Below are 461,373 nucleotides of genomic sequence, written 5' to 3'. Positions count from 1 at the left end.
CCATGGCGAAGCCGGCCGCGACGGCGAAGCAGAGGGCGGCCACCGGGTTCAGCGCCTCGGAGTCGTCGACGAACAGGCGGCCGCCGAGTTGTACCAGGCCCCCGGCGGTGATCCAGGCCATGGTGCGGGTGATGCGCCGCCAGAAGGCACGGACCACCGGCTGCCCGGTGGTAGCGGCGACCCGGCACGCCAGGGTGGCCGTGCCGGTCGCGCCGATGGCGGCGGGCCACAGCAGCCACGCCGGCAGTGGCATGAGTACACCGGCGGCGCCGAGCGCGACGGCGACCAACAGCCAGACCACGGCCAGGGCGAGCACCGCGGTGGCCGGGCGAAGGGATGGTCTCGTCACGTGGTGCCCGATCGGCAGTCACCGGCCACCGGTTGAGTCATTCCGTGCGGAGCAAACCCTTTTGCACCTTGCCCATCGCGTTCCGGGGCAGGCTGCCGACCAGGTGCACCATCCGGGGGCGCTTGTGCGCGGCCAGCCGGACGGCCACGAAGTCGATCAGTTCGGCCGGGTCGACCGGGTCGGCGACCACGAACGCGGTGATCTGCTCGCCGAGGTCATGGTGCGGGACGCCGACCACGGCGGCCTCCCGCACGGCCGGGTGCAGCAGCAGGGCGTCCTCGACCTCACCGGCCCCGACCCGGTAGCCACCCGACTTGATCAGGTCGGTGGAGGCGCGGCCGACGATGCGGTGCCAGCCGTCGGGGCCGATCGTGGCCACGTCACCGGTCGGGTACCAGCCGCCGATGAGTTCGGGTGGGCGTACCGCGCCGTCCTGGAGATAGCCGTCGAGCAGGGTGGGGCCCTGCACCTGCAGGTGACCGATGGTCTCGCCGTCGTGCGGCAGCGGCGTGCCGGTCTCGTCGACGAGCCGGGTGCCGACTCCGGGCAGCGGCAGGCCGACGTGCCCGGGGCGGCGCTCCCCGTCGGAACGCGCGCTGACCGTGATCAGGGTCTCGGTCATGCCGTACCGCTCGACCGGGGACTGCCCGGTGAGTGCGGCCAGACCGTCGAAGACCGGGACCGGGAGCGGGGCACTGCCGGAGACGAGCAGCCGGGCCGAGGCCAGGGCGCGGGCGGCGGGCGGGTCGGCGGCGATCCGCGACCAGACGGTGGGTACGCCGAAGTACATGGTGCCGGGGTTCGCGGCGTACGCCTGCGGGGTCGGCCGCCCGGTGTGGATCAGCCGGGAGCCGATGCGCAGCGGCCCGAGGACGCCCAGGACCAGGCCGTGCACGTGATAGAGCGGAAGGCCGTGCACCAGGGTGTCGTCGCCGGTCCACTGCCAGGCACCGGCCAGGGCGTCCAGGTCGGCGGCGATCGCGGCGCGTGAGATGACCACGCCCTTGGGCGCGCCGGTGGTGCCGCTGGTGTACAGGACCAGGGCGGCGCCGCTGTCCTCCGGCTCGGCCGGGACGTCGCCCCGTGCCGGCGGAAGGTCCGGCAGCAGCGTCGCTCCGGAGTCGCGCAGGATGTGCTCCCGTTCGAGGACTCCGGCGTCCGGCGGGATCGGCACGATCGGCACCCCGGCCAGCAGCGCCCCGGTGACCGTGACGATCGTCGACAGTGCCGGCGCGGCGTCCACCGCCACGATCGGCAGCCCCCGCAGACGGGCCGCCACACCGCCGGCTCTGGCCAGCAGTTCATGACGGGACAGCGACCCGTCCGGCGCGACCACCGCAGCGGACCGGTCGTCGGACGAGTGCAGCGAGGTAAGCAGGCGCATCACCGGATCCTACGAAAGGACGACGGCTCACCCTCTTGCCGCGCTGGCGTCCCTCCCGGCTCATTGCTGCCGCTCGAAATGCCTGCCTAACGTCGATCCCCTGGTGAGAGGGGGCGTCATGGCCGATCTGGCCCGGTGGCGGGACCTGAACCGGCTGGCCCGCGGTTACCGCCGGTCGATCCTCGGAGCCGCGGCGCTCAGCCTCCTCGGTTACCTGCTCGCCCTGACCCAGCCCCTGCTGGCGCGCGTGGCGGTCGACGGCGCCTCGGCCGGTTCGCTGCCGTGGACCGTGATCGGCGCGCTGGCCGGCCTGTTCGCCGCACAGGCGTCGGCGCTGGCGCTGGCCCGTTACGTCCAGGCGCACACCGGCGAGACGATGACCCGTGACCTGCGCCACACCATTGCCGACCATCTGCTGCGGGTACGCCTGTCGGCCCTCGACGACGGCCGGATCGGCGACCTGATCGCGCGCGCCTGCGGGGACACGGCCGCGGTGAAGACCCTGATCGCGCAGAGCCTCGGCACCGGGCTGGCCGGGGCGATCGGACTGGCCGCCGCGATCGGCCTGCTCGCCTGGCTGGACCCCTGGCTGCTGGCTGCCGTGGTGGTGCTGTTCGGCGGTTCGTTCGGTGCGCTGCTCGCGGTGGTGCGGCGGGTGCGTCTCGCGTCACGGACCGCCAGCGCGGCCGAGGGCGTGCTGGTCGCCGATCTGGAACGGGCTCTCGGCGGCATCCGGGTGGTGCGGGCCTGCCGTACCGAACGGCTGGAGACGCAACGGCTGGACACCTCGGCCGGGCGGGCGTACCTGGCGAACCTGCGGATGGCGGGAATGGTGGCGCTCAGCGGCCCGGCCAACGACCTGGCGGTCAGCGGTGCCTTCCTGACCGTGCTGGTGACCGGTGCGACCAGGGTGGCGTCCGGCGCCATGACGCTCGGCGAACTGGTCGCGTTCATCCTGGCCATGACGTATCTCGCGGCGCCGGTGTACGAGATCTTCCAGGCGGTCAGTTCTGTTCAGCAGGGCTCCGGGGCACTGCACCGGATCAACGAGGTGCTGGCCCTGCCGGTGGAGCGGGATCGGCCGGTCGCCGTTGCCCCGGTGCGCGGCACGGCCCGCCGGGCGGCGCCGGTGCTCGAGTTCCGGGACGTCTGGTTCGGGTACCGGCCGGGTCGTCCGGTGCTGCGCGGGGTCCGGTTCACGGTGCCGCCGCGGGGACAGGTCGCGCTGGTCGGCCCGTCCGGTGCCGGCAAGTCGACGATCTTCGCGCTGGCGGAACGGTTCTACGAGCCGGACCGCGGGTCGGTGCTGCTGCACGGCCGGGACGCGCGGTTCACCCCGTACGCCCGATATCGCGCCTCGATCGGATTGGTCGAGCAGGACTGTCCGCTGCTCGCCGGCACACTGCGCGACAACCTGCTCTACGGCGCCGGGCCGGTCACCGACCGGGAGCTGCGCCGGGTGCTGGCCATGACCGGTCTCGGCAGCGTCGTCGCGGCGATGCCGGCCGGCCTCGACACCCCGGTCGGCGAGCACGGGCGGCGTCTGTCCGGCGGCCAGCGCCAGCGCGTCGCCATCGCCCGCTGCCTGCTGGCCCGGCCCGGCCTGATCCTGCTCGACGAGCCGACCGCCCACCTCGACCCGGACAGCGAGCAGGCCCTCGCCGCCACGTTGCACGAGGTCTCGGCGGTCTGCGCGCTGATGGTCATCGCGCATCGCTTCTCCACGGTGCGGTCCGCGGAGCGGGTGCTGGTGGTCGACGGCGGCGTCGTCACGGGCGCCGGCACGCACGACGAGCTGTTGCGATCGAGTCCCTATTACCAACGCCTCGCGGCGCAACCCGGGACGCTTCAGCGGTACGTGTGACGCGAGCCGTCCGGAGCCAGGGTCATGCGGGTCAGTCTCTCGCCCGCCGAGATCGCCGTGTCGAGGAGTCGCCTCCCGCCCACCGCGACGAAGTCCGGTGCCCGATGGCGGACCACGATCTCGCCGTCGGTGGCGGTCTCCGGCACCCGGTGGACACGTCGCGGATCGAGGTGGCACACCGGCCGGTCGCCGGCCGGTGCGCCGAGCATGTCGACGATCCGCGTCACCACCTCGGCGGGTGCCGCCCGGGTGGTGTCACAGACCAGGTCGTAGTTGCGCAGGCGGGTCTTGTCCACGCCGTACCGGGAGAGGAATCTTCGTCGTTCGCTCTCGCTGCGGTCGGCCAGGCGGCGGCGTGACTCGTCGAGGTCGCGGTAGTTCTCCACCGCGTCGCCGGGCCGGCCGAGCACCCGCCGGGCGGCCACGACCGGGTCGGTGACCAGGTGCACCTTCAGTGCGCCGGTGAAGAAGTGCCAGGCCAGGCGGCTGTCGACGACCAGCTCCTCGCCGGCGGACGCCATGTCGTGCTGGAGCGTGTCGATGTAGTGGTCGACCTTGTCGTCCAGCTCGGCATGCAGGTTGAGCTGCAGGGCGGTCATGTCGTGGTCGGCCGCCATCTGCCGGTAGAGGTCACCGATGCTGACCCGGCGCAGTCCCAGCCGCTGTGCCAGCAGAACCGAGACGGTGCTCTTGCCACTGCCGAGATCGCCGTTGAGAACGACCGTGCGGGGTCGTGTCATCGGCCAACCATAATCGCTTCCACCGGTCCCGCGCAGTGCCAGCGTGCCTCGGTCGGGTCCCACCGGCAGCGGTCGCACGGTGGATGACCGGCCGGGACAGCCTTCACGAACGCCTCGCCGGCGACCCAGGCGGAATAGTCGGCGGTGCGGCGCGCGGCGAGCCGGTCGGGCGGCCGGAGCGCCGGGTCGCCGGTGCCGTGCTCACCGCGGGTCGCGGTCACGCAGACCATGCGCGAGCCGGCGTCCCGGGCCAGTGCCATCAGGCCGCCGGGCAGGTAGGCCTCGTCGTCGGGATGTGCCCATGCCCCGAGAACGGTCCCGAGCGCGGCGATGTCGTGTTCTCTCATGCGCCGAGGATGCGCGGGGCCGCTTGCCGCACGCTTGCAGGTTGCTGTCACCCCCTGCCGCGAGCCGTACGGCGTGAGCTCGTCAGGCGGGGAAGGTGGCGAGCTCCTTGACGGCGGCGGCGAGGCGCAGGTCGAGTCCGGAGTGGATGAGCTCGCGGCAGTCGTGGTCACCGTCGGTGGCCAGGCGGCGGATGTCGTGGATGGCGGCGCTGATCCGGTCGCGGACCTCGCGGATCATGCCGGTGGCGGTGCCGCGCCAGCCGTACGCGTCGAGCAGCATCCGCAGGCGGCGGGGCCGGCCGGTGAGGTCGGTCCAGCCCTCCGCGGTGGCGTCGGTGCAGGCGGTGAGCGGCACCCAGGCGAAGGCGGTGAACGCGAGGTCGGCGTCGCGGCTGACCGGGCCGGCGAAGTCCCAGCCGACGAATCCGGTGAGGCGGCGGCCGGCGCGGGTCGCGTTGTACGGCGCCGCGTCGTTGTGCCCGATGATGAGGCCGGGTTCCCAGACGCCGCCCTTGCGCCAGACCGCGCCGGCGGGCGGCACGAAGTCGGCGACGGCCTCGTGGTACTCGCGCAGCCACTGGGCGACCTGCCAGAGGGTGTCGTCCTCGCGGGCCCACGCGGGCCAGGGGTGTGCCGCGGCGGCCGGGTCGCCGTCGACCGGCGGCGCGCCGTCGAAGCCCGACCTCTCCAGATGTCGCAGTAATGCGCGTACCGCGGGTGCCCACGGCTCCTCCACCGGGACGCCGGGTAACTCCGCGTCGATATTCATGATCAACCTCCGGGATGGACGGTAGCCCGGAGATCATCTGTCATGCATCGGCCGGGTGTCCGACCGGGAGTTGCCGGATGAAGGAATCGGTGCAGGTCACGCCTCGTCCACCCCCGGCTGTGCGCTATCGCTGTCTCCCGCGCCGGGAGACAGCGGTGTCCGACAGCCGGGGGTGAGGCGGCTGGGCGGCACCGCTGTCTCAGCGCAGCTGGGACAGCGGTAGCGCCCAGCTGGGGGTTCAGGCGAACTGCTCGCCGGCATCCGCTTTGGCGAGCAGCAGCGGCGGCGGGGTGAACCGGTCACCGTAGCGCTCGGCCAGCTGGCGGGCCCGCGCCACGAAGCCGGGCAGGCCGCCTTCGTACTGGTTGATGTACTGCAGCACGCCACCGGTCCAGCCGGGGTAGCCGATGCCGAGGATGGAGCCGATGTTGGCCTCGGCGACCGACGTCAGCACGCCCTCGTCGAGGCACTTCACGGACTCGATCGCCTCGATGAAGAGCAGCCGCTCCTTGAGGTCCTCGAACGGGATCGACACGTCCGGCCTGGCGAACGCGGACAGACCCGGCCAGAGCCCGGTGCGCTTGCCGTCGGCGTACTCGTAGAAGCCGGCTCCGCCGGAGCGGCCCGGACGCCCGAACTCGTCGACCATCCGGTCGATGATCTGGTCGGCCGGGTGCGCCTCCCAGGTCCGGCCGGCGGCCTCGGCTGCGGCGCGGTACTCGTTGCGGATCTTGCGGGGCAGGGTGAGGGTCAGCTCGTCCATCAGCTGCAGCACCGGCGCCGGGTAACCGGCCTGGCTGCTGGCCTGCTCGATGCTGGCCGGCGGGACACCCTCGGCGAGCATCGAGATGCCCTCGTTGGTGAAGGTGCCGATCACCCGGCTGGTGAAGAATCCACGGCTGTCGTTGACCACGATCGGTGTCTTGCGGAGCCGCCGCACCACGTCGAGCGCACGCCGTACCGCAGGGTCGCCGGTCTTCTCGCCCTTGATCACCTCGACCAGCGGCATCTTGTCGACCGGGGAGAAGAAGTGCAGGCCCACGAAGTCGGCCTGGCGGCTGACGCCCTCGGCGAGCAGCGTGATCGGCAGCGTGGAGGTGTTGGAGCAGAGCAGTGCGTGCGGCGCGACGACGCCCTCGATCTCGGCGAACACCTTGTGCTTGAGCGCCGGGTCCTCGAAGACGGCCTCGATCACCAGATCGGCGCCGGCCAGATCGGCGACCTGGTCGGTCGCGGTGATCAGGTCGAGCAGGGCCTGACCCTTCTCCGGTGCGATACGGCCGCGCGCGACGTCCTTGGCGACCAGCTTCTCCGAGTAGCCCTTGCCGCGCTGCGCGCCCTCGAGCGAAACGTCGCGAAGCACTGTGGGCAGGCCCGAGCGGGCACAGACGTACGCGATGGCGGCGCCCATCATGCCGGCGCCGAGCACCGCGACCTTGGTGATCGGCGGCACCTCGCCGATGTCGCGCTGGCTGACCTCGTTCAGGTCGAAGAAGAACGCTTTGATCATGTTCTTGGCGACCGGACCGGTGACCAGCTCGACGAAGTAGCGCGTCTCGATCACGAACGCGGTGTCCACATCGACCTGGGCGCCCTCGACCGCGGCCGACAGGATGTTGCGCGGGGCCGGGTAGGACGCGCCCTTGAGCTGCTTGCGCAGGTTGGCCGGGAAGGCCGGCAGCATCGCGGCAAGCGAGGGTGTGGACGGCGTGCCACCGGGGATCCGATAACCCTTGGTGTCCCACGGCTGGGCCGCCTCCGGGTTGGCGGCGATCCATTCGCGGGCCGCGGCGAGCATCTGCTCCGGGGTGTCCACGATCTCGTCGACCAGGCCGAGCTGCTTCGCCTTCGGCAGGCGGTGCCGGGTGCCCTTGAGCAGCACCTCCATCAGTGCGGTGGCCAGGCCGAGCAGCCGGACCGTACGGACCACGCCACCGCCGGCGGGAAGCAAGCCGAGGGTGACCTCGGGCAGGCCGATCTCGGTCTTCGGGTTGTTCAGCGCGATCCGCCGGTGGGTGGCCAGTGCCAGTTCCAGGCCGCCGCCGAGGGCCGAGCCGTTGATCGCGGCGACGACCGGCTTACCGAGCGTCTCCAGCCGGCGCAGCTGGCCCTTGACCTTGGTGGACAGGTCGAACACGTCCTGCCCGCGGTCGGCCGGCACCGAGCCGAGCTGGTCCAGGTCGCCGCCGGCGAACCAGGAGTTCTTCGCCGACGTGATGATCACGCCGGTGATCTCGTCGCGTTCGGCCTCCAACCGGGAGACGGTCGCCTCCATGCTCGCCACGTAGGCGTCGTTCATGGTGTTGGCACCGCGGCCCGGGTCGTCGAGGGTGAGCACGACGATGCCGTCGTCGCCGCGGTCGTAGCGGATGGTGTCGGTCATGGAAGTTTCTCCCTCAGAGCCGTTCGACGATGGTGGCGATGCCCATGCCGCCGCCGATGCAGAGCGTGGCCAGGCCGTACCGGCCGCCGCGCCGCTCGAGCTCGTCGACGAGGGTGCCCAGGATCATGGCGCCGGTCGCGCCCAGCGGGTGGCCCATGGCGATCGCGCCGCCGTTGACGTTGACCTTCTCCGGATCGAGCTTCATGTCCTCGATGAAGTGCAGGACGACGGCCGCGAACGCCTCGTTGATCTCGACGAGGTCGAGGTCGTCGACGGTGAGGCCGGCCTTGTCGAGAGCCTTGCGGGCGGCCGGCGCCGGGCCGGTCAGCATGATGGTCGGGTCGGCGCCGCTGAGCGCGGCCGCCACGATCCGGGCGCGCGGGGTGAGGCCGGCCCGCTGCCCGGCCCGCTCCGAGCCGATCATGACCAGCGCCGCGCCGTCCACGATCCCGGACGAGTTGCCCGCGCTGTGCACGTGGTTGATCTTCTCGACCCAGTGGTACTTCTGCAGCGCCACCGCGTCGAACCCGCCCTGGTCGCCGATCACCGCGAAGGAGGCGGGCAGCTTGCCCAGGCTCTCCACGGTGCTGTCCGCGCGGATGTGCTCGTCGCGGTCGAGGATCAGCAGGCCGTTGCGGTCACGGACCGGCACCACCGAGCGGTCGAACCAGCCGTTCTTCCAGGCGTTGGCGGCCTTCTGCTGGGAACCGACGGCGAACGCGTCGACGTCCTCGCGGCGGTAGCCGTCGAGCGTGGCGATCAGGTCGGCGCTGATCCCCTGCGGTACGAAGTCGGTGTTGAGCGCGGTGTCCGGGTCCATCGCCCAGGCGCCGCCGTCGGAACCCATCGGCACCCGTGACATCGACTCGACGCCGCCGGCGAGGACCAGGTCCTCCCAGCCGGAGCGGATCTTCTGGGCCGCGATGTTGACCGCCTCGAGCCCGGAGCCGCAGAAGCGGTTGAGCTGGACACCGGCCGTCTCGTAGGGCAGGCCGGCGGCGAGCGCCGCGGTCTTGGCGAGGTCGGCGCCCTGGTCGCCGATCGGGGACACGACGCCGAGAACCACGTCCTCGATGTCGGCCGGGTCGACGCCCGGGTAGCGCCGGCGCAGCTCGTCGATCAGTCCCACCACGAGTGAGACGGGTTTCACCTGGTGCAGGGATCCGGTCTTCTTCCCCCGGCCGCGCGGGGTGCGCACGGCGTCGTACAGATAGGCCTCGGTCGTCATCGACTGCTCCCCTGGATGCGAATTGCGGCTAACTTTTGCCGATGTTTCCGCTAGGTGTCAAGGATACGGAGACGAAGGTCGGGCGAACCACAGATCACCGTTACGCTGTTCGTCATGAGCATCGCCGCGGCCGGTGAGCCGGCCCCAGCCGGGGCCCGCAAGCGGCCGAAGAACCGGAAGTCGCAGCTCGCCCTGGCCGCCGCGGAGATGTTCTGCGAGCGCGGTTACCACGGTGTCAGCCTGGACGAGATCGCCACCGCGGTCGGTATCAGCGGCCCGGCGATCTATCGGCACTTCCCCAACAAGTACGCGATGCTCGTGCACGCCAACCGTCAACTCGTCGAGGCGGTACGCGCCGCCACCGACCTGTCCGGCCGTGACGACCCGCGGGCGCGGCTGGACGAACTGCTCGCCGTGCTGGCCCGGTTGGCCGTCGAGCACCGCCGGGTGGCCGGGCTCTACCAGTGGGAGTGGCGCTACCTGGAGCCGGAGCACCGGGAGGAGTTCCTGGCCGAGCTGGGCACGCTGGCGGCACGCCTGACCGCCCCGCTGCGCGAGTTGCGTCCCGAGTTGTCCGGCCGGGACGCGCATGCCCTGGTGCGTGCGGCGCTCAGCGTCTTCGGCAGTCTGGGCACGCACCGGGCGGCGATCGCGCGTGGGCGGGCCGAGGTGATCCTGCGGCGGGTCGCCTGGGCGATGCTGAGCGAGGAGCCGGCCACTCCGGTGCTGCCCGCCACCGGGCACTCCGAACCCGAGCCGGTGAGGGGGATGACGGCCCGCCGGGAGATCCTTCTGGCCGAGTCGATCAAGCTGTTCCACCGGCACGGTTACCACGCGGTGGGGGTGGAGGACATCGGCCGGGCCGCCGGGATCAACGCATCAAGTGTCTATCGTTACTTTCCCGGCAAGGCCGACATCCTGGCGGCCGCCTTCTACCGGGCCACCGAGCGGGTCGCCGAGACGACCGCCGCCGCCCTGGCCGGTGCCGACGGCGATGCGGACGCGCTGGAGCGGATGGTGCGGTCCTACGTGGAGCTGACCTTCGAACGCAGTGCCCTGGTCTCGGTCTACCTCGCCGAGAATAACAACCTGCCCGAGGCTGACCGGCATGAGCTGCGCAAGGTGCAGCGTCTGCACGTTGAGGAGTGGGTACGTCTGCTCGTCCGCCTGCGTTCCGGGCTGGCCGTTCCGGAGGCGCGGGTGCTGGTGCACGCCGCCCTGAACCTGGCCACCGACCTGAGCCGGCTGGTTCGCTCCGATCGCCGATCCGGTATGGACCAGCACCTGACGCGATTGATGCTGACGGTCCTCCGGGCCTGACAATCGGTACGGAAGTCAGTCCGGATCCACCTCGTACCTTCCCGGGAAGTTAACGCGCGTTTACCGTCGCACCATACCCGCCCGTCCGCGGCTCCCCAGGAGGCAGCTCATGGAATCCGCCCTCGAGCAGCGATGCGCGGACACAGCTCGCGAACTGACGACTCCCGCTCTGCTGCACCGCAACGCCACCGAGTTCCCCGACCTGCCCGCCCTCAGCCTGCTCGGATCGGCGGACACGCTGACCTGGCGACAGGTGCGCGACGAGGTGGCCGTCCTCTCCCGCGGTCTGGCCGATCTCGGGCTCGGCACCGGCGACCGCCTGCTGATCATGATGTCCGGCCGTCCCGAGCACTGGCTGGTCGATCTGGCCGCCGCCTGCCTCGGTGCGATCCCGTCCACCGTCTACGCCACCCTCTCCGCCGACCAGCTGCGATACCTGGCCCGGCACAGCAACGCCGGGATCGTCGTGCTGGAGAACGAGGAGGCGCTGCGGAAATGGTCACCGATCATCGCCGGCCTGCCCGGCTTGCGGCACGTCGTGGTCGTCGACCGGGACGGCGGCGACGACGGCCGGGTGGTCTCCCTGCGGCACGTCGCCGCCCGCGGCACGGCCGCACACCGGGCCGACCCGGAAGCCTTCGAGAAGACCTGGCGTGAGGTACGACCGGAGCAGCCGGTCACCCTGCTGTACACCTCCGGCACCACCGGCGACCCCAAAGGTGTCGTACTCACCCACCACAATGTGCTCTACCAGTGCGTCGTCATGGAGAACACGATCGTCACCCCGGATCACGCCGGCACCCTGGCGTACCTGCCGCTCGCGCACATCGCCGAACGGATGCTCGGGATCTACAACCCGCTGTACCGGGCCGGGCACGTCACCATCTGCCCCGACCCGGCCCAGCTGCTCGCCGGACTGGTCCGGGTGCGTCCGGTGTCGTTCTTCGGCGTACCCCGGATCTGGGAGAAGATGGCCGCCGGCGTGCAAGCCCGGCTCGCCGCGGCCGAACCGCCGGTGCGGGCCGCCGTCGACGCGGCCCGGGCCGTGGCCACCGAGGTCCACCGGCTGCGGGAGAGCGGTCAGGAGATCCCGGCGGAGCTCGCCGCCCGGCACGCCGCCATGGACGCGCGGATCCTCAAGCCGCTGCGCGCCCAGCTCGGCATGGACAACCTGCTCTGGGCCGGCAGCGGTGCCGCGCCGATCCCCGTCGAGGTGCTGCTCGACCTGGCCGGTATCGGCATCGACGTGCTCGAGGTGTGGGGCATGACCGAGACCACCGGCACGGCCACGATCAACACGCCGGAGCACTTCCGTATCGGATCGGTCGGCCGGCCCAACGGCGGCATGGAGGTCAAGGTCGACGCCGACGGCGAGATCCTCGTGCGCGGGCCCCTGGTCTGCGCCGGCTACCTGCGCGCCGACGGCGGGATCGACCCGGTCACCGACGCCGACGGCTGGCTGGCCACCGGTGACGTCGGCGTGCTCGACGCCGGCGGTTTCCTGACCATCACCGACCGCAAGAAGGAACTCATCATCAACTCGAGCGGGAAGAACATCTCGCCCGCCCAGATCGAGAACCTGCTGCGGGCGCACCCGCTGATCGCCCAGGCCGTGGCGGTGGGTGACCGGCGGCCGTACGTCACCGCCCTGATCGTCCTGGACGAGGAGACCACCGCACTGTGGGCCCGGACCCGGGGCCTGACCGCGACGACCGTCGCCGAACTGGCCGGGGAGCCGGTGCTGCGGGCCGAGATCGAGGGTGCGGTGGCCGCCGCCAACGCGAAGCTGTCCCGCCCCGAGCAGGTCAAGACGTTCCGGATCCTGCCCCACGGCTGGTCGCCGGAGTCCGGTGAGCTGACCCCGACGCTGAAGCTGCGGCGCCGCATCATCCAGGACCGATACGCCGACGAGATCAGCGCGCTCTACGGCGGCTGAGGCGACGTACCGGCCGGCCCAGTGGACCGGCCGGTACGTCTGCCGTACTCAGTAGCAGAATTCCTCGTAGCCCTCGGCGTAGCCGCGTTTCCAGCCTTCCCCGTACCCGCGCATGTAGGCGGTCTCCGGGTTCTCGTACAGGTTCTTCAGCCTCATCTGTGCCCTGTTCGGGTTCAGGCACTCGCTGCGGGCCTCGCGCCAGCCGTCCTTGCGGCCGTCCCGGAAGCCCTGCCGGAATGGCTTGCCCGGCTTCGGCGGCCACGGATCGGCCGAGGCAACGGTCTGCCCGGCGGGCGTCGGTGTTGCGATTGCCGGCGTCGTCGTGACGGCGATTCCGGCGGTGGCCAGGAACAGGGTTCCGGCGGCCATGGCGCAGCTCTTACGAAGGTTCATGACACTTTCCTCCCCGTGATTCCCGGGGCGCCGGCATGGCGTCCCGGCGATGAAAAACCTACGCGCGAGCGGTACGCCGGGCAGGAGAACCGGCGGCGGTGGTCCTTTCGGCCCAACCGAATCGCACCGTTCAGCCGAACAGCGCCGCAGCTCATGACCCGTTCGGTGGAGACGGGACGGCTGCCCTCGGGGGCATGATCGCCTGCGGTCACCACCGTCGGACGGCAGGAGAAGCCCGTGAAGCGCCGTCAGCTGCTGTCCCTGGCCGGGCTCACCGGCCTGGCCGCCTGCGGCACCGAGGCGGAACCGCCCGCTCCGGTACCGGCGGCCGCCCCGCCGTCACCCTCACCGGCGGCCACGAGCCCGTCTCCGGGACCCACTGCCGCGTCACCCGCTCCACCGGCTTCACCCGCTCTACCGGCCCCGGCCGGTGACGCCCGCGGCGGTGCCGTCCCGGCTCCCGGCGGCACGGTGATGCTCGGGTCGTACCTGGCCCTCGGCCGGCGCACCCTGCGGCAGAGCCTGGCCCTGCGCCGCGGGCAGCTCGGCCGGGAACAGCGCATCGTCCACCGGTTCTACCCGTGGGACGAATACGTGCCCGCGTCCGAGCCGGACATCGCCGGCGACAGCGTCCTGATGGTCTCCTGGCACGGCGCACCCTGGGCCGGGATCCTCGACGGCGGCTCGGACGCGAACATCCGCTCGGTCGCGGCGGCGCTCAAGGGCATGCGCCGCCCCATCCTGCTGCGCTGGGGCTGGGAGATGAACGGCGACTGGTTCGCATGGTCGGGTGCCCGCAACGGCCGCGACGCCGGCGACTACGTCAAGGTCTGGCGCCGGCTGCACCGCGTCTTCGCCGGTGAGGGCGTCACCAACGTGTCCTGGGTCTGGAGTCCCAACTGGAACTCGTCTCCGGCGGAGAGCTGGAACCGGGTGCAGCGCTACTACCCCGGCGACGACTACGTCGACTGGGTCGGCATCTCCGGCTACAACTTCTACGACGAGTCGCCGGCCACCCTGTTCCACCCGGTCACCGCGATGTACGGCAGCCGCAAGCCGATCATCCTGAGCGAGACCGCCGCGGTGCGCGACAGGACGCGGTACATCAAGCGGCTGCGGTCATGGGTGGAGGACACCCCGCAGGTCGGTGCGGTCGTATGGTTCGACACCGACATCCAGGAGGGTACCGACCACAACTTCCGCTTCGACACCGACGACGCGTCCCTGGCCGCCTACCGCGCGATGGCCCGCAGCCCCCGCTTCGCGGGCTGAGCGGCGGCCGTAAATGACAGGCGCGGGACGCGGCGCGGCGGCAGACTCTGCGGACATGTCGATCCGCAGCGTCGCCGACCTCGCCACCGCCGTGGCGGCGGGGGAGCGGCTCAAATACCTGTACTTCTGGAAACACGACCGGGAACGCGACGGCAGTGTCGGCCGTGGTTGCCTGAGCCAGTGGTGGCCGGGGACGTTCGAAGCCGACGGCCGCACGTTCGCATCGGCCGAGCACTACATGATGTGGCGCAAGGCGGTCCTCTTCGGGGACGAGACGATGGCCGGTCGTGTCCTCGCCGCCCGGCATCCGCACGAGGCCAAGAAGCTCGGTGGCCGCGTGGCCGGTTTCGATCAGGAAATTTGGGACGAGCACCGCACCGCGATCGTGGTCGCCGGCAACCTGGCCAAGTTCCGCGCCGACCCGGAGCTGCACGACTACCTGCTGACCACGGGGAGCCGGGTACTGGTCGAGGCGAGCCCGCTGGACCGCATCTGGGGCATCGGACTGGCCGACGATGATCCGCGCGCGGCTGACCCGTACCGCTGGCGTGGTCTCAATCTCCTGGGTTTCGCCCTCATGCGGGTCCGCGAGGAACTCAGGGTTTGAGGATCTGTCGCGGGGCGTATCCCTCGCGGCGCAGCCAGTGCTCGGTGTAGACGATGCGGTCCGGGGTGATGACGCCGATCGTGCCGAGTGGTGGCTCGTCCAGTGACCGGGAGCGTTCCACGTGGTCGGACTGCCAGCGCACGGCCGGCCAGTAGTCGTCGAAGCCCGGGTCGCCGGGTTCGAGGATGCGGGCGGTGCCGAAGAACTGGGCGCCGCGGCTGCTGGCCTGGCCGACGAGCGGGGCGAAGACGCCGGCCGAGACGCGCGGGTCGGCGCGCAGGTTGCGCATCTTCGGTGAGCTGCCGAGCGCCGTGAAGACGATCTCGAGGCCGAGGTGGAAGTAGCGGACCGGGGTGGCGGCCGGGCTGCCGTCCGGCGCCGTGGTGGCCAGCACGCACATGTTCTGCGAGGAGAGCAGGTTGAGGATGCGTTCCTCGAGCCGGTCCCGGTCGAGTCGGCGGGTCGGGGACGGGCCGGCGAGCCACGGGTTCGTCGTCATCGTCCCCATGATCCACCGGGCGCCCGCAGAGACAGCGGGCGCCCGGTGGTGATCAGAGGACGGTTCAGCCGCCGAGGCTGGTGGCGGCGGAGCGGATCGCGGAGGAGTAGTAGCTGACCTGGGTGTAGACACCCGGCTTGTTCGGGCGGGCGCAACCGTCGCCCCAGCTGACGATGCCGACCTGGACCCAGCCGGATGCGCCCTGGCGGAACATCGGGCCACCGGAGTCGCCCTGGCAGGTGTCGACGCCGCCGGAGGTCAGACCGGCGCAGATCTCCTCGGCGGCGATCACCTGGCCGCCGTACATGGCACTGGAGTTGCAGGTGGCGTCACTGACGAACGGTACGGTCGCCTTGAGAAGGTAGCGCTGCTGTGCGCCGCCTTCACGGTTGGCGCCCCAGCCGGCGATGGTGAAGGTCCCGGAGTCGTACGCCGTGGAGGTCGTGATCGGCAGGGTGGCGATGTTGGCGCCGCTGACCGGGCTGGCCAGGCGGATGAGCGCCCAGTCGTCGCCGTTGCCGTTGTAGCCGGGCGCCCGGTAGACGTAGTTGGAGCGCCGGGTCACGCGAGCCGACGACTGCAGGTCGACGACGCCGAAGGTGGCGGTGATCGACGAGTTGGCGCCGGTCCGGCCGACACAGTGGGCCGCGGTCAGGACGAGGGTGGGGCTGTAGAGAGCGCCGCCGCAGCCCATCGAGAGCCGCACCATGAACGGGAACTCGCCCAGGGCGGCGCGGCTGCCACCGACCACGTACGGGGTGACGACCGGGTCGTCGGCTCCGGCCGCCGACGCGGGGGCCGGTGACATCGTGGCGGCGGTGACGACCGCGGCCAGCATCGCCAGAAGGGTTCGCCATCTGCGCATCTCGGTTCTCCTCTGATCTGGGGTGCACCGAGCATGGCATCGAAATTCATACATATAAACATCTCGCTTCGCTTATATCGCGGAGCCGGAGAAGCGCTTCCGTGACGGGAAGCCGGAGAAGCGTTTTCGTGACGCGGAGCCGGAGAAGCACTTCGGCCTGCCGGCCACCGACGATCGCCGGTGGCCGGCAGGCCGGGGAGTGTCAGCAGTACGTGGACTGCTTGTTGATCACCTTGTACGGGCAGTCCGCCGCCTCGGCCAGCATCAGTGCCGCCGTCCGGTTGCGGGCCGTCTCGGTCGGGATCACGCTGGCCGGCGGGTAGAAGCCGCCGCCGCCCGAGCTCCCCGGGTACAGCTCGAAGGTGTACGCGAAGATCTTGTGCTGGCCCCAGAGCCAGTCGAGCGAGTCACCGTCGGTGATGTAGAGGTCGCTGGACTGCTGCGGGGTGTACCCGTTGGTGGCGGCCATCTGCCGGCCCAGGGTGGCGAACGTGTTGGCCTGGTCGGCGTTCATGCCGGTGGCGGTGTTGGCGGTGGTGTGCCCGTACGGCCACAGCACCAGCTTCGAGTACGAGTGGAAGTCGATCGCCGCCTTGATCTGCTGGACGCCGCCGACCACCCGGCTGTTCACGAAGTCGCGGATCGCACGGACCTCGGGCGTCGAGAACGCCGACGGGCCGCGGTAGGTGGCCGACGACGTGCTGCCCGACGACCCGCCGCAGCAGCCCCACCGGTAACCGTAGTTGCGGTTCGGGTCGGTGCCGACATAGCTGGAACCACTGTTCGGCTGCCGGTTCTTGCGCCACGAGCGGTAGCTGCCGGAGGCGATGTCGTACTCGACACCGTCCGGGTTCACCATCGGGATGATCCAGAGCTCCCGGGTGTCGACAATGTTCCTCACCCGGGTGTCGGTGGCGTACGTCCGGGTGAACTGCCCGAGCAGGTAGAGCGCCTGCTCGACGGTCAGGTGCTCGCGGGCGTGGTGGTTGGCGTCGTAGAGGACCTCGGGCTCGGCCTCGTCGGTGCCGACGTTGTCGGAGATCTTCACGGCCACGATGTCGCGGCCCTCGTACGACTTGCCGATGACCCGCTTGCTGGCGATCGCCGGGTAGGCGGCCACCACCGAGTTGATCTCCGCGACGGTCTCGGCGTAGTTGTGGTACGCCGCGTCGGCGGGCGGGAAGTCGAGGGTCCGCATCACCGGTTCGACGGTGAACCCGAGCCGCTTGAGCCGGGCGACCTCACTGCCGGTGGCGGTGACCGTCGCGACGCCGTGCTCGACGTCCTCGAGGGACACGCCGGTGCCGGCGATGGCGTTGCGCTGCTTGAGCGTACGAACATCGTAGATCTCGTATTCAGCGGTAGCCGAGGCCTCGACGACCGGTTCCGCACCGACGGGGGAGGAGGCGGACACTGCCGTGGTCGCGCAGAGCGCAACCGCGGCGAGAGCCGCGAAGGACCGTCGTCTCATGAACGACCTCCGGGATCTGGGGGATCAGTGCTCACAGCAAACCCTCAGACATCGAATCGCAGCAATGCATCAGGTCATGCCAATATGACCCTGATCCTGACGTGATGACCGCAGGAACTCGGCCGGCAGATCCGAGGGCGGAGGCGGTGCGCCCAGGTCGGAGGGCCGGCGGCCGGCCGGATAGCCGGGATAGGTGCGGTTGTGCTCGGACCGGCCGAGGACCGATTCCCTGCGGGGCGGGAAAAATCGCAGAGCGAACGCACGCACCCGGAGCCCGGCCGTGGCCGAAACGCCCACCCAGCGCGGCGCCGGACCGAACCCGAAAGCGGTGAGCATCCGCTCGTCGAGCATGCCGCGCACCCCGAGCCGGACCGCCGGCCGCAGGAATCGCGGGAACCAGGCCGCGAACAGTTCCACGGTGTACCTGCCTATCTCGGCGTTCGTGTCGCTGTAGACGAAGTGTTCCCGCTCGTAGGCGTTCTTGAAGGCCAGGAAGTCGTCGTACGACTCCGGGATGTCCCTGATGCCCATCCGTCTGCCGACCGCGCGGTAGTAGTGGAACGCCGCCAGCCGCTCGTTGTCGTGCAACGGCCGCCAGCCGTGACGGTCCAGCCAGTCGATCGGGTCGTAGACGAACGTCGACAGCACGTACCGCATGTCGTCGTTGGTGATGGCGTAGCGGCCGTGCGCCCGGTTGACCACCTTGAGTGCCTCACGGCCGCGTTCCGAGTCGTACCCGTGTGCCGCCATCTCGGCCATCAGCAGCGCCGTGTCGTCGTAGCGCCGCTGCGGCCGGTCCCGGAACTCCCCGGTGGCCGCGAGCAGCTTCGAGATGCTCGGCACGCAGTACGTCCGGAACAGCGCGAACTCCAGTGCCCGGGTGTAGTCCCAGGGGAACTCGCGCCCCGACGAGATCTGGTAGATCTCCAGGTGGTCACGCTCCGGATCGAGGCTCGCGATCCGGTCCCGCAGGTCGTAGCGGCCCATCGGTCCCCTTCCTTCTTTCTGACATTCGACACGGCGGCTGCCGGCAAAGCGAGAGGTGAAGGGTTTCGCGGCGCTGAACCGCTGCGAACGCCGCCGGGCTACTTGCGGGCCAGGCCGCCGTACATGAACACGGCGGCGTCGTCGATGCTGCTGTCCTCCGGGCCGGGATGCCAGTGGTGGACCGGGACCACACCCGGCTCCACCAGGTCGAAGCCGGCGAACAGAGCCTCGACGCCGGCGCGGGTACGCGCCACGACCGGGACACCGTTCTGGTTGTAGGTGTTCACGGTGCCCTGGCCGGCCTGATCGTTGTCGATCGTGACGACGGACAGGGCCAGCGCGCTTCCGGACGGGAACGGAGCGAGCAGCTGCTCGACGATGTCGCGGGCCTGATCGTCGTCGGTCACGTGCTGCAGGACGGCGATCAGGGTGACGGCCACCGGGCGGGTCCGGTCGAAGCCTTCGGTGACGTTCTCGGAGGACAGGATCGTGGCGGGCTGCCGCAGGTCCGCGTCGAGATAGGACACGGCTCCGGTACCGACCGGGGTCAGCAGCGCCCGCGCATGGGTGAGGACCAGCGGGTCGTTGTCGACATAGAGGACGGTGGCCTCCGGCCGTACGCCCTGAACGACCTCGTGCAGGTTGGGCGAGGTGGGCAGCCCGGTGCCGACGTCCAGGAACTGGTCGATGCCCTGCTCGGCGAGGCGCCGGACGACCCGGGCCATGAACCGGCGGTTGGCACGCATCGAGATCGGCAGGGTGGGAGTGTGCTCGAGTGCCTGTTCGGCCGCGCGCCGGTCCGCCTCGAAGTTGTCCTTGCCACCCAGCAGGTAGTCGTAGATGCGGGCCGAGTGCGGACGATCGGTCTGCAGGTCACCGGGTGACATGGAGCTCCTCTAGAACGGTCAGCGGGGCTTCAACTTGACACGTCGGACATCCGCCGCGCTACCCCGTTCGCGAGGACCGGGGTGCGGGATACTTGCGTGGTAGCTGGCGGAACCGGCCGAAATCTGCGGGGGCGGCGTGGTCCGTACCGAATGGTTAGGGTGTGGCCGTGCCTGAAGCGATCCTGCTCGATGACAAGGACCGGTGGATCGCCGGTGCGGCCGGCATCGCCGTTTTCGCGGACCGGTTGATCCTCGACGCGCAGCCACCGATCGACGACGAGACACTGCAGACGGTTGCCGCGCGGTGTTCCGGTCCGTTGCCGGAGGCGCTGATCGCGTTGTGGCGGACCAGTTTCGGTGGGCAGCTGGACTACCAGCTGGACGGGCAGATCTCGTTCACCGAACTCTTCTACCCCGAGTCGGACGGCTATGACGACCTGTGGGGCTGGATCGAGCACGAGACCGGATCGGAGCCGTGCCGGTTCCTGCCGTTCGGCGGGTTCGAGTATCTGGACCGGCTCTACGTGGACACCGCGGACGGGCCGGGCAACGGCTCGGTCGTCTACTGGCAGCAGGGTCTTCCGCCGGGCTGGGAGTTGCGCCAGGGTGACCGGGCGGATGGGCTGGCGCCGGACGTGCGGGCGCTCTTCGGTCAGCTCGCGCTCGAGGACGACCCGTGGGAGTCCGGTGACGCCGACGCGGGCACCGAGATGCGCGACGCCATCGAGGAACTGTCCGGGCCGGAGCCCAGGGTCGCCGGGAAACTACGCGATCTGGTACGCGCGGCCGTCCTCGACTGGCGGTCGGCGCTGGCGGCCGGCACTATCGCCGGACGGCCGCGGCTGCGCCGGCTGGCGTTGGACCGGGCAGCCGCCGCCGGTGACCCCGGGCTGCTCGACCGGCTCGCGACTGCCGGCTGCGACCTCGCCGAACCGGTCGGCGGCGGTCTCACCCCGATCGACATCGCCCTGATCAACCGGCGTCTCGACGCGGCCGCGTGGTTGCTGGACCGGCGGGTCCCGGTGATCAACACGCTGCGCACCGCCGCGCACGCGGTCAGCGCGGACCTGGCCCGGAAACTGCTGGACCGGGGCGCGGTGGTCACCGCGGACGCGGTCCAGCGCGCGGCCGACAACGACGACCCGGAGGTGTTGCGGCTGCTCGCGGCCCGGCTGCCGTCGTGGGCGGAGATGAGCGACTACCTGATGCGACTGAGAATGCTGACCGCGCAAGCGAGGCACGCCGCCGACCGCTCCGGCGACGACCGGTCGCGTGACCGGGCCGCCGTCCTGACGGAGATCGTGGCTAGAATCACGGCCGGTGCGGGCTCGTAGCGCAGAGGTCGTCGCGTCGGTCTCCAGAACCGAAGGACGCCGGTTCGAATCCGGCCGGCCCACCCAGCGAAAGGCCCTGACCAGCATTCCTTCTGGTCAGAGCCTTTCGAGTGCAACCTAGGTGCGGGCGTGGGCGGTAACCTACGGGTTCCGGCCCAAGCGGCGGGCCCAGGACGCGATTGCCGACATCCACCAGTACGGCACCAACGGGTACCGGTGGGTGCTCGACGCGGACATCGAAGCGTGCTTCGACTCCCATCGACCACGCCGCGTTGATGGACCGCGTCCGAGCACGGTGAAGGACAAACGCGTGCTGGCGCTGGTGAAGGCGTTCCTCAAAGCCGGAATCCTCGTGGAGAGCCCGTTGCGCGGAGACGCGCACGGCGGGTTCGGCGAGCGGCCTGGAGAAACGGACCAGCGGCAACGCGGGCACCGCGCTCCAGGCCGACTCAACCAGACAGCGCCCCCATCAGTAGAGCCCGGCGTCCGGGGCGAATCCACCGCCAGGTCGTTGTCGGCGGGCATCACCTCGGCCGGCTCCTGGCCGTCAGCAGCGGTGGGGGACGGCGGGTGTCCGGGACTGTCAGGGCGTCGCTGTTGACGGTGAAGGTTGGAGGTTGCGCGCCCGTCTCTGTGGCCCCTGTCCCTACGGACGCCCCGTGAGTCGTACGAACAGTCAGCCTTCCTCTGAACGCCAGATTGGGCTTCCCTGCCGTGGTGAGCTGTGCAAGTCATGGCGATTTGCCTGAAAGGTTGTGACATGAAGAATGCAAAGCGTGTGCTGGCCATGGCCAGCATGACCCTGGCGGCCGGTGCGATGCTCGGCATCAGCCCGGTTCAGGCGGCTCCTGCCGCCGTTCAGTCGCCCGGCACGCCTGCCGCGAACAACGCCGGTCCCTACTGGGACTGGGACGACGAGTATGCGGTCGGCTACTTCGACGAACAATGGGAGTGCAGCAAGGCCGGTTGGTGGGGTGAGAAGCATGGCGCCTGGGGCGACTACTACTGCTTCCCGGCATGGGTACCCGGCTGGGGTCACGTCTGGGTGCTCCAGGTCGAGGAGGACGACTGGTACTGGAACTCCTGGACCGGCGGATGGCCCGGTGACTGGCCCTACAAGCCGGATTACCTGGTCGGTAAGTCCTTCAAGGTCGGCGGCCCCTACACGCACCCGTTCAAGTTCAAAAAAGGCATCAAGTACGGGAAGCTGAATGGTGTTCCGTTCAACCCATACAACGATTATGACGGGCCGAAGAAGCCGTACCAGGACGGCGGCCCGTACCAGGACGGCGGCCCGTACCAGGACGGCGGCCCGTACCAGGACGGCGGCCCGTACCAGGACGGCGGCCCGTACCAGAACGGCGGCCCGTACCAGAACGGCAAGCCGTACCAGGCCAAGAACCACAACCCACACCACCAGCAGAACCGGAACGACATCAATAACCCGAACAACACCACTGGCCAGAACCATCACACCAAGGAGCCTTTTCCAACCTGATCTTGCAGGTCAGCGCCGATAGGCGGGGGCCGGTGGCCGATGAGGGCGAGGCTCCAGGTAGGACAGCAAGTCGACCGAAACCCGATGCCCCGACCCGACTGGGAGCCTCGCCATGCTGTCTTACCCGTCCACGATCTCGTTGTCCAGCCGGACCCTGAACCACCTCGCCGACCGCACCCGCGGCCACCGCCAGCAGCCCAGATCCCGGTGGAGGAGACTGAACCCCGCCGCCAGGCCCTGCTCGCCTTGGCCCACCTGCGCAGCGGCGACACCTACACCCGCCTCGCCGCCGGCTTCGAGATCGGCGTCGCCACGGCCTGGCGCTATGGTGAAGAAGCGATCGCCCTGCTCAGGGTCACCGCCGAGGACCTGGGCGCCGCCATACGGCGCATCCGGCTCCTGGCGTACGCGATGGACGGCACTCTGATCCCGATCCACCGGGTGGCCGACCAGAAGCCCCACTACTTGGAAGTGCCGGCACGGAAGCCGCTCCTCCCGGGGCTGCCGGACCTGCCGATCAAGATCCCCGGCCTGGGGGGCTGACCGATAGACGCGGTACCAGCTGATCTTTCAGGAACGGGAAGGGACGCCTCTCGCCGAGGGGCGGCCCTTTCGTAGGGCACCTACCAGGATCTACTCGGGCGGCACCGCACGGCCGTCCTCGGGCCAGGAGTCCTGGTGCGGTGTCGGTTCGAGGAGGAGCCGGCGCCGCGAGCGACGGATGCACCGTGAATATCTGGTGTGAAGCACGGCCGGAAGCGGGCCGAAAAGCCCCGGTACACCCCTCACCGGTAATCCTTTTGATGACTGGGCCGTGTCACATACTGCGCCGGGCCTACACGATTAGGACTGTAGTCGCAAATCCGGTTTTATGAGAAGACGCGCCAAAAGAACATAGTTTGATGATCTACGGCAGCTTGGTTTACAAAGAAGGATTGCCATGACTGACATGAAACGTCGCGATGTCCTGCGTTACAGCGCAGCCGGTGCCGTTACCGCCGCGTCCACCCTGTTCGGTGTGCAGGCACTGGCCGGCCCGAATTCCGCCCAAGGGCCGGAGAAGGCTGCCCCCAACGACCCGCGCGACTTCGACGAGACCTACAAAGGCAAGAAGATCAAGGGCAAGCACAACAGCGGAGGCAAGGACGAGCTGCATATCAATAACCGGAAGCTGGCACTCACCGTCATCAGCACTCTATTCGTTCCGGAAGACGGATCGGAACCGTACGTGGCGATGGCCTACATCAGCGCCATCAACCATTACGACCCAGTGGAGATCGACAACGGCAAGAACAAGGGGGGTCTCAAGAAGCTGGCCCGGAAGGTCGTCGACATGCTGGGGGATCTGGAGCTCAGTGACGAGGCCGCGCGAGCCCACTCCCACTGACGCGCGGCAATTTGCCGAGGAAAATCGTTCCCCAACCGAAAGGCGACTGACCAATGGCCGTCGTACGCAAGAACATCGCCGCCATGACGAGCGCGGAGAAGACCGCCTTCATCAACGCCCTTTGGGGGCTCAAGACCGGCTCCGCCAACGGGCGCAACTACAACTGGTACATCGACCAGCACATCACCTACTTCGCCCGCACCAACGACAACATCAGTCACGCCCACCAGTCGCCGTCGTTCTTTCCCTGGCACCGCGAATACCTGCGGCTGCTGGAACTGGACCTGCAGACGGTCAGCGGTAACCCGGCCGTCTTCATTCCCTATTGGGACTGGACCGGCTCGGCCTCGCCGTTCACCGCCGACTTCCTCGGCGCGATCACCAACGGCAGTGTCTCCAGCGGCAACTTCAGCCCCTCTTGGAGCTGGACGATGTACCGGAGCAGCATCGCCACCAACTTCCTGCAGCGCCGGGTCGGCCAGAACGCCAGCCGCCCGACCGCCACCACGGTCAACACCGTGCAGAGCTACACGGTGTACGACCAGTCGCCGTGGAACGGGTCCGTGTCGAACAGCTACCGCAACCGCAACGAGATCGAGCTGCACAACCGCGTGCACAACTACGTCGGCGGTCACATGGCCACCCGTGAGGCCCCGAACGACCCGGTGTTCTGGCTGCACCACTCCAACATCGACCGCCTCTGGTGGCAGTGGCAAAACAACCGCGGCATCGACACCTACCAGCCGCGCACTGGATTCACCGCCGGCGTGATCGACAACACCGAGGCCATGCGCCCGTTCGGCGCGGGCCGCACCCCCTCGGCGGTACGCGACATCAACACCCTGGGCTACAGCTACGCCTGACGACCGCAACCAGGTCCATGACACCGCAACGTCCGGGCCGTCCCCGCTTCGTGAAAGTCGTCGATCGACCGCTGGCCGGCCGGCGCGTACTCCTGGCCGCCATCGGTGGCAGCAGCGGCCCGACGGCTTCCGATAGCCGGCCTGTACCACGCCACAAGTGCGGTCATTGACCGTAAGCCCGGCTTGAGGACCGCGTCAGGCTGCTCGACGGACGGGCAGGCCGACCATGCTGGCGAACCACATCGCCTGTCGCGGGCCGGGAACCGGCGCATCAACCGGGTCCCGCACATCATGGCCGTCGTCCAGCTGCGCAACGACACCGAAGGCCGGCGCCACTACCGGCGCAAACTCGCCGAGGGCAAGACCACCACAGGAGCGATGCGCGCCATGAGGCGACGGCTGTCCGACGTCGTCTACCGGCAGATGGTCGCCGACGCCAAACGGCTCAGGACGGGCCGGGAGGACAAGCGGGGGCGACTCTGCAATCCAGCGCGGCCGACCCAAACCCCAAGATCGACACTTCGGAGAAGTCACTTCCCGGACCCGCCGAGGGCCACCATAGAACACCGCCGTTCCTCGCCGCCTCTTGATGGCATGAAGGAGCGGGGCCTCGCTCGGACATGCCGACACCTCGATGTACCGCATGAAGACGATGTCACGGTAATCACGGTCGACATCATTGCCGGAGCAATTACTCGCGAGAAAGGTCGGACTGGTCAGTCACTGCAGTGCCGTGGACCGCAGTTCGGTCTACGGCTTTCGGGTGACCCGTCCGTTCGAACCTTCGAGTCGCTGGCTAGTGGCTTCCACCGCCACGGTAGCGGCACCCATCCGCGCGCGATCAATCACGGTATTCGTGCCAGCACCTGCCGTCCGCGACCGTAGCCAGCCGTTCGTACATGGGGTGGCGGCGGACCGGCTGGATCCGTTGGGTGCATGGGCCAGTGGGTTCTCGAACGTACCGTGAGCTACAAACCTGCCCCTGGGCGCCAGCGGACAGCCAGCGCCCCCCTTTTACCCCCGAAAACCTCTGCCAGGCGTTGGCCATCAGTGACGACTATTGACCAAATGCGGGGCCATGTTTACGCAGTTCAGCGCCAAGTTGTGTTAACTAATGACAACCTCGGAACCGTGTGTTTCGGTAACCGAAGGACGCCGGTTTCGAATTCGGCCGGCCCGCACCCCTGGTCAGCCCGGCGCGGCCGCTAGGCTCCGGGCCGGGTGCGGGCTCGTAGCGCAGAGGTCGTCGCGCGGCTTTGCCAAAGCTGAGGACGCCGGTTCGAATCCGGCCGGTCCGCATTCTCCCGATGCCCCACCCAGCCGGTCGTGAGCAGGGCGAGCGCCGCGGCGTACGTCGTCATGACGAGTACGTCGTGGGCCGGTTGCCGCAGACCGGCGGCGCCGAGGCCGATGAGCAGGTCGGAGACGAGGAACAGCGCGCCACCGGCGGCCACCCGGCGGGAGACGCCGGCCGCTGCCGCCGCCATCGTGGTCAGCGCGAGGCTGTAGACGAGGACGGGTACGGCCAGAGCGCCCAGCCGTTCCCACAGCAGCACGTTCGCCACCGCCCAGAGCAGACCGTAACCGGCCGCGAACCGCACCCGGATGGGCCGGAACGCCACGATGAAACAGATCTGCGCGCCGAGGAAGAACGCCATCCCGGTCAGGAAGGCGGGCTGCCCCGGTACGAGCAGCGCGACGTCCCCGGCCGTGGCGAAGCCGAGCGCCACGGTGACCAGGTCCCGGTGTCCACGCCGGAGCATCCAGGCGATCAGCAGCGGTCCTAGCAGCGGCTTGGCCACCCACTGGACGGCTGTCCAGTCGGCCGCGACCGCGACGATCTCGACCGCGGCGACGACGAGGAACACCGGGAGGATCATGACGTGGGCTGCCAGCCGGGACGCCCGAACAGGTACCCGGCCCGGTGCCGCCACGTCTTCGCGCCGCGCAGGTCACGCCAGATCGCGGCGTACTCGTGGGTGGCGACCTTGAGCGGGTTGTACGTCTGGATGTTGGTGGTCAGCCCATACCGTACGCGCTCGCCCTCGGGTTCGAAGCTGCCGAACAGCCGGTCCCAGATGATCAGGATGCCGCCGTAGTTGCGGTCGAGGTACGGATCGTTGGCGCCGTGGTGGACGCGGTGGTGCGACGGGGTGTTGAAGAACCACTCGACGGGCCGGGGCAGTCGGTCGATCCGCTCGGTGTGCAGGAAGAACTGGTACGCCAGACTGATCGACTGCTGCAGGAAGATCATCCACGGGGGGAAGCCGAGCGCCGCGAGTCCGAGCCAGAACGGCAGCGCGGTCATCGGGGTCCAGCTCTGCCGCAGCGCGGTCGACAGGTTGAAGAACTGGCTGGAGTGGTGCACGACGTGCCCGGCCCACAGCACACGCACCTCGTGGTGAAGCCGGTGGAACCAGTAGTAGGCGAGGTCGTCGGCGAAGAACAGCAGCACCCACACCCACCAGTCGTGCGGGTCGAGCTTGAACGGGCTGAGCACGTACAGTCCGGCGAACACGACCGCGGTGAACAGCTTCCACGGCACGCCGACGACCTGACTGCCGAAGCCCATGGACAGGCTGGTGGCGGTGTCACGAGCCTCGTAACCGCGTTCCTCGTCGTCCGGCAGGAACCGGAACGACAGCACTTCCATCACGATGAGCAGCAGGAACGCCGGGACCGCGTACAGCACGGCGGGGATCATCGGTGTCCCGCCTTCCGAACGGAAGCGACCGGCGGGGCGAGCAGTGTCCGGGCCGCGGCCTCCGCGCCGGTGGCGTCGCCGTCGGCGATCAGCGCGGCGAGACGGCGGTGGGCGGCGACGTCGAGCAGTTCGGCGGCCCGCAGATGCGGTGGCACGTGGCCGACGGCGAGGTCGCCCGCGGTGAGGCTGTTGTACGCCAGCAGGTAGGCGATGTTGCCGGAGCCCTCGATGATGCGCCGCCACACCGTCAGGTCGGCCGCGCCCATCGCCGCAAGATCGGGGACCGCGGCGGCGTACGCCTCGACGGCCTCGGTCACCGCCGTGCGGGCTGAGGGCGTCGCGCGGAGTGCGCAGAGCCGCGCCGCGTCGGCACCGATGCCGGCCCGCATCTCCATCATGTCGCGGGCCAGTGTCGGAACCGGCAGTACGTCGCCGGCCTGGGTGAGTGCCATGGCCAGGTCGAGACCGGCCGTGGCCCGCCAGTCCTGCACTCGGGTGGCTCCGCCCTGACTGACCCGTACCAGGCCGAGCTGCTGCAGGCGGCGCAGCGCCTCGCGGATCGCGTGCCGGTTCACCCCGAACGAGGTGGCCAGCTCGCGTTCGCTGGGCAGGGCCTCGCCGGCCGCGTAACGCCCACCGAGGACGGCGTCCCGCAGCCGGCCGAATACCTGATCGGAGACGGACTGCCTGTCGAGGGGTGCGAACGTCATGCCGGGCAGTGTGCCCGCCCCACATCAACCCGTCAACTGGTTGGACCAGTTACCTCGGCGGTCGGTCAGCGTTGCAGCGCTCTCAGCAGTTCGGCCTTCGTCATGGTCGACCGGCCGGTGATCCTCCGGTTCCTCGCCTCGGTGTAGAGGTCGGCCTTGCTCGCGCTGTCACGCGGCTTGTCCGACGACTTCATCGACTTCGTCGGTTTGCCCAGCTGCTGCCACCGCGTCTCGGTCATCTCCACGCCGAACTTGCGCGCGGCCTTCCTGATCCGTTCGAAGGCCTCGTCGCGTTCGGCGTCACTGACGTCCCGTACCTGGTCGAAGCGGGCGATCGCGTTGCGGACGTGACTCGCGTCGTTGAGCGGCTCCTTGCGCACCCGCGGGAACGCGAACACGCTGTCCGGCATCGCGTTGCGGTCGGCCGCGTCCAGTTCGTGCTTCTTCGTTCGTCGAGTAGCCATGGCGAACGGGATACCCGCCGGAAGCCGGCCCATGCTGCACGGATCCGCGTCACGGGGTGTGAGCGTTAACAAATTCTTGTTCGGCAAGCGGTTGCGTCTGTCAACGAGGGTCAATGCCTCGTCAGGAAACCGTTGCCCTTCGCTCTCGTGTCAATCTCGAACGGCCGTCACACACCGTTTGTCCCGGCGGTGCCGAGGTGGTGCGGTGCGCGGCGGGGTCTCACACCGCCGTCGAGGCCCGGGGGACCAGGCGGCAGGGACGGGCGTGCCGGCCCTGTGCCGGGGAGCCGTCGATCGCCGCGAGAAGTTGCTCCGCGGCCGTTCGCCCGATGCCTTCCAGATCCATGTCGACGCTTGTCAGAGCCGGCTGACAGCCGTCGACCATGACGTCCCAGTTGTCGAAGCCGACCAGGGCCACGTCGCGGGGGATTGCCTTGCCGGCCTTGGTCAGCGCCTCGGTCAGGCCACGCGCGATCTGGTCACTGCCGCAGAACACCGCGTCCACGTCCGCGCCGGTGGAGAGCAGGATTCCGGCGGCCTGCCGGCCCCATGCCTCGCTCCACTCGCCGTACAGGGTGGGGACCGCCAGCCGTAGTCCCTCCGCGGCCAGGGCGTCCACCGCGCCTTGCGCCCGGATCGTGGCCGAGTGGTGGTGCTCGGGCCCGGTGACGTGCGCGATCCGGCGGCGGCCGATGGCGAGCAGGTGCGCGACGGCACGGCGGGAGCCGTCCGCCTCGTCCGGCACGACCGAGGAGTCGCCCGGGTCCGACGAGCTGATGAAGGCGTAGACCACCGGAACCGGCAGCCCGACGCCGATCGGTGCGCGGGCCCGGGTCCGCCGCCCGGTCACGATGATCCCGTCCACCTTGCGGCTGAGCAGCTTGCGCAGGTAGTACTGCTCGCGGATCGGGTCGTCCCGGGCGTCACACAGGAAGATCGACATCTGGCCGGCCCCGAGTGCGTCCTCGGCACCGAGCAGAACCGGGATGCTGAACCGGCCGATGCTGTCCGTGGTGATCATGCCGACCGTGTAGGTGCGGCCGGTCTGCAGCGACCGGGCCGCCGCGTTGGCGACGAATCCGAGCCGCTCGGCCGCCTGCTGAACCCGTAACCGGGTCTCCGGCCGCAGAGCACCCCGGCCGTTGAGCGCTTTGGAGGCCGTCCCGGTCGAGACCCCCGCGAGCGCGGCCACCTGACTGATGGTCACCGCGCGATCCATGGTGTTCAGTGGTTCCTCCCCAGTTTCATAGCGTGTTCCTTCATCCCGCTTCCCGCGACCGTCAATCGGCGCTCCGGTGTACAGGCGATCTCTTCTCAGCGTGTCCGGTGACACTCTTCTCAGCGTGTCCGGTGACACCGGATCGTCAACCCTCCTCCGGCGCGGATGCTTGCGCGCCGCAGCGGCTCTGCACCATCGCGGCCCGCCTCCAGCCGGCTGCTTCCGCCGCTCCGAAACCGATTCCGGCGAGGGTACGGATGTCGGTGGCGACCACACGCTCGGGGATCCCTGTCCACAGGTGACACCCGCTCGACCGTCGACGGCTGCCGGGCCGTCGAGAGCGCGTCCGGCATCCGCCCGCGACTGATACCGATCATCGAGTACGCGTCATCGTCGCACTGGACATTTTGAGCGCCGGGGCGTGCGCTACACGGCGGTCCTCGAGTGGGACGGGATCCGATCGGCGGAACGTGCCGCGGTCGTCAACGCGAACCGGATCCCGGCCAGTCGGCGCCCGATGCCGGTCGGGCCGGCGGCTCCGTAATCCACCCGCGGGCGGCAACCCGGGGATCTTCGGCTCGACGGAGGGCATCGTGGTCACCCCGCGGCCGGCGGTTCTTGCCGGTGGCACCGGCGTCGGCCGGGCCCGACATGCCATGAGGGGTGCCGTCCGAGGACGGCACCCCTCACCAAATCCGGTACGGGTCAGTACCCGTAGCTGCGGTTACGTGATCTGCGGCGACGCCGCGGGTCCTGCATCAGCTTGCGGGACAGCAGCAGTGCCCCGCCCACACCGACGGCCACCAGGATGCCGACCACCGGCAGGCTCAGCGACGGCGTACCACCACCGGCGGCGTCGGCGGCCTTCAGTACCGGGTTCGCCGAGTTCGCGGCGGCGGGCGCGGCGTTCGGCGGCGGCGCGGTCGGCAGCGACTCGAAGTCGACGATGCCGCTGCTCTCCAGCAGGGTCAGGTGGGTCATCACGAACTGGTTGGTCCGCTGTGCGAGCTTGCGGACGGTGTCGTTGCGGGTGCTCGTACGGATCGTGGCGATCGCCGGGAAGATCTTGCCGTGGGCGGCACGGAGCCGGTCGACGTAGATCTGGTCGAACTCCTCGCCCTCGGCGGCCTCCATCTCGTCCAGCCAGCCCTGCTGATCCTTGTTCGGCTTGTTCGGCAGTTCGATGTCCAGCTTCTTCGCCGCGGCCAGCACCAGGCTGTCCAGCGAGCCGTGCTGATCGGCGATGTCCCTGCCGATCGACTTGATGCGGTTGCTCTTCGACCGCTTCTGCGCCATCTCGCCGGCCGGAATCTCCCACAGCCCGGCAAGCCGCACCTTGATCACGAAGTCGATGTCGGCCTCGGCGACGTTGCCCTCGCCGGTGTCGGTCAGCAGGTTGTTCGGCGGGTTCGGCACACCGGGTTCGGCGAACGCTGCCCGGGGTTCGAAAAGAGCGAGAGCCAGGGCGGCGATCATGAGCCCGGCCACGCGGCGGGGCCCGGCGGACCAGCGGACGACTGCGAGCACGTTGTGCCTCCATGACCTGTGTGTGACCTGTGCGGTTGTCCCGGTTGGTGATGACCACGGATAGCCGGGCTGGTCGGATCAATGCCAAGTCATGTGACTTTGAAATCGTTGTGCTGTCCGGAAGGAGTCAGCGCTCCGAAGTCCTGTGTGGAATCGTCGGGCACATGGTGAAACTCGGCGTCAGCCTGCCCCAGTTCAGTCAGTTCTCGCCCGGCCCGGACGTGATCGCCGCCGCCCGGGCGATCGAGGAGATCGGCTACGACAGCCTGTGGGTGTTCGAGCGGGTGCTCGTGCCCGAGGACCAGAGCGGCCCGCACGGCCTCTACGGCGTTCCCGGGCTGCCCTGGCCGGACCTCTACCGTGGGGTGTCCGACGCACTGATCACCCTGGCCACCGCCGCGGCCGTCACCGAACGCATCGAGCTGGCCACCGGTGTGCTCGTGGTGCCGCTGCACCTGCCGATGCGGCTGGCCCGGGAACTCGCGACCCTGGACGCGGCCTCCGGCGGCCGCCTGACCGCCGGGCTCGGCACCGGCTGGTCGCCCGACGAGTTCGCCGCCACCGCGTCGGTGCCGCTCACCGAACGCGGCCGGTCCCTCGACGACTTCCTCGACATCGCGGCCGCCGTGTGGGGCCCCAACCCGGTCAGCTTCGCGACGAAACGCTACGAGGTGTCCGCCGCCGACATCGGGCCGAAGCCGGCCCACCGCATCCCCATCCTGCTCGGCGCCGGCCCCGGCTCGCACCGTGCGCTGAAGCGGGTGGTCGACCGGGCCGACGGTTGGGTGGCAAGCGGTGTCACCCCGGAGCAGGTGGTCGCCACCCTCGGCCGCCTCCGGGAACTCGCCGAACAGGCCGGCCGCGAGACCCCGATCGGCTGCACCGTGCAGATCGCCGTGCTGAGCGTCACCCCGCAGCCACTCGAGCCGCGCCAGCCGCTCGCGGCCAGCATCTCGCAGCTCGTCGACGACGTGGCGGCCTTCGCCGAGGCGGGCGCCGACCACATCTACCTGACGCTGCCGGCCGGAGCCCGCGACGTGAAGGAACTCACCGACAATGCCGCACAGCTGCACCAGGGCGTACGCGCGGCCGGCATCTGAGGCCGGCGGCGGGGGCGCATCCCGTGCCTCCGCCGTGTCGCAGCGCCTAGATGTCACTGTCTCACCTGTCGCTTGACCACTGGTCGCCCATCAAGGAGACTGTGGTTGCGCCCGCCAGCGGGTGCGGGAGGAGCAATCGTGACCGACGGCGTTCCCGCCCAGCCGCCACCGGCCCGTGACTTCGACGGCCTGTACAAGACACTTCTGGAGCGTCACCCGCGCGACGCGTTGCGGTTGTTGTGCGGCGCCCGGCTCGGTGGCCGGGAGGTGGTTCTCGACGGGCCCACCGAACTGCCACGGCAGCGCAGCCTTCAGCGCGACAAGGTGTTCCTGGTCCGCCACCACGACACCCGGCCGGCCGACGTCTACCACGTCGAGGTCCAGGTCCAGCGCACCGACGACTTCCAGGAACGAATGGTCGCGTACTGGGCGGGCCTTGCCCTGAAGTATCGCCGGACCGACCACCGCATCCACCAGGTGGTGATCTGGCCGCTCGGTGGCGGATTGCCGGGCAGCTTCCACCGCGACCGGGTGCGGCTCGACTATCCGGCGGTCAACGTGCCCGACGACCTGGACGCTGACGCTCTCCTCGGCGGTCCGCTGGCACCGCTGGCACTCTGGTCGCGGAAACCACCACCCGACCTGGTCGACCGCGTAGCCGACCGGATCGCCGCGACCGCCGACGTCGAGGAGAAGATCGTCCAGATCGAGGTGGGTATGCTGGTGGGAGGCTCACTGGCGGCCGAGATCCTCGATGCACTGCAGAGGAGAGGTATGAGCGACATCCTCGAACAGACCGAGTCCGGCCGCGAGATCGCCCGCCGCAACCGCGAGCGGGGCATCACCGAAGGGCACGTCGATTCAATGCGAGTCCTTCTGCGAGCCAGATTCGGTGACTTCGATGATCTGGACGACCTCGCCCGTCAACTGGCCGGTGGTGACCATGCCGACAGCATCGCCCGGATCGTCGCCGGTGCCACGCTTGACGACCTGCGGCTGATCGGCTGAAGCTTCCGAGGTGATCGTTGGTGGCCGGCTTGCATCCGGTGAGCCCTCACCAATGAGCCGGTGGTGACGGTGAGTGCCACTGCAGCCGGGAAGGCGCCGCGAGCCGGTGGTGACGGTGAGTGCCGCCGCAGCCAGGGAGGCGCCGTGTCGGGCCGGTGTGCCACCCGCGTCGCGTTCGATGGCCCCGGTGCCTCCTCGTAGCCGTACCAAAGGTGGTCTTTCTAAGGTCTTGCCCGCCGGTGCCGAACCTCTGGCCTGGATGGTTCGCGGAGGCGGACCGCAACCGAGGGAGCGGACATGGGCGCGTCGGGGCAGCGGTGGTTCGGGGTCGGACGCAGCCTGGCGGCTGACCCTGCCAAAGCCGGAGCGGAGGCCTGCCGTGAGGCGCTCGGCGGACGCCGCGCCGGACTGCTGGTCGTTTTCGCCTCGCTGACCCACGCCACCCGTGAGATGGCCGAAGCCGTGCACGCCGAAGCCGGCGGTGACGTGCTGATGATCGGCTGCTCCACGTCCGGGGAATTCACGCCCGACGGCCGCGGCGCCGGTGTCGTCGTCAACGCGCTCGGCGGCTACGACGTGTCGGTGCGCGCAGTCCCGCACGACAGCGTCGACCTGTACGAGGCCGGCATCCGCGCCGCGAGCTGCCTCGACGACATCGACGCCGAGCACCGGGTCGTGCTGCTGCTCGGCGACGGCCGCAGCGGTGACCAGCAGGAGATGGTTCGTGGCGCCTACACCGTCGCCGGTGCGCTGGTGCCTCTCGTCGGCGGCTGCGCCGGGGACAACGTCACCCAGACCGGCACGTTCCACTTCTTCAGCGACGGCACCGAGGTGCAGGTGCTGCCGAACGCCGTCCTCGGTGCGACCCTGGGCTCGCCCGTCCCGTTCGGCATCGGCGCCGCCCACGGCTGGCGCCGCGTCGGTGAGCCGATGGTCGTCTCCCGCAGCGAGAACGGCATCATCCACGAACTCGACGGCGAGCCGGCCCTCGACGTCTACCTGCGGCGCACCGGCGGCGCCCCCGAACTGGCCGCCGACCCGGAGGCGTTCCTGCAGTTCGCGACCGTACGGCCGCTCGGCCTGGCCCGCCGCACCGGCGAGGACATCCGGGTCATCTTCCAGGCCGACCCGCAGACACGATCGATCTTCGGCCTCGCCGACACCCCCGAAGGCGCCATGGTCTGGTTCATGGAGGCCGACACCGACAGCCTCGTCGATGCGGCACCGGCCGCCGCCTCCGCGGCCACCGCGGCCCTCGAGTCCGAGCCGCTCGGCCTGCTGGTCTTCGACTGCTGCGTACGATCCCTCGCGCTCGGCGGCGACGGCACCGACCTGGCCGCGGCCCGCCTGCACGACGCGATCAAACCGACCCCGTACAGCGGCTTCTACTCCAACGGGGAAATCGTCCGCAAGACGCAGGCCAAGGGCATGCACCACCTCACCGTCGTCGCGCTCGCCTTCGGTTGAGCTCATGTCCGGCTGGTCGACTCTGCAGCTCACCGAGTTCTTCAGCGCCATCACCCGCGCCGGGACGATCGTCACCGCGGCCCGCCTCGCCGTGCAGCGCGCCACCGAGTCCACCGACGCCGAAGTGGCCGCGGTGGTGTGCGGCGACGACGTCCCGGCGTCGGTCGGGCTCGGCCGCACCCCCTCGAAATCTCTGTTCACCAGCCTGGACCCGGGTACCGACACCGCGACGTTCCCCAGCGTCGGCCCGATGCACGTCTCCGTGCACACCCTCGACCGCGACACCACGGACCGGCTGATCGTGGCCCGGGCCGACGAGCCGTTCGCGGCCGAGGAACGACAGATGCTGCAGGGCATGGCCCGCGTTCTGGGGCTGGCCCTGCGTGGTCTGCGCACCCTCGAGGCCGAACGAGAGTTGCGCCTGGAACGCGAACGGGAGGCGGTCGCACGGCTGGAACTCCTGCAGGCGCTGGAACGACGGGAACGACTGCTGGAGACCCTGCTGCGGGTGCAGCGTTCGGCGAACCAGCGGACCCCGCTCGCCGAGGTCCTCGACATGATCACCGCAGCCGCGTCCGGGCTGCTCGACGGGGTGCCGGTCGCTCTCGTGCTGAGGGACGCGGTCGCCTCGGTCAGTTCCGGATGCTGCGACACCGACGCGCTGATCGACGCTGCCCGCCGGGCAATCGCCGGTGGCGGCCCGGTGGATTGCGGCCGGCTGACCGCCGCACCGGTCCACATCGACGGCGACGTGGCCGGTGCCCTGGTCATCACCGCACCGTCAGCGGCGGCCGGGGTCCGCGAGTCGGAGGGACGCGACGTGCTGGCCGCCTTCGCCGAACAGGCCAGCCTGGCACTCACCGGCGCACACACCCTGGCGGCCGTGCACGAGGCCCGCCACGACCCGCTCACCGGACTGCCGAACCGGGCCCTGTTCCTGCAGCGCGTCGAGGAGGGGCTGGACGCCGCTCCGGCCCCCGGTACAGCTGGCCTGCTGTACCTCGACCTGGACCTGTTCAAGCAGGTCAACGACACTCTCGGCCACGCCGCCGGCGACGAGTTGCTCCGCGCGGTGGCCGGGCGGCTGCGTGCCGCCGTCCGCGACACCGACATGGCCTCCCGCCTCGGCGGCGACGAGTTCGCGGTCCTGCTCGAACCGTTGCACCACCGTGGGCAGGCCCGCGAGATCGCGCAGCGGGTCATCGACTCGATCGCGCTGCCGTACGACATCGCCGGCCGCACCATCCACACCAGAGCAAGCGTCGGCATCGCGTACAGCGGGGGCCGCTCCGCGGAACGCCTGCTCGAGGAAGCCGACCTGGCGATGTACCGAGCCAAGAGGACGAGCAAAGGCACCTTCCGGGAGTTCGAGCCCGACATGCGCCCCGAACTCCCGCAGGCCGTCTGAGCCACCCCGCACTTCCGGCGTCTGCCGTCCGCAGAATGGCGTGCTCCCGGTCGCCTGCCGGTGGAAGGCTCGGGCGGTGACCTCGTTCGCGTTGCAGGCGCAACCTGCTGATGCCGCCTCCTGGCTGGAACTGGCCGCCCGCGCCGAAGCCGCCGGTTTCGACACCCTGCAGGCCGCCGACCATCCCGGCTCCTGCGCCGCCCCCTACGTCGCGCTGGCCGCCGCGGCAGCAGTCACCAGCCGGATCCAGCTCGGTGCCTACGTGGCCAACGCCGGCGTGCGCGAGCCGATCCTGCTCGCCACCGATGTCGCCACCCTCGACGTGGTCTCCGGTGGCCGCGCCACCCTGGGCCTCGGCGCCGGGCACACCCCCGCCGAATGGCTCGCCGTCGGCCGGGAACGTCCGGGCGTCGGTGGTCGTGTCGACCGATGCGTGGCCGTCGCCGAGGCCACCATGGCGTTGCTGGCCGGCGACACCGTCACCGTGCACACGCCGCACCTCGACATGACCGAGGCGCGCCTCGACAAGCCGCGGCCGGTCCAGGACCGCGTCCCGCTGCTGCTCGGCACCGCCAACTCCCGGCTGCTGCGCTGGGCCGGCACACACGCCGACATCGTGGGACTCTCCGGGTTCGGGCGCACGCTGCCGGACGGCCACAGCCACGAGGCCCGATGGCGTTCCGAGCAGATCGACGCCCAGGTGGAGCAGGTCGGGCTGGGCTCGGCCGGCCGGACGGACCCGCCCGCGCTCGAGGCTCTGGTGCAGGTCATGCAGATCACCGACGACGCCGAGGCGGTGGTGGCCCCGCACGCCGAGGAGCTGGGCATGAGCGTTTCCGAAGCACTCGACGCACCCTTCCTCCTCATCGGCACTGTCAGCGAGATCCGCGCGGCGATCGAACGCCACGAGAAGCGCTGGGGCATCACACGCTACGCCGTACGCATGCCCGCCTTCGATGCCGTGACCGCCCTCGGCCTACTCTGATCGCTACTACGGTCATCACCAGGTCTTATCCGCCCTGGCCACAATCCGAAAAGGCAACGCCAGGTCCGTTTTTCGCTAGCGTCCGGCCGCGCGACGCGCTTGGCTCTCCCTATGAACACCCCCGATCTCGTACGCCCCTCGCGTGCCGCCGTCGCCGCGGCGACCGTCACGGTCGTCCTGTGGGCGTCGGCCTTCGTCGGCATCCGGGCCGCGGCCCCGCACTTCTCGCCGGGTTCGCTGGCCCTGGGCCGGCTGCTGGCCGGCGCCGCCACGCTGCTGATCTTCCTGCTGATCAGCCGGCAGGGCCTGCCGCCGCGTGCCGCCTGGCCGGGGATCGTGGTGTCCGGGGTGATCTGGTTCGGCGTCTACATGGTCGCCCTGAACTGGGGCGAGCAACTGGTCGACGCGGGTACCGCCGCGATGCTGGTCAACGTGGGCCCGGCCGTGATGGCCCTGCTCGCCGGCTGGCTGCTCAAGGAGGGTTTCCCGCCCAGACTGCTCGCCGGCATCGGGGTCTCCTTCGCCGGGACGATCGTCGTCGGCTTCTCGATGTCACGTGGTGGTCACGCGTCGGCGCTCGGTGTCGCCCTGTGCCTGGTGGCGGCCGTCACCTATGCCGCCGGTGTGGTCGCCCAGAAACCGGCCCTGAAACACGCGACCGCCCTGCAGGCCACCACGTTCGGGTGCGTGATCGGCGCCGTCGCCTGCCTGCCGTTCGCCGGGCAGCTGGTCGCCGACATCTCCGAGGCGCCGCTGCGGATCACCCTGAGCGTCGTGTACCTGGGCGTCTTCCCGACCGCGATCGCATTCACCACCTGGGCGTACGCGCTGGCGCGCACCACGGCCGGCAAGATGGGCGCCACCACGTACGCGGTGCCGGCCGTCGTGGTCGTGATGTCCTGGCTGATCCTCAGTGAGGTCCCGGGCTGGCTCACCCTGGCCGGCGGCGCCCTCTGCCTGGCCGGTGTGGCCGTTTCCCGCAGCCGCCCGAAGGAAGCCGCCACCGTCCCCGCCGAGCCGGCGGTGACACGCTAGGCCCCACCTCTGCGACCCTGGCCGGTTGCGGGTGTGAGTCTGCCCGCCGGGCGCGGCTGTCTCCCTGATATCCGCCCGGCGGGCGGGGCAGAAAATGTCATACCCGCCCGGCAGTATCTGCCGCATGACGGTTCTGGTCGACGCCCGCTGTCTGCGTCTCATCGAGGGCATCGTGCCTGATCATGCCGAGTTCTGCCCGCTGCCGGTGACACGCTGCGAACCTGCCCTGACCGGCCGTCGCCGACCAGGGGCCCCGTCACGGGCGGCCGCACGGGCTGGCCAGTCGTGGCGGGGGTGCTCCCGGCCCTGAGGCCGGAAGACTTCAGTGGCCGCCGCTTTCGGTCGGGGATGCTTCGGCCGTACGGCTGGATCTGGGTTGTCGGGTTTGTCTCAGCGCGCCGGCCGTACGGCTAGATCTTGGGTGAGCGGAGGGCCTGGAGGACGCCGGGGTACAGGCGTGTCTTGATCGTGCCGAGGGTGGGCCCGGCCTTGCTCGCCAGCGACTGGGCGAGGGCGATCGCGGCCGGCAGCACCTCGTCGGCGGGGAGCGCCTTGTCGACGATGTGGCGTTCGGCGGCCTCCGTGCCGCCGAACCGGCGGGCCGTGACCATCGCCTCGTGCGCGGTCTGCGGGGTGAGGCGTGCCTGGATGAGCGCGCTCATGCCGGGGGTGAAGGGCAGGTCGATGTCCGCCTCGGGCAGGCACCAGAAACCGCGGTCGGCGCGCATGATGCGCAGATCGTGGGCGAGCGAGAGCATGGCGCCGCCGGCGAAGACGTGGCCGGGCATGGCCGCGACGGTGACCATCGGAAGGGTGAGCAGGCGGGCGAAGAGCTCCTGGACGGACGTCCCGTACGCGACGCGCTGGTCCGGGTGGGCGAGCAGCCACTCGAGATCCAGGCCGAGGCTGTAGTGCTTGCCGGTCGCGGTGGTGACGAGCGCGGCCGGGCCGGTGGCTTTCCCGGCCTCGTCGAGCAGGCCGTTGACGGCGGCGATCGTGTCGGGGTGCAGGCGGTTCTCGGTGTCGCCGAGGTCGAGTACGAAGACGTCCTCGTGGCGGTCCATGGTCGGCATGGCAGGCCTCCTTAGTTACCCATGGGTAACATAGCGGACCGGCCCCGGTTCGTCGATGCCCGCGCTCACCGGCACAATGGGAGGGTTGGTTCGGCGGTGGCGACCCTCGAGGAGGAACGGTGGCACTTCAAGAACGGCCGGAGAAGTGCGTGGTGGCCGTCGACGGCCCCTCCGGGTCGGGTAAGTCCACCGTCTCCCGGCGCCTCGCCACCGCGGTCGACGGTGTCTACCTCGACACCGGCGCCATGTACCGCGCCGTCACCTGGGCCGTGCTCCAGGGCGGCGCCGACCTCGCCGACCCCGACGCCATCGCCAAGATCGCGCTGGAGACCGAGCTGTCGATCGGCACCGACCCGCGGGCCCCGCACTTCGCCGCCAACGGCACCAACGTCGACGCCCCGATCCGCGGCCCGGAGGTCACCGCCGCCGTCTCCGCGGTCGCTGCCGTCCCCGCCGTCCGCAAACACCTGGTCGCCCTGCAGCAGGCGATCATCGCCGGCCAGCCGCGCATCATCGTCGAGGGCCGAGACATCGCCTCCGTCGTCGCCCCCGACGCCGACCTGAAGGTCTACCTGACCGCGTCCGCCGCCGCCCGCGCCGCCCGGCGCAGCGCCGAGGACGCCACCGATGTTGCCGCTACCGAGGCCGACCTGGCCCGCCGCGACAAACTTGACTCCAGCCGCGCCGTCGACCCGCTCAAGCAGGCGTCCGACGCCGTCGAGGTCGACACCACCGGCATGGGCATCGACGACGTCGTCGCCCACCTCCTTGATCTGCTGAACAGCAAGGTAAGTAAGTGACTGAACTTCCCGCCGACCTCGATCTCAACGACTTCGAGGGCGGATTCGACCTCTCCGGACCCGACTCCTCCGCCGACCCGTCGTCCGAGGACTACGTCGGCCCCGTCCCGGTCGTAGCCGTGGTCGGACGACCCAACGTCGGCAAGTCGACGCTGGTGAACCGCATCATCGGCCGTCGTCAGGCCGTCGTCGAGGACAAGCCGGGCGTCACCCGCGACCGTGTCCCGTACGACGCCCAGTGGAGCGGCCGCCGGTTCACCGTCGTCGACACCGGCGGCTGGGAACCCGACGCCCGCGACCGTGCCGCGGCCATCGCGGCGCAGGCCGAGATCGCCGTACAGACCGCCGATGTCGTCGTCTTCGTGGTCGACGTCTCCGTCGGCGCCACCGACGTCGACGAAGCCGCGGTCAAGATGCTGCGCCGCAGCCACAAGCCGGTCATCCTGGTCGCCAACAAGGCCGACAACCAGAACCTCGAACTCGAGGCCGTCTCGCTGTGGTCCCTGGGCCTCGGCGAGCCGCACCCGATCTCCGCCCTGCACGGCCGCGGCTCCGGCGACCTGCTCGACGACATTCTCAACGCCCTGCCGCCCACCCCGCCGGTGGTCGAAGGCGGAGTCCGCGGCCCGCGCCGCGTCGCCCTCGTCGGCCGCCCCAACGTGGGCAAGTCCAGCCTCCTCAACCGGCTCGCGAAAGAGGAACGCGCGGTGGTCGACTCGGTCGCCGGCACCACGGTCGACCCGGTCGACAGCCTGGTCGAGATGGACGGCCAGGTCTGGCAGTTCGTCGACACGGCCGGCCTCCGCAAGCGCGTCAACCAGGCCTCCGGCACCGAGTACTACGCCTCCCTCCGCACCGCCGGCGCCGTCGAGGCAGCCGAGGTCGCGGTGGTCCTGCTCGACTCCGGCGAGGTCATCAGCGAACAGGACCAGCGGGTCATCACCCAGGTCATCGAAGCCGGCCGAGCCCTGGTCATCGCCTTCAACAAGTGGGACCTGGTCGACCCCGACCGCCGGTTCTACCTGGACAAGGAGATCGACCGCGATCTCAAACGGGTCACCTGGGCCGTACGGGTCAACATCTCCGCCAAGACCGGCCGGGCCGTCGACAAGCTGGCCCCCGCCATCCGGCGCGCCCTGACATCGTGGGAGACCCGCATCCCCACCGGCGCCCTCAACCAGTGGCTGACCGCCCTGACACAGGCGACGCCACACCCGGTCCGCGGCGGCCGGGCCCCCAGGGTCCTCTTCGCCACCCAGGCAGGTGTGGCCCCGCCCCGGTTCGTCCTGTTCACGACGGGCCCGTTCGACGCCGGCTACCTGCGCTTCATCGAACGCAAGCTGCGAGAAGAGTTCGGCTTCGAGGGCTCGCCCATCGAGGTTTCCGTCAAGCCCCGAAAGAAGACAGGCCCGGGGGGTCGCGGAAAAGCGCATGGGTGAGGTTGCTAGTCTGTAGGAGATGTCGCGCGGTGCTTCAGGCGCCGGGCGGGATCGGGCTGTAGCGCAGCTTGGTAGCGCACTTGACTGGGGGTCAAGGGGTCGCAGGTTCAAATCCTGTCAGCCCGACATTTTAAAGCCCTGACCAGCACGAATGCTGGTCAGGGCTTTCGTTTTTGCCTATTGAGTTTTGAACCGTCCCCCGAAAACCCCTGATTTACCCGCATCGGCGGGCAGGATCGTCAGCATCGATCAGGGGTTGTCGGCCGCCGATCATTCGGCCCGCCGGTCGCGATTCTGGACCGAACCTTCAGCGGTCGTTCTGTCTGCCCAGCCGTTCGAGGATCGCGGAGTTGTCCGGGGCGATCGCGGGCTTGGCAATGTAGTAGGTGGTGGTGACCTCTTCGCTGCCATGACCCAGTTGGGCTGCTGCGCTCTTGGTGTTGGCCTCCTCGTCGATGAGCGTCGCGACGGTTTTGCGGAAGGTGTGGGGGACCACCCAAGTGAGGTCGGTGTCCGCTCGGGCCTGGCGCCACTGACGACGGACGTTGTTAAGCTGTAGCCAGGTGCCGTTCCTGGAGGCGAAGACGGCGTCGTGGTCGTTCTCCGCTGCGGTGAGCTTGCGGGCCAGGAGCATCCCCACCGCGAATCCAGGCAGGACGATCGTGCGATAGCCGGCCTCGCTCTTGTTCCAGTCCTGGCGGAAGACGCCCTTGCCTTTGACGTACACCAGTGTGCCGCTGATGGTTAGAACGGGACGGTCTGCACCCAGGTTGAGGTCTGACCACCGAATGGCGAGGATCCCGCCGATGCGGGCACCGGTCGCGAGCATGAGATCGACGATGTCGGCAAGATCGCCGGTGTGCCGAGGTCCGGGTTTGCCAGGGACGGGCTGTTGCCATTCCCGAATCGCCGTTCGGACGGCCTCGAGCTGTTCGGTTCCAAGAGCGGTCACTTCGCGGCGAGGCTTGCGGAGCCGTCCGGTGTCACGGACGGGGTTGGTAGGCATCGCGCCGTGACGGACCGCGAGCGCGAACATCTGGCTGAGGGCAACCTTCGCCCCCTTGGCCTTGGACGGGTGGTTTTTGGCTATCTCCCGGAGGAACCTGTCGAGCCGCCCTACCGTCACTTCTCGGATCCGGAGTTCACCGAGGGCCGGCAGGATGGCGGTGCGCAGCGTGCCTCGGTACCGGTCGATGGTTTGTGGGGCGATCCGTTCCTCGTCGGTGATCTCTTCGACCCACTTCTCGCTTAGCGTGGTGACGCGGGTGGCTCCTCTTAAGCCATACCGGCCGGTCCTTCAGGTCCGGCGGGCCGCAGCATGCACATAAGCCACGAAGGCATCGAGCAGGTGGAGCGAACCCGCCGGGACGCATCGAAGCGTGACACTGACAGGAGCGGTGTTTCCGGCCCGACACGCCGGGCTGAGGTCTGGCGGGATGGGCACTGTGAGTGATGACATCGAAGGTTGTGAGTCCAGGGAAGAAGATCGAGGGTGACGGGCGGCAGCTGTCGCCGGAGCAGGCCGCTGCGGCGGCGATGGTGGCCGAGGCGAAGGCCCGCGGGCTGGAACTGACGGGTCCGAACGGGTTGCTGAAGTTGTTCACCAAGAACGTGCTCGAGACCGCGTTGAACGAGGAGATGACCGAGCACCTCGGTCATGAGAAGAATCAGGCCGACCCGGGCCGTGAGTCGACGAATGTGCGCAATGGGAGCCGGGGTAAGACGGTGATCTCGGATGTGGCCGGGGAAGTGCAGATCGAGGTTCCCCGGGATCGGGAAGCAACGTTCGAGCCGCAGATCGTCAAGAAGCGGCAGCGGCGGTTGACCGAGGTCGACGAGATTGTGTTGTCGTTGTATGCCAAGGGAATGACGACCGGGGAGATCTCCGCACATTTTGCCGAGATCTATGGGGCGTCGGTGTCGAAAGAGACCGTCTCGCGGATCACTGACAAAGTCGTGGCGGAGATGACGGAATGGTCGTCACGGCCACTGGACCGCGTGTACGCCGCCGTGTTCATCGACGCCATCGTGATCAAGGTCAGGGACGGGCAGGTCGCGAACCGGCCCGTCTACGCGGCCATCGGCGTCACCGTGGACGGCCGCAAGGACGTCCTGGGGCTGTGGGCCGGCACCGGCGGTGAGGGCGCCGAGTTCTGGCTGAGTGTCCTGGTCGATCTGAAGAACCGCGGCGTGGCCGATGTGTTCTTCGTCGTCTGCGACGGGCTGAAAGGATTACCGGACAGCATCGAAGCCGCGTGGCCGCAGGCCATCGTACAAACCTGCATCATTCATCTGATCAGGAATACGTTCCGGTTGACCTCGCGAGCCGATTCGGACGCGATCAAGCGGGATATCAAGACGATTTACACCGCTGTCAACGCGGACGCGGCGGCGGCCGCCTTGGATGACCTGGAAGAGAAATGGGGTACGCAATACCGGGCGATGATCCGGCTGTGGCGTAACGCCTGGAACGAGTTCATCCCGTTCCTCGACTATGACGTCGAGATCCGGAAGGTGATCTGTTCCACGAACGCGATCGAGTCGTTGAACGCCCGCTATCGGCGGGCAGTGCGAGCCCGGGGCCATTTCCCGAGCGAGCAGGCCGCGCTGAAGTGCCTGTACCTTGTGACCCGCAGCCTGGACCCGACAGGGACTGGCCGGGCGCGATGGACGATGAGCTGGAAGCCGGTGCTGAACGCCTTCGCCATCACCTTCGGTGACCGCTGGCCGGCCGCCGAGACCTACTAACCGAAGAGCCGGAAACACCGATCTTGGTACGGACCCTTCCACCTTCCTTGAAACCGGAACGTTCCAGTTTGGGGAAGTGGAACGAGCGGAACGCCGCGTTCTAAAAGAAGAGCAGGCGGCGTCAGGGCTGTCAGGGTGGTGATGCGGGTCACTCCTTGGTGCATTTGGGTGGCGAGACGGTCTTTTTAGCCGAAGGACGGCTACGTCGTTTCTCGTCTGGTGTTCGGCAGGGGTGCCCGACCCCGACGCGGAGGCGATGTGACCCCCTGATCCCTGATCTGGAAGGTACGTCGATGGCTTCCTCCGATTCTCCTGCTTCTTCTGCTGTCACGGTGGGTGCTACGGCCTCCGGCGGCGTGGTGGGCTGGTTCGCCGACCGTAAGGTCGGCACAAAAGTCTTCACCGCGGTCACCGCGGTGGCACTGTCGGGGATAGGTGCGGGCGCAGTCGCCGTCAATGCTCTGGCCGACGTGGACGCGGCGAGCAAGAACATCGTGCAGAACAACCTGATCCCCTCCGGGCACCTGGCCGAGGCCCGGGTGCAGGCCACCACCGGGCGGGTGGCGCTGCGCGACCTCGCCCTCAGCGCCGACAAAGCCGGCATGAACGCCGCGCAGGAGCGGATGCGCGCCGCGGACGCCGCCCTGGAGGCCAGCCTCGCCGCCTACACCTCCACCGCCTCGAATCCGCAGGCTGTGCAACGGTTCACCGACGTGTGGCAGCAGTTCCGTTCGGTGCGCGACACCGAACAGGTCCCCGCCGCTCTGGCCCACCGGTTCGACGAGTTCGTACAGATCAACACCGAGCAGGCCGCGCCGCTGGCGGACAAGGCCATGGCCGAACTGGAGACCGCCACCAAGGCCGAACAAGCGCAAGGAGCCGCGAACGCCGACGCCGCCCACCACATCTACGAGCAGGGCCGCACCCTGCTGTTCACCGTCCTGGGCACCGGTGTGCTGCTGGCCTTGGCGCTGGCGTGGTGGGTCACCCGCCTGATCGTCAGGCCGCTGCGCCGTGTCGACGCGGTCCTGACCGCCGTGGTCGGTGGGGACCTCACCCAGCAGACCGGAATCCACACCGCCGACGAGATCGGTCACATGGCCGTCGCCCTGGACGCGGCCAACGCCCGCACCCGGGAGACCATCACCGCGGTCGCGCAGACCGCGCAGAACGTCGCCGCGTCCTCCGAAGAGCTGTCGGCGACCAGTGAGCAGATCGCCGCGATGGCGGAACAAACCAGCGCGCAGACCGCGGTGGTTGCCACGTCGGTGGAACAGGTCTCCGGCAACGTGCACACCGTGGTGGCCGGCGCCGAAGAGATGTCGGCCTCCATCAGCGAGATCTCCCGCAGCGCCACCGAAGCCGCCGCAGTCGCCTCCCAGGCCGTCGCCGACGCCCGGGCCGCGACCGACACCGTCGGCAAGCTGAGCACCTCATCGGCCGAGATTGGGAACGTGCTGAACCTGATCACCGTCATCGCGCAGCAGACCAACCTGCTCGCCCTCAACGCCACCATCGAAGCCGCCCGCGCCGGCGACGCCGGCAAGGGCTTCGCCGTCGTCGCCGCCGAGGTCAAGGACCTCGCCCAAGCCACCGCGAAAGCCACCGAGGACATCGCTGCGCGCATTACCGCCATCCAGGACGACGCGCACGCCGCGACCGGATCCATCACCGCGATCAGCGACGTCATCGAGAAGATCAACGAATATCAGGCCACCATCGCCGCCGCCGTCGAGGAACAGTCCGCGACCACCGCCGAGATGACCCGCAGCGTCAGCGAAGCCGCCACCGGCACCAGCCAGATCACCGGCAGCATCACCACCGTCGCCGAAGCCTCACAGACCGCCGCCGCCGGCATCACCCAATCCCAGGCCGCCAGCCGCGAACTCGCCCAGATGGCCGGCCAGCTGCAAACCCTCGTGGGACAGTTCCGCTACTGACCCCACCCCGAACCGGTGCGGGCTGTCCGAATCCACCGCACCCGAGGACCGCGACACACCCCAGTCGACCGCTCGTGGCCGGCACCCCATCACCACACGGCCACCAGCAGAAGCCGACTGGCAACGTCAACGCCGCACCATCGACCGGCGTGGTCCCCGGCACCGCAGTCGCCTCGGACAGCCCGCACCACTGGCAAATTCGCCAGCCAGCGCTCGATTTGATCCGTTCCACTTCCATGACGGTGGAACGGGCCGGTGGGCGCCGGCCGAGACCGGCAGCAGGGCGGGCGGCAGGCCCGGTCCTGGAGGAGTCGGCGCTACGGCTGGTGTTGCTCTACCTCGTACGTACGTGAGCCAGCATCACTGACCGCTGTGACGCATTGTCACCGGCGCCCAACATCCGGATCTAGCCGATGTGAGTGCGTGGCCGACTTCGAAGTCATGCCGACAAAGTAATACCCATCATCGCGATGCGATGGGTACCGGATTTGCAGCGAAGGCGCGGAATACTTGTCGCCAACCTCATCCAGGCCTTCGTGGGCGAGTCGGTTTCCCAATCGCCGATCGCCGTGCCGACCCCGCGCAGATGCGCCCCGGATCGGCGGCCCGGGAGGCCTCGGCCGCCCTCAGTCGCCAGCCAGCTGAGCAAGACGCTTTCTGGAGTAGGTTCAGCGAGTCGGGGCATACGCCGCCCTGCGGAGCTGTTCTACGCGGGGTGTCGAAGTGCCCGCTCCCGCCGCGCTGTGACGGTGGAACCGGACTCGCGCCGGGCCATCCTGCGCAGCACGATCGGCGCCACGATCAGTCCGGTCACCGCCCAGGCGCCGAGCACTCCGACCGTCTCCAGATGTTGCCAGGATCCAGCGCTCTCCACGGCGGCCATCTCGTGCGGCAGCAGGGCCGATCTCATCCCGAGGCCCAGCCAGTAGATCGGGAAGGCGTACGCCACGGTCTGGAGCCAGTCGGGGAATCCGGTGGCCGGATAGAAGATCCCGGAGATCGCCACCAGGCCCAGCAGCGGCAGCATGACCACACCGGAATTGCGTGGATTGTTCAGCATCGCACCCAGGAGCGCACCCGCCGGCAGAGTCGCGATCATGCCGAGCACCAGGATCCCGAGCAGCGTCGCCCATGCGGTGAGGCTGCCGACCGAGAGCCCGTCGAGAAACAGCAGACTCGGTAGCAGGATGATGGCGACGTTGGCCAGCGTCATCGTGGCCACCAGCACCATCTTGCCGACCAGGTAGCCGACCATGCCGCCGGGAACGGCCTTGGCCCGCAGCAGAGTGCCGTCCTCGCGCTCGACGGAGAGCGCCATCATCATCGTGGTGACGCCGCTGAACACCACCACCATGCCGAGCAGGCTGGGCAGGGTCCGGGCGCCGAGCGAGAAGTCCGTGCCCGGAACCGTCGTCCCGCGGGTGAAGAACATGACCACCAGGTAGATCAGGCTGGGGAACACGTTGTTCCACAGGTCCTGTGGCGTGGTAACCATCTGACGGAACTCGATGCGGCCCCGGAGCAGCCCCGCCCGGATCGCGTTGATCGTGGTGCTCACCGGGCGCCCCCCTCGAACTCGCGGACCGCCGCGTCGCGACGGCCGCCTTCGAACTTCCTGACCATCGACATGTACGTATCCTCCAGGCTGACCCGGCGCACCTCGAGATCGGTGACGGCATCGTCATGCCGGCGGAACAGGTCGCGGACGAACGTCGTCGCATCTGCCGGCGAATGCACGTGACGCGTCCCGCCGACGGTCCAGCGAACCTCGGCCCGGGTGGAGATCCGCCGGGACAGCTCGTCAGCGGTGCCGTCCGCGATGATCGTGCCACCGGCCAGGATCAGGATCCGGTCCGCGAGCTTCTCGGCCTCGTCCAGGTCGTGCGTGGTCAGCAAAATCGTGGTGTCGTCTCCGGCGAGCTCGTGCACCAGATCGTGGAACTCGTGTCGCGCTTCGGGATCGAACCTTACCGTCGGCTCGTCGAGGAACAGCAGCTCGGGACGGCCGACGATGCCGATCGCGACGTCGAGCCGCCGCCGCTGACCACCGGAGAGCCGGGCGACCCGCTCGTCGGCGCGGTCGGTCAAGCCGACGGAGGTGATCAGCTCGTTGACGTCCCACGGCCGGCGCGGCCCGGTGAGGTGCGCCCGGTAGTAGAGGGCCAGATGGTCGAGCAGCTCGCGTACCCGCCACCTGCTGTGGTCGCGCCAGGACTGCAGCACCACCCCGACCCGGGCACGCCACTGCTCGCCCGCTCGCGCGGGGTCCGCACCGAGCACCTTCACCTGTCCGGAGGATCGCATCCGGAAACCCTCGAGGATTTCGATGGTGCTCGTCTTGCCGGCGCCGTTCGGGCCCAGTAGCGCCACGACCTCACCCGGCCGGGCGCTGAAGGTGACCCCGGTGAGCACGTCGGTCCTGCCGTACCGCATTCGGAGGTCACGAACCTCGATCGTGTGGTCGCCGGGTGGGCGCCTACTCGTCGCATCGCTGGCCATGGTCACCCTCTCGTTGTGTACCGTTGTTATGTATCGTCGTTATATATCGATGGTACGCTAATCCTGTGAGTCCGAGAAACGCTGATCCGCATTTGCGGACGAGGCTGGTCGAAGTGGCCGCCCGCCTCCTGGCCGAAGAGGGTCCGGCCGCGCTGACCAGCCGCCGCCTGGCCGCCGAGGTCGGTTCCTCGACCATGGCGGTCTACTCCCGGTTCCCGACCATGGCCGACCTTCGCCGGGCGGTCCGCGAAGAGGCCTTCGCCCACCTCGACAGCCGGCTCGACGTGGTGCCGCCCTCAGGCGACCCGGTCGCTGACCTCGTCGCGGCCGGCACGGTCTTCTTCGCCAGCGGCGTGGCCAGCCCTCACCTGTACCGGGCGATGTTCCTCGACCGGCCACCGGAGGACGATGATCTCGGCGTCGGCACCTACCAGCGGATCGTCGACCTCATCGGCCGATGCGTGGATGCAGGCCGGTTCCCCGCGGCACAGGACTCGTCGATCCCGGTCTGGGCGGCTCAGATGTGGAGCATGCGACACGGCATGGTGACCATGACGGTCGCCGGGTTCCTGCCGGCGGAGCAGGCACGTTTCGTCCTCGACGACATGACCCTGCGCCTACTGATCGGTTATGGCGACGACCCGGACCGCGCCCGGGAATCCATTGACAACGGCAACCACGCCGCACACCCGCCGGCGGCTCGCCGCCGAGGGCCGCACCGTTTTGCTCTCCAGCCACCTGACCGGTGAGATGGCGGCGACCGCCGACGACATCGTCGTGGTCGGTCAGGGCCGGCTGCTCGCGGCAGGCTCGGTCGGCGAGCTGACCGGTTCCGGCGGCTCGCTGGAGGCCGTGTTCCTGCACTTGGGGTGAGGCCAATACCCGCCACAGGTTGATCTTGCCGTCTGGCCTCTGCAGCGGTCAGCTGTTGTGGGGCGCGGGGGTGGCCGTCAGCCGTTGTTGGCCGGCCGCCAGGATGCCTCGCGTGCGGGGTTGCTGGTGGAGCCGCTCGGACAATGTCGCGAGCGCGACGTGTACTGGCTCCGGCGGCCAGTGGTGGGCAGTGCGTAGTTGGCGGAGCCAGTCGATGAAGTCCGTGAAGATGGTGTGGTCGTCGAGGTAGACCGCGGCGGCAAGGAAGTCGAGGAGGTAGTTCAGCTCGGCGATCGTCTCGTCCATTCGCGTGGCCCAGTGCCGGCGCAGCAGTGTCAGCTCCAGCCGGAAGCTGTCCAGTATGCTGTCGATGAGTTGCCAGCGGCCCTGGTCGAGAACGGCGTACTCGCCGTCCTCGGTGAGGTTGGTGGTGCGCGGGGCCGTGGATGGCCTCGGCGGCCATTGGCTCAGTACCGTTGCGGCGGACAGTGCATCGGCTGCCCAGGCATCGGCGGCCATCTGACTTGCGTACCGGCCGTTCGCGCCGATGCCGCGGCCACCGATAAGGCTGGGCACGCCCGCTTTGCGGGCCGCCTGCAGGCACCGGTGAGCCTGGGGCAGGTTTCCGGGCAGGGTCACGCTGAGCAGCAATGCGTCAGGTTTGCGCAGGCCCAGGTAGTGGCTCAGTTCGCTCGGCGGCACGTTGGCGCCGAGGAACTCGATGCGCCAGCCGTGTAACTGCAGCACCTCTGCGACCAGCCGTGCGGGCAGTGCGTGCCATTCCCCTGTTGGGCAGGCCACCACGATCGACCCGTGGTGTCGCGCGGGTGGGGTGCCTGCCCCGGAAACCGTGGTCACCAGCCGGTCGGTGATGTAGGCGGCCACATGTTCCTGTGCCACGGAGATCTGGTGGTGCTGCCAGAGTTCGCCGATCTCTGCCTGAACCGCAGCGATGAGGTCGACCAGGACCCGTTGTGGCTCCTGGCCTGCGTCGAGCAGGGTGCCCGCGAAGCGGAGCGCAGCTACCTCGTCGGCATCCAGGAGGTGGCGAAGGAGCTGCTGTCGTTCACCGCTGCTAATGGCCGGCACTGTTTCCTCGCCTCCGCTGTGCTTCGCCCGTAAGCAACCAGCAAAACACAACGAAGCGGGATAAAACTCGCTCACCTCTAACGCTGGCTGCTGTACTGATCCTTCTCAGCCCGAGCGGGTCCAGCCTTGGATGATCTTCCCCGGGTTCCGTGGAGCCGTGACAGCTGGTTCTATGCGACCGACAGGGTGGTGTGGAGCCTTTCATATTCGTTGGGTGTGAGCATGCCCAGCGAGCTGTGGCGGCGTTGCCGGTTGTGGAAGATTTCGAGGTAGTCGAAGATCGCGTTGGCGAGTTCGATGCGGGTCTTCCACTTCTTGCGGTTCAGCAGTTCGGTCTGCATGCGGCCCCAGAACGACTCCATCATGCCGTTGTCGTAGCAGTCGCCGATCGTGCCCATCGAGGGCACCAGGCCGGACGCGCGGGCGCGTTCGGTGAAGGCCCAAGAGGTGAATTGCACGCCGTGGTCGGAGTGGATCACGGTGGCGTCGGGGCGGCGGTTGCTGATGGCCATACTCAGTGCGTTCGTGACCAAAGCCGAGGTTTGAGAGGCGTCGATGGACCAGCCGACGACACGGCGGGAGAACGAGTCGAGTACCACCGCGCAGTAGACCTTGCCCTCGCGAGTGGGATGCTCGGTGATGTCGGTGACCCACAACAGATCCCGGGCCGCACGGGTGAACTGGCGATTGACCAGGTCGCTGGCGGTGGGAGTCTCACGCAGCGGCCGACGGTAGCGGTGCGTGGGCAGGCCTTTGATCCCGGCGCGGCGCATCAGCATTTCGACCGCGTTGTGTCCGACGATGATGCCATGGCCGAGGCGGAGTTCAGCATGAACCCGCCCTGCGCCGTAGGTGCCGCGGGAAGCCGCATGGACCGCGCGAATTCTTTCGGTCAGCCACGCATGGCGCAGCGAGCGAGCTGATGGCGGCCGGCTGCGCCAGGCGTAGTAGCCGGACACTGACACGTCCAGCACCCGGCAGCACAGGTCGACGGAGAACCCTTCAGCGGCCAGGGTTTGATGGCCGCGTAGCGGGCTTTTGGGGGCACCGCCTCCTTCAGCAGCTCCGCGGCGCGGCGATGGATCGCCAGTTCGGCGTCGAGTTCGGCGATACGCCGGCGGGCTTTGCTCAGCTCGGCCAGGTCGGTGGACGTCACGCCGGGCAGTTCGCCGTTGTCGATCGCTTCCTGCCGGCGCCAGACATAGATGGTCTGACCGCTGATCTGCAGGTCGTTGGCAAGCTGGGTGACGGTCCTGCCGGCTTTCAGTAGGTCGAGGACTTTACGACGGAACTCGGGTGGATAGCTTCTCGGCACGAATCTCCTCCAGGAGCGACCGGGCATAGAAGATCACGCATGTCGACTCCACGGAACCCGGGGAAGATCAGCAGAAGAAGCGTTGGCACTGCAACTACCAATCCGGCCGTTCTGGGTGGTGATGAATACGCCGTCCCAGGGGTCGTGCAGATCGCCACCCCTGTTGTAGGGGTTCGGCGCTGCGGCGTAGCTGGGCCGCGCGGACGTGGGCGCGACGATGCTGGCGGCTGCACGCCCCGGGCGTCACGTTAAAGAAGCTTTAAGGAATGCTTGCTCAGCGTCATGAACTGCTGCCACATCATTGCTCGTATATCTCGGCACAAGCAGTACCGAGACGAACAGGAGCCGTGCATGTATCGACGCGGAGTCAGCAGCCGGACGCGCAAGCTGGTGATTGGCGGTGCCGCCGCAGCGCTGCTCGGCTCGGCGCTCGCGGTCGGCACGGGGATGAGCCAGGCCGCTGAACAGGGCAACGCCGGAGCCGGCTCTGGTGACATCAACGCTTTGGTGCCGGCGCTGGGGTTCAGCCCGGGCAATCCGAACGCGACGGCCGACCGTGTGGGGCCTACCGGGGTAAAAGTTCCCGGTCGCTGCCCACCCACTCAAGCCCAGGTGAACGCGCAGGTAGCGCTCAAGAATGCGAACCTTCCGAGTGGAACGGATCTCGAAAGCCGCATCCAACGCTTTGAAAAGACCTTGTCGGCGATTCAAGACTTGAAATGCCCCGCATCGTCCACGACTTTGCTGGGCCGCTTGAATTCCTTGACCGCGCTGCGCGCAAACGCGAACCGCGATAACATCCTGCGTGGTTTGGGTTTGAACGAAACGCCCGCGGATAAAGCCGCCACAGGATCCGGTGACGCGGCCGCGAGTGGAGCGACGGGGGACGCCGGAGCCAGCTCTGGTGACATTAACGCTTTGGTGCCGGCGCTGGGGTTCAGCCCGGGCAATCCGAACGCGACGGCCGACCGCGTGGGCCCTACCGGGGTAAAAGTTCCCGGTCGCTGCCCACCCACTCAAGCTCAAGTGAACGCGCAGGTAGCGCTCAGGAATGTGAACCTTCCGAGTGGAACGGATCTCGAAAGCCGCATCCAACGCTTTGAAAAAACCTTGTCGGCGATTCAAGACTTGAAATGCCCCGCATCGTCCACGACTTTGCTGGGCCGCTTGAATTCCTTGACCGCGCTGCGCGCAAACGCGAACCGCGATAACATCCTGCGTGGTTTGGGTTTGAACGAAACGCCAGCCGGATAAAGCCGCGAGGAATGCGGCGCCGCAAAACGCGCCAGCGAAACAAGCGGCTCGCAGAGCTGCGCCGCGGACAACGGCAACCTGATCCTTCGCGGATCCTGATCCACCGCACGGAACCGCCTCGCCGGAGGCCCTCGCACCACGGGGGTCTCCGGCGCGTCCGTGTGTGGGTCCTGCGCGCGGTGATCTTCGGCACGCTGGCCGTGCGGATGCCGATAATGCCATCCGTGCTGTTCAGGCAGCATGCTCATATTCGTGGAGGAGTCCGCCGAGCCGATCATGTCGGTGGATGCGGAGCCGCCCGAGGGTCGCCGGGCCGGTGGTTGGCTCGGGTAGCGGTGCGCGTGGTCGGGCGTTGGCGATGCCCCGGTGCGGCCGGTGGTCGTTGTAGTGGCGTTCGTACTCGCGCAGGGCGTACAGCAGATGCGCCTGGTTGAAGATCAGGGTCCGGTCGAGTAGCTCATGGCGGCAGGACTGGATCCACCGCTCCATGATCGAGTTCATCCGGGGCATCCGGACCCCGGTGAGCACGACCTCGATACCGGCGTCGGACAGGATCGCGTCGAGCAGGGCCGGGTATTTGCCGTCTCGATCACGGGATCAGAGACTGCACCTGGCAGCCGGTGTCCTCCATGTCCATGACCGGGTTCCGGGCAGCCTGCGCGACCCAGGCGGCGGTCGGATGGGGCGTGACACCGAGAACCCGAACCCGGCGGCTGGCGTGCTCGATCACGGCCAGCACGTACAGGCGGGCGCCGGTCAGCGTCACGGTCTCGAAGAAGTCCGCCGCGATGATGGCCTGGGCTGGGGAGCGCTGGAACGTCGCCCAGGTGCTGTTCGTGCGGTCCGGTGCCGGGCGAGGTCAACCGGGCGTAGCGGGGAGCGTTCGAGAGCCGAGGTGCGCCTCATCGCGAATGGGATGACGCCCGGGTCAGGTCGCTTTCTTGAGGCATTCGAGGATCTCGGGCCCGGCGCTTTCGGGTGGGGCTTCTCCGGCCAGGAACGCCTCGCGGGCCTTGTCGGATGCGTCGGTCGTGTACCAGTCCGCGATGCAGTCGACCACCGCTTCTGGGGCGTCCGCCATGTCGGGATCGGCCCGGATCTTTGCGACCACGGCGGCTCGGTCGGGCCTGTCTGAAGAGCAGGCGGCGGCCGACAGCAGCAGAGGCGACAGGCAGGACGAGATCAGCAACGCGGCGATCCGGCGGTGTGCGGGCACGGCCGCAGCGTAGCCCGGCGCGTTCCCGGCCGGTGCCCGTACCCGCCAAATTTCATCGTCATGTGTCAATTTTTAAACCTTGGTTACTGATGTTTGAGGGTTTTAGCAGCTGGGTCGGCAGCCGTACGCCGGTGGCGGAGAAAAGGGGGGCGGCGGTGGGCGGATCGTTTCGGTTACGTTGACGGCGATCGATGGGAAGGTCCATTGGTCTGATCTTTCGGGGGGATCAATGCGGTTCCGTCTGCCTGCTCATCTGATCCACGTCGCGGTCGCCGTGACCGTTGCGGTCGCCGGCCTTCCGGCCGCGGCGGCCGCTCAAACCGCTCCGCCAGGGCAGCATCCGCCAGCGGCGAACGCGGCCGCGGCGGCGGCGAACGCGGCGGCGGCGCCCGGGCCTCGGGAGTTCTTCTACGACGCCGGCGGACAGCTGGCCGGAGTCACCGATCCCGCTACCGGGTCGGCGGCCTACCGCTACGACGATGCCGGCAATCTGCTGCGCACCGAGCGGATCGAACCCGGCGCGGTAGCTGTGTTCGCGCTGGTGCCCGCGCGGGGCCCGGTGGGGTCGTCGATCGAGATCGGCGGTGCCGGGTTCAGCGCGACGACCAGCGCCAACGAGGTGACCGTCGACGGCATCGCCGCCGCGGTCAGCCGCGCGACCACCGGCCGGCTGCGCATCCAGATCCCGAGCGGCGCCACGGACGGCGTGGTGAAGGTGAGCGTCGGCGGCCACTCCGCCACGAGTCCCCGGCCGTTCCGGGTCGAGGACGGCGCGCCGGTGCCGGGCATCACCACCCTGTCGACCGACCGGGGCAACAAGAACGACCTGGTGACCATCACCGGCACCGGCTTCGACACCGACCCGGCGCGCAACGTGGTGATGTTTCACCGGACCACCGCCCGGGTGCAGGAGGCGAGCGCCACGACGCTCAAGGTGCGGGTCCCGGCGGCGGCGCAGTCCGGGAAAGTGTCGGTGCGTACGGCCGGCGGCACCGCGGAGAGCGCGGGTGACTTCTACGTTGCTCCGCGTGGCTTCGTGATGAGCGACCTGGTGCCCAGCGGCCGGATCAAGGCAGGCAGCCCGGCGCTGACGGTGACCGTGCCGGCCGGCAAGGCGGCGCTGGTGCTGATCGACGGCGTCGCGGGCGAGAACCTCAACCTCAAGTTCGACGGCAACACCGTCCCCAAGCGCTCGGCGTTGTGGCTGTACCAGCCCTACGGCGGCAACTTCGCCCGCGGGGTGCTCGGTGACCCCCTCGACCTGTGGTCCGGCGGCCCGCTCAGCCAGGACCTGCCGAAGCTGACTGCGACCGGCACCTATGCCATGGTCATCAAGCCCAACGACGGCGCGTCGGGCAGCATGCGCATCACCGCGTCCAACACGCTGAGCGGAACGGCACTGACCGCCGACGGCTCCGGGGTCCCGTTCCAGATCACCGTGCCCCAACAGCCGTTTCAGACCACGTTCGCGGCCACCGCCAACCAGTGGATGAGCTTCGGCCTCACCGAGCTCAGCGAGCCGGCCAACACGTACGTGGTCAAGGTGACCGCGCCCGACAATTCGGTGTTCACGTGGCAGGCGTCGCTGACCCGCTACACGCCCACGATGGTGTTCAAGCCCAAGCAGACCGGCACCTACAAGCTTTCCATCACCTTCGGTGCGAACGAGCTCGGGTTCGGCCGGGTCTGGCTGTCCACCGTCATCAACGGCGCGACGATGACCGTCAACGGCTCATCCGTGCCGGTCGCCATCCAGCGTCCCGGGCAGTCCGTACGACTGCCCTTCGCCGGCACGACCGGTCAAGTGCTGCAACTCGGCTACACCGACAACACGCTGCAGCAGAACGACCGGCCCGCATACCCGGCGGCGATCATGGTGGAGCCCGACGAGGTCCAGGTGACCCTCGAGACCGGGTGGGCCGAGTCGCGGGACATACCCACGCTGCGCAAGACCGGGCAGCACAGCATCTTCGTCACGGGCTGGCACGCCGTCGGCGGCCTCAACGCCTGGCTGTCCACCCGGGCCGAGGGCGGCGAGCTGCCGGTCAACGCCATGAAGACCGTGACCGTCGACCGGCCCGGCCGCGACGTGTGGCTCGACTTCAACGGGGTGCAGGGCCGGCCGCTCCACCTCGGCACGACGGACCGGTCCCTGCCCGGTGAGGTGAACCTGCGCCTCTACAAGCCGGACGGTTTCCTGGTTTCGCTCGGCAGCGGCCGCTCCATCGACATCGCGGCGCTGCCGGTCACCGGCAAGTACCGGCTACAGGTCGATCCGGAGTCCGCCGGCAAGGGCACGCTCGCCGTGGTTGCGGCCGAGCCGCGCAACGTGGGCGCGCTGACTCCGGACGCGCCCGCCACCAAGGCGGATGTCGCCCTGCCGGGTCAGCGCATCGTGGCCACGTTCACCGGCACCGCCGGCCAGCGGCTGTCCTTCGGCGCCACCGGCGACATCGACTTCGTGCTGACCCGCATCTACAAGCCGGACAACGCCCAGCTCGACTTCTGGGGAACCATCGATCTGCGCTACGGCATCGACCTGCCCGCGCTGCCGGCCGCCGGGACCTACCGCATCGAGCTGACCCCGAACAACGCGGGCACGGGCGCGTACAACCTCCTGCTGTCCTCGGAACTCAACCTCGGCAAGGCCGAGGTCGGCGGCGCGGCCAAGAGCTTCACGATCGCCCGGCCCGGCCAGAACGGCCTGATGACCTTCGACGGTACGGCCGGAGTCGCCACCCAGATCACGTTGTCCAATCTCAACCTGGGCGGCAACACGATCTACTTCACGGTCCTGGACCCGGCCGGCGCGGTGCTGGCGCGGCGCTGGCGCATGTACTACTTCACCGAGCTGCTGCCCAGCCTGCCGACGACCGGCACGTACACCCTGATCTTCGACCCGGGCAACGGCGCGACCGGATCGTTCGACATGGCCGTGCACCGCAAGGCGGCCGCGGCGGCTGCCAAGGCGCCCTTCAAGGAGGAGCCGGGCACGGCCGGGGCGGTTCTGCCCAGCTGCGTCACCGGCGCCGAGCAGAAACCGGCGCTGAGCGCTCCTGTCCTGCAGCAGCCCGGTGAGCCCGCTGCGGCTCCCGCGCCGCCACCGGCGACCGCGCCGGCGTGCGAGGACACCGGCTGGACGCCCGACGCGAAGAACCTGGCCGGCGTGGACTGGTCCACCCGCCGTGCGCCGGCGCCCACCCGGGAACGGGCGCTGCAGTTCCCCGCCGGCGTGACCGGTGTGGTGGGCCGGGTGCTCGCCACCGGAGGCAACCCTCTGGGCGGTGTCACCGTCAGCGCCCGCGGCAAGACTACGACGACAGGTGCGGACGGCCGGTTCGCCCTCGCCGGTCTCCCGTCCGGGCATCTCGCGCTGCGCGTCGACGGGCGGAGCACCACGGGTACCGCCCGCGGGACGTACGGGGTCTTCGACATCGGCGTGGACGTCACCCACGGTGAGGTACTCGTCCTGCCGTACACGGTCTTCCTGCCGAAGATCGACGTCCGGGCCACGGTGTCCGTGCCGAGCCCGACCACCCGCGAGGTCGTGCTGACCACGAAGGCCATTCCCGGCCTCGAGGTGCACATCCCGAAGGGCACCGTGATCCGCGATGCCGACGGCAACGTTGCCCACGAGCTGAGCCTGACGCCGATCCCGATCGACCGGCCGCCGTTCCCCCTGCCGCCCACCCGCGTCCCGGTGTACTTCTCCGTCCAACCCGGTGGCGGGGTCCTCTTCCCGGAGGGCGCGCGGATCGTCTATCCGAACTACACCAGGGAAGCGCCGGGCACCCGGACGCAGTTCTGGAACTACGACCCCGACGTCAAGGGCTGGCACCTGTACGGCCTGGGCACGGTCACCCCGGACGGCAAGCAGATCGTCCCCGACCCGGACGTCAAGTTCTACCGGCTCACCGGCGCGATGACCGCGGTGCCGGGCATGAACCCCGCCCAGAACGCGCCCCGGCCCAACGGCGCCCGGGTCGGTGACCCGGTGGACCCGTCCACCGGACTGCTCGTGGACGAGACCGTCGACCTGACCGTCGACGACATCGTGCCGATCGAGATCAAGCGCACCTATCAGCAGGGCGACGTGGACACCCGGGCGTTCGGCGTCGGCACCAACTTCGACTACGGGCTGTTCCCCTGGTCGCCGGGGCAGATCGGCAACTTCGACTTCCAGCAGTTCGATCTCGTCCAACCGGACGGCAGCAAGATCCACTACTTCCGGACGTCCCCCGGCAACGACTACGCCGGCGCGATCTTCAAGGCCGACCCCACACCGACCCGGTATGACGGCTCGACCGTGGCCTGGAACGGTGACGGCTGGGACGTCAAGCTGCGCGACGGCACCGTGTACGTGCTCGGCGACGAGTCGCCGGTGCAGGAGATCCGTGACAAGTTCGGCAACACCACCACCATCACCCGGGCCACCGCCGCGCCCGGCACCGACGGCAAGGTCCGCCTCAACGGCGCGGTCACCCAGATCACCTCGCCGAACGGCCGATGGGTGAAGTTCAGCTACGACCAGGCCAATCCGCCGAAGATCACGTCCATCGAGGACAACATCGGCCGCAAGGTCGGCTACACCTACGACACCGGCAACCGGCTGTCCACCGTCACCGACACCCGCGGCGGCGTCACCCGCTACACGTGGGAGAACGGCCTGCTCAAGAGCATCACCGACCCCCGCGGCACCGAGTACCTGGTCAACACCTACGACGCGAACAAGCGGGTGAAGACCCAGAAGGGTCCGGACGGCGGTCTGATCACCTTCGACTACGTCACCTCCGGCACCTCGGTCACCGAGACGACGATGACCGACCCGGAGGGCAACAAGCGGCGCTTCACCTTCAACGCGCAGGGCCAGGTCCTCACCGACACCAAGGCGTACGGCACCAGCCTCGCCCAGACCACGACCACGACCTACGACACGTCCGGCGTCCGCCGCGCCGCCACGGTCGACGCGCTGAACCGGCGCACCGCCTACACGTACAACGCCGCCGGGCAGGTCAACAAGATCACCGTGCTGGACGGCACCGCTCAGGCCCGGAGCGAGACGTTCGACTGGACGGGGCCCTACGCCGAGCTGACCAAGCACACCGACGGCTACGGCAAGGCGACCGTCTACGAGATCGACGGCAAGGGATACCTCAAGAGCGTCACCGACCGGCAGAATCGCAAGTCGCTGGTCACGACGGACGCGGCCGGCCAGGTCACCCGGCTCACCGACCCGGCCGGCAAGGCGGTCACCACGGTGTACGCCGGCTCCGACGCGGTGCAGACGACCGACGAGGCCGGCAACATCAGCCGCACCGCGTACGACGGGATCGGCCGTCCGGTCCGGGCCACCGACGGGCTCGGCGTGCGCACCGACACCACCGTCGACGCGGCCGGCCTGGTCCGCGCCGTCACCGACGGCCTCGGCCGTACCACCCGCTTCGACTACGACGCCAACGGCAACCGCACCGAGGTGACCGACGCCCGCGGCGGCACCACCCACTTCGGCTACAACAACCGCGACCAGGTCGAGACGGTGACCGATCCGGCCGGGCAGTCCGAGGCCTACGAGTACGACCTCAACGGCAACGCGGACAAGCACACCAGCCGCCGCGGCGTGGTCACCGAGAACGCGTACGACGAGCTCGACCGGCTCCAACAGCGCACGGTGGCCGGCGGCGGCACGATCGCCTACGGCTACGACGCGGGGAACCGGCTGCGCCGCACCGAGGACAGCGTGTCCGGCGTGGTCACCACCGACTACGACGATCTGGACCGGATCACCGGCGAGGGCACACCGCAGGGCAGCGTGGCCTACAGCTACACCGCCGCGGTTCGTGATCGGACCCTCACCGTCGCCGGGCGTACCGCGACCCGGCACCTGTACGACGCCAACGGTGCCCTGCAGGAGATCCAGCAGGGCGGCACCGCGGTGACGACCGTCGGCCGCGACGTCACCGGCCGCGCCGAGCGGGTCGGCGCCCCGAGCACCGGCATCAGCCAGACCTATGCGTACACCGACGCCGGCCAGGTCAAGACCATCACCTACCGCAACGGCACCACCGTGCTGGGCGACCTGGGCTACGAGTACGACGCCGCCGGCCGGCCGATCCGCGTCACCGGCACGTACTCGCGGACCGCCCTGCCGCCGGAGTTCGGCCCGGCCACCTACGACGCCGCGAACCGGATCGAGAAGGTCGCCGACACGGCGGTCACCCACGACGCCGACGGCAACATCACCTCCGACGGCGTCACCACCTACACCTGGAACGCGCGCGGCGAACTCGCCGCCCTGTCCGGCGCCGACCGGAGCGCATCCTTCACGTACGCCACCGACGGGCGCCGCACCGGGCGGACCGTCAACGGTGCCACCACCACCTATCTCTACGACGGCACGAACCCGTTGCAGGAGAGCGTGAACGGTGCCGTCACCGCCACCATGACCAGCGCGGGCACCGACGGCTTCCAGCTCCGCGAGAGCGGCGGCACCACCCGGCGCTACCTCACGGACGCGCTGGGCAGCACGGTGGGCCTGGTCGACACGACCGGGGCCGGGGCGGCGTACTCCTACGAGCCATTCGGCGCCACCACCGTCACCGGCACCGACAACGGCAACCCGTACCGCTACACCGGCCGCGAGGACGACGGCACAGGACTCTACTTCTACCGCGAGCGGTACTACAGCCCGGTTCTGCAACGGTTCCTCAGCGAGGACCCGATCGGTTTCGCCGGCGGCCTCAACCTGTACGCCTACGTCAGCAACCAGCCGACCCTGCTGACCGACCCCACCGGCGAGAAGCCGGCCAACCCGGGCGGTGGCTCCGGGGGCACCGGCGACGACGGCTACATCCCCGGCTACTACCTGCTGGACAAGGGCTTCAAGGCGCCGAAACAGACGACGCCGGGCACCCGGGTCATCGAGGGCACCTACAACAACAACCGTGGCCCCGGCGGTGAACGGCAGGAACCGTGGACCGCTCATTACGATCAGTACGGCCGGCTCATCGGGCGCACCGACTACAACGCCGGACTGCCGGGCCAGGGCATCCCGGACACCCATTACCACCGGTTCGTGTACGGCCCCGGAAAGAACGGCCACGAGATCGAGAAACACGTACCGGGAGAGTTCACGCCATGACCATCGATCCACTGGCGGCCTACGACGCCCTGCTCGCCCGCGCCGCGTGGGTGATCGGGCGGGTCGAGATCGACAACGCCGCCGACGGCCTGCGCCTGTCCATCCAGGCGCGGGCCACCGCCCCCGGGGCAGTAGAGGCACCGGTGCTCCGCTTCACCGGAGTCACCGGGCTCGAGTTCCACCAGGAGGCCGGCGACCTGCCGCTCGGGCTCCAGATCGTCGACATGGCCGCGGACGGCTGGGAGGACCTGCGCTGGCGGGTCACCGACCCCGAGTACGGGATCGCCTCCTTCTGGTGCGCCGGCTTCACCGTCGGCGAGCGCTGACCACGAGTACGCACATGGGGGAGGACACGATGGGAAGACGTACCCGGCGACTCGCCGGAACGGTGCTCGCTGCCGCGGTCGCCGTCACGCTGACCGGTGCTGCCGGCAGCGCGCCGGCGGCGCCCTTGACCGGCCCGGTGTACATGCCGGCCGGAGGGGCCGTCAAGGACCGCTACATCGTCACGCTCAAGGACGATGCGGGACCCGCGGCCCTCGCGTCGGACTCGGTCACCGACCGGTACGGCGGGGAGGTCGTCCACTCGTACGGCACGGCTCTGCACGGCTTCGCGCTGCGAGCGACCGAGACACAGGCCCGCCGGCTCGCGGCCGACCCCCGGGTGGCCCGGGTCGAGGCCGACGCCGTCGCGTACGGGACGACGTCGCGGCCGTACCCGTTGTGGAACCTCGACCTGGTCGACCAGCGCTCGTCCGTGCTGGACGACATGTACAGCTCTCCGGACTCGGCGGGCAGCGGTGTGACCGCCTACGTCATGGACACCGGCATCCGCACCACGCACAGCCAGTTCGGCGGGCGCGCAACCATCGGCGCCGACACCGTGCAGGACGGCTGGAACGGCCAGGACTGCAACGTCGACGGGCACGGCACCCACGTGGCCGGCACGGTGGGCGGAGCCACGTTCGGCATCGCCTCGCGGGTGTCCATGGTCTCGGTGCGGGTGCTCGGCTGCGACAACACGGGCCTCAACAGCGAGATCATCGCCGGCGTGGACTGGATCACGCAGAACGGCGTCCACCCCGCGGTGGTCAACATGAGCCTGGGCGGCTCGCGTTCCACCGCACTGGACACCGCTGTCACCAACTCGATCAACGCCGGCTTCACCTATGTCGTGGCGGCCGGCAACTGGAACGCCAACGCCTGCGACTACAGCCCGGCGGCGGTGCCCGGCGCGATCACCGTCGGGGCGAGCAACTCGATCGGGGAGCGCGCGACCGGCTGGGGTGGCACCCAGTCCGGCTCGGACTACGGCACGTGCGTCGACCTGTTCGCCCCCGGCCAGGAGATCCGGTCGGCCCACAACGCCACCGACAACGCCACGCGCGTCCTCAAAGGCACTTCCATGGCGGCACCGCACGTCGCCGGGGCTGCTGCACTGCTGCTCGCCGACCAGCCGACACTGACGCCGGCCCAGGTGGCCGCCGCGCTGACCGCCAGCGCCACTCCCGGTGCGCTGCGCGCGGACACGCTTCTCGGCTCACCGAACCGGCTGCTCTACGTCGAGCATCCACCGGTCGAGAGCCTCCGCCGCCGATGACCGGCCCCCGTCGCCGGACAGTGCTGGCCGCCGGGCTCACGAGCGCGGCGGCCGGCCTGACCGGCTGCTCCGATCCCGCTCCTCCACCCGTGCAGACCGCCCCCAGCGTGCTCACCGGTAACCCCGTCGTGGTCGCGCCCGTCCGCCGGGCCGCGGTCCTGACCGCGTACGACGTCACCGCCGCCGAACTGGCGGCGCCACTGTCCGCCCTCGAGGAACACCTGCGCGGCACGGCCGCCACGATCGCGGTAGGGGCGTCGCTGTTCGACGGCCGGTTCACGATCGACAGGCCCCGGCTGCTCAGCGAGATGCCGGCCTTCCGGGCCGACGTGCCCGACCCACAGTGGTGCCACGGCGATCTGCTCGTCCAGGCTGTCGCCGACGACCTCGAGCAGCTGCGCGCGCTGACCCGCCCCTCCGTGCCGGGCCTGCGACGGCGATGGAGCATCGAGGGCTCCCACCCGAGCGCGCCCGGACCCGGCACCCGTAACGCGTTCGGTTTCCAGGAAGGCCTCGGCAACCCGGATGCCGCCGACCGGCAGCTGATGGGAGAGCTGATCTGGGTGCAGCCCGGCGACGGCGAACCCGCCTGGTGCACCGGCGGCACCTATCAAGTGGTCCGGCTCATCCAGATGGCGATGCCGACCTGGGACTCCGATCCGGTCGTCGAGCAGGAGCGCGTGATCGGCCGGCACAAGGACACCGGAGCTCCCCTGAGCGGGCAACGACAGACCGACGAACCCGACCTCGACGGCGAGGCGATCGCCGTCGACGCCCACATCCGCCTGGCAAACCCGAGAACGCCGGACAGCATGGCCCACCGCATCCTGCGGCACGGCTACACCTACCGGTTGTCCGCGGAGAACACCGGCCAGATCTTCATCTGCTACCAGCGGGACGTGGAGAAGGGCTTCGCCACGATCCAGCGCCGCCTCGCCGGCGAGGCGCTGGAGCGGTATCTGCTGCCGTTCGGCGGCGGCTATTTCTTCGTCCTGCCACCGGCCGGCGTCCGGGCACTCATCGGCTGACAGGCCGCCGGCTCCGGTGAGTTCACCCGGTCACCAGCGCGCGGCTCGCCGAGCGGCGGCGGGGCCGGCGTCGGCGGTAGCTGTTCACCGGCCGGACCCTGAGCCGATGCGGCCGGACGACCTCACCGACAGATTCGACGGCGGTGCCCTCAGGGTGTTTGGCGACGACCGACAAAAACGTATTCGTGCGGGATGCCGCCTTGGCGGTCACGGCGACGGGTGTCGAGGCGGGTGAGCCGGTCCGGGGCGGTGATGGGAGCGGGTAGGGGTGCGAGTGGTGCGTCGTCCGGACGACTGAACTGTATGAGCAGTGGAGAGATGGCCGTACCGCTCCGGGAGGTCCCGCCAGGGTGAGGCGCTCGTAGTGGAGTCCTGATAGTGGTGTAACGCGGTTGGCGTGATCGTCTCCATCGGACAGCCGGACGAGCTCAACGGGGAACTGTGTGACCTCACTGCGCCAGGAGCGGGCCGCGGTGGACCATCCGTAGTCGTCGAGAAGATCGCACCGTACTTCGGCCTGAGGATGCCGGCTGGTTCCGGGTCGTCCCGTCGAATTCGTTCTGGCCACGGACAGCCAGATCTGTCGATGTGTTCGGGTGTGAAGTGCGACCCTCGGCGCATGTCTGCTCCTGTCACCGATACCCTCCGTGCGCCGGTGGATTCCGAGCCCCGCCCGATCCGTACCGGCCGGGCGATCACTGTCAGTGTCGTGGCCGGCATCGCGCTGGCCGTGCTCTGGTCCTACGAGTTCGTCGACTCCGTCATCGGCGACAACGTCGCCAACTCGCTGCTCGGCGGCGACGCCAAGGCCGATGCCATCGCGGGCACCACGGCCGGCCTGGTGTTCGCGTTCGTCTCCGGCCTCGCCGGCACGTTCACCGCCTGCAACATCGCCATGGCGGCCTCGATCGGCCCGATGGCCCAGGTTGGCGAGCGGTCCGAGAACCCGATGCGGGCCCTCGGCTGGGCGGTCGGTCTGCTGACCGCCGGGATGTGTGTGGTCGCCGCCGTGTACGGCTTCGCCGGGGTGCTGCTCGGCGACCGGCTGCCGCAGTTGTCGACGGCGACGGCCGGTGGCGTCCCGGTCCGGATCATCCAGTCGTCCGTGGTGTTCGGCCTGATCGGGCTGGCGCTCATCGGTCTCGGCCTGGCGGTGCTCGGGGTGCTGCCCGACCCGTTCCGCCGGCGGCCGCAGTTGCGGGTCTTCGTGCTCGGCGCGCTGATCGGCGGTTTCCTGATCGGCCGGCCGTACCCGCTGTTCAACAAGCTGTTCCACTGGGCCGCCGACAGCGGGCAGCCGCTGCTGGGATCGGCCGCGTTCGTGCTGCAGTCGCTGGGCAACGTGCTGCTGGTGACCGTCGTGTTCGCGGCGCTGGTGGCGGTGACCCGCGGCGGGTTCCTGCGGCTGCTGACCCGTGACCCCCGCCGCACCGCGCTGGTGGCCGGGACGCTGCTGCTCGGACTCGGTGTCTTCACCGTCGTGTACTGGGACGTCCGGGTGCCGGCCATATTCGGCTTCGGCTGGTTCCCGACGATGTTCTACAACCACTGACGGAGGCCGGCGGGAATGCGCGACAGCCGACTCGGGGCCGTTGAGACGTTCGGCCTGGTGAAGGTCTTCGACGGTAACCGGGTGCTCGACGGCGTCGACCTGAGGGTCCCGGCGGGCTCGGTCTACGGCCTGTTGGGCCCGAACGGCGCGGGCAAGACCACCCTGGTGCGGATCCTGGCCACCCTGCTGCGGCCGGATGGCGGGACGGCCCGGGTGTTCGGTCACGACACGGTCACCGAGCCCGGTACGGTGCGGCGCCTGGTCGGGCTGACCGGGCAGTACGCGTCGCTCGACGACGAGCTCACCGGCCGGGAGAACCTGGTGTTCCTGGCGCGGCTGCTCGGGTACCGGACAGCGGCGGCGCGGGAGCGGGCCGCGCTGCTGCTGGACGCCTTCGAGCTGACCGCTGCCGCGGACCGGCAGGTGAAACGGTACTCGGGCGGGATGAGGCGCCGGCTCGACATCGCCGCGAGTGTCCTGCGCACGCCGGACCTGCTCGTGCTGGACGAGCCGACCACCGGTCTGGACCCGCGCAGCCGCAACCAGGTCCACGACGTCGTCCGGACGATCGTCGAGGCCGGGACCACCGTGCTGATGACCACCCAGGACCTCGGCGAGGCGGACCGGCTGGCCGGCCGGATCGCCGTGGTCGACCACGGCCGGGTCATCGCCGAGGACACCCCGGCGGGGCTGAAGGCGTCCTTCGGCGGTGGCACCTGCCGGGTCCGGCTGGGCGATCCCGGGCAGCGGCCGGTCGCCGCGCGGGTGCTGGCCGGGGTGCTCGGCTCCGCGGTCGAGGTGGACACCGACCCGGCGGCGCTGACCGGGCGGGTCGGCGCCGGCCGTCCCGCCGCGGAACAGGCCGCGCGGGCGCTCGCCGCACTGGCCGAGGCGGGTGTGGTGCTGGACGACTTCGCGTTCGGCCGGCCCAGCCTCGATCAGGTGTTCCTGGCGCTGACCAGCCGGGACCGCCCGGTCGCCGAGGAGGTGCCGGCATGACGGCTCCGCTGCGGGCACTGCTCGACCGCGAGGACCGTCCGGCGCCGCCGAGCGCGTGGTCGGCGTCGCGGACGCTGGCCTGGCGAGCTGTTCTGAGGATCAAGCACGTGCCGGAGCAGATTTTCGACGCCACCGTCCTGCCGGTGATCATGGCGCTGATGTTCACCTTCCTGTTCGGCGGGGCGATCGCCGGCTCCACCGGAACCTACGTGCAGTACCTGGTGCCCGGCATCCTCGTCACCAGCGTCACCATGGTCACCATCTACACCGGGATGGGGATCAACAACGACATCGAGAAAGGCGTGTTCGACCGGATCCGGTCCCTGCCGATCTGGCGGCCCGCGCCGCTGGTCGGCGCCATTCTGGGCGACGTCCTGCGCTACGTGCTGACCGTCGTCACCATCATGGTTGTGGGCCTGCTGCTCGGGTTCCGGCCCGGCGGCGGCGCGAGCGGCGTACTGGCCGCGGTGGCGCTGCTGCTGGTCTTCGCGTTCGCCTTCTCCTGGGTGTGGACGATGTTCGGGCTGCTGCTGAGGTCGGAGAAGTCGATGATGGGGGTCAGCATGCTGGTGCTGTTCCCGCTGACCTTCCTCAGCAACGTGTTCGTCGACCCGCAGACCATGCCCGGGTGGTTGCGATCCTTCGTGACGCTCAACCCGATCACCCACCTCGTCACGGCCGTGCGGTCGCTGTGCGCCGGCCGGCCCGACCCGGCCGCGATCGGCTGGGTGATGCTGTTCGCCGTCCTGTTCATCGCGGTCTTCGGAACCGTGACGATGCGTCTTTATCAGAGACGATGACCGGCGATCTGCTGCGGGCGATGCCCAAGGTGGAGCTGCATGTGCACTTGGAGGGCGCGGTCCGGCCCGAGACCTTCCTGCGGCTGGCCCGGCGCGACCCGGCCGCAGGCATCTCCAGCGCCGCCGATGTCGCCGCGCTGTTCGCCTTCCGCGATCTGGACCACTTCCTGAGCCTGTTCAGCGGATGTGCGGCCGTGCTGCGCCGGCCTGAGGACTTCCAGCTGGTGACCACCGAGCTGGGCTTGCGCTCGGCGGCTGAGGGGGTGCGCTACCTCGAGGTCACCTTCTCGCCGCACACCCACCTGCGCCGCAACGGCATCGGCTTCGACGAGCAGATCGACGCCGTGGCGGCCGGCGCGGCGGCGGTCCGTGCCCGGACCGGCACCGAGATGCGGTTCATCCTCGACCACGTACGCGACTATCCGCTGGACGAGGCGTTCCAGACCGCGCAGTGGTGCGTCGAGGGCCGCGGCCGTGGCGTCGTCGGGCTGGGCCTGGGCGGTGGCGAGCGCGGCCGGCCGGCATCGCTGTTCGCGCCGGCGATCCGGTGGGCCCGCGAGCAGGGGGTGCCGTTCGTGCCGCACGCCGGGGAAGCCGCCGGACCCGAGGGGGTGTGGGATGCCCTGGCGTTCGACCCGCCCCGCATCGGCCACGGCATCCGGGCGATCGAGGACCCCAGGTTGCTCGGCGAGCTGTGCGAGCGCGGAACCGTGCTGGAGATCTGCCCGACCAGCAATGTGCGGCTCGGCACCGCCACCAGCTATGCCGGGCACCCGCTGCGGGCCCTGCTCGACGCCGGGGTGCGCGTGGTGATCGGCACCGACGACCCGGCGATGTTCGGCATCGGGCTGCTGGACGAGTACCGGACCGTCGTACGGAGGATGAAGCTGACACCGGCCGACCTGGCCGCGGCCAACCTGGCCGGCGTCGCGGCAGCTCTGCTGCCGGAGCCGGACCGTGACCGGTTGGCCGCGGCCTTCCGCGCCGAGTACGCCCGTCTCGGCCTGGCCGCCCGCGCGGGATGATCCGGAGCGTGTGACGCGGACGCTCAGACGATCTCCATCTGGGCCATCATCCCGAACGCGGAGTGTTCGAGCATGTGGCAGTGGTAGACGTAGCGGCCGGTGTACTCACCGAACGTGGCCTGCAACCGGACCCATCGGCCCGGCGGGATCGCCACAGTGTCCTTCAGCCCTTCCTCGCCGGGGCGCAGCGGCTCACCCTCGCGCTCGATCACCCGGAACTGCACCAGGTGCAGGTGCAGGTTGTGCTCCAGCCCGCCGAACGCCGTGTCGGTGTTGGTCACCTTCCAGACCTCGGTGGTGCCGCGCGGGATGGTGATGTCCACCCGGGCCGGATCGAACGCGCGCCCGTCGATGGCGAACTCCAGCGTCTCGTGGTTGACCCCCAGTGACATCGTCCGCTCGGACGTGGCGGCCGGCAGCGGCGGCAGCGCGCGCAGGCGGTCCGGGACCCGGCTCGTGTCGGGCTCGCGGCGCACTACGTCGAAGCGCATGACCGGCCCGCCGTCCGCGTCGGCGAGCACCAGGCGCCGGCCCGGCCGGTGATGCCCGAAGTCGACGACGACGTCACTGCGCTCACCGGGCGTGAGCACCAGCTCGGTGCACGGCACCGGCGCTGGGAGCAGCCCGCCGTCGGAGCCGATCATCAGCATCTCGGCGCCGTCCAGTGACAGTGTGAAAGTGCGGTGCGTGGCGGCGTTGGCGATCCGTAGCCGGTAGCGCCGTGCGGCGACCGGGAAGTACGGCTGTGCGACGCCGTTGGCGATCATCGTGGTCCGGAACGGCGGCCCGTCGGGCGCCCACACCAGCGCGCCGGTCTCGTCGAGATGGGCGTCGCGCAGCATGATCGGGACGTCGTACTCACCGTCCGGCAGGCGCAGCGACCGTTCCTGCGGGTCGTCGATCAGGTAGAAGCCGTGCAGGCCGCGGTAGACGTGCTCGGCCTCCATGTGGTGAGCGTGGTCGTGGTACCAGAGTGTCGCGCCGCGCTGGCGGTTCGGATAGCGGTAGACCCTGGTGGCGCCGGGAAGCACCAGGTCGGTCGGGTGGCCGTCGCTGCCGGCCGGCACGTGCGCGCCGTGCACATGTACCGAGGTGCCCATGTCGAGCAGGTTCTGCTGGGCGACGACGACCTGGCGGCCGGCGCGGGCCCGGATCGTGGGACCGACGAACCGGCCGTCGTAGCCCAGCACCGGGGTCTGCAGATCGGGCAGGATCCGGGCCCGGCCCGGCCGCATCGTCATGCGGTAGAAGTCGGTGTCGGCGGTGGAGCGAATCGGCCGCAGCACCGGGGGCACGGGCATCGGGACGGTGAACGGGGCGCCGGCCGGGGCCGGGCGCACTTCGCCGGGGTGGGTGGTGACACCGTGACCGGGGTGCGGGGTGACGGCGGCCCGGGCCGGCCCGGTGGGGTTGCGGGTCAGTGACACGGCAGCCGAGGTCCCGGCGGCGACGCCGAGAGCCAGCAGGCTACGTCTGGAAAACATTGTTCTCTCCTCGTGAAACGGGTCAGGCGGCGGTGGCGAGGGCGTCGGCCTGGACGGTGGCGGCCAGCATGGCCGCGGCCACGACGCCGGTCACGCCGTGCAGCCAGACGGCCCGCGGCCCGGCTCCGGGGCGGCACAGCATCGACCAGGACGCCGCCAGCAGGGCCAGGATCAGGCCGGTGTGCAGGGCTGCGGTCGGGCCACCGGGCATCCACGCCCGGGCGAACATGAAGACCGCGGCGGTGCCGCAGACGGCCAGTACGGCGGGCGCGGCCCGTCGTAGGGCTTGCCGGAACGCCGGCGCCGCGCGATCGCGCCCGGCGGTGACGACCACCGGCAGCGCGACCGCAACCAGCATCAGCGGCACGAGTTGCTGCGCCACCGCGAGCGCGTCGGCGAGCAGCAGGTAGGCCGGCACGGCGGTGGCCGCGGCGACGGTTGCGGCCACCTCTGTCCGGGAGCCCGTGGCCCGGCGGAACGGCCGGCTCAGCACGGCCACCGCGACCAGCAGGCCGGCCGCCACCACCAGGATCTGCAGCCCCAGTGCGCCGGTGGTGGCGCCGAGGTCGAGGTGTCCGTGCTGATGTCCCATCAGGCGACCTGCGGCTGCCGGACCCGGACACAGTTGCAGGCCGCCTGCAGGCGCTCGCCGGCGGTGGGCCGCAGGTGCAGGACCATCGCCACGACCATCGGGAGGAAGACGACTGCGTTGTAGAACAGGTGCAGCTCCAGCCGGGGCACGACCAGCTGGGCGATGCTCGTCGGCTTCGCGGCGCCCAGCAGGTAGGAGCCGGTCAGCGCCTGCACGAGCAGCAGCAGATGCTCCAGGTGGTGCCACGCCTGGATCCACAGGGAGGCGGTCCACCAGGTGCGGGCCCGGCCGGTGAATCCGGTGCGGAGCAGGATCAGTCCGGCGAGCATCACGACCGCGTACCCGTAGTGCATCCACTCGGACGTGACCAGCCACGGTACGGCCATGCCGAGCGCGCCGTTGGCCCGCGGTGCCGGCCAGCCCAGCGCGTACACCTGGACTGCCTGGGTGATGTGTTCGGCCCAGTGCGCGACGACCACGAACAGGAACAGTCCGAGGAACAGCCGGTGCCGGTCGGTGTTCATCGAGGTGCGGATGCTCTGCAGCATGGAACCCTCCTCAGTGGGTCAGCAGGTATGCGCGCTTGACGGTCTGGTCGACCCGGTTGCCGTCGCTGTCGACCACGGTGGCCCGCAGCGACACGTGCCGGGCCGTGTGCGGGTGGTTCAGCACTGCGGTGCGCTGCTCGCCGCTGCCGCGCAGGGTGGCGTTCTGCCAGGTGCGGCCGTCGTCGTAGGACGCCTGGACGCTCAGCGACCGCACCGTGCCGTGCGCCGCCTCGTGCTGCCACTGCACCTGCAGCGGCACTTCGAACCGGCAACCGCCGGGCGCCCGGTTGTCGGCGTCCAGCCGCGGGGTGAACCGGACCGCGGCCAGCGGCAGCCGGGACGCCGCGGTGGCCGCCGCGGACCGGAACCGCCACCGCACGTCGACCTCCGGTGACACGGCCGACTGCCGGGTCGCCCGGGCGGCGAGCTGGTAGCGGCCGGCTGCGGCAGGAACGGTGAAGGAACCCTTCCCTGCTTCGGCGCTGCTGCCCACGAGGATCCCGTCGCGGTGCAGCGTGGTCGACGCCGACGTGGTCGCCGAGCGGCCCTCCCGGCGCAGGCCCTGGTCGGTGAAGAGCGGCAGCTCGACGTCGATGGTGTTGCCGGTGCGGACCGCCCGGGTCCATGACCACGGCCACGGGCTCGGGAAGGAGGGGCCGAACACCGCGCTGTTCCAGCGTTCGGCGCCGGTCGTGTTCGCCTCGAAGTACCGTTCGCCGCTGTACACCGTCGAGACCGGGGTGCCGGTGACCGGGCCGTCGAACTCCTCGACCGCACTGAGCCACGGCGTCGCCGGGATGTAGAGCTCACGGATGGTGAACGGCAGCTTCCCGGAGACGAGGTAGTCCTTACGGCCGATCCGGCCCGGGGTTGTGGCGGACAGCTCGGCGCGCACCTCCGCGAGCCCGGCGTCGGGCACGTGCCGGATCGGCTCGGCCGGGATCCGGCCCGGTTCGACCCACTGCAGGTGGTAGAGGTACGGGCTGCCGGCGAACCCGCCCGTGCCGTCGGGCCGGGCCAGCCGGCCGGCGACCGCGTAACTGAAGGCGGCGGAGCTGGTCGTGGACGGACGTACGAGCAGGCCCTCGAAGTTGGGACCGTGCCCGCTGTAGCCGAGGGTGCGGCCGTCGTTCGTGGTCCGCTCGAAGATCACCGCGACCTCGCCGGGCACCGCTGTCGGCTCGTCGACCGTGATCCCGGTCGGCTTGCCGTCGCGGGCGTCCAGAGTAACGGTGGCCGGGCCGTCCACGACGTAGGCCGGTTCGCTGATATGGGTGCTCAGCGTCCGGCCGTCCCGGACCGTGTCGATCTTGGCGTTGAGGAAGTACGTGCCACGCGGAACCTGCACCACGGCGGTGCCGGAGGCGTCGAACGGCGCGAACGAGGCGGGCCGGTCCACGTCGTCGAGGGTGGACGTCCAGGTGGTGGCGGGCCGGCCGTCGTGGTCGAGGACCCGGATGGTGAGCGGGACGGTGTCAGCCGCCGACCGGACGGCCGCTGACCGCTCCTGGCCGAGTGCCGAGGTGACGTCGAACGCCGCGGCGTCGGCCGCGCCGGACCACACCGCGACGGCGCGGTCGGCAGGCAGCACGAGCACCCGGCCGTCGCGGTGCACCCGCTGGAATCGGACCTTCTCGCGGCCGGCGGCGGGCCGGACCACCACGTCCTGGCCCGGGCGCGCCCCGGGCCGCAGCAGGACCCGGTCGCCGGTGGGCAGGGTGACCGAGCCGCCCGGCGCAGGTGGCGGTACGGCCGAGGCCGGCGCCGGTGGAGCGCCGATGGTGGCGACGGCCACGGCCGCCGCCACCGCCGTGGGAAACGATCTGCTATGCCGTCGAGACACGACGGACCTCCCGGAGAAAGAAACGTCGGGGAACCCGCAGATGGCGGGACATGCTGAGCGCCCTCACGATAGGCAGCGCCGGCGGCGCGGTCAGCAACCCTTTCCACGGATCGCAATACCTGGCCACGGCAGGTCCCCGGGATGTCAGGTTGGGAAGGATCCGGACGACTGCGGGAGGTAGGAGATGAGCGGCAACAGCACGACGGACCAGTCCACGGTGGATTTCGAGGCGTTCTACCAGGGCGAGTCACCGGTGGAGGGGATGACCTTCGCGGCGGTGCCGTGGGACACCGGCCGGGTGCAGCCGGCTGTCGTGGAGGCGGAGCGTGCCGGCCGGTTCCGGGGCGCCGTGCTCGACGCCGGCTGCGGGCTGGGGGACAACGCCGTACATCTGGCGGGCCTCGGCTATCGGGTGACCGGGGTGGACGTCGCCCCGACCGCGATCGCGTGGGCGCGGCGGCGGGCCGGGGACCGGCCCGGTGTGACCTTCGAGGTCGCCGACGCGACCGCCTTGACCGGATACGAGAACCGATTCGACGCCGTGGTGGACAGCGCCCTGTTCGACGTGCTCGACGCGCCGCAACGCGCCGGCTACGCCCGCGCGTTGCGGCAGGCCACGCGCGCCGGCGCGCTGCTGACCATCGTGTGCTTCTCCGACCGGATGCCGGTCGAGCTGCCCGGCGTCTTCACCATCACCGAGGACGACGCGCGCGCCACACTGAGTGCCGCCGGATGGCAGGTGACCGATGTGCGCCGCGACCGCTACCAGGTCAACGAGTACGCCGGGCACTTCTTCCGCACCCACGACATCCCGGTCGAACTCGGCGACGACGGCCTCCCGCTGCTGCCCGCGTGGGTGATCGAGGCGCGCCGCTCCTGACCGGTGCCCCGGGCGGGCCGGCGGGCCCGCCCGGGTCGAGCGGATCAGCCGTGGACGGCCGCCTCGATCTCTGCGGGGAACGCGCCGAAGATGCCCTCCGGTGTGGTGTTGGTCAGCGCCACCACGCTCCAGCCGCTGACCGGGTCGGCGAAGCACGTGGTGCCGTAGAAGCCGCCCCAGCCGAAGCTGCCGGCCGGTCGCGGCGTTCCGTAGGCCTGCGGGTCGCGGACCACCGCGAAGCCCAGCCCGAACCCGAGCCCGGGGCCCACCGGCAGGTCCCGGCCGGGCACGGCATCCTGGATCATCAGCGAGGCCGCCGCGCGGGTCAGCACCGGCGCTCCGCCCCGCCGCACCGCCTCCAGGAAGGCGAGCTGGTCACGGGCGGTGCCGACCAGGCCGAAGCCGCCGGACGGGAAGGCCCGCGGGTCGAGGGCGCGCCCGGGCGACAGCCGGATCGGCCCGCCGCCCGGGAACGTGATGCCGTCGTCGGCGGCCATCACCCGGGCCGGATGCTGGGGGCCGGCATACGCGGTGACCAGCCGGGCCGGGTCGGCGGTGAAGCCGGTGCCCGTCATGTCGAGCGGCCGGGTGATCAGGTCGGCGACCACCTCGCCGAGGGTGGCGCCGGTGGCCGACTCGATCACCGCGCCCGCCACGTCGACACCCAGCGAGTACGTCCAGTCCCGGCCGGGCTCGAACAGCAGCGGCACCGAGGCCAGCCGTTCCAGGTTCTCCCGCAGGGTCAGGGTGGTGGCGTCCCCGCCGTCGGAGACCCCGGCCCGGCGGTACGGGTCGTCTCGGTCGGCACTGAGGAAGCCGTACCCGAGCCCGGCGGTGTGGGCCAGCGACTGCCGCAGGGTCAGGTCCGGCCGGGTGCCGTCGGGCAGCGCCGGCCGGAACCACGGCAGCCAGGACCGCACCGGCTCGTCGAGCCGCAGCACGCCACGGTCGGCCAGCGCGAGAGCGGTGGCTGCCACCACCGGTTTGGTCATGCTGGCCAGGCGGAACTGGTGCCCGGCGGTGACGGGCGTCCCGGTCTCCCGGTCGGCGTGGCCCGCGTACCGCTCGTGGACGATCTCGCCGTGGCGGGCCACCACGACGGCGCAGCCCACCACCCGGTCCGTGGCGATCGCGGTGTCGATCACCTGGTCGATCCGGCCGGCGACGTCGGCGGCCGGGCCGGCCAGGCGGCTGTCCAGGATTTCAGCCATGCGTGTGCACCCCATTTCGGATCGCAATTCTGTCAATGCGCGGAAAGGTTTCTGGGCCTTATTTCGAGAAACGACTTGGCTAATAGATACATAACCATTGTTGGCGCATCGAGTCCAACGACCGGAGGCAGCGATGACCATTTCCGTCGCGGGCAGTCCCGTTCCGGAGACCGGCCTGGACCCGCTGGATCCCGACTTCCAGCGCGATCCGTACCCCTTCTACGACTGGCTGTTGCGGCACGACCCGGTGCACCGGGGTCAGGAGGGCACCTGGTACGTCACCCGTTTCCCGGACGTCAGGACGGTGATGAGCGACGAGCGGTTCGGCTGTGCCAGCGTGCGTGACTTCTGGGCGGAGATGGTCGGGCCCGGCGCGCTGCAGGACGTCATGAGCGACACCATGTTCTTCGAGGACAACCCGCACCATGCGCGGCTGCGCAAACTGATCATGCCGGTGTTCTCGCCGAAGCGGATGCGCGCGATGGAGCCGAAGATCGCGCACATCGTCGACGAGCTGCTGGAGCCGCTGGCCCGCCGCGGGCACATGGACGTGGTCAGCGAGTTCGGCGCACCGCTCGCGCTGCACTTCGTGTGCAATCTGATCGGCGTGCCGCCGGAGGGCTACGACGGGGTCCGGCGCTGGTCACTGGACATCGCGCCGACCCTGGACCTGGTGCCCAGCCGCGAGGAGATCATCCGCGGCAACCAGGCGATGGGCGAGTTCACCGAGTACCTGACCTGGCTGATCGGGCAGCGCCGGGCGGACCGCCGCGACGACATGATCAGCGTGATGCTCGACGAGATGGACAAGGACCAGAGCGGGTACGACCGCCCGCTCACCACCAGCATGATCGTCAGCACCGTCATCTCGGTAGTGTTCGCCGGCCATGACACGGTGACCAACCAGGTCAGCAACACGATGCTGGCCCTGATCGACCACCCCGACCAGCACGAGCTGCTGCGCCGCCGGCCCGAACTGATCGAGAGCGCCGTCGAGGAGTCGCTGCGCTACGACTCCTCGGTGCAGTCCAACAGCCGCCGGGTGGACGAGGACACGGTGATCGGCGGCGTCCAGCTGCGTAAGGGCGACTTCGTGGTGGCGCTGATGGGTGCGGCGAACCGGGACCCGGATGTGTACCCCGACCCGGGCCGGTTCGACGTCACCCGCGCCGGCGCTCACCCGATGTCGTTCGGCGCCGGCATGCGGTTCTGCCTCGGCGCGGTGCTGGCCCGGCTGGAACTGCGGGCCGCGCTGACCCGTCTCGTGCCGCTGGCCGACCTGCGACTGGACTGCGCCCGATCGGACCTGTCGTACCAGCGCAGCTCGATGTTTCGCAGCCTGGTCGACCTGCCGGTCCGGTTCACCCCGGCGACGCATTACCCGCCGGCGTGATGGGGCAGAGGTCACTTAACTATTAGACTGTGTTCGGTCGTCACCGAGGACGGAGAGAGGCGGATGGGGCTGCGCGAGGAAACACGCCATCGGGCCGGTGGACGGGAATGGGCGGGACTGGCGGTGCTGGCGCTGCCCAGCCTGCTGGTCTCGATGGACCTGACCGTGCTCAACCTGGCGGTGCCGGCCCTCAGCGCCGATCTGGCACCGACCGCGGACCAGCTGCTGTGGATCGTCGACGTCTACGGTTTCCTACTGGCCGGACTGCTGATCACGATGGGCGCGATCGGTGACCGGATCGGCCGGCGCCGGCTGCTGATGATCGGAGCGGCGGCGTTCGCCGTGGCCTCGGTGGCCGCCGCCACGGCCGGCAGCGCGACCACGCTGATCGTCGCCCGGGCGCTGCTGGGCGTGGCGGGGGCGACGCTGATGCCGTCCACCCTGTCGCTGATCCGCAACATGTTCACCGACGACCGGCAGCGGACCGTCGCGATCGGCGTGTGGACGGCGGCGTTCTCCGCCGGGGGTGTCGCCGGTCCGCTCTTCGGCGGGCTGCTGCTGACGAACTTCTGGTGGGGTGCGGTGTTCCTGGCCGGCGTCCCGGTGATGGCGCTGGTGCTGCTCGCCGCGCCGGTCCTGGTCCCCGAGCACCGCGACCCGCACGCCGGCGGCTTCGACCTGGCCGGCGCCGTGCTGTCGCTGGCCGCCGTGCTGGCCGTCATCTACGGCGTGAAGACGTGGGCGTCGGGTGGCCCGGCCGGTGTCGCGGCGGCGGCCGTCGCCGCCGGGCTGGCCGCGGCCGCGACGTTCCTGCGGCACCTACGGCGCAGCCCCCGGCCGCTGATCGACCCGGCGCTGTTCCGGGTGCCCGGGCTCGCGGTGGCGCTGGTCGCCAGCCTGGTCGCCTTCTTCACCGCGTTCGGGATGATGCTGCTGTTCGCGCAGTACCTGCAGTCGGTGCTCGGCCTGACACCGCTGTGGGCCGGGGTGTGGACGGTGCCGTCGGCGGTCGGCTTCGTGCTCGGCTGCGGCCTCGGCCCGGCGCTGGCCGGTCGCCTGCGCCCGGCGTCCGTGATGGCCGGCGGTCTGCTCTTCGCCGCCGCCGGGTTCGTGCTGCTGGCCCTGGCCGGCCCGCAGCAGGGGCTCGCACCCGCGGTGGCCGGCTCGGTCGTGATCTTCCTGGGCCTCGCCCCGGTCTACATCCTCGCCACCGACCAGGTTGTCTCCAGCAGCCCGGTGGAGCAGTCCGGCGCGGCGTCGGCGGTGTCCGAGACGGCGACCGAGCTGGGATCCGCGCTGGGCATCGCGCTGCTGGGCAGCGTGGCGGCGGCGGTCTACGGGTCCCGGATGGCCGGCGCGGACGTGCCGGCCGGTGCCGGTGACACCGTCGGCGGCGCCGTCGACGCGGCCGCGGCCCTGCCGGCGGGACCGGGCGCACAACTGCTGGCGAGTGCCCGCGCGGCGTTCACCGACGGGATGCAGGCGGCCGCGTACGCCAGCGCCGCTCTGCTCGTCGTGATCGCCGCGGTGACCGTGCTGTCGTTGCGCCGGGCCGGCGCCGGCCGCCGGGGCTGAGACCCGGCACCGGCCGGTCCGGGTCCCCGCTGTTGGAGTGCTGACCGCCCGGGAGGTGAATCCCGTTGGAGCCGACGACCGACCCGCGCTTCGTCTGCGCGGCCGACTACGAGCCGCAGGCACGGGCCGCGGTGCCACCCGACGTCTGGGATTACATCAGCGGCGGCAGCGGCGCCGAGCGCGCCCTCGCGGCCAACCGCGCGGCGTTCGACCGGTTCGCCCTGCGCCCGCGCGTGCTGGTGGACGTCTCCGCCCGGGACACCGCCGTCACGCTGCTGGGCTCCCGGTTGCGCGGCCCGGTCGGGATCGCGCCGACGGCGTACCACGCGATGATGCATCCGGACGGGGAGGTCGCCACGGCACAGGGTGCGGCACGGGCCGGGGCGCTCTACGTCACCAGCTTCTTCAGCGGCCGCTCGCTGCGCGACATCGCCGCCGCGGCCGGGCCGGCGCCGCGCTGGCTGCAGATCTACTGGATGCGGGACCGGGAGGCGCTCGGCGGCGTGCTGGACCTGGCCGCCGAGGCCGGCTACACCGCCGTGGTGCTGACCGTCGACTCCCCGGTGATCGGCCACCGGCTGCGCGATCTACGCAACGGCTTCGCCTTCGCACCCGAGCTGCGGCCGGTCAACGTGGAACGCGCGGCGCAGAGCCTGCTGCATCGGCGGGTCGCCGGCCGGTCCGCGGTCGCCGACCACGCCGTACGCGTCTTCGACCCGGCCCTCAATTGGAGCGACCTGGCGTGGCTGCGTGAGCGCACCGATCTGCCGATCGTCCTCAAGGGCGTGCAGACCGGCGAGGACGGCGAGCTGGCGGCCGCGCACGGGGTGGACGCGGTGATCGTGTCCAACCACGGTGGCCGCCAGCTCGACACCCCGCTGGCGACCCTGGACGTGCTGCCCGAGGTGGTGGCGGCGGTCGGCGGCCGCTGCCCGGTGCTGGTCGACGGCGGGATCCGCAGCGGCGTGGAGGCGCTGACCGCGATCGCGCTCGGCGCCACCGCGGTGCTGATCGGGCGTCCGGTCCTGTGGGCGCTGGCGGTCCGTGGCGCGGACGGGGTGGCGCACCTGCTCGACATGCTCAACGACGAGGTGTCCGACGCGATGGCGCTCACCGGCCTCACCGACCTGCGCGATGCCGGCCCGGCCCATGTCCGCGTCACCGCACGGCGATGAGGCACACCGACTCGACCGGCGCGGTGTCCGCGAACAGGGTGTCCTGAACCTTCCAGCCGCCTTCCGTCAGCAACGCCGTCGCCGCGTCCACGACCTGCTGGTTCTTCTCCGGGAACGGGGGCTGGTGGAAGACGAGCATGCGCCCGCCCGGCGCCAGCGCCTCGGCGAGCTGGTTCAGCTCCCGCGCCGGCGGGGTCCAGAACAGGCTCACGTTGAACGAGAAGATCAGGTCGTACGCGCGCGACGGCAGCTCCGCCTTCGCCAGCGTCGTGGTCCGGAACTCGGCGATCCCGGCCGCCACGTCGGCCTGATTGCGCCGGGTGGCGGCTTCGATCATCTTCGCCGAGCGGTCGATGCCCAGCAGGTGCCCGCCGTCGAGCCGTTCGCACACCAGGGCGGCTGCCACCCCGTGGCCGCAGCCCACCTCGAGCACCCGGTCGGCGGGCGCGACCCGCATCACGTCCAGCGCCCAGACGAAGCGCTCCGGGGTTTTCTCCGGCATGTTCTCTCCGTTCCTGTCAGCGGGACGCCGGCACGGTCGTGCGGCGGACCTGGCCGATGGCGCGCGCGAACGCGGCCGGGTCGTCCTCGTTCATGGCGTGCCCGGCGCCGGGCACCGTGAGCGTCGCGATGCCGTGCTCGCCGAATCCCGGATGCCGTTGCGCGTACCCGGAGGCGCCGCCGATCAGGACCGCACGCGGGATCTGCAGCGCGTTCAGCACGGCGCGCAGGCCGGGCTCGCGCAGGCGGGCCAGCGAACAGGCCGTGCGGTGAAGCGCGAGCGGGTCGCAGACCCGGACCAGCGCGGCGAAGTTGGCCGCGGTCACGTCCTGCTCGCCCACCTCGGCCAGGCGGCTGACCAGGGCGGCGTGCCCGGCGTGGACGAACTCGTCCTCGCTCAGGTCCACGATGAGCGGGCTGAGCATGCCGCGTACCGGCCCCAGGTTGGGCTCGGCCAGGATCAGTTCGGCGACCAGGTCGGGACGGCGCGCGGCGAGCAGCACCCCGATCGAGCCGCCCATGCTGTGCCCCACGACCACCACGCCGGTGACGCCGAGCATGTCCAGCAACGCCGCAACCGTGTCCGCGTGGCCCTCCAGCGTGTACGAGAAATTGGCCGGCCGGTCGCTGAAACCGGCGCCCAGCGGGTCCACCAGAATCGAGCGGAAACCGGCCACGCCGGGATGCCGGGTGGTCTCCGGGAAATCTGCCGACGAAGCGCACGCCAGGCCGGGAAGAAAGACGTGCACGGGGGCGTCGCCGGGCAGGTCGTGAAAGCGCATCCGGGCGTTCGAACCGGGAATCGCATAACTCTGCATAGCGTCTCGACCATACCGGTGCAATGGCCGCCGCGGTTGCCGCCCCCGCCGAATCTTTCACCCTCCGGCCAGCAGTTGCGAAAGGTCTTTCCTCGCGGTGACGGATCCCGTGCCGACGACCCTTTGCTGCTCATACCGTACCGGCACAGACGGTGGAGTCCGCCTGAGAACCTATGCCACACGGTGAGGGAGCGATGTCATGACCACCTTCGAAGGAGCCACGGTGGACGGTACGCGGACCGCGCGCACCTCGTCCTATCCGTGGGCGCAGTCCGGTCTGCTGATCGTCCGGCTGATCATCGGTTTTACATTCCTGGCACACGGCATCCAGAACATGGTCGGCATGTTCGGATGGGACGTCACACGATTCGCCGGATATCTCGGTGAGAAAGGCTACCAGTCGACCTCGCTGCTCTCCGGGAGCGTGATGGTCATCGAACTGGTCGTCGGTGTGACCCTGCTGCTCGGCCTTTACACGCCGATCGCCGCGTCCTTGGCCGCCGGCGTCATGCTCAACGCCACGTTCATCAAGCTGGGCGCCGGGTTCTTCATGCCCACCGGCTTCGAGTGGGAGCTGGCCGTGCTCTCCGGCGCGCTGGTGCTGATGCTGGCCGGCCCCGGCAGCTTCGCCCTCGACCACAAGCTGTTGTCCGCCCCGGCCACGGTCCGGCTGACCCGCATCGGGCTGGGTGTGGCCGCGGTGATGCTGCTGTTCGTCGTGCTGGCGTTCCGTTAGGCCGTCGCCGGCGCCGTATCTGTGGGGGAGGTGCCATGCCGGGCGACATCGACGTTCTGGCCGCGGCCCGTGACCACCTGGTCGCACGGCCCCATCTGGGACCGGCTGACGACTTCGAGCGGGCCGTGGCAGCGCGTATCGCGCTCGACGAGCACTACTGCCGGGAGGTGGCCGACGACTTCGAGCGGCAGCCGATGTCCACCGCCGATGCGGTGGTGGCCCGCCGGTACGAGCAGTTCACCCGCGAGTGCCGTGAGCAGTACGAGACGGTGCGCCGCACCGGCCTCGACGTGCTACCCAGCAGGGACCACCGCCAGCCGTACCGGAACTCGGGTGAGCTGTTCAGCCGGGTGGCCGCCGAGGGCGTGCTCTACGTCCAGCTCACCGAGACCGGGCACGGGCCGCCGGGACAGACCGGGCCGCACCCGCTGCGCGAGCCGTCCGGGGTGGTGATCGACGGGGTCCCGTTGCGGCACAACGATCTGTTCCGCGTGGTGCATGACGTGTTCGGTCACCTGGCCGGCCGCAACAGCTTCGGTCCGGTCGGCGAGCTGCGGGCGGCGTACTGTCATCTGCCGCTCTTCTCGGCCGAGGTGCAGCCGGTCCTGTTCACCGAACATGTCGCACAGACCTGCTGGTTCTATTTCGGACCGCACCTGCGCGACGGCGCCGGCCGCATCCCGGTGGCCGGCGAGCCCGGCCACCGCCCGCCCTCGACCCGGCCGTACCCGCCGCAGAAGGTGTACGCCTTCCCCGACGCGCACATGGCCCGGTTCCGCCGCATGTTCACCATTAGGGAGCTGGTATGACCACGACGTCAGACGCCCGGCCGGACACCGGCGGCGCCCAGAAGGGTGTCCGCGGCGACTTCCCGATCCTGTCCACCGGCTTCGACGGTGTCCCGCTGGTGTACTTCGACAACGCCGCGACCGCACACAAGCCGCGCGCGGTGCTGGACGCCGTCACCGACTACTACAGCACCACCAACAGCAATGTCGGCCGCGGCTACCACCGGCTCGGGCTGGCCTCCACCGAGCGCCTGGAGCAGGCCCGCGAGACGGTCCGGGCCTTCATCGGCGCCGGCTCGGCCGAGGAGGTGGTGTTCACCAGCGGCACCACGGCCGCGATCAACCTGGTCGCCGAGACGTTCGGCCGCGACCGCGTCGGTCCCGGTGACGAGGTGGTGGTCACCGAGATGGAGCACAACAGCAACCTGCTGCCATGGCGGCGGCTGTGCGAGAGCTCCGGCGCGACGCTGCGGGTGGTCCCGGTCGGTCCGGCCGGGCATGTCGAGCTCACCGACTTCGTCGCGGCGCTCGGCCCGCGTACCCGGATCACCGCGTTCGCGCACGTGTCCAACGTGCTCGGTACGGTGAACCCGGTCCGCGAGATGGCCGCCGCCGCCCACCAGCGGCAGGCGGTGGTGGTCGTGGACGGAGCGCAGGCAGTCCCGCACCGCCCGGTCGACGTCACCGATCTCGGCGCCGACTTCTACTGTTTCTCCGCCCACAAGCTGTACGGCCCGATGGGCGTGGGTGTGCTGTACGGCCGCCGGGAACTGCTCGCCGGCATGCGGCCGTACCAGGTCGGCGGTGGCACGGTGAAGGGCGTGAGCCTGACCGAGCCGGTGTCCTACCTGCCGGCGCCGGCCCGGTTCGAGGCCGGTACCCCCGACGTCGCCGGGGTGATCGGCCTGGCCGCCGCCGTCGGCTACCTCGGCGGCATCGGCTGGGATGCCGTGCGCGCCCACGACGCCCGGCTGGTGCACGCCGCGACCGAGATGCTCGCTGCCGTGGATCGGGTGCGAGTCGTCGGGGACCCGGCCCGGGACCCCGCGGGCATCGTGTCGGTGGTGGTCGACGGCATCCACCCGTACGACGTCGGTGGTCACCTGGACCGCAACGGCATCGCGGTCCGCTGCGGCGTGCACTGCGCGAGCGCGTTCCTGGACAGCATGGGCCTGCTGGGCACGGTCCGGATCTCGTTCGGCGTCTACAACACCCTCGCCGAGGTGGAGCGGCTGTGCGCCGAGCTGAAGGCGGTCGAGCCGGGGGTCTGGACCGAGCAACACCCGACCACCCGTTTCCTGTGAGCCCGTATCGAGGAGGAGCCGTGTCATCCACCGTGACCGATGCCACCGCCGTCCGCGCCGAGCAGCGCGCCGTGTGGGACGCCGTCGCGCCGGGCTGGCTGCGCTGGCAGCCGGCCTTCGAGCGCGGCGCCGCGGTGGTCACCGAGATGCTGCTCGACCTGGGCGGGGTCCGGCCCGGCCACGCGGTCCTCGACCTGGGCAGCGGGGCGGGTGAGCCGGCGTCGGGCGCGGCCCGGCGGGTCGGGCCGCACGGACGCGTCGTCGGCGTCGACCTGTCCGAGCAGATGACCGTGATCGCCCGCCGGCGTGTCCCGGACGAGTACGTCACGTTCCACACCGGCGACCTCGCGGACGTGGAGCTGCCGGCCGGTTCCTTCGACGTGTGCCTGAGCCGGTGGGGCCTGATGTTCCTGCCGGACCGGCGCTCCGCCCTGGCCCGGCTGGCCGGGCTGCTGCGGCCGGGCGGGACGCTGGCCGCAGCGGTGTGGGGGCCGCCGCCGGAGGTGCCGATGATCAGCCTGGCGTTCCGTGTGATCGCGGCCGAGCTGGCCCTGCCGGCGCCGCCGCCGGGCGGTCCCGGGCCGTTCGCGGTGACGGACCCCGAGGTGCTGCGCGCCGACGTGGCCGCCGGCGGGTTCCGTGACGTGTCGGTGCACGACTGCACGGTGCCGTTCCGGCTGGACTCGCCGGCGCAGTTCGCCGCGTACTCGCGCGACGTGCTGCCGCCGCGGATGCGCCAGGCGGTCCGGGACCGCTGCGGCACGCTGGACGACCCGCGGCTGTGGGCCGCCGTCGAGCGGGCGGCCGAGCCGTACATGCAGGACGACGGCACGGTGCTGCTGCCGTCCCGGGCGATCTGCGTACGCGCCGAGACGGACCGGCCATGAGGTTCGACACCCGGCTGGTGCACGCGGGGCAGCCGCCCACCCCAGGCTCGGCGGACCTGGTGCCGCCGATTCACGTCGCCACCGTGTACGACCGGTTCGGTCAGCCGGACCGGCGGTACTTCTACGGCCGGGGCGAGAACCCGACGCGGGAGGCCTTGGAGGAGTGCCTGGCAGCTCTGGAGGAGGTGCCGTACGCCACCACCTTCGCCTCCGGCCAGGCGGCTGCCGCCGCGGTGTTGTCACTGCTGACGCCGGGACAGACGCTGGTGTGCTCAGACGACGTGTACGGCGGCACCCACGCGTTGTTCGACGCAGCGGCGCGCTCCGGCGTCCGCGTCACACCTTGGGACCTGAGCCTGCCGGACGCCGGGGAACGCCTCGGTGACGCGGCCATGGTCTGGGTCGAATCGCCGACCAATCCGCTGCTCAAGGTGACCGATCTGGCCGCGGCCGCGCGGGCGGCGCACGACCGCGGCGCGCTGCTGGTCGTCGACAACACCCTGGCGGGCCCGGCCCTGCAGCAGCCCGCCACGCTGGGCGCGGACATCGTCCTGCACAGCACCAGCAAGTCCCTGGCCGGGCACCTGGACGTGATCGGCGGCGCGCTGGCGTACCACGACCCGGACCTGCACGCCCGGCTGCGCGACTACCGCACCACCTTCGGCAACGTGCCGTCCCCTTTCGACTGCCACCAGATCCACCGCGGTCTCAAGACGCTGGCGCTGCGGGTGGCCCGGCAGTGTGACAGCGCCCGGCTGCTGGCCGAGGCGTTGCAGGACGAACCGTCGGTGAGCGCGCTGCGCTACCCGGGCCTCGCGTCGCATCCGCAGCACCGGGTCGCCGAACGGCAGATGCGCCGGCCCGGTTCGCTGCTGTCGTTCGTCTACGCGGGCGACCCGGAGGCGCTGATGCGCCGGGTGCGCCTGTTCGCACCCGCGGTGAGCTTGGGCGGAGTGCGTTCGCTGATCGAGTGCCCGGCGCTGATGACGCACCGCCCGGTACCTCGTCCCACCCGGCTGCGGCTGGGCATCGACGACCACCTGATCCGTGTCTCCGCCGGCATCGAGGACCCGGACGACCTGGTCGGCGACCTGCTCGCCGCGGTGCGGGCGGGTGGATCGGCGGCGCGATGACCGCAAGCTTCGCGATCCCGCGGGCGGGCCTGCTGCTGGACGGAGGGCTGGCCACCGAGCTGCAGCGCGCCGGGTGGCCGGTGGCCCCACCGTGGTGGACCAACGGGGTGCTGCGCAGCCCGGCCGGCCGCCGTGCACTGCTGCAGGCGCACCGGCGGTACGCCGAGGCGGGCGCCGACGTGCTCACCGCCGGTACGTTCCGGTGCAATCCGAGCAGCACCGCGCGGGCCGGTCTGGGCCCGGACGCCACCCGCCGCCTCATCCGGACCGCCGTGAGCCTGGCCCGGGCGGCCGCCGGGGCCCGGATGCTCGTCGCCGGCTCGCAGGCGCCGGTGGCCGACTGCTACCGCCCCGATCAGGTGCCGGACGACGACCGGCTGCGCCGCGAGCACAGCTGGACGGCCGCGCAACTGGCCGCGGCCGGGGTCGACCTGATCCTGGTGGAAACCATGAACACGGTCCGCGAGGCGGTGATCGCGGTGGAGGCGGTCCGGGCGGCCGGCCGCCCCGCCTGGGTGAGCCTGGTCTGCGCCGGCGGCCCGCGCCTGCTGTCCGGTGAGCCGCTCGCCGGAGCCGCCCGCACCCTGCACGAGCACGGCGCCGAAGCCGTGCTGGTCAACTGCACGAACCTCGCCGACACCGATAGATGCATCGAAGTCCTTGGTGGTGGCCCGTGTTTGACATTTGGTGCGTACCCTAATGTCGAAGACCGTTCCGCTATACCTAGGTGGACCCATGTCGACCGGTTCGTACCTTCCGGCGTGGGACCCGAAACATTCGCCTGTCACGTCGCGCAGTGGTGCACGAGATTCGGGGCCGGCCTGGTCGGCGGCTGTTGTGGCACATCGCCCTCGCATGTCGCCGCGCTGCGGCGCCGACTCGGACGCCCGGCTCCTCTGCCGCCGGACAGGTGAGGAACCGTCCCGACGGGCCACGGAGAGGACCATGCCGATGACCACGACACCGAACAGCAGCCATCCGGGATTCGCCGCTCCTGGCTGGTCGGACGACCTGACGCCGGGCCCACTGCACGACCCGGCCCGCTGGCACGTGGTCCGCGGCCTGTTCCCGTTACGGTCCAACGTGATCCACTTCGATACGGCGACGCTGGGCTCGGTGCCGCGCCCGGCGCTGGACCAGCTGGGCCGGGCCGATCTCGAGCACGCGGAGCAGCCCCGCGACCCGTACGCGGAGACCGCGCTGACGCAGGTCCGCGCCGAGCTCGCGGCGAGCTATCGGTGCGAGCCCGACGAGATCGCGGTGACCGGTAGCGGCAGCGACGCGATGAGCCGGATCCTGGGCGGGCTGGCGCTGGAGCCGGGCGACGAGATCGTCACCACCACGCACGAGTGCTACACCGTCCGCGCCCCGCTCAACATCCTGGCGAACCGGCGCGGGATCCGGGTGCGGCGGCTCACCCCGCGCAGTGAGGCGGGGCTGGACGCCGAGGAGATCGTGTCGCTGTTCGAGCGGGCGATCACGCCGCGTACCCGGGTGCTGCAGTGGGCAGCCGTCTCGCTGACCACCGGCGTCACCTTCCCCACCCGCCAGCTCGCCGAACTCGCCCAGCGCCGCGGCTTGATCTCCGTGGTGGACGGCTCGCTGCTGCCCGGTCAGGTGGACCTGGACCTGCACGAGCTGGGTGTGGACTTCCTCGGCGGGTCACTGGCCAAGTATCAGTGCGCGCCGATGGGTACCGGGCTGATCTACGCCCGCAACCGGGTGCTGCCGGATTTCAACCCGGCGCCGCTGCCCGAGTTCTGGCCGGTGGTGTCGCTGGCGTACCCGGCCGAGGGAACGCTGCCGCAGCGCACCGGCGACCAGGAACCGGCGTACGACCTCGGCGCCGTGCTGCAGCACAGCGACACCGCCGATCTGTCCCGGGCCGTCGCGCTGCGGGAGTGTCTGCGGATCTGGGAACGGCTCGGCCAGGAGAACGTGCAGTGGTATGTCTTCGGGCTCGGCGGGTATCTGAAGGAACGCATCATCAGCATATGGGGGCGAGACGCTTTGTGCACCCCGGCCGACGATGACCGTTTGCATTCGGGAATTGTTGCTTTCCGCCCGTTCAAGCGGGGCAGCGCGGAGCAGTATCAGGCATTTCGTGATCGGCTGGCGGCGGATCAGGGGATGCACGTCCAGATCGTCCGGATCCCGGTGCCGACCGCGGAGGAGCCGATGTTCGCCGTGCGGATGTCGGTGCATCTCTACAACACCGAGGCGGAGATCGACAAGGCGCTCGACGTGATGGTGCTGCTCCGCGAAGGTCTCGAGGCCGGAAAAAACCGACGATAACGCGGACCGACGCGCCGATATCGTAAAGCCGTCGGCGCACTGAAAGACTCTTTCAGAATCCGATGGCATTCTTGACCCTCCGCAATCGCGCTTGATACCAATGGCTTGCCGAAGCGCGCATTGACGGAGGTGAACACGTGTCAGCGGATCCCATCAGTTTTCGGCGGAGCACGAAGGGTGGGGAAACGTTACGCGCAACGTTCCCCGGGCTCCCGCTGCCAATGCGGATGGCCGATTTTGAACGCCGCGGATTCAATCTTCGCCGACCCGCGGCCCGAGCGGTTCTGGAGGGGCACGCCCGATCGTTCCTGATCGGTTACAACCTGGCCGCACGACACTGGCGCGACCGGCACGACGTGCTGGCCGAGGTGCCCGCCGACGAGCGTGGCTTCGCCTACGAGGGCGCCGGCATGTACGCCGCTCAGCGTGACCTGCTCACCGGGGGTGCCGCCGGCGCGTTGCGCGGCCTGCTGGACGGCCCTGGCGCGCAGTACGTGCACCTCGTCCACGTCGGCGCGGGCTGGACCGTCGCCCCGTTACGGCTGCCGCTGCCCCGGATCCCGGACACGCCGCTGATGCGGTGGCTCGCCCTGGACGGCGACGGATTCGGCCGCACCTTCTTCGGCGGCCTGACGTTCGTGTCCCGGCAGTGCGCGCGGACCACCGGCGCGGGCGCCGGCCGCTGGGCCGCGACCGTCGCCGGGGTGGGACGGGCGCTGTGGTTCGTGCACTCCGCCGACGTCCAGGCCGCCGCCGGGACGATCCGGCAGCAACCGGAGGCGGCGCGCCCGCACCTGTGGAGCGGGATCGGGCTGGCCGCCGGGTACGCCGGGGCGACCTCGGTCATGGAGCTGCGCCGGCTGCTGGCCGCGGCCGCCGAACACCGAGCCCACCTGCGCCAGGGTGTGACGTTCGCCGCCGGCGCCCGGGTTCGCGCGGGCATCGTGCCCGGACACACCGAAGTGGCCTGCCGCGAGCTGCTCGGGGTCGACGCGGCCACCGCTGCCGAGTGGACCGACATCGCCGCGCGGGGCCTCACCGGAGCCCCGGATCTGAGCTCCTATCTGGAGTGGCGCGCCCGGCTGCGCCGCCGGTTCGAGAACTGACGTCGCGACTTTCATCGGAGAGAGGTCTGAGAGAGATGGCCAAGACATTCCGGTCCGCCGTCAGCATCGGCGTCGGGCTGACGCTGTGCCTGATCCTCGGGGTGCTGACCACGCGTCCGGAGCCGTCGCGAGGTGATGTCGGCCGCGCCCTGGAACGATTCGCGTTCACCGTCCGCGACGTGAACATCCCGCCGCCGGGTGCACGGACCGTCCGGGAGGTCGCCGGCTCGTACGGCGGCATCCGCAGCTGGATCTCGGCGGTCGGCGCCGCGGTCGGGCTCGTCGACCTGCGCGGCCTGGGCCATGCGGGGGACATGTGCCTGGTCGACCCGCGCGACGACTCGGTGCGGTTGCTGCCGGCCGCGGGCGACGGCGCGTACCCGGGCGTCGTCCTGCACCCGTCCGGTCTGCGCTACGACCGGACGATGGCTCCCATGGGCTGCGTGCCCGCCGACATCGACGCCGACGGCGACCAGGACATCCTGGTCTACTACTGGGGCCGCTCGGCTGTCGTGTTCCTGAACACCGGCGGGCCCGCCCGCACGCCGCAGGCCGCCGGCTTCCGGGCCACCGAGCTGGTACAGCCGATGCAGGTGTGGAACTCCACCGGCCTCAACGTGGCCGACATGGACGGCGACGGCAACCTGGACATCTTCGTCGCCAACTACTTCCCGGACGACGCGCCGGTGCTCGACCCGCAGGCCGGCGCCGACGCGCGCCTGCAGATGCAGCACTCGATGGCGCTGGCCGCCAACGGCGGGCACAACCGGGTGTTCCTCACCCGGCCCGGCGGATCCGACCGGCTGCCCGCGCTCACCGACTTCAGCCACGCGCTGCCGGCCCGGGCCGCGGCATCCTGGTCGCTGGCCATCGGGATGCAGGACCTCACCGGCGACCTGTTGCCGGAGATCTACCTGGCCAACGACTTCGGGCCGGACCACCTGCTGGTCAACCACTCGACGCCGGGCACCGTACGCCTCAAGGCGGTACGCGGTGAACGCTCGATGACCATGCCGAAGTCCAAGGTGCTGGGGCACGACTCGTTCAAGGGCATGGGCGTCACCTTCACGTACGGCCGGAACCAGCAGCTGCCGATGATGGTGGTCAGCAACATCACCACCGACTACGCGCTGCACGAGAGCAACTTCGCGTTCGTGCCCGACGGCCGCGGCACCGACCTGCTCGAGGGCCGGGTGCCGTTCACCGACCGCAGCGAGCAACTGGGCCTGTCCCGCTCCGGCTGGAGCTGGGACGTCAAGTCCGGCGACTTCGACAACGACGGCACCGACGAATTGTTGCAGGCCACCGGCTTCCTCAAGGGCGAGCGCGACGCCTGGCCGCGGCTGCAGGAACTCGCCATGGGCAACGACGACCTGCTGCGCCACCCGTGGGCCTGGCCGAACTTCCAGCCCGGCGACGACCTGTCCGGCCATGAGCCCAACCCGTTCTGGGTACGCGGCGACGACGGCGTCTACCACGACATGTCGGGCCCGCTGGGCATCGACGCACCGGACGTCTCGCGCGGCCTGGCCTTCGGTGACGTCGACGCGGACGGCCGGCTCGACGCGCTGGTCGCCAACCAGTGGGAGAACTCCCGGCTGCTGCACAACAGATCCGGCAACGCCTCCTCGCTCGGCCTGCGGCTGGAGACCCCGGCGGGCGACGGCACCCGGCCGGTGATCGGCGCGCACGTGGAGCTGCGCGATCCGGCCGGCACCCGGCGCGCCCAGCTCTACCCGGCCAACGGGCACGCCGGCGTCTCCGCGGCCGAGGTACACCTGGCGCACCCTGGCGGCGAGGTCCCGGTGACCGTCATCTGGCGTACCGCCACCGGCGTGGCCCGCGCCGAGCTGGTCCTCCCGGCCGGCCGGCACACCATCCAGCTCAACGACGACGGAACGGCGGTCCAGCGATGACGGCGACGGTCACCCCCACCATCCCCACCCTCGCGGCCCGGCCCGGCCCGGCCGTCGCGACCGCGGCCACGGCGCCGGTCCCGGTCCGGATCAAGGCGCTGCGCCGGTTCGCGATCTCGATCACCGTCTTCAACGTGGTCGGGCATCTGGTCCTCGGCTTCGAGCAGTCCCCGATCACCCCGATCGCCACGGTCCTGGTGAGCTACGCCGCCGCGCTGCTGATGGAACGGCTCGACAGCTGGGCACGGCAACGCGCCCCCGAGTATGCCGGCGGGTTCGGCAACCTGGTGACGTTCCTGCTGCCCGCGCACATCGCCGGACTGGCCTGCGCGATGCTGTTGTGGGGCAACATCTCGCTCTGGCCGTACCTGTTCGCCGTCGTCGTCGCCAACGTGAGCAAGTACCTCGTCCGGGTCCGGATCGGCGGGCGGGCGCGGCACGTGCTCAACCCGTCCAATGCCGGCATCGCCCTGACCCTGGTGCTGTTCCCGTGGGTGGGCATCGCGCCGCCGTACCACTTCACCAACAATGTCAGCGGCGGCGTCGACTGGCTGCTCCCGCTGGGCGTGCTGATGCTGGGCTCGATGCTCAACGCCAAGCTGACCGGCCGGATCCCGCTGATCCTGGCCTGGCTCGCCGGATTCGCCGCGCAGGCGGTGATCCGCTGGCTGGTGTTCGATCACTCGCTGGTGGGCGCGCTGCTGCCGATGACCGGGCTGGCGTTCATCCTGTTCACCAACTACATGATCACCGACCCGGGTACGACACCGTCGCGCCGGCGCAACCAGATCGTCTTCGGCCTGACCGCCGCCGCCGTCTACAGCATGCTGGTCCTGTCCGGCATCGTCTTCGGCCTGTTCTTCGCCGTGGTCATCACCTGCGGGCTCCGGGGCCTGGTCCTGCTGTGGACCAGCCGGCGCCCGGCCCGCACGGACGAGTCGCCGGCCGGCGCGATCACCCCAGCGACGGTGCTGTCGTGACCGCGATCGCCATCGTCGGGATGGCCTGCCGCTACCCCGACGCGACGAGCCCCGCGGAGCTGTGGCAGACGGTGCTGGGCCGCCGCCTCGGGTTCCGGCTGCTGCCGGCCGGCCGGCTCGGCGCCGGGTACCGCGGCGGGCGCGACGACATCGACACCACCTACGTGAAACGGGCCGGCCTGCTGCGGGACTGGCACTTCGACCGGGAACGCTTCGGCATCCCCGGCAAGCTGTTCCGGTCGGCCGACCTGAGCCACTGGCTGGCGCTGGAGACCGCGGCCGACGCGCTGGCCGACGCCGGGCTCGACGACGGCGGCCTGCAGGCGTACGGCATCGACCGCGACCAGGTCGGCGTGGTGCTGGGCAACTCGCTGACCGGCGAGTTCAGCCGGGCCTGGACGGTACGCGCCCGGTTGCCCTTCCTGCGCCAGGCGTGCTCCACAGCGCTCGGCCGCGCCGGCGCCGCCGCCGACCTGTCCCGTACCGTGCTGGCCGAGCTGGACAGCCTGGTCCGCGGCGCGTTCCCGGACGCCAACGACGAGACGCTGGCCGGGTCACTGTCCAACACCATCGCCGGGCGCATCTGCAACCACTTCGACTTCCACGGCACCGGGTACACCGTGGACGGCGCGTGCTCGTCAAGCCTGCTGGCGATCATGACGGCCTGCCGGGCGCTGACCGAGGGCGAGCTGGACGTCGCGCTGGCCGGAGGCGTCGACCTGAGCCTCGACCCGCTGGAGCTCGTCGGGTTCGCCCGGCTGGGCGCGCTGGCCGCCGAGGACATGCGCGTGTACGACGCCCACCCCACGGGCTTCCTGCCCGGCGAGGGCTGCGGCGTGGTCGTGCTGATGCGCGCCGACCGCGCCCGGCAGGCGGGCCTGCGAGTGTACGCCGAGATCCGTGGCTGGGGCACCTCCTCGGACGGCTCCGGCGGGCTGACCCGGCCGGCCGTGGCCGGACAGGTGCTCGCCATGCGCCGGGCGTACCGGATGGCCGGGGTGACCCCCGCCGACATCGACCTGGTCGAGGGGCACGGCACCGGGACTGCCGTCGGCGACCAGGTGGAGCTGGCCGCGCTGACCGAGGCCCGCGGCTCCGCGCCGGCGGCCGCGCTCGGCACGGTCAAGGCGAACATCGGGCACACCAAGGCGGCCGCCGGGGTGGCCGGTCTGATCAAGGCGGCGATGGCCGTCCACCACGGGATGCTGCCGCCCACCACCGGCTGCGAGCAGCCGCACGAGCTGCTGCGCGGCGCGCCGCTGCGGGTGCTGGGCGCGCCCGAGCAGTGGCGGCGCGACAGGCGTACGGCGGTGGTGTCGTCGATGGGCTTCGGTGGCATCAACACTCACGTCGTGCTCACCGGCGGGCAGTCGCACCCGGCGGTGGTCGCGCCGCGCTGGTCGGCGCCGTCGCCGGCGTACGACATCGTGCTGCTGGCCGGCCGCGACCGCGCCGACCTGGACAGCCGGCTGGCCGCCCTGACCGAGCAGGCCCCGGCGCTGAGCACCGCGGAAGTGCACGACGTGGCCTGCACCGAGTTCCACCGCGGCCGCACCGGTACATTCCGCGCCGCGCTGGTCGCCGCCACCCCGGGCGAACTGGCCGTCGCGGCGGCGCGGGCCCGAAAACTGCTCGACGAGCCCGGCCCGATCGCCCTGGACGAGAAGGCGGGCGCGGCCGTCGGCTCCGGCCCGCCGGCCCGCGTCGGGTTGCTGTTCCCGGGCCAGGCCGCCCCGGTCCGCCGCGACCTGCCGGCCTGGGCCACCGGCCTGGGCGTCCCACCGCTGCCGGACGGCGCGACCGTGACCGACGGCGACGTCGCCACCCGCAGCGCGCAGCCGGCCGTCGTCCGGCAGAGCCTGGCCGCGCTGGCCTGGCTGGACGCCCTCGGGTGCCGGCCGTCCGGCGCGGTCGGCCACAGCCTCGGCGAGGTCTCGGCGCTGGTCTGGTCCGGCGCGCTCACCCGCGAGCAGGGTCTCGCGCTGGCCGCCGACCGCGGCCGGGTGATGGCCGAGCACGGCACGGCCGGGACGACTATGGCCGGGCTGAGCGTCGGCCCGGACGGCGCCGCGGAACTCGTCCGCGGCACCGCCGCGGTGGTGTCCGGGCAGAACGCGCCCCGCCAGACCACCGTCTCCGGCCCGACGCCCGACGTGCGGACGGTGCTCGACCGCGCTGCCCGCGCCGGGATCCACGGCGTCGAGCTGCCGGTCTCGCACGGGTTCCACAGCCCGGCGATGGCGCCCGCCACCGAGCCCTTCCGTGCTGTCCTGGCCGGGACGGACTTCCGGCCACCCACCGGCGGGGTGATCTCCACCGTCCTGGGCCGGGAGCTGACCGCCAGTGACCACCTGCCCACCCTGCTGGCTGAGCAGCTCACCGCCCCGGTGCGGTTCCGGCAGGCGGCGGCGGTGCTGGCCGGGCGCTGCGACCTGCTGGTCGAGGCGGGACCGGGCGGCATCCTGTGCGGCCTGGTCCGCGCCGGCGCCGCGGACGTGCCGGCGGTGACCCTGGACAGCGGCGGCGACCCGCGACGGCATGCGTTCGCCACCGCCGCGCTGGCCGCCGCGGCCGCCGCCGACCCGGCGCCCTACTTCGCCGGCCGCGGCCACCGGACGCTGGACGCCGGCCGGCCGATCACTCTGCTGCACAACCCGTGCGAGACGCTGCCCGCACTCGGCGAGCCGGTGCCGGTACCGGCGCCGGCCGCGGAACCGGCCGGCCCGGCGCCCGTGGCGGTCGCCGACACCGGCGCGGACCCACTGCAGGTGTTGCGCTCGCACCTGGCCGCACTGCTGGAGCTGCCGTCGGTGCGCCCGGACGCCCGGCTGCTGGCCGACCTGCACCTGAGCTCGCTGCAGGTGGTGCAGGTGGTGGCCGACACGGCGCGCCTGCTCGGCCGCACCCCGCGGATCGGCAACGCCGACCTGGCCGCCGCAACCGTCGCCGAGGTCGCTGAGGTGGTGGCCGCGCTGCCGGTCGCGGACGCGGCCGGCCCGGCGCCCGAGCACGGCGTCCGGGCCGAGGTCCGCGCCTTCACGCACACCTGGGCACCGCTCACCGCCGGACCGGCGCCGGCCGCGGCGGACTGGGCGGTGGCCGCCCCGGACGGTCACTGGCTGCATGAACTCTGCCGGTCCGACCACGATGCCGGGTCGTCCTGGCTGGCCGTAGCGGTTCCGGACGACGCCGGTGACGCGGCGATCGCCGCGCTGCTCCAGCGGATCGGCGCCGACCGGCCCGACCGGCTGCTGGTCGTGCACCACGGCCACCCGGCGGCTGCGGCGATCACCCGCAGCGCCGTGGCCGAGCTGCCCGGCTGCGCCGCCACCGTGGTGCGGCTGCCGGCCGGGGGCCGGCTGACCGATCTCGGGCTCTGCGGCGGTACCGGGTACCGCGAGGTGCGGGTGCACCCCGACGGCAGCGCGCAGCGGGCCGTCATGCGGGTCCGTAACCTGGCCGGCGGCGGGCAGCTGCCGCTGACGTCCGGCGACGTCCTGCTGGTCACCGGCGGACTGCGCGGGATCACCGCGTACTCGGCGGCGGCCGTGGCCGAGCGCCGCGGCTGCACCCTGGTGGTGCTGGGCCGCACCGCCGCCGACGACCCGGACGTGCTCGAGGCCCTGGCCGGGCTGCGCGAACGGGTGCCGGCGCACTACCTCAGCTGCGACGTGACCGATCCGGACGCGGTCGCCGCCGCGGTCGCCGCCGCCGGCGAGTGGGGCACCGTCGCCGGCGTGGTGCACGGCGCCGGCCGCAACGAGCCGCGCCGGCTGGAGAACACCGACGCGACCGGGCTGCGAAGCACCCTGGCACCCAAGGTCGACGGCCTGCGGACCGTACTCGCCGTGGCCGGTGACGAGCTCAAACTGGTCGTCGCGTACGGCTCGATCATCGGGCGGACCGGGTTGAGCGGGCAGTCCGAGTACTGCGTCGCCAACGACTGGATGCGCGCCGAACTGGAGCAGTGGGCCGCCCGGCACCCACGCTGCCGCACCCACCTGCTCGAGTGGTCGGTCTGGGAGGAACACGGTATGGGGGTGCGCCTGGGCACGCTGGACTCGCTGCGGCAGTCCGGCGTCACCCCGATCGAACCGGCCGCCGGCTGCGCCGCGCTGCTGGACGTGCTGGGCGACCCGGACGCGCCGGTGACGGTGCTGTTGACCAGCCGGTTCCCCCGGCTGCCCACGTTCGCCGTCGACGACGCGCCGGCGGCTCTCGGGCTGCGCTTCACCGAGTCACGGCGTGACCTGCTGCCGGCGGTGGAGACCACCGTCGAGAGTGCCCTGTCGCTGGGCGCCGACCCCTACCTGGACGACCACCGGATCGACGGCGCCCCGGTGTTCCCCGCGGTCCTCGGGCTGGAGGCGATGGCCCAGGCGGTGACCGTGCTCGAGGGCCCGCGTCAGCGGTGGTCCCTGCGCGATCTGGCGTTCGACGCCCCGATCACCGTGCCGGAGCGGGGTGCCCGCACGATCCGGGCCGCGGCGCTGGCCGGCGGCGACGGCGTCGAGGTCTGCCTGCGCGACGACACGGACGGGTTCGCCACGGTTCGGTTCCGGGGAGTGGCCGGCACGCCGGAGCCCGAACCGCCGGTGGTGGCCGTGCCGGAGCTCGCGGCGGCGGATCCCAGCGAGGGCGCGCACCCGTTCTACGGCTCGGTCCTGTTCCACCGAGGCCGGTTCCGGCGGCTGCTGGACTACCGCCGGCTGTCGGCGTTCGAGGTGAGCGCCGTCGTGGACGCGCGGCCGGAGCACCGGTGGTTCTCCGACTTCCACGGCGACACCCTGCTGCTCGGCGACCCGGGGGCGCACGACGCCACCATCCATGCACTGCTGGCCTGCGTCCCGCACCGCCGGGCGCTGCCGGTGCGGGTCGAACGGTTCACGGTGTGGCGGCCGGCCGAGGGCCTGGTCCTGGTGGAGGCGGTGGAGCGGGAGCACACGGCCGACGAGTACGTCTACGACGTGCTCGTGCGCGACCTCGCCGGCCGGCCGTTGTCGCGGTGGACCGGGCTGGGTCTGCGCGCGATCGGGCCGTCCGGCGTTGCGGCGTACCCGGCCGCGCTGGTCGGCCCGTTGCTGACCCGCAAGCTGATCGAGTGCGGGATGGCCGACGACGTCGATCTGACGTCCGGGCCGCCCGGCCGGGAACCGGTGGGCGGCCGGGCCGGCGTACGCGAGGTGACGGTCCGGCACCACGGTTGCGCCACGCTGTCGCTCACCGCCCTGGCGCCGGCCCCGGTCGGGCTGGCGTGCAGCGACGACGACGGGCTGCCGGCGTCACCGGACGCGGACGCGGACCGGGTCGCCGCGGAGATCGCCGACAAGACGGGAGAGCCGGTGGAGCACGCATGGCAACGGGTCCGGACGGCGGCGGACGCGCTGCCCGGTGACCTGCCGCTGCGGGTGGAGCAGGTGGGCGGGCACGGCGTGGTGGTGCTGCGGCGCAACGGCGCGCAGGTGCTCACCGCCCGGGTACCGGTCGCGGAGACGGGCAGGCCGCTCACGGTGGCGGTCGCGGTCGGACACGGGGTGCACTGATGTCGGCGTACCGGTACCGGCACGTGGTGCCCTTCGACGAGACCAATCTGGTGGGCAACGTCTACTTCGCCCACTACCTGCACTGGCAGGGACACTGCCGTGAGCGGTTCCTCGCCGATCACGCCCCGGGCGTGCTCAAGAGCGTGGCCGCCGGCGAGCTGGCCCTGGTGACGGTGTCCTGCTCGATGGAGTACTTCGCGGAGTGCTACGCGTTGGACGCCATCGAGGTCGAGATGACGTTGGGCGGTCAGGCCGGCAACCGTGTCGACATGGGCTTCCGGTTCCGCCGCGGCGACGTCGTGGTGGCGGCGGGACGGCAAACCGTGGCGTGCATGCAGCGGACCGGCGACCGGATGCGGCCGGTCCCGGTGCCGGACGAGCTCGTCGCAGCCCTCGCCGCATTCGCCGGATGACGGTCGGGGCGATCGAGGTCACTGGCGTAAACCTAACTCACAGTGGCATGGTGGAGGGACCTGCTCGACTCAGACCCACCATCGAGGTTCCGCCATGACCGACAGGCGACAGTACGGACAGCTCTGCGGGCTAGCGGCCGCCCTCGACGTGATCGGCGAGCGCTGGACCCTGCTGGTCGTCCGCGAGTTGCTGACCAGCCCGGCACGGTTCAACGAGATCCTGGAGAACCTGCCGGGCATGGGTCCCAACCTGCTGTCCGAGCGCCTGCGGACGCTGGCCGCGCTCGGCGTGATCGAGCAGTGCCCGGTGCCGGGCGACGGCCGCGGCAAGATGTACCGGCTGACCCCGGCCGGGGAGATGCTGCGCGGTCCGGTGCTGGACCTGGCCCGATGGGGATTGCAATTCCTTACCGCCACCGACGTGCAGACCGGCGTCAGCCGCGCCTCGTGGGGGTTCCTGGCGGTGCAGGCGATGATCGCCGGCCGGCAGGTGCCCGATGTCGAGGAGAGTTACGAGTTCCAGGTCGACGCCGAGGTCTTCCACATCGAGGTCGGTGGGGGCAAGTCGATCGCCTCCCGGGGCCCCGCCACCGACGCGGCGATCGTGGTGACCACTGACGCCACCACGTTCGTCCAGATCGGAAGCCGGATGCTCTCACCGTTCCAGGCGGTGGTCACCGGCCGGCTCAAGATCGATGGTGACCCGGACGCGATCGTCCGCTGCACCGACCTCATGGGACTGGCGGTCTGACCCGCCGTCCATGATCACTCAGCGCCCGGAGAACCTTCCGTTGGGTGACAGCTGAGCTTCACGGGTCCTCATGGCTTGTGGTTCACTGTCTATACGTTTCTAAACCCATCGTGGCCCCGGCGCGTCCCCCGCCATCCGCATTCGGGTGCGTTGATGCATGCCGCCGGGCGCTGCACGACACCTCCTGGAGGGGATGCGTGGACAACTCCTTGGCCGGCAAGGTCGCCGTCGTCGCGGGAGCGACTCGAGGAGCCGGCCGCGGCATATCCGTCGAGCTGGGGGCGCGAGGCGCGACCGTGTACGCCTGCGGGCGGACCACCCGCGAGACGGGTTCGCCGATGAAACGGCCGGAGACCATCGAGGAGACCGCTGAGCTGGTCGACACTGCCGGCGGCCGGGGAATCGCGGTGCGATGCGACTTCACCTCCCGCGCCGATGTGGACGCGTTGCGCGCCCGCCTCGAGTCCGAGCACGACGGCCGGTTGGACGTCCTGGTCAACGACGTCTGGGGCGGCGACCCCTTCGTGGAGTGGGGCAAGCCGTTCTGGGAGCACGACCTGGACCGGTCGCTGACCGCCTGGGACAACGGGATGCGCAGCCACCTGACCGCCCTGCACCGCCTGACCCCCCTGGTGGTGGCGGCGCGCGGGCTGATCGTGGAGATCACCGACGGAGACCGCGACGACTACTACGGATCGCTGTTCTACGACGTGGTGAAGGCCGGGATCCGCCGGCTGGGCCGGGTGCTCGGTGAGGATCTCGGCAAGCACGGCGTGACCGCGCTCGCGCTGACCCCCGGTTTCCTGCGCTCCGAGGCCATGCTGGCGGGATTCGGCGTCACCGAGGCGAACTGGCGTGACGCCGCCGCGAAGGACCCGCACTTCGGCATCTCCGAGACACCGCACTACGTGGGCCGTGCCGTCGCCGCCCTGGCCGCCGACCCGGAGGTACGGCGCTGGAACAGCAAGTCCCTGTCCTCGTGGGAGCTGGCCCACGAGTACGGCTTCACCGACATCGACGGATCGCGCCCGGACTGGGGCGCATTCCGCTCCAAGGTCCTGGCCAACGACGCCACCGATTTCGATCCGGAGGACTACCGATGACGACCGACGCAGCCAAAGCACCGGCCGACCCGCCGCAGGCCGGAGCCGCAAACCCCACCCCGCGCGGCGGCCCGATGCTACTCGCCGTCCTGTGCCTGGCCCAGTTCATGCTGATGCTCGACGTCGCGGTGGTCGCGGTCGCGCTGCCGACCGTGCAGCAGGAGCTGGAAATCTCCGCGGCCTACCTGCTGTGGATCGGCACGGCGTACTCGATCGGCTTCGGCGGCTTCCTGGTCGTCGCCGGCCGCCTGGCCGATCTGCTCGGCGCCCGCCGGGTGCTGCTCGCCGGTGTCGTCGTCTTCGCCATCGGCTCACTGGCCTGCGGACTGGCCGACTCCGGCGCGGTGTTGTTCGTGGCCCGCGGCGTGCAGGGCCTCGGTGCGGCGATGGTCTCACCGGCCGCGCTGGCCATCCTGATGGTGACCTTCTCTGAAGGGCCGCTGAAGGCACGGGCCCTCGGTGTCTGGGGCGCCGTCTCCGCCGGTGGCGGAGTGGTCGGCCAGTTGCTCGGCGGCCTGTTCACCGGACTCGGCAGCTGGCGGCTGATCTTCCTGATCAACGTGCCGTTCGCGATCCTGATCATCGTGGCGGTGCTGCGCAAGGTGTCGAACCGCCCGCAGCAGGCGCAGGGCCGGGCCGATCTGGTCGGCGCCGGCCTGCTCACCGGCGGCATGATCCTGCTGGTGCTCGGCGCCTCGCAGGCCGCCGCGGTCGGCTTCACCTCGCAGGTGATGCTGCTCGGTGCGGGCGGGCTCGTGCTGCTGGCCCTCTTCGGGCTGGCCGAGCGGCGGGTCGCGGACCCGATCGTGCCGCTCGGACTGTTCCGCAACCGCAACGTCAGCCTGGGCAACGTGATCTGCTTCGCCGCCTCCGGCGTCACGATGGCGACGATCTTCTTCGCCGCGCTGCTGATGCAGCAGGTGATGGGCGCCAGCTCGCTGGCCGCCGGCCTCACCTTCGCACCGGTGTCCGCGCTGATCACGGTGGCGGCGCTCAAGTCCGGCGCGCTGGTGACCAAATTCGGGGTGCGCGCCGTCCTGCTGATCTCGGCCGCGTTGAACGCGGTGGGCCTGATCATGCTGGCGGCGGCCCCGGCGGACGGGAACTTCCTGCTGCACATCGCGCCCGCCCTGGTGGTCTTCGGCGTGGGTGGCGGCCTGGGCTTCGCGCCCGCCATGTTCGTGGCCACCACCGGGGTCGACGCCTCCCAGCAGGGCCTCGCCTCGGGCCTGCTGTCCACCGCGCAGCAGATCGGCGGGGTCGTCGCCCTGGCCGTGATCAATGTGATCGCGGTGCGGGTGACCGCGGGCGCCGGTGGCCCGCAGTCCGCCGAGGCGCTCACCGAGGGCTTCCGCGCCGGATTCCTGGCGGCGCTGGTCCTGCCCGCGGTTGTCGCGGCCGCCGTGCTCGCCCTGCCGCGCACCCCCGTCGCGGCGCCGGCCACGCCCTCGCCGGCCGGGTAGGCGGACACGGCAGGAGGGGCGGTCCGCCGATCGGCGGACCGCCCCTCGTCGTGTCTGACCATCGATGGTTCTGGTGGTGTCGGAGAGGGCTGCTGGGTGCCTGCCGGCGGGAGTTTCGCAGGAGTAGGCGGCCTGGTCGCCTCCGCCTACGCCCCAGCCGCCACGCCGGACCACCCTGCCCAGAAAACGGTCAGAACACGAGGAGGAGCGGTCCGCAGATCGGCGGACCGCTCCTCCTCTGTCGCGTTCATTCGAAGACGTGCGGTGCGGGCTCCTCCTCCGCGGTGACCTCCGGGCTGAGCCGGCCGTAGCAACGCGACAGCCGCAGGACCGGATCGAGCAGGCGGCTGTCCACCCGCCCGTCGCGCCACACCTCCCGGTCGACGTGGACGTGCACCACCCGCCCGACCACGATGTTGCCGTTGCCGACCGGGTGGACGTCGACGAGCTCGCACTCCAGGTGGGCGCGGGCCTGCTGGACGCGGTCCGGGAGTACGAGCCGCGAGGGGGCCGGGGTGACCCCGGCCATCTGGAACTCGTCGACGTCCGGCCCGTAGTGCCCGGCCGAGTTGTCCATCCGCTCCAGGAGCCGCTGGTCGGCCACGTTGATGACGAACTGGCCCACCGCGCGGATGTTGCGCAGGGTGTCCTTCTCTCCGATGGAGCTGAACGCCACGTGCGGCGGGTGATCGGCGACGAGCGTGAAGTAGGAGTAGGGCGCCAGGTTGCGCCGGCCGTCCGGATCCACGGTCGACACCCAGGCGATCGGGCGGGGCACCACCAGCGAGGTGACGAGCTGGTAGACGGCGGGCTTGGGCCAGGCAGCCGGGTCGATCTCCAGTCCGGCGCCGATCGTGGTGTCCGCCGGCGTGGTGATGGTCGTCATGTTCGGCTCCGTTCGTCGGGAGAACAGGGGAGTCCGGTGCGACGGGCGGGGATCAGCCCAGCCACCGCTCGCCGGACTGCAGCAGGTCGCGGTAGGCGACGGCGCGCAGGTGCCGCATCTCGCGCAGGGTGCTCACCGCGCTGCCGGCCGCGGCCTTCTGCACCAGCGAGCGCCCACTGCCGACCAGCACGGCCGCGACGGTGATGTGCCGCTCGATGTCGAGCAGGTCGGCGTTGAGCACGTCGTCGCGCGCGGCGGCCAGCGCCGGTTCGGCGCCGGCCAGCTCGGCGTACGGCGCGTCCAGCACGGCAAGCAGGCGCTTGAGCGCGGCCCGGTAGATGCGATGCTCCGGCTGCATCACCCCCGTCAGGTTGATCGGCACCCGGGGCGGTGACATGGTCGGCCGGATGGTCTCCTCGTAGTAGGCCGCCGGCATCGCCCCGGAGTGCAGCATCGACGCGGTGAACGCGCTGATCAGCACGGCCGCCCGGCTCAGCGCCGCGGCGGCGCCCGCCGGATCGGTGGTGGCGAGGTCCGCGGCCCGATGCAGTTCGGCGGCGGCGTGCAGGTTGAGCAGGAAATAGCAGTGATGGACCAGCAACCACCGGTCCATCCAGTCGCCGTCGGGCTCGAACCATTCCGGTTCCGGACCGGCGTCGTCGCTGCGGGCACCCGCGGCCGGGCGCAGCGTCCGCAGCACGAGCCGGGCACCGGTGAGCTCGGCGATCACGTCGTTGACCTCGAGCATGCCGTAGCGCAGGTCGGCGACGGTCCGGTGCAGGACCGTCACCGCCTGCGCGGCGTGCTGCTCCGGGCTCAGTTCGGCGTGCCGGATCCGGAAGTAGTCCGAGTGCACCCGCACCGGCGGGGGCAGGGTGCCGGTGGCCGGCACCGCGACCGTGGCGGCCAGGCGCCGGCCGAGCAGGCCGAGCCGTTCGGTGGCGTGCAGGAAGGCCTTGTCCACGCCGGCCCGGTCGGTGCCACCCAGCACGCGTACCAGCTCGTCGACAGCGTCCTCGGCGTCGGTCCACAGGCGTACCGTCTCGGCGGCGAACACGGGCGTGTCGCCGGAGATCGGCCACGCGAGCACCACGTAGGGAACGGATGACACGGTGTGCCTCCCCGGCGGGTCAGTGCACCGCGGCCAGCACCCCGGCCGGCCGTACCCGGATGCTGGAATGACCGTGCAGCGTGGCGTTGGCGAACCGCTCCGTGCCGACGACCGACAGCCCGGGGTAGCGGTCGTGCAGCGCGCGTAGCGCCACCCGGGCCTCGATCCGGGCGACCACGTTGCCGAGGCAGGAGTGGGTGCCACGACCGAAACCGAGGTGCGGATTCGGGTCCCGGCGCATGTCGAGCCGCTCCGGGTCGGTGAAACGCTGCGGGTCGCGGTTGGCCGCGGCCAGCACGGCCACCACCATGTCGCCGCAGCGGACGGCGCGCCCGCCGATCGTGGTGTCGGCGACCGCGGCACGGCTGACCACGTGGACCGGTCCGCTGAACCGGACCAGCTCCTCGACGGCGGTGTCGATGTCATCCCAGATCCCGGCGGCGGCGTCGGGATGTTGCTGCAGGGTGACCAGCGCGTTGCCGAGGAAGCGGGCCGGCACCTCGAAACCGGCGTGCCAGAACGCGCGCAGCGAGTTGAACAGGACCTCGTCGGGGTAGTCGACGCGGTGCCGGTTGGCGGCCACGAAGCCGCTGATGCCGGTCTCCGGCTTACCGGCCAGCCAGCGGGCGACGTAGTCGCTGAAGTGCTGCCGCGCGGCGAGCCCGGCCTCCTCGCTGTCCGGGTCCAGGCCCGAGTCCATGCTGCGATGCAGCCGCTCGTTGTGGCGGCGCCATTCCTCGTCGGCCTCCGGCGGCGGCATGCCGACCAGCTGGGAGATCGTTCCCAGGGTGAAGGGGGTGGCGAAATCTGCGACGAAGTCGAAGGTTTCGCGGCCGGCCAGGCCGTCGAGCAGGGCCGCGGCGCGCGTCTCGGCGTCGCGCTCCAGCTGCTTGAGGTCCTGGCTGCGCAGCGCCTCGACCGCGAAGTGCCGCAGCGGCGTCTGGTCCGGCGGGTCCAGGGTCTGAAGGCTCAGCAGCGGACCCGGCGTCGGTACGCCCACCTTGCGGAAGTCCGCGGTGAACAGGTCGGGGTTCTTCAGCACCGACGTGCAGTCCGCATGCCGGGTGAGGATCCACGCCTGAAGCTCCTCGTGCCAGTGCACCGGGTCCGACTCGCGTAGCGTGCGGTACACCGGATAGGGATCCCGGATCGTCTCCGGGTCGAGCGGATTGAAGATCTCGTGGCTCACCGCGACCTGCCTATCATGCGTGGGCGGGATAAGGGCGTGTGGTTACGGGCATGCGGGCCGTGCCAGACGCCTCGGCGTATCGGCACGGCCCGCTTCCTCAGCGATTTCAGTGCAGGTAGCGCATGACCGTCCCCCCTCTCATCACGGCGTTGTCGAGGTCTGGAATTCCGGAGCCGGCTGGCTGACCATCGTGTTTGGGCAGGCCAGTGGACTCGAGCATTCCGGATCTCCCTACCCGTTGCATCGAGTATCGCCATTCGGTCAATTAACGGGCAAGCGCCGATGAAAGATCTTTCAGTCGCATAAAAGAAACCGTACCCGAAGCGTCGCCGGCGAATTATTGAAGCGGGTGACCGGAGCTTGACCCTGCCAGAATTCCGTCAATTTTCATTGATTCTCGGCGGCGGTCGCTACGGTGAGCCATATCGATCGATCCATTGTCAATCTAAGCCGGCGGGGCGGGAAGGTGGGAAAGCGGTGTCAATAGCCCGCGAACAGGTAGGCCAGCTCTCGGACGAGGAGAAGCGTGCCCTTCTGACGCAGCTGCTCGGCCGCGACGGTGACCGGGAGGGCGAGCGGCTTCTGCAGTCGCAGCGCCGCTTCTGGGTTCTGCACCAGGTGTCGACCCAGGTGCCCACACACGTGGTCCGGATCGTCGACGTGGACGGTCCCCTTGACCTGGGTCGCCTGCGTGCGGCGGCCACCGCGCTGGTCGACGCGCACGAGGAACTACGCACGAGCTGGGTTCCGGTCGAGGGCCGGCCCGTCGGCGCCGTCCGTGAGCCGGGCGCCGTGCACCCGGAGGTGCTGCTGGTGGAGACCGCCGGCGGCGAGGTGCTCGAGGACGCCGTGGCCCGGCTCCGGGTCCGCGAGGCGGGGCGCCCGTTCGACCTGTCGGAGGCGCCGCTGCTGCGGATCGCCGTCATCCCCCGCGGGGCGGGCCGGCACGAGGTCATCCTGACCGTGCACCAGATGGTCGGCGACGAGGTGGTGGCGGACCGGCTGCTCGGCCAGCTCGTCGACGCGTACGAGACCCTGACCGGCGGCGGCACGCCGCGGTTCGACCGGGCTTCGACCACCCTCGGTGAGGTCGTCGACCGGCGTCGCTCCTGGCTCAGGTCGCCGGCCGCCCGCCGCGAGATCGAGTTCTGGGAGAAGCGGCTGGCCGGCGTCCCGGCCCTGGATCTGCCGTCCGACCACGCCCGTGCGGCCGACCGGATGCCGTCGCTGCGCGGCTCGCGCAGCACCCGGCCGCTGCCGGCGGAGTTGGTGACCAAGCTGCAGGACCTCGCCGGTGCCGAGGACGTCACCGCGTCCGCCGTGGTGCTGACCGGCCTGGTCGTCCTGCTCAGCCGGTACACCCGGGAGAACGACATCGCGGTCGGCCTGCCGGTGGACGGCCGGTACGAGGAGCGCCTCGCCGGCGTGCTGGCACCGCTGGAGAACGCCGTGGTGCTGCGGACCCTGTTGGATCCCGACGAGAGTTTCCGGGAACTGCTGCGCCGGGTCGCGAGCGGCCGCAAGCAGGCGCACGAGCGTCAGCAGTTGCCGTTCGAGGAGGTGGTGGCCAAGCTCGCGCCGGAGGCCGACTTCAGCCGCTCGCCGCTGTTCCAGGTGCGCTACGACGACCGCGAGCCGCAGTTCGGCGCGCGCGAGGCCGGCGGCGTGACCTGGCGGCTTGCCGACCTCGACGACGGGCTGTCCGCCTTCGACCTGAGCGTGCACCTGCGCACCGGCGAGGACGGCGGGCTGCGGCTGCACGGCGTGCACAACGCCGACCTGTTCGATGCCGACACCATCGACCTGCTGCTGGATCACCTGATCGCGCTGCTCGGTGACGCGGCCGACGAACCGGACCAGCGCCACGCGGCCCTCGGCATGCTCACCGACCACGAGCTCGCCCGGGCGCTCGGCGAGTGGAACAGCACGGACGCCGACTACCCCCGCGACGCCACCCTGCACGGCCTCTTCGCCGAGCAGGTGGCCCGTACCCCGGACAAGCTGGCGATCGTGGCCGGCACCGACCGGCTCACCTACGCCGAGCTCGACCGGTGGGCCAACCAGCTGGCGCACCGGCTGATCCGCAGCGGGGTCGGCCCGGAGTCGCTGGTCGGTGTCATCGCGAACCGCCGGATCGGCGCCGTGGTGGCGTTCCTGGCCACGATGAAGGCCGGCGGCGGCTACGTGCCCATCGACCCGGAGCAGCCCGCCGAGCGGATGCGCACGATCCTGTCCGACGCGGGGATCACCGTGGTGGTCGCCGCCGGCGAGGCCGAGATGGTGCTGCAGCCGGTGCCGTGCGACCCGTGGATCCGCGCCGACTCCGACGAGGTGCGCGCCGAGCCGGACACCGATCCGGCGGTGGCCGTGGACCCGGCCAACGTCGCGTACGTCATCTACACCTCCGGCTCCACCGGTTCACCCAAGGGCGTCGTCGTCCCGCACCGCCAGATCGTCAACTCGACGCTGGCGCGCAGCGCGTTCGGGCGTGAGGCGCCGGAGTCGTACGCGATCCCGGTGGCGTTGTCGTTCGACGCGTCGGCCGCGGGCCTGTACTGGACGCTGCTGACCGGTGGCCGGATCGTGCTGCCCAGCGACGACCAGGTCGCCAACCCGGCGCTGCTGGCCCGGCTGGTGCAGACCGAGCGGATCACCCACATCACGCACATGCCGTCGTACTACCAGCTGCTGCTCGCCGCCGGCGGCCGGCAGATGATCTCGCTGAAGGACGTGTCGGCCGGCGGCGACGTGTTCCCCGCGCAGCTTGCGGTCGACCACTACAAGGCCCTGCCGTGGACGAAGCTGTACAACGACTACGGCCCGACCGAGGTGACCGTCTGGGCGACCGCGCAGCTGGCCACGCCGGACGAGGACGGCGCCAGCGTGCCGATTGGGCGTCCGATCCAGAACACCCGGGTCTACCTGCTCGACGACGACCTCAACCCGGTGCCGATCGGGGTGCCCGGTGAGATCCACGTCGCCGGCGACGGCCTGGCACGCGGCTACCTGGGCCAGCCGGCGCTGACCGCCGACCGGTTCGTGCCGGACCCGTTCTCGGCCGAGCCGGGCGGCCGGCTCTACCGCACCGGCGACCTGGCCCGCCACCGTGCCGACGGGACCCTGGAGTTCCTCGGCCGGGTGGACACCCAGGTCAAGGTCCGCGGCTTCCGGATCGAGCTCGGCGAGATCGAGAACGCGCTGCAGCGCCACCCCGGCGTCACCAGCGCCGTGGCCGGCACCCGCCGGCACCCCGGCGGCACCGAGGACCACCTGGTCGCCTGGTTCATCCCGGCTGACCCGGCGAACCCCCCGTCGGGTGACGAGCTGACCGCGCACCTGAACCGGCTGCTGCCGCACTTCATGGTCCCGGTGGCGTTCCTGGCCCGCGACGAGTTCCCGGTCAACCCCAACGGCAAGGTGATGCGCTCCGCGCTGCCGGACCCGGTGGCCGCGCCGGCCACCCTGCCCAGCGGGGCGGTGCCGCGCCGCCGGGTCGAGAAGGAGATCGCCGAGGTCTTCGCCGAGGCGCTGGGCGTGGCCCGGGTCGGACTGCACGACGACTTCTTCTCGTACGGCGGCAGCTCGTTGCAGCTGTCCCGGGTCGGCGCGCGGCTGTCCAAGGCGTACGGCCTGGAACTGCCCCTGCACGCGTTGTTCAGCACGCCCACGGTGGCCGGGGTGGCGTCCCGGGTCGAGCTGTACGAGCGGGAGGGCTTCGAAGGCCTGCGCGCCACCCGTGACGCCGCCGACGACCTGGACCGGGAGGCGCTGCTCGACCCGATCATCACCGCGGCGAACCTGCCGCAGGCCGACTTCTTCAACGCGAAGGCGATCCTGCTGACCGGCGGCACCGGCTACTTCGGGGTGTTCCTGCTGGACCAGCTGGTCGCCCAGACCACCGCCGACATCTACTGCCTGGTACGGGCCCGCGACCCCGCAGCCGGCAAGAAGCGCCTGCGGGACGCCTGCGAGCACTACGAGGTGCCGTGGGACGACCGGTTCGAGCGGCGCGTGCACGCGGTCTGCGGCGACCTGGGCAAGCCGCTGCTGGGGCTGTCACCGTCGGACTTCGACCACATGTCCCGGATCATCGACACGATCTACCACAACGGCGCGCTGGTGAACTTCTCCATGCCGTACTCGGCCCTCAAGGCACCGAACGTGGACGGCACCGTGGAGATGCTGCGGCTGGCCTCAAGGTACAAGGTCAAGCAGGTGCACTTCGTGTCGACGATCGACGTCTTCATCGCGGCGCACATGCAGCGGCCCTTCCTCGAGGTGCCCCTGCCGAGCCGGCCGCCGCAGGTGCCGTTCAGCTACCCGCAGAGCAAGTGGGTCAGCGAGAAACTGATCACTCACGCGAAGGACCGCGGGCTGCCGGTCACCATCTACCGGCCGTCGATCATGATGGGCCACCCGCGGACCGGCGCCTGCCACGCGCAGAACTACGTGCTCACCGCGCTGCGCGGCTTCCTGGAGTTCGGCATTCTGCCGGATTACCCGGAGTCGATGAACGCCATCACGCTCGACTACGCCAGCGCGGCCATGGTGCACGTGTCGCGGCAGGAGAAGTCGCTGGGCAACATCTACCACCTCTGGAACACCGAGGCGATCCCGCACAACGCGCTGTTCCCCTGGATCAAGTCGTACGGCTACCCGTTCGAGGTCGTGGACTTCGACGAGGCCGTGCAACTGGCCATCAACGCGGGCCCCGACCACCCGGTGTACCCGATGGTGCCGGTCCTGCTGCTCTACACCTCCGGTGACGCCGGTGTGGAGATGTCGATGGAGACCGAGGACGCCATCGACAACCGCAGCGAGTGCATCAACCTGCTCGACGGCATCGAGGGCACCGGTTACCGGCCGGCGCCCCTGGACGAGAAGTACATGCACGACTGCCTGGACTTCCTGGTCCGGCACGGCCAGCTCGACCCGCCGGAGCGGTACCCGCGCCGGCGCTGAGCCCCCCACCGGGCATCCGTCCCCGCGCCGTGCGCCCAGGCCGGCGCGGGGACGGACTCCACACTCCGACCCCGCACCACGCTCTCCGGAAGGACACCTCATGGACACCCAGCAGACCGGTTACGCCGTCGTGGTCAACGACGAGGAGCAGTACTCCGTCTGGCGGGCCGACCGCACCCCGCCGGCCGGCTGGCGGGCCACCGGGTTCCAGGGCCCGCGAGCGGACTGCCTGGCCCACATCGACGAGATCTGGACCGACCTGCGCCCGCGGTCGCTGCGCGAGCGCATGACGGCCTGACCCGCCCGTACGCACGACCCCACGGAGGAACCCATGGACCAGCGGGCCGACCTGTCCGAGGCGAAGGCCGAGCTTCTGCGAAGATGGCGTACCGGATCCCGGATCGCCCCGGTGCTCGCGGGCACACCGGCGATCCCACCGGCCCGTCCGGGACCGGTTCCGCTGTCTGCCGCGCAGCAGCGCCTGTGGTTCGCCGAACAGCTGCTGCCCGGCACTGCCGCGAACAACCTGGCCCACTGCGTCGTGGTGGCCGGCCGGTTGGACACGGCGGCCTTGCGGGCCGCACTGGCCGCCCTGGTGACGCGGCACGACATCCTGCGCACGGTCGTCGAGTCCGACGGCGGCGTGCCGATCCAGGTGGTGCGGGACGAGGCCGCGCCGGTTCTGGAGGTCGTCGAGCTGCCCGACCAGGACCCGGACTGCGCGATCGCCGGCGCCGTCGAGCGGGCCCGGGCGCTCGCCGCGCTGACGATGGACCTGTCGAGCGGCCCGCTGGCGCGGCTGGTCTGCTACCGGACGCCGCAGCGGGACGTGCTGGCCCTGGTCGTGCATCATCTGATCGCGGACGGCTGGGCGCTGGCGGTCGCGCTGCGTGAGCTGTCCGCCCTCTACACCGCCCACCTCGAAGGCGTGCCGGCCGAGCTGCCGCCGCTGCCGATCCGGTACGCCGACGTGGCCGCCGCCGAACAGGGTCAGGACCACGCCGCCGAGCTGGAGTGGTGGCGGTCCCGGCTGGCCGGGATGCGCCTGCTGGACCTGCCGACCGACCGGCCGCGGCCGGCGGCCCTGTCGGCGGAGGGCGACTGGTGCGAGATCGCCCTCACCGAGGCCGACGACGAGGCGGTACGGGCCTTCGCGCGCGCCACCGGCACGACCGTCTACATGGTCCTGCAGGCTGCCTACGCCGCCGTCCTGCACGCCCTCACCGGCCAGCCGGACATCGTGATCGGCGGCGCGGTGGCCGGCCGGGAACATCCCGACGTCGGCGGGCTGATCGGCAACTTCACCAACACCGTCGCGCTGCGTACCCCGATCCCGGACGGCACCACCTTCCGCAGCCTGCTCGCCGCGGTCCGCGACAGCACCCTCGGCGCGCTGTCACACCAGCGAGTCCCCTTCGACCGGGTCGTGGAAGAGCTGCGCCTGCCCCGGTCGGCCGCCTCGGCCGGCGTGCTGTCCGCCCTGTTCGTGCTCCAGCCCCCGGTGCCCGCGGTCACCTTCGCCGGGCTCGCCGCCGAACCGGTCACGCTGGGCTGGCGCACCGCTCGCGCCGACCTCGAGCTGCACCTGTCCGAGCGCCCCGCCCTGCACGGCGGCCTCGTGTACCGGTCCGACCTGTTCGACCGCGCCACCGCCGGGCGCCTCGCCGACCGGTTCGTGGCCACGGTCCGCGCCCTGATCGCGCAGCCGGACACGGCGCTGGCCGACATCGATGCGGCCGGTTCCGCCGAACGTGCCGACCGGGTCCGCTGGTCGGCCGGGCCGCGGCGCGCCACGCCCCCGGTCAGCCTGCCCGAGCTCGTGGTGAGCCGGGCCGCCGAGCGGCCGGACGCGCCGGCCGTCACCGACGGCCGCACCACCCTGACGTACGCCGCCCTCACCGGGCAGTCGCTCCGGCTGGCCCACCGGCTGCGCCGGCTCGGTGTGGCCGCGGAGGAACCGGTCGTGTCGGCGTTGCCGCGCTGCCCCGACCTGGTGGTCACCGCGGCTGCCACGATGCGCGCCGGCGGCTGCTACACCCCGGTCGACCCGGCGCACGGCCTGGACCGGATAGCCGGGGTGCTGCGGCAGACCGGCGCCCGGGTGCTCGTCTGCGAACCCGGCGACGACCTGCCCGAGCGGCTGGCGTCGGCCGGGGTACGGGTCGAGCACGTGCTGCGTACCGACGAGGACGCGACCGGCGACGGGGTGGACCCGGAGCTGCCGCCGGTGCACCCGGACGCGGCCGCCTATCTGGTGTTCACCTCCGGATCCACCGGCGAGCCCAAGGGTGTCGTGGTCAGCCACCGCGCGGCGGTGAACCATGCCTTCTCGCTCGCGGACGAGCACGGCTTCGACACCGGCACCGTGCTGGGCGCGATCGCCTCACCGGCCTTCGACGCGTCGGTGGCGGAGTTGTTCGGCACGCTCGCCGCCGGCGGCACGGTACACCTCATCCCGGCCGCCGCGGCCGCCGACGGCGTCACCCTGGCAGCGGCGATCCGGCGCGGCGGCGTCACCACACTGTCCGGCACCGCGACCGTCTGGCAGTTGCTGCGCCGTTCGCCCGACCAGGTCCGGATCCGGGCGATGGTCGGCGGCGAACCGGTCACCGAGACCCTGGCCGACTACCTGGCCACCACGCAGGAGGCGGCGTTCACCCAGTACGGACCGACCGAAGCGGCGATCTGGTCGCTGGTCGCGCCGCTGACCACCGGGGCGCCGGTGCCGCTCGGCCGTCCGATCCGCAACACCACCTGCCATCTGCTGGACGAGGACCTGCGGCCGGTGCCGGTGGGCGCGGTCGGTGAGATCTGTCTCGGCGGGGTCGCGGTGAGCCGCGGCTATCTGAACCGGCCGGGCACGACCGCGGACCGGTTCGTGCCGGACCCGTTCGCCACCGAGCCCGGCGCTCGCCTCTACCGCACCGGCGACTTCGCCCGCTACCGCGGCGACGGCAGCCTGCAGTTCGTCGGCCGCCGCGACGGGCAGGTCAAGGTGCGCGGTCACCGGGTGGAGCTGGGCGCGATCGAGTCGGCGGCCGAACGGCACCCGGCGATCGCCGAGTGTGCCGCCGCGGTGCACCGCGACCCGGCCGACCCGGACGGGCAGCTGCTCGTCGGCTACCTGGTCCGGACCGGGCGGCCCGGCGACCCGGACACCGACCTGGTCCCGACGATCCGGCGCCACCTGCGCGAGCGGCTGCCGTCGTACTGCGTACCGGACCGGTTCGTGGTCCTCGACGAGCTGCCGCGCACCGGCACCGGCAAGGTCGACCGGGACGCGCTGCCGGCGCCGCGGGACAACGTGCGTCCGGCCGACCGGCCGTACGTGGCGCCCCGCACCGAGCTGGAGGAAGAGATCGCCGCCGAGGTCGGTGCGCTGCTCGGCCTGCCGCGCGTCGGCGTCACCGACGACTTCTTCGAGCTCGGCGGCCACTCGATCCGCGCGGCGCAGCTGGTGGTCCGGCTGGAGCAGCGGTACGGCGTCGAACTGGTCCTGCAGAAGCTGTTCGACTCGCCGACCGTCGAGCACCTGGCCTGGCTGGTGGCGTCCGACCGGGACCGCAGGGCTCAGCTCACCGACCGCGGGGTCGCGCTGCGCCGCCTGGTGGACGACCTGTCCACGGAGAAGGTCGACGACCTGTTGTCCCACCTGATCGCGCAGCGGGAACAGAACCCGCAGGCGCCCGCACGCTGAGGAGCCGACTATGCAGTTCGGGATGTTCTTCGAGCTCCAGCTGCCGCGGCCGTGGCGGCCGGACAGTGAGCAGGAGCTGATCAGCAACGCGCTCACCTGGGCGGAGCTCGGGGAGCGCGCCGGGATCGACTACGCCTGGGCGCAGGAGCACCACTTCCTCGAGGAGTACTCGCACTCCACCGCGCCTGAGGTGTTCCTGGCCGCGGTCAGCCAGCGCACCACCCGGATGAGGCTCGGGCACGGAATCAGCCTGATGGCGCCGGCCTACAACCACCCGGCCCGGGTGGCCGAGCGGATCGCCATGCTCGACCTGGTCAGCCAGGGCCGGGTCGAGTGGGGTACCGGCGAGTCCAGCTCCCGGCTGGAGCTGGAGGGCTTCCGGGCCAACTACATCGAGAAGCGGGCGATGTGGGCGGAGGGGGTGCGCGAGGCCGCGAAGATGATGGCCTCCGTGCCGTACCCGGGATATCAGGGCCGGTACTTCTCGATGCCGTCGCGCAACGTGGTTCCGAAGCCGGTGCAGACCCCGCACCCGCCGCTGTGGGTGGCGTGCACCAACCGGGAGACCCTGAAGATGGCCGCCCGGCTCGGGCTCGGCGCGCTCACCTTCTCCTTTATGGACGCCGGCGAGGCCCGGTTCTGGGTGAACGAGTACTACGAGACGTTCGAGCGGGAGTGCCGGCCGATCGGGCAGGCGGTCAACCCCAACGTCGCCATGCTCGCCGGGCTGATGCTGCATCCCGACGCCGACGTGGCCCGCGCCCGTGGCCTGGAGGGGCAGCGGTTCTTCAAGTGGGCGCTGGCGCACTACTACCGGTTCGGCGCGCACACCCCGGGGCGCACCTCGCTGTGGGAGGAGTTCCAGCGGGCCGAGCCCGAGCCGATGGCCGGGCTCGGCGCGGTCAACGACCCGGCCGGGGCGCGCGAGCACTTCCGCGAGCTCGAAGAGGCCGGCGTCGACCAGGTGATCCTGCTGCAGCAGGGCGGGCGGTACGAGCACGAGCACATCTGCGAGTCGCTGGAGCTGTTCGGCCGCGAGGTGGCACCCGACTTCGCCGAGCGTCATGCCGAGCTGGCCGCCAAGAAGCAGGCCCGGATCGCCCCCTACGTGGAGGCCGCCCTGGCCAACGTGGAGCCGCCGGAGGCGGTCGAGCCGCCGGTGGTGGAGGCGTACCCGCGGCTGTGGGAGCGCGAGGGCGTCACCGGCAAGCAGGTCGGCGCGCAGCGGGCGCTGGACGCGGCGTCGCTGTGGCGGCTGCACGTGGGCGGCACGGGTGGGGGAGCCGGCCGTGGCTGACACCCTCGTGGCACTGCTGCGCGAGGCCGCGCAGCGCGAGCCGGACGCGCTCGGGTACGGCTTCCTGGCCGACGGCGAGTCGGATCTGCGCAGCTTGACCTGGGCCGGGCTGGAGCAGGCGGCAGGCCGGGTGGCCGCGCTGATCGCGCGCACCGTCTCACCCGGCGGCCGGGTGGTGCTGTGCCTGGACGCCGGCCTCGACTTCGTGACCGCGTTCTTCGGCTGCCAGCTCGCCGGGGTGGCGGCGGTGCCGGTGTATCCGCCGTCGCCCGGCCGGCCCGGGCCGGGGCTGGCCAACCTGGAGCGGGTCGCGTCGGACTGCGGCGCCGAGCTCGTCCTGGCCTCCGACGGGTACGCCGGCCTGGCCCCGCCCGGCCCGGTGCCGTGGGTTTCGATCGCGGCGGCGGCGCTCGAGGAGCCGCGCACGGCGATCCGGGTACGTCCCCGCGACCTGGCGCTGCTGCAGTACACCTCCGGCTCCACGGGCACCCCGAAAGGCGTGATGCTGCGGCACGAGCACCTGCTGGCGAACCTGGAGTCGATGCACTGGTTCGTGCGGCGGCCCAGTACCGGGACGGTGGTGTCGTGGCTGCCGATGTACCACGACATGGGCCTGATCGGCACCCTGCTGTACCCGCTGTACCGGCGGATGCCGGCGTACCTGATGTCGCCGCTGCACTTCATGCACCGCCCGCTGCGCTGGCTCGAGCTGATCAGCCGGGTGCGCGCCACGATCAGCGGTGGACCCAGTTTCGCGTACCAGCTCTGCACCCGCCGGGCAGCGGCGGCGACCGGGCTGGACCTGAGCAGCTGGGACGTCGCGTTCAACGGTGCCGAGCCGATCAGCGCGGCGGTGCTGCGCGACTTCGAGCGGACCTTCGCCCCCCACGGACTGCGACCCGGCACGGTGCGCGGCTGCTACGGGATGGCGGAGGCGGCCCTGCTGATCTCCGGTGACCGCGCGGACCGGACCGCGGCGCACGAGCGGACCGAGGGCGACCGGGTCACCTCGGGAGGCCTGCCACCCGGCCACGACGTGCGTGTGGTCGGCACGGACGGCCGGCCCGTGGCGGACGGCACGCCGGGGGAGATCTGGTTCCGTGGGCCCAGCCTCAGCGACGGCTACTGGGGCAAGCCGGAGGCGACCGCCGCCGCGTTCGGCGCGAGCCTGCCCGGTGACGGCGGCGGCTTCCTGCGTACCGGCGACGAGGGTGTGCTGGCGGGCGGCCGGATCTACGTCACCGGACGGCTCACCGACCTGCTGATCGTGCGCGGCCGGAACATCCACCCGCACGACGTCGAACGGACCGCGCAGGGCGTCGACCGCCGGCTGCGTGCCGGCGGCGGGGCGGCTGTCGCCCTCACCGGACCGGACGGCGAACGTGTCGCACTGATCCAGGAGGCCGGCGCCCGCGACCCGGCCGAGCTGCGCCGGCTGGCCTTGGCCGCGCACGGCGCCCTGCTCAGCCACCACCAGCTGGACGCCGAAATCGTGCTCGTCGCTCCGCGCAGCATCCGCAAGACCTCCAGCGGCAAGATACGCCGGTCCGCGACCCGCGACGCGTTGATCGCGGGGCAGCTGGAGGTCCTCTACCGCACCGAGCTCAGCGACCGGGAGGTGGCCGATGTCCCCATCGTCATTCGTTGACGACGCCGATTACCTGCTCAGCTGGATAGTCGAACGCATCGCCGTGCTGTCCGGCCGCGCTGCCGGCGAGGTCGACCCGGATGAGACCTTCGCCGGCAACGGCCTGGACTCGGTCCGGGTCGCCGAGTTGGCCGAACGGCTCGGCTCGGCGCTGGGCCGCCGGGTGGACGCCGCCGAGATGTTCGAGTGCCCCACGCCGCGGGCGCTGGCGCGAAGCCTGACCGCCTCCCGGGTGGCCGAACCCGCAGCCCCGGGCCCGGCGGACGCGGGCGCCCCGATCGCCGTGGTCGGGCTGGCCTGCCGGATGCCGGGCGCGCCGGACGCCCGGGCCTTCTGGCGGATGCTGCTCGACGGCGTGGACGCGGTCGGCGACGCCCCGCCCGGCCGCGGCCCGTGGCCCACCCGGGGCGGCTTCCTGCCGGAGGTCGCCGACTTCGACGCGTCGTTCTTCCGGATCTCCACCGAGGAGGCCGAGCAGATGGACCCCCAGCAGCGGATGCTGCTGGAGACCACGGTCGAGGCGCTGGAGGATGCGGCCGAGCTGCCGGCCCGCCTGCGCGGTTCGGCGACCGGCGTGTTCGTCGGCATCTCGAGCGTGGACCACGCTCACCGGGTGCTCGGCCCGCACCCGGGCCGGTTCACGCCGACCGGCAACTCGTCGGCGATCGCGGCCAACCGCCTGTCGTACGCCTTCGACTGGCGCGGCCCCAGTCTCGCCGTCGACACCGCCTGCTCGTCGTCGCTGGTGGCAGTGCATCTGGCGGTGCGGGCCCTGCGCGCCGGCGACTGTGAGCGGGCGGTGGCCGGCGGCGTCAACGTCCTGCTCGACCCCAGGGTGTCGGCGGGTCTGTCGGAGGCCGGGATGCTGGCTCCGGACGGGCGGTGCAAGGCGTTCGGGGCGGCGGCCGACGGCTACGGCCGCGGCGAGGGCTGCGGTGTGGTGGTCCTGAAACGGCTCAGCGACGCGCTGGCCGCCGGAGACCGCGTCTACGCCGTCATCCGCGGCACCGCCGTCACCTCCGACGGGGCCTCCAACGGCCTGACCGCCCCCAACCCGGCGGCCCAGCGCGCGGTGCTGGCCGCCGCCTACGCCGACGCCGGGCTCACCCCGGCCGCGGCCGGGTACATCGAGTGCCACGGCACCGGCACGCCGCTGGGCGACCCGATCGAGGCCCGGTCGATCGCCGAGGCCCGCGGCACCGGCGACGTCTGTGTGATCGGCTCGGTGAAGTCGAACATCGGTCACCTGGAGGCGGCCGCCGGCATCGCCGGGTTGATCAAGACGGTGCTCGCCGTGCACCACGCGACGATCCCGCCGAGCCTGCACGCCGCCGAGCCCAGCACCGCCATCCCCTTCGGCGAGCTGCGCCTCCGGGTGGCGACCGGCACCGAGCCGTGGCCCGGCGATCAGCGGTACGCCGGGGTCAGCGGGTTCGGCTTCGGCGGCACCAACGCGCACGTCGTGCTCGGCGCCGCCCCACCGGCCGCGCAGCCCGCCGCGCTCACCGGCCCGGTGGTGGTGCCGCTGAGCGCACGCAGCCGCGACGGCCTCGACCGGCTCGCCGGTGCGCTGGCCGAGCATCTGCGCCACGCCGGCCCTGACCAGGCAGGCGCAGTGGCCGCGACGATGGCGCTGGGCCGTACCGCGCACCGCCCGTACCGCGCCACCCTGGTGGCCGCCGACCCGCGCGACCTGCCCGCCCGGGCCGCGGAGCTGGCGCGTGACCTGCCCGCCGCGACGGTCCCGGCCACCCCACCGGCACCCCCGGCGGTCGGGTTCGTGTTCAGCGGCCAGGGCAGCCAGTTCGCCGGGATGGGCCGGGAGCTGTACCGGGCCGACCCGCTGTTCCGCTCCACCGTGCGCCGCTGCGACGAGGCGGTGGCCGGCCGGATCGGCTTCCGGATCGAGGACGTCCTCTCCGGCGCCTCGGAGGTGGACGTCGACGACACCGCGGTGGCCCAGGTGCTGATCGTGGCGGTGCAGCTCGGCCTGGCCCGGCTGTGGGAGTCGCTGGGCGTACGCCCAGCGGCGGTGGCCGGCCACAGCGTCGGCGAGCTGGCCGCCGCGGCGGTCGCCGGCATCCTCGACCCGGCCGAGGCGATCAGCCTGGCGGCGGTGCGCGGCCGGACCATGGCGGCCGCCCCCGCCGGTGCGATGGCCGCGACCGGTCTGACCGAGAGCGAGGCCGCCCGCCGCTATCCGCATCTCGACGTGGCTGCCGTGAACGCGCCCGGCACCACCGTGCTGGCCGGGCCCGCCGCGGACATCGACCGCCTGGCCGACGAGCTCAGCGCCGCGTTCGTGCCGGTCAGCCGCCTGCCGGTCCGGTACGCCTTCCACAGCCGCCTGATGGACGCGGCCGCCGCCGAACTCGCCGAAGCGGCCGGCCCGCTGCGGCCGGGACCCGGTGACATCCCGTTCTACTCGACCGTCACCGGCGCCCGCGGCATCGGCGAGAAACTCGACGGCGGTTACTGGAGCCGCGGCGTGCGCCAGCCGGTGCGGTTCGCCGACGCGGTGTCCGCGATGGTCGCCGACGGTGTGACGGTGCTGCTGGAGATCGGGCCGCGAGCCGCGCTGCAGGGTTCGCTGGGCCGGATCGCCGAGGGCGCCGGCGTGAGCGTGCTCAGCACCGTGGCCGGTCCGGAGGAGCAGGTGCTCTCGGCGATGCGCACGGCCGGCGAGCTGTACCGGCTGGGCGTGCCCGTGGACTGGCGGCACCTGTATCCCGGCCCGCGCCGGGTGACCTCCGCACCGTCGCACGCCTGGGACCGTCGCCGGCACTGGAGCCCGCTGCCGGACACCGCGCCGGCGCCGGCGCCGGCCGATCTGCTGGGCCGTCGCGTCGACCTGGCCGACACGGACCGGCTGGTCTGGCAGAGCGAGCTGCGGCCCGGGTCTCCGCCGTGGCTGCGCGAGCACCGGGTGTCCGGCGCGGCGATCCTGCCGGCGGCCGGCTTCCTCGACGTGTTCACCGCCGCCGCACGGGCGCTGCCCGGCTCCGTCGCCGTGGCGGACGTGACCATCGAGAGCCCGTTGCCCGTCGACGGTGCCGGCGTCCGGTTGCAGTGCACGGTCACCGGCTCCGGCGACGAACGCGAAGCAGTCGTGCACGCGCGCGACGGCGACGGGCCGTGGCGCCGGCACGCCCGGGCCCGGCTGGTCGCGGCGGCGGCGCCACCCGGGCGCACCGACACGGGAGCGGTGGCCCGGCGCTGCCCCGACACGGTGCCCGGCCCGCCGCTCTACGCGGCGCTGTCGGCCCGCGGCCTGGAGTACGGTCCGCTGTTCCGGGCCGTCACCGCGGTCCGGGCCGGCGACCGTGAAGCCCTCGCCGAGCTGGCCGTGCCGGACACCGACGAGCCCTCGTACCGGGTCCGGCTGCTCGACGCGGCCCTGCACGCGCTGGCCGCCACCGGCGCGGCCGGGGGTGCCGGCGCTGGTGCCATCGTCCCGATCGGTGCGCAGAGCCTGACGTGGTGGCGTCCGGAGCGGACCGCCCGCCGGGCACATCTGCTGGTCCGCGACACCGGCCGGGACGTGCTGATCGCCGATCTGACCCTGCTCGACGGCGAGGGCGAGGCGGTCGCCGGGTTGCGCGGGCTGCGGTTGCGGCGGCTCGGCCGTGAGCATGCCGGTGACCGGCTGCACTGCTACGACCTGCGCTGGCGCGAACAGCCGGCGCATCCGGCCGGACCGGAACCGGCAGGGCGGATGCTGGTCCTGGCCCCGGTCACCGGGCCCGGCGCCGAGCTGGCCGACCGGCTGGCCGCAGCCGGGGCGACGGTCTGCCGGACCGGCCCCGGCCCGGCCCGACTCGACGAGCGCCCGCACATCGACCCGCTCGACGGCGAGCAGCACCGGCAGCTGCTGCGGCATTTCGGCGCGAGCCTCGGCGCGGTGGTGCACCTGCCCGGCGCCGGTGGTGAGGACGCGGCCGACGCGGTGGAGTCCGCGCTGCACCTGGTGCGCGCCGCCACCTTCGCCGCCATCCAGCCGCGCCTGCTGTTTGTCACGGCCGGTGCCCAGCCGGTCGCGGGTCACCCGGTCACCGACCCCCTCGGCGCCGCGGTGTGGGGGCTGATCAAGACGGTCCCGGTCGAGCATCCGCGCCTGGCCGTCGGCTGCCTCGACCTCGACCCGGCCGATGATGACCCGGTCGCGGCGATCCACGCCGAACTGCGCACCGCCGGTCGCGACGCGGAGGCCGGGTACCGCGGCGGCGTCCGGTTCGTGCGGCGGGCGTCCCGGACCGCCATCGCACCGCCCGCGGCGGTCCCGGTACGCCCCGACAGCGCCTACGTCATCACCGGTGGCTCGGGCGCGCTGGGCCGGCAGGTCGCCGAGCGGCTCGCCGAACGCGGCGCCGGCCGCATCGTCCTGATCGCTCGCCGGGCGCCCCGCGAACCGCTTCCGCCCGGCCTGCTGCGGCACTGTCCCGACGTCGAGGTGATCGAGGCGGACGTGGCCGATCCCGCCCAGCTGCGCCGCGCGCTCACCCTGGCCCGCGCCGGCGACAGCCCCCTGCGGGGTGTCGTGCACGCCGCCGGTGTGCTGGACAACGCCGCGCTGCTGGAGATGGTTCCGGACGCGGTCCGGGCCGTGCTGGCGCCCAAGGTCCGCGGTGGATGGCTGCTGCACGAGCTGACCGCCGACGACCCGCTGGACTGGTTCGTGCTGTTCAGCAGCGCGGCCGGGGTGCTCGGCTCGCCCGGGCAGGCCAACTACGCGGCCGCGAACGCCTGTCTGGACGCGCTCGCGCACCACCGGCGCGGTATGAGCCGGCCCGCTGTGTCGATCGACTGGGGCCCTTGGGGACAGGCCGGGATGGGCGCCGATTGGGGCAGCGGTCTGGACCACGAGCTGCGCACCGCCGCCCGGGTGATCGCGCCGCCGGACGGGCTCGACGCGTTCGAGGCGTTCGCGGCGGGCACCGCCGTGCAGCCGCTGGTGCTGCCGTTCGACATCGCCGACCTGACCGCCTTCTACCCGTCCGACGTGGGCCGCGACTTCTTCGCCGAGGTGGCGACCGCGCAGGGCGAGGCGTTGCGCACTGTCGGCACACCCCGGTCGGCCCGGCCCGATCTGGCGGTGCCGTACACCGCGCCGCGCACCGACGTGGAGGAGCGCATCGCCGCGATCGTGCAGAAGTCCACCGGTATCGCCGAGATCGGCGTGCATGACCCGTTCTTCGAGGTCGGCGGCGACTCGGTGATGGCCAACCAGATCCTTGTCGAGGTGAACCGGGTGCTGGGTGTGCGGCTGCGCCCGGAGGATGCCTTCGCCGAGCTCACGGTGGCGAACCTGGCCGCGCTCGCCGAGGCCGACATGCTGGCGCGCCTGGACGACCTCACCGAGGAGGAGGCGGCGCTGCTTCTGGCACAGCCCGAGGAGGAAAAACCATGACATCAGAGGTACGTCCCCGCCTGTCCGACCCGGTCACCACCACCGACCCGCCCGGGCTGCGGCCGGACTCGGTCAGCGCCAAGCATCTGGTCTTCTTCGTGGTGTCCGCGGCCGCGCCGCTGACCGGCATGGCCGGGTTCGTGGCCCTGGCGTTCCTGTTCGCCGGGCCCATCGTCCCGGCCGGCTATCTGGTCGCCGGCGCGGTGTACGCGCTGTTCGCGGTCGGATTCACCGCGATGAGCCGGCACATCCGCAACAGCGGCGCCTTCTACGCCTACGTGGAGGCCGGGCTGGGCCGGGCAGCCGGTGGCGGTGCGGCGTTCCTGGCGTACACCGCCTATGCGCTCGGGCAGGTCGGCTTTCTGGCCGCGTCCGGGGTGTTCAGCTCGCTGATGCTGCAGGAGATCGCCGGCGTGCGGGTGGCCTGGCAGGTGTGCGCGCTGGCCGTCGGCGTCCTGGTGGCGGTGCTGGCTTTCCTGAAGGTGACGGTCGGTGCGCGGGTGCTCGGCGCGTTGCTGTTGCTGGAGCTGGGCATCCTGTTCGCGCTGGCGGTGGCGGTCATCGCCCGCGGCGGCCACGAGGGCTTCACGTTCGGCAGTCTCAACCCGCTCAACCTGCTGACCCCGGCGGCCGGCGTGCTGTTCGTGTTCACGTTCGTGATGTACACCGGGTTCGAGCAGACGGCGGTCTACGGCGAAGAGGCCCGCGATCCGCGCCGGACGGTGCCCCGGGCCACGTACGCGGCGCTGGCCGTGCTCACTGTGGTGTTCGCGTTCATCTCGTGGATCATCCTGATCGCGGCCGGGCCGTCACGGCTGGCCGCGCTGCTGGCCGGGGACCCCGCCGAGCTGATGTTCGGGCTGTCCACCGACTACCTCGGCGAGGCGCTGACCGCCATGATGCGGGTCCTGGTGGTGACCAGCTTCATCGCCGGAGTGCTGGCCCCGCACAATGTCGGCACCCGTTACCTGTACTCGCTGGGCCGCGACCGGCTGCTGCCCGCCGCGTTCGCCCGGGTACATCCGCGGACGCGTACGCCCAGCGTGGCCGGCGTGGCGCACACCGCGCTGGTGCTGGGCACGCTGGCCGTCTTCGGGGTGACCACGCTGGACCCGTACACCCAGATCATCGTCTGGACGAACACGCCGACGCTCGTCGGGGTGATCGCCCTGGAGGTACTCACCAGCATCGCGGTGATCCGCTTCCTGGGCCGCTCCGGCACCGGGGAGACCCGCTGGCAGCGGTCGTTCGCTCCGGCCGCTGCGGGGGTGCTGCTCAGCGCGGCGCTGATGCTGATCGTCGTCAAGATGGACGTGCTGACCGGTCTCGGCCCGGTCGGCAACAGCCTGGTGCTGGCACCGCTGGCCGTCGCCTTCATCGCCGGGGCCGTGCGGGCGGGCGCGGTGTCCGAGGCTGCCGCGGCAGGCGCCGGGCCCGAGCGTGCGGGTGCCCGCGGGCGCGGCGCCTGAGTTCGTCACGGCAGGAGCCGGGCCCGGGCAGATCCGCCCGGGCCCGGCCTTTCTCCGGTGCCACCGCCGGCACGGGGGAGACCCCGGCGTCACCAGAGGCTGGGGGAGAGCAGCGCCACGATCCAGCCGAGCACCGCGGCTTGGGCCAGGGCCGGCACCCGGGGGTCGGCGCGCCGCGCGAACATGCCGGCGCACAGCAGTTCGAGCCCGATCAGGATCGGTGCCAGGGCCAGCAGGTGCATGCCGAGCATGCCGGGCAGCACGCCGATGACCACCCCGGCCATCACCACGACGATCAGCAGCAGGCGCGCGGCCAGCGAACGCGCCGACGCGGCCACCGGCGAGCCGTGCCGCAGCAGCCGCTCCACCGCGAGCAGGAACGGCGTCAGCAGCGCCGCCGCGACGACCGCGGCGAGCAGCCGCTGCGGTGTAGGGACCAGGGTGTGCGTGACCGGGCCGACCGGGGCGAGCAGCAGCAGCATCCCGCCCGCGGCCACCGGTGCCGCGACGGCGACCTGCCGCCACCCACCGACGGCCGGATCGCCCGGCTGCGGCAGTCGGGCCCACCGCCGGACAGCCGGGGTGCGCGTCGCCGCGCTCAGCAGCAGCCCGGCCGCGGCCAGGAGCATCACCAGCGCGCCGCCGGCCTCCAGACCCAGCAACTGCCCCGGATCACCCCAGGTCAGCAGCGGAATCGGCGCCAGCAGCGCGCCGGTGACCAGCAGGAAGGCGCGCCGCCCGGCCGGGCGCGGACAGTCCACCGGGCCGGCCAGCGCACCGGCCCAGCGCCCGAGCAGCACCAGCAGCACGGCCACGCACAGCAGGTAGCCGCCGGCGAGCGGGAGCCGGTGGTCCGCGGGCGTGGGTACGGCCACACCCGGACCCACCGACGCGGTGAGCCAGTCGACGATCCGGCCGGCCGTGTCGTCGGCGTACAGCATGGTCAGGTGGTCGGCACCTTCGACCTGCAGCAATCCCACCGCCGATCCGTCGGCGTGATCGCCGTAGCGGCCACCGAACGCGACCGGGCGGCCCAGGAACTGCGCGGCGGTCGCCGCGGCCTCGTCGCGGACCACGTCCCCGTCGAGTGCGGCCACCAGGAACAGCGGGTTGCGCGGACGGACCGGGCCGACGACGGTGGCCACCGAGCCGCCCATCGCCACGGTCGCGGCCGGCCGGGCGTCGTGAGTCGCGAGGTCGACCACGGCCGCCGCGCCCATCGAGTGCCCGGCCACGACGATGCGCTCCGGGTCGGCGTACGGCAGCCCGGCGGTCCAGTCGTAGACAGCCCGCAGGTCTGCCCGGCGCCCGTCGAAACCGTGCGGTTCGTGCGGCGTCCGGTTGCCGCCGTGTCCGCGGAAGTCGAAGGCGACCACGACGTAGCCGGCCCGGGCGATGCGCCGCGCCAGCCAGCTCATCGTGGACCGGTCCGCGGAGTGGCCGTGCGCCAGCACGACGGCCGGCGGCCGGGCGCCCGGGACGGGGGGTGGCAGGTCGACCGCGCTGGTGGTCAGGCCGGGCACCCGCCCCGGCACGTACAGGGTGGCCGGGATCCGGCCGTCCACGACGACCTCGCGGTGCGGCACGCCGCCGCGTTGCTGCGCGCCGAGCTCGGCGGCGGTCACCGCCGCGCCGGCCGCGGCGAGCACCGTCACCAGCGCGGCCACGACGCGGAGACGGTGCCGGACGGTGGCCGGCGCCACGGCCGGCGCCGCCGATTCCTCACTGGTCAGGGTCTGCACGCGGGCACCTCCGATGAACGGCGGCGCGGCGCGCCGGGAGAGCCCGTCACGCCGCGCCGGGGGTTTCGCCGATCTACAGGGTCCGGCCCCAGAGGCCGATGGTCACTCCCGCCGGGTCGACCAGGTCCGCGAACGCGCCGGTCTCCTCGTCGACGAAGACGGGTTCGACGGTCACTTTCGCGCCCAGCTCGCGGGCCCGGTCGACGGTGCCGGTCAGATCCTCGACGTATACGTAGAGCACGGTGGCCGGTGATCCGGCCGGGCCCTGCGCGCGGGTCATCAGCCCGATCTCCTGGTCACCGAGCCAGATCGTCGACGCGCCGCCGTCACCGAGTTCGAAGTCGCGGAACGACCAGCCGAACAGGGCCGCGCCGAAGGCCTGCGAGGCGTCGGGGTCGGGGGTGCGGATGTCGAACCAGTTGACGGTTCCGTGCCCCGGCATGGCGGTCACCGGTTCGCCCCGGCGTGATGCCGGTACGCCGCGTCGAGGTAGCGCACGATCCGGTGCGAGGCCAGGTCCTCACTGAAGACCGTGCCGAGCAGCACCTCGGGGCTGAGCCCGACCGGGTGCTCGACGATGTCGTAGAAGCGTTGCGCCGCCTGCCGGTAGAAGACGTCCAGCACCGAGGTGTCGGTGTGCGACGGCAGGCGCAGACCGGCCTCGATGGAGGCCGAGACGCCGTGGAAGGCGAACTCGGCGACCGCCTGCTCCGCGCTCATCGACTCGATCGGCGCGCGCTCCGGGGTGAAGTGCGGCAGCGCCTCGGCCAGCGAACCCGCGCCGAGCAGGTCGTCGACGACCAGCTTCGCCACGATCGGCGAGCAGTGGAACCCGTCACGGTACGTCCCGGTGGTGACCAGCAACCCGTCGACCGAGGTACGCCCGATCAGCGGGAAACCGTCGAGCGCGACCGGCCGGTTGCCGACGAGCCACTGTTTCACGTCCGAGAAGAAGATCTTGTGGTCGAGCTGCTCGCGGGCCACCTGGACGAGGAACTCGCTCATCCCGATGTCCGGGACCGTCGCCGGGTCGTCGAACAGCAGGTTGGTCGCGCCCAGGTACTCGACGCCGTCGCCGAGCGGGATCAGGTGCAGGCCGCACGAACCGGAGCGGTTCGGGGTGCGCACCACGTGCTGGAAGCCCGGGCCGGCACGCCGCACGGTCTGCACCGCGATGCCCTTGCCGGCGAACATCGCGGGCACGCTGCCGGGCGGGAGGCAGTCGAGCAGCCGGCCGGTGTACGCGCCGGCGGCCAGCAGCACGGTACCGCCGGCCACGGCGGTGCCGTCGGCCAGGCGTACCCCGGTGACCTGCCCGTCGCCGGTCTCCACCCGCTGCACCTCGGCGTCGATCAGCCGCACGCCGAAGCGTTGCGCGGCCGCGGCCAGTGCCGCCACCACGGGCCGCGAGTCGATCGCGCCCTCGCGCGGCAGGTGCGTCGCCCGCAGCGGGCGGGCCTCGGCCAGCGGGTCCAGGCCGGGCACGTCCTCGGCGCTGATCTGCTCGTGCGGTTCACCGAACTTGTCCAGGGCAGCCAGCAGCGCGGCGTAGTTCTCGTCGTCGAGGTGCCCGGACTTGGCGTTCAGCAGCACCGTGGTGCCTGAGCTGAGCGAGGCGTCGACCCGCTCGTGGCCGGAGTCCTCCTTGACCTCGGCCAGCCACTGCGGCCAGGCGTCCAGGGCGTCGCGGCACAGCTGGAACTTGGCCTGGCCGGCCGGCGACAGCAGCGTGTACTTGGTGATCTCGCCGAACGTGTTCAGCATCGCGCCCGCGGCCATCGACGCCGCGCCCTCGCGGGCCTGCGGGCCGACGACCACGATGCTCTGGTCGGGCGCCCGCTTCGCGAGCTGGTAGGCGATCGACAGGCCTATGACGCCATTGCCGACGACGACGACATCGAATTTCTGCGGAAGGCTCATGTGATTCTCCCCGGCTGGAAAATGCGGCCGACGGCGTATCGGATAAGGGAGAAGTTACGGCCTTGGGCGCGATTTCGGATGGTTTCTGTCAGCCATCTTTCGACCCATGACGGCGCATCTCACGATGTGCCGACAGGTCAACCGCCGGAGCCACGCCGGCCTGGCCGGACGCGTCCCGAAGAGGTGTGAAGGGGCATCGGGCGGGACCCTGCGCCGGGAGAAATTGCGGGCCTTCGACGGTGGTCTCGTAATAGCGGTGGAAGACCGGCGTCAATGCACCGGACATCGGCGGAACGATCCAGCTCCAGTCGGCCGGGCAACTGCGCCCGGCCCCTTCCTCACGGGCCAGGTGCATGAGGAAGCGCCGCGATTCGGTGTGGTGGTCGGTGATGGTCACGCCGGCGGACTTGAACGAGTGCAGCACCGCCCGGTTCAGCTCCACCAGCGCCCGGTCGCGCCACAGCGTCGACTCGTCGGCGGTGTCCAGGCCGAGCAGCCGGCCCACCGTCGGCAGCATGTCGTAGCGGTCACGGTCGGCCAGGTTGCGGGCGCCGATCTCGGTGCCCATGTACCAGCCGTTGAACGGGGCGGCCGGGTACTCGACACCGCCGATCCGAAGCCGCATGTTGCTGATCACCGGGAGCGCGTGCCAGCGCAGGCCCAGTCCGGCGAGCGCGGGCAGTTCCGGATGGCGCAACGCGACCTCCAGCACGGCGTCAGCCGGCAGTTCGGTGACGCTGTCCCCGCCGCGCCCGTGGACCAGCAGCGGGAGCACGTCGAACGGGCCGCGCCGCGCCGGCGGGCGCCACCCGGCGGCGACGGCGGCCTCGGTGAGCGTCACGTTCTGCGGGTCGCCGAGCACACTGCCGTCGTCGAGCCGGTGACCGGCGTACCGGATCAGCTGGTCGTTGCGGATGCGCGGACCGGGCCGGCCCGGCCGGTCCGGAGCGAAGACGGTGATCATCGGCCGGATCCGGCCGCGGTTGGTGGCGGCTCGCAGATGCTGCACGCAGCGCTCGGCCACCTCCTGCGGGTCCTCCACCTCCCGGGCGTCGACCACCTTCAGCCCGGCCCAGTACAGACGGCCGATGCAGGCGGCGCTGTTGCGCCACGCGACCCGCGCCCCGAACGCCAGCTCCGCCGGTGTGTGCCGGTAGGTCCCGGTGGCGCGGATCTCGGCCCGGATCTCCAGCAGCCGTTGTTGCAGCGGTTGGGCGGGGGACTGCTCGGTGTGGAACTGGCGCAGGAACTGCTCGGCCTCGGTGATGTCGGTGAACGGTTCGGCCGGTGCGGGATGGCGTGCCTGGCGCGCGGGCGAGGGCACGACCCACATCGACTGTCGGGACGCGGTCATGGCGGTGTCCTCTTTCGGATCAGTGGCAGCAGTCGCCTCCGGCCGCCGGACGGTTGGCCGGGAACCAGTCACGGCGCCCCTGCGGCAGCAGGTCGAGCAGCTGCCAGACCGGGCTGAGCAGATCCATGCCGCGGCCGGAGCCGTCCGGGAAGATCGCGTGTCCGGTCCAGAAGTGGCGTACGGCCGGTCCGTTGCGGGTCAGCACCGACATGGCCGGGACCGTGCCCTCCGGCCCGTCGATGTTCATGGCCGCGGTGAACGCCGTCCCGGCGCAGGACAGCAGCCGCAGCCGGTGCCAGCCGCGTTCGCCCGCCCACCGGGTGATCTCGTCGATCGGTGCCGGGCAGACGACGGCCAGCCCGGCGTTCTCCTCGACGTGTGCCGCGACGCCGTTCAGGCCGTCCAGCCACATCGAGCACATGGGGCAGAAACCCTCGTCCGGAGTGTGCATCAGGTGGTACACGATCAGACTGTCGTGCGCGCCGAACAGCGCGGACAGAGGCGTCCCCCGAACCGTGCCGGCCACCACCTCGGTGAGTACGACATCGTCGAGATCAGCGCCCTCGGGCAGAGCCCGGCGCAACGCCGCGACCCGTTCGATCGCGTCACGCAGCTCCTGCTCGGCTCGCAGCAGCTCACGCCGCGCCGTGACGTAGTCCTGCTTTGCGCCGTCCGGCCACATCACGATCTGTTCAGTCATCGCCGTCCATGTCCTTGCCGTCGTCGGATCCGCCACGGTGCCGCACGTCCACCGGCTCGCCGCGGTCCGGCGCGGTGGCCGCACCCTGGAAAACGAACCGGGCCGCGGTCCGGCTGTCCGGTCCCGGCGCCACGTCGACGACGACCTCCTCGCCGGGCGCGATCACGCCGAACAGGATCTGCTCGGACAGCGGGTCCTCGATCTCGCGTTGCACGGTCCGGCGCAGCGGCCGGGCGCCGAGGATCGGGTCGAAGCCGCGCTCGGCCAGCAGCCGCTGGGCCGCGGCGGTCAGCCGCAGCGACATCCCGCGCTCGGCCATCCGGCGGCGGACCCCCTCGATCATCAGGTCGGTGATGTGCAGCGTCTCGGCGCTGGTGAGCTGGTGGAAGACGATGGTGTCGTCGATGCGGTTGAGGAACTCCGGCCGGAAGTGCTGCCGCAGCTCGTCGCCGACCTTCCGCTTCATCCGCTCGTAGGACGACTCGTCGTCCTCGACGGCCTGGAACCCGAGCGACACGGCCTTGGCGATGTCGCGGGTGCCGAGGTTGGTGGTGAGGATGATGACGGTGTTCTTGAAGTCGACGATGCGGCCCTGGCCGTCGGTGAGGCGGCCGTCCTCGAGGATCTGCAGGAGCGTGTTGAAGACGTCCGGGTGGGCCTTCTCGATCTCGTCGAACAGAACCACGCTGAACGGCTTGCGGCGCACCTTCTCGGTCAGCTGGCCGCCCTCGTCGTAACCCACGTAGCCGGGAGGCGCACCGACCAGGCGGGACACCGTGTACCGGTCGTGGAACTCGGACATGTCCAGCTGGATCAGCGCGTCCTCGGAGCCGAACAGGAACTCCGCGAGCGCCTTGGACAACTCGGTCTTACCGACACCGGACGGGCCGGCGAAGATGAACGAGCCGGACGGGCGCTTCGGGTCCTTCAAACCGGCCCGGGTACGCCGGATCGCCTTGGCGACCGCCTGGATCGCGTCGTGCTGGCCGATGATCCGTTTGTGCAGCTCATCCTCCATGCGCAGCAGGCGGGTCGTCTCCTCCTCGGTCAGCTTGTACACCGGGATCCCGGACTGCTCGGCCAGGATCTCGGCGACCTCCTCCTCGTCGATGCGGTCACCGCCGGTGGCCGGCTCGGCGGCCCAGCCCTGGCTGGCCAGCCGGCGTTCCCGGTCGCGCAGCCGGGCGGCCTGCTCGAAGTCCTGGGCCGCGACGGCGGCCTCCTTCTCCCGGCGGATCCGTTCGATCTTCTCGTCCAGACCCGCGCGGGCCGGTCCGCGCGACATGCGTGCCAGGTTCAGCTCCGCGGCCGCCTCGTCGATCAGGTCGATGGCCTTGTCCGGCAGGAACCGGTCGGAGATGTAGCGGTCGGACAGTGTCGCGGCGGCGACCAGGGCAGCGTCGGTGATGCTGATCCGGTGGTGGAGTTCGTACCGGTCGCGCAGGCCCTTGAGGATCTCGATGGTGTTCTCGAGCGACGGCTCGCCGACCTGGATGGGCTGGAAACGCCGTTCCAGTGCGGCGTCCTTGCGCTCCAGGTGCAGGCGGTACTCCTCCAGCGTGGTCGCGCCGATGGTTTGCAGCTCGCCGCGCGCCAGCATGGGCTTGAGCAGGTTCGCCGCGTCCATCGCGCCCTCGCCGGCGCCCGCACCCACGAGCATGTGAATCTCGTCGATGAATACGATCACGTCGCCGCGGGTGCGGATCTCCTTGAGCACCTTCTTGAGACGTTCCTCGAAGTCACCCCGGTACCGGGAGCCGGCCACCAGGGCGCCGAGGTCCAGCGCGTACAGGGCCTTGCCCTTGAGCCGGGCCGGGACCTGGCCGGACGCGAGACGCTGTGCCAGCCCTTCGACGACCGCGGTCTTGCCGACGCCCGGCTCGCCGATCAGGACCGGGTTGTTCTTGGTACGCCGGCACAGCACCCGCATGGTCCGGTGGATCTCCTGATCACGGCCGATGACCGGGTCCAGCTGCCTGGCCCGGGCGGCCTGGGTCAGGTCCCGGCCGAACTGTTCGAGCAGGATGGACTTGTTGTACGCCGGTTCCTCGGTGATCCGGGACGGCGGCGCGACCTCCACCACCGGCTGGTCGGCGCGGCGCACCACCTCGGTGCGCACCCGCTCGAGGGTGGCGCCCGCGTCGACGAGCAGCCTGGCGGCCTCGCCGGATCCCTCACGGACCAGACCGAGCAGGATGTGCTCGGTGCCGATGTACGTGTGGTTCATCGCGAGCGCCTCACTCAGCGCCAGCTCCAGGACCTCCTTGGTGCGGGGAGTGAACGGGATGTGCCCGTCGCCGCTCTGCGCTTCCCGTCGCAGTTGTGTCTCGACGCGTTGCCGGACGTCGTCCAGCGGGACGTCGAGGTGGCGCAGAACCTGCGCGGCCAGGCAGTCTTCGTCGTGCAGGAGGCCCAGGGTCACGTGACCGGTACCGACGAAGTCGTTGCTGCACAGCCGGGCCTGTGATTGCGCGTGGACGAACGCCTTCCTGGCCCGGTCGGTGAACCGCTCGAACATCTTCCCTCCTTGCTCGTCGGCGCCGGCACGATGGCTACCGGAATCCATGCAAGCAGAAAGGTCGATTTCGTTATAGCTTTCTGTCGGTGTGCAGAACGATTTCGCCGGTACCGTGCGTCAGCGGGAGATCTCCAGCAGGTACCCCTGGCCCCAGACGGTGCGGATGACCAGTCCGATGGCGCCGATGCGCCGCCTGATCCGCATGATGTGCAGGTCCAGTGCGTTGCGCTGGCAGCGGGCGGGCCGCTCCGGCAGGCATTCCAGCAGCCTGGACCGGGGGACGACCTCGCCGAAATCGCGGACCAGGCAGTGCAGCAGATCGGCCTCGGTCGGCGAGACGGCGCAGGAGCGGCCGTTGTAGCGGATCACGCCGACCGGGTCGATCTCCGGAAGGCGGCCGGCCCAGGCCTTCGCCCGCAGGGTGGCCATCCGGGCGTTCAGGTCGGCGTGGCTCACTGGCGCCCGGATCCAGTCCTCTCGCGCGTCCGCGCAGATCGGGGGCTGGCATCCCGCTTCGACGACGAGGAGTACCGGTATCCCCAGTTTTTTGTAGTGTTCGCGGCGGTGCTCGTCGGCCGGCCAGCGGACTAGTTTCACGTCAGTCTCAGAGACGATCCGGTTGTCGTTCTGGCGCTGGGTCAAAATCACGCTTCACCTTCCACGGCTGAACCCCTCCTGCGGCTGGTGTGGCTACCGTCGATGTCTCGGCGCTCCGAGAGTTACATCGGTAGCGGAGAGTGTCAATCCGGGTGCGCAAGGCGGTCCGACTCGGTCCTGTATCAGTCACCGTTAACGCGCCGACCCCCGCTGACGGCTTTCCGTCGGCAGGCTGACGGAACGGGCGAAAAGGCGTTGTCCGAGCACCGAGCCGGGATCGTCGGCCGACGAAGCGGCCGCGCACGCCCTTCTCCGGCTCCTCGCGTGCCTGGTGCCGGGCCCTCCGCGGGCCTTTCCTGAGAGATTCCTGAGAATGCATTCGAGCGCGTGATGATGCATAGCCTCGCAGTTCAGGCGGATGCTCGGTTACCTGCCCACTCCGGCGAATTCGGCGCCAAGCAGGTGAGTCCGACACGTCCAGGTCATCACTTTGGGATTGACAGATTTCGTTGACTGCGGCACGGGTCGCTATACGATGCTGAAGTAGTTATCGCTACGGACGTCCGTAAGGAGGACGAAGTGACCGTCAACTACTTCCCGCCCGGAGGCACCGACTACCTGCGGCTGTGGACCGACGCCGTCATCGAGATCGCCGGCGGAACGGAAACCATCGAGGCCGACGGCTGGTTCGTGGTCAACCGCAGCTTCCCCGCCGTGCAGGACCCGACCAAGATCGTGGTCGAGATCCTGCAGATGAACCTGCGGGGCCGCAGTGAGCAGCTCGGTGAGTTCCTGTTCACTCTCAACCCGCGGATGCAGAGCATGGGTGAGGAGGCCCTGATCGCGCCGGACAGCTTCGAGAGCCGGTTCAAGGGCTACTTCGACGTGTTCTTCCAGCTGGAGCTGCTCGACCAGGGGAAGACCCTGGTCAACCGGGACCCGGTCAACATCTCCGGCGTCTTCGGCGCGCTGCCGCCGATCGGCGCGATCGGTGAGATGGCGCCGGGCGACCGCGTCGCCATGTACGACGTGGACGCGCTGGACGGCGAGCCGGTCATGCACATGCTCGCCACCCGCAAGATCGTCGGCCAGTACGTGACCGGCGACTACGCCTCGCGCCGCGAGGAGCTCAGCACCGTTCAGGCCCAGGCGGCCGAGTTCGCGCGCACCGCGAGCACGGTCAAGGCCTGATACATCCCTGTCATGTCCGCCCGGGACGGCCGCCCGGGCGGGCATGCCCATGCCTACGGAAGGACGACACCGTGCCGGACAGTCACTCCGTCGAGAACTTCAACCGCATCGCGGACCGTTACGACCGGCACTGGGGACAGATCTCGTGCCGGCGGGCCGACGCCGACGTGCTCGCCGCCGCCGACCGCCGCCCCGTCCGGGTCCTCGACGTCGGCTGCGGCACCGGGCGCCTGCTCGCCGCCGCGGCGCGCCGCTGGCCCGACGCCGAGCTGATCGGTGTGGATCCGGCCGCCGCAATGCTGCGGGTGGCCCGTGCGAAGCTGCCCCGGGCCTCTTTCGCCGTGGCCGCCGCCGAGCAGCTGCCGTGCCCGTCCGGCAGCGTCGACCTGGTGCTGAGCACCACCGCGTTCGGACACTGGCGCGACCAGGCCGCCGGACTCGCCGAGATCGCCCGGGTGCTGACCCCCGGCGGGTTGCTGGTGCTCGCCGAGCACACCCCGCCGCCGCGATGGCTGCGCCGGGCGGCCGCGGTCCTCGGTGACCTGCCGCAGCACCGCGACGAACCCGAGATGCGCGCCATGCTGACCCGGGCGGCGCTGCGGGTCCGCTCGGCCGCCCGGGTCTCCGGCGGCCTGCTGATGCTGACCGCCACCCCGGCCTGACCCACTCAGCCCGCCCGCGCCTCCCGCGGCTTTGCCGCCTCCCGGGGCACCCCGGTCAGTAGCGCCTTGATCAGCATCGGCTTTGCCTCGGCCTGGAAGTCGACGTCCGCGTCGTACTCGTTGATCATGCCTTCCAGTACGAGCAGAGACAGCAGCGGGAAGACGAACTCCGGCGCCGCCGACACCCCGTGCCGGCGCTGCAGGTCGAACAGGCTGGCCGCGAACGGGCCCAGTTCGAATTCCCCGGCGGTGCGCTCGGTGCTACCGGCGATCAGCTCGACGATATCGGCGCGGAAAGCGTCCAGATCGGCGCCGGCCGTGTCCTCCGCGCTGCGCACGATGATGTCGGCGCAGTACTCGCCGTTGCCGCGGGCCATGTTGAGGAAGAACTCGGCGAACAGCCGCCGGACCTTCGGGCTCAGCACCACCACGAATCCCATGTCCAGCAGGACGATGCCACCGTCGGCGCTCAGATACAGGTTGCCCGGGTGCATGTCGCAGTGCACCAGGCCGTCGAGGAACAACATCTGGTACGCACAGCGCAGGATCCGGCGTACCGCCAGCACCGCGGTCTCCGGCGGCAGGTCCTCACGCCGCATCCGCCGCAGCCCGGGCAGGAACTCCATGACCAGCACCCCGTCGGCCGAGGCGTCCTCCAGCGGCTCGGGCAGCCGCAGATGCCCCTGCCCGGCGAAGTTGCGCCGCATCAGCGCCAGCGCCCCCGCCTCGGCCACGAAGTCGAGCTGGCCGAGCACCGCGTCGGCGAGCTGATCGACGATGCGGGTGGCGGGCAACCGGCGGAAGCCGGGCAGCCGCTGCATCAGCGCGGCGCCCATGCGCAGCAGCCGGAAGTCGGTGGCCATCAGCCCGCCGATGCCCGGCCGGCGGACCTTCACCGCGACCTCACGCCCGTCCAGTAGCGTCGCCCGATACACGCACGCGATGCTTCCGCTGGCCACGGCCGTCTCGTCGATCGCGGCGAACGGCCAGGGGCGGCCCCGGTAGGCCGAATCGACGGCGGCCCGCGCCGCGGCGGCCGGCATCGGCGGCACCCGGTCGGTCAGCTCGCCGAGCGCCTCGCAGACCGGCCCGGGCAGCACGTCGCGCCGGGTGCTCAGCAACTGGGCGGCCTTGATGAAGCTCGGCCCGAGGGCGATGGTCAGATCCTGGAGCCCGGCGACCGCCGCGGCGCGGACCGCGGCCGGTCCGCGTACGGCGGCGACGCCGAGCGCCGGCGCTGAGCGCACGACGTGGCCGGCGGTCACGGCGGTGATCCGGGCGGCGCGGGCGGCGGTCGTGAACCGGCCCGCGCGCGGTGCGGGAATCATAGACACCGCCCCATCGTCTCATGTGTACGAACGCCTTCCGGGGGTCGCCGGACAGATGTGTTCAGGCGTTGAAAGATTGCCGGTGCCGGCGATTGCCCGTGACTTTGAATGACAGCATGGGAAATAGAATTCCGATCACGATCCCAGGCGTCGAGGAATACGTGGCCGCACACACCACTCCCGATGCGGACCACCTGCTGGACCTGGCCGCGGAGACACGTGAGGCGTGCGAGCGCCCGGTCATGATGGTGGGCCCGGTCGAAGCCCGCTTCCTGCAGTTCTTCCTGCTCTCCCACAAGCCCCGGCGAGTGCTGGAGATCGGTACGTTCACCGGCTACTCAGCGCTCTCGATGGCCGCCGCACTACCCGCGGACGGGCACATCGACACATGCGAGAAGGACCCGAAGCACGTCGAGATCGCGCGCCGGCACATTGCCGCAAGCAAATTCAGTGAGCGCATCACCGTGCACGAGGGATCCGCGCTCGACACGATTTCGCGTCTGTCCGGGCCGTACGAGTTCATTCTGCTGGACGCCGATCAGGCGAACTTCCCCGCCTATCTCGACCCGTTGCTGGAGCTGCTCGCCGACGGGGGCGTGCTGGCGGTCGACAACGTCCTGTGGGACGGCGCCGTGCTCGACCCGGCCGACGAGCGCGACAGCACCCGCGGCGTACGCGAACTCAACGACCTCGTGGTGTCGCGGCCCGACCTGAGCTGCGTGATGCTCTCCGTGCGGGACGGGATTCTGCTGATCCGCCGGGAGGCCGGCCGATGACCGGCACGGGGGCGCAGGTCCGAGGTATAGCCCACGTCGAACTCGCCACCGCCGACCCCGACGCGGCGATCGACTACTTCGCCGACGGCATGGGCTTCACCACGGAGCCGATGATCGGCTCGGCGCCGGACCGGCGCTGCGTGCTGCTGCGCCAGGGCGGGATACGCCTCGTGGTCAGCAGCCCCACGACAGTCACCGGAGAGATCGCCGAGTACGTCGATCGGCACGGCGACGGCGTCGCTGACATCGCGTTCAGCGTCGACGACGCCGGCCGGGCGTACGCGGCCGCGCTCGCCCGTGGTGCGTCACCGGTGCGGGAGCCGGCCCGCCGGCCGGCGACCGGCGGCGGCGTCACCACGACGGCGACGGTCCGTGGCACCGGGGACCTGCTGCACACGTTCGTCTCGGGCGGTGCGGCCCCGACGAACTCCGGCGCCTTGCTCCAGCTGGTTGACCACGCCGCGATCTGCCTGCCGGCCGGGACGTTGAAACAGACGGTGGACTTCTACCGTACGGTGTTCGGCCTGCACTCGATCTTCACCGAGCGCATCGAGGTCGGCGAGCAGGCGATGAACTCCGAGGTCGTGCAGAACGACACCGGGGAGGTCACCTTCACCCTCATCGAGCCGGACACCAGCGCGAAGCCGGGCCAGATCGACGCGTTCCTCGCCGGGCACGGCGGAGCGGGCGTGCAGCACCTGGCGTTCCTCACCGACGACATCGGCGACGCCGTACGGGCGCTGCGCGAGCGATCGGTACGGTTCCTCGACGCGCCCCGGCACTACTACGCGGCGCTGTCCGGGCGGCTGCCCGAGTTCGCCGCCGAGGTGCACCGGCTGCAGGAGCTCGACGTGCTGGTCGACCGCGACCACTGGGGGCACCTGCTGCAGATCTTCACCAAGTCCGTGCACCCGGCCGGGACCCTGTTCTTCGAGCTGATCGAGCGGCGGGCCGCCCGCACGTTCGGCAGCGGCAACATCCGGGCCCTGTACGAGGCCGTCGAGCAGGAGTTGCTCACTTCGGCCGCCGACCGCAGATGACGGTGGAGACCGACGTCGACCTGGGGCCGGACCGGCTGTTCGCCGCCCTGGCCGATCCGGTGCTCAGTTCGGCCGCGCTGCTCAACGAGATCGCCTCGCGCCATCCGGAGGCGATCTCGCTGGCCGCCGGTCGCCCGTACGACGGCTTCTTCGAACCAGCCGAGCTGGGTGGACTGATCGACGAGTACCGGCGGTACCTGAGCGTCGAACAGGGGCTTCCCGAGGCGGAGATCACCAGGCGGCTGTTCCAGTACGGCCGCACCGCCGGGCACATCAACGAGCTGGTCGCCCGCAATCTGGAGCTCGACCACGACATCCGGGTGGACCCGGCGTCGGTGGTGGTGCTCGCCGGTGCGCAGGAGGGCATGGTCGCGGTCACCCGGGCGCTGTGCACCGGCCCCGGCGACGTCCTCCTCGTCACCTCGCCGTGCTACATCGGGATGCTCGGCGCTGCCAAGCTCCTCGGCGTCGAGGTGGCCGCTGTGCCCGAACGCCCCGACGGTCTCGCCGCCGCCGACGTCGCCGCGGTCGCCGATCGGGTGGCCGCCACCGGCCGGCGCCCGGTCGCCCTCTACCTGGTGCCGACCTTCTCCAACCCGTCCGGCCACACGCTGACGCTGGCCCAGCGGCACGAGTTGCTCGCCGTCGCGGCGTCGCGGCGCCTGCTGCTGATCGAGGACGATCCGTACGGCTTCCTCGCCGGCCCGCAGGAGCGGGTGCCGGCCCTCAAGGCGCTCGACCCCGGACGGCACGTGGTGCACTTGGGCACGTACGCCAAAACCTGCTTTCCCGGCGCCCGGGTCGGCTATGTGGTCGCCGACCAGCGCGTCCGCACCGCCGACGGGCGCCGCGGCTTGCTCGCCGACGAGATCGCGCTGATCCGCAGCATGATCACCGTCAACACCTCCGCGGTGTCACAGGCCGTCGTCGGCGGCCTGCTGCTGCGCGGCGGCGGCCGGCTTCGCGAGGCGAACCGGGAGCGGATCGCCCACTACCGCCGCAACCTCGAGGTCCTGCTCGACGCGCTGAACAGGTCTTTCCCGCCCGGCAGCGGGGTGTCCTGGACGCGTCCGGCCGCCGGGTTCTTCGTCGTGCTGCGCGTGCCGTTCGTCGCCGACGACGCGAAGCTCGCCGAATCGGCCACCCGCTACGGCGTGCTGTGGACCCCGATGAGCTACTTCTACCCGGACGGCGGCCCGCGCCACGAGCTGCGCCTGTCGTGCAGCGCCCTGGACCCCGGGCAGATCGAGGAGGGGGTGCGCCGGCTGGCCGCCCTGGTACGTGACTCGCGGAAGGAATCGGAGCAGCCATGACCACGCAGTTGTCCCAGCGCACGCCGTTCACCGGCGCTGAGTACCTGGAGAGCATCCGGGACGGCCGCGAGATCTGGATCTACGGCGAGCGGGTTCGCGACGTCACCACCCATCTCGCGTTCCGCAACAACGCCCGGATGATCGCCAGGCTGTACGACGCGCTGTGGGACCCGGCCGAGCGCGACGTGCTCACCACCGCCACCGACACCGGCTCGGGCGGCTTCACCCACCGGTTCTTCCGCGCCCCGCTCTCCCGCGACGACCTGCGCGGCTGCCGCGACGCGATCGCCGCGTGGCAGCGGCACTGCTACGGGTGGCTGGGCCGGTCACCGGACTACAAGGCCTCGTTCCTGGCCACGCTCGGTGCCGACCCGGACTTCTACGCGCCGTTCGACGGCAACGCCCGCGCCTGGTACCGCCGCGCCCAGGAGCAGGTCCTGCACGTCAACCACGCGATGGTGCACCCGCCGGTGGACCGCAACCGGCCGCCGGACGAGGTCGCCGACGTTTATGTGCACGTCGAGCGGGAGACCGACGCGGGTCTGGTGGTCAGCGGCGCCAAGGTGGTGGCGACGGGGTCGGCGCTGACCCACTACAACTTCATCGCCCACCACGGCATGCCGGTCCGGGACCGCCGGTTCGGGGTGGTCTTCTTCGCCCCGATGGACGTACCCGGCGTGAAACTGTTCTGCCGGACCTCCTACGAGCAGACCGCAGCCCGGACCGGCAGCCCGTTCGACTATCCGTTGTCGAGCCGGATGGACGAGAACGACGCCGTCATCGTCTTCGACCGGGCGCTCATCCCGTGGGACCACGTCCTGGTCTACGGCGATGTGGAGCGAGCCAACACGTTCTTCCACCGTTCCGGCTTCCTACCCCGCTTCACTCTGCACGCGATGACCCGGCTCGCGGTGAAGCTCGACTTCATCTGCGGCCTGATGATGCGGGCTGTCGAGATCAACGGCACCGGCGACTTCCGGTCGGTGCAGGCCAACATCGGCGAGGTGATGACCTGGCGGCACCTGCTGTGGGCGCTGTCCGACGCGATGATCGAATCCAGCGGCCCGTGGGGCGACGGGTTCGTGCAACCCGCCGAGGAGTACGCGCTCACGTACCGGGTGCTGGCGCCTATCGCGTACGGCAAGGTCAAGGAGCTGGTCCAGCACACCGTCGGCAGTGGCCTGATCTACCTCAACTCCGGCGTCGAAGACCTGCGCAACCCGGAGATCCGGCCGTACCTGGACCGCTACCTGCGCGGCTCCAACGGATACTCCGCCGCCGACCGGTCCAAGGTGATGAAACTGCTGTGGGACGCCGTCGGCAGCGAGTTCGCCGGCCGGCACGAGCTGTACGAACGCAGCCACGCCGGCAACCCGGAGGAGAACCGCATCCAGGTGCTGCGCAAGGGCGCGGCGGGCACCATCGGCCGCGGCATGCTGGACCTGGTCGACGCCTGCTTGTCGGATTACGACCTGGACGGCTGGACCCGGCCGGACCTCTTGAACCCGCCGGGCGACGGGGTACCCGGATAGGTCGTTAGGCGCACCGGCGGAAACGGATTATCCTTCGCTTCGAAGTGCGCTTTGTCGAATTGAGTGCGCCTACGCGACTTTGATGGAACTGCACCAATATTCCCGCGATGGCGCTCATCAAGAGATAAACGGAATAAGTACCGACCAGATCTCCTCAAGGATGTTCCAGAGCCCCGTTACGACGGCGGTGACAAATGCGGCGACATCGACACCCAGCTCCCGGATGTCATCGGGCAGGTCGTGGATCGCACCTGGTCCTTGGATGAGCGAGATTGCCAGCGCGGCGGCGCTCAGTAGATTACCGATCTTTGACCGCGGTGATTCATCGCTGCTGGCAGCCAAGGCGCGGGCGGCCCTCTGACTGATGTCCGCTTGCCAGTTCGCGAGGAAGGTCGCGCTCTGCTCCTCCACCTTGAGCATCCTCTCGAGGAGGAGGTGCGGCGCTGGGCGCTCGGCGTTGGAGGCCCAATCGGACGCGCACCGGTAGAGGAAAAGAAGGTCAGGAATTACGGATGGCGGCGCGCCATCATGTGGTGGCGGCCAGGACAACCCTTGTGAGCGCACTGCCGCGTCGATAACTTCGCCGACTGCCGTCAAGCGCTCTTCCGATTCTCGATGGAAGGAATCAGTGAGTGCAGCGCTCAGCAGCGGTCGTGTCGACAGAAGGCCGCGGATCCCGATCCGCAGTGCGTCGAAAACGTCCCGCGTGGCGTCAGCGTGGTTCGCGGATTGGGAGTCGTCCGACAAGACCTTGATTCGTTCCTGGATGACGCCCAATTCCGGGAGGATCCATCGCAGCGGTGCCTGGGTGTCCCAGCTCGGCGGCGGCAGGGGCTCTGAGACCACTCGGCGCTCGCTTTCGTTGATGACCGCCGCTTCGCGTACTTCGGTCGGTCCTGCGGGAATTTCCGGGCCCAAGTCGATACGGCCGGCTGTCGGTGCCTCGTGCGGCGGCGATCCCACCTGTGAGGTGGAATCCCGCCATTGATTGAGTCGCGGACCCTTGTCGCCCAGCCCGAGCCGCTGCAGGTACTGATCGACAACCTGATGGGCGTGGGTTAGCTGGCTGAGCAGACCGGTGGCGGGTTCCATGGCGAAACGCGCTGACCGCAGCCCGTCGACAAGTTCCGAAGAGCTCGTCCCCTGCGTTGCGACGGTGATCTCGTCGAGCGCGGCACCCAGCCGCTCGAGAGAGTCGTACAAAAAGGCTGTCTCTTCCGCGATCTGCAGGTTGGCGTGGCCGATCCGGGCGCGGAGCCTTTCCACGCTGGAATCAGCGTCACCATGATCTTGCTCCATCTAGGGACCTCGATCCGGAGTGGGGAGGATGTCGTGGCCGAAGTTGCCCTGGAGGGTCGAGTCGTCGTGCCACTCACTCTTGTACACCGGGCGGCTCTCCGAGTCCTCGAACCGCCTCGAGGTGTCGTGCTCGAACCCGTCTATCACGACGTGTATTTTCGTCGGCGATGGTAAGGCGCACCAGGCGAATTGGATGCCATTTTGCTTTCCGCGCCGCCGGATGAATGACGGCGAGGATGTTGTGGGCTGGCGTCGTACCCCGCAGGATGGGCGGGCATTCCGTGCTCCGGGGGCAGGACTGCGAAGTGGGGTCGACATCGGTGGCCTGGTCGGCCCGCGTTGACGACCGCGATATGGCTGCACCGACGTCGGAGCTATCACCCCGATCCTATGCGGATCGCCACGCACCACAGCGACCCGGACCTCGCCTCACTACCGCCAGCCACGCATGCCATCGTCAGCGCGCAAGCGAGCCAGCCAAAGCCTGCTGACGCTGAAATGCCCGAGCACCTCCCTTCGGGCGTACTCCGGCTATACGGCCCTGGAGCGGAAGCCGCAGCATGCGGCCTCGCCCTGACCACCGCACTCGGGCACACCGCCGCACCGACCACAGCAGGCCTGGCAATCCAGCGCCGTAAGTCCATCCTGCCCGGCGTTGACGATGCGAATCTCGCCGACATCGGCATCATCCTCTTGCCGGCCACCTCGGACAGCGATCTCGACGCCGACACGCCGAGCCACACCGCACCGCCAGGGGCCACCGTGCTCGTCATCGACGACACAGGAACGGAGGCACGTCACGACGGACGGCTCCGTTACCGGTACGGGCATCACCGCGCCTCGGCGGCTGTGTGCTCGATAGTCGAACTGCCGCGGACCTACTCCGCCTCGCTCTGCTGCATCGCCGGAAAGCTCCCCCAGCACCTTCCCCGAGGACTCATGTCACGGCAATGTCCCACCACCGTGGAGGCCCATCCCGGCCCGGCCGTCTCGACTTGCTCGGTGACTGCCAAATCACCGTGTACGGCGAACCCGTGCGGCTTCGTCGTACCGAAAGTTGCTCAGCCTCTATCGCCCGGGACCTCGCTGCAGGTCAGTCCTGGCCATGGATCGCACCGAGCCGCGAGAAGCATCGCCGCGATGCCTTCGACGCCTGCGGTTATCCAGCAGATCAGACTGAACCGGCCGAAGCCATCAGCTGGCTCCGGCGGGCACTCGCTGTAGACCCGTACAACGCAGCCGTGCAAGAAGAATTCGCCCGACGGCTCGCCGAACGCCCCTGCCGGCGCTCAACCATCCAGGTGACAATCGTTCCGATACTGCGCCGGGGGTGGCGGGCGTATCCGTCCGCCACCCCCGACCTCGCGACCCACGTCGTCAGTGCCGACTTCGTGCGCAACATGAGCGAGCGCTGAACCTGCGGCCCGTCATCGGCGTGTACCACTTCGAGGATCCACAGCAGCGCCGCTGGGGAGTGCGTCTTCCGCATCGGCTTGTTCAGCTCGTCGTGGTCGGACGCCCTGGCCTTCTCGTGCTCCGGAGGTGGTCAGGTGCCAAGGACATCGGTCAAGCCGCAGCGCTACGTAGGACTCGTGGCTTTGACGGTTCAACCCTCGTAGTCGAACCGTCTGCGCTGATACTGCGACCCTAGGAGATCGACATGTCGGGCGGCATCATTTACGACACGAACTTCTACGCCGCGCTCGAAGCCGAAGTGAACGCATTCCGTAAGGCCCTGACGAAACGCTGGCGCGAAGAGGTGGCAACCGCCGTCCGGCAGAGCGGTTCGTTCAAGACCGCGTTCCACCGTTACCAGCATCCATATGATGGGGCAGACCTCTGGGACCACTGGGATCCGATCAGCCAGGTTCACCTCTTCTGGGGCTCGTGCGAGGTCATCAAGTGGGTGCAGGGTGGCCAGCAGGGCGGCGTCCCCTCCTGCCCAGGCCGCACCTTCAGCCCGGAGATGGGCTACCCACCGATGACGGTCACCGATCGCAACGGCGTTGAAGTGGCCACTCCGAGCGAGATCACCTGCGGCATGAATTCGATCATGCAGCACGTCGAGTACTGGGCGTACGCCGAAGGCACCGCGGTTCTCGGCAAGCTGCCGCACTTCGACAGGCATGACCAGCGCGCGATCGAGGGAGCACAGCACGCTCTCCTTGCGATCGGCAGCACCCTGGGCCTGAAGTCCGCTCTCGACTCTGACGCCGGTTTCACACTCGCGAGCAACATCGACCTGATCCAGAAGGTTGCCAAGCTAGTCGGCGAGAACGGCGAGAATGCGGGCTGGTACACGGGCTGGACCGGGCTGGCCGCCACCAAATTCAAGGACGGGTTCTTCGCCTCGATCGCTCCAACCGTGTACAACCAGGCCAGGATCGCAGCGGCCATTCACAACCTTTACAGCGCCAGAGGCACCGTCATCCAGGAGATGCGGGCCGGCTCGCTGAAAATCCTCAGCGACGCCGGCAAGGCGCTCGATGCGACCAAGGAGATCACCACCGACCTCAACCCGGTGTGGCAGACCTGCCAGGGGATGGGCACGGCGCTCAGCATCGGCGGCGCATGGAACCCGCCGGTGGCGGCCATCGGCGCGAGTGTCCAACTCATCGGCATCATGGGGCAGAACTTCGCACCGAAGATCAAGCAAACCGTGTACGCCCACGATGTCGAGGCGGTGATAACGGCGCTCTGGGGCCATCTCGATGAGCAGGCCGATGACCTGTTCTCTCGGGAGAACGACTACAACAACGGCATTCACAGCCTCCGTGACACCATCTTCGGATTCCACAGCTTCAACCTGGAGCTGTACGACCTGACCGAAAACACCGCCACGGGCATCCCCGGCAGTAGGGACTTCCACATCCGTATCGATGACGTCCTGGAACTCGCCGACACCTGCTTCGAATGCGCGGCGATCTACGAGAAACAGCTCATCCCGAAGATTGCCGCAGTCCAGGCGGCCGATGCCTCACTGGCCACTGCGGACGGATCTGAAGGCATGGCCGACCCGAAGGTCAAGGCTATGGTCGTGGAGTACGGCGAGTATCTGAGGACCGCCTGCGGACGCCTCTATCTCGCCGGCGAGCAGATCAAGGCGGCGGTGCAGTTCTACGCGGCGACCGACGCGGAGGCTGGAGCCGCGCTCGACTCCGCAATGACGGACTGGGACGAGCCCTCCGCTCCGAGCCAGGCTCCTTACTGGGCGGGGGACACCGACCGCAGCGGTTGGAAGGTGCCCATTCCGGGTGCACCCTGGTTCGTCAACGACACGATCCCGGGCGACAACGACACCAGCGGGCAGGGCTACGAGACGGAGGCAACTCGATGATGAGACGAGTGGTGACAGGTGCCGTGGCCATGGTTCTGCTGGCGGGCTGTGACTCGTCACCCGGGCCTGGAGCTGTCAAGTCGCAGCCGCCATCCGAGCCGCCGCCCTCGGCATCTCCGGCGGCAGCCAGTGTCCAGCGAGCCACGGAGGCCGAACTCGCCGCGGTTTGTGAAGCGCTGGACAGGACGGTAACGCTGCCTGGCAACGGGGCTGTCCAGTACAGTCCCGCGTTCCATTACTCAGCAGGGGCGACCAATGTGCCGTTGTGCGGTATCGAGCCGGACGGCGAGTACTACGACCTTGCCACCAAGGTACCTGTCTTCGGTCGTGCCAGATTCGACTACGGCAGATACACAGACGCAGAGATGCAGACGATCCCCTCCCCGAAGTACACGCCTGAGACGGCGGAGGAACTGCTCACCCTCGATCAAGCAGATCCAGTGACCGACGAGTTGCCGTGCGCGGCCAAGCCCTGCAAGAACGGCATCCATGGGTACCAGTACAACTTCCGCTTCCAGGCCGTCATGGGCGACAACATTTCGGTGATCGTGAAGTTCGACTACATCACCACGGACGTGAAGGGCGACAAGAAGCCGCAATACCGGACGCAGGCGATCGAGGCGTTCAAGGCTTCGATGGAAACCATCAACGCCGGGCTCACGTAAGTCTCGGCCCGCACGTCGTCGGGCTCCGGCGGGTGCGCCAGCTGCCACCCGGCGTCGAAGTGCGGGTGCACTCAGACCGGCTGCACCCCGCTGATGATCAACGCGGCGACGACGGACTTATGGGCGTTGCGCGACACAGCAGCTTCTCACCGGGGCCGGCGACGGAAATCATCGCCGTCTTCACCGACGGCAAGCCTCCGCATGTCGAGAAAGAGGCGTGGTCAGCGCCGACCGCGTCGGCTATCAGCTCCTGAGCCTGTTCCAGTACGTCCTGGGACTGACGACGGTCGTCGAGGCCGTTGAGCGACAGCACGTCGGAGGCAAACACGCCGGTGCCGACGATGTCGGTCAACCGTGGGTCGGCGCCGCGGCCCTGCTTGTGCCCGGGTGCTCCGAACACCGTTTCACACGACGCCGGAACTCCTGCAACGACTCCAGCACCGGCACGCGCGAATGGTCGACCATGGGGCCACCTCACTGTTCGGTGGTGCGGGCGATCAGCGCACGGCTACCCCGCGATCGCTCGCCATGCGACCCGTTTCACGGTTATTGCGACGGGTACGCGCGCCGGGCACCTACAGGCGCGGTACGGGGAAGCGGGTGGCCGATCTCTCAGGAGGGCGCATGCCGAACATCGGAGAGCCGCGGAATGCGCACGACTCGTCCCAGGAGGACTCCGGACACGGCCGGCTGGCCGTCCGGGTCAGCGGTCCTACGCGGCACGCCGCCCGAACCGGGGAGGCATCGCTCATCGACACCGACGGCGGGTTGCTGGCTCTGACGTACGTGCCGGAGCCGCTCGACGCGGGCCCGTACCGGCTCGTGGTTCTGTTGCATGGCGCGGGTGGCTCGGCGCGGCAGGGGCTGCGGCTGATGCTCCCGGTCGCGCAGAGCCGGCGGCTGTTGCTGGTGGCCCCCCAGTCGGCCGCGGCCACCTGGGATCTCGTCTCATCGGGGCTCGGTCCGGACGTCCGCCGCCTCGATCGCGTGCTGACCGAGGTGCTCGCCGGCTACCCGGTGGACTCGATGAGCATCGGCGGATTCTCCGACGGGGCCTCGTACGCGTTGACGCTCGGGGTGACCAACGGCGACCTGTTCGACAGCGTCCTGGCGTTCTCGCCGGGCTTTGCCGCCCCGATCGTGACTCACGGCAGGCCACGGGTGTTCATCTCGCACGGCGACGCCGACCGGGTGCTGCCGATCGACCGCTGCAGCCGGCCCCCGCCGTACGGATCGGTCGGTCTACAACGGGTCCGGCTGGGAGTTCTGTTCGGAGCTCTGCTGGCCGCCCGGTTCATGGGCCGGGGCCTGCGGGTCGGAGCGCGGGTCGTCGGCGTTCGCGTTCTTCAGGTACTCGTCCGCGTCGTCCGGCGGGTCTCCGAGTGCCTCGGGGTTGATGCTCATGGCGTTCCTTTCGTGGTGGTCAGCGGGCGGCGTCCGGGTGGCCGGGCATGGTGGAGCCACCGCCGCTACCGCCCGAGGCACCGCCTGCCGTGCCGGCGCCGTCCGGTTCGGTGACGATGTCGCTGTCCGGTACGCCGACGGGCCGGCGGCCGGTCTCGGTCTGGGTGAGCGGGGCGCCCTCCTCCTGTTCGGCAGCGGGGTCGATGGGCAGCTTGCCGTGGCGATCTCCGTGTTGTGTCGTCATGCCGGGGCGCGTACCCGCGCAATGCCGCTTCATGCGATGAGATCAGTGGTAGCCGGGTGCTTCAGCCTCGTGAATCGCCAGTTCCTCGACGCACGTACGGGCCTGGGCGTAGCTCTGAGGGCGCATGTCCATGACGTGAGGCCCTGTTGGGGCATTCCCGCAGGTATGTCATGTCCCGTCGAAGCTGCTGGCGCGTAGCCCTGCTTCGGTGAGTGCGGCCAGCCGATCAGCCCGGGCACTTTCCTCCCGGCGGACCAGATTGGCGTACTCGGCCAAGGCCGACGGATCGGTGCTGTCAGCGAGGCCGTCAAGAAAGCGCTGGGTTTCTCGAACTGCCTCCGCGTAGGCGGCGGCGGTCTCACGGACACGGTCGAGAGTCGGGTCAGTCATGGCTCGGGCATACCCCCGGAGGCGGGGAGCACACCGGGAAATGCCGGTACCCCATGGGTCACCAGGCGGCGAAGTCATCCGGGCGTGAATCGGCCTTCGGCCAGATGGTTTTCGATCTGCTCCAGGCTGCGGTTCCCGTGGGCGCCGCCTTCGGCGAGGTGGGCGACGTGTTCGCGTGGCGTAGGGAAGCTCGATGATCTCGCTGACCCGGGGGTGGTGCCGGTGCTTCCGGGGGCTTCCCGCAACAGAGGGCAGGTTCGCACTGTTGTTTCCGGTTTTAATCGTCTGGTAAATACCGTGCGTCAATGTGGAAACCTTCCCGCGACATTCGTTCTGATCGAACTTCCCGTGATTAAGCGCACAGCACCCTCGCCGTCCAGGTCAGGCGGCGTGTGAAGCCGAACTTAACCGGTTCAGGGTTGACGCTGACCGCTGTCGGCGGCCACTGTGGAGCCCACGGGATGAGAGCGCTCGAGAAATGTCCGTCGATAAAGCGCCATTAAGCGCTGACTCCAGCCTGCAATCGCGTTGCCTCAAGGGCGCCGAAGGCAGGGTGACCGTCGATATTGTCCGTGCGATCGTGACGCGGAAAGGTCAATGATGAGTTCAAGCACCGTCGCAAGGCCGGTGACCGGCTTGCCGGACTACGCCGGCGAAGGTATCTACCTGCACGTCAAGGGCGAGCGATACATCGACTGCGCATCCGGCACGTTCAACGTGTCACTGGGCTACTCGGCACCGGAGATCATCACGGCCCTGCATGCCCAGCTTGATCGGATCGCCCACCTGTCCTCCGATTTCACCAGGGCCAAGTCGGCCGAGGTCTTCGAGCTGATGCGACCCGAACTGCCCGATCACATCGGTGCGTTCTGGTTTCGCGACATCACCGGTTCGGGGGCCAATGAGGCTGCCATCAGAATCGCGCAGAAAGCCACCGGCAGGTCCGACATATTCTCGTTGTTCCTGTCGCATCACGGACAGACCGCGACCACCACGGGCGTCTCCGGCAACGCTTTCCGGCAACGCAGTTTCTCGCTGCCGGTCGCCCATTCCGTCAAGATCCCGGGGCCGGACTGCGCGAACTGCTTCTACGGCCAGGTCCCCGGCAGCTGCGCGATGATGTGCGCGAGGCGGCTCGAGGACTTCGTGGAGTTCGCGTCGAGCGGCCGGGTGGCGGCCCTGGTCGTGGAGCCGGTGCTGGGCAACGGCGGCAACATCGTCCCGCCCCGCGACTACTACCGGGTGCTCCGCGAGACCTGTGACCGGCTCGGCATCCTCATCATCGCCGACGAGGTGCAGACCGGCTTCGGGCGTACCGGATCGTTCTTCGCCTCCACCGGTTATGCCGTTGATCTTCGCCCGGACATCATCACGTTCGCCAAGGGTGCCGGCGGGGTGGGCATCCCGGTGGCCGGTGTGCTCATGCGCCCGGAGCTCGACGTGCTCGAGTCGTGGGAGCACTCCAGCACGTCGGGCGCCAACCCGCTGGCGCTGGTGGCCCTGGAGGAGACGGTCCGCTACATCCGTGAACACCGGGTTCTCGACAACGTGGCCGAGGTGTCCGTCCGGTTGCAGCGCGGCCTGCTGGATCTGTCCCGGTCGTTCGCGGACATGACCGGTGTGCGCGGCGTCGGGCTGATGCAGGCGTTCGACCTGCCCACCAGCGTCGACGTCGAGCAGTTCATCGCCCTGGGACGGCGGCACGGATTGCTGCTGCGCGGCAGCCGGTACGGCTTCGGTCGCACCGTCAAGGTCCGCCCCCCTCTGATCATCACCGCCGAGCAGGTGGACGACCTGCTCGCCCGTCTCCGCCAGACCCTGATTTCCTTCACGAAGGAGACCGTGCGCCCGTGAAAGCGCTCAAGTACCTCAGCCCCTGGGACGTCGAACTGCGTGAGGTCCCCGATCTGCACGTGACCGGCGACGACGACGTGGTCGTAGACGTCAAGTTCTGCGGCATCTGCGGCACCGACCTGGGCATCGTCTCCGGTTCCTACCCGGTGGCGGTTCCCGGCGTGACGCTCGGTCACGAGGCGAGCGGTGTGATCGCCGAGGTCGGCGCCGGGGTGACCACGGTCGCCGTGGGGGACCGGGTGGTGATCAACCCGACGCCCTACTGCGGACGCTGCCGGATGTGCCAGACCCAGCGGATCAACCACTGCGTCAACAAGCACGGTACGGAGAGCGGCGTCAGCTACGACGGCGCCTACGCCGGCCGGTACCGCACCACGTCGGCGTTCGTGCACCGGGTACCGGACGACGTGTCGTTGCAGGCGGCCGCACTGACCGAGCCGCTGAGCTGTGTGGTGGCCGGTGCCCGCAAGCTGCAGCCGCCGTCACTGGCCGCGAACACCTACGTGTTCGGTGCCGGCCCGCTGGGCCTGCTCTACACCTGGGTGCTGTCGCTGAAAGGGCTGACCCCGGTGGTGGTGGAGCACTCCCCGGCCCGGCTGGAGTTCGCCCGGGACCGGCTGCCCGACGGGACGGCCGCCTACGCGTCCCTGGAGGAGGCCCGGGTCAAGTACTTCAACGACCCGCAGGCGCCGATCGACATCGTGGTCGACACCACGTCGATGCTGCTGGAGGACCTGTTTCCGCAGATGGCGTGCGGTGGCACGTACATGTCGATCGGGTTGAAGGAGAAGACGGCCTCGATCGACACGATGCTGCTGGCCGACCGCAGCCTGTCGGTGATCGGATCGATCGACTCGCTGCACGGCTCGTTCGTCGAAGCGTTTCACCTGATCACCACCGGCCGGATCCCGGCGGAGCGGCTGGTCAGCCACGTGGTGCCGTTGTCCGACTTCCGCACCGGGTTCGCGGCTCTGGGCTGCGACATCGACGGCCGGCGGTTCGGTCCCGCCGACCAGGCCAGCTGCAAGGTCCTCATCGCACCGGGCGGCGTCGATGAGTGACAAGGCCATCAGCGTCGTCATCCCGTACCGGGACCGGGCGGCCAACCTGCGCCTCGCGCTGGCGGCCCTCGCCGACCAGACCCTGCCCGCTGACCGGTTCGAGGTGATCGTCGGCGTGCTCGACGAGGGGACCGAGCACCTGGAGGTCTTCCGGGAGTTCGCCGGCCGGCTCGATGTCGTCGCGGTGTCGTCCGGCCGGCCGTGGCAGGTGGGGTTCGCCCGCAACCTGGCCCTGCGCCAGGCCACCGGCGAGGTCGTAGTGCTCATGGACGTCGACATGGTGCTGCCGTCGCGATGCCTGGAAGATCTCCATGATCGCCACTTCGGGTACGGCCAGCGCATCTGCGTCGTCGGCCAGATGATCGACTACGACAACAACACCGGGGACGTCACCGCGGTCGACGTCCAGCCCTACGAGCACTACCGCAAGGTGCTCGACGACCTCCAGGTCACCGGCACCGGCGACCAGGACCCCCGGATGTCGGCGAGTCACGTCATCCCCTGGTCGTTCGCCTGGACGGCGCTGATCGCGCTGCCCCGGGACCTGCTCACCGAGCGTCAGCTCTGGTTCGACCTCGGCTTCCACGGTTACGGCGTCGAGGACCTGGAGTGGGCGTACCGGGTGTCGGCCACCGGCACACCGATCGTGATGGGCCGCGACTTCTTCGGCGTGCACCTGCCGCACGTACGCGACGTCGCCGCGAACCGGCGCACCGAGGCCCCCAACTACCGCTACTTCCTGCGCAGATGGCCCGGGCCGGACGTCGAGCTGGCGTGCGCCTTCGGTGACTTCGAGGCCAACGCGTTGTATCCCGACTACCGGCGTGCGCTGCGGGACGCGGCGACCGTGTCCGGGGGCGCGCTCACCGTCGTGCACGGGAAGGTCGACGGCCGGACCGAGGTGGCGGTGGGCGTGCCGGCGGGGACGACCGGGAGCCTGCCCGCGACGGCGACCGGCGTCGAGGTGCTGCCGATCGCCGGGCTGGCGCTGCCCTTCGCCGACGGCAGCGTCGACCGGTGTCACGTTCTCGGGCCGGTCACCACCCTGCCGGAGCGTTACCGTGACCGGATCCTCGCCGAGGTCCGCCGGGTGAGTGCCTGACATGGCCGACCCGCGGGAACTGCTCGACGTGGCGGTGCGCGCCGCGTTCGCCGGCGGCGAGGTGGTGCGGTCCGCGACCCGCGTCCGCCCGGCCGGGCACAAGTCCAGCGCCACCGATCTGGTGACCGCGATCGATCTGGCGAGCGAGGCCGCCATCACCGCGCTTCTGCGCCGGGCCCGCCCACAGGACGGGCTTCTCGGCGAGGAGGGCACCACCCGGGCCGGCACGTCCGGCTTGCGGTGGGTGGTGGATCCGGTCGACGGCACCACCAATCTCGTGTACGGATCACCGCACGTCACGATCAGCATCGCCGTCGAGGAGCAGGCGCCGGACGGTACGTGGCGGGCGGTAGTGGGTGTCGTCCACGACCCGGCCCGGGAGGAGACGTTCACCGCCGTGCGCGGTCGAGGCGCCCGGCTGAACGGCACACCGGTCCGTGTGAACGACCCGGTGCCGCTCGACCAGGCGCTCGTGGCGACCGGTTTCGCCTATGTCGCCGCGTCGCGGGCCCGGCAGGCGCCGGTGCTGTGCCGGCTGCTGCCCCTGGTCCGCGACATCCGCAGCCACGGCAGTGCCGCCCTGGAACTGTGCTGGCTCGCGGCCGGCCGCTGCGACGCCTACTACGAGGACGAGCTGGCGCCCTGGGATCTGGCGGCCGGCGCACTCGTCGCCGCCGAGGCCGGCGCACACGTCACCGCTCACGGGACGGGTGTCCTCGCGGCCGGTCCGGCCCTTCACCCGGTCCTGGCCACAGCTCTCGAAAGGAACGAGCATGTCCCCGTACCGTGTTGAGCAGGTGACCGACCGCGACCCGCCGTACCTCCCCGTGTTGTTCGTGATCTTCATGATTCTCGTCCCGGTGTTCGCTGTCTGGCGCACCGCGGTGGTCAACTGGGGTGTCTGGTACGGCCCGCTGGCGTGGGCCGCCGAGATGTTCGCGGCCGCGACCACCGTCATGTTCGTGCTGTCGCTGCGCCGCCGCACCCGCCCGGTGCCCCGGCCGGTGACCGCGCCCGTCACGCGGACCGTCGACATCCTGGTTCCCACCGTCAACGAGCCCCTGCCCGTGCTGGAACCGACCGTGATCGGCGCGCTGCGGGTCCGCGGGGTCCGTGACGTGATCGTCCTCGACGACGGCGACCGGCCGGAAATCCGTGCCATGGCCGCCCGGCTCGGCGCCCGGTACCTGCCCCGGACCACGAGCGAGGGCGCGAAAGCCGGCAACCTCAACCACGGGCTGACCGTGACCGACGCCGAGTTCGTGGTCACCCTCGACGCCGACCACATCCCGCTGCCGGAGTTCATCGAACAGACCCTCGGCTACTTCGACGACCCCCGCGTGGCCGTGGTGCAGTCGCCGCAGTCGTTCTACAACACCGAGTCGTTCACCTTCCGCCGGCGCGGCGGGGTCGACGGCGGCTGGCACGAGCAGGAGATGTTCTACGGCGGGGTGCAGCCCACCAAGAACAGCGCCAACAGCGCGATCTACACCGGCACGTCAGCGATGCTGCGGCGCAGCGCCCTCGACACGGCCGGCGGATTCGCCGAGGAGACGTCCACCGAGGACATCCACACCTCGCTGCGGCTGCACGCCCGCGGCTGGCGGTCGGTCTACCTCGAACAGCCGCTGGCGTACGGGCTGGAGGTCGACAACTTACGGCAGTACTACGGCACCCGGCGCCGGTGGGCGATCGGCAGCCTGCACCTGCTGCTGCGGCACCCCGACTCGCCGCTGTGGGTGCGCGGGCTGACCTGGCGCCAGCGGCTCAACTACCTCAGCGCGATGGCCGCCCACTTCCAGGGACTGAACCGGCTGCTCTACCTCGTCGTGCCGGTCGCGGCGCTCACCACCGGGGTGGCGCCCGTGCGGGGTCCGTACGCCGTCTATGGTTTCGCGTTCCTGGCCTTCACGATCCTGTCGCTCGTGATCGTGGTGCGCTTCGGCCGCGGGCACTACCACATGCTGCACAGTGAGGCGTTCGCCGTCGCGGACACCCTGCCGATGCTCGCCGCCCTGCCGGCCGCGTTGTTCGGCGAACGACAGTTCGGGGTGACCGAGAAGCGGGCCCGGCGCACCACCGACGCCCGCCTCAAGTGGGCCTACCGGGTGTTCGCGCTGGTCGAGGTGGGGGCGCTCGGATTTGCGCTGACCCGGCTGGCACGCGGCGAGCACGTGGTGATCGCCGCCTGGTCGGCCGCGTTCCTCGCCCTCAGCGTGGGCTACATGCTGTCGTTCGTGGCCGGCATGGAGAGCTACGAGCGCCGGCCGGTCGTTCCGTGGTTCACCCACCTGGACCCGGAGCAGCTCTACCGCCGCATCGTCGCCGGTGCGGGCCCCGGATCACGTGACACCGCCGTCGACCCCGCGGACAGGCAGCGGGTTCCGGCATGACGGTTCTCGGCGCGATCGCCCTTCCGCAGCTGCCGCCGGAACGCCTCCGCGGCCTGGTGGAGGACGCCGACGCGGCCGGCCTCGAGGAACTGTGGCTGTGGGAGGACTGCTTCCTCACCGGCGGCGTGTCCGCCATGGCCGCGGCCCTCGCCTGGAGCCGCCGGCTGCGCGTCGGTGTCGGACTGCTGCCGGTGCCCCTGCGCAACGTCGCCGCCACCGCGATGGAGGTGGCGACACTGCACCGGCTCTTCCCCGGCCGGGCGATCATCGGGGTGGGTCACGGTGTGCAGGACTGGATGGGCCAGATCGGCGCGCGGGTGCCATCGCCGATGACCCTGCTCCGGGAACACGTCACGGCGCTGCGCGCGCTGCTCGGCGGGGAGCGGGTCACCGTCGCCGGGCGGTACGTCCACCTGGACGGGGTCGCCCTGGACCGGCCCCCGGTGGGCCACGCACCGATCCTCGTCGGGGCCTCCGGGCCCAAGACCCTGCGGCTGGCCGGCGAGGTCGGCGACGGCACGATCCTCACCGCCGGTACCACGCCCGACCAGGTACGGACCGCCCGCGCGGCCACCGGTGACGGCACGCTGGTCGTCTACCTGCACACCGCCACCGGTCCGGACGCGGCGGAGCGGATCGAGGCGGAGCGGGTGCGCTGGGGTTATCCGAGCGCCGCCGACCGTGCCGCCGTCGGCGACGCGGCCGCCGTCGCCGCACAGGTGCGCCGCTGGGCCGATGCGGGCGCCGACACGGTCGTCCTGCAACCCACGCCCGACGACCCCGACCCCGAAGGATTCGTACGCTTCGTCGCGCGCGAGGTCCGCCCACTGATCCAGCTGTGACACTCCGCCTCAAGCGGCCGGAACCTCCGGCCGCACGGAACAGGAAATCGACAAGTTTCGACGGCGTCCGCTGTATACAGCCAGGGCGCAGTACCGTCTCGGACAGGAGAGCTTGATGGGTGTACGACGGATCGTGGTCAGCAGCATCGCGGTGGCGTCATTGCTGGCCGGGGGCATGAGCGCGCCGGCGGCTGCCGTACCGGGAAAGCCGCGGGTGACGCTGCGGGTGGTCACCCCGTTCGCCGCCGGGCATGTGCTGGCGGACACGGCCTACCGGTTCGAGGATCTCGTCGAGCGGCGGTCCCACGGCCGGATTCAGGTCGAGGTGGCGACGTCCGTGCTGAACGAGCAGACGATCGACCCGGCCATGGTGCCGTGCGCTGCGGCAGATCGGGTCGGTGACGTTCTGCTGACCGGTGGCCAGCCGATCCAGGACTACGCACCGGCGTACTTCTTCTTCAACGGTCCCTATGTGATCCGCGACTACGAGCACTTCCGGCGGGTCTGGGCGAGCCATCTGGGCAAGGAGGCCCGGCAGCTGATCGCGGCGAAGGGCAACCTGACCACACTCGGCACCGCGTACCGGGGCTTCCGGCAGTTCACCGCCAACCGGCCGATCACCGGACCGGCCGATCTGTCCGGTCTGGCGTTGCGCCTGCCACCCGTGCCCGACTGGGTCACCGTGTGGTCGTCGCTGGGGACCCGGCCCGTCCAAGTGCCGCTGCCGGGCATCTACGACGCTCTGCGTTCGGGAACCGCCGAGGCGTCGGAGGGTGACCTCACCCAGATCCGGTCGCTGCGCCTGAACGAGGTGCAGTCGCACTTGAGCCTGACGTCACATCTCGTCAGCTTCGGCATGGTCGCCGCCAACACCTGCTTCCTCAACGATCTGACGCCCCGCAACCGGGCGCTGGTGCGGCAGGCGGTGCGGCAAGCCACGGACTGGGCGACCGGGCGGATCGCCACCGACGAGGAGGCCCTGCTGGCCGAGCTGGGCCAGAGCATGCAGATCGTCACGCCGGACGCGGCGGCTGTCCGGGCGGCGGCGCGGCCGGCCATCGACGGCCTGTTCGCCACGAAATGGAACGTGACGACGTGGGACGAGGTCCTGTCGTACTGAGCGCGTCGTGTCGGCCGTCGATGCCTGGGGGTCTTGGCGGCCGCTGCTCAACCGGTTACCGGCAGTACCGGCCGCTCACCACCCGACGGGGCCTGGCCACATGCGCGTTCCAGGTCGGCCGCTGCAGTGCGCCAAGCCGGGCCGCCGTCCTTGGCGCTGCGGCCCATCGCTGCGGAACTTTCCGTGATCTGCGGGTTGTCGCTGCGCCGCGCCGGCCGCCCCACCGCGTCGGCCAGCCGCAGGCGTGCGGACGCGTCAGTGGCCTGCCGCCGGCCGGCTCGGAACTCCGCGCACGCCTCGCGGGCGTGCGAGTCCAGGCCGGACGTCGACCTGCTCGAGCTGCTGGCGGCGACCAAGGTCCGCTCGTCGCAGCCTGCCATCGTCGCCATCGGCAGTGCCAGTAGAAGAGCGACCACACCACGACGCCACTTACAGCGAGTCATCATGCCCATGCCGCCGCCATACCCACTGGCCGGGTCGCGGTTACCTGAGTCACCCGGCCGAGGCGGATCTACCACCCCGCCTCACGGCCCGGCGGGTATGCCGGCCGGACCATCACCGGGTGGACGCCGGCCGGGCGGCCGGGAGGCTGATTCGTACGGTGAAGCCGTCGCCCGGTTCGGCTCGGATGTCGCCGCCGTGGTCGGCCACGATGGCGGCGACGATGGACAGGCCGAGACCGGCGCCGGTGCTGCCACGGTGTGCCCGGGCCGGGTCGGCGCGGAAGAACCGGTCGAACACCTTGTCGCGCATCTCCGCCGGCACGCCCGGCCCGTCGTCGGAGACCCGCAGGACGATGCGATCGCCACCGGCGACCTGGTGCTGCACGTGCAGTCGTGCCGGTGTGCCGGGCGGGGTGTGTGCCCGGATGTTGGCGAGCAGGTTGGCGACCACCTGGTGCAGAGCCATGGCGTCGCCGCATACCGGGGCGGTGCCGGTACGCGGCAGGTCGGTGGTGATCGGCCGGTCCGGGTCGACGGCGCGGGCGTCGAGGACGGCGTCGCGGACGATTTCGGCGAGGTCGACGTTGCGGCGGTCGTCCGGCCCGACGCGCCCGGCGGCGGGCTGGTCGAGGCTGGCGAGTTGCAGCAGCTGGTCGACCAGGGAGCCGACCCGTTCGGTCTCCTGACGGATGCGGCGCATCGCGGTGGAGACCTCGATGTCCGGCACCGCGCCGCGTTCGTAGAGGTCGGCCCAGCCGCGGATGGCGGTCACCGGGGTCCGCAGCTCGTGGCCGGCGTCGTCGACGAACCGGCGCAGCCGCTCATCGGCCTGCTGACGTTCGTGCAGGGCGGCCTGCACCCGGTCGAGCATGCCGTTGAGGGCGGCGGCGAGTTGCCCGATCTCGTCCGCGGTTCCGGCGGGCAGCCTGCGGGTCAGGTCGCCGGCGTGGATGCGGGTGGCCTCCCGGGCGACGGCGGTGAGCGGGCGTAGTCCGTACCCGATCAGGTGTCTTGTCAGGCCGGCGGTGATCAGCAGGATGACCAGGACCGTGCCGCACCAGATCACGGCGAGACGGTCGTGCAGGCGGCCCTCGCCGCCGATGGGCTGGGCGGCGAGCAGCCAGGTGCCGTCGGGCCGCGGGCGGGCGGAGAGCCGCCACGCGCCGTCCGGGCCGCTCGCGGTGACCGGGTGGCCGGCCCGGACGGCCGCCGCTGCCGCCTCGGTGGCGGGCACGGCCGGGCCGCGGCTCCGGGTCTGCAGGATCGCTCGGGTACGGCCGGCCACGTCGACGATCTGCAGGGTCACATCGGTGTATCCGCTGCCGCCGGCCAGTGCCGCGTCCAGGCGCTGGTCGCGTTCGCCGGACAGGATCCGGAAGACCAGGGTCATGGACGCGACCACGGTGATCAGCAGGACCGTGGTGACGACCGCGAGCATCAGCGCGATGAGCCGGTGCCGCAGCGGCCGCCGGCGGTGCATCGCGGTGAGGCCGGTCATGCCGGGCTCCGCAGCTGGTACCCGACACCGCGGACGGTGCGGATCAGTGGCGGGTCGCCGAGTTTGCGGCGCAGGTAGGAGATGTAGTTCTCGACCACGCCGACCTCGCCGGCGAAGTCGTACTGCCACACCTGGTCGCGGATCTGTTCCTTCGACACGACCCGGCCGGTGTTGAGCATCAGATAGTTCAGCAGCCGGAACTCGGTCGGCGAAAGGGAGATCGGCTGGGCGCCGCGGACGACGTCGTAGGTGTCCTGGTCCAAAACGAGGTCGGCGACGTGCAGTCGCCGCGGCCGTGCCGCGGCATCCCGCCGGAGCACCAGTCCGACCCGGGCGATCAGCTCGTCCAGGTCGAACGGCTTGCGGATGTACTCGTCGCCGCCGGCGTCGGTGAGGCCGGTGACCGCGTCGGCGGCCTGGTTGCGGGCGGTCAGGAACACCACCCGGATCTGCGGCAGCAGCCCGCGCAGCCGGTGCGACACCTGGAAGCCGTCGAGGTCGGGCAGCATCACGTCCAGGACCACCAGGTCCGGCCGGAACGATTCGGCGACGGCGAGGGCTTGACCGGCGCTGCCGGCGACGCGGACGTCGTAGCCGACGAAACGCAGTGCGGTCCTCAGCAGTTCGCTGATGTTGGGCTCGTCGTCGACGACCAGGATCCGTTCGGACTTGCTCACCGGCCCAGTCAATCAGCCGGAGCCGCGAACCCGGATCGTCGCGGCGGCACTCATGGGGAACTCGGAGGAAACCGGGAAGCCGCTGGGAGGCCGTGCCGATGTGCTGTCCGGCATGACAACACAGAGCACCGGATCCGGTACGGACGTGGTCGTGGACGTCGAGAAGGTCGTGAAGACCTACCGCTCCGCATCGACGGAGTTCCGCGCCCTCGACGGCATCGACCTGCAGGCACGCCGCGGCGAGTTCGTGGCGGTCGTGGGCCGTTCCGGATCCGGCAAGTCGACGCTGATGAACCTGATCGCCGGTCTCGACCGGCCGAGCTCGGGAAACCTGCGGGTGGCCGGTACCGAGCTGGACGGGCTGACCGAGAACCAGCTGGCCGCCTGGCGTGGCCGCGCCGTCGGCGTGGTCTTCCAGTTCTTCCAGTTGCTGCCGACGCTGACGGTCGCCGAGAACGTCGTACTGCCGATGGAGCTGAGCCGTACCGTCGCCGTCCGGCAGCGCCGGGACCGGGCTTTGGACATGCTCGACCGGGTCGGCTTGCGGGCGCACGCCGACAAGTTGCCCGCCACCCTCTCCGGTGGCGAGCAGCAGCGGGCGGCAATCGCCCGTGCCCTGGTCAACGAGCCGCCGGTGCTGGTCGCCGACGAACCGACCGGCAACCTGGACACCCATACCGGTGACGCCGTGCTCGACCTGCTCGGCGAGGTGGCTGCCGCCGGGACCTGCGTGCTGATGGTCACCCACGAGCGGGACATCACCAGCTGGGTGCACCGGACCGTGACCCTCGCCGACGGCCGGGTCGCGGCATGACCGGCGTCCGTTCCCGCAAGGTGGCCCGGGATCTGCGCCGCAAGTGGGGCCGCACGATCGTCGTGGTGCTGGCGATGGCACTGGCCGTGCTCGCGGTGACCGCGGTGTCGACGAGCTACTTCGTGGCCCGGTCCCAGCAGCTGTCGGGCTATCTGGCCACCGACCCGCCGTCGGCGACGATCAGCGTGCGCGGTCTCACCCCGGCGGCGGCGGATCAGGTCCGTACGGTCCCCGGGGTGGCCGCCGCGGACACCAGCCGCACCCTGACCGCCCGGATCCGGCGCCCGGGAGATCCGGAGTGGCAGCAGTTGCGCCTGACGGTCCGTGACTCCTTCGCGGCCAACCGGATCGCCCGGCTCACCCCGCGTGACGGCGTGTGGCCGCCACCGGACGGGCAGATCGTGCTGGAACAGTCCGGTCTGCGCCTGCTCGACGACATCACCGCCGGCGGGCAGGTGGAGGTCGAGCTGCCCGGACTGCCGGTGCGGACGGTGCGGACCGCCGGGACCGCGAGCGATCCCGGGCTCCCGCCGAGCTGGGTCGAGGGCATGGTGTACGGCTACGTCACCCCGCGGACCGTGACGGACCTCGGTTTCACGGCCGACCCGGGCGAGGTTCGCATCCTGGTCGACGGCGACCGCACGGACGCCGCGCACATCAGGTCGGTGGCCGGCGCGGCCGCGCAGCGACTCACCGCGGCCGGCGTCTCGGTGACCACCGTCGACGTCCCCGAGGCGGGCGCCCACCCGCATCAGGAGATCATGAACGGGATGCTCCGGCTGGAGCTGCTGTTCGGCGCCCTGGCGCTGCTGCTCAGCGTGCTGCTGATCGTGACCGTGGTGTCCGGGCTGCTCGCCGGGCAGGTACGGCAGATCGGCACGATGAAGGCCGTCGGCGCGACCTGGCAGCAGATCGCCGGCGGCTACCTGGCCGGCACCGCCCTGCTGGCGCTGGCGGCCTGCCTGATCGGCTGGCCGCTGGGGCGGCTGGCCGGGCTCGGATTCGTCGGGTTCATCGCCGAGTTCATGAACTTCGAGGTGACCGGCGAGTCGGCGCCGTGGTGGCTGACGGCCGCGCAGCTGATCGCCGGGATGGCGGTGCCACTGCTGGTGGCCGGGGTTCTGGTGGTCCGGGCGTGCCGGGTGTCACCGGTCACGGCGATGCGGGACCACGGGGTGGCGGCACCGCGCGCCGGAGGGGCCGGCCGGCTGGCCCGTGGCACTCGTCTGCCCCGTCTGCCGTTGCTCGGCGTGCGCAACGCCGTACGCCGCCGGGGGCGGCTCGTGCTGGCCACCGCCGCACTGTCGGTGGGCGGCGCGATGTTCATGGCCGCGTTCAACGTGTCCGACGGGCTCGCCGACACGTTCGTCGAGCAGACCATCGCGGCCGAACCGTACGACCTGACCGTCACCCTGGACCGGCCGTACCCGGTCGGCGAGCTGGAACGCGTGGTCAGCGCGGTACCCGGCGTCGCGCGCGCCGAGACCTGGACGTCGATGCCGGCCGCGTTCCCCGGGGGCCGGACCGGACAGCTCAGCGGTGTCCCGTCGGCGAGCCCGGACCTGCGGCTGAAACTGACCGCCGGCCGATGGCTGCGGCCCGGCGAACAGCGGGCCATGGTGCTCAGCGCCGACTACGCCGAGGAGAATCCCGGCGTCACGGTCGGCTCGACGGTGACCACCCGCACCGGTGATCGGGAGACCGGCTGGACGGTTGTCGGCGTCGCCGTGCAGGTCGGCTCGCCGTCGGCCTGGGTGGACCGCGAGGCCCTGGCCGCCGCGAGCGGAACCGCGGGCACCGCCGACACGATCCGGCTGATCAGCGAATCGGGCGATCCGGCGCCGGTACGACAGGACCTGGAGAAGGCCCTGACCGGTGGCGGGATGGTGGTCGCCGCCGTGCGCACCCAGGACGACATCCGCAAGATCCTGGTCGCCCACCAGATCATCTTCGTGGTGTTCCTGAACCTGATCACCCTGATCAGCGTCGTGGTCGGTGGTCTGGGCCTGGCGACCATCCTGACCGTGGCGATCACCGAACGGACCCGGGAGATCGGCGTCCTGCGGTCGCTCGGAGCCACCGACCGCGCCCTCCGCGGGCTGATCCTCGCCGAGGCGGTGACCATCGGCGTGGTGAGCTGGCTGGTCGCGGCAGTGGTCCTGGCCGTCCCGGCGACCTTGGCCTTCGGCGCGATCTTCGGCAACCTCCTGCTCAACACCCCGCTGGCGGTGACCGTCAACGGTGCCGCGGTGGCCGGCTGGCTGCTGCTCGTCTGCGGGATCTGTGCGGTGGCCGCGCTGCTGCCCGCGCGCCGGGCCGCACGGATGACGGTGCGGCAGGCGCTCGCCTACGAGTAGCGCGCCCGCGGAGGCGTCAGGACGGCGGTGTCAGGGTCGCGGCGAGGTCGTGCACCCGGTCGCGGATCTCGGTGCACATCTGCTCGTCGAACGACTGCCGCTCCAGCGTCCACCGGACGTCGGCGGTGAACCGGTCGGCGCAGTCGATGGCGACCAGCAGTTCCGGGGCCGGCACCGCCGTCAGCGGCCGGGGCGCCGCCTCGTCCAGCAGGGCGCGCACCGGCGTGCCGGTCAGCAGCCGGGCGGCGTGCGTGCTGACCTCGGCCTGCGGTTGCACCCCGGCGGACGACGCGGTCCAGCCGGGCAGTCGCAGTCCGTTGAACCAGGCCGCCGCCATCCGGCTCTTGCCGGCACCATGCGGGCAGACGAACAGGACGGTCCGTTGCTGAGTCATCGCGGTACCCACTCTCACGGTCCGGGGTCCCCGGTGAGGACCCGCCTTCCATCGTGAGAGTAACCATGGTTACAGTGTCCCGGTGGAGCGGGTGCGGAATGCCGGGCAGTGGGTGCTGCTGTCCTACCGGATGCCCCGGGAGCCGTCGCAGCCGCGCATCGCGGTGTGGCGCAAGCTGGAGCGTCTCGGTGTGGCCCGCCTCGGCGACGGCCTGATCGCGCTGCCGGCCGACGACCGGACCCGGGAGCAGCTCGACTGGGTCGCCGAGGAGGTCGCCGACAACGGCGGCAGCGCCATGATCTGGATCGCCGCGCCGGGCGACCGCGAGCAGGAGCAGGCCGTCATCGAGGGCATGCGCACGGCCCGCGCCGCCGAGTACCGGCAGGTGATCGAGCAGGCCACGACCTCTGCCGCCGACGAGGCCGAACGTACCCGCCTGGTCCGCAAGCTGCGCGGCGAGCTGCGCCGCATCACCGACCGGGACTACTTCCCGCCGGCCGAGCGGGAGACCGCACGGATCGCGGTGCAGGAACTCGCGGAACACGACATCACCGTGAAGGAGCGGGCATGAGGTGGGCGACGCGTGCCGGCTTGCACATCGACCGGGCCGCGTGCGCGTGGCTGATCCGTACGCACATCGACCCGGACGCGGAGTTTCTCTTCGTCGACGACCGGACCGCGGTGCCGGCCGGCGCCACGCCGTTCGACATGCGCGGTGCCGAACTCGGCCACCACCGGGGTGACTGCTCGTTCGAGACCATCCTGCGCCGGTACGAGCTGCACGACCCGCTGCTGTGGAAGATCGCCGAGATGGTGCACGAGGCCGACCTCGCCGACGAGCGCTACGACGCCCCGGAGGCCCACGGCCTCGACGTGATCCTGCGCGGGCTGTCGATGACCTGCGACGACGAGCGGGTGCTGGCGCTGAGCGGCCCGATCTTCGACGGCCTCTACGAATACCAGCGCCGCGCCGCGCTGCTGAACCGCACGCCCGGCTGACGCCGCAGCTATCCAGGAGACACACCGTGACGACCACCGAGCCCGATCACCCCTCGCGCACCTCGCCGCCCGCCGTCGCCTCCGGGGATGTCGTTCCCTTCGGCCAGGCGGTGCGCGCCTGGTTCGCCATCTCGTTGCAGACCTTCGGCGGCCCGGCCGGGCAGATCGCGGTCATGCAGCGGCACCTCGTCGACGAGCGCCGCTGGATCGGCCAGAAACGGTTCCTGCACGCGCTGAACTACTGCATGCTGCTGCCCGGCCCCGAGGCCCAGCAGCTCGCCATCTACGTCGGCTGGCTGCTCAACGGCCTTCGCGGTGGCCTCGTCGCCGGAACCCTGTTCGTCCTGCCGGGCGTGGTCGCACTGCTCGCCCTGTCGGCGGTCTATGTCGCGTTCGGCGACACCACCGTGGTGACCGCCCTGTTCGCCGGGCTCGCGCCGGCGGTGGTGGCGGTGGTCGTCCAGGCGGTCTGGCGGGTCGCCGGGCGAGCGCTGTCCACCCGTACCCTGGTCGTCTTCGCGGTTCTCGCCTTCCTGTCGCTGGCGGTGCTCGCCGTGCCCTTCCCGGTGGTCGTGGCGCTCGCCGCGCTGGCCGGCTGGGCCCTGCACCGATGGCGTCCCGCCCTGGTCGAGTCGGCCGGCGGCCACGGTGCCGCCAAGGACGGCCCCGAACCGCTCGTCTCCGACGAAGCCCTGCACCACGACCAGCCGTCCGGCCGCCGGACCGCGACCATCCTCGGCATCGGGCTGGCCGCCTGGTTCATCCCGGTGGCCCTGTTCGCGGTGTTCACCGGCACGGACAGCGTCTACACCCAGCAGGGCCTGTTCTTCTCCGGCACGGCCGTGGTCACCTTCGGCGGTGCGTACGCCGTACTCGCGTTCGTGGCTCAGCGGGCCGTCGAGCACTACGGGTGGCTGTCCGCCGGGGACATGGTCCGCGGGCTGGCGCTCGCCGAGTCCACCCCCGGGCCGCTGATCATGGTGGTGCAGTTCGTCGCGTTCCTCGGCGCGTACAGCAATCCCGGCAGTCTGGACCCGTGGGTGGCGGGCGTCGCCGCGTCGTTGCTGACGACCTGGGTGACCTTCGTGCCGTGCTTCCTGTTCATCCTGCTCGGCGCGCCCTATGTGGAGCGCCTGCGGGGCAACCGGTCGCTGTCGGCCGCGCTGACCGGCATCACCGCCGCGGTGGTCGGTGTCATCGCGAACCTCGGTCTCTACTTCGCCGTGCACACGCTGTTCAGCGAGGTTCACGAGATCGATGCGGGGCCGGTGCACATGACGGTGCCGGATTTCGGTGCGGTGCGGCCGGTGCCCGTGGTCATCGCCGTCGTCGCCGCGGTGCTGATTTTCTGGCGCAAATGGTCGGTGCTGCGGGTGCTCGGCGTCTGCGCCGGGCTGGGACTGATCGCCGGGCTCGCGGGTCTGCCGGGGGTGTGACGGCCGCCCCGCCGATCGCGGGTGCCGTCGCGGTGGCGGGATACCGAGTGCGTATCCCGCCGTCCGACGTCAGCGACGGGCACCGCTGGGATGTTCGTCCTCCTCGGAGGGGTGCCTCAGCCGCCGTGTCCGGTAGAGCAGGAACGCGGCGGCGGCGGTCAGCAGGAATGCCACGGCGATCCATCCGGGGCCGATCGTGTCGACCCAACCGGCGACGCGGCCGGGCAGCTCGGTAGCAACCGTCACGACTGGATCGTTTGGATCGGCCCCGGCAAAGACCCGCGACTCGTACCAGCCGTAGTAGGCGACGTAGCCGCCCGCGAGCAGCAGCAGCACACCGCTGACCCGCGACACGTAGGGCAGCACGGCCCGGGTGCGGCGCACCACGGCCTCCTGCGCCACCGCGACCAGCATCGCGAGCAGGCCCACGACCAGGCCCATGCCGAGGCCGTACGCGACGAACGCCGCGACTCCGCTGACCAGGCCGCCGCTGCCGGACACCAGCCCGGTGACGGCCAGGAACGGGGCGATCGTGCACGACAGCGAGGCGACCGCGTAGGAGGCGCCGTAGCCGTACAGGCCCAGGAACGATCCTGCCGGGCTGCCGGCGGTCAGGCGCGGCAGTGACACCTCCAGCTCCCGGCCCGACAGCAGCCAGGCGCCCAGCAGCACCAGAGCGACGCCGATCACCACGGTCACCCAGGGCAGGTGTTGCTGGATCGGGGCGGTCACCAGCCCGATGAGCACACCCGCCACACCGAACACGGTCACGAAACCGGCCGTCATCGCGGCCGACAGTCGCAGAGCCCGCAGAACTCCGCCGCGTCCGGAGACGATCAGCACGAGAAACGACGGCAGCAACGCGAAACCGCAGGGGTTGAACGCTGCCAGGAGCCCCGCGGCGAGCGCGAACGTCAGGTCGTCCATCTACAGCACGTGCCGCTCGACCAGCGACGACAGTTCGTCCTCGGTCAGCGGGCCGGTCGCCGATTCGGTGGCTCCGGACGCGTCGACGAACACGTACGACGATTGGCTCGTGACCCGGAAGTGCTTGTAGAGATCGCCGGTGCGGTCGTCGAGCTGAGCGATGCCGGCCGTGCCGGTGCGCTCGACGAACTCGGCCATCTTCCGGGTGCTGCGGTCGAGTCCGGCGACACCGATGACGGTGACCTTGCGCTGATACTTCTCGGCCACCTTCGCCACCGCCGGCCCTTCGGCCTGGCACTTGGGGCACCAGGGCGCCCAGAACCAGAAGACCGCGGGCTTTCCGGCGAGCCCGGCGCCGTCGAATGCCGCGCCGTCGAGGGTCGTGCCGGTGAACTTGAGGACCGCGGGTACCGGCTGAGCGGGTGCGGGAGCCGCGGCGGAAGAACTGACAGCGGGCGCGGCGGCGGTCGTGGCCGCCGTCGTGGCGGGAGCGGGCGCCGGGGCGGCCGGCGGTGTGTCGCGTCCGCATGCCGCCAGGGTGCACGTCATCGCCACCAGCACCAGACAGAGTTTCTTCATGACTGCACCGTAAGACAATCCGGGCAGACCAATTCTTACGAGTCGATGACTTCTGCCGTCGTGCCGCGCACCAGCCGTGCGGCATGCCGGTCCCGGCGTGGGGAGGGCTAATCGCCGGCCGGCTGCTTCACGATGGTGAAGTCCGAGAAGGACGCGGCGAAGCCCTCCCGTTCCGGGGAGCAGCACATGACGCCCACCTGCACCGTGCCGGGGAGGTCCAGGTAGCCGAGCCGGATCATCCTCCACGCCTCACCCTCGCCCGGGCATTGCACCTGGAGTGCGGTCTCGTACCGGGTCAGGCGAATGCGGAGCGATCCGGCATAGTGCGGCCACGGCACCATCGACCAGTCCGAGAATCCCCGGGTGATCACGGTGCTGACGTACGTCGAGCCGTCCACGAATTCGACACCCGCCCGGATCCAGTTGCGCTCGTCGACGCGGAGCATCAGGCCCGATTGATCGTGCACCGTCTGGTAATGGCCGGAGAGGGTGACCTCGACGGTGAAGTTCCCACTGACTTCCTGGTAGTAGAAATGTCCGCTGTCGTGGGTGACACCGTAGTAGGTCTTCTGCCAGAAGTCGGTATTCGGATCGGTGACAGCGTGCATGGCCGATCCCTCGTCGGACCAGGTCGCGGGCTCGTTGAGCCACTGTCTTCCGTGCATCGGTTTCCTCCTTTCGGCATCGATGGATCCGCAAGGTCGCGAAGGGAACGGTGCAGGACGGCGGAGGTCCGGTACGTGTCATGGCCGCCACCATGTGCGGGCCGGGCGCCCGTACCGGGACCTGCCGCCGATCTGCTGCGATCACCCCGCACTCAGGCGAAGTGACATCCGAGTTCGTCCCAGACCCGCATCTCGGACCATTCCGCCAGGAACTGATAGGGGTAGGACGGAACAGTGAACGCCGATACCCCGGTCAGCGCCTGAAGGTCCTCCGCCTCCAGTTCCAGGCCGGCGGCACCGAGATTGGTCTCGAGTTGTTCAGCGGTGCGTGCACCGAGAAGCAGAGAGGAGACACCGGGCCGCGACAGGAGCCAGGCGAGCGCGACGTGTCCCATGGGCCGGCCGATCCGGTCGGCGATGGCCCTGACCACATCGAGGATCGCGTAGGTCCGTTCGGTGTTGCGCCGTCCGTAGGCTTCCACACCGCGATCGGGGTCCTCGCCGAGGCGGGTGGCGCCCACCGGACGGGAGTCGCGCGTGTACTTCCCGGTCAGCCAGCCACCACCGAGCGGAGACCAGGGGATCAGCGACAGACCGGCCTCGACGGCGCAGGGCAGGACCTCGACCTCGATGCCCCGGTCCAGCAGGTTGTACTGCGGCTGCAGGGCGACGGGCACCGGGACGCCGAGCATCCGGGCGGTGGAGACGATCCTCTGGAGCTGCCATCCGGAGACGTTCGACCAGGCGAGGTAGTGGATCTTGCCGGACCGCACCAGATCGCCGAGTGTGGAGAGCGTCTCCTCGACATCCGTGTGCCGGTCCCAGCCGTGCATGTAGTAGACGTCGATGGTGTCCAGTTGCAGCCGGCGCAGGCTGTCGTCGACCGCCCGCACCACGGCCCGCCGTGAGCCGCCATGACTGCCCGCGGGCGGCCCGAAGCGTCCCTTGGTGGCGATCACGAGCTCGGCCGTCCCGCCGCGCTGTTTGCCCCAGCGTCCGATGATCTCCTCGGACAGGCCGTTCGCGTAGACGTCGGCGGTGTCGACGAAAGTGCCGCCGCGTTCCACGAACAGGTCCAGCTGCCGGTGCGCCTCCGCCTCGGTCGTCTCGGCGCCGAAGGTCATCGCGCCGAGTGCCAGACGTGAGACGACCGGGCCGTTACGCCCCAGACGGGCCATGGGCATCGCTGGATTCGTCACGACAATCTCCGTTCACACTGATCGATCGACAGTTTCACTTCTCGGTGATCAACAGATTCACGGCCTGCACCAGATGATCCGAATTGCCCTCGGGGTCGAGGCTCCGGAACTCGTCGACCGTGATGTTGTTCCGAATCAGATACCAATCGTTGCGCCACAGCATCGGCAGCTGCCCGCCGACACGCCACGTCGCCGGATAGAGCCGCCCGCTGGAACTCGCCGCGTCGCGTGTCACGTCCAGGAGGCCACGAATGTCACCCATCGCCGGGCTCGTGTTGAAGTCGCCGGCCACGATGAGCGGATTCGGATTGGCGGCCACATCCCTCGCCAGGATCCGGAACTCATTGCTGCGGATGGCGTGCCGCCGTTCGATCTCCCGGTAGAAGTCACGCGTGAACCAGTTCTGCTCGATGATGATCTGGATCGGCATGTGGATGTTGTAGGTCGACAGCACGGTGTTCCCGACCCGGACGTTCACCATCAACTCGTAGGGCGGCGGGGGAAGGTTCAGGTCCGACCCGGTCTCCTGATTGACGATCTTGTGGTCCACCACCGGCAGCCGGGTCAGCGTCAGAAGCGTTCCGGCGGCGATGGCCCGGTATTCCGGGAACGCCCGGGCGACATCCGACAGGTCCGTCACCGGCAGTGCCAGGTCCCCGTCGCGTGTCATGTGTTCCTGCAGCAGATAGACATCGGCGTCCAGGGCACGGAGATACCTCAGCATGGACTCCTTGTCGCGGCGATCGGTCAGCGTTCCTTCCCGCAACTGACCCCAATAATCCGTGTTCATCTGTACGACGCGCACCCGGCTGCCCTCTGCTGCCGGCCGGTCGGCCGGCAGCAGAGCCGAGTAGTTGATGCCCGACGAGGGGATGTTGACGAGGAAGGAGGCGATGACGAGCGCCAGGACCGGTGCCCGGAAACGTTTGAGGGGAATCGCCGCCAGCAGGAGAAGGGCCGGGACGACGGCGAACACGATGGGCGGCGCCAGCCCCGGCAGCACCCAGAACCAGACCTTGCCGGTCAGCAGTTCCTGCAGGACCGCGAAGACGAACCAGAGTGCCGCTGTGGCGAGTACGACGGCCGGCACCCGCGAACTCCGGCGGCCGGCGGAGGGGACGTCCTCCTGGACAACCGTCTCGGTGACAACCATCAGAACACCGCCTTGGCCATGCCGAGGACACCCTGCCGCCAGGGCTCACGACTGGTTCGCCCGGCCTTGACCACAGCCTGTTCCGACGACTTCTGCTGCCGCCACCAGTGGAACGTCCGGAGGATCGCGTCCTGGTTCGAGTACTTCGGCGCGAAGCCCAGCACGCTCCCGGCCCGGGCGGTGCTGACGTAGGCATCCCGGCTCAACTTGTAGATCAGCCGCTTGTAGACGGGCGAGATACCCAGCACCTCGAGCATGCGCAGAGCGCCGATCGCGGGTTTCGCCGGAAGGGCGATGACCCGCTTGCCGTGGCCCGCGGCGTCCAGAACGGCCTGGAAGTCGTCGTGCAGGGTGGTGAAGTCGGTAGCGGCCACGTTGAACTCCGAGTTCACCGTCGCGTCCGGCAGGTTCAGGACCGTGTTGACCACCTCGACGAGGTCGTCGACGTCGAGCATCTGGCTGCGGAAGTGACCGCCGCCCATCAGCGGGAAGTGATGACCCTCGTCGGCCCACTCGAAGAGCATCGAGAAGATGCCGAGCCGGTGCGGGCCGAGGAATGTCTTCGGCCGCAGGATGGGGACACACATGCCCTTGTCGCGGTAGTCCTCGCAGATCAGCTCGGCGTCGATCTTGGCGCAGTTGTACGGGTCGACGCGTTCCCGCGGATGTTCCTCGGGTGTGGGGACGATGTCGGGAAGGCCGTAGACGGCCGACGACGAGACGTGGACGACGCGCTTGATACGCGCCGCGTGGCAGGCGGCCATCACCGTACGCGTCCCCTCGACCGAGATCGAACGGATCTGCTGCGGTTTGTAGCTGGGCAGGGCCGCGGCGGCATGGATCACCACATCCGCCCCGGTGATCGCCGAACGGACGTCGCCCGGGTTGCGGATGTCACCGATGATCTGCCGGTAATTCGTGAGTTGCGGGACGAACGTCAGGTCGAGGCTCGTAACGCTGTGCCCTTCGGTGATCAGGCGCTGAATGAGGTTGCGGCCCAGGACGCCCGCGCCGCCGGTGATTGCGATGTGCATTCCTACCGTCCTTCGATCTGCTTCTTCTGGCCGGGGACGCGATCGCCGGCCTGGCGGTCCGGTCGCGCGGATCGTCCGTTCAGAAGTGAGCGGAAGATGTTCTCGTATCCGTCGATGCAGCCGTCCGCGCTGTAGAGCCGATGAGCCACCTCAGCGAGACGGCGCTTCTCCTCGGCGGGGAAGTCACGCAGCTCCACGAGAGCTGCCGCGATGCCGTCCACGTCCCGGGGCTCGGTCAGGCGCCCGAATCCGGTCTGCAGGACGGGCACCCGGCCGCCGGGCAGGTTGGAACCGACCACCGGCACTCCGCAGATCATGGCCTCGGCCTGGACGATGCCGAAGGACTCGGCCACCGAGGTCAGGGCGAAGGTGTCGATGGAGGCGTAGAAGTCGCTGGTGCCGGCCCGGTCGAGGAGCCCCAGGAAGACGATGCGGTCGTCCCCGGCGGCCAGCCGGCGCAGTTCCTCGATGTTGCTCCCGCCGGCGACGGCGTCGTACTCGCCGGCGAGCAGGAGCCGATCGTGTGGTTCGGCGACGCGCTGGAAGGCTTGGATGAGGTACTCGATGCCCTTGTCCGGCACGATCCGCCCCATGAAGCCCACATGATGGCCGGGTCCGTCACGGAACGCCGGAGCGCCGCCGCGCGGGTCCAGGCAGGGCGCCGGAACAGCGGACCACGCACCCGCGGCGACCTCCGGCCACAGGAGCGAGTGGCGTGCCTGATCCTCACTGTTCACGACGACATGGGTGCTGTTACGGATGGCGTTGCGGACGGAGAGGTTGACGCCCCGGATCTGGAGCCGGTTGATCAGTGTCGGCTTGAGCCACAGGTCGATGTGGTGGGTCGACACGATCGGGATGGCCGGCGCCAGCCAGGTGATGGGAGCGGACTCCAGCATCGGCAGGTGCAGGTGCAGACTCCTGGACCGGGCCGCGATCCGCCGGACCAGAGGCAGGAAGCCTGGGCTGACCGGGCCCCGCCCGATGCGGAACATCACGGGCGCCCGGAAGACGTGCACCCCCTCGAGCACTTCCTGACGCGGGAGGTCCGCCTCGTGCTGGGTGGTCACGACCGCGACCCGCCAGCCCCGCTTCGCCAGCCCTTCGGCGACGATGCGGGCGGTTTCGGTCAATCCCGAGACGTAGGGAGCGTAATAGTTCAGTACGACCGTCACGTCGAAGTTTTCGGACGTCATGACATTGCCCTCTCGAGCTGCTGCGTGGGCCGGGTGAGATGGGAGACCAGGGCTGCCAGGGCCGCGCCGATCACGTCGCCCGCCAGGATCAGCGCCCGGCTGAGCAGCGCCACCATGGCGGCGTCCGCCGGTGTGAGCCGCGTGGCGAGGATGGCTAGGAGTGCGCCGTCGCGCGCTCCGACCGCCCCCGGCAGTACGGCGAAGACGAGCCCGGCGATCGTGGACAGGGCATAGGCGGAGACGAGGAAGAGAGTGCCGCCTCCGGTGTGGGCGCCGAGAACGGCCAGATGCAGCCCCGTCAGCCCGGCCGCTCCGGCGAAGAGAAGCGTGGCGACGAGGAACGGCACCGGCGGCGGAAGCCCGATCCTCGACCAGATCCGGGCGAGCAACGACCGTGCCCGGTACGCGCCGGCCAGGGCCAGGACGGCCAGCACGGAGCACAGCACTGTCCAGCGCTCGTCGCCTCCCGGTTCCACGAGGGCGCCGGCCGCCGGCAGACTCAGCAGGCCCGCCGAGAGACACGCGGCCAGGGCGGCCCCCGCGAAGATCTGGATCAGCATGGTGGGAGTGGCGCCGTGCCCGCCGAGCAGCCGTTGCTGGATGACGAAGGTGAGAACTCCGCCCGGGGTGTACTTCCCCACCCCTGAGCGCAGGTGGACGAGGACCCCGTTCAGTGCGGTGACGCCGGGCAGCCGGTGGCTGCAGAGCCGCTGCCAGGCCCAGGCCCCGGGCAGAAGACCGATGAGGATCGTCATCAGGGCGGCCCCGATCGTCCGCGTCTCGAACGCCGCGGCCGCCTGGCGGATCGCCGCGCGATGCTCGATGAGGAAGAGCCCGATGCAGACGATCGCCACGATGTTCAACGTCCACCTGACCACCGTCAGCAGGGACTTGAACCTCGACGGGAGAACCGTGCCGCCGGAATCGGCGGCTCGACGCCCCTGGCCGTGCGTCACGCCATCCATTGCACGTCAGCCCATTCGGTGATGCGCAGCCCGATCAGGGTCACCGCCCACAACAGCGCGGTCCCGACGATCGGCCGGTCCCGGACCAGCAGCCGGGCCGGCTCCGAACCGCCACCGGAAACGAAGAGGACCTGCAGGTAGCGGAAGATCAGCAGAACCGCGAACGGAGCCGAGAACATCATGGCGGCCCGTCCGTACTGCGAGGAGAGATCGGTGTAGAACAGCGTCATCGTGGCCATGAGAACAATTGCGGAATTCAGCAGGATGAGATTGTCGAGAAGCTGAACCGAATACGCGCCGAGCGCGGGACGGTGACCTTCGCCGCTGGCCTGGATCATCTCGTGCCTGCGCTTTCCGAGGCTGAGCAGGATGCTGCCGGCGAAGACGGTCAGCGCCAGCCAGCCGGACAACTCGATCGACAGGACGACACATCCCGCGACAGCGCGCAGAACGAATCCGCAGGAAACAATCAGCACATCGAGGAGCGGAACATGCTTGAGGCCGCACGAATAGGCGAGATTGAGCGCCAGATAGAGGTACGCGGGCCAGGCGGCCCACCAGGGGCCGAGAACGGTGAGCGCCAGCAGAGCGGCGGCGAGCGTCGTCGCCACGATCACCGCCTCGACGGGGGAGATCTCCCCTGAGGCGATCGGGCGGTTCCGCTTGACCGGATGGGATCTGTCCCGGTGCCGGTCGGCGTAGTCGTTGAGCACGTAGACCAGCGCGGACGCCAGGATGAAGAGGCAGGTGATCCAGGCCAGCCGCAGGTAGCCGCTCAGCGGGAGAACAGGGTTGCCGAGCAGGGCCAGCGGGACCGCGATCAGGTTCTTCGACCACTGATGCGGCCGGACGAGTGCCAGCAGGGCTCGCCAGTGCGGGCGCTGGAGATTGTCGGAGGTCAGGACTCCGGAAGACGGTATGGAGACATGATTTACCACTGTCTGCTTACCCCCGTGAATCGACGAACAGAGACCGGCGATTGCGAGTCGATCATTAGTGAGACCAAATTGCATCGAAGGTGGCCGGTGCGATGGCCCAGTGGAAGGTGATCCGGTTCTCCCGGTGCGGCGCCGCTATCTCGCGGGACGCAGCACCTGCAGGATCCGGAACCAGAAGCCGGCCGGTTTCCGGGACACCGCGACCGCCTTCTTCCGCGGTTCGGTCCGGTCCGCGACGGTCGGCGCCTTCGGGGACGCGGAGTCGAGACCCTGTTGTGTGAGCCGCATCGCACGGATGCCGGCGCCGGGGTCGAAGTGCATTTGATTCTCCCGAGTACTGGTCGGGACCGAACGGCCGGCCGTGTGGTACGGCGGAGTGATGAGGCATTCATCACTCATTTCAGGAGGCCGTATCGGTCGCTGGATCATGCTCATTGCCGAACCACACCGGTAAGGTAATTTCGACCGTCATCGTTTGATCACCGCTTCGTCACCACGGGGGTGGCGGACCCGAACGAGGAGTGGCCGCACAGTGGAGTTCCGGGTCCTCGGGCCGTTGCAGGTCCACGGCAACAGCGGTCCACTTCCCCTTCGAGGCCCCCGGGAACAGCGGATCCTCGCCGTCCTCCTGCTGAACCACGACCGGCTCGTACCGCTGGATCAGCTCATCAAGGCGGTGTGGGACGACAACCCACCGGCCACCGCCGGGACCCAGGTGCGCAACCGGGTGTCCGAGCTACGCCGCACCTGGGCCGTCGCGGTGGCCCGGCCGGACGACGTGCTCGTCACCGAGGGCAGCGGCTACCTGCTGCGGCTGAGCGACCACACCCTCGACCTGACGGTGTACGAACGCCAGGTCGTCGCGGCCCGCGCGGCGATGCGCGCCGGCGACCGGCCCTCCGCCCTGCGACTGCTGCGCTCGGCCCTCGGCCAGTGGCGCGGCCCGGCGTTCGCCGGCGTCGGGGGCGGCATGATCGATGCGGCCGCGGCCCGCTGGGAGGAACACCGGCTGTCCGCGGTGGAGGAGTGCCTCGGGCTCGAACTCGACCTGGGCCGGCACACGCACATCGTGGACGAGGTGACCGCGCTCGCCGAGGAGCACCCGTTCCGGGAACGCTTCGTCCACCAGTTGATGCTGGCTCTCTACCGGTCGGGCCGGCAGGCCGACGCACTGTCCGCCTACCAGCGGTATGCCGAGCGGCTGCGCGACGAACTGGGCCTCGACCCCGGCCCGGAACTGGGCAAGCTCCACGAAGCCGTCCTCCGCCGGTCACCGGGCATCGACGCGCCGCCGGCGGCGCCCGCCCCGGAACCGCCGCCCGCGGCCACCGGCGTACCGGCACCGCCCGAACGGGACGCCGCGACGGCACCACCCGCCACCCGCCCGCCGGCCGTACCCACTCGCCCGGCCGAACTGCCCGCCGACCTCGTCGACTTCTCCGGCCGTACGAACGAGATCGCCGCCCTGGACAAGCTGTTCACCGAAGGCCGGCAGAGGCGCCGAGGGGTGCAGGTCATCGCGGTCACCGGGACGGCGGGCGTCGGCAAGACCGCCCTCGCCGTGCACTGGGCGCATCGGGTGGCCGACCAGTTCCCGGACGGTCAGCTGCACGTCAATCTCCGGGGCCACGCGCAAGGCCCGTCGATGCGGCCCGTCGAAGCACTCGCCACGATGATCCGGGCGCTGGGTGTCAGCGCCGAGGAGACGCCGTTCGAGTTGGACGACGCGGCCCGGCTGTTCCGGTCGCTGCTCGCCGGCCGGCAGGTGCTGCTGATGCTGGACAACGCGGAATCCGCCGAACAGGTGCGGCCGTTGCTGCCCGGCACGTCCGGCTGCGTGGTACTCGTCACCAGCCGCGACCGCTTGACCGGGCTGGTGGCCAGCCACGGCGCGCGCCGGCTCGCCCTCGATCCGCTGGGGCCGGCCGAGGCGTACGAGCTGATGAGACAGATTCTCGGTGAGTCGCGGATGGACAGCGACCCGCAGGCCACGCAGCGCCTGGTGCAGGCATGTGCCGCACTGCCCCTGGCGCTGCGGATCGCCGCGGCGAACCTCGACAGCGAGCCGCACCGTTCGGTTGCCGAGTACGCGGCGGAGCTCCACGACGGCGATCGGCTGGCCGCGCTGCGCGTCGACGGTGACTCGCAGGCGGTGCAGACCGTTTTCGACACCTCCTACACGGCTCTGCCCGCCGAGATGCGCAAACTCTTCCGGCTGGTCGGCCTGGCCCCCGGACCGGATGTGCCCGCGGCTGCCATGGCCCGGATGGCCGGCATCGACGCGGACCGGGCGGCGCGGCTTCTCACCGGACTCGCGGCCGCTCACCTGATCCATGAGAGCGGCCGGCGACGGTTCACCTCCCATGACCTCCTACGTCTGTACGCCCGGAAGCGCGCCGAGGCGGAAGACAGTCCCGAGGTCCGCGACGCGGCGCTCGGTGCACTGTTCGACTGGTATCTGGAACAGGCGCGTGCGGCGGCACAGGTCCTGCATCCGCACATGATGCGCCTCGCCGACCAGGAGTTGCCGCCGCCCCCGGTGCGCTTCGGCAACCACGCCGCCGCGATCGCCTGGCTCGACGACGAGCGTCCCAACCTCGTCGCCGCCGTGTCCGCGTCGGCCGCCTCGGGCCGGCCCGGAACCCCCTGGCTGCTGGCTGACGTACTGCGCGGGTACTTCTGGCTGCGGGGCCACACGACGGACTGGCTGTACACCGCCGAGTCCGGGGTGGCGGCGGCGACGGCGCACGGTGACCTGCGCGGTGAGGCCGCGGCCCGCCTCGCCCTCGGCTTCGCCCACTACAGCCGGGGCCGGTGCGGGCAGGCCGCCGAGCAGTACCGGGCCGCCCTGGAATGCAGTCGCCGGGCCGGATGGGAGGCCGGTCAGGCCACCGCGCTGAGCAACCTGGGTCTCGCCCGGGCGACCGCCGGCGATCTGCGCTCCGCCCTGGACGCGCTCCACCCGGCGGCGGCCATCGACCGGCGGCTGGGGCGCCGGCCCGGCCTGGCCACCACGCTCTGCGCGCTGGGGCAGGTGAGCGCCCGGCTCGGCCGTGCCCGGCAGGCGGTCCACCACTTCGAGGAAGCGTTGTCGCTGTATCGGGAAACGGACTCGCTGAGCGGTCAGGCGATGGCCCTCAGCGGTCTCGCTCTGGCGTTGTCGGTACTCGAACGGCACGAGGAGGCGGTCCCCGTCGCCACCCGTTCGCTGGACATCTACCGCGAGGCCGGCGACGCCGACGGCACCTCGGCCACCATGGATCTGCTGGCGCGCCTGCACTGCGGCGCGGGCCGGCACCGCGAGGCCGTCGAACAGGCGACGACGGCGCTCGAACTGGTCGAGCAGACCGACCGCCGGCGTCAGGCACCGGCGCTGCTCAACACACTCGGGCGAGCGCACCTGGCACTCGGTGACGCACCGCGGGCCAGGGACTGTCACGAGCGGGCCCTGGCCGCCGTCGAACCGATCGAGGCGCTGTTCCAGGAGCTGGAGGCGTACGCGGGGCTGGCCGGTGCCATGCGCGCCCTGGGCAGCGCCGAAGCCGCGCTCGGCCATGCCGCACGAGCACTCGAACTGGCACAACAGGCCGGCTACCGGACGAGCGAGGGGGAGGTTCTCCGGACGCTCGCCGACATCCACCGTGATCTCGGGAACGACGCTGAGGCGGAGGTGTGCGCCAAGCAGGCGCTGCAGATCGCCCAGGAGGAGAAGCAGGAGCCGGTCACCGGCCCCGGACTGTCGTGACGACGGATCAGCCGTGCCGTCCCGTCCGTACCGGCGAATGTGGTTTTCGGTGGATCGGATCGGGCATACCCGCCGGATGCCGGTCGAGCTGGATCCTCCGCTGCCCGCTCACCTCCAGTTGGAGGTGACCTCCGCGTGCAACCTGCGCTGCACGATGTGCCTGGTCCGATACCGTCCACCGGTCAACAAGCTGGCCGGGGCGATGGCGCCGGAGCTCTACCACCGCCTGGTCGAGGACGTCCCGCTGCGGCAGCTCACCCTTCAGGGGCTCGGCGAGCCACTGCTGTCGCCCTACCTGCCGGAGATGATCGAGGCGGCGGTACGACGCGGCATCCGGGTCGGGTTCAACACGAACGCGACGCTGCTGAACCGGCGCCGTGCCGTGGAACTGGTGGCCAGCCGGGTGGACTGGTTGCACGTGTCGCTCGACGGTGCCACCGCGGGCGCCTACGAGGCGATCCGCGACGGCGCGGACTTCGACACCGTGATCGCCAATCTGGCCGGTCTGGTTCAGGAGAAGCGGGCGGCCGGGAGCGCGACCCCGTGGATCCGGGTGGTCTTCGTGGCGATGCGCGACAACGTCGCCGAGCTGCCCGCCCTGGTCCGGTTGCTGAGCCGGATCGGGGTCGACGAGTTGCGGGTGCAGAACCTGTCGCACAGCTTCGACGACACCGACCCGGCCGGCCGCTATGACGAGATCCGCACCTTCACCGCCGGCCAGGCGTTGTGGACGGGCGACGACCTGGCGCGGGCCGAGGCCGCGTTCGCCGAGGCGCGCCTGGTCGCGGCCGGGGAGAACGTGCGGCTGCGGCTGCCCCGGTTCAACGACCAGGGCGGTGGTGGCTGCACCTGGCCGTGGGACGCCGCCTACATCACCAGCGCCGGAGTGGTTCAGCCGTGCTGCATGGTGATGGGAGACGACCGGGTGTCGCTCGGCGACCTGAACGAGGCCGGTTTCCCGGAGATCTGGCGCGGTGCGGCATACCGCGACTTCCGGCGGCGTCTGGCCGGCGACGATCCGCCGGAGGTCTGCCGCGGCTGTTCCCTCTATCACCACACCTTCTAGGCCCGGGGCGGACCTTCCAGGACCCGGGCGGGGACCGCGCGAATAGATCTGCCCCGGCCCGGGTAGTCGGGTGCGATATTCACGGAGGAACGACACGACATGACGATGCGCCGGTCCGGGGCGTCCGCGCCCCGGGAGTGGAGCCCTCTGGTGCGCTGCCTCATCGAGCTCGCCGACACCCCGGACGATGCCGCCGGGGTGGAGACACAACTGGTCACGGTCGCCCTGCTGACGGTCGACCGGGTGAACGCAGCCGACTACGCGTCCATCACCGCGTTGCGCGGCGACGGCTACGCGACCGTGGCCGCCAGCAGCGATCTGGCGCGCACCGTCGACGAGGCGCAGTACAACAGTGACGCCGGCCCCTGCCTCGACAGCGTCGACACGGGTGCCCCGATCGCCGTGCCGGACATCGGGAGCGCCATGCGGTGGCCCGGATTCCGGGAGCAGGCCTTCGCGCTGGGGTTGCGGGCGTCGCTGTCCATCCCGCTGTTCGCCGGAAGTGGTTCGACGCTTGCCGCGCTGAACCTCTACGGTCGCGATCACGCCACGATGGGCGCCCTGATCAAGGCCGTCCTGTCCGTGTTCGAGGCCCAGGACGGGAACGCCGAGTCCGGTCCGGAGGTCCTCGATGACGGCTCCCGCGAGTTGGTCATCGGGCTCACCGAGGCGCACGCGGTCCGCGCGACCATCCAGCGTGCGATCGGTGTGACGATCGCACGGGAGAACTGCACGGCCGAGGAGGGCTATCGTCTCCTGCGGGCCCGTGCCGCCGACACGGGTACGACCCTGAGCCGGACCGCGCGGGGACTACTGGCGGAACAGCGATGACCGCGGCGCCCCGACCCCGCTCCCACCTGACCGCTCAGGAGGTACGCAGTGACCGATGACCGTCCTGCCGATCCCACGGCGGCTTTCGCGGAGCTCGGCCGCATCAAGCTCGGCGAGACCGACCTGGGCGGCGTCCTCGAGCGGATCGCGGCGCTGGCGAAGCGTACCGTTCCGGGCGCTGCCGAGGTGTCGGTGACGCTGGTCCGCGACGCCGGCGTGCACACCGCGGCGTTCACCGGGCAGACCGCGCTGGTCCTGGACGAAGCGCAGTACCGGGCGGGGTACGGGCCTTGCCTGGACGCCGCCGCCGCGGCCGCCACGTTCTCGCTGCCCGACATGGCTCAGGAGACCCGCTGGCCGGAGTTCGCCGGTCGGGCCCTGGAGGCCGGGATCGGGAGCTCGTTGTCGATCGGCCTGCCGGTGCACGCCGATGTCACCGGTGCGCTGAACGTGTACGCCACCGAGGCCCGGGCCCTGACCGAGGAGGCGATGGCGCTGGCGCAGGCCTATTCCGGTTACGCCGCTGTCGCACTGGCCAACGCGCACCTGCACGACGCCAACGTGAGCCTGGCGCAGCACCTGCATTCGGCGATGCAGAGCCGGGCGGTGATCGAGCAGGCCAAGGGGATCCTGATGGGCGGGCGGGGATGCAGCGCGGAGGAGGCGTTCAAGATCCTGGTGAAGCTGTCGCAGGACTCGAACCGCAAGCTACGTGACGTGGCCGCCGCCCTGGTGGAGAGCGTTCAGAACTCGAGAAGATCCTGAGCTTCCGGCGTCGCCGGTCAGATTGCGCGGGAGCAGCCGTGCCGGCCGTCCACGCCGGCCGGCACGCAACGATTACCGCGCCGCGGTGCTGGCGTCCGCGTAACGCAGCACGGCGCCGATGCCGTGTTCCAGCGTCACCTCTCCGGGGGCGACGAGGACGAGGTTCGCTCCGGTGCCGGTGATGGCACGCACCAGCGCGGCGTCGGCCCGCACCCGCTGCGGTTCCCGCACGCCGGCCTCGCGCAGCACATGGTCGTCGACGGAGATCAGCGCCGGGTCGTCAGGGGAGATCCACAGCTTGTCGGTCGAGGACGGGTCGTGGGCGAGCAGCACGGTGTCGGCCTGACCGCGCTGCAGGCGGGTCACCACGTCGGTGAGGCCGCTGCTCGCGGTGCCGTCGGACTGTTGTGCCCGATACCGGTCGACGGCCTCGCGGGTGTGCCGGTCGGCGATCTCGGCCACGGCCTGGATGGTCACGTCGTCCAGCGGGGACTCGTCGGCGCCCGCGTGCCGTGACCCGGCGTCGGTCTGCACCAGCCGGTCCTGCCACCGCTTGGGCAGCCGGCCGGCGAAGGTCTGCACGGCCCGGACGTCGCCACCGACGACGATGACCTCCGCACCGACCTGGTCGGCGAGATCGGCCGCCGCGGCGGCCACATCGCCGGCGTTGCGCTTCCACGACTCCTCGACCGCCTGCTGGAAACGACGGTGTGACCAGCCACCGGCGTGAACCTTGCGCAGCGGGAACGTGGCGCCGCCGGTCACCTGCCGGTGCCGGGGCGCCCCGCCGACCTCGAGGGCGTCGAGGTCGGCGCCGGTGCGGTCGGCGAGGACCCGGACGTACGGCACCTCCTCGCCCCGCTGGGCGATCAGCGGCATGAGGTGCGGCAGCGCGCTCAGGCTGGCCTCGTCGGCGGGCGGGGGAGCCGGCAGCGTCTCCAGCATGGCGACCTCGCCGTCCCGGGCGAAGACGGCCAGCCCGTACCGGCCCGGCTGATACGGATGGTTCTGGACGGCGGCCTCCACGGCGTCGAGGGTGGCGCTGTCCGCGCCCTGCCCGGTCAGTTGTTCGCGGAGCGCTCGCCATCGCAGCGCCACCTCGTGGTCGGCGTTCTCGCCGGCGCGGGTGGCGTCCAGATATACCGACACCCACGATCCGGGGTGTGCGACGAGCGGGCGGAGGAAGTCGAGGTTCATGGCAACGTCTCTTCCGTGACGTGATGGTCTGGCCGCGGGCGGATACCCCGATACCGGCAGAAATCACGGCGAATCCTCGTCCTCGACGTCGCGGAGCGGCCGGACTTGTCCACGCCCGGCCGGAGCGCCGGGGGACAATGGCGGTATGGATGCTGTCCAGTGCGACGTCGAGCCGGTGGGAACACGTCTGCTGGTGCACGTCCGGGGGCAGCTTTCGCTGGCCTCGGCCCCGCTGGTGCGGACCGCCCTGTTCAAGTGCCTGGTGGAGCAGCCCGACGCGGTGGTGGTGGACCTCGCCGCGACGGTGGTGACCGAACCCGCCGCGTTGGCGGTCTTTCTGGCCGCCACGCGTCAGGCCTCTTTGTGGCCGGGTGTCCCGCTGCTGCTGGCCGCACCCGATCCCGCCATGGCAGAGATGTTCACCAGCGGGTACGGGCGGCTGGCCGTGCACGCATCGGTCCCGGAGGCGCTGAACGCGGAGATCCGGCAGCAGACGTCTGTCATCCGGGACACGCTGCTGCCGGCCTCCGGAGCCGCCCGGCGCGCCCGTGAACTGGTCACCGAAGGTTGCCTGCGCTGGGAGCTGCCGCAACTGGTCGGCCCGGCGAGTGTCGTGGCGAGTGAGCTGGTGACCAACGCGGTCGTGCACGCCCGGACGTTGATCGATTTCCAGCTCACCCTGGGCCGCCGCTACCTGATCGTCGCCGTCCGTGACGGCAGCGACGCCGTGCCGGTGCAGCCGCCGCCGGCTTCCGGCGATCCGGACGACCTGCGCGGACTGCTGCTGGTGAAGACCTTGGCCTGCCGCTGGGGCACGCTTCCCGCGTACGGCGGGAAGATCGTGTGGGCGACGATGTCCCGGCGAGGCCTGCCGGACTGAACGCCGGTGACCGGTCGATCACCCCGGAAGCCGCCGGCTATGCGCTGATGTTGCGATCCGTCCGGGTCCGGGAGCCCTCGGCGACGTCGGCCGGTGCGGTGGTGGCGATGATCAGGGCGACGTCGTCCTCCCGGGGGCGGGCATCGGCGTGGACGACGAGCAGGTCGGCGAGGGTGTCCGGGTCTGTTTGCGGGGAGTCGGCGAGCAGCCGGTGCAGACCGTCGAAGCCGTCGTCGATGGTGGCGTCGCGGGTTTCGATGAGCCCGTCGGTGTGCAGGATCAGACTGGCACCGGGCGGCAAGCGGTGCTGGTGGGTGGTCCGTGATCGCCGGTGCCGGGCACCGAGCAGCGGGTCGGTGCCCGGCAGGGCGCGGACGTGTCCGTCGGCGGTCACGACGCTCGGTGGCGGGTGCCCGGCGTTGGACCAGGTCACGGTGTGGCTGCCGTCGGTCTCGTGATCGAGGTAGGCGAGCAGCACGGTGGCGATGGTGTGTGCGCCGAGGGCGTGATTGGCGTGATCGAGGCGTTGCAGCACGGCGGCCGGTGTCTCCGCCCGGTCGATGAGCATGCCGCGCAGCATGCTGCGCAGTTCGCTCATGGCCGCGGCGGCGGTGAGGTTGTGGCCGGAGACGTCGCCGATGACCAGCGCCAGCCGGCCGTCCGGGAGCGGGACGGCGTCGTACCAGTCGCCACCGACGAGATCTCCGTGGTGGGCGGGCAGGTAGCGGGCGGCCAGCCGCGCGGTCGCCATGACCGGGAGCCGGGTCAGCAGGGCCTGTTGCAGGGTACGGGCGGCGGTGTTCTGTTCCTGCAGGTGAGCGACGCGCTGCAGGGCCTGTCCGACGTAACCGGCGATGGTCACCATGACGCTGCGCTGGTCGGCGTCCAGCTCGTGCGGATGGTTCCAGGAGAAGGTGAGCGCCCCGAGAGGCCCCCGGACACCCGGCACGGGAGCAGCGGCGATGGCCTGCCAGTTCAGGGCGGCCATCTCGTCGGCGAGCTGGGGATAGCTCTCGCCGATGGCTGCCGGATCCGGCAGGGCCAGAAGCTGCCCGGTACGGAACACCTCCGCCGCCGGGAGCGGTGCCGAAGCCGGGAAACTGGGCCACCGCTCGGCGACGTCCGCGGGCAGCGGTTCGGTGCCGTAGACCTGGAGGCGTTGCTCGGCGTCGAGCAGAACCATCCCGACGTGGGCCGGCGCGAACGCCGGCGAGGTCAGGCGGGCGAGCACGGTCACGATCTGCTCGATGGTGCGTGTCTTGGCCAGCAGTTCACTGGCCTTGAGCAGCAGTTCACTGCGCTGGGACGCCCGTTGCGCCTGGTGGCTCGCGGCGGCGGCGACAGCCCGGCCGGCCTCGGCGTGCCGGGTGGCGATCCTCAGTCGCAGACTGTCCGAGCAGGCCAGCGCCATGTCGGCCAGCAGTGACAGTTCCGCGTCGGTCCATGATCGTGGCTCGTGGTCGATGGCGCACAACGCGCCCAGGACGGTGCCCTCGGCGTCGGTCAACGGCATCCCCGCGTACCCGGCGATGTCCAACTCGTCGATCGCCGGATTCCCGCTGCACCGATGGTCGGCGCGGGCATCGGTGATCACCAGCGGCCCCTGGGCCATGGTCACGTGCTGGCAGATGGCGTGAGTCAGCGGGGTCTGCCGGATCGTCGCCCACGGCTCGCTCAGCCCGGCAGCGCCGGGAAAGAACTGCCGCTGATCGTCGAGGAGCGACACCAGCGCGACCGGCACGCCGAGCAGGTTGCGTACCAGCCCGGCGATCCGGTCGAACACCGGTTCACCGGCAGCATCCAGCCCGGTGTCCATCACCGCCCGCACCCGCTCGTCGGACAACACGGCATACACCCCTCTCGAAGTCCGGCACGTCGTGTCGCCCGGGTGTGAACAGACCGGCCGGTGATCGGCCGGCCCCGTGTTGCTGACTCAAGGGTCTCCGCCACGTTGCCACAACGGATGGTGGCTCACCAGCATCGACATCCGAGTCGTACCCCGCGCGGCGGTTTATCTCACCAGGCGTCCTGCTGAGCCTGCCGGGCGGCCTCCGGAGGGCTGCCGGCATGGTCGCCGACGCAGAGGACAGCCAGCAGACCGGTGATCTCCAGCACCCGGAGGACGTTGGGGTGCACGCGCGGCATCGAGAACCGCGAGCCGGCCCGTTCGGCGATCCGGCGGGCGATGAGCAGAGCGCGGATGCCACCGGAATCGATGAACGTCAGCCCGGCCGCATCGATGCGGATCGGCGCGGGCGCATGACGCCGCACCGCGTCGACGACAGCGGCTCGCAGGAGTTCGGTCTCCTCACTGTCGAGCTCGCCGGTGAGGGTGACCTGGACGGAGCCGTCCGCGGTGGTCCCAACGGGGTCGATGTGCAGGCGCGCAGCCGGGGGGAAGTCGGACGTCACGGAGGGCTCCCGTCGGGGGTGTGCCGGTTGTGTCCCTCGCTGCTGAAGGCCTTCATGTCCGACCCTATCCATTCGCGGAGATGCGGGCGTGGCGACCCGGCGCGTGTCGGGGGAGGGCCCTGTCCGGGACGCCCGTGACCGGCTGATCCGCCCGGGAATCCCGGCGACGACCGCTGCGGTCGCCGGACCGCGGGCGTTTGCCGGGATCCGGAGCGGGAAAGCGGCGCGATGAGGAGAGGCGGACGGAGATGATGCGTCGCGACGTGGTGGTGATCGGCGGATCGGCGGGCTCCCACAAGCCGCTGGCCCAGATGCTGGCGCGGTTGCCGGCCGACCTGCCGGCCGTGGTCCTGGTGGCCCCTGCACGTGGCGCCCGGGGCACGGACCTCGCTCGCGGAGTCCCTGGCATCGTCCTGTGCGCTCCCGGTGCTTGCCGCCGTCGACGGCGCCCGGCTGGAGCCGGGCCGTGTCCACGTGGCGGTGCCGGACCGGCATCTGCTCGTCGACGAGAGTGATGCGCTGCGGCTCAGCAGCGGTCCGCGACAGAACCGGGTGCGCCCGGCCGTGGACGCGCTGTTCCGGTCGGTCGCCCGGTGGTGCGGTCCGCGGGCCATCGGCGTGGTGCTGTCGGGCAGTCTGGACGACGGATCGGCGGGCCTGGCCGCGATCGCTGCCGAAGGTGGGGTGCCGCTGGTGCAGGATCCGTCGGAGGCCCGGTTCCCCGGCATGCCGAAGGCCGCGTTACGGGTCGTCCCGGACGCGGCGACGATGACGGCGTACGACCTCGGGGAGGCCGTCGCCGAGATGGCCGGCAAGCCGATCACCGACGAGAGCCGGCCACCGGACCCTCTGATCTGGGAGACCGACATGATCGCGTACGGCACCTCGGACGTCCCCGACCGCGGGGAGCCCGTCGCGCTGGGCTGCCCGGACTGTCTCGGCGGGATGTACGTGGTACGCAGCGGTCTCGCCGCCCACTACGTCTGTCACGTCGGCCACTCGTACTCGCCGCAGTCGCTGCTCGCCGCCCGCAACGAGAACGCCGAGGAGGCGATCTGGACCGCGGTCAGCGCCCTGCAGGAGAAAGCCATGATCCTCGAGGAGCTGGTGAGGCAGTCGGAGGCGTCGGGCGACGGCGCGGCGGCCGAGACGTTCCGGGCGGAGGCCGGACGCGCCGGACAGGCGGCAGCGGTCCTGCAGGAGCAGGTGAGCCGGCCGGCCGGCACGCGCGGCGATGACACGGTACGCCGAACAGTGGGGTGAGGCCCGCGCCACCGGGCACCGGGTCGGCCGGCGGCCGACCCGGCAGCTCCCGTCACACGACAATGACGGTCTTGCCCGGCAGCGTGCCGGCCGCGGCCTGGGCGTGGACCGCCGGGAGCTCCGCGAGCGGGACCCGCTGGGCGACCTCGACCCGCAGTTGACCGGAGTCGACGAGCGATACCAGGTGCGACAGCCGGCCGGCGTCGCTGCGGACGAACAGGTCGATGCCGCGTACGCCGCGCTGCTCGTCGCTGGGGGCGGGCATCCACACCGTGGTGTTGACGAGCACGCCACCCGGGCGGATCAGGTCGAGCAGAGCCGCCAGCCGGTCCGGCTGGACGGGGGCGAGGTTGAGTACCACGTCGACCGGGCCGGTCGTGGCGTGCTCGGTGACCTCGTCGGCGCCCGCGGCCCGGGCGCGGTCGGCGGTGCGCGCGCTCGTCACGGCGATCACGTACGCCCCGGCGTTCTTGGCCAGCTGGACGGCGTGACCGCCGACCGCTCCACCCGCTCCGTTGATCAGCACCCGCTGCCCGCTGGTGAGTTTCGCGTGGTCGAACAACGCCTGCCACGCGGTGAGGCCGGCGGTCGGCAGCGCGGCGGCGTCGGCCAGGTCGATGCCGGTGGGTGCCGGTGCCAGGATGCCGGCCGGGGCGACGACGTATTCGGCGGCGGCGCCGGCACCGGTCATCGGCAGGAAGCCGACGACCCGATCGCCGATCTCGAGGCCGGTCACGCCCGCACCGAGCTCGACGACCGTGCCGGACACGTCGATGCCCGGGGTGTGCGGCAGCGTCACCGGAATCGGGCCCCGCATGAAACCCGCGCGGATGTTGCCGTCGACACCGTTGAACGACGTCGCCGCGACCCGCAGCAGCACCTGCCCGGTGCCGGGGACGGGCTGGTCGATGTCCTCGTGGCGCAGGACGGCCGGGTCGCCGTACTCATGGAATCGGATCGCCTTCATGGCTTGCCCTCGCCTCTTCTTCGCCAAGTGCTTCGAATTCGGAGCACTCCTGAACCATAGCTCGCTTCGAATTCGAAGCAAGTGGAATGCGGTGTGAGCCGCCCGACACTCGGTCCGGCTGACTGATCAGGCGTTGCGGGAACGGGAGGGCGGAGACAGGCGGTTCTGCCGGCTCGGGCTCAGCCGGATCTTCTGCGCCCGGCGCGGGGTCTGGCCGACCGGGGCGGGACGGCGCGCATGTGGTCGCGGACCCGCTGCAGAACGGTGCTGAGTGCGCCGAGATCCGTGCCGGTCATCGGCGCGAACAGCAGCTCCTGGACCCGGTCGACGTGCCCGGGCAGCACCCGCGCGACCAGCGCCCGGCCGGCGCCGGTGATCGTCACCATGACGCTGCGCTCGTCGTCCGGCGACGGCGACCGGGTGATCAGGCCGCGCTTGTCGAGCAGTCCGGCCTGATAGGTGAGCCCGCTCCGGCTGTACACCACGCCGTCGGCCAGGTCGGTCATCCGCAGCCTGCCCTCCGGGGCGTCGACCAGCCGGGCCAGGATCTGGAACTGCACGAAGCTGAGGTCACCGTCGGAGCGCAGATGCTCGTCGACCGCGTACTGAAGAAGGCTGCTGACCTCGATCAGAGCGAAGTACGCACCGAGTTGCTCCGCGTTCAGGCCGGGCGCCGGATCACTCACCGCACGATCGTACGTGCTTCGGTTCGGACAGCACTCGTGCGAGCGGGACGAGCGGGGTCTCTAGGCTGACGGTATGAAGGTTCTGTCCATCCAGTCGGCGGTCGCGCACGGTCACGTCGGTAACTCCGCGGCCGTGTTCCCGCTGCAGCGCATCGGTGTCGAGGTCGTCCCGGTCTACACCGTCAACTTCTCCAACCACACGGGCTACGGTGCCTGGCGCGGGCCGCTCATCCCGCCGTCCGACGTCGCCGAGATCCTGACCGGTGTCGAGGAGCGCGGTGTCTTCCCGCAGATCGACGCCGTGCTGTCCGGGTATCAGGGTGGGGCCGGCATCGCCGACGTCATCATCGACGCGGTGCGCCGGGTGAAGGCCGCGAACCCCGCGGCGGTGTACGCCTGCGATCCGGTCATGGGCAACGCCAAGTCGGGGTGCTTCGTGGCTCCCGAGATCCCCGTCCTGCTGCGGGACCGGGTCGTGCCGGTCGCCGACATCATCACGCCGAACCAGTTCGAGCTGGGCTTCCTGACCGGTACCGAGCCGGGCAGCCTCGAGTCGACGCTGGAGTCGGCAGACCTGGCGCGGGCCATGGGGCCGTCGACGGTGCTGGTCACCAGTGTGGAGCGGCCGGACCGGGCGGAGGGCACGATCGAGATGCTGGTCGTCGACCCGGCCGGCGCCTGGATCGTCAGCACCCCGCATCTGCCGTTCAAGGCCAACGGTTCCGGCGATGTCACGGCTGCCCTGTTCACCGCTCACTACGTCGCCACGAAGGACGCGGCGGTGGCTCTGGAACGTACCGCCTCAAGCGTTTTCGATCTGATCGAGATGACCTACCGGTCCGGGGAACGTGAGCTCCGGCTGGTGCAGGCCCAGGAGTTCTACGCCGCGCCGCGGATGCAGTTCAAGGCCGAGCAGGTTCGTTAGCCGGCGCCGGGCCGGTGGAGTCGCGGACGACCAGGTCCGTGCCCAGCTCGACGTGGCGGGCATCCAGGTCGTGGCCCTTCAGCATGCGCACCAGCATGGTCACCGCCATCCGGCCCATCTCCGCCAGCGGCTGGTGGACCGTGGTGAGCATCGGATGGGTGGCCTGACCGATGTCGGCGTCGTCGAAACCGGCGATCGCCAGGTCCTGGGGCACGCGCAGACCCCGTTCGCGGGCGGCCCGCAACGCGCCCACCGCGGTCTTGTCGTTGAAGCAGGCCAGCGCGGTGGGCCGGGCCGCCCGGTCGAGCAGTTCGCAGGCGGCCCGGTAGCCGTTCTGCACGCTGGGCTCGTTCACGAACCGGATCAGTTCGGGGGCCGGCAGCACCCCGGCGTCGGCGAGCGCCGCCACGTAACCGGCCGTCCGCGACGTCGTGACCAGCCACTCCCGGGGGCCCGCGATGATGCCCACCTGCCGGTGGCCCAGTTCCACGAGATGAGCCATCACCAGGCGGGCCCCGGTCACGTGCGCGCTCGACACGGCCACGATGTCGCGCGGCGGACTGGTCCGCGGGTCCAGCACGACGAAGGGAAACCGCTGGTCACGCAGCCGCGCCAGCTCCTCGGGTTCCTCCGGCGGCAGGATGAGCACCCCGCCCGCGAGGCCCGCCGTCCCGGGCAGACCGGTCAGGACGCCCGGCCGTCGCGCGGCGGTGCCCGCGTTGATGACGGCGGTCAGGCCGTGCAGCTCGATGGTCTCCACGATCGACGAGACCATCGGACCGAAATAGTCATCCAGCAGGTACGGGCAGCGCACGAACACGGCACCGGCCGCCGCTCGCCGCGGGGACCCGTCGTGACCGAGCCGGCCGGCGGCGTGCAGGACCAGTTCCCGGGTCCGCGGCGCGACGTTGTCCTGACCGTTGAGGACGCGGGACACCGTCGCGATCGACAGACCGGTCTCGGCCGCGATCTGCCGTACCGTCGCGCGCTTCTTCACGTGGTTCCCTGCCTTCCGTTCCATCTAAATGTAACAATGTAACAGATCCGGAACCGGTTACGACCAGCGCATATGCTGCCGTACCTCAATCGCCGCATTGACATGCATAAGCCGTGAGTGTTCCATCTGCGTTACGTCGGCCGGGCACGAAGTCCGCCACGTTCCGTTGTCCCCACAGGGAGTCCCCCATGCCATCTACCGGCATCCCGCCCACCCCCGATCGCCGTCGTCCCGGCCGGCGCCGCCTCCTCGCCGTCGTCACGTCCACCGCCGTGGTCACCGGTCTCGGCATCCTCGGTGTCACCACCGCCTCGGCCGCCAGCGCCGGATCGCTTGTCGGCGCGGGCAGCGGCAAGTGCCTCGACGTCGCCGGCAACTCCACCGCCGACGGCACCGCCATCCACATCTGGACCTGCTACAGCACGGTGGCCAGCCAGCGGTGGACGCTCGCCGACAACGGCCAGGTGCAGTCCCAGGGCAAGTGCCTCGACGTGCAGAACAACGGCACCGCCGACGGCTCCCTCACCCACCTTTGGACCTGCTACGACGCGGTCACCACGCAGAAATGGACGCTCAACGCCTCCGGCGCCCTGGTGAACCAGGCCAGCGGCAAGTGCCTGGACGTGCAGAACAACGGCACCGCCGACGGCTCCCGCCTGCAGATCTGGTCGTGCGCCGGATCCGCCAACCAGCGGTGGACGCTGTCCGGCGGCACCACGACCCCGCCGGCCACACCGCCTACCACCCCGCCGAACGACACCCCGGTGACCAACCCGGACCTGGGCCCGAACGTGTCGGTGTTCGACCCCTCGATGGCGGCGTCGACCATCCAGAACCGGCTCAACCAGGTGTTCAACCAGCAGGTCACCAATCAGTTCGGCACCCAGCGGTTCGCGCTGCTGTTCAAGCCGGGCAGCTACAGCGTTGACGCGAACGTCGGCTTCTTCACCCAGGTCGCCGGACTCGGCCTGGTCCCCGGCCAGACCACGATCAACGGCCGGGTGCACGTCGAGGCCGACTGGTGGCCGGACGGTTCCCAGAACGCGACGCAGAACTTCTGGCGCGCGGCGGAGGGCCTGGCCGTCAACCCGACCGGCGGGCTCGACCGCTGGTCGGTGTCGCAGGCCGCCCCGTACCGGCGCATGCATGTCCGTGGGAATCTGGCCCTGTCCGACGGCGGCTGGTCGTCCGGCGGCTGGATGTCCGACACCAAGATCGACGGGCAGATCGACTCCGGCTCCCAGCAGCAGTGGATCACCCGCAACTCGCAGATCGGCTCGTGGACCGGCAAGAACTGGAACCAGGTCTTCGTCGGTGTGCAGGGCGCCCCGGCCACCAGCTTCCCCAACCCGCCCTACACCAACGTCGGACAATCCCCGGTCGTACGGGAGAAGCCGTACCTGTACGTCGACGCCGCCGGCGCGTACCGCGTCTTCGTGCCCGCGCTGCGCCGCAACACCAGCGGCATCACCTGGGCCAGTGGCAGCCCCGCCGGTGAGTCCATCTCGCTGAGCCGGTTCTACATCGTCCGGCCCGGTGACACCGCCGCCAACATCAACACGGCGCTCGCCTCCGGCCGCCACCTGCTGGTCACGCCTGGCACGTACAACATCAACCAGACCATCAACATCAACCGCGCCGACACCGTCGTGCTCGGCCTCGGCCTGGCCACGTTCGTGCCGCAGAACGGCATCGTGCCGATGCGGGTCGCCGACGTCGACGGCGTCAAGGTCGCCGGCATCATGTTCGACGCCGGAACCACCAACTCGCCGGTGCTCATGGAGGTCGGCCCGAACGGCTCGTCGACGGACCACTCGGCGAACCCGACCTCGCTGCACGACGTGTTCTTCCGCATCGGCGGCTCCATCGCCGGCAAGGCCACCGTCAGCCTGCAGGTCAACAGCGACGACGTGATCGGCGACCACACCTGGATCTGGCGAGCCGACCACGGCAACGGCGGAACCGTCGGCTGGAACATCAACACGGCGGACACCGGCCTGATCGTCAACGGCGACGACATGACCTTCTACGGCCTGTTCGTCGAGCACTACCAGAAGTACCAGACCATCTGGAACGGCGAGAACGGGCGCACGTACTTCTACCAGAACGAGATGCCGTACGACCCGCCGAACCAAGCCGCCTACATGAACGGCTCCACCCGGGGCTGGGCCGCCTACAAGGTCGCCGACGCGGTCAACAACCACCAGGCATGGGGTCTCGGCTCGTACGCCTACTTCAACGTCAACCCGTCGGTGGTCAACGAACGCGCCTTCGAGGTGCCGAACAAGCCGGGCGTCCGGTTCACCAGCATGGTGACTGTGTCACTGGGCGGCACCGGCACGATCAACCGCGTCATCAACAACAGCGGTGCAACGGTGAACAGCGGCAGCCAGGTGGCCTACCTGACCACCGGCCCCTGATCCGATCGGCCGCGACATGATGAGCCGGGCTCCCGGAGCCCGGCTCGTCACGCACCTCGCTCCGCCCGTACCAGCCAGTGCCGCCCCGGGATCCGGACGCCGGTCTCGTCGGCGTATCGGCGCAGCACCGTGCCGAGCCCCGCAACGACGTCGGCCTCGGTGACCGCTCCGGATTCCAGCAGTGCACGTGCCGGTCCGCTGCCGGTGAAGAAGGCGACCGCTTCGGACACATCACGGCCGAAGAAGAGCGAGGTCGTCAACGGCTGGATGTCCACGTGCTGGTATCCGGCGGCGGTCAGGATCCCTGCGGTCAGGTCGGGGTCGGCCAGTGCGAACATGCCCTCGTCCGGCATCCGGCCCGTGGCGCCGAAAGCCTCGCTGGGAGCCTGGTACCACTCGCACCGTTCGGCGGGCTGCGGGCACACGAACGCCAGCCGTCCGCCCGGTCGCAGCGCCTGCCGGATGTTGGCGAAGGCGGCCACCGGATCGGCGAAGAACATGACACCGAACTGGCTGATCGCCACGTCGAACCGGCCGGCGGGGAACGGATGCACCTGGGCGTCGCCGCGGGTGAAGCGGACGTTGGTGAGGCCATCCTCCTTGGCGTAGCGTGTCGCCCGGTCGAGCATCGGCGCCGACAGGTCGAGACCGACGGCCTCTCCTTCGGTGGCGAGCCTGGCGGCCGCGCGGGTGCTGCGGCCGGTGCCGCAGCCGATGTCGAGCAGCCGATCGCGAGGACCGACTCCGGCCGCCTCGAGCAGGTGACCGGTGACGGCGGCATTGATCTGGTCGGCGTGATCGGCCCAGTGCTGCCCTTCGGCGCCGTTCCATGCCTGATCCTGGGTGGTGTTCGCGATATCCATGCGCCATACGGTGGCGTGCCGCTGATATGCACGCCACTGCGGATCGGGCATGGCTGCCATAACCTTCGTGCATGTTGGACACCTGGACCCTGCGAGTGCTCGTGGAGGTGGCCGAGCGAGGGTCGTTCTCTGCGGCGGCGGAGACGCTCCACATGACCCAGCCGGCCGTGTCACGCCAGATCGGGGGGATCGAGCGACAGGTCGGACTGCGTCTGTTCGATCGCTCCCGGCGCGGGGTGAAACCGACCCCGGCCGGTGACGTGGCGGTGGCGTACGCCCGCGACGTTCTCGACGGCATCCGAGCCATGATGGCTCGCCTTGCCACATTCGGAGACCTCACCAGCGGACAGTTGCGGCTGGCCGCGTTCCCCAGCGCCAACACCGGGCTGATGCCGGAAGCGATCCGCCGCTTCCGGGCCGCCCACCCCGGCATCGAACTCACCCTCCGAGGCCGTGACCCGGCCGGGCCGCTCGCCGCCGTCCGAGCCGGTGACGTCGACCTGGCACTGATCACCCGCTGGGACCTGTATGCCGATCCGTGGGCGGCCAAGTCGTCCGATGACCGGACCATCGTGGCACTGGACGGCGTGGACCTCGTGCCGTTGCTGGACGAGGAACTCCTGGTCGCGCTCTCCACGGATCATCGACTCGCCCGCCTGGACCGGATCCGCCTGGCAGACCTGCGCGACGAGACATGGATCGAAGGCGCATTCCCCGACTGCCTCGGCCCTCTGGCGGAGCTGACCGAAGCGCTCGGCCGCCCGCCGAGCGTCGGTTTCCACTGCGACGACTGGACCGGCAAGCAGTCGCTCGTCGCCATCGGCTGCGGTGTGACCCTCGTGCCGACACTGGCTCGCGGCGACATACGTCAGGGCGTCGTCATGCGCGCGACCACGCCCCGGCTTCCCCCGCGCCGGCTGTACGCCGCCGTTCCGCCACAGGGGCGACGTGCCCCGGCAGCCGACGCCATGTTGACCATGCTGATCGAACTGATCCAGCAGCAACGGTACTGACCGCTGCCGGGGTCAGTAGTGGTCGGGTCGAGGCCGTACCGCATCGGCTACGACACCGGTCCATGGCCGGCCGCCCGCTCGAAAGTGGGTCCGTCGCGGCGGTGGACGATCGGTATCGTGTCGTGGCCCGAGACGATCGGACCACTCCGGAACCCGTCATCGTCGCAGGCCAGGAAAGGTCCGAGCCGCCAGGGAAGGTCCGATGGAGCTACGTTCGTTCGAGATGCGGTACGCCGCGGTGGTTGCCGGTTGGGCCACGTCGGCGCACGAGGTGTCGTTGTTGTGCGGGCGGGAGGAGTTCCCGTTTCCGGCCGAGTTGCTCGGCAGCTGGCCGAAGGTGGCCGACGACATCGTGCGGTACCTGTTCGTCGACGGCGGGACGCCGATCGGTTACGGCGAGCTGTGGCTTGACGACGAGGAGGACGAGGTCGAGCTGGCGCGCATCATCGTGGCGCCGGAGCACCGTGGGAGGGGCCACGGGAGCCGATTGGTGCGGGCGCTGCTGGCCGAGGCGTTGAAGGCCGGGCACGCGAACGTGTTCCTGCGGGTGCGTCCCGGTAACGAGCCGGCGATCCGCACCTACGAGCGGGTCGGCTTCGAGCGGGTCGGCGCCGCGCTGGAGGCGGAGTGGAACGGGCCCCAGCCGGTCGCCTACGCGTGGTACCGGTTCCCGATAGGTTCGGGGTCCGCTGACGACCACTGACGCCCCTGTTCCGACCGTTCGGGTGCGCGCCGTTCCCGAAAGCCCCCGCTTCTTCCTACGGTCGTGCCCACGACGACGGAAGGCGTGGGCATGCGCAAGGGAGCACGAATCGCGGTCTCGATCACCGCGGGTCTGGTAGCGGTCATCACGGCCGGTGTGGGGGTGCTCGCCTACCTCGACCGGCCGCTGTCCCGGGCCGGGGTCGACGCGGCGATCCAGCAGCGACTCCAGGACACCGTTACCGAGCACGAGTCCGTGACGGGCGCGCTGTTCGCCACCTACTCCGGGCGGACCGGCGAGTTGCACCGCTACGCCGCCGGCACGGCGCGGGTGGACAGCCGGTTCCATTCGGCGAGTGTCGGGAAGACCATGCTCGCCGCGGTCTACGGCCAGCTCGTCGACGAGGGCCGGGTCTCCTTCGAGGATCCGGTCGGCGAATGGCTCGGCGCCGCGGTGCTGGACGGGCTCTTCGCCCCCGGGAGAGCCGGCGACGTGACCCTCGGACAGCTGCTGGGCCACACGTCCGGCGCGGCCGACTACTTCGACGGGCCGGTCGTCTCCGGCCCACCGATGATCGACCTCATCACCACGGACCCCGATCGGCTCTTCACCCCGGCGGATCTGCTGGCCTTCTCCCGGGAACATCAGAGACCGGCTGCCGATCCGGGTACGACGTTCGCGTACTCCGACACCGGCTACGTCCTGCTCGGCCTCGCCCTCGAAGCGATCGAGCGGCGATCGTACGCGGAAATCCTCGATCGTCGTCTGTTCGAGCCGCTGGGGATGCGCGACAGCCGTCTGCTCACCGAGTACGGCCCGGACGCCGGCGTGCTGGCGGTGACCGCCCGAGGTGTGGACCTGAGTGACCGGAACGCGCTGTCGGTCGACTGGGCCGGTGGGGGAGTCGTGACGACGACGGCCGACCTGGTCACCTTCATGCGCGCGTTCACCACGGGCGGGCTGGTCTCGGCGCCGACGCTCGCCCGGCTGACCGATTTCGAGCACGAGCTCCAGCCCGGCGTCCGGTACGGGATGGGTGTCATGCAGTTCCGCTTCAGCGAGCTGTCGCCGCTGCTGTTCAGCATGTCGGACGCGTACGGCGCGGTCGGCGCGACGGGAACGTACGCTCTCTACGATCCGGCCGGGGACACCGTCTTCGTCGCCAACTACGGATCACTGGAGTTCGGCGAGAAGGCGATCGAGGAACTCGTCGGCCTGCGGCTGATCGTCGATCGTCTCGAGGAATGACCCGGAACGACGTGACCCGGAGGTCCGACGAGATGGTGCGGCTGGTGTGCTCGCCGGCGCTGCGCGAGCGCCTGGAGCGCGAACTCGTGGCGTACGACGTCGACCTGGACGCCGGGAGCCGCTGGGTGCTCGTCGAACGCGGCTTCGAGATCCCGGCCGGACGACCGGCGATCGTCTTCGACGCGCTCGACTTCATGGATGTGGTCCGCCTGCTGGTCGCGGGAGTGCGCGAGCAGCCCGGCGGCGCCCGCTCCGTAGCCGGTCAGCGGGGCGGCAACTTCGTCGTCCTCACGGCGCGCGAGGTGTGGTACCTCGAAGCGGGCACCGACGGGATCGTGGCCCGCACCGCGGCCGGCCGGGATCGGGTGCGGGGCACCCTGCAGCACTACGAGGTGAGCTGGTCAGGGCTCGGCTTCGTCCGGATCAACCGGTCGCAGCTGGTGAACCTGGCGCACGTGCGGGAGATCGTCCCGTGGTTCAACTCGCGCTTCGTCCTGCGCCTGGCCGGCGGCGAGGAACTCGAAGTCTCGAAGACGTACGCGAAGCGCCTGCGCGGCGCGCTGAAGATGTGAGGAGGTGACCGTGATGGATGTGACAGCGATCCTGAAGTCCTTCGCCCTCGGGCTGGTGATCGGCGTCGCGCTGGCGCTGACGGCCCCGGCCGACGCCATCCTCGCCGATCGCGCACTGAACGTCCTGGCCTGCGGCGCCGTGGGCCTCGTGATCGGCGCGGTGACGGAATGGCTGACGTCGCTGTTGCCGATCAGATTCGCGCGTACGGCCGTGTACTTCCTGGTCAACAACCTGATCGCGGTCGTCGTCTCGGCCATCGTGACGGCGGCACTCGTCGCGCTGGCTCCCGCGGGCGCACTCGACGGCGGCGGTCTGGCGTCGGTCGTGCTCCTGGTCGTCGCGATCGTGTGCGCGGCGAATCTGGGCGACTATCTGGTGTACCGCCGCGCCCAGCGCCGGCTCCACGCGGTGCAGGCGGCTCTGGCCGTCACCGCCGACGACGAGCAGGGGCCTCCGGCGAGGTGACCAGACGGCCGGGGCCTGCTACCGCGTGGACTTGACGCCGGTCACGCGGGTGACCCACGATGAGCGAACTTTTAAACACTTTGCCTGATAGCGGAGGTTCGATGGCGCGGCTGGCCGGCTCGTCCAAACTGCTGCGCGCCATGAACGAGAGTGCCGCGCTCGAGCTCCTCCTCGAGCCGGGCAACCTCACCCGGGCTGACCTCCGCAAACTCACCGCACTGTCCACCCCGACGATCTCCGAGGTGCTCCGCCGCCTCACCGGGGCCGGGCTTGTCGACGTCGTCGGCCATGCCAGCGGCCGGCCCGGACCGAACGCCGAGGTCTACGCCGCCAATCCGGACGCCGCCTACGCGGTCGCCGTGTCCGTCCGCGACGTCGGCACCAGCGGCACCCCGTCGGTCGCGGCCGCGCTCTGCGACCTGACCGGAGCGGTCCGTGCCCGGTTCGAGTCCCGCGTCGACTTCCTGAGTGCCGAGCCGGTGGCGGCCGTGGCCGGTGTGGTCGCCCGGCTGCGCGACCAGGCCGGTGTCGAGGCCGGGCGGATCCGGCACGTACAGCTCGGCGTGCCCGGCTCCTACGATCCGCGCACCGGGGCCATCCGGCTGGTCGACGTGCCCGGGTTCGACCGTCCCGGCCTGGTGCGGGAGATCGGCGTACGGCTCGGCGCACCGGTCGGCGTCGACAACGACGTCAACCTGGCCGCGGTCGCCGAGCGGCGGCGCGGTGCCGGCCGGGACGCGGAGAACTTCGCGCTGCTCTGGATCGGCCAGGACGGGCTCGGTCTGGCCATCGACATCAACGGCTCACTGCTGCGCGGCACCCGCGGGGGTGCCGGCGAGATCGGCTACGTGCCGCTCTACTCACCCGACTCCCCGCACCGCAAGCTCGACCTGCAGGCCCTCTTCGGCGGGGCCGCCATCATGGAACTGGCCCGGGACAACGGCCTGGCCGGGGACACCCCGGCCGACGTGGTCGCCGCCGCTGCCGCGACCGGTGCCGAGGATTTCCTCGGCACCCTGGCCGACCGGATCGTGGTCGGCCTGGCGGCCGTGACCGCCATCCTCGACCCCTACCTCGTGGTCCTCGCCGGCCCGATCGCCCAGGCCGGCGGCGAAACTCTGCTCGCCGTGGTGAACAACGCGTTCCGGCGGGCCGCCCCCTTGGAGAGCTCGTTCGCCGTCACCACCATCGACGACGACGCGGTCCTGGTCGGCGCTCTCGACGCCGGTCTCGCCGCGGTCCGGGAAGCGCTCATCACCGCCATCCGCGACAGCTAGCGGCAACCGGCGCGCCGATTCTTCGTTACCTCACCGTTATCGATATTCGCGAACCAGCCCGCCGGCGGGCGCATCGCACCTGATGACGGAGCGGCACAGGGCCGCTCGGGAAACGGGGGAAACGATGTACAAGCGTCTGGCTTACGGTGTGGTTCCGGTTGCCGTCGCCGCGGTGGCGGCGACCCTGGCCGGTTCGATGGCCGCGTCGGCATCGGCCGCCGACGACGGCCCGGTCACCGCGGTCGCCCAGAACGTCCAGCTGAAGGGCGACGACAACCAGGTCGGCAAGCTGAAGGTCACGGTCACCAACGGCACGGAGTTCCAGGACGAGGGCCGATTCCTGGTCCACATGCCGCAGACCGCGCGGCTGGTGCCGGGCCAGCAGTGCGTGCTGTACGACTACAACCTGTCGCAGTGGCTGTGCGAGGGCACCCGCCTCGAGGCCGGCGAGTCGCACACCACCACGCTGAAGGTCCGCTCGATCCTCAGCACACCGGACTACGACAGCTACGACGTCGGCTACGTGCAGGGCCTGGCCAACAGCAACGCCAAGAGCGAGCGCGTCTGGTTCAACATCAACTGGCCGGCCAGCGCCAAGTGACACCGTGACGCGCCGGTGCCCGGGCCACTCATCCGTCAGGGATGGTGTCCCGGGCACCGTGCGGTGGCCAGCATGGGTGCCGGAAACGCCGAGAGTCCGGCACGAGACGGGAAACCCGGATGGCCGAGGAAAGCAGCAGGGCGTGGGCGGGATGGATCGCCTTCGCGGCCACGATCATGGTCGTGACCAGTCTGATCAACATCTGTCAGGGGCTGATCGTGCTCCTCGACGACGAGCACATGGTCGTCACCCGGGAAGCGTTCGTCCTGGTGGACACCACCTCCTGGGGGTGGACGCTGGTGCTGTTCGGCACGGCGGTCCTCTGCGCCGGCGGATTCCTGCTCGCCGGGCGAACCTGGGCGCGGATCGTCGCGATCGTCGTGGTCGGCCTGCACGCGGTGATCCAGGTGGTGTCGCTCGGGGCCTACCCGGTCTGGTCCCTCCTGATGATCGCCCTGGACACCGTGATGCTCTTCGCCCTCACCGCGCGGTGGGCACCGGCGGCCGAGGCGCTCCGCGAGCAGAACGAGCGGGTCAGCGGGCCGGGGCTGCCGGCGACTCCCTGCACCGGAACCTCCCGCACGAGACGTCGCCGGTGCGTACCCTCCGCGACACCTGAGCCGACGTGAGCCGGGCGGCGCTGCTCGCATCGCTGGTTCTGGGGGCCGGGGTCGTGGTGTTCCCGGCGCCGGTCACCGAGTTCGGGACGGTCGAGGGCGGGGGGCAGCATCGCGAGCACGAGCGGATCACCCGGGCGGCGGTGTCCTGCACCGCCGAGGGCGGCCCCGGCGACCACGCTGGAGAGCCTCGGACGCGCCCTGCACGGCGTCCAGAACTTCTATGCGCACAGCTCCTGGGCGGACGAGGCGGACCCGGCGCGCCCGATCGGGCCGGGTAACCCGGAAGGCTTGAACCTGCCGGCACCGAGCCCGGTTCTCGACCTGGGCGGCACGGGGACGCCGGACGTGCCGGAGAACCTCACCACCGGGTGCTTCGTGGTTCCGGACACCGCGCCCGGCGTCGGCAGGTGCGGGCGGCGGGTCACCCACGCCGCCCTCAACAAGGACACCGGCGTCGTCGATCCGGTTACCGGAGCCGCCACGAACCCGACCACACCGCGTGGCCGGGCCGGGCGCAACTTCGGGAAGGCCGTCACCGGTGCCGTGGTCGAGACACGGCACCAGTGGCAGGACTTCGGCAGGGCACTGCGGCGGGAGTACGGCCCCCGGCGGGCCGCCACCATGACGTGCGCGCTCACCCACGACCATCCGGCAGAGGAGTGCGACGGCTCCGGTCGTACGATCGCCGCCCGGTGGCTGTCCGGTGCGGGTCTCGTCCTCGTCCTGGTGGCGGGTGTCGTGTGGCTTCGTCGCCGCCGGCCGGGGCCGGGCGTCAGGCGTACGGGTCGAAGGGGATACCGGCGGGCTTGGCGGCGTTGAGCAGGTACTCGAACGAGCCGTCCTTGATCTTGATGCTGGCCGAGCCGAAGTCGGCCGTCATCAGGCGGTCGCGCAGGGCGGTGCTGGGCCAGCCGTTCCAGTCGACGAGCGGCGGGTAGCGCCAATTGTGGTAGTGGTTCTCCGGCGGCTCGTCGTTGCTGTTGGCCAGCCGGAAGAAGTGCGTCGACAGGCCGTCCTTGTGGTAGACGATCTTCGGGTGGCTGCCGTCGAACCGTACCTGCGACCGGCTGTAGGTCCTCTGTGAGCTGTGTTGCGTGGTACTGACGTAGTCGACCTGGTTCGACGTCTGGTTGACCCACGAGATGACGTGTTCCCAGTCGTGCCGGTGCCCGCCGAGCCCACTGCCGGCCACGGCCTGGTCCTTCTCGAAGTAGCCGGCGTAGACGATCGCGCACCAGCCGTTGTTGCACTTCGACCGGGCGTACGTCTGCGAGTTGTCCAGATCCGACTGGTCGCGGCAGCTGCCGTTGACCGCGCCGGTGGTCTTGAGACCGCCCGCGAGCGTGCCGTCCGGGCCGATGGCCGGCGTGGCGTAACAGCCGTCGGTGTCGTAGTCGAACGCGGGGGAGAACGCCTGCTCGTAGCCGCCGGCGTTCTGCGGGAGGTTGCGGGGAGGGTCGGCGAAGGCGGGGGCGGCCTGGACCGCGATCAGTAGCGCTGCCAGGCCGGAGATGGTCCCGGCCCGTGCGAGGGAGCGGTGACGACGCATGCACGATCTTCACCGGTCGCATCGACATCGGTCAACAGGTTCGTGTTCCGGAACCGGGCGGGATCAGCGCGGCGGACACCGGCCCGGGCCATCGCCCGGGCCGGTGAGCCGCACCGTCGCCTCATCGCTGTGCGGCGGTTCCCGCCGCTCTCAGTTGTTGCGGTAGTCGGCCCGGTCGAAGTCGGCGTAGGCGCCCTCGGCGCCCAGGTCCTGCACCCAGAGGCCGACGAAGGCACCGGTGAAACCCCAGGCCTCCGGTTCGCCGGGCACCAGCGTGACGGCGTACTCGTCGGACAGGGTGGTGGCGTCGAAGGTCCGCCCGAGCCCGTGCCAGACGGATTCGGCGCCCGGGTCGATCGTGTACGCGAAGGTCAGGGCCGGGCCGTCCAGACGGGCCCGCAACCCCACCCGGCGTACGCCGGTGAGCGGGATCCGCAGGCCGGGTGGGGTGGTGACCCGTCCACTGTCGCAGCACAGCACGTCCAGGACCGCCCGGCCGTCGTCGTCGGCCGTCACGTACAGGTAGTACCAGTTGCGGGAGTTGTAGTACGCGGTGATGCCGGCCAGCTGCCGGTAGTTGCGGGGCTCGAACTCGCATGTCGCCTCGAACGTGCAGCGGCGGGCCGTCACCCGGCGGGCCACCAGGCTCGGCCGGTGCCGGGCCATCGGCGACTGACCGCCGTGGATGCGCAGGTGCGACGGCCGGGCGGACAGGTCGAGCCAGTCCGGCGTGGCCGGGCGGCGCAGCGTCGACCAGTCGGCGCCCAGCTCCGCAGCGTCGAAATGGTCGGACCCGGTGCGGTCGGCGGTGGCCGGCCGTGGCACCGCAGCGGAACCGGACGGCGCCGGGACCCGCTCGGCCGGCACGCCGCCGGGAATGCAGGGCCACCCGCCGTCCGGCCACTCCACCTTCTGCAAGGCGGTCTCCCGGCCGAGTACGCACCGGCCGGACGGCGTGTACGGCCGGGCGGCCAGATGGGCCAGGTACCACTCACCGTCCGGGGTCTGCACGAGACTGCCGTGCCCGGCTTTCTGCAGCGTCAGATCGGGGCGGCCGGCCGAGGTCAGCAGCGGGCCGGCCGGGTCCACCTCGTACTCGCCGAGGAGGTTCCGGGAGCGGGCGACGGTGACCTGATGTGTCCAGGTGGTGCCACCTTCGGCGGTGACGAGGTAGTACCAGCCGTCCTTGCGGTAGATCAGGGGCGCCTCGGTCAAGCCGGCTTCGGTGCCCTCGAAGATGATGTGCTCGGGCCCGTCCAGGCGGCGTTCGTGGCGGTCGTACCGCTGGAGGGAGATGCCCGCGAAGCGGTTGCGGCCGGGACGCCAGTCCGCGCGCATCGACAGCATCCAGGTCGTGCCGTCCTCGTCGTGGAACAGTGACGCGTCGAAGCCGCGGCCGTGCAGCACCACCGGATCCGACCACGGGCCGTCCATGCCGGGCGCGGTGACCAGGTAGTTCTGTGGATCCCAGTAGCCGCCGGCGAACGTCGCCACATCGGTGTACAGCAGGTGGAACAGCCCGTGGGCGTAGGTCAGGTTCGGTGCCCAGACACCGCACGAGTCGGCGGTCCCGGCCAGGTCGAGCAGCCGGCGCTCGGTGAGCACCCCGCCGAGAGGCCGCCAGTGGACCAGGTCGGTCGAGTGGTGCACCCGCACGCCCGGGTACCACTCGAACGTCGAGGTGGCGATGTAGTAGTCGGTACCGACCCGCAAGATCGACGGATCCGGGTGGAAGCCCGGGAGCACCGGGTTCCGGATCGTGGAGACGGCGGTCTTGGCGATCGTCATTCAGCAGCCTCTCGCTGGATGCGGCGCGGGGGGCGGGGGCGCCCCGCCCCCAAAGGTGTCGCCCGGCGGCGGGGGGTGGGGGCGCCCGTGGGGTTGGGGGTGTGCGAGGTAGTGAACCCCGAGGTGTTTGCACCCCCCGTCGGGGCGGCCGGAGCCGCCGCGCCACGAAGGGTCAGCCCTGCCGGCAGGTGACCGTCGGCCAGGTCCAGTTGCCGTTGGCCATGATCGTCACGCCGAAGTTGTTGCCACCGCCGTTCGGCCGTGCCGTGATCGCACCGGTCGTGCCGGTGACCGCGGCGTTCCAGCTGTTCTGGATGCTCTGGCCGCCGTTCAGGTTGAGGGTGACGGTCCAGTTGCTCGTGTTCTGGACGGCCACGTTGAGGTTGAAACGGTCGCCGTACTGCTGGCCCGCGGAGAGCACCGCGGTGCAGTTGCTGCCCGGGTTGCCCGGGGTCGGGCTGGTCGGGTTGGTGGGGCCGGTGCCCTCGCGGACGGTGATGTCCGAGCTGCCCTGGCTCTGGTAACCCTCGGTCGCCATCACCTGGTACGAGTGGTTGGTGCCGAGGTTCAGGCCGGCGCGCGCCCAGGCGTCGAAGTGGTTAGCCGTGGTGATGGTGCCGGAGCTGCGCTTCTGCTGCCGGACGCTCCAGTACTGGTAGAACGTCTGGTTGCCGTCGATCGACGGCGCGTTGACCCGCTGGCTGCGCAGGATGTCGTACGTGCCGCCGTCGGTGGTGACGGTGCCCAGCCGGGTGGCGCCGCTGCTCGGGTTGTAGCTGCCGAAGTTCTCCACGACGTAGTACTCGATGAGCGGGTTGCGCGTCCATCCGTACAGGGCGAGGTAGGTGTTGTTGTTGCCCGGGTTGTAGGTGCCCGAGTAGGTGACCGTCCGGCGGCTGCCGGTGGCCCAGCCCTTGCCGCCGACCCAGTTGTTGGTGCTGCGGTCCCAGCTGCTGCTGTATCGGCCGTCGGCGCGCAACGTCATGCTCGCGTTGCCGCTGTCCTTCCAGAACGAGAAGTAGTAGCCGTTGTGGGTGCCGGTCAGGTTCGACGTGAGGGTCCGGTCAGCCTCGGCGTGCGCGACGCCGGCCACCGTCACTCCGGCGATCGTCATGGCGAGGGCGCAGGCGGCCCCGGCGAGCATGCGGATGCGGCCACGCCTGCGGCGGGGCTGCTGGGGGAGATCTGCGGTCATGTGAGTGGTTCCTCCTCATGAATGGCTGGCGGGGAACAGCCCCACGGGCACGACGGATCACATCGGGGGAGATCGGTGTCGCGGCTCGTGGCGGGGATGACGGCCGATCGAGGCCCGTCATTGCGAGATCGTGGCGTGCCGACCGTCATCTTGTCAACAACTTCCGGAAATCAGCCGGAAATACCGATCTTGATCTTGCAGGGCGCCTGGGCCGGAAAGTGCCAGGTCAAGAGCGAGCTTAGAGGCGGCTGGTACGTCGCCACGCGGCACTATCGGCACATGGTAGATCCAAACGTGACCGAAAGTTTCGGAGTGGTGGGCCGACAGAGTGAAGCGGTGTGGGGCAGGAGCGCCACCACACCGCTTCACCGGCGTACCCCGGCACCGGACGGTCAGGCGCGGCTCCAGAGCTGCGCACCCGCATTGGTGCAGGTCCGGAGAAGGACGGCGGCCCCGTTCGCGGTGCCGCCGGTCTCCAGGCAGAGACCGGACTGCGCATTGCGGATCGTCCCGCCGGACGAGAACGCCCAGCGCTGGTTGGCGGCGCCGCTGCAGTCCCACAACTGCACCCGGGCGCCGGACGTCGCGCCGGTCGGTGAGTCCAGGCACTTGCCGAGTGACTTCAGCGTCTGGCCGTCGTAGGCCCAGCGCTGGTTGGCGGCCCCGCTGCACCCCCAGATGATCGGCTGAGTGCCGTTGGTGGTGCTGCTGCCGGGCACGTCGAGACAGCGGCCCGCGGCGGAGTTGACCAGGGCTCCTCCGGTGCCGCTCACCGGGTCGCCGATGGATCCCTGGACGGATCGCAGGGCCGTGTACCAGGTCGCGGCCATCTTGTCGTAGCCGCCCGCGGTGGGGTGCACGCCGTCGATCAGATCGCCGGTGGTCAGCGCGGCGTGCATGTCGACCAGGTGGACCCGCCGGCCGGCGGCGGCCCTGCTCTGCACGATGCCGGGGATCGCGGCGTTGAAGGTGCGGGCGGCCGCCGCCTGACCCGGGTTGGCCAGCGGGATGATCGTGGCCACGAAGACGTCGGCCGTGGGGGCGGCGGCGGTGATCCGGTCGATCAGGGCCGCCAGGCGGCCCGGTGCGCCGGCCACGTTGTAGTTCTGCAGGATGTCGTTGGTGCCGATGTGCAGCAGCACGGTTCGCGGGGTGGTGGTGCGCAGCCAGCCGCCGATGTTGGCGTCGATCTGGTCGATCCGCCATCCGGGATGGCCCTCGTGGTCGTGATCGCCGAGCGCCGCCGGCCCGTTGAACTGGGACCCGACGAGGTCGACCCGGTACCCGGCGGCGGCCATCCGCTGCCACAGGCCGATCCGGTAACCGCCGGGGACCTGGGTGCCCTCGGTGATGGAGTCACCCAGCGGCATGACGCGGGTACCGCCGTTGGACTCCGCCGCCGCCGCCGCGCCGGGGAAAGTGGCCGCCCCGGTGGCGACGATGGCGGCTATAAGGCCGGCCGAAATTAACCAGCGCCTTATTCTCGGCATGGTGATTCCTCCCTGGCGAGCGATATGGGGAGTCGCCTTCGTTATCGCTCACATCGAGCTGGCAGGACCTGAGTTACGCGCAGTTGAGAGCGCTAACAGCGACTCTTGAAGATTGCCATCATGTTTCACGACATTCAAGATGTTCGTTGCGGCGACCTTGCGGGTGGTCCCGGCGTAACAGTTTTCCCGATGCGAATTTTTGCTCGCCTTCCCTATTTGCACACACTCGGCGCCATTCTGGCGCGCTCGGGAATTTCTGCTATTCATTGACGAATGCAGATTTGTTGGAGTGGTGTGAGGGAGAGGTCCTGATGGCGGAACCAAGAGCACGCAACCGCCGGCTCCTGGGTGCGGCGGCCACGGCCGCGGCGCTGCTGATCGCCGCGGCGGGGACGGTTCTGAGTGGCGGGACCGCGTCGGCCGGGCAGGTCGGTGCCATGGCGGCCACCGCCGGGTGCGGGAAGGCTCCGACGTTGCGCGACGGGACCTACACGATCCAGAGCGGCGGCCGCGCGCGGACGTACATCCTGCGGCTGCCGGGCAACTACACCAGCAGCCAGGCGTACCGGCTCGTGGTCGGGTTGCACTGGCTCAACGGCAGCGCGAACGATGTGGTCGGCAACGGCTTCTACGGTCTGCAGCAGCGATCCGGCAACAGCGCGATCTTCGTGGCGCCACAAGGCCTCGACGCCGGGTGGGCCAACACCGGAGGCCGCGACGTCACCCTGGTCGACGACATCCTGCGGGTGGTCGAGAACGATCTCTGCGTCGACACGTCGCAGCGGTTCGCCCTGGGCTTCAGCTACGGCGGTGCGATGAGCTACGCCCTGGCCTGCGCCCGGCCGGCCGTGTTCCGCGCGGTCGCCCCCATCGCCGGCGCCAACCTCAGCGGATGCTCGTCGGCCTCCCAGCCGGTCGCCTACTTCGGCATCCACGGGATCCGGGACAGCGTCCTCAACATCTCGTCCGGCCGGTCGATCCGCGACACCTTCGTCCGCGCCAACGGATGCACGGCGCAGAACCCGCCGGAACCCGCCCAGGGCAGCGGAACCCACATCACCACGAACTATGCGGGGTGCCGCGCCGGATATCCGGTCCGCTGGGCGGCGTTCGACGGTGACCACGTGCCCCTGCCGGTGGACCGCAACGCCTCGTCGTCATGGGTGTCCGGTGAGGTGTGGCAGTTCTTCACCCAGTTCGGCGACACCACCTCGCCGTCCAGCCCTGCCCCCTCGGCCTCGGCCTCGAGCGGCACACCGCCGGATCCCGCCGCGTGCCGGGTCACCAGCAAGGTCAACGCCTGGAACAACGGGCTGACCGCCGAGATCACCGTCACCAACACCGGCGCCTCGACTGTCAACGGCTGGGCCGTCGGCTTCCGCCTCCCCGCCGGCCAGGCCGTCACCGGAGGCTGGAACGCCACCTACGCCCCGCTGTCCGGACAGGTCACCGCCACCAACGTCGGCTACAACGCGGTGGTGGCGCCGGGCGCGTCGGTGAGCTTCGGGTTCCAGGCCACCCACACCGGCGACAGCGGGCCGCCGGCGGCGTACACCCTCAACGGTTCCGCCTGCACCAGCGCCTGACGCACCGGGCCGGCGGCCCGAAGCGGGTCACTCCGCAGATTCCTGTTGTCCGCCGGCCCGCCGTACGTCTCCCGTATGTGGTTGTTGTCGCGGCCGGCCGGCACCGGCGTCCCGCCCCGCTCGCGTGGCAGGCCGCGGCCGTCGTGGTGTGCTGGCTGGCGGTGCTGGCCGTCAGCTCGTACCGGCGGCCGGCGGGGGCGGTGCACGACGCCGCGCTGCTGCTGCACCTGGCGTCGGTGGTGATCGGGTTCGGCGCGGTGCTGATGGTCGACTGGTTCGGGCTGCTCTGGCTGGCGGGCCGGCGCGGGTTCGCCGATGTGCTGCGCACCGCCCACGGCGCGCACGTGCCGACCTGGCTCGGGTTCGCCGGGCTGCTCGCCTCCGGCGTCTTCCTCGGCCTGCCGGCCGGACCCAAGTCGCTCGCCGTGCTGGTCGTCGGGGTCAACGGGGTGTATGCCGGTGCGCTGCTGCGTGAGCTGAGCCGGCATGCGGTACCGCCTGCCCCGTTGTTGATCCGGTGCGCCGTCGCGACCCTGATCTCGCAGGGCGCCTGGTGGACCGCGGTCGTGCTGGGCCACCTCACCAGTCGCGGGGGATAGGAGTCCAGTCCTCGGCGGCCAGCGGGGCCTCGTTGAGCTCGTCGCGGCGGGCGCGCCAGTCCGGCACGTACCGCGTCATCAGGTCGGCGAAGCGTTCGTTGTGGGCGGGCTCCACCAGGTGCAGCAGCGAGTGCACGACGATGTACTCGAGGCAGCGCGGATTCTTCTTCGCCAGTTCCGGGTTGAGCCAGACAGCGCCCGAGCCGGTCCGGCAGGTCGCCCATCGGGTCTTCATCCGGCGCAGGACGACCGTGGCGGCCTCGCGGCCGACGACCGGCTGCCACCGGTCCAGCAGCGGACGCACCGCCGCCCGGAGCTCGCGGCGGTACCAGCGGTCGAGGATCGCCTTGCGTGCCCCGGCATCGGTGCCGGCCGGTGCGGTCAGCCAGAGGGTGTCCCCGCGCGGGGTCACGGCGATGCGCCCGGTACGGGACACGTCGAGCCGGTAGCGGCGGCCCCACACGTAGTGCGACTCGCCCGAGACCATCCGGCGCCCGGTCTGGCGGGCCGCGTTCCGCAGCTGAGAGCGCTGCTCCCGGATCCACCGCAGGCGCTGCACGACGGCGATCCGGATGGTCTCCTCGGCCACCCGCCGCGGCGCCGCGACCCGTACCCGGCCGGCCGGCGGATGGACCGAGATGTGCAGGTGCTTGATGTTCCGGTAGGCGACGTCGACGTCGATCCCGGCCACCGTCAGGCTGCCGTCACCGGTACTCATCGCGGGCCCGGATCAGGTCGAAGAGCTCGTCGAACCGTTCGAAGCCGGGCGGCAGGACCTTGCGCAGCGCCCGGGCGATGACCTTCTCCTTGAGCCGGTCACCGACCCAGTCGTGATACTTCGCGATCTGTACGGCGGTGTCGACCTGAACCGGCAGCGTCTCGTCGGCGAACCCGAAGTCGACGAGCGCCCGCTGCGCGCCGTTCGTCACCCAGGCGGGGTAGACCCGGTCCGACTCGGTACGGCCGACCCGCGACGCGAGCGTGAGCAGGCCGTCGAGGTAGTTGCGGTAGTCGAGGCTCTCCTGGCGCCGCCTGACGATCAGCGCGTCCAGCAGGGCCGACATGGTCGTGTAGTAGGCCGGGTTGGTGGCGAACTCGTCGACGATGGTCCGCCGCACGTTGTTGACGATCGTCTCGGCCGTGACGTCCGGGTTCGCCCGGATGCGCGCTGGCAGGGCGTCGAGGGCATCCTCGCCGCGCTCGACGATCAGCTCGACCAGGCCCTTGTCGAAGGCCGCCAGGTTCTCCACCGGGTCGGCCTGGATGTAGGTGTCCAGCAGCGCCCGCATGCCGGGTTCGAACCGTTTCATATCGATGCGATCGCCGGCGCCGTTCTCGACCTCGTCCCGCAGGTCCACGTAGAACCGGACCTCCGCACGGACCGCGTCGCCGTACCCGGCCTCCAGGTCGTTGGCGACCGTGCCGTACGCGCGGACCAGAGCGGACACCGCCCGGTACAGCGCGACCCGTTTCTGCTGGTTGGCGGCGATCTGCTCGGCGTCACCGGGCGGATCGGACACGAACCAGCGCTGGAAGTCGCCGGCCTCCCGCGGTGCGGCAACCGGCTCGCACAACGCCCTGATCCGCTCCAGCGCCGCCTCCAGATCGGCCCGGTCCTGTTCGTGGCGGTCCTTGAGCAGGCCGTCGACGTCGTCCTTGGCGTACCCGTCGAGCGGTCCGGACGTGTAGTCGGTGACGGCCGACTCGAGCGACTTGAAGAGGTCACGGTAGTCGACGATGTAGCCGTACACCTTGTCGTCGCCGTCCAGGCGGTTGACCCGGCAGATGGCCTGGAACAGGCCGTGGTCCTGCATCTTCTTGTCGATGTAGAGGTAGGTCGCGCTCGGTGCGTCGAAGCCGGTCAGCAGCTTGTCGACCACGATGAGCAGGCGCATCCGGCCCGGCTCCCGGACGAACCTCTCCTTGACCTCCCTCTCGAAGCGGGCCACCTTCCGGTCCGTCGAGGCCTGGTCGGCGGGCTCCTGGAAGTAGTCGGCGAGCATCTGCCGGTAGACCTCGTACTGGCGCAGCTTCTCGGTCTTGCCCTCGCCGGCGTCCTCCTTGGAGATCGCCGAGGCGCTCGGGACGTAGCTGGTCACGATGGCGACCTTGTCCTTGAACCCGGCCGCCGTGAACATCTCGTAGTACCGGCACGCCTGATAGATGCTGTCGCTGACCAGGATGGCGTTGCCCCGGCCGCTGACCAGGCGCGGCTCCCGGTCGAAGTCCATCAGGACGTCCTGGACGATCATCTGGCCGCGCGACCGGGTGGACACCACCTTCTGCATCGTGCCCCAGCGCTTCTTGAGGCGCGCCCGGCTGAACTCGGTGAGACCCTCGGTCTTCGACGCGAACCACTCGTCGATCCGGTGGGCGCCCTTGAGTTGCTGGTCGACGTCGCGTGCCTCGTAGCGCAGATCGAGCACGACCTTGTCGGCCACCGCCTCGTCGAACCGGTACTCGTGGATGAACGGGCCGAACCGGTCGATGCTGCGCCTCTTGTCGGCCCTGAGCAGCGGGGTGCCGGTGAAACCGAGGAACACGGCGTCCGGCAGCAGCTCCTTCATGGCGTCGTGCATGACACCGGACTGGGTACGGTGCGCCTCGTCGACGAAGACGAAGACGTCGCCCTTCGCGCGGAAGCCGGACGGCACCTCCGTGCGGACCTCACCGAGGAAACCGTCGAACTTGTGGACCAGGCTGCAGATCAGCGGCTCGACCGCGCTGCCGAGCTGCCGGACCAGGTCGGCGCCGGACGTGGTGCGGTAGATCCGCTCGGAGACGCCGCCGAAGACCTTCTCGATCTGTTCGTCGAGTTCGGTGCGATCGGTGATGATCAGTACCCGGGATCCGGCCACGTGCTCGCGGATCCACTTGGCCAGCCACACCATCAGCAGGCTCTTGCCCGACCCCTGGGTGTGCCAGATGATGCCGCCGCGCCGCTCGACGACGCTGCGCTGGGCGGCCTTCACCCCGAAGTACTGGTTGTGCCGGGCGGTCTTCTTCACACCCGAGTCGAAGACGATGAAGTCGTGGACGAGCTCGAGGAGACGCTCCTTGGCGCACATCTGCACGAGCGCCCGGTCCAGGCGGTCACCCGCGTCGGCCCCGGCCGGTTCCTTCCACTCCAGCCAGTACTTCTCCGGGGTCTCGATGACCCCGTAGCGCAGGCCCTCGACGTCGTTGCCGGCGAACAGCAGCTGCACCGTGGAGAAGAACGGGCGGATGAAGTCCTCCCGCTGGTTGCCGATGTTCTGCCGGATGCCCTCGCTGACGCTGACCCGGGACCGTTTCAGCTCGATGACACCGAGGGCGATGCCGTTGACGTACAGCACCAGATCCGGACGTTTGGTGTGCCGGCCGGCAACGGTGACCTCCTCGGCGATCCGGAAGTCGTTGTTCCCCGGCTGCTCCCAGTCGATGAGCCGGACGGTCTCGAACCGGTCGCCGGCCGACAGTTTGACCTTCACCCCGTACCGCAGCAACTCGTAGATCCTGCGGTTGGCCTCGTAGAGGCTCACACCACCGCCCACCGCGGCGGCCGTGCGCAGGATGTGCACGGCACGGGTGACGGCCGCCTCGTGGTGACCGCGGGCCAGCAGGTTCGCGCGGAGGTACTCCTCCTCGATGCCGGCGTTGGCACGATCGGCCCAGAAACCGGCGTACGTGTAGCCGAGCCGCTCCCGGAACAGCGCCACGACACGCTTCTGCGTCTCCCGTTCGACCTGGCCGACCCGGCTGCTCATGCCGGCGTCTCCCCGTCCAGACGGGTGCGGCCCGTCAGCAGCTCCTGCATCAAGCCCTGCTTGACGGCGCGGACCGACCGCAGCCGCCGTTCGAGGGCGCCGATCTCGGCGTCCGCGTCGTGCAGCACCCGCGCGATGGCCGCCTGCTCGTCGGTGCCCGGCAGGGGCAGTTCGATACCGGAGATGTACGCGCGGGTGGTGGCCAGCACCTTCGTCCCGGCCGCGAGCGCCAGCAACTGCCGCCGGAACGCGCCGATGTTCTGCAGGTAGGCCTTGAACCCGTCGGCGAGGACCCGCTTGTCGAAGCGGGCCGTGATGGTGTGCAGGCCGGGGATCACCCCGTCGGCCGGCACCCCGGTGATCTCCACCGACCGGCCGACACCGTCCGGGTCCTCCGAGGCATCGGCGAAGACGAGATCACCGACCGCGAGCAGGCCGGCCGTGCCGGCGAGTTCCCTCGGCGCCCGCGGCATCACCTCGGCCGAGGCGTCGAGCAACGGTGAGGTACGGGTGTGGATGTCGCCGTAGTGCAGGTAACGCAGCGGCGACGACACGTCGAGCTGCGCGCGCGACAGGGCCGCGTTACGGATGTACCGGACGTGATCGCCGAGGCGTACCGGCGTCCACGGTGCGGTGAAACCGTGCAGCCGGGTCCGGCCGGTGAGCAACGCCTGCAGCAGGCCCTGCCGGATGCCGCGCCGCTTGGCGACGAGACGCCGCATCGCCGCCGCCGAGTCGTCGGTGCTGCGCAGCGCCGCCACGATCGCGCGCTGCTCGGCGACGTCCGGCAGCGCGATCGCCAGCGGGACGATGTGCTTGTTGTTGATCTGCGGCACCGAGGTGGTGTCGGCGATGTCGCCGAGGCCCCGGTGCGACAGCCAGTAGTAGAGGAACTCCGAGTCGATCTCCGGGCCCGGCGTCAGGGCCATCACGTTCGTGTCCATGAACCCCGGCTCACGCAGGATCCGGACCCGGTTGAGCGCGATGGCGGCGCCCCGTTTCGCGATCAGGACACTGCCGGCGGGCACCGACGGGACCTTGGCCGACAGGTACGGTGTCGCGTCCCGGTCCAGGTACTTCGATGACTTCCCGAGCTGTTCGACCTTGAAGTACGGCGTACCGGAGGATCCGAACCGGAAGCCCGACGGGCTCTGCCCGCTGGTCAGGGACACCAGCTCACCGAGCCGCCGGGTGGTCCACGGCCGGTTCATGCCGTGACCCCGATCCGGGCCAGGTGCCCGGCCACCCTCGCGGACAGGGCTGTCACCTCCGCGTCGAGGGCGCTCAGCGGTTCGGCGTAGCGGGCCGTCAGCACGGTCACCCGGTCCAGCAGGCGGCGGATCAGGACGTCGAGCTCCTCCTGGATGCCGTGCATCAGGAACGCGCCCCACTTGTCCTCGATCAGGAGCACCCGCACGTCCTCGTCGGTGAGCTCGCCGTACTTGCCGAAGGTCGCCCGGTCGAGGGCGACGGCCGCCTCCCGGGCCGCCTTGCGGGCCGCGGCCTCGGTGCGGAACAGGGCCAGCACCCGGGTCAGTGCGCCGATCTCGTCGGGGTCGACGTTCTCCAGCCGGGCCGCCTTGAGACGGTCGCCCGCGGTCTTCGCCGTGACCTTGCCGTCGTCGTCCCCGGCGTCGTAGAGCAACCCCTCCTCGGCCGCGTGCTCCTGGACGTACTCCTCGATCGCCTGGGTGGCGACCTCGGCCGCCGCCTCCAGCCGCCGCAGCCCGGCGGCCTCCGCCGGGAAGTACCGCGCCACGATCAGCTCCGGTGCGATCAGGTCCATCACCCAGCGCTCCGCCTTGACGCCGCTGCCGAAGACCAGGTCGGCGTCCTCGTACCGCGGTTTGCCGGCGCTCGTCGTGCCCACGACGCGTGCCCGGCGCGGCCGGACCGCCTCCGTCCAGCCGGACAGCAGCATCGTCACGTCGTCGTGCATGACGTCGTTCCAGTAGCTCATGAACCGCTCGTAGGCGCCGTACTCGTCGATCAGCGGCATCGCGCGGAACCGCTCCAGCAGGGTTTCGCCCAGCTCGACGGCGAGATCGCCGGGGCGGGTCGCCGCGGAGACGTCACGCAGCAGTTTCGCGTGCCCCTGCCACCAGTCCCGGGCGGCGCCGGCCACGTCCGCGGCGAAGCGCTGGTACTCCGGCGAGCCGGTGATCACGCTCTGGACGTCCGCCCGCCCGACGGTGATCTCGGAGTAGCCGTCGCGCAGCGGCCGGAACAGTCCGGCGCGCAGCGAACCGAAGGCGTCCCAGTACAGCTGCAGGGCGTCGAGGTCGCGGTCCGGGATGCCGCCCTTCACGTGGGCCCGCAGGTCCTGCACGTCCTCCGGTTCCGCGGCGTCGATGTAGCGCGCGATGTTGAGGTTGTGGTCGTTGGCGGCGATCTCCTCGATCGGCACCATCCGCGCGTACCCCGGCACGTCCTTGCCGTTGCGGCAGGCGTCGACGATCTGGTGCATGTCCCGCGGCCGCAGCCGGTTCTTGTTGCCGTCCTTGGTGAAGCCCCGGCTGGCGTCGACCAGGAAGATGCCGGTACGCGTCGCGGCGGTCTCCTTGTCCAGCAGGATGAGGCAGGCCGGGATGCCGGTGCCGTAGAACAGGTTGGCCGGCAGGCCGACGATCCCGGAGATGAAGCCCTTGCGGATGAGCTCCTTGCGGATGGCCGCCTCGGCGTTGCCGCGGAACAGCACACCGTGCGGCAGTACGACCGCGCCCTTGCCGGTCGGCCGGAGGCTCTTCACCATGTGCAGCAGGAAGGCGTAGTCGCCGTTCTTCTCCGGGGGCCGGCCGTAACCGTCGAACCGGCCGTACTCGTTCTCCAGCCCGTTGGTCCAGCTCTTGACACTGAACGGCGGGTTGGCGACCAGGAAGTCGAAGGTCCGGAGCTGACCGTCGCTGAGGAACTTGGGGTCGGCGAGCGTGTCGCCCTGCCGGATGTCGGCGGTGTCGTGGCCGTGCAGGATCATGTTCATCACGGCCAGGGCCCGCGTGGTGCTGTCCTTCTCCTGGCCGTAGATCGTCAACTTGGTCGGTGCCGCGTCGGCGACCTTGATGAGCAGCGAGCCGGAGCCGCAGGTCGGGTCGTAGACGCTCGCCGAGCGCGGGGTGTCCGGCCGGATGCCGATCAGCTGCGCCATCACCCGGGACACCTCGGCCGGGGTGTAGAACTGCCCCTTGCTCTTGCCCGACTCGGTGGCGAAGTGCCGCATCAGGTACTCGTAGGCGTCGCCCAGCAGGTCGTCGCCCTCGGCCCGGGAACCGGAGAAGTCCAGGTCCTCGAAGATGCCGATCAGCCTGGTCAGGCGGTCCACCAGCGCCTTGCCCTCGCCGAGCTTGGTGGAGTCGTCGAAGTCGGCGTTGTTGATGACCCCGACCAGCTGGGGGTTGGCGTCGGCGAGCCGGCGGATCGCGGTGTTGACCCGCTCGCCGATGTCCGGCCGGCCCTTCAGCGCGACCAGGTCGCCGAACGAACCGCCGGCCGGTACCTCGACGAGCCGGTCCGGGTCGGCCTTGGCCTTGTCCGACACGTACTTCACGAACAGCAGGGTGAGGACGTAGTCCTTGTACTGGCCGGCGTCCATGCCGCCACGGAGCTCGTCCGCTCCCGCCCACAGGGAGCCGTAGAGGTCCGACTTCTTGAGCGCCATCCGCACGTCACCATCTCACGTTGAACTTCCGCCTCGGGCCGGGCAACGCCCAACCTAGTGGGGTCAACGATGAGATCACGCTCCGGTCGGCGGGCTGCCGGACACCTCACATCCGGCCCGGTACGGCAGGCCGCAGGGCGATCCGGAACCCTGACCGGCCTGCCGCCCCGGATGCGCGCGGCCGGCCGGGCGCGACCGGTCGGCAGCCGCCTGACCAGGGTGGCAGAGCACGCTGAACCGTTTCAGACCTCCGCGTTCCACGTTCGCCAGCCGGGCGAGCAGGTGCCGGGATGCCCGTCGAACAGTGCGCAGTCCTGTTCGTCACGTGCGGCGGTGTGCGGCGTGCTCGTCGCCGAGCACCAGGTGTAGGGGTTGATCTCGGATGCGCTCAGCGTCCATTGGACCCACCAGGTCGTCGTTCCGGCCTGGTGGCCGAGCGCCGCATGCGAGCCCTCGTGGCCCTGTTCGAGCTCACAGCGCAGAGCGGACTGCACGCTCGGCGCGTCTGCCGGCAACTCGTTGAAGAAAGCGAGCTGGGCGGCGTCGAGCGTGATCCTGGCCGGGCAGACCCTCAAATCATCGCTAACGATCGACATGTGTACATGCATGCCCACCGGCGGTCTTTTCTTAACCGGTTCATTGCATTCGGTCACGGAGAGCACGCCGCCGGCCTCCCCGGCAGCGTGCCCGGGGAGGACCGGCGACGATCTCGGTCAGGCGGTCCGGCAGGTCAGCGCCGGCCAGGTCCAGTTACCGCCGTGCTGGACGGTGAACCCGAACGAGTTGCCGCTGCCGTTCGGCCGGGCGGTCATCACGTTGCTGGAGTCCCAGGTGGCACTGACGTTCCAGGTGGCGATGATCCGCTGCGGCGACGACACGGTCACCGTCACGATCCAGTTGCTGCTGCCGGTGACGGTCACCTGGCCGTTGAAGCGGTCGTTCCACTTCTGGCCCTCGCTGTAGGTCGCCGTGCAGCTGCCGCCGGGCTGGGTGCTCGGGCTGGCGGACGGGCCGCCGGAGGACTGGCCCGGGTCGGGCTGGCCGCTGTTGAGCGCCGCGAGGACCGCGTCGTACGCCGCCTTCTTCTGTCCGCTGCCGTTGAACAGCAGCGGGGTGCCGGAGGCGCGCCACGAGTCGGTGTCGCGCACACCCCACACCGTGATGCCGTTGCACCGGGTCACCGCCAGGCACGCCTGGACGATGCCGCGGTACTGCTCGGCCTGGCTGGAACCGGAGCCCTCGATGTCGAGCTCGGTGATCTGCACGTCCACGCCGAGGTTGGCGAAGTTCTGCAGGGTGGTGTGGTAGTTGCTGGGCACCGGGTTGCCGGAGTTGAAGTGCGCCTGGAAACCGACGCAGTCGATCGGCACGCCACGGGACTTGAAGTCCTGGACCATCCGGTAGACGGCCTGCGTCTTCGCGTGTGACCAGTTGTCGGTGTTGTAGTCGTTGTAGCAGAGCTTGGCGCCGGGGTCGGCGGCGCGCGCGGCCCGGAACGCGGCCTCGATCCAGTCGTTGCCGGTGCGCTGCAGGTTCGAGTCGCGGCGGGCGCCGGAGGAACCGTCGGCGAACGCCTCGTTCACCACGTCCCACGAGTGGATCTTGCCACGGTAGTAGGTGGCCACCCGGGTCACGTGGTTGAGCATCGCCTGCCGCAGGCCGGAGCCCTCCATGCGCTGCATCCAGCCCGGCTGCTGGGAGTGCCAGGCCAGGGTGTGCCCGCGCACCTGCTTGCCGTTGTTGCGAGCCCAGTTCACGATCTGGTCGCCGGCGCTGAAGTTGAACTGGTTCTGGTTCGGCTCGGTCTGGTCGAGCTTCATCTCGTTCTCGGCCGTGATCATGTTGAACTCACGGTTCGCGATGGTCGTGTACTGCGAGTCGTTCAGCCTGCCGCCGGCGATCGCGGTGCCGAAGTAACGGCCGCGCTCGGCCGCCGAGGCGCCCAGCGTCGACGCGGCACTCGAGGTGCCCTGCCACAGGATCGCGGTCGTGGCCGTCATGGCGACGACGATGCCGGTGACGGCGGCGGCTCGCCATCGGCGCCGGATCGGTGCGCCGTTCTTCTGATCGTTCACGGGGGTGAGCCTCCTCAGGCACGGGGGATGTCGGGGATACCGAATGTTTCGGCTTCGTTCCGGGAGTTTCACGATCGTACGTCCACAGACTACGTAGCGGAAGTCGCCTCCGAGCAGCCTTTTCTTGATCTTGGAAGCGGCGAAATAATCGGCACCGGCCTTCGGAACTTCCGGAAATTGGCAGCCCGGAAAGTGTTACGGGCGTGGAGCTCTGAGGCACCGCGCCCGTGCGCGAAGTGCGGTGGGACGAGGCCACGCGGGGGCGGCTGCCGGTCGATGCCTGACACCCACCCGCCCGGTAGGTCACATTGGATTACTCTGTCATGGTCCACTATGGTTCCGATCCGGCCGGGAGAGACATATGAGCATGCTCGGACGCATTCCGAGGGCAGCCGTACTGGCCATCGCGGGGACCCTGGCGATAGGCGTGACGGGGTGTGCCAAGGAGAACACCGGAGGCACCACCGACAGCGGTGTTCCGCTGATCAAGGCCGGTGCGCTGACCACGTGCACGCACCTGCCGTACGCCCCGTTCCAGTCCAAGGACCCCAGCGGCAAGGTCGTCGGCTTCGACGTGGCGCTCATCGACCTGGTCGCCGCGAAGCTGGGCGTGACACAGGAGATCGTCGACACGCCGTTCGAGGGCATCAAGTCCGGCTCCGACCTCAGCTCCGGCAAGTGCGACGTGGCCGCGGCCGGAATGACGATCACCGAAGAGCGCAAGAAGGTCCTGGACTTCTCCGACCCGTACTTCGACGCCACCCAGGCACTCGCCGTGAACACCGGCAGCCAGGTCAAGGGCCTCGACCAGCTGACCGGCAAGCGCCTCGGCGTGCAGGGCGGCACCACCGGCGAGGACTACATCAAGAAGCAGGTCGCCGAGAAGAAGCTCGACATCGAGGTCGTCTCCTACAAGGACCTCGCCGCGCTCCAGCAGGCCCTGTCCACTAAACAGGTCGAGGCGGCCGTCAACGACCTGCCGGTCTGGAACGAGTACATCAAGGCCAACCCCGGCAAGGTCGCCGTGGCGGCCGGCTTCGACACCGGCGAGCAGTACGGCTTCGCCGTGAAGAAGGGCAACGCCGAGCTGCTCAAGACCGTCAACGAGGCGATCGCGGCGGCCCGCACCGACGGCACGTACGACAAGATCTACGCGACCTGGATCGGCGAGAAACCGGCCGCATGAAACTGAGCCCACGCCGCCGGAGGAAGGTCTTCCGCGTCGCCGGTTACGTCGCCTTCACGCTGGCGATCCTCGCCGTCGTCGCAGCCGCCGACTGGACACGCCTGTCCGAGGCCTTCTTCCGGCTCGACGTCGCCGGGGAGATGTTCCCCGAGGCGATCACCATCGCACTGCGCAACACCATCACGTACACCCTGCTGGCCTTCGTCTTCGGCCTGACGCTCGGACTGATCCTGGCGCTGATGCGGCTGTCGTCGATCCTGCCGTACCGCTGGTTCGCCACCGCGTACATCGAACTCTTCCGGGGACTGCCGGCGCTGCTGGTGCTCTTCATGGTCGGGTACGGCGTACCGCTGGCGTTCCCGGACCGGGAGATCCCCGGCGGCGTCTACGGCTCGGTGACGGTCGGCCTGGGCCTGACCGCGGCCGCGTACATGGCCGAGACCATCCGCGCCGGCATCCAGGCCGTTCCGAAGGGACAGCTCGAGGCGGCCCGGACCCTCGGCATGTCGCACCCCCGCGCGATGCTGTCGATCGTTCTGCCGCAGGCGTTCCGCATCGTCATCCCGCCCCTGACCAACGAGATCATCCTGCTGACCAAGGACACCTCCCTGGTGTACGTCCTCGGCGTCACCGCGACGACCATCGAGCTCACCAAGTTCGCCGGGGACGCCCTCAACACCCGGGTCAACCCGACACCGCTGGTGGTGGCCGGACTGCTCTACCTGGTGCTCACCCTCCCGCTGTCGCAGCTGGTCCGCGGGCTGGAACGCCGGGCCGGAAGGGAGAGGTGAGCGCGATGTCGACAATCGAGATCAGCGGGCTGCACAAGTCCTTCGGCGCCCTGGAGGTGCTGCGCGGCATCGACCTGTCGGTGGAACCCGGCGAGGTGGTCTGCGTCATCGGGCCGTCCGGATCGGGCAAGTCGACACTGCTGCGCTGCGTGAACCTGCTCGAGGAACCGAGTTCCGGCTCCATCCGGGTGGCAGGCGTCGAGGTGACCGACCCGGACTGCGACATCGATGCCGTACGCCGTGGGATCGGCATGGTCTTCCAGCAGTTCAACCTGTTCGGGCACCTGACCGTCCGGGAGAACGTGACCATCGCCCAGCGCCGGGTCCTGGGGCGCGGCCGGGCCGAGGCCGACCGGATCGCCACCGCGAACCTCACCCGCGTCGGGCTTCTCGACAAGGCGGCCGCCTACCCGGCCCAGCTGTCCGGCGGGCAGCAGCAGCGTGCCGCGATCGCCCGCTCCCTGGCGATGGATCCGCAGCTGATGCTCTTCGACGAGCCGACCAGCGCCCTCGACCCGGAACTGGTCGGGGAGGTGCTCGCCGTCATGCGCGGCCTGGCCGCCGAGGGCATGACCATGCTCGTGGTCACCCACGAGATGGCGTTCGCCCGCGAGGTCGCCTCCCGGGTCGTCTTCATGGACGGTGGCGTGATCGTCGAACAAGGCCCGCCCGCGGACGTGTTCGGCCGGCCCCGCGAGGAGCGCACCCGCGAGTTCCTGCACCGCGTACTCGAACCGGCGAGCATCAGTGAGACCGAGATCGGCGTACGCAAGGATGGGTCGGCATGACGGCCGAAACCTTTGTCCTGCTCTCCGACCCCCGCATCGACGCCATCGAGGCGGGGGACTCGGACGAGCCGCTCGTCGATCTGCGCACGGTGCCGGGTCTCCGGCTGGACCGGCGGTACGCCGACGAGGCCGGCGCCTTCAGCCACCTCCGGGAGGGTGTCGTGTCGCGGCTGCTGGACGCCCAGGCCACGCTGCCGGGCGGCCTGCGTTTCCTGATCACCGAGGGGTACCGGCCGCTGGACCGGCAGCAGACGCTGTTCGACGGATACCTGCGCGAGCTGCGGCACCGGCACCCGGAGTGGCCCGGCGACCGGGTGTACGTCGAGGCCACCAAGTACGTCTCGCCCGTGCACGTGGCGCCGCACAGCACCGGCGGGGCGGTCGACCTGACGCTCTGCACCGAGGACGGCGTCGAACTCGACATGGGCACGCCGGTCGACGCGACACCGGTCGAGAGCGCGAACGCCTGCTTCACCGGGGCGCCCGGCATCTCGGAACAGGCGCGGAGCAACCGGTGGACCATGTCGTCGGCGCTGGCGTCGGCGGGTCTGGTGAACTATCCGACCGAGTGGTGGCACTGGTCCTTCGGCGAACGGTACTGGGCGTACGTGACCGGCACCCGTCGCGCCCGTTACGCCCCGGTCCGGCTCGCGCCCGCCACGGCCGGCTGACCACCACCGCGGGCTGATCGTCAGGGAACACCACGAAGGCCGGACCCGCCGCCTGGCGGATCCGGCCTTTTGCTTCGCGGGTCAGGCGGCCGGGGAGGCCGTGAACGTCACGGTGGCGGCCTGGCCGACCACTCCGGCTCCGTTCACCGCGGTCACCGTCACGGTCACCGGCGCGGCTCTGGTCGCGGTCACGGTGACCGGGGCCTGCAGCGTCGTCCCGTCGACCGTGGTGAACGCCTTGCCGTTGACGGCCACCCGGTAGCCGCTGATGCCGGACCGGCCCGCGGCCGGTGCCGTCCACGTGACGGTGAACGAGGTGCCGGCCGTGCTCTTCGCGACCGGGCCGGTGATGACCGGCGCGGCCGGCCTGGCCGAGTCGACCAGGACCGTGCCGGCCGGCGCGTCGGTGGTCTGGCCGGCCTGGTTGACGGCCTGCACGTCGACCTGCCACGACCCGTCCTCGGGCACCGCCAGGGTCGCCGACGTTGCCGTTCCCGGTGCGGTCGCCTTGACCGTCCGGGTGCCGTTGGTCGCGACGACCGTGTAGCCCCTGATGCCGGACTCGGGGTCCACGGCGGCCGCCCACGACACCTTGATCGCCTTGACCCCCTGGGTGGCGGGCAGCGGTGCCGGCTGGGCGGCGGCCGGAGCGGTCACGTCGAACCAGGCCGCCACGGACGACACGGCCGTGCTGCTGTTACCGGCCTTGTCGACGGCGACCACGGACCACACGTGCCGGCCGGACGGGGTGGTCACCGCCGCTGTCGTCGCAGTCGCCGGGACGGTGGTGACCCTGGCACCGTCCAGGTACAGCACATATTCGGCGACCCCGCTGACGCGGTCGGTGGCGGCCTTCCACGCCAGGGCGGTGCCGCTGCCGTTCACCGTGACCTGGGCGGCCGGAATCGGGGCCGTCTGGTCGTGGGTGAAGGCGGCGGTGGCGGCGGCGGAACGCAGGCCGGCACCGTTGACCGCGGTGACGGTGACCGTCTGCCTCCCGTCGACCGGCTTGTACGACAAGCTGGTCGACGTCCCCGGCACCGTGACCTTCTGGCTGCCGGCCGTCACCAGGTACACGGTGATCTCGCTGTCCGCGTCGGTGGCCGCCTCCCAGGTGACCGTCACCGGACCGGCCTTCGTGAAGCTGTCGGCCGCCGGCGACGTGATGACCGGCTGCGACGGGGCGGTCCGGTCGGTCCACGCCGTGAACTCGGTGGCCGGACCGGCGTTGCCGGCCGCGTCGACCGGGGCGATCGTCCACGTGTGCTTGCCGTCGGCGGCCGTGTTCGGCGCCTCGGCCCTGGTGACGGTGACCGGGGTACCGCCGCCGAACTGCACCTTCCACGAGACCGGTGCACCCTTGCCGGCGACCGCGGCCCAGGTGAGCCTCGACTGGTCGGCGGACATCCGGACGCCCTTCGCGGCCTCCGGGGCGAGCGTGTCGACCTGCACCGTCGCGGTGGCCGGCAGGGAGACGAGACCGGACATGCTCTTCGCGGTCACCGAGACCCTGTGGACGCCGTCGGTGGGCACCGTCACGGTCGCCGAGGTGGCGTCGCCGCTGACGGTGGTGGCCCTGCCGTTCACGGTCACCGTGTAGGACCTGATGCCGGAGCCGGGCGCGGACGCCGCGTTCCAGGTCACGTTCACCTGGCGGCTGTTGTGCCAGGCGCCGGGCGCCGGAGAGGTGACGACCGGCCCGGACGGTGCGGCCGGGTCGATCCACACCCTCGTCTCGGTGGCGGCGCCGACGTTGCCGGCCGCGTCCGACGCGGTCACCGACACGGTCCGCTGACCGGACGCGATGGTGAGGGTCGCGGTCGTGGTGCTCACGGTGGTGACGAGTGTGCCGTCGACGCGTACCGCGTACGACCGGGCCGTGCCCTTGTCGGTGGTGGAGGCGGCCCAGCTGACCGACCTGCCGTCCGCACCGACCTTCAGGCCGGTGACGGCGTCCGGGGCGATCGAGTCGCGCGTGAAGATTTTCGTGGTGCTGTTCCGCACCAGGCCGGCGCCGTTGACCGCGACCACCGCGACCGTGTTGCCGCCCTCGCTCAGCGGCACCTGCGCGGTCAGGGTGTCACCGCCGGTCTCGGCGGCGGTGGCGCCGTTGACCAGCACCCGGTAGCCGGTGATCCGGGACTCCTTGTCCTCGGCGGCGCTCCAGGTGACCGTCTGCCCGGCGTCCTTCGTCACGGCCGCCGCCGTGGTGATGACCGGGGCGACCGACGGGACGGTGGTGTCGGTGGACGTAGCGGTCGACACCTCGACCGTCGCCGTGTTCGCGCCGGCCGCGGTTACTTTGAGCGTCTGGCCGCCCGGGATCTGCCAGGTGCCGCCGACCGGCAGGTTCGCCGCCGAGAACGGCGTGGCGGTGCCGGGCTGCATGTCGAGCAGCTGGGTGGCGGGCGGGTTCGCCGTGGTGCGCAGGCGGACCTGCACCCCGGCCCAGTACGGGGCGCGGGTGTCCCGGCCGGTCGCCGGCCGGAAGTCGACGAACACCGTGCCGGCCGACGTCGCGATCTTCAGGCCGCCGGTGCCCGAGTGCGCCGACAGCGCCGACAGGTCGACAGTGGTCTTCTCCGACGGGGACGCGGTGACGGTCTGCTGCAGACCCAGATAGTCACCGAAGGCCGCGTTGAGGTTCCCGGACCGCAGGCCGCGCATCGCGTACCCCATCACGTCCGTGACGTCCTCGTACTGGCTGACCGTGCAGGTGGTGGAAAGGCTGACGCGGGCACCCGACGCCGTGCAGGTCGCCTTGTTGGCGTGCCCGAGACCCAGGTTGTGGCCGAACTCGTGGGTGAGCACGTCCTCCCACGGGTACCCGTTGATCCAGATGATCGGCCCGTTCACCGAACCGAGCCCGGCCCAGGAGCAGTCCGCCTGCTTCGGGAAGTAGACCGCCACGTGCTCGTTCGCGCTCGCCGGCGCGGACACGCCGTGCGCGGCGAGCGCCGCCTGGTAGATGCCGGTGTAGTTGCAGGTGCCCGTCGGTACGGTCGCCTGCTTCCAGTCGCGGACGTCCACGCCGATGTCGATGCGGCCGCCGGACTGTTCGGCCCAGTAGCTCTTCGCCTGGTTGGCGAGGGTGGTGAGCGACGCCTGGGTCTCGTTGTCCTTCACCGACCAGAACACCGGCAGTACGGTCAGCGAGTGCGCGCCGAGTGTCACCGCCTGCGTGGACGCGGCCTGTACCGAACCGGTCAGGGTGGCGTCCACGACGGCCGCCGAACTCGCCCCGGGAGCGCCGGCCGGCGTCGTCCCGGCGGCGTCCGCGAGTGCCGCGGCCCGGCTCGTACCGGGCCGTACGCGGAGCTTGACGGTGGCCTTCTGGCCCGAGTCGGCGCCGGCCAGCGAGCCGGGCGGCACCGGGAGCAGCAGGTCACCGACCCGCACCATCGCCAGTTCGCGGGTCGTGTGCGAATCGGCCGCCTCGTGTTCGGGGTCGGCGATGACGGACAGGACGGTCCCGGTCACCGACAGGATCTCGGTGCCCGGGGACGCGAACGCTGCGCCCGGCGCGAGCCATGCGGCCGCGATCACCGAGGTGACGATCGCGCCACCGAGGCTCTGGACGGACAACCGGCGGGGTCTCATGGGCCCAGTCATCGTCCGCGGCGGCTGGGATCTGAACGGAATGTCACACCGTCTTCGCTCCGGGTGACCACGTCGGACGGGGAAGCCGAGTACGCGGAACCCGGGGGACGCGCGACACCGCCACCGGGACACGGCCCGGCGGCGGCGCGGGAACGTCAGCGCAGCGCGGTGCCGATCGCCTGCGCCACCCGGGCATCGCTCAGGTACTCGGCGATGTCGTGGGCCCGGCCGTCCGCGTTCGCCGTGATCACGTCGGCGGCCTGCGGCCAGTCGTCGGCGAGCGGGCAGCCGATCGCGACGGCGTCGGCCGGGCTCCAGGCGTTGACCCACGTCCCGACCGGCCGGGCCAGCCGCGGCGGCGGCGTGAGCAGACGGTCCGACACGCTGTCCAGGCCCAGCGGGCTCCCGGCGGTGACCAGCACGTCGACGCTCAGCGCGGACGGCAGGCGGGAGATCAGATCCAGCGCCACCACCGAACCGAGACTGTGCCCGACGAGCACCAGCCGGCCCGACCCGGGCAGGCAGCCGAGCACCGCGCCGAGCACCCGCTCCCGCACCGCGGGCTGGTCGAGATAGGCCGCCACGTCCCGGAAGACGGTGGCGATGACCACCTCGTCCAGCCGGCTCCGGGCGGCCAGCCAGCCCAGTGCCCGGCGGGCCCCGTGGATCAGGTCGTCGCCGAAGCCCTCCCGGACCGCGCCGGCCGCCACCGGAACCGGCATACCGGCCCGGGCCGCGGCCTGCTCCAGCAGGTGCGCGTACAGGGCGCGGGTGGACTCCTCGGCCGGCGCCGCGACCGTGAACGCCGTGGTGCCGTGATCGATCACCACCTCGGCCGAGGGCCGGCCGGACAGCGACTCCGGCACCGCGGCGGCCAGCACGTCACCGTAGAACGGGAACCAGACGTCCGCCGCGTCCACCGAAGCGAACGCGCCCCGGCTCAGACCGGCGACCAGTCCGGCCAGCCACCCCGACCGCAGCCGCGCCGGATCACGGCCCTGCTGCGCGCGGCCGTGCAGGAACACCAGGTGCGTACCGGAGGCCCCGGCCGGACCGGCGGCCCGCAGCCCGGCACCGAACCGCTCGGTGCGCTCCGGTGCCGACGGCGCCGGCAACGCCTGCGGGCCCATCGTGGTGAGCAGCCGCCGCTGGGCGTCGGACAGCTCACGGCCGAGCAGATCCCGCAGCAGGACGCTGACCCGCACGCCCTCGTTCGCCAGCCACCGCACCCGGTCCGGGCGATCCGGATCGGCCGGGCCGCCGTCGATCGACAGCCAGTTGCCGTTGTCGTCGGTGGCCGGCACCCCGGCGTGGTGCAGTGCCACCACCTCCCACTGGTCGTTGTACGCCGGCGAGCCGGAGCTGCCCGGCTGCGTGTCGGCGTCGTACTGCAGGAAGTCGTCGAGCTGGTACAGCAGCGAGTTCTCCCGGATGGCGATCTCCTTGCGCCGGCCGGCGGGGTGACCGATCACGTTCACCGGCTCGCCGGTCACGATCTTGCCCTGTTCGCGGATCAGCCGGTTCCAGCCGAACGTGTCACCCGGCGCGGTGCCACCCGGGCCGGCGGTGACGGCCACCACCGTGTAGTCGAGCCTTTCGTCGGTCACGAACAGCGCCTCCGGGTCGAGGCGGTACGTGGCCACCACGGTCGGCTGGTGGTCGAGGTCGCGTTCGTAGTTGAGCTCGAGCAGCGCCGACGACGCGGCACCGGCGTCCGGGAGCACGTGGTTGTTCGTCAGCAGCAACGACGGCGCGATCAGGAATCCGGTGCCCCACGGCGAGCGCGGTTCGAGGCCGTCGGCCACGATCCGGCCCACCGTGGCGGCCACCCGGGCACCCCGGGCCAGGAAGTTCGCCGCCTGGAGCTCGCTGGTCAGGCCGATGATGCTCTCCAGCAGCACCAGCCGGTCCCCGTCGGGCGGCTGCGGTACGGTCCGCAGCAGCGAGCCGGTGTGCACCATGCCGGCCCGGCTCAGCCGGTCGACGCGGGCCGTCACCTGTTCGGGGGTGTCGACGACGCGGACGCCGTCCCGGGCCTTGCGCCGTTCCAGTGCGGCCCGTTCCTCGGTGGTGTCGCGATATCGCCTGGTGGCGGCGTTCACCTGGTCCGTGAGTTTCATGGCAAGCCTCTTTTCGATCATGAAGTCGAACGACCGCGGACCGGCCGGAGTGACGTCATCGGATGGCAGCCATCGGCGCGCGCCCGGCGGGGATCCGCCGGCGTGAGGCGGACGTTCCGCGCCGGGCGGTCGCCGGCTCGGCCGGATCGATGATCAGCGGCCGTGCGGCCTCGGGACCGGCGTCCCGGTGCCGTGATCCCTCGTCGGTGTCACGGCTCCCGCAGTGTTCGGTTCACGGTGTCCCGGGCGCACCGGCTTCCGGTCCCGGCGGGCCGGGACGGATGCCCGCGGCAGCCCGACGGCCGGTGAACCGCCGCCGCAGTGCGGGCAGCCACGGCGCCAGCCCGATCAGGAGCAGGAGGGTGAGCAGCGGCAGCCGCCACCACGCCGAGATCACCGCGGGCGGCGCGGCCGGGGCCGGTACGGTCCACGGGCCGGCCGCTTTCGACCAGGCCAGGAAGGCGTCGCCGACCGGGACCAGCCCGAAGGCGTACCGCTTGGTGGTGAAGGTGGACAGCGGCAGGCCGGCCAGTTCGCCGAAGTTCGCCAGCGCCCCGGCCAGTGCGGCGTCGCCGTTGACCCGGGCGGCACCGAGCGCGACCACGGTGGTGGACAGGCTGATGCCGAGGATCAGCGGCCCGGAGTCGACGTCGGCCACGCCGTCGGTGCCGTGCGGGTACTCCCGGATCGCCGGGCCGAGACCGAGCGGCCGGGCCAGGAACCGTTCGCGGAACAGCGGGTACTGCTCCCGCGCGAGTTCCGGATCCACGTCGACGAGGAACCTCTGGATGATCGCCTGGGAGGTGCCACGGGCACCGGTCAGGGCGGCGCCGGTCGACGGGTCGACCTGGTGCGGGAGCAGGCCGGTCGCCGGATCGAGCAGGCCACGGGCCCGGCCCACCCAGCGGTCCACGACCGGTGCGAACTCAGGCTTGCCGGTCACCCGGTCGGCCAGCCGCAGCGAGGCGGCCGCCACCGTGGAGTCGCACGGCCAGGCCTGACCCGGGTACGCCTGCAGGAACGGCGTGGAGGAGGCGTCGAACGCGGACGCCAGGGCCCGCGAGCCGGCGATCAGACGGGCGCGCTGGGCGGGGTCGTCGCGGATGGTGAGCAGGCCGCCGCGCAGCCAGTTGGTCCAGCCGGCCCAGAAGACGCCGTACGGCGGGACGGCCGCCGCGTCGAACGGTGCCCGGCCGGCCGGTGACTCCAGCCGGGCCAGTGCCCAGGCGGCCTCGTCGGCGGCCCGCCCGTCGTCGGCGCCGCGCCGGCCCAGTTCGACCCAGGTGAGGCCGTACAGCACGTTGAGGAAGTAGTAGCCCTCCGGGAACAGCGCCTGCGCCTCGGTGTCGGCTCCGCGTTCCAGCTCGTCGCGCAGGAAGGCCAGCTGTCGCCGTACGCCCTGGTCGCCGTCGGCCGGAATGGTCAGCCGGACCCCGCCGACCAGGGCGAGCACGGTGAGGATCGCGGAGATCGTCTTGCGGAACAGGGGCACCGGCCCACCCTAGAGCGGGCCGGCTCCTCGTCAGGCCGGCAGCCCGCCGACCTGGGTGTTGACCCAGGCGCGGATGGACGGCAGGTCGCCGTAGATGGACGGCGCGGTGGCGCAGGTCGAGCTGTTGTTGCCGGCCCGGCTGGTGACGCCGATCAGCACCCAGCGGCCGCTGACCGAGCGGACCTGCGGACCGCCGGAGTCGCCGTAGCAGGCGCCGGCGTTGCCGTTGGTGTTGTTGGTGCAGATCTCGTAGGGACCGTTGATGCCGAGGCAGCGGCTGTCGGCGACGATCGACGTGTCCAGCTCGTTGGCGATCCGGGGGGCCGAGCCGCAGCCGCGGGTCGGGCAGGTCTGGCCCCAGCCGATGATGCGGGTGGCGGTGCCGACCGCGCCGGAGGCGGTGGGGATCGAGGCCGGGGCGTGGGACACCGAGGATGCGAGTTCGAGCAGCTTGACGTCGATGCGCGGGTGGTTGACGGCCCGGCGGACCGCGACGACCGTGCCGCCGCTGGACCGGTCGATGCTGCCGACGCGGACCGACGACGGGGTGGGACAGTGTTTCGCGGTGACCGCCCAGTTCGCCTTGATCAGCGAACCGGTGCAGCCCGAGACGTACACCATGAACGAGTAGTTCTGGCTGGCCGGCTCACCGCCGACGACCTGGGTGGACGGGGTGGGGTCGGGCGGTGCGGCCATCGCCGCAGCCGGCGCGATCATGCCGGTGACGGCGACCGCGGCGGCCAGGAGGATCTTGGCGCAGGTGCGCATTCGGACGTCCCTTCTGCCAGGGGGAGGGGAACGGGCGGGTGCCCGCGGCAAATGTATCGGGACAGTTACATCTATCGATACATCCCGAGCGGTGCCTCCCCTCGGCGTGATGAAGGGCCTCAGTCGTCGGTCAGCCCGGCCAGACCGGCCGGGTCGAGAATCACGATTCGCCGGTACGCCGTACTGATCAGGCCGCGTTCCCGTAACTCGTGCAGCGCCTTCTGCACCGTCGCCCGGGCGATCGCGATCATGGCGGCGAGTTCCGGCTGGCTGAGGGCGACGCCGATCTCGATCCGGCCGTCCGGCAGCGGGCGCCCGCACACCTCGGCGATCTCCACCAGCAGCCGGGCCAGCCGGATGTGGGCCGGGAAGGCGGCGAAATCGCTGCGCCGCCGGTTGGCCCAGGTCAGCTTCCGGGCGATCGTCGCCATCACCAGATTCGAGGTGTCCGGATGCCGGCGCAGGAATTCCTCGAAGGCCGGCCGGGTCACGACACCGACCTGGACGACACCGCAGGCGGTCACCGTCGCGTTGCGAGGTGCCCGGGTCAGGGCGCCGATCTCGCCGATCAGCTCGCCCGGCATGCGGATGCCGAGCAGGGTCGCCATGCCCTCGACCGCCGTGGTCACCTTGACGAAGCCGCTCTCCAGCAGCACCACGTGCGACCCGACCGAACCCTCACGGAGGATGGCGCCGCCGGACTGGTAGCGGCGCCGCGCGCACAACCCCAGCAGTTCGTCCCGCGTGGACGGCGAGAGGCCGCCCAGAAATGTACCAGACGCCCAGCCGTTGGTGGGCCTCGAGAAATTCTGCGCCATGACACCCCCCTGCCGCCGACATCCTCCCGCATCCCGGCCCGGTTCTGTTCAGTGCGAATGTCCCGGCCGCGATTATCACGCGCCCAACGCCACGGCCCTCATTCTTCCGGTCCCTTCCACGAGCCGTCACGGTCACCGTACGGATCGGACTAAAGGCCTGGTGGCGGGGCTGATCGGCCGTACCCGGAATGCTTAGTCCGATCAGCGGCGCCCCCTAGCGATCCTCCGCTCCGTTGTGGACCGCAGGGCGATACGGTCCGTGCTGGAAAACTCCCAGAATCGGTGCCGTACCGGAATATCGACTTCCGGACGGACGGGAGTGCGACGTGTCGCAAGATCCATTGTTTCACTCGATCGTCGCCACCGATGTCGAGAAATCCGGCGACCGTGGTGACAACCTGCTGCTGCAGATGCGCACGGACCTGTGGCGGATCCTCACCGGCACGCTGACCCGCCAGGGCATCGACGTCACCACGCTGACCACCCTCGACGACGGCGACGGCTACCGGTTCCTGCTACCGGCGAGTATCCCGCCGCACTCACTGATCGAACCGTTCCTCGGCCGCCTCGGCATCGAGCTGCGCCGGCACCGCGAGGCCGCCAGCGCCGCCAACCGGCTCCGGCTCCGCGTCGCCGTCCACTCCGGACTGCTCTACCGCGAGTCCGGCGGGTCTTACACGGGCACACCGCTCAAGGACTGCGCCCGGCTGCTCGACGCGCCGGCCGGCCGCGAGCTGCTCGCCGGCTACCCGGACGCCGACATGGTGGTGCTGCTCAGCGACGCCTTCCACGGCGACGTCATCGCCGGCGGCACCTCTCTCGACCCGGCGTGGTTCCGGCGGATCCCGATCACTGTCAAGGAGGCCGACCGGCACGGCTGGGCCTACCTCCCCGGCGTGGTCCCACCTCGCGAACCGGAACCCCCGGCCCCGGCCGGACCGCGGCCCGCGCCGGTGCCGTCCCGGTCGTCCGCGGTGAACATCCGGATGGGCGGATCGAACAACGCCAATTCCATCGATACGGTGATCGGCGGCGACCACCATGGCCGACCCTGAGGAGCAGAAGCCGCCCGCCAAACCGGCCAAGCCGTCGCGGAGCACCGCCAACTCGCACTTCGACGACAAGGGCGACGGCGACACCCGGGCGGACGCCGCAGCCGGGGGTGAACGCAGCCGCGCCCTCAACGAGGGTCTGTCCATGTACGGGCTGCGGACCTCCGGGGTGAGCGTGGCCGGCGCGACCGTGAAGGTCGGCACCGCCATCGGCGGCGACGCGTTCTTCGGCCCGAACATCGCCGGGGACGTGTACTTCGGCGTCGAGGACAACCAGGCCCGCCCGATCCTCAAGATGCTCACCACCCGCATGGTCACCGAGATCCGCCGTGTCTACGTGCAGCCGGCCGGATTCAGCGCCCTGGGCGAGCCGATCAGCCGCACCGGGCTGCTCCTGCTGGGAACCCGTCCCCGCTGGGGGAACACCGCCACCGCGACCAGCCTGCTGGTCGGGTTCGAGACCGTCTACGAGGTGCACTTCACCGGCCGGCTGGCCGATCTGCCGGTGGACACGCTGCCGGCCGGCTGCGGCTTCGTCCTGGAGGCGAGCGACCCGCGGATCCTGACCGCGCTGACCACCCAGGACCTCGCCGACCTCGAGACCGGTCTGCGGGCCGCGGGCTCCCGGCTCGTGGTGGTCGCCGACGCCGATCGTGCTGCCGAGCACGGCGGCCGGCCCAGCTGGCGGGCACTCGCCGCACCACCGGACGCCTACGAGGTGACCCTCCGGCACCTCGACGACCGGCTCGGATCGGCGGAGCAGGCGGCCGAACTGCTCGACAAGGCCGGCATCGTGGACCAGCTCAAGGCCATGGCGCCGGGCACGTTCGACGTCCACCGCCTGGTCGAACTCGCCGTCGACCTGGCCGAGGCGGCCCGCGGCCGGGGCCTGGTCGCCGACGCCCTCGAACGGTTCGAGGCCCGCGCCGACCAGGCCGTCGAGCAGTGGTTCGACAGCGACGAACTGGCCGAACCGCACCGCAAGGCGCTGGTCCTCGCACTCGCGGTGCTGAACGGCATGTCGTACGACTCCGTCTCGCGGGCCGCGAAGCTGCTGCAGCGCCGGTGGCAGGCCGAGGACCCGGCCCCGGCACCGGGCACCCACCGGCGCCCCGAACCGCGCCGGCAGCGTCTCAAGGCGGCACGCGCCCGCCTGAACGAGGAGGTCCGCGGTACCCGCTACGGCGCCGCCGAGCTGGAGATCGCCTCGTTCTGGGATCCCGGCTATCCGGAGCGGCTGCTGCGCCACTACTGGCTGGAGCACGACTACGACCGTGACCTGATGCTCGACTGGCTGCGGGAGATGGCCGAGGACGTCGAGGTCGCGGTCGGCGTCCGGGCCGCCCTCGCGGTCGGTTTCCTCGCCACGTTCGCCTTCGACACGATCCGCCGTGACGTCATCGTGCCGTGGGCCGGCAGTGGCCGCGCCGACGAGCGGGAACTCGCGGTGGCCGCGCTCGCCATGCCGGCCCGCACGACCGGGACCGCGGCACGGACGTTCCGGCTGGTGGCGGACTGGACGTCGCGGGACGCCGCCGCGCCGCGGACGGCGGCCGTGCGGGCCCTCGGCGGCAGCGTCGGCGCGGTGCTCGACCCCGGGCCCGACGAGCTGCTGGCCAAGCTCGCGATCGGCGCGGACGGCCGCCTGGCGACGGCGATCGGGGACAGCGTCGGCGAGCTGCTGGCCGCGGCCGAGCCGGATCGCCGGTACACCCTGCTCGCGATGCTCAACGACTGGGCCGGCGAACCGCGCAGCGGCCGGCAGACCGCCGGGGTGCTCGCCTTCCTCCAGGCCTCCTTCTCGCACTGGGTACGCGACGAGGACGGCCCGGCCTGGCCGCTCGTGCTGCGGCTGGCCCACAGCGATCCGGCCGTCGCGGCGGTCGTCGCGAAGTTGTGGGGCCGGTCGCTCGTCGCCCGCGGCGCCGACAACGGCGTCCGGATGGTGATGCGGGACTGGGCGCTCGCGGCCGAGCGGGACCCGGCGATCCGGGCCGCCTTCGTCGAACTGTTCGCCGCCGTGCCCGAGACCAGACGGCAGGCCGACCTCCTGATGATCCACGCCGAGAAGCTGCGCACCGGCAAGCCGGCCTCCCCGGACACGGCCCGGAAGCTCCTGGACTCTCTTTCGAAGGTGGCACAGCCATGATCCGTCCGATCCTTCAGACGCTGGAGCTCAAGCGGCTGCCGTTCGCCCGCCGGCCCATCGCCCAGCCGGGCACCATCCTGGTCTTCCAGATGCCGGACAACCAGCTGATCGCTCCGCAGCCGCCGTACACCACCGGGGAGACCTGGTGGAAAGGACCCAAGCTGGCGTACGTGGTGGACAACCGCCCGCACGGCGGCGACTTCACGTGCCAGCTCCCGGCCGCCGGGGACGCGCTGTTCTTCGAGGCGACCGTGCGGTTCACCTGGCGGGTCAGCGACCCGGTCGAGGTGGTCCGGGAGCTGATCGAGGACCCGGAGGCGGAGTGCCGGACCTATCTCCTGACGAACCTGCCGACCATCACCCGCCGCCACCAGTACAACGAGCCGGCCGCCGCCGAGTCGGACGTGCAGAGGACCGTCGGCCAGCGCCCGCTGTCGCTGTCCGGCCGTGGCATCCGTATCGAGGCGCTGCACGTGGGGCTGAAGATCCCCGAGGCGCGGATCAGTACGTTCCAGGATCTGCAGTCGGCGCAGCACGAACAGCAGCTGGCGATGCTCAAGACGATGCACGAGCAGCAGATCCAGGCCCTCAAGCAGGACCGGATGAACGCCATCGTCACCGGCGGGCCGCAGGCGCTGTACGCGTTCGTGCTCGAGCAGGACCCGGCCCGCGGCCTGGAGATCGTCACCCAGATGCAGGGCTTGGCCGATCTGGAGAAGCAGCGCGCCATCGAGGCCATCAAGGTGCTCATCGACGGTGACGAGATCCGGGCCGGCGAGCTCGACGGCGCGGTCGCGGCCGCGGTCGAGGGCTTCCGCAACATCCTCGGCCAGTATGCCGGGCCGTCCGGGGCCCCGGCCAAGGCGATCACCGACACCCCGGCGGCCGGAACCCCGGCGGCCGGCTCCGACGGGACCGGGCCGTCATGATTCTGGACCTCGTCGCCGACCTGGTGCGCCGCGTCCTCGCGATGTTCCCGGCAGACACCGCCCAGGTGCTGTTCATGCCGGTCTTCGTCGCCACCGTGATGGTCGGTTTCGTGCTGGTGGTGCACAAGCTCGCCGCCCCGCTGACCCGGCTCGCCGCCACTCTGATCAGCTGGGTGATCACCGGTGCGAGCGCGTTCCTGCTGCTGGTCGACATGATCGTGGCCGACGTCTGCCGGCGGCGCGGCACGAAACCGCCGTCGGTCGTCTACAACCTCGGCGACGTCGTCGCCTCCTGGGCGGTCGGGCTGACCAACGGCACCCGGCAGATGCTCACGTCGGCCGCCGGTGTCCTGGCCCGCGCCAACGTGCTGCTGCTGATCGTGCTCTGCGGCGGCTGGATCTGGCTCTGGAACGACCAGTACTGCCCGGACGGCGCCGCGGGCTGCGCCCGCCCGCTCTCCGTCTGGTACCAGCAGGTCACCAGCGAGCAGGGCTGAGTCATCCGTTCTTCCCTTCCGCATGGAGGTGCCCGATGCGCCGTCCGATGACCCTGATGGCTCTGGCCGCTGTGAGCGTCCCCCTGGTCCTCCTGCCGGGACCCGCTCCCGGGCTGGCACGCGAGGACCCGCCTTCCCTGCCGCCCATGCAGGTCGTCGTGCTCGTCGACGAGTCGGGCAGCCTCAGCGACGACGACGTGGTCCGGGAGCGTGAGGCCGCCCGCACCATCGCCTTCAGCGTGCTGGCCCCGCAGTCGGAGATCTCCGTCGTCGGGTTCGGCAGCTCGAACGCCCCCGGCCAGAGCGCCGTGAACGTGGTCTGCAAACCGGCCGTCCTGGCCACCGAACAGGATCGCGACGCGCTCGCCGAGTGCATCTCCGGCCTGCACCGGCGCAAGCCCGAGGAGGGCGCCGACACCGACCACGCCGCCGCCCTCAAGCAGGCGCTGTCGATCGTGCGGGCCGGCGACGCCGGGCACAAGAAGGTGGTCTTCCTGCTCACCGACGGCGTCCTCGACGTGCGCGCCAGTACCAACTACGGCGACAACCCGGACCGCCGCAACGCCGCCGCCAAGGCGGAGGCCCAGCGCACCCTGGACCAGCTGGCCGCCGCGAAGGCCCAGGTGTGGCCGCTCGGCTTCGGCGCGGCCGACCAGGCGGCGCTCAAGGGGTTCGCCCGCGGCAAGAGCTGTGCGGCGGGCGCCGGTGACCCCCGCGATCGGGTCGTCTCGGACTCGTCGGAACTCACCGAGGCGGTCGCCGAGGCGTTCAGCTCGGCCGGCTGCGTGAAATACCGGCCGATCGCACCGCAGGACCTCGACCGGGGCAGCCCTCTCGATCTGCGGGGCACCATCCCGGCCGTCGCCAGCGAGGCATCGATCATCGTCTACAAGCGTGACAAGCGGGTCCAGGTCGAATACCTGGCACCCGGCGCCCGCAGGCCCGCGCCGGAGGAGGGCGGCTCGAACATCCAGATCGCCGGCCAGGCGACCGAGGTGGAGACCATCCGGATCTCCGACCCGGTGCCGGGGGAGTGGACCATCCGGCTCTCCTCGGCTGCGGTGTCCGTCAAGGACGTCGAGGCCACCGTGGTCTACCAGGCGGCCGTGCGGACCTATCTGACCGTCAACCCTCCCCAGCCGGTCGCCGGGCAGGAGGTCGACGTCGAGATGCAGGTCTGGGCCCGCAACCGGGCCATCACCGACGCCGCGGAACTCAGCACCCTCACCTTCGCCGCCACCATGTCCGGCTCCGGCGGCCGGCAGAAGATCCCGCTCACCGACCCCGACGCCGACGGCACCTTCAGCGGCAAGGTGACCGTGCCCGAGAGGGCGACCGGCGATCTCACCTTCACCGGGCAGGTCACCGGCATCGGCATCGGCGGGGACACCCGGGTGCTGAACACGCTCCTGCAGAGCGCCGGCAAGGTGGTGCAGGGTTCGATCCGGTTCGACGTCAACCGGGCCACCGCCCATCCGGGCGGGGAGATCACCGGGCAGATCACGGTACGCAACGACTCGGGTGAACCGGCCCGGCTGCGGATCGTCGTGGCCGACCCGACACCCGGCGCCGACTTCAGCATCGATCCGGCGGTCGTGGACGCCGCCCCGGGAACCACCAGGACACCGTTCGCCCTGAAGCTCGGCGGCCGGGCCGCCGAGGGCACCGCCTCGGCGACCGTCCGTCTGGTCGACGACGCCACATCGGCGGTCGCGGCCGAGCGGCTCGTCGCCGTCCAGGTGGTGCCGGAACCGACGTTCGTCACCCGATACCGGTGGTGGATCCTCGCCGCCGGCGTGCTGCTGGTGATCGGGCTCGCCTACCTGGCGGTCCGGCTGCGGGCCCGTTACGAGGCGAAGAAGGTCCGCGGGCTGATCGTGCGGCTCCACGCGACCGGCATGACGGGCGAGGAGATCGTCGGCGGCGACAGCATGGTGCTGCGGTTCACCGTCGGCACCGACTTCAGTGGGCCGAACCTGCAACCGGCGGGCGCCCGCGACCCCGAGGCGTGGGAGGTCCGGCGCTCCGGCACCGGGACCGTCGTCAACGGACCCGGGTCACCCCGCGCACCCTTGGCCTTCGGCGCCCGCCGACGCGTCGGCGAGGGCCTGGCCATCGTGATCACCGACGGCGGCACCGCCGAGACGGCCGACGACCATGCCGATACGGACCGTTACGACCCGTTCCAGGGCGCGCCCAGCTCGATGCCGGTACCCGGTCAGCGTGCCGAGGACGAGACCACCCGGTACGCGGCCGCGTCCGACCCCTTCGGCGGCGGACCCGAACCCGACCCGTTCCGGGCGGCCGATCCGGACCCGTTCGGCGCACCGGCGGATCCGTTCGCCGACTTCCACACCACCGACCCCGGCAACCCCTTCCGCTGAACCGCCGACGTGAGGACCCGCCCATGAAGAAGATCCACCAGCCGATGCTCTTCGTCGGCCTCGGCGGTACCGGCTGCAAGGTCGGCGCCGAATTGGAGAAGCGGCTCCGGGAGGGACTGTGCGGCCCGGACGGGACCGCCCTGCAGAACCGGATGCGCGACCGTAACCTGCTGCCGTACCAGCTGCCGGCCTGCACCCAGTTCGTCTACGCCGACCTGAGCGCGTCGGAACTGCAGCGGGTACGCCGCGAGGTGGTGCCCGGCCGCGAGCACGAGCAGGCCGCCCAGAAGACCATGCGGCTGATCACCGACCTGGTCCCGGCCGGTCTCGGCAACTCCGCCGAGGTCGCCCAGAGCCTGCGGATCAATTTGGACGCCGACACCATCGGCTGGCTGCCGTCGCGGGACACCGATCCGCGCGTCGGCCCATTGGTCCGCGGTGCCGGCCAGCTGCCCACCGTCGGACGGGCCGTGGTGTTCGAGACGCTGCGCCGCAACCGGGACACCGCACTCGCCGGCCTGCGCGAGGCGCTCGGCGACATCAACAAGTCCGCCGGCGACCTGATGGCCATCAGCGGCAGCACGCAGCGCCTCGACACGATCCTGGTGTTCGTCGTCTTCTCGGTGGCGGGCGGCACCGGCAGTGGCCTGTTCTACGACTACCTGCACCTGATCGGCGACATGATGATCCGCGGCGGCAAACGCGCCGAGATCTACCCGCTGGTGCTCATGCCGTCGGCCTTCGACGAGGTGCAGGGCGGCGGGCGGCCCGCCGAACTCAACGCCGGTTCCGCGCTCATCGAACTGTTCCGGCTCGTCGACGACCAGAACGCGCAGGGCTCCAACCCGACCTTCGAGGCGCGCAGCGCGCACCGTACCGTCTCGGTCCGCTATCCCGGTGGCGACGAGGTGCAGCTGCCGCCCAGCATGATTCAGACGGCGTTCCTGTTCGGCCGCCCGGTCGGCGGTGTCAGCCGCGACGACCTGCACCGGTCGATGGTGTCCCTGATGGACTCGCTGATCAGCGCCGAACCGCCGGACACCCAGGACACCCCCGGCATGAACACCAGCTATCCGACGTTCGCCGACGACTTCATCAACGGCACCGTCAAGCGCAACCCGATGTCGGACACCGGGGTCGGGCGGCGCGGCGTCACCACGAGCGCGGTCGCGGCCCTGACCACGCCGCTGCTGGAGATCACCGACATCCTCTCCTCGCACCTGCTGGCCCGTGCCGTCGACGAGCTGCTCAAGCCACCGGGCGCGGCGGAGAGCAACAAGGCGTACATCCGCAACTTCATCGCCGCGGCCGGGCTCGACACGATCCTCGAGGCGAAGCCGGCCCGGATCCCGCCGCACCAGAATCCGGCGGGCGTCCAGGCGGTGCTGGGAGCCCTGGCCGAACGCGCCAACGCGATGGCCGCCAACATCGAACGCGGCCAGGAGAAGCTGGCCGGGCCGATCGCGAGCGCCGCGCAGAAGATCCAGCCGGTCGTCGCCACCCGGGGGCTGCTGCGCGATCTCGACCTGTTCCGGGCCCGGCGGGTGCTGTTCGGGCACCCCGACCTGGTCGACCCGCTGGACCGGGGTGGCTTCCGGTCGCTGCTGGAGACCTGGACCTCACCGCCGCCCGCTCCGGGCGGGCTCAGCGCCGCCTCACCGCCGCTGCCGGAGAACCTGACACGCAGGCTCATGCAGCGGCTGCGGATCACCGACCCGGCCGTCCAGCAGGTGGTCCGCCGGCAGGACGCCTGGTACGCCTGGCAGACCCGCCGCCTTTACAACACGCTCTGGAACGACAGCCGCCGCCTGTGGGAACGGCCGTGGCAGGGGTTCGTCGACGAGTTCAACGCCGTCCACGAGCAGTTCCTGGCACACGCCGCCGAGGACCGGCAGACCTTCGACGCCCGCTGCAAGGACCTCTACAAACCCCGTGTCGGTGTGGCCTACCTGCTCCCGGCCGAGGATCGTGGCCTGGACGGCTTCTACCGGATCGTCCTGAACCGGATGCGCCAGGAGTACTCCCAGCAGCTGCCGCCCAACGCCCACGAGGGGCACCTGCTCAACGCGCTGCTCGGCACGGAGGGCTGGCTCGCCGCGTACGACGAGGGCCGCAGCGACCCGCTCAAGGCCGTCGGCTACGTCCGGCAGCGCATCAAGCACGTCGTCACCGAGCAGCTGCGCCCCGGCAACGCCGAGCGCCCCGCACTGATCCCGCGGATGGAGGACCTGCTGTCCAGCGCCGCGCTGGGCCGCGCCCGCAACGTCACCGACGAGGATCTGGGCCGGTTCCGGCAGAAACTCGCCGAGCTGGTGCCGGGCGGGTTCGCCCCGGACGGCCGGGCACCGTTCAAGACGCTGTTCACCTATCCCGCCGCGCAGCAGAACCAGGACATCGAACGGTTCCTGCGCCAGGAGGTGGCACTGCCCGCCGACATGCAGACCGAACCCGAGTTCCGTGCGGTGCCCGGCGAGTCCATGATGGTCGTCCTGCTGCGCAGCGCGATGGGCGTCACCGAGGTGCCCGAGGTACGCCGGGTCGTCAAGCAGTGGACCGAGGCCCAGCGCCGTCCCCGCCCGCAGGACTACCTGGCGTGGCGCCGCCGCCTCAAGCCCGACGACGGCTACTACCTGATGGGGCGCGAGGACCGCCGCTACGTGCTGCACCACCTGCTCTGCGCCGCCTGGGACGGCCGGATCGCGGTGGCCCGCGGCGACATGGGCAGCCCGGACCGGATCGTGATCCGCGCCGGCGCCGAGGAGGCGGCGACCATGACCCTCGACCTGTTCCCGCTCGGGGCCTTCTCCTCCTGGGCGTCGGTCCTGCAGGCCTACGAGCCGTGGATCCTCAACGACGACGACCGGGGCCGCCATGACCTGGCCGCCAAGCTGATGACCTACAGCCCGGAGGACGCCGACCGGACCCTGCGGCTGCCGGACCCGTCGTTCACCGCACTCGTCGACCTGGTCGAACCCGAGACCAAGAAGCTTCGCGAGGCCGAGCAGAACCGGGCTCTGAGCCGCGACCCGCAGCTCGCGGTGGTTCGCGAGTTCTGGCTGGAGACCATGCCGGAAGCACTGTCGGTGCCGGTCGGCCACTCCAGCCGCAGCCTGCTGGAACTGCGGGAGAAGGCCGAAGCCGCCTACGGGCTGGGGCAGTGACGTGACGGTGACCCTGCTCGACCTGCGGGATCCCGCGGCACGGCCACCGGCCCGCCCGGACGGCCGGATCGTCGTCCTGGACACGGCCGCCGCCCTGCCCCGGCACGTCCGCGACTACCAGGACCTGATCGGCCGGCCCACGGTCACCGGGCTGATCTGTGTGGCGTTCGGTGACGCCGGCCCCGACGAGCAGGCCTCCGGTGTGGTCCTGACCGTGCCGGCGCCGCTGCGCCCGGACGGCGAACAGCGCAGCGCGGTCGTCTGGATCGGTGACCCGTGCGGCCTGGACTGGGCGCCGCACACCACGCCGAGCTTCGCCGAACCGGACGCTGCGGCACTCGACGACCTGATCGCCGGCCTGCGGATCGACGAGGTGTTCGACGCCGTGCTGACCACCGTCGCCGGCATGCCCGGCGCGGTCGCCAGCCCGGCGGCCCGGCTCGCCTTCGGCCCCGCGCTGACGGCGTCGATCGGGGAGGCCGCCGCCGCGGCGGCACGATCCCTGGCCGAACCCGGCGACCGGGCGTCGCGCAGCCTGGCCGACGCCGTCCGGGACCTCGACGCCGAGCACGATCCGGGCACCGCCGTGCTGGCACCGCCGATCGCGGCCCGCGCCCGCGACGCCGAACGCAGATCGGCCACCGCCGCCGGCAAGGTCCGCGACGTCGCCAAGGGCTGGATGCTGTTCACCCCGGACCGCCCGACCGCCACCGTCGGCGTCGCCATGCAGGCGCTCGCGCGGTCCGTGCGGAGCTACCGGGCCGACGCCGCCCGGCTGCTCGACGACATGGACTGCCACCTGGAGGAACAGCGGCCGCCGATGCGGGACGTGGTCGCCCTCGGCGTTGCCGAACCGCTCCCGGCGCGTGGCACGCGGATCGTCACCGGTCTGCGTGAACTGGTCGGCGAGCGGCTCACCGACGGCGTCAGCCTGCCCGACCTCGTCCATGAGCTGCGGACGGCGTCGGCGTTCAGCGCACCGCAGGGCGTCGGCGCGCTCCACGAGCGGGTACGCCGCCTCACCGTTCCCGACGGTGACCTGCCGCCGTTCCCGCGCCGCCCGCTGAGCCTGTGGACGCTTCCGCTGATCGTGCTCAGCTGCCTCGGATGCGTACTCACCGCACCGGGGACCGACGGGCCGGTGATGGGCGGACTCCTCGCCCTGACCTGGTTCGCGGTCGGCTGGCTGCTGCTGGCCCGCCGGCCCGGCCCGGACGGGGAGCTCGGCTTCGGCCGGTCGGTGCCGGTCGCCCTGGCCACCTACGGCGCTGCCGGAGGGCTCGGCGTCGCGGGTGGCCTGGTGCTCGGACAACTCCTGACGACGGTGCCGCTTGTTCCGTACCCGATGGTGTTGTTCGTCGTCCTTGAGCTTCTCGCCGTCGCCGTCGGGCTGCGTGCCTGGCAGGCCGCGGCCTCCGGATGGGGCCGGAAGCTGCCGCTCGGCACGCTGAGCGGCGCGGTCACCACCATCGACCACGCCGTGGACCGGGCGTGCACCGCCGAGTGGCAGCCAATGCACCGCCGCCGGGCTGTCGCCGCCGTCGCCGACGCGGCCGCCGCCGGTGCCGAGGTGATCCGTCAGATCCTCGACGAGACCGGCGACAAGCTGCTGCCGGCCGTCGAGGGCCCGGACCGGCCGGAGACCGCCCTCCCGGAGCTGTTCCAGGTGATTCGCGGCGACCTCACCCGGCTGTGCCGGACCGCGCTGGAACCGGTGTGGTCGGCCGCCGGGATGCCGCACGGCTCGGCCGACGCCGAGGTGGCCCGCGAGTTCCGCGGGCAGCTCGACCGCTACCGCGCGCACGTCGCCGGCAACGGGCTGCTGAGCCCGATCGACCCGGACGCCGACCAGACGTCCCGGGAGGCGCTGATGACCAGGGCGTGGACCGGTTCGCCGGATGCCCGCGCCGCCCTGTGCGCCCGGCCCGGCGACCGCATGACGCAACTCTGCGCCACCGGCCACCTTGGGTTCCTGAGCAGCACCGCCGAACCGGCGCTGATCCGGTTCGCGCCCCGGCAACTCGCCGTCCTCCTCCGGCGCGACCCCGGTGACCAGCGGATATCCGATGATCCGTCGATTCTCTGGACCCGCGGCAGCGAGTTCGTCGGAACGCTGCGGCTGCTGCCGCTGAGGCCCGAATCCATCCGGTACGAGTGGGGCGGTGACGCAACGTGACGGATGAGGTGGTGTGCCGGGACATCAACGGCACCCTGCAACGGGTGCGGCTGGACGACCGCGCGGCCTGCTCCACCCCCGGGTCGATGCTGCACCAGCGGCTCGTCACCGGCCCCGGCGACGTCCCGTACCTGCGCAAGTCCGTGCCCGCCGAGGCCGGCCGCCGCAACCCGGCCCTGTACGACCTGCTGGACAACGAGATCCGCGCGGTCGCCCAGCTGACCCGCGTGTTCGGCGGCCGGTCCGGCGAGGTGCCGTCACTCATCGGGTACAACGTGGACGTCGACGAACCGTTCGTGCTGCTGCGCCCGTACGTGGGACGGCCCGCCCCGGACACCGTCCGCGGCCTCGACCAGGACGGCAGACGGAAGTTCCAGATCGGCCTGCTGCGTGCCCTGCATCTGACCGGCGAGGCCGGTGTGGTGCACGGCGCCCTGAGACTGGAGGCGCTGCGCTGGAACGGCACGATCGCGCAGCTCGTCGACTTCGAATGGGCCCAGCGGTCCGGCGACCGCCGCCGCGCCGGTTCCGGCCCCCGCCAGTCACCGGAACGGCTCGCCGGCCACGGCACCGCCGACCCGCGCGACGACGTGTGGTCGGCCGGTGTGCTCATCCGCGAACTGGTCCTGGGCGGGCAGGCACTGACCGCCCCCGCCGACCAGAGCAACGACCCGGTACGCCTGCGCGAACGGCTGCACGGCGTCTTCCAGCCGGTCGCCGAACGGCCCGCCGCCGCCGAACTGCTGCGCCGCATGCACGCGCCGGCGCCCCCGGTGCCCCGGCCCGTCGTGACGGCCGGTCTCGACGACGGCTACCGGATGTTCGACGACGCGTGCCGCCGCAAAGGAGGCGCGGCACACGACGCCGCCGACGGCACGCCCGCCCCGGCGAACGGCCGCCGCGGGCTGCGCCGGCTGCTCTCCGGAGGACTCACCGCACGGACGGAGACCCGATGACCGCCCCGTTCCAGCAGCCCGGCCGCCTGGTGCGCTGCCCGGTCTGCGCCGACGAGATCGTCTGGCCGGACGACGGCAAGGTGCTCGTCTTCGACGAGGGAAAACGCCGGTACGAGACGCTTGACGCCGCCCGGCTGTCCGAGGCCAAACGGGCCGGCGCGCGGCGCGGCGGCTACATCCGGTGCCCGAACCCGGCCGGCGACATGGCGGTGCACTACCTGCCGGCCACCTACGCCGACTACCGCGACCCGCTGATCGTCGGGCTCGTCGGCGCGCCGATGGCCGGCAAGACACACCTGCTCACCGCGATGATCAGGGAGGCGTACCGGGGTGGGCTGGCACCGTACGGGGTGAACACGGCCGCCCTCGACTTCCGCCGCCACGACGACTTCAACGAGCAGTTCGTCAGGCCCTTCGAGCGGGGCACGGCACTGGCCGGCACCGACAGCGGCGTCACCGAGGCCGCCGACATCCTGCTCGTGCGGGGGCCCGGCGGGCACCGTCCGGTCACGTTCTTCGACGTCGCCGGGGAGGATCTGGAGAGCACCGAGGCGATGAACCGGTCCACCCGCTACCTGCTCGGCGCGAACGCGGTCATCTTCGTGCACGCGTGTGAGGACGACGACGCGGGCAGCGCGGGTGCGGTCAACCCGGGCTGGTCCTTCGAACTCGCCGTCGAACGGCTGCTCGGCGTGCCGGAGAACGCGGTCCGCGTCCCGGTCGCGGTCGCCGTCACCAAGTCGGACCGGATGCGGTACGTCCCACCCGTCGAACAGTGGCTGCGGGCTCCCGCCGACGGGCTGGACGCGGCCCGCTTCCGTGACGAGAGCCGCGACGTCTACGCGTTCCTGCACCGTCGCGGCGCGGTCGGTTCGCTGCGCCCGTTCGAGGCGTTCCACCGCTGCACCCTGCACTTCGTCTCCGCCAGCGGCGGCGACGCCAGCCCCGCCGACTCCTCGAAGGAACAGGGTGAGCAGCGGTTCGTGCGCGGTGTCCGCCCCGCGAACGTGCTGGCGCCCCTGGTGGCGATCCTCGCGATGACCGGCGTGATCGCCGGACCGGAAGCCGGAAAGGTGGGTCTGCCGTGACCGGCGCGCACCCTCGGGAACGGATCGACCAGATGTTCTTCGGCTGGTCGCAGTACGACGGCGCGCAGACGGCGCTGGCCGACTCGTTCGGTGACCGCGACGAGCGGCAGCGCTGGGTGCACAACCTCAGGGCGCACGTGCGGCTGCAGCGGATGTCCGGTGCCGAACTGCCCGACGCCGCGTTGTCGTACTTCACCTTCGCCGACGGCACGGCCGCCCTGCTGCGCCGGGTCACCGCCGGAGTGACCGCGGGGCGCAACAACTCGCACGCCCTGATCGGCATGTCCGAGGTACTCACCCCGCGGGTCGCGCTCGGCCTGTACACCTGGAAGGGGTGGCTGGCCGACCCGCCGGCCGGACCGCTGAGCCCGATCCCGTCCGGCCTCGCCGGCAAGGCGGCCCTGCAGGCGGACAAGAAACTGTTCCCGGTCGCGTCGGCCCACAGCGCCACCCTCGTGCCGATCCTCGCCGGGGTGCTGGCCGACCCGCGTACCCCGATCACCGTGATCGGCTGCCCGGAGGAACTGAAGGCCGCGATGATCTGGGCCCTCGTCGAGATCTCCGAACGCAGCCCGATCGGCCTGACCGACCGCACCTTCTCCACCTACGAGAAGCAGCACGACGGCGGCGACCGGCCGCCGCACATCCTGTTCCTGCCGGAGCGGCCCTACGACCGGACGGAGGTCAGCCGTACGATCGTCGACCTGCTCCAGCCGGCCACCGCGGGCCGGGACATCGACCACGCCCGGATGCTGTGCCAGCAGCTCGTGACCGAGGACTGGGGATCCGCCACGCACCGGCCGGCGCCGCCCGAACCGGCCCGCGGACCGGTCGTCGACGGCACCCCGGCGAGTCCCGAGGAGTCACTGGTCGTGGCGTTGCGGGAGGCATACACGCTGCACGACTTCGACCAGGTGCTGACCGAGCTGCAACAGCGTCCGGCCGGCCGGCGCCATCTGGTGCGTTCCGCGCTCGACGCGACCGCCCTGGACGCGGCGGCGCTGCGCGTCGAGGTCACCTTCCGGGACGAGCTGCTGAGCCGGCTGCTGTCCGCCGCGTACGGCCCGGATCTGGCCGACCTGGAGGATCCGCGGGCGCAGAAACACGCGGCCGAGGTGGTCACCGAAGGTGATTCCGAGCAGCTGGCCCTGCTGCTGGCGACGGCGAAGGGCGCCAGCCGGACCCGGATCCCGGACGAGGCGTTCCGGCAGTGGACCGGCCGCGCCCGCAACACCCGCACCGTACCGGCGGCCCGGCTGCTCGGCCGGCTGCAGAACGCGCGCCGGGCCCGTTACCTGCCGGTCGCCGTGGCGATAGCCGTCGCGGCCGTGCTGACGGTGGCGTTCCTCAGCGGGCTGATCGTCGGTGGCCTCGGCACCGGTACGGCCGCCACCGGCGAGCCACCCACCCCCGTGGGCGGGCGGATCGCCGGTTTCATCGCTCAGACGGGCTGACCGTGCCGTAGCGCGTCGGTCAGGCGGCTCTCCGCCCGGGTGGCGGCCAGCCGCCCGCCGTGCAGCAGCGCGAGGTCCTCCACCGCACACGCCGGCGGCCGGTACGCGTTCGCCGCGGCCAGCGCCGGGTTCACCCGCGCCCAGGCCAGCAGCGCGTCGCGCAGTTCCGCGGGCACCGGATCGGCATTCTCGCCCTGCCCGGTCGCCACCTCCACGAACCGCTGCCGGTACGGCCAGAACGACCACACCTTCGTCTCGTCGATGAGTTGCTCGACCGGGCCGGGCCGCCCGTATCGCATGGCTATCTCGTGCGACCTGAGGCTGCCGTCGGCTATCAGGTCACCGACCATCCCGTGCCGTGCGTGCTGCCCGGCCACCTCGTAGAAGGTGCTGCGGCAGCCCCGGGGCCGCGTCGCGCCGACGATCGTCTTCCAGGTGAGCGGACGGTCCGGGCGGGCCGCGAGCAGTTCGGCGACCGCCCGGTAGTACATCGTCTTCGTCTGCCAGTGGTTGCGCTGGGTACAGGGGTTCCCGGCGAGCCGGCCATACCAGCCGGCGATGGCGGCACGCGCCAGATCCTCGCTGATCTCCGTCGACATCGTTCCTCTGTCCAATCCAGATCGGCTGAGAGATGTCGAGTCTCCCGAGCCGGTCCGGGTGGCGGCATCACGTGTTCTCGTATAACCGCCGCGGCGCCCCGGTCACCTCGTCGAGCACCGTGTCGCAGTCGGCGGGCAACTCGTCGGCGCACCACGCGACCCGCTGATCGGGCCGGATCAGCACCAGCCGGCCGGACCACGCGTCGGGTACCGGCACGCCGGCCATCGGCAGGTGCCGCACCGGGACGCCCCGCGCCCGCGCCGCCGTCACCAGCTGCCACCCGTCCTGCTCGGCGGTCCGGTCGGCGAGCGTGAACTGCGGTCCCAGCCGGTCGAAGAAGTGGTCCCCGCCGGCCAGCCGGAACGCCGGCGGGCGGAACCCGGGCGTGCCGGCCGTCTCCGCCGGTCCGGTCCGGTCCGGGTCCAGCTGCGGCGCCTCCTGTCGCAGCGCCTCCGCCATCACCTCGCGGTGCGCGCCCGACTCGACCAGCCGCTGGAACCGGCGGCGGGTCTGTTTCGCCCGCCCGGCCAGCTCCCGGTCCAGCACCGCCTGCTGCCGGCGTTCGGCCTGATAGCCGGCCAGCAGCTGCTCACCGGCCCAGCCGTGCACCGCGGCGGCCAGCCGCCAGCCCAGGTCGACGGCGTCACCGATGCAGGTGTCCATGTCGTCGGCCGGGGTTGCCATCTGGTGCGCTGCCCGGCCGGCCAGGAACACCCGGCCCCGCCGGTACTGGCGGGCCATCGACTGCGTACCGGTCCGCTGCGCCACGGCCACGATCTCCGGCGGGTCCTCGGGCAGGCCCAGCCGGCGGCGCAACAGGGCGACCGGATCGCCGACGCCGCTCTGCTCGTCGTCGGCGACCGGCAGGTGCGCCACGCACATGTCACCGTCGTGGCCGGCCAGCACGGTCGCCCGCGCGGTGATCATCGCCGACGGGTTCGGCCAGCGCCCGGCCAGCGACGGACTGCGGAAGTACACGGTGAAGTGCGGTGCGGGCGGGCCAAGCTGGTCCATCGCCAGGCCCGCGCATCGTCGTACGGTGCTGTCCGCGCCGTCGCACCCGGCCAGGAACGCCGCCTCGATCACGTGCCGGGCACCGGCCACGCCGTCGATCACCGTGGCCGCCACCCCGGCCGGGTCCTCGCGTACGTCGGTGAGGGTCCACCGGGTCCGCAGGTCGATCAGCGGGTGCGCGTGCAGCGCCCGGCGCAGCCTGATGATCAGGTCCGGGCCGGAGATCATCAGGTACGGCTCCACCGGCGCGGTGCCGTCGTCGGTCACGGCGTACGAGTCGAGCAGCTCGATGACCGACGGCAGCCGCCATGCCAACACCGGCGGCCGGGCCGTCTCCCGCCCCCACAGGATGTCGAACGGGCAGCTCGGGTCCACCCCGTCGGCTCGCAGGTCGCGGCTGAGGCCCAGTCGTCGCAGCAGTTCCATGCCGCGCCCGCTGATCAGTACCGGGTCCGGGAACCGCGGTGGCCCACCGGCCCGCTCGACCACGATGCTCGGCACGCCGTGATGGGCGAGTTCGAGTGCGGTCAGCGAGCCGGCGACACCGGCCCCGGCCAGAAGCACCGGCGTACGCAGGGCGGGTGTCGGCATCGGCGTTCCCTCGCAGGAGGTCGTGTGGCGGGCTGTACCGCCATGCTCGGTGCCGAGACGTCGTCCGTGAATCCCGTGTTCACGTGGTTGGGCCGCATTCCCGGGCGACACGGGCCGCCAGTTCGGCCCGGCGGCGCACGCCAAGCTTGGCGAAGATGTTGCGCAGATGCGCGTCCACGGTGTGCCGGGAGATGAACAGGGTGTCGGCGACCTCGATGTTCGTCTTCCCGGCCGCGACCTCCATGGCCACCCGCCGCTCGGCCGGTGACAGCTCCGGCAGGCAGGACGCGGCCCGCCCGCCCTCGGCGGGAGCCGTGCCACCCCACCGGTCGAGCAGGGTCGTCAGCCGCTGCCGGGCCGGGACGGCACCGACCGAGGACACGATGGACAGCGCCTCCCGGCAGCGGGTCAGCGCGTCCGCGGCCGACGTGCGGTACCCGAGCAGCGCCGCGTCCTCCAGTGCCGACGCCAGCGCCAGCGGCCGGCCCGCCTGGCGGAACTCGGTGACCGCCTGCAGTACCCGGTCCAGGTCGCCGCGGTGCAATCCGTCGGCGTGCGCGGCGGCACCGGCCGCCGACCGGGAACCGGGGTTGAGTGCGGCGAGGCGCCGGGCGGCCGCCACGACCGTCCGCGCCTCGTGCGGGGCCCCGCTGTCGCGGGCGATCCGGGTCAGCGCGGCCGCCGACGCGGGGTCGCCGGCCAGCAGGGCGGGCCGCTCCGGCAGGGTCGCGTAGACGTCGCGGAGCAGGGTGAACGCGGCCGGCCGTCCACTTGTCGCGTCGAGCAGCACGGCTTCCGGCCAGAGCACGTCCTCGGGTACCGCGGTCACCCCGTCGGCGGCCAGCCGCCGGATCCGGTCGAGGTGCCGCTGCGCCACCCCGAGGTCGCCGCGGAGCACCGCGAGCCGCAGCAGCGTGCCCAGCAGCGGCATGGCGAGCGCGTGCGCCGAGTGCTGCTCGGCCACGGCCAGCCCCGATTCGGCCTCCACCGCCGCGTCCTCCAGCCGCCCGGTGGCGTAGAGCAGGGCCGTCCGGAAGTGGTGCCACAGCGGCTCGGTCCAGGCCGCACCGGACCGGTCGGACTCCCGGCGGCCGGCCCGGATCACCTGCTCGGCCTCCTCGAACCGGTCGAGGGTGATCAGCGCGGCGGCCAGCCAGATCCGCGGATGCCGGTGTGCGGCCTCCCCGCCGAACTCGTCGACCAGCGCGGTCGCGGTCTGCGCGTGGGCCAGCGCGGCGTCGAGCCGCCCGGTGGTGAAAGCCACCAGGCTGCGCCCGGTCAGCCCGAACACGGCCGCGCCGTACTCACCGGCGGCCCGGCCCAGTACGTCGGCGCGGTCGCCCGACTCGTCCGCGGCGGCCAGGTCCCCGAGGTAGCACAGGGCGTGCGCCCGGACCGCGTGCAGGCGTGCCCGCAGCCCCTCGGACAGGCCCGGACAGCGCAGCGCGTCGTCGGCGTAACGGATCGACATCTCGTTCAGGCCGCCGTGCTTGCACGCCTCCGCGAGCCCGAGCAGCAGCAGCGCCTCGGTCTCCGGGCTCAGGCCCGCCCCGAGCGCCTCCCCGCCCAGCTTGCGGGCCTCCTCCAGACGGGCGGCCGAGGCCAGCAGCAGCACCGTGTCGGCGACCAGGGCCGGACGCTCCGGGTCAGCGGGATCAGCCGACTCCAGGGCCCGCAGCATCACGTCGGCGGCGGCGCCCGGCGCCACCCGCGCGATCATCCCGGCCATCGACCGGACCATCCGTACCGCGTCGGCCGCGCCGGACCGGCCGCTCTTGAGCTGGTGCTCGGCGACCTCCAGCGCCGGGCGCCCGGCGTCGGAGGTGATCGCGGCCGCCTCCCGGTGCAGCTGCTCCCGCATGACCCGCGGCAGCATGCTGTAGACGGCCTGCCGGACCAGGTCGTGCGCGAACGAGAGCCCGCCCAGATTGTCCTCCACCAGGAAGTCCGTCATCGCCTCGCGGACCAGCGGGTACAGCTCGGTGACCGGCCGCCCGGTGAGCCGGGCCGCCTCCTCCACCCCGAACGGCCGGCCGAACACCGACGCCGCCTGCAGCATCCAGCCGGCCTGCTCGGACAGCGTGTCGGCCACCTCCCGCACCGAATCGACGAAGCTCGACGGCAGGTCGTCGCCGACCACCGAGGCGACACCGCCGGCGACCACCAGCTGCCCCGTCGCGACCAGGGCCTTGAGCATCTGCTCGGTACGCAGCGGGTTGCCGCCGCACGAGGCCGCCAGCGCCACCACGGTGTTGTCCACCTCGGCGCCGACGATGTCCGCGCTGAGCCGGGCCACGGCCGGCTCGTCGAGCACGTCGAGCCGGATCGGGACCGTACCCTCACGCTGCAGGCGCCGGATCAGCTGATGCCCGGGTTTCTCCCGGTCCTCGGCCGACGGCGGCCGGTGCGCGAGCAGCCAGCGCACCGGTGACGACTCCAGAGCCGGGATCAGATCCCGGATCGCCAGGGCGCTCAGCTCGTCCATCCACTGCGCGTCGTCGATCACGATCAGCAGTGGCCGTTGCCGGGCCGCCTCCTCCAGCGAGGCCCGCAGCCGCTGCAGCGTCCCGAACGGATCGGACCGCTCCGGTTCCCGCTGCGCGAGCCAGCCGAACGCCGCGGTCTCCGGGGAGCAGTCCCGCAGCGCCCCGGCCAGCGTGACCAGCGGCGCCGCCTGGTCCAGATGGAACGCCTCCCGGGTCGCGACCGTGATGCCCCGGTCACCGGCCAGCTCGATCACCACACGCAGCAGCCGCGACTTGCCGATACCCGGAGGCCCGGACAGGGTGTGCCAGCCGCCCGCGCCGGCGGCGGTGTCGTCAAGGATGCGGGTGAGCAGTGCGACCTCGGCGTCACGGCCGAGAAGCCGCCAGCTCACGGGCGCCAGCCCAGGAAGATCATCATGCCGCCCCCGTCGAGGTGTCGGACGTGATGGCCAGATTTCCCCCGTGATGGCCGGTCCCGAATATCTATCACAGACGATCGGGTGATGCGCCGCCGACGCGCCCCGGCAACTACCCATTTCATCAGTACGGCGTTGCGCGGGAACGTGACCAGCGGAAACGTCTTCGGCCACCCGCTCGGGCAGTGGGCCGGCACCCGGCCCCGTCACTAACTTCGCCTTACGACCATCCGAAAAGGAGAGTTTGGCGATGTACCGCAACGAATCCTTCGGGCGGCGGCTACGCCTGGGGCATCTCGGCCGCCGCGGCGGCTCCGGACTGCTTCTGGTGCCGCTGGACCACGCGGTGGGCGCCGGCCCGCTGCGTGCCGCCGGTGACCTGGACACCCTGATCGCCCAGCTGGCCGAGCACGGCGCCGACGGTGTCGTGCTGCACAAGGGTGCGGTCCGCCGGATCCGCCCGGCCCGCTTCCGTGACCTGTCCCTGACGATCCACCTCGACGCCAGCACCGCGATGGCCGCCGACCCGGATGCGAAGTATCCGGTCACCACCGTCGAGGAGGCGTTGCGGCTGGGCGCCGACGCGGTCAGTGTGCACGTCAACGCGGCGTCCCGTACCGAGTCCGCCCAGGTCGCCCACCTGGCCCGGGTCGCCGACGACTGCGACCGCTGGTCGGTGCCGCTGCTGGCGATGATGTACGTGCGTGGCCCGGCCGTCCGTGACAGCCTGGCGCCCGACCTGGTCGCCCATGCCGTCGCGATCGCCGCCGAGATGGGCGCCGACCTGGTCAAGACGGCCCTGCCCGAGGACGAGGCGGCCACCCGGCTGATCGTCGCCGGTGCCGGTGTGCCGATCCTGGCCGCCGGCGGGGCACCGGGGCCCGACCCGGACGCCGTGCTCGGCCGGATGGCGGCCGCCATGCGCGCCGGCGCCGCCGGGGTCGCGGTCGGGCGCCGGGTGTTCACCGCCGCCGATCCGGGTGCCGCGGTGCGCCAGCTCGCCGCCGTCGTGCACGACCGCACCCCGGTGGCCGTCCGATGAGCGCCGCGATGCGCGACCGCGCCTGCTGGCTGGACCTGCGTGGCGCCGGGCCGTGGCGGCGCGAGGCCGCCGAGGAGGCCCTGCACCTGCGGTTCGAGGCGGTCGTCGCCGACGACCCGGCGGACCTGGCCGGACTGCCGCCGACGGTGACCCGGGTGCTCGTGGTGACCGGCGACGACCTGCCGGACGACACCGGCGACGCCGACCTGCTGCTGATCGACCCGGTCCGGCACGGCGACCCCGGCCGGCTCGCCGCCGGGCGGCCGGGCCTGCGGTTCGGCAGCCGGGTCGACGTCACTGACGCCGCGACCCTGGAACTGGCCTGCGAACGGGTCCGCCGCGACGAACTGACCGTGCTGCGCTTCCATGACCCGACGCACATCCCGCTGGAGATCGTGCTGGCCGCCGCCGACGGCGCGACCGGCCGGATCATCACCGAGGTGGACGGCGTCGAGGAGGCGTCGGTGCACCTGACCGTCCTGGAACGCGGCCCCGACGGCATCCTCCTGCGACCCGGCGGGCCGGGCGACGCCACCAAGCTCGCCGAGGTGGTCCGGCAGGGCTCGCCCGACCTCGAACTCGTCACGCTCACCGTCACCGGCATCAGGCACTGCGGCTCCGGTGAACGGGCCTGTGTGGACACCTGCTCCCACCTGGGACAGGACGAGGGCATCCTGGTCGGGTCACGGTCGCGGGGACTGCTGCTCTGCGTGAGCGAGACGCACCCGCTGCCGTACATGCCGATGCGGCCGTTCCGGGTCAACGCCGGAGCGATCATGTCGTACACGCTGGCCGGCCACGAACGTACCCGCTACCTGTGCGAACTCGAGGCCGGCAGCACCGTCCTGGCGGTCCGCGCCGACGGCCGGACCCGTCCGGTCACCGTCGGCCGGGTCAAGATCGAGACGCGGCCGCTGCTGGCGATCGACGCGGTCGCGCCGACCGGCGAACGGCTCAACCTGATCGTGCAGGACGACTGGCACGTGCGGGTCCTCGGCCCCGGCGGCGTGGTGCACAACTCCACCGAGCTGAAACCCGGCGACGAGGTGCTCGGTTACCTGCCCGGACGGGAACGCCACGTCGGCTACCCCATCGACGAACTGTGCCACGAGCGGTGAGCGGGCGGCTGCCCCGGATCGGGGACTGGACGGACTTCGACTCCCTCGCCAAGGTGCAGGAGTCGCTGCTGGCCGGCACCCTGGCGGCCGCGTCCGCCTCGGCGTTCTACCGCACCCGGCGCGACGGGGTGCCGGCGGACCGGGCCGAACTGGCCGGCTATCCGCTCACGAGCAAGGCCGACCTGCGTGACGCGTACCCGTTCGGGATGCTCGCGGTGGACCGGACCCGGCTCGCCACCTACCACGAGTCCAGCGGGAGCACCGGCACGCCGACGGCGTCGTACTACACCGGCGCCGACTGGGCCGATCTCGTCGACCGGTACACGCGGATGCGGGTCGGTATCAAGGACACCGACACCTTCCTGGTGCGTACGCCGTACGCGCTGATGCTGACCGGCCATGTGGCGCACGCCGCGGCCCGGGCGTGCGGGGCGACCGTGGTGCCCGCCGACAACCGGTCGCTCGCCACCCCGTACGCCAAAGTGGTCCGTCTGTTGAAGGACCTGGACGTCACGCTCACCTGGTCGTTGCCGACGGACGCTTTGGTGTGGGCCGCCGCCGCGGCGCAGGCGGGGCTGCGGCCGGACCGCGACTTCCCGGCCCTGCGCGCGCTGCTGGTGGCCGGTGAGCCGTTGAGCGAGGCCCGCCGGGACCGGATCGCCGCGGTGTGGGGTGTCCCGGTCGTGCAGGAGTACGGCGCCAGCGAGACGGGCGGGCTGGCCGGTGAGTGCCCGCACGGCGAGCTGCATCTGTGGGCCGACCGGGCGATCTTCGAGGTGTACGACCCGGCGACCGGCCGGATCACCGCGGACGGCTCCGGCGAGCTGGTGGTGACACCGCTCTGCCGGGAGGCCATGCCGCTGCTGCGCTACCACATCGGTGACCGGGTCGAGGTGAGCTACCGGGACTGCCCGTGCGGCTGGGCGCTGCCGATCGTCCGGGTGCTGGGCCGGTTCTCCGCCGGTGCGGGACTGACCCAGGTCGGCCTGGAGGAGCTGGTGTTCCGGCTGCCGGCCGAGTACGGCGTGCTGTTCTGGCGGGCCCGGCACACCGGTTCCGGGCTGCGGGTGCAGATCGAGGTGGAGGTCCGCCACGGGCCGGCGGCGGCCGGTGAACTGACCGCCGCCATCGGCGCCGCCTACGGCCTCGACGCGACGGTCGAGGCGGTGCCGCCCGGAACCCTGGTGCCGCCGGGCGTGCTCACCGCGATGCCGGAGGTGATGAAGCCGCGGGGCCTGTTCACCGCGGACGAGGACTGGGACCGGGCCCTGCGCTACTACTGAGTCGCTGGCGGAGAGGAGAAGCCTGTGCGACGGATCGCCATCGTGGGCGCGGGGATCGGCGGGCTGACCGCAGCGATCGCGCTCACCCGCGGGGACGTCGAGTGCGTGGTCGTCGAACAGCGGCCCGCCCTTGGCGTCGACGAGGGAACGGGAATCCAGATCTCCCCGAACGCGGGAGCCGAACTGCTGGACCTCGGGGTGTCCCTGGACTCCGCCGTCCCGGCCGGGCATCGGGAACTACGCCGCTGGCAGGACGACCGGGTGCTGGGGCACACCGATCTGAGCCGGTACGCCGTGCCGTACCTGACGATGCCGCGCGGCGCGCTGATCGGATCGCTACGGAAGGCCGCCGGTCGAACGCGGGTGATCCTCGGCCGCCGCTGCGTGGCCGTCCGGGACGACGGTACGAGCGTCGTACTGGGCTTCGACGACGGCACGGCGGGCCGGTTCGACGCGGTGGTCGGCGCGGACGGACTGCGGTCGGTCGTGCGTGGACTGACCGGCTCGCACACCCCGCGGCACAGCGGTCTGGTGGCCGGCCGGGCGGTGCTGCCGCGCCGTGCCGCGAGCCGGTTCGTCGAGACGGACCGGGTGGTCGTGTGGCTGGGGCCGGGACGGCACTGCGTCACCTACCCGATCAGCCGCGACCACGTGAACCTGGTCGTCGTCGGCCCCTCGTTCGTCTTCGACGGCTGGCACCCGTCGGTGCGCGGCCTGATCGCGCTGGCCGGGCCGATGCGGCCGCGGCCCCTGTACGACCTGCCGCCCCTGCCGTTCTGGCAGCACGGCCGGGTCGTCCTGATCGGCGACGCGGCCCACCCGATCCTGCCGTTCATCGCGCAGGGTGCGGCACAGGCCGTCGAGGACGCGGTGACGCTCGCCGGATGCCGGGACCTCGCCGATCTCCAGGCCCTGCGCGAGGAGCGGATCCGGAAGGTGTACGCGATGTCCCGGGCCGGTCTGCGGGTGCACCACCTGCCGGACGGCGCCGAGCAGCGGATCCGGGACCGGGCGCTGGCCGCCGCCCGGCCGGACGCCCACGACTGGCTCTACGGTCATCGCGTCGCCGCCTCCCTGCGCCGCAGCAGCGACACCAGCTCCACCCGCGACGAGAGGCCAAGCTTCTGAAAGATGTGCCGCAGGTGGTAGTTGACGGTGTGCGGCGAGCGGCCCACCCGGTCGGCGATCTGCCGGTTCGTCAAAGCCATGCCGACCAGCTCGGCGATCTCCAGCTCCCGGCCGCTGAGCGCGTTCCAGTCGGCGTCGGCCGTGCCGGGCGGGCGGGGCTCGCGGCGGGCGGCGGCGGGACGCGGGCGGGTGCGGCGTTCGCTGCGCAGCGCGGCCACCACAGCGCACGGCATGGCCGCTTCGACGACCGGCCGGACCAGATCGTGACTGAACGACAGCGCCTCACCCGCGGTGGTCAGCAGCCCGGACTCGAGCGCCTCCTCGATGGCCGGCAGCAGCCCGAGGACCGTGCTGCCGAGCGAGGCGCTCAGCCGGTCCGCCGGGAACGGCGACGGCAGGGCGGTGGCCGCCTGCACCAGGTGCCGGGCGGCGGGGGACAGGTCGGCGAACCGGGCGGCCAGCCGGGCGCGGGTACGTTGCGGCAGACGGCCCGGCAGCGGTACGGCGGACCCGTCCACGATCCGCAGCAGGCCCTCCTCGCGCAGTCCGGTGATCAGCCGTACCAGGGCACCCGGCCGGCCGGCCGCCACCCGGGTCAGGTCGAGCAGCCGTGCCCCCGGCCGTGTCCCCGGCAGCGCGTGAGCCAGCAGCCGGCGGACGTCGGCGGGGGAGAGCGGGCCGAGCCGGACCCGGTGCACCTCAGCCGGGACGGTCTCCAGCCCGGCCGTCGAAGTGGCGACGATCAGGACCGGCGCGGACGCCACCAGCCGTCCCGGAGCCTGCGCGTCGACCGGCCCCGGATGGTCACGTACCAGCACGACCCGGTCCCGGCCGGCGGCGGCCACGGCGCCGAGCCGCCGCCCTTCGGCGGCGCATTCGCGCAGCAGGCGGGCCCGGCCGCTGTCCGGCGGCCCGTCGACGAGAAGCACGGCGGCGCGGTCCGGCGCGACCCAGCCGAGCAGTGTGGTGAAGCTCCGCAACTCACCGTCCCGGCCGATCAGCGGAAGTGACGATTCCATCGGTCCTCCTCATCCGTCGGACTCCGATGGTGCGGGCCGCCGCGCCGGCAGACCCGCCAGAAGTAGCCCATTCGCACGGACCGCGACCCTCGGGTAGCGCAACCGCCGATGCATGTGGTTCGATTTGAAGGGAAAGGCCGGGCATCTTCCCCCGTGGATGCCCGGCCTTTCTTTACTTCATGCCCGGCCTTTGACCTGCGGTGTGGATCGCGCCACAGATTGCCACGCGAGGCGGCGCCGTCGTGGGCTCGGGCGGGAGAAAAAGGGGCAAGGGGTGTGATCGTCTCGCCGCGTCGGCCACCCGTGCCCGGCGGCGCCGACGCGGATGGTTCGGCGGGTTGATCGGCTCGTATGATCGCCGCCATGTCGAGCCAGCCCGACCCCGAGCAGACCGCGCGCATCTCCCTGCCGGGAGAGGAGCCGCAGCCGCCGGCGCGCACCCGGAAGCGCCGTGCGCTGCGGTTCGTTCTCATCGCTCTGCTGGCCGGTGCCCTGCTCGGCGGGGGCGGGGCGATCGCCGGTGGCTTCTATCTCCGCTCGGTCGAGAAGGACATCGTGCGCGTCGACGCCTTCGCCGAGGTGCCTGACGAGGGCCGGCCGGAGAAGGTCGTCCAGAAGGCCCGCAACATCCTGATGCTCGGCAGTGACTCCCGGGACCCGGACAACGCCGGGGGTTCCCGCAGCGACACCATCATCGTGGCGCACCTGCCCGCCGACCGGTCCAGTGCCCAGCTCATCTCCATCCCGCGGGACACCTGGGTGCACGTGCCCGCGGCCAGGAACGGCAAGAACGGCAACCGCGACGCTAAGATCAACGCCTCGTACGCCTGGGGCGGTATCCCGCTGGTCGTGCAGACCGTCGAGAAGTTCACCGGCGTGCGCATCGACAACGTGGCGATCATCGACTTTGCCGGCTTCCAGGAGATCGTGGACGCGCTCGGTGGCATCGAGCTCTACATCGAGCAGGACATCACGTCGATCCACGAGCCGTTCCGGAAGTTCAGCCAGGGCGAGCAGCACCTCGACGGTGCCGCCGCCCTGGACTACGCCCGGCAGCGCAAGCAGTTCGCCGACGGCGACTTCGCCCGCATCCGGCACCAGCAGCAGGTGATCGAGGCGATCCTGGACAAGGCCGCCACCGGCGGGACGCTAGCCAACCCGGGCAAGCTCAACAGCTTCCTGCGGGCCACTGCCGACGCCGTCTCGGTCGACCGGACCATGTCCATCTTCGACACCGTGACCGAGATGCGTGGCCTGCGCGGCGGCAACCTCACCTTCCTGACCAACCCGACCAAGGGCACCGGCAAGGTCGGCGGCGAGAGCGTGGTCTTCCCGGACAAGGCGAAGGCCAAGGCCCTCTACGACGCGGTACGCGAGGACAACGTCGACGACATCATGCGCGCCTCCGGCGAGTGACCGCCCGGCGTCACCGGCGCCCGAGCCGGCGGACGTCGGCGACCTGCAGGACCAGCGTGGTGGCGAACTCGATCGAGGCCATCCGCACCGCGAGCCCGCGCGTCGGGTGCCGGTGCCCGTTGCGCGTCAGCCGCGCCAGCCACCGCTTCTCCAGCTGGTGACGGCCGACGAGCGTCGCCACCGACAGCCCGACCACCGCGGCGCCGATGATCGCCTTGCGCTTGTCGAAGGGCACCTGCGGTTCGGCCGCGGGCGCCGGAGGCTCGGTGACGAGGTACGGCTTGTCCGCGACCACCAGCTCGGGTTCCGGCTCCGGCTGGTCCGGAGCGACGGCGTAACCGAGCGCGGCCACCGCGGCGACCGCGCCGAGACGGGTCAGCCGCCGGCGCGCCGGCGAGAGTTCCCTGGCGGCGATCCAGGTGCCGCTGAAGCACGCCTGCAGGGCGGCGGTCGCGACGGCACGCGGGTAGGAGACAGAAGACATGGCAGAACCGTAGCCCCGGAGGTCAACGCGACCCGGCGGAAATCCCTCGTACATCTGCCACCGCGAGTACGAACAGGCGCTGCGAGCCGCCGCTGCGGACCAAATCGCCGGGAGTGGCCTGGAAAGCTGAGGTGCGGGGCTCCGCGGGCGGTTACGTTACCGGTATGCGCCGGTTGCTAGCCCTCGCTCCGCTCCTGCTCCTGACCGCCTGCGGCGGCAAGCCCGCCACTTCGGCGCCGGTGGCCCCGCCCGCCGTACCCGCGGCTCCGTCCGCCGCCGCGCCCGGGGCCGGGCCGGCCGAGGCGACCACGGCGCAGGCCGGCTCGGCCGCGGCCACCCCGTCTGCGGTCACCGGGCCGCAGTACGCCGTCCTCAAGTCGACCAAGCCGTCCACCCGGGAGATCACCTACGACCTGGTGGAGTGGTACGAGGGCAAGGCGGCCGTGAAAGCGTGCGCTGCCGACGGCGAGGAGCCGGCCGAGAACGACTGGTGCACCGGCTACTACGTCCGTAACAACAACAAGAAGCTGCGCACCGTGAAGGTGGCCGCCGACGCGAAGATCCGGGTGGTGGTGAACGGGGAACCGAAGCCCGCCGGGCTGAAGACCCTGGACTCCGGCATGCTGTTCAAGTTCACGATCAAGAACGGTCAGGTCGTCGAGCTCGAGCACATCTTCCTGCCCTGAGGGTATTGACAAACTTGACAGTCCCGAGGTGGGTCCGGAGACTCTGAGGAATCCCTGTGAGCGCTCACATTCCCCGATGTGAGCCGACCTTCCCCGAAGGAATCCCATGAGTTCCCCCGATCCCCATCGGCGGTGGCGCGCGGCTCTGATCGCGCTCGTCACCACCTCCCTGGCCGTCGCGGGCGCCGCGTTCGGCCTCCAGCAGGCGAACGCCGCCACGGTCAACACCTCGGCCTGGTACGTCCTGGTCAACCGCAACAGCGGCAAGGCCATGGACCTCTACAACCTGGCCACGAACGCGGGCGCCGGCATCAACCAGTACACCCGCAACGACGGCAACTGGCAGCAGTGGCAGTTCACCGACGCCGGCAGCGGCTACTACAAGATCAAGAGCCGGCACAGCGGCCTCGTCCTGGAGATGCCGAACGCCACCGACGGCACCCAGCTCGTCCAGAACCCGGACAACGGCTCCACCCGGCAGCAGTTCACCCTGAAGGACTCCGACGGCGGTCACGTGCGGCTGCTCAACCGGCACACCGGCAAGGCCGTCGAGGTGTGGGAGCACTCCACCGCCGACGGCGCGGTCGTCGCCCAGTACGCCGACACCGGCAACGCCAACCAGCAATGGCAGATGGTCCAGGTCGGCACGGGCGGCGGCAGCACCAGCGCCTGCGGCAGCGGCACGTTCCAGTCCGAGGTGACCGTCAGCGGCAGCACCTGGACCGCCCGCAACGCCGCCGGGTCGGCCGTCTACACCGGCACCGACTTCCGCGCCGCCGTCCAGGCCGGCATCGGCAGCCTCACCGCCGGGCGTACCTCCATCCAGCGGGTCGTGGTCCGCGGCAACGGCAGCATGACCGCCGGCAGCCGGATCTCGCTTGCCAGTCACACCTCCCTGTCGGTGTGCGGCACGATCAACGTGACCGGTTCGGGCAGCGGCGACTACGCACCGATCTACGCCCGCGGCGTCAGCAACATCGAGGTGCCCTACCTCAACCTCACCGGCGCGCCGATCTACGGCATCTTCATGCGCAACGTCACCAACGTGTGGCTCGGCCAGATCGACATGCGGCTCAGCGCCGGCCTCGGCGTCCGCATCGACAACCGCGGCGACACCAGCCAGTGGACCCGCAACGTCCGCATCGACAACGTGTACGTGCAGGGCGCAAGCTCGCACGCGGTGGAGACGTATGGCGTCGACGGCATCACCATCGGCACCGTCACGGCCCGCAGCGTCGGTGAGTCCGGCCTGCTGCTCAACCAGACGATCAACGCCACGGTCGGTACCGTCGACGCCGACAACGCCGGAGCCGGCACCGGGTACGCCGCCTTCCGGATGGCCAACCGCAACGGCCGGGTCGGCAGCTCGTACCCGAACAACATCAAGGTGGGTACGGTCAAGGCGCGCGGCGGCGGCCGGGGCATCTTCTGCGTCTCGGAGAGCGGCGGCGCCACCATCGACCGGGTCGACATCGCGAACACCGGCAACAACGCGATCCTGCTCGAGAACTGCTACAACGTCACCGTCGCCGGCGTGTCCGGCACGGTCAGCGGCGGTGGTGAGGTCCGCATCTCCGCCCGCACCGAGTTCCCGCCGTCCTCGGGCATCCGCTTCCAGAACCTGACGGTGAGCAACACCGGCATCCGATGGAGCCCCTGTACGGGCAGCAACAACACCATCAGCAACGTCACCCGGACGAATTCCACATTGACCTGGTGCTGACGGCGATCAGCGGGGCGCTTCCCGCTCGTGGGAGCGTCCCCGCTGACGTGACTCCCGCCGGCCGGTCGCCGGTGCGTTGTCGTTACCGGCGTAGCCGGGCCCCGCAGCGCCGCCGGATCACCGGGCTGCCGGCTGTCAACTGATTGACAGGCGTGTGTGTGAATCGGATAGCGGACATGCGCCGGGAGGTAACCGATCCATCGATTCCGGCAATGATTCATCCGACGGCGCGTCCGCGCGGTCCGCCGAATCCTCGTCCGGAGATCGACTTCATGCCTGCTGAACTCAGCACCCCCGCCCGCCGGGCCCAGAGCACCCGGCTGATCGCGATCGGCCGCGCGTGATCGAGCAGGACCAGCGGCGTGCGCTGACCGAGCTGCGGAGCGTGGACCGGGCGCCGGCCTCCGAGGACGTGTGGACCGACCTCGACGTGCACCTCGGCGAGCTGAACCAGGAGGCGGGCGAGGCCGTCCTGTTCGCCTTCGAGGAGGCCGCGGCACGGCGTACCGGAAGCCCTCCGGGTGTGGTCGTCGAAGGCCCGCCCGGCTCCGGCAAGACCCACCTGCTGCGCTGGGCGCGGGAGAGGGTGCAGCAGCAGGAGGGCTACTTCTTCCTGATGGACCTCGCCGGCGGGCACACCGTCCGGCCGGGCGTCGTGCACATCCTGCTGGACGGGCTGCGGCGGTCGGGACACTACCGGCACACCCAGCTCGCCATGCTGCTGGAACGTCTCGGCGAACGCGCCGAGCTGCCGAACGCACTGCGCCGGCAGATCCGCGGCCAGGAGCCGCTCACCGCGGCCGCCCTCGACGCCTTCGTGGCCGGGGTCCGGATCGCCGACCCGGAGACCGGCCGCGACTGCCGGTTCGCGCTGCGCGCGCTCGTCCTGCTGGCCGCCGCCGACCATGAGATCGCCGGCGTGGGGCAGTCGTGGCTGCTCTCGCTGCCGGAACCGGCTGACGCGGAACAGTGGGGGCTGCCGCGGCCCGGCAGGTCCGGACCGGACGTGGCCGTGGAGATCTCCCGCCTGCTCGCACTGACCGGGCCGAGCATGCTGGCGGTGGACGGGATCGACGGCGTCGTCGCCCGGAGCGACTCCGGCGTGATCGCCACCGACCCGGGGCACGGGCTGATGGACCTGGGGGACACCCTGTTCCGTACCGTGACCGTCGTCGCCTGCCTGCCGGAATCCTCGCAGCGGATCCGGGACGCCGCGCCCGGCGGCCGGTTCCGTCAGGAGACCCGGCTGGGGCCGGTGCCGTCCCGGGAGGTCGCCGGGAGACTGATCGCCGCCCGCTTCGCGCCACTGTTCGAAGCGGCCGGGTTCGAGCCGCCGTCGCCCACCTGGCCGATCCCGCCGGAAGTCCTCGACGAGGCGCCCGGCCACACCCCGCGGCGGCTGCTCGAGCTCGCCGGCGAGCAGGTCCGCCATCTGCTGGATCGTGACGAGGTCGTGCCGCCGGCCGATCTCAGCGAGCACCGGGAGGCCTCCACCGGCCCGCGCTGACCGTAGGCTGGCCGGATGTGCGTGGGATCTGAGCGGCAGGTCCGATAAGGACTTCGTGGTGATCGCCGCCGTCTTCATCCCCGGGCTGCACGGCGACTCGGCCGCGCTGCGGGTGATCCGGATCGCCCGGGTGCTGCGGCTGGTCCGGTTCTCGCCCGGCCTGCGAACCATCGTGTCGGCGCTGCTGCGCAGCCTGCCCGGTGTCGGCGGTTTCCTGGCGCTGGCCCTCGTGACGCTCTACGTGTACGGGATGGCCGGCTGGCTGATCTTCGGTGAGTCCGATCCCGATCAGTACGGCACCCTCGGCCGGGCGGTTCTGACACTGTTCGTGCTGCTGTCGCTGGAGACGCTGCCCGACCTGATCGACCAAGGGCTCGAGCTGTCCCCGTGGACGCTCGTCTACTACGTCAGCTACGTGCTCATCACGGTCAATCTGCTGGTCAACATCCTGATCGCGGTCATCGTGAACTCGATGGAGGAGGCCCGCCGCCTCGAACTGACCGAGCACCTGGCCACCGACGACGATCATGACGGGATCCCGGACGAGATCGACCGCATCATGATCAGTCAGCGGCTCGACGATCTGCGTACCGTGCTGGCCGAGCTGGAACGAGAATTGCGGATCGATCGCACCGAACGGTGACAATCACCGCGCCAGTCGTGCGATCGTGGGCCGGGAAGGCGTTCACTGGCATCGACACCCGTGCATCGCTGAAGCTGTAGGGGGAGACATGTCCGCCCGATACGCCACACCGGCCGCCGCGCTGCTGGCCGCCGCACTGATCACGGTGATCCCGCTGAACGACGCCGGAGCCGAGGCTCCCGGCCGGGACCGTCCCGCCGTGCGCAACATCATCTTCGTCAACGGCGGACGGGATGTCGGCCGCCCACCGCGAAGCCGCCCGCCTCTTCCACGCGGGCCTCGACGGGCAGCTGACCATGGACACCTTGCCGGCCTCCGGTCAGCTCACCACCAGCCCCGACGACCCGGAGTCGGCGATCACCGACTCGGCGGCCGGGGCGAGCGCCTGGGCCACCGGCGTCCGCACCTACAACGGCGCCATCAGCGTCGACCCCGACGGCAACCCGCTGCCGACGCTGGGCGCGCTGGCCAAGGCCGCCGGGAAGTCCACCGGTCTGGTCACCACCGCCCAGGTGACCGACGCCAGCCCGGCCGCGTTCTTCAGCAACGCCGTCGATCGCGGCGCCCAGGACGACATCGCCCGCCAATACCTGTCGGTCACCAGGCCGGACGTGATCCTCGGCGGCGGCGAGGACTGGTGGCTGCCGGCCGGCAGCCCCGGTGCCTACCCCGACCAGCCCGCCGAGGACCCGGAGGAGGGCAGCCGCGGCACCAAGGGTGACCTGATCGCACAGGCCCGCCGATCCGGCTACCAATACGTCTCCACCCCCGCCCAGCTGGCCGCCGCCGGCAACGGCAAGCTGCTCGGCCTGTTCGCCAACGAGGAGATGTTCCAGCAGCGCGCCGAGGGTGCGGGCGACATCTACGACCCGGTGGTCAGCCTCGCCGCAATGACCGAAAAGGCCCTGACCAACCTGTCCGCCGACCGTGACGGCTTCTTCCTGCTGGTCGAGGAGGAGGCGGTCGACGAGTTCGCCCACCGCAACAACGGCCGCCGCACCCTGCAGGCCATGGGTGAGCTGGACCGGGCGGTAGCGGTCGCGGTCGCCTACGCGCAGCGCCACCGCGACACCCTCGTCGTGGTGACCGGCGACCACGAGACCGGCGGCCTGTCCGTCGAGGACGTCGACACCGGCGACGAGTCCGGCGACGGCACCTCCGCCGAGGACGGCCCGTTCGCGGTCAAGGGCACCGGGTTCCGCTTCGTCATGGACTGGACCACCACCGGCCACACCGGCCAGGACGTGCCGGTGACCGCCTACGGCCCGTTCGCCGGCCGCTTCAGCGGCAAACACCCCAACACCCACGTCTTCAAGATCCTCGAACCCCTTCTCTAGTACGGGACAGAGCCCGCCCAACCGCACCGGCGACGTTCCAACGGCATCGATCGCGTCAGCGATGGCAGTCCACGAGCCGTTCCCGGCAGCGGTCCGATACAGCGCTGGACGCCGGCCGGACGGGCCGTGACGGTCGGGCCGGGGCCGTCACGGCCCGTCCCGGTGCGTCAGGCGGGGACGGTCCGGGCTCGGCGGGCCCAGGCCCGGACATCGGCGTCCGGGTCTTCGGTGGCCGCCGTGTGCAGGACGGTCGCGACGCCGGGGTGGTCCGGCCAGCCGGCCAGGGCGCGGATGGCGGCCCGGCGTACGTCGAGGTTCGGGTCGCCGGCGGCCGTCAGCAGCGGTGGGACGGCCACCTCGGGCGGGGCGGCCGCCAGGGCTTTCGCGGCGCCCTCACGGACCTGCCAGGCGGGCTCGGCGAGCGCGGCCACGGCCAGTGACGGCAGCGGACCGGGGCAGCCGATCGGGGCCGCCGCCTGCCACGCGGCTGCCCGTACCAGCGGGTCGTCGTCGGTGATCAGGCGGTGGAGCGCGGATGCGGCGGCCGGGTCGCTGACCGTGCCGAAGCCGTGTGCCGCGGCGACCCGTACCTCGCGGGCCGGGTCGAGGGCGGCCGCGGCCAGACCGGTGACGTCATCCCGGCGGACCAGGCCGCGGACCGCCTGCAGCCGGACCGCCACCTCGACGTCCTCGGCCGCGGCCCGGAAGTCCTCGACCGTGCCGAGTCCGATGACCCGCAGCAGTTCGATGACGACCTCGCGGACTCCGGCGTCGGTGCTGCCGTAGGCGGTCCTCAACCGGGCCGCGAGCGAGTCGTCCGCGGGCAGCACGTCGGCCAGCTCCCGCAGACCGGCCGCGGCTGCGGCACGCACCGAGGAGTCGTGATCGGTGAGCGCGTCGACCAGGGCGCCGGCCGCACCGGGCGGCGCCACCTCGGTGAGCGTCGTGACCGCGGTCCGCCGTACGGCGGCGTCCGTATCGGTCAGGTATGCAGCGAACGCGGCCAGCCCCGGATCGTGCCCGCCCGACGCCGGCTGAGGAAAGCGCACCCCGCCGGGTGAGCCGTTGCCGGGCGCTTCCCTGGCACGATCGGAATCGGACGCGACGGCGGAGAGCTGGTCGGCCAGGGCCAGCACGGCGACGATGCGGGCCGCGGCGCCGGCCGACGTGCTCCCGGACGTACGATCGCCGGCCTTCCGGGCCGAGGCAGTGGTGAATCGGCGTGGTTCCGGGGCCACGATCGGGGCGTCCGCGGCCGGAGGCCGGAAGCCGTCGACCGGGAAAAGGTATTCGGCGACCGGCCGTTTGACGAACTCCATCTCCCCGTCCGCACGTTTGCGCAGATTCAGGTGGTAGAGCCAGGACTCGTCGTCACGTTCGGGATGGTCGGTGCGGTCGTGATAGAGACCCCAGCGGCTCTCGGTACGCACGAGCGAGGCGCGGGCCGCCATTTCGGCGCAGTCGCGGATGAAGGTCACCTCCACGCAGCGCATCAGTTCATGCGGGGTCTGTCCGCCCATGCCGTCGATCTCGGACGTCATCCTCTGGAACGTCTCGACCGCGATCTCGAGTTTCGCCGCCGATTTGGGCGGGGCCACATAGTCGTTGACGAATCGCCGTAGCTTGTATTCGACCTGCTGCTGAGGCGGGCCGTCCGGATGGGACCGCGGCCGGTAGACGAGTTCCCGCGCCGCCGCGATCTGGTCCTCGGGCAGTGGCGCGGAAGGGCGGGCCGGCAGCCCGGCCGCGTGCGTACCGGCCAGGTCACCGAAGACGAACGCCCCGATCATGTAGTTGTGCGGCACACAGGCCAGATCCCCGGCCGCATAGAGTCCCGGGACCGTCGTCGCCCCGTTCTCGTCGACCCACACGCCGGACGCCGAATGGCCGCCGCACAACCCGATCTCGGAGATGTGCATCTCGATGTCGTGGGTCCGGTAGTCGTGACCGCGCCCGGCGTGAAAGGTCCCGCGCGACGGCCGTTCGGTGGTGTGCAGGATTCCCTCGACCGCCGCGATCGTCTCGTCCGGCAGGTGACTGAGTTTGAGATAGATCGGCCCCCGGTCGGATTCGAGTTCCCGCGCCACCTCGGCCATCATCTGCCCGGACCAGTAGTCGCAGTCGACGAACCGTTCACCGCGGTTGTTGACCTGATAACCGCCGAACGGGTTGGCGACATAGGCGCAGGCGGGTCCGTTGTAATCCTTGATCAGCGGGTTGATCTGGAAGCATTCGATGCCGGAGAGTTCCGCACCGGCGTGGTACGCCATGGCGTACCCGTCACCGGCGTTCGTCGGGTTCTCGTACGTCCCGTACAGGTAGCCGCTGGCCGGGAGCCCGAGCCGCCCGCACGCCCCGGTCGCCAGGACGACCGCGTTGGCGGCGACCGTCACGAACTCGCCGCTGCGGGTGTCGAAACCGGCCGCCCCGACGGCCCGGCCCCCGTCGGTGAGCACACGGACCGGCATCACCCGGTTCTCGATCCGGATCTTCTCCCGCATGTCGCGCCGCCGCAGCACGCGATAGAGGACCTTCTTGATGTCGCGCCCCTCCGGCATCGGCAGCACATACCGGCCGGACCGGTGCACCTGGCGGACCGCGTAGTCGCCGTACTCGTCCTTCTCGAACTTGACCCCGTACTTCTCCAGCCGTTGCACCATGGCGTGGCCGCGGGTCGCGGTCTGGTGGACGGTGCGCTGGTCGACGATGCCGTCGTTGGCGCGGGTGATCTCCCGTACATAGTCCTCGGGTGTCGCCTTGCCGGGAATGACCGCGTTGTTCACACCGTCCATGCCCATGGCGAGGGCCCCGGAGTGCCGCACGTGGGCCTTCTCCAGCAGCAGCACGTCGGCACCGGCGGTGGCGGCCGACAGGGCGGCCATCGTCCCGGCGGTGCCGCCGCCGATCACAAGCACGTCGGTCTGCAGGTGGCGGGTCATGCGGCACTCCGTGAGAACAGGGCGGCGAGCAGCGACTCCCGGGCCGCGCGGACCAGGGGAGTGCCGCGCGTCGCGGGGTCGCGGGGTTCGGGGACGTCGACGAGCGTGCGGATGCCGTCGGGGGCGAGGACGGCCACCCGGTCGCCGATGAACAGCGCCTCGTCGACGTCGTGGGTGACGAAGACGACGGTCGCCGGGGTGGTCCTCAGGACGTCGGCGAGCAGCCGCTGCATGGCGCCGCGGGTCTGCGCGTCGAGGGCGCCGAACGGCTCGTCCATCAGGATGGCGCGCGGACCACCCGCGAGGGTACGGGCCAGTTGCACCCGCTGGCGCATGCCGCCGGAGAGTTGCCGCGGCCGCCGGTGCGCCTGGTCGCCGAGCCCGACCTCGGCCAGCCAGTGCCCGGCCTGGGCGCGGCGTTCGGGGCGGGGGACCCGGCGGATGGCCAGTGGCAGTTCGACGTTGCGGCGTGCCGAGCGCCACGGCAGCAGCGCGTCGTCCTGGAACACCATGGCCCGGTCCGGGGACGGGCCGGTGATCGGGGCGCCGTCGGCGAGCACGATGCCGCCGCGCACCGGCAGCAGCCCGGCGAGGGTACGGAGCAGGGTGGACTTGCCGCAGCCGGAGGCGCCGACCACGACCAGCACCTCGCCGGGCCGGACGTCCAGGTCGAGCCCGCGGACCGCGATGTCCGTACCGTGGCCGAGGCTGACGTCGTCGAGGTGGAAGGCGAGGCTCATCGCTCACCCACGATCCGCCGGCCGAGCAGTTCCACCAGGCCGGCGGTGAGCCAGCCCAGCACCCCGATGGTGATCATGCCGACCAGCACGGCGGGGTAGTCGACGATGGTGTACGCGTGCCAGGTGCGGTAGCCGACCCCGAAGTCACCGGAGATCATCTCGGCGGAGATCACGCAGATCCACGACACCCCCATCCCGACCGACAGGCCGCTGAACACTCCGGGCAGCGCACCGGGCAGCACCACGCTGATCAGAACCCGCCACCGGCCGCCACCCATGGTGCGGACCGCGTCCTCCCAGACCGCCGGTAGTGCCCGGACCGCGTGCCGGGTGCTGACCAGGATCGGGAAGAACGACGCGGTGAACGTGATGAACACGATGCCCTGCTCGTTGCGGGGGAACAGCAGGATCGCGACCGGCACCAGGGCGATCGCCGGGATCGGGCGCACCACCTCGAACAGCGGCTGCAGGATGTCGGAGAGCAGCCACGAGCGGGCCACCGCGATCCCGGCGGCGATGCCGGCCAGTGCGGCGAGGGTGAAACCGGTCAGGATGCGGACCAGGCTCTGCGCGATGTCCAGGTAATACAGCGGATCGCCCAGCAGCGTCCACAACTGCCCGGCCACCTCTACCGGCGTCGGCAGCCGATCGAACCGGATCCATGCGATCACGTCGGTGACGGTCAGCCATTCCCACACCAGCAGGGCGGTGAGCAGGGAAGCGATCCGGATCAGCCAGCGTCTCGCCGGACGGCCGGACGGCCGCTCAGGGCCGGGGGTGGTCCGGGTCCGGCCGGGCGGTGCGGCGACGGCGGTGGTCATTGCTCGTTCACCACCTGGTCGTACGAGAGAACGCGCGACCCCGGATGCCCGGTGCTGTACGTCTTCGCGGCCGCCTCGGTGACGAACGGCAGGAACCGGTCGCCGTCGTGCACCCAGGTGCTCTTGTCGGCGAACCAGCGCGTGCCGGTGGTCGTGTCCGGCACGTACGCGGCCCGGATCTGTCTCCCTGCCGTCCTTGCCGCCCGGACCGCCTTGATCAGGCACGTCGGGTCGGTCGTCGCGGTCGTGGTGTTCTCGCCGGTGAGCCAGAGCTCACCGGCGAGCGCCGGATCCGTGACGGCGGTCCCGCAGATCGCGTCGGTGCCGCCGAGCACGGCCCCCGGTGCGCCGCCGCCGGCCGGCACGAGGCTGTCGTCGACGAACGCGTCCAGGTCGATGCCCTGCAGCACGCCGATCGACTTGAGGAACGGCACGTCCTGTTCGAGGGCGGCCCGGAACTCGGGCCGGATCGGCAGGTCGAAGGTGGCGATGCCGTTGGCGCCGTTGTAGAGGTAGACCACCTCGGCGGGCAGCCCGGTCGCCTTCGCGACGATCTCGGCGGCCTCCAGCGGATGTCTCCAAAGGAACTCGGTGGCGTCCTGCTGAGCCGAGAGGAACGCCTTCACCACGTCGGGACGCTGGTCGGCGAACTGCTGCCGGACGACCGTCCCGTGCAGGGTCGGCACCTGCAGGGCGCCGCCGTCGTAGAGCACCTTCGCCTCGCCGCGGTGCACGAGCAGACCCGGCCAGGCGACGAACTGCGACAGCGCGTCGACGTTCCCGGACTGCAGGGCGGACGCGCCCACCTGCGGCTGCTGGTTCTCCACCTTGACGTCGGTGGGGGTCAGTCCCTCCTTGCGCAGGGCCTGCACGAACAGACCGTGCGCGGCCGAGCCGACGCTTGTGGAGACGACCTTGCCGCGCAGGTCGGACAGCCGTTGAACGGGCGAGTCCTTGGCGACCACCACGGTGTTCAGCGCCCCGCGCCGGTTGTAGCCGGTGATCGCGATCATCTTCGTCCGGGTCTTCTCCGACTGCTGGCCACGAGCCCCGTTGATGAGCAGCGGGTAGTCGCCCATCGATCCGATGTCGATCTTCCCGGCCATCATCTGTGCGGTGATCGGCGCGCCGGTGTCGTAGTCCTGCCAGACGACGTCGTACTTCTCGCCGAGCCGCTTCTCGAGGAAGCCCTGGGCCCGCAGCAGCGTCCCGGCGGTGACCGTGTTGATGGTCTTGGACTGGTAGCCGACGACCACCTGCTCGACGCCGGCCTGCGCCTGGTTGCCGGCCACGGTGCAGCCGGTGAGCATCAGCAACGCCGCGGCGGCCGGAGCTGCCCGCCTCATCGGATCAGCACCGGCATGTCGACGGTGACCGCTCCGGTGGGGCAGCGGGCCGCGCACGGCCCGCAGTACCAGCACTCGTCCACGTGCATGTAGGCCTTGCTGGTCTCCGGGTCGATGGCCAGCGAGTCGAGCGGGCACATGTCCACGCACAGGGTGCACTCGTCGATGCAGAGGTTCGGGTCGATCGTCACCGGTACGTCGACACGCTGATTGACCAGAGGCATGGGGGTCTCCCGGTTTCGTGGATTGTTCGAGGATCAGAGGCGGTGCAGTCGGCTGAGCAGCGTCAGCCGGTCGCCGCGGAACCGGATCCACTCCAGGTCGACCGGGCGTCCGTCGGCGAGATGGGTGAGCCGGTCCACCATCAACAGGGCGGCTCGGTCGGCCACGCCGAGCAGGTCGGCGCTGTGCGCGTCGGCGTTGACGGCTTCGATGCTGATGTCCGCGTGACCCAGGCTCTGCCCGGTCAGCTCCTCGATCAGCACGAAGACGTCCCGGCCCGCGAGGTCCGCGGCCAGCAGCGGGACGCCGATGTCCTGCGGCAGATAGGTGAGGTCGAGCGAGACCGGCGTGCCGTCGAGGCTGCGGACCCGCTCCAGGTAGACCACCTGCTCACCACCGGGCACCCGGAGCCGGCGGGCCACGACGGCCGGCGGGTCGACCAGCCCGACCGTGCGGACCTCGTTGGTGATGCTGCCCTGGTGGTGCAGCGTCTCGGCCAGTCCGGCGAGCCGGTCGAGGCCGTGCGCGTACTTGGCCGAGCACACCAGGGTGCCGACGCCCGGCAACCGTTCGACCAGGCCTTCGGCGGCGAGCAGGCCGAGGGCCTCGCGGACGGTGTTGCGGGAGGCGGTGAAATCGTGGCAGAGCTGCGACTCGGAGGGCAGTGTCCCGGCCGGGAAGGCGCCGGACAGCACCTGGTGGCGCAGCAGGTCGGCGACCTGCCGGGCGCGGTCGGCCCGGCGTCGGCGCGGTTCCGTCATCTGTGTCATCCGGTGGTTCACCCCCTCGCCGTTAAACCTATTTAGTTCATAGGAGATGGGGGAAGTCGTGCCCGGCTGCGCCACCCGCGCCGGTCTTCGATCAACGGTTGACCTGCATCGCCGCTGCGGTGAGCGGTAGTTGCGCCGGGGAACAGTCCCACATGCTGGATTGGGCGGTGTGATCCGACTTATATTTACGAACGGTCGGTCGTTTTGTAGGTTGAGGGTATGACGCGGGACGGCAGGCTCCTTCGCGGGGAACGGACCCGCAGCGCGGTGCTGGAACAGGCACTCGTGCTCGCCACCGTGTCCGGCCTCGACGGGCTGTCACTGAGCCAGGTCGCCGACGCGCTCGGCGTCAGCAAGTCCGGCCTGTTCGCGCACTGGCGCTCCAAGGAGGCCCTGCAGCTCGCCGTCATCGACCAGGCTCGGGTCCAGTGGACCGACCGGGTCATCCGGCCCGCCCTCACCGCGCCGGCCGGCGTCCGGCGACTCTGGGCGGTGCACGACCGGCGGATCGCGTTCTACGAGGCGAGGGTGCTACCCGGCGGCTGTTTCTTCGCCAACGCCCACTTCGAGTTCAACGCCCGCCCCGGCCCCGTCCGCGACCGTCTCGCCGCCCAGCAGACCGACTGGATGACCTTCCTGACCGGCCTGGCCTCCGACGCCGTGGCACTGGGCGATCTGCGGCCCGATGCCGACCCGGCGACACTCGCCTACCAGACCGAGGCCGTCGGCATCTGCGCCGTCATGCAGGCATCCGTCCTCGGCCCCGAGACCACCTATCGCCAGGCACGCCGCGCCCTGCTCGGCCACCTGCGAGCCATCACCACCGACCCGACGATCCTTCCGGAGCTCTCATGACCAGCGCGACCATCTCCTACGGCGTCGTCGAGCACACCCCCGTGCACTTCGACGACCTCGACGCCATGGGCATCCTGCACAACTCGCGGTATGCCGTACTCGTCGAACGCGCCGTCAGCAAGTGGTGGACCGAGCGGGGCGTCTCCTTCACCGGCGGCCGTCCGACCACTCCGGACGCCTTCAATGTCGTACGCGAGTACGCGATCACCTTCCACCGGCCGGTCACCGGCGTCGGCGACATCGCCATCCACTTCTGGCTCGACAAACTCGGCACGACCAGCGCGGCGTACGGCTTCCGCGTCACCTCACTCGACGGCGCCACCGTGTACGCCGAGGGCCGCCGCGTCAACGTCCGCCTCGACGCCGCCACCATGCGCCCGGCCCCGTGGACCGACCACGCCCGCGAGACTGCCGCCCCGCTGATCCGCGCCTGACCTCCTCCGGGAGACCGGCGCTAGTCGATCAGCCCGGAGCGGTAGGCGAACACGACGAGCTGGGCGCGGTCGCGGGCGCCGAGCTTCACCATGGCGCGGCTGACGTGCGTACGCGCGGTGGCGGTACTGATCCGGAGTCGTTCGCCGATCTCGTCGTTGGTGAGGCCCTCCGCGGCGAGCACCATGATCTCGCGCTCCCGGTCGGTGAGGGCGCCGAGCCGCGGGTGAGGCGTCCTGGTGCCCGGCCGGAGAGTGACGAACTCCCGCAGCAGTGTGCGGGTGACCGACGGCGACATCAGTGCGCCGCCGTCGGCCACGGTGCGGATGGCGTGGAGGAGCTCCGCCGGCGTGGTGTCCTTGAGCAGGAAGCCGCTGGCACCGTTGCGCAGGGCGTCGAAGACGTACTGGTCGTGTTCGAAGGTGGTGAGCACGATGACGCGGGTCCCGGCCAGCCGGGGGTCGCCGGTGATCCGGCGGGTCGCCTCCAGTCCGTCGATGCCGGGCATGCGGATGTCCATCAGCACGATGTCCGGCCGGGTACGGATGGCCGTCGCTACCGTGGCGAGCCCGTCGGCGGCCTCACCGACGCAGGTGAGGCCGTCCTCGTCGGCGATGAGGGTCCGCAGCCCCAACCGGATGAGGTCCTGGTCGTCGGCGATCAGGACGCTGATCATGTATCGCCTCCGGTCGGGATCCGTGCGTGGACCTCGAACCGCCCGTCCACCGCTCCGGCCTCGAAGTCACCGCCCAGCGCCTCCACCCGGGCCCGCATCCCACCGATGCCGGAGCCACCGCCGGAGGGCGGCGCTCCGGTGATCGGGTTCGCGACCGTGATCGAGACACCGCCGGTGGTGTACCGGACGGTGACGTCGGCCTGCTCGCAGCGTCCGTGCCGCAGTACATTCGTGAGGGATTCCTGAACGATGCGATAGCCGGCCAGGTCGACGGCCGGGGGAAGCGTTCCGGGACGTGTCCCCGTGGTGTGGACGCGCACCGTCACGCCCGCGTCGGCCATCCGCCGGCGCAGGTCGTTCAGGCGGCCGAGGCTTGCGGTGGGCGCGCGGTCACTGGCGTCGACCCGCCGCACGGCCGCCAGGGTCGTGCGCAGCTCGTCGAGCGCCTGCTGGCTGGTCTTGCTGATCGCCTCCAGTGCCACCTGAGCCTGCGCGGGCCGGCGGGGCATGACGTGCAGGGCGATGTCGGCCTGCATCTTGATGGCGGCCAGGCCGTGTCCCACGACGTCGTGAACCTCCTGAGCGACACGGAGCCGCTCGTCGTCGAGCCGCTGCCGGATCGCCTCGGCCCGTGCCTGCCGCCCGGCCTCGTGCCGCAGGCGCAGACCGTGGCCCAGGGCGCCGGGGACGACCACCCACGCGACCGCCGGCACCACGCCCAGCCACCCCGGAGCGCGGTCGGACGTGAGCAGATGGGGGAGCAGCAGTATCGCGGCCACCGCCGCGCACCAGGCCGCGGCCCGTGGCGGAGCATGCCTCGCCGCGCTGTACACCGCGATCATGACCACCAGGATCACCGGACCGTAGGCGTACCCGAGGGCGAGATACCCACCCGTACACGCCGCGGCGACCAGCAGCGTCACGAGCGGCCGGCTGCGACGCGCCGCCAGGCTGAGCGCCGCCACCACGACCAGGACATAGCCGGGCTCGTCCATCGGCACCGACGGGCGTCCGAGCCGGTCGGCCACGGCGCTGCCGGCGGCGGCCGACACCGCGAGCACGATCGCCGCAGCCAGGTCCGCTGCCGACGACCGGATCCACCTCATCCGGCGATCCTTGCAGGGCGATGGCCGGGCCGCGTACGCGAATCTGCGTACGACCGCCGCCGCGATCGGGCTGACGCCGGCGACGTGGCCCCTCGGCATGCTGCATCGGTGCCCGATCGTCCGGCGCACGGTGCCGCCCGCAGCGCATCGCGGCGGTGGCACCGATCGCGAATCGACCCAGGAGGAAACGATGACCGGCGTTCCGGGATCCACCCCGGCCCGTGGACCTACGGCCGGACGGCTCGCCCGGGGCGTATGGCTGATGCTCGTCGCCGCCGTGATCGTCACTGTCGTCCTGGTCAGCCCGTACGTCGGGCTCGACATCGACGACAGCCGTCTCGACGTGGGCGGGTCCCTGCACTACACCGTGCTCGTGGCGCACATCTTCACGGCCGCGGTCGCGATCGTGCTCGGCCCGCTGCAGTTCATGGACACGGTACGGGCACGCCGGGCGGTGCACCGGACGATCGGGCGGGTCTATCTGCTCGCCGGCGTCCTTCCCTCGGCGGTGACCGCGATCCCCGTCGCGCTGTGGTCGGGCCGCATCGTCACCCGGATCGGCCTCGTCACCGCGGCCGTTCTGTGGCTGATCACCGGCGGGCTCGCCTACCGTGCCGCCCGCCGCCGCGACTTCGCCGGCCACCGCGACTGGATGATGCGCAACTACGCGCTGACGTTCCTCGCCGTCACCTCACGTCTGCTCACCCCGCTGTTGCTCCTGGTGCAGCTTCCGTTCGGCTCGGGCGGCGGTGGACCGGCCGGGGATCGCGTCGCGTCCCTGATCCCGATCGGCCAGACCCTCGGGTGGATCGTCAACCTTGCCGTGGTGGAGGTCGTCATCCGCCGTCGCCGCCGGTGGGGGACCGGGTGGAAGGAGGCGTCCCGGGGCCGGCCCGCTGGGCGCGACGGGACCGCCGCGCCCGGCCGGTGAGGGTCAGATGCGGTCGGCGGCGATGAGCAGGTAGTGGAAGCTGCCCTCCTGGTAGGCGGTCAGGAACGCCTCCTCGATGCCGGTGGCGACCTCGGACTTGGCGCGAAGCTGCCAGTACGGGATGGTCGCCGCGGTCAGGTCGACCACGTTGATCGGGACCAGGCCGTTGGCGGCCAGCGCCTTGAAGTACTGGCTGCGCGGGTGGATGTCGCAGGTGTAGTGCTCGTTGATCTTGCTGACGGCCTTGGAACGCAGGCCGGTCACGTCGTTGGCGCAGCCGGTGATGCAGACGTAGCGGCCGCCGAACTTCAGCAGGCGGGCGAATTCGCGGTAGAGATCGTCGAGGTCCACGTACATGGTGGTCTCGTTGGTCCAGATCGCCTGGCGGGTGCCGGCCGGCAGCTGGGTCTCCAGCATGTTGCGGAAGTGGAAGCGGACCCGCGCGCCGATCCCGCGGCGGGCGGCCTGCTCGTTGGCGAAGCCGACCTGGTACTCGGAGATCGAGACGCCGTCGACCTCGCAGCCGAAACGCTGGTGGGCCATGATGCTCGTGCCGCCGCGACCCGAGCCGCCGTCCAGCACCATGTCGTCGGCGGTGATCGGGCCCAGGTGGTCGAGCAGCAGATCGGCCTGTGCGCTCTCCAGGCGGTGCAGCTCGGCGATGATCCGCTGCTCGCGGGTGTCGGCCGGGGCGTCCAGGACCGCCGGATCGTACGGGCCGACGCCGTAGTGGTGGTGGTAGAGGTCGTCGACCTCGCCGAGGCGCAGGTTCACCGGGTCGTCCCGGTTGGTGTTCCAGTAGGCGGCGACCGACTTCTCGAAGTGCGTACGCAGGATGGTGCTGGTCATTATCGGCTCCCGTTCTCGTTGTATCGGCCGGTGGTGGCGTGCCAGCGGCGGCTGCCGCCGAGCCAGGCCCAGGTGTCGGCGAGGTAACGCCGCAGGTTCGGTGATCCGGCGGCGCTGAGTTGGGCGGCCAGCCCCACGAAGGTGTGCATGAGCTCGTTGTGGATCGCGACGGTCCGGGCGACCGCCTCCTTCGCCGGCAGGCCCTCGTTGAGTTGCAGCACCCGCGGCAGGCTGAAGTCGTTCTCGGACTCCCGGGAGCCCGAGTGCAGGTCGTTGACGAGCACTGCCGCGTTCGCTGCGGTGGTGTAGGCGCGGCGCACGTCCGGGTGGTAGAACTCGTGCGCGGACAGCTCGTAGCCGGCGAGCACGTCGACCAGGAGCATCGGCGGCAGGTAACTGTTGAGGTGCCGCTGGACGAGGTACTCCCAGACCGGCGGGGTGCGTTTGTTGACGTGCCAGTCCGCCTCCTGCGTCCAGGCCAGGAAGAGGACGGCCATCTGGTGCTGGAAGCGGCCCAGCTGTGCCGGAGTGGCGTACCTGGCCAGGTGCTCGACCGCGGTCCGGAACGCTTCCGAGATCGGCTGCAGCCGGTGGTATCCGGCCATGTCGGCGGCGTAACGCGGCACCATCCGGGCCGGGTCGACGACCGACAGCAGGCGGGCCATCCGGGAACCGACCACTGCGGGGTCGGCGCCCAGCTCCACCTCGTCGACGTAGTAGTCGTCCGCCGCCCATTCGGCCACCAGGCACTTCGTGGCCATCAGCAGGCGGTCCGGGTCGGTGACGGCCGGGTGGGCGAGCATCATGAAACGGCCGAAGCCGTACGATCGCAGCTTGTCGAGTTTTCCCTCATAGATCCCGACCTGTTGCGCCCAGCCGACAAGCATGTCGTCGACCAGGTCGCCCAGGGCCGGGTCGTCGCGGATCGCGTCGGGGCAGAACAGCCGGTCGTCGCGGGGCGGGGTGATCAGCGGTCCCGCGAAGGCGCGCATGGCCGACATGCCGAATCCCGGCAGCAGCCGATGGAGGGAGGCCGGCGGTGCGCCCGAGACGTCAGAGATGACCGACATCAGTGGGAGAGCTCGACGTGGTCGAGGATGCCCAGCGCATCCGGCACCAGCACGGCCGCCGAATAATAGGCACTGACCAGGTACGACATGATCGCCTGCTCGCTGATGCCCATGAACCGCACGTTCAGCCCCGGCTGATATTCGTCCGGCAGCCCGACCTGGTGCAGGCCGACGACACCCTGATCCGCTTCCCCGGTCCGCATCGCCAGGATCGACGTGGTGTGCATGTGACTGATCGGGATCTTGCCGGACGGCAGGATCGGCACGCCACGCCAGGACGGGACGGTGTGGCCGTCCATGACCACCGGCGGCGGGTAGATGCCCCGCTTCGTGCACTCCCGGCCGAACGCGGCGATCGCCTGCGGGTGCGCCAGGAAGAACTTCGTGCTGCGCCGCATGGACAGCAGCTCGTCGAGATCGTCCGGGGTGGGCGGCCCGCTGCGGGTGTGGATGCGCTGCCGGAGGTCGGCGTTGTGCAGCAGGCCGAACTCACGGTTGTTGACCAGTTCGTACTCCTGGCGCTCGCGCAGCGCCTCGACGGTGAGGCGCAGCTGCTGCTCGAGCTGGTTCATCGGCTCGTTGTAGAGGTCCGCGACCCGGGTGTGGATGCGCAGCACGGTCTGGGCGACGCTCAGCTCGTACTCGCGGGGGTGAAGCTCGTAGTCGACATAGGTGCCGGCCAGCGTGGGTTCACCGGTGTGGCCGGCGGCGACCGCGATCTCGGCCTCGCCGTGCTTGTTCTGCGGGCGGCGGCTCTTGTCGCGGACTCCCTCGACGTGCTGGCGCAGTGTCTCGCTGCGGGAGGTGATCTCGGCGAACGCGGAACGCGGCAGGGCCAGAATGGTGACCGCGGTCATCGCCTTGGCGGTGTACCCCCAGATCGGTTCGTCCTCGATCAGCACCCGTTCGCCGAACTTCTCCCCGTCGGCGAGCACACCGATGCTGATCGGATCGCCGTACGGGCCGACACCGACCTTGTCCACCTTGCCGTGTGCGATCAGGTACAGGTTGTCGGCGACCGAGCCGAACTCGACGATCACCTGGCCGGGCTGGTATTCCTGCTGGACGAACCGGTCGGCGATGGCGCGCAGCAACTCCTCGTCCTCGATGCCGGCGAGCACCGCGATCTCCCGCAGTTCGCTCGGGACCACCTGGACCGACGCGCCGGTGTTGGTGAAGGTGAGCCGGCCGTCCCCGACCCGGTAGGTCATCCGCCGGTTCACCCGGTAGGCGCCGCCGGCCACCTGAACCCAGGGAAGCTTCCGCAGCAGCCAGCGGGAGGAGATCTCCTGCATCTGCGGGACGGACTTGGTGGTGTGGGTCAGGTTCCGTGCGGCAGCGGTGCTGAGACTCTGCCGGTACTTCCGGTCCTGTTCCTCACGGGTTTCCGCCGGTTTCACTGAACTGGTCACGGTGAGTAACGCCCCGTTTCATCCGGAATATGGCTTAGGTAAAGCCCGTTTTATCCCAGCTCACAGCTCTTTTTCCGGTCTTTGCCGATACCGGGATGCTCCGGCAACGCTCACCCCGGCGTCCCGCACCCGGGTACGCGCCGGCCGGGTTTCTCAGGCGGACAGGAAGTCCTCGACGAGCTTTCCGAACAGCTCCGGCTGCTCCACCCACGGGCGGTGACCGGATTCGGACATCATCTCCAGCCGGGCGTACGGATGAGCGGCCGCCACCACCCGCGCCGGAGCCGTGCCGATCATTCCGTCCGACGCCCCGGCCAGTACCAGGACCGGCGCGAGCACCGGCCCCGGCGTGGCCGTACCCGCATAGAAGGCGTCCCGGAACCACGGCAGCGGATTGGCGTGCCCCGGCACGTACTCCCGCCGCCGCTCCGGCGTCCACCGATGCCAGTGGAACGGGATCATCCGGGCCGCCGCGAACGGTCCGGTCGCCGCGGCGGCCTGCGGATACCACGGCTCGCCGGCGCGGGTGGCCCGGATCGCGGCCACCTCGGCCCGGTCGATGTCGCGCCCGGCGCGGCCGATCGGCGTCACCAGGATCAGCCGCCGCACCCGGTGGGGATGGCGCACCGCGTACTCCTGGGCGGTCAGCGACCCCGCCGAGTGCGCCAGGATGTCGAGCCGGTCCAGCCCCAGATGCTCACGCAACCGCTCCAGGTCGCCGGCCTGCGTCACGAACGAGACCGTCGTCCGGTCCTCCGGCACCTGCGATCGGCCGCCCGCCCGGGCATCGGCCAGGACCAGCCGCCGGGTCGACGGCAGGCCGCCGAGATCGCCGAGATACCGCACGTCCATGCCGGGCCCGCCGGGCAGCACCACCAGCGGCGGGCCGTCCCCGGCCACCTCGAAATGCAGGCGCAGACCGTCGGCGGCGGAGTAGTACGGCATCCGGCGATCCTGCCACGACGATTGGAAACCACGTCTCCGGGCAATCTTGGGAGGGTGAACTGGCTCGAATTCGCTCTTGTCCACGTCGACGAGCCCTGCACCGTCCAGGTGGAGGCGCCCGGCCGCGGTCCGGTGCCCGTCGGCCCCTGTGTCATCGCCCACCGCCCGGACGGCGCCACCGTGCTCTGCCCGCCGGACACGGTCGCCCCACCGGGCTCGCGGATCACCCTGCCGGCCGGTGAGACGGTCGAGGTGGTCACCACGGTGCACCTGGACGCGTTCGGCACCCGGCTGCCGGAGCACCAGCAGCTCGACGTGACCGACCGGCGTCCGGCGCGCGGATTCTGCCGGACCACCGGAAGACCCGCCTGACAAGCAACATCCCGGTCCGGGTTCCGGTCGCGCTGGTCTGATGCCGCGGCACCGGCTGCCCGGACGCAGTGAACACGGGATGGCTGCTGCGCCGCGACATGGGCCGGAAGGCTGCAGCGTGATATCGGCCGTCGGCCCTCGGGGGTAAGGTGAAGTCCCGGCGCCCTAACTTTCAGAGGTGAGGGAACACGGACGCCACCGATTGGGGAGCAGTCCGATGAACCCTGACCCCGCCACATCACGCCTGCGGATCACCGTCGGGCCTCCGGGCCTGGTGCTCGCCGGCGAGCTCGACCGTATGGAGCACGTGCGCCTGCTCGATGCCGTCACCAGCGTGGCGCGGAGCGACCCCGGCGGCGAGATCGGCATCGACGCCACCGAGGTGACCTTCATCGATTCCGGCGGCATCCGGGCCCTGCTCATCTGCCGTGACGAGGCGGTGCAGGCCGGCAGCCGGCTCAGCATCGTCGCCGCCGGGCCCGTGGTGCGTCACGTCCTGGAGGTCACCGGCCTGCGCGAGGTCCTGGGACCGCCGACGACCCGGCAGGCGAGCGTCTGAGCCTTCCCCCGGCAGCTGGTCCGGTCCACTGCGCCACTTGTCCGGTCCACTGCGGCACTTGTCCGGTCCGCGCCGTGGCATTGACGAACGACGCGCCCCCGGCGTGTGCCGGGGGCGCGTCGTCGTCAGTTCAGGCGGCCGTCCGGGCGACCTTGCGGACCTGCTCGTCGATCAGCTGGACGGCGAACCGGATCACCTCGGCGTCCCGGCCCTCCGGGCTGAAGTCCCGGCCCGGCTTGACGTCGGCGACCCAGCGCTCGGACCGTTCCACCAGGCGCAGCAGGTCGGTCACCGCGCCGGGGTGCTTACGGCACAACTCCACCGCCATCCGCATCCGGCGCTCCGGCACACCTTTCACGTATTCCGGCATGCCGGCCTGCCATGCGAGCGGGTGCACCAGGTAACCGGCCGGCAGGTTGCCCGGACCACCCATGTTCGCCAGGATCTGCAGCGGATCGAGGCTCAGCGGCGGCGCCTTCACCCCGGTGTAGGCGAGCCCCGCGACCGCGAGCACCATCACCACGAAGATCGCCAGGAGCGGGTTACCGGTGCCGATCGCCAGGATGATGCCGAAGGCCACCAGCACGAGCCCGCCGCCGGTCAGTGTCCCGGCATTGCCGGTCGTGTCGCACGCGTCGCGCCGGGCCTCGTCGATGTACTTCTGAATCACGCTGTCCAGCGTCGGGTTCACCGGTCGCCACCGGTCACCCCGCACCGGAACAGCGCGATCGGATAACTGGGTCATGGGGGATCTCGGGTCCTTCCCGCTCGTCCGTGTGCGGTGTCCCGGCCGTCCTTGGCCGAGTCCTTTCCGGTAGTGCCGCGAGAATCGGCATCCCCCCGCCCGACTTGAGCGCTTCCCGCGGTCAGGACAACGGCGAGGTGAACTCCCGGCCGGTCCCGGGCACCGGGGTCGCCAGCCCGCGCCGGGCCCGCTCGGCCCGGACCGCGACCTCGGCGATGTCGTAGATCGCCCCGGCCACCGCGATGGTGATGGTGACGCCGGTCAGCCAGGCCAGCGGATCCTGCGTGCCCCAGTCCAGGCCGGCGATCCACGCCGGGTTGAAGAACCGCCCGGTCGCGGCCAGCCATGCCACCGGCACGGTGAACAGCACCCCGAGCGCGGCATTCGCCGCGGTCACCGAGTGCGACCAGGCGCCACGCCGGAAGACCCACACACCGTAGAGACCCTCCAGGGCCAGGACCACGATGAGGTACGGCCACCAGAACGACCAGTTCGCCGGGTCCAGAACCGGTTCCTCGGTGAACGAGAACTGCTGCAGCACCAGGGCGGCGATCAGCAGCACCGGCCACAGCACGGTCGCCCCCAGCTGCGCCGGCGTCAGAAGGCCCGGCTCGTGACGCGGCAGATCCTCCGGGGTCCACGCCCGCCGGCGCAGATCCGCCTTCTCCACGCCGGCCCGGTCCAGCAGCCCGAACGTCAGTGTCACCCAGAACACCATGTGTGCGCCGACGGTCAGCGTGGTGCTCACCGCCGTGCCGATCACCTCGCCGAACGTGGCGTCGCCCAGCACCCGGATGATCACCCCGACCGTCACCACCGCCGGCAGCACGATCGACAGCAGCATCGTCAGCACGCGCTTCCACTGTGGGTAGAACATCGGGCCGATCAGGTACTGCGGGCGGTCCGCATAGCCGTCGGCCAGCCGGTCCGGGTCGCCCAGCTCCAGCAGCGCCGCCTCGACGGCCGCGTCCCGGCCCTCACCGCCGTCCACCCGTGCATCGACCGCGTCGTCGATGGAGGTGCGCAGCTCACGCTCGATTTCGGCCCGCTGCTGCTCGGGAACCCGGCGCAGCACGGTGAAGACATACCGGTCGATGAGGGTGGTCATTTCTCGCTCCCTGAAGTGGAATCGCCGTGGTCGGGGGTGTCGAGGCCGCCGATCGCCTTGTCCAGCCGCAGCCACTCGCCGCGCAGGGCCGCCGCGATGGCGTTCCCCTGCTCGGTGGTGCGGTAGAACTTCCGCGGCCGTGCCTCATCGGTGTTCCACGAACTGGTCAGCAGGCCCTGCGTCTCCAGGCGCCGCAGCAGCGGGTAGAGGGTGTTCGCCTCCACCTCGAATCCGGCCGCGCTCAATGTCTCGAGCAGCGAATATCCGTACCCCGGCTCGCGGAGGACGGTGAGACTCGCGACGACGACCGTGCCACGCCGCAGCTCCTGCAGATGCCCGGAGAGCGTCGCATCCATTGTCATGCCCGCAACGATACTGTGCGACACACACTATTGCAACCGACGCTGCCTAGTTCCTTGCACTTCATCGTGTTGGAGGGTTTCCCGGGTTGTGCCGTGCTCCGCCCGGCCGACGCCCTGGGGATCAGGGGAGCGGAGGAATGCGGGTGGTGACCCAGCGGGCCAGGGTGGCGCGGTCGACGAGGGTGATCCGGCAGCGGCGGGCCACGTCCCGGGCCTGACGGGTCGGATGGCCGGTGGTGACCAGCAGGGCGACGTCGGCGCCGTGGATGTCGCGGGCGGTGCCGGCGAACTTCTGGACATGCGGGCTGCCCAGCGGTCCGGTGTAGCGCTTGCACTGCACGACCACACGGCGGCCGTCGGGTGCCTTGGCCGTCACATCGGCGCCCATGTCGCCGGCGCCACCGGACACGCGTACGCCGCGGTACCCACTGGCTCGCATCAGCCTGGCGACGAAGTGCTCGAACTCGGGACCGGTCATCGTGTCGGTGACGGAGATGTTGCGCTCGTGCTCGGCCAGCCGCCGGTCGGCTTCGGAGCGCAGGTAGAGCCAGGCGCCGCCGGCCGCGAGCACGGTGGCCGCGATCGCGGCGGCGATCCACGGATGGTCCCGGATCGCCTGGACGAGCAGGGAGAGGGCGAGGAATCCGCCGCCCAGGGCGGCCACTGCGGCGGGCGGGCTGACCCGGTTCCGCCGGCGTCCTCGTCGTCTCGCCACCGCAGATCCCCTCTCGCCGTGTCGTCGTACGCATACGCAATGTAAGCGAAGGGTCCGACAAGAAATCGCGGCACGAACTCGTGACCGGGCCGAGAGAGTTTCACTAGTAGGCTCGCTCCTGTTCTGGTTCGGGGCTTGGGTAAAAGGGACGGATATGAGTGACGAGGCCGAGTTCCACGCGGACCGCACGCAGGAGTTCTACGTGTCGGCTGTGGTCCCGGCCGTGCCGCCGAAGCACGGTGGTGCCGAGGTGATCGAGGTCGCGGCCTACCGTGGTGAGACCAAGTTCGAGAGCGAGGTGGTCGAGAAGATCGCCTCCAAGGCGGCGCGCTCGGTGCCCGGCGTGGTCGAGCTCGGCGGTGACGTGGCGCGGTTCTTCAACTCGGTGCTGGACAAGATCGGCCTCGACAAGGTCGGCGATGCCACCCGCGGCGTGTGGGCCAAGGTGGACGGGACCGATGTGGAGATCACCGTGATCCTGGTCATCTCCGCCGGTGAGGTGGTGGCCGACGTCACGGCGGCGGTCCGCACCGAGGTGATCAACGCGGTCGAGCACTACGGATTGCACGTCAGCGAGTGCACGGTCAAGGTCGACGACATCCGGTTGCCGGAGCACTGACGTCCGCCGGCCCGGAAGGCTGCCCGGGCACTGACTTTTCCGGTACGCCCGGAAACGCCGCCCCACGACCGGTAACGTGCGGTTCGTCGACGGGCGTATCACCGGGGGGAATGATGATCACCGTGCCGGCGGGGAGCAGCCTCACGCTGCGGTGCCCGGGTACGCAGGCCATCGTCCTCGTCTCGCTCGCCGAGGTCCGGGCGCCGTTCCTCGCCGAGCTGCCACCGATCCCGGTGCTCAGCCTGGACGGGCCCGGCGTGCGCCGGATCGGGGTTCTCGAGCTGGTCACCGCCACCGGGGTGACCTGGGTCGAGGCGGAGCTGCGCAACGATCTGATCAACGTGATCGGCGACGCGCCCACCGACGTGGTGCAGCGACGGTCCGCGGCGCGACGGCCCGGCGCCTATCCGGCGGTCGGCACCGCACAGGTCGAGAACATCGACGGCCGGCACCTGGTCGCGCTGACCGGCCGGGTCGAGGACATCTCCGCCGACGGCCTGCTGCTGCGGGCCACCGCCGACGACCGGCTGCCGTCACTCCCGTCCGGCATCGAACGCGCTCTTCTGCATGTGGCGATGCCGTGGGGTGAACTGACCGCCGCGATCGTCACCGTCGACCAGCGGGCCGATCTGCTGCGCGGCACCTTCGAATGGATCGACCCGGACGACGCGGCCGAACTCACGAAGTTCTGCGCGACCCGCTGAGATCGGGGCGGCCACCGGGATGCCGTACGGTCACGCCGGACGCCGCGACCGCCTCGCGTGCGGCGGACTCGGGGGAGTCGCCGCGCAGCAGGGCCGCGGTCAGTGCCGCCGTGAACGCGTCACCGCCACCGGTGGTGTCGACGACCTTCTCGTCGGTGAGTGGCAGGAGCGCGTCGCCCGTACCCCATCGGGGGTCGTCCCAGGCGAACAGGTTGCCGTCCGGCAGGCCCAGCGCCACCAGGCCCGGTCCGGCGTCCAGCAGCTCCCGCGCGGCGGCCCGCAACCGGTCCGGATCGCCGCCCGGCACGCCGGTCAGCAACTCCGCCTCCTGGTCATCGGCACGCCACACGTCGGCGAGGGCCAGCAGGGCGGTCCGGTCACTTTTCTTCTCCGGTACGCCGTCCAGCACCACGAGAGCATCCCCGGCCCGGCCGTGGTGCGCCGCGGCCAGGACCGCCTCGGACGGCTGCTGAAGCTGGACGAGCACGGCCCGCGTGGACCGGAGCAGATCTGCGGCACGGTCCACGTCGGCGGCGGTGAGCAGCATGGGCCCGGGGAGGTGCTGCAGGTAGCGCCAGTGCGCGCCGCCGTCGAGGACCTCCACGATCAGGCCGGTGGGGGCATCCGCCCGCCGTACGACGTGGGAGACGTCGAGGCCGTCACGGCCGGCCTGCGCGAGCAGTTCGTCGCCGGCCAGGTCGGTGCCGCAGACGGCCACCAGTGCCGGCCGCACGCCGAGCTGCGCCAGCGCGACCGCCTGATTGGCTCCCTTGCCGCCGAGCATCTCCCGGCGCAGGCGCACGTCGGTGGCGCTTCCGGCGTCCGGCATGTCGTCGATGAGCAGCACCAGGTCACGGGCCAGTTGGCCGACGACGACCGCATCAGGGTTCACGGACGCCAGGCGTACCCGGGAAATCTGGGGGAAAAACCGACGGCCCGGCCGGCTCCCCCGAAAAGGAGCCGGCCGGGCCGTCACATCAAGACCGTCACATCAGATCAGCGAACGACCAGGGTCTTCATGATCTTGTCGGCGAAGGTCTGCTTCTTCGCGTCCCACAGCGGGAACAGCCAGCCGACGTAGCAGGCCAGGCTGTCGACGATGTGGGCGAGGTCGCGGACGAACGCGTTGCCGGCACCGATCGGCTGGCCGGTGGCCTCGCTGACCAGGCGGATGCCGAGCGCCTTGCGGCCCCAGGTCTGACCGGTCTTGCCGGCCAGGAACCAGCGGTTGTAGCCGGAGACCACGACGGCGCCCAGGATGCCGATGAAGTAGAACGCGTTGAGCGTCGGCACACCGGTCACGGGGTCGGTGTCCATGCCCAGCACCAGCGCGATGATCACGAACGGGATCGTGACCAGGCTGTCGACCAGGTACGCGCCGAAGCGGGCACCCCAGCTCGCGAACTCGGCGGCGGGCTGGCCGTAGGGAGCCTGGCCGTAGGGCTGCTGACCGTAGGGCTGCTGGCCGTACGGCTGCGGCGGAACCTGGCCCTGGTACGGGTCGTTGGCGGGCGGCGGGGGGTAGCTCATTCTTGATCCTTTAATAGGGGAGGCTCGGTCGGAGCCGGTGCAGTTGAAAAAGCCAGCTCGCGGCAGCGAGTAGCCCAGCGACCCAGCCCATCTGTCGCCGACGCGCGGGCGACCAGGGACTTGGCGGCTCCAGTACGCCCGCGGCGCGCAACGCCAGGAGCGGACCGGCGGCGACGGTGACCGCCGCGAGGCCGAAGATCAGCGGATTGGCGTGCAGAGCCGTGTCGAACTGGCCGCGCACCAGCGCCACGGCAGCGGTCGTGAGACCGCAGGCCGGGCACGGCACCCCGGTGACCGTCCGCAGCGGACACGGCAGAGCCGCGCCGGTACTGGCGGTGACCATCGGCCAGACCACCGCGCCGGCGGCGGCCATGACGCCGAAGGCGCCCAACCGCTCGGGCACGGACAACTCACGCATGCAAACACCTCGAGATCTATAGAGCTCGAGGATCATAAGGGTGGCCCCTGACATGCGGCGACCCCATAACCAGACAGATTTCAGCAGGTCGATTTGGAACACCTGTTCAAGGCTGCCCGATTCCGCACCTCGTGACCCGATCCCGTGATGGCTCCTCGGCACCCGGAACACCCATGTCGGTCAGGGCGTGCACGTTGAGTGGTCGGTGGTGTGCGTAGCGTTGCTGAGGGTGCTGTGGGACCACCTTCGCCGGATAGCCGGTCGAGGGTGGCTGCTGGAAGAATCCACATTGCACGCTGTCGGAGCTGACGGCGCGGAAGGTTCGGGGGAAGACTTGAGTTCAGCCAGCCATCGGTCCGGCGCCCGAGATGTGGCCCTCCAGGTTCGTCAGGTAGAAGCGGCCCTTCGCGCTTTTTATGTGGATTCCGGCCTCCTCAACCTTGACGATCTCGACGGGAAGCCAGAGGAGGAGCGTGCCCCACGGGCGCTTTCCCGAGCGCTCGCTGCGCAGGCGGTCCGTATCGCCACAGGGTGGAGTCAGCAGGATTCGGCACTGACTGTCATTGACGGAATTGCTGATCAGGGCATTGACGCCATTGCGGTCGTCGAGGGGCCTGAACCGCACGTCTATCTGGTCCAAGCCAAGTGGAACAAGAACGGCAACGCCTCAGCCGATCGGTCCGCGGTGATGGAGTTGCTCGCCGGTCTCCGCCTGATCGACGATGAGGACTTCGCCCCGTTCAATCTTCGTGGGCGTTCGCTGGCGGCAACGGCGAAGAGCGTGATGTCGCAGGGCATGGTGCCGGTGACCCAGGTGATCGTCCTTATGCGAGCCGAACCCGTGCCGGTCGGATTCGAGGACGCCATCGGCCTCGGCGAGCGAGAGTTCAACAGGCACGGCGATGTGCTTCACAGCCGGATCATCCTCGCTCCCGAGCTGTGGGCCTCGGTTCGGGAAGACCAGTCGCCGCGTCCCGTGGAACTGGAGGCCGAACTCTTCCCCTGGTTCGCGATCACTACACCGTACGAGTCGTACCAGGGCGTTGTGGAGGCCGAACAGGTGGCGAAGTGGGTCGAGCACGGTACGAATCTGTTCCATCTGAACATCCGGAATCCGCTCGGGCGTACCGCGATCAACAACGAGATGATCGAAACTCTGACCGGGGAACCGGCTAATTTCTGGTATTTCAACAACGGGATCACGATTCTGTGCGAATCCGTCGAGCGGGTTCAGCGGGCGATGCGGACGCCGCAGGGCAAGCCTCTGGGTCTGACTCTGCACAACGCGAGCGTGGTCAACGGTGCGCAGACCGTCCGATCGGTTGCCGAGGCCGTGGCCGCGGACGAGGAGGCCGCTTCAGCGCAGGTCGGTGTACGGATCATCGTGACCGGCAAGTCCCAGGAATTCGCCAAGCGGGCCACCCAGGCGACCAACCGCCAGAACCGGGTCGAGGCGCGGGACTTCATAGCCCTCGATCAGGTGCAGGCGGCGATCCTGGAGGACATGCGGGCAGAACTCGGTCTCGAGTACAGCGTCCGTCGCGGTGAACTCGAGCCGGAGCCGGACACCGGGTGCTCGGTCGTCGAAGCAGCCTGTGCGCTGGCCTGTGCGCATCCGGACAGTCAGTACGCGGCTCGTATCGCGACCACTCTCGACGTGTTGTGGGAACGTGGATCCCAGGGTATCTACGACGTTCTGTTCCGTCCTCAGCCCGGCGTCTATTCCCTCTGGAACGCGGTGCTGGTGCTGCGGCAGGTGCGCCGGGTCCTGCACGAGTTGCGCCCTCGCTACACCGGACGCGGTTCGGCCCTTGCCGAGCACGGCGTTTATCTTCTCGCGCATCTGGTCTTCCGTAGCCTCGACACCGAGGCGATCGACGAGCCCGACTCGAAACTGGAGTGGGCGCGCCAAGCTGTGGAGCGGGTCCAAGCACTGGTGGAGGAACTGCTGCCCGAGGTCGTCACAACAATCGACGATCTGTATTCCGAGCGTTCTCAGATCCGGGCAGTCTGCTCGGATGTGACACGTGGTCGTGAGATTACTCAGCGTGTCCTCGACCCGAACCGCAAGGTGCACTCGCCGACGGCGGACCGATACCGCCGGCAGCCACCGGATCGCAAACGTCGTCCGACTGCCGTCTCCGTACTGGTGGACAAAGCCGTCATCGCCGAAGGTGAAGCGCTCACCCTGTACACGCCGTTTCCCGGCGAGGCCGACGCTCTTCGGGCGTGGCTCGCCGAGAATCCGGCGCGGGGACGAGCGACCTGGGTGCCTCATCGTGGGCGGCCGATCCTGTGGGCCGCTGACGGCAAGCGTTATTCGCCGTCCGGCCTGATCTCCCGCATGTGGGAGTTGGCCGGTTGGGAGAAGCGTCCGGTGGCGAATCAGGGAACGGCGCGCTGGAAAGTGAGTTCGGGCGAAACTCTTGCCGAATTGGCCTGGCGGACCCTGGGTGAATTGGACGCCTCAGACGAGGATTCGTAATGACACCGTCACCAAGGGTTGCCGTTTGCGGATGGTGACCCTATGGTGACCGGGTGTCGTCGACTGGTGTCGATATGTATGCGGCCCGCCGGGAGATCCGCGCCGGGAGCGAGATCTTCCACCTGCGCGGCCGTGCGGAGACCGTGGCGCCCGACGGGTCGTACCGGGTGCTGCGCGCTGACGCCCGGCAGGCCAGTGCGGGCTCCCGCGATGTGTGCCTGACCAGGCTCGACGTCATCCGGCCGGGGATCTGTGCCGAGGAACGGCGGGCCGGGCTGCGGAACGAGGCGCGACTGCACGACAGCATCCCGGGACTGCCGAGAGTGCTGCTCCGGGTGGACGACCGCGCGGCGTTCACGTTCGTCACCGCGATGCCGCCGGGGGCGATTCTTCCGGAGCTGTACGGGCGGCCGCCCTACCCGGGTGCCGCGCTGGTGGCGGTGTTGCGTGCGTTGCCACACGTGGCCCGTACGCTCGAGGGGTTTCACGCGACCGGGAAAGCGCATCGCGCGTTGCGGCCGGAAGTGCTGATCGCATCGCGTGACCGGCTGTGGCTGCGGGACGCCGGGCTCGCCGCGACGCCCCCGGTGGCGCGGGAGGGCCCCGCCGCGTACCGGGCGCCGGAGCAGAACCGGGCGCGTGCCACCCCGGCGACCGATGTTCATCAGCTCGCGGCGATGATCTACCACCTGGTGACCGGGGAAGCCCCCGCCGCGGACCCGTTGCCGGTGGCCCGGCTGCGACCGGAATGGGCCGCCGCGCTCGACGGGCCCCTGCGGGCGGCGCTGCACCCGGATCCCGGACAACGCCCGCACCTTCGTGATCTCACCCACGCCCTGAGCGGTGCGGTGCCCGGCTGAGGGCGACGTACCGTTGGTCGGGTGAGCGACGCAACCACTCCCGCCATCGTTCTCGGGCACCGGTTCGCCGACGAGGTGCCGGAGATGGCGATGCCCTGGCAGGCGGCCGAGCCACCCGCGCCGCGCCTGCTGGTCCTCAACGAGCCGCTCGCCGCCGAGCTGGGTCTCGACGCCGGCTGGCTGCGCACCGACGACGGTGTGCGCTTCCTCGCCGGCGTCAACGTGCCCGCCGGGGCGAAACCGGTCGCGCAGGCCTATGCGGGGCACCAGTTCGGTGGCTACTCCCCGCGGCTCGGCGACGGCCGGGCGCTGCTGCTCGGCGAGCTCGGGGATCGCGACCTGCATCTCAAGGGCTCCGGCCGCACCCCGTTCGCCCGCGGCGGCGACGGGCTCGCCGCGGTCGGGCCGATGCTGCGGGAATATGTGATCAGCGAGGCGATGCACGCCCTGGGCATCCCCACCACACGGTCCCTCGCGGTGATCGCCACCGGTAAGTCGATCGTCCGGGAGAATCTGGCGCCCGGCGCTGTCCTGGTCCGGGTCGCGGCGAGTCACCTGCGCGTCGGCAGTTTCCAGTTCGCCCGCGCCACCGGCGACGACGACCTGCTGCGCCGCCTCACCGGCCTCGCGATCAGCCGTCATCACCCCGGCGCCGGCGACGCGCTGGGCCTCTACCGGGCGGTCGTCGGCGCGCAGGCCGGCCTGATCGCACGCTGGATGCTCACCGGCTTCATCCACGGCGTCATGAACACCGACAACATGACCATCTCCGGCGAGACCATCGACTACGGTCCGTGCGCGTTCATGGATGTGTTCGATCCGGCGACGGTCTTCAGCTCCATCGACGAGGGCGGGCGGTATGCGTACGGCAACCAGCCGGCCATCGCCCAGTGGAACCTGGCCCGGCTCGCGGAGGCGCTGCTCCCGCTCCTCGACGACGATCAGGAACGCGCCATCGAGAAGGCGACCGAGTCTCTCGCCGAGTTCCGCGGGCAGTATGCGGCGGCCACCCTCACCGGGTTCCGCGCCAAGCTCGGCCTCACCGGCCGTGACGACATCGACGACGCGACCCTCACATCGCTCTCCGAGGACCTGCTCGGCCTGCTCAAGTCCGAGAAAGCCGACTTCACCTCGTTCTTCCGGACGCTTGCGGCGGCCGAGGACCTCGGTGCTTTCGAGGACTGGGGCAAACGCTGGCGCGCCCTCGGCCCGGACACCGGCGCGATGAACCGGGTGAACCCGGTCTACATCCCCCGCAACCACCTCGTCGAGGAGGCCCTCGGGGCGGCCACCGACGGCGACCTCGACCCGCTTCACCGCCTTCTCGAGGTGATCACCCAGCCGTTCACCGAACGACCGGGTCTCGACCGCTTCGCCGAGCCCGCCCCACCCGACTTCGGCACTTACCGCACCTTCTGCGGCACCTGACCACCCTCATCGGGTACGGGCTGCGGGCTCTATGCCGACTTCACCAGCAGTGTGTATTTCACGTCCAGACTGAAGGAACCCGACCGGCCCCGGATGCGGATCTCGTGCTCGCCTGCGCGGAGCGGTTCGATCCGTGCCCAGAGCCCGCATCCCTGTCCTTCGTGCTCGCCGGCCGTCTCGGTCACCGGATTGCTGGGCGCGGCGGTGAACATGATCGGCTCGTGCTCGACGCGGTCCAGCCTCAGTTTCGCGCCGTCCAGTTCGATCGTGGCGGACGCGTCCGCCATGTAGGCGCGGCAGTCCGCCCGGTCGCTGCCGACCAGGTTGATCCCGGGCACGACGAGAGGCACACCCGCCGGGACCGTGCAACGCCGCTGTGCCTGCCCGCCGAACGACCCGGCCAGAAACCACACGTCGCCGGGCTGGTTGCGTGCGCAGTGCTCGCCGGTGAGGTCGGCCACCGGATTGGTGGACTCAGGCTCGGCCGCGGCCCACTCCCACCAGCGGGCCTGGAATGACCTGCCGGCCGCCGGCGACGCCCCGGCCGGAGATGCGATGGCCGGTGACGCGACGGCCGGTGACGGCGTGGTCGTCGCGGTGCCGGTCCCGGTCTGCCCGGTGCAGCCGGTCAGGACGACAGCGCACGACAGTACAGCTACGAGCCGATTCCACATGATCGGAAACCATAACGGGCGTATCGGCGGCCTGCTGTCCCGTCCGGACCCCACTCCGTCCGGCTCGTACCGCGCCGCCTCGGTGACGCCGACGGCGGGGCGGCGCCGCCGGCTGGGCGGTGCCGTTGGTGGTGTCGGTGCCTGCGGGTTGTGAGGTGGCGACGCCCGCGGGTTGTGCGGTGCCGGCGGGCCGGGGGATGGCGGCCGTCAGGTGAGCACGGTGCTGAGGCGGCGGACGGCCTCGTCCATCGCGGCCGGCGGTGCGGCGGCGTAGGTGAGCCGCAGGTACGGGCGGGGCGGCTCGGCGGCGTGCCATGGCCGGCCGGGAAACACGACCACGCCGGCCGCGGCAGCCGCGGTGGCCACCGCCACGTCGTCGGCACCCTCCGGCAGCGGCGCCCACAGATGCAGGCCGCCGGAGGGAGGCGTGGGTGGAACCAGTGCCGGCAGGTGCCGGTGCAGGGCGGCGAGCAGCGCGTCGCGGCGGGCGCGCAACTCGGTGGCCAGCCGGCGGCGGTGACGCGGCCAGGCCGGGCTCGTGACGAACTCGACGGTGGCCTGCTGCAGGGGACCGGCCACGAAGAAGTCGTCGAGCAGCCGCGCGGCGCGCAACCGGGCCCCGGCCGGCCCGCGGGCACCGAGCGCGGCCACCCGCAGGCCGGGTGCCGCCGATTTGGTGAGCGAGCGCAGGTGGATGACGTGCCCGTCGGGGTCGTCGGCGGCGAGCGGGCGCGGCGGTTCGCCGTCGATGGTCAGGTCGCGGGCGTAGTCGTCCTCGATCAGGAAGGCGCCCGCCTCACGGACGGCGGCCGTCACGGCCGGGCGGCGGGCCGGGGCGAGGGTGGCGCCGGTCGGGTTGGCGTGGAGCGGCTGGCAGTAGAAGAGCCTGGCGCCGGTACGGGCGAACGCCGCGGCCAGCTGGCCGGGCAGCACACCGTCCCGGTCGGCCGGGACCGGAACCACACGCAGCCCGGCCGCGTGTGCGGCGGCCAGCGCACCGAGGTAGGTGGGGGACTCGACCAGGAGCGTGTCGCCCGGCTCGGTCAGCGCGCGCAGTGCGGACGACAGCGCGGCCTGCCCGCCGGGGCAGATCACCATGTCCTCGGGCCGTAACCCACCGGCAGTGGCGGCCAGGCCGCTACGGGTCTCGCGGGCGAACCACGCTCGCAGGTCCTCGCGGCCCTCGACCGGCCCGCGCTGCCATGACGCCGGCTGGCGGGCGGCCCGGGCGAGGGCGGTACCGAGCGCGTCGACAGGCTGCAGATCGGGATCGAGGTAGCCGCCGGACAGCGGGATCGCACCGGATGGCGGTAACGCCAGTAACGCCTGCATCTCCTCCTCGCCGAACCGGCGCGGCCCGAGCGCAACCGTCTGCCAGGACAGGTCGGCCGGCGGCGCGGTGGCTGCGGCCGGCCGGGCGGCGACGAACGTGCCCCGGCCCGACCTCGTCTCGACCAGCCCGTTCGCGACGAGTTCCCGGATCGCCGCGGCCACGGTGACCGGTGATGCCTGGTGGCGGCCGGTCAGTTCACGCACGGACGGCAGCTGGGTACCGGGCGGGGCGGCAGCCGCCAAGGCGCGCAACTCTTGGACGACCCGATCGGTTGCGTTACTGTTGACCATGAGAGACAAGAGTAGCGCTACTGCCGCCGGAGCGATAACGCTCGGGGCACTGGGAGTGCTCGCCTTCAGCATGTCGCTACCCGCCACCCGCGTCGCCGTACAGGAACTGGACCCGTGGTTCGTCGCGTTCGGGCGGGCCGTCGGCGCCGCGGCACTGGCCACGGCCTACCTCTGGCTGAGCCGGGCACCACGGCCGAGCCGGGCACAGTGGTGGCGGCTGGCGATCGTGGCGCTCGGCGTGGTCGCCGGGTTCCCGCTGTTCACGTCGCTCGCCCTGATCAGTGCCACCTCGGCCCACGGTGCGGTCGTCGTGGCCGTACTGCCGGCGATGACCGCGGTGTTCGCGGTGGCCCGCGCCGGGGAACGGCCACCCGTCCTATTCTGGATGGCCGGCGGAAGCGGCCTGGTCGCGGTGCTGACCTTCCTGGTCCTCAGCGGTTCGGTGCACGGTGGTCTCGGGGTCACCGACCTGTACCTGCTCGCGGCGATCGGGCTGTGCGCGCTCGGCTACGCCGAAGGTGGCGTGCTGGCCCGGGAGCTCGGCGGTGCCCGTACGATCTGCTGGGCTCTGATCGTGGCCCTGCCGGTGACCGTCCCGTTCACCGCCGTCGCCGCGATCAGCCATCCGCCGCACGCCTCCGCGGCCGGGTGGGCGGCCTTCGGCTACCTCACCGTCGTCTCGATGTTCCTCGGCTTCTTCGCCTGGTACGCCGGACTCGCCCGCGGCGGCATCGCCCGGGTGGGACAGATCCAGCTCGTCCAGCCGGTCCTGACGTTGATCTGGTCGGCCCTGCTGCTCCGTGAGCCGGTCGGTGCCGGATCGATCGCCGCGGCCTCCGTGGTTCTGGTCTTCGTCGTTCTCACCCAGCGCTCCCGCATTCCGCGGCCACCGGTCACCTCGCGTGTGCCGGCCGGCCCCGCCCTCGACACCGTGGCGCCTCGGCGGCCTGGCGGGGTCTTGCCGGAACCGCTGGGACCGGTCGCCGTGACGATCACGGGACCATCCTCGCCGGTCGCGGAATGGGTTAGGGTGCGGGAATGAGACCGGTCGAGGCCATCGCCGCCGCATATGCGGGGTGGATCACGCCTGACCTGCCGCTCTACGGCAACGATCACGATCGGGCCGACTTCGCTCCCTGACCGGCACGGGTTCCCCGCCGCCGTCGATTTTCCCTCGAACCGGGAGCGATCCGTCATGCCCGCTGTGGCCTCCACGCAACCGTCCGCCCTCAAGTCGGTGCTGCGTACGACGTACGTACGCCGCCTTCTCGTCTTCAGCCAGATCGGCCGCCTGCCGATGGCGGCGGCCCCGCTCGCGCTGCTGCTGTTCGCCCGTGAGGAACACGGGCTGGCCCTCGCCGGGCTGGTCGTGGCCGCCTACACCGTCGGCATGGCGATCAGCGCGCCCCTGCTGGCCCGGATCGTCGACCGGTGGCGGCAACCGCCGGTCCTGTGGGCGTCCGCGCTGGTCTCCGGCATCGGGTTCGTCGCGGTGGCGGTCAGCGGGCACGGCCTGCCCGTCATGATCGCCGGGGCGGTGCTGGCCGGGTTCGGGACACCGCCGCTGGAGGCGTGCCTGCGCGCCCTGTGGCCGATCCTGGTGCCGGCCGACAGGGTGGCCGCCGCCTACTCGCTCGACCTGGCCGTCCAGGAGGTCATCTACGTGACCGGGCCGCTGGTCACGCTTGGTGCGATCGGTCTGGCCGGCCCGGCCGCCGGACTTCTCGCCGCTGCCGTGTTCCAGCTTGCCGGGGTCGCCGGATTCACGCTCACCCCGGTCGTACGGACCTGGCGCGGCGAGGCGGGGGAGCGCCATTGGGCCGGGCCGTTGCGCGTACCCGGCTTCGTCCTGATCGTCGCCGGGGTGATCTGCGCCGGCGCGGCCGTGGGCAGCCTCCCGGTGGTCGTCACCGGCTACGCCGAGGCGGCCGGGAACCGTTCGCTGAGCGGCTGGCTGCTGGCCGCGCAGGCGGCCGGGGCGCTCGCCGGAGGACTGCTGTACACGCGTGCCGCACCGGGCGGACCCGGCCGGCTGCCCCTGACGGCGGTGGCGTTCGCGGCCGGGTACGTGCCGTTGCTGCTGGTCCCCGAGCCGGTTCCGATGGCGGTACTGCTGGCGCTGAGCGGGCTGTCGCTGCCGCCGCTGCTCACCGCGGTGTTCCTCAGTGCCGACCGGCTGACCCCGGCCGGGACCGCGGTCGAGGCGTTCGCCTGGATCATCACCGCGTTCACCGTGGGCAGTGCGGCGGGTGCCGCGCTCACCGGTCCGCTCGTTTCCGGAGGCATCCGGTACGGCTTCGCGTTCGCCCCCGTCGCGGCCGCCCTCGCCGTTGTCGCCATGGCCGCCGTCACGGTCTCGACCGCAGCCCGCCGGCCGTAGCGAGAGCGTGGGACGGCGGCGCGGAGAGGTGTCCGCGCTACGACCGGGGAGTCCGGGCGATCCGGAAGCCCACATCGTCGAGACGCAGGGTCGGGTGGCTGCGGCGGCGCACCGAGGCCCGGCAGCTCCAGTGCTCGTCGAACCAGCCACCGCCGCGCAGCACCCGGTAGCTCCCGTACACCTCGGGGTCGTAGAAGTCCCAGCACCACTCCCACACGTTGCCGAGCATGTCGTGCAGTCCCCACGGGTTGGGCCGCAGCGTGCCCACCTCGTGCGGACCGGCGCCCGCGTTGCCGCGATGCCAGGCGACCTCGTCGAGCGGGCCGTAACGGGGCCCGGCCGTCCCCGCGCGGCAGGCGTGCTCCCATTCGGCCTCGGTGGGCAGCCGGTAGCCGTCGGCCGCACGATCCCAGGTGACGCCGCCGCGGATGTCGCCGCCGGGCAGCAGGCCGTCCTCGGGTGGCAGCCGATGATTGCGCTCGATCGGCCCGCCCGGTGGCAGCGAGCCTGGCACCGGCCGGGACGTCGCGGCCGCCGGCGCGCTCAGCAGGTAGGCGGGGGTGAGACCGTCCCGTCCGGACAGCGCGTTGCAGAAACGCAGGGCGTCCCACCAGGACACCGATTCGACCGGCAGGTGGTCGCCCCGGCTGCCGCTCGGGTGATCCCCGGTGACGCCGGCGAAGACGCTCTGAGTGACCGGGACGGCGGCCAGCTGGAACGGCCGGACCTCGACGGTCCAACGGCGCTGGGTACGGCGATCGGAGAGGACGACCTCACCCGCCGGTACATCGATCATGGGGTCGCCGAGTCTATCCTGACGGCCGCGCCCGGCGAGAAGGCCGGACCGGGGGTTTGACTTGGAGCGCGCTCCAGGTCATAGCGTCGCTCCCATGAGCACAACGCGTATCGGAACCATCGAACTGGGACGGACCGGCCAGCAGGTCAGCAGCCTGGCGCTCGGGGCGATGCAGATGGGCAGCGCCACCGCCGAGCCCGAGGCGGTACGGATCCTGGATCGCTACCGGGAGCTGGGCGGGTCGTTCGTAGACACGGCCGACTGCTACGAGTGGTGGACGAGGCCGGGCAGCCGCGGCGGGGAGAGCGAGGAGCTGCTGGGCCGCTGGATGCGCGACCGCGGGAACCGGGACGAGATCTTCCTGGCGACAAAGGGCAGCGCCCTGCCGGCGTACTCGCCTCAGCTGTGGGCGGCGGACGGCACCGCGAACTGGGACCTGGCCCGGAACACCTTCGCCGGGGCGGGCGGGGACACGCTGCGGCACGCGGTGGACGGCAGTCTGCGGCGGCTCGGCGTGGACCACATCGACCTCTACTACGTGCACGTCGACGACCGTTCGACGCCGCTGGAGGAGACCCTGGAGGCGCTCGCCGGGCTGGTGACGGCCGGCAAGGTGCGCTATCTGGGCTGGTCGAACGTGCGGACCTGGCGCCTGGAGCGGATCCGGCAGCTGTGCGACCGGTACGGGTGGCCCGCGCCGGTGGCGGTGCAGCAGCAGCATTCCTACCTGCGGCGGCGGGCCGGGCTGAACCACGCCTCGATCGTCGACGACGAGCAGCTGGACTACCTGACCGAGCACCGTGACCTGACGCTTGTCGCCTACTCGCCGATCGTGAAGGGCATCTACGACGATCCGGCGCGGCGGGCCGAGCACTGGATGATGGAGTCGTACGCCGGGCCGGACACCGATGCCCGCCTGGACGCGGTGACCGGGCTGGCCGCCGAGCTGGGGGTGACACCGAACCAGCTGGTGCTGGCGTGGCTGCTGCACCGTTCGGAGCCGCCGGTGCTGCCGCTGATCGGGCCGCGTACCCCGGAGCAGTTCGAGAACCTGGTGCCGGCTCTCGGCATCAAGCTCGACGCCGCCCAGCTGGCCAGGCTGGATGAGGCAGGAGCCTGATTTCCGAGTCCAAGCGCCTGAATCGGTATTAGCTGGACACCAGGAGGTGTCCGATGGCGCGGAGAAGTGGCTGGGCCGACCTGCCGGTCATGGTCAAGGTGTTGTGCGCGGTGTTCGTCGCCGCGCTGGCCGCGGCCCTGGCCGGCGGGGTCGGCATCATGAAGCTCGCTGACGTCGACGAGGCCGGTGGGGGCATCTTCGAGCGCAACCTGATCCCGGCCGTACGGCTGGCGGATGTCGACGGCCTCGTCAACGAGATCCGCTCGACCACGCTGCGGCACGTGATCGCGGTCAACGAGACCGAGATGGCCGCCCGGGAGGACGAGATCGCGGGCTTCCGCGACGAGCTCGAGACGGCGTGGGAGGCGTACACGGCTAATCCGGCGGTCGACGGCGAGCAGCAACTCCGGGACGACTTCCGCGCCGCTCTCGACGAGATGTACGCCGCAGCGGACGAGCAGGTGCTCCCGCTGAGCCGGCAGGAGAACCGTACGGAAGATGCGGCGCTGGCCGAGCAGAAGTCCTTCGACCCCGCGTTCGACAAGGTCAGCGCCGCGCTGACCGGCCTCGGGGAGATCCAGGCCCGGGAAGGTACGGCCGCCGCGGCGCGAGCCGAGGACCTCTACCGGTCGGCGCGCAACCAGTTGATCGTCATCCTGGTGGTCGGCATCGCCCTGGCGCTGGGCATCGGTGTCTACGTGGCCAGGTCGGTGAGCGGCCCGCTCGCGAAGGTGGTGGTGACGCTGCGCCGGGTCGAGCAGGGTGATCTGACGGCGACCGCCGACGTGCACTCCCGTGACGAGCTGGGCCAGCTGGCGTCGGCGTTGAACGCGACGACCGGGCGGTTGCGTACGGTGATCGGCGGCGACATGTCGGGGACGGCGTTGAGCCTGTCCGCGGCAGCCGAGGAACTGGCCGCGGTCAGCGCCCAGCTGCAGGCCGGCGCGGGTGACGCCTCGACGAAGGCGACCAGCGCGTCGCACGCCTCCGAGGAGGTCAACGCGGGCGTGCAGTCGATCGCCGCCGGAGCCGACGAGATGAGTGCCTCGATCACCGAGATCGCCTCGAACGCCGGGCGGGCCGCGCAGGTGGCGTCGAAGGCGATGTCGGTGGCCGAGCGCACCAACGCGCAGGTCGCGGAGCTGGGCGAGGCGAGCGCCGAGATCGGCGAGGTGGTCAAGCTGATCACCAGCATCGCCGAGCAGACGAACCTGCTGGCACTGAACGCGACGATCGAGGCGGCCCGGGCCGGTGAGCTCGGCAAGGGCTTCGCCGTGGTGGCCGGTGAGGTGAAGGAGCTGGCGCAGCAGACCGCGAAGGCGACCGAGGAGATCACCGCCCGGATCTCGGCGATCCAGTCCTCCAGCGGCGCGGCGGCCTCAGCGATAGCGGAGATCACCGAGGTGATCGGACTGATCGGGGACTACACGACGACGATCGCGTCGGCGGTGGAGGAGCAGACCGCGACGACGGCCGAAATGAGCCGGTCGGTCGCGGACGCGGCCGGCAACAGCGGGGACGTGGCCCGTACCATCTCGGGGGTCGCCGACGTGGCCGCCTCGACCGCGGAAGGGGCCCGGACCACGCAGCAGGCCGCGGACGAGCTGAGCCGGCTGGCCGCCGACCTCAACGCGATCGTCGGGGGCTTCCGGCACTGATCGCCGACGGCGCGGTCAGCATCTCCAGGATCCCGTCGCTGTCGACCGGATGGGCGAGCAGGTAGCCCTGGGCGTACTCGCAGCCGAGGTCGGCGAGGACGGCCAGGTCGGCGTCGTCGTCGACGCCTTCCGCCAGGGAGGTCATGCCGAGCGCGTGCGCCATGCCGATCATGGCGTCGGCCAGGGCACGGCGGGCCGGGTCGGCGGCGATGCCGTTGACGAACGTGTGGTCGATCTTGACGGTGTCCCAGGCGTGGTCGGCGACGCGGGCCATCGACGAGTAGCCGGTGCCGAAGTCGTCGACGGCGATCCGCACACCGGCGCGGCGCAGCGGGCCGAGGGCGGCCTCGACGGTCTCCGGCATGGCCAGGCCCATCTCGGTGAGCTCCAGGGTGAGCGCGGTGGTCGGGGTGCCGGCCCGTTTCAGGGCCGCGAGGACCACGTCTGCGGTGCCGGCTTCGAGCTGGCGCGGGGACAGGTTGACCGCGACCGGCACCCATCGTCCGGTCTGGTTGTACCAGGTGCGCTGCTCGTGCAGGGACTGTTCGAGGACGACCGCGAACAGCTGGCCGACCGTGCCGGTCGCCTCGGCGACTCCGACGAACGCGGCCGGGGGCAGGATGCCCTCGGCCGGGTGCTGCCAGCGGGCCAGCGCCTCCACCGAGCTGAGGCTGCCGTCGTCGACCCGGAAGACCGGCTGGAAGACGCAGAACAGCTCACCCGGGCGGGTCAGTGCCCGCCGGAAGTCGGCGTCGCGCCGCAGCCGCTGGGCCGCCTCGGTGCGGCTCTGCACGTCGAAGCGGACCACCCGGCCGCGTCCGGCGGCCTTGGCCTGGTACATCGCGGTGTCGGCGTCCTGCAGCAGGGCTTCCGGATCGGCGTTGAGCTGGTCGGTGGTGCGCAGCCCGATCGACAGGGAGGCGAAGAAGTCGCTGCCGTCGGCGAGCCGCATCGGCCGGCCGAGTTCGGTGGCGACCCGCTCGGCCACGGCGGCGGCCTCGTCCTCGGTGACCGCCGGCATCAGGATGACGAACTCGTCGCCGCCGAGCCGGCATGCCACGTCCTGGGGCCGGACGGCGCCGCGCAGCCGGTGAGCGATGGCCACGAGCAGCTGGTCGCCGGCGTCGTGGCCGAGGCTGTCGTTGACGTTCTTGAAGTGGTCGAGGTCGCAGAAGAGCAGGCCGACCCGGGCCGTGCCGCCGACCGGCAGCGAAGCCAGGGCGAGGGCGAGCCGGTCCATCAGCAGCGCCCGGTTGGCCAGTCCGGTGAGCGCGTCGTGGCCGACCCGGCGGGCCAGGTCGTGGATCGGGGCGACCAGGCGCAACGCGACGAGCGCCACCGACACCCAGGCGCCGGCGACCAGGGGCAGGTCGTCCGCGGGCTCCCAGAACAGGTGCAGGGTGGGCAGCAGCAGAGCGGCGGCGAACAGGGTGACGGCGCGGGTCACGGTGAGCGTGCTGACGGTCGAACGGCGGGGCGTGGTGTAGACCATCGACGGGTGCAGGCCGGCCGTGGCGATCAGGATCGGCATCGCCATCCAGCCCAGGTCGATCAGCTTGCCCTCGGCGTACGTGCCGGTCAGGCTCTGATGGGTGTAGAGGGAGTCCGAGACGAACCAGGCGATCAGCCCGCCGAGCAGCCAGCGGACGCCGGGGGCGCGCAGTTCCACGCCGAGCGCCAGGGCCAGCGAGCAGTACAGCACGACGAGGGTGCCGGCCGGGGCGGCCACCGCGACGAACTGGGCGAGCGGGGTCCCGTCCGTGGTGACCAGCGGATTCACCACGAGAAGCCAGGCGATGCTGGCGAACGGGGCGAGGATGACCGCCGAGTCGAGGAACGCGGTACGCCCGGACCGGGACGCGAGCAGGGCCGCACCGGCCGCGATGGCCAGATGGGCGAGCAGATACAGCGCGTCGGCAACGGAGGGGAACGGCGCGGAGAGCCCGCGTGCGGTGTAGGACGCGAAGATGATGTCGCCGATGCCGGACAGCGCCAGCCCGAGCACGATGATCTGCCAGCCGAGGCGCCGTTTCGGGGCGTTGCGGGTGAGCCCGATCCAGGTGGCGATCGGGGCCGTGCAGTTGAGCAGCACGTACACCCAGCGGGTGGCGTCGTTGAACGGCGTCAGGACGTACGCCGCCGCCGCCACCGAGGCGAGGGTCAGGTAGATCCACCACAGGTGGCGGAGGAACCCGCTCATTCGCATGCCGGCTCTATCGGCAAGCGGGCAGCCGGCAGGAGGGTTACCCGGCTCATCGTCAGTGGTGTGGCCGGCCCGCCGCGAGCAGTGCCCGCCGCGCACCGGTCAGGTGGATGAACAGTTCGCGGCGATTCTCGCGGTTGCGTTCCCGGCTGACCAGGCCGTCGTGGGATGGCTCGACGGTGTCCCGCTCACGTGAGAGATTGACGAGTATGGAGGTGAGCGGCAGGGTTGCCATCGTGACCGGCAGGGGCCGGGCGGCCGGGTCCGGCGTATGCCGAAATACTTTCCACCCCCACTCGTCCGGAGCACGAACAGCCTGCTCGAGGACAAGGTGCTGTTCGGTTCGGACTACCCGGTGATCACCCCGGACCCCTGGCTCGCGGACTTCGCCGCCCTCGATTTCGAGGACGCGGTCCGCCCCACGATTCTCGAAGAGATCGCCGCCCGCCTACTTCTCAGGGAGCAGTCTTGACCACCACCGTGAACGGCCTCGACGGACTCAGGAGCCTGGCCGGCAAGGATCTCGGCCACACCGAATGGCTGGAGATCACCCAGGAGCGGGTGAACACGTTCGCCGACGCCACCGACGACCACCAGTGGATCCACGTCGATGTGGACCGCGCCGGGCAGGGACCGTTCGGCGGCCCGATCGCCCACGGGTACCTCACCCTGTCACTGGTCATCCCGCTCTTCGTCGAGCTGCTGACGGTCGAGGGCATCACGATGGGCCTCAACTACGGCCTGGAGAAGGTCCGATTCCCGAGCCCGGTCAAGGTCGGCGCGAGGATCCGGCTGGCCGCCAAGGTGGTGAGCGTCGACGACGTGCCCGGAAACGGCGTGCAGAGCACCTTCGACTTCGTCGTCGAGGTGGACGGCCAGGACAAGCCGGCCTGCGTCGCCCGCCCGATCTACCGGCACTACGCGTGAGGACCGGTGATGCGCGACGCTGGGCTGGGGTCGTGGCCGGACGACGTCCGCGACGACCTTCCGCGTACCGGCTCCGGCAAGGTGCGCAAGGGCCCGCTCCGCGACGTGCCGCTGCCCCGTCCCGCCGGTAGGGGATCGCCGGATCGGCGGTTCCTCAGCCGGGACGGTAGAGCATCGTCAGGTCGATCAGGACGATGCCCGGGTCGCCGGTCGCGGCCTCACGCAGTTCGCCGGTGAAACCGGCGCCACTGAAGCAGGCGAGCCGTGCCGTCCCGGCGCCGGGACGGCCCTGGGCGGTGAGCAGCGTCCGGATACGGCGGAGCCGGTCCAGATGACCCGTCCCCATCACCTCGCCCCACTTCACCTCGCCGATCGCCAGCAGCGGCTGACGGTTGTCGTCATCCAGCCCGAACACCGCGACGTCCACCTCGTGCGACGTCCGGCCGGCAGGGTCGTTGACGGTGCCGCTGCCGACCCGGTTCGGGTAGTCCCCGAAGACCTCCGGGCCGGCCAGATGCCGCGACCAGTAGCGGCAGACCTGCTCGAAGTGCGGTCCGAGGACATTACCGGTGAACCGGCGGCGGCTGCGTTGCCACAGGCGACCGGCATCGCGGGTGTGTTCCAGGTCGGACCAGATCGGGCGCATCACCGCGTGGTAGAACGCGACCAGGGGCTCGGCGATCCGGAACGCGGTCCGGTTGTCCCGGAACACGTCCGGTTCGCGGGTGACCAGACCACAGTCCTCCAGGACGGTCAGCGGATGGGCGAGGTCGCCGGCCTTGCGGCCCAGGAACGACGCGATGCCGCCCCGATGGGAGTTGCCGGAGGCGATAGCGGCCAGGACGGAGTGGTAGAGCCCGGCGTCGCGCAGGTCGGGCTCGTCGGCGAGCAGGTAGCGGGCCTCCCGGAACAGTGGGCTGCTCGGTGACAGTACGGTCCGTACCACCCACGCGTCGAAGTCGTCCGGTCCGGCGGGCGTGTCGTCGCGCGCGAATTCCCGGCGGTACGCGGGAGTACCGCCCACGACGGCGTTGGCCATCAACGCGGTGGCGTGGTCCTCGATGCCCCAGAACTCGGCGGCGAGCTGGTGATCCAGGGTCGGGACCACCAGCTCCAGACCGGCCCGGCCACGCAGTGGCGCATTGCCGCTGAGCAGGCGGCCCATGAACGACATCGCGGACCCGCAGAGCAGCAGGCTCGCACGGCTCTCGTCACGTTCGGTCCGTAGCGGGGCCAGCGCGTTCTGGATGATCGAGGGGATCCGGGAGTTGGCCCGCACCAGGTACGGGAACTCGTCGATCACCACCGGGATGCGCCGCTCCCGCCCGAGGCCGAGAAGCGCGTCGACCGCCTGGTGCCAGCCGTCGAGGGCCAGTGGCGCGGGTGCACCCGTGAACTCGGCCAGCAGCACGCCGAGCCGGTTGAGGGACTCCCGGTCGGCGGCCTCGTCAGCCGGGAAGTAGAAGCCGCCGGTTGCCTGACACAGCGACCGCAGCAGGAACGTCTTGCCCTGCCGGCGCCTCCCGGATACGACGCCGAGCAGGGCGCCGGGCCGGGGATCGGTCGCGACCGCCGTCAGGGCGGTCCACTCGCGCTCCCGGTCGAACATCTCCGCGGGTCGTTCCAGCATGGCGTCACCCTTTCATAACCACAGTTATGATAGCTGTGGTTATGAAAGCAATGGTGGGACGCCTCGATCAGGAAGGTGGCCAGGCCGCTTCGACCAGGGCGGGCAGCACCGTCGCGGCGGTGCCGGGCAGGTTGATCGCGGCGACCTCGTCGAGCGGGGTCGGCTGCGGGTTCACCTGGATCACGGTCGCGCCGAACCTCGCCGCCACCACCGGGATGTCCGCGGCCGGGTAGACCAGGCCCGAGGTGCCGATCGTCAGCAGCACGTCGCACTCGGTCGCCGCCTGCACCGCGGACTCCAGCGGTTCGACCGGCAGCGCCTCACCGAACCAGACGACGCCCGGGCGGACCGGGCCGCCGCAGTGCCCGCAGCGCGGCGGGGCCAGGCGGCGGCCCTCCTCCGGCTCCGGCTGCCGACTCGGCTCGGCCGGCCCGGAACAGGCCGCGCAGCGTGGCGTGAACAGGCTGCCGTGCAGGTGGATCGGTGCGGTCGAACCGGCCTGCTCGTGCAGGTCGTCGACATTCTGAGTGATCACGACGGTGTGCGGGGCGTGCCTCTCGATCGCGGCCACCGCCTCGTGGCCCGGGTTCGGGCGCACCCGCAGTGCCAGGGAGCGGCGCCACTCGTACCACCCCCAGACCAGGTCGGGGTCGTCCTCGAAGGCCTGCGGGGTGGCCAGCGCCTGGGCGTCGAACCGCTCCCAGAGCCCGGTAAGCGCGTCCCGGAAGGTGGGCACACCACTCTCCGCCGAGATGCCCGCACCGGTGAACACCACCACCCGGCCGGCCCCGGCCAGTGCCTTCGCCGCGTCCCGTACGTCGACCATCGGATCCCCCGTTTCCCCGTCTGAGTTATCCAACAGCACCGGCGGGCGGCACAGAAACGAATTACCCCCTTGGTCGTTGGAGGTGTCGTGCCGTTGGTCCCGGGTGAACGAGCTCGCCGCCGGCTGCGTCATGCGGGCGATCGCCTGCTGACCGCCGTCGGCGACTGGACCGCGCCCAGCGAGCGGCCCGCATCGTTCGACGAGAACAGCATGAGCACCCTGGTCCGGACCGTCACGGCGGTGGCCGGCGCGGTCTTCCTGGTGGCCATGCTGCTCATCTGGCTGTTGCGCTGATCATCAGGCCGCGGCGCTGAGCACCGCCGCGGCGCAGGCCTCCGGGTCGTCGGCGAACGGCAGGTGGCCGCAACCCTTGAGGGTGATGTGCCGTGCGGACGGGAGCACGGCGCGGGCGCGGCGGGACTGCGGGAACGGGAGCACGGCGTCGCGGGTGCCCCACGCGATGGTGGCCGGGGCGCGCGTCTGCTCGTACCGCCAAGGGGGCAGATCGCCGAAGGCGTCGCGTGCGGCGGCGAAGCCGGGTGCCGCGGCGAGGGCACGCGCGGCCGTGACGGCGTCGTCCGGGTCGAGGTGGCGCGGGCGGGCGTAGAAGAGCGAGCAGAACGCGGCCCGCCCGGCGCCCGACGCCATGATGCGGGGAAGCCGGGCGTCGAGGCGGCCGGCGGCGATTCGGGCCGCGGTGACGACGCCCTGGCACCAGCGCCGGCCCGCACCGGTCCAGAAGCCGACCGGCGCGAACGCGGTGACCGCCCGGGCCCGGCCGCGCCGGCCCAGTTCGAGGGCGATGCCGCCGCCCAGCGAGCTGCCGGCCACTTCGGGGTTCCCGATGCCGAGCCGGTCCAGAAAGGATTCGACCTGATCGGCGAGGTGGCCGACGGAGCCGGCGTGCGCGGCGGGCGCCCAGAGCGGGGACTCGCCGAAACCGGGCAGGTCCAGGGCGATCACGTCGCGGTGGCGGGCCAGGGTCGCGACGATCGGCGTCCACACCTGACGGTGGCTGCCCAGGCCGTGGATCAGCAGCAGCGGCGGGCCGGATCCGCGGCGTTCGTGGGACAGCTCGGTCACCCGTCATTTATGAGACTGATTCGCGCTTCGCGCAAGACCTGGAAGCCCGTTGTTGACATGTTGCCAATAACGATGTGATGGTACGGCGATGTCGTACGACTACGACGTCCTCGTCATCGGCTCCGGGTTCGGTGGCAGCGTGACCGCGCTGCGCCTGACCGAGAAGGGCTACCGCGTCGGCGTCCTCGAAGCCGGTCGCCGGTTCACCGACGAGCAGTTCGCCGGCACGTCCTGGCGGCTGCGCGACTACCTCTGGGCGCCCGCGCTCGGCTGCTACGGCATCCTGCGGCTCACCCTCCTGCGCGACGTGATGATCATGTCGGGGGTCGGTGTCGGCGGTGGGTCGCTCGGCTACGCCTGCACCCTCTACGAGCCGCCGGACACCTTCTACGCCGACCCGCAATGGGCACACGTCACCGACTGGAAGACCGAACTCGCCCCCTACTACGACCAGGCCAAGCGCATGCTCGGGGTGACCGTGAACCCGGTCGCCACCGCCTCCGACCACGCGTTGCGAGCCGTCGCCGAGGACCTCGGGGTCGGCCACACCTTCCGGCACACGCCGGTCGGTGTGCTCTTCGGCGACGTCCCCGGCGCCCCGGTGCCCGACCCGTTCTTCGGCGGGGCCGGACCGGACCGCCGCACCTGCACGCTGTGCGGATCATGCATGACCGGCTGCCGCGGCAACGCCAAGAACACCCTGGTCAAGAACTATCTGTACCTGGCCGAGAAAGCAGGTGCCGTGGTCCACGAGCGGACCACGGTCAAGGCCGTGCGCCCGCTGCCGGACGGCGGCTACGCGGTGCACACCCGGGGACGGATGTTCACCGCCGAGCAGGTCGTCCTCTCCGGAGGCGCGCTCGGCACCCAGCGGCTGCTGCACCGGATGCGCGACCGCGGACATCTGCCGCACGTGTCGCCCCGGCTCGGCGAACTGAGCCGTACCAACTCCGAATCGATCCTCGGCGCCCGCACCCGCCGCCGCGACCGTGACTACACGCACGGCGTCGCGATCACCTCGTCCATCCACCCGGACCCGGTCACCCACGTCGAACCCGTCCGGTACGGCCCCGGCAGCAACCTGCTGGCCCTGCTCGCCACCGTGCTCGTCGACGAGGGCCGCCCCCGCTGGTGGCACGCCCTCAAGACGCTCGCCCGGGCCGGCCGTGACCTGCGGCTCTACACCTCGCCGCGGAACTGGTCCAAGGAGACCATCGTCCTGCTGGCCATGCAGCCGCTCGACAACTCGATCACCGTGCACACCCGGCGCGGACTGTTCGGCCGGCGGATCACCAGCAGGCCCGGCATCGGCGAACCCAACCCCGTGTGGGTGCCGGCCGCCCACGACGTGGCCCGGCGGGTCGCGGCCCAGATCGACGGCGTCGCCACCGGCGCGTTCACCGAGATCATCAACCGGCCGGTCACCGGGCACTTCATCGGCGGCTGCGCGATCGGGTCCACACCGGAGAACGGTGTCGTCGACCCGTACCACCGGCTCTTCGGCCATCCCGGCCTGCATGTCATCGACGGCTCGACGGTCGCCGCCAACCTGGGCGTCAACCCGTCCCTGACGATCACCGCCCTCGCCGAACGGGCCGTGGCGCTCTGGCCGAACCGTGGCGACGCCGATCCCCGCCCGTCGTCCGGCTATCTCCCGATCGAACCGGTGGCGCCGCGCGACCCGGTCGTGCCCGCCACCGCCCCCGCGGCACTGCGACTGACCATCGGAAGGCGGCCATGACCCGGATCGCGATCATCGGTGCCGGTTTCGGCGGGGTGGCGGTCGCCGCCGAACTGCTCAAAGCCGGGTTCACGGACATCGTCGTCCTGGAGAAGGCCGACCGGATCGGCGGCGTGTGGCGCGACAACGCCTATCCCGGGTGCGCGTGCGACGTACCGGCGCCGCTGTACTCCTACAGTTTCGCGCTGAACCCCGGCTGGTCCCGGCGCTACCCGCCGCACGACGAGATCCTTGCCTATCTGGAAGACGTCGCGGACAGATCAGGCGTGTCGGGGCTGGTGCGCCTCGGTGCGGAGGTGGCCTCGGCGCGGTGGGCCGGCGGCACCTGGGCGATCTCGCTCGCCGACGGCGAACAGCTCGACGCGGACGTCCTGATCCCCGCGGTCGGCCAGCTGTCCCGCCCGTCGATTCCCGCACTGCCGGGCGCCGACACGTTCGCCGGAGTCGCCGTCCACACCGCCCACTGGACGTCCGGTGTCCCGATCGAGGGCGGCCGGGTCGCGGTCGTCGGCACCGGGGCCAGCGCCATCCAGCTGGTGCCCGCCATCGCCGGCCGAGCCGCTCACATCGACGTCTACCAGCGCACCGCCCCCTGGACGGTGCCCAAACCGGACCGTCGCTACAGCCGGTTCCGCAAGGCCGCGTACCGCCGGATCCCCGCCCTGATGTTGCTCTCCCGCGCCGCCACCTGGGGACTCACCCTGGTGCCCGGCGCAGCGCTGCGCGGCAACCGTGCCGCGAACGGCTTCATCCGCGCGTACGCCTGGGTGCAGCGCCGGTGGCAGATCCGCGACCCCGAACTACGTGCCAAGGTCACCCCCGACGAGGCGATGGGCTGCAAACGGCTGCTGTTCACCAACGCCTGGCTGCCCACCCTGGCCCGCCCCGACGTCGACCTGATCACCGAGAAGATCGTCGCCGTCACCCCGGCCGGCATCCGCACCGCCGACGGCGTCGAGCATCCGTGCGACATCCTCGTGTACGGCACCGGCTTCGCCGCCACCGAGTTCCTCGTCCCCATCGAGGTCACCGGCCAGGACGGCCACCGGCTCGCCGGCGAATGGCGCGACGGCGCGCACGCCTACCTCGGTCTCGCGGTCCCCGGCTTCCCGAACATGTTCCTGGTCTACGGGCCCAACACCAACACCGGCAACACCTCCGTCATCTACTTCCACGAGGCCCAGGCCCGGTGGATCACTCAGGCGGTGCGTGCGGTCGCGGCCGGAGACACCCTGGCGGTACGTCCGGACGTGGCGGCCGGCTACGACAGCGAGATCCAGTCCCGCCTCGCCGGAAGCGTCTGGACGACCTGCCAGTCCTGGTACCGCACCGCCACCGGCCGCGTCGTGACGAACTGGCCGGGCAAGGCCAAGGAGTACCGCCGCCGAACCGCCACCCTGAACCGCGCCGACTTCCTCCCCAGCGCCTCTTCCAGCGCCTCCTCCGGTGTCGACTCCGGAGTCACTTCCGGCGAAGCGGCAGGCTGATCGGGACCCCGACGAGCGCGATCGGTACGCCGAGCCAGGGCCGTTCCGGCGAATCCCGACGCCCGTGCTAGGTCAGCTCCGGCTGTCGCGCACCGTGGTCTCGCGGGTGTGGTGGCAGCGGTGTTGTCCAGCTGTGTAGGTCTGGCTGCGGCGCACCGTTGTCTCGGTCAGCTGGCGAGGTGTTCGGTCGATAGTGTGCCGACATATCCAGGAGTGACTCGTCCAGGTTGGAGAAGGGGCTGGGAGTTTCCGTGAGTGAAGGTAACGCCCGTTTCAGGATGGTGAGCCTCCGATCTGAGTCCGGCGTGCCACCATGGCTGGCTGCCAGGTTGCTCGACCCCGGAGTGCCCGAAGATTTCATTGACGGCCTCTACGCCGTGCTGGATACGGCGCAATTTGAGGAGGGCCCTGATCTCGGGAGGGTCTTGTTCGGAAGTGCTGCCTGGGGTGGGAAGTTCATAATAGACCTGGACAGCCTGAAGATTTCGGTTGTCAATGATCTCGGAAGCGTGTCCCCGGCGAATTCCTCGCTCGATCAATTCTCCGAATGTGTTCGAGTGGTCAGCGAGTTGTGCTGGCCGGACTGGAGCATGGTTGAGGATTTCGACTACTGCGATGTGATCGCCGATCATATTCGAGAGCGAGTCCTGGCTATTGACGATGTCGTTTTCTCGTCATCTGCTGAAAGCTTCTGGGAGACGTTCTACTACGATGTCAGGACTGGCGTCTATCTCGAGTGACGGGTGCGGCGGCTGCGGTGAGCCGGTGATGTCACTCCTGATGAAGGAAGCCGAGCATCAACCTGTGGTGTTTACGCGGGCTTGGGCCTACTCTGCTGATCCCCTTGCTGGAGTATCTGGAGGCAACTGCGCAGGCGTTTCTTCTTCATCGGTCTCAATCCGGGCAACATATGTCGTGATCGCTGCCATTCGTCGTCGGTGGCCGTGGTGGGGAGTGACGTTGATTCGCCTGGATGATCTTCTGGTCGTCATCGATCATCCTTTCGGGAGTGGAGAGGTTCCGCTGAGCCAGTGGATGGCGAACGGGCCCGGCCCGCGTAACGCGCGGCCGGTGCAGGTCCGGTCGAAGTCGACGGGGGAAGAGCTTCCGCTGACCGTCATCCCCTTGGCGTACCGCAACAGCCGTGAGTCACGCGCCCTGATCCAGGCCGGTCGCATCGCCTCGCCCTGGCCCGGGCGGGGCGGTGACCCACCGGCTTTCGACGGGGAAGTGGCGGGCCCCGGAGAGATCGACAGTGCCGTCGCGTCTCTCGTCAGCCTGCTGCCCCGAGGTCCTCTGGACGGCGAGGCGGTACGGGAGGCGCTGCCCCTGATGCCGGGGCCGGAGTTCGCGCTCCTGGCGCCGTCGATGGTGCGGCGGCTGGCTGCCCAGGGACGCTGGGCGGAGTTCGAGGCGATCATCGGACTGGCGGGCGCGGCCGGAGTCGCCGAGGTGGGCCCGGTGCTCTGCGAACTCCTCGATTCGTCCCTGCGCGTACCGAATCCGTGGCATGTCATCGACGTCCTGGCGCAGGTGAGATTCGACGACTCGGTGGAGACGCTGGAGCGGCAGTTTCTGCGTTTCGTGTATGCCGACAACGATCTGCCCAGTGCCCGGCGGTGTCTGCGGGCGTTCGCCGCGATCAACGGGACAAGGTCACGCGTCTTCCTGAACCTGATCTCGTGGGGTGACTGGCCGCCGCCCATCCGGGAATGGGCCGTTCAGGAACTGGAGGCCATCGGCGCACGCGTTCCTTCTCCGCTCGAAGCGGGCGAGACACGTGATGGTGCGGGGCGAGACACGTGATGCCGATCGGTGCCGGATCCATGTCGCCGCCACCTCCGACGGTGGAGTGATCGGGCCGGCCGCGTGCCGGGGCGGTCACCGGGTCGGCTGGGGAGCGCCGAGCTCGTCATGTCGACGGATGTCCGGGCGGAGGGTGCGCAGCAGGTCGAGCGGGTCGGTCCGGATGCCGAGGTGCCGCAGGGCCCGGGTGGCGGCGTGCAGCCCGGCCATACCGTGCACGCCCTGGCCCGGCGGTGTCGAGGCCGAGCATAGGTAGACGCCGGGCAGCGGCGTCTCGTACGGGTCCCAGCGCGGTACCGGGCGCATCAGCAGCTGCCGCAGCGTGGTCGCACCGCCGGAGATGTCACCGCCCACGTAGTTGGCGTTGCGCGCCTCCTCCGCGGTGGCGGTCGAGACGTGCTGGGCCAGGATCAGGTCCCGGAAACCTGGCGCGAAGCGCTCCACCTGGGCGATCACCAGATCGCTGACGTCGCGCTGCGAACGGTTCGGCACGTGGGCGTACGTCCAGAAGGTCTGTTTGCCCTCCGGTGCGCGGCCCGCGTCGACCACCCCGGGCTGGACGGCCAGCACGTACGGCCGGGGATGGTGCCGGCCGGCGGCGACAGCCTCCTCGGCGGCGATCGCCTCGGCGCGGGTACCGACCAGGTGCAGGGTTCCGGCCCGGTGGCAGTCGGGCGCCGACCAGGGGACCGGTCCGGACATTGCGAAGTCGACCTTGCAGACGGCACCGCCGTGGCGGAACCGGCGCAGCTGGCCGGCGTACCGTGCGGGCAGTTCCGGTCCGGCGACGCGCAGCAGCTCGCCGGGCGCCGTGTCGAACAGGACCGTCCGCGCCTTCGGCAGCTGGGCCAGGCTGTCGATCCGGTGCCCGGTCACGATCCGGCCGCCGTGGGCGGTCAGCGCGGCGGCCATGGCGCCGGCGATGGCCGCGCTGCCGCCGCGGGGGAGTGGCCAGCCGACGGCGTGCCCGAGGGTCGCCAGGACGAGGCCCGCGCCGACCGCCGCCGGGGCGCGGGGTGAGGTGATCGCGTGCGCGTTCACCCCGGCCAGCATCGCCGGAGCGATCGGGCCGTGGAAACGGGCCCGGCTCAGCGGTGTGGCCTGCTCGGCCATGCGCGCGCCGAGCCACAGTGCGGCCGCCGGGTTCCGCGGTACGCCGCGCAGATCCGACATGACGGTGTCAATCAGCGAGGGCCATCGCCGGACCAGCGGGGCGAGCATGCCACGCCAGGCGGGCCCGTCCGGGCCGAGGCTGTCAGCGGTACGGTCCAGGTCACGCCAGGCGATGCCGGCCCGGCCGCCGTCCAGCGGATGGGCGTAGGAGACCTCCGGGTACAGCAGTTCGACGCCGTGGCCGGCCAGGTCGAACGCGGCGAAGAACGGTGACGCCACGGCCATCGGGTGGACCGCCGAGCACACGTCGTGCCGGAACCCGGGCAGGGTCAGTTCCTCGGTGCGCGTGCCACCGCCGTACGTCCCGGCTGCCTCGTGCACCTCCACCTGCAGCCCGGCGGCGGCGAGGACGAGCGCGGCCGCCAGCCCGTTCGGCCCGGAGCCGACCACCACCGCGTCGACGGCCGTCATGATCCGGCTCCTTCCGCCTCGTCGCAGCCCGGGTGGCCGCCGGAATGATCAACGGCCGGCGGTTACGGGAGGTGCGGGTGGACCGCCCGGGTGACGACTCGCCTGGTGGCTCAGACGGCAGCGTAGGAGCCGGTGGACAGGCCGGGCAGGGCCGGGACGAGGTGCGGTGGCTGGGGGCGGTTGAGGCCGAACCCCTGCAGCAGGTCGACACCGGCCGCGGCCAGTGCGGCGGCCGTCGGTTCGTCCTCGACGCCCTCGGCGACCACGGTCAGGCGGAGCGCCTTCGCGATCGCGATCACCGAGTTGATGATCGTGGCGTGGGCGGGTGAGTCGAGCATCCGCATCACGAACGACCGGTCGATCTTCAACTCGTCGATCGGCAGCTGGGGGAGCAGGCCCAGCGATGTGTACCCGGTGCCGAAGTCGTCGATCGCCACCCGTACGCCGCGCGAGCGCAACTCGGCCAGCTGCGCCGCCACCTGATCCTGCCGGGTGAGGACCGCCGTCTCGGTGATCTCCACGGTCAGCATCGACGCCGGTACGCCCTCCAGGTCGAGGAGGGCCAGGATGGTCCCGACCGCCCGGTCCTGGGCCAGGTAGGCGGGCGGCAGGTTGACCGACACCGGCAGGTGGTGGCCTTGGGCACGCCAGACCGCCGCCTGGCGCAGCGCCTCGGCCAGCACCCAGTCGGTGAGTTCCAGGATGACGTCGGAGCGTTCCGCGTCGGGCAGGAAGACTCCCGGCGGCAGCAGACCACGCTGGGGGTGCTGCCAGCGCACCAGTGCCTCGGTGCCGTGCATCACCCGGCTGCCGGCGTCGTGCAGCGGCTGGTAGTGCAGCCGCAGGTTCCCGGTACGCAGCCCGGCGCGCAACTCGGTCAGCTGCCGCAGGTCGACCCGCTGGTTGGTGTCGAGACTCGGGGTCCACTCGACGACGCCGGTACGTTCGTGCTTGGCCCGGCGCATCGCGGCGGCGGCCCGCCGCATCAGCACCGTGACGTCGTGGTGGTCGGCGTGGCTGATCCCGATGCTGGCCTCCACGCTGATCGGCAGGCCGTCGATCGGGTGCGGGCCCTGGATGCCGGCGGCCAGGCGGCGTCCGGCGCTGTGCGCGGTCTGACCGGCCGGCAGGTCGGACAGCAGCACCACGAACTGGTCGCCGTCGAGGCGTGCGGCCAGGTTGCCGGGGCCGAGAGCGGCCCGCAACGCGGTGGCGACCCGGTGCAGCAGCGTGTCGGCGCCGTGGTGGCCGAGCACGTCGTTGGCGTCCTGGAACCGGTCCAGACCCAGGTGGACGACCGCGATCAGGCTTCCCGCGTCGAGCCGCCGCTGGCCCTCGGCGTGTGCGGTGGCCCGGTTGGGCAGGCCGGTGAGCTGATCGGTCCGGGACAGCCTGGCGAACCGGCCGGCCATGGCGGCGAGCAGGTCGACGATGGGCGCGATGCCGTGCCGGCCGTCCGGCCAGACGACAAGTACCGGTTCGTCGCGGTCGGCGGCCGGGCGAGCCAGGGCGGCCTCGGCGGCGACGTCGATGTCGGTGTCGGCGGGCAGTTGCAGGCCGGTCCCGCCGACCAGCTCACCGGCGGTGCGCGGGAGCGCCGGGACGCCGCGGAGCCGGTCGACGGCCGTCCGGCTGAGCAGCCGGTGTCCGTCCAGGGATTCGATGATCACGCCGGGGGCGAGATTGTCGGCGGCGAGCCCGGCCACGATGTCACTGAGGGCGGCCGAGGCCGGCAGCGGCTTCATCGGAATGCCGATCTCGCCGAGCTTGCGGGGCAGACGGGGGCCGGGTGGTGCGGTCATGCCGATCCGCCGAGCGTGGGCCGGCCGACCCGGAAGCAGGAGATCGCGATGTCGTCCCGGCCGCTCGGGCGCAGCCGGACCAGGAGCCGGCTCTCGTGCCCGGCCAGCAGACCGTCGGCTCCCTCGCCGCGCAGCGCCGCACGCCACAGGTCGAACAGCGACTCCTGGTCTTTCCCGGTCACCAGCGCGGACAGTGCGGGAACCGGCTCGGGGCCGGCCGGGACCGACACGGACAGTACGGCGAGGCGCTCCACCAGGCCGGCGAGATCACCTCGCAGGGCTTCCAGGTCGAGTTCGGTGTTGCGCTCCCGGGTCCGGTCCAGCAGCATGCCGTCCCAGACGGTCGCGCCGCCGGGCTCACGGTGCGGGCGGGACACGCCGTGCAGCCAGCGCCGGGAGCCGTCGGGGAGGATCACGCTGCCGTGCCAGTCCCACGGCTGCAGGGTCTGCGCCGATGCCAGCACGCTGCTGTTGAACCCGTCCCGGTCCTCCTCGGTGATGGTGCTCAGCACGAGGTCGGCGGACTGGACGAGCGCCTCGGGCTCGGCCTGCAGGACGTCCCGGGAGCCGTCGGAGACGAAGGTGAACGACGTCTCGCCGGACGGCTCCATCCGGAACTGGTAGAGCATGCCGGGCGCGTTGTTGACGGTGTTCCAGAAGCGCTGCTCGCCGGCCGCGATCGCGTCCTGGCTGCGCCGCCGCTGGGTGTCGTCGATGGCGATGGTGCAGACCCCGTAGACGGAGCCGTCCGGGTCGGTCAACGGCACCCGGGTGACCACGTACTGGCGGATCTCCTCACCGAACGGCAGCTCCTCGAGGACCGTCTTGGCGGTGCCGCTGGCGATGACCTCCTGGTCGTGGCCGCTGCCGACCGCGGCGACCGAGGCGGACACCAGGTCGGCCTCGACCCGGCCGACCATGTCGGCGGCGGTGACCTGGAAGATCCGCTCGTACTCCCCGTTGACGAAGAGGTAGCGGCCGTTCAGGTCCTTCGCCGAGATCATGGCGGTGGTGTGCTGCAGGATCGCGCTGATCAGCGTGTTGCTGCGCTGCAGTTCCTGCTGGGCCCGGTGCCCGTCGGTCCGGTCGGTGACGAACGCGAAGAACCCCTCGTCGTCGAGCGCGTCCACGGTCAGGGTGATGCGCAGCTCGGAGCCGTCGCGGTGGACCGCCGGCACCTCCATGGGATGTCCGAGGCCACCGCTGTCGCCGCCGACCAGCCGCCGCGCGAACCCGGCGTGGTGGGCGGACCGCAGCGCCGGTGGAATGATCGTGTCGGCCAGGCGACTGCCGATGATCTCGTCACGGGTCCAGCCGAACAGCCGCTCGGCGGCCGGGTTCCAGTCCTGGATCACTCCGGACCGGTCGACGTGCATGAACGCCAGCGCTGACGCGTCCACGGCACGGTCCCGGAGGCCGGCCGCCGGCGGGGCGGTGATCTGGGGGGCTTCGACGGTGAACACGCCCCGCCCTATCGACCCGGCAGGGGCCGACCTGAGGGCCTGTTCAGGCTGCGGCGGGCGCCGGGACCGGCCGCCACTGCTCCGAGCCGAACACCTCGTAGCGGATCCGCTCGTCGGGGACACCGCGCAGGTGCAGCCCGGCCCGGACCGTCCGCATGAACGGCGCCGGCCCGCACAGATAGACCACGGCATCCGGGTGGACCGGGATGAGGTCGGTGTCGACCCGGCCGGGGTACGTGCCCGGCTCACCGGCGTGCTCCTCGTACCAGTACAGGCTGCGGAACGAGCGCAGCCGGGACCCGTTGACGGCCATGTCGGCGCGCAGCGGGTGCCGGTCCGGGCTGCGATCGGCGTGCACCGCGGTCACCGCCCGGGTCGGCTGGGTACGCGCCACGTGTTCCAGGATCGACGCCATCGGGGTGACTCCTACGCCGGCGCTGATCAGCAGGAGCGGCTCGGTGCCGGGGTGCAGGACGAGGTCGCCGTACGGGCGGCTGATCGAGATCTCGTCGCCGGCGCGGACATGGTCGTGCAGGAATCCGGAGACCACCCCGTCCGGGGCCCCGCCGGTGCCGCGCACCCGCCGGACGGTGATCCGCAGGGTGCCGCCGGTCGCGGCCTGCGACAGCGAGTACTGCCGGAGCTGGCGGCCCGCGCCGGGCAGGTCGGCCGCGACGGTCACGTACTGCCCGGGACGGAAGTCAGGTGCCGGGCCGCCGTCCGCCGGCACCAGCACGAACGAGACGGTGTCGTGCGCCTCGGTGATGCGCTGCGCGACCGTGAAGGTGCGCCACGGGTCGCGCCCGTCCACCCCGGCCTCGGCGTAGATGCGCGCCTCCCGGCCGATCAGCCGCGCCGCGAAGATCCAGTAGACCTCGTCCCATGCGGCGCCGATCTCGGGCGTGACGGCGTCGCCGAGCACCGTGCCGACCGCGCGCAGCAGGTAGCGGCCGACCATCGTGTACTGCTCGGGGCGGATGCCGAGCGCGCAGTGCCGTTGCGCGATCCGTTCGACGACATGCTCGAACGCCACCCCTCGTGGGCCCGCGCCGATCAGGTGGGCGGCGTAGGCGGCGACCGCCCCGGCGAGCGCGCTGCGTTGCTCGCCGGTGGCCTGCGCGCTGCGGCTGAACAGGTTCAGCAGCTCTGGGTTCTCGCCGATCATCGTCCGGTAGAACTCGGCGGCGATGGTGTCGAGGTGCTCGCCGACGACGGGCAGGGTGGCCTCGATGACCGGTGTGCTGGATGCGGACAGCATGAGGAATCTCCTCCACGAAGGCGACGCTTCAGGAACCGAAGCGGCCGAGGGTGAGCAGGACCTGCCGGACCGGTGGGAGAGTCCTCTTATTGAGAAAGAGATCACGAAGGGCGCGCCGTTGTCGCGGCGCGCCCTTCGCGGGAGGAACCTAGCTCAGCCGGAACGCCGTCGCCTTGGCGGCGACGGTGAGCTGACCGTTGCGGTGGTGCAGGAACTGGCCGGGTGCGACGCGGATGTTCACGCCGCCCCCGCGGGCGGCGATCCGGGTCACCGGCGTGCCGGTCGCGCCGAGCGACACGGTCGTCCCGCTCACCACCAGGAACTTGGTGGGCTGGTCGACGGACTGGACCGTCTCGGTGCCGTCGGCCGCCTTGACGAACCGGAACTGGGTCAGCTCCAGTTCCCGCGGCGCGTGGGCGACCTGGAACGCGTCACCCACGTGCTTGACGAACGAGCGCGGCCGGTCCGACGGCGACAGCCGCACGATCGGCCCGCCCGACCCGACCGGGATGCCGAACAGCGGCGTCCCGTCCTCGTGCCAGTAGAGCTTCTGCACCCGGGTGTGCCGGTTGGGGTCGTACAGCGGGTCGCCGGTGATCTGCTTGTAGTCCCGGGCGTGGTAGACCAGCACGTCGGTCTTCCCGTCCGCGGCGACCGTGAACGAGTTGTGGCCGGGGCCGTAGCGCTTCGTCTTCTCGTTGGAGACGAAGATCGGATCCGGGCTCTTCGTCCAGCTCTCCCGCTTCAGCAGGTCCGACGAGGCGGACGCGGTGAGCAGGCCCATGCAGTAGTTGGCGTCGGTGGCGCTTGCCGAGTAGGTGATGAACACCTTCCCGTTGCGGATCAGCACCGCCGCGCCCTCGTTGACCTTGAACCCGATGATCTCCCAGCTCTTCGTGGGCGTGGCGATCCGGGTCGGCTTGCTCCTGAACGTCCACGGGTTCGCCATCTCGGCGATGTAGAGGCTGGTGTTGACCGCGATCTCCGGCTCGCTCTGCGCCCACACCAGGTACTGCTTCCCCTTGTGGGTGAAGCTGGTGGCGTCGAGTGTGAACCCCTCCCACTCGGTGGCGAGCTGGCCCTTGAGGACCCAGCCGGCCGGGTCGCGCGGGTCGTCGAGCGCCGACTCCATCACGTACGTGCGGATCCGGAACACGTCGTCGGAGTCACCGGCGGCGAAGTAGATGTACCACTTGCCGCCGATCCGGTGCAGCTCCGGCGCCCAGATGTGCCCGCCCATCTTGCCGCTCGCGGGCCGGCGCCAGATCACCGACTCCTCGGCGGTGGCCAGGCCGTCGATGGTGGGTGCCCCGCGTACGACCAGGCGGTCGTACTCCGGGACCGAGCCGGTGAAGTAGTAGGTGCCGTTGACCGGCCTGGTGATCCACGGGTCGGCGCGCTGGCTGATCAGCGGGTCGGCGGTCGGCACACTGTAGATCTCAGCATCATCGGGCAGTGCGCCGGGCTGCGGCGCGCCGTCGGCACTCACGGGCAGGACGACGGCGAGGGCACCCACGGCGCCGCCCGTCAGGATGGTTCGGCGGTTCATGATCGGGCTCCTCATCGGGTCCGGATGCGCAGGAAGGTGACCGAGTTCGCGGGGAACTCCCGTGTGAAGGTGGAGCCGATGCCGCCGACCGTCGACGTGACCGGCAGGATCGGCTCGGCGGACCGGGTGTTCTGCTCGCCCGGGTCACCGGTGATCACGGTCTGCTTCGCGGTACGGGCCACCTTGCGCCCACCCAGGTCGATCTTCGTGACCGCCGGGGTGTCCTGCGCGTTGACGACCTTGACGATGATCTCGCCGCTCTTGGTGTCCTCCGTGACGACCTGTGCGAACGGCTCGGTCACGCCGTTGTCGTCGAAGGAGGCCCACTCGACGCCGTCCAGGATCAGGGTGACCTTCGTACCCCGTACCTGAACCTTGAGGTCGTAGGTCTGCCCGGTCGTGACGGTGTTCGGCTTGGTGAGGATCTGCTCCTTGGCGGACGTGATCCCCTTCTCGACGGCGCCCTGGGTGTTGTTCCAGCCACCCAGGTTCCACCAGTAGAACTGGCCGGTCTCCTTGATGCCGAACGCGACCAGGAAACCTTCGGCGCCGGCCGTCTTGGTGGCCTTCAGGGTGTAGTCGTAATCGGTCTCGCTGATGGTCGCGGCCTTGACCATGGTGTCCTCGGTGTCCGTGGTCGTCTGGGTGTAGCCGCCGCCGGTCACCGCCCAGTTGCCGCGGTTGGTCACCGAGGTCCAGCCGTCCGCGTTGCCGTCGCCGAAGTCGTCGCTGAACAGCACGGTGCCGTCCGGCCGGGTGACCTTGACGTCGTCGTAGACCGCGGCGGTACGCCAGGTCGAGAGCCCGATCGCACCGGTGATCGGCTTCGGCTGGGCCACCGCGCCGGTCGCCGTCGACGGCAGGACCTTGTCGCCGACGTTGTTCATGAACAGCTTCTGCACCTGGTAGCTGGTGGAGCCCCACGACTCGTCGTTGTCGAACCAGATCATGTCCGGCTTCCACTGCACGTTGTCGATGTTGGCGAGCAGCGGCGCGTAGGACGCCATCTTCACCACGTCGGCGTTGCGCTCGAGGCCGGTCATGTAGGCGGCCTCGGCCAGGGAGTTGTACAGCTTGTTGTCCAGCGACGCGTATTCGCCGAGGAAGACCTTGGGACCATTGCGGTCGTACGCGTCATAGCGCCTGTTGTTCTGCAGGAACCAGGCCGGGCTGTTGTAGTAGTGCTCGTCGACCATGTCGGAGCCGTGCGCCCGGTTCTTGGCCCACAGGTTCTCGAACGTGCTGCCCTGGTCGTCCGGGCCGGAGTTGCTGACCACGACCATGTCCGGGTGCTTCGCCTTGATGGCGGCCTCGAACTTGAGGAAGTTCGCCCAGTACTCCTCGGGCAGGTTCTCCTCGTTGCCGACGCCGATCGTGGTGAGGCCGAACGGCTTCGGGTGGCCCATGTCGGCGCGCAGCTTGCCCCACGTCGTGGTGGTCGCGCCGTTGGCGAACTCGATCAGGTCGAGGGTGTCCTGGATGTACTGCTGCAGCAGCGCCTCGTCGACCGTGGCCCGGTTCTGCCCGCAGCCGGTCACCAGGGCGGGCACCACCGGCAGCGGCATGGCACCGATGTCCTCGGAGAACTGGAAGTACTCGTAGTAGCCGAGTCCGTAGGTCTGGTTGTAGCCCCAGAAGTTCTTGTTGGTGGCCCGCGTCTCGACCGGCCCGACGGTGTCCTTCCACTGGTAGGACCGGGCGCGCGGGTAGTTGTTGGCGGCGGTGTACTGGTACATGTCGCCGGTGTTGACCAGGCAGCCGCCGGGGAAGCGCACGAAACCGGGCTTGAGCGCCTCGATCTTCTCCGCCAGATCCTTGCGCAGGCCGTTGGCGCGTCCCTGGTAGGTGTCCCGCGGGAACAGCGAGATCTCGTCGAGCCGCGCGCTCCCGGAGGTCCGGACCGTCAGCCGGGCTGCGTCGCTGGTGGCGGTGGCCCGCAGGGTGCCGGTGTACTTCTTCCACATGTCGCCGGAGACCGTGACCTTCAGCGGCGCGGAGAGCGCGGTGCCGTCCGCGGTCTGCAGCGCGACCTCGAGAGACGTCGCCGCCCCGGCCCGCGCCCAGACGGAGAACCGGTAGTGCTCCGAGCGGGCGACGGCGAGGCCGGTGTTGTATCCGGCGTTGGTGAGGCCGGTCGCGCCGGTCACCGTGAGGTAGTTGCGGTTGCGCTCGTTGAGGCGCTGGTCGTCGTTGGTCACCGCGGCCGAGCCGGCCACCGTCCACGCGGTCAGTCCGTGGTAGCCGGCGGCGTCGGTGGCGTTGAACTCGAACGAGCGGTTGCGGACCAGCTCGGCGTAGAGGCCGCCGTCGGCCGCGTAGTTGATGTCCTCGAAGAAGACGCCGTACATGGACTTCGGGATGGCCGCGCCGGTCGCGGCGGGGTCCACGGTGATGGTGTAGTCCGGTTCGGCGGCGTAGGCGACGACCGGCGGCGAGACCGCGAGCGGGAGCGAGACCAGAACGGCGGCCGCGCCCGCGAGGCGGTAGGGGATTCTGCGCATGTGGGGTCCTCCGGTGCGGATCGCAACGGTTTCAGAAGTGTTTCCGGTGGACGGGTTCAGCAATGTGTACGCAAACATCGATACCGCTGTCAAGAGTTCTGGGTCGATGTTTGCAGCGCTGAAATGCCAGGAAACTTAACTTGTTAGCGTTAACGAGCGTGGATCCGCTGTTATCGTCGGCGCATCCTTCCGCGAATCGCGGTGGCACTTGAGGGACCAGACGGACGTTCATGCCTCGTTCACCTGGGTTCCACCCGAGCTGGGTGCTCGGCGTCCACCGGGCCTTCTAGCGTCCGCTCAGCCCGTCATCGCATGGTGACGATGGACCGAGGAGAACGAACCGATATGCCAGACTTCAGCCGTCGACTGCTGCCGCTGCTGGGACACAGCGGTGGCAGCCGCGACGCGATGACCTGTCTGTACCGATGTGGCAACGCGTGTGACCACCCCGTACCGAACCAGTCGGACAACCCGTACCTGGGTGATGTGGTCAACGCCGAGATGAGCCGCCGTGGGGTCGTCCGCGCCGGTGCCGTCGGCGCCATGGTTCTCGGCTTCGGTGGTTCCGCACTCGCGGCCGCCTCGCCCGCCGCGGCCGCTCCGGCCGTCGGCGGTGCTCTCGGGCACGGCGGCGGCCGGCATCACCACAGGGCCGGCAAGCTGACCTTCGAGACCGTCCCGCCGAACACCCTCGACCAGGTCACCATCCCGGCCGGCTACGAGTCGCACGTGGTCATCCGCTGGGGCGACCCCGTCGTGCCCGGCGCGCCCGCGTTCGACATCGACAACCAGACCGCGGCCGCCCAGTCGAAGCAGTTCGGCTACAACAACGACTTCGTCGGCGTGATCCCGATCCCCGGTGACAAGGAATGCGCCCTGCTCGTGGTCAACCACGAGTACACCAACGAGGACCTGATGTTCCGTGGCTTCACCAGCCTCGACAACCTCAGCGTCGAGCAGCTGAAGATCGCCATGGCGGCGCACGGCCTCTCCGTCGTGCAGATCACCCGTCCCGGCCGCAGCGGCAAGTGGGAGGTGTACAAGGGCAAGGACCGGCGTTACAACCGCCGCATCACCGCGCTGGCGACCGAGTTCAAGCTGACCGGCCCGGTCGCCGGCTCCGCGCTCGTGAAGACCGCCGCCGACCCGTCCGGCAAGATCGTCATCGGCACGCTGAACAACTGCGCCGGTGGTGTCACCCCGTGGGGCACCGTGCTGTCCGGCGAGGAGAACTTCAACCAGTACTTCGTCGGTGGCGACGCCGTCGCGGCCGACGTCAAGCCGAAGCTGGCCCGCTACGGCATCTCCACCACCGCCCGGTACCCGAGCGGCAACCGCAAGTGGGAACGCGCGCAGGAGCGCTTCGACCTGGCCCTGCACCCCAACGAGGCGAACCGGTTCGGCTGGATCGTCGAGGTCGACCCGTTCGACCCGCACGGCCGCCCCCGCAAGCACACCGCGATGGGCCGCTTCAAGCACGAGGGCGCCAACGTCATCGTCGCGAAGAACGGCAAGGTCGTCGCGTACATGGGCGACGACGAGCGCTTCGACTACCTGTACAAGTTCGTCTCCGACAAGAAGTACATCGACAGCGACGCGCCGTGGGCCCGCAAGCACAACCTGACCCTGCTCGAGTCGGGCACCCTCTACGTCGCCAAGGTCACCGGCGACAGCCCGGCCACCGAGATCGACGGCACCGGCAAGCTGCCCGCCGACGGCAAGTTCGACGGCAAGGGCCAGTGGATCAAGCTGGTGTCCGGCAACCGGTCGTACGTCCCCGGCATGACCGCGATCGACGTGCTCACCTTCACCCGGCTCGCCGGTGACGCGGTCGGCGCCACCAAGATGGACCGTCCCGAGGACGTCCAGCCGAGCCTGCGTACCGGCAAGATCTACGCGGCGATGACCAACAACTCCAACCGCGGTGTCGGAACGAACGCGGTCGCCGACGAGGCCAACCCGCGCAACGCCAACAAGCACGGCCACATCCTCGAGATCACCGAGGACCGCGGCGACCACACCGGCACCACCTTCTCGTGGCAGCTGCCGATCGTCTGCGGCGACCCGAAAGCCGCCGACACCTACTTCGGCGGGTACGACAAGAACGCCGTCTCCCCGATCTCCTGCCCCGACAACGTCGCCTTCGACAGCGCCGGCAACCTGTGGATCTCGACCGACGGCAACGCGCTGGGCAGCAACGACGGCCTGTTCGCCACCCCGATCGAGGGCAAGGAGCGCGGTCACCTGCGCCAGTTCCTGACCGTCCCGAAGGGCGCCGAGACCTGCGGCCCGTTCATCACCGCGGACGACAAGTCGGTCTTCGTCGCGGTCCAGCACCCGGGCGAGATCACCGGTGCGACCGTCGAGAAGCCGGCCTCGGTCTGGCCCGATGGCGACTTCGCCAAGCCCGGCGTCGTCGTGACCTGGCGCAAGGACGGCGGCCCGATCGGCAGCTGACCCTCCGCCGGACGGCCGCGGTGCATCCGGCACCGCGGTCGTTCGCGCCGGCTGCCCGCGCCGGACATCGCCGGTGGCGCTTCGTCCGTACGCTGCACTGGTGATCGTCTTCTACGGGCTGGCCGCCCGGCACCGATGGTGGTTTCTGCTGGGCGTCCTGCTGGTGACGGCGGCGCTGGGGACCGCGGTGCAGGCGGTCGAGATCGTATGGGTGAGCATCGGCGCCTTCTTCGGTGCGTTGTTCCTCGCCGCTGTCCTGTTCGTCGGGCATCTGAATCTGAGGACACACCTCCGGATCGACGCGGGACCGTCCGGATTCGTGATCAACGAGGTCCTGCACACCCCGCTGCTGATGGCCGGTGCGCTCACCGTCCTCTGGGGCACGGTGGTATTCGCCGAGCGGATCGGCGACCTGGTCCGGAGTGACCGGTTGTGGCTCGGTGAGGTGTGGTCCTGGCTGCCGACGCTGCTGATCCTCGTCTTCCTCGTGTCCTTCTGGTTCGCCGCGCTGCGCGGCTCCGGGGTGCGCCTCGACCGGAACGGGGTCCGGATCCGCCGGCCGACGGCTACCAAAGAGGTCTTGTGGGAGGCTCTCGCCGGTGACGGCGTGACCGTCGTGTCGACCGGTACCCGGATCCGCCGGTTCCGGGCGGTGCCGTCCGTGGTCCGGCTACGGGACGCGCGCGCGGGCGCCGATGTCGACATGCCCTCCGGCGACCCGGAGTACCTGGCCTGGATCCTGCGGCAGTACGTGGCCGACCCGGCCCGCCGCGAGGCCATCGGTTCGGACGCCGAGTTGACCCGAATCCTGCGATAGCCTCGCCGGAAAGTGCCATCGCCGTCACGAATGCGGCGCTTCCGCTGACTAATGACGTCGACTGTGGGAACCCGGGTGCGGCTCGAATGATCCGCACCACCCCCGTTCGACGTGTCACTCACCGATGGGGACGGGGCATCAGCCGGGGGTGACAGGGTGAGCGACACGCAGACCAGAACGAGACCGGAGGCGGTCGCGGTGACGAGCCGGGCACCCACACCGGCGCTACCGAGCCGGCCGCGGCGCCCCGACTGGCTGGTCAGCGTCCTGCCGGGCCTGCTCATGCTCGCTGTCGGCCTGTTCCGCGCCGACCGTCCCACCCTCAGCTGGGACGAGGCCACCTCCGCCGAGGTGTCGTCCCGCACGGTGGCGCAGATCCTGGACCTGCTTCCCCACCTGGACGCCGTCTTCGGCCCCTACTACCTGATGCTGCACGGCTGGTCGGCCCTGGCCGGCACCTCCGAACTGGCGCTGCGCCTGCCGTCGATCATCGCGATGGCCGCGGCCGTGGCCACCACCGCCGAACTCGGGCGCCGGATGTTCACCCCGCTCACCGGGCTCACCGCCGGCCTCATCCTCTGCCTGGTCCCCAACACCTCGCGGTATGCGGCCGAGGCGCGGCCGTACGCCTTCGCCTGCTTCTTCGCGGTCCTCGCCTTCCTCCTGCTGGTCGAGGCGGTCCGGCGGGGCGGCACGAAGATCTGGATCTGGTACGGCCTGAGCGTGCTGCTGCTGGGCCTGTCCCACCTGCTCGCCCTGACCACGCTGGCCGCGCACCTGGCGCTGATCGTGCTGGAGGGGCGCCACCGGGCGCGGCGCTGGGCGGCCGTCGCCGGTGCCGCGATCGTCCCGATCCTGCCGATCGCCTATCTCGGCAGCACCCAGCAGGACACCCAGCTGCACTGGGTCGACCCGATCACGCTGGGCCGGATCCGGGCCATGCCCGCCGAGATCGCCGGCTCCCGGGAAGTGGTGTGGCTCCTGATCGGCCTGGCCGTGCTGGCGGTCTGGCGGCCGCCGCCCCGGCTGGTCCCGCTTGTCGTGCTGGCGGCCGGCCCACCGGTCGTACTGGCCGTGGTGTCGGCCCTTGCCACACCGATGTGGGTGGCCCGCTACCTGCTGGTGATCCTGGCCCCGCTGGCGATCCTGGCCGCCGTGGCCCTGACCGGGCGCGGCATCGGACGCCCCCGCCACACCGTCGCCCGGATCGTGGCTGTGCTCCTGGTGCTCGCCGTCGTCGCGGTGCCCGGCCAGCGTGCGGTCCGCCTCGCCACCGCCAAGAATGGACCCGACTACCGCACGATCGCGAAGATCATCGGAGCTGAGGTGCGGCCGGGTGACGTGATCGTCTATCCGGCGAAGAACCGTGCCATCCGGGCCGGAACCGATCACTACCTGGCCCGTCAGCCGTCCGCCCCGGCCGACCCGCTGGTCCGGGTGCCGTCCGCCCGGTCGGGCTGGCTGATCGCCGAGGAGCACCAGGACGCGATCGGGCATCTCACCGGGGCCCCACGGATCTGGCTGGTCGTCGGCGACCGCCGCGCCGACCCGATCAGCGCCCGCCCCGAACTGCGCCCACTGCTCGGCACCGGATACCGCCGGATCGGCTTCTGGCAGCCGAAACGAGCCACCGTCGCCCTGTACGAGAAGCGCGGCTGACGCCGGTCCCCGCCGTCAGCCGACCTGCCGGCGTGCCGGGCGAACTGGCAAGCTGGCCGCCATGAAGGTTCTGCTGCCCGACACCGTCGAACTCGATCCGAAGCTGCCCGCCGGCGTGCAGACCGCCGTCTACGACACCCGTCGCCCGCTGCCCGAGGAGCACCTCGACGCCGAGGTACTGGTGGTGTGGGGCAACACCCGGGAGAACCTGACCGACGCCGCCGAGCGGCTCGAGCGGGTGCGCTGGGTGCAGACCCTCGCCGCCGGCCCGGACGCTGTGCTGGCGGCCGGGTTCGCCCCGGACGTACTGGTCACCGCCGGTCTCGGCCTGCACGACCAGACCGTCGCCGAACACACCCTGGCCCTGGTGCTGGCCGGCGCCCGCCGGTTGAATCTGCTGATCCGGGCACAGATCGGGCACCGCTGGGCGGGAGAGCTGGGCGGACTGCAGCCGGTCCGGGACGCGGGCTCCTTTCGTACGCTCCGCGAAGCCAATGTCCTGATCTGGGGTTTCGGGGGCATCGCCGCGACGCTCGCCCCGCTGCTGGCCGCCCTCGGGGCGCACGTGACCGGGGTCGCGCGCCACGCGGGGACCCGGCACGGCTTCCCGGTGGTGACCGGCGCCGACCTGCCGGGTCTGCTGCCGTCCACCGACGTCCTGATCAACATCCTGCCGGCCACCCCGGAGACCGCCGGGGTGCTGAACGCCGCGATCCTGGACCGCCTGCCCGCCCACGCCTGGGTCGTCAACGTCGGCCGGGGCACCACCCTCGACGAGAACGCCCTGCTCACAGCGATCCGGTCCGGCCGTCTCGGCGGCGCCGCCCTGGACGTGTTCGACACCGAGCCGCTGCCCGCGGACTCCGGCCTGTGGGACGAGCCGAACGTCATCATCAGCCCGCACGCCGCCGGGGGCCGCCCGCTCGGTGCCTCGGACCTGCTCACCGAGAATCTGGCCGCCTTCGTCGCCGGGACGCCGCTGCGCAACGTCGTCAGCCGCTGACGTGCCCCGGTATTTTGAAGCCGGTGTCCGTTCATGGTTCGGGAGGTGTGTATGACTGCCGGGATGGTCACGCCGGCCTGGATGCATGAGCTGGTGACGGCCGAGCAGTACGCGACGTGGACCCCGGAGCAGTGCGCGGGCATCGAGATCGTGGATGGGATGGTCCTCGTGAGCCCGAGCGCGTCGAAACGGCACAACCGCCTGGCCCGGCTCCTGGCGAACGCCCTGGATGCCGCCGCGGGTCCGGACTGGAACGCCGACACCGACTTCGACGTCCGGCTTCAGGACGTGCCGCTCAACAACCGCCGTCCGGACGTCACGGTCTACCGGGCCGACACCATCGACGTCACGCCGACCCGGCCCGAGCATGTGCTTCTGGTGGTCGAGGTCGTCTCACCCGGATCGGAGACGACCGACCGGATCGTCAAGGCCGAGCAGTACGCGAAGGCGGGAATCCGGTTCTACTGGCGCGTGGAACAGGCCGCGGCCGGTGCGCCTCTGGTCTACACCTACATTCTCGATCCGGCGGCGGGGCGCTACCGGGAGAGCGACGTCTTCGCCGGCGTCGTCAAGCTGACCGTGCCCTTTCCCTTGGAGGCCGATCTCAGCCGGATATGAGGCGGCGGGTCAGGACCCCGTGCTGCGGGCCCGGACGTGGAGGCGTTCGCCCTGCGGCCCGAAGATGTTGATCAACTCGGCGGGCTCGGGGCCGGCGTTCGACAGCGCGTGCGGCAGGCGGGTGTCGAACTCGGCGGCCTCGCCCGCTTCGAGCAGCAGATCGTGGTCGCCGAGCAGCAGGCGGACGCGGCCGGAGAGGACGTAGACCCACTCGTACCCCTCATGGGTCTGCTGTTCCTGTCCGCACGGCGCCGGTCCGGGCGGCAGGATCTGCTTGAAGGCCTGCGGCCCGCCCGGTCTGCGGCTGAGCGGGATGAAGGTGTGGCCGTCGCGCTGGATGGGGCGGGCGCGGACGCGTGGGTCGCCGGTCTCCGGTGCGTCCACGAGTTCGTCGAGGGTGACCTGGTACGCCTCGGCCAGCGGCAGCAGCAGTTCGAGGGTGGGCCGGCGGCTGCCGGACTCGAGCCGGGACAGGGTGCTCACCGAGATGCCGGTGGTCTCGGCCAGACGGGTGAGCGTGATGTCGCGTTGCTGTCGTAGTTCACGTAGCCGGGGACCGACGGCGGCGAGCGCTTTTGCCATAACGGCAACGATAGTTGCCAACCTTCCGGGGCCGGAGCACGGTGGGCGCAGAGACGGGCGAGAGAGGACGACCAGCGATGGAGAAGACGTACGACGTCGTGGTGATCGGTGGCGGCGCGGCCGGGCTGAGCGGGGCGCTGGCGCTGGCCCGCTCCCGGCGGTCGGTGCTGGTGGTGGACAGCGGCGAACCACGGAACGCGCCGGCCGCACACATGCACAACCTGCTGGGCCGGGACGGCACCCCGCCGGGTGAACTGCTGGCCGCCGGCCGGGCCGAGATCATCGGGTACGGCGCCGAGGTGCTCAGCGGTCAGGCCGAGTCGGCGGTCCGGGACGGCGACGCGTTCCGGGTGACACTTGCGGGCCACGGCACGGTCCGTGGCCGCCGGCTGCTGATCGCCACCGGCCTGGTCGACGAGCTGCCGGAGATCCCCGGACTGGCCGAGCGCTGGGGGCGGGACGTGGCGCACTGCCCGTACTGCCACGGCTGGGAACTGCGCGACCACCGGATCGGTGTGATCGCGACCGGGCCGCTCAGCTTCCACCAGGCGCAGATGTGGCGGCAGATCTCCCCGCACGTGCTGATCCTGCTCAACGGCGGGGTCGCCCCCGGCACCGAGCAGAGCGAGGAACTGGCGGCCCGGGGCATCCCGGTGGTGCCGGGCGCGATCGAGGGCCTGCAGATCTCCGGGGACAGGCTGACCGGCGTACGCCTGACCGACGGTGACGTGGTGGCGGTGGACGCGGTGGTCGCCGGCCCCCGGTTCACCGCGCGATCCGGGGTGCTGGAGTCGCTGGGCCTGGAGTCGGCCGCGTTCGAGATGCACGGCCATCTGCTGGGGCGGCGGGTGTCGTCGGACGAGAGCGGCGCCACCACGGTGCCGGGCGTATGGGTGGCCGGGAACGTGACGAACCTGGGCGCGACGGTCGCGGCGGCGATCGCCGGTGGCCAGTCCGCTGCCGCGGCGATCAACATGGATCTGATCGCCGAGGACACCCGGGTCGCGGTCGCCGCCTACCGGGAACGGATCGCCACCATGTTCACCGAGAGTGCCTGGGAGGAGCGGTACCGGGGCCGGGACGCGGTCTGGAGCGGCCGCCCCAATCCGGTGCTGGTCACCGAGGTGAGCGCGACCACCCCGGGCCGGGCCCTGGACGTGGGCTGCGGCGAGGGCGCGGACACGGTGTGGCTGGCGCAGCGCGGCTGGGAGGTGACCGCGGTGGACATCTCGACGGTGGCCCTGGAACGGGCGGCCGGGCACGCGGCCGAGGCGGGGGTGGCTGAGAAGATCACCTTCCGGCACGCGGACCTTCAGAAAGACCCTGCAGGAGAGGGTTACGACCTGGTCAGCGCTCAGTTCATGCACCTTCCGCCGGAGCCGCGCCGGGAGTTGTACACGCGTCTCGCGGCGGCCGTCGCGCCCGGCGGCACCCTGCTGGTGGTCGGCCACCATCCGTTGGACCTGGCCACGTTCGTCGGCCGGATGCACTTCCCGGACATGCTGTTCACCGCCGAGGAGATCGCGGCACTGCTGCCGCCGGACAGCTGGAAGGTCGTCACGGCTGAGGCCCGCCCCCGCCCCGGGACCGATCCGGAGGGCCGTGCCATCACCATCCACGACGCTGTCCTGGTGGCCGAACGCCGCCCGTGACCCCGAGCCCGCCGGCCGTGCTGGAGTACGGCCGGCGGGCTGGATTCTGGGCTAAGCGGGCAAATCGGCAACGTAGCACCGATCGCCTTGCTGGAATGGGCACATGCGGCCGGATGATGCTGAAGGACAGACCGGCCCGGGCGACGACGTCCGGGCCGCGCTCGCGGCCTGGCGCGACGGGATCATCGACCCCGCCGGTGCCAACCGTCTCATCGACCTGCCGCGGGGTGGCGCCGACCTCGTGGAGATCGTCGCCCCCGATCCGGCCGGTGTCGTGGACGCGCTGCGCCAGGGCCGCGACTGCCCGCTGACCGGTACCGGCGCGAAGAAGAGCGCCGGTGCCCTGCGGACCGACCTGCCCGACGGGGTGCTCGAACCACTGCTGCGGCGCCTGCGCCGGCACACCCAGCTGGAACAGGCGGACCGCGGCGTCGACGTGCTGTACCTGGCCGTCGGCCTGCTGCACTGGCAGGACCCGGCCGGTACCGCACACGCCAGCCCGCTGCTGCTGATCCCCGCCGAACTGGTCACCCTCGGCCCCGGCGAGGTGCCGCGGCTGCGGGCCGGCGCCGGTGACCCGGTGGTCAACCCGGCGCTGACCGCCCGGCTGGCCCCGCTCGGCGTCACCCTGCCCGAGGTGGACGACCTGCTGGACGGCGCCGGGCTGGCCGACTTCGACGTGGCCGCGCTGACTGCCGCGATCGGCGCGGCCGTCAGCAGGAAGTCCGGCTGGCGTACCGCCGGGATCGCCGTGCTGGCCCGGTTCGACCCGGCAGCCGAGGCGATCCGCCGCGACCTGCTCGACAACGAGGACCGCATCCTGACCCATCCGGTGGTCCGCGCGCTGGCCGAGGCGGACGGCACACCCGGTGCGTTCGCCTTCGAGCCGCTCTCCCCGGCCGAGATCGACGTGCTGGCCCCGCCCGACGACGTGCCGCTCGTCCTGGACGCCGACGCTGCCCAGCGTGCCTGCGTCGCGGCCGCCTGCGCGGGGCACAGCTTCGTGGTCGACGGTCCGCCCGGCACCGGCAAGTCGCAGACCGTCGCCAACATGATCGGCGCGCTCACCCACGCCGGCAAGCGGGTGCTGTTCGTCTCGGAGAAGGCGTCCGCCCTCGACACCGTTCAGCACCGGCTGGCCGCCGCCGGGCTCGGCAACTATCTGCTCGACCTGCACGGCGCCCGTGCGTCCCGCAAGCAGGTGGCCGCCGCGCTGGCCGCCGCGCTGGAAGCCACGCCGCTGCCCGCGCCGGGCATGGACCCGGCCGCCCGTGACCTGCTCCGCACGCGGCGGGAGCAGCTCAACGCGTACGCCCGCGCCGTGCATGAACCGCGGGAACCACTGACCCGTAGCCTGCACGACGTGATCGGGCGTTTCGCCCGGCTGTCCGGGGTGCCGGAGGTGCCGGTGCCGGCCCTGCAAGCCACCGCCCTGACCGACGCCGCGCTGACCCGGATCCGCGGTGCCGCCGACCGCCTGACCGGGGCGTGGCGGCCCGCCCTCGAGCGCAGCGGGTTCCGGTGGCGTGAGGTGGCCGAACGGGAGCCCCTCGCCGAGGCCCTGCAGGAGGCGCTGCTCGCGCTGGAGGACCTGGCCGCCGCCGCGGCCGTGAACGCGCCGGTCACCAACGCCTTCCACCTGCGTCTGCCAGCCGATGCGGCCACCCTCGCCGAGATCGCCGAGCATGCCGCCCAGCGCCCGCCCGGCGTCGCCGACTCGTGGCTGACCGCGACCACCCTGCGCCCGGTGCGGCAGGCCGCCGAGGAACTCGCCCAGCGGATCGAGGTGAGCCGCCGGGCCGCCGAGGCGGTACGGCATCGCGCCGGTGTCGCGTGGGAGACCCTGGCCGTCCCGATGGAACTGGACGCCGTGCCGCAGCCGCCCCGGCTCGAACCACCGGCCGTACGCCTGGAGCCGCTCACCGCCGCCGAGGCGAAAGCGCTGGCCAGCCGGTTCACCGCCGACGCCGACGAGCTGGAGCACCAGCAACGGAACCTGGACCGGGCGACCAGCCGGCTCGGCCTGCCCGACGTGATCACCTTCTCCGACGTCGAGCTGGTCCACCTGATCACCGAACTCGGCGCCCGGCCGGACAAGCCGGACCGGTCCTGGTTCGCACCCGGTGCGCAGTCGGCCGTCCACACGGCCGCCGGAACGTTGCGGCTGCACGTCGAGGCGGTGCAGGAGGCCCGCGCGGGAGCCCGCGAGATCTTTACCGACGCGGTGCTCACCGAACCGGTCGAGGACCTGGCCGACCGCTTCGCCAACGTGCACCGCGGCGCCCGCAAACTGCTGGCACCGCACCGGCGCGACAAGGAGGCGGTGGCCGCGTTCACCCAGCCCGGCGTCGGCGTCGACCAGGCGGTCGCCGAGCTGGGGCTCGCGGTCGCCTGGCGGCGTGCCCACGAGGGCCTGGTCGCCACCGAACGGCAGCACGCCGGGATGCTCGGCCGCTACTGGAAACGGCTCGACACCGACTTCCCGGCGATCGGCCGGGCCCTGCAGACCGTCGCCGAGGTGCTGCGGGTGACCCCGCCCGAGGCGCTCGGCCAGGTCGTCGAGTACGTCTGCGCCCCGCACGTGGCCGGCGACGAACTGCACCGGGCGGTCACCGAGGCCCGCGACGTGTTCCGGCACTGGCGGGCCACGCTGCGGCCGGAACCCGAGGCGGCGGCCCGCCCGGAACTCGGCCATGGCCCGGTGCAGCACGCCGTCGCCTGGATGCGTGCCCAGGTCGCGCCACTGCGCGACACCGCCGCCGTGCTGCGGCAGCTCGGCGACGCGGTCGGCCGGGACCTCAACGTCGCCGAGGCGATCGGGGTCATCGAGGTACGCCAGGGCGTCATCGACGCCGAGCAGGCGTTCACCGCGGCCGGGCCCGGCTACGAATTCACGCTCGGGCCGGTGTATCGGGGCAAGCAGACCGACCTGCGTGCTCTGGAGAACGCCATCGAATGGACCGCGCACGCCCGTACGCTGCGCACCGGCACCGACGCGGCCCTCACCAACGATCAGGCGCACGCCATGACCGCGGGCCGCCCGACCCCCGACCTGACCGGACTGTTCGAGACCTGGCACACCGCCCGGCAGCGGATCATCGACGCGTTCGGCCCGGCCCGGCAAGTCCGGCTCGGCACCGCTCTGGACCGCTACGAGACCGCCCGTGACCTGCTGCGTGACCTGCTCGACGACGAGTCCGGCCAGCGTGAGTGGTTCGACTATCTGGCCGCCCGTGGCGTGCTGGCCGAGTACGGCCTGGACACGGTCGTCGACTACTGCGCCGACCACGCCGTGGACGTGCGGCAGCTCGGCGACGTGCTCGAGCGGGCCGCCCGGCGGGCCTGGATCGACGCCGTCCTGGCCGAGGACGAGCGCCTGCAACCGCTGGCCTCGGCCGCCCGCGACGAACTGGCCGACGAGTTCCGCCGCCTCGACGCCGAACTGGCCCAGGACGCGGCCGGCACGGTGATCGAGGCGCTCAACGCCCGGCGGCCGGAGGTCACCGGCGCCGGCGGTCCCGCCCTGATCCGGGCCGCCGGCCTGCGCGCGGACGGTCACCCGCCGGTCCGCGACCAGCTCGCCGCCGCCTGGGACACCGTGGCGGCCCTCAAGCCGTGCATGGTCATGCCGCCGTCGGCGGTCAGCCGCCTGCTGCCCGAACAGGCCACCTTCGACGTCGTGGTGATCGACGAGGCGTCCCGGATGACCCCGGCCGCCGCCGTGGCCTGCGCCTACCGTGGCACGTCGCTGGTGATCGTGGGCGACGACGCTCAGCTGCCGCCCGCCGACGACCAGCCGTCGGTACTGGTGGTCGCGAACGACTGCGGCGCCTTCACCCGGCTCGGCCTGACCGGTCACTACCGCAGCCGGCACGAGAGCCTGATCGCCTTCGCCAACCAGGCGTTCTACCAGAATCGGCTGGTCACCTTCCCGGCCGCGCACGACCCCGGACCGGACCTGGGCGTACGGCTGCACCAGACCGGCCCGGAGAACGAGGCGGCCCTGGTCGCCGGACGGGTCCTGCACCACCTCACCACCCGGCCGTCACTGTCGCTGGGTGTCGTCACGCTGACCGCGGCGCACGCCGACGAGATCGCCGACGCGGTGGAGGCCGCCCTGTCCGGTCGTCCCGATCTGGAGAGCTTCCTCGGCGACTTCGTGGTCGAGGGTGCCGACGCCGCGCAGGGCGACGAACGCGATGTGATCATCCTGTCCACCGGTGCCGACCTGGGCGCGGCCGGCGGACCGACCGGCGTCCGCCGCCTCGACGTGGCGATCACCCGGGCCCGGCAGCTGGTCGAGGTGGTCTCCGCGATCAGTACCGCCGAGCGGGAGCCCGCGTGCGAGGGCGAACGCCGCCTGGCCGCATACCTCGACTACGCCGCACGCGGCGGACCGGCCGGCGAGCCGCGGGCGCTCAGCCCGCTCGAGGAGTCGATCCGCGAGACCCTGACCGGCTGGGGACATCCGGTGGACGCGCTGTCGATCGGCATCGGTGTACGCCTGGACGGCTCCTACGTGCTCGGGGTCCGGTGCGACGGCTCGGCGCCGTCGGCCCGCGACCGGGACCGCATCCAGGACCAGGTCCTCGAAGGGCTCGGCTGGCGGCTGCACCGGGTGTGGAGCGTCGCCTGGTACACCGACCGGGAGGCCGAGGAGGCGCGGCTGCGGGTTGCCGTCGAGAACGCGCTGGCCACCCCGGACGTCTTCGCCGACCTGCCGGAGGAGACGCTGACCGCCCGCCCGGCCCAGCGTCCGGAGTGGGCGCTGCCGTACGAGCGCGCCGAAGTGGCACCGCTGCCCGCGGCCACCCGCCTGGACGACGAGACGGCCCGGCGCCTGCTGATCCGTACGGTCGAACACATCGCCGAGGTGGAAGGCCCGGTGCACCTGACCGTCCTGACCCGCCGGATCCGTGAGGGCTGGAACATCAGCCGCCTCACCCAGCAGATCAAGGCCGCGATCGAGGCTGCCGTCCGGCAGTCCCGCACCGGTTTCGACGGCACGTTCGTAACCGCTCCGGACGCGCCGATCCCGGCCGTGCGCGTGCCGGCCGGCGACGTGTCCCGCAAGCCCGACCAGGTCGCCGACGCCGAGCTTCAGCTCGCCCTGGAATACCTGGTGCTGGACGCCGGCCTGGTCGAGGGTGAGGACCTGCTCGCCGCGGCGGGCCGGCTGTTCGGCTGGAGCGGCAGCCGGACCGGCGCCGCCCGGCTGGCCGCGATGCTCGACGACCTGGTGTCGGCGGGCCGGCTCATCGCGCACCGCAACGGGCTGATCGCCGCGCCCGAGAACGACCTGCTCGACCTGCCCGACCCGGCGACCCTGCCGCGCCGGGACGACGCCGACGCCGGTATGCGGATCGAGGTCAACCTTTGACGTAGTCGTCGTGCGGGATGCCGGCCGCCCACAGGGCGGTCCGGACCCGGACGCAGTGCCGCACGATCGCCGGGTCCTCGGTGGCGGCACCGGAGGCGGTGGTGCCGTCCGTCGCGAACAGGGTGAACACCACCCGCCGGTCGTCGAAGAGCCAGAAGTCGTCGTCACCGACCGGCAGTCCGCCGGCCACCGGCCGGGGCAGCCACCGGATCTCCTCACCGGCCTCCACGTTGAACCCGGAGATGTGCAGCAGCCACCGGGTGTAGTCGGCGTGCGGCACCGAGACCACGCGTAGCCGGCGTACGCTGCGGCCGCCCTCGGTCACCTCGCGGACCACGTCGAGCCACGGACGCTGCCAGGCGGCGTCGTCGGGCTCGCCGTCCAGGAACCGCTGGAACGGCGCGGCCTCCTCCGGCGTCCGGTAGAGGTCGCGCACCTCGAGGTGGAACGCGGTCCGCTCGAAGGACCGGAACATCGCGTGGAACGCGCCGGCCGGTAGCAGCAGCATGTTCCCAGCCTGGCCACAGTGGACGACGTGGTCCACTCCGGCCGAACCGTTGACGCAAGGGGAGGAAAACTCGTGTTCAGAAGTTGCGGCGGCCTGCCGCAGCTCCCCGGCGCGCCGATCAGCGGATCTGCACGCCGGAGACGGCCCGGGCGATCACCAGCCGCTGGATCTCGGAGGTGCCCTCGAAGATCGTGTAGATCTTGGCGTCCCGGTACATCCGCTCGACCGGGTGCTCGCGCAGATAACCGGCGCCGCCGAGGATCTGGATCGCCTTCTCGGTCACGGCGACCGCCACCTCGCCGGCCTTCAGCTTCGACATCGAGCCCTCGCCGGCGGTGAACGGCTTGTCGTTGCGGCCCATCCACGCGGCGCGCCACACCAGCAGGCGGGCAGCGTCGATCTCGGTGCGCATGTCGGCCAGCGCGAACGCGATCGCCTGGTTCTCGATGATCGGCCGGCCGAACTGCACCCGGTTCTTCGCGTACTCGAGCGCGTACTCGTACGCCGCCCGCGCGATACCCAGCGCCTGCGCCCCGACCGCCGGCCGGGACAGCTCGAACGTGCGCATCGCGGCCTGCCCGGACCGCCGCTGGCCCTCCCGGGCCCGCGCCAGCCGTTTGTCCAGGGCCTCCTTGCCGCCGAGCAGGCAGCTGCCGGGCACCCGCACGTCGTCGAGGAACACGTCCGCGGTGTGCGAGGCCCGCAGTCCCAGCTTCTTCAGCTTCCGGGTGCCGGCCAGGCCCTTCGTGCCGGGCGGGACCACGAACGCGGCCTGCCCGCGGGAACCGAGTGACGGATCGACGCTGGCCATGACCACGTGGATGTTGGCGATCCCGCCGTTGGTGGCGTAAGCCTTCTGGCCGCTGAGCACCCACTCGTCGGTCGCCTCGTGATAGACCGCCCGGGTCCGCATCGACGCCACATCGGAACCGGCTTCCGGCTCGGTGCTGCAGAACGCCGCCACCTTCGGGTCGGCCGCGTCGCCGAAGCACTGCGGGATCCACTCGGCCATCTGGTCCGGCGTGCCCGACCCGAAGATCGCCGCCACCGCGAGTGACGTGCCCGAGATCGCCATCCCGATCCCGCCGTCACCCCAGAACAGTTCCTCGTTGGTGATCGGCAGGCTCAGGCCGCTCGTGTCCGCCCAGGTGTTGGCGAGGAACTCGAAGCCGTACAGCCCGATCTTGGCGGCCTCCTGCAGGATCGGCCACGGAGTCTCCTCCCGCTCGTCCCACTCGGCCGCGGCCGGTCGCACCACGGACTCGGCGAACCCGTGCACCCAGTCGCGCAACTCGGTTTGTTCGTCGTTGAGATCGAGCCAGAACTCCACGGACAGCCCCTCCGCCAGCAGGTTAACTCGTCGGTAACCTTACGAGTGCGCCATCGCCCTGACAACCACATCGATCAAACCCGATCATGCCGTACGGCGGTACTCCGGGCCGGTTCTGCCTGTCTCAGGTGCGGCCGGCGGTCGGTGGGGGAGCGGGCGTCACGGTTCCGGTGAGGTGGGGGTGGCGGGACGTCAGGGCGAAGGTCCAGCCACCGTCGGCCGGGGTGGCGGTGAAGGTGGCGCGGCCCGGAAGCAGCACCGGCTTCCGGAAGGCGACATCGACCGTGAAAGCGTCCGGCAGGCGGCCCTCCAGCGCGGCCAGAGCCCGGGCCTTGCTCCACATGCCGTGCGCGATCGGCCGGGGGAACCCGAACAGCCGCGCCCCCAGCCGGGACGTGTGGATCGGGTTCCGGTCGCCGGAGACGGCGGCGTAGTCGGTGCCGACCCGCTCCGGCACCCGCCAGAGACTCCCGCCGTCCACCGTGGCCGCCGCGCTGTCACCGGACGACCTGTTCACCGGAGCACCGGCCGTCCGGGGCCCGAGACGCAGATAGGTGGAGACACCACGCCAGACCTCGGTGCCGTCGATCGCGGCGGTCGCGACGACGTCGAACTGACGGCCCCGCGGATGGTCGCGCAACGCCTCGGCGCGGACCGCGAGGTCGAGGGCGGCACCCGACGGGATCGGACGGCCCATGGTGATGCGGTTCTGGATGTGGACCAGGCCGATCAGCGGCAGCGGGAAGTCCGGGGCCGTCATCAGGCGCATGGCCAGCGGGAACGCCAGCACGTGCGGATAGGTGGCCGGCAGCGTGTCGGTGAGCCGGAACCCGCAGACCCGGTCATAGGCGCTCAGATGCGCCAGGTCGGCGGTGACCCCGCGCTGCCGCAACTCGACGTCGGGCAGCGTGCCGCCCCGGGGTGCGAAGCCGGGGACCAGGCCGAGCGCCGCCCGGGCGTACGCCGCCGTGGTGCCCGGCCCGGAGCTCAGTTCGACGACCGCCACCACGTCAGGCCCCCAGCAGACTCTGGCCGCACACCCGCACGACGTTGCCGGTGACCGTCGCCGAGCCGGGCGACGCGAGCCAGCCGATGGTCTCGGCCACGTCGACCGGCAGGCCGCCCTGCGACATGCTGTTCAGCCGCCGCCCGGCCTCCCGCAAGCCCATCGGCATCTTCGCGGTCATCGCCGTCTCGATGAAACCCGGCGCCACCGCGTTGATCGTGACACCCCGCCCGGCCAGGATCGGCGCGTACGCCTGGACCAGCCCGATCACCCCGGCCTTGCTCGTCGCGTAATTGGTCTGACCCCGGTTCCCGGCGATGCCGGCGATCGAGGCGACCCCGATGATCCGCCCGCCGGCCGGAATCAGGTCCCGTTCCAGCAGCACTTCGTTGACCCGCTCGGGGGCCGTCAGGTTGACCGCGAGCACCGAGTCCCAGCGGGACCGGTCCATCCGGGCGATCGTCCTGTCCCGGGTGATCCCGGCGTTGTGCACCACGATGTCGACACCGGCGTGCGGTCCGGCCGCCAGATATCCGGCCAGCCGCGCGGGCGCGTCCTCAGCGGTCAGGTCGAGTTGCAGCGCTCGGCCGCGGGTCTCGTTGGCGACGCCGGCCAGCGCGTCGCCGGCGGCCGGCACGTCGAGGGCGATGACTTCGGCGCCGTCGCGGGCCAGGACCCGGGCGATGGCCGCACCGATACCCCGCGCCGCGCCGGTGACCAGGGCCAGTTTGCCGTCGAGCGGGCGGTCCCAGTCGGCCGGCGTGGGCACCGTGCCGGCACCGATCCGGATCACCTGGCCGGAAACGTACGCGGAACGGCCGCTCAGCAGGAACCGCAGCGTCGACTCGGCGGCCGCCTCGCCGCCGGGCGCCACGTGGACCAGTTGCGCGGTCACCCCACGCCCGAACTCCTTGCCGATGCTGCGGGTCAATCCCTCCAGGCTCCGCTGCGCGATCGCCTCCGACGGCGATGCGGTGGTCTCCGGAGGCGTTCCGAGCACGATCACCCGGCCCGACGTCTCCAGGGCGCGGGCGTACGGGTGGAAGAAGTCGTAGAGGGAGCCGAGTCCGGCCGAGTCCCCGATGCCGGTGGCGTCGAAGACGAGCGCGCTGACCCGTACGCCATCGGTGGTGTGGTCGGTGACCTCGACGCCGGCCGCCGCCAGCAGCTTGCGGATCGGCTCGGAGAGCCGGCCGCCCGGCGCCGCGCCCAGCAGGACCGGCCCGTTGGTCAGGGGATCGCCGGGCCGGAAGCGGCGCAGGCGCGGCGGATCAGGAAGCCCGAGGCGCTTGACCACGGTCCGGCCGAGACCGGAGTTGGCGAAGTTCGCGTACCTGTCAGCCATAGCGGTAGCCTACCGGTGAGTAACCCTATGAGCATTCCTGTGTCGATCTGGAGGATAGCCGTGCCGAACGTGCGCCGTGTCGCCGTGCTGGGCGGGAACCGGATTCCGTTCGCCCGATCCAACAGCCGTTATGCCCAGGCGTCGAACCAGGACATGCTGACCGCCGCCCTGGACGGGCTGGTCGCCCGGTTCGGGCTGGCGGGCGTCCAGCTCGGCGAGGTCGTCGCCGGCGCCGTGCTCAAGCACTCCCGCGACTTCAACCTGACCCGTGAGGTGGTGCTCGGTTCGCGGCTCGACCCGCGGACCCCCGCCTACGACATCCAGCAGGCCTGCGGGACCGGGCTGGAGGCCGCGATCCTGGTGGCCAACAAGATCGCGCTCGGGCAGATCGACGCCGGGGTGGCCGGTGGCGTGGACACCACCTCCGACGCCCCGCTCCAGGTCAATGAGGACATGCGCCGCGCGCTGCTGGAACTTAACCGGGCCCGGACCCTCGGCGCGCGCCTGCGGGCTGTCGCCAAGCTGCGCCCGCAGCACGCGGTTCAGCCGGAGCTGCCCCGTAACGCCGAACCCCGCACCGGCCTGTCGATGGGTGAGCACGCGGCGATCACCGCGTTGAGGTGGAACATCGACCGGGCCGCGCAGGACGAGCTGGCGCTGACGTCGCATCAGCGGCTCGCCGCGGCGTACGACAGTGGTTTCTTCGACGATCTTCTGACGCCCTACCTGGGACTGACCCGGGACCAGAACCTGCGTCCGGACTCCACCCTGGAGAAGCTCGCCTCACTCAAACCGGTGTACGGCACGGAGAACGCCACCATGACGGCCGGCAACTCGACGCCGCTCACCGACGGCGCGTCCGCGGTGCTGCTGGCGTCGGAGGAGTGGGCCGCGGAGCGGTCGCTGCCGGTGCTGGCGTGGTTCGCCGACTCGGAGACCGCCGCCGTCGACTACGTGCACGGCGACGAGGGCCTGCTGATGGCGCCCGCCTACGCGGTCCCGCGGATGCTGGCCCGTAACGGGCTGACCCTGCAGGACTTCGACTACTACGAGATCCATGAGGCGTTCGCGTCGCAGGTGCTGTCGACGCTTGCGGCGTGGGAGTCGCCCGAGTTCTGCAAGGACCGGCTGGGCCTGGACGCGCCGCTCGGCTCGATCGACCGTTCGAGGCTGAACGTCAACGGGTCCTCGCTGGCGGCCGGTCACCCGTTCGCCGCTACCGGTGGCCGGATCGTCGCCACGCTGGCGAAGCTGCTGGCCGCGAAGGGTTCCGGCCGTGGCCTGATCTCCATCTGCGCAGCCGGCGGCCAGGGCGTCGTCGCCATCCTGGAACGCTGACCGCCTGTTGCGTGGTGACCCGCGGTCCGTATGTGGGCGCGGGTCACCACGCGTGGGTCAGCGGGCGGTGCAGGTCAGCGTCGTCGACGGCGGGTTGCCGGTGCCCTGGAAGCCGAACGACGTGCTCGCGCTCCCGGCGAGCGTGCCGTTGTAGCCGACGTTCGTGAACGACACCGCCCCGGAGTTGCCGCTCGCGGTGGCGCTCCACGTGTTCGTCACAGCGGCGCCGGTCGGCAGGGAGGCGCCGGCGGTCCAGCCGGTCAGAGCCTCGGTACCCGCCTTGACCGTGACGGTGGCGACGAATCCGCCGTTCCACGCGTTGATCGCGACGGTCGCGGCACAGGTCTTGGTGCCGGGCTGCTGGCTGGTCGACGGCGACACCGACACGCTGGTCGAGGGCGACGGTGAGGACGTGCCGCCGCCGAAGGCGGTCAGCACCGCGTTGTACGCCGGCTTCGGGTTGCCGTTGCCGTCGAACAGCAGCGGGGTGCCGCTGGCGCGCCACGAGTCGGTGTCCCGGATGCCCCAGACGGTGATGCCGTTGCACCGGGTGACGGCGAGGCAGTCCTTGACCACATTGCCGTACGTGGTGGCCTGCGTGGTTCCGGAGCCCTCGATGTCGAGCTCGGTGATCTGCACGTCCACGCCGAGGTCGGCGAAGTTCTGCAGCGTGGTGCGGTAGTTGCCCGGGTACGGCGAGCCGCTGTTGAAGTGCGACTGGAAGCCGACGCAGTCGATCGGCACACCGCGGGCCTTGAAGTCCTTGACCATGTTGTAGACGCCCTGCGTCTTGGCCCAGCTCCAGTTGTCGGTGTTGTAGTCGTTGTAGCAGAGCTTGGCGGCCGGGTCGGCGGCGCGCGCGGTCTTGAACGCGTCCTCGATCCAGTCGTTGCCGGTGCGCTGCAGGTTGGAGTCGCGGCGGCCGCCGTTGCTGTCGTCGAACGCCTCGTTCACCACGTCCCACGAGTCGATCTTGCCCTTGTAGTGGGTCATGACCTGGGTGATGTGGTTCTTCATGGCGTTGCGCAGGGCGGTGCCGCTCATGCTCTGCATCCAGCCGGGCTGTTGCGAGTGCCAGGCCAGGGTGTGGCCGCGGACCTTGGCGCCCATCTCGTTGGCGCGGGTGATCAGCCGGTCGGCGGTGGTGAAGTTGAACTGGTTCTGCTGCGGTTCGAGAGCGTCGATCTTCATCTCGTTCTCGGCCGTGACCGAGTTGAACTCGCGGTTGAGGATGCTCGAGTAGGTCGAGTCGCTCAGCCGGTTGAGCGAGACCGCGGTACCGAAGTAGCGGCCCTTCTCGGCTGCGGCCGCGCCGAGGGTGGTGGCCGCCTCGGCGGATGGGGACAGGACGACGAACGTTCCGGCGGCGAGCAGGCCGGTGGCCAGCACGCCGAGGACGGTACGGGGACGGGTCATGGGGGTCTGCCTTCGGTCCAGTCGATTCGGGGTATCGACGGATGGCTCTGGACGGCCGAAACTTTAGTTATCCCGACCGTGATCCACCAAGTTCAAATTGTCCTTTCTCCCCGGTAATGATGAGGATGGGAGCGCGCCCATGCTGAGGAAGGGCCCCGAAAGTTTCGGAACTACTCGGCGGTTCTCAGAACTTCAGCGACCGCTGCGGCGGCGGACGGCGCGTCGTCGCCGTCGGCGTGCACGGTGACCGTCGCGCCCGCGTTCGCACCGAGCGACATCAGCCGCAGGGCACTGCGGGCGCTCGCCGACCTCTCGCCGTACCGGATCTCCACGGTCGCGGTGAACCCGGCGGCGGCCCGTACCACCGCGCCGGCCGGGCGGGCGTGCAGGGCCGCCGGCAGCACGACGGTCTCAGAACTTGGGGACATCACGGGCCTCCCGGGCGGCGTCGGCGACGGTGTCCAGGTCCGCGCCGGTCGAGGCGAGCACCGCAGCCGCGACCGCGCCCTCCACGAACGGGGCGTCCACCAGCCGCGGGCCGGGCGGCAGATCCTCCAGGACGGTACGGGTGGTCAGCACGGCACTGCCCAGATCGGCCAGCACCAGCACCCCGGCCCCGGCCTCGGCCCGGCGGACCGCGCCCTCGATCAGCTCCGCACTCGTGCCCAGCGTGCCGTCCTCGGTGCCACCGGCCGGTTCCACCCGGACGTCCGGGCCGGCGACCTGCGCGAGCAGATCCCGCAGGCCGGACGCCAATGACGGGCTGTGTGACACGAGCACGATCCCCACGTACGCCATGGATCCCGATCGTAGTCACGCCAAAGGCTTGGCCGAATCACTCAGCGCGACCATGCTGAGGGAGGGACCGAGGCAAAGGAGCCGGCCGTGAAGAAATTCATCAACGATCCGAACGACGTGGTGGCCGAGGCCCTCGCCGGGCTCGCCGCAGCCCACCCCGAGGAACTGCGGGTGGACACCGCCGAGCGGTACATCTGCCGCGTCGGCGCGCCCCGGCCCGGCAAGGTCGCGCTGGTCTCCGGGGGCGGCTCCGGGCACGAGCCGCTGCACGGCGGCTTCGTCGGCCCCGGGATGCTCGACGCCGCCTGCCCCGGCGAGGTCTTCACCTCCCCGGTTCCGGACCAGATCCTCGCCGCCACGAAGGCCGTCGACGGCGGTGCCGGGGTGGTCCACGTGGTGAAGAACTACACCGGGGACGTGATGAACTTCCAGCTCGCCGCCGAGCTCGCCGCCGACGAGGGGATCAGCGTGGAGAGCGTGCTGGTCGACGACGACGTGGCGGTGGAGGACTCGACGTGGACGGCCGGCCGGCGTGGCACCGGCGCCACCCTGCTGGTGGAGAAGATCGCCGGCGCCCGTGCCGAGGAGGGCGGCAAGCTGGCCGAGGTCGCCGCGATCGGGCGCGAGGTGAACGCGGCGTCCGCGTCGTTCGCGTACGCGCTGACCGCCGGAACCACCCCCGCCGCCGGACGTCCCGGTTTCGACCTGCCGGAGGACGAGATCGAGGTGGGCGTCGGCATCCACGGCGAACCCGGGCGCCGCCGGGAGAAGCTGCGTCCGGCGCGGGAGCTGGTCCGCTCGGCTCTCGACGCGATTCTGGAGGCCAAGCCGGTGGGCGACGGCGACCGGGTGATCGTGCTGGTGAACGGGCTGGGCGGGACTCCGCTGCTGGAGCTCTACCTGGTGTACGGCGAGGTCGCCACGACACTGGCCGAGCGCGGCGTGCGGATCACCCGCCGGCTGGTCGGCAACTATGTGACAAGCCTCGACATGGCCGGCCTGTCGATCACCGTGACCCGGGTGACCGACGAGATGCTGCGCCTGTGGGACGCTCCGGTGCGTACGCCCGGACTGCGCTGGGGCGCGTGACGTGGACGTCGCTCTCGCCACCGCCTGGCTGCGCGCGGCCGCCGGCGCCGTCACCGCCGAAGCCGACCTGCTGACCCGCCTGGACTCCGCGATCGGCGACGGCGACCACGGGGTGAACCTGCGGCGCGGCTTCACCGCGGTCGTCGCGGTGCTGGACAGTACCGAGTTCCCCGGCGTGGGTGACGTGTTCGTCCGGGCCGGCGCCACCCTCATCTCGAAGGTGGGCGGCGCCTCCGGCCCCCTGTACGGCAGCGCCCTGCGCGCCGTCGGCAAGGCGTTGCCCCCGGGCCCGTCCGCCGGCCTGGCCGATCTGGCCCACGCGCTGCGGGCGGGCCGGGACGCGGTGTCCAAACTGGGTGGGGCGGCCCCGGGTGACAAGACCATCGTGGACGCCTGGGACCCGGCACTGGCGGCCTTCGAGGAGGCGGTGGCCGGAGGTGCCGCCCTGCCCGAGGCGGCGGCCGGCGCGGCCCGGGCGGCCGGTGACGGGGCCCGGGCCACCACCGCCCTGACCGCCCGCAAAGGCCGCGCCTCCTACCTGGGCGAACGCAGCGCCGGCCACCAGGACCCCGGAGCCACCTCGACCTGGCTGCTCTTCCAGGCGCTGGCGGACGTCACCGCGCCCTGACGTCCCACCCGTCCCTCCCGTCAATCTGAACGACTCGGCACGCCGGAGCCGCCCGCCCCGGAAGACTGGGGACGGGCGCCTCCTCAAGCGCGCACCATCGGTGCCGATCATGCGGTCGAAGGCCGGACGATGAGAGATGGGGACACCGGGGATGGCGCTGAGCAGGTGGTTCGACGACCGGTCGCTGCGCACCAAGATCGGGGCCGCGGCGATGACCGCCACGGTCAGCGGACTGATCGTCGGTGGGCTCGCCGTGAACACGATCCACGAACTGAACCAGAACGCCGCGTCGGCCCACCGGCAGTCGCTGGCGATCGAGTCGGCCGTCGGCTCGTTCAGCACCAACATCGAGGCGTTCAGCGGCAACATGTCCTCGATGCAGCTCTACCCGTCGCTTGCCGACCGGATCAAGCAGGGCATGGCCGCCAACCAGGCCGCGGTCACCGAGGCCTTCACCACGCTCGACAAGCACCTGCCCGGTGACGAGGCGGTCGCCAAGGCCAAGGACGACTGGGCCGACTACCTGGCCTTCATCAGCGCTCCCCCCAAGGGCACGTCACCCGCCGACTTCGCCGAGTCGGTCAAGCAGTACGACAAGCTGCGTACCGCCCTCAGCGCGGACCAGACCGCTCTGCGGGAGCGGGCCGTCCAGATGGCCGAGAAGAGCATCAGCGACGCCGAGGAGTCCGGCTCCTCCGCCGCGTGGACCGTGGGTGTCGTGCTGGTGATCGGCATGATCCTCAGCCTGGTGATCGGTTTCCAGGTCGCGGCCCGGGTGCGCCGTACCGTACGGGCGGTCGGCCGGATCGCCGAAGGGCTCGCGGAGGGTGACCTCACCCGTACGTCCGGAGTGAACAGCCGCGACGAGATCGGCCGGATGGCTGCCGCCCTCGACCAGGGCGTGGCCCGGCTCCGCGAGGACATGGTGAACCTCGGCGGCAGCGTCGGCACCCTGCAGGACGCGGCCGGCCGGCTGACTTCGGTGGCCGGCGGCGTGGACGCGGCCGCGAGCGAGGCGTCGGTGCAGGCCGGAACGGTCGCCAGCGCGGCCGACACGGTCTCGCACAATCTGCAGGTGGTCTCGGCCGGCTCCCAGGAGATGGGTTCCGCCATCCGCGACATCAGCATCTCCACCTCGGAGGCGTCCGAGGTGGCCGCGCAGGCCGTACGGGTGGCCGCCGAGACGAACGCGATCGTGGGCCGGCTCGGTGCCTCGTCCGAGGAGATCTTCACCGTGGTCAAGGTGATCACCAGCATCGCCGAGCAGACGAACCTGCTGGCCCTGAACGCGACCATCGAGGCGGCCCGGGCCGGCGAGGTGGGCAAGGGCTTCGCGGTCGTCGCCGGTGAGGTCAAGGACCTGGCCCAGGAGACGGCCAAGGCCACCGAGGACATCTCCCAGCGGGTGCAGGCGATCCAGGCCGACACCAGCGGCGCGGTCACCGCCATCGGCGAGATCACCGAGATCATCGAACGGATCAACGGGATCCAGCTGACCATCGCCTCAGCCGTCGAGGAGCAGACCGCGACGACCGCCGAGATGAACCGCACCCTCAGCGAGGCCGCGAACGGTGCCGGGGACATCGCGATGACCATCGGCTCGGTCTCCGAGGCGACCCGCCGGACCACCGACACCGTCGGCGAGACGCGGCACGCGGCCGAGGACCTGAGCTCCACGGCGGCCCAGCTGCAGGCCGTGGTCTCCCGCTTCCGCTACTGAGACCCGTCCCCGGTCGCCGAGGGCCATCGAGAGCATTGAACGTTCGCTCAGGGGATGCCAGGGTGGAGGCATGTACCCGCCCGAGCCCTGGCACCTGCGCGGACAGATGTACCTGTCGGTGTTCCTGATCCCCCGTCGTGACATGCCGGCGCTGCCGCCGGTCCTGGCCGCGGCGGTGCGCCCGCTCACCATCGGCGGGCGCGTCGCCGTCGGTGCCGCCTGGGTGTCGTACGAACCCGGTGGCGTCCTGCACTACCGGGAACTGCTCAGCGCCGTCCTGGTCCACGAGCGCGGCCGGCCGCGGGTCAGCATCACCGACATCTGGGTGGACAGCGTCGCCTCCCGTGAGGGCGGCCGACGCCTGTGGGGCATCCCGAAGGACCTGGCCGACTTCCGGATCGACGCGGACACCGAGCCGCTTGTCGACGCCACGATCTCGGCCCCGGAGGGTGAATCGTTCGGCTCCGCGCTGATGCGCCTGAAACGGCGGCTGCCGGGCCGATTCCCGCTCGGTCTCACGGTGGCGCAGCAGTTGGGCCAGCAGGTGCGCCGGACCCCGGTGCGGGGCCGGGCCGGACTGCGGACGGCCTCCGCGGCCTGGCGGCCCGCAGCGGACGGCCCGCTCGGCTACCTGGCCGGCCGGCGTCCCGTGCTCAGCCTGGCGATCACCGACTTCTGGCTCGTCTTCGGCCGCTCGGCCGAGGACCGTGCCAAGCGCACCCGCACCCGCTCGGCCTGACCCCCGGCCAGCCGGGTTTTGGTCCGGGTTTTGCGGGCCGTTGGCTCAGCGCCGCTGAGACGGCGGTGCGCGACAGCCGGGTACGGTTTCGCGGGAACGATCCGCCGCCGACCGCGTCGAGGAGCACGATGAGCACCGACCACCATCACCACGCGCACGGTGACCTGCCGCAACTTCCGCAGGGGCGGCGGCTCACGCTGATGCTCCTCGTGCCGGCGGTGCTGCTGACCCTGGTGGGGATGCTGCTGCTCTGGCCGCGGGACACACCGTCGGTCGAGGGCGCGGACGGCCCGGTCACGGCTGCCGGTCAGGTGGTCACGGTCACCCCGCAGGAGTGCCCGGCGGTGCCGGAGGGGGAGAAGCCGCTGGAGAACTGCGGCACCGTGACGGTCCGGCTGGAGGACGGGACACAGATCACCACGGACATCCCGTCCGGCCCCGGGGCGCCGGAGGTGGCGGCCGGTGACGACGTCACGCTGCTCGTGCTCAACGAGCAGGACGGCAGCAGGAGCTACTCGATCTCCGACCACCAGCGGGGCAGCCGGCTGTGGCTGCTCGGGGCGGCGTTCGCGCTGGCGGTGGTCGCGTTCGGCCGGTGGCGGGGCCTCACCGCGCTCGCCGGGCTCGGCGTCACGTTCGGCATCCTGCTCTGGTTCATCGTCCCGGCGATCCTGGACGGCCGGTCGCCGGTGCTGGTGGCGGTGGTCGGCGCCGCCGCGATCATGCTGACCGTGCTCTATCTGACCCACGGGCTGTCGATCACCACGACGATCGCGGTCGCCGGCACGCTGGCCAGCCTCGCCATCACCGCGGTGCTTGCGGCCGCCGCCACCGCCGGCACCCACCTGACCGGGGTCGCCGACGAGACGTCGAACTTCCTCACCATCTCCTACGGCGACGTGAACATGCGCGGCCTGCTGCTGGCCGGCATCGTGATCGGCTCGCTCGGGGTGCTCGACGACGTGACGGTCACCCAGTCGGCGACCGTCACCGAACTGGCGCTGGCCAATCCGGCGTACGGGTTCCGGCAGCTCTACCGGGCCGCCACCCGGATCGGCCGGGCGCACATCGCCTCGGTGATCAACACGATCGTGCTCGCCTACGCGGGTGCGTCGCTGCCGTTGATGCTGCTGTTCGCGGCCGGCGACACCCCGCTCGGTGAGCTGCTCACCTCGCAGATGATCGCGCAGGAGCTGGTACGCAGCGCGGTCGGCACGATCGGCCTGGTCGCGGCGGTGCCGATCACCACGGCGCTTGCCGCTTTCCTGGCGGCCCGCCGGCACACCGTTCCCGGCGGTCCCGTCGCTTCCGCCGCATCCGGCACTGCCGCCCGGCACGCCGCTCCCGCCGGGCCGGCGGGGTTCGCGGGGCCGACCGGGTCCGCCGCTCCCGCCGGGGAGAAGGAGCGGCGGCACCCGCCGTCGGAGGAGGACCGCTGGGCGGCTTTCGTGGACCGCGACCGCTGAGGCACACCGCGGCGGCCGGGGTGCAACGGCTTACTTGCAGGACTTCCAGGCGACCCGGTACAGCGTGTTGATCGCGGCGTCGGTCGAGTCCATCGACACGAAGTTGGTGTGCTTCTTGGTGTCCGACGTCCCGCGGTTGACCCGCAGGGCCGTGTTGATGTTGAGGTGGCGCTTCTCACCGCACGGCAGGAAGCTGGTCGAGGTGATCGCCACGTGGTCGGTGCGCTGCCAGTCGTCCTCCATCGGGCCCTTGAACTTGTGCGTGCTCTTGGTCGACTGGGAATGTCCCTGGAAGTAGTAGATGCTGCTCTGCTCGCCGTACGCCCCCGGCCGGAGGCTGGCGTATCCGCGGTAGTCGGCGCTCGCGATGGCGAACGTGAATCCGGACGGCACCTGGATGTCGAGCAGAAGCTGGCAGTTCTTCCGGAAATCGAGCGGCGTCGCCTTCGGGCCCACCGAGGCGGTGTACTCGGAGTAGGTGATCGTGAAAGCGGTGTTGTCCGGTGACACCTGGATGGCCGCGGTTCCCTTAGGGCAGCCGGAACCATTGGCGGACGCCACCTTGATCACCATCATCTTGTCCGGTTTAGGGGCCGGATCAGGCGCGGCGTACGCGGGAGCGGCCACCGCGAGCGCACCGAGAAGTGCTGTACCCATCGTCATCGAACGAAACATGAGAATTCCCCCGTTGGTTCCCGCAGCCCCATTTCCGAAACCGGAGAATGGTTCGGAAATGGGCCTGAAGAATGGCTTGTAATGCCAACCCTAGCGATCCTGGGAAGTGCCGGGAGCGGGGCGGGAAACAGCCGTACCAGTGTGCCGAGAACAAGGCCGTTCGGCCGGATTTCCGGAATCACCGCCCACGTGTCCGTCCGATGTGCTACCCCGTGTGCCGGCACATGGCCCGGAGCCTCTCAGCCCAGCCGGCGGGTCAGCGCGGTGTACCGGCGGCCCGCGCCCACCGTGCGCACGGCCGCGGCCAGGGCCCGCCGGGAACCGATCAGCACGACCAGCCGCTTCGCCCGGGTGATGGCGGTGTAGAGCAGGTTGCGCTGCAGCATCATCCAGGCGCTGGTGGTCAGCGGGATGATCACGGCCGGGTACTCCGAACCCTGCGACCGGTGGATCGTGATGGCGTAGGCGTGGGCCAGCTCGTCCAGCTCGTCGAAGTCGTACTCGATCAGTTCGTCCTCGTCCGTGCGTACCGTCAGGGTCTGTTCCTCGGGCGACAGCCCGGTGACCACGCCGACGGTGCCGTTGAAGACGCCGGCCGCGCCCTTGTCGTAGTTGTTCCGGATCTGGGTCACCTTGTCGCCGACCCGGAACACCCGCCCGCCCATCCGCCGTTCCGGCAGCCCTTCCCGGTGCGGGGTGAGTTCCTGCTGGAGCAGGTTGTTGAGCGCGCCCGCCCCGGCCGGGCCGCGATGCATGGGCGCGAGGATCTGGATGTCGCGGCGCGGATCGAGACCGAACTTGCGGGGGACCCGGCGGCAGGCCACGTCCACGGTGAGTTCCGCGGTGGCCTCGGTGTCGTCGCAGGGGAACAGGAAGAAGTCGGTCAGGCCCTCGAAGCGCGGCGGTTTGCCCTGGTTGACACGGTGTGCGTTGGTGACCACACCGCTCTCGGCGGCCTGCCGGAAGATCTGGGTGAGCCGCACGCGGGGGATCACGTCGGCGGCCAGCAGATCGCGCAGCACCTCACCGGCACCGACCGAGGGCAGCTGGTCGACGTCGCCAACGAGCAGCAGGTGCGCGCCCGGCGGTACGGCCTTGACCAGCTTGTTGGCCAGGATCAGGTCCAGCATGGAGGCCTCGTCGACGACGAGCAGGTCGGTGTCGAGCGGGTTGTCGCGGTCGAACGTGGCGTCCCCGCCGGGCTGGAGCTTGAGCAGGCGGTGCACGGTCGCGGCCGGGTGGCCGGTCAGCTCGGCGAGCCGTTTCGCGGCCCGGCCGGTCGGCGCCACCAGCTGGATCTTGGCGTTCTTGGCGGCGGCGAGTTCGACGATCGAGCGTACGGTGAAACTCTTGCCGCACCCGGGCCCGCCGGTCAGGACCGCGACCTTCGAGGTCAGCGCGAGCCGGACGGCCTGTTCCTGTTCGGGCGCGAGTGTCGAGCCGGTGCGCTGGTGCAGCCAGCCCAGGGCCTTGCCCCAGTCCACCGCGCCGAAGTGCGGCATCCGGTCCGCGGTGCCGCGCAGCAGGGCGACGAGCGAGGAGGCGAGGGACTGCTCCGCCCGCTGGAAGGGCACCAGATAGATCGCGTCGTCCTCGCGGACCACGCCCTCCTCCTCGACCAGTTCGTCGAGACATGACGGGATCAGCGTGCCCGGCACCTCGAGGATCTTCGCGGCCTCGGCCATCAGCTCGTTGGCGGGCAGGAAGCAGTGCCCGTTGTCGGTGGCCTGCGACAGCGTGTACTGCAGGCCGGCTTTCACCCGTTCGGGACTGTCGTGCGGGATGCCGACCGCCTGCGCGATGGTGTCCGCGGTCTTGAACCCGATGCCCCAGACGTCCGCGGCCAGCTTGTAGGGACTGTTCTTGACCACGCTGATGCTGGCGTCGCCGTACTTCTTGTAGATCCGCACGGCGATCGAGGTGGACACCCCCACGCCCTGCAGGAAGACCATCACCTCCTTGATCGCCTTCTGCTCGGCCCACGCCGCGGTGATCTTGGCGGTACGTTTCGGGCCCAGCCCGGCGACCTCGATCAACCGGTCGGGCGCGGTCTCGATGATCTCCAGGGTCTCGAGTCCGAAATGGTCCACGATGCGTTCGGCGAACACCGGCCCGATGCCCTTGACCAGTCCGGACCCCAGGTAGCGGCGGATGCCCTGCACGGTGGCCGGGAGCACCGTGGTGTACGAGACGACCTCGAACTGCCGCCCGTACTGCGGATGCGACGACCACCAGCCGCTCAGCCGCAGGCTCTCACCCGGCTGCGCGCCGAGCAGCGCGCCCACCACGGTCAGCAGGTCCGAACCGCTGCGCGAGGTGGCGACCCGGGCCACCGTGTAGCCGGTCTCCTCGTTCACATAGGTCAGCCGCTCCAGGACGGCTTCGAGGACGTGGGGAGCGGGGCGGGTGGCTTCCGGTGGCACGCGCCCATCGTGCACTCGGGGGGTGGAGAAGGCCAACCCCGGCGCCTAGCGTGATCGGCATGGCGCTTTTTGACCTCCCGCTCCCCGAATTGCGCGAGTACCGTCTCGCTCGCTCCGAGCCCGCCGGCTTCGACGACTTCTGGTCCGGCACCCTGGCGAGTGCCCGCCACCTGGCCCGGTCGCCGAAACTCGCCGAGGTCCGTACCCCGCTCCGTGGTGTCACCACCTACGACGTCACCTTCACCGGCTACTCCGGCCAGCCGATCCGGGCCTGGCTGAACCGTCCGGCGGGTGCCACCGGGCCGCTGCCGGTCGCGGTCGAGTTCATCGGGTACGGCGGTGGGCGCGGCCTGCCGATCGACTGGCTGGTCTGGGCCGGTGCCGGCTATGCGCATCTGGTGATGGACACCCGCGGCCAGGGCGGTGCCTGGCGCGGTGGCGACACCCCGGACCCGGACGACTCCGGAGCCGGTCCGTCCACCCCGGGCTTCCTGACCCGTGGCGTGCTCGCCCCCGAGACGTTCTACTACCGGCGGCTGGTCACCGATGCGGTACGGGCCGTGGAGACCGCGGCCGAGCTGCCCGGCGTGGACCCGTCCCGTCTCGTGGTGACCGGGAAGAGCCAGGGCGGGGCGCTCGCGCTGGCCGCTGCCGGTCTGGTGCCGGACCTGGTGTCGGCCGTGGTCGCCGGGGTGCCGTTCCTCTGCGACATCCAGCGGGCGATCACGATCACCGACAGCAATCCGTACGCCGAGGTGGTGCGGTTCCTCCGTGCCAACCCGCGGGCCGCCGAACAGACCTTGAGCACGCTGGACCACGTGGATGCCGTCCACTTCGCCCGGCGGATCACGGCACCGTCGATCCTGTCCGCGGCGCTGATGGACGACGTGTGCCCGCCGTCCGGCGTGTTCGCCGCCTACAACGCGATCCAGGGGCTGAAGGAGATCGAGGTGTACCCGTGGGACGACCACGCGGGCGGCCGTAGCTTCTTCGATACCGCGGCTCTCGAGTTCGTGGAGGATCGGCTGAGCTGAGCCCCTATGTAGAGAAACGGCAGAGGGTGAGCTACGGTGTCCCGCATGATCCTGACCCGGCTCACCCGGCAGGCGTTGCGCCTGGCAGCCCGGCGCTGGCCCGCCGGCCTGCGCGAGGAACTCCATCAGGAGTGGCTGGCCGAGCTCGCCCACCTCGAAGCGCGGCCCGGCACCGCCGGTAAGCGCCTCGGGTTCGCGATCAGCCTGCTCACCTCACCACCCGTGCGGGACGCCGCCGGTGTTCCGCGCGGGTGGGCCGAGGCCCGCCCGGCGCTGAGCCCGGCCGCGGCCCTCATGCTCGCCGCACTGCTCGGTGTCGGCGTGGTCCAGCTGTCCGGGCCGCTCTGGCAGCTGATCTTCGGCATCCTCGGCCGCGAGGTCCCGATGTGGCTGTACTTCGACGGCGCCCCGGTGACCGACGCGGTGATTCTGACGCTGTGGTGCGTGCCGGTCGCCCGGTGGCTGGGCCGGCGCCTGCCGATGGCCCGCGACGGCCGCCTCGGCGTGGCCGGGCCGGCCCTGCTCGCTCCGCTGGCGGTGGTGCCGGCCCTGCTCCTCGGCGGGCTCGGCGAGGGACGCCTGCTGCCACACCCGACCACCGCGATCGGGGCGGTCGCCTGGACCGTGCTGACCGCCCTGACCGGGGCCGCCGCAGCCCGGGCCGGTCGTCCGGCCGCGACCGCGCTGGTGCTGGCCGGGGTGCCGGTGGTGGCGGCGCTGGCGACCGTGCTGGCCACCGTCCCGGTGCTGCTCGCCCAGGGCGGGAAGGCGGCCGTGGCGTCCCTGTCGATGTCCTTCGACACCGACGTGCTGCGGCCGGACGCCTCCGGGCTGATCGTCCAGACCGGCGCGCTGGCCGGGACGTTCCTCGCGTACGGGTGGCTCGCCGTCATCTACGGGCGCCGGGCGGCGTACGCCCCGGAGCGTCCGATCCGGATCCCCGAGCCGGCCGCCGCCGGGGGAACCGTCCGGGCCGGGCTCCCCCCGGTGGCCCTGACCGCCGGCGTCGCGGCCGTGCTGTCCGGTGTGCTGGCCTGGGCGTACACGGTCACCTACCTCACCCCGGCGATGCCGGTGATGTCCGAGAACGCGCCGATGCCCGGCGGCGACGGCGAGATCTACCTGTGGGTGGCCGAGCTGCGCTGGGCCGCGATCCTGCTCACCGCCCTGGGCGTGCTGATCGCCACGGCCGACCGGCGGTCCGGACCGCGTGCCGCCGCCGTGGTCGCCGCCGGCCTGCTCGCGGCCGAGTCGGTGCTCCTGACCCGCGACGTGACCGGCATGGGCGGGTTGCGCATCGCCCTGCTGACCGCGGCCGTGATCATCGCCGCGGGCTGGGCGCTGGCCGGCCGGGCCGCGGAGGCCGCCGCCCGCCTGCGCACCACCGCCGCAGCGATCGCCGCGGCCGGGCTCGGACCGCTGCTGTTCGCGCAGGGCACCCCGCCGGAGAACCATCCGTTCATGCCGGTCGGGCTGCCGGTCACCACTGCCGGGGTGGCCGTCGCGATGGTGGTGCTCGGCACGGTCACCGCCGTCGCGACCGGTCCGCACCGGCTGCGGCCGGTGGCGATCGCGCTGCTGACCGTTCTGCCGGCGGTGCTGCTGGCCGGGTTCGGCGTCTACCTCGGCAACGGCGCGACCGGTGAGATCGCGATCTACGGTGTCGCGCTGTCGCTGCCGCTCGCCGTGCTGGTGACCGCCGTGCTGCGACGGCACCGGCCCCGGCGGCGGGGACGCACCGCGGCGCTCTGGGCGCTGCTCACCGTCGTGGCGGTGCCGGCCACCATCCCGTTCTGCCTCGCCGCGATCATGCCGCTCATGTTCGTCGCCGAGATCCTCTTCACCATCGACGGGACCGGTTACCCCGCCGACGGGCTGTCGGTGCTGCCGGGTGCCACGCTCCTGCTGCTGCCGGCCGCCTTCGTGCTGGCGGGCCGGGCCGGCGGCGCCCCGATCACGGAGACGCCGCCGGAACCCGGCCCGCTGCCACAGCCCGTCAGAGGAACGAGCGGATGATCGCGATCAGCAGGAAGACCACGATGAACGCCAGGTCGATCGACACGCCGCCGGCCCGCAGCGGCGGGAGGACCTTACGCACCGGCGCCAGGAGCGGCTCGGTGATCGTGTAGATCACGTCGAGTGCGCGGGCCCGGAAGGAGCCGGGCATCGCCGGGCCGGCCAGCATCACGCTCCAGTCCAGCACCACCCGAACCACCAGCACCAGCTGGACCAGCAGCAGCGCGAGACTGACCAGAGCGAGAACGCTCATCGGAGACCTCCGTGTGAGGGGACGTGCCACCCACTATGCGGCGATTTCCTGTGAAGTCGCTTGATGATCACTGAGGCTAGTTGAAGTGGTCCGGGTGCGGCCCGGTCCGGCCGTCGTTCTCCAGCGCGTCGATCGCGGCGATCTCCTCGCCGGTCAGCTCGAAGTCGAAGATCCGCAGGTTCTCTCGGATCCGGGAGGGGGTCACCGACTTCGGGATGACGATCCGCCCCTGCTGTACGTGCCAGCGCAGCACCACCTGTGCCGGGGTGCGGTCGCGGTCGGTGGCGATCCGCTGGACCGCCGGATCGGAGAGCACCGCGGCCTGGGCGAGCGGGCTCCACGCCTCCGTCACCACGCCCAGCTCGGCTCCGGCGGCCTGGGCGTCGCGCTGTTGCAGCGCCGGGTGCACCTCGATCTGGTTGACCGCGGGCACCGTGCCGCCGAGCGCGGCCACCGCCCGCAGATGCTCCGGCAGGAAGTTGGAGACACCGATCGCCCGGACCCGGCCGTCGGCCAGCAACTTCTCCAGCGCGCGCCAGGTGTCGAGGTACTTGCCCCGCTTCGGGGTCGGCCAGTGGATCAGGTACAGGTCGAGCCGGTCCAGGCCGAGGCGGGCGATGCTGGCGTCGAACGCGCGCAGCGTCTCGTCGTACCCCTGATCGTTGTTCCAGACCTTCGTGGTGACGAACAGCTCGTCGCGCGGCAGCCCGGCCGCCTGGAGTGCGGCGCCGACACCGGACTCGTTGCGGTAGATCGCCGCCGTGTCGATGCTGCGGTAACCCGCCTCGAGTGCCGTGCTGACGGCGGCGGCGGTCTCCGCCTCGGGAATCTGGAAGACGCCGAAACCGATCTGCGGAATCGTGACGCCGTTGTTGAGCGTGATGACAGGCATTTCGCCCATGGAGAGTGTTCTCCCTCTTCAGCGGTGCGGCCGCCCGGCCCGCCACGGTGACCGGCGAGGCGAGCGATGTGCCTCACTTCTACCCTGACAGACGGGCGGTCCCCACCATCGCCCCACGGCAGCCCACCGCGGTGGGTATGCATCACCCGCGGCCGGTGAAGTCCCGGATCCGTTCCGTGACGGCGTTGTAAAACAGCGGACCACCGGCGTTCGGCCGGTTCCGGGCCCTGGTGGTGGGCGTCCCGCATGCCGCGGATCTGGTGGCGGAGTGTCCCGTCCGGCTCCGCAGGCGCGTCCCGCACGCCAGGAAACCGATGGCGGAGTGTCACGTCCGGCCGGACGGACATGCCGGGGCGTCGTACCGCGGACGCCGTCCGCCCGTTTTGCGTCAATGGTCACGCTGCGCGATTCGCCTGTTGCCGGCTCGGCCGCTCCGGCGGGCCGGGCGGTGTGCGTCATCGGCGTGGCGCGGCCCCGGTCAGCGGCGGCGGCCGTCAGTCGTTCCGTGCCGCGCCGCGGGCCGCGCCGGGCGCACCGTGGCCGGCACGCGACGCCGCCGGTTCTGTCTCGTCCGTCCCCCGTGACGGCACGTGGGTGATTGTCCGAGGGCTCGGAGCGTCCCCGGTCGCGGCGCGGCGGCCGTGCGATGCGTGGCGGGCCCGGGGCCCGCGTCGTGGCGCTCACAGGGCCACCACGCGACGGGCGGCGATCGCGCCCCGCCGGCGTCCGGTCCGGCGGGTCACCGAACCGGACCCGGTCCGCGTCTCCGCGGGCGCTCCCGGCCACTGATCACCGCGTGCCGGAGGAGGTGCGGGTGCTGCGGGCGGGCACGGGTGCGCCGCCGGCCGTACCGCGATGGTGGTTCCGCCACCCGCCGGCCGGACCGGCGTGGTGACCTCCGGGAGAGCCTGGCCGGAGGCAGGCGGCAGGGCCGCCGGCACTCGGCCGATGGGGGGCTCGGTCGTGCTCCGGGACCCGTCAACCGGTATCGCCTCGGCTCGATGCATGGCGCTCATTATTGATGAACGTGCATTTATCGCAAGCCTCTCAGGGCGCCTGTAACGGCATGGAAACAACTTTTCCCGGAGCGGATGAACGCAAGTGCTGTGACGCACAGTGACCAAGTGTGCCCGGTGAACACCCCGATGCCGGCCCGGCCGGGTGCTCAGCGTTCCGCGGTCAGCATGCCGTCATCGCCGGAACCGGGATGTCTCCGATCAGGAAGTCCACGAGCCGGGTCGCGGCAGCCGCCGGGGTGGACGACGTCTCGCGGGCCGCGTCGAGGATGCCGGACAGGGTGTGGCCGATCCCGTCGATCCGGGCCGCGACCTGCTCGGGGGTCTCATGGTGCAGTTCGGTGGCGACCGCGTGGATGATGCCGCCGGCGCTGACGACCACGTCCGGTGCCCACAGGATGCCGGACTCGTACAGCAGGTCGGCGGTCTCCGGCCGGTCGAGCTGGTTGTTCGCCGGTCCGGCGACGGCCCCGCACCGCAGCGTGGGCACGGTCGTGGCGGTGAGCAACCCGCCGAGCGCGGCCGGGACCAGCACGTCCACCTCGGCGGTGAGACAGCTTTGCGGATCGGTCCAGGTGGCGCCGCGGGATTCGGCGACGGTACGGCGGGAGGCGTCCACATCCGACGCGATCACCCGCATGCCGGCCGTGGTGAGCAACTCGATCAGGTGGGTGCCAACCCGGCCGACCCCGAGGACGGCACAGCTGCGTCCCTCCAACCGCGGTGATCCGAACCGGTCAGCGACGATGGCGCGGAGGGCGGCGACCGCACCGGCGGCGGTGCCGGGGGAGGAGTCGCCGGAGCGGCAGAGCACGTGATTCGTACGCTCGCCGATGGTCTGCATGTCGTCGGGCCCGGTGCCCACGTCGGGCCCGGTCGCGTAGACGCCGCCGAGTCCCTGGATCACGTCACCGACGTCGTGCAGGACCGCCCGCCGGTCCACCGTCTGGTCCGCGGGCAGTGCCACCACGGTCTTGCCGCCACCGTTCGGAAGCCCGGCGAGCGCGGTCTTCGCGGTCATCGCCTCCGACAGGCGCAGCGCGTCGTCGAGGCCGGCGCGCCAGTCCGGGTAGACGGCCAGGCGGCATCCGCCGAGCGCCTGCCCCAGTGCGGTCGAGTGCACCGCAACGATGATCGGGAACCCGGATCGCAGACCGCGTTCGACCACGACACGCTGGTGGATCGGCATGTACTTCTCCCGTACAGATGAAGGGCTGTTGGTTTGGAACCTAGAACTCCCGCCGGGTGCCCAGCGATCTTGCCGAACTAAGTTCGGCGAATGGGCCAGAATGGTGGCCGTGGATGACATTGATTCGGCGATCGTGCGGGAATTGCAGTCGAACGCGCGGCTGACGAACCGTGAGCTGGCCGCTACGGTCGGTATCGCTCCGTCGACCTGCCTCGAGCGTGTCCGGCTCCTGCGCGACCGCGGCGTGATCACCGGTTATCACGCCGACGTCAGCCTCACCGCGCTCGGCCGCGAGGTCCAGGCGCTGCTGCACGTGCAGGTCCGGCCGCTGAACCGCGAGGTGATCGAAAACTTCAAGTCGTACGCGGCCGGCCTGCCCGAGGTCCTCTCGGTGTTCGTACTCTCCGGTGGCGACGACTTCCTCGTGCACGTGGCGGTGCCGAGCGTCGAAGGACTGCACGCGTTCCTGATGGACCGGTTCTCGGCCCGCCGCGAGATCGTCGGCTTCCGCAGTTCGGTGATCTTCCAGCACCACCGCAACCGGGTCATCGATCCGCTGGATCCCGCTGGAAGTGCCAGATGACCACGAGCGGGAGATCGCCCGTCGCCGCCGCCCAGGCATGCGGAACCAGCTCGGTCAGCGACCACGGCCACCGGTCCCACGGCCCCGTCTCGCCGCCCGGTGCCCGTGCGCGCAGGCCGGCACCGGGAACCGGCGCACCAGATCAAGAGCGGACAGCGGCGCCGTCGCCGTCCGGCAGAGGTAACGGCATCCCGGCAGGCCGCCCCGCCCCGCCCTCCCCGCCATGCCTCGCAGTGAATGCGAATCGTGCCGCGGTCCGCCGGGCGGGGCCGCTCCCGGACGTGGCAGGTTGTCGGGATGGACTACCGCCGTACGTACCGCTCGGCCGCCATCGCCTTCGCCGACCTGGTGTCCCGCATCCCGTCGTCCGCTCTCGACGGCCCCGGCCTCGACGAATGGACCCTGCGGGACCTCCTCGGCCACACCGTCAGCTCGGCGCTGCGCCAGGTACCCACCGTTCTGGCCGATCGCGCCCCCACCCTGCTGGTACCCGCTCCCGAGGCCTACTTCGCCCTGGCGCGCACCGCCCCCGCCGACCTGGTGGCCGCGGCCCGCAAGGCCTCCACCGACGACGCCCGCGCCACCGGAGCGTCCCTGGGCGACGAGCCCGCCACGGCTGTGAGCGGCTACATCGGCCAGGCGACCGCGGCCCTGGCCGGCGCCGCCGACGACGATCTGGTGGCCACCCCGGCCGGCGGCATGCGGGTCCGCGACTGGCTTCCCACCCGCACGTTCGAACTGGTCGTTCACGCCTCCGACGCCGCCGTGGCCGCTGACCTGCCGGTCGGTTTCGACTACGACACGCTGGCCGAGACCGCCGCACTGGCCGCCCGGGTGGCCGCCGCCACCGGGCACGGGCTCCCGGTGTTACGCGCCCTCAGCGGCCGGGCCGCGCTCCCACCCGGCTTCTCCGTAGTCTGACCAGCCCGCTCACTCTCTTGGCCGCCCGCCGGCGGTCGCGCTCGCCGGCCGTGTGCCAGGCACCCTTCCCGGCGGATCTGGCAGGCGTCGGTCCGGCCGGCCGGGAGAGCGATGGCACGAACGTGTGAGGGAGCGATCACCCCGCGTCGCCTACGTTCGGTGACGGAACGGCACGGACATGCGGGCCGTCAGGGGACACACGAGGATCGTCATGCTCAAGAAGGTTGTTCTTGTCGCTGCCGCCGGGCTCACGGCAGTAGCCGTCACCGGCTGCACCGGGTCGTCCGGGGAACCGGCCGGGGCGGGTGGCGGCGTGCCGTCGGCGAGCGCACCGGCCGGGGCGGCGAGCGCACCGGCCAGGGCCACGAGTGCACCCGAGACCGGCAGCAGCAACGGTGGCGCGGCCCAGCCGACGCGGACCTCCGACGCCGGTGACGGCGGCAACTGGTTCGCCAACCTCGAGGCCTGCCCGAACGAGGGTCAGAAGGCAGAGGTCCAGAGGCTCGAGTTCGCTGACGTGACCGGCGACGGCGTGGACGACGCCCTGGTGGCGCGCACCTGCGAGGCGTTCACGGCGTACATTCCGAGCACTGTCGAGGTGTTCGACGGCACCACCGCCGGCGACGCGAAGCCGAAGCGGATCGGCGTGCTGCTCAAGGACGCGGGGCAGGCCGACCTGCCGTGGTTCACGTCGATGAGCGCCAAGGGCGGCACGGTCACGATCAAGGCGTACGGCGTTGCCGAGAACGGCATCCAGGCCTGCCCGGAGCTCAAGCTGACGTACGTCTACCGGTTCGGCGACGGGAAGTTCGAGCGGACCGGCCGGACCGCGACCAACGCCGGCGACTGCCTGCGGATCGCATGACGAAGGGCCCTCCTAAGAGGGCCCTTCACCGCGGATCGGCGGGTCAGAGAACCGCCGCCGCGAGCGGGAGCGGGTTGCCGAACCGGTGTGCGGTGATGCTGACCGCCTGCTCGCGCAGGAAGGGCAGCATCTCGACCCGTCCGGCTTCGGTGACCGGCCCGGACCAGACAGCCAGGTCGGGCCGTCCACCGGTGGCCGCGGCGAGTGCCGAGGCGTCGCCGCCGACGAGCCGGACCCGCCCGGCGGTGAGGCCCGCCGCGAACGTCGCGTCGTCCTCGACGGTGACCGCGCCGGAGGTGAGCCCGGCCGGCAGCGGGACGGCGCTGGACACCCGGATCCCGGCTCCGGCGAGCAGCCCGGCCGCGAGCACCCGGACCAGGTCGGCGACCGAGCCGTCCGCGGCGAGGCGCACGGTCACCGGCGCCGGCAGGTAGCGGAACACGTTGCGCTCCACCTGCAGGCCGCTGACGTCGGCCGGGGTGCGGAAGTCGAACGCCGCGTCGCTGCGGGCGGCCCGTTCGATCGAGGCGTACGCGTCCTCGCCGACGATCCCGCGGGCCCCGGCGAGCAGTGCACGCACGCCGGGGTGGCTGATCTCGGCACCGGCGGTCGCCGGGCGGGGCTCCCAGCCGGTGAGCCCGACCAGGTAGTTCGGTCCGCCGGCCTTGGTGCCGGGGCCGACCGCCGAGCGCTTCCATCCGCCGAACGGCTGCCGCTGCACGATGGCGCCGGTGATGCCGCGGTTGACGTAGAGGTTGCCGGCCTCGACCCGGTCGAGCCAGGTGCGGATCTCGCCCTCGTCGAGCGAGTGCAGCCCGGAGGTCAGGCCGTAGTCGACCTCGTTGACGATGTCGATGGCGGCGTCGAGGCTGTCGGCGGTCATGATGCCGAGGATCGGGCCGAAGTACTCAGTGCGGTGGTAGGCGGACCCGCGGCGCACCCCGTCGCGGACGCCGGGGCTCCACAGCTTGCCGGAATCGTCGAGCTTGCGCGGCTCCAGGAGCCAGCGCTCGCCGTCGCCGAGGGTGGTGAGCCCTTCGAGCAGCTTGCCGGCGGCCGGTTCGACGAGCGGGCCCATCTTGGTACGGGCGTCGGCCGGGTAGCCCACCTCCAGCGACGACACCGCGTCGAGCAGTTGCGTGCGGAACCGCTCCGAGCGGGCCACGCTGCCGACCAGTACGACGAGCGACGCGGCTGAGCACTTCTGTCCGGCGTGACCGAACGCGGACGTCACCACGTCCTTGACGGCCAGGTCGAGGTCGGCGCTCGGGGTGACGATGATGGCGTTCTTGCCGCTGGTCTCGGCGAGCAGCGGCAGGTCCGGGCGGAACGAGCGGAACAGCTCGGCCGTCTCGTAGGCACCCGTCAGGATGACGCGGTCCACCAGCGGGTGGACGATCAGCTCGCGGCCCAGGGTGCCCTCGTCGACCTGGAGCAGGGTGACCAGGTCGGGGTCGGCGCCGGCCGCGGAGAGGGCGTCGCGCAGGATGCCCGCGAGGACGGTGCCGCAGCGCTCGGCCGGTCCGGCCGGCTTGAGTACCACCGAGGATCCGGCGGCCAGGGCGGCCAGCACCGATCCGGCCGGGATGGCGACCGGGAAGTTCCACGGCGGCGTGACCAGGGTGAGCCGCGCCGGGACCGGGACGGCACCGTCGGTCTCCGCCAGATCGAAGGCCCGCTCGGCGTAGTAGTGGGCGAAGTCGACCGCCTCGGACACCTCGGGGTCGGCCTGGTCGATGGTCTTGCCGGCCTCGGCGGCCATCACCTCGAGCAGCGTGTACCGGTTCGCCTCGAGCGCGTCGCCGACGGCGTGCAGCACGGCCCGGCGGTCGGCGGCGCCCCAGCCGGCGGCGGCCGCCTTCTCCAGGGCCTCATCGAGGTGCTGGCGGTCGCTGATCCGGGGCACGTCGACGCCGAGGTCCGAGGAGTCCACGCGGGACAGGACGGCACGCATCCGCGAACGGTTGGAGGCGACGGCGGGGTCGGTGTCCGGGGTGTTGACGAACAGGCCGGGGACCGGGCGGGGCACGGCAGCGAACCGGTCGGCGACCCGGTGCGGCTCCGGTACGAGGGGATCCAGGTCACGCAGCGAGGCGAGGAACCGTTCCTTCTCCCGCTCGAACAGGGCCGAGTCGGTGTGCAGCTCGAACACCGCGGACATGAAGTTGTCCGGGCTCGCGCCCTCCTCGAGGCGGCGGATCAGGTACGCGATGGCGACGTCGAACTGCTCCGGGCGTACCACCGGGGTGTAGAGAAGCAGGCCGCCGACCTCGCGCCGGACCGCTTCGGCCTGACCCTCGGCCATGCCGAGAAGCATCTCGAACTCGATGCCGTCGCGGACGCCGCGCCGCCCGGCGAGCACCCAGGCGTAGGCGATGTCGAAGAGGTTGTGCCCGGCCACCCCGAGGCGGACGTTCCGGATCCGGTCCGGGTGCAGCGCGTAGTCGAGGACCCGCTTGTAGTTGGTGTCGGTGGCCTGCTTGCTGTCGCAGGTCGCGACCGGCCAGCCGTGCAGTTCCGCCTCGACCCGTTCCATCGGCAGGTTGGCGCCCTTGACCAGGCGGACCTTGATGCCGGCGCCGCCCCGCTCGCGGCGGGTGGCGGCCCAGTCCTGCAGGCGGGTCATGGCGCTCAGTGCGTCCGGCAGATATGCCTGCAGGACGATGCCGGACTCCAGGCCGAGCAGTTCGGGGCGGTCGAGGAGCTTGGTGAAGACCGCGATCGTCAGGTCGAGGTCCTTGTACTCCTCCATGTCGAGGTTGACGAACTTGCCGGTCTTGGCGGCCAGGGTGAAAAGCGGCAGGAGCTGTTCGCTGATCTCGGTGACGGCCTCGTCGAAGGCCCACGGGTTGTGCGGCGCGACGGCCGACGACACCTTGATCGACACGTAGTCGACGTCCGGCCTGGCCAGCAGCTTCTCGGTGCTCCGCAGGCGGTGGGTGGCCTCGTTCTTGCCGAGGACCGCCTCGCCGAGCAGGTTCAGGTTCAGGCGGACGTTCCGCTTCCTGATCCGCTTGATCGCCTTGCCGAGCCGTGCGCCGCTGGCGTCGACGATCAGGTGCCCGACCATGTGCCGCAGAGCGCGCCGGGCGACCGGCACCACGACCCCGGGCATGATCGGGGCCAGCACGCCGCCGGCCTTCACCGCGAGCCGGAGGTGCGGGGGCAGGAACCTGGGGATGTCACGCGACAGGCTCGCCAGGGTGCGGGCGCTGACCCGGGCATCCTCCGGCCGGATCACCCCGTCCACGAAGCCGACGGTGAACGCCAGCCCGCGGGGGTCGCGGAGCACTCCGGCCAGCTGGGCGGCCGAGCCGCCGACCGGGACGTCCGCTGCCTCGCGCAGCCAGCGCCGGACCAGGGCGATGGTCTCATCGGCGATCTCAGACATCGGGAGGCTCCTTCCATTTCTCGCAAAAAGGACTTCTCGCGGCGGCCGGAACCGTCACGCAAGGACTTTCGTCTTGATGCGACCGGAGAGAAGGTCGCGAACGGACCCAGTCTGTAGTCCCGGATCCGTAAAGGAAAAGCGATGCTTTATGAGCGATGTTCTTAAGTTCAGCTAACGTTTGCGGAGTGCTGGAGATCCGCCGTCTCGTCCTGCTGAGAGAGCTCGCCATCCGCGGCACCATCGCCGCGGTCGCCGAGGCCCTCAACTTCACCCCGTCCGCGGTCAGCCAGCAGCTCAGCCAGCTCGAGAAGGAGACCGGCACCCAGCTGCTGCGCAAGGCCGGGCGCCGGGTCCAGCTCACCCCGCAGGCCGAGGTGCTGGTCGCCGAGGTCACCGAGGTCCTCGACACCCTCGAGCGTGCCGAAGCCAGGTTGCAGGCCGCCGCCACCCGGGTCACCGGCCGGGTGCGGGTCGCCGTCTTCCAGTCGGCGGCGCTCGCCTTCATGCCCGCCACGCTGCGCGCCATGGCGCTGCGCTACCCGGACGTACGCGTCGAGATGGTCCAGCGCGAACCGGAGGAGGCGCTGCGCGAGACCTGGGCCCGCGACTTCGACATGGTCATCGCTGAGCAGTACCCGGCACACGCCGCGCCACACCATCCCGGCCTCGACCGGCGCGACCTGACCACCGACGCGATCCGCCTGGCCCTGCCCGCGTCCTCGGAGTCGCTGCACCCCGTCGACTCGCTCGGCACCGCACGCCACATGCCCTGGGTGATGGAACCGCGCGGTGCCGCATCCCGCCACTTCGCCGAACAGGTCTGCCGCGTCGCCGGCTTCGAGCCCGACGTCCGCTACGAGACGGCCGACCTGCAGGCCCACATGCGCCTGGTCGAATCCGGCAACGCCGTCGCGCTCATCCCCGACCTGATCTGGGCCGGCCGGGCGACGTCCGCCAGGCTCCTGCAGCTCACCGGGGCCCCGCGCCGCACGATCTTCACGGCCCAGCGCCTGGCGGGTGCGGCCTCACCCGCGGCCCGCGCCTTCCGCGAGATCCTCGAGCAGACCGCCTCATCGGGTACGCCCGGAGCCTCCTGACGACGCGGCGGTGTGGTGATCGGCGAGCCGCCGGTCGCCACACGGAAGCGGCGACGGTACCGGCGTGGTGACCGGTGGCCCGCCGCGGGCCGCCGATCACCACGCGGGACAGGTCAGGCGGGGCAGGGGTCCTGTCCCGGGCGTACCGCCGAGGTGAAACGGCAACCGAACGTCGCGGACGAGACCGCCCGCCGGTCGAGGATCGCGTCGCCCGGCGGGCGGTGACCCCGCTCCACCCAGGTGACCAGGTCGTCGAAGCCGCGGCTCAGTTCGGCCTGGGTGAAGCCGCAGTGGCTGACGTCGCGGACGGCCCGCGAGACGAACAGCCGGGAGCGGCCGTTGGTGTGGGCCCGGCGGGCGTACTCCTGCTCCATGGAGAACGGCACGAACAGGTCGCCGATGCCGTGCAGCGAGAGGACCGGCACCGGCGGGCGGCCGTCGACCCGCGGTATCCCGGCGAGTCCCGGATCGGCGGAGGCCGTCCGTGAGACGCGCAGAACCGACGCGTTGAGCCGGCGTTCGGCGGCGCTGAGCCACCAGCGGTCGTCGGCCTGGTAGAGGCTGCGCCGGTTGTCGGTGACGTTGCCGGGCGCGATGCCGGTCGTACCGCCGCTCAGGCCGGGGTAGACGCTGAACAGGAACGGCAGCCCGTTCTGGCTCGCCGCGTTCCAGTAGGTGTAGGCCGCGTCGAAGCCGGGCCGCTCACCGCCGCTGCGTCGTTCCAGCACGTCGGACCAGGTGCGGCCGGCCTCGCCGGTGAGTCCGGCCCGGATCGCGGCGACCTGCCCGGCCCAGCGCGCCGGATATGCCGCGTCCGGCTGGGCCGGGAACTCGATCGGCACCCCGGCCAGCGCCGCCGCGGTCACGTTCGCGTCGAGGAACCAGTCGAACAGCTCGGTGTCGCCGAGGACCCCGCAGTACGGCATGGCGCCGTCGAAGGCCCGCGGGTACTCCTCGATGGCCACCGCGGTGACGTGCCCGCCCATCGACGCGCCGCTGAGGTACACCTTGCGCGGATGTCTGCCGGTGACGGTCCGGAAGACGTCGATCAGGGCGTACGAGTCACGGACGCCCTGGCCGACGTCGTAGCCGTTGGTCGCGTAGCTCGACGCCGCCCAGGCGAATCCCCGGCTGATGTAGTGCGCCCGCAGTTCCGGATTGCCCACGTAGACGGTCGTGCCCTGCCCGCGGTAGCCGTGCGCGTAGACGACGAGCCGGCCGTTCCACTGCTGCGGCACCTCGACGCGGTAGGCGGCGCCGGCGCGGACACCGGTGTGCACGGTGGCACCGGGCAGTGCGGTGAACGGCGTGCCGTTGAGCTCGCAGTCCGGGTCGGCCACCAGGTAGCCGGGTTGGGTCTCACTCGGTGTCGGCGCCGTGCACGCGGGCGGAGCCGCTGCGGCGGGCGTGCCGGTGAGGAACCCGGCGATCAGAATGGCGACGATTGCGGCACGGCGAACGATCATCGTGTTACCTCCCGGTAACATCAAATGGCTGTCGTCGATCCCTGTCAAGCACCCCCTTCAGTGCCGCCCACTGCAACAGCATGATCGTCTTGGCGTCCGCGATCTCCCCGGTGTCGATCATCGTGAGCGCCTCGTCGAACGGCAGCTCCACGGCCGCGATGTCCTCACCGTCGTCGGCCAGCCCGCCGCCCGCGCCGGTCCGGGAGGCGGCGGAGTACTCCGCGGCGAAGCAGTGCAGCCGCTCGGTCACCGAGCCGGGGCTCGTCCACGCGGCGAACACCGGTGTCAGCTCACCGACCGTCACCCCGAGTTCCTCGACCGCCTCCCGCCGGATCGCCGCGGCCGGATCGTCGCCGTCGAGCAGCCCGGCCGCGGTTTCCAGGAACATCCCGTCGGGATGCCCGTTGACATACACCGGATAGCGGAACTGCCTGGTCAGCAGCACGGTGCGCCGCGACCGGTCGAAGAGCAGCACGGTCGCGCCGTCGCCGCGGTCGTAGGTCTCGCGCTGCTCCCGCGACCAGGTGCCGTCGCGCCGCCGGTAGTCGTAGGTGGTTCGGCGCAGCACGTGCCACGCCGCCGCGAGCAGTTCCACATCGCGCACGATCACATCGGGGTTGCCGGTGAGGTCTCGCCCAGCACGGTCCAGCCCGGTGCGGCCGCGCGCGTCGGGGACGTCCACGCCGGCGATCACGCGGGGATCTCCTCGACCGAGTGGTAGACGGGAATTCCACGTTCTTGCGCGATTGCCACGTCCTGGTCGGCGCCGGCCGACTCGCCGGGCAGCCGCAGGACCGCGTCGCAGTGCGCCAGCAGGCGCTCGGCCGCCGGATACATGATCTGCTGCGCCACCGGGTCGGCCACGCTCGTGCCGCCCGCGCCACGCAGGACCGGCAGGGCCACCCACTCGCCGATCATCGGCACGTGACCGACCCGGAAGATCGGCCACGCGGCCTCCTCCAGACGGCGCAGATTGGCGGCCAGCAGGGCCGGGTCGTCACCGGTACCGGATCGGTACGGTCCGGCGATCAGGATCATCATTGGCTTGTCCATGCCGGGCAACCTACACTCGACATCGCGCAACAGTCGACAACAATGAGGAGAAACACGTAATGCTTGCGGCCGAACGCCGAGACTTCCTACTGGCCCGGCTGCACGCCGACGGCAAACTTGTCGCCAAGCAGATCGCCACCGAACTGGGCGTGACCGAGGACAGCATCCGCCGCGATCTGCGGGAGATGGCCGCCGCCGGGCTCTGTCAACGGGTCTACGGCGGGGCGCTGCCCGTCTCCCCGGCGATCGCCGACTACGCGACCCGCACCACGGTTGCCACCTCGAGCAAGGAACGGGTCGCCGCGGCGGCCGCCGCCCTGATCCGGCCGGGCCAAACCGTGCTGCTCGACGGCGGGACCACGGCACTCGCCGTCACCGCGGCCCTCCCCGCCGACCTGCGGGCCACCGTGGTCACGCACAGCCCGACCGTGGCGGCGGCCCTGGTCGGGCACCCGGCCGTCGACGTCTACGTGCTCGGCGGCCGCCTCTTCAAGCATTCCGCCGTCACGTGCGGGGCCGCCACGGCCGAGGCGGCCGCCGGGATCACCGCCGATCTGTTCCTGCTCGGCGTCACCGGGGTGCACCGCGAGGCCGGCCTCACCACCGGCGACCCCGACGAGGCCGCGATGAAACGCACCCTCGCCGGGCGGGCCGCCGAGACGTACGTGCTGGCCAGCAGCGAGAAGATCGGTGCCGCGTCACCGTTCTTGGTGCTGCCGGCCGACCGGGTGACCGCGATCGTCACCGACGCCCCTGCCGGCCATCCGGCTCTCACCGGCCTCCCCGTCCTGTCCGCCTGAGCCGGGGCCGTCCTGCCCGCCTGAGCCGGGGCCGGGCCCGGCCGGCCTGGACCACGTCGAGGCCGAACCGCCCGGCCCGGAGACGAGGCGGCCCGCATCGCTGCGTGGGCAGGCGATGCGGGCCGTCCTCCTGGCGGCGGGTCAGGCCCTGCGCAGGCGCAGCGTCACCGCATCGCCCCGGTGGAGGAGGTCGGCACGGTAACCGGGGGTTGTCACGACCACCTTCGCGAAGCGGCCACGGACCCGGCGCGCCTTGAGCACCGGCACCGGCGAGTCGTAGCTGTCGTTCCCGGTGACCTCGACCTCGAGGACCGCTCCGCCGCCGATCACGACGTCGTCGCCGACGGTGAGCGGGGCGGCGCCGTGCGGGCGTACCGCCACCGCGAGCGTGCCGGAGCTGATCCGGGCCGAGCCGCTGACGTGCACCTTCGGCGCGGCCAGCCGCAGGGTGCCGCCGCTGACGGTGACGTCGCCGTCGCCGAGCGCCTTCTTGTGCGCGGCCACGAGAGTGCCCCCGGCGACCGTGGTGCCACCGGAGTAGCAGTTGTCGCCGGACAGCGTGAGTGTGCCGGTGCCCAGCTTGACGAGACCACCGCGGCCGTCGATGTCGTTGCGCCACGTGTCGGCGGCCGCGAAGCCTCCGGCGGCCGCGTCGAGGGCGACCGCGACGTGCGAGTCGAATGTGCCGTAGCCGTCGGCGGCGGTGAACAGGTCGAGCCGGCCCCACTGCTCCGGGCCGTCGAGGATCGGGTTCCCGGCGGGCAGACCGGTGGTCCGGAGCACCTCCCGGCGCTGGGCGGCGTCCAGGTAGGGCAGTCGCGTCTCCAGCAGCACCTCGGCCCCGGCCGGGACGACGAAGGGCGCGTTCGAGCGGCGCGCCGGTAGCCCGTACGTCTGCCGTGGCTTGACGATCTCGAGGTTGGCGTCCCGATCGGCGCCGGATCGTGCCGCGGCGACGAGGTCGGGTCCGAAGGCGCTCCGGAAGTACGCGAGGGCCTGCGCCCGGGCCTCGGCCTTGAGTGCCGCGTTGGCCGGGTCGCCGAGGATCGCCGCGGCGAGGGCGGTGCCGAGGACGCGGCCGCCGATCACGTCGGCGGGGGAGTGCATGCCGCTGACGATCCGGGTGTGCGCCAGGTCGTAGGCCGTGGCGACCATCTCCTGGAAACGCTCCGGTACGGCGTACGCGAAGGCCAGTGCCGCCATGTACAGCGCGTTGGTGTGGCCGCTGACGTAGCCGCCGTCCCCGGCCGGATCGGTGCTGCGCTGGCGCAGCAGTTGCGGGGTGACGACGACGCCGGAGTCGTAGACCGGGTAGCCGAACTCGTCGATCGCCCCGGTGTCGACGATCCGGCTGTCGTCGGTCATCCGCCAGGGCCGCGGGTACTGGTAGGCGAACTTGCTCGGATTGCCCGACGACCAGTTGCCACGCACGGTGTTGACCAGGGTGACCACCTTGCCGAGCGCGGAGGCCGGGTTGCCGGCGCCGAGCGCCGCGCCGGCGGGCGCACCGGCCGGGACGGCGTCGCTGACCGTGGTTGCGGGGGTGGTCTCCGGCGCGTGGGTGATGCCGGTGACGGCGAGTGCTCCGGCCTTGTAGGCGTCGGCGAACGGGCCGAGCCCGGCGATCACCGAGTAGCTCTGGTGCTGCCGGTCGACGACGAACGAGCGGGCGGCCTCGGCGGCGGTCCGTTCACGGGTGGTCCTCACGACGTAGCGGATGTTCGCCCGCAGGAACGCCGCGTCCAGCACGGTCCCGTTGTTCCAGGCGGTGCCCGTGCTCCACGCCTTCCGGAAGCCGGAGAGGATGCGGACCGCGGCGTTGGTCTCGACGGTCAGGTTCGCGGTCGTGTTGGTCTTGTAGGAGTCGACGAACGCCGTGCCCGTCGCCGCGGCGGCGGCTCGGCCGGTACCGGTGCCGGTGACCAGGCCGGCGGCGGCGCCGGCGAGCAGGAGAGTACGGCGGCTGACGTTCACGTGGGCTCCACAGAGGCGCAAGGGGACGAGATCGGCGTTCAGCCTTGGTGGATCAAGCGACCTATTACGGAACGCGCGCTGATGTGAACGTGAACAAAGCTCGAAGGTGCTTTCGGTCAACGTCGATCGATGGCTACTGTCCGGTAACCCGTTCCGTCCGTCCGCCGGAAGGTTCTCCCCGATGAAACGCGCTCTCGTGGCCCTCGCCGCCCTGGTGAGCCCGCTCCTGCTGGCGCCGGCCCCGGCCCACGCCGCCGGTGGCACGTTCACTGTCCTCACGTACAACGTCGCCGGACTCCCCGACATCATCTCCAGCGCGGAGGTCGACCGGCAGACCGCGCACACCGCCATCGGCCAGCGCCTGGGCCCGTACGACGTGGTGCACGTCCAGGAGGACTTCAACTTCCACGCCCACCTGTACGCCGCCGACACCACCCACCCCCACCGCACCCCGACCAGCGGCGGCGCCGGCATCGGCTCCGGACTCAACACCCTGTCGAAGCTGCCGTACGACACCGGCGACTTCGAACGCGGTGACTGGAACTCCTGCCAGTGGGACTCCGGCGACTGCCTCACCCCGAAGGGCTTCACCTTCGCCCGGCACCGGCTCGCCGAAGGCGTGTACGTCGACTTCTACAACCTGCACACCAATGCCGGCACCAACGCCGGTGACCAGCAGTCCCGGGCCGACAACCTGAACCAGCTGACCGCGTTCATCGCCGGCCACTCGGCCGGTAACGCGGTCGTCGTCATGGGCGACACCAACACCCGCTGGACCCGGGCCGCCGACACGATCCGGGACTTCGTGGCCGCGAACGGCCTCACCGACGCATGGGTGAAGCTGGAACGCGGCGGCACCCCGCCGGCCGCCGGCGCCGACGCGCTGGTCTGCGACGCGGCGGCGGTCACCGACAGCTGCGAGGTGGTCGACAAGGTCCTCTACCGGGGCAGCCGGTTCGTCACGCTCGACGCGACCGGCTACCACAACGAGGACGCCGGGTTCCGGACCGCCGACGGGAAGATGCTCTCCGACCACTTCCCGATCAGCACCACGTTCACCTGGTCGACGAACAGCGCGTACGAGTTCAGCGAGCAGTTCGGCGGCCCGCACGGCGCCCACTTCAACGACATCGGCGCGGTCGCCACCCGGCCGGCCACCGTCGGGCTGCGCGCCGGATCCCGGGTGGACCAGGTCAGCCTCGGAGCGCTGGCGCACGGCGGAACCGGCGGCACCGCGAAGACACTCACCCTCGGCAGCGGCGAGTACGTGACCAGCGCCCACCTGTGCCGGGCCCAGTACAGCGGGCACACCCGGATCTTCTATGCGAGGTTCACCACCAACCTGGGCAACAGTGTCGCCGGCGGAACCACCACGCCGGACTGCGTCACCAGGACCGCGCCGGCCGGCTTCCAGATCGCCGGGTTCCACGGACGATCCGGCACAGCCGTGGACAAGCTGGGATTCATCTACACGCGGCGCTGACCCGTAGTCGCATTCCCGCGTTCGGCGGCACCCGGCCGGGTACCGGGTGCCGTCGTTCCGGCGTGCTCGCCGCGTCCCCGCTGTTCTTCCTCGGCGGCGGCCCCATCGAGAAGGCCGCGAAACTCCCCCGGCCGGCCACGTCCTGTGGACGGAGCCTAGGTTGGTGCCATCGACGACGGCGAGTGGTGCTACGACCCGCCCGGCACCCTGGCCGGGGCGTTGCAGCGCGGCCTCGGACGGGGCGCCGTCGGAGCCCGCCGCGGGCACCGCGACCCCGCCACCGCCGCGACGGTGATGGCCTGCCTGGTCCGCGACCACCGCTGGTGGTGGATCGACGAGCGGGCCACCTATCTCGCCGCAATGGACCAGCTGGGCCGACCGCGACGACCGGATCGCCCGCGAGGTGGCCGGCCACCCGCCCCGTGACCGGGAACGCCCCCTCCGCGACGAGCCGGACGAGACGCTGCTGGCAATCGTCGCGGACGCGGATGTGGACCGGCGGCGGGCGGCGCTGCGGGAGCTGAACCGCCGCGGTCCCCGGACGTCACTGCTGCCGCTGCTGGACCGTCTCCCGCCCGGCGAGCTGGCGAGCCCGATCTCCGGCGCCCTCGACCTGCTCGGTACGGCCGCCCGGCCGGTGACCCGGTCCTGGGCCGCGAACCCCGGCCATCCGCTGCACTGGCGCTCGATCATGCACCTCGGCGCCCACGGCGACGAGTCGGACGTCCCGGTCCTGCTGGCCGCGTGGGACTGGCTGGACGGCCGTCCCGACGATCTGTGCGGCTATGACGCCCTGGCCACCGGCCTCGCCCGGATCGGCGGCGACCGGGCCCGTACCGTGCTGCCGCGCCTGCACCGGCTCTGGTTCACCCCGCACAGCCACGAACGTGCCGCCTACCTCAAGGCACTCCTCGTCCTCGACCCGGACAACTGCGAGCGGAAGCTGACCGAGGGCGTCTTCGACTGCGAGCCCGGGGTCCGCCTCGTCGCCGTCGAGCACGCCCCGCTCACCCCGCTGATCCGCCGGCGGCTGCTCGACCTCGGCGCCGACCCGCTCGAGGACGACGAGGTCCGGGCGGCAGCCGGCACCCGCCTCTGAGGGCCAGGGCCGTGGAACTGGCCCGCGACGACCGGGCCGGCCGCTCCTACCGTTCAGGTGTGCAGTCATCTCTCGCCGCCGATCTGGCCGACCTTCCCGCCCTGTTGCAGGCCACCCGTGACTACGCGGTCTCCGTGCTCGCCGGCCTCGACGAACGCCCGGTCGCGCCCGCCCCGGGCCGGGTCGCGCCCGTCCCGCTCCCGGCCGGAGGGGCCGGCACCGCCGGAGCGCTCGCCGAGTTCCAGCGGCGCTGGGCGCCCGGCTTCTCCGGCAGCGCCGGCCCCCGATACCTGGGTTTCGTGACCGGTGGCACAACCCCGGCCGCGCTCGCCGGGGACTGGCTGACCGGCGCCTTCGACCAGAACGGCTCCAACCGTTCCGGTTCGTCCGCCGCGGCACTGGAGGACGAGACGGTTTCCTGGTTGCGCGACATGTTCGGCCTGGGTCCCGCCCACAGCGGCGCCTTCGTCAGCGGCGCCACCATGTCGAACCTGGTCGGGCTGGCGATCGGCCGCCAGTGGATCGGTGACCGGCTCGGCGTCGACGTGGCCCGGCAGGGGGTGGCGGCCCTCGGCCCGGTCACCGTCCTGTCCGGCACCGCCCACAGCAGCGTCTACAAGGCACTGTCGATCCTCGGCATGGGCCGCGACGCGCTGCGCCCGGTGGCCACCCTGCCCGGCCGGGAGGCCGTGGACGTGTCCGCGCTGGCCGACGCACTGGCGGCGCTCGACGGCCGTCCGGCGATTGTGGTGGCCAACGCCGGAACGGTCAACACCGTCGACTTCGACGATCTCCGGGCGATCCTGGAACTTCGCGGGCGTTACCCGTTCTGGCTTCACGTGGACGCCGCGTTCGGTGGATTCGCGGCCCTCTCACCCGCACACGCCCACCTCGTGGACGGCCTGGCCGAAGCCGACTCGGTCTGCGTCGACCTGCACAAGTGGCTCAACGTGCCGTACGACTCGGCGGTCCAGTTCACCCGCCACCGCGACCTGCAGACATCGGTGTTCCAGAACTCCGCCGCCTACCTGCCGGCTGTCTCCGGCGACCCCGACTTCTTCCACCTGACCCCGGAGAACTCCCGCCGCCTCCGGGCGCTGGCAGCGTGGTTCACCCTGGCGGCCTACGGCGTGGACGGCCACCGCGAGATCGTCACCCGCGCGATCGATGCGGCACACCGGCTGGGCGAGCGCCTCACCACCATTCCCGGCGTTCGACTGCTTGCGCCGGTACGCCTGAACGTGGTCTGTTTCAGCGTCCCGGCCGACGTCCCCACCCTGGTCGATGCGATAGCGGACTCCGGCGAGGCCTTCCTGACCCCCACCGTCTACGAGGGCGGACCGGCCTTGCGGGCCGCGTTCAGCAACTGGCGGACCGCCGAGGCGGATGCCGACCGAGTACACGCCCTACTCCAAAAACTCCTGCCCTGACCCCCGGCCGGCCCTCACCGTGGTCTTGAGCCCCGGGAGGCGGCGGTGGCTGCCGGCCGGGTTTGGCCGGCTGGCTCTCACCGTGGTCTGGGTGGGGGATCCGGGCCGGAGCGGATGCTCCGGCCCGGATCCGCGGCGGTACGGCGACAGCCGGGGGACGGATCGGCCGTGGTTGGGGCGGCCCGTGCGCTCCGCGGGGCGACAACCGGGAGTGCTACGGGACAACCTCTGCGCGTACCGCCGCGTCGGCTTCCCGCCTTCGGGTGACGGGGAGCCCGGGGATGGATCAGGCGGCGATGTTCCACTGCTGGCAGGCGTTGCCCAGGGAGGCCCACTGCCGGACCGCGACGCCGTTGGCGGTGCCACAGTCGGTGACGTCGAGGACCAGACCGTTGCCGCGGTTGGCGATCAGGTATCCGCCGTTGATCGGCGTGAGACTCCACTCCTGGCAGGCGTTCCCGAGACTGGCCCACAGGTTGAGGGCCGTGCCGTTGGCGGTGCCGCAGTTGACCGAGTCGAGGACGGTTCCGCTGTTCACGTTGGTGATGCGGTAGTAGTTGCTTGTCGTCCTCGTGAACGTCCACTGCTGGCAGGCGTTGCCGAGCGACTGCCATTGGCCGATCGCGGTGCCGTTGGCGGTACCGCAGTTGACGGCGTCGAGGACTTTGCCGCTGGCCTGGTTGGTGAGGCGGTACCTGGTGCCGGCGACCGGGAACGTGACCGTGCCGCCCGGGTCACCCGACGGGGCCGTCAGTGTGGCCGAGAGCTTGTCCGGCGTACCCAGGTTGGGGCTGTCGTCGCTGTTGAAGTTGACTTTCTTGATCCGGGTGGTCCGGGTGCCGCCGCAGCCCTGCGCCGTGGTCTCGTTGGCGTGGTAGGCCATCCACGTCTCGGTGCCGTCGGGTGAGGTGAAGAACGAGTGGTGGCCGGGGCCGTAGACACCGTTGGCGTCGGAGCGCTGGAAGATCGGCGTGCTCTTCTTGGTCCACGACGACGCGGCGAGCGGGTTGGCACCGGTCAGGGTCAGCATGCCGATCTTGTAGTCCGGCGTGTTGCAGGAGCTCGCGGAGAACGTGAGGAAGGTCTTCCCGTTGCGCTGCAGCACGTACGGGCCCTCCTCGGTGTTGCCGCCGACCTTCTCCCAGTCATAGGTGGGGTACGAGATGCGCGTGCCGTAGGCGGAGACCGTCCACGGGTTGCTCATCGGTGCGATGAACAGGCTCTGCAGGTCACCGACCCACGATGAGTAGAGGAAGTAGTTCTTCCCGCCGATCGTCGCCACGCTGCCGTCGATGGCCCAGCCGTTGTTCGCCTGCACGTTGAGCTGACCCTTGAACGTGTACGGGCCGAGCGGGTTGTCACCGGAGCTCTCCAGCACGAACGACCGCTGGCCGTCGCAGCAGGCCGCGGTGCCGGCCGAATAGTAGAAGTACCAGCGGTACCCGTTCGGGCCGTTGAGCCGGTGCATCGACGGCGCCCACACGTTGCAGCAGCTCGCGGTGGCCGTCCCGGTGAAGATGACGTTCTCGGTCGCGCCGGGCAGGGCCGCGACCGAGGTGGCCCGCTTGATCACGATCTGGTTGTTCCAGGTCGTCGCCGCCAGGTAGTAGTAGCCGTTGTAGTGGCCGAGCCAGGGGTCGGCGCCGTAGGGCGCGGCCGCGACCGGGTTCGTGAACGTGGCGGCGGCACGGGCCGGTGCGGCCGAGCGGGTCTCGACGGCGACGGCGATCGTGAGCAGCAGGAGCAGGACGGCTGCGGCGGATCTGAGGCGTGCAAGAGACATGGCAGTCCCTCCGGGGAAAGGAACGCGGGGTGAGCTTGACCCGCCGGTGGGCAGGGGCGCGGCGCTCCGTCCGGGACGGTGGGGAAGAACGGCCGGCGACTCACGTGTTGCCGCTATGTTAACGATCACAAATATGGTGTCAAGGGTGCTGACCTCGTACGCCCGGCCCGCGGGACGACGATGTACCCGCGGGGCCGGACCGGGTGCTCCCCATCTCCCGGTGACCGGTTCGGTAATATCGGCATCCTGCGGCCGGAGTCAGTCACCGACGACACCGGCGCACCAGCGTCAAGCAGCGGCGCGGGTCCGAGGGCCTCTCCGGCCCCCGGGCAGCGACAACGATCGACAGACACGGCCGCCTGGGGCGGTTCGTGTACCGCTGCGGGGATCCTCTGACGTTGATGGCGTACGACCCGACCGACGCCGCTGCCGCTTTCGTGGCGTTCGGTCGAATAAAACTGGGTGAAACCGACCTCGACGGTGTGTTCGACCATGTGGCCGATCTGGCGCGGCGCACGCTGCCCGGCGCCGCGCAGGTGTCGATCACCCTGCTGCGGGAGCGGGGCGCGGCCACCGTGGCGCGGACCGGCGAGACCTCGCTGCGGCTCGACGAGCTGCAGTACGAGCGGGGTGCCGGCCCGTGCCTGCAGGCGGCCGCGGAGAGGACCACGGTCGAGGTGCCGGACACCGCGGCCGACGACCGCTGGGGCGGCTGGGGTGCCGAGGCGGCCCGGGCCGGGATGGGCAGTGTGCTGTCGCTGAGCCTGCCGGTCGGCGATGCGGTGAGCGGCGCCCTGAACGTCTACGGCGGCCGGGCGCACGCCTTCGACGCCGGGGCGGTGACGCTGGCGCAGACCTTCGTGCGGTACGCCGCGGTCGCGCTCGCCAACGCCCAGCTCTACGACACCACGGCCTCCCTGGCCCAGCACATGCAGGCCGCGATGGAGAGCCGCGCGGTGATCGAGCAGGCCAAGGGCATCATCATGGGTGAGCGGCGCTGCACCGCCGACGAGGCGTTCGCCATCCTCACGAAGGTCTCTCAGGACACCAACCGCAAGCTGCGGGACGTGGCCGCCGCCCTGGTCGAACGCACCCAGCGCGGCTGACGCCGGCGTCAGGCCGTCACGTCGAGGCGGCCGCCGCCCGCGCCGCTCTGCTCCAGGTGACGCAGAGCCGGTTCGAGATAGCCCGCGATCGGGTTGCGCCCGGTGGGGTTCTGGTCGTACCGGCGGAAGAGGTCCTTCAGGTAGACGGCGGTGATCTCCTGGTTCGGCGCGAGGCGCCCGGTGGCCCGATCGGCGGCGATCGCCGCGGCCAGCTGGTTGATCCAGCCGGCGTTCGGCTCGCCGGGCCGGATGCGCTGGCCGGTGGCCTGGTAGATCAGCGCCCGATCACGTTCGGTGAGCGAGGCCGCGTCCTCGCGGGCGGCCTGGTTGCGGTCCCGGGCCGCCGGGCGAGCGGCGGTGACGGGCATCGAGAGGGCTGAGCGGTACGGGTTCAACCGCGGAATGGACATAGGCGGCTCGACCTCCGGCCGTGGAACATGCGATGTCCTCCAGATCGGTGCCGGACGGGTGCTGCTGAGGGGTTTTCGGGGTCTGCACCGGGTATCCGGCAAGGAGTGAAGCCGTCTCCCCGGACGCCTGTTACGGACGAGAAGGGACGGACCATGACGACGTGGATGACCGAGGAACGGATCGGCGTCGGCCGGCTGAGCCTCACCGGTGACCTGACTCTCCCCGAGCACGCCATCGGGATGGTGCTGTTCGCCCACGGCAGCGGCAGTTCCCGGCACAGCCCGCGGAACCGGGCGGTGGCCGCCGAACTGAACCGGCGCGGGCTGGCGACGCTGCTCGCCGACCTGCTCACCCCGGAGGAGGAGGTACGCGACGCGCGTACCGGTGAGCTGCGATTCGACATCGGGCTGCTGTCCGACCGCCTGATCGGGATGATCGACTGGCTGCTGATCCAGCCGCAGACGGCGGCCCTGCCGATCGGCCTGTTCGGGGCGAGCACCGGCGGCGGTGCGGCGCTGGTGGCGGCGGCCGAGCGGCCGGAGGTGGTGCATGCCGTGGTGTCGCGGGGCGGCCGCCCGGACCTGGCCGGCCCCGCCGTGCTGGAGGTCCGCGCGCCGACGCTGCTGATCGTCGGTGAGCGGGATCCGCAGGTGCTGGAACTGAACGAGGCGGCCCGCAGCACCATGCGGATCCGCGCCGAGCTGCGGATCGTGCCGGGCGCCACGCATCTGTTCGAGGAGCCGGGCGCGCTCGACACGGTGGCCGGGCAGGCGGGGGAGTGGTTCACCTCGCACCTGTCCGCGGCGATGGCGAGGTGAACCGCGATGATCTTCGCGAACCGTGCCGAGGCCGGTCGCGCGCTCGCCGAACGCCTCGCGGCCACGGTGACCGGTAAGCACCCGCTGATCCTGGCACTGCCGCGCGGCGGCCTGCCCGTCGCCGGGCCGGTGGCCGAGCGGCTGGGCGGTGAGCTGGACATCGTGGTGGTCCGCAAGATCGGGGCGCCGGGACATCCCGAGTTCGGTGTGGGCGCGATCGCCGAGGACGGGCCGCCCGTCTTCGACCAGGACAACCTGCGGTACGCCGGGGTGTCCGAGGACGGTGTGGCCGGGGTGCTGAGCGCCGAGCGCGTGGAGCTGCGGCGCCGGATCCGGCGGTACCGGGGTGACCGGCCGGCCCCGGCACCGGCCGGCCGGACGGTGATCGTGATCGACGACGGGCTGGCGACCGGGGTGACCGCGCACGCGGCGCTGTGCTGGGTGCGCGGGCAGGACCCGGCCCGGCTGATCCTGGCCGCACCGGTCTGCGCGCCGCAGGCCCGGGACGCCCTGGCCGCCGAGGCCGACGAGGTGGTCTGCCTGAGCGCGCCCGACCCGTTCGTCGCCGTGGGCCGCTGGTACGACGACTTCGAGCAGCTCACCGACGAGGACGTGGGAAATTTCATCATGTGTTGAGTTACGTCCTTGCTCCACCGTCGGTAATTCATCTAGCGTTGAGTTCAACACTTGATGAATTACCGGGAGGAACCATGGAAACCGCGATCGAGGTCCGCGACCTCGTGGTGAGGCGGGGGAGGCGAACCGTCCTCGACGGCTTCACGTGCGTCATACCGCGCGGCAGCGTCACCGGTCTGCTCGGCCCCAGTGGCAGCGGCAAGACCACGCTGATGCGCGCGATCGTCGGCGTGCAGACCGTCGCCGCGGGCACCGTGACCGTGCTCGGGCACCCGGCCGGGTCGGCGGCGCTGCGCAGCCGGATCGGCTACGTCACCCAGGCACCCAGCGTCTACGCCGACCTGACCGTCCGGGAGAACGCGCGCTACTTCGCCTCCCTCTACCGGCTGGGTGCCGCCGAGGCAGACGCCGCCGTCGCCTCCGTGGGCCTGGCCGCTCACGCCGGCCAGCTGGTGACGAACCTGTCCGGTGGCCAGCGCAGCCGGGCCTCGCTGGCCTGCGCGATCATCAGCCGGCCCGAGGTGCTGGTCCTCGACGAGCCGACCGTCGGCCAGGACCCGGTGCTGCGCGACGAGCTCTGGGACCACTTCCGCGGCCTGGCCGCGGACGGCACCACGGTGCTGGTCTCGAGCCACGTGATGGACGAGGCGAACCGCTGCGACCGGCTCCTGCTCATCCGGGAGGGCCTGCTGATCGCCGACGACACCCCGGCTGCGGTGAAGCGCCGGGCCGGCACCGACGACCTCGACCAGGCGTTCCTCAAGCTGATCCGGGACAACGAGCAGGTGGCGGTCCGATGATTCTGCTCAGCACGGTCCGGCGGATCCTCACCCAGCTGCGGCACGACCCGCGGACCATCGCGCTCATCATCGTGGTGCCGACGCTGCTGATCACCCTCATCTACTTCATGTACGAGGGCCAGCCCCGCGTCTTCGACCGGGTCGCCCTGACCATGCTCGGCGTCTTCCCGTTCATCGTGATGTTCCTGATCACCAGCATCGCCATGCTCCGGGAACGCACCTCCGGCACCCTGGAACGGCTCTTCACCACCCCGGTCGGCAAACTCGACCTGCTGTTCGGGTACGGCATCGCGTTCGGGCTGGCCGCCACCGCCCAGGCCGCGGTGGCGGGTGGCTTCGCCTACTGGGCGCTGGGCATGGACACGGCCGGCAGCGTCGGCCTGGTCATCCTGATCGCGGTCGCCAACGCCGTCCTCGGGGTCGCGCTCGGCCTGCTGTGCAGCGCGTTCGCCCGCACCGAGTTCCAGGCGGTGCAGTTCATGCCGCTGGTGGTGGCGCCCCAGCTGCTACTGTGCGGACTCTTCGTGCCGCGCGAGGACATGGCCGGGTGGCTGCAGGCGATCAGTAACGTGCTGCCCATGTCCTACTCCGTGGAGGCGCTGACCGAGGTGGGCGTGCATGCGGAGCCTACGGGCATCATGTGGCGTGACCTCACCGTCGTGGTGGGCGCGGTCGTGGTGGCGCTCATCCTCGGTGCGGCGACACTGCGGCGCAGGACCGCTTAGGCCGTACAGCAAAAGGGGTTTGATCGATGGTGCGACGGACCGGACGACGGCCCGGCAATCCGGACACACGCGAGGCGATTCTCGCGGCGGCGCGCGGTGCGTTCGCCGAGAAGGGATTCGACGGCGCGTCGATCCGGGCCATCGCGACCGGCGCCGGAGTCGACCCGGCGCTGGTCCACCACTACTTCGGCACCAAGGACAAACTGTTCCTGGCCTCGATGAACTCGCCGATCGACCCGGTCGACGTGATCAACGAGGCAACCGCCGGCAGCCGGGACGAGATCGGCGCCCGGTTCGTCCGCGCCTTCCTGAACATGTGGGACGGGCCACGCGGCGCGGCCGCGGTGGCCCTGCTGCGGTCCGTGGCCGGCAACGAATGGACGGCCAGGCTGTTCCGCGAGTTCATCATCACCCAGATCCTCCGCCGGGCGGCGCCCAAGCTCGGCCTCGATCCGGCGGAGGCGCACCTGCGGGTCACCCTGGCCGCCAGCCACCTGGTCGGCCTGGCGCTGGCCCGCTACGTGGTCAAGGTGGAGCCGCTGGCCTCCGCACCGGCCGACACGCTGGTCGCCGCGATCGGGCCGGCCGTGCAGCGTTATCTCACCGAAGAGTTGCCGGGCGTCTTCCCCGCATGAAATCCGGCCCCGCGGGGAAACCGGCATCCCGTGCGGTATCTGATGATCACGGCGCTGGCCCTGCTGATGGCCGGCTGTGCCCCGGCCGGCGACGAGGCCGAGGACACTGCCAGGAAGTTCCTGCAGGCGGTCGCCGACGGTGACGGGCAGGCTGCCTGCGCCGCCCTTGCGCCCCGGACGGCTGAGGAGATCGACGCTCCGTGCGCGGAGGGCATCCTCGGCGAGGCCCTCAGGGCACCTGGCCGGGTTCAGGCCTCCACCACCAGACGGGACAGGTAGCCGTCGACCGCCTCACGCATCTGGTCCGGAACGCCCTGGAACTGCAGGCCGAGCTCGACGTCGCGGCCGCGGTCCACCCGCCGGGCCACCCGCGCGTCGGCCGCCCCGGACAGGCCGTCCAGCACGAACTCGGCCCGGACCAGGTCACCGACCGCAAGCCGGGTGCCCGCCGGCACCACGCAGCCCAGGCCGTCCGAGCTGAGGTCCATCATCTCGGCCGCGATCGGTGTCGGCCGTGCCGAGGTCTGCAGCCGGGCCGAACCCCGTACCGGCATCCGGTCGTGCCGGCGCCGCTCCAGCCGCTCGGCCACATCGGAGAGATCGCCGATCTGCGCCATCGTCGCGTCCACGCTGCGGTGCAGCTGCCCGATGATGTCGTCCTGCTGGTGGGCGATGCCGCCGAGCTGCCGCATCGCCTCCTCGATCTCGCCGACGTCGGAGATGATCGCGGCAAGCGTCTGGCCCATCTGCGCCACGTCCGACTCCAGGGTCGCGATCGTGCTGGTGATCTGCTCGGTCGAGTCGGCCGTGGTGTCGGCCAGACTCTTCACCTCGTCGGCGACCACCGCGAACCCGCTGCCGGCGGCACCCGCCCGGACCGCCTCGATGGTGGCGTTCAGCGCCAGCAACCGGGTCTGCGAGGCGATCCCGGAGATCACGCCGGCGATCCCCGCGACCTGCCGCAGGCTGGTGTTCAGCGCGGTGGCCGCCTCCTCGGCGCTGTGCGCCCGCCGGACCAGCGCATTCGCCGCGCCGCTGGTGATGGTGACCCGCTCGTTGGTGGCGGCGGCCGACTCCCGGGCCGAGCCCATCTGCGCCACCACGTCCTGGAGCTTGCCGCCGATCACATCGGCGGTGTCGTCGATCGCCTCGCGGGCCCGCCGGCGCAGCTGATGGTTGAGCGCACGCTGCCGGGTCTCGGCGGCCTGGGCCTTCGCCGCCAGCTCGGCCCGCAGCCGTTCCAGCTCGGCGTCGCGTTCGCGCAGAGCGTCGGTGAGCTCGGCAACCGTGCCGTCGGCGGAGCCTCCCGGCATGGCGCCCGCGCCGGCGAGCCGGCGGTGCACGACCAGCGCGGTGACTCCCATGACGATCAGCATCCCGAGCAGGGCCAACCAGATCGGCATAATGATCAGACGCTACCTCGACCGGCCATAGTTGGGTGCGGTGTTCATCCTTCTGCCAGGATGCCGTCGATCTGACCCATCGCCAGCCGCATGCCCTCCTCCATGCCCATCTCGGCCATGGTCTCCAGTTGTGCGGCGCTGCGGAACGTCGTCACGGTCGTCATCCGGGTGCCGGAACCGGACTCCTCGAGCGTCACCATGGCGTGTGTGACGTCCTCCGGGTCGACCGGCTCGCCGGTGTCGTCGGCGAAACCGTCGTCGAACTCCAGCCGGTGCGGTTCCTCGACCTCGGTGATCACCCACCAGCCGCCGGCCTTCGTCCCGTCCGGACCGGTCATGTGGTAGCGCACGTCGCCGCCCGGCTCGAACTCGAACCGGTCGACGGTCGCCGGCCACGTCGGCGGTCCCCACCAGCGTTCCAGCGACCGGGGGTCGGCCCAGACGCGCCACACCCGGTCGGCCGGCGCCGGGAACTCGGCGACGAAGGTCAGGGTCAACGCGTTGACGTTCTTCTCCGAACTGATGACCGGCACTGGCGGCCCCTCTCGTCACGCTCTTCCTACCCCGGATCGTGCCCGCTTCGTACCCCGATCGGCATTTCGGTCATCCGGATCGGCAGACGTGTCCGGACGCGCCCTCGCTCCTGCCGGAATCCTTCAGCCCCGCGGACGCCGGCCGATAGAGAGGTTCCCGCAACCGCGAGACCCACGGAGGCAGCCTTGACCATCAGCATCGGGACGTCCCAGGAACCCTCCACGCGGGGGACGCACGCCGCGTGGCTGCGGCGCCGGCTCACGCCGGAGAACTCGCCCGCCGGCGCGACGTCGGTGCTGGAACGCCCCGGCCCCGATCCCGTCACGCTCCTGACCCGGCAGACGCGCTGACCGGACCCGGTCACCGGGACCGTCGTCGAGCGACTCAGTGCAGCACGGTGAGCGCCTCGGCGAGCACGTCGGTGGCGTCCTTCACGTCCACCTCGCGCATCTGCAGCGGCCCGCCGGTCTCGGTCAGCAGGGCGGCGTGCGGCCCACCGGCGTAGACCGGCGCGAAGCCCAGATCGCGGATGATCCGGGAAGTGGCCTCCCGGGCGTCGCGCTGGTCGGTGCAGACGTACTCGGCGAGCAGCGGGTCGTGTCCGCGCCGCCGGCTCAGTACCTCGGTCGGCACCGTGTTGAACGCCTTCGCCCAGTGCGCCTCGGGCGCCCAGTCGATCAGCGTCTCCAGGCCCGAGATGTCGTCGGGGACGTCCGGGTTGGTCGCGTCGATCATGACCTTGTCGGCGATCACGCCGCGGGTCATCTCGATCGCCTCATGCGCGGACGACCAGTTCGGGCTGAAGATGACCACGTCGCCGAAGGACGCCGCCTCCGGGATCGACATCACCCGCAGCGGCGGGCCGCCCATCGCGAACTCCGTACGCAGGCGCTCCGGATGCCGCGAGGTGACCGCGACGTCGTGCCCGCTCTCGACGCACCACCTGGCCAGTGTGCCGCCGAGCTGACCTGCTCCAATGACACCGATACGCATGCACCAAGGGTGCGCCCGGATTCACTCGGCCGGGTGGTGATCGCTGAAATCGCCGTAGATCATCCGCAACTCGACCGTGACCAGGTCGTCCACCAGTGCCTCCGGGTCGGTGCTGCCGTTCAGGGCGGCGGTGCGCAGATCGTCGATCAGGCCGGCGAGCACCCGTGGCGCCGGGCCGTCCGGGGCGAGGCCGGCCACCCGGTCGCGTTCGATGCGGGCGGCGAGCCGGTTCACGTGTGCCGACCGCAGATCCTCGCGCCACCGCGCGAGCGGCGGGCAGCCGGGGGCCGCGGCCAGCGCGCCGGCCAGCAGGCGGCCCTGATCGCGCCAGAGCACGGCGAGGCCGGTCAGTGCCTTGCGCAGCGCGTCCGCGTCCGGTCCGGTGCCGTCCAGCCACGGGCCGGCGTCCCGGCCGAGCTCTCCGGTGATGCCGTGCAGCAGCGCGACCACGACCGACAACTTGGAGTCGAAGTAGAAGTAGAAGCTCGACCGCGAGATCTCGGCGCCGGCCGCCAGCTCGTCGATCGTGATGTCGGCGAGCGGCTTGCGGGCGAGCAGGGCCCGGGCGGTCTCCAAGATCGCCTGCTCGCGGCGGTCTCCCTTGCTGGGGCCACGGCGCCGGCCGGGAGGAATGCTCATCCGGACAGATTAACGCGGTGTCGACTTTTTCAACGTACTGTCGAGTAGCAACGACGCACTGTCCCCTGAACGTGTGGAGAATCGATGAGAGAGATCCGCCTCGCCGCCCGTCCCGTCGGCTGGCCGACCGCCGAGACCTTCGAGATCGCCGAGTCACCGGTTCCCGAGCCCGGTCCCGGCCAGGTGCTGATCCGCAACGTCTACATGTCCGTGGACCCGTACATGCGGGGCCGGATGAACGACGTGAAGTCCTACATGCCGCCGTTCCGGATCGGTGAGCCGCTCGACGGCGGGGCGGTCGGTGAGGTCGTCGAGTCCGGCAGCGAGGCGGTTCCGGCCGGCTCGTTCGTGGTGCACAACCTCGGCTGGCGGGAGTACGCGGTGGCCGACGCCGGACGGGTGCGGGTCGTCGACCCGGCCGCCGCGCCGACACTCTCGGCGTACCTCGGCCTGCTCGGCATGACCGGGCTCACCGCGTACGTCGGTCTGCTGGACATCGCACAGTTCCGCGAGGGCGACACCGTGTTCGTCTCCGGCGCGGCGGGCGCCGTGGGCAGCGTCGCCGGCCAGATCGCCCGGCTCCGCGGGGCGAAGCGGGTGATCGGCAGCGCCGGCTCGGCGGAGAAGGTCCGGCACCTGATCGACGACCTCGGCTTCGACGCCGCCTTCGACTACAAGGACGCACCGGTCCGCGAGCAGCTCAAGGCCGCCGCGCCGGACGGTGTCGACGTCTACTTCGACAACGTCGGAGGCGACCACCTGGAGGCGGCGATCAGCACGATGAACAAGTACGGGCGGATCGCGATGTGCGGAGCCATCGCCCAGTACAACGACGTCACGCCGCCGGCCGCGCCGCGCAACCTGGCCAGCATGATCGGCAAGGAGATCAACCTGCGCGGCTTCCTGGTCGGTAACCACTCGCACCGGATGCCGGAGTTCATCGACGAGGTGGGCGGCTGGCTGCGCGCCGGGCGGCTCACCGCGCGGGAGACCGTGGTCGAGGGTCTGGAGAACGCGCCGGAGGCCTTCCTCGGCCTGCTGCGCGGCGAGAACACCGGCAAGATGGTGGTCAAGGTCGGTTAACCAGGAATTAAGGGAACCGGCGACCGGTTTCACCCTGGTCGCCGGGTATCTCCTGGTACTGAACGGTAATTCAGTCGCTCTCCCGAGCCAACCGGATACGGAACGTACGGTTGATCGCACTCGTCCGTACGGGTGAGGTGACTGACGGAAAGCAGACACTAGCGTTCCCGTGTGGCGAATCGGTTCCCCCTCTGGGGGCAAGCGGGCTGGGCAAGTGCCGAGGTGGTCGGCGAGACGCACTATGCGAAGGCGATACGTGCTCTCTTCGGCAGCGACTTCGACCCGCGCGGAACCGACATAACCGTAACCGTCCAGCTCATACCCGACCGCAACAACCGGCACGACCGCAACGCCGTCGGGGTCTGGGCGGGCGGGAGCCTGCTCGGACACCTGCCCCGGCCCGAGGCCGCCCGGTACGTCACCGTCCTCACCGCGCTCACCTCCCGTGGCCTGCTTCCCGAGGTCAACGCCCGGATCACCGGCCGGGAGTGGGGTGCCGCCGACGGCCGCCCGGCCGCCTTCGACTGCACCATCCGGCTCGACCTCGCCGAGCCGCATCTGCTGGTCCCGGCGAACTCGCCGCCGGCCCGGGAGCACCGCCTGCTGCCCGCGGGCTCGGCTGTGCAGGTCGTCGGTCAGCAGCAGGGCCTCCAGGCGCTGTTCCCGATGCTGCGCCCGGAGGGCGAGTGCTGGGCCTACGTGACGCTGCACGAGACCGCCGACCACCTCGTCGAGGTGCGCATCGACGACGCCCGAGTCGGTGACCTGAGCCCGAAGATGAGCGGCGAACTGCAGCCGGTCCTGCGGCACCTGGCCGAACAGGGGGCGATCACCGCGGCCCGTGCCCTCGTCAAGGGCAACAGCGGAAAGAGCGAGGTGATGCTGTACGTCGCCCGCGTCCAGGACCTGCCGGAGAGCTGGCAGCCCGGGCCCGCGCAGCAGTCCGCGGGCCGTGGCACGGCGGCCGTCCCCACCCCCGGCGTGGCCAGCACGGGACCGGCCACGCCGGGCACGAACCCGCTTCCCGTATCGACGCCGGTCTCGCCCGCACCGGCGTCCTCCGGTGCCTCGGCGGTACCCGGCATGAGCATGCCCGGCGGCCTGATGACCGGCGGACCCGCTTCCAGCGGCCTGGTGCCGAACTGGATGACCGCGGCCGACGCGCTGCCGAGCTGGGCCTCGCCCCCGTCGGCGATGCCCGCGGTGCCGCCCCTGCCGCCGCCGGCGCTGCCGGTGACGCCGGTCTCCCCGGCCGGCGCGGCCCCCGTCTCCCCGGCCTGGAACACCGGCAGTGGGGGCGCGTCCCGTACCGCCCCGGTGTCCCCGGCCTGGAACTCCAGCAGTGGCGGCGCGACCCGTGCCACCCCCGTCTCGCCGGGGTGGAACACCGGTGGTCCGGACACGTCCTACGCCGGTTCCCGGTTCCAGCCGCCGGCCACCGTGCCGGTCCGGCAGACCGACGGGGCCGCGCACCGTGCCGCCGGCGACGTGCGCGAACAGCAGCAGATCACGGAGACCACGGTCATCCCGGCGCTCGCCGCGGTGGTGAAGGCGAACTCCGGTGCCCTGGGCGGCATCGCCCCGGTCTCGCCCGCTCCGGGCGAGGGCAATCTGCACGCGCCCATCCCGCCGGCCCCGACCGGGATCAAGTTCGTGGTCCCCCCGGGCTGGCCCACCCCGCCGGACGGCTGGTACCCGCCGGACGGCTGGCGGCCCGACCCGGCCTGGCCGCTCGCACCGGCCGGCTGGCAGTGGTGGGTGCCCGTCTGGGACTGAAGCCCAATCGGCCTGGATCTCCCCGGGAGGGGTGGTCTGAGCCTACTTGTCGCTTTTCCGGGTTGGATACGTCGGATTAACCGGGAAAAACGGCACGGCGACCCACCTCGCCTTGCTGGAATGGGCGCATGCGGTGGGATGAAGCTGACGGGTTGACCGGGCGACCGGACGCGCGTGTCCGGGGAGTGCTCGAATCCTGGCGTGCCGGTCTGCTCGACCTCACCGCCACCAACCCGCTCATCCATGTGGATCCCTGGGGCCCCGGTGTCGTCGCCATCGACAGCCCGTCGCCGCGCGGTGTCCTCGAGGCGCTCCAGCAGGGCCGCGAGTGCGGTTTCCTCGGCGTCGAGGAACAGGCCGAGGGTCCGCGCCCGCGCACCACGAGCGTCTTCCAGACCCACATGACCGACGACGAGATGGATGCCACGCTGCGCGCCCTGCGCCGCACCGACCACCGCGACCAGCTCGAGTACGGCATCTCGGCGCTCTACCTCGCACTCGGCACCCTGCACTGGAAGGACGACGCGCAGGAGTACGCCAGCCCGATCCTGCTGCTGCCGGTCGACCTGGTCGACTCGGACCCGCTCGACTATCCGCGGCTGCGGGCCAGGCCCGACGACCCGCTGGTCAACCCGGCCCTCGCGGTACGACTCCGGCAGTACGGCATCGAACTGCCCGCCGTGGAGAGCCTGACCGGACTGGACGTCACCGTGTTCTGGGCCCGGCTGGACGCCGCCATCGGAGACCACCCGGAATGGCGTAGCGACGAGGCGATCCTGCTGTCCCGGTTCACCGTCCACCGTGAGGTCGTCTACCACGACCTGGTCGACAACGAGCGGCAGATCCTCGCCCACCCGGTCGTGCGGGCCCTGGCCACCGAGGCCCGATCGCAGATCGACGCGTTCAAGTTCGAGCCGATCCAGGCCCGCCGCATCGACGACGTCGCCTCACCCGACGACATCCCGCTCGTCCTCGACGCCGACGCGGCCCAGCGGTCCTGCGTGGCGGCCGCGATCGCCGGGCGCAGCTTCGTGCTGCGCGGCGCGCCCGGCACCGGCAAGTCGCAGACCGTCGCCAACATGATCGCCGCGCTCATGTTCACCGGGAAACGGGTGCTGCTCGTCTCCGAGAAGGCGGCCTCCCTCGACGTGGTCAAGGACCGGCTGGCCCACGCCGGACTCGACGACTACCTGCTCGAACTGCACAGCGACCGGACCGGGCGCGACTACGTGGCGGCCACCCTGGCGGCCGCCCTCGACTTCATCCCGCTACCGCCGCCCGGACTCTCCACCGACGAACGGCAGGAGCTGCGCGAGCACCGGGAACGGCTCAACGCGTACGCCGAGGCGATGAACGAGGTCCGGGAACCGCTCGGCCACCGCCTGCACGACGTACTCGGCATGTGCGCGCAGATGACCGACGTGCCGGCCGCCCCGGTCCCGGCGGTGCTGCCCGTCCCGCTGACCACCCGGTCACTGCAGAAGGTGCGCGACGCCGCCGAACGCCTCGGCCGCGCCTGGCGCCCGGCACTGGCCGGTGACACCTTCCTGTGGCGTGACGTGATCGACCGCAACCGTCTCGACGCACGTCTGCACCAGGCCCAGGCCGCCCTGGAGAACCTCGCCGAGGCGGCCGGGGCGGACCCGCTCGCCGCCGCGTTCCAGGCCCGGCACCTGGCCGACACGATCGCGCTGACCACCCTGATCGGGCACGCCGCCCGCCGCCCGCCCGAGGCCGCCGACGAGTGGCTCACCCTGGACAGCCTGGAACCCGTCGCCCGCGCCGCCGAGGGCCTGCTGCGCCACCTCAAGTCGCTGCATCAGGCCGAGGACGCGGTCCGGTCGCGGGCCGGGGTCACCTGGTCGGCGCTGCCGACCCCGGGCAAGTTGCCGATCGTACCCAGCCTCGCGCACCTCGACCCGCCGCCGGTCGAGCTGCTGCCGCTCACCGCGGCGCAGGCCCGCGGGCTGGCCCGGCGCTTCGCCGACGAGGCCGACCGGCTCGAGCAGCACCAGCACAGCCTGGACCGGGTCACCGCCCGGCTCGGCCTGCCCAACGTGGTCGCGTTCTCCGACATCGGCCGGGTGGTGGCCATCGTCGACCTGCTGTCACGGCCCGACAAGCCGGAGGCCGGCTGGTTCGACCCGGCCGGGATGGCCGCCGCGCACACCGCCTCCCGGATGCTGCAGCGGGCCGTCGAGGTGGTGCGCACCGCCGAGGCGAGGGCACGCGAGCACTTCAACGAGGGTGCGCTGAACCACCCGGTGGACGAACTTGCCGAACGGTTCGCCACCGTGCACAAGGGGCTGCGCAAACTCGGGGCACCGTACCGGCGGGACAAGAAGGCGGCCGCCGAGATCGCCCGGCCGGACGTGAAGCGCAAGCAGGCGGTGGCCAACCTGGCCGCCGCGGCCGCCTGGAAGAAGGCGCTCACCGAGCTCGACGAGGCCGAACGCGAGTACGCCCGGATCCTCGGCCGCCACTGGAACCGCCTGGACACCGATTTCGACGCGATCCGCAACGCGCTCGGCACCGCCGAGGAGGTGATGCGGGTGACCCCGCCGGAGGCCCTGCCCGCGGTCATCGAAAGGGTCAGTGCCTCCACCCCGAACAGCGCGATCATCCGGATCGTCACGGAGGCCCGCAAGGAGTTCGACCGCTGGACCGCCGCCCTGCGGCCGACCCCCGAACCGGCCCCGCGGCCGCAACTGGCGGCCGGGCCCATCCACGACGCGGTCACCTGGCTGCGGGCCCACGTCGAGCCGCTCACCGCCACCGCCGAGCTAGTCCAGGCGTACAGCGTGGCGGCGGGGCGCGACTTCACACTCGCCGAGTCGGCCGCGATCGGGCTGCTGCGGGAGAGCGCCGCCGACGCCGCCTCGGCACTGTCGGCCAACGCGAACGAGTACGCCCGGGTGCTGGGTCCGGCGTACCGCGGCACCCAGACCGATGTGGAGGCCCTGGCCACCGCGATGGCGTGGACCTCGGAGGCCCGGCGGATCCGGGTCGGCGTGGACACCGCGCTCACCCCCGCACAGGTCGAGGCGCTCGGCCGGTCCCGGCCCAGCGACGCGCTGCCGTCCCGGGTCGCCGAATGGCAGGCCGCCCGCGACTGGATCCTACGCGCCTTCGCACCCCGCCGGCACGCCCAGCTGACCTCGGCGCTCGACGACTACGAACACGCCCGTGAACTCATCGGGGCGCTGCTCTCCGACGGCGGGGGCCAGCAGGAGTGGTTCGAGTACCAGGCCGCCCGCGAGGTGCTCACCGAGCACGGACTGGACGCCGTCGTCGACTTCTGTGCCCACGAGGACATCCCGGTCGAGCAGATCCTGCCGGTCTTGGGCCGGGCCCTGTTCCAGTCCTGGGCGGACACCGTGATCCGCGAGGACGACCGGCTCCCTCCGCTGGACGCCGCGGCCCGCGACCGCCTCGTGAGTGAGTTCCGGCTCTGGGACACCCGGCTCCAGCGGGCCGCGATCGCCGACGTGATGAACGCCGTCGACGAGATGCAGCCCACCGGAACCGCCGCCGCCGAGGCCGCGCTGCTCCGCGCGTCGGCCGCCCAGCAGGGCCGCCGCCTGCCGGTGCGCGACCTGATCGGGCAGACCCGGCACGCAACTCTCGCGGTCAAGCCCTGTTTCCTGACCGTCCCCGCCGACGTCAGCCGGCTCGTGCCGGCTGACCTCACCTTCGACGTGGTGATCATCGACGAGGCGTCCCGGGTACCGGTCCCGGACGCGATCACCTGCATCTACCGCGGCGCGTCGCTCGTCGTCGTCGGTGACGACCGGCAGCTCACCGCCCTGCCCACGCCGGGCGCCGGCCGGTCCGTCCTGGACCTGGCGATCGGCTGCGAGGCGTTCCCGGTGCTCGACCTGAACACCCACTACCGCAGCCGGCACGAGTCGCTGATCGCGTTCGCGAACCACACCTTCTACCAGGGCCGGCTCAACACGTTCCCGCCCGCCGGTCCGGCCGGGCCGGACGCCGGGGTGCAGCTGTTCACGGCCGATCCGGAGAACGGTGACGCCGGGATCGCCGACCTGGTCGCCGGCCGGGTGGCCCACCACTTCGTCACCCGCCCCGACCTCAGCCTCGGCGTCATCGCCGGCACCGTCGAGCTGGCCGAACGGATCGAGGCCACGGTCGCCGACATGGTGGTGCCGCCCGACGACGACCGGCTGCACGGCTTCTTCGTCAAGGACCTGGACAGCGTGCAGGGCGACGAACGCGATGTGATCCTGTTCGCGATCGGCGAGGCATTCGGCCGTCTGGGCGGGACGGACGGCTGGCGGCGGCTGAACGTCGCCACCACCCGGGCGTCGCGCCGGATCGAGGTCATCTCCGGGGTACGTACCCGGGACCTGCCGGACAGCGAGGACCTGCGCCCGCTCGCCGCATATCTGGACTACGCGACCCGCGGCGAGGCGGCGCTCGGGCTCGACGACGCCCGCCCGGAGGGGCAGACCCCGTTCGAGGACTCGGTCCGTGACGTCGTCCGGGGCTGGGGCTACCGGGTGCGTACCCGGGTCGGTACCGGCGCTTTCCGGATCGACCTGGCGGTGCGCCGCTCGGCCCGGCGCAACGCGCCGTTCGCGCTCGGCATCGAGTGCGACGGCACCACGTACGACTCGGCGCCCGCCGCCCGCGACCGGGACCGGTTGCGCGAGCAGGTGCTCGAGAGCCTCGGCTGGAAACTGCACCGGATCTGGGGCACCGCCTGGTACCTGGACCGCGAGCACGAGGAACAGCGGCTGCGTGCCGCCATCGAGGAGGCGATCGCCGAGTTCCCGCCCGAGGAACAGGCGGCCGAGCTCGACGGGGCCGCGGACGCGCGCCGCGAGCCGCTCCCCCTGGTGCAGACCGAGGAGGGGTACGCCACCGTGGCAACCGTGGAACCCATGGTCGCCGTGGAGGCCGAGGTGGTCACCGAGGCCGAAGTGGTCGCCGAGGCCGGCCCACCGGTCGAGGACGTGGCCGGGGAATCGGTCGAGGAGTTGGCCGGGGAATCGGCTGGGGATCCGGCTGAGGAGTTCGCTCCGGTCGACGCGATGGCCGGCCTCGACGACGAGCCCGAGCCCGTGGTCGACCAGGCCGTCGTGGAGGACGAGACGGAGGCCTATCTGGCCGGCGTGGAGGACATGGAACAACACGTCACCGAGGAGCTGACCACGCTCGCGGCCGGAAGCGCGCTGATCGACCCGGAGCTGGAGCCGTTCGAGGCGGAGGTCACCCCGGCCGTGTTCGAGCGGGTCAGCCGCCCGTACACGGTCCCGGAGGCGGAGATCGAGGAGCCGCGGGTACGCCCGGCGGTCTTCGAGACGGTGACGCGGGCCGGCGCCGACGCGGAGATCCGGACCGGCGAGGAGGCCGGGCCGCGGGTCACGCCCGCGGTGTTCGAGAGGGTCGAGCGGCCCGAACCGGTCGCGGCCGCCGACGAGGAACCGCGGGTCACCCCGGCCACCTTCGAGCGGCTCAGCCGCGAGGACGTGGACCGTGCCGAGGCCGAGCGGGCCGCCGCGTTCCTCGCCGGTTCCGGCCGCACCGAGACGGCCTCGGTCCAGGGGCTGCCGATCGCGCAGCCGGTCTTCGTGTCACCGGAGTTCACCGTCGAGCCGCCGCCGGTGCGGGCCGAGGAGCCGGTGCGGGCCGAGGAGCCGGTGCCGGAGGCCGTGCCCGCCGGGACGGCGGCGCCGGTCCGCAAGAGCACCCGGACCAGGCCGAAGAAGACGGCCGCGCCCGGTCCGCAGGAGTGGGCGCAGCCGTACCGGAAAGCCAAACTGGCGCCCCTGCCCGACGGTGCGAGTCTCGCCGACCCGGAGAGCCGCAAGCGGATCGCGGACGCGATCCGCCGGATCGCCGCGGTCGAGGGCCCCGTGCACGTCAGCATCGCCCTGCAACGGATGCGGGAGACGTGGGCGCTCGCCCGGATCACCAGGCAGGCCCGAGCCGCCATCGGCGCGGCCATCGAGGCACTGGCCGCCAAGGGCGACGTGACCTGGGAGGACGACTTCCTCGGCGACCCCGGCCAACTCGTCCCGACGGTCCGGCTCCGGTCCGGGGACGTGGCCCGCAAGGCCGACCAGATCGCTGACGCCGAGATCCGGGTCGCACTGGAACACCTGGTCGCCGACGCGGGGGCAACCGACGTGGACGGGCTGCTCACCGCCACCGGGCGGCTGTACGGCTGGTCGTCGCGGCGATCCACCGAACTGGACGCCCGGCTCACCGGCCTGATCGCCGATCTGGTCGCCGAGGGCCGCCTGAACCGGCACGCCGACGGGCTCAGCGCCGTGCACGACCTGCCCGACCCGCTGTCCCTGCCGCGTCACGACGCGGCCCCCACTCGTTCCAAGCGGGTGAGAGCTTGACGGCCGTACGCCACCGGACCGTCGTCCTCGGTTCACCCGCGATCCCTAAGGTCCGGCCCCATGCGAAAGATCGTCTACAGCGGATCGCTGGCCCTGGCGCTGACCCTCACGCTGACCGGCGCGGCCCAGGCCGGCGGTGACCGCGTCACCACGCCGACGCTGGCCGGATTCGCCTCCCTGCCGGCGGCGACGTTCGTGGCCGGCAGCGAGCCGTCCGGCACGCTCGTCACCGGCAACACCAACGGTTTCGCGGTGCCCTTCGCCGACCAGCCGATCCAGGGCTTCTCCGGGATCGCGGACAACGGCGACGGCACCTTCGACGTGCTGTCCGACAACGGCTACGGCAACCAGGCCAACTCCGCCGACTTCCTGCTGCGTGTCCAGCGGCTCGCGCCGGTGTTCGCCCGCAAGACCGTCGACGTGGTCGGCGGCATCAACCTGACCGACCCGGACGGACACGTCCCGTGGAAGCTGACCCGCGCCGACCGGGTGCTCACCGGCGCCGACTTCGACGTCGAGTCGATCGTCAAGGCCAATGACGGCACCTACTGGATCGGGGACGAGTTCGGCCCGTACCTGCTGCACTTCGACCGTGCCGGCCGCCTGCTGTCGGCGCCCGTGCCGCTTCCCGGGGTGACCGCACCGGAGACCGCCGCCCGTACCGGCGGCACCGCCAACCTGGGCAGCAGCAAGGGCTTCGAGGGCCTGGCCGAGTCGCCCGACGGCCGTCACCTGTACGCGCTGCTGGAAGGCTCGGTCACCGGTGATACTGCCGGTGACCTGCGCCTCAACGAGTTCGACACGCGGACCGGGAAGTACACCGGCAAGCGGTACGTCTACCGGCTCGGCGCGGCGAACCTGGCCATCGGCGACGCCATCGCGATCGACCGGAACCGTTTCCTGATCATCGAGCGGGACGGCGGCCAGGGTGCCACCGCGGTGATCAAGCGGCTCTACATCGCCGACACCCGTGATCGTGACCGGGACGGCCTGCTCGACAAGACCCTGCTCGTCGACCTGATGAACATCGCCGACCCGCGCCGGATCGGCGGCTCCGGCACCACCTTCACCTTCCCGTTCCAGACCATCGAGGACGTGGTGATCCTGGACGAGAAAACGATCGCGGTATTGAACGACAACAACTTCCCGTTCTCCAGCGGACGCACCGCCGGAGTCGCCGACAACAATGAGTGGATCAAAATCGCGCTGCCCGGCTCGCTGCACCCCGACAAGCGCATCTTTCCAGCTCACGGCCGGTAGGTAGACGGCGGGTAAACCGCTGGAAAACGAGCGGGCGCGTCGTCACAGAATTGCGGTGATGGATTACCGTGACGGCGTGCCCGCGACTATTACTCGGCGCGATACACCGATTCGCCTGCGATTGCTCGCCGCCCTCACCGCAGCGGCCGCCGTCGTCCTGCTGCTGGCCCTCACCCTCGTCATGATCAGCGTGCAGGACCGGGTGCGGGTCATCGGCCGCGAAGCCGCGCCCCGGGCCGCCACGGCCGCCGACCTCTACTTCGCACTCAGCGACCTCGACGCCCAGGTCACCCGCATCCTGCTGGCCGGTGACAGCGACGAACTCGCCGGCAGCCGCGTCGACGCGCTCGGCGCCTACCGCGACCGCGGCTACCAGGCCGATCATGACCTGCAGAGCTTCCTGAGCAGCGGCGCCGGCGAAGCCGAACAGGCGACCGCGCTGCGCCTGATGGACTCGCTCGCCGTCTACCGGCAGCGCGTCGGCCAGGCCCTCGCCGCCCAGGCCACGGTCGCACCCACCCGGGCCGGGGCAGTGGCACCGGACGCACTCGGCTACTACACCCAGGCCACCGACCTGCTGCACCTGCGCCTCCTGCCGGACGCCGAGCAGTTACGCCGGCACAGTCAGAGCCGCCTCGACGAGGCGTACGCCCAGAAAAGCGCGACCGAGACGACCGGGGTGACCGTCGCCGTCCTCCTCGGCGGCACCCTAGTCGTAGCTCTGGTCCATCTGCAGGTGTGGCTGACCCGGCGCTTCCGCCGCACCTGGAACCCGGCGCTCGTCGCCGCCACCGCTCTCGGCCTGCTGCTCCCGCTGGCCGCCACGATCGTCCTGCAGGCGCAGTCCCGGCTGCTCGCCGACGGACGGGACCGCGGCCTCGGCCCGTACCTGGCCCTCTCCGAACTGCGCGCCCTCGGCTACGACGCCGCCGCCGACACCGGCCGCTACCTGATCTCCGCCAAGCTCGGTTACTACCGGGACGACTTCGTCGCGAAGTCCGCCTGCCTCACCGGGGACCCCGCCTGCCGTCCCGCAGCCGGGCAGTCCCGATCCGATCACGAGACCGTCACCGTCGCCGCTTCCACGCGCGGTGGCCTGCCACAGCTCGCCGGGACGGGTGCCACCGACCGGTGGGCCGCCTACCGTACCGTCCACGACCGGATCCTGGGACTCGCCGACGCGGGGCGGACCGACGAGGCGGTACGGCAGCTCACCGGCATCCGGCGGGGAGACGCGGCCTTCGACTTCGCCTACTTCGACGCGGCCGTCGCGGCGGCCACCGAGGCACGCGAGCGCGACTTCGACCGGGCGCTGCGCGTCGCGGAACTCACCCTGACCGGCTGGTCCCTGCTGCCCGGCGTGATCCTCACGGTGGTCCTGGCGCTGATACCCCTGGCCGTACGCCCACGCCTCGCCGAATATCGATGACCCCAGCGGTCCGGCCGATGTGCAGGAAAGGAACAGTCCGATGAGGCTCCGAGCCGCCGCCGTGGCGACGCTGCTGCTGGTGACAGGCTGCGACGCGCCCACCGAACCGGAGGAGCCGATCGCCTGCGCCACCGGTTCCGCCACCGGCCAGGGCTCCTCCGCGCAGACCAACGCGGTCAACGCCTGGATCAAGGCCTACCAGATCGCCTGCCCCGACTCCTCGATCGAGTACAACAGCACCGGCTCCGGGGCGGGCGTCCGCGCCTTCCTGTCCGGAACCGGCGACTTCGCCGGCACCGACACCGCGCTCGGCGCCGCCGACGAGCAGCGAGCCGCAGCCCGCTGCGGCACCGGCCCCGCCATGTACCTGCCCCTCGTGATCGGCCCGATCGCCCTCGCCCACAACGTCGCCGGCATCGAGGACCTGCGCCTGTCCCCGCCCACCATCGCGAAGATCTTCAGCGGCAAGGTCACCGCCTGGAACGACAAGGCCATCACCGGCGACAATCCCGGTACGGCCCTGCCCGCCACGAAGATCCGTGTCGTGCACCGGTCCGACGGCTCCGGCACCACCGCGAACTTCCTGCGCTACCTGACCGCCGCCGCGCCGTCCGACTGGCCGCACGGCGCCGGCAGCGAATGGCCCCTTCCCGGCGGCCTCGGCCAGCGCGGCAGCCACCGGGTCACCGACGCGATCGCCCGTACCGACGGGGCGATCGGCTACGTCGAATCGTCCTACGCCCGGGTCACCGACCTGGCCGTCGTACAGGTCGGCACCAGCGACGGCAGCTTCGCCCGGCCGACCGGCCACGACGCGGCACGCACCATCGCCTCTGCTCGCGTCAGCGACGACCTGCGCCTCGACATCGACCACGCGGCCGCGGCGGGCGGCGCCTACCCGATAGTCCAGGTGACCTACGAGCTCGTCTGCCGCAACACGATCCCGGAGACGGCGCGGAGCTTCCTTATATACGCGGCGAGCGAGGCCGGTCAGGCGGCAGCCGAACGGGCCGGCTACGCCGCACTTCCCGAAACCCTCCGGAACCGGGTGGCCCAGGCGATAGCCGGCCTCCGCTGACCTCACCGCCGGCCGCCCGGCTCCGGCCCGTCAGTCGCTGCCTGTGTCCGGCGCGGCCCGTCAACGCCGGTCAGCTGCGCCCGGCCGCCCGTCGCCGTCCACCTGCCGTTGCCCGATGCCGCTCAGCCTCGATCTTGTGCGGTTCGGGATGCGTGCAGGGCACTCGAGTTTCGCCATCCTGGGCTCGGCGCCGGCTCGCGGTCCGGCGGCTGGACGGGCCGGGAGGTGGAAGATCAGCGTGGTGGACCGGAAGGTTATGGGCGGGGGTTGCCGTAGTAGGCGCCCGGGCCGTGCTTCCGCTTGAAGTGACGCTCCTGGAGGTGGGCCGGGGTGGCGGCGTTCGGGTTGAGGGCCAGCGTCTTGAGGGCCATCTCGGCCACGGCTTCGAGGATGATGCCGTGCTCGACGGACTTCTGCGGGGTGGCGCCCCAGGTGAACGGGCCGTGGTTGGCGACGAGGGCGGCCGGGGTGGCGGCGGCGGCCTCGTCGTCGCCGATGGTTTCGATGATCACCCGGCCGGTGTTGAGTTCGTAGTCGGTGGCGCACTCCTCAGGGGTGAGGGTGCGGGTCACCGGGACCGGGCCGTTGAACGTGTCGGCGTGGGTGGTGCCGAGAACCGGTATGTCGCGGTCTGCCTGGGCGAAGGCCACAGCATTCGTGGAGTGGGTGTGGGTGACCCCGCCGATGGAGGGCCAGGCCAGATAGAAGGCTCGGTGGCTCTCGCTGTCGACGGAGGGGCGCAGGTCTCCGGCCAGGACCTTGCCGGTCTCCAGGTCGACGGGGACCAGGTGGTCCTCGGTCAGCTCGTCGTAGGCGACGCCGGACGGCTTGATCAGGTAGAAGCCGCCCTCACGGTCGATGCCGCTGACGTTTCCCCAGGTCAGCTGGGCCAGGCCGGCCTTGGGGATGGTCTGGTTGGCCAGCAGCACGGCCCGGCGCAGGGCCGGCGAACCGTAAGTCACGTCGTTCTTCTCCTCGACCGGGGAAATGTTAGCGCTAACGATAACCGAACGGATGTGCGCGGACACAAGACCGCGACGGCCCCCAATTGATGGATCGCGGCCGGCGGTCAGTGGCGGGTGGCCTGGGTGACGACGCGGACCATGTTGCGCAGCCGGGAACGCAGACCCCCGTCGTCGGCCGGCGCGCCGCGGGTGTTGGTGGTACGGGCCGGCGGTATCCGCAGGTTGCGGGGGAGATTCGACGTGGCCGCACGCTGCCGCGGGATGACGTTGGGTGAGGGCGAAGTGACGCGCCAGGTGAAGGTCACGTCGTCGAGCTGGATGGTCTGACCTGCGGCGCACAGGCCGGACGCCAGCTCCTTGGCGGATTCGTCCCGGCTGTAGGCGATCATGAGACTGGTCTCGGCCGCGGGGGCGGTGGTGTGCACGGCCCACACCTCGCCGTATCCGTGGAGCCCGGTGCCGCCCGCGGTCAGCAGCGAGGCCCGCCCTCGCAGCGGAACTACCAGTTCATGGCCGGTGTCATCGCGGATGTGCAGCGTGCCGGAGAGCCGGGGTGTTCGTCGGCGGAACCATCCGTTCGATCCGGGAGCCATGTGCTCACCGTCCCTTCATCGCGTCGTTGCGGCGGTTGGGCGTTCCGGAAGGTGACCGTGTCGTCGCGGTGGTAGCTGTCGGCAGTGCCGATGGCTGTCGGACGCGGGTGGTGGCTATGCGACTGGGGCTGAGGTGTCCGGCACTGATGGTGGTCGGCTGGCGTGGCGGTAGCTCTCCGCCGGTGGTGGGAGCCGCCGGGCACCGGTTGCTGATGCGGGGCACCGCGTCGGCTGCCCCGGCGCGGGAGGTGTCCGGGAGGTGAACGCCTTGTTACCGCCAGGGGGCTGGAGGGCTTCGGGCACTCCTCGGACTGTAGCGGCGTGAAGCCATGACGCAACCGTCGGTCACCGCAGCGGGTGAGCGGGGGTGGGTGAGCCGGACACACGGCGGAGTGGGCCCGGCCCCGGACCGGGGTGCTGGCGCCGGTCCGGGGCCGGGGACCGTGGTCACCGGCGGACGGGCCGGTGACCGGGGGGAGGCAGAACGGGGGCAGAGTCGGATCAGCGGTGGAGACGGATCAGCGGCGGGGTGGGACGGCGCTGATCCGTGGGATCAGCCGGGGTGCCACCACCACGTCCTCCGGGGCGTCGCCGTCCGGGAGGCCGAGGTTGCGCAGCAGCAGGGCGAGTGCCCGCCGCCCGAGCTCCGCGAAGTCCTGGTGGATGGTGGTCAGCGGGGGGAGGAAGTAACCCGAGTCCGGCATGTCGTCGAACCCGACGACGCTGACGTCGTCGGGTACGCAACGGCCGGATTCGTGCATGGCGCGGAGCACGCCGAGGGCGATGCGGTCGTTGGCGCAGAAGACCGCTGTGACGGACGGGTCCTCCGCGAGACGCCGGCCCTGTTCGTATCCGGCGGCGGCGTCCCACCAGCCGGCGGTGACCGGTGGCACGACGGCGCCGGCCGCGTACAGGGTGTCGCGCCAGCCGTCGACGCGGGCCTGGGCCTCGGGCCAGTCCAGCGGGCCGGCGACGTGGTGGACGGTGGGGTGCCCGAGGTCGAGCAGGTGGCGGGTGGCGAGGCGGGCGCCGGCCGCGTTGTCGACCCGTACGGTCGGAAATCCGGGCTGGCCCCCGTCGCCGCCGACCGCCACGCAGGCCATGCCGCCGGGGGCGTGGGTGAGCGCCGTGGTGACGGCCGGTTTGGGGGCGATCGCGATGATGCCGTCGACGCCGTGCTGGACGAGCCGGTCGACGGCCTCGAGTACGGGGCGGTGCGACAACTCGCGAACGGTGGCGACGCTGACCAGGTATCCGGCGGCCCGTGCGGCGCTCTCGATGCCGTAGAGCATCGACTCGGGCCCGAAGAGGGTGGTCTCGAAGCCGACGATGCCGAGGGTGTGCGACTCGCGGGTGGCGAGGGTGCGGGCGGCCAGGTTGCGCCGGTAGTTGAGCGATCGCATGGCGGCGAGCACCCGTTCCCGCGTCTCGGCGCGGACGTTGGGATGCTCGTTGATCACCCGGGACACGGTCTGGTGCGAGACGCCGGCCAGTTTGGCCACGTCACGCATGACACTGCCGCGCTCCTTGCCGGTTCGCGGCCGGGGCGCAGGCACGGGTGGTGCGGTGGCCGGTTCAATGGCCGGTACCGGGTCAGATGTCGCCATTGGACGATTCCTAGCAGCTTCGGTTCGATCACCACGGGTGAGGTGGTGGCTATTGCAACAGATCTGAAACAGGGATCCAAGTCTCTTGACGACCGCGATGAGAACGGTAACACTCCAGAAACGCAAGCTGTGACGGCGGTCGCAGAAGGACGCCGAACATCGGGGAACTGGGCTGGTAGCCCTACCCGCTGCTTAATTTGTGAACGGTAACAGTTTCTGGAGGTTGTAGTGCGTAAGAGCCTGTCTGTGGCGGTGTTCGGTGGCCTGCTGGCCGTCTCGGCTCTCGCCGGTTGTGGTGGCGGCGACAGCGGCGCCGAGGGTGGTGGCGGCGACGACGGCAAGATCGTCCTCGGTTTCTCCCAGGTCGGTGCCGAGAGTGGCTGGCGTACCGCCAACACCGAGTCGATCAAGGCGTCCGCCGCGGCCGCCGGCATCGAGCTCAAGTTCTCCGACGCTCAGGGCAAGCAGGAGAACCAGATCAGCGACATCCGCGGCTTCATCACGCAGAAGGTGGACGTCATCGCCTTCTCGCCGGTGGTCACCTCCGGCTGGGACGCCGTGCTCAAGGAGGCCAAGGACGCCGGTATCCCGGTGATCCTGACCGACCGTGCCGTCGACTCGCAGGACACCTCGCTCTACGAGTCCTTCATCGGCTCGGACTTCAAGGTCGAGGGTGAGAAGGCCGGCGACTGGCTGGTCAAGGAGTACGAGGGCAAGACCGGCGACGTCAACATCGTCGAGCTGCAGGGCACCACCGGTTCGGCTCCGGCCATCGACCGGCAGACCGGTTTCGCCGAGAAGATCAAGGCGAACCCGAACCTGAAGATCGTCAAGACCCAGACCGGTGACTTCAAGCGTGCCGACGGCAAGACGGTCATGGAGACCTTCCTCCAGTCGGTTCCGAAGATCGACGTGCTGTACGCCCACAACGACGACATGGGCCTGGGTGCCATCGAGGCGATCGAGGCGGCCGGCAAGGTCCCGGGCAAGGACATCAAGATCATCACCGTCGACGCGGTCAAGGACGGCATGACGGCGCTCGCCGCTGGCAAGATCAACTTCATCGTCGAGTGCAGCCCGCTCCTCGGTGACCAGCTGATGGAGACCGTCAAGGCGGTCAAGGACGGCAAGCCGGTCGAGAAGCGGATCCTCACCAAGGAGGGCACCTTCACCCAGGAAGAGGCCAAGGCGGCTCTGCCCACCCGCAAGTACTGATTGATTGCCCGCAGGTCGCCCCGGTACCGCCGGGGCGGCCTGCGGAGCTCGAAACGGAGCAGTGATGGGCGAGCAGTCTCCGGTCCTCGAGATGACCGGAATCCGAAAAGTATTCCCCGGCGTCGTCGCCCTCGACGGCGTCGATTTCCGTATGTTCCCCGGTGAGGTTCACGCCCTGATGGGCGAGAACGGGGCCGGCAAGTCCACCCTGATCAAGACGCTGACCGGCGTGTACGAGATCGACGGTGGCGAGATCAGGCTCGGCGGCGAGCCGGTGCGGATCTCCGGGCCGCTGCAGGCGCAGCAGGCCGGTGTCAGCACCGTTTACCAGGAGGTCAACCTCTGCACCAACCTCTCCGTCGCGGAGAACATCTTCATCGGCCGTGAGCCGCGTAAGTTCGGCAAGATCCAGTGGGGCAAGATGCGGCGGCGTGCCGCGGAGCTGCTCGCCCGGCTCGACCTCGATCTCGACGTGTCCGCGCCGCTCAGTTCCTTCTCGCTCGCGATCCAGCAGATGGTCGCGATCGCGCGGGCGATCGACGTGGACGCGCGGGTCCTCATCCTCGACGAGCCGACCTCGAGCCTGGACAGCGCCGAGGTCGCGCAGCTGTTCCGGATCATGCGCCGGCTCAAGGAGTCCGGCGTGGCGATCCTGTTCGTCTCGCACTTCCTGGACCAGATCTACGAGATCTCCGACCGGCTCACGATCCTGCGCAACGGCCAGCTGATCAGCGAGCACCGGGTCGACGAGCTCTCCCAGGTGCAGCTCGTCGAGAAGATGATCGGCAAGGAGCTCGCCGCCCTGGAGGACCTCGAGGACAAGGCGCAGCGCAACCGGGAACGTGCCGCCGGGGCCAAGCCGATCCTCGAGGCGAAGGGTCTCGGCCGTACGGGGGCGATCGCTCCGTACGACCTGACCATCCACGAGGGCGAAGTGGTCGGTCTGGCCGGGCTGCTCGGCTCCGGCCGCACCGAGCTGGCCCGCCTGCTGTTCGGTGCCGACCGGGCGGACTCCGGCGAACTGCTGGTGGACGGTAAGAAGGTGACGCTGCGCGACCCGCAGACCGCGATGAAGCGCGGGATCGCCTTCTCCTCGGAGAACCGGCGCACCGAGGGCATCATCGGCGACCTCAGCGTCCGGGAGAACATCATCCTGGCCCTGCAGGCCGCCCGCGGGTGGGCACGTCCCATCCCGCGCAAGAAGCAGGACGAGATCGTCGACAAGTACATCAAGGCGCTGCAGATCCGGCCCGCCGACCCGGAGCGCCCGGTCCGCAACCTGAGCGGCGGCAACCAGCAGAAGGTGCTGCTCGCCCGGTGGCTGATCACCGAGCCCCGGCTCCTGATCATCGACGAGCCGACCCGCGGTATCGACGTCGGCGCCAAGGCCGAGATCCAGAAGCTGGTGGCGGAACTCTCCGACGGCGGCATGGCCGTGCTGTTCGTCAGCGCCGAGCTGGAGGAGGTCCTCCGGCTGAGCCACAAGATCGCGGTGCTGCGGGACCGGCGCCTGGTCGAGGAGCTGGACAACACCGCGGACGTCGACGCGGACCGCATCATGCAGACCATCGCCAGCGGAGCAACCTCATGACGAACATTCTCAAGAACCGGCTGTTCTGGCCGGCGCTGATCCTGGTGGTGATGCTGGGCATCAACTTCTTCACCTCCAACCAGTTCCTCACGATCCAGGACGGACACCTGTTCGGCACCCTGATCGACATCCTGCGCGGCAGTGCGCCGCTGATCCTGGTGGCACTGGGCATGACCCTGGTCATCTCGACCGGTGGCATCGACCTGTCGGTCGGCTCGGTGATGGCGATCTCCGGCGCGGTCGCGTGTCTTCTGATCAGCGATCTGGACAACCAGAACAGCCTCAGCGGTGTGTTCATCGCGATCGGTGCCGCGATCCTGGTGTCGCTGGCGGCGGGCCTCTGGAACGGCGCACTGGTCGCCGTGGTCGGCATCCAGCCGATCATCGCGACCCTGATCCTCATGGTGGCCGGCCGTGGCCTGGCCCAGCTGTTCACCGAGGGCCAGATCATCAACGTGCAGTCCGGGCCGTACTCGGCGCTGGCCTCCGGTTTCTTCCTGGCCCTGCCGATCGCCCTGCTGATCGCCGCGGCCGCGGTGGGCCTGACCGTCCTGCTGACCCGGCGCACCGCGCTGGGCCTGCTGCTGGAGTCGGTCGGCGGCAGCCCGACCGCCAGCCGCCTGGCCGGCATCGGTGCACGCCGGATCACGATCATGACGTACGTCGTGGCCGGCGGGTTCGCCGGTCTCGCGGGCCTGATCGCCAGTGCCGACATCAAGAGCGCCGACAGCATCTCGGCCGGCAACCTGATCGAGCTGGACGCCATCCTGGCGGTGGTCATCGGTGGCACCGCGCTGATCGGTGGCCGGTTCTCGATCATCGGCACCGTGCTGGGCGCGATCATCATCCAGACACTGCGGGTCACCGTGGTCGCGGTCGGCATCCCGCCCGAGGCCAACCTGCTGTTCAAGTCCGTCGTGGTGGTGGCGCTGTGCCTGTCGCAGTCGCCGGACTTCCGGGCGAAGGTCTTCGGGCGCTTCAAGTCGCGTCCCGCCGTCGAGAAGGTTGGAGTCCCGGCATGACCACCATGGACATGACTCCGGTAACCAAGGGTGGTGGCGGCCCGGAGCTCAACAAGCGGCGCCGGGTCTACAAGCCCAACACCAAGTACGTCCCGATCCTCGCGACGCTGTTCCTGCTGGTCGTCATGTACAGCACCGGCGTGGCGAACTACCGCAACTTCGACGACCCGAGCGTGATCGTCAACCTGTTCCGGGACAACGCGGTGCTGCTGGTGGTCGCGGTCGGTATGACGTTCGTGATCCTGACCGGCGGTATCGACCTGTCGGTCGGCGCGGTCATCTCGCTGACCACGATCCTGACCGCCACCCTGCTCAAGGCGGACTGGCCTCCGATGGTCGTGCTGCCGGCGGTGCTCCTGCTGGGTGCGCTGATCGGGGCCGGCCAGGGAGCGGTGATTCACTTCTTCAAGGTGGAGCCGTTCATCGCCACGCTTGCCGGGCTCTTCCTGGCCCGCGGCGCGGCCCTGACCATCAATGACGAATCGGTGCCGATCCGCGACGACATGTGGCGGGAGATCTCCGACTTCCGGATCGTGCTGGCCGACGGTGTGGTCACCAAGCCGATCGCCGTCATCGCGATCCTGTCGGTGCTGGTCGCGGCGGCGGTGCTGGCGTGGACCCGGTTCGGCCGCAACGTCTACGCGATCGGCGGCAACGCCGACTCGGCGCTGCTGATGGGTCTGCCGGTGGGCCGTACCAAGATCGCTGTCTACACCATCAGCGGTTTCTGCGCGGCGCTCGGCGGCGTGCTGTTCAGCATCAACTCCACCTCCGGGTGGGCGCTGCAGGGCAACGGCCTGGAGCTCGACGCGATCGCGGCGTGCGTCATCGGTGGCGTGCTGCTCACCGGCGGTTCCGGCTTCGTGTGGGGCACGCTGCTCGGCGTCCTGGTCACCGGCCTGATCCGGACCATCATCAACTTCCAGGGCGATCTGAACGCGGCCTGGAGCCGGATCATCATCGGCGTGCTCCTGTTCGCCTTCATCGTGATGCAGCGGCTCGTCACGAGAAAAGCGAAGTAACCAGCATGACTACACAAAGTACGAGAAAGGCGACCACATGAGTAACGGGGAAATCTGGTTCCTCACCGGCAGTCAGGGGCTCTACGGGCCGGAGACCCTGGAGCAGGTCGCCTCCCAGTCGCGGGAGATCGCCGCGAAGCTGGACGCACAGCTCGACGCCGACGTGGTCTGGCAGCCGGTGCTGACCAGTGCCGAGCAGATCCTCGACGTGTGCCGGCGGGCCTCCTCGACGCCCGGTGTGCTCGGCGTGGTCGCCTGGATGCACACGTTCTCCCCGGCGAAGATGTGGATCGCCGGGCTGGACGCGCTGCGTGCGCCGCTGCTGCACCTGCACACCCAGCACAACGTGGAACTGCCCTGGTCCGAGATCGACATGGACTTCATGAACCTCAACCAGGCCGCCCACGGCGACCGGGAGTTCGGGTTCATCGAGGCCCGCCTCGGTGTGCCGCGCAAGACGGTGGCCGGTCACGTCAGCAACCCGGCCGTGGTCGCGCGCATCGCGACCTGGGTCAAGGCGGCACGCGGTTACTCCGCGATGCGCAACCTCAAGCTGGCGCGGTTCGGCGACAACATGCGCGACGTGGCGGTCACCGAAGGCGACAAGGTCGAGGCTCAGCTGCGGTTCGGCGTCTCGGTCAACACGTACGGGGTCAACGACCTCGTCGCGGTCGTCGACCAGCAGCCGGACGCGGAGATCGACAAGCTGGTCGAGGAGTACAAGGACACCTACGAGGTCGCGCCGGAACTGCTCGGCGAGCGGCTGGAGTCGCTGCGGTACGGCGCCCGGATCGAGCTCGGCCTGCGGCAGTTCCTGACCGAGGGCGGGTTCCGCGCGTTCACCTCGAACTTCGAGGACCTCGGCGGGCTGCGGCAGCTGCCGGGTCTCGCGGTCCAGCGGTTGATGGCCGACGGGTACGGGTTCGGCGGCGAGGGTGACTGGAAGACCTCGGTCCTGGTGCACACGCTGAAGGCGATGGCGCCCGGTGGCGGTACCTCGTTCATGGAGGACTACACCTACGACCTGACGCCCGGCAACGAGGTCATCCTCGGGGCGCACATGCTCGAGGTGTGCCCGTCGATCGCCGCGTCCAAGCCGAAGCTGGAGATCCACCCGCTCGGCATCGGCGGCCGGGAGGACCCGGTCCGCCTGGTCTTCGACGCGGCTCCCGGCAACGCGATCGTGCTCGGCCTGGCCGACCTGGGGGAGCGGTTCCGCCTGGTCGCCAACGAGATCGAGGTCGTTCCGCCGACCGCGCCGCTGCCGAAGCTGCCGGTGGCCCGGGCGGTCTGGAAGCCGGCCCCGTCGCTGTCCACGTCGGCCGAGTGCTGGCTGACCGCGGGCGGCCCGCACCACACCGTGCTGTCCTCGGCGGTCGGCGCGGAGGAACTGGCCGACCTGGCCGAGATGGTGGGCACCGAGCTGCTGGTGATCGACGGGTCCACCACGACCCGCTCGTTCGCCAAGGAGGTGCGCTGGAACCAGGCGTACCACCGGCTCGCCCGGGGTTTCGGCCGTTGATCTGAAGGCCGTTGAGTGATCTCCGGCGAGGTGGCCTGACGGGGTAGAGAGAACCGTCAGGCCGCCTCGACGGTTATCCAGTCGAGGTCACCGGCGTAGTAGTCGCAGCCGACCTCGACCTGATCGCAGTCGAGTTTGCCGCCGATCGACACCGGCCAGTCGTTGTCGATCGTGCCGACCCAGCCCTCCCGCGACTTGGCCTGGTAGCCGTCGATGGTGAGGTAGACGCCCTGGCGCAGCCGCACGCAGCGGACCACGTGCCAGGCGCCGTCGTTGATCCGGTACGGGGCGATCAGCTCGATGGTGCCTCGGGAGCCCCGGTACGTGCAGGTGGCCCGGCCGTTGGGTAGCTGCACCTTCCAGCTTCCCCCGCGTACCGTCGCCTGGCCCTTCTGAATGATGTTGCCGAACTTGCGGTTGGTCCGCAGCCGGATCGTCACGGCGAACTCGCGGTCCGCCGGGTCGAGGTCCGAGTGGTCGGCGACCCTGACCACATGGCCGGGCCGGGCCGGCGGGGTGTCCGGTTCCAGGCGTTCGAACGTGTAGCCCATCTCGTACCCGGTGGACAGACCTGTGCCGACCTCCGGTCCGATCTGTCCGTGGTGCCCGCGCCCGCTGGTGTCCAGCATCCAGGCACTTCCGGCCGTCTCGTCCATCGACCAGACTGCCATCCGGTGGTCCTCCGCAGCGTCCGCCGGCGACCCCGGAGTGAGCGCGAACACGCAGGTCAGCAGGGTGATTGCGGCCAATGTGGGTCGACGTCGCATGGATCGTCCTCCGGTGGGTCCGACACGAGATCCAATTGATCCTAAAACGTGATTTAGCCATTTTTGTCGTAATCGACGAAATTGCCTCTTCAGGAGGGGGCTCGCGCACTCTCGCAAACGGGCAGCTCAGCTTGGTAGCATCCGCCGATCATGGCCAGCGTTCCGGCCTCCCCTCAGCAATCCGGCCGGACGTCTGTGGACTCACCCCTCGAGTAAGGATCGTGTCGAAGTGCTGCTCAATGGGACGGACAGTCAGACCTCGGAGCACGCGGTGATCGCCCCCAACCCCGGCCTGCCGAACCAGGCCCTCCAGGTGCTCGCCCTGGCACAGCGCACCGCCGAGGAACACGTGGCGAGCGCCCAGCACCACGCGGACAAGATCCGTACGGATGCGCTGGCCGCCGCCGAGCAGATCGCGCGCGACGCCCAGGCCCACGCCAACAACGTGCGCCGCGAGGCCGACCGGGTGCTTGCCGAGGCCCGCGCCGGTGCCGAGCAGATGGCCCGCGACGCGCAGGCCCGTGCCGAGGAGGCCCGGCGGGCCACCGAGAAGATCGTGGCCGACGCCCGCGCCCGCGCGGAGACCATCGGAGCCGACGCCGCGGCCGGCGCCGAGCAGCTCAGGCACCAGGCCCAGCAGCGCTACGACGACGTGGTCGGCAGCCTGGGCGCCAAGCGCGAGGCGCTGCAGCAGCAGATCGAGGCTCTCGAGCAGTTCGACCGGGAGTACCGCGGCCGGCTCACCGCCTTCATGCAGAGCCAGCTGCGCGCCCTCTGGGTCGACGCTCCGCAGATGAACGACTACGTCGAGGAGGAGCCGGTCGCCGAGGTGATCGAGGCGGCCCCGGTTCAGCCGCCGCGGCACGCGCAGACCGCCGATGACCGGGCCGAGGACGAGGACGACGACGAGGAGCAGTGAGAACACGGGGCCCCGTGCGGGGCCCCGTTCCTCATTCGCCGTACACTCGCCGGCCGTCGACCCAGGTCCCGGCCACCCGGGTGGCGCCGATCTCGCCGGGCGGAGCCGCGAACGGGTCACGGTCGAGCACGACCAGGTCGGCGCGGTTGCCGGGCCGGATCGTGCCGGTGTCGTCGAGCCGGTTCACGTACGCCGAACCGGCCGTGTACGCCGTGAGCGCCGTCGCGAGGTCGAGCCTCTGCTCCGGCAGGAACGGTTCGTAGTCCTCGCCCCGGTGCACCCGGTTCACCGCCACGTGGATCGCCTGCAGCGGGTCCGGCGTGCTGACCGGCCAGTCGCTGCCGGCCGCCAGGTGCGCCCCGGAATGCCACAGGTCACCGAACGGGTACTGCCGCCCGGCAAGCGCCGGATCCAGGAACGGGATCGTCAGGTCGTCCATCTGCGGTTCGTGCGACGCCCAGTACGCCTGCAGGTTCGCCGTCGCGCCCAGCTGCCGGAACCGCGGCACGTCGTCCGGGTGCACCACCTGCAGGTGCGCCAGGTGCGGCCGGGTGTCGGTGAACCCGTTCTTCGCGCGGGCCGCCGCCACCGCGTCCAGAGCGTCGCGGACGGCCCGGTCGCCGAGCGCGTGGAAGTGGGTCTGGAAGCCGAGCGCGTCGAGCTCGGTGACGTAGGACGGCAACAGCGAGGGGTCGATGAAGGACAGACCCCGGTTCCCGGTGGCGCACCCGCACGAGTCCCGGTACGACTCGGTCATCGCCGCCGTGAAATTCTCCGCCACCCCGTCCAGCATCAGCTTCACGCTGTCGCAGCGCAGCCGGCCCACGGTGAGGCGGTCCCGGCCGGCCACCAGCTCTGCGATCTGCTCGGCGTCCCGGTCGCGGTCCCACCAGAGCGCGCCGACCACGGTCGCGGTCAGCCACCCCTCGGTCGCCGCGGCCAGGTAGGCGTCGGACACCTCCGGGTAGCCGTTGGTCGCGCACACCATGGCGTCCTGCCAGGCCGTCACGCCGAGTGAGTGCAGCAACTGCTGGGCCCGCCGGAGTGCGGCGATCCGGTCGGCCGTGGTCACCTCCGGCAGCAGCGGGGTGATCAGCTCCATGGCACCTTCCTGCAGCCCACCGGCCGGGCTCCCGTCGGCGGCGCGGTCGATGCGGCCGTGCGCCGGATCGGGGCTGTCCGCGGTGATCCCGGCCAGTTCCAGCGCGCGGCTGTTCACCCAGGCGCCGTGATGGTCCCGGTTGGCCAGGAACACCGGCCGGTCCGGCACCACCCGGTCCAGCAGCTCCTTCGCCGGGACCCCGCCGGGGAACGTCTCCATCGACCAGCCGCCACCGACGATCCACTCCACATCGGGATTCGCGGCCGCATAGGCGGCGACCCGGCGCAGATACTCGTCCCGATCGGTGGTCTCGGTCAGGTCGCACTGGTTCAGCTCGACGCCGCCCATCACGGCGTGCACATGGGCGTCCTGGAAGCCGGGCAGCAGCAGCCGGCCGGCCAGGTCCACCACCTCGGTCGACGGACCGCGCAGATCGCGCAGGTCGTGGCCGGTCGCGACGATCCGGCCGTCCCGGACCGCCACCGCGGTGGCCGGCCCGCCGCCGGCGGTGAACACCGGCCCTCCGGTGAAGAGCAGGTCAGCGTAGGGCTGCGACATCAACGGTTCCGATCTGTGGGTACGACGCGTGCACCCATTCAATCGCGGAGTGTCTGGCCGGCCGCAAGAGGCGCAACTATGGTTGGCGGATGGCGTCGACCCTTGTCGATCTAGAACACGCATCGGACCGGAACGAGGGTTTCTGCGCCGCTCTGGAACTGGCTGTGGCCGCCGCCCGTGAGCTCGGCCCGACACCCGGCCCGCGGGACGCCGGCCTGGACGAGCGGGTCCAGCGCGAGGCGATCCTGCGGCTGCGATCCGGCGCCACGGTCAACCCGGCGCTGCTGTCGCTGCTCGCCGACGGCCGGTTCGCCGATCCCACGGAGCCCGAGACCGGCACCGACGAGGTGAGCCGTGCTCTGGCCGTACCCGATCTCTTCTGTCTCGAGGCCCCTCCGGGAACCGCGCGGACCCTCACCGTGCTGGAGATCGTGCGTTCGGCCGCCGCGCGCGGTGAGCGGGTGCTGCTCGCCGCGCCGACGCCGCCGCGGGTCGAGGCGGTGCTGGCGCGTCTGCCGGAGGGCGCCACGGTGATCCGTGCCGATCAGGCCGGCTCCGGTCCGGGCAGCCTGGTGGCCGCCGCGGCCGGTGTCCAGCAGCGCGTCCTGGCGCGTTCGCAGGCCGCGGCCCGTTGCCTCGAACCGTGGCTGGGGGAGCCCTCACCGGCGTTCGGCTGGCTGCGGCGGCTCACCACCGCGCTGGAGGAGGCGGCCGAGGCAGGTGAGCGAGCCGAGCGGGCCGCGTCACATCGGGAGGCGACGGCGGACGCGGCGCGGGAACGTCTCGGCGCCGATCTGCGGGGGCACGCTCGCGCGAAGGACGCGGCCGAGGTGACTCACACCGCCGCTGCCGCCCTGGTGGACGGCTTGAGCGCCGAGTTGCGGCAGGCCGAGACCGGCCGGCTCCGCAGGTTCCGGGCCGGGCGGCTGAGGCGCCGGCTCAGCGATGCGGTCCGGCTCGCCGCGGCGGCCCGCTCCCGGTTCTTCCGAGCCCGTTCGGCGTACGAGGAGAGTGCGCACTCCCTGGAACGCGCGGTCGAGCAGGACGGCACGGTCCGTGCCGCAGCCGACCGGGCCGCGTTCGCCGACGTCGCGGCCCGGCGTGCGCTCGAGTCCGCGGAGCGCGCCGCCCACCACCTGACCCGGCTGCACGACGGGGTCGCCGACGTGCCGGCCTGGACCGCCGACCAGGCCGGACTGACCGGTCTGGCGGACCACTGCCGGGAGCTGGAGCCGGTGCTGCGCGGCCGGGCCGGGCTGCTGCGCGAGTGGCGTCACCGGGCCGCCCGCCCGGTCGGCCAGCTGCACGCCGAGCTGCTGCGCTACGCCGATGTGATCGCCGTGAGCTGCCTCGGCGCCGGCCGCCCGGACTACGGCGACCTGGAATTCGATCTGCTGATCCTGGAGGACGCGTCCCGGGTTCCGCTGCCGGCCGCGCTGGTGCCGCTGGTCCGGGCACGCCGGGCGGTGCTGGTCGGCCAGACCGGCCACCCGCCGCTGCGGGACAGCGAGGTGGTCCGTGCGTGGGTGGCCGCCCGCTGCCCGGCCGGCGCCGGCGCCGGCGAACTGTCCGCGCTGCTCACCGGCAGCGTGTTCGAGCTGGTCACGGTCCGGGCGCCGGCCCGCAACCGGGCGGTGACCCCTCGTTGAGCCGGCCCGCGCACCTGCCGCTGCGTGAGGTGACCCGGCGGGTGGGTGCGCTGCACGGGGTGCGGCCGTCGCGGTTCGTGCCGCTGCTGCTGCCGATGTGGGCGGTCGAGGTGGTGGCGACGGTCCGGCAGGCGCATTCCTACGACGTCTTCGACCGCTATCTGACCCGGGCGCTGGCCGAGGCCGGGCTGAGCGATACCGGTGAGCTCGCCCGGTTCTTCGGGGTCGAACCGGTGTTCGTGGAACGTACCGCCCGGTTCCTGGAACGGATCGGGCACGTGCGGCGGACCGCGGAGGGTCTCACGCTGACCGATCTCGGACGGCGATCGATCGCGGACGGACGGCGTTACCAGCTGTCGGCGGGCCGGCGGCTCGTCCTGCGGTTCGACGGTGGCGCCGCCGAGCCGGTGCCGTGGGCACACGCCGCGCACGCCGTGTGGCTCGCCGAGCCGGCGCTCACCCTGCCGGACGGGACCGTCTTCGCGCCGCCGGCGGCCGGCTCCCCACTGCCGCCGGATGCCGTGGACCGGTTCCTGGCCAGGGACGACGTCGCCGAGTTCACCGGTCCGTCGGTGCCGATCCAGGTGGAGGCGGCCGAGCCCCGGGCGGTGTGGCTGCCGGTCTATCTGGTCGAGTGCGTGGGTGAACAGCTGATGTTCGGCTGGGCGGTGGACGGGCCCGATCCGTACCTTTTGCAGGTTTATCGCCGTTGCGCTGGGGAACCGAATACCAACGTTCCGCAGTGTGGGGACCGCCACGGTCCCTGACGGACCAGTATGGTCCATAACGGTCTACGGTGGTCCCCATGCCCCGTCCCACCAAGCAGCAGATCGACGACGAGATCCTCGAGGCCGCGGCGCACCTGTTCGCACGGCACGGATTCCGCGAGACGTCGGTCCAGCGGATCGCGGACACGGTCGGCTACTCCAAGACCGGCCTGCTGCACCGGTTCCCCACCAAGGAGGCGCTGCAGACGGCGGTCATCGGCCGGTGCGTGGAGCAGATCCGCGACACCGGTGCCGATGTCGCGGCGCTCCCCGCCGGACCGGAGCGGGACCGGGTCGTGCTGACCGGGCTCGCCCACCTCGCGGTGGCCCAGCCCGGCATGGTCGCTCTGCTGCTGTCCTCGATGCTCGCCGAGCCGGACAGTGAGATCGGGCAGGCCCTCGCGGTGATCGGGCAGACCCTCGCCGAGGCGTTCGGTGACGAACCGCACGCCGACATCAGCCGGGCCCTGCGGGTCACCGGGGCGCTCGGCGCCGTCGCGGTGGCCAGTCTCGCCCTCTGCGACCAGCTCACTGCCGACGCGCCTGCCCGGCTCGCCGAGATCGGGTTCCACGCGCTCGGCCACTGATCGGCTTCCGCTTCGCCGGACGCCACCCCTCGTACCACCGGCATTTCGGTTTTATCACGAGAAAAGGAAGCTTAATGGCAACGCTGCTGCACCGGCTGGGGCTGGCGTCAGTACGGCACCGAATACTCGTCACGATCGCCTGGCTCGTGGCACTCGCCGCGGTCGCCGTCGGCGCCGGTACCCTCTCCGGCGCCACCGCGAACAGCTTCAGCATCCCCGGCCAGGAGTCGACCACCGCCCTGTCACTGATGAAGGAGCGGTTCGGGGACGCGTCCGCGGGCGCCACCGTCCAGGTGGTGCTCGAGGCCCCGGCCGGCCAGAAGATCACCGACCCGGCGAACGCCCCGAAGGTCGCCCAGATCGTCGCGGCCCTCGGCAAACTGCCCGGCGCGGCCGGCGCCACCAACCCGCTCGATCCGAAGGCACCGGCCGTCTCCCGTGACCAGATCGCGGCGTACAGCTCCGTCACCTACCCGGTGCAGCCCTCCGAGGTCACCGACGAGCAGCGCGACGCGATCAACGTGGCCCTCACCCAGGCCCGCACCACCGGGCTCACCGTCGAGGCCCGCGGCGAGGCACTGAGCAACCCGGCCGACATCGGCGGCGCCTCCGAGATCCTCGGCGTCGTGGTCGCCCTGATCGTCCTCGCCCTCACGTACGGCTCCCTGATCGCCGCCGGCATGAACCTGCTCACCGCGATCGTCGGCGTCGGCATCGGCGCGGCCGGCATCGTCACCCTCACCGGCTTCACCGAGCTGCAGTCCACCACGCCCATCCTCGCCGTCATGCTCGGGCTGGCCGTCGGCATCGACTACGCGCTGTTCATCGTCACCCGCTTCCGGCACGAACTGCGGCGTGGCCTGCCGGTCGACGCCGCCGCCGCAATGAGCGTCGGCACCGCGGGCGCGGCCGTCGTCACCGCCGGCCTCACCGTGGTCATCGCGCTGGCCGGCCTGTCCGTCGTCGGCATCCCGTTCCTGTCCGAGATGGGCATCGCCGCGGCGGCCACCATCGTGATCGCCGTTCTCGTCGCGATCACCCTCGTCCCGGCGATCCTCGGGTTCATCGGTGAGCGGGCCCTGCCCCGCAAGCTGCGCGGCACCCCGGCACCCGCCGCCACCGCTCGCCCCGCGTCCGTCGGCGCCTACGCCCCGGCGCACGCCGCCGCCTCCTCGGCTGCCACCGCTGCCGACGATCTGCCGGTCGGGCGTGGCTTCATCCGCGGCTGGGCGAGGCTCGTCACCGAGCAGCGCTGGCTCAGCCTGATCGTCGCGGTCGCGGCGCTCGCGGTCATCGCCGTCCCGTTCTTCTCGATGAAGACCACGCTCGCCCAGCGCGCCGCCGAGGGCACCACCCAGGCCCGCGCGCAGGCGATCATCGACAGCCGCTTCGGTCCCGGCGTCAGCACCCCGCTGCTCGTCCTGATCGACGGCCCGAAGTCGGCCGGCCACGCGACAGGGGTCCAGAAGCAGGTCGCGACTTTGCCCGACGTCGCCATGGCACTGCCGGCCCGCCCGAACCGGGACGGCTCCGCCGCACTGATCACGATCATCCCGGCGTCCGGCCCCGAGGATCAGAAGACCGTCGACCTGGTCCACGCCATCCGTGACCGGGTCGCCGACGCCGACGGCGCGAAGGTGTACGTCACCGGCAACACCGCGGTCAGCATCGACGTGTCGCAGAAGCTCAACGACGCGCTGCCGGTCTACCTGGGCCTCGTCGTCGGCCTGGCGTTCGTGCTGCTGGTGCTGGTGTTCCGCTCGCTGCTCGTACCGGTCGTCGGCGTGCTCGGCTTCCTGCTCACCATCGGGGCGGCCTTCGGTGCCACGGTCGCGGTCTTCCAGTGGGGCTGGGCCGCCGACGCCGTCAACGCCGGTTCCACCGGCCCGATCCTGAGCCTGGCACCGATCATCATCGTCGGCATCCTGTTCGGGCTGGCCATGGACTACCAGGTCTTCCTGGTCTCCCGCATGCACGAGGCGCACGCCCACGGCGCCGCGCCCCAGCACGCGATCGTGACCGGATTCCGGCAGGCCGCCCCGGTCGTCATCGCCGCGGCGACCATCATGTTCGCGGTGTTCGCCGCCTTCGTGCCCGAGGGCAACGACACCATCAAGCCGATCGCCTTCGCCCTCGCGGTGGGCATCGCCTTCGACGCCTTCATCGTCCGCATGATCGCCGTGCCGGCCGCGCTCGCCCTGCTCGGCCGCTCCGCCTGGTGGCTGCCGTCCTGGCTGCGCTGGCTGCCCGAGCTGGACGTCGAAGGCGCCGCCCTCGAACGCCACCCGCCGTCCGTCGGCGGGGCCCACGCCTCGCCGGACCGCGTACCCGCCGGCGCCTGAGCGCCACCGATCCGGCACGGGGCTGGCCCGCACCGCTGTCTCACCACGTCCGAGACAGCGGTGCGGGCCAGCTGGTTTGTAACGGCCGGCAGGGAAGGCCGGGACGGGTCGTGGAACGGCGGGTCAGGCCGTCCACCTGATGTACGGGTTGACCTTGCCGCCCCAGTCGAAGGTGGCCATGTTGTCCCAGCCGTTGCCGGTGCCGTTGATGTTCTCCGGCGCCCAGCCGTTGCCCTTGATGGCGTACCAGGTGGGTTCCCAGTAGAAGACACCGATGGCTCCGGCGTTGCGGGCCGTGTTCTGCACCCAGGTGAACTGCTGGGCCTGGCCCGCCGAGGTGGCCGGGATGTTGTCGCAGAGCACGGTGCCGGGGATGGAGTTCTTCTCGCTGTCGGCGTCGCCGGTCGTGAACTGGTACGCCGTCTCGACGATCACCACCGGCTTGCCGTAGCGGGTCCGCGCGTCCACGATCACGTTGTACAGGTTGGCGAGTGTGCCGTGCCACATGCAGTAGTACGACAGACCGGTGAGGTCCCAGTTCACCCCGGCCGCCCGAATCCCGTCGTAGAACCAGCGCATGTTCGTCATGCTGTCCGCGTCGGCGGTGTGGATGATCACCTGGGTGCCGCTGTTGCAGGCCTTCGTGGCGTTGTAACCCTGCTTGAGCAGCGACGCCAGCGGCGCGAAGTTGCTGTTGACGACCTGCCCGCGGGGCCACAGCATGCCGGTGTTGATCTCGTTGCCGATCTGCACGCTGTCGGGGGTGAGCCCGGCCGACTTGAGGCTGGTGCAGACGTCGTAGGTGTAGTTGTAGACGTCCTGCTGCAGTTGGTTGAGCGTGTGGCCGGCCCAGGCCGCCGGCGGATACTGCTTGCCGGGGTCGGCCCAGGTGTCCGAGTAATGGAAGTCGACCATGAGGCGCAATCCGCGCGCCTTGATCGCCGCGGCCTGCTGGAGCACCTTGGCCTTGTTGTTGTAGCCGCTGGCCGGGTTGTTCCAGACGCGCAGCCGGGCGTAGTTGACGCCGGCGGTCTTGAGGATGTCGTACGGGTTGGCCTGGACACCGGAGGCGTTGTAGTACTTGCCACCGAGGTCGAGCGTGCGCTGCAGCGACGACACGTCGGCACCGAGCATGGTGAGGGGGGCGGCCTGTGCGGGGGCGGGGTTGACTGCCACGGCGATCGCGAGAACCGCGGCCGTGACGGCAGCCTTGAGGGACGGTTTCATACTGCGCTCCTTGAAACGGGGATTTACCGGAGCCAGCGGACGTAGGGGTTGATCCGTCCGCTGTCATCGAAGGTCGCCATGTTCTCCCAGGCGTTGCCGGAGTTCTCGATGTCCTCGGTGTCCCAGCCGTTGCGGGCGATGCCGGTCCAGGTGGGTTCCCAGTAGAAGACGCCGATCGCCCCGGCGGTACGGGCGGTGTCCTGCACCGCGGCGAAGGCCTGGGCCTGTCCCTGCTGCGTGGCGGGGATTCCGTCGCAGGGCGCGGGGGACAGGATGATGTTCTCGAGGTGGTCGTAGTTCTCGGTGGTGTACGGGTACGCCGTCTCGGCGATGACGACGGGCTTGCCGTAGCGCGACTTCACGTCACCGATGACCGTGGCCAGGTTGTCGAGCGAGCCGTGCCACATGCAGTAGTACGACAGCGCCGTGATGTCCCACTTCGCACCGGCCGCGGTGATGCCGTCGTAGAACCAGTGCGCCGCGTCGATGTTGCCGGCCAGTGCCGTGTGCACCAGCACCTGTGTCTTCCGGCTGCACGCCTTGGTGGCGTCGTAGCCGGCGTTCAGCAGTTTCGTGAGCGGGCCGAAGTCGCTGTTGCTGACGTATCCGGTGGGCCAGAGCATGCCCGTGTTGATCTCGTTGCCGATCTGCACGCTGTCCGGGACGGTGCCCTGCTTCTTCAAGCTGGTGCAGATGTCATACGTGTAGTCGTAGACATCCGTTTCCAGCTCCGGCAGGGAGTGCCCTTCCCAGGCTTTCGGGGTGAACTGCTTGCCCGGGTCGGCCCACGTGTCGGAGTAGTGGAAGTCGATCAGGAGCTTGTGCCCGGCGGCCCTGGCGGCCCGCGCCTGGGCCAGGACCTTCTGCTTGTTGGAGTAACCGCTGGTCGGGTCGTTCCAGATGCGCAGCCGGACGTAGTTGACGCCGGCCTTCTCGAGGATCTCGTACGGGTTGTCGCGGCGACCGCGGGCGTCGTAGAACTTCTGGCCAAGTTCGAGGGACCGCTGAAGGGTGGAGACGTCGGCGCCACGCATGGTGAGGCCGGACTTCTCCCGGGCGAGGGCGGGTGCGGGGATGAGGGCCACCGCGAGGACGGCGGCAGCGATGAGGGACGGTTTCATGGCACTCCTTTGTGGTCGTCCATGACGAAAGGGGTGTGAAAGGGGGAAACGGGGGAAGATCAGGCGGGGGAGCTGCCGCGCACCACGAGACTCGTGGGCACGGTGATGGAGAGTGGGGTACGCCCGGCGATCACATCCGTGAGCAGCCGGACCATCTCTTCGCTGATCCGTTCCAGTGGATGACGAACCGTGGTGAGCGGCGGTTCGGTGGTGGCCGCCAGCCCGGAGTCGTCGAAGCCGACGACCCGTACGTCACCGGGCACCTCGCGCCCGGCCTCGCGCAGCACCGGCAGGGCCGCAGCGGCCATCGCGTCGGACGCGGCGAACACGCCGTCCACGTCCGGCACCCGGTCGAGCAGGGTCCGCATCCCGTCGGCACCGCTCCTGCGACTCCAGTCGCCGTGGACGATGTAGGCGGGGTCGACCGTGATGCCGGCCGCGGCCAGCGCGTCGGTGTAGCCGCGCAGCCGGAACACCCCGCCGAAGGTGTCCTGCGGCCCGGTGATCGTGGCGATCCGCCGGCACCCCTGAGCGAGCAGGTGCTCCACCGCCGAGCGGCCGCCGCCCCAGTCGTCGGCCGACACCGAGCTGATCCGGTCCTCGAAACCGAGCACCTGCCCGCACGCCACGATCGGCACCTCGGCCTCGACCAGCTGCCGCAGCAGCGGGTCGCCGGAGTGCGGCGACACCAGCAGCACCCCGTCGACGTGCCCGCCGGACAGGTAGGCGACGGCCCGGCTGCGCTCCTCGGGGGTCGACGCGATCATCAGGATCAGCGTCAGCTGCCGGTCGGACAGCGCCTGCGCCACCCCGCGCAGCAGCACCGAGAAGTTCGGGTCCTCGAAGAGCAGGTGCTGCGGCTCGGTGAGCAGGAACGCGATGGACCCGGACTTGCCGGTGGCCAGCGACCGGGCGTGCGGGTTGGCCGTGTAACCGGTGCGGGAGATGGCGTCGCGGACGGCCCGGACCGCTTCGGGGCTGACCCAGTCCCGTCCGTTGAGCACCCGGGAGACCGTCGCGTAGGACACTCCGGCCTCACGGGCGACGTCGCGGATGGTGGGCCGTTTGCGCGACACGTTCGGGATCATAGTCAGGCCTTGACCCCGCCGGCGGCCAGGTCGACCTGCCAGTAGCGCTGCAACGTCAGGAACAGGGCGATCAGCGGGACGATCGAGACGAGGGCGCCGGTCACCACCGCGGTGTACATCGACGGCTGGTTGGCGCCCTGGTTGAGCAGCCCGTTCAGGCCGACCGTGATCGGGTAGAGCCGGTCGTCGCCGAGCATGATGTACGGCAGCATGAAGTTGTTCCAGATCGCGACGAACTGGAACAGGAACACCGTCACCAGCCCGGTCCGCATCATCGGCAGCACCACCGCGCCGAAGGTGCGCCACTCTCCCGAGCCGTCGATGCGCGACGCCTCCAGGATCTCGGTGGGCACCGCCGCGGCCGCGAAGATCCGGGCCAGATAGATGCCGTACGGGCTGATGAAGCTGGGCAGGAGCACGGCCCAGTAGGTGTTGGTCATCCCGAGCTTGGCCAGCAGCAGGTACTGCGGGATGGCCAGGATGACGCCGGGCACCAGGACACCGGCCAGGATCACGTTGAAGACGGTGCCCTTGCCGGGGAAGTCGAACTTCGCCAGCGCGTACCCGGCCATCGCCGAGATCAGCGTGGAGACGGCCGCACCGAGCCCGGCGTAGATGACCGTGTTGCCCATCCAGCGCCAGTAGAGGCCGTCGCGGTAGCCGGCCAGGTCGGCGAGGTTGTCGAACAGATGGGTCCCCGGGGCCAGGGTGAACGTGGAGAACAGTTCGCCGGAGCTCTTCGACGACGCGATCAGTACCCAGAGCACCGGGAGCAGGCAGTACGCGGCACCGAGCAGCAGGAGTGCGGAGGCGATCGGGCTGCGCCTCAGGGTGGTGGTCACTCTCAGTCCTCCTGGTTGAAGGCCCGGCGCCCGACGACCTTGAGGAAGCCGAAGGACACGACGAACGTGGCGAGCGCGATGATCACCGAGGTGGCGGCGGCCGCGTAGAGGTCGTTGCGGGCGAACGCGTCCCGGTAGACCTTCATCAGCGGCGTCCAGGTCGTGGAGATCGTGTTGGCGAGCGGCCGCAGCGTCATCGGTTCGGCGAAGACCTGCAGCGTGGCGATGAGCGAGAAGACGAATGTCATCACCAGCGACGGCATCACGATCGAGATCTTGATACGCCAGGCGATGGCGAGCTCGGAGGCGCCGTCGATCCGGGCCGACTCGTAGAGGCTGGTCGGCACGGCCCGCAGCGCCGTGTAGATGACGATCATGTTGAAGCCGGTGCCGCCCCAGACCGCGATGTTCGCCACCGCCCACAGGGTCAGGTCGGTGGAGAGCAGGTTCGGCGCGGTGATGCCGAGCGCCTCGATCGCGTCGTTGATCGGGCTCACCCGGGGCAGGTAGAGGAAGCCCCAGAGCAGCGACGCGACCACCGCCGGTACCGCGTACGGCAGGAAGATCGAGATGCGGGCGAACTTGCCGATCGACTCGCGCGTCCGGTTGGCGTCCAGCAGCAGCGCGAACAGCAGGGCCAGGCCGAGCATGGTGGGGACGACGATCAGGCCGTACGCCCCGACGCGCCCGACACTCGGCAGGAAGTCGGGGTCGGTCAGCGACCGGGTGTAGTTGTCCAGCCCGGCCCAGATCTCGGTCCGCGACTTGGCGCCGAGCCCGAGCCCGCTGACCTTCACCTTGCGCAGGCTGAGGTAGCCGGCGTAGACGATCGGGGCGGCCAGGAACGCGGCGAACAGGAACAGGGCGGGGGCGAGGAAGGCGTACGGGGTTCCGGTGCGCCGGGTGGGCCGGCGACGTGCCGCGACCGCGGGCGGGGTCTTCTCGCGGGGTGCGGCTGTGGTGATCAGCGACATCGCCGACTCTCCTTGTCCGAGGAGTGGTCCTCCCCGGGCGCTCCCGCCCGAGGAGGAGCCGGTCTCATCCGGTGACGTTGAACCCGGCGTTCTTCAGGTCGTCGACGGTGGTCTTCTGCATGGTCGCCAGCGACTCGGTGAAGGCGGCGGCCTTCTTCGCCTCGGCGGCCTTGCCGAAGGTGTCGTTGAAGGCGCTGTAGGCGACGTTCACGTTCGGGCCGTAGGTGAACGGCTTCACCTGCTTGGAGGCCTCACCGGCGATGGCGTAGAAGTCCGGCTGGCCGGCGAAGAACGCCGGCGGGCTGCTCAGGATGCTTGTCGACTCGTTGGCGGCCGGATAGACGAAGGCCTCGGTGGCGAGCAGCTTGAGGGCCTCGGGGTCGCTGTTGAGCCACGCGATGAACTGGGCGGCCTGCTTCTTGTGCTTGGACTGGGTGGTCACGCTGGTGGCCGAGCCACCCCAGGCGCCGGTCGCCGGAGCGGCGGCGTCCCACTGAGGCATCGGGGCGGCCTTCCACTTGCCCTTGGTGTCCTTGGCGCTGCCGTCGAGCACACCCGGCGCCCACACGGCGCTGACCCAGCCGACCTGGGTGCCGTCGTTGAGGGCCGCGTTCCACTCCGGGGTGTACATCGGCTTGTTGTCGACGACGCCCTTCTCGACCAGTCCACCCCAGTACGCGGCGACCTTCTGCGTGGCCGCGTCGTTGATGTTGACGGTCCAGGACTCGCCGTTCACGCCCCACCAGGAGGCGCCGGCCTGCTGGGCGAGGCCGGTGAACAGGCCCGCGTCGTTGGCGGAGAAGGTGCCCAGGTACTGCTTCGGGTTCGCCTTGTGGATCTTCTCGGCGGCGGCCGCGTACTCGTCCCAGGTTTTCGGCGCCTGCAGGCCGTTGGACTCGAAGACGTCGGCGCGGTAGAAGAACATCAGCGGGCCGGAGTCCTGCGGGACGCCATAGACCGCCTCCGAGCCGAGGGTGACGCCGTTCCACGTACCGGCCGGGAATTTGTCCTTGACCGAACCGACCTCACCGGCGATGTCGGCGAGCGCGTCCGAGGAGACCAGGGTGGGGATCTTCTGGTACTCGGCCTGCATGATGTCCGGCGCGCCGGAGCCCGCCTTGATCGCGGTGAGCAGCTTGACGACGGCCGGGTCGCCGCCGTCCTGCTTGTTGACGGTGACCTGGATGTTCGGGTTCTTGGCGTTCCAGGCCGCGACGACCTTGTCCATGTTCGGCGCCCAGGTCCAGTAGTTCAGGGCAACCTTCTGGTTCGGGTCGGTGGTCTCCTCCGGAGAGTCGCTGCTGCTGCAGGCGGTGGTGGTGAAAAGGGCCGCGGCGGTCAGAGCCGCCATGAGCGGTGCGAGTTTGGTTTTCATCGATCCTCCTTGATCGGCTTGGCCGGTGACGGGAAGCCGGGCGGAAACCGCCGGGAAGCGTGTCGCTCCGGTCGGCCCCTGTGACCGGTTACAGTGCTGGTGTTACGGCCTTGTGTCAAGCCCTTGCATCGCACCCGTTACGCCTGTGTATCGTTCGGGCTCGCCGGCCTGTGACCGGTTACAGTCAAGTCGCAAGGAGCTGATCCATGTCCGAGCCGCTCGCCGTACGCCATCAAGCCTGGGCGACTCCGCTGCGCCGGCCGCGGATGAGCAACGACGAGGACGCGCGCCCCGGACTGTCGCTGACCAACCGCTACCTGAGCCGTGACGGCGTGCCGCTCATCCCCGTCTCCGGCGAGCTGCACTACAGCCGGGTGCCTCGCGCGCGATGGGCCGAACGGCTGCGGCAGATGAAGGCCGGTGGCGTCACCGTGGTGGCCAGCTACATCTTCTGGCTGCACCACTCACCGGCGCCCGGCGAGACCCGCTTCGACGGCAACCTCGACATCGCCGCGTTCGTCGACCTGGCCGCCGGGATCGGCCTCGACGTGGTGCTGCGGATCGGGCCGTGGTGCCACGGCGAGACCCGCAACGGCGGCTTCCCGGACTGGGTGCAGCAGGCCCCGGTCCGGCACCGCACCGACGACCCGGCTTACCTGGCGCTGGTTACGGAATGGTTCGCCGAGATCGCGGCGGCCGTCGGCGACCGGTTCGGCAAGGTCCTCGGCATCCAGCTGGAGAACGAGCTCTACGACCAGCCGGGTCACCTCGTCACCCTCAAGCGCCTGGCCCGCGAAGCCGGCATGTCCGCACCACTGTGGACCGCCACCGCTTGGGGCGGCGCGGACCTGCCGGCCGGTGAGGTCCTGCCGCTGTACGGCGGCTACGGCGACGGCTTCTGGGTGGACGCCGACGCGCCGTGGGACCCGACCTTCCGCGACCACTACTTCTTCTCCCACGTCTGGGACGACGCCGGCATCGGCGCCGACGTGCGGCGGGCCCAGGCGATCGAGGCGGCGTCCGGCGGGCCGCGTACCCCGTCCGACGAGTTCCCGGCGGCCACCTGTGAACTCGGCGGCGGCATGGCCACCGCCTACCACCGCCGCCCGCGCCCCGAGGCGCTCGACGTCGCCGCCATCGCCCACTGCAAGATCGGCAACGGTTCGGCCTGGCAGGGCTACTACATGTACGCCGGCGGCACCAACCCCGGCCCCGGCCTGCAGGAATCCCACGCGACCGGCTACCCCAACGACATCACACCCCTCGGGTACGACTTCCACGCCCCGATCGGTGAGGCCGGCACCCTGGCGCCCAGTCACGCCGCTCTGCGCAGCCAGCACGCCTTCCTGTCCGCGTTCGGACATGCTCTGGCGGAGATGCCGTCCAGCCTGCCGGACGTGCGGCCGACCGGCGTCGAGGACGCCGAGACGCTGCGATGGGCCCTGCGCAGTGACGGCGAGAGTGGTTTCCTCTTCATCTCCTGGCACCAGCCGCACCTCCCGCTGCCCCGATTCGAGGGAGCCCGGTTCCGCGTCACGCTGTCGTCGTCGCGGGTGATCGAGTTCCCGTCCAGGCCGGTCGACATCCCGCCGGGCACCCTGGCCCGCTGGCCGCTGAACCTCACGGCGGGCGGCACCACGATCACCTGGGCCACCGCCTCGGCGCTGACCCTGCTTCCCGGTGACGTACCGACGCTCGTCCTGCTGGCCGAGCCCGGTATCGACGTCGAGATCGCCGTGTCCGGTTCCGTTCACGCGGTCACCCCCGCCCTCACCCCGCGGCGTTTCGGCGGGCTCGACGTCCTGGTCCTCCCGGCCGGGACGGCCGGATCGGTCTGGGTCGCCGAGGACGGTGGCCGCCGCCTGTTCCTCAGCGACGACGAGCTGCAGTGGGACGCCTCCGGCACGATCACGGTCAAGGCCGTCAAGGACATTGCGGTACGGCGGTACGACCCCACGGCCGGTGCCTTCACCCCGGTGACCGTTCCCCAGCCCGTGCGTCCGGTGACCGAACCGGTGACCGTCGAGCGGCTGCGGCCGGCCGCCCCCACGGTCCCGGTCGCCTACGGCAAGCACGACGGCCGTCCGTCCGCACCCGCCCCCGACGTCTTCGACGAACTGGCCGCCGTCCACCGCCTGCGGCTGCCGTCCTGGGCGGCCGATCCGGCCCGTGACCCGCTGCTGCGCGTCCTCTGGGCCGGCGACGTCGGTGAGCTGCGCGTCGACGGCCGCCCGGTGACCGACCGCTACTGGGACGGCTCCGGATGGACGGTCAACCTGACCGATGCCGGATACCGGGAGGGCGCGCAGGTCACCCTCCATCTGCTGCCGCTGGCGGCCGGTTCCCCCGTCTCGCTGCCCACCGAGGCCCGCTCACGCCTGGCCGCGACCGAGTCGCAGCTGCTGGCGATCGACGTCGTCGAGGTGGTGGGCCGCACCACCGCCACCGTCATCCCCTGACCGGCCGGGGAGCGCGGGCTCCGCCAGGGCCGCGCTCCCCGGCCACCGGCGGGCGGTGATCCGGTGCGGCTCGCCGGGCGGACGCGTCCGGGGCAAAGGTGTCGCTCGTTGAGATGAGTGGCCGGGTGGGACGGACTACCGGACGGGTTGTTGCATAGTAGGGTCCGTTTCATGGGCGATGATCGATCTTCGGCCCGTGCTGCGCAACGCCTGGCCGAGGCGGAGTCCAGCGCGCCCGCCGTGCACTACGACGACGAGGAACGGCCCGCCCGTGCGCTCAGTGGCCGGGCCGGCGCTCTCGTGTCGATCGTCGCCTTCGCCGTCGCGGTGTTCGTGTTGTGGCAGGTGTTCCGGCCACTCGCACAGGGCAGCCAGTTCTACCTGATCATCTTCCTGGCGGGGACCCTGCCGCTGGTGTTCCTGGCGTACAAGTCGGGCTTCGGCAAAGGCCGGGAAACGCCCTCCGTGGTCGACTGGGCCCTCGCCGCCGCCGCATTGGCCGTCTGCCTCTATCCGGTGAATCCGTTCGCCGGTGGATACAACGCGTTCCTGAGCCGGCAGGGGCTTCTCGAACCGGTCGACGTCGTTCTCGGCGCGATCCTGCTGATCCTGCTGATCGAGGCCTGCCGGCGGACCACCGGCTGGGCGCTGCCGATCGTCTGCCTGATGTTCCTCGGCTACGGCTACTACGGCGGCCTGCTGCCGCAGACCTGGCCGATCGCCCACGCCGGGCTCGACTTCGGACAGATTGTCGACGCTCTCTACAACTCCGGCAGCGGTTTCTACGGCACCCCCCTCGACGTCGCGGCGACCTACATCGTGCTTTTCACCATCTACGGCGCGGTGCTCGATCTGTCCGGTGCGAGCCGCTTCTTCGTCGACCTGTCGGTCGCCGCATTCAAGAGATCACGCAGCGCGGCGGGACGCACGGCGGTCGCCGCCGGCTTTCTCCTGGGCACGGTCTCCGGCTCGGGTACGGCCACCGCGGTAAGCGTCGGCGCGGTCACCTGGCCGATGCTCCGCCGGGCCGGATACCCGCCGGAACAGGCCGGCGGCATGCTGGCCGCGGCCGGGGTCGGCGCGATCCTCTCACCGCCGACGCTCGGTGCGGCCGCCTTCATCGTCGCCGAGTACCTGAACGTCTCCTACCTGACCGTGCTCGGCTGGGCGATGATCCCGACCGTCCTCTACTACCTGGGCATCCTGCTCGCCGTGGAGATCGATGTGCGGCGGTTCGCGGTCCGCGCCGTCGACGCCCCGGAGGCGAGCGCCTGGCGGCTGCTGGCCCGGTTCGGGTACCACTTCTCATCGCTGATCGTCATCGTCGTGCTGCTGGCGCTGGGCCAGAGCGCCACCCGGTCGGTGGTCTACGCGACCGTACTGGCCGGGGCCCTGTCCTTCCTGGACCGGTCCACCCGGCTGACCCCGCCGCGGATCTTCGCGGCGCTCGCGGCCGGGGTGCGCGGGGTGCTGCCGGTCGTCGCGGTCTGTGCCGCCGCCGGGGTGATCACCGCGACCACCACCAAGACCGGGCTCGGTGCCCAGCTCGCCTCGCTGCTCGTCAACGGGGCCAAGGCGATCACCGACGAACCGCAGGTGGTCCTCGCGCTGACCGTGGTGATGGCGGCGTTCGCGCTGGCGCTGCTCGGTCTGGCGGTGCCGGTCACGGCCAGTTTCATCATCGGCTGGGTGATCATCGGACCGGCGCTGCTCGGTCTCGGGGTACCGGCGCCGGCCGCGGCCATGTTCGTCTTCTACTACTCGGTGCTGTCCGAGGTCACCCCGCCGACCGCGCTGGCCGCCGTCGGGGCGAGCGCGATCACCGGCGGGCGCACGATCCCCACCATGTGGCAGGCGCTGAAGTACGCACTGCCGGCGTTCCTCGCCCCGATCGCGTTCGTCCTGACCGCCAACGGTGAAAACCTGCTCGCCCGTGGACCGCTGACCGGCATCCTCTGGACCACCGCGGTGGCGGCGCTGGCGGTGCTCGCACTGGCGGTCGCCACCGGCGGCTGGATACTCGGCGTCGGACCGGCCGGGCCGGCGAGCCGGGTGCTGGCCGGTGTGTCGGGGCTGCTCCTGCTCTACCTGGAGCCGGTCGTCGCCGCCGCCGGCCTGGCCGTGCTGCTCGTGGCCGTACTCATCGCCGCCTTTCAGAACAGACGCGAAGCGGCGCCCCCTTCGCCGGAGGCGGTTGCCGCCGGCTCACAGACCCCCCAGTAAGTCGCCTTTCCCGCACCACCCCTCTGGGAGGAAACGATGAGACGAATACTGAATCACCGGACCGCGGTGAGCATCACGCTGGTCAGCACGCTCGCGGCCGCCACCGCGGCGTGCGGCGGCCGGCAGGATGCCGCCACCACCGACACCGGAGGCACCGTCACCTGTGAGGTGGCCCAGGCCACCAGGGTCGGCATCGCCACCGGGAACGCCACGGGCGTCTACTTCGCCCTCGGCAACGCGTTCGCCGAGCAGGTGAACGGGGCCGGAAAGAACGTCCAGGCCACCGCGTCGGAGACCGGCGCGTCGGTGCAGAACATCCAGCAGCTGGTGGCCGGCACCTACGACGTGGCGTTCTCGCTTGCCGACACGGCCGCCGACGCGGTCAACGGGACCGGCAGCTTCACCAGCAAGCAGCCGGTGAACGCGCTGGCCCGGATCCACACCAACTACACCCAGGTGATCGTCCGCAAGGATGCCGGCATCAAGGACGTGGCCGGGATGAAGGGCAAGCGGGTCTCCACCGGTTCCCCGAAGTCCGGCACCGAGGTCATCGCCAACCGGGTGCTGACCGCGGCGGGTCTCAAAGCGGAGACCGACGTACAGGCGCAGAAGCTGGACCTGACGAAGACCGTCGACGGGATGAAGGAAGGCACCATCGACGCCATGTTCTTCTCCGGCGGCCTGCCCACGCCCGGCATCACCGACCTACTCACCACCAGTGCGGACAAGGTCGAGTTCCTCGACATCACGCCGCTGCTGCCGGAGATGCAGAAGATCAACGAGGTCTACCAGGAGGGCACCATCCCGGCCGCCACCTACAAGACCCCGGCCGACGTGAAGACCATCGTCGTCCCGAACTTCCTGCTGGTTCGCGACAACCTCGACCCGAACGTGGCCTGCGTGCTGACCAGGACCCTCTTCGACCGCAAGACGCAGCTGGAGCAGGCCAACGCGGCGGCCAAGGAGATCAGCCTGGACACGGCCCGCAAGACCGGCCCGGTCACCGTCCACCGCGGTGCCGCCAAGGCGCTCGACGACCTGGGCGCCCCCAAGTAAAAAGTGTGCCGGGAGACCGGTCCGGCGGTCTCCCGGCATCTTTTTTTCGACCCGTTTTTACCTGTGAATGCCTGGTTACATTTTAGCGGGTGATCTGCATCACATCGAAGCTCTTGCCCTCTGTCCAGGTCGGAACTAGCATCCTCCGTGATCAATGTCCTGCTAATGGAAAACGGGGAGTTCCATGCGTAAGGGAATGATTGCTGCCGCAATGGTGGCGGGTGTCATCTCATCGGCTCTGGTCGGTACGACGCCCGCCCTCGCCAACCAGGTCTGTATCGACAACGACCTCTGCCTCTACGAGGACGCCCGCTTGTACGGCGGCTACACCTGGTTCGAGGTGAACGACGGCTACTACCCGGGCAACAACTTCGACAACGGCCGTGGCATCAACGACCGGGTCAGCTCGGTGTCCAACATGGACCACCGTTGCTGGCGGTTCTGGACCGAGTCCTACTACCGCGGGTCGGGCTGGTTCATCCGGCCCTACACCACGCACCTCTCGGTGCCGCACAACGACCAGTACAGCAGCCACGTTCAGGCGGCCTGCTCGTAGTCGTCGGGTAAGTCGGTAGCGGCAGCGCGGGGGCGTTCGCTGTGCAGTCGTGGTGTCGTCCCCGCACTGCCGCGTCGTGTCGAACCGAGGTCATCGTGAGTGGGTCCAGAGTCGCAGGAATCGTCCGGGTGCTCGCCGGCGTCATTGTCGTGTCCGTCCTCAGCGGGTGCTCCGGGACTCCGGCCGAGGACACCACCGAGCCGTCGATTCCGCAGGTGATCCCGGTGGTCGATGTGAAGACACTCAGCCTGCCCCTGGACCGGTTCGCGCTCGATGCCAAGCAGTCCAACCTCGTGGAGCGGGCCCGCGTCGTCCTCGTCGTCGAGTGCCTGCGCGGCCTCGGATTCGAGCAGGAGATACCGCCTCCACCGCCGGTCAGCGTGGAAGGCAGGTACACGCAGCGATACGGCATCACCGAGGACGCACACGCCCGGAACCACGGCTACCATCCCGCGCCCGATGCGGAGTCCACCGGCGGCGAGGACGAGTTCTCCCTGGAGCCCGTGGAACGGCAGGTGGTGGCCGGCCAGCGCACCTCGATCGACGGCAAGCAGGTCCCGAAGGGTGGATGCGGGGCCGAGGCCGAGCGGAGATTGACCGAGGGCGTCAAATACGATTTGCCGGATCTCTTCTTCGAAGAACTGCTCGCCAAATCCTTCGACGACGCCAGAAAAGACAGCCGGGTCCGTGCGGCATTCGGCGATTGGTCGGCCTGCATGAAGAAATCCGGCCTCAATTATCCGGATCCGTGGGCCGCCAACAACGATCCGAGATGGCTGCAGACCGAGCTGCCCTCGAAAGAGGAGACAGCCACGGCGACGGCCGACGTCGCATGTAAACGCGAAAGTAACGTGGTAAACATCAACGCCGCCGTGGAACGTGCCTATCAGGAACGCGTGATCGAGCGGAACCCCGCGCCGTTCGCCAAGCTCCGGGCTCGCGTGGAGGCCCAGGTCCGCAACGCGCAGGCATTCACCGCCGGTTGACCGTGCCGGTCGACTGTCGTGAACCGGATGGCGCCGAAGGCGGTACTTCCCTGATGATGTGATTTCACAGGGAGAGCCGGATGACCGCCGTGACCCAGCCACAACCGCTCGCCGTCCGCCGCTACCCCGGCCTTCTCGCGCGCGCCGCGATCGGGACCTTCCTCGTCGTCAACCTGGCGATCATCCACCTGATGTTCGTGACCGCCGGGCCGCCCGCGTACAACACGTTCGGGTCGGCGGGCCGGTTGCTCGGCCTCTATCTCGCGTTCGCGATGATCGTGCAGGTCCTGCTCGTGGCGAGGCTGCCGCTGCTGGACCGGGCGTTCGGCATGGACCGGCTGACCGCCTGGCACCGGTGGACCGGCTTCACCGTGTTCTGGCTGGCGGTGCTGCACCCGTCGTTCGTGATCGTGGGTTTCGCCACCCATGACCGGGTGTCCGTCCTGCGGACCGCGCTGACCCTGTCGGCGCAGCTTCCGGTGCTGCTCGGCCTGGTCGCGGTGGCCCTGATCGTGCTGATCGTGGTGCTGTCGATGCGGATCGCCCGGCGCCGTCTCTCGTACGAGATGTGGCACGCCGTCCACCTGCTGCTCTACGTCGTGCTGCTGCTCGGCATGGTGCACCAGCTGTACGAGGGCACCGCCTTTGCGATCAACCTGGCGACCTGGCTCTACTGGTGGGGGCTGTGGGTGTTCGCGGTCGGCGCCCTGATCACCGGCCGGCTGGTCGTGCCGCTGCTGCGCAACAACCGGCACCGGCTGCGGGTCGCCGCCGTGGTGCCGGAGTCCGGGGACGTGGTGTCGGTGCACATCACCGGCCGTGACCTGGACCGCCTGCGGGCGCGGTCCGGGCAGTTCTTCCTGTGGCGGTTCCCGGGCCACAACCGGTGGTGGCAGGTGAACCCGTTCTCACTGTCCGCCGCCCCCAACGAGCGGTCGCTGCGCCTGACCGCCAAGGGGGTCGGCAGCACCAGCGCCGGCCTCCGGGATCTGCCGATCGGTGCGCGGGTGTTCGCCGAGGGGCCGTACGGAGCGTTCACCCTGGAACACCGGACCCGTACGGCCACCCTGCTGATCGCCGGCGGCATCGGTGTCACCCCGATTCGCTCCCTGCTGGAGGACCCGGAACTGGGCGGTGACGTGATCGTCCTGTACCGGGTCCGCAGCGGCGCGGACGCGGTCCTGCTCGGCGAGATGCGCAATCTGGCCCGTGAACGCGGTGCCCGGCTGCATGTCCTGACCGGGCGCACCGGCGGCGCGAACCAGCCGTTCGCCCCGGAGAACCTGCGCGCCCTGGTCCCGGACATCGGCGATCGGGACGTGTACGTGTGCGGGCCCGCCGCCCTGACCAACGCGGTCCTCGACTCGCTGCGCCGCCTGAAGGTCCCGGCCCGGCAGGTGCACGCCGAACTGTTCCGGCTCGCCGGCTGACGGTCAGTGTTCGCGTTCCACCAGAGCGACCAGGTTCGCCAGATCGGCGGCGAGCACCTCCTCGAGCCCGGCCATCGTCTCGGCCAGCTCGGCGGCGCGCGGACCGTCGATGCGGGCGTGCAGTTCGAGCCGGCTGCCGGTACCGAGCGGATGCGACTCGTGCCGGACGGTCAGCTCGCCGCCGTCGAGCAGCAGCGTGTCCTGGAAGACGAGGCCCGGAACCAGGTCACTGATCAGGAACAGCGTCTCCTGCCCGCCGCGTGCCTTGAGGACGCCGCGGGCCCCGACGTGCAGCGGCCCCTCGAGACGGAGGTACTCCATTCCGGGCGCCCACTCGGGATGCGTCGCCACATCGCACCAGCGGGCGTGGAAGTGTTCCGGAGCGACCCGGGACTCAGCGGTGATCAGCGGAAACTCGATCATGGGCGTGGATGGTACGGGCCGCGCGTCCCGCTCCTACCGGCACCCGGCCCCGATCCGGCGCGGTCGCCCTGACGACAGCCCCTCGTCACCAGTCCGGCGGCAACCCTCGTCGATGAACGGTCCCGGTTCAGGAGCTGGCCGAGACGAGGCCGCACTCGTAGCCCAGGATGACCGCCTGCACCCGGTCGCGGAGGCCGAGCTTCGCCAGGATCCGTCCGATGTGGGTTTTCACGGTGCCCTCGGAGACCCGCAGCTCGACGGCGATCTCGGCGTTCGACAGGCCGCGGGCGATCAGGGTGAGCACCTCCCGCTCGCGGGCGGTCAGCGGGTCGAGCCGATGGTCGGGGCCGGCCGGCGCCGCGGCCGGGGCGTTGACGAAATGGGCGATCAGCCGGCGGGTGGCGCTCGGTGCGGTGACCGCCTCGCCCGAGACCACCACCCGGACCGCGGCCATCAGATCCTCGGCCAGGGTGTCCTTGAGCAGGAACCCGCTGGCCCCGGCGCGCAGCCCGGCGAACAGGTAGTCGTCCAGGTCGAACGTCGTCAGGATGATCACCTTGGGTGCGGGGGAGAGGGCCCGGATCCGGCCGGTGGCGGTGATGCCGTCGACACCCGGCATCCGGATGTCCATCAGCACCACGTCCGGCCGGGTGCGGGCGGTGACCTCGATGGCCGCGGCGCCGTCCCCGGCCTCGCCGACCACCTCGATGTCGTCGGTCTCGTCGAGGATCATCCGGAAGCCGGTCCGCACCAGGACCTGGTCATCGACCAGCACGACCCGGATGCTCACCGGTCACCCGCCACGGGAGCCGCCGGAAGCGCGGCCGGTCGCAGCGGCAGGCGGGCCAGCACCCGGAACCCGCCGTCCGGCCCGGTGCCGGTCTCCAGCGAGCCGTCGAGCAGCCGGACCCGCTCGGCGATGCCGCGCAGCCCGTTGCCGGTGCCCCGGCCGGACCGGGCGACGGGTGCCCGGCCGTCGTCGTGCACCTCGATCTCCAGGACGCCGGGGAGGAACCCCAGCCGCACCACGGCGGACGCACCCTCGCCGGCGTGCTTCAACGTGTTCGTGAGCGCCTCCTGCGTGATCCGGTACGCGGACAGGTCGACCCCGGCCGGCAGCGGCGCCGGGTCGCCCTCGACGGTGAACGTGACGGCCGTCCCCGCGGCCCGGATCCGGTCGATCAGCTCGGGCAGGAACTCCACACCGGGCTGCGGGGCGAGTTCCGGCTCCTCACGGACGATGGCGAGCAGGCGCCGCATCTCGGCCAGGGACGACCGGCCGGTGGTGACGATGTCGCGCAGCGCGGTCTCCGTACGATCGGGATGTCTTCTCAAGGCCGCAGCCGCCCCCTGTGCCTGGACCACCATGACGGAGAGGCCGTGCGCCACGACGTCGTGCAGCTCGCGGGTGATGCGGGAGCGTTCCGCCGCGGTGGCGAGGGCGACCCGCTGCCGCTGCTCGCGTTCCAGGTCGGCGGCGCGCCGCTCCAGGGTCCGTAGATGGATGCGGCGGCCGCGCAGGTTGTCGCCGAGCAGGTAGGCGGCGGCCACCACGAGAAGCAGGCCGCTGCTCTGCGCCAACCGGTCCGCCACATCCTCCTCGTCGGGCTCGGCGACCATCATCGGGGTCCGGTCGGGGTGGACGGCCACGACCCGCGGGTCCGGGTTGAAGGCGGGGCGGTCGCCGGCACTCGTCGGCCCGAGCAGGCTCACCCCGGCGATCGCGGCCATCAGGAAGCCGCACGTGATGGCGCCGACCCGGCGTGGCCGGTCGGCGGCGGCAAGCGCGGACAGGGCGATCAGCACGGTCAGGTCGAGCGCCTCCACCCCGGCCGGTTCGGGCACGTGATGGCCGAACGACCCGATCGCCGTGAGGATCACCGCGAGCAGTGGCCGGTGCCGGCACACGAGCAGGCCCGCCACCATGAAGAGGGTGAACACCCACCACCGGTCGATGTCGTCGCGCAGTTCCCCGGCGGACGCCGCGGTGAGCACGATGGCGGCCGCGAGGTCGACCGCGAGCCCCCGCAAGCGCATCACCCAGGACATTCGTCCAGTTTAGAGCGCCGCGACCCGGTGGGCGTCGGTCCGCGGTCGGACGTTCGCGTACGACCGCGGGCATACCCGGGACCCGCAGAATCGGACCGCTCGCGGACGCCCGGCGGGTGACCCGGAGGCCAGCCTGTTCACCATGAGAGCCAGGAGAACCGCCATCCGGTGCGTGGCCTTCGCCGCGCTGGTCACGCTCGCCGGTTGTGCCGGCACCGGCACACCGTCGCCGCCCGCCTCGTCCGCTCCGGCCATGTCCGACGAGGCCCTGCTCGCCCTCGGCAAACAGGTCGTGCAGTGCATGCGCGACAACGGCCTCACCGACATGCCCGACCCGTACGTCGAGGAGCACCGCCTCGCAGTGCCCGAGGACGAGATGGAGGCGGTCGAGGAGAAGGCGGGTGAGGAGAAGTTCCGCATCGCCCGGGATGCCTGCCAGGACGTCTTCGACAGGATCCCGCAAGGCGCCATCGCCGAGGAGGAGCCGGAGGGACCTGCCCCGCCCGGCCCGCAGGACGTCGAGACGCTGCGCAAGTACGCGCAGTGTTACCGCGACAACGGCGTACCGGAGTGGCCGGACCCGGACTCGGACGGACGGTTCCCGTTGCGGGGCACGGCGCTGGAGGACGAGCGGCCCGAACCGGGTAACCGCCTGGACACCGCTCGCAAGGCCTGCGAGAAGATCTGGTCCGGCCCGATCGGGATCTCATGAGCACCCGGCGGCGGGGACGGACGGTCGCCGCCTCGCTGACCGGCGTGGTGGTCGCGGCCGGCGCGCTGGTCACCGGCTACACGGTCACCTCACGGCCGGAGGCCTCGGCGAGCGCGGCCGAGGTGCCGACCGGCACGGTCGCGGTGAAGCGCGGCACGGTGACCCAGCGGTTCCGGATCTCCGGGACGTACGGGTTCGACGGCGCGTACACGATCGTCCACCGCGGTGGTGCCGGCGTGCTGACCGGTGCCGCGGCGCCCGGCTCCACGGTCGGCCGGGGCGGTGTCCTGTACCGGGCCGACGGTGCCGCGGTGCGCCTGCTCCACGGCACCGTCCCCGCATACCGGGACCTGGACATCGGGGTCACCGACGGCGACGACGTCCGCCAGCTCGAACGCAACCTGAAAGCTCTCGGCGCCGACCCGGCCGGCGCGATGACCGTGGACCGCGACTTCACCGGGGCCACGGCCGCCGCGGTGCGACGACTCCAGAGGAAATGGGGCGTCACCCGGACCGGGGCGCTCGGTTTCGGGACCGTGGTGTTCCTGGCCGGGGAGGTACGCGTCGCCGCCAGGCAGATCGAGGTCGGCGGATCGGTCGGCCCGGACCGGCCGGTGCTGACCGGCACCACCACGAGGCAGGTGGTCACCGCCGATCTGACCGCGGACCGGCAGAACCAGATCAAGGCCGGTGACAAGGTGTCGGTCACCGTGCCCGGGTCCGGGGCGGTCGACGGCGAGGTGCTGCGGGTCGGAACGGTGGCCACGTCCACCACCGGCGAGAACGGCGAACCCGGCGCGGCCACCGTGCAGGTCGTCATGCGGGTCGCCACGCCGAAGGGCGGCTTCTCACTCGACCAGGCGTCGGTGCAGGTCAACCTGGCCACCTCGCAACGCAGAGGTGTGCTGATCGTCCCGGTGTCGGCGCTGCTGGCAAGCCCGGGAACCAGCGGGTACCGGGTACGGCTGGCATCCGGCGCCTTTGTGGACGTGGAGCCCGGCCTGTACGACGACGCGTCCGGCACGGTCGAGGTCGGCGGCGGTCTCCGCGAGGGCGACCTGGTGGAGGTGCCGGCATCATGACCGCGGCCCTGGAACTCGTGGACGTGCGCAAGACGTACCCGGGAAACCCGCCGGTCGAGTCGGTCCGCGGCGTCGATCTCACGGTGCGCGACGGTGAGATGGTCGCCGTGGTCGGCCCGTCCGGTTCGGGCAAGAGCACCCTGCTCAATCTGGCCGCCGGCCTGGACCGGCCGACCGCGGGTTCGGTCCGCATCGCCGGGGAGGCGCTCGAGAAGCTCAGCGAACGACGGCTCGCGGGCCTGCGGGCGCACCGGCTCGGTGTCGTCTTCCAGCAGTTCTTTCTGCTCGACCACGCCGACGCCCGGGACAACGTGGCCACCGGCCTGCTCTATCGCGGAGTGCCGGCCCGGCAGCGGCGGACCGCGGCCGAGGAGACCCTGGAACGGGTCGGCCTCGGGCACCGAATGAACCATCGGGCCCGGCTGTTGTCCGGCGGCGAGCGTCAGCGGGTGGCGATCGCCCGGGCGTTGATCGGACGGCCCGCGGTGCTCTTCGCCGACGAGCCGACCGGCAACCTTGACTCGGCAAGCGGCGACGGCATCCTCGAACTGCTGCGGGAGCTCAACGAGGCCGGTACGACCATCGTGGTGATCACCCACGACACCCATGTGGCCGCGGCGGCACAGCGCCGGGTCACCATCCTGGACGGACGGATCGCCTGATGACCCCACTGTCCCGGCTGCGGATGGCCGACCTGTTGCCGGTGGCGACGATCGGGCTCCGGACCCGTCCGGGCCGGGCCGCGCTGTCGGTGCTCGGCGTGGCCATCGGTATCGCCGCCCTGGTCGCCGTCCTCGGCGCGGTCCGGTCCAGCCAGGCGCAGGTGCTGGCGCAGCTCGACCGGCTCGGCACCAACCTGCTCACCGTGACCAGCGGGCAGCCCCGCGGCGCCGCCGAGGAACAGCTCCCGGACACTGCGGCCACGTCGATGGGGCGCACCGAGGGCGTGCTGTCCGCGTCGGCGACCGCGCTTCTCGACGACGTGAACGTCTTCCGCAACGACGCCGTACCGGACAACCGGCGCGGGGGCCTCGACGTCCGGGTCACCGACACCGCGCTGCTGTCCACGCTTGACGCCTCGCTGCTGCGCGGGGTGTTCCTCGACGAGGCCACGGCGCGTTACCCGGTGGTGGTCCTCGGGTTCAAGGCGGCGACCGTACTCGGCATCGCCGATCTGACCGGGCAGACCCGGATCTGGCTGGGCGACCGCTGGTTCGTGGTGGCCGGCATCCTCCACGAGGTGGAGCTCGCTCCGGAGATCGACCGGGCGGCACTGATCGGCTTCGGTACGGCCGCGACCGAGTTCGGCTACGACGGGCATCCGAGCCGGGTCTACGTGCGGACTGACACCGCCCGGACCGGGCAGGTACGGCTGATGCTGCCGCGCGCCGCCGACCCGGAGAGCCCCGGCCGGGTCGCGGTGAGCCAGCCGTCCGAGGTGCTCACCGCCCGGCTGGCCGTCACCGAGGCGAGCACCTCGCTGTTCCTCGGGCTCGGTGCGGTGGCGCTGCTGGTCGGTGGGATCGGCATCGCCAACGTCATGGTGATCTCGGTGCTGGAACGGCGTCGCGAGGTGGGGCTGCGGCGTGCTCTCGGCGCGGCCCGGCGGCACGTGGCGGCGCAGTTCGTGATCGAGTCGATGCTGCTCGGCACGGTCGGTGGGGGAGTGGGTGTGCTGCTCGGTGCCACGGTGACCGTGATCCTGGCGAACCACCAGGGCTGGCAGCCGATGGTCCCGCCGGAGGCGGCCGCGGGCGGGCTGGCGGCCGCCGTCCTGGTCGGCACCGTGGCCGGCCTCTACCCGGCGGCGCGGGCCGCCCGGATGGCCCCGACCGAGGCCCTCCGGACGGCCTGAGCCGTACCGTGGCGGCCCGACGGCGACACCACGGCGCCGGCGGTGCCGGGTAGGTGGGGTGTGAGCCGCGTACCCCGGTAATGGCGTGGCGGTCACTGCCGGATTCGCCGAAGATCGTCGGCATGAGCGGCAGACTTCGCGCGATCGCACACGAGACCGTCTCCGTCGTGGAGCGCGGACGGTACGAGGGCCCCGCCGGCGTCGTCGCCATCGCGGCCGGGGTGGCCCGCTCGGTGGCCGGCACCCGGCTGTACCTGCCCGGCGACGAGCTGCCCGAACCCGCCCCCGCGGCCGGGCCGCCGGCCATCGAGGTGACCGGCGAGAGCAGCCTCGAGGCGTCGCGCCGGCTCGGCGGGACGGTGGCCTGCCTCAACTTCGCGTCGGCCCGTAACCCCGGCGGCGGCTTCCTCAACGGGGCGCAGGCCCAGGAGGAGAGCATCGCGCGGGCGTCGGCGATCTATCCGTCGCTGCGGGCGGCCGGCGACTTCTACGCGTTCCACCGGGCGGACCGGGGACTGCTCTACACCGACCGGGTCATCTACTCGCCGCGGGTGCCGGTCTTCCGCGACGACCGCGGTGGGTTCCTGACGGAGGCGTACGACGTCTCGTTCCTGACCTCCGCCGCCCCGAACCGTGCCATGATCGCCCGCGACCAGCCACATCTGCTGCCGGAAGTGCGCGGAGCGCTCGCCCGGAGGGCGGCGCGGGTGCTACGGGTCGCCGCCGCGCACGGCCACCGTGATCTGGTGCTCGGCGCCTGGGGCTGCGGTGTCTTCGGCAACGAGCCGCCCACGGTGGCGGAGGTGTTCGCCGCGGCGCTGCGCGACGCCCCGTGGTTCGACCGGGTGGTGTTCGCGATCCTGGACCGCCGGGAGACGGTCCGCGACGACTTCCGCACCGCCTTCGGCATCGGCCGGTAAAGTTGCGGCCGGGGTGAGTCATGCCGGCTGTCACCGAGGATCCGCTCGTCCGTCTCGGGCGCTGGGCGCTCGCCAAGGTGTGGTTCGGCGTCCTGCTCTCCGGCGGATGGGCCCTCGGCCGGCACTTCGACTGGCCGCAGGCGTTCCTCACGGTCGCGGCCGTGCTCGGTGCCGTCGGGCTCGCCTTGGCGTCGTCGTTCCTGCCGATCTGGACGCGGCAGCGGCCCAGCGGCATCCCGGTCGCCGACATCGGGCTGCGCGTGATGGTCTGGGGCGGTCTGACCGTTTCGGTGATCGCCCTGCTGGTGGGCGTGCCCGCAGTCGGGATGGTGGCCGCCGCGCTGCTTCTCAACACGGCGGCCCGCACCTTCGGTGACCCGTTCGCGCTCTTCCTGCGCCGGCTGCGGATCACCCCGCATTCCCGGTGGGTCAGTCCTTCTGCGACTGCCGCCAGTCCCGGACGGCGTCCCGCGTCCGGTCGAAGATCGCCAGCGGCGGACCAGCGATCAGGTTCGCCACCGGGTTCTCGCCGGCGGCGGGATGCGGCCGGGTCGGCGAGACCGCCTCGGCCGCCCGCACCGCCCCGGCCATCCGGACCAGAGTGCCCGGATCGGTCTTCGTACGCAGCTGCGGGAACTCCTCCTGCTCCTCGTGCAGGGCGTGGCTGAGCACCGCGGCCTCGAAGGCGGCGAACCGCTCGTCGAATCCCGGCGCATCCACCCCCAGGTCGTAGAGCTCGGACAACGCGCGCTTGGCGTCGTTCTCCTCCTGCAGTCGGGCCTCTACCACGGCGTCCCCGGCATCGTCCCGGGCCGCCGGATGAACCACCTGCTCCTCGGCGCTCTCGTGCACGGCGAGGAGCCGGGTCAGCTCCTGGAACGCGTCCCGCTTCTGTTCCCCGGTGGACTGGTTCACCCTGAGGAAGAGGGCCTTGATCTGCTGGTGCTGGCTCAGCAGCAACTCGATGACGTCCTGTTCGTTCTGCACCGTCGTCATGTGGTCCGTCTACCCGCGGGGATGCACGCCTAACGTCCCCCGGGGGACGGAGCGGTCAGGTGCTCAGAGGTTGCGGCGGGGTGCCGACGTGATAGCTGCGGGCATGATTCCGCACCCCGCTCAGACTCCGCACCCCGACCCGGCCGGCCGCCGCCGCGCAGCTCATCCCTCTCGGGAGACGTCGTGAAACAAGACCTGTTCGACCGTCTCGGTACTCCGGAACGCATCCGGGAGATCGCCGGGTACGACCTCTTCGACCCCGACCTGCGGACCAGCCTCGACGCCATCGCGCAGCGCACCGCAGGGCTCCTCGAGGCATCCGTCTCGCTGGTGTCGGTGGTGCTGGACATGTCGCAGTTCATCCTCGGCTCGCACGGCGTGGCCGGATGGGTCGCCGACGCACAGGGCGTCCCCGCCGAATGGGCACTGTGCACGAACACGGTCCTCGGCGCCGCGCCGTACCGCGTGAGCGACGGGGCGACCGACCCCCGGCACGCCGACAACCCGCTACTGCAGATGACCGGCCTGCGCAGTTACTTCGGCGTACCGCTGATCGGGCGTGGCGGGCACGCGCTGGGCTCGCACTGCGTCATCGACGACCGGCCGCGCATCTTCAGCGATGTGGACCTGGCCGTGCTCAACGACGGTGCCGAGAAGTCGATGAAGCTGCTCGAGGCCTACCGGCTCAGGTAGCCGGGGTGCCGTCCCACTTCCAGTTCTCGCGCCTCGGGCGGCCCGGCAGCTCGAGGCGGCCGGTCGCCCACAGCAGCGTGGTCCAGCGGCTGCCCAGGCAGGTCGTCGTCGCCGCCACGTCGCGGAACAACCGGCGCAGCGACCGGTCGCACAGATCCTCCGGCGGCGACCACGGCAGGCCCAGGCCCGCGGCCACGTCGTGCATGTGGACCAGGGTCTCCACCACACCCATCGCGGCGAAACCCGCGGGATCCGAGACGCCGTACGGGTGGAAGGCCCGCCGCTCCGGAGGAGCCACCGCGACCACCGCCGCGAGCAGGCCACCCGACGACTCGAGCACCTGTAGGAGGCCTTCGTTGTCCGTGGTCTCCTCGACGTAGATCGTCAGCGCGGGCCCCTCCGGCCGGTTGCGCCGCCAGCCGAACGGCACCGAGGACGACGACGGGGTGCCCTCCACGGCCAGCTGACCCGCGTACGCGAACAGATCGTCGGCGATGTGCTCGACCGTCTCCCGGCAGGACCAGGTCAGGTCGCCGGCGGGGACACGCCAGTCCTGCCCGGCGGCGGCCCGGAGGGTACCGGCGGCGAGGGAAACGGCGGTACGCACATCGCTGGCAGAGATCATTTTCGCAATCTATCGGTACGGGTGAGTACCGCCCACGCATTTTTGTCATACCCCCGGCGCATCATCGAGATATGGGAGAACCAGCAACGCCTATTCGCCGCCGGATCGAACTCACGGTCGCTGAGGCTCGCCTGCGGTTCCAGCAACTGGTCCGGGTGACCGGGCTGACCGGGCAGGTCACTGTCCTGGTCGACAACGGCCGGCCGATCGCCGCAATCGTGCCCGCATCCGTTGTGATCGACAATCGCCGCGTGGCCCCCGGAGATCCATCGGCGTCTTCAGCTCCCGCCATTCCCCTCCACCGTCCTGAGTCCTCTCCCGCGGTCCGTCCCGATTCTTCTTCGTCCTCCCGGGCTTCTTCCGCGCCGTCCCGGGCTGTTTCTTCGCCGTCCCCGGATTTCCCCTCGCCGTCCCTCGATCCCGCTGCGCCCTCCTCGGTGAATCCCGCGTTCGGCCGTCGCCTCCGGCCGGACGCTCCGGTTCCGCCGCCTGCTCCTCCGCCGTCCTCCCCTTCGCCTGCTTCGCCTGTTTCGCCTGCTTCTCCGGCCGGGTCCTGGCCTTCTTCGCCTGCTTCTCCGGCCGGGTCCGCGCCTTTTCCGCCGCCTGCTTCTCGGGGCGGGTCCGTGCCTTTTCCGCCGTCCGCTTCTCCGGCTGCGTCTGTGCCGGTCTCCGCGGCCGGGTCTTCGCCGGCGCCTTCGTCGTCGGTCAGTGCCGAGGGCTGGATGCGGCGGATCGAGAAGGTTCGCGAGGACGTCCGGCGGCAGCACGCCCAGCGGATCGGCGAGCTGTCCCAAGCGTTGGACGAGGCTTGGCGGATGCTCGACGCCGTCCGGCCCCCCGGCACCGACCGGGCCGCCGACACCCTGCGTGCCACCCACGCCGACCTGCGAAAGGCTCGGTGATCAATCACGACTCGGCCGATAGGAGCGGGGCTAAGATCGGACGATGGCTCGACCGCTCGACCTTTTCGTCCCGGGAGTCGTCTACCTCGACGTCATCTTCACCGGTCTTCGCGAGCTGCCCGCCCCCGGCGCGGAGGTATGGGCGAGCGGCATGGGCTCCTGCCCCGGCGGCGTCGCCAACCTGGCCGTCGGCGCGAGCCGGCTCGGCCTGCACACGGGCCTGGGCACCGCGCTGAGCAGCGACGCCTACGGCGAGTTCTGCCACCGGGTGCTCAGCCACCAGGAGGGCATCGACCTGTCCGCCTCACGCCGGGTCGACGACTGGCACTCCCCGGTGACGGTCTCCCTGGCATACGACCGCGATCGCAGCATGATCACCCACGGGCATCCGCTCCCCACCGACGAGGACGGCCTGGTCAACGGGCTGCCACCGGCCCGCAGCGCCGCGGTCAGCCTGGCACCCGACGGCATGGGCTGGGTCCGGCGGGCCCGGGCGGCCGGCACGATGGTGTTCGCCGACGTCGGCTGGGACGAGACCGACAAGTGGTCCTCCGACGTCCTGGGCGTTCTCGCCGACTGTCACGCGTTCCTGCCGAACGCGGTCGAGGCGATGCGTTACACCCGTACCGACGAGCCCCGTCAGGCACTGGAGAAACTGTCCGGCCTGGTTCCGGTCGTGGTCGTCACCTGCGGTGCCGAGGGCGCCCTGGCTGTCGACGGCACCACCGGCGAGGTGGCGACCGTCCCCGGCGTACCGGTCGAGGCCCTGGACCCGACCGGCGCCGGTGACGTCTTCACCGCCGGATTCATCACCGGCACCCTCAGCGGCTGGCCCCTGGCCGACCGCCTGGCCTTCGCCACCCTGGTCGGAGCCCTCTCGGTCCAGCACTTCGGCGGTTCCCTGTCGGCCCCCGGCTGGGGCGACATCGCCGACTGGTGGCGGACCACCCGCCACGCCCCTGGCCACCCCGACCTGAAGGCCCGTTACGGCTTCCTCGACGACGTGATCCCCCCGGGCCGCCAGAACACGGTCCACCGAGCCACCGCGACGATCGCCCGCCTCTCCGACGCCGGACCCGACCACTGACCATCCACCGGAAATGCCACCCCACCGCGGCACCGGCCCGCCCCTGTGCCAGGCGTCCCGCAGCCCGGCTGACCTTTCACCGCCAGCCGGCGCCCACACAGTCCCTCGCCTTCCCCTCCCGCACAGTGCCACCTCCCTCCCCCTTCCTCCCCCTCCCTCTCCCGGCGATCATGCGTGGTGAATCGCGGTCCGCTCCACACCACACATCACCACACGACGTACTTCGCCCGGCAGCGCGGTGACCTACGCCCACGGGCGAGCCGCAGGTCACCGCACACCCGCGCACCCAGCAGCGTGGCCACCTACGCCCACCGGTGAGCCACAGGTCACCGCACGTCCGGCGCGCCTGGCTGCGTGTGGTCATCTGCGCCCGCGGGGGCCGTAAGTCTCCGCAGGCTCGCATGCCCGGCAGTGTGGTGGGCTGCGCCCGCGGGCGAGCCGCGGGTCACCGCACGCCCCGCGTACCGGACAGGGTGTGGTGATCTGCGCCTACGGGCCGCGCGACAAGTGACCGCACGCCCGCATGCCCGGCAGCGTGGTGGTCGGAGGCTGCATCGCGGCACAGATCATCACGGGGATGGGGAGGCGCTGTTCGCGTCGGGGGCACGCCTCTGGAGAGCTGCTCCCACAGCGATCAGCGGCCGGGATGGCGGAAGCGAGCTTCGTTCTGTGCATCGTCATCAGTCAACCCGTTGTCATCAGCCGACCTGTCTTCGTGCCCGTCGGTCGCCGTCCTACGGGAGCTTGACCTCGACGGCTGGAGCTCTGCGCCACGCCTACCAGGGCTCCTGCCATCCTTTGGACTGGTCCGGGCACGCTTTCTCGGCCGGGTCGAGGCAGCGGTGAGAGACGGCACGGAAGATTGGGAGTGGCCGGGTGGCCGGGTGGCCGGGTGGCCGGGTGGCCGGGTGGCCGAGGGCTGAGTGACTGAGTGGCCGGGCGGGCTCGGCTCGGGGATCGGGGCGATACGGCGCCCGACGAGGGAACCTGGTCAGACATGGAGATGGGATGCGACTGACGATTCTGGGTGGCGGCGGTTTCCGGGTTCCGCTGGTGCACCGCGCGCTGCTTGCCGACCGGCGGCGTACCGGGATCACCGAACTGGCGTTGCACGACGTGGACAAGGCCCGCCTCGACGCGATCGGCCGGGTGCTGGCGGCGCAGGCGCGGGACGTTCCGGACGCGCCGGTGCTGATCGTCACCACGGACCTCGACGAGGCTGTCACCGGTGCGGACTTCGTGTTCTGCGCGATCCGGGTCGGTGGTCTGCGCGGCCGGGTCGTCGACGAGCGGGTGGCCCTCGCAGCGGGGGTGCTCGGCCAGGAGACCGTCGGCGCGGGCGGCATCTCGTACGGCCTGCGCACCGTCCCGGAAGCCCAGCGGATCGCCGAACGGATCGCCCGCCTCGCCCCCGCCGCCTGGACGATCAACTTCACCAATCCGGCGGGCCTGGTCACCGAGGCGATGGCCGTCCATCTCGGTGACCGGGTCATCGGCATCTGCGACTCCCCGTCCGGATTGGTGGACCGGGTGGTGCGGACGATCGGAGCCGACCCGGCCGCGGTGCGCGTCGACTATGCCGGCCTCAACCATCTCGGCTGGCTGTACGGCGTCCACCCCCTCGACCGGCCCACGCCGCCATCCGCAGGCGGCTCAAGCTCAGCCGCCCCCGCACCGGCACCGGCACCGGCGTCAGCGCCGGCACCGACCTCTGCCCTCACGCCCGCACCCGCTACGGCCGCCGCGCCCGCACCGGCAGCGCCGCCCGCGTCTGCACCTGTCCCCGCAACGGCGCCGGCGTCCTGGCACGTACCCGCATCCGCCGGGTCCGGGTCGGCGCACGGCGGGAGCCCTGGTTCCGCCGGGGCGGGACTGCTCGAGGTGCTTCTCGCCGACCCGGTGCGGCTCCAGTCGATCGAGGAGGGACGGCTCTTCGGTGCCGGCCGTCTCCGCGAGCTTCGTGCCGTACCGAATGAGTATCTGCACTACTACTACGACGCCACGGGAACGCTCGCCGCGGTGCGGGACGCGGCGCAGACGCGCGGTGAGTTCCTGCTCGGCCAGCAGCACCGCTGCTATGCCGAGATCGCCGCCCGCGATCCCCTCGACGCCTGGCTGCGGGCCTGGCGGGAACGCGAGGCGACCTACATGGCCGAGAACCGTGAACTGGCCGGTGCCGGAGAGCGCGAGCACGACGAATCGCGCCCGGCCGGGTACGAGGGTGTGGCACTGGCCGTCATGCGGGCTCTCGCCCACCATGAGCCGGCCACCCTGATCCTCAACGTCCGTAACCGTGGCACGCTGGGCATCCTCGACGACGACGCGGTCGTCGAGGTGCCCTGCACGGTGGACGGCAACGGTGCCGTCCCGCAGCGGGTGGCACCGTTGCCCGCGCACGGCACCGAGCTGGTCCGGTCGGTCAAGTCGGCCGAACGGTATGTCCTGGACGCGGCCCGTTCCGGGTCCCGGTCGGCGGCGGTCCGCGCGATGGCCGCCCACCCGCTGGTCGGCCCGGAGGCCGCGGCCGGGCTGATCGACGCCTATCGCGCCGAGTTCGCCGAACTCGGTTACCTGCGCCCCGACCAGCTCTGACAGCCGGGGTCGTTACTCGGGTGGGAGGCCCAGGCCGCCCAGGACGGTGATCTCGCGGCTGGTGAACTCGCCGGTCAGCAGAGGCATGGCCGCAGCGATCGCGGCCTGCGTATCGGGCAGGTGCAGGGAGGCGTCGTGGGCCTCCCTGGTGTCCCACACCTCGTTCACCCAGATGGTCTGATCGTCGTCGTCGGACACCCCGATCACGTAGTGGTGGCAGCCGGCGGAGCGGAGACCCTCCGCCGATCGCAGCAGTAGCTGCACCACCTGGTCCCGGTGACCGGGCTTGGTCTTCATGGAGCCGAAATAGCCGTACCGCATAAGTCTTCTCCTCCTTGCCTGTCACCATGCCATCCGGGTGCGACAGTTCCCGCGGAGATGCCGATGCCCGGCCGCGGAAGGCGGCCGGGCATCGGATGAGGCGGTCGGAAGGTCAGGCGGCAGCTTCGGCCGGTACGCGCGGCGGGACCGAGTGGTCGATCGGGCGGGCCGGCTTGCGGTTCGGGAAGGCGAGCCGGAAGACCTTGGCCCACGCCGACGCGACCTGCACGACCATCGGGCCCGTCACGTACTTGAGCTCGTACTTCTCGAACAGCGCCCGGACCTTCGGCGCGATCTCCGCGTAGCGGCTGGCCGGCAGGTCGGGGAAGCAGTGGTGCTCGATCTGGTGGGACAGGTTGCCGGTCATGATGTGCATCAGCTTGCTGCCGGAGATGTTGGCCGAGCCGAGCATCTGCCGCAGGTACCACTCGCCGCGGGTCTCGCCGGTGATCGAGGTGCGCTCGAAGGTCTCGACGCCCTTCGGGAAGTGGCCGCACATGATGACCGAGTGGCTCCAGATGTTGCGGACCACGTTGGCGACCACGTTCGCGGCCATGGTGCCGAAGAACGCGCCGAACGGGTTGCCGAAGGCCAGGCCGACCGGTACGGACAGGGCCGGGTGCGCGACGTAGTCCTTCAGCATCTGGTTGCGGATCTTGCGGCCGACCTGACGCAGCCGGGCCCGGAAGTCCGGGTTGTTACGGCGGCGCTTGCTCGCCAGGTTCCGGCCGAGCTCCAGGTCGTACGCGGCGATGCCGTACTCGAAGAGGCAGGCGTTGATGAAGTTGTAGAGCGGCTGGCCGAGGTGAGCGGGTGCCCACTTCTGCTGCTCGTCGACCCGCATGATCCCGTAGCCGAGGTCGTTGTCCCGGCCGATCACGTTGGTGTACTTGTGGTGCAGCTCGTTGTGGGAGTGCTTCCACTGCTCGGCCGGCGCCGCGAAGTCCCACTCCCAGGTGGTGGAGTGGATCTTCGGGTCCCGCATGAAGTCGTACTGTCCGTGCAGGACGTTGTGGCCGATCTCCATGTTCTCCAGGATCTTGGCGATGGAGAGACCCAGCGTGCCGAGGATCCAGGCGGGCGGGAGCACCGAGAACAGCAGCACCGCGCGGCTGCCGATCTCGAGGCGCCGCTGGATCTTGATCATGCGGCGGATGTACTTCGCGTCCTTCTCGCCGCGGACGGCGAGCACCTCGTCCCGGATGGCGTCGAGCTCACGACCGATCTGCTCGATGTCCTCCGGAGTGAGGTGGGCGATCGGGTTGACTTCCTTGCGCTGCAGCGTCGTCACGGAACTTCCTCGTTCTCTTTGCAGAAGGGTTTCAGGCGTCCAGACGGCACGGCCCGGCGGCGGCCGAGATACAGGTCTGGATGAGGATCTTGTCGCCGTCCACTTCGGAGGCGGTGGTGATGGTGCCGTCGCGCATGTCGCGGACGATGCCCTCACGCATGGGCAGCACGCACTTGTAGCAGATACCCATCCGGCAGCCGGAGGGCATCAGCTGACCGGCCGCCTCGCCCGCCTCGAGGATCGACGTGGCGCCGGGGGCCTCGACCACCTGGCCCGACTTCTCGAAGGTGACCGTGCCGCCGTCGCCCGCGATCAGTACGGTGGGCCGGAAACGCTCGATGTGCAGCCGGTCCGCGGCACCCGCGTCGGCCCAGTGCTCCTGCAGGCCGTCGAGCAGCTCGCCGGGACCGCACGCCCAGGTCTCCCGCTCGAACAGGTCGGGCACCAGGTCCGCGACGTCGGCGGGCTTGAGCCGTCCGTCGGCGCGGGTGTGCCGTTCGATCAGCCGGATACGGCCCTTGGCGGCCAGGTCGCGCAGTTCGGCACCGAACACGACGTCCTCGGCGGTCCGCGCGGAGTGCAGGACCACCACGTCGTCCAGCTCGTGCAGGGCGCTGCGCAGCATGCCCATCACCGGGGTGATGCCGCTGCCCGCGGTCAGGAACAGCGACTTCGCCGGGCGCTGCTCGGGGAGCAGGAAGTCACCGGCCGGCAGGTCGAGATGGACCAGCATGCCCTTACGGGCGTTCTTGAGCAGGTACGAGGAGACGGTCCCGTTCTCGACGGCGTTCACCGTGACGGTGAATTTCCCGTCGGACCGTCCGGCCGCGCTGCTCACCGAGTAGGCGCGCCAAAGGCGTACCCCGTCGACATCCACGCCGAGCCGGACATACTGACCGGGCTGGTGCGGCTGCCAGCCACGCCCGGGGCGCAGCTCCAGGGTGACCGCTTTGCCGGTCTCGGGGCGCACCGCGTCGATCCGGGCGCGCAGGACGGTCGGGTTGCGCAGGGGCGCGATCACGTCGAGGTAGTCGGCCGGCACCACCGGAGTGGTGATCAGCTCGACAACCCGCCACGCACCGTCGCGCAAATTCCGTGTTACTGCCACGTCATCAAGACTGCTTCCTGAGGAAGGGCAAAGTCCTGACCGGTAGAAGTGAATCGGAGGCCGCATTATTGTTCGGCGGGGACAAGTTCCGGCCCTGGGGGAGGGTCGTTCGTCCGTAATGCCGTGATCAAGCCGCCCTGGCCGGACGGAATGTGAGGGATCGCGTGAAACAACCACTGCGCGACGTGCGGTCGTACCGCCTGCCGACGGAGGTGATCGACCCGCTCCGGCACGGTCTGCCGACTGTCTCCGCGCAGACCATCGCAGCAATCATCCGGGAGGTCCCGGCCTACGCCGAGCCGTTCGCCGGTGAGCTCGGTCACAAGATCGCGCGGGCGGTGCGCGCGGCGCTCGGCACCTTCCTCAACCTGGTCTCCCGGCCGGGAGCCGACCCCGGCACACCGATGGCGTCGGCGATCGAGGGCGCCTACGCGCTCGGCAGGGGCGAGGCGCGATCCGGCCGCAGCCTGGACGCGCTGCTGGCGGCGTACCGGGTGGGCGCCCGGGTGGCGTGGCGGGGCCTCGCGGCGATCAGCGTCGGCGCCGGTCAGCCGGCTGGGACCATCGCCGACTTCGCCGAGCTCGTCTTCGCGTACATTGATGAACTGTCCGCGGCGAGCGTCGCCGGGCACGCCGACGAGCTCGCCGCTTCCGGCCGCCTGCGGCAGCGCCGGCTGCAGGAACTGACGCAGGCCCTGGTCGCCGGCGAGCCGGCACACGTGCTGGTGGGCCTGGCCGAGCAGGCGGAGTGGGTGCCGCCGCAGAACCTCACCGCGTTGCTGCTGCCCGAGCGCGCGGCGCGGCGGGTGATCGACCTCCTCGATCCGCGTACGCTGCAGCTCGCCGACGCCGTTCCCGACCTGCCGGGGATGACCGCCCTGTTCGTGCCGGACCCGCAGGGTTGTTCCCGCCCGACCCTGAATCGCCTGCTCACCGGACACAACGTGGTGATCGGCCCGGCCCGGCCGTGGGCTGAGGCGCGGAGCTCGCTGGACCGGGCCTGCCGTGTGCAGCGGCTCAGCCCGCCGTCCGACGGCACCGTCGTCGACACCGAGGATCATCTCGCGGCCGTGGTGGTGACGGCCGACCCGAGTGCGCTGGAGGACCTGCGGGCGTGGGCGCTGAGCCCGCTCGCCGGGGAGCGCGGGGCCGCGGCGGCCAAGCTGATCGAGACTCTGCGCAGCTGGCTGCTGCACCAGGGCCGGCGGGAGGACGTCGCGGCCGAGCTGTTCGTGCACCCGCAGACGGTCCGATACCGGATGACCCGCCTGCGTGAGCTGTACGGCGACCGCCTGCGCGACCCGCGATGGGTCCTCGCGCTGACGATCGCGCTTGCCGTTCCCGAGGGGTGACCTGGACCACATACCAAAGTCGCGGATCTCCGACTTCCGGCAACTGGCCGGCCCTCGGCGCCGGGCATAGCGTCGTGCGGGAAGACCGGCGACGAGGGACGGAACCAATGAGCGGCGAAACTTCACCCCGGGAGACGACGGTGCTCGCGTTCTCCCCAGCGGGCCGGGCGCTCGTGCTGGCCGGACCGGCGCTGCTGGGGATCCTCGTGGCGGTGCTCGCACCGATCCTCGCGCGCTGGCTGGTCGACGTCGGGTTCCCGGTGCTCGGCGTGGTCTGGCGGGTGGTCGCCTCGGTCGACAGCTGGTGGGAGATCGCGGTGCAGGCCGCCATCCTCGCCGTGCTGGGTGCCCTGGTCAGCGTGGAGATCGTGCGCCGCAGCACCCGTGTGACGATCGGGCGGGCCGCGGTGCGCCTGGAGACCGGTGACCGTGTCGTCGCGGTCAGCCGCCCGGACGTCGACTTCGTCTTCATGGACGGCAGCTTCCTGGTGCTCCTCGATCGGGAGTCCCGCCAGCTGTTCCACGGCGAGCCGCAGGCCGACCGCGCCCCACTGGAACGGGCCTTCCGGGAGTACGGCTATCCGTGGCGCGACGGCGACCCGTTCACCGGTCTCTACCGGCCGTGGGTGCCGGACAGTGGACAGCTCCCGATCGAGGTCGACGCGGTCCTGTCGGCCCGTGCCGTGGCGCTGAGCAAGAAGGCCGCCAGCGAGGCCGGCGAGCTGCGCGGGACCGTGGAGAAACTCGGGTACGCGATCCGCGACGACGGCGACCGTCAACTCTGGCGCCCGCTGGTCCGCTCGTGACGGCCACATCCGGTGAACGATCCGCGACGCCGGCCGGCCCGGACGCGGTCGAGACTGCCGGCGCGCGTACGGACGTTCCAGCGGCGGCCGGGCGGGAGCGGGAAGTGCCGCCGCCGCGCCGCCGGAGACTCATGGCCGGTCGCGGCTGGGATGTGGCGGCGATCCTCGTCTCCTGGTGCGGAGCGCTCCTGCTGGTCGGCGACGCGGCCGAGGTCCGCGATCTGACCGAGGAAGCCCTGATGCTGCACTTCCTGGCGGGCTGCGTCCTCTCGCTGGCGCTCTGGTGGCGGCGCAGCCATCCGATGGCGGTGGCGATCTTTCTCGCGCTGGTCTCCGTGGTGGCGGACGGCACGGGTGTCGCCGGGCTGATCGGGCTCTACACGGTCGTCTCCCTGCGGCGCGGCCGGCCCGTCGTCGTGATCCTCCTGGTGAACCTGCTGGGTGGGTTCGGCTATGCGCTGACCTATCCGAAGATGGCGGAGTCCGCCGTGGTCCACGCGGTACTGACCGTCGCGCTCCTCGCCGCAACGGTGTCGACGGGGATGGCCGCCCGTGCCCGCCGGGAGCTCATCGAGTCGCTGCGCGAGCGCGCCGCCCGGGCCGAGGACGAGGCACGGCTGCGGGCCGACCGGCTGCGTGCCCAGGAACGCGAGCGGATCGCCCGCGAGATGCACGACGCCCTCGCTCACCGGATCTCCATGGTCAGCCTGCACGCCGGAGCCCTGCAGATCCGTCCCGACCTCACCTCCGCGGAAGTTGCCAGCGCCGCCGCGATCATCCGTGACAGTGCCCACCACGCTCTCGAGGACCTGCGCGAGATCCTCGGCGTCCTGCGCGCGGGTCCGGGCGACGACCTGCGGCCACAACCGGGCCTGCAGCACCTCGACGAGCTGGTCGCCGACGCCCGGAGGGCCGGCATCCAGGTGACGGTCACCGACCACCTCGACGGCGGGCAGGTCGGCCCGTCGCTGGGCCGGACGGTCTACCGCCTGGTCCAGGAGGGCCTCACCAACGCCGGCAAGCACGCCCCCGACTGCCCGGTCGCCCTGCTGCTCGAGCGCAGTTCCGACGGCGAGCTGCACGTCCGGGTCTCCAACCCGTTGTCGCCGCTTCCAGCCTCCCCATCCCCGGCCGGCCGTGCCGCCTCCGACGGCCCTCTCCCGGCGGGCGCGGTGCCGGTCCCCGTGGTCCCGGGCGCGGGCAGCGGGCTCATCGGCCTCGCTGAGCGGGTGGATCTGCTCGACGGGCGGCTGCGGCACGGCGTGCACGGCGACCCGCGAACCGGACTCACCTTCGATCTGGAAGCCTGGTTGCCATGGCCGACTCCATCCGGGTCCTGATCGCCGACGACGACCCGCTGGTCCGGGTCGGGTTGTCGCTGGTGCTGGGCGCCGCCCCGGAGGTCGGGATCGTCGGTGAGGCCGGCGACGGCGCCGAGGCGGTCCGGATGGCCCGTGATCTGCGACCCGACGTCGTACTGATGGACGTCCGGATGCCACGGATGGACGGTCTCGCCGCGACCGGGGAGCTGCGCCGTGACGGCCCGGAACCGGCCATCATCGTGCTGACCACTGTCGACACCGACGAGAACCTGCTCGGCGCACTGCGGCTCGGAGCGAACGGCTTCCTGCTCAAGGACATCGCTCCCACCGAGATCCTCAACGCCGTACGCCGCGCCGCCGCCGGCGAGTCGATCCTCTCCCCGGCGGTGGTGCCGAGACTGATCGAGTACGCGGTCGGCCGCACCGACCGGGGCACCAGCACCGGTAGCGGCGGGTTCGGCAGCAGCGAGCCCGGCAGCGGCGGGACCGGCAGCGGCGGGACCGGCAGTGGCGAGACCGGTAACGGCGGGACCGGTCGTGAGGTTGGTGGTCCCGGCACCGGGTCGCTGGACCGTGAGGCCCGCGGGGCAGCGGCTGCACGGCGCCGGCGGGCCGCCGATGCCCTCCGGCGGCTCTCCGCCCGTGAGCGGGAGGTCGCCGAAGCCGTTGCCACCGGGCGTTCCAATGCGGAGATCGGCACCGAACTGCACATGAGCGTTCCGACCGTGAAGACCTACGTGTCCCGGGTCCTCGACAAGCTCGGCTGCACGAACCGCGTGCAGATCGCCATTCTGATCCATGAGGCCCGCTGAGCGCGGCCAGTTCACGCGGGAATCCGGCGACGCTCGCACCGGCCCAGCCGTCGCGGCCGGGACCGCGGAAGTGCCCGCCTGGGATCACGGTGTCCCGCGTAGCCGGGTGAAAGCGACGGCAGTCGTGAGGGTCGTTACACCGGGTGGCCTCGCAGCGTTGTGCGGGCTAGCGTTGCACCCGTTGGCAATGCCCACTAGGTGAGTAGGCATTGCGACGCTCGTCACAACTGCTGACCAGGGTGTTTACGTGATTGAAATAAGCGGTCTTCGTAAGACGTACCGCTCGCGGAAAGGTTCCGTCGCGGCTGTCGACGGGGTGGATCTCAGCGTCGGTGAGGGCGAGGTCTTCGGTGTTCTCGGTCGCAGCGGCGCCGGCAAGAGCACACTGCTCCGCTGCGTCAACATGCTGGAGCGGCCGGATGCAGGCACCGTCACCGTCGGCGGGCTGGAGCTGACCCGGCTGCGTCGGCGGGAGCTGCGGGTGGCACGGCAGGGGATCGGGATGATCCATCAGCATTTCGCGCTGCTGTCGTCCCGGACCGTTGCCGGGAACGTGGCGTTCGCCCTGGAGGTCACCGGTGCGCCGCGGGCCGCCCGCAAGGCCCGGGTGGCGGAGTTGCTGGAGCTCGTGGGGCTGGAGGATCGCGCTGACGCGTACCCGGCCCAGTTGTCCGGTGGGCAGAAGCAGCGGGTGGGTATCGCCCGGGCGCTCGCCGCGCGGCCCAGGATCCTGCTGTCCGACGAGGCGACCTCCGCGCTGGACCCGGAGACCACCGAGTCGATCCTTCGGCTGCTGCTCGACCTCAACCGGCGGCTCGGGCTCACGATCCTGCTGATCACCCACGAGATGAACGTGGTCAAGCGGATCTGCACATCGGCCGCGGTCATGCGCGAGGGCCGCTTCGTCGAGTCCGGCCGGATCACCGACCTGCTCCGGCAGCCGGGCTCGGAGCTGGCCCGCGGCCTCTTCCCGCTGGACCCGGAAACGTCGCCGGGGGCGGGCCTGGACGCGGAGGTGCGGCAGGCGCCGGGACCGGTGGCCGGTGGGGAGGCGACGATCGTCGACATCACGGTCAGCGGGCCGCAGGCGGATGAGCCGATCATCGCTGATCTCGCGCGGCGGTTCGCGGTGGACGTACGCATTCTCGGTGGGTCCGTGGAGACGCTCGCCGCGACGCGGGCCGGGCGCTGGAGGATCGCCCTGCCGGGCCCGCCGGAGGCGAACCGTGAGGCCGTGGCATATCTGCGTGAGCGAGGTGTGACGCCGTGACCTGGTCCGAAGTGTTCGAACTGCTGAACCTGGGCGTCCAGGAGACGGCCTGGATGGTCGGTGTCTCGGCGCTGCTCACCGCCGTCGGGGGGCTCCTCGTCGGGGTGCTGCTGGTGCTGACCGGCCGGGGCGGGCTGCTGCCGGCGCCACCGGTGAACGCCGTTCTCGGACTGATCGTGAACGTGGGCCGCTCACTGCCGTTCATCATCCTGCTCGTGGCGGTGATCCCGTTCACGCGGGCGGTGGTCGGCACGACGATCGGTACCGACGCGGCGATCGTGCCGCTGACGATCGGTGCCATCCCGTTCTTCGCCCGGATCGTCGAGTCGGCGTTGCGCGAGGTGCCGCCGGACGTGGTGGCCGCGGCGACCGCGATGGGTGCCACCCGCCGGCAGATCGTCGGGAAGGTGCTGCTGCGGGAGGCGCTGCCCGGTCTGGTCGCGGGCCTGACGATCACCGTGATCGCCCTGGTGGGCTATTCGGCGATGGCCGGTGTGGTCGGCGGTGGCGGGCTCGGTGACCTGGCCATCCGGTACGGCTATCAGCGTTTCGAGACCGAGGTCATGATCGCCACGGTCGTCGCGCTCGTCGTGTTCGTCCAGCTCGTTCAGATGGTCGGTGACCTGCTCGTCCGCAGGCTGTCGCACCGCTGAGCCGGGGCGGCTCGGCAGAGCCGTCCGCCCTCAATCCTGCAAAAGCCATAGAAGTGAAAGGGTATAGAGAATGCGCCGCCGCTCCTTCGCTGCCGTCCTGGCCGCCGCCACCCTCACCATGGGCCTGGCTGCCTGTGGCTCGTCCGACGACAGTGAGGCGAAGTCGACCGACACCCTCAAGGTCGGCGTCAGCCCGGTCCCGCACGGTGAGGTCCTCAAGTACGTCTCGGAGAATCTCGCCGCCGCCGAGGGTCTGAAGATCGAGATCGTCGAGTTCAACGACTACATCCAGCCGAATGTGGCACTCAGCGAGAAGCAGCTCGACGCCAACTACTTCCAGCACGTCCCGTACCTGGAGGATGAGGTCGCCGCCAAGGGCTACAAGTTCACCGCGCTCAAGCCGGTGCACATCGAGCCGCTCGGTGTCTACTCCAAGACGGTCAAGGCGATCGCTGACGTACCGGCGGGTGGTGTGGTCGGCATCCCGAACGACCCGTCGAACTCGGGCCGTGCCCTCAACCTGCTCGCCAAGAACGGCCTGATCACGCTGAAGGACGGCGTCGGGGTCAAGGCGACCGAGAAGGACATCACCGCGAACCCGAAGAACCTGCAGTTCAAGGCGCTCGAGGCGGCTCAGCTGCCGCGGAGCCTCGAGGACACGGCGATCTCGGTGATCAACGGCAACTACGCGATCGAGACCGGTCTCAAGCCGGCCGCCGACTCCCTGGCGCTGGAGACGGGTGACGACAACCCGTACGCGAACCTGGTCGTGGTCCGCACCGGCGAGGAGACCGACGCGCGCGTGGTGAAGCTGGAGAAGCTGCTGCACTCGCCCGAGGTGAAGAAGTTCATCGAGGACAAGTACCAGGGTTCGGTCCTGGCCGCGTTCTGACGGATCGAAGGGGAGCCGGCCCGGCTCCCCTTCGACGCGGTAGACCTCAGCAGGCGCCCTGGTCGGCCCAGACGTCGGCGACACCGGGCGTCTCGCCCTGCGTCCACCACTTGGCCCGCCAGGTGCGGTTGTTGTGCGACGCCAGGTTGCCGTTGACGTAGACCGCGCTGCTGCTCCACGCCGGCGCCGAGCAGGGGCCGGGCGGGGGAGTGGTCGGGCCTCCGCCGCCGCCACCGCTGCCACCGATGTTGACGTCGATGCACGAGTAGAACGCGTTGGCGGTGTCCGAGATCGTCCAGACGGCGAGGACCTTCTGCCGCCCGGAGAACCCGCTCAGGTTGACGGTGTGCGAGAGGGTCGCCGGCGGTTGCTGGTTGTTGCCGGCGAAGTAGCCGACGCGCGTGCCGCCGATGAAGTACTCCCAGCTCGCGGTGGCGTGCCTGGCCGTGTTGATCCAGGTGAACGTCTGCGAGGTGCCGACGTTGGTGGCCGGCCAGCCCCGGCTGTCGTCGTTGAGCTCGGCGAACTGGGTGTTGTTGCCGTGACAGTTTCGCAGGCCCTTCGGCCCTTCGACGCTCTGCGGCTCGTACTTGATCTGCCCGCAGGCCATCCGGCCCTGTGCACAGAGAGCCTGCCGGCTGGGAGGTGACGAGACGTAGCCGTGCGCCGCGGCGGGCGACGTGACCAGCAGTGATCCGGCGGCCCCCATCAGGGCGACCGCGAGGAATGCGAACAGTTTGCGCATGCCACTCCTCAAAGCGATGAACATCGATTGACGGATGTGAGGAGAGTATAAATAAACTTTCCTAAATGAAAGCGGTCTCGGGTGGCTTCAGCAAATGAGGAGAGACGCCGGCCCGCCGCCGCGTCAGTCATCCCCCGCGAAGGGTGTCCACGCGCCGGCACGGGTCCAGAGTGGTGGCCACACCATCTGAACCCGGGAGAATGGCGATGGACGACACCCACCCGTACCGCCCGGCCGGATTGGCCGCCCGCGACCGTGGACATGCCCTGTTCGCGCAGACGATGGGATACGTCGCGGCGACCACCGGCCTGTTCGCCCTCGGTGCCTACGCCGGTCGCAACCTGCCCGCCGGCGTCGCGTTCATGGCCTACCTCGGATCGTTCGCCGCCCTGATCGCCATGCAGTTCGCCGTCCGCCGGTCACAGCAGGCGACGATCGGGCTGCTCGCGGCGTTCGGTCTGCTGATGGGTGTGGCCGTCGCCCCGACGCTGGTCCATTACGCCCGCACCGACCCGCAGGCGCTCTGGCAGGCCGGGGCAGCCACCGCGCTGTTCGTCGCGGCGTTCGGAGCGGCCGGCTGGGCGACCCGGCGCGACCTCACCGCGCTGGCCAGGGTGTGTTTCTGGGCGCTGGTGGCCCTGCTCGTCCTCGGCATCGTGCTGATCTTCGTGAGCATCCCGTACGGCTCACTGATCTACTCGATCCTCGGCCTGGTGATCTTCGCGGGCCTGATCATGTTCGACTTCCAGCGGCTCCGGCGCACCCGCGACGTCGAGGCCGCCCCGCTGCTGGCGGCGGCGATCTTCCTCGACATCCTCAACGTCTTCCTGTTCTTCCTGAGGATCTTCCGTGGCAGCCGTTGAACGGCGCAGCCCGGGCGGCGACCCCTGGACGGGCCGGAAGCCGCTGGACGGCGCGCGCCCTCCGTCTGACTGGCGGTGACGGAGGGCGCGCGAGGGGGCCGGATCAGGCCAGGACTGAGCTGATGCTCTCGGTGGGGAGGCCGAGGGCTGATCCGACCAGGTCGTTGGTGAGGACGCCGGCGTGCACGTTGAGGCCGAGGGCCAGCGCCGGGTCGGCCCGCAGAGCCTCGCGCCAGCCGAGGCCGGCCAGGCGGAGCACGTACGGCAGGGTCGCGTTGGTCAGCGCGTACGTCGACGTGTTGGGCACCGCGCCCGGCATGTTGGCCACGCAGTAGAAGACCGACTCGTGCACCCGGTAGACCGGGTCCTGGTGGGTGGTCGGCCGCGAGTCCTCGAAGCAGCCGCCCTGGTCGATGGCGATGTCGACCAGCACCGAGCCGGGCTTCATCCGCTTCACCAGGTCGTTGCTGACCAGGGTGGGGGCCTTCGCGCCGGGCACCAGCACGGCACCGATCACCATGTCGGCGGCGAGGACCGACTGCTCGATCGTGTACGAGTTCGACACCAGCGTCTTGACCCGCCCGCCGAACTGGGCGTCGATCTGCCGCAGCCGCGGGAGGCTCAGGTCCAGGATGGTGACGTCGGCGCCGAGACCGAGCGCGATCGTGGCCGCGTTCACGCCCGACACGCCACCACCGATGACGGTCACGTTGGCCGGCGCGACGCCGGGGACCCCACCCGGCAGGACGCCGCGACCGCCGCTGTTGCGCATCAGGCTGTACGCGCCGACCTGCGGGGCGAGCCGGCCGGCCACCTCCGACATCGGGGCGAGCAGCGGGAGTGACCCGTCGGCGAGCTGCACCGTCTCGTACGCGATGGCGGTCGTCCCGCTGTCGAGCAGTGCCTTGGTCCCGTCGGCGTCGGCCGCGAGGTGCAGATAGGTGAAGAGGACCTGGCCCTCGCGCAGCCGGTGGTACTCGGAGGCGATCGGCTCCTTCACCTTGAGGATCATGTCGGCCGCGCCCCACACCGTGTCGGCGTCGGGGAGGATCGCCGCGCCCGCGGCCCGGTAGTCGTCGTCGCTGATCGCGGAGCCCACACCGGCACCGGCCTGCACGGACACCTGATGCCCGTGCTTGATCGCTTCCACCACGCCGGCCGGGGTGATCGCCACCCGGTACTCGTGGTTCTTGACCTCTGCCGGCACGCCGATGTGCATGGGACTTCCCTCCGCCATGTACTACTGTCGGCGATAGAGTGGAACGATGTGCAGCAGAGCGGCAAGTGGGGCGAAGAAGATTCTGTCCGTAACGCTGCCAGGGCAGATAGTTCGCGCCGGTGGTCGAAAGTGACCGAGCCGCCGAAGGATGTTCGAGGCCTCGACAACATCGACCTGGAGTTGTTGAGCCTGCTGCAGGCCGACGGCCGCATGCCGAACAACGCCCTCGCCGATCGGGTCGGCATCGCCCCGTCGACCTGCCTGACCCGGATCCGGCGCCTGCGCGAGATCGGCGCGGTCCGCGGCTTCCACGCCGACGTCGACCCGGCCTGGATCGGCCGCCCGATCCAGGCGATGATCGCGGTCCGGCTGCGCTCCGACGCCCGCGAGGCGATCGGCCGGTTCGCGGAGTCCCTGGCCGGTCTGCCCGCCGTCCGTGACGTCTACTTCGTGTCCGGCTCCTACGACTTCCTGCTGCACGTTGCCTGCGCCGACGTCGACGATCTGCGCGCCGTCATCACCGAGCACCTCAGCGGCACCCGGCTGATCGCCGGCACCGAGACCTACCTGATCTTCGAGCACCGCCGCGGGCTCCCCTGAACGGCTGTTGATCTATATCGTCCACCCATGCGGATACCCGGCGTGCTCGTGGTCTGTACGGTCCTCGCCACCGCCGGCTGCGGTGGCGACGACGTGGCCGGCTACGGCCATCTCGATGCCGGTGACCTGGCGACCCCGCCGGTGACCGGTCACTTCACCGCCGCCCCGGGCACGGTGACCGCCGACCTCGTGGCCCGCGCCAACGGCTGCGTCAACGTGATCATCGACGGTGTGGAGCGGCATCCGATCTGGCCCGACGGCACCGAGGTCAGTCAAAGGCCCGGCGGCCGGTACGAGGTGGATCTCCCCGGAGGCCGGACGCTGACCTCGGGAGAGACGTTCATCGCCACCGCCGTGATCGACAACGGCGGTGCCATCGCCTCCGAGAAGATCAGCGGCTTCCTCGCCTTCTGCGAGGTGCCGGCCGCCCCGGTCCTGTTCGCCGACGCCACCTCCATCGAACGCACCGAATCCGGACCGCGTTACCTGCACCGTCCGGATAGGGGGTGCGGGTGCGACAGGCAGTGCTGCCCGGGTGGGCACGACGGCGGTGGTCTCCGGTGCGCCGTGCGAGTGCGGTGGCCATCCGGTGAGCTGGACGACCGCTGGGTGACGGTGCGGCGCCGCCCGCACTGATCGTGGTGCCGGCCACTTTGCATGATCACCCTATAGTCCCGGCCGTGGGGGAGAACCGGACGAGATCGCAGGTGTTGCCCAGATGGACCGGGTGGGTGGCGAAGTCGGCCGCCGTGGTCGCGGTGCTGGCGATGCTGCTCCTCTGCTGCGGTGCGGCCGGGATCCTGCTCGAGTGGCACCCGATCGGCGGGTCGTCGCAGCCGAAGGCGCAGGGGGCAGGCACGCTCCCGGCCCGGATCGGCGCGCCGTCGCCGTGGACACCGGACGCCGAGGCGGCACCGATCGGCGCCGCCTCGGTGCTCTACACGTCGAACACCTGGTTCCCCGACGAATCGGGCTGGCTGGCCGGGCTGGTCGGCCGCGCCGACGACACGTACCGGGTGGCCGAATGGTTCGGCGTCGCCGGCATGGCCTCGGTGCTGTCCCCGGACGGCGGCCGGCTCGCCTTCGACGAGGGCGTCGCGGACCTGGCCACCGGCCGGGTGATCGCCTACCAGGGCTCCTGGTCCCGGGTCGACTACCGGATCGAGTCGCAGGCGTGGTCGCCGGACGGCCGCACGGTGGCTCTGCTGGTCGCCGAGGCGCTCGACCACGGTTCACCCGACACCGAGATCCGGCTGCTGCTCGGCGACGCGACCACCGGGGCGACCACGGAGATCGCCTCCGTGCCGACGGCCGGGGTGCTGTCCGGCTGGACGGCGGCATTCTCCCCGGACGGTTCGCGGCTCGCCTACCAGAACGGCGACCGGATCAGCATCCGCACGCTGGCCGGTGGGGCCACGGTGGACATTCCGGTCACCGGGCGGCTGGCCGGTAAGGGCGCGTGGACCAGAGACGGCCGCGGGCTGCTGGTGGTCTCCGCGGCGGAGTGCGACTGTCCCGGCCATCCGGTCCGCTGGACGGTCACCACGATCTCGGCCGCCGACGGGACGGTGACGGGTCCGTCGTACCCCCGGGACGGCATCTACGCACTGCGGGTGCTCGGCTGGTGGCCGTCGGGCGAACCGGTCGCGGTCGAGTACACCCCGACCCGGTACGCGGAGGCGAGGCTCTTCGCGAACGCGAACGAACAGGCCGAGCTGACCAGCCAGGACGGCATCGAGACGGCCCGGCTGATCGTCCTCGGCAGCGGGCAGCGGCTGCTGGACGCCGACGGATTCGGCCTGTCCGGCGACGTCGAGTCGATCGACGTGGCCGACGATGTCCTGGCCGCCGGAAAGGTTCGTCCGGGTGATCCGCCGCTGCTCGACCTCGACACGGTGGGTGTGAGCCTGGCCGCGGCGGTGCTCGTCCCGTTGCTGGTGCTTCTGTTCCTGGCCGTCTGGTCGCTCGTCGTCCGCGTAACTCGCCGCTGACCCTCCCGGCTGCGCGCCAGCCCGGGTTTGCGGCTGGGCGTTGCTGCTGGCTCAGCGCGGCTGAGGCAGCGGTGGGAGCCAGCCGGGGTCAGCGGTATCCGGTGGGGCAGTGCGGGGAGGCCGGGCGGCGCGGAGGTGGCGGCGGACGCCGGGGCGGGCGTGGCCGGCCGGGGCGGCTCATACGGGGAAGGGGCACTGGTCCTCGCCGGGCGGAAGAGTCGGGGCCGGTCAGCCGAACAGTGGCTGGACCGGCCCGCGAGGTTGCCCGGCTGTGACCGGCGTCACGCTGAGGGGTGATGCCCGCCGCGAACCGGAGGAGCACCGTCCGGCGACGAGGAGGAAGGAGCCAAACGGTCGCTGATCACGTGCGCGGCGAACAGGTGGAAGCCGATCACCAACGGGATCGTGGCCGGCATCGACAGGGCCAGGAAGAAGGCGAGCACCCCGGCCAGCGCGGGTGCGAACGCCGCCCACGGGCGGGTGGTCCCCCGGTTCCACGCCCAGGCCAGCGCCGACCGCCACGGCGTCTCCGGGGCGCGGCCGACCGCGACGAGAGCGAGCGTGGCCAGGCCGGACAGCCAGCCGGCGACGATCGCGGTGACCGCCAGCACCGGCGTGCCGCCCGGTACCCAGCCGCGGCTCAGCGCGACCAGGTCCACCAGAAGCAGGGCAGCGACCAGGACGAACGGCAGGCCGGGCAGCAGGCCGCGGCGGAACTGGCGCAGCAGCGGCCGGAACGCGGGCATCCGGCCGGCGGTGTAGCGGTGCCGCACCGCGGTGGAGCCGGCCGCCAGAGCGGCCGGGAGGGTCACGATCGGCAGGGCAGCGACCGTCACCACGATCCCGATCAGGGCCAGGTCGGCACCGAGGGCGAAACGTTCCCGCCAGTCCGGGCGGGGCTCCGGCTCGTCCTCGCGCGGCCAGTCCATCCCGACCGTTTCAGGCACACCCCCTGACGTGCCGGATGTCCCGGCGGGAGGCGGCACGCTCCGGGACGTGCCGGGGGTCGCGGCTGGATTCGGTGCGCTTTTCGGCGTACCGGAGGAATGGTTCGATCCTGAAGGGGCCGACGCGGCGAGAGAGATGGCCGGCGGCCCGCCCGCCGCGGAAGCGGCGAGCGGGCCGGCAGAGCCGGGGTCCGGGGTCATCCCTTGAGTCCGGACGTGTTGATGCCTTCGACCAGCATGCGCTGGAAGGCCACGAAGAACAGGAAGACCGGGGCCAGCGAGAGCACCGACATCGCGAACATCGGGCCGACCGACGACTGGCCGCTGGAGTCGATGAACAGCGTCAGCGCCACCGGGGCGGTGTACTTCTCCAGGTCGGAGAGGTAGACCAGCTGGCGGAAGAAGTCGTTCCAGGTCCAGATGAACGAGAAGATCGCCGTGGAGACCAGGGCCGGCCGGGACAGCGGCAGGATGACGTGCCGGAACACCCCGAACGGGGTGCAGCCGTCGATGGTCGCGGCCTCGTCGAGCTCGCGCGGCACGCCGCGCATGAACTGGACCATCAGGAAGACGAAGAACGCTTCGGTGGCCAGCAGCTGCGGGACGATCAGCGGAGCGTACGGCCAGTCGCCGCCCACCCAGCCGAAGGTCTTGAACATCACGAACTGCGGAACGATCAGCACGTGCCCGGGCAGCAGCAGTGTCCCGATCATGATGGCGAACCAGAAGCCCCGCAGCTTGAACTTCAGCCGGGCGAAGGCGTAGGCCGCCAGCAGGCACGAGACGCAGTTCGCCACCACGGTCAGGCCGGCCACCATCGCGCTGTTCACGAAGAACCGCCCGAAGCTGACGTCGAAGTTGCCCCAGCCGTCGGCGTAGTTGCCCGGCGTCCACACGTTGGGCAGGATCGCCATGTTGTTCAAGACCTCTTCCTGGCTCTTGAACGAACTGCCGAGCATCCACACCAGTGGGTAGAGCACCACCGCCGAGAGCAGGACCAGCGTGAGTGGCCGGGCCAGGCGCTGGAGGGTCATCAGTCTTCTCCGTCCGAGTAGTGCACCCAGAACTTGCCGGTCCGGAAGACGACGGCGGTGACCAGGCCGATCGCTAGCAGGAACACCCAGGCCATCGCCGAGGCGTAGCCCATCTGGTACTCGTTCCAGCCCTTGATGTAGAGGTGCAGCGTGTACATGAGGGTCGAGTCGACCGGGCCGCCGGTGCCGTTGGAGAGCACGAACGCCGAGGTGAAGCCCTGGAAGCCGTTGATCGTCTCGAGCACCAGGTTGAAGAAGATCACCGGGGACAGCATCGGCAGTGTGATGCTGATGAACTTCCGCCACGGGCTGGCGCCGTCCACCGACGCCGCCTCGTACAGCTCGACCGGCACCTGCTTCAGGCCGGCCAGGAAGATCACCATCGGGGCGCCGAACTGCCACACCGCGAGCAGGATCAGCGTGCCGAGCGCGAAGTCTGGGTCGTTGACCCAGGCCTTGCCCTCGATGCCGAACCAGCCCAGGAACGAGTTGAACGCGCCGTCCCGGTTGAACATGTTGACCCAGACGATGGCCAGCGCCACGCTGCCGCCGAGCAGCGACGGCAGGTAGAACAGGCCGCGGAACAGGCCGGCGCCGGAGAACGGCCGGTTCAGCAGGAGCGCCACGCCGAGCGCGGCGGCCAGCTTCAACGGGGTCGCCACCAGCGCGAACATCAGGGTCGTCTGGACCGCGTGCCAGAAGGACGGGTCCTCGGTGAACATGGTGCGGTAGTTCTCCAGGCCCACCCACTCCATCGACTCCCAGTCCGAGAGCACGTCGTAGTTGGTGAAGCTGAGGTACAGCGACATCAGCATCGGGACGGCCGTGACGGTCAGCAGTCCCAGCAGCCAGGGGGAGAGGAAGATGTAGCCGGCGAGAC

The 461,373-nt window shown here is 71.0% G+C and carries 384 protein-coding genes, 3 tRNA genes and 7 pseudogenes (2 of these 394 running past the window's edge); 221 read left to right on the top strand and 173 right to left on the bottom strand.

The features are described 5' to 3' along the window. A protein-coding gene (locus AB0G04_RS09395; RefSeq protein WP_360979203.1) for a bifunctional diguanylate cyclase/phosphodiesterase crosses the window boundary here: on the bottom strand, positions 1 to 349 show its 5' portion. It extends 1,907 nt beyond the left edge of the window; the window shows 349 of its 2,256 coding nt (coding positions 1–349); it begins with the start codon at positions 347 to 349; the stop codon falls past the left edge of the window. 37 nt (positions 350 to 386) lie between these two features. Next, a complete protein-coding gene (locus tag AB0G04_RS09390) occupies positions 387 to 1,733 on the bottom strand; it encodes an AMP-binding protein (protein ID WP_360979200.1) in 1,347 nt (448 codons plus the stop codon). Positions 1,734 to 1,851: 118 nt separating this feature from the next. Between AB0G04_RS09390 and AB0G04_RS09385 the strand changes: the two genes are divergently transcribed. Further along, the gene (locus AB0G04_RS09385; protein WP_360979197.1) at positions 1,852 to 3,597 is read left to right on the top strand and encodes an ABC transporter ATP-binding protein; all 1,746 of its coding nucleotides are present in this window, start codon (positions 1,852 to 1,854) and stop codon (positions 3,595 to 3,597) included. A 212-nt stretch (positions 3,598 to 3,809) separates the two neighbouring features. Here AB0G04_RS09385 and AB0G04_RS09380 read toward each other — a convergent pair. The 5 genes and pseudogenes from AB0G04_RS09380 to AB0G04_RS09360 form a co-directional block, all read right to left on the bottom strand. Continuing rightward, a pseudogene (locus tag AB0G04_RS09380) lies at positions 3,810 to 4,337 on the bottom strand (AAA family ATPase); the annotation flags it as partial. Continuing rightward, entirely contained in the window at positions 4,334 to 4,684 is a 351-nt protein-coding gene (locus AB0G04_RS09375) for a PIG-L family deacetylase (protein WP_360979194.1), read from the bottom strand. The gene AB0G04_RS09375 and the pseudogene AB0G04_RS09380, both read right to left, overlap by 4 nt. 82 nt (positions 4,685 to 4,766) lie before the next feature. Beyond that, complete coding sequence (locus AB0G04_RS09370; protein ID WP_360979191.1) at positions 4,767 to 5,453, bottom strand: aminoglycoside phosphotransferase family protein; 687 nt, start codon at positions 5,451 to 5,453, stop codon at positions 4,767 to 4,769. A 238-nt stretch (positions 5,454 to 5,691) separates the two neighbouring features. After that, on the bottom strand, positions 5,692 to 7,836 hold the full coding sequence (locus AB0G04_RS09365) for a 3-hydroxyacyl-CoA dehydrogenase NAD-binding domain-containing protein (protein ID WP_360979188.1): 2,145 nt from the start codon (positions 7,834 to 7,836) through the stop codon (positions 5,692 to 5,694). Positions 7,837 to 7,849: 13 nt separating this feature from the next. Then, complete coding sequence (locus tag AB0G04_RS09360) at positions 7,850 to 9,064, bottom strand: acetyl-CoA C-acetyltransferase (RefSeq protein ID WP_360979185.1); 1,215 nt, start codon at positions 9,062 to 9,064, stop codon at positions 7,850 to 7,852. 114 nt (positions 9,065 to 9,178) lie between these two features. Between AB0G04_RS09360 and AB0G04_RS09355 the strand changes: the two genes are divergently transcribed. Beyond that, positions 9,179 to 10,384, top strand: coding sequence for a TetR family transcriptional regulator (locus AB0G04_RS09355; RefSeq protein WP_360979182.1), 1,206 nt, complete (start codon positions 9,179 to 9,181; stop codon positions 10,382 to 10,384). Positions 10,385 to 10,493: 109 nt separating this feature from the next. Continuing rightward, complete coding sequence (locus AB0G04_RS09350; RefSeq protein ID WP_360979179.1) at positions 10,494 to 12,320, top strand: AMP-dependent synthetase/ligase; 1,827 nt, start codon at positions 10,494 to 10,496, stop codon at positions 12,318 to 12,320. A 48-nt stretch (positions 12,321 to 12,368) separates the two neighbouring features. On the opposite strand, the gene AB0G04_RS09345 is transcribed toward AB0G04_RS09350, so the two are convergent. Continuing rightward, positions 12,369 to 12,713, bottom strand: a complete 345-nt coding sequence (locus AB0G04_RS09345; RefSeq protein WP_360979176.1) for a hypothetical protein — start codon at positions 12,711 to 12,713, stop codon at positions 12,369 to 12,371. A 237-nt stretch (positions 12,714 to 12,950) separates the two neighbouring features. Here AB0G04_RS09345 and AB0G04_RS09340 point away from each other — a divergent pair, with 237 nt between their 5' ends. Together AB0G04_RS09340 and AB0G04_RS09335 are read left to right on the top strand one after the other, a co-directional pair. Beyond that, entirely contained in the window at positions 12,951 to 13,985 is a 1,035-nt protein-coding gene (locus tag AB0G04_RS09340; RefSeq protein ID WP_360979173.1) for a glycosyl hydrolase, read from the top strand. Between the two features lie 55 nt (positions 13,986 to 14,040). Next, positions 14,041 to 14,592 (top strand): NADAR family protein, encoded by a 552-nt coding sequence (locus AB0G04_RS09335; protein ID WP_360979170.1) that lies wholly within the window; start codon positions 14,041 to 14,043, stop codon positions 14,590 to 14,592. On the opposite strand, the gene AB0G04_RS09330 is transcribed toward AB0G04_RS09335, so the two are convergent. The 5 genes and pseudogenes from AB0G04_RS09330 to AB0G04_RS09310 all read right to left on the bottom strand — a co-directional run bounded on the left by AB0G04_RS09330 (position 14,582) and on the right by AB0G04_RS09310 (position 19,301). Beyond that, positions 14,582 to 15,091 carry a pyridoxamine 5'-phosphate oxidase family protein gene (locus AB0G04_RS09330; RefSeq protein WP_360979167.1) on the bottom strand — a complete coding sequence of 170 codons (510 nt, stop codon included), beginning with the start codon at positions 15,089 to 15,091 and terminating at the stop codon, positions 14,582 to 14,584. The genes AB0G04_RS09335 and AB0G04_RS09330 overlap by 11 nt on opposite strands. A 64-nt stretch (positions 15,092 to 15,155) precedes the next feature. Beyond that, positions 15,156 to 15,956 carry a serine protease gene (locus AB0G04_RS09325; RefSeq protein WP_360979164.1) on the bottom strand — a complete coding sequence of 267 codons (801 nt, stop codon included), beginning with the start codon at positions 15,954 to 15,956 and terminating at the stop codon, positions 15,156 to 15,158. A gap of 205 nt (positions 15,957 to 16,161) precedes the next feature. Next, positions 16,162 to 17,364, bottom strand: a pseudogene (locus tag AB0G04_RS09320) (M14 family metallopeptidase); the annotation flags it as partial. Between the two features lie 132 nt (positions 17,365 to 17,496). Continuing rightward, a complete protein-coding gene (locus AB0G04_RS09315; protein ID WP_360979161.1) occupies positions 17,497 to 18,414 on the bottom strand; it encodes an oxygenase MpaB family protein in 918 nt (305 codons plus the stop codon). A gap of 98 nt (positions 18,415 to 18,512) precedes the next feature. Continuing rightward, the gene (locus tag AB0G04_RS09310) at positions 18,513 to 19,301 is read right to left on the bottom strand and encodes an SAM-dependent methyltransferase (RefSeq protein WP_360979158.1); all 789 of its coding nucleotides are present in this window, start codon (positions 19,299 to 19,301) and stop codon (positions 18,513 to 18,515) included. Between the two features lie 167 nt (positions 19,302 to 19,468). Between AB0G04_RS09310 and AB0G04_RS09305 the strand changes: the two genes are divergently transcribed. From AB0G04_RS09305 to AB0G04_RS09275, 7 genes and pseudogenes are all read left to right on the top strand, one after another. Continuing rightward, the gene (locus AB0G04_RS09305; protein ID WP_360979155.1) at positions 19,469 to 20,635 is read left to right on the top strand and encodes an SMI1/KNR4 family protein; all 1,167 of its coding nucleotides are present in this window, start codon (positions 19,469 to 19,471) and stop codon (positions 20,633 to 20,635) included. After that, positions 20,625 to 20,701 (top strand) — tRNA-Trp (locus AB0G04_RS09300). Before AB0G04_RS09305 ends, AB0G04_RS09300 begins: the two co-directional genes overlap by 11 nt. Before the next feature lie 694 nt (positions 20,702 to 21,395). Beyond that, positions 21,396 to 22,133, top strand: a complete 738-nt coding sequence (locus AB0G04_RS09295) for a hypothetical protein (RefSeq protein WP_360979152.1) — start codon at positions 21,396 to 21,398, stop codon at positions 22,131 to 22,133. Positions 22,134 to 22,245: 112 nt separating this feature from the next. Continuing rightward, positions 22,246 to 22,598: pseudogene (locus AB0G04_RS09290) on the top strand (transposase family protein); the annotation flags it as partial. A 475-nt stretch (positions 22,599 to 23,073) separates the two neighbouring features. Then, on the top strand, positions 23,074 to 23,520 hold the full coding sequence (locus tag AB0G04_RS09285; protein ID WP_360979149.1) for a tyrosinase family oxidase copper chaperone: 447 nt from the start codon (positions 23,074 to 23,076) through the stop codon (positions 23,518 to 23,520). 53 nt (positions 23,521 to 23,573) lie between these two features. Further along, positions 23,574 to 24,383 (top strand): tyrosinase family protein, encoded by an 810-nt coding sequence (locus tag AB0G04_RS09280; RefSeq protein ID WP_360979146.1) that lies wholly within the window; start codon positions 23,574 to 23,576, stop codon positions 24,381 to 24,383. A 1,223-nt stretch (positions 24,384 to 25,606) separates the two neighbouring features. After that, positions 25,607 to 25,682: transfer RNA gene (locus AB0G04_RS09275), tRNA-Gly, on the top strand. An 80-nt stretch (positions 25,683 to 25,762) separates the two neighbouring features. Here the strand turns inward: AB0G04_RS09275 and AB0G04_RS09270 are convergent. The 6 genes and pseudogenes from AB0G04_RS09270 to AB0G04_RS09245 all read right to left on the bottom strand — a co-directional run. Then, positions 25,763 to 26,146 (bottom strand): annotated as a pseudogene (locus AB0G04_RS09270) (lysoplasmalogenase family protein); the annotation flags it as partial. 113 nt (positions 26,147 to 26,259) lie between these two features. Next, entirely contained in the window at positions 26,260 to 27,087 is an 828-nt protein-coding gene (locus AB0G04_RS09265; protein ID WP_360979143.1) for a sterol desaturase family protein, read from the bottom strand. Next, positions 27,084 to 27,797, bottom strand: a complete 714-nt coding sequence (locus tag AB0G04_RS09260; protein ID WP_360979140.1) for a GntR family transcriptional regulator — start codon at positions 27,795 to 27,797, stop codon at positions 27,084 to 27,086. Before AB0G04_RS09260 ends, AB0G04_RS09265 begins: the two co-directional genes overlap by 4 nt. 65 nt (positions 27,798 to 27,862) lie before the next feature. Beyond that, the gene (locus AB0G04_RS09255; RefSeq protein ID WP_360979137.1) at positions 27,863 to 28,261 is read right to left on the bottom strand and encodes a DUF6582 domain-containing protein; all 399 of its coding nucleotides are present in this window, start codon (positions 28,259 to 28,261) and stop codon (positions 27,863 to 27,865) included. Between the two features lie 220 nt (positions 28,262 to 28,481). Then, positions 28,482 to 29,480 carry a LacI family DNA-binding transcriptional regulator gene (locus AB0G04_RS09250; protein WP_360979134.1) on the bottom strand — a complete coding sequence of 333 codons (999 nt, stop codon included), beginning with the start codon at positions 29,478 to 29,480 and terminating at the stop codon, positions 28,482 to 28,484. A gap of 705 nt (positions 29,481 to 30,185) precedes the next feature. Further along, on the bottom strand, positions 30,186 to 31,007 hold the full coding sequence (locus AB0G04_RS09245) for a DUF4142 domain-containing protein (RefSeq protein WP_360979131.1): 822 nt from the start codon (positions 31,005 to 31,007) through the stop codon (positions 30,186 to 30,188). Positions 31,008 to 31,171: 164 nt separating this feature from the next. Between AB0G04_RS09245 and AB0G04_RS09240 the strand changes: the two genes are divergently transcribed. The 6 genes from AB0G04_RS09240 to AB0G04_RS09215 all read left to right on the top strand — a co-directional run bounded on the left by AB0G04_RS09240 (position 31,172) and on the right by AB0G04_RS09215 (position 38,010). Further along, the gene (locus AB0G04_RS09240) at positions 31,172 to 32,107 is read left to right on the top strand and encodes a TIGR03619 family F420-dependent LLM class oxidoreductase (RefSeq protein ID WP_360979128.1); all 936 of its coding nucleotides are present in this window, start codon (positions 31,172 to 31,174) and stop codon (positions 32,105 to 32,107) included. Positions 32,108 to 32,245: 138 nt separating this feature from the next. Beyond that, positions 32,246 to 33,115: a hypothetical protein gene (locus AB0G04_RS09235; RefSeq protein WP_360979125.1), complete on the top strand. Its 870-nt coding sequence runs from the start codon at positions 32,246 to 32,248 to the stop codon at positions 33,113 to 33,115. 297 nt (positions 33,116 to 33,412) lie between these two features. Next, a complete protein-coding gene (locus tag AB0G04_RS09230) occupies positions 33,413 to 34,582 on the top strand; it encodes an FIST N-terminal domain-containing protein (RefSeq protein WP_360979122.1) in 1,170 nt (389 codons plus the stop codon). Positions 34,583 to 34,586: 4 nt separating this feature from the next. Further along, complete coding sequence (locus tag AB0G04_RS09225; RefSeq protein WP_360979119.1) at positions 34,587 to 35,990, top strand: GGDEF domain-containing protein; 1,404 nt, start codon at positions 34,587 to 34,589, stop codon at positions 35,988 to 35,990. A 76-nt stretch (positions 35,991 to 36,066) separates the two neighbouring features. After that, positions 36,067 to 36,975 (top strand): LLM class flavin-dependent oxidoreductase, encoded by a 909-nt coding sequence (locus tag AB0G04_RS09220; RefSeq protein ID WP_360979116.1) that lies wholly within the window; start codon positions 36,067 to 36,069, stop codon positions 36,973 to 36,975. 111 nt (positions 36,976 to 37,086) lie between these two features. Continuing rightward, positions 37,087 to 38,010: a DMT family transporter gene (locus tag AB0G04_RS09215; protein ID WP_360979113.1), complete on the top strand. Its 924-nt coding sequence runs from the start codon at positions 37,087 to 37,089 to the stop codon at positions 38,008 to 38,010. A gap of 410 nt (positions 38,011 to 38,420) precedes the next feature. Here the strand turns inward: AB0G04_RS09215 and AB0G04_RS09210 are convergent, their stop codons facing one another. Further along, positions 38,421 to 39,083, bottom strand: a complete 663-nt coding sequence (locus AB0G04_RS09210) for an enoyl-CoA hydratase-related protein (RefSeq protein ID WP_360979110.1) — start codon at positions 39,081 to 39,083, stop codon at positions 38,421 to 38,423. Between the two features lie 119 nt (positions 39,084 to 39,202). Here AB0G04_RS09210 and cmk point away from each other — a divergent pair, with 119 nt between their 5' ends. The 3 genes from cmk (at position 39,203) to AB0G04_RS09195 (ending at position 41,448) form a co-directional block, all read left to right on the top strand. Further along, on the top strand, positions 39,203 to 39,883 hold the full coding sequence (gene cmk / locus AB0G04_RS09205; protein ID WP_360979107.1) for a (d)CMP kinase: 681 nt from the start codon (positions 39,203 to 39,205) through the stop codon (positions 39,881 to 39,883). Continuing rightward, on the top strand, positions 39,880 to 41,322 hold the full coding sequence (der, locus tag AB0G04_RS09200) for a ribosome biogenesis GTPase Der (RefSeq protein ID WP_360979105.1): 1,443 nt from the start codon (positions 39,880 to 39,882) through the stop codon (positions 41,320 to 41,322). Before cmk ends, der begins: the two co-directional genes overlap by 4 nt. A 52-nt stretch (positions 41,323 to 41,374) precedes the next feature. Beyond that, positions 41,375 to 41,448, top strand: a tRNA-Pro gene (locus AB0G04_RS09195). Positions 41,449 to 41,629: 181 nt separating this feature from the next. Here AB0G04_RS09195 and AB0G04_RS09190 read toward each other — a convergent pair. Next, positions 41,630 to 42,589, bottom strand: a pseudogene (locus AB0G04_RS09190) (tyrosine-type recombinase/integrase); the annotation flags it as partial. Positions 42,590 to 42,774: 185 nt separating this feature from the next. On the opposite strand from AB0G04_RS09190, the gene AB0G04_RS09185 reads away from it, so the two are divergent. Further along, on the top strand, positions 42,775 to 44,070 hold the full coding sequence (locus AB0G04_RS09185) for an IS256 family transposase (RefSeq protein WP_360979102.1): 1,296 nt from the start codon (positions 42,775 to 42,777) through the stop codon (positions 44,068 to 44,070). A gap of 158 nt (positions 44,071 to 44,228) precedes the next feature. Then, complete coding sequence (locus AB0G04_RS09180) at positions 44,229 to 46,010, top strand: methyl-accepting chemotaxis protein (RefSeq protein ID WP_360979369.1); 1,782 nt, start codon at positions 44,229 to 44,231, stop codon at positions 46,008 to 46,010. A gap of 706 nt (positions 46,011 to 46,716) precedes the next feature. Here the strand turns inward: AB0G04_RS09180 and AB0G04_RS09175 are convergent. Together AB0G04_RS09175 and AB0G04_RS09170 are read right to left on the bottom strand one after the other, a co-directional pair. Continuing rightward, positions 46,717 to 47,568 (bottom strand): ABC transporter permease, encoded by an 852-nt coding sequence (locus AB0G04_RS09175; RefSeq protein ID WP_360979099.1) that lies wholly within the window; start codon positions 47,566 to 47,568, stop codon positions 46,717 to 46,719. Further along, positions 47,565 to 48,509, bottom strand: coding sequence for an ABC transporter ATP-binding protein (locus AB0G04_RS09170; RefSeq protein ID WP_360979096.1), 945 nt, complete (start codon positions 48,507 to 48,509; stop codon positions 47,565 to 47,567). The genes AB0G04_RS09175 and AB0G04_RS09170 overlap by 4 nt, the downstream gene beginning before the upstream one ends. 113 nt (positions 48,510 to 48,622) lie before the next feature. Between AB0G04_RS09170 and AB0G04_RS09165 the strand changes: the two genes are divergently transcribed. Together AB0G04_RS09165 and AB0G04_RS09160 are read left to right on the top strand one after the other, a co-directional pair. Continuing rightward, entirely contained in the window at positions 48,623 to 49,258 is a 636-nt protein-coding gene (locus AB0G04_RS09165) for a TetR/AcrR family transcriptional regulator (protein ID WP_360979093.1), read from the top strand. After that, complete coding sequence (locus AB0G04_RS09160) at positions 49,233 to 49,382, top strand: hypothetical protein (RefSeq protein WP_360979090.1); 150 nt, start codon at positions 49,233 to 49,235, stop codon at positions 49,380 to 49,382. Before AB0G04_RS09165 ends, AB0G04_RS09160 begins: the two co-directional genes overlap by 26 nt. Before the next feature lie 48 nt (positions 49,383 to 49,430). Here the strand turns inward: AB0G04_RS09160 and AB0G04_RS09155 are convergent, their stop codons facing one another. From AB0G04_RS09155 to AB0G04_RS09145, 3 genes and pseudogenes are all read right to left on the bottom strand, one after another. Then, positions 49,431 to 50,282 (bottom strand): cobalamin B12-binding domain-containing protein, encoded by an 852-nt coding sequence (locus AB0G04_RS09155; RefSeq protein WP_360979366.1) that lies wholly within the window; start codon positions 50,280 to 50,282, stop codon positions 49,431 to 49,433. Positions 50,283 to 50,297: 15 nt separating this feature from the next. After that, a pseudogene (locus AB0G04_RS09150) lies at positions 50,298 to 50,471 on the bottom strand (B12-binding domain-containing protein); the annotation flags it as partial. 170 nt (positions 50,472 to 50,641) lie between these two features. Then, a pseudogene (locus tag AB0G04_RS09145) lies at positions 50,642 to 51,786 on the bottom strand (IS3 family transposase). A 351-nt stretch (positions 51,787 to 52,137) separates the two neighbouring features. On the opposite strand from AB0G04_RS09145, the gene AB0G04_RS09140 reads away from it, so the two are divergent. Next, positions 52,138 to 53,040 carry a hypothetical protein gene (locus tag AB0G04_RS09140; protein WP_360979087.1) on the top strand — a complete coding sequence of 301 codons (903 nt, stop codon included), beginning with the start codon at positions 52,138 to 52,140 and terminating at the stop codon, positions 53,038 to 53,040. A 231-nt stretch (positions 53,041 to 53,271) separates the two neighbouring features. Here AB0G04_RS09140 and AB0G04_RS09135 read toward each other — a convergent pair whose 3' ends face one another. The 3 genes from AB0G04_RS09135 to AB0G04_RS09125 form a co-directional block, all read right to left on the bottom strand. Further along, complete coding sequence (locus AB0G04_RS09135; protein WP_360979084.1) at positions 53,272 to 53,541, bottom strand: integrase core domain-containing protein; 270 nt, start codon at positions 53,539 to 53,541, stop codon at positions 53,272 to 53,274. Positions 53,542 to 53,629: 88 nt separating this feature from the next. Then, positions 53,630 to 53,806 (bottom strand): integrase, encoded by a 177-nt coding sequence (locus AB0G04_RS09130; protein ID WP_360979081.1) that lies wholly within the window; start codon positions 53,804 to 53,806, stop codon positions 53,630 to 53,632. Positions 53,807 to 53,968: 162 nt separating this feature from the next. Next, entirely contained in the window at positions 53,969 to 54,256 is a 288-nt protein-coding gene (locus AB0G04_RS09125) for a hypothetical protein (protein WP_360979078.1), read from the bottom strand. 229 nt (positions 54,257 to 54,485) lie between these two features. On the opposite strand from AB0G04_RS09125, the gene AB0G04_RS09120 reads away from it, so the two are divergent. The 8 genes from AB0G04_RS09120 to add all read left to right on the top strand — a co-directional run bounded on the left by AB0G04_RS09120 (position 54,486) and on the right by add (position 68,398). Then, positions 54,486 to 61,394 (top strand): RHS repeat-associated core domain-containing protein, encoded by a 6,909-nt coding sequence (locus AB0G04_RS09120; RefSeq protein ID WP_360979075.1) that lies wholly within the window; start codon positions 54,486 to 54,488, stop codon positions 61,392 to 61,394. Beyond that, entirely contained in the window at positions 61,391 to 61,720 is a 330-nt protein-coding gene (locus AB0G04_RS09115) for a hypothetical protein (protein ID WP_360979072.1), read from the top strand. The genes AB0G04_RS09120 and AB0G04_RS09115 overlap by 4 nt, the downstream gene beginning before the upstream one ends. A gap of 29 nt (positions 61,721 to 61,749) precedes the next feature. Next, positions 61,750 to 62,994 carry a S8 family peptidase gene (locus AB0G04_RS09110; protein WP_360979069.1) on the top strand — a complete coding sequence of 415 codons (1,245 nt, stop codon included), beginning with the start codon at positions 61,750 to 61,752 and terminating at the stop codon, positions 62,992 to 62,994. After that, positions 62,991 to 64,022 (top strand): Dyp-type peroxidase, encoded by a 1,032-nt coding sequence (locus tag AB0G04_RS09105; protein WP_360979065.1) that lies wholly within the window; start codon positions 62,991 to 62,993, stop codon positions 64,020 to 64,022. Before AB0G04_RS09110 ends, AB0G04_RS09105 begins: the two co-directional genes overlap by 4 nt. 655 nt (positions 64,023 to 64,677) lie before the next feature. After that, the gene (locus AB0G04_RS09100) at positions 64,678 to 65,574 is read left to right on the top strand and encodes a hypothetical protein (protein WP_360979062.1); all 897 of its coding nucleotides are present in this window, start codon (positions 64,678 to 64,680) and stop codon (positions 65,572 to 65,574) included. A gap of 15 nt (positions 65,575 to 65,589) precedes the next feature. Further along, on the top strand, positions 65,590 to 66,573 hold the full coding sequence (locus tag AB0G04_RS09095; RefSeq protein WP_360979059.1) for an ATP-binding cassette domain-containing protein: 984 nt from the start codon (positions 65,590 to 65,592) through the stop codon (positions 66,571 to 66,573). Beyond that, on the top strand, positions 66,570 to 67,373 hold the full coding sequence (locus AB0G04_RS09090; protein ID WP_360979056.1) for an ABC transporter permease: 804 nt from the start codon (positions 66,570 to 66,572) through the stop codon (positions 67,371 to 67,373). The genes AB0G04_RS09095 and AB0G04_RS09090 overlap by 4 nt, the downstream gene beginning before the upstream one ends. After that, positions 67,370 to 68,398: an adenosine deaminase gene (gene add / locus AB0G04_RS09085; protein ID WP_360979053.1), complete on the top strand. Its 1,029-nt coding sequence runs from the start codon at positions 67,370 to 67,372 to the stop codon at positions 68,396 to 68,398. Before AB0G04_RS09090 ends, add begins: the two co-directional genes overlap by 4 nt. Before the next feature lie 23 nt (positions 68,399 to 68,421). Here the strand turns inward: add and AB0G04_RS09080 are convergent, their stop codons facing one another. From AB0G04_RS09080 to AB0G04_RS09065, 4 genes are read right to left on the bottom strand one after another with little or no spacing between them, the layout of a single operon-like run. After that, positions 68,422 to 69,882, bottom strand: coding sequence for a multicopper oxidase family protein (locus AB0G04_RS09080; RefSeq protein ID WP_360979050.1), 1,461 nt, complete (start codon positions 69,880 to 69,882; stop codon positions 68,422 to 68,424). Positions 69,883 to 69,904: 22 nt separating this feature from the next. Then, positions 69,905 to 70,474 (bottom strand): DUF6239 family natural product biosynthesis protein, encoded by a 570-nt coding sequence (locus AB0G04_RS09075; RefSeq protein WP_360979047.1) that lies wholly within the window; start codon positions 70,472 to 70,474, stop codon positions 69,905 to 69,907. Continuing rightward, entirely contained in the window at positions 70,474 to 71,022 is a 549-nt protein-coding gene (locus AB0G04_RS09070) for a hypothetical protein (protein ID WP_360979044.1), read from the bottom strand. Before AB0G04_RS09070 ends, AB0G04_RS09075 begins: the two co-directional genes overlap by 1 nt. Positions 71,023 to 71,032: 10 nt before the next feature. Beyond that, on the bottom strand, positions 71,033 to 72,865 hold the full coding sequence (locus AB0G04_RS09065) for a hypothetical protein (protein WP_360979041.1): 1,833 nt from the start codon (positions 72,863 to 72,865) through the stop codon (positions 71,033 to 71,035). Positions 72,866 to 73,049: 184 nt separating this feature from the next. Between AB0G04_RS09065 and AB0G04_RS09060 the strand changes: the two genes are divergently transcribed. Then, on the top strand, positions 73,050 to 73,745 hold the full coding sequence (locus AB0G04_RS09060) for a class I SAM-dependent methyltransferase (RefSeq protein WP_360979038.1): 696 nt from the start codon (positions 73,050 to 73,052) through the stop codon (positions 73,743 to 73,745). Positions 73,746 to 73,789: 44 nt separating this feature from the next. Here the strand turns inward: AB0G04_RS09060 and AB0G04_RS09055 are convergent, their stop codons facing one another. After that, entirely contained in the window at positions 73,790 to 74,956 is a 1,167-nt protein-coding gene (locus AB0G04_RS09055; RefSeq protein ID WP_360979034.1) for a serine hydrolase domain-containing protein, read from the bottom strand. A 133-nt stretch (positions 74,957 to 75,089) separates the two neighbouring features. On the opposite strand from AB0G04_RS09055, the gene AB0G04_RS09050 reads away from it, so the two are divergent. The 3 genes from AB0G04_RS09050 to AB0G04_RS09040 all read left to right on the top strand — a co-directional run bounded on the left by AB0G04_RS09050 (position 75,090) and on the right by AB0G04_RS09040 (position 79,099). After that, positions 75,090 to 76,349 (top strand): cytochrome P450, encoded by a 1,260-nt coding sequence (locus AB0G04_RS09050; protein WP_360979031.1) that lies wholly within the window; start codon positions 75,090 to 75,092, stop codon positions 76,347 to 76,349. A 63-nt stretch (positions 76,350 to 76,412) separates the two neighbouring features. Further along, positions 76,413 to 77,924, top strand: coding sequence for an MFS transporter (locus AB0G04_RS09045; RefSeq protein WP_360979028.1), 1,512 nt, complete (start codon positions 76,413 to 76,415; stop codon positions 77,922 to 77,924). 65 nt (positions 77,925 to 77,989) lie between these two features. Continuing rightward, a complete protein-coding gene (locus tag AB0G04_RS09040; protein WP_360979025.1) occupies positions 77,990 to 79,099 on the top strand; it encodes an alpha-hydroxy acid oxidase in 1,110 nt (369 codons plus the stop codon). On the opposite strand, the gene AB0G04_RS09035 is transcribed toward AB0G04_RS09040, so the two are convergent. Both AB0G04_RS09035 and AB0G04_RS09030 read right to left on the bottom strand, forming a co-directional pair. Continuing rightward, positions 79,083 to 79,601, bottom strand: coding sequence for a class I SAM-dependent methyltransferase (locus tag AB0G04_RS09035; protein ID WP_360979022.1), 519 nt, complete (start codon positions 79,599 to 79,601; stop codon positions 79,083 to 79,085). The genes AB0G04_RS09040 and AB0G04_RS09035 overlap by 17 nt on opposite strands. 16 nt (positions 79,602 to 79,617) lie before the next feature. Next, positions 79,618 to 80,418: an alpha/beta hydrolase gene (locus AB0G04_RS09030; protein WP_360979019.1), complete on the bottom strand. Its 801-nt coding sequence runs from the start codon at positions 80,416 to 80,418 to the stop codon at positions 79,618 to 79,620. A 199-nt stretch (positions 80,419 to 80,617) separates the two neighbouring features. On the opposite strand from AB0G04_RS09030, the gene AB0G04_RS09025 reads away from it, so the two are divergent. From AB0G04_RS09025 to AB0G04_RS08955, 15 genes are all read left to right on the top strand, one after another. Further along, the gene (locus tag AB0G04_RS09025) at positions 80,618 to 81,154 is read left to right on the top strand and encodes a DoxX family protein (RefSeq protein WP_360979016.1); all 537 of its coding nucleotides are present in this window, start codon (positions 80,618 to 80,620) and stop codon (positions 81,152 to 81,154) included. Between the two features lie 35 nt (positions 81,155 to 81,189). Further along, a complete protein-coding gene (locus AB0G04_RS09020) occupies positions 81,190 to 81,963 on the top strand; it encodes a hypothetical protein (protein ID WP_360979013.1) in 774 nt (257 codons plus the stop codon). Further along, complete coding sequence (locus AB0G04_RS09015) at positions 81,960 to 83,246, top strand: cysteine desulfurase (RefSeq protein WP_360979010.1); 1,287 nt, start codon at positions 81,960 to 81,962, stop codon at positions 83,244 to 83,246. The genes AB0G04_RS09020 and AB0G04_RS09015 overlap by 4 nt, the downstream gene beginning before the upstream one ends. A gap of 20 nt (positions 83,247 to 83,266) precedes the next feature. Next, positions 83,267 to 84,133, top strand: coding sequence for a class I SAM-dependent methyltransferase (locus AB0G04_RS09010; protein WP_360979007.1), 867 nt, complete (start codon positions 83,267 to 83,269; stop codon positions 84,131 to 84,133). Next, positions 84,130 to 85,266: an aminotransferase class I/II-fold pyridoxal phosphate-dependent enzyme gene (locus AB0G04_RS09005; RefSeq protein WP_360979004.1), complete on the top strand. Its 1,137-nt coding sequence runs from the start codon at positions 84,130 to 84,132 to the stop codon at positions 85,264 to 85,266. Before AB0G04_RS09010 ends, AB0G04_RS09005 begins: the two co-directional genes overlap by 4 nt. After that, positions 85,263 to 86,180 carry a homocysteine S-methyltransferase family protein gene (locus AB0G04_RS09000; RefSeq protein WP_360979001.1) on the top strand — a complete coding sequence of 306 codons (918 nt, stop codon included), beginning with the start codon at positions 85,263 to 85,265 and terminating at the stop codon, positions 86,178 to 86,180. Before AB0G04_RS09005 ends, AB0G04_RS09000 begins: the two co-directional genes overlap by 4 nt. A 37-nt stretch (positions 86,181 to 86,217) precedes the next feature. Further along, positions 86,218 to 87,561, top strand: a complete 1,344-nt coding sequence (locus tag AB0G04_RS08995) for an aminotransferase class V-fold PLP-dependent enzyme (RefSeq protein ID WP_360978998.1) — start codon at positions 86,218 to 86,220, stop codon at positions 87,559 to 87,561. A gap of 227 nt (positions 87,562 to 87,788) precedes the next feature. Beyond that, entirely contained in the window at positions 87,789 to 88,667 is an 879-nt protein-coding gene (locus AB0G04_RS08990; protein ID WP_360978995.1) for a DUF1702 family protein, read from the top strand. A 35-nt stretch (positions 88,668 to 88,702) separates the two neighbouring features. Then, entirely contained in the window at positions 88,703 to 90,583 is a 1,881-nt protein-coding gene (locus AB0G04_RS08985; protein ID WP_360978992.1) for a VCBS repeat-containing protein, read from the top strand. Then, on the top strand, positions 90,580 to 91,563 hold the full coding sequence (locus tag AB0G04_RS08980; protein ID WP_360978989.1) for an enediyne biosynthesis protein UnbU: 984 nt from the start codon (positions 90,580 to 90,582) through the stop codon (positions 91,561 to 91,563). The genes AB0G04_RS08985 and AB0G04_RS08980 overlap by 4 nt, the downstream gene beginning before the upstream one ends. Beyond that, positions 91,560 to 97,106, top strand: coding sequence for an SDR family NAD(P)-dependent oxidoreductase (locus tag AB0G04_RS08975; protein WP_360978986.1), 5,547 nt, complete (start codon positions 91,560 to 91,562; stop codon positions 97,104 to 97,106). The genes AB0G04_RS08980 and AB0G04_RS08975 overlap by 4 nt, the downstream gene beginning before the upstream one ends. Further along, positions 97,106 to 97,519 (top strand): thioesterase family protein, encoded by a 414-nt coding sequence (locus tag AB0G04_RS08970; protein ID WP_360978983.1) that lies wholly within the window; start codon positions 97,106 to 97,108, stop codon positions 97,517 to 97,519. The genes AB0G04_RS08975 and AB0G04_RS08970 overlap by 1 nt, the downstream gene beginning before the upstream one ends. Before the next feature lie 94 nt (positions 97,520 to 97,613). Then, the gene (locus tag AB0G04_RS08965) at positions 97,614 to 98,270 is read left to right on the top strand and encodes a winged helix-turn-helix transcriptional regulator (RefSeq protein WP_360978980.1); all 657 of its coding nucleotides are present in this window, start codon (positions 97,614 to 97,616) and stop codon (positions 98,268 to 98,270) included. 197 nt (positions 98,271 to 98,467) lie between these two features. Further along, a complete protein-coding gene (locus AB0G04_RS08960) occupies positions 98,468 to 99,373 on the top strand; it encodes an SDR family oxidoreductase (protein WP_360978976.1) in 906 nt (301 codons plus the stop codon). After that, entirely contained in the window at positions 99,370 to 100,836 is a 1,467-nt protein-coding gene (locus tag AB0G04_RS08955) for an MFS transporter (protein WP_360978973.1), read from the top strand. Before AB0G04_RS08960 ends, AB0G04_RS08955 begins: the two co-directional genes overlap by 4 nt. A 247-nt stretch (positions 100,837 to 101,083) precedes the next feature. Here AB0G04_RS08955 and AB0G04_RS08950 read toward each other — a convergent pair whose 3' ends face one another. The 3 genes from AB0G04_RS08950 to AB0G04_RS08940 are packed head-to-tail and all read right to left on the bottom strand — an operon-like array spanning position 101,084 to position 104,022. Beyond that, the gene (locus AB0G04_RS08950; RefSeq protein WP_360978970.1) at positions 101,084 to 101,722 is read right to left on the bottom strand and encodes a flavin reductase family protein; all 639 of its coding nucleotides are present in this window, start codon (positions 101,720 to 101,722) and stop codon (positions 101,084 to 101,086) included. A gap of 52 nt (positions 101,723 to 101,774) precedes the next feature. Next, positions 101,775 to 102,833 (bottom strand): hypothetical protein, encoded by a 1,059-nt coding sequence (locus tag AB0G04_RS08945; protein ID WP_360978967.1) that lies wholly within the window; start codon positions 102,831 to 102,833, stop codon positions 101,775 to 101,777. Positions 102,834 to 102,852: 19 nt separating this feature from the next. Further along, positions 102,853 to 104,022, bottom strand: a complete 1,170-nt coding sequence (locus AB0G04_RS08940) for a cytochrome P450 (RefSeq protein WP_360978964.1) — start codon at positions 104,020 to 104,022, stop codon at positions 102,853 to 102,855. A 477-nt stretch (positions 104,023 to 104,499) separates the two neighbouring features. Between AB0G04_RS08940 and AB0G04_RS08935 the strand changes: the two genes are divergently transcribed. From AB0G04_RS08935 to AB0G04_RS08905, 7 genes are all read left to right on the top strand, one after another. Then, a complete protein-coding gene (locus tag AB0G04_RS08935) occupies positions 104,500 to 108,984 on the top strand; it encodes an amino acid adenylation domain-containing protein (protein ID WP_360978961.1) in 4,485 nt (1,494 codons plus the stop codon). 100 nt (positions 108,985 to 109,084) lie between these two features. Beyond that, the gene (locus tag AB0G04_RS08930; RefSeq protein WP_360978958.1) at positions 109,085 to 109,282 is read left to right on the top strand and encodes an MbtH family NRPS accessory protein; all 198 of its coding nucleotides are present in this window, start codon (positions 109,085 to 109,087) and stop codon (positions 109,280 to 109,282) included. Positions 109,283 to 109,315: 33 nt separating this feature from the next. After that, positions 109,316 to 112,681 (top strand): amino acid adenylation domain-containing protein, encoded by a 3,366-nt coding sequence (locus tag AB0G04_RS08925; protein ID WP_360978955.1) that lies wholly within the window; start codon positions 109,316 to 109,318, stop codon positions 112,679 to 112,681. 10 nt (positions 112,682 to 112,691) lie between these two features. Further along, positions 112,692 to 113,978, top strand: coding sequence for an LLM class flavin-dependent oxidoreductase (locus AB0G04_RS08920; protein WP_360978952.1), 1,287 nt, complete (start codon positions 112,692 to 112,694; stop codon positions 113,976 to 113,978). Beyond that, complete coding sequence (locus tag AB0G04_RS08915) at positions 113,971 to 115,626, top strand: fatty acyl-AMP ligase (protein WP_360978949.1); 1,656 nt, start codon at positions 113,971 to 113,973, stop codon at positions 115,624 to 115,626. Before AB0G04_RS08920 ends, AB0G04_RS08915 begins: the two co-directional genes overlap by 8 nt. After that, on the top strand, positions 115,604 to 121,033 hold the full coding sequence (locus AB0G04_RS08910) for an SDR family NAD(P)-dependent oxidoreductase (protein ID WP_360978946.1): 5,430 nt from the start codon (positions 115,604 to 115,606) through the stop codon (positions 121,031 to 121,033). The genes AB0G04_RS08915 and AB0G04_RS08910 overlap by 23 nt, the downstream gene beginning before the upstream one ends. Then, positions 121,030 to 122,502: an APC family permease gene (locus AB0G04_RS08905; protein ID WP_360978943.1), complete on the top strand. Its 1,473-nt coding sequence runs from the start codon at positions 121,030 to 121,032 to the stop codon at positions 122,500 to 122,502. The genes AB0G04_RS08910 and AB0G04_RS08905 overlap by 4 nt, the downstream gene beginning before the upstream one ends. An 89-nt stretch (positions 122,503 to 122,591) precedes the next feature. Here the strand turns inward: AB0G04_RS08905 and AB0G04_RS08900 are convergent, their stop codons facing one another. The 7 genes from AB0G04_RS08900 to AB0G04_RS08870 all read right to left on the bottom strand — a co-directional run bounded on the left by AB0G04_RS08900 (position 122,592) and on the right by AB0G04_RS08870 (position 131,384). Continuing rightward, a complete protein-coding gene (locus AB0G04_RS08900; protein ID WP_360978940.1) occupies positions 122,592 to 124,244 on the bottom strand; it encodes an alpha/beta fold hydrolase in 1,653 nt (550 codons plus the stop codon). A 73-nt stretch (positions 124,245 to 124,317) separates the two neighbouring features. After that, positions 124,318 to 124,686, bottom strand: coding sequence for a VOC family protein (locus tag AB0G04_RS08895; RefSeq protein ID WP_360978937.1), 369 nt, complete (start codon positions 124,684 to 124,686; stop codon positions 124,318 to 124,320). 5 nt (positions 124,687 to 124,691) lie between these two features. Further along, a complete protein-coding gene (locus tag AB0G04_RS08890) occupies positions 124,692 to 126,164 on the bottom strand; it encodes an FAD-dependent oxidoreductase (protein WP_360978934.1) in 1,473 nt (490 codons plus the stop codon). 88 nt (positions 126,165 to 126,252) lie between these two features. Next, positions 126,253 to 127,518: a nitric oxide synthase oxygenase gene (locus tag AB0G04_RS08885; protein ID WP_360978931.1), complete on the bottom strand. Its 1,266-nt coding sequence runs from the start codon at positions 127,516 to 127,518 to the stop codon at positions 126,253 to 126,255. 19 nt (positions 127,519 to 127,537) lie between these two features. Beyond that, a complete protein-coding gene (locus AB0G04_RS08880) occupies positions 127,538 to 128,218 on the bottom strand; it encodes a DUF899 family protein (RefSeq protein ID WP_360978928.1) in 681 nt (226 codons plus the stop codon). Beyond that, a complete protein-coding gene (locus tag AB0G04_RS08875) occupies positions 128,211 to 130,736 on the bottom strand; it encodes an ATP-dependent Clp protease ATP-binding subunit (protein ID WP_360978925.1) in 2,526 nt (841 codons plus the stop codon). The genes AB0G04_RS08880 and AB0G04_RS08875 overlap by 8 nt, the downstream gene beginning before the upstream one ends. Before the next feature lie 117 nt (positions 130,737 to 130,853). Beyond that, on the bottom strand, positions 130,854 to 131,384 hold the full coding sequence (locus AB0G04_RS08870) for a winged helix-turn-helix domain-containing protein (RefSeq protein WP_360978922.1): 531 nt from the start codon (positions 131,382 to 131,384) through the stop codon (positions 130,854 to 130,856). Positions 131,385 to 131,912: 528 nt separating this feature from the next. Here AB0G04_RS08870 and AB0G04_RS08865 point away from each other — a divergent pair. Both AB0G04_RS08865 and AB0G04_RS08860 read left to right on the top strand, forming a co-directional pair. Further along, positions 131,913 to 132,524: a DUF6073 family protein gene (locus tag AB0G04_RS08865; RefSeq protein WP_360978920.1), complete on the top strand. Its 612-nt coding sequence runs from the start codon at positions 131,913 to 131,915 to the stop codon at positions 132,522 to 132,524. A 71-nt stretch (positions 132,525 to 132,595) separates the two neighbouring features. After that, on the top strand, positions 132,596 to 133,186 hold the full coding sequence (locus tag AB0G04_RS08860; protein WP_360978917.1) for a class I SAM-dependent methyltransferase: 591 nt from the start codon (positions 132,596 to 132,598) through the stop codon (positions 133,184 to 133,186). A gap of 5 nt (positions 133,187 to 133,191) precedes the next feature. Here the strand turns inward: AB0G04_RS08860 and AB0G04_RS08855 are convergent, their stop codons facing one another. Continuing rightward, on the bottom strand, positions 133,192 to 134,514 hold the full coding sequence (locus tag AB0G04_RS08855; protein ID WP_360979363.1) for an AarF/UbiB family protein: 1,323 nt from the start codon (positions 134,512 to 134,514) through the stop codon (positions 133,192 to 133,194). 116 nt (positions 134,515 to 134,630) lie between these two features. Here AB0G04_RS08855 and AB0G04_RS08850 point away from each other — a divergent pair, with 116 nt between their 5' ends. Genes AB0G04_RS08850 through AB0G04_RS08835 form a run of 4 tightly spaced genes read left to right on the top strand, consistent with a single transcriptional unit; the run spans position 134,631 to position 139,175 of the window. Then, positions 134,631 to 135,290, top strand: a complete 660-nt coding sequence (locus AB0G04_RS08850) for an O-methyltransferase (protein ID WP_360978914.1) — start codon at positions 134,631 to 134,633, stop codon at positions 135,288 to 135,290. Further along, positions 135,287 to 136,330: a 4-hydroxyphenylpyruvate dioxygenase gene (hppD, locus tag AB0G04_RS08845; RefSeq protein WP_360978911.1), complete on the top strand. Its 1,044-nt coding sequence runs from the start codon at positions 135,287 to 135,289 to the stop codon at positions 136,328 to 136,330. Before AB0G04_RS08850 ends, hppD begins: the two co-directional genes overlap by 4 nt. Further along, positions 136,327 to 137,643 (top strand): PLP-dependent aminotransferase family protein, encoded by a 1,317-nt coding sequence (locus AB0G04_RS08840; protein ID WP_360978908.1) that lies wholly within the window; start codon positions 136,327 to 136,329, stop codon positions 137,641 to 137,643. The genes hppD and AB0G04_RS08840 overlap by 4 nt, the downstream gene beginning before the upstream one ends. Beyond that, positions 137,640 to 139,175 carry a 4-hydroxyphenylacetate 3-hydroxylase N-terminal domain-containing protein gene (locus AB0G04_RS08835; RefSeq protein ID WP_360978905.1) on the top strand — a complete coding sequence of 512 codons (1,536 nt, stop codon included), beginning with the start codon at positions 137,640 to 137,642 and terminating at the stop codon, positions 139,173 to 139,175. The genes AB0G04_RS08840 and AB0G04_RS08835 overlap by 4 nt, the downstream gene beginning before the upstream one ends. Before the next feature lie 117 nt (positions 139,176 to 139,292). Here the strand turns inward: AB0G04_RS08835 and AB0G04_RS08830 are convergent, their stop codons facing one another. Together AB0G04_RS08830 and AB0G04_RS08825 are read right to left on the bottom strand one after the other, a co-directional pair. Continuing rightward, positions 139,293 to 140,474, bottom strand: a complete 1,182-nt coding sequence (locus AB0G04_RS08830; RefSeq protein WP_360978902.1) for a hypothetical protein — start codon at positions 140,472 to 140,474, stop codon at positions 139,293 to 139,295. Next, a complete protein-coding gene (locus AB0G04_RS08825) occupies positions 140,475 to 140,621 on the bottom strand; it encodes a hypothetical protein (protein ID WP_360978899.1) in 147 nt (48 codons plus the stop codon). A gap of 1,513 nt (positions 140,622 to 142,134) precedes the next feature. Here AB0G04_RS08825 and AB0G04_RS08820 point away from each other — a divergent pair. Both AB0G04_RS08820 and AB0G04_RS08815 read left to right on the top strand, forming a co-directional pair. Continuing rightward, positions 142,135 to 143,811: a hypothetical protein gene (locus AB0G04_RS08820; protein ID WP_360978896.1), complete on the top strand. Its 1,677-nt coding sequence runs from the start codon at positions 142,135 to 142,137 to the stop codon at positions 143,809 to 143,811. Between the two features lie 29 nt (positions 143,812 to 143,840). After that, positions 143,841 to 144,476, top strand: a complete 636-nt coding sequence (locus AB0G04_RS08815) for a hypothetical protein (RefSeq protein ID WP_360978893.1) — start codon at positions 143,841 to 143,843, stop codon at positions 144,474 to 144,476. A 97-nt stretch (positions 144,477 to 144,573) separates the two neighbouring features. Here AB0G04_RS08815 and AB0G04_RS08810 read toward each other — a convergent pair whose 3' ends face one another. Further along, positions 144,574 to 144,876 carry a hypothetical protein gene (locus AB0G04_RS08810; protein ID WP_360978890.1) on the bottom strand — a complete coding sequence of 101 codons (303 nt, stop codon included), beginning with the start codon at positions 144,874 to 144,876 and terminating at the stop codon, positions 144,574 to 144,576. A gap of 224 nt (positions 144,877 to 145,100) precedes the next feature. On the opposite strand from AB0G04_RS08810, the gene AB0G04_RS08805 reads away from it, so the two are divergent. Continuing rightward, complete coding sequence (locus tag AB0G04_RS08805) at positions 145,101 to 145,994, top strand: hypothetical protein (protein WP_360978887.1); 894 nt, start codon at positions 145,101 to 145,103, stop codon at positions 145,992 to 145,994. A gap of 298 nt (positions 145,995 to 146,292) precedes the next feature. Here AB0G04_RS08805 and AB0G04_RS08800 read toward each other — a convergent pair whose 3' ends face one another. Then, positions 146,293 to 146,514, bottom strand: coding sequence for a hypothetical protein (locus tag AB0G04_RS08800; protein ID WP_360978884.1), 222 nt, complete (start codon positions 146,512 to 146,514; stop codon positions 146,293 to 146,295). Positions 146,515 to 147,141: 627 nt separating this feature from the next. Between AB0G04_RS08800 and AB0G04_RS08795 the strand changes: the two genes are divergently transcribed. The 7 genes from AB0G04_RS08795 (at position 147,142) to AB0G04_RS08765 (ending at position 154,886) form a co-directional block, all read left to right on the top strand. Continuing rightward, positions 147,142 to 148,368 (top strand): aspartate aminotransferase family protein, encoded by a 1,227-nt coding sequence (locus AB0G04_RS08795; protein ID WP_360978881.1) that lies wholly within the window; start codon positions 147,142 to 147,144, stop codon positions 148,366 to 148,368. Beyond that, complete coding sequence (locus AB0G04_RS08790) at positions 148,365 to 149,429, top strand: alcohol dehydrogenase catalytic domain-containing protein (RefSeq protein ID WP_360978878.1); 1,065 nt, start codon at positions 148,365 to 148,367, stop codon at positions 149,427 to 149,429. Before AB0G04_RS08795 ends, AB0G04_RS08790 begins: the two co-directional genes overlap by 4 nt. Continuing rightward, entirely contained in the window at positions 149,422 to 150,531 is a 1,110-nt protein-coding gene (locus tag AB0G04_RS08785; RefSeq protein ID WP_360978875.1) for a glycosyltransferase, read from the top strand. Before AB0G04_RS08790 ends, AB0G04_RS08785 begins: the two co-directional genes overlap by 8 nt. A 1-nt stretch (position 150,532) precedes the next feature. Beyond that, positions 150,533 to 151,324, top strand: a complete 792-nt coding sequence (locus AB0G04_RS08780) for an inositol monophosphatase family protein (RefSeq protein WP_360978872.1) — start codon at positions 150,533 to 150,535, stop codon at positions 151,322 to 151,324. After that, complete coding sequence (locus tag AB0G04_RS08775) at positions 151,305 to 152,924, top strand: glycosyltransferase (RefSeq protein WP_360978869.1); 1,620 nt, start codon at positions 151,305 to 151,307, stop codon at positions 152,922 to 152,924. The genes AB0G04_RS08780 and AB0G04_RS08775 overlap by 20 nt, the downstream gene beginning before the upstream one ends. After that, positions 152,921 to 153,766, top strand: a complete 846-nt coding sequence (locus AB0G04_RS08770) for an LLM class flavin-dependent oxidoreductase (RefSeq protein ID WP_360978866.1) — start codon at positions 152,921 to 152,923, stop codon at positions 153,764 to 153,766. The genes AB0G04_RS08775 and AB0G04_RS08770 overlap by 4 nt, the downstream gene beginning before the upstream one ends. A gap of 115 nt (positions 153,767 to 153,881) precedes the next feature. Then, positions 153,882 to 154,886: a TRAP transporter substrate-binding protein gene (locus AB0G04_RS08765; protein WP_360978863.1), complete on the top strand. Its 1,005-nt coding sequence runs from the start codon at positions 153,882 to 153,884 to the stop codon at positions 154,884 to 154,886. Positions 154,887 to 154,933: 47 nt separating this feature from the next. On the opposite strand, the gene AB0G04_RS08760 is transcribed toward AB0G04_RS08765, so the two are convergent. The 3 genes from AB0G04_RS08760 to AB0G04_RS08750 all read right to left on the bottom strand — a co-directional run bounded on the left by AB0G04_RS08760 (position 154,934) and on the right by AB0G04_RS08750 (position 157,504). Further along, positions 154,934 to 155,302 carry a hypothetical protein gene (locus tag AB0G04_RS08760; RefSeq protein ID WP_360978860.1) on the bottom strand — a complete coding sequence of 123 codons (369 nt, stop codon included), beginning with the start codon at positions 155,300 to 155,302 and terminating at the stop codon, positions 154,934 to 154,936. 139 nt (positions 155,303 to 155,441) lie between these two features. Then, positions 155,442 to 156,827, bottom strand: a complete 1,386-nt coding sequence (locus tag AB0G04_RS08755) for a HAMP domain-containing sensor histidine kinase (RefSeq protein ID WP_360978857.1) — start codon at positions 156,825 to 156,827, stop codon at positions 155,442 to 155,444. Beyond that, positions 156,824 to 157,504, bottom strand: a complete 681-nt coding sequence (locus AB0G04_RS08750) for a response regulator transcription factor (protein ID WP_360978854.1) — start codon at positions 157,502 to 157,504, stop codon at positions 156,824 to 156,826. The genes AB0G04_RS08755 and AB0G04_RS08750 overlap by 4 nt, the downstream gene beginning before the upstream one ends. Before the next feature lie 112 nt (positions 157,505 to 157,616). On the opposite strand from AB0G04_RS08750, the gene AB0G04_RS08745 reads away from it, so the two are divergent. Both AB0G04_RS08745 and AB0G04_RS08740 read left to right on the top strand, forming a co-directional pair. Continuing rightward, the gene (locus tag AB0G04_RS08745; RefSeq protein ID WP_360978851.1) at positions 157,617 to 158,318 is read left to right on the top strand and encodes an ABC transporter ATP-binding protein; all 702 of its coding nucleotides are present in this window, start codon (positions 157,617 to 157,619) and stop codon (positions 158,316 to 158,318) included. Further along, complete coding sequence (locus tag AB0G04_RS08740; RefSeq protein WP_360978848.1) at positions 158,315 to 160,675, top strand: ABC transporter permease; 2,361 nt, start codon at positions 158,315 to 158,317, stop codon at positions 160,673 to 160,675. The genes AB0G04_RS08745 and AB0G04_RS08740 overlap by 4 nt, the downstream gene beginning before the upstream one ends. A 16-nt stretch (positions 160,676 to 160,691) precedes the next feature. Here the strand turns inward: AB0G04_RS08740 and AB0G04_RS08735 are convergent, their stop codons facing one another. After that, positions 160,692 to 161,069 (bottom strand): hypothetical protein, encoded by a 378-nt coding sequence (locus tag AB0G04_RS08735; RefSeq protein ID WP_360978845.1) that lies wholly within the window; start codon positions 161,067 to 161,069, stop codon positions 160,692 to 160,694. Positions 161,070 to 161,151: 82 nt separating this feature from the next. On the opposite strand from AB0G04_RS08735, the gene AB0G04_RS08730 reads away from it, so the two are divergent. From AB0G04_RS08730 to chrA, 3 genes are read left to right on the top strand one after another with little or no spacing between them, the layout of a single operon-like run. Next, a complete protein-coding gene (locus tag AB0G04_RS08730; protein ID WP_360978842.1) occupies positions 161,152 to 161,640 on the top strand; it encodes a Chromate resistance protein ChrB in 489 nt (162 codons plus the stop codon). Further along, positions 161,637 to 162,068, top strand: coding sequence for a chromate resistance protein ChrB domain-containing protein (locus tag AB0G04_RS08725; RefSeq protein ID WP_360978839.1), 432 nt, complete (start codon positions 161,637 to 161,639; stop codon positions 162,066 to 162,068). Before AB0G04_RS08730 ends, AB0G04_RS08725 begins: the two co-directional genes overlap by 4 nt. Before the next feature lie 26 nt (positions 162,069 to 162,094). Continuing rightward, a complete protein-coding gene (gene chrA, locus AB0G04_RS08720; protein WP_360978836.1) occupies positions 162,095 to 163,504 on the top strand; it encodes a chromate efflux transporter in 1,410 nt (469 codons plus the stop codon). Positions 163,505 to 163,573: 69 nt separating this feature from the next. On the opposite strand, the gene AB0G04_RS08715 is transcribed toward chrA, so the two are convergent. The 10 genes from AB0G04_RS08715 to AB0G04_RS08670 form a co-directional block, all read right to left on the bottom strand. Beyond that, positions 163,574 to 164,431 carry a cytochrome c biogenesis CcdA family protein gene (locus tag AB0G04_RS08715; RefSeq protein WP_360978833.1) on the bottom strand — a complete coding sequence of 286 codons (858 nt, stop codon included), beginning with the start codon at positions 164,429 to 164,431 and terminating at the stop codon, positions 163,574 to 163,576. Further along, positions 164,432 to 165,010, bottom strand: a complete 579-nt coding sequence (locus AB0G04_RS08710; protein WP_360978829.1) for a redoxin domain-containing protein — start codon at positions 165,008 to 165,010, stop codon at positions 164,432 to 164,434. Positions 165,011 to 165,117: 107 nt separating this feature from the next. After that, the gene (locus AB0G04_RS08705; RefSeq protein WP_360978826.1) at positions 165,118 to 165,675 is read right to left on the bottom strand and encodes a DUF1349 domain-containing protein; all 558 of its coding nucleotides are present in this window, start codon (positions 165,673 to 165,675) and stop codon (positions 165,118 to 165,120) included. Between the two features lie 152 nt (positions 165,676 to 165,827). Then, positions 165,828 to 166,874, bottom strand: a complete 1,047-nt coding sequence (locus AB0G04_RS08700; RefSeq protein ID WP_360978823.1) for an aldo/keto reductase — start codon at positions 166,872 to 166,874, stop codon at positions 165,828 to 165,830. Between the two features lie 34 nt (positions 166,875 to 166,908). Then, positions 166,909 to 168,027 (bottom strand): endonuclease/exonuclease/phosphatase family protein, encoded by a 1,119-nt coding sequence (locus AB0G04_RS08695; RefSeq protein ID WP_360978820.1) that lies wholly within the window; start codon positions 168,025 to 168,027, stop codon positions 166,909 to 166,911. Continuing rightward, the gene (locus AB0G04_RS08690) at positions 168,027 to 169,061 is read right to left on the bottom strand and encodes an NAD-dependent epimerase/dehydratase family protein (RefSeq protein WP_360978817.1); all 1,035 of its coding nucleotides are present in this window, start codon (positions 169,059 to 169,061) and stop codon (positions 168,027 to 168,029) included. Before AB0G04_RS08690 ends, AB0G04_RS08695 begins: the two co-directional genes overlap by 1 nt. A 2-nt stretch (positions 169,062 to 169,063) precedes the next feature. Then, complete coding sequence (locus AB0G04_RS08685) at positions 169,064 to 170,257, bottom strand: glycosyltransferase family 4 protein (RefSeq protein WP_360978814.1); 1,194 nt, start codon at positions 170,255 to 170,257, stop codon at positions 169,064 to 169,066. Continuing rightward, positions 170,254 to 171,213, bottom strand: a complete 960-nt coding sequence (locus AB0G04_RS08680) for a hypothetical protein (RefSeq protein WP_360978811.1) — start codon at positions 171,211 to 171,213, stop codon at positions 170,254 to 170,256. The genes AB0G04_RS08685 and AB0G04_RS08680 overlap by 4 nt, the downstream gene beginning before the upstream one ends. Then, positions 171,210 to 172,160, bottom strand: a complete 951-nt coding sequence (locus tag AB0G04_RS08675; RefSeq protein ID WP_360978808.1) for a UbiA prenyltransferase family protein — start codon at positions 172,158 to 172,160, stop codon at positions 171,210 to 171,212. Before AB0G04_RS08675 ends, AB0G04_RS08680 begins: the two co-directional genes overlap by 4 nt. 135 nt (positions 172,161 to 172,295) lie before the next feature. Continuing rightward, positions 172,296 to 172,481 (bottom strand): hypothetical protein, encoded by a 186-nt coding sequence (locus AB0G04_RS08670; protein WP_360978805.1) that lies wholly within the window; start codon positions 172,479 to 172,481, stop codon positions 172,296 to 172,298. A gap of 211 nt (positions 172,482 to 172,692) precedes the next feature. Here AB0G04_RS08670 and AB0G04_RS08665 point away from each other — a divergent pair, with 211 nt between their 5' ends. From AB0G04_RS08665 to AB0G04_RS08650, 4 genes are all read left to right on the top strand, one after another. Then, entirely contained in the window at positions 172,693 to 175,905 is a 3,213-nt protein-coding gene (locus AB0G04_RS08665) for a BTAD domain-containing putative transcriptional regulator (protein ID WP_360978802.1), read from the top strand. A 76-nt stretch (positions 175,906 to 175,981) separates the two neighbouring features. Next, positions 175,982 to 176,971: a radical SAM protein gene (locus tag AB0G04_RS08660; RefSeq protein WP_360978798.1), complete on the top strand. Its 990-nt coding sequence runs from the start codon at positions 175,982 to 175,984 to the stop codon at positions 176,969 to 176,971. Positions 176,972 to 177,070: 99 nt separating this feature from the next. Further along, positions 177,071 to 177,802, top strand: a complete 732-nt coding sequence (locus AB0G04_RS08655) for a GAF and ANTAR domain-containing protein (protein WP_360978795.1) — start codon at positions 177,071 to 177,073, stop codon at positions 177,800 to 177,802. Between the two features lie 48 nt (positions 177,803 to 177,850). After that, the gene (locus AB0G04_RS08650) at positions 177,851 to 178,567 is read left to right on the top strand and encodes a GAF and ANTAR domain-containing protein (RefSeq protein ID WP_360978792.1); all 717 of its coding nucleotides are present in this window, start codon (positions 177,851 to 177,853) and stop codon (positions 178,565 to 178,567) included. A 72-nt stretch (positions 178,568 to 178,639) separates the two neighbouring features. Here AB0G04_RS08650 and AB0G04_RS08645 read toward each other — a convergent pair whose 3' ends face one another. Further along, positions 178,640 to 179,764, bottom strand: coding sequence for a Vms1/Ankzf1 family peptidyl-tRNA hydrolase (locus AB0G04_RS08645; protein ID WP_360978789.1), 1,125 nt, complete (start codon positions 179,762 to 179,764; stop codon positions 178,640 to 178,642). Positions 179,765 to 179,909: 145 nt separating this feature from the next. Between AB0G04_RS08645 and AB0G04_RS08640 the strand changes: the two genes are divergently transcribed. After that, complete coding sequence (locus tag AB0G04_RS08640) at positions 179,910 to 180,644, top strand: STAS domain-containing protein (RefSeq protein ID WP_360978786.1); 735 nt, start codon at positions 179,910 to 179,912, stop codon at positions 180,642 to 180,644. A gap of 37 nt (positions 180,645 to 180,681) precedes the next feature. Here AB0G04_RS08640 and AB0G04_RS08635 read toward each other — a convergent pair whose 3' ends face one another. Then, positions 180,682 to 182,490 carry a SpoIIE family protein phosphatase gene (locus tag AB0G04_RS08635; RefSeq protein WP_360978783.1) on the bottom strand — a complete coding sequence of 603 codons (1,809 nt, stop codon included), beginning with the start codon at positions 182,488 to 182,490 and terminating at the stop codon, positions 180,682 to 180,684. A 170-nt stretch (positions 182,491 to 182,660) separates the two neighbouring features. Beyond that, complete coding sequence (locus AB0G04_RS08630) at positions 182,661 to 183,056, bottom strand: STAS domain-containing protein (RefSeq protein ID WP_360978780.1); 396 nt, start codon at positions 183,054 to 183,056, stop codon at positions 182,661 to 182,663. Positions 183,057 to 183,422: 366 nt separating this feature from the next. Between AB0G04_RS08630 and AB0G04_RS08625 the strand changes: the two genes are divergently transcribed. Continuing rightward, positions 183,423 to 184,319 carry a chemotaxis protein CheB gene (locus AB0G04_RS08625; protein ID WP_360978777.1) on the top strand — a complete coding sequence of 299 codons (897 nt, stop codon included), beginning with the start codon at positions 183,423 to 183,425 and terminating at the stop codon, positions 184,317 to 184,319. 52 nt (positions 184,320 to 184,371) lie between these two features. Here the strand turns inward: AB0G04_RS08625 and AB0G04_RS08620 are convergent, their stop codons facing one another. Beyond that, positions 184,372 to 185,286 carry an NADP-dependent oxidoreductase gene (locus AB0G04_RS08620; RefSeq protein ID WP_360978774.1) on the bottom strand — a complete coding sequence of 305 codons (915 nt, stop codon included), beginning with the start codon at positions 185,284 to 185,286 and terminating at the stop codon, positions 184,372 to 184,374. 179 nt (positions 185,287 to 185,465) lie between these two features. After that, positions 185,466 to 185,972 carry a MarR family transcriptional regulator gene (locus tag AB0G04_RS08615; RefSeq protein ID WP_360978771.1) on the bottom strand — a complete coding sequence of 169 codons (507 nt, stop codon included), beginning with the start codon at positions 185,970 to 185,972 and terminating at the stop codon, positions 185,466 to 185,468. Positions 185,973 to 186,045: 73 nt separating this feature from the next. On the opposite strand from AB0G04_RS08615, the gene pdxY reads away from it, so the two are divergent. Next, entirely contained in the window at positions 186,046 to 186,897 is an 852-nt protein-coding gene (pdxY, locus tag AB0G04_RS08610) for a pyridoxal kinase PdxY (protein WP_360978768.1), read from the top strand. On the opposite strand, the gene AB0G04_RS08605 is transcribed toward pdxY, so the two are convergent. After that, complete coding sequence (locus tag AB0G04_RS08605; RefSeq protein WP_360978765.1) at positions 186,875 to 187,894, bottom strand: LacI family DNA-binding transcriptional regulator; 1,020 nt, start codon at positions 187,892 to 187,894, stop codon at positions 186,875 to 186,877. The two genes, pdxY and AB0G04_RS08605, sit on opposite strands and share 23 nt — an antisense overlap. A 188-nt stretch (positions 187,895 to 188,082) precedes the next feature. On the opposite strand from AB0G04_RS08605, the gene AB0G04_RS08600 reads away from it, so the two are divergent. Beyond that, the gene (locus AB0G04_RS08600) at positions 188,083 to 190,314 is read left to right on the top strand and encodes a ricin-type beta-trefoil lectin domain protein (protein ID WP_360978762.1); all 2,232 of its coding nucleotides are present in this window, start codon (positions 188,083 to 188,085) and stop codon (positions 190,312 to 190,314) included. Between the two features lie 47 nt (positions 190,315 to 190,361). On the opposite strand, the gene AB0G04_RS08595 is transcribed toward AB0G04_RS08600, so the two are convergent. Further along, positions 190,362 to 191,177, bottom strand: a complete 816-nt coding sequence (locus tag AB0G04_RS08595; protein WP_360978759.1) for a methyltransferase domain-containing protein — start codon at positions 191,175 to 191,177, stop codon at positions 190,362 to 190,364. Between the two features lie 71 nt (positions 191,178 to 191,248). Here AB0G04_RS08595 and AB0G04_RS08590 point away from each other — a divergent pair, with 71 nt between their 5' ends. The 9 genes from AB0G04_RS08590 (at position 191,249) to AB0G04_RS08550 (ending at position 198,496) form a co-directional block, all read left to right on the top strand. Next, positions 191,249 to 192,190 (top strand): LysR family transcriptional regulator, encoded by a 942-nt coding sequence (locus AB0G04_RS08590; protein ID WP_360978756.1) that lies wholly within the window; start codon positions 191,249 to 191,251, stop codon positions 192,188 to 192,190. 202 nt (positions 192,191 to 192,392) lie between these two features. Continuing rightward, entirely contained in the window at positions 192,393 to 192,893 is a 501-nt protein-coding gene (locus AB0G04_RS08585; protein ID WP_360978753.1) for a GNAT family N-acetyltransferase, read from the top strand. A 63-nt stretch (positions 192,894 to 192,956) separates the two neighbouring features. Then, the gene (locus AB0G04_RS08580) at positions 192,957 to 194,141 is read left to right on the top strand and encodes a serine hydrolase domain-containing protein (RefSeq protein WP_360978750.1); all 1,185 of its coding nucleotides are present in this window, start codon (positions 192,957 to 192,959) and stop codon (positions 194,139 to 194,141) included. Next, positions 194,138 to 194,713 carry a LytTR family DNA-binding domain-containing protein gene (locus tag AB0G04_RS08575; RefSeq protein ID WP_360978747.1) on the top strand — a complete coding sequence of 192 codons (576 nt, stop codon included), beginning with the start codon at positions 194,138 to 194,140 and terminating at the stop codon, positions 194,711 to 194,713. The genes AB0G04_RS08580 and AB0G04_RS08575 overlap by 4 nt, the downstream gene beginning before the upstream one ends. 13 nt (positions 194,714 to 194,726) lie before the next feature. Then, entirely contained in the window at positions 194,727 to 195,179 is a 453-nt protein-coding gene (locus AB0G04_RS08570; protein WP_360978744.1) for a hypothetical protein, read from the top strand. Positions 195,180 to 195,280: 101 nt separating this feature from the next. After that, positions 195,281 to 196,456 carry an ROK family transcriptional regulator gene (locus tag AB0G04_RS08565; RefSeq protein ID WP_360978741.1) on the top strand — a complete coding sequence of 392 codons (1,176 nt, stop codon included), beginning with the start codon at positions 195,281 to 195,283 and terminating at the stop codon, positions 196,454 to 196,456. A gap of 124 nt (positions 196,457 to 196,580) precedes the next feature. Further along, on the top strand, positions 196,581 to 197,057 hold the full coding sequence (locus AB0G04_RS08560) for a hypothetical protein (RefSeq protein WP_360978738.1): 477 nt from the start codon (positions 196,581 to 196,583) through the stop codon (positions 197,055 to 197,057). Between the two features lie 119 nt (positions 197,058 to 197,176). Then, complete coding sequence (locus tag AB0G04_RS08555; RefSeq protein ID WP_360978735.1) at positions 197,177 to 197,686, top strand: hypothetical protein; 510 nt, start codon at positions 197,177 to 197,179, stop codon at positions 197,684 to 197,686. Positions 197,687 to 197,965: 279 nt separating this feature from the next. Beyond that, on the top strand, positions 197,966 to 198,496 hold the full coding sequence (locus AB0G04_RS08550; protein ID WP_360978732.1) for a hypothetical protein: 531 nt from the start codon (positions 197,966 to 197,968) through the stop codon (positions 198,494 to 198,496). Here the strand turns inward: AB0G04_RS08550 and AB0G04_RS08545 are convergent. The 4 genes from AB0G04_RS08545 to AB0G04_RS08530 form a co-directional block, all read right to left on the bottom strand. Further along, positions 198,450 to 199,226 carry an NPP1 family protein gene (locus AB0G04_RS08545; protein WP_360978729.1) on the bottom strand — a complete coding sequence of 259 codons (777 nt, stop codon included), beginning with the start codon at positions 199,224 to 199,226 and terminating at the stop codon, positions 198,450 to 198,452. The two genes, AB0G04_RS08550 and AB0G04_RS08545, sit on opposite strands and share 47 nt — an antisense overlap. 150 nt (positions 199,227 to 199,376) lie before the next feature. Further along, positions 199,377 to 201,014, bottom strand: coding sequence for a glycoside hydrolase family 43 protein (locus tag AB0G04_RS08540; protein WP_360978726.1), 1,638 nt, complete (start codon positions 201,012 to 201,014; stop codon positions 199,377 to 199,379). 172 nt (positions 201,015 to 201,186) lie between these two features. Further along, on the bottom strand, positions 201,187 to 202,209 hold the full coding sequence (locus tag AB0G04_RS08535) for a glycoside hydrolase family 11 protein (protein WP_360978723.1): 1,023 nt from the start codon (positions 202,207 to 202,209) through the stop codon (positions 201,187 to 201,189). A 392-nt stretch (positions 202,210 to 202,601) separates the two neighbouring features. After that, positions 202,602 to 203,699 (bottom strand): ricin-type beta-trefoil lectin domain protein, encoded by a 1,098-nt coding sequence (locus AB0G04_RS08530; protein ID WP_360978720.1) that lies wholly within the window; start codon positions 203,697 to 203,699, stop codon positions 202,602 to 202,604. 105 nt (positions 203,700 to 203,804) lie between these two features. Between AB0G04_RS08530 and AB0G04_RS08525 the strand changes: the two genes are divergently transcribed. From AB0G04_RS08525 to AB0G04_RS08515, 3 genes are all read left to right on the top strand, one after another. Continuing rightward, positions 203,805 to 203,969: a hypothetical protein gene (locus AB0G04_RS08525; RefSeq protein WP_360978717.1), complete on the top strand. Its 165-nt coding sequence runs from the start codon at positions 203,805 to 203,807 to the stop codon at positions 203,967 to 203,969. Positions 203,970 to 204,010: 41 nt separating this feature from the next. Beyond that, the gene (locus AB0G04_RS08520; RefSeq protein ID WP_360978714.1) at positions 204,011 to 205,285 is read left to right on the top strand and encodes a cellulose binding domain-containing protein; all 1,275 of its coding nucleotides are present in this window, start codon (positions 204,011 to 204,013) and stop codon (positions 205,283 to 205,285) included. 77 nt (positions 205,286 to 205,362) lie between these two features. Next, entirely contained in the window at positions 205,363 to 205,884 is a 522-nt protein-coding gene (locus AB0G04_RS08515) for a hypothetical protein (protein WP_360978711.1), read from the top strand. Here the strand turns inward: AB0G04_RS08515 and AB0G04_RS08510 are convergent. The 6 genes from AB0G04_RS08510 to AB0G04_RS08485 all read right to left on the bottom strand — a co-directional run bounded on the left by AB0G04_RS08510 (position 205,865) and on the right by AB0G04_RS08485 (position 215,285). Then, positions 205,865 to 206,602 (bottom strand): SprT family zinc-dependent metalloprotease, encoded by a 738-nt coding sequence (locus tag AB0G04_RS08510; protein ID WP_360978708.1) that lies wholly within the window; start codon positions 206,600 to 206,602, stop codon positions 205,865 to 205,867. The genes AB0G04_RS08515 and AB0G04_RS08510 overlap by 20 nt on opposite strands. Further along, the gene (locus AB0G04_RS08505) at positions 206,589 to 209,630 is read right to left on the bottom strand and encodes an HsdR family type I site-specific deoxyribonuclease (RefSeq protein ID WP_360978705.1); all 3,042 of its coding nucleotides are present in this window, start codon (positions 209,628 to 209,630) and stop codon (positions 206,589 to 206,591) included. The genes AB0G04_RS08510 and AB0G04_RS08505 overlap by 14 nt, the downstream gene beginning before the upstream one ends. Next, positions 209,627 to 210,841 carry a restriction endonuclease subunit S gene (locus AB0G04_RS08500; RefSeq protein ID WP_360978702.1) on the bottom strand — a complete coding sequence of 405 codons (1,215 nt, stop codon included), beginning with the start codon at positions 210,839 to 210,841 and terminating at the stop codon, positions 209,627 to 209,629. The genes AB0G04_RS08505 and AB0G04_RS08500 overlap by 4 nt, the downstream gene beginning before the upstream one ends. Beyond that, positions 210,838 to 213,285 (bottom strand): class I SAM-dependent DNA methyltransferase, encoded by a 2,448-nt coding sequence (locus tag AB0G04_RS08495; protein WP_360978699.1) that lies wholly within the window; start codon positions 213,283 to 213,285, stop codon positions 210,838 to 210,840. Before AB0G04_RS08495 ends, AB0G04_RS08500 begins: the two co-directional genes overlap by 4 nt. A 242-nt stretch (positions 213,286 to 213,527) precedes the next feature. Beyond that, the gene (locus AB0G04_RS08490; protein ID WP_360978696.1) at positions 213,528 to 213,881 is read right to left on the bottom strand and encodes a hypothetical protein; all 354 of its coding nucleotides are present in this window, start codon (positions 213,879 to 213,881) and stop codon (positions 213,528 to 213,530) included. A gap of 117 nt (positions 213,882 to 213,998) precedes the next feature. Next, positions 213,999 to 215,285, bottom strand: a complete 1,287-nt coding sequence (locus tag AB0G04_RS08485; protein ID WP_360979359.1) for an endo-1,4-beta-xylanase — start codon at positions 215,283 to 215,285, stop codon at positions 213,999 to 214,001. Positions 215,286 to 215,721: 436 nt separating this feature from the next. Here AB0G04_RS08485 and AB0G04_RS08480 point away from each other — a divergent pair, with 436 nt between their 5' ends. From AB0G04_RS08480 to AB0G04_RS08465, 4 genes are read left to right on the top strand one after another with little or no spacing between them, the layout of a single operon-like run. Further along, a complete protein-coding gene (locus tag AB0G04_RS08480; RefSeq protein ID WP_360978693.1) occupies positions 215,722 to 216,546 on the top strand; it encodes a basic amino acid ABC transporter substrate-binding protein in 825 nt (274 codons plus the stop codon). Continuing rightward, entirely contained in the window at positions 216,543 to 217,337 is a 795-nt protein-coding gene (locus AB0G04_RS08475) for an amino acid ABC transporter permease (protein WP_360978690.1), read from the top strand. The genes AB0G04_RS08480 and AB0G04_RS08475 overlap by 4 nt, the downstream gene beginning before the upstream one ends. A 5-nt stretch (positions 217,338 to 217,342) precedes the next feature. After that, a complete protein-coding gene (locus AB0G04_RS08470; RefSeq protein ID WP_360978687.1) occupies positions 217,343 to 218,125 on the top strand; it encodes an amino acid ABC transporter ATP-binding protein in 783 nt (260 codons plus the stop codon). After that, on the top strand, positions 218,122 to 218,796 hold the full coding sequence (locus AB0G04_RS08465; protein WP_360978684.1) for a M15 family metallopeptidase: 675 nt from the start codon (positions 218,122 to 218,124) through the stop codon (positions 218,794 to 218,796). Before AB0G04_RS08470 ends, AB0G04_RS08465 begins: the two co-directional genes overlap by 4 nt. 81 nt (positions 218,797 to 218,877) lie before the next feature. Here AB0G04_RS08465 and AB0G04_RS08460 read toward each other — a convergent pair whose 3' ends face one another. The 5 genes from AB0G04_RS08460 to AB0G04_RS08440 form a co-directional block, all read right to left on the bottom strand. Next, the gene (locus AB0G04_RS08460) at positions 218,878 to 222,396 is read right to left on the bottom strand and encodes a hypothetical protein (RefSeq protein WP_360978681.1); all 3,519 of its coding nucleotides are present in this window, start codon (positions 222,394 to 222,396) and stop codon (positions 218,878 to 218,880) included. A gap of 155 nt (positions 222,397 to 222,551) precedes the next feature. Next, positions 222,552 to 224,516 carry a trypsin-like peptidase domain-containing protein gene (locus AB0G04_RS08455; RefSeq protein WP_360978678.1) on the bottom strand — a complete coding sequence of 655 codons (1,965 nt, stop codon included), beginning with the start codon at positions 224,514 to 224,516 and terminating at the stop codon, positions 222,552 to 222,554. Between the two features lie 232 nt (positions 224,517 to 224,748). Beyond that, positions 224,749 to 226,008 carry a hypothetical protein gene (locus AB0G04_RS08450; RefSeq protein ID WP_360978675.1) on the bottom strand — a complete coding sequence of 420 codons (1,260 nt, stop codon included), beginning with the start codon at positions 226,006 to 226,008 and terminating at the stop codon, positions 224,749 to 224,751. Between the two features lie 30 nt (positions 226,009 to 226,038). Beyond that, entirely contained in the window at positions 226,039 to 226,776 is a 738-nt protein-coding gene (locus AB0G04_RS08445; RefSeq protein WP_360978672.1) for a trypsin-like serine protease, read from the bottom strand. Between the two features lie 119 nt (positions 226,777 to 226,895). Further along, positions 226,896 to 227,594: a Crp/Fnr family transcriptional regulator gene (locus AB0G04_RS08440; RefSeq protein WP_360978669.1), complete on the bottom strand. Its 699-nt coding sequence runs from the start codon at positions 227,592 to 227,594 to the stop codon at positions 226,896 to 226,898. Positions 227,595 to 227,920: 326 nt separating this feature from the next. Here AB0G04_RS08440 and AB0G04_RS08435 point away from each other — a divergent pair, with 326 nt between their 5' ends. From AB0G04_RS08435 to AB0G04_RS08390, 10 genes are read left to right on the top strand one after another with little or no spacing between them, the layout of a single operon-like run. Then, complete coding sequence (locus AB0G04_RS08435; RefSeq protein WP_360978666.1) at positions 227,921 to 228,649, top strand: hypothetical protein; 729 nt, start codon at positions 227,921 to 227,923, stop codon at positions 228,647 to 228,649. After that, positions 228,636 to 230,795, top strand: coding sequence for a hypothetical protein (locus AB0G04_RS08430; protein ID WP_360978663.1), 2,160 nt, complete (start codon positions 228,636 to 228,638; stop codon positions 230,793 to 230,795). Before AB0G04_RS08435 ends, AB0G04_RS08430 begins: the two co-directional genes overlap by 14 nt. Continuing rightward, a complete protein-coding gene (locus AB0G04_RS08425; RefSeq protein WP_360978660.1) occupies positions 230,792 to 231,724 on the top strand; it encodes a hypothetical protein in 933 nt (310 codons plus the stop codon). Before AB0G04_RS08430 ends, AB0G04_RS08425 begins: the two co-directional genes overlap by 4 nt. After that, positions 231,721 to 232,221, top strand: coding sequence for a hypothetical protein (locus AB0G04_RS08420; protein ID WP_360978657.1), 501 nt, complete (start codon positions 231,721 to 231,723; stop codon positions 232,219 to 232,221). The genes AB0G04_RS08425 and AB0G04_RS08420 overlap by 4 nt, the downstream gene beginning before the upstream one ends. A gap of 35 nt (positions 232,222 to 232,256) precedes the next feature. Then, on the top strand, positions 232,257 to 234,605 hold the full coding sequence (locus AB0G04_RS08415; RefSeq protein WP_360978654.1) for a vWA domain-containing protein: 2,349 nt from the start codon (positions 232,257 to 232,259) through the stop codon (positions 234,603 to 234,605). A 23-nt stretch (positions 234,606 to 234,628) separates the two neighbouring features. After that, positions 234,629 to 237,766, top strand: coding sequence for a tubulin-like doman-containing protein (locus AB0G04_RS08410; RefSeq protein WP_360978651.1), 3,138 nt, complete (start codon positions 234,629 to 234,631; stop codon positions 237,764 to 237,766). A gap of 1 nt (position 237,767) precedes the next feature. Beyond that, positions 237,768 to 239,942: a hypothetical protein gene (locus AB0G04_RS08405; protein WP_360978648.1), complete on the top strand. Its 2,175-nt coding sequence runs from the start codon at positions 237,768 to 237,770 to the stop codon at positions 239,940 to 239,942. Further along, positions 239,939 to 240,898, top strand: coding sequence for a hypothetical protein (locus AB0G04_RS08400; protein WP_360978645.1), 960 nt, complete (start codon positions 239,939 to 239,941; stop codon positions 240,896 to 240,898). The genes AB0G04_RS08405 and AB0G04_RS08400 overlap by 4 nt, the downstream gene beginning before the upstream one ends. Next, entirely contained in the window at positions 240,895 to 241,986 is a 1,092-nt protein-coding gene (locus AB0G04_RS08395; RefSeq protein ID WP_360978642.1) for a hypothetical protein, read from the top strand. The genes AB0G04_RS08400 and AB0G04_RS08395 overlap by 4 nt, the downstream gene beginning before the upstream one ends. Then, entirely contained in the window at positions 241,983 to 243,440 is a 1,458-nt protein-coding gene (locus AB0G04_RS08390) for a hypothetical protein (protein WP_360978639.1), read from the top strand. Before AB0G04_RS08395 ends, AB0G04_RS08390 begins: the two co-directional genes overlap by 4 nt. Here the strand turns inward: AB0G04_RS08390 and AB0G04_RS08385 are convergent. The 3 genes from AB0G04_RS08385 to AB0G04_RS08375 all read right to left on the bottom strand — a co-directional run bounded on the left by AB0G04_RS08385 (position 243,428) and on the right by AB0G04_RS08375 (position 248,523). Continuing rightward, positions 243,428 to 244,039 (bottom strand): hypothetical protein, encoded by a 612-nt coding sequence (locus AB0G04_RS08385; protein ID WP_360978636.1) that lies wholly within the window; start codon positions 244,037 to 244,039, stop codon positions 243,428 to 243,430. The two genes, AB0G04_RS08390 and AB0G04_RS08385, sit on opposite strands and share 13 nt — an antisense overlap. 67 nt (positions 244,040 to 244,106) lie before the next feature. Next, positions 244,107 to 245,645: an FAD-dependent monooxygenase gene (locus tag AB0G04_RS08380; protein ID WP_360978634.1), complete on the bottom strand. Its 1,539-nt coding sequence runs from the start codon at positions 245,643 to 245,645 to the stop codon at positions 244,107 to 244,109. A gap of 79 nt (positions 245,646 to 245,724) precedes the next feature. Beyond that, positions 245,725 to 248,523 (bottom strand): AAA family ATPase, encoded by a 2,799-nt coding sequence (locus tag AB0G04_RS08375; RefSeq protein WP_360978631.1) that lies wholly within the window; start codon positions 248,521 to 248,523, stop codon positions 245,725 to 245,727. 274 nt (positions 248,524 to 248,797) lie between these two features. Here AB0G04_RS08375 and AB0G04_RS08370 point away from each other — a divergent pair, with 274 nt between their 5' ends. From AB0G04_RS08370 to AB0G04_RS08355, 4 genes are read left to right on the top strand one after another with little or no spacing between them, the layout of a single operon-like run. Continuing rightward, a complete protein-coding gene (locus AB0G04_RS08370; protein WP_360978628.1) occupies positions 248,798 to 249,589 on the top strand; it encodes a 2-amino-3,7-dideoxy-D-threo-hept-6-ulosonate synthase in 792 nt (263 codons plus the stop codon). Then, positions 249,586 to 250,707, top strand: a complete 1,122-nt coding sequence (locus AB0G04_RS08365) for a 3-dehydroquinate synthase II family protein (protein ID WP_360978625.1) — start codon at positions 249,586 to 249,588, stop codon at positions 250,705 to 250,707. The genes AB0G04_RS08370 and AB0G04_RS08365 overlap by 4 nt, the downstream gene beginning before the upstream one ends. Next, positions 250,692 to 251,990 carry an AMP-binding protein gene (locus AB0G04_RS08360; RefSeq protein WP_360978622.1) on the top strand — a complete coding sequence of 433 codons (1,299 nt, stop codon included), beginning with the start codon at positions 250,692 to 250,694 and terminating at the stop codon, positions 251,988 to 251,990. Before AB0G04_RS08365 ends, AB0G04_RS08360 begins: the two co-directional genes overlap by 16 nt. A gap of 24 nt (positions 251,991 to 252,014) precedes the next feature. After that, entirely contained in the window at positions 252,015 to 253,118 is a 1,104-nt protein-coding gene (locus tag AB0G04_RS08355) for an FAD-dependent monooxygenase (RefSeq protein ID WP_360978619.1), read from the top strand. On the opposite strand, the gene AB0G04_RS08350 is transcribed toward AB0G04_RS08355, so the two are convergent. After that, the gene (locus tag AB0G04_RS08350) at positions 253,046 to 254,137 is read right to left on the bottom strand and encodes a LuxR C-terminal-related transcriptional regulator (RefSeq protein ID WP_360978612.1); all 1,092 of its coding nucleotides are present in this window, start codon (positions 254,135 to 254,137) and stop codon (positions 253,046 to 253,048) included. The genes AB0G04_RS08355 and AB0G04_RS08350 overlap by 73 nt on opposite strands. A gap of 354 nt (positions 254,138 to 254,491) precedes the next feature. Between AB0G04_RS08350 and AB0G04_RS08345 the strand changes: the two genes are divergently transcribed. After that, positions 254,492 to 255,553: an LCP family protein gene (locus AB0G04_RS08345; protein ID WP_360979356.1), complete on the top strand. Its 1,062-nt coding sequence runs from the start codon at positions 254,492 to 254,494 to the stop codon at positions 255,551 to 255,553. 10 nt (positions 255,554 to 255,563) lie between these two features. On the opposite strand, the gene AB0G04_RS08340 is transcribed toward AB0G04_RS08345, so the two are convergent. Continuing rightward, positions 255,564 to 256,037 carry a hypothetical protein gene (locus AB0G04_RS08340; protein ID WP_360978609.1) on the bottom strand — a complete coding sequence of 158 codons (474 nt, stop codon included), beginning with the start codon at positions 256,035 to 256,037 and terminating at the stop codon, positions 255,564 to 255,566. A 164-nt stretch (positions 256,038 to 256,201) separates the two neighbouring features. Here AB0G04_RS08340 and AB0G04_RS08335 point away from each other — a divergent pair, with 164 nt between their 5' ends. The 5 genes from AB0G04_RS08335 (at position 256,202) to AB0G04_RS08315 (ending at position 261,933) form a co-directional block, all read left to right on the top strand. After that, positions 256,202 to 256,723, top strand: a complete 522-nt coding sequence (locus AB0G04_RS08335) for a hypothetical protein (protein ID WP_360978605.1) — start codon at positions 256,202 to 256,204, stop codon at positions 256,721 to 256,723. A gap of 106 nt (positions 256,724 to 256,829) precedes the next feature. After that, the gene (locus AB0G04_RS08330; protein ID WP_360978601.1) at positions 256,830 to 258,446 is read left to right on the top strand and encodes an RICIN domain-containing protein; all 1,617 of its coding nucleotides are present in this window, start codon (positions 256,830 to 256,832) and stop codon (positions 258,444 to 258,446) included. A gap of 340 nt (positions 258,447 to 258,786) precedes the next feature. Then, positions 258,787 to 259,953: a hypothetical protein gene (locus AB0G04_RS08325; RefSeq protein ID WP_360978598.1), complete on the top strand. Its 1,167-nt coding sequence runs from the start codon at positions 258,787 to 258,789 to the stop codon at positions 259,951 to 259,953. Between the two features lie 58 nt (positions 259,954 to 260,011). After that, positions 260,012 to 260,596 carry an ion transporter gene (locus tag AB0G04_RS08320; protein WP_360978595.1) on the top strand — a complete coding sequence of 195 codons (585 nt, stop codon included), beginning with the start codon at positions 260,012 to 260,014 and terminating at the stop codon, positions 260,594 to 260,596. Positions 260,597 to 260,829: 233 nt separating this feature from the next. Continuing rightward, complete coding sequence (locus AB0G04_RS08315; protein WP_360978592.1) at positions 260,830 to 261,933, top strand: alkaline phosphatase; 1,104 nt, start codon at positions 260,830 to 260,832, stop codon at positions 261,931 to 261,933. A 167-nt stretch (positions 261,934 to 262,100) separates the two neighbouring features. Here the strand turns inward: AB0G04_RS08315 and AB0G04_RS08310 are convergent, their stop codons facing one another. The 6 genes from AB0G04_RS08310 to AB0G04_RS08285 are packed head-to-tail and all read right to left on the bottom strand — an operon-like array spanning position 262,101 to position 268,762. Continuing rightward, positions 262,101 to 264,872 carry a fumarate reductase/succinate dehydrogenase flavoprotein subunit gene (locus AB0G04_RS08310; RefSeq protein WP_360978589.1) on the bottom strand — a complete coding sequence of 924 codons (2,772 nt, stop codon included), beginning with the start codon at positions 264,870 to 264,872 and terminating at the stop codon, positions 262,101 to 262,103. Further along, positions 264,869 to 265,612 carry an ABC transporter ATP-binding protein gene (locus AB0G04_RS08305; protein ID WP_360978586.1) on the bottom strand — a complete coding sequence of 248 codons (744 nt, stop codon included), beginning with the start codon at positions 265,610 to 265,612 and terminating at the stop codon, positions 264,869 to 264,871. The genes AB0G04_RS08310 and AB0G04_RS08305 overlap by 4 nt, the downstream gene beginning before the upstream one ends. Further along, positions 265,609 to 266,433, bottom strand: coding sequence for an ABC transporter permease (locus AB0G04_RS08300; protein ID WP_360978583.1), 825 nt, complete (start codon positions 266,431 to 266,433; stop codon positions 265,609 to 265,611). The genes AB0G04_RS08305 and AB0G04_RS08300 overlap by 4 nt, the downstream gene beginning before the upstream one ends. After that, complete coding sequence (locus AB0G04_RS08295) at positions 266,430 to 267,779, bottom strand: aliphatic sulfonate ABC transporter substrate-binding protein (RefSeq protein WP_360978580.1); 1,350 nt, start codon at positions 267,777 to 267,779, stop codon at positions 266,430 to 266,432. Before AB0G04_RS08295 ends, AB0G04_RS08300 begins: the two co-directional genes overlap by 4 nt. After that, positions 267,776 to 268,003: a ferredoxin family protein gene (locus AB0G04_RS08290; RefSeq protein WP_360978577.1), complete on the bottom strand. Its 228-nt coding sequence runs from the start codon at positions 268,001 to 268,003 to the stop codon at positions 267,776 to 267,778. The genes AB0G04_RS08295 and AB0G04_RS08290 overlap by 4 nt, the downstream gene beginning before the upstream one ends. A 33-nt stretch (positions 268,004 to 268,036) precedes the next feature. After that, positions 268,037 to 268,762, bottom strand: a complete 726-nt coding sequence (locus AB0G04_RS08285) for a GntR family transcriptional regulator (protein ID WP_360978574.1) — start codon at positions 268,760 to 268,762, stop codon at positions 268,037 to 268,039. A 228-nt stretch (positions 268,763 to 268,990) separates the two neighbouring features. On the opposite strand from AB0G04_RS08285, the gene AB0G04_RS08280 reads away from it, so the two are divergent. Next, positions 268,991 to 269,626, top strand: coding sequence for a TetR/AcrR family transcriptional regulator (locus AB0G04_RS08280; protein WP_360978571.1), 636 nt, complete (start codon positions 268,991 to 268,993; stop codon positions 269,624 to 269,626). Beyond that, positions 269,623 to 270,060 carry a thioesterase family protein gene (locus tag AB0G04_RS08275; RefSeq protein WP_360978567.1) on the top strand — a complete coding sequence of 146 codons (438 nt, stop codon included), beginning with the start codon at positions 269,623 to 269,625 and terminating at the stop codon, positions 270,058 to 270,060. The genes AB0G04_RS08280 and AB0G04_RS08275 overlap by 4 nt, the downstream gene beginning before the upstream one ends. A 20-nt stretch (positions 270,061 to 270,080) precedes the next feature. Here AB0G04_RS08275 and AB0G04_RS08270 read toward each other — a convergent pair whose 3' ends face one another. Both AB0G04_RS08270 and AB0G04_RS08265 read right to left on the bottom strand, forming a co-directional pair. Beyond that, positions 270,081 to 270,734: a response regulator transcription factor gene (locus tag AB0G04_RS08270; protein WP_360978564.1), complete on the bottom strand. Its 654-nt coding sequence runs from the start codon at positions 270,732 to 270,734 to the stop codon at positions 270,081 to 270,083. After that, complete coding sequence (locus tag AB0G04_RS08265) at positions 270,731 to 271,840, bottom strand: histidine kinase (protein ID WP_360978561.1); 1,110 nt, start codon at positions 271,838 to 271,840, stop codon at positions 270,731 to 270,733. The genes AB0G04_RS08270 and AB0G04_RS08265 overlap by 4 nt, the downstream gene beginning before the upstream one ends. Positions 271,841 to 272,030: 190 nt before the next feature. Between AB0G04_RS08265 and AB0G04_RS08260 the strand changes: the two genes are divergently transcribed. Then, positions 272,031 to 272,771 carry a DUF2306 domain-containing protein gene (locus tag AB0G04_RS08260; RefSeq protein WP_360978558.1) on the top strand — a complete coding sequence of 247 codons (741 nt, stop codon included), beginning with the start codon at positions 272,031 to 272,033 and terminating at the stop codon, positions 272,769 to 272,771. 3 nt (positions 272,772 to 272,774) lie between these two features. On the opposite strand, the gene AB0G04_RS08255 is transcribed toward AB0G04_RS08260, so the two are convergent. The 4 genes from AB0G04_RS08255 to AB0G04_RS08240 form a co-directional block, all read right to left on the bottom strand. Continuing rightward, a complete protein-coding gene (locus AB0G04_RS08255; protein WP_360978555.1) occupies positions 272,775 to 273,620 on the bottom strand; it encodes a geranyl diphosphate 2-C-methyltransferase in 846 nt (281 codons plus the stop codon). Further along, the gene (locus AB0G04_RS08250) at positions 273,620 to 274,690 is read right to left on the bottom strand and encodes a family 2 encapsulin nanocompartment cargo protein terpene cyclase (RefSeq protein WP_360978552.1); all 1,071 of its coding nucleotides are present in this window, start codon (positions 274,688 to 274,690) and stop codon (positions 273,620 to 273,622) included. Before AB0G04_RS08250 ends, AB0G04_RS08255 begins: the two co-directional genes overlap by 1 nt. Next, entirely contained in the window at positions 274,690 to 276,090 is a 1,401-nt protein-coding gene (locus AB0G04_RS08245; RefSeq protein ID WP_360978547.1) for a family 2B encapsulin nanocompartment shell protein, read from the bottom strand. The genes AB0G04_RS08250 and AB0G04_RS08245 overlap by 1 nt, the downstream gene beginning before the upstream one ends. A 165-nt stretch (positions 276,091 to 276,255) precedes the next feature. Continuing rightward, positions 276,256 to 277,047 carry an alpha/beta hydrolase gene (locus tag AB0G04_RS08240; protein WP_360978544.1) on the bottom strand — a complete coding sequence of 264 codons (792 nt, stop codon included), beginning with the start codon at positions 277,045 to 277,047 and terminating at the stop codon, positions 276,256 to 276,258. Between the two features lie 54 nt (positions 277,048 to 277,101). Between AB0G04_RS08240 and AB0G04_RS08235 the strand changes: the two genes are divergently transcribed. Beyond that, complete coding sequence (locus AB0G04_RS08235) at positions 277,102 to 277,419, top strand: hypothetical protein (protein WP_360978539.1); 318 nt, start codon at positions 277,102 to 277,104, stop codon at positions 277,417 to 277,419. A 217-nt stretch (positions 277,420 to 277,636) separates the two neighbouring features. After that, a complete protein-coding gene (locus AB0G04_RS08230; protein WP_360978536.1) occupies positions 277,637 to 277,978 on the top strand; it encodes an STAS domain-containing protein in 342 nt (113 codons plus the stop codon). Positions 277,979 to 278,108: 130 nt separating this feature from the next. Here the strand turns inward: AB0G04_RS08230 and AB0G04_RS08225 are convergent, their stop codons facing one another. The 4 genes from AB0G04_RS08225 to AB0G04_RS08210 form a co-directional block, all read right to left on the bottom strand. Then, entirely contained in the window at positions 278,109 to 278,648 is a 540-nt protein-coding gene (locus AB0G04_RS08225) for a hypothetical protein (RefSeq protein WP_360978533.1), read from the bottom strand. A gap of 196 nt (positions 278,649 to 278,844) precedes the next feature. Then, entirely contained in the window at positions 278,845 to 279,831 is a 987-nt protein-coding gene (locus AB0G04_RS08220; RefSeq protein ID WP_360978530.1) for a permease prefix domain 1-containing protein, read from the bottom strand. Further along, positions 279,828 to 280,193: a PadR family transcriptional regulator gene (locus AB0G04_RS08215; protein ID WP_360978527.1), complete on the bottom strand. Its 366-nt coding sequence runs from the start codon at positions 280,191 to 280,193 to the stop codon at positions 279,828 to 279,830. The genes AB0G04_RS08220 and AB0G04_RS08215 overlap by 4 nt, the downstream gene beginning before the upstream one ends. A 121-nt stretch (positions 280,194 to 280,314) precedes the next feature. Next, positions 280,315 to 280,908 (bottom strand): restriction endonuclease, encoded by a 594-nt coding sequence (locus AB0G04_RS08210; RefSeq protein WP_360978524.1) that lies wholly within the window; start codon positions 280,906 to 280,908, stop codon positions 280,315 to 280,317. 154 nt (positions 280,909 to 281,062) lie between these two features. On the opposite strand from AB0G04_RS08210, the gene AB0G04_RS08205 reads away from it, so the two are divergent. Continuing rightward, the gene (locus AB0G04_RS08205; protein WP_360978520.1) at positions 281,063 to 281,527 is read left to right on the top strand and encodes an Asp23/Gls24 family envelope stress response protein; all 465 of its coding nucleotides are present in this window, start codon (positions 281,063 to 281,065) and stop codon (positions 281,525 to 281,527) included. 110 nt (positions 281,528 to 281,637) lie between these two features. Then, entirely contained in the window at positions 281,638 to 282,231 is a 594-nt protein-coding gene (locus AB0G04_RS08200) for a hypothetical protein (RefSeq protein ID WP_360978517.1), read from the top strand. Here AB0G04_RS08200 and AB0G04_RS08195 read toward each other — a convergent pair. From AB0G04_RS08195 to AB0G04_RS08185, 3 genes are all read right to left on the bottom strand, one after another. Next, on the bottom strand, positions 282,206 to 283,123 hold the full coding sequence (locus AB0G04_RS08195) for a PfkB family carbohydrate kinase (RefSeq protein ID WP_360978514.1): 918 nt from the start codon (positions 283,121 to 283,123) through the stop codon (positions 282,206 to 282,208). The two genes, AB0G04_RS08200 and AB0G04_RS08195, sit on opposite strands and share 26 nt — an antisense overlap. Positions 283,124 to 283,227: 104 nt before the next feature. Beyond that, positions 283,228 to 283,761: an RDD family protein gene (locus tag AB0G04_RS08190; RefSeq protein WP_360978511.1), complete on the bottom strand. Its 534-nt coding sequence runs from the start codon at positions 283,759 to 283,761 to the stop codon at positions 283,228 to 283,230. A gap of 10 nt (positions 283,762 to 283,771) precedes the next feature. Next, positions 283,772 to 284,179, bottom strand: coding sequence for a DUF2752 domain-containing protein (locus tag AB0G04_RS08185; protein ID WP_360978508.1), 408 nt, complete (start codon positions 284,177 to 284,179; stop codon positions 283,772 to 283,774). A 229-nt stretch (positions 284,180 to 284,408) separates the two neighbouring features. On the opposite strand from AB0G04_RS08185, the gene AB0G04_RS08180 reads away from it, so the two are divergent. The 3 genes from AB0G04_RS08180 to AB0G04_RS08170 are packed head-to-tail and all read left to right on the top strand — an operon-like array spanning position 284,409 to position 288,952. After that, positions 284,409 to 286,664, top strand: a complete 2,256-nt coding sequence (locus AB0G04_RS08180; protein WP_360978505.1) for an AIPR family protein — start codon at positions 284,409 to 284,411, stop codon at positions 286,662 to 286,664. Positions 286,665 to 286,717: 53 nt separating this feature from the next. Beyond that, the gene (locus AB0G04_RS08175) at positions 286,718 to 287,524 is read left to right on the top strand and encodes a hypothetical protein (RefSeq protein ID WP_360978502.1); all 807 of its coding nucleotides are present in this window, start codon (positions 286,718 to 286,720) and stop codon (positions 287,522 to 287,524) included. A gap of 21 nt (positions 287,525 to 287,545) precedes the next feature. Next, on the top strand, positions 287,546 to 288,952 hold the full coding sequence (locus AB0G04_RS08170) for a protein adenylyltransferase SelO (protein ID WP_360978499.1): 1,407 nt from the start codon (positions 287,546 to 287,548) through the stop codon (positions 288,950 to 288,952). Between the two features lie 29 nt (positions 288,953 to 288,981). On the opposite strand, the gene AB0G04_RS08165 is transcribed toward AB0G04_RS08170, so the two are convergent. Then, a complete protein-coding gene (locus tag AB0G04_RS08165; RefSeq protein ID WP_360978496.1) occupies positions 288,982 to 289,626 on the bottom strand; it encodes a hypothetical protein in 645 nt (214 codons plus the stop codon). Here AB0G04_RS08165 and AB0G04_RS08160 point away from each other — a divergent pair. Further along, positions 289,625 to 289,780, top strand: a complete 156-nt coding sequence (locus tag AB0G04_RS08160; RefSeq protein ID WP_360978493.1) for a hypothetical protein — start codon at positions 289,625 to 289,627, stop codon at positions 289,778 to 289,780. The two genes, AB0G04_RS08165 and AB0G04_RS08160, sit on opposite strands and share 2 nt — an antisense overlap. A 53-nt stretch (positions 289,781 to 289,833) precedes the next feature. Here AB0G04_RS08160 and AB0G04_RS08155 read toward each other — a convergent pair whose 3' ends face one another. Further along, complete coding sequence (locus AB0G04_RS08155) at positions 289,834 to 291,249, bottom strand: PLP-dependent aminotransferase family protein (protein ID WP_360978489.1); 1,416 nt, start codon at positions 291,247 to 291,249, stop codon at positions 289,834 to 289,836. Between AB0G04_RS08155 and AB0G04_RS08150 the strand changes: the two genes are divergently transcribed. Together AB0G04_RS08150 and AB0G04_RS08145 are read left to right on the top strand one after the other, a co-directional pair. After that, a complete protein-coding gene (locus AB0G04_RS08150) occupies positions 291,248 to 292,291 on the top strand; it encodes a DMT family transporter (RefSeq protein WP_360978486.1) in 1,044 nt (347 codons plus the stop codon). The genes AB0G04_RS08155 and AB0G04_RS08150 overlap by 2 nt on opposite strands. Positions 292,292 to 292,444: 153 nt before the next feature. Further along, positions 292,445 to 293,629 (top strand): MFS transporter, encoded by a 1,185-nt coding sequence (locus AB0G04_RS08145; protein WP_360978483.1) that lies wholly within the window; start codon positions 292,445 to 292,447, stop codon positions 293,627 to 293,629. 37 nt (positions 293,630 to 293,666) lie between these two features. Here the strand turns inward: AB0G04_RS08145 and AB0G04_RS08140 are convergent, their stop codons facing one another. Then, positions 293,667 to 294,425 (bottom strand): SUMF1/EgtB/PvdO family nonheme iron enzyme, encoded by a 759-nt coding sequence (locus AB0G04_RS08140; RefSeq protein ID WP_360978479.1) that lies wholly within the window; start codon positions 294,423 to 294,425, stop codon positions 293,667 to 293,669. A 94-nt stretch (positions 294,426 to 294,519) separates the two neighbouring features. Between AB0G04_RS08140 and AB0G04_RS08135 the strand changes: the two genes are divergently transcribed. Together AB0G04_RS08135 and AB0G04_RS08130 are read left to right on the top strand one after the other, a co-directional pair. Further along, a complete protein-coding gene (locus AB0G04_RS08135) occupies positions 294,520 to 295,545 on the top strand; it encodes an aldo/keto reductase (RefSeq protein ID WP_360978475.1) in 1,026 nt (341 codons plus the stop codon). Between the two features lie 53 nt (positions 295,546 to 295,598). Then, complete coding sequence (locus AB0G04_RS08130) at positions 295,599 to 297,203, top strand: methyl-accepting chemotaxis protein (RefSeq protein ID WP_360978472.1); 1,605 nt, start codon at positions 295,599 to 295,601, stop codon at positions 297,201 to 297,203. On the opposite strand, the gene AB0G04_RS08125 is transcribed toward AB0G04_RS08130, so the two are convergent. Continuing rightward, positions 297,172 to 299,403 carry a bifunctional diguanylate cyclase/phosphodiesterase gene (locus tag AB0G04_RS08125; protein ID WP_360978468.1) on the bottom strand — a complete coding sequence of 744 codons (2,232 nt, stop codon included), beginning with the start codon at positions 299,401 to 299,403 and terminating at the stop codon, positions 297,172 to 297,174. The two genes, AB0G04_RS08130 and AB0G04_RS08125, sit on opposite strands and share 32 nt — an antisense overlap. Before the next feature lie 58 nt (positions 299,404 to 299,461). Beyond that, positions 299,462 to 299,641 (bottom strand): hypothetical protein, encoded by a 180-nt coding sequence (locus AB0G04_RS08120; RefSeq protein WP_360978464.1) that lies wholly within the window; start codon positions 299,639 to 299,641, stop codon positions 299,462 to 299,464. Positions 299,642 to 299,677: 36 nt separating this feature from the next. Between AB0G04_RS08120 and AB0G04_RS08115 the strand changes: the two genes are divergently transcribed. Both AB0G04_RS08115 and AB0G04_RS08110 read left to right on the top strand, forming a co-directional pair. Continuing rightward, positions 299,678 to 299,878 carry an amidohydrolase family protein gene (locus AB0G04_RS08115; protein ID WP_360978461.1) on the top strand — a complete coding sequence of 67 codons (201 nt, stop codon included), beginning with the start codon at positions 299,678 to 299,680 and terminating at the stop codon, positions 299,876 to 299,878. Continuing rightward, positions 299,875 to 300,333, top strand: coding sequence for a MaoC family dehydratase (locus AB0G04_RS08110; RefSeq protein WP_360978458.1), 459 nt, complete (start codon positions 299,875 to 299,877; stop codon positions 300,331 to 300,333). The genes AB0G04_RS08115 and AB0G04_RS08110 overlap by 4 nt, the downstream gene beginning before the upstream one ends. 154 nt (positions 300,334 to 300,487) lie before the next feature. On the opposite strand, the gene AB0G04_RS08105 is transcribed toward AB0G04_RS08110, so the two are convergent. Both AB0G04_RS08105 and AB0G04_RS08100 read right to left on the bottom strand, forming a co-directional pair. Next, entirely contained in the window at positions 300,488 to 301,963 is a 1,476-nt protein-coding gene (locus AB0G04_RS08105; RefSeq protein ID WP_360978455.1) for an ATP-binding protein, read from the bottom strand. 67 nt (positions 301,964 to 302,030) lie between these two features. After that, on the bottom strand, positions 302,031 to 302,789 hold the full coding sequence (locus tag AB0G04_RS08100) for an NAD-dependent deacylase (RefSeq protein WP_360978452.1): 759 nt from the start codon (positions 302,787 to 302,789) through the stop codon (positions 302,031 to 302,033). 87 nt (positions 302,790 to 302,876) lie between these two features. Here AB0G04_RS08100 and AB0G04_RS08095 point away from each other — a divergent pair, with 87 nt between their 5' ends. Beyond that, entirely contained in the window at positions 302,877 to 303,083 is a 207-nt protein-coding gene (locus tag AB0G04_RS08095; RefSeq protein WP_360978449.1) for a hypothetical protein, read from the top strand. A 3-nt stretch (positions 303,084 to 303,086) separates the two neighbouring features. Here AB0G04_RS08095 and AB0G04_RS08090 read toward each other — a convergent pair whose 3' ends face one another. Further along, positions 303,087 to 303,872 carry an alpha/beta fold hydrolase gene (locus AB0G04_RS08090; protein ID WP_360978446.1) on the bottom strand — a complete coding sequence of 262 codons (786 nt, stop codon included), beginning with the start codon at positions 303,870 to 303,872 and terminating at the stop codon, positions 303,087 to 303,089. An 88-nt stretch (positions 303,873 to 303,960) separates the two neighbouring features. Here AB0G04_RS08090 and AB0G04_RS08085 point away from each other — a divergent pair, with 88 nt between their 5' ends. The 4 genes from AB0G04_RS08085 (at position 303,961) to AB0G04_RS08070 (ending at position 308,906) form a co-directional block, all read left to right on the top strand. Beyond that, positions 303,961 to 305,613 (top strand): GMC family oxidoreductase, encoded by a 1,653-nt coding sequence (locus AB0G04_RS08085; RefSeq protein ID WP_360978443.1) that lies wholly within the window; start codon positions 303,961 to 303,963, stop codon positions 305,611 to 305,613. Then, positions 305,610 to 307,100, top strand: coding sequence for an NAD(P)/FAD-dependent oxidoreductase (locus AB0G04_RS08080; protein ID WP_360978440.1), 1,491 nt, complete (start codon positions 305,610 to 305,612; stop codon positions 307,098 to 307,100). Before AB0G04_RS08085 ends, AB0G04_RS08080 begins: the two co-directional genes overlap by 4 nt. A gap of 251 nt (positions 307,101 to 307,351) precedes the next feature. Next, positions 307,352 to 307,840, top strand: coding sequence for a hypothetical protein (locus AB0G04_RS08075; RefSeq protein WP_360978437.1), 489 nt, complete (start codon positions 307,352 to 307,354; stop codon positions 307,838 to 307,840). A 28-nt stretch (positions 307,841 to 307,868) separates the two neighbouring features. Continuing rightward, the gene (locus tag AB0G04_RS08070; RefSeq protein WP_360978434.1) at positions 307,869 to 308,906 is read left to right on the top strand and encodes a hypothetical protein; all 1,038 of its coding nucleotides are present in this window, start codon (positions 307,869 to 307,871) and stop codon (positions 308,904 to 308,906) included. A gap of 75 nt (positions 308,907 to 308,981) precedes the next feature. Here AB0G04_RS08070 and AB0G04_RS08065 read toward each other — a convergent pair whose 3' ends face one another. From AB0G04_RS08065 to AB0G04_RS08040, 6 genes are all read right to left on the bottom strand, one after another. Beyond that, positions 308,982 to 310,490, bottom strand: coding sequence for an NAD(P)/FAD-dependent oxidoreductase (locus AB0G04_RS08065; protein ID WP_360978430.1), 1,509 nt, complete (start codon positions 310,488 to 310,490; stop codon positions 308,982 to 308,984). A 110-nt stretch (positions 310,491 to 310,600) separates the two neighbouring features. After that, positions 310,601 to 312,292, bottom strand: a complete 1,692-nt coding sequence (locus AB0G04_RS08060) for a bifunctional diguanylate cyclase/phosphodiesterase (protein WP_360978427.1) — start codon at positions 312,290 to 312,292, stop codon at positions 310,601 to 310,603. After that, positions 312,289 to 313,755, bottom strand: coding sequence for a PAS domain S-box protein (locus tag AB0G04_RS08055; RefSeq protein WP_360978423.1), 1,467 nt, complete (start codon positions 313,753 to 313,755; stop codon positions 312,289 to 312,291). Before AB0G04_RS08055 ends, AB0G04_RS08060 begins: the two co-directional genes overlap by 4 nt. Before the next feature lie 43 nt (positions 313,756 to 313,798). Then, on the bottom strand, positions 313,799 to 315,013 hold the full coding sequence (locus tag AB0G04_RS08050) for a globin domain-containing protein (RefSeq protein WP_360978420.1): 1,215 nt from the start codon (positions 315,011 to 315,013) through the stop codon (positions 313,799 to 313,801). A gap of 148 nt (positions 315,014 to 315,161) precedes the next feature. Further along, positions 315,162 to 316,562, bottom strand: a complete 1,401-nt coding sequence (locus AB0G04_RS08045; RefSeq protein ID WP_360978417.1) for a glycoside hydrolase family 43 protein — start codon at positions 316,560 to 316,562, stop codon at positions 315,162 to 315,164. 11 nt (positions 316,563 to 316,573) lie between these two features. Then, positions 316,574 to 319,063, bottom strand: coding sequence for an alpha-L-arabinofuranosidase C-terminal domain-containing protein (locus AB0G04_RS08040; RefSeq protein WP_360978414.1), 2,490 nt, complete (start codon positions 319,061 to 319,063; stop codon positions 316,574 to 316,576). A 345-nt stretch (positions 319,064 to 319,408) separates the two neighbouring features. Here AB0G04_RS08040 and AB0G04_RS08035 point away from each other — a divergent pair, with 345 nt between their 5' ends. From AB0G04_RS08035 to AB0G04_RS08015, 5 genes are all read left to right on the top strand, one after another. Then, complete coding sequence (locus AB0G04_RS08035) at positions 319,409 to 321,520, top strand: PhoX family phosphatase (RefSeq protein ID WP_360978411.1); 2,112 nt, start codon at positions 319,409 to 319,411, stop codon at positions 321,518 to 321,520. Positions 321,521 to 321,620: 100 nt separating this feature from the next. Further along, a complete protein-coding gene (locus tag AB0G04_RS08030; protein WP_360978408.1) occupies positions 321,621 to 322,337 on the top strand; it encodes a hypothetical protein in 717 nt (238 codons plus the stop codon). A 156-nt stretch (positions 322,338 to 322,493) separates the two neighbouring features. Further along, positions 322,494 to 323,996: a glycosyltransferase family 39 protein gene (locus tag AB0G04_RS08025; RefSeq protein ID WP_360978405.1), complete on the top strand. Its 1,503-nt coding sequence runs from the start codon at positions 322,494 to 322,496 to the stop codon at positions 323,994 to 323,996. Positions 323,997 to 324,057: 61 nt separating this feature from the next. Next, positions 324,058 to 324,999, top strand: a complete 942-nt coding sequence (locus tag AB0G04_RS08020) for a phosphoglycerate dehydrogenase (RefSeq protein WP_360978402.1) — start codon at positions 324,058 to 324,060, stop codon at positions 324,997 to 324,999. A 51-nt stretch (positions 325,000 to 325,050) separates the two neighbouring features. After that, positions 325,051 to 325,617 carry a Uma2 family endonuclease gene (locus AB0G04_RS08015; RefSeq protein WP_360978399.1) on the top strand — a complete coding sequence of 189 codons (567 nt, stop codon included), beginning with the start codon at positions 325,051 to 325,053 and terminating at the stop codon, positions 325,615 to 325,617. Positions 325,618 to 325,626: 9 nt separating this feature from the next. On the opposite strand, the gene AB0G04_RS08010 is transcribed toward AB0G04_RS08015, so the two are convergent. Beyond that, entirely contained in the window at positions 325,627 to 326,199 is a 573-nt protein-coding gene (locus AB0G04_RS08010; protein WP_360978396.1) for an XRE family transcriptional regulator, read from the bottom strand. Between the two features lie 77 nt (positions 326,200 to 326,276). Between AB0G04_RS08010 and AB0G04_RS08005 the strand changes: the two genes are divergently transcribed. Together AB0G04_RS08005 and AB0G04_RS08000 are read left to right on the top strand one after the other, a co-directional pair. Beyond that, complete coding sequence (locus tag AB0G04_RS08005; RefSeq protein WP_360978393.1) at positions 326,277 to 327,851, top strand: bifunctional NAD(P)/FAD-dependent oxidoreductase/class I SAM-dependent methyltransferase; 1,575 nt, start codon at positions 326,277 to 326,279, stop codon at positions 327,849 to 327,851. A gap of 103 nt (positions 327,852 to 327,954) precedes the next feature. Beyond that, positions 327,955 to 333,231 (top strand): DUF3320 domain-containing protein, encoded by a 5,277-nt coding sequence (locus tag AB0G04_RS08000; RefSeq protein ID WP_360978390.1) that lies wholly within the window; start codon positions 327,955 to 327,957, stop codon positions 333,229 to 333,231. On the opposite strand, the gene AB0G04_RS07995 is transcribed toward AB0G04_RS08000, so the two are convergent. From AB0G04_RS07995 to AB0G04_RS07980, 4 genes are all read right to left on the bottom strand, one after another. Then, the gene (locus AB0G04_RS07995; RefSeq protein ID WP_360978387.1) at positions 333,221 to 333,739 is read right to left on the bottom strand and encodes a DUF6879 family protein; all 519 of its coding nucleotides are present in this window, start codon (positions 333,737 to 333,739) and stop codon (positions 333,221 to 333,223) included. The two genes, AB0G04_RS08000 and AB0G04_RS07995, sit on opposite strands and share 11 nt — an antisense overlap. A 118-nt stretch (positions 333,740 to 333,857) precedes the next feature. Beyond that, a complete protein-coding gene (locus AB0G04_RS07990) occupies positions 333,858 to 335,069 on the bottom strand; it encodes an acyl-CoA dehydrogenase family protein (protein WP_360978384.1) in 1,212 nt (403 codons plus the stop codon). 124 nt (positions 335,070 to 335,193) lie between these two features. Further along, a complete protein-coding gene (locus tag AB0G04_RS07985; protein ID WP_360978381.1) occupies positions 335,194 to 336,078 on the bottom strand; it encodes a MaoC/PaaZ C-terminal domain-containing protein in 885 nt (294 codons plus the stop codon). A 1-nt stretch (position 336,079) separates the two neighbouring features. Then, positions 336,080 to 337,420, bottom strand: coding sequence for a 3-oxoacyl-ACP reductase (locus tag AB0G04_RS07980; RefSeq protein WP_360978378.1), 1,341 nt, complete (start codon positions 337,418 to 337,420; stop codon positions 336,080 to 336,082). A 60-nt stretch (positions 337,421 to 337,480) separates the two neighbouring features. Between AB0G04_RS07980 and AB0G04_RS07975 the strand changes: the two genes are divergently transcribed. Further along, positions 337,481 to 338,758 (top strand): acetyl-CoA C-acetyltransferase, encoded by a 1,278-nt coding sequence (locus AB0G04_RS07975; RefSeq protein WP_360979353.1) that lies wholly within the window; start codon positions 337,481 to 337,483, stop codon positions 338,756 to 338,758. Between the two features lie 57 nt (positions 338,759 to 338,815). Here AB0G04_RS07975 and AB0G04_RS07970 read toward each other — a convergent pair whose 3' ends face one another. The 3 genes from AB0G04_RS07970 to dhaM form a co-directional block, all read right to left on the bottom strand. Then, a complete protein-coding gene (locus AB0G04_RS07970) occupies positions 338,816 to 340,174 on the bottom strand; it encodes an endo-1,4-beta-xylanase (protein ID WP_360978375.1) in 1,359 nt (452 codons plus the stop codon). A 170-nt stretch (positions 340,175 to 340,344) separates the two neighbouring features. After that, a complete protein-coding gene (locus AB0G04_RS07965) occupies positions 340,345 to 340,602 on the bottom strand; it encodes an HPr family phosphocarrier protein (protein WP_360978372.1) in 258 nt (85 codons plus the stop codon). Beyond that, complete coding sequence (dhaM, locus tag AB0G04_RS07960) at positions 340,586 to 340,972, bottom strand: dihydroxyacetone kinase phosphoryl donor subunit DhaM (RefSeq protein ID WP_360978369.1); 387 nt, start codon at positions 340,970 to 340,972, stop codon at positions 340,586 to 340,588. The genes AB0G04_RS07965 and dhaM overlap by 17 nt, the downstream gene beginning before the upstream one ends. Before the next feature lie 87 nt (positions 340,973 to 341,059). On the opposite strand from dhaM, the gene dhaK reads away from it, so the two are divergent. The 5 genes from dhaK to AB0G04_RS07935 all read left to right on the top strand — a co-directional run bounded on the left by dhaK (position 341,060) and on the right by AB0G04_RS07935 (position 346,614). Continuing rightward, positions 341,060 to 342,061, top strand: a complete 1,002-nt coding sequence (gene dhaK, locus AB0G04_RS07955) for a dihydroxyacetone kinase subunit DhaK (RefSeq protein ID WP_360978366.1) — start codon at positions 341,060 to 341,062, stop codon at positions 342,059 to 342,061. A 1-nt stretch (position 342,062) separates the two neighbouring features. Further along, the gene (gene dhaL / locus AB0G04_RS07950) at positions 342,063 to 342,689 is read left to right on the top strand and encodes a dihydroxyacetone kinase subunit DhaL (RefSeq protein WP_360978363.1); all 627 of its coding nucleotides are present in this window, start codon (positions 342,063 to 342,065) and stop codon (positions 342,687 to 342,689) included. A gap of 151 nt (positions 342,690 to 342,840) precedes the next feature. Further along, positions 342,841 to 344,409 (top strand): methyl-accepting chemotaxis protein, encoded by a 1,569-nt coding sequence (locus AB0G04_RS07945; protein ID WP_360978360.1) that lies wholly within the window; start codon positions 342,841 to 342,843, stop codon positions 344,407 to 344,409. Positions 344,410 to 344,479: 70 nt separating this feature from the next. Further along, positions 344,480 to 345,148: an acetoacetate decarboxylase family protein gene (locus AB0G04_RS07940; RefSeq protein ID WP_360978357.1), complete on the top strand. Its 669-nt coding sequence runs from the start codon at positions 344,480 to 344,482 to the stop codon at positions 345,146 to 345,148. 128 nt (positions 345,149 to 345,276) lie between these two features. Continuing rightward, positions 345,277 to 346,614, top strand: a complete 1,338-nt coding sequence (locus AB0G04_RS07935; RefSeq protein ID WP_360978354.1) for a YibE/F family protein — start codon at positions 345,277 to 345,279, stop codon at positions 346,612 to 346,614. A gap of 30 nt (positions 346,615 to 346,644) precedes the next feature. Here the strand turns inward: AB0G04_RS07935 and AB0G04_RS07930 are convergent, their stop codons facing one another. Beyond that, the gene (locus AB0G04_RS07930; protein WP_360978351.1) at positions 346,645 to 347,277 is read right to left on the bottom strand and encodes a DUF4360 domain-containing protein; all 633 of its coding nucleotides are present in this window, start codon (positions 347,275 to 347,277) and stop codon (positions 346,645 to 346,647) included. 251 nt (positions 347,278 to 347,528) lie between these two features. Beyond that, positions 347,529 to 349,712 carry an ATP-dependent RecD-like DNA helicase gene (locus tag AB0G04_RS07925; protein ID WP_360978348.1) on the bottom strand — a complete coding sequence of 728 codons (2,184 nt, stop codon included), beginning with the start codon at positions 349,710 to 349,712 and terminating at the stop codon, positions 347,529 to 347,531. Between the two features lie 59 nt (positions 349,713 to 349,771). Between AB0G04_RS07925 and AB0G04_RS07920 the strand changes: the two genes are divergently transcribed. Then, positions 349,772 to 350,746: an acetylxylan esterase gene (locus AB0G04_RS07920; protein ID WP_360978345.1), complete on the top strand. Its 975-nt coding sequence runs from the start codon at positions 349,772 to 349,774 to the stop codon at positions 350,744 to 350,746. Between the two features lie 36 nt (positions 350,747 to 350,782). Continuing rightward, complete coding sequence (locus tag AB0G04_RS07915; RefSeq protein ID WP_360978342.1) at positions 350,783 to 352,762, top strand: hypothetical protein; 1,980 nt, start codon at positions 350,783 to 350,785, stop codon at positions 352,760 to 352,762. Here AB0G04_RS07915 and AB0G04_RS07910 read toward each other — a convergent pair. The 3 genes from AB0G04_RS07910 to AB0G04_RS07900 all read right to left on the bottom strand — a co-directional run bounded on the left by AB0G04_RS07910 (position 352,743) and on the right by AB0G04_RS07900 (position 356,121). Further along, positions 352,743 to 353,015 carry a YggT family protein gene (locus AB0G04_RS07910; RefSeq protein WP_360978339.1) on the bottom strand — a complete coding sequence of 91 codons (273 nt, stop codon included), beginning with the start codon at positions 353,013 to 353,015 and terminating at the stop codon, positions 352,743 to 352,745. The genes AB0G04_RS07915 and AB0G04_RS07910 overlap by 20 nt on opposite strands. Before the next feature lie 76 nt (positions 353,016 to 353,091). Beyond that, positions 353,092 to 353,916 carry an aldo/keto reductase gene (locus AB0G04_RS07905; RefSeq protein WP_360978336.1) on the bottom strand — a complete coding sequence of 275 codons (825 nt, stop codon included), beginning with the start codon at positions 353,914 to 353,916 and terminating at the stop codon, positions 353,092 to 353,094. A gap of 1,179 nt (positions 353,917 to 355,095) precedes the next feature. Next, entirely contained in the window at positions 355,096 to 356,121 is a 1,026-nt protein-coding gene (locus AB0G04_RS07900; protein WP_360978333.1) for a Glu/Leu/Phe/Val dehydrogenase dimerization domain-containing protein, read from the bottom strand. Between the two features lie 100 nt (positions 356,122 to 356,221). Here AB0G04_RS07900 and AB0G04_RS07895 point away from each other — a divergent pair, with 100 nt between their 5' ends. The 3 genes from AB0G04_RS07895 to AB0G04_RS07885 all read left to right on the top strand — a co-directional run bounded on the left by AB0G04_RS07895 (position 356,222) and on the right by AB0G04_RS07885 (position 358,490). Then, positions 356,222 to 356,704 (top strand): Lrp/AsnC family transcriptional regulator, encoded by a 483-nt coding sequence (locus AB0G04_RS07895; protein ID WP_360979350.1) that lies wholly within the window; start codon positions 356,222 to 356,224, stop codon positions 356,702 to 356,704. Positions 356,705 to 357,001: 297 nt separating this feature from the next. Continuing rightward, positions 357,002 to 357,625: a maleylpyruvate isomerase N-terminal domain-containing protein gene (locus AB0G04_RS07890; RefSeq protein ID WP_360978330.1), complete on the top strand. Its 624-nt coding sequence runs from the start codon at positions 357,002 to 357,004 to the stop codon at positions 357,623 to 357,625. A gap of 211 nt (positions 357,626 to 357,836) precedes the next feature. After that, positions 357,837 to 358,490: a hypothetical protein gene (locus AB0G04_RS07885; protein ID WP_360978327.1), complete on the top strand. Its 654-nt coding sequence runs from the start codon at positions 357,837 to 357,839 to the stop codon at positions 358,488 to 358,490. A 43-nt stretch (positions 358,491 to 358,533) separates the two neighbouring features. Here AB0G04_RS07885 and AB0G04_RS07880 read toward each other — a convergent pair whose 3' ends face one another. Continuing rightward, a complete protein-coding gene (locus AB0G04_RS07880; RefSeq protein ID WP_360978324.1) occupies positions 358,534 to 361,881 on the bottom strand; it encodes a bifunctional proline dehydrogenase/L-glutamate gamma-semialdehyde dehydrogenase in 3,348 nt (1,115 codons plus the stop codon). Between the two features lie 185 nt (positions 361,882 to 362,066). Here AB0G04_RS07880 and AB0G04_RS07875 point away from each other — a divergent pair, with 185 nt between their 5' ends. Further along, entirely contained in the window at positions 362,067 to 362,978 is a 912-nt protein-coding gene (locus AB0G04_RS07875) for a LysR family transcriptional regulator (protein ID WP_360978321.1), read from the top strand. A 113-nt stretch (positions 362,979 to 363,091) separates the two neighbouring features. On the opposite strand, the gene AB0G04_RS07870 is transcribed toward AB0G04_RS07875, so the two are convergent. From AB0G04_RS07870 to AB0G04_RS07860, 3 genes are read right to left on the bottom strand one after another with little or no spacing between them, the layout of a single operon-like run. Next, entirely contained in the window at positions 363,092 to 364,444 is a 1,353-nt protein-coding gene (locus AB0G04_RS07870; RefSeq protein WP_360978318.1) for a phthalyl amidase, read from the bottom strand. Positions 364,445 to 364,448: 4 nt separating this feature from the next. Beyond that, positions 364,449 to 365,138: an NUDIX domain-containing protein gene (locus AB0G04_RS07865; RefSeq protein WP_360978315.1), complete on the bottom strand. Its 690-nt coding sequence runs from the start codon at positions 365,136 to 365,138 to the stop codon at positions 364,449 to 364,451. Next, complete coding sequence (locus AB0G04_RS07860; protein ID WP_360978312.1) at positions 365,135 to 365,497, bottom strand: DUF4406 domain-containing protein; 363 nt, start codon at positions 365,495 to 365,497, stop codon at positions 365,135 to 365,137. The genes AB0G04_RS07865 and AB0G04_RS07860 overlap by 4 nt, the downstream gene beginning before the upstream one ends. Before the next feature lie 59 nt (positions 365,498 to 365,556). Here AB0G04_RS07860 and AB0G04_RS07855 point away from each other — a divergent pair, with 59 nt between their 5' ends. Beyond that, complete coding sequence (locus AB0G04_RS07855) at positions 365,557 to 366,297, top strand: DeoR/GlpR family DNA-binding transcription regulator (RefSeq protein ID WP_360978309.1); 741 nt, start codon at positions 365,557 to 365,559, stop codon at positions 366,295 to 366,297. Between the two features lie 141 nt (positions 366,298 to 366,438). On the opposite strand, the gene AB0G04_RS07850 is transcribed toward AB0G04_RS07855, so the two are convergent. Continuing rightward, the gene (locus AB0G04_RS07850; RefSeq protein WP_360978306.1) at positions 366,439 to 368,271 is read right to left on the bottom strand and encodes a phosphatase PAP2 family protein; all 1,833 of its coding nucleotides are present in this window, start codon (positions 368,269 to 368,271) and stop codon (positions 366,439 to 366,441) included. A gap of 181 nt (positions 368,272 to 368,452) precedes the next feature. Here AB0G04_RS07850 and AB0G04_RS07845 point away from each other — a divergent pair, with 181 nt between their 5' ends. The 4 genes from AB0G04_RS07845 (at position 368,453) to AB0G04_RS07830 (ending at position 372,283) form a co-directional block, all read left to right on the top strand. After that, on the top strand, positions 368,453 to 369,754 hold the full coding sequence (locus AB0G04_RS07845; protein ID WP_360978303.1) for a jacalin-like lectin: 1,302 nt from the start codon (positions 368,453 to 368,455) through the stop codon (positions 369,752 to 369,754). 219 nt (positions 369,755 to 369,973) lie between these two features. Continuing rightward, the gene (locus AB0G04_RS07840) at positions 369,974 to 370,180 is read left to right on the top strand and encodes a hypothetical protein (RefSeq protein ID WP_360978301.1); all 207 of its coding nucleotides are present in this window, start codon (positions 369,974 to 369,976) and stop codon (positions 370,178 to 370,180) included. Then, positions 370,158 to 370,853 carry a hypothetical protein gene (locus tag AB0G04_RS07835; protein ID WP_360978298.1) on the top strand — a complete coding sequence of 232 codons (696 nt, stop codon included), beginning with the start codon at positions 370,158 to 370,160 and terminating at the stop codon, positions 370,851 to 370,853. Before AB0G04_RS07840 ends, AB0G04_RS07835 begins: the two co-directional genes overlap by 23 nt. 59 nt (positions 370,854 to 370,912) lie before the next feature. Continuing rightward, entirely contained in the window at positions 370,913 to 372,283 is a 1,371-nt protein-coding gene (locus AB0G04_RS07830; protein ID WP_360978295.1) for a pyridoxal-dependent decarboxylase, read from the top strand. A 286-nt stretch (positions 372,284 to 372,569) separates the two neighbouring features. Here AB0G04_RS07830 and AB0G04_RS07825 read toward each other — a convergent pair whose 3' ends face one another. Further along, the gene (locus AB0G04_RS07825) at positions 372,570 to 374,066 is read right to left on the bottom strand and encodes a family 43 glycosylhydrolase (protein ID WP_360978292.1); all 1,497 of its coding nucleotides are present in this window, start codon (positions 374,064 to 374,066) and stop codon (positions 372,570 to 372,572) included. Positions 374,067 to 374,467: 401 nt separating this feature from the next. Between AB0G04_RS07825 and AB0G04_RS07820 the strand changes: the two genes are divergently transcribed. Further along, positions 374,468 to 375,172, top strand: a complete 705-nt coding sequence (locus AB0G04_RS07820; protein WP_360978289.1) for a GAF and ANTAR domain-containing protein — start codon at positions 374,468 to 374,470, stop codon at positions 375,170 to 375,172. Between the two features lie 8 nt (positions 375,173 to 375,180). Here AB0G04_RS07820 and AB0G04_RS07815 read toward each other — a convergent pair whose 3' ends face one another. Then, positions 375,181 to 375,582, bottom strand: a complete 402-nt coding sequence (locus AB0G04_RS07815; protein ID WP_360978286.1) for a hypothetical protein — start codon at positions 375,580 to 375,582, stop codon at positions 375,181 to 375,183. 153 nt (positions 375,583 to 375,735) lie between these two features. Here AB0G04_RS07815 and AB0G04_RS07810 point away from each other — a divergent pair, with 153 nt between their 5' ends. The 6 genes from AB0G04_RS07810 (at position 375,736) to AB0G04_RS07785 (ending at position 379,476) form a co-directional block, all read left to right on the top strand. Further along, positions 375,736 to 376,401 carry an alpha/beta family hydrolase gene (locus tag AB0G04_RS07810; RefSeq protein ID WP_360978283.1) on the top strand — a complete coding sequence of 222 codons (666 nt, stop codon included), beginning with the start codon at positions 375,736 to 375,738 and terminating at the stop codon, positions 376,399 to 376,401. Between the two features lie 6 nt (positions 376,402 to 376,407). Then, the gene (locus AB0G04_RS07805) at positions 376,408 to 377,037 is read left to right on the top strand and encodes a phosphoribosyltransferase family protein (protein ID WP_360978280.1); all 630 of its coding nucleotides are present in this window, start codon (positions 376,408 to 376,410) and stop codon (positions 377,035 to 377,037) included. A 74-nt stretch (positions 377,038 to 377,111) separates the two neighbouring features. Beyond that, a complete protein-coding gene (locus AB0G04_RS07800) occupies positions 377,112 to 377,837 on the top strand; it encodes an ABC transporter ATP-binding protein (RefSeq protein ID WP_360978277.1) in 726 nt (241 codons plus the stop codon). Continuing rightward, complete coding sequence (locus AB0G04_RS07795) at positions 377,834 to 378,562, top strand: ABC transporter permease (RefSeq protein ID WP_360978274.1); 729 nt, start codon at positions 377,834 to 377,836, stop codon at positions 378,560 to 378,562. Before AB0G04_RS07800 ends, AB0G04_RS07795 begins: the two co-directional genes overlap by 4 nt. A gap of 26 nt (positions 378,563 to 378,588) precedes the next feature. Further along, entirely contained in the window at positions 378,589 to 379,197 is a 609-nt protein-coding gene (locus AB0G04_RS07790; protein WP_360978271.1) for a TetR family transcriptional regulator, read from the top strand. A gap of 30 nt (positions 379,198 to 379,227) precedes the next feature. Then, positions 379,228 to 379,476 (top strand): hypothetical protein, encoded by a 249-nt coding sequence (locus AB0G04_RS07785; protein ID WP_360978268.1) that lies wholly within the window; start codon positions 379,228 to 379,230, stop codon positions 379,474 to 379,476. Here the strand turns inward: AB0G04_RS07785 and AB0G04_RS07780 are convergent. Then, positions 379,446 to 380,600, bottom strand: coding sequence for a methyl-accepting chemotaxis protein (locus AB0G04_RS07780; protein WP_360978265.1), 1,155 nt, complete (start codon positions 380,598 to 380,600; stop codon positions 379,446 to 379,448). The two genes, AB0G04_RS07785 and AB0G04_RS07780, sit on opposite strands and share 31 nt — an antisense overlap. Before the next feature lie 44 nt (positions 380,601 to 380,644). Beyond that, positions 380,645 to 381,133, bottom strand: a complete 489-nt coding sequence (locus tag AB0G04_RS07775) for an SRPBCC domain-containing protein (protein ID WP_360978262.1) — start codon at positions 381,131 to 381,133, stop codon at positions 380,645 to 380,647. Between the two features lie 186 nt (positions 381,134 to 381,319). Between AB0G04_RS07775 and AB0G04_RS07770 the strand changes: the two genes are divergently transcribed. Beyond that, positions 381,320 to 381,484, top strand: coding sequence for a hypothetical protein (locus tag AB0G04_RS07770; RefSeq protein WP_360978259.1), 165 nt, complete (start codon positions 381,320 to 381,322; stop codon positions 381,482 to 381,484). A 34-nt stretch (positions 381,485 to 381,518) separates the two neighbouring features. Here the strand turns inward: AB0G04_RS07770 and AB0G04_RS07765 are convergent, their stop codons facing one another. Then, entirely contained in the window at positions 381,519 to 382,127 is a 609-nt protein-coding gene (locus AB0G04_RS07765) for an NAD(P)-binding domain-containing protein (RefSeq protein ID WP_360978256.1), read from the bottom strand. A gap of 21 nt (positions 382,128 to 382,148) precedes the next feature. After that, a complete protein-coding gene (locus AB0G04_RS07760) occupies positions 382,149 to 382,766 on the bottom strand; it encodes a TetR/AcrR family transcriptional regulator (RefSeq protein ID WP_360978253.1) in 618 nt (205 codons plus the stop codon). Positions 382,767 to 382,850: 84 nt separating this feature from the next. Between AB0G04_RS07760 and AB0G04_RS07755 the strand changes: the two genes are divergently transcribed. The 6 genes from AB0G04_RS07755 to pstS all read left to right on the top strand — a co-directional run bounded on the left by AB0G04_RS07755 (position 382,851) and on the right by pstS (position 395,766). Next, positions 382,851 to 383,849 (top strand): NADP-dependent oxidoreductase, encoded by a 999-nt coding sequence (locus AB0G04_RS07755; protein ID WP_360978250.1) that lies wholly within the window; start codon positions 382,851 to 382,853, stop codon positions 383,847 to 383,849. Between the two features lie 171 nt (positions 383,850 to 384,020). Continuing rightward, entirely contained in the window at positions 384,021 to 385,625 is a 1,605-nt protein-coding gene (locus tag AB0G04_RS07750) for a hypothetical protein (protein WP_360978247.1), read from the top strand. Positions 385,626 to 385,777: 152 nt separating this feature from the next. Continuing rightward, positions 385,778 to 391,999 carry a DUF3320 domain-containing protein gene (locus AB0G04_RS07745; RefSeq protein ID WP_360978244.1) on the top strand — a complete coding sequence of 2,074 codons (6,222 nt, stop codon included), beginning with the start codon at positions 385,778 to 385,780 and terminating at the stop codon, positions 391,997 to 391,999. 60 nt (positions 392,000 to 392,059) lie between these two features. After that, the gene (locus AB0G04_RS07740; RefSeq protein ID WP_360978241.1) at positions 392,060 to 393,259 is read left to right on the top strand and encodes an esterase-like activity of phytase family protein; all 1,200 of its coding nucleotides are present in this window, start codon (positions 392,060 to 392,062) and stop codon (positions 393,257 to 393,259) included. Positions 393,260 to 393,317: 58 nt separating this feature from the next. Next, a complete protein-coding gene (locus AB0G04_RS07735; protein ID WP_360978238.1) occupies positions 393,318 to 394,688 on the top strand; it encodes a hypothetical protein in 1,371 nt (456 codons plus the stop codon). A gap of 40 nt (positions 394,689 to 394,728) precedes the next feature. Next, positions 394,729 to 395,766 (top strand): phosphate ABC transporter substrate-binding protein PstS, encoded by a 1,038-nt coding sequence (pstS, locus tag AB0G04_RS07730; protein WP_360978235.1) that lies wholly within the window; start codon positions 394,729 to 394,731, stop codon positions 395,764 to 395,766. A 254-nt stretch (positions 395,767 to 396,020) separates the two neighbouring features. On the opposite strand, the gene araD is transcribed toward pstS, so the two are convergent. The 3 genes from araD to AB0G04_RS07715 all read right to left on the bottom strand — a co-directional run bounded on the left by araD (position 396,021) and on the right by AB0G04_RS07715 (position 398,835). Beyond that, positions 396,021 to 396,728: an L-ribulose-5-phosphate 4-epimerase AraD gene (gene araD, locus AB0G04_RS07725; RefSeq protein ID WP_360978232.1), complete on the bottom strand. Its 708-nt coding sequence runs from the start codon at positions 396,726 to 396,728 to the stop codon at positions 396,021 to 396,023. A gap of 107 nt (positions 396,729 to 396,835) precedes the next feature. Beyond that, positions 396,836 to 397,324 carry a hypothetical protein gene (locus AB0G04_RS07720; RefSeq protein WP_360978229.1) on the bottom strand — a complete coding sequence of 163 codons (489 nt, stop codon included), beginning with the start codon at positions 397,322 to 397,324 and terminating at the stop codon, positions 396,836 to 396,838. Between the two features lie 518 nt (positions 397,325 to 397,842). Further along, positions 397,843 to 398,835, bottom strand: coding sequence for a LacI family DNA-binding transcriptional regulator (locus AB0G04_RS07715; RefSeq protein ID WP_360978226.1), 993 nt, complete (start codon positions 398,833 to 398,835; stop codon positions 397,843 to 397,845). Between the two features lie 324 nt (positions 398,836 to 399,159). Here AB0G04_RS07715 and AB0G04_RS07710 point away from each other — a divergent pair, with 324 nt between their 5' ends. The 5 genes from AB0G04_RS07710 (at position 399,160) to araA (ending at position 405,303) form a co-directional block, all read left to right on the top strand. Further along, positions 399,160 to 400,146 (top strand): ABC transporter substrate-binding protein, encoded by a 987-nt coding sequence (locus tag AB0G04_RS07710; protein ID WP_360978223.1) that lies wholly within the window; start codon positions 399,160 to 399,162, stop codon positions 400,144 to 400,146. A 64-nt stretch (positions 400,147 to 400,210) separates the two neighbouring features. Next, complete coding sequence (locus AB0G04_RS07705) at positions 400,211 to 401,737, top strand: sugar ABC transporter ATP-binding protein (RefSeq protein WP_360978220.1); 1,527 nt, start codon at positions 400,211 to 400,213, stop codon at positions 401,735 to 401,737. Further along, a complete protein-coding gene (locus AB0G04_RS07700; protein WP_360978216.1) occupies positions 401,734 to 402,759 on the top strand; it encodes an ABC transporter permease in 1,026 nt (341 codons plus the stop codon). Before AB0G04_RS07705 ends, AB0G04_RS07700 begins: the two co-directional genes overlap by 4 nt. Positions 402,760 to 402,764: 5 nt before the next feature. After that, positions 402,765 to 403,781: a galactofuranose ABC transporter, permease protein YjfF gene (yjfF, locus tag AB0G04_RS07695; protein ID WP_360979347.1), complete on the top strand. Its 1,017-nt coding sequence runs from the start codon at positions 402,765 to 402,767 to the stop codon at positions 403,779 to 403,781. Between the two features lie 37 nt (positions 403,782 to 403,818). Next, a complete protein-coding gene (araA, locus tag AB0G04_RS07690) occupies positions 403,819 to 405,303 on the top strand; it encodes an L-arabinose isomerase (RefSeq protein WP_360978213.1) in 1,485 nt (494 codons plus the stop codon). A gap of 56 nt (positions 405,304 to 405,359) precedes the next feature. Here araA and AB0G04_RS07685 read toward each other — a convergent pair whose 3' ends face one another. Next, positions 405,360 to 406,070: a laminin G domain-containing protein gene (locus AB0G04_RS07685; protein WP_360978210.1), complete on the bottom strand. Its 711-nt coding sequence runs from the start codon at positions 406,068 to 406,070 to the stop codon at positions 405,360 to 405,362. A 229-nt stretch (positions 406,071 to 406,299) separates the two neighbouring features. Here AB0G04_RS07685 and AB0G04_RS07680 point away from each other — a divergent pair, with 229 nt between their 5' ends. After that, on the top strand, positions 406,300 to 406,989 hold the full coding sequence (locus tag AB0G04_RS07680; protein ID WP_360978207.1) for a hypothetical protein: 690 nt from the start codon (positions 406,300 to 406,302) through the stop codon (positions 406,987 to 406,989). A 31-nt stretch (positions 406,990 to 407,020) separates the two neighbouring features. Here the strand turns inward: AB0G04_RS07680 and AB0G04_RS07675 are convergent, their stop codons facing one another. Continuing rightward, positions 407,021 to 408,649: an amidohydrolase gene (locus AB0G04_RS07675; RefSeq protein ID WP_360978204.1), complete on the bottom strand. Its 1,629-nt coding sequence runs from the start codon at positions 408,647 to 408,649 to the stop codon at positions 407,021 to 407,023. A gap of 89 nt (positions 408,650 to 408,738) precedes the next feature. Here AB0G04_RS07675 and AB0G04_RS07670 point away from each other — a divergent pair, with 89 nt between their 5' ends. The 4 genes from AB0G04_RS07670 to AB0G04_RS07655 all read left to right on the top strand — a co-directional run bounded on the left by AB0G04_RS07670 (position 408,739) and on the right by AB0G04_RS07655 (position 413,994). Beyond that, positions 408,739 to 410,298 carry an AAA domain-containing protein gene (locus AB0G04_RS07670; RefSeq protein WP_360978201.1) on the top strand — a complete coding sequence of 520 codons (1,560 nt, stop codon included), beginning with the start codon at positions 408,739 to 408,741 and terminating at the stop codon, positions 410,296 to 410,298. Then, positions 410,295 to 411,065, top strand: coding sequence for a hypothetical protein (locus AB0G04_RS07665; protein ID WP_360978198.1), 771 nt, complete (start codon positions 410,295 to 410,297; stop codon positions 411,063 to 411,065). Before AB0G04_RS07670 ends, AB0G04_RS07665 begins: the two co-directional genes overlap by 4 nt. 38 nt (positions 411,066 to 411,103) lie before the next feature. Beyond that, the gene (locus AB0G04_RS07660; RefSeq protein ID WP_360978195.1) at positions 411,104 to 411,652 is read left to right on the top strand and encodes a helix-turn-helix domain-containing protein; all 549 of its coding nucleotides are present in this window, start codon (positions 411,104 to 411,106) and stop codon (positions 411,650 to 411,652) included. 74 nt (positions 411,653 to 411,726) lie between these two features. Next, positions 411,727 to 413,994 (top strand): MMPL family transporter, encoded by a 2,268-nt coding sequence (locus AB0G04_RS07655; RefSeq protein WP_360978192.1) that lies wholly within the window; start codon positions 411,727 to 411,729, stop codon positions 413,992 to 413,994. 123 nt (positions 413,995 to 414,117) lie between these two features. Here AB0G04_RS07655 and AB0G04_RS07650 read toward each other — a convergent pair whose 3' ends face one another. The 6 genes from AB0G04_RS07650 to AB0G04_RS07625 all read right to left on the bottom strand — a co-directional run bounded on the left by AB0G04_RS07650 (position 414,118) and on the right by AB0G04_RS07625 (position 420,621). Beyond that, a complete protein-coding gene (locus AB0G04_RS07650; RefSeq protein WP_360978188.1) occupies positions 414,118 to 415,221 on the bottom strand; it encodes a glycosyl hydrolase 53 family protein in 1,104 nt (367 codons plus the stop codon). Positions 415,222 to 415,244: 23 nt separating this feature from the next. After that, on the bottom strand, positions 415,245 to 416,342 hold the full coding sequence (locus AB0G04_RS07645) for a glycosyl hydrolase 53 family protein (protein ID WP_360978184.1): 1,098 nt from the start codon (positions 416,340 to 416,342) through the stop codon (positions 415,245 to 415,247). A gap of 59 nt (positions 416,343 to 416,401) precedes the next feature. Continuing rightward, positions 416,402 to 417,418, bottom strand: a complete 1,017-nt coding sequence (locus AB0G04_RS07640; protein WP_360978180.1) for a LacI family DNA-binding transcriptional regulator — start codon at positions 417,416 to 417,418, stop codon at positions 416,402 to 416,404. Between the two features lie 14 nt (positions 417,419 to 417,432). Beyond that, positions 417,433 to 418,272 carry a carbohydrate ABC transporter permease gene (locus tag AB0G04_RS07635; protein ID WP_360978177.1) on the bottom strand — a complete coding sequence of 280 codons (840 nt, stop codon included), beginning with the start codon at positions 418,270 to 418,272 and terminating at the stop codon, positions 417,433 to 417,435. Between the two features lie 2 nt (positions 418,273 to 418,274). Further along, on the bottom strand, positions 418,275 to 419,246 hold the full coding sequence (locus AB0G04_RS07630) for a sugar ABC transporter permease (RefSeq protein ID WP_360978175.1): 972 nt from the start codon (positions 419,244 to 419,246) through the stop codon (positions 418,275 to 418,277). A 64-nt stretch (positions 419,247 to 419,310) separates the two neighbouring features. Next, the gene (locus tag AB0G04_RS07625; RefSeq protein ID WP_360978172.1) at positions 419,311 to 420,621 is read right to left on the bottom strand and encodes an extracellular solute-binding protein; all 1,311 of its coding nucleotides are present in this window, start codon (positions 420,619 to 420,621) and stop codon (positions 419,311 to 419,313) included. 206 nt (positions 420,622 to 420,827) lie between these two features. On the opposite strand from AB0G04_RS07625, the gene AB0G04_RS07620 reads away from it, so the two are divergent. The 6 genes from AB0G04_RS07620 to AB0G04_RS07595 all read left to right on the top strand — a co-directional run bounded on the left by AB0G04_RS07620 (position 420,828) and on the right by AB0G04_RS07595 (position 429,331). Beyond that, positions 420,828 to 423,080 (top strand): beta-galactosidase, encoded by a 2,253-nt coding sequence (locus tag AB0G04_RS07620; RefSeq protein WP_360978169.1) that lies wholly within the window; start codon positions 420,828 to 420,830, stop codon positions 423,078 to 423,080. Between the two features lie 171 nt (positions 423,081 to 423,251). After that, on the top strand, positions 423,252 to 425,303 hold the full coding sequence (locus AB0G04_RS07615) for a TRAP transporter fused permease subunit (protein ID WP_360978166.1): 2,052 nt from the start codon (positions 423,252 to 423,254) through the stop codon (positions 425,301 to 425,303). Positions 425,304 to 425,339: 36 nt separating this feature from the next. Next, positions 425,340 to 426,359: a TAXI family TRAP transporter solute-binding subunit gene (locus tag AB0G04_RS07610; RefSeq protein WP_360978163.1), complete on the top strand. Its 1,020-nt coding sequence runs from the start codon at positions 425,340 to 425,342 to the stop codon at positions 426,357 to 426,359. Between the two features lie 184 nt (positions 426,360 to 426,543). After that, positions 426,544 to 426,915, top strand: a complete 372-nt coding sequence (locus AB0G04_RS07605; protein WP_360978160.1) for a peptidase inhibitor family I36 protein — start codon at positions 426,544 to 426,546, stop codon at positions 426,913 to 426,915. Positions 426,916 to 427,043: 128 nt separating this feature from the next. Next, complete coding sequence (locus AB0G04_RS07600; protein WP_360978157.1) at positions 427,044 to 427,901, top strand: hypothetical protein; 858 nt, start codon at positions 427,044 to 427,046, stop codon at positions 427,899 to 427,901. A gap of 80 nt (positions 427,902 to 427,981) precedes the next feature. After that, positions 427,982 to 429,331 (top strand): ferredoxin reductase family protein, encoded by a 1,350-nt coding sequence (locus AB0G04_RS07595; protein WP_360978154.1) that lies wholly within the window; start codon positions 427,982 to 427,984, stop codon positions 429,329 to 429,331. Between the two features lie 3 nt (positions 429,332 to 429,334). On the opposite strand, the gene AB0G04_RS07590 is transcribed toward AB0G04_RS07595, so the two are convergent. The 3 genes from AB0G04_RS07590 to AB0G04_RS07580 form a co-directional block, all read right to left on the bottom strand. Beyond that, positions 429,335 to 429,754, bottom strand: a complete 420-nt coding sequence (locus AB0G04_RS07590; RefSeq protein ID WP_360978151.1) for a hypothetical protein — start codon at positions 429,752 to 429,754, stop codon at positions 429,335 to 429,337. Between the two features lie 127 nt (positions 429,755 to 429,881). Beyond that, positions 429,882 to 430,544, bottom strand: coding sequence for a response regulator transcription factor (locus AB0G04_RS07585; protein WP_360978148.1), 663 nt, complete (start codon positions 430,542 to 430,544; stop codon positions 429,882 to 429,884). Next, entirely contained in the window at positions 430,541 to 431,803 is a 1,263-nt protein-coding gene (locus AB0G04_RS07580; protein WP_360978145.1) for a histidine kinase, read from the bottom strand. Before AB0G04_RS07580 ends, AB0G04_RS07585 begins: the two co-directional genes overlap by 4 nt. Positions 431,804 to 431,945: 142 nt before the next feature. Here AB0G04_RS07580 and AB0G04_RS07575 point away from each other — a divergent pair, with 142 nt between their 5' ends. The 5 genes from AB0G04_RS07575 (at position 431,946) to AB0G04_RS07555 (ending at position 436,372) form a co-directional block, all read left to right on the top strand. Next, the gene (locus AB0G04_RS07575; RefSeq protein WP_360978142.1) at positions 431,946 to 432,515 is read left to right on the top strand and encodes a hypothetical protein; all 570 of its coding nucleotides are present in this window, start codon (positions 431,946 to 431,948) and stop codon (positions 432,513 to 432,515) included. Beyond that, entirely contained in the window at positions 432,512 to 433,597 is a 1,086-nt protein-coding gene (locus AB0G04_RS07570) for an efflux RND transporter periplasmic adaptor subunit (protein ID WP_360978139.1), read from the top strand. Before AB0G04_RS07575 ends, AB0G04_RS07570 begins: the two co-directional genes overlap by 4 nt. Beyond that, complete coding sequence (locus AB0G04_RS07565) at positions 433,594 to 434,259, top strand: ABC transporter ATP-binding protein (protein WP_360978136.1); 666 nt, start codon at positions 433,594 to 433,596, stop codon at positions 434,257 to 434,259. The genes AB0G04_RS07570 and AB0G04_RS07565 overlap by 4 nt, the downstream gene beginning before the upstream one ends. Then, positions 434,259 to 435,452: an ABC transporter permease gene (locus AB0G04_RS07560; protein ID WP_360978131.1), complete on the top strand. Its 1,194-nt coding sequence runs from the start codon at positions 434,259 to 434,261 to the stop codon at positions 435,450 to 435,452. Before AB0G04_RS07565 ends, AB0G04_RS07560 begins: the two co-directional genes overlap by 1 nt. Before the next feature lie 122 nt (positions 435,453 to 435,574). After that, positions 435,575 to 436,372 (top strand): TIGR02452 family protein, encoded by a 798-nt coding sequence (locus AB0G04_RS07555; RefSeq protein WP_360978128.1) that lies wholly within the window; start codon positions 435,575 to 435,577, stop codon positions 436,370 to 436,372. Between the two features lie 429 nt (positions 436,373 to 436,801). On the opposite strand, the gene AB0G04_RS07550 is transcribed toward AB0G04_RS07555, so the two are convergent. Beyond that, entirely contained in the window at positions 436,802 to 437,368 is a 567-nt protein-coding gene (locus AB0G04_RS07550; RefSeq protein WP_360978123.1) for a hemerythrin domain-containing protein, read from the bottom strand. A gap of 183 nt (positions 437,369 to 437,551) precedes the next feature. Here AB0G04_RS07550 and AB0G04_RS07545 point away from each other — a divergent pair, with 183 nt between their 5' ends. Then, on the top strand, positions 437,552 to 438,061 hold the full coding sequence (locus AB0G04_RS07545; protein ID WP_360978120.1) for a GAF domain-containing protein: 510 nt from the start codon (positions 437,552 to 437,554) through the stop codon (positions 438,059 to 438,061). Here the strand turns inward: AB0G04_RS07545 and AB0G04_RS07540 are convergent. After that, on the bottom strand, positions 438,054 to 438,686 hold the full coding sequence (locus AB0G04_RS07540; RefSeq protein ID WP_360978117.1) for a maleylpyruvate isomerase N-terminal domain-containing protein: 633 nt from the start codon (positions 438,684 to 438,686) through the stop codon (positions 438,054 to 438,056). The two genes, AB0G04_RS07545 and AB0G04_RS07540, sit on opposite strands and share 8 nt — an antisense overlap. Before the next feature lie 659 nt (positions 438,687 to 439,345). Between AB0G04_RS07540 and AB0G04_RS07535 the strand changes: the two genes are divergently transcribed. The 3 genes from AB0G04_RS07535 (at position 439,346) to AB0G04_RS07525 (ending at position 443,267) form a co-directional block, all read left to right on the top strand. Then, positions 439,346 to 439,588, top strand: coding sequence for a hypothetical protein (locus AB0G04_RS07535; protein ID WP_360978114.1), 243 nt, complete (start codon positions 439,346 to 439,348; stop codon positions 439,586 to 439,588). A 43-nt stretch (positions 439,589 to 439,631) separates the two neighbouring features. Continuing rightward, positions 439,632 to 440,675 carry a PfkB family carbohydrate kinase gene (locus AB0G04_RS07530; RefSeq protein WP_360978111.1) on the top strand — a complete coding sequence of 348 codons (1,044 nt, stop codon included), beginning with the start codon at positions 439,632 to 439,634 and terminating at the stop codon, positions 440,673 to 440,675. 1,008 nt (positions 440,676 to 441,683) lie between these two features. Beyond that, positions 441,684 to 443,267: a 6-phospho-beta-glucosidase gene (locus AB0G04_RS07525; RefSeq protein WP_360978108.1), complete on the top strand. Its 1,584-nt coding sequence runs from the start codon at positions 441,684 to 441,686 to the stop codon at positions 443,265 to 443,267. 12 nt (positions 443,268 to 443,279) lie between these two features. On the opposite strand, the gene AB0G04_RS07520 is transcribed toward AB0G04_RS07525, so the two are convergent. From AB0G04_RS07520 to AB0G04_RS07510, 3 genes are all read right to left on the bottom strand, one after another. After that, positions 443,280 to 443,588: a putative quinol monooxygenase gene (locus tag AB0G04_RS07520; RefSeq protein ID WP_360978105.1), complete on the bottom strand. Its 309-nt coding sequence runs from the start codon at positions 443,586 to 443,588 to the stop codon at positions 443,280 to 443,282. Between the two features lie 112 nt (positions 443,589 to 443,700). Continuing rightward, entirely contained in the window at positions 443,701 to 444,879 is a 1,179-nt protein-coding gene (locus tag AB0G04_RS07515) for an acyl-CoA desaturase (protein WP_360978102.1), read from the bottom strand. A gap of 31 nt (positions 444,880 to 444,910) precedes the next feature. Further along, on the bottom strand, positions 444,911 to 445,987 hold the full coding sequence (locus tag AB0G04_RS07510; RefSeq protein ID WP_360978099.1) for a ferredoxin reductase: 1,077 nt from the start codon (positions 445,985 to 445,987) through the stop codon (positions 444,911 to 444,913). Positions 445,988 to 446,151: 164 nt separating this feature from the next. Between AB0G04_RS07510 and AB0G04_RS07505 the strand changes: the two genes are divergently transcribed. The 7 genes from AB0G04_RS07505 to AB0G04_RS07475 all read left to right on the top strand — a co-directional run bounded on the left by AB0G04_RS07505 (position 446,152) and on the right by AB0G04_RS07475 (position 453,094). Then, positions 446,152 to 447,339, top strand: coding sequence for a helix-turn-helix domain-containing protein (locus AB0G04_RS07505; RefSeq protein WP_360978096.1), 1,188 nt, complete (start codon positions 446,152 to 446,154; stop codon positions 447,337 to 447,339). 107 nt (positions 447,340 to 447,446) lie between these two features. Next, entirely contained in the window at positions 447,447 to 448,145 is a 699-nt protein-coding gene (locus tag AB0G04_RS07500; protein WP_360978093.1) for a hypothetical protein, read from the top strand. After that, the gene (locus AB0G04_RS07495; protein WP_360978090.1) at positions 448,142 to 449,485 is read left to right on the top strand and encodes a histidine kinase; all 1,344 of its coding nucleotides are present in this window, start codon (positions 448,142 to 448,144) and stop codon (positions 449,483 to 449,485) included. The genes AB0G04_RS07500 and AB0G04_RS07495 overlap by 4 nt, the downstream gene beginning before the upstream one ends. Beyond that, positions 449,461 to 450,279 (top strand): response regulator transcription factor, encoded by an 819-nt coding sequence (locus AB0G04_RS07490; protein WP_360978087.1) that lies wholly within the window; start codon positions 449,461 to 449,463, stop codon positions 450,277 to 450,279. The genes AB0G04_RS07495 and AB0G04_RS07490 overlap by 25 nt, the downstream gene beginning before the upstream one ends. A 247-nt stretch (positions 450,280 to 450,526) precedes the next feature. Beyond that, complete coding sequence (locus AB0G04_RS07485; RefSeq protein WP_360978084.1) at positions 450,527 to 451,549, top strand: ATP-binding cassette domain-containing protein; 1,023 nt, start codon at positions 450,527 to 450,529, stop codon at positions 451,547 to 451,549. Next, positions 451,546 to 452,202, top strand: coding sequence for a methionine ABC transporter permease (locus AB0G04_RS07480; protein ID WP_360978081.1), 657 nt, complete (start codon positions 451,546 to 451,548; stop codon positions 452,200 to 452,202). The genes AB0G04_RS07485 and AB0G04_RS07480 overlap by 4 nt, the downstream gene beginning before the upstream one ends. A gap of 70 nt (positions 452,203 to 452,272) precedes the next feature. Continuing rightward, positions 452,273 to 453,094 (top strand): MetQ/NlpA family ABC transporter substrate-binding protein, encoded by an 822-nt coding sequence (locus tag AB0G04_RS07475; RefSeq protein ID WP_360978077.1) that lies wholly within the window; start codon positions 452,273 to 452,275, stop codon positions 453,092 to 453,094. Between the two features lie 46 nt (positions 453,095 to 453,140). Here the strand turns inward: AB0G04_RS07475 and AB0G04_RS07470 are convergent, their stop codons facing one another. Beyond that, positions 453,141 to 453,839, bottom strand: coding sequence for a lytic polysaccharide monooxygenase (locus AB0G04_RS07470; RefSeq protein WP_360978074.1), 699 nt, complete (start codon positions 453,837 to 453,839; stop codon positions 453,141 to 453,143). A 206-nt stretch (positions 453,840 to 454,045) separates the two neighbouring features. Here AB0G04_RS07470 and AB0G04_RS07465 point away from each other — a divergent pair, with 206 nt between their 5' ends. Beyond that, entirely contained in the window at positions 454,046 to 454,702 is a 657-nt protein-coding gene (locus AB0G04_RS07465; RefSeq protein WP_360978069.1) for a Bax inhibitor-1 family protein, read from the top strand. A 103-nt stretch (positions 454,703 to 454,805) separates the two neighbouring features. Here AB0G04_RS07465 and ald read toward each other — a convergent pair whose 3' ends face one another. Continuing rightward, positions 454,806 to 455,921 carry an alanine dehydrogenase gene (ald, locus tag AB0G04_RS07460; RefSeq protein ID WP_360978065.1) on the bottom strand — a complete coding sequence of 372 codons (1,116 nt, stop codon included), beginning with the start codon at positions 455,919 to 455,921 and terminating at the stop codon, positions 454,806 to 454,808. A 129-nt stretch (positions 455,922 to 456,050) separates the two neighbouring features. Here ald and AB0G04_RS07455 point away from each other — a divergent pair, with 129 nt between their 5' ends. The 3 genes from AB0G04_RS07455 to AB0G04_RS07445 all read left to right on the top strand — a co-directional run bounded on the left by AB0G04_RS07455 (position 456,051) and on the right by AB0G04_RS07445 (position 458,512). After that, complete coding sequence (locus AB0G04_RS07455) at positions 456,051 to 456,521, top strand: Lrp/AsnC family transcriptional regulator (RefSeq protein WP_360978062.1); 471 nt, start codon at positions 456,051 to 456,053, stop codon at positions 456,519 to 456,521. Between the two features lie 27 nt (positions 456,522 to 456,548). Then, positions 456,549 to 457,157: a hypothetical protein gene (locus AB0G04_RS07450; RefSeq protein WP_360978059.1), complete on the top strand. Its 609-nt coding sequence runs from the start codon at positions 456,549 to 456,551 to the stop codon at positions 457,155 to 457,157. Positions 457,158 to 457,228: 71 nt separating this feature from the next. Beyond that, on the top strand, positions 457,229 to 458,512 hold the full coding sequence (locus AB0G04_RS07445) for a hypothetical protein (RefSeq protein ID WP_360978056.1): 1,284 nt from the start codon (positions 457,229 to 457,231) through the stop codon (positions 458,510 to 458,512). Positions 458,513 to 458,793: 281 nt separating this feature from the next. On the opposite strand, the gene AB0G04_RS07440 is transcribed toward AB0G04_RS07445, so the two are convergent. From AB0G04_RS07440 to AB0G04_RS07430, 3 genes are all read right to left on the bottom strand, one after another. Beyond that, positions 458,794 to 459,441 carry a hypothetical protein gene (locus AB0G04_RS07440; RefSeq protein ID WP_360978053.1) on the bottom strand — a complete coding sequence of 216 codons (648 nt, stop codon included), beginning with the start codon at positions 459,439 to 459,441 and terminating at the stop codon, positions 458,794 to 458,796. Between the two features lie 215 nt (positions 459,442 to 459,656). Continuing rightward, complete coding sequence (locus AB0G04_RS07435) at positions 459,657 to 460,493, bottom strand: carbohydrate ABC transporter permease (RefSeq protein WP_360978050.1); 837 nt, start codon at positions 460,491 to 460,493, stop codon at positions 459,657 to 459,659. Beyond that, a protein-coding gene (locus tag AB0G04_RS07430; protein ID WP_360978047.1) for a sugar ABC transporter permease crosses the window boundary here: on the bottom strand, positions 460,493 to 461,373 show its 3' portion. Its footprint extends 94 nt past the window's final position; the window shows 881 of its 975 coding nt (coding positions 95–975); its start codon lies off the right edge, out of view; it ends in the stop codon at positions 460,493 to 460,495. Before AB0G04_RS07430 ends, AB0G04_RS07435 begins: the two co-directional genes overlap by 1 nt.

Source organism: Actinoplanes sp. NPDC023801 (genome assembly GCF_040639655.1).
GTDB lineage: Bacteria > Actinomycetota > Actinomycetes > Mycobacteriales > Micromonosporaceae > Actinoplanes.
Note: the sequence above shows the minus strand (reverse complement) of the source record. Positions and strands in the feature narration are given on the sequence as shown.

Bases quoted from the DNA above. Each gene is read 5' to 3' on its own strand.
- AB0G04_RS09390 (WP_360979200.1), bottom strand. From the start codon at position 1,733: ATGCGCCTGCTTACCTCGCTGCACTCGTCCGACGACCGGTCCGCTGCG.
- AB0G04_RS09385 (WP_360979197.1), top strand. From the start codon at position 1,852: ATGGCCGATCTGGCCCGGTGGCGGGACCTGAACCGGCTGGCCCGCGGT.
- AB0G04_RS09375 (WP_360979194.1), bottom strand. From the start codon at position 4,684: ATGAGAGAACACGACATCGCCGCGCTCGGGACCGTTCTCGGGGCATGG.
- AB0G04_RS09370 (WP_360979191.1), bottom strand. From the start codon at position 5,453: ATGAATATCGACGCGGAGTTACCCGGCGTCCCGGTGGAGGAGCCGTGG.
- AB0G04_RS09365 (WP_360979188.1), bottom strand. From the start codon at position 7,836: ATGACCGACACCATCCGCTACGACCGCGGCGACGACGGCATCGTCGTG.
- AB0G04_RS09360 (WP_360979185.1), bottom strand. From the start codon at position 9,064: ATGACGACCGAGGCCTATCTGTACGACGCCGTGCGCACCCCGCGCGGC.
- AB0G04_RS09355 (WP_360979182.1), top strand. From the start codon at position 9,179: ATGAGCATCGCCGCGGCCGGTGAGCCGGCCCCAGCCGGGGCCCGCAAG.
- AB0G04_RS09350 (WP_360979179.1), top strand. From the start codon at position 10,494: ATGGAATCCGCCCTCGAGCAGCGATGCGCGGACACAGCTCGCGAACTG.
- AB0G04_RS09345 (WP_360979176.1), bottom strand. From the start codon at position 12,713: ATGAACCTTCGTAAGAGCTGCGCCATGGCCGCCGGAACCCTGTTCCTG.
- AB0G04_RS09335 (WP_360979170.1), top strand. From the start codon at position 14,041: ATGTCGATCCGCAGCGTCGCCGACCTCGCCACCGCCGTGGCGGCGGGG.
- AB0G04_RS09330 (WP_360979167.1), bottom strand. From the start codon at position 15,091: ATGACGACGAACCCGTGGCTCGCCGGCCCGTCCCCGACCCGCCGACTC.
- AB0G04_RS09325 (WP_360979164.1), bottom strand. From the start codon at position 15,956: ATGCGCAGATGGCGAACCCTTCTGGCGATGCTGGCCGCGGTCGTCACC.
- AB0G04_RS09315 (WP_360979161.1), bottom strand. From the start codon at position 18,414: ATGGGCCGCTACGACCTGCGGGACCGGATCGCGAGCCTCGATCCGGAG.
- AB0G04_RS09310 (WP_360979158.1), bottom strand. From the start codon at position 19,301: ATGTCACCCGGTGACCTGCAGACCGATCGTCCGCACTCGGCCCGCATC.
- AB0G04_RS09295 (WP_360979152.1), top strand. From the start codon at position 21,396: ATGAAGAATGCAAAGCGTGTGCTGGCCATGGCCAGCATGACCCTGGCG.
- AB0G04_RS09285 (WP_360979149.1), top strand. From the start codon at position 23,074: ATGACTGACATGAAACGTCGCGATGTCCTGCGTTACAGCGCAGCCGGT.
- AB0G04_RS09280 (WP_360979146.1), top strand. From the start codon at position 23,574: ATGGCCGTCGTACGCAAGAACATCGCCGCCATGACGAGCGCGGAGAAG.
- AB0G04_RS09265 (WP_360979143.1), bottom strand. From the start codon at position 27,087: ATGATCCCCGCCGTGCTGTACGCGGTCCCGGCGTTCCTGCTGCTCATC.
- AB0G04_RS09260 (WP_360979140.1), bottom strand. From the start codon at position 27,797: ATGACGTTCGCACCCCTCGACAGGCAGTCCGTCTCCGATCAGGTATTC.
- AB0G04_RS09255 (WP_360979137.1), bottom strand. From the start codon at position 28,261: ATGGCTACTCGACGAACGAAGAAGCACGAACTGGACGCGGCCGACCGC.
- AB0G04_RS09250 (WP_360979134.1), bottom strand. From the start codon at position 29,480: ATGGATCGCGCGGTGACCATCAGTCAGGTGGCCGCGCTCGCGGGGGTC.
- AB0G04_RS09240 (WP_360979128.1), top strand. From the start codon at position 31,172: ATGGTGAAACTCGGCGTCAGCCTGCCCCAGTTCAGTCAGTTCTCGCCC.
- AB0G04_RS09230 (WP_360979122.1), top strand. From the start codon at position 33,413: ATGGGCGCGTCGGGGCAGCGGTGGTTCGGGGTCGGACGCAGCCTGGCG.
- AB0G04_RS09225 (WP_360979119.1), top strand. From the start codon at position 34,587: ATGTCCGGCTGGTCGACTCTGCAGCTCACCGAGTTCTTCAGCGCCATC.
- AB0G04_RS09215 (WP_360979113.1), top strand. From the start codon at position 37,087: ATGAACACCCCCGATCTCGTACGCCCCTCGCGTGCCGCCGTCGCCGCG.
- AB0G04_RS09210 (WP_360979110.1), bottom strand. From the start codon at position 39,083: ATGCCGACCATGGACCGCCACGAGGACGTCTTCGTACTCGACCTCGGC.
- AB0G04_RS09185 (WP_360979102.1), top strand. From the start codon at position 42,775: ATGACATCGAAGGTTGTGAGTCCAGGGAAGAAGATCGAGGGTGACGGG.
- AB0G04_RS09170 (WP_360979096.1), bottom strand. From the start codon at position 48,509: ATGGCCAGCGATGCGACGAGTAGGCGCCCACCCGGCGACCACACGATC.
- AB0G04_RS09140 (WP_360979087.1), top strand. From the start codon at position 52,138: ATGTATCGACGCGGAGTCAGCAGCCGGACGCGCAAGCTGGTGATTGGC.
- AB0G04_RS09135 (WP_360979084.1), bottom strand. From the start codon at position 53,541: ATGAACTCGATCATGGAGCGGTGGATCCAGTCCTGCCGCCATGAGCTA.
- AB0G04_RS09120 (WP_360979075.1), top strand. From the start codon at position 54,486: ATGCGGTTCCGTCTGCCTGCTCATCTGATCCACGTCGCGGTCGCCGTG.
- AB0G04_RS09115 (WP_360979072.1), top strand. From the start codon at position 61,391: ATGACCATCGATCCACTGGCGGCCTACGACGCCCTGCTCGCCCGCGCC.
- AB0G04_RS09110 (WP_360979069.1), top strand. From the start codon at position 61,750: ATGGGAAGACGTACCCGGCGACTCGCCGGAACGGTGCTCGCTGCCGCG.
- AB0G04_RS09105 (WP_360979065.1), top strand. From the start codon at position 62,991: ATGACCGGCCCCCGTCGCCGGACAGTGCTGGCCGCCGGGCTCACGAGC.
- AB0G04_RS09095 (WP_360979059.1), top strand. From the start codon at position 65,590: ATGCGCGACAGCCGACTCGGGGCCGTTGAGACGTTCGGCCTGGTGAAG.
- AB0G04_RS09090 (WP_360979056.1), top strand. From the start codon at position 66,570: ATGACGGCTCCGCTGCGGGCACTGCTCGACCGCGAGGACCGTCCGGCG.
- add (WP_360979053.1), top strand. From the start codon at position 67,370: ATGACCGGCGATCTGCTGCGGGCGATGCCCAAGGTGGAGCTGCATGTG.
- AB0G04_RS09080 (WP_360979050.1), bottom strand. From the start codon at position 69,882: ATGTTTTCCAGACGTAGCCTGCTGGCTCTCGGCGTCGCCGCCGGGACC.
- AB0G04_RS09075 (WP_360979047.1), bottom strand. From the start codon at position 70,474: ATGGGACATCAGCACGGACACCTCGACCTCGGCGCCACCACCGGCGCA.
- AB0G04_RS09070 (WP_360979044.1), bottom strand. From the start codon at position 71,022: ATGCTGCAGAGCATCCGCACCTCGATGAACACCGACCGGCACCGGCTG.
- AB0G04_RS09060 (WP_360979038.1), top strand. From the start codon at position 73,050: ATGAGCGGCAACAGCACGACGGACCAGTCCACGGTGGATTTCGAGGCG.
- AB0G04_RS09055 (WP_360979034.1), bottom strand. From the start codon at position 74,956: ATGGCTGAAATCCTGGACAGCCGCCTGGCCGGCCCGGCCGCCGACGTC.
- AB0G04_RS09050 (WP_360979031.1), top strand. From the start codon at position 75,090: ATGACCATTTCCGTCGCGGGCAGTCCCGTTCCGGAGACCGGCCTGGAC.
- AB0G04_RS09045 (WP_360979028.1), top strand. From the start codon at position 76,413: ATGGGGCTGCGCGAGGAAACACGCCATCGGGCCGGTGGACGGGAATGG.
- AB0G04_RS09035 (WP_360979022.1), bottom strand. From the start codon at position 79,601: ATGCCGGAGAAAACCCCGGAGCGCTTCGTCTGGGCGCTGGACGTGATG.
- AB0G04_RS09030 (WP_360979019.1), bottom strand. From the start codon at position 80,418: ATGCAGAGTTATGCGATTCCCGGTTCGAACGCCCGGATGCGCTTTCAC.
- AB0G04_RS09025 (WP_360979016.1), top strand. From the start codon at position 80,618: ATGACCACCTTCGAAGGAGCCACGGTGGACGGTACGCGGACCGCGCGC.
- AB0G04_RS09020 (WP_360979013.1), top strand. From the start codon at position 81,190: ATGCCGGGCGACATCGACGTTCTGGCCGCGGCCCGTGACCACCTGGTC.
- AB0G04_RS09015 (WP_360979010.1), top strand. From the start codon at position 81,960: ATGACCACGACGTCAGACGCCCGGCCGGACACCGGCGGCGCCCAGAAG.
- AB0G04_RS09005 (WP_360979004.1), top strand. From the start codon at position 84,130: ATGAGGTTCGACACCCGGCTGGTGCACGCGGGGCAGCCGCCCACCCCA.
- AB0G04_RS09000 (WP_360979001.1), top strand. From the start codon at position 85,263: ATGACCGCAAGCTTCGCGATCCCGCGGGCGGGCCTGCTGCTGGACGGA.
- AB0G04_RS08995 (WP_360978998.1), top strand. From the start codon at position 86,218: ATGACCACGACACCGAACAGCAGCCATCCGGGATTCGCCGCTCCTGGC.
- AB0G04_RS08990 (WP_360978995.1), top strand. From the start codon at position 87,789: ATGGCCGATTTTGAACGCCGCGGATTCAATCTTCGCCGACCCGCGGCC.
- AB0G04_RS08985 (WP_360978992.1), top strand. From the start codon at position 88,703: ATGGCCAAGACATTCCGGTCCGCCGTCAGCATCGGCGTCGGGCTGACG.
- AB0G04_RS08980 (WP_360978989.1), top strand. From the start codon at position 90,580: ATGACGGCGACGGTCACCCCCACCATCCCCACCCTCGCGGCCCGGCCC.
- AB0G04_RS08970 (WP_360978983.1), top strand. From the start codon at position 97,106: ATGTCGGCGTACCGGTACCGGCACGTGGTGCCCTTCGACGAGACCAAT.
- AB0G04_RS08965 (WP_360978980.1), top strand. From the start codon at position 97,614: ATGACCGACAGGCGACAGTACGGACAGCTCTGCGGGCTAGCGGCCGCC.
- AB0G04_RS08955 (WP_360978973.1), top strand. From the start codon at position 99,370: ATGACGACCGACGCAGCCAAAGCACCGGCCGACCCGCCGCAGGCCGGA.
- AB0G04_RS08950 (WP_360978970.1), bottom strand. From the start codon at position 101,722: ATGACGACCATCACCACGCCGGCGGACACCACGATCGGCGCCGGACTG.
- AB0G04_RS08930 (WP_360978958.1), top strand. From the start codon at position 109,085: ATGGACACCCAGCAGACCGGTTACGCCGTCGTGGTCAACGACGAGGAG.
- AB0G04_RS08925 (WP_360978955.1), top strand. From the start codon at position 109,316: ATGGACCAGCGGGCCGACCTGTCCGAGGCGAAGGCCGAGCTTCTGCGA.
- AB0G04_RS08920 (WP_360978952.1), top strand. From the start codon at position 112,692: ATGCAGTTCGGGATGTTCTTCGAGCTCCAGCTGCCGCGGCCGTGGCGG.
- AB0G04_RS08910 (WP_360978946.1), top strand. From the start codon at position 115,604: ATGTCCCCATCGTCATTCGTTGACGACGCCGATTACCTGCTCAGCTGG.
- AB0G04_RS08905 (WP_360978943.1), top strand. From the start codon at position 121,030: ATGACATCAGAGGTACGTCCCCGCCTGTCCGACCCGGTCACCACCACC.
- AB0G04_RS08895 (WP_360978937.1), bottom strand. From the start codon at position 124,686: ATGCCGGGGCACGGAACCGTCAACTGGTTCGACATCCGCACCCCCGAC.
- AB0G04_RS08890 (WP_360978934.1), bottom strand. From the start codon at position 126,164: ATGAGCCTTCCGCAGAAATTCGATGTCGTCGTCGTCGGCAATGGCGTC.
- AB0G04_RS08885 (WP_360978931.1), bottom strand. From the start codon at position 127,518: ATGACCGCGTCCCGACAGTCGATGTGGGTCGTGCCCTCGCCCGCGCGC.
- AB0G04_RS08880 (WP_360978928.1), bottom strand. From the start codon at position 128,218: ATGACTGAACAGATCGTGATGTGGCCGGACGGCGCAAAGCAGGACTAC.
- AB0G04_RS08875 (WP_360978925.1), bottom strand. From the start codon at position 130,736: ATGTTCGAGCGGTTCACCGACCGGGCCAGGAAGGCGTTCGTCCACGCG.
- AB0G04_RS08855 (WP_360979363.1), bottom strand. From the start codon at position 134,514: ATGATTCCCGCACCGCGCGCGGGCCGGTTCACGACCGCCGCCCGCGCC.
- AB0G04_RS08850 (WP_360978914.1), top strand. From the start codon at position 134,631: ATGGGAAATAGAATTCCGATCACGATCCCAGGCGTCGAGGAATACGTG.
- hppD (WP_360978911.1), top strand. From the start codon at position 135,287: ATGACCGGCACGGGGGCGCAGGTCCGAGGTATAGCCCACGTCGAACTC.
- AB0G04_RS08840 (WP_360978908.1), top strand. From the start codon at position 136,327: ATGACGGTGGAGACCGACGTCGACCTGGGGCCGGACCGGCTGTTCGCC.
- AB0G04_RS08835 (WP_360978905.1), top strand. From the start codon at position 137,640: ATGACCACGCAGTTGTCCCAGCGCACGCCGTTCACCGGCGCTGAGTAC.
- AB0G04_RS08830 (WP_360978902.1), bottom strand. From the start codon at position 140,474: ATGGAGCAAGATCATGGTGACGCTGATTCCAGCGTGGAAAGGCTCCGC.
- AB0G04_RS08820 (WP_360978896.1), top strand. From the start codon at position 142,135: ATGTCGGGCGGCATCATTTACGACACGAACTTCTACGCCGCGCTCGAA.
- AB0G04_RS08815 (WP_360978893.1), top strand. From the start codon at position 143,841: ATGGTTCTGCTGGCGGGCTGTGACTCGTCACCCGGGCCTGGAGCTGTC.
- AB0G04_RS08805 (WP_360978887.1), top strand. From the start codon at position 145,101: ATGCCGAACATCGGAGAGCCGCGGAATGCGCACGACTCGTCCCAGGAG.
- AB0G04_RS08800 (WP_360978884.1), bottom strand. From the start codon at position 146,514: ATGACTGACCCGACTCTCGACCGTGTCCGTGAGACCGCCGCCGCCTAC.
- AB0G04_RS08785 (WP_360978875.1), top strand. From the start codon at position 149,422: ATGAGTGACAAGGCCATCAGCGTCGTCATCCCGTACCGGGACCGGGCG.
- AB0G04_RS08780 (WP_360978872.1), top strand. From the start codon at position 150,533: ATGGCCGACCCGCGGGAACTGCTCGACGTGGCGGTGCGCGCCGCGTTC.
- AB0G04_RS08775 (WP_360978869.1), top strand. From the start codon at position 151,305: ATGTCCCCGTACCGTGTTGAGCAGGTGACCGACCGCGACCCGCCGTAC.
- AB0G04_RS08770 (WP_360978866.1), top strand. From the start codon at position 152,921: ATGACGGTTCTCGGCGCGATCGCCCTTCCGCAGCTGCCGCCGGAACGC.
- AB0G04_RS08765 (WP_360978863.1), top strand. From the start codon at position 153,882: ATGGGTGTACGACGGATCGTGGTCAGCAGCATCGCGGTGGCGTCATTG.
- AB0G04_RS08755 (WP_360978857.1), bottom strand. From the start codon at position 156,827: ATGACCGGCCTCACCGCGATGCACCGCCGGCGGCCGCTGCGGCACCGG.
- AB0G04_RS08745 (WP_360978851.1), top strand. From the start codon at position 157,617: ATGACAACACAGAGCACCGGATCCGGTACGGACGTGGTCGTGGACGTC.
- AB0G04_RS08740 (WP_360978848.1), top strand. From the start codon at position 158,315: ATGACCGGCGTCCGTTCCCGCAAGGTGGCCCGGGATCTGCGCCGCAAG.
- AB0G04_RS08735 (WP_360978845.1), bottom strand. From the start codon at position 161,069: ATGACTCAGCAACGGACCGTCCTGTTCGTCTGCCCGCATGGTGCCGGC.
- AB0G04_RS08725 (WP_360978839.1), top strand. From the start codon at position 161,637: ATGAGGTGGGCGACGCGTGCCGGCTTGCACATCGACCGGGCCGCGTGC.
- AB0G04_RS08715 (WP_360978833.1), bottom strand. From the start codon at position 164,431: ATGGACGACCTGACGTTCGCGCTCGCCGCGGGGCTCCTGGCAGCGTTC.
- AB0G04_RS08710 (WP_360978829.1), bottom strand. From the start codon at position 165,010: ATGAAGAAACTCTGTCTGGTGCTGGTGGCGATGACGTGCACCCTGGCG.
- AB0G04_RS08705 (WP_360978826.1), bottom strand. From the start codon at position 165,675: ATGCACGGAAGACAGTGGCTCAACGAGCCCGCGACCTGGTCCGACGAG.
- AB0G04_RS08695 (WP_360978820.1), bottom strand. From the start codon at position 168,027: ATGGTTGTCACCGAGACGGTTGTCCAGGAGGACGTCCCCTCCGCCGGC.
- AB0G04_RS08690 (WP_360978817.1), bottom strand. From the start codon at position 169,061: ATGCACATCGCAATCACCGGCGGCGCGGGCGTCCTGGGCCGCAACCTC.
- AB0G04_RS08685 (WP_360978814.1), bottom strand. From the start codon at position 170,257: ATGACGTCCGAAAACTTCGACGTGACGGTCGTACTGAACTATTACGCT.
- AB0G04_RS08670 (WP_360978805.1), bottom strand. From the start codon at position 172,481: ATGCACTTCGACCCCGGCGCCGGCATCCGTGCGATGCGGCTCACACAA.
- AB0G04_RS08660 (WP_360978798.1), top strand. From the start codon at position 175,982: ATGCCGGTCGAGCTGGATCCTCCGCTGCCCGCTCACCTCCAGTTGGAG.
- AB0G04_RS08655 (WP_360978795.1), top strand. From the start codon at position 177,071: ATGACGATGCGCCGGTCCGGGGCGTCCGCGCCCCGGGAGTGGAGCCCT.
- AB0G04_RS08645 (WP_360978789.1), bottom strand. From the start codon at position 179,764: ATGAACCTCGACTTCCTCCGCCCGCTCGTCGCACACCCCGGATCGTGG.
- AB0G04_RS08640 (WP_360978786.1), top strand. From the start codon at position 179,910: ATGGATGCTGTCCAGTGCGACGTCGAGCCGGTGGGAACACGTCTGCTG.
- AB0G04_RS08620 (WP_360978774.1), bottom strand. From the start codon at position 185,286: ATGAAGGCGATCCGATTCCATGAGTACGGCGACCCGGCCGTCCTGCGC.
- pdxY (WP_360978768.1), top strand. From the start codon at position 186,046: ATGAAGGTTCTGTCCATCCAGTCGGCGGTCGCGCACGGTCACGTCGGT.
- AB0G04_RS08600 (WP_360978762.1), top strand. From the start codon at position 188,083: ATGCCATCTACCGGCATCCCGCCCACCCCCGATCGCCGTCGTCCCGGC.
- AB0G04_RS08595 (WP_360978759.1), bottom strand. From the start codon at position 191,177: ATGGATATCGCGAACACCACCCAGGATCAGGCATGGAACGGCGCCGAA.
- AB0G04_RS08590 (WP_360978756.1), top strand. From the start codon at position 191,249: ATGTTGGACACCTGGACCCTGCGAGTGCTCGTGGAGGTGGCCGAGCGA.
- AB0G04_RS08585 (WP_360978753.1), top strand. From the start codon at position 192,393: ATGGAGCTACGTTCGTTCGAGATGCGGTACGCCGCGGTGGTTGCCGGT.
- AB0G04_RS08575 (WP_360978747.1), top strand. From the start codon at position 194,138: ATGACCCGGAACGACGTGACCCGGAGGTCCGACGAGATGGTGCGGCTG.
- AB0G04_RS08570 (WP_360978744.1), top strand. From the start codon at position 194,727: ATGGATGTGACAGCGATCCTGAAGTCCTTCGCCCTCGGGCTGGTGATC.
- AB0G04_RS08565 (WP_360978741.1), top strand. From the start codon at position 195,281: ATGGCGCGGCTGGCCGGCTCGTCCAAACTGCTGCGCGCCATGAACGAG.
- AB0G04_RS08560 (WP_360978738.1), top strand. From the start codon at position 196,581: ATGTACAAGCGTCTGGCTTACGGTGTGGTTCCGGTTGCCGTCGCCGCG.
- AB0G04_RS08555 (WP_360978735.1), top strand. From the start codon at position 197,177: ATGGCCGAGGAAAGCAGCAGGGCGTGGGCGGGATGGATCGCCTTCGCG.
- AB0G04_RS08545 (WP_360978729.1), bottom strand. From the start codon at position 199,226: ATGCGTCGTCACCGCTCCCTCGCACGGGCCGGGACCATCTCCGGCCTG.
- AB0G04_RS08540 (WP_360978726.1), bottom strand. From the start codon at position 201,014: ATGACGATCGCCAAGACCGCCGTCTCCACGATCCGGAACCCGGTGCTC.
- AB0G04_RS08535 (WP_360978723.1), bottom strand. From the start codon at position 202,209: ATGACCGCAGATCTCCCCCAGCAGCCCCGCCGCAGGCGTGGCCGCATC.
- AB0G04_RS08530 (WP_360978720.1), bottom strand. From the start codon at position 203,699: ATGCCGAGAATAAGGCGCTGGTTAATTTCGGCCGGCCTTATAGCCGCC.
- AB0G04_RS08520 (WP_360978714.1), top strand. From the start codon at position 204,011: ATGGCGGAACCAAGAGCACGCAACCGCCGGCTCCTGGGTGCGGCGGCC.
- AB0G04_RS08510 (WP_360978708.1), bottom strand. From the start codon at position 206,602: ATGAGTACCGGTGACGGCAGCCTGACGGTGGCCGGGATCGACGTCGAC.
- AB0G04_RS08505 (WP_360978705.1), bottom strand. From the start codon at position 209,630: ATGAGCAGCCGGGTCGGCCAGGTCGAACGGGAGACGCAGAAGCGTGTC.
- AB0G04_RS08500 (WP_360978702.1), bottom strand. From the start codon at position 210,841: ATGAACCGGCCGTGGACCACCCGGCGGCTCGGTGAGCTGGTGTCCCTG.
- AB0G04_RS08495 (WP_360978699.1), bottom strand. From the start codon at position 213,285: ATGGCGCTCAAGAAGTCGGACCTCTACGGCTCCCTGTGGGCGGGAGCG.
- AB0G04_RS08490 (WP_360978696.1), bottom strand. From the start codon at position 213,881: ATGTCGATCGTTAGCGATGATTTGAGGGTCTGCCCGGCCAGGATCACG.
- AB0G04_RS08485 (WP_360979359.1), bottom strand. From the start codon at position 215,285: ATGACGGCCACGACCGCGATCCTGTGGCAGGGCACCTCGAGTGCCGCG.
- AB0G04_RS08480 (WP_360978693.1), top strand. From the start codon at position 215,722: ATGAGCATGCTCGGACGCATTCCGAGGGCAGCCGTACTGGCCATCGCG.
- AB0G04_RS08475 (WP_360978690.1), top strand. From the start codon at position 216,543: ATGAAACTGAGCCCACGCCGCCGGAGGAAGGTCTTCCGCGTCGCCGGT.
- AB0G04_RS08470 (WP_360978687.1), top strand. From the start codon at position 217,343: ATGTCGACAATCGAGATCAGCGGGCTGCACAAGTCCTTCGGCGCCCTG.
- AB0G04_RS08465 (WP_360978684.1), top strand. From the start codon at position 218,122: ATGACGGCCGAAACCTTTGTCCTGCTCTCCGACCCCCGCATCGACGCC.
- AB0G04_RS08460 (WP_360978681.1), bottom strand. From the start codon at position 222,396: ATGAGACCCCGCCGGTTGTCCGTCCAGAGCCTCGGTGGCGCGATCGTC.
- AB0G04_RS08455 (WP_360978678.1), bottom strand. From the start codon at position 224,516: ATGAAACTCACGGACCAGGTGAACGCCGCCACCAGGCGATATCGCGAC.
- AB0G04_RS08445 (WP_360978672.1), bottom strand. From the start codon at position 226,776: ATGCGCACCTGCGCCAAGATCCTCCTGGCCGCCGCGGTCGCCGTCACC.
- AB0G04_RS08440 (WP_360978669.1), bottom strand. From the start codon at position 227,594: ATGGCGCAGAATTTCTCGAGGCCCACCAACGGCTGGGCGTCTGGTACA.
- AB0G04_RS08430 (WP_360978663.1), top strand. From the start codon at position 228,636: ATGGCCGACCCTGAGGAGCAGAAGCCGCCCGCCAAACCGGCCAAGCCG.
- AB0G04_RS08425 (WP_360978660.1), top strand. From the start codon at position 230,792: ATGATCCGTCCGATCCTTCAGACGCTGGAGCTCAAGCGGCTGCCGTTC.
- AB0G04_RS08420 (WP_360978657.1), top strand. From the start codon at position 231,721: ATGATTCTGGACCTCGTCGCCGACCTGGTGCGCCGCGTCCTCGCGATG.
- AB0G04_RS08415 (WP_360978654.1), top strand. From the start codon at position 232,257: ATGCGCCGTCCGATGACCCTGATGGCTCTGGCCGCTGTGAGCGTCCCC.
- AB0G04_RS08410 (WP_360978651.1), top strand. From the start codon at position 234,629: ATGAAGAAGATCCACCAGCCGATGCTCTTCGTCGGCCTCGGCGGTACC.
- AB0G04_RS08395 (WP_360978642.1), top strand. From the start codon at position 240,895: ATGACCGCCCCGTTCCAGCAGCCCGGCCGCCTGGTGCGCTGCCCGGTC.
- AB0G04_RS08385 (WP_360978636.1), bottom strand. From the start codon at position 244,039: ATGTCGACGGAGATCAGCGAGGATCTGGCGCGTGCCGCCATCGCCGGC.
- AB0G04_RS08380 (WP_360978634.1), bottom strand. From the start codon at position 245,645: ATGCCGACACCCGCCCTGCGTACGCCGGTGCTTCTGGCCGGGGCCGGT.
- AB0G04_RS08370 (WP_360978628.1), top strand. From the start codon at position 248,798: ATGTACCGCAACGAATCCTTCGGGCGGCGGCTACGCCTGGGGCATCTC.
- AB0G04_RS08365 (WP_360978625.1), top strand. From the start codon at position 249,586: ATGAGCGCCGCGATGCGCGACCGCGCCTGCTGGCTGGACCTGCGTGGC.
- AB0G04_RS08350 (WP_360978612.1), bottom strand. From the start codon at position 254,137: ATGGAATCGTCACTTCCGCTGATCGGCCGGGACGGTGAGTTGCGGAGC.
- AB0G04_RS08340 (WP_360978609.1), bottom strand. From the start codon at position 256,037: ATGTCTTCTGTCTCCTACCCGCGTGCCGTCGCGACCGCCGCCCTGCAG.
- AB0G04_RS08335 (WP_360978605.1), top strand. From the start codon at position 256,202: ATGCGCCGGTTGCTAGCCCTCGCTCCGCTCCTGCTCCTGACCGCCTGC.
- AB0G04_RS08330 (WP_360978601.1), top strand. From the start codon at position 256,830: ATGAGTTCCCCCGATCCCCATCGGCGGTGGCGCGCGGCTCTGATCGCG.
- AB0G04_RS08315 (WP_360978592.1), top strand. From the start codon at position 260,830: ATGTCGGCCGCCCACCGCGAAGCCGCCCGCCTCTTCCACGCGGGCCTC.
- AB0G04_RS08310 (WP_360978589.1), bottom strand. From the start codon at position 264,872: ATGACCCGCCACCTGCAGACCGACGTGCTTGTGATCGGCGGCGGCACC.
- AB0G04_RS08305 (WP_360978586.1), bottom strand. From the start codon at position 265,612: ATGAGCCTCGCCTTCCACCTCGACGACGTCAGCCTCGGCCACGGTACG.
- AB0G04_RS08300 (WP_360978583.1), bottom strand. From the start codon at position 266,433: ATGACCACCGCCGTCGCCGCACCGCCCGGCCGGACCCGGACCACCCCC.
- AB0G04_RS08295 (WP_360978580.1), bottom strand. From the start codon at position 267,779: ATGAGGCGGGCAGCTCCGGCCGCCGCGGCGTTGCTGATGCTCACCGGC.
- AB0G04_RS08290 (WP_360978577.1), bottom strand. From the start codon at position 268,003: ATGCCTCTGGTCAATCAGCGTGTCGACGTACCGGTGACGATCGACCCG.
- AB0G04_RS08285 (WP_360978574.1), bottom strand. From the start codon at position 268,762: ATGACGGAACCGCGCCGACGCCGGGCCGACCGCGCCCGGCAGGTCGCC.
- AB0G04_RS08280 (WP_360978571.1), top strand. From the start codon at position 268,991: ATGACGCGGGACGGCAGGCTCCTTCGCGGGGAACGGACCCGCAGCGCG.
- AB0G04_RS08275 (WP_360978567.1), top strand. From the start codon at position 269,623: ATGACCAGCGCGACCATCTCCTACGGCGTCGTCGAGCACACCCCCGTG.
- AB0G04_RS08270 (WP_360978564.1), bottom strand. From the start codon at position 270,734: ATGATCAGCGTCCTGATCGCCGACGACCAGGACCTCATCCGGTTGGGG.
- AB0G04_RS08265 (WP_360978561.1), bottom strand. From the start codon at position 271,840: ATGAGGTGGATCCGGTCGTCGGCAGCGGACCTGGCTGCGGCGATCGTG.
- AB0G04_RS08260 (WP_360978558.1), top strand. From the start codon at position 272,031: ATGACCGGCGTTCCGGGATCCACCCCGGCCCGTGGACCTACGGCCGGA.
- AB0G04_RS08255 (WP_360978555.1), bottom strand. From the start codon at position 273,620: ATGACCAGCACCATCCTGCGTACGCACTTCGAGAAGTCGGTCGCCGCC.
- AB0G04_RS08250 (WP_360978552.1), bottom strand. From the start codon at position 274,690: ATGTCGGTCATCTCTGACGTCTCGGGCGCACCGCCGGCCTCCCTCCAT.
- AB0G04_RS08240 (WP_360978544.1), bottom strand. From the start codon at position 277,047: ATGCCGTACTACTCCGCCGCCGACGGTCTGCGCCTGCATTTCGAGGTG.
- AB0G04_RS08230 (WP_360978536.1), top strand. From the start codon at position 277,637: ATGAACCCTGACCCCGCCACATCACGCCTGCGGATCACCGTCGGGCCT.
- AB0G04_RS08220 (WP_360978530.1), bottom strand. From the start codon at position 279,831: ATGACCACCCTCATCGACCGGTATGTCTTCACCGTGCTGCGCCGGGTT.
- AB0G04_RS08215 (WP_360978527.1), bottom strand. From the start codon at position 280,193: ATGACAATGGATGCGACGCTCTCCGGGCATCTGCAGGAGCTGCGGCGT.
- AB0G04_RS08205 (WP_360978520.1), top strand. From the start codon at position 281,063: ATGAGTGACGAGGCCGAGTTCCACGCGGACCGCACGCAGGAGTTCTAC.
- AB0G04_RS08200 (WP_360978517.1), top strand. From the start codon at position 281,638: ATGATGATCACCGTGCCGGCGGGGAGCAGCCTCACGCTGCGGTGCCCG.
- AB0G04_RS08190 (WP_360978511.1), bottom strand. From the start codon at position 283,761: ATGAGCTACCCCCCGCCGCCCGCCAACGACCCGTACCAGGGCCAGGTT.
- AB0G04_RS08185 (WP_360978508.1), bottom strand. From the start codon at position 284,179: ATGCGTGAGTTGTCCGTGCCCGAGCGGTTGGGCGCCTTCGGCGTCATG.
- AB0G04_RS08160 (WP_360978493.1), top strand. From the start codon at position 289,625: ATGATCGGAAACCATAACGGGCGTATCGGCGGCCTGCTGTCCCGTCCG.
- AB0G04_RS08165 (WP_360978496.1), bottom strand. From the start codon at position 289,626: ATGTGGAATCGGCTCGTAGCTGTACTGTCGTGCGCTGTCGTCCTGACC.
- AB0G04_RS08150 (WP_360978486.1), top strand. From the start codon at position 291,248: ATGAGAGACAAGAGTAGCGCTACTGCCGCCGGAGCGATAACGCTCGGG.
- AB0G04_RS08155 (WP_360978489.1), bottom strand. From the start codon at position 291,249: ATGGTCAACAGTAACGCAACCGATCGGGTCGTCCAAGAGTTGCGCGCC.
- AB0G04_RS08145 (WP_360978483.1), top strand. From the start codon at position 292,445: ATGCCCGCTGTGGCCTCCACGCAACCGTCCGCCCTCAAGTCGGTGCTG.
- AB0G04_RS08140 (WP_360978479.1), bottom strand. From the start codon at position 294,425: ATGATCGATGTACCGGCGGGTGAGGTCGTCCTCTCCGATCGCCGTACC.
- AB0G04_RS08135 (WP_360978475.1), top strand. From the start codon at position 294,520: ATGAGCACAACGCGTATCGGAACCATCGAACTGGGACGGACCGGCCAG.
- AB0G04_RS08130 (WP_360978472.1), top strand. From the start codon at position 295,599: ATGGCGCGGAGAAGTGGCTGGGCCGACCTGCCGGTCATGGTCAAGGTG.
- AB0G04_RS08125 (WP_360978468.1), bottom strand. From the start codon at position 299,403: ATGAGCGGGTTCCTCCGCCACCTGTGGTGGATCTACCTGACCCTCGCC.
- AB0G04_RS08120 (WP_360978464.1), bottom strand. From the start codon at position 299,641: ATGGCAACCCTGCCGCTCACCTCCATACTCGTCAATCTCTCACGTGAG.
- AB0G04_RS08115 (WP_360978461.1), top strand. From the start codon at position 299,678: ATGCCGAAATACTTTCCACCCCCACTCGTCCGGAGCACGAACAGCCTG.
- AB0G04_RS08105 (WP_360978455.1), bottom strand. From the start codon at position 301,963: ATGCTGGAACGACCCGCGGAGATGTTCGACCGGGAGCGCGAGTGGACC.
- AB0G04_RS08100 (WP_360978452.1), bottom strand. From the start codon at position 302,789: ATGGTCGACGTACGGGACGCGGCGAAGGCACTGGCCGGGGCCGGCCGG.
- AB0G04_RS08085 (WP_360978443.1), top strand. From the start codon at position 303,961: ATGTCGTACGACTACGACGTCCTCGTCATCGGCTCCGGGTTCGGTGGC.
- AB0G04_RS08080 (WP_360978440.1), top strand. From the start codon at position 305,610: ATGACCCGGATCGCGATCATCGGTGCCGGTTTCGGCGGGGTGGCGGTC.
- AB0G04_RS08070 (WP_360978434.1), top strand. From the start codon at position 307,869: ATGTCACTCCTGATGAAGGAAGCCGAGCATCAACCTGTGGTGTTTACG.
- AB0G04_RS08065 (WP_360978430.1), bottom strand. From the start codon at position 310,490: ATGACGGCCGTCGACGCGGTGGTGGTCGGCTCCGGGCCGAACGGGCTG.
- AB0G04_RS08060 (WP_360978427.1), bottom strand. From the start codon at position 312,292: ATGACCGCACCACCCGGCCCCCGTCTGCCCCGCAAGCTCGGCGAGATC.
- AB0G04_RS08050 (WP_360978420.1), bottom strand. From the start codon at position 315,013: ATGCTGTCCGCATCCAGCACACCGGTCATCGAGGCCACCCTGCCCGTC.
- AB0G04_RS08045 (WP_360978417.1), bottom strand. From the start codon at position 316,562: ATGAACCGCCGAACCATCCTGACGGGCGGCGCCGTGGGTGCCCTCGCC.
- AB0G04_RS08040 (WP_360978414.1), bottom strand. From the start codon at position 319,063: ATGCGCAGAATCCCCTACCGCCTCGCGGGCGCGGCCGCCGTTCTGGTC.
- AB0G04_RS08035 (WP_360978411.1), top strand. From the start codon at position 319,409: ATGCCAGACTTCAGCCGTCGACTGCTGCCGCTGCTGGGACACAGCGGT.
- AB0G04_RS08020 (WP_360978402.1), top strand. From the start codon at position 324,058: ATGAAGGTTCTGCTGCCCGACACCGTCGAACTCGATCCGAAGCTGCCC.
- AB0G04_RS08015 (WP_360978399.1), top strand. From the start codon at position 325,051: ATGACTGCCGGGATGGTCACGCCGGCCTGGATGCATGAGCTGGTGACG.
- AB0G04_RS08010 (WP_360978396.1), bottom strand. From the start codon at position 326,199: ATGGCAAAAGCGCTCGCCGCCGTCGGTCCCCGGCTACGTGAACTACGA.
- AB0G04_RS08005 (WP_360978393.1), top strand. From the start codon at position 326,277: ATGGAGAAGACGTACGACGTCGTGGTGATCGGTGGCGGCGCGGCCGGG.
- AB0G04_RS08000 (WP_360978390.1), top strand. From the start codon at position 327,955: ATGCGGCCGGATGATGCTGAAGGACAGACCGGCCCGGGCGACGACGTC.
- AB0G04_RS07995 (WP_360978387.1), bottom strand. From the start codon at position 333,739: ATGCTGCTGCTACCGGCCGGCGCGTTCCACGCGATGTTCCGGTCCTTC.
- AB0G04_RS07980 (WP_360978378.1), bottom strand. From the start codon at position 337,420: ATGGCTGACAGGTACGCGAACTTCGCCAACTCCGGTCTCGGCCGGACC.
- AB0G04_RS07970 (WP_360978375.1), bottom strand. From the start codon at position 340,174: ATGACCCGTCCCCGTACCGTCCTCGGCGTGCTGGCCACCGGCCTGCTC.
- AB0G04_RS07965 (WP_360978372.1), bottom strand. From the start codon at position 340,602: ATGTCCCCAAGTTCTGAGACCGTCGTGCTGCCGGCGGCCCTGCACGCC.
- dhaM (WP_360978369.1), bottom strand. From the start codon at position 340,972: ATGGCGTACGTGGGGATCGTGCTCGTGTCACACAGCCCGTCATTGGCG.
- AB0G04_RS07945 (WP_360978360.1), top strand. From the start codon at position 342,841: ATGGCGCTGAGCAGGTGGTTCGACGACCGGTCGCTGCGCACCAAGATC.
- AB0G04_RS07940 (WP_360978357.1), top strand. From the start codon at position 344,480: ATGTACCCGCCCGAGCCCTGGCACCTGCGCGGACAGATGTACCTGTCG.
- AB0G04_RS07935 (WP_360978354.1), top strand. From the start codon at position 345,277: ATGAGCACCGACCACCATCACCACGCGCACGGTGACCTGCCGCAACTT.
- AB0G04_RS07930 (WP_360978351.1), bottom strand. From the start codon at position 347,277: ATGACGATGGGTACAGCACTTCTCGGTGCGCTCGCGGTGGCCGCTCCC.
- AB0G04_RS07920 (WP_360978345.1), top strand. From the start codon at position 349,772: ATGGCGCTTTTTGACCTCCCGCTCCCCGAATTGCGCGAGTACCGTCTC.
- AB0G04_RS07910 (WP_360978339.1), bottom strand. From the start codon at position 353,015: ATGAGCGTTCTCGCTCTGGTCAGTCTCGCGCTGCTGCTGGTCCAGCTG.
- AB0G04_RS07905 (WP_360978336.1), bottom strand. From the start codon at position 353,916: ATGGGCGAAATGCCTGTCATCACGCTCAACAACGGCGTCACGATTCCG.
- AB0G04_RS07900 (WP_360978333.1), bottom strand. From the start codon at position 356,121: ATGCCGATCCACCAGCGTGTCGTGGTCGAACGCGGTCTGCGATCCGGG.
- AB0G04_RS07895 (WP_360979350.1), top strand. From the start codon at position 356,222: ATGGTGGCCGTGGATGACATTGATTCGGCGATCGTGCGGGAATTGCAG.
- AB0G04_RS07890 (WP_360978330.1), top strand. From the start codon at position 357,002: ATGGACTACCGCCGTACGTACCGCTCGGCCGCCATCGCCTTCGCCGAC.
- AB0G04_RS07885 (WP_360978327.1), top strand. From the start codon at position 357,837: ATGCTCAAGAAGGTTGTTCTTGTCGCTGCCGCCGGGCTCACGGCAGTA.
- AB0G04_RS07880 (WP_360978324.1), bottom strand. From the start codon at position 361,881: ATGTCTGAGATCGCCGATGAGACCATCGCCCTGGTCCGGCGCTGGCTG.
- AB0G04_RS07870 (WP_360978318.1), bottom strand. From the start codon at position 364,444: ATGATCGTTCGCCGTGCCGCAATCGTCGCCATTCTGATCGCCGGGTTC.
- AB0G04_RS07860 (WP_360978312.1), bottom strand. From the start codon at position 365,497: ATGGACAAGCCAATGATGATCCTGATCGCCGGACCGTACCGATCCGGT.
- AB0G04_RS07855 (WP_360978309.1), top strand. From the start codon at position 365,557: ATGCTTGCGGCCGAACGCCGAGACTTCCTACTGGCCCGGCTGCACGCC.
- AB0G04_RS07845 (WP_360978303.1), top strand. From the start codon at position 368,453: ATGAAACGCGCTCTCGTGGCCCTCGCCGCCCTGGTGAGCCCGCTCCTG.
- AB0G04_RS07825 (WP_360978292.1), bottom strand. From the start codon at position 374,066: ATGTCTCTTGCACGCCTCAGATCCGCCGCAGCCGTCCTGCTCCTGCTG.
- AB0G04_RS07820 (WP_360978289.1), top strand. From the start codon at position 374,468: ATGGCGTACGACCCGACCGACGCCGCTGCCGCTTTCGTGGCGTTCGGT.
- AB0G04_RS07815 (WP_360978286.1), bottom strand. From the start codon at position 375,582: ATGTCCATTCCGCGGTTGAACCCGTACCGCTCAGCCCTCTCGATGCCC.
- AB0G04_RS07810 (WP_360978283.1), top strand. From the start codon at position 375,736: ATGACGACGTGGATGACCGAGGAACGGATCGGCGTCGGCCGGCTGAGC.
- AB0G04_RS07805 (WP_360978280.1), top strand. From the start codon at position 376,408: ATGATCTTCGCGAACCGTGCCGAGGCCGGTCGCGCGCTCGCCGAACGC.
- AB0G04_RS07800 (WP_360978277.1), top strand. From the start codon at position 377,112: ATGGAAACCGCGATCGAGGTCCGCGACCTCGTGGTGAGGCGGGGGAGG.
- AB0G04_RS07795 (WP_360978274.1), top strand. From the start codon at position 377,834: ATGATTCTGCTCAGCACGGTCCGGCGGATCCTCACCCAGCTGCGGCAC.
- AB0G04_RS07790 (WP_360978271.1), top strand. From the start codon at position 378,589: ATGGTGCGACGGACCGGACGACGGCCCGGCAATCCGGACACACGCGAG.
- AB0G04_RS07780 (WP_360978265.1), bottom strand. From the start codon at position 380,600: ATGCCGATCTGGTTGGCCCTGCTCGGGATGCTGATCGTCATGGGAGTC.
- AB0G04_RS07765 (WP_360978256.1), bottom strand. From the start codon at position 382,127: ATGCGTATCGGTGTCATTGGAGCAGGTCAGCTCGGCGGCACACTGGCC.
- AB0G04_RS07760 (WP_360978253.1), bottom strand. From the start codon at position 382,766: ATGAGCATTCCTCCCGGCCGGCGCCGTGGCCCCAGCAAGGGAGACCGC.
- AB0G04_RS07755 (WP_360978250.1), top strand. From the start codon at position 382,851: ATGAGAGAGATCCGCCTCGCCGCCCGTCCCGTCGGCTGGCCGACCGCC.
- AB0G04_RS07740 (WP_360978241.1), top strand. From the start codon at position 392,060: ATGCGAAAGATCGTCTACAGCGGATCGCTGGCCCTGGCGCTGACCCTC.
- AB0G04_RS07735 (WP_360978238.1), top strand. From the start codon at position 393,318: ATGGATTACCGTGACGGCGTGCCCGCGACTATTACTCGGCGCGATACA.
- pstS (WP_360978235.1), top strand. From the start codon at position 394,729: ATGAGGCTCCGAGCCGCCGCCGTGGCGACGCTGCTGCTGGTGACAGGC.
- AB0G04_RS07720 (WP_360978229.1), bottom strand. From the start codon at position 397,324: ATGGCTCCCGGATCGAACGGATGGTTCCGCCGACGAACACCCCGGCTC.
- AB0G04_RS07715 (WP_360978226.1), bottom strand. From the start codon at position 398,835: ATGCGTGACGTGGCCAAACTGGCCGGCGTCTCGCACCAGACCGTGTCC.
- AB0G04_RS07705 (WP_360978220.1), top strand. From the start codon at position 400,211: ATGGGCGAGCAGTCTCCGGTCCTCGAGATGACCGGAATCCGAAAAGTA.
- AB0G04_RS07700 (WP_360978216.1), top strand. From the start codon at position 401,734: ATGACGAACATTCTCAAGAACCGGCTGTTCTGGCCGGCGCTGATCCTG.
- yjfF (WP_360979347.1), top strand. From the start codon at position 402,765: ATGGACATGACTCCGGTAACCAAGGGTGGTGGCGGCCCGGAGCTCAAC.
- araA (WP_360978213.1), top strand. From the start codon at position 403,819: ATGAGTAACGGGGAAATCTGGTTCCTCACCGGCAGTCAGGGGCTCTAC.
- AB0G04_RS07685 (WP_360978210.1), bottom strand. From the start codon at position 406,070: ATGCGACGTCGACCCACATTGGCCGCAATCACCCTGCTGACCTGCGTG.
- AB0G04_RS07675 (WP_360978204.1), bottom strand. From the start codon at position 408,649: ATGTCGCAGCCCTACGCTGACCTGCTCTTCACCGGAGGGCCGGTGTTC.
- AB0G04_RS07670 (WP_360978201.1), top strand. From the start codon at position 408,739: ATGGCGTCGACCCTTGTCGATCTAGAACACGCATCGGACCGGAACGAG.
- AB0G04_RS07660 (WP_360978195.1), top strand. From the start codon at position 411,104: ATGCCCCGTCCCACCAAGCAGCAGATCGACGACGAGATCCTCGAGGCC.
- AB0G04_RS07655 (WP_360978192.1), top strand. From the start codon at position 411,727: ATGGCAACGCTGCTGCACCGGCTGGGGCTGGCGTCAGTACGGCACCGA.
- AB0G04_RS07650 (WP_360978188.1), bottom strand. From the start codon at position 415,221: ATGAAACCGTCCCTCAAGGCTGCCGTCACGGCCGCGGTTCTCGCGATC.
- AB0G04_RS07645 (WP_360978184.1), bottom strand. From the start codon at position 416,342: ATGAAACCGTCCCTCATCGCTGCCGCCGTCCTCGCGGTGGCCCTCATC.
- AB0G04_RS07630 (WP_360978175.1), bottom strand. From the start codon at position 419,246: ATGTCGCTGATCACCACAGCCGCACCCCGCGAGAAGACCCCGCCCGCG.
- AB0G04_RS07625 (WP_360978172.1), bottom strand. From the start codon at position 420,621: ATGAAAACCAAACTCGCACCGCTCATGGCGGCTCTGACCGCCGCGGCC.
- AB0G04_RS07620 (WP_360978169.1), top strand. From the start codon at position 420,828: ATGTCCGAGCCGCTCGCCGTACGCCATCAAGCCTGGGCGACTCCGCTG.
- AB0G04_RS07615 (WP_360978166.1), top strand. From the start codon at position 423,252: ATGGGCGATGATCGATCTTCGGCCCGTGCTGCGCAACGCCTGGCCGAG.
- AB0G04_RS07610 (WP_360978163.1), top strand. From the start codon at position 425,340: ATGAGACGAATACTGAATCACCGGACCGCGGTGAGCATCACGCTGGTC.
- AB0G04_RS07605 (WP_360978160.1), top strand. From the start codon at position 426,544: ATGCGTAAGGGAATGATTGCTGCCGCAATGGTGGCGGGTGTCATCTCA.
- AB0G04_RS07595 (WP_360978154.1), top strand. From the start codon at position 427,982: ATGACCGCCGTGACCCAGCCACAACCGCTCGCCGTCCGCCGCTACCCC.
- AB0G04_RS07590 (WP_360978151.1), bottom strand. From the start codon at position 429,754: ATGATCGAGTTTCCGCTGATCACCGCTGAGTCCCGGGTCGCTCCGGAA.
- AB0G04_RS07580 (WP_360978145.1), bottom strand. From the start codon at position 431,803: ATGTCCTGGGTGATGCGCTTGCGGGGGCTCGCGGTCGACCTCGCGGCC.
- AB0G04_RS07575 (WP_360978142.1), top strand. From the start codon at position 431,946: ATGAGAGCCAGGAGAACCGCCATCCGGTGCGTGGCCTTCGCCGCGCTG.
- AB0G04_RS07570 (WP_360978139.1), top strand. From the start codon at position 432,512: ATGAGCACCCGGCGGCGGGGACGGACGGTCGCCGCCTCGCTGACCGGC.
- AB0G04_RS07565 (WP_360978136.1), top strand. From the start codon at position 433,594: ATGACCGCGGCCCTGGAACTCGTGGACGTGCGCAAGACGTACCCGGGA.
- AB0G04_RS07560 (WP_360978131.1), top strand. From the start codon at position 434,259: ATGACCCCACTGTCCCGGCTGCGGATGGCCGACCTGTTGCCGGTGGCG.
- AB0G04_RS07555 (WP_360978128.1), top strand. From the start codon at position 435,575: ATGAGCGGCAGACTTCGCGCGATCGCACACGAGACCGTCTCCGTCGTG.
- AB0G04_RS07550 (WP_360978123.1), bottom strand. From the start codon at position 437,368: ATGACGACGGTGCAGAACGAACAGGACGTCATCGAGTTGCTGCTGAGC.
- AB0G04_RS07540 (WP_360978117.1), bottom strand. From the start codon at position 438,686: ATGATCTCTGCCAGCGATGTGCGTACCGCCGTTTCCCTCGCCGCCGGT.
- AB0G04_RS07530 (WP_360978111.1), top strand. From the start codon at position 439,632: ATGGCTCGACCGCTCGACCTTTTCGTCCCGGGAGTCGTCTACCTCGAC.
- AB0G04_RS07525 (WP_360978108.1), top strand. From the start codon at position 441,684: ATGCGACTGACGATTCTGGGTGGCGGCGGTTTCCGGGTTCCGCTGGTG.
- AB0G04_RS07520 (WP_360978105.1), bottom strand. From the start codon at position 443,588: ATGCGGTACGGCTATTTCGGCTCCATGAAGACCAAGCCCGGTCACCGG.
- AB0G04_RS07500 (WP_360978093.1), top strand. From the start codon at position 447,447: ATGAGCGGCGAAACTTCACCCCGGGAGACGACGGTGCTCGCGTTCTCC.
- AB0G04_RS07490 (WP_360978087.1), top strand. From the start codon at position 449,461: ATGGCCGACTCCATCCGGGTCCTGATCGCCGACGACGACCCGCTGGTC.
- AB0G04_RS07475 (WP_360978077.1), top strand. From the start codon at position 452,273: ATGCGCCGCCGCTCCTTCGCTGCCGTCCTGGCCGCCGCCACCCTCACC.
- AB0G04_RS07470 (WP_360978074.1), bottom strand. From the start codon at position 453,839: ATGCGCAAACTGTTCGCATTCCTCGCGGTCGCCCTGATGGGGGCCGCC.
- AB0G04_RS07465 (WP_360978069.1), top strand. From the start codon at position 454,046: ATGGACGACACCCACCCGTACCGCCCGGCCGGATTGGCCGCCCGCGAC.
- ald (WP_360978065.1), bottom strand. From the start codon at position 455,921: ATGCACATCGGCGTGCCGGCAGAGGTCAAGAACCACGAGTACCGGGTG.
- AB0G04_RS07450 (WP_360978059.1), top strand. From the start codon at position 456,549: ATGCGGATACCCGGCGTGCTCGTGGTCTGTACGGTCCTCGCCACCGCC.
- AB0G04_RS07440 (WP_360978053.1), bottom strand. From the start codon at position 459,441: ATGGACTGGCCGCGCGAGGACGAGCCGGAGCCCCGCCCGGACTGGCGG.
- AB0G04_RS07435 (WP_360978050.1), bottom strand. From the start codon at position 460,493: ATGACCCTCCAGCGCCTGGCCCGGCCACTCACGCTGGTCCTGCTCTCG.